This is a genomic window from Achromobacter deleyi, from assembly GCF_016127315.1.
Taxonomy (GTDB): Bacteria; Pseudomonadota; Gammaproteobacteria; order Burkholderiales; family Burkholderiaceae_B; genus Achromobacter; species Achromobacter insuavis_A.
Genome location: NZ_CP065997.1, coordinates 344,737 through 798,974 on the forward strand (window position 1 = coordinate 344,737; position 454,238 = coordinate 798,974).

The 454,238-nt window shown below is 67.1% G+C and carries 403 protein-coding genes, 5 tRNA genes, 3 rRNA genes, 2 other RNA genes and 3 pseudogenes (1 of these 416 running past the window's edge); 215 read left to right on the forward strand and 201 right to left on the reverse strand.

Features of this window, described 5'->3' with window-relative positions; genetic code table 11:
- Window positions 1-37: 37 nt before the first annotated feature.
- The 6 genes from I6I07_RS01470 (at window position 38) to ruvA (ending at window position 5,496) form a co-directional block, all read left to right on the forward strand.
- Window positions 38-1,207 (forward strand): UbiH/UbiF/VisC/COQ6 family ubiquinone biosynthesis hydroxylase, encoded by a 1,170-nt coding sequence (locus I6I07_RS01470; protein ID WP_198485457.1) that lies wholly within the window; start codon window positions 38-40, stop codon window positions 1,205-1,207.
- A gap of 82 nt (window positions 1,208-1,289) precedes the next feature.
- Window positions 1,290-2,315, forward strand: coding sequence for a tRNA dihydrouridine synthase DusB (dusB, locus tag I6I07_RS01475; protein ID WP_035360023.1), 1,026 nt, complete (start codon window positions 1,290-1,292; stop codon window positions 2,313-2,315).
- 36 nt (window positions 2,316-2,351) lie between these two features.
- On the forward strand, window positions 2,352-2,591 hold the full coding sequence (locus I6I07_RS01480) for a helix-turn-helix domain-containing protein (RefSeq protein WP_006217670.1): 240 nt from the start codon (window positions 2,352-2,354) through the stop codon (window positions 2,589-2,591).
- Window positions 2,592-2,694: 103 nt separating this feature from the next.
- Complete coding sequence (gene purH, locus I6I07_RS01485) at window positions 2,695-4,284, forward strand: bifunctional phosphoribosylaminoimidazolecarboxamide formyltransferase/IMP cyclohydrolase (protein WP_198485458.1); 1,590 nt, start codon at window positions 2,695-2,697, stop codon at window positions 4,282-4,284.
- Window positions 4,284-4,832, forward strand: coding sequence for a crossover junction endodeoxyribonuclease RuvC (ruvC, locus tag I6I07_RS01490; RefSeq protein WP_198485459.1), 549 nt, complete (start codon window positions 4,284-4,286; stop codon window positions 4,830-4,832). The genes purH and ruvC overlap by 1 nt, the downstream gene beginning before the upstream one ends.
- Window positions 4,833-4,923: 91 nt before the next feature.
- Window positions 4,924-5,496: a Holliday junction branch migration protein RuvA gene (ruvA, locus tag I6I07_RS01495; protein ID WP_006393160.1), complete on the forward strand. Its 573-nt coding sequence runs from the start codon at window positions 4,924-4,926 to the stop codon at window positions 5,494-5,496.
- Window positions 5,497-5,562: 66 nt separating this feature from the next.
- Here the strand turns inward: ruvA and I6I07_RS01500 are convergent, their stop codons facing one another.
- From I6I07_RS01500 to I6I07_RS01520, 5 genes are all read right to left on the reverse strand, one after another.
- Window positions 5,563-6,483 (reverse strand): complex I NDUFA9 subunit family protein, encoded by a 921-nt coding sequence (locus I6I07_RS01500; protein ID WP_006393159.1) that lies wholly within the window; start codon window positions 6,481-6,483, stop codon window positions 5,563-5,565.
- A gap of 116 nt (window positions 6,484-6,599) precedes the next feature.
- The gene (locus tag I6I07_RS01505; protein ID WP_198485460.1) at window positions 6,600-7,565 is read right to left on the reverse strand and encodes a threo-3-hydroxy-L-aspartate ammonia-lyase; all 966 of its coding nucleotides are present in this window, start codon (window positions 7,563-7,565) and stop codon (window positions 6,600-6,602) included.
- A gap of 35 nt (window positions 7,566-7,600) precedes the next feature.
- Complete coding sequence (ruvB, locus tag I6I07_RS01510; RefSeq protein WP_198485461.1) at window positions 7,601-8,674, reverse strand: Holliday junction branch migration DNA helicase RuvB; 1,074 nt, start codon at window positions 8,672-8,674, stop codon at window positions 7,601-7,603.
- A gap of 96 nt (window positions 8,675-8,770) precedes the next feature.
- A complete protein-coding gene (locus I6I07_RS01515) occupies window positions 8,771-10,324 on the reverse strand; it encodes a sensor histidine kinase (RefSeq protein WP_198485462.1) in 1,554 nt (517 codons plus the stop codon).
- A complete protein-coding gene (locus I6I07_RS01520) occupies window positions 10,324-11,025 on the reverse strand; it encodes a response regulator (protein WP_006393155.1) in 702 nt (233 codons plus the stop codon). The genes I6I07_RS01515 and I6I07_RS01520 overlap by 1 nt, the downstream gene beginning before the upstream one ends.
- Before the next feature lie 221 nt (window positions 11,026-11,246).
- On the opposite strand from I6I07_RS01520, the gene I6I07_RS01525 reads away from it, so the two are divergent.
- Together I6I07_RS01525 and recQ are read left to right on the forward strand one after the other, a co-directional pair.
- Window positions 11,247-12,554, forward strand: a complete 1,308-nt coding sequence (locus tag I6I07_RS01525; RefSeq protein WP_420094537.1) for a fimbrial protein — start codon at window positions 11,247-11,249, stop codon at window positions 12,552-12,554.
- 94 nt (window positions 12,555-12,648) lie between these two features.
- A complete protein-coding gene (recQ, locus tag I6I07_RS01530; protein WP_198485463.1) occupies window positions 12,649-14,478 on the forward strand; it encodes a DNA helicase RecQ in 1,830 nt (609 codons plus the stop codon).
- Between the two features lie 72 nt (window positions 14,479-14,550).
- Here recQ and I6I07_RS01535 read toward each other — a convergent pair whose 3' ends face one another.
- Together I6I07_RS01535 and I6I07_RS01540 are read right to left on the reverse strand one after the other, a co-directional pair.
- Window positions 14,551-15,606 (reverse strand): cytochrome d ubiquinol oxidase subunit II, encoded by a 1,056-nt coding sequence (locus I6I07_RS01535; RefSeq protein ID WP_006393152.1) that lies wholly within the window; start codon window positions 15,604-15,606, stop codon window positions 14,551-14,553.
- Complete coding sequence (locus tag I6I07_RS01540; RefSeq protein WP_198485464.1) at window positions 15,603-16,946, reverse strand: cytochrome ubiquinol oxidase subunit I; 1,344 nt, start codon at window positions 16,944-16,946, stop codon at window positions 15,603-15,605. The genes I6I07_RS01535 and I6I07_RS01540 overlap by 4 nt, the downstream gene beginning before the upstream one ends.
- A 136-nt stretch (window positions 16,947-17,082) precedes the next feature.
- Here I6I07_RS01540 and I6I07_RS01545 point away from each other — a divergent pair, with 136 nt between their 5' ends.
- The gene (locus I6I07_RS01545; RefSeq protein WP_198485465.1) at window positions 17,083-18,849 is read left to right on the forward strand and encodes a glutamine--tRNA ligase/YqeY domain fusion protein; all 1,767 of its coding nucleotides are present in this window, start codon (window positions 17,083-17,085) and stop codon (window positions 18,847-18,849) included.
- A 312-nt stretch (window positions 18,850-19,161) separates the two neighbouring features.
- Here the strand turns inward: I6I07_RS01545 and I6I07_RS01550 are convergent, their stop codons facing one another.
- From I6I07_RS01550 to I6I07_RS01560, 3 genes are read right to left on the reverse strand one after another with little or no spacing between them, the layout of a single operon-like run.
- Window positions 19,162-20,154 carry a Bug family tripartite tricarboxylate transporter substrate binding protein gene (locus I6I07_RS01550; protein ID WP_198485466.1) on the reverse strand — a complete coding sequence of 331 codons (993 nt, stop codon included), beginning with the start codon at window positions 20,152-20,154 and terminating at the stop codon, window positions 19,162-19,164.
- A 50-nt stretch (window positions 20,155-20,204) separates the two neighbouring features.
- Complete coding sequence (locus I6I07_RS01555) at window positions 20,205-21,467, reverse strand: CaiB/BaiF CoA transferase family protein (RefSeq protein ID WP_198485467.1); 1,263 nt, start codon at window positions 21,465-21,467, stop codon at window positions 20,205-20,207.
- Window positions 21,464-22,390 (reverse strand): hydroxymethylglutaryl-CoA lyase, encoded by a 927-nt coding sequence (locus tag I6I07_RS01560; protein WP_198485468.1) that lies wholly within the window; start codon window positions 22,388-22,390, stop codon window positions 21,464-21,466. Before I6I07_RS01560 ends, I6I07_RS01555 begins: the two co-directional genes overlap by 4 nt.
- Before the next feature lie 103 nt (window positions 22,391-22,493).
- On the opposite strand from I6I07_RS01560, the gene I6I07_RS01565 reads away from it, so the two are divergent.
- The 4 genes from I6I07_RS01565 (at window position 22,494) to minE (ending at window position 25,481) form a co-directional block, all read left to right on the forward strand.
- On the forward strand, window positions 22,494-23,225 hold the full coding sequence (locus I6I07_RS01565) for an IclR family transcriptional regulator (RefSeq protein ID WP_198485469.1): 732 nt from the start codon (window positions 22,494-22,496) through the stop codon (window positions 23,223-23,225).
- A gap of 90 nt (window positions 23,226-23,315) precedes the next feature.
- Window positions 23,316-24,236 (forward strand): septum site-determining protein MinC, encoded by a 921-nt coding sequence (gene minC / locus I6I07_RS01570; RefSeq protein WP_198485470.1) that lies wholly within the window; start codon window positions 23,316-23,318, stop codon window positions 24,234-24,236.
- A gap of 168 nt (window positions 24,237-24,404) precedes the next feature.
- Entirely contained in the window at window positions 24,405-25,220 is an 816-nt protein-coding gene (gene minD / locus I6I07_RS01575; protein ID WP_198485471.1) for a septum site-determining protein MinD, read from the forward strand.
- Window positions 25,221-25,223: 3 nt separating this feature from the next.
- Window positions 25,224-25,481, forward strand: a complete 258-nt coding sequence (gene minE, locus I6I07_RS01580; protein WP_198485472.1) for a cell division topological specificity factor MinE — start codon at window positions 25,224-25,226, stop codon at window positions 25,479-25,481.
- Between the two features lie 133 nt (window positions 25,482-25,614).
- Here minE and I6I07_RS01585 read toward each other — a convergent pair whose 3' ends face one another.
- The 4 genes from I6I07_RS01585 to I6I07_RS01600 all read right to left on the reverse strand — a co-directional run bounded on the left by I6I07_RS01585 (window position 25,615) and on the right by I6I07_RS01600 (window position 29,327).
- Window positions 25,615-25,839 carry a glycine zipper 2TM domain-containing protein gene (locus I6I07_RS01585; protein ID WP_006388976.1) on the reverse strand — a complete coding sequence of 75 codons (225 nt, stop codon included), beginning with the start codon at window positions 25,837-25,839 and terminating at the stop codon, window positions 25,615-25,617.
- Between the two features lie 190 nt (window positions 25,840-26,029).
- Entirely contained in the window at window positions 26,030-26,563 is a 534-nt protein-coding gene (locus I6I07_RS01590) for an isochorismatase family protein (protein WP_198485473.1), read from the reverse strand.
- Between the two features lie 84 nt (window positions 26,564-26,647).
- A complete protein-coding gene (gene ettA, locus I6I07_RS01595; protein ID WP_006393139.1) occupies window positions 26,648-28,321 on the reverse strand; it encodes an energy-dependent translational throttle protein EttA in 1,674 nt (557 codons plus the stop codon).
- A 79-nt stretch (window positions 28,322-28,400) separates the two neighbouring features.
- A complete protein-coding gene (locus tag I6I07_RS01600) occupies window positions 28,401-29,327 on the reverse strand; it encodes a DMT family transporter (RefSeq protein ID WP_198485474.1) in 927 nt (308 codons plus the stop codon).
- Window positions 29,328-29,425: 98 nt separating this feature from the next.
- Here I6I07_RS01600 and I6I07_RS01605 point away from each other — a divergent pair, with 98 nt between their 5' ends.
- Both I6I07_RS01605 and I6I07_RS01610 read left to right on the forward strand, forming a co-directional pair.
- A complete protein-coding gene (locus I6I07_RS01605; protein WP_198485475.1) occupies window positions 29,426-30,214 on the forward strand; it encodes an AraC family transcriptional regulator in 789 nt (262 codons plus the stop codon).
- 129 nt (window positions 30,215-30,343) lie between these two features.
- Complete coding sequence (locus tag I6I07_RS01610; RefSeq protein WP_198485476.1) at window positions 30,344-30,865, forward strand: hypothetical protein; 522 nt, start codon at window positions 30,344-30,346, stop codon at window positions 30,863-30,865.
- A 483-nt stretch (window positions 30,866-31,348) separates the two neighbouring features.
- Here the strand turns inward: I6I07_RS01610 and I6I07_RS01615 are convergent, their stop codons facing one another.
- From I6I07_RS01615 to I6I07_RS01640, 6 genes are all read right to left on the reverse strand, one after another.
- Window positions 31,349-32,344 (reverse strand): ABC transporter ATP-binding protein, encoded by a 996-nt coding sequence (locus I6I07_RS01615; protein WP_198485477.1) that lies wholly within the window; start codon window positions 32,342-32,344, stop codon window positions 31,349-31,351.
- Window positions 32,341-33,321 carry an ABC transporter ATP-binding protein gene (locus tag I6I07_RS01620; RefSeq protein ID WP_006393133.1) on the reverse strand — a complete coding sequence of 327 codons (981 nt, stop codon included), beginning with the start codon at window positions 33,319-33,321 and terminating at the stop codon, window positions 32,341-32,343. Before I6I07_RS01620 ends, I6I07_RS01615 begins: the two co-directional genes overlap by 4 nt.
- Window positions 33,322-33,331: 10 nt before the next feature.
- On the reverse strand, window positions 33,332-34,246 hold the full coding sequence (locus tag I6I07_RS01625; RefSeq protein WP_006393132.1) for an ABC transporter permease: 915 nt from the start codon (window positions 34,244-34,246) through the stop codon (window positions 33,332-33,334).
- Window positions 34,246-35,235 (reverse strand): ABC transporter permease, encoded by a 990-nt coding sequence (locus I6I07_RS01630; protein ID WP_054416501.1) that lies wholly within the window; start codon window positions 35,233-35,235, stop codon window positions 34,246-34,248. The genes I6I07_RS01625 and I6I07_RS01630 overlap by 1 nt, the downstream gene beginning before the upstream one ends.
- Before the next feature lie 66 nt (window positions 35,236-35,301).
- On the reverse strand, window positions 35,302-36,873 hold the full coding sequence (locus I6I07_RS01635) for an ABC transporter substrate-binding protein (RefSeq protein WP_198485478.1): 1,572 nt from the start codon (window positions 36,871-36,873) through the stop codon (window positions 35,302-35,304).
- Between the two features lie 231 nt (window positions 36,874-37,104).
- Window positions 37,105-37,599, reverse strand: a complete 495-nt coding sequence (locus tag I6I07_RS01640) for a MarR family winged helix-turn-helix transcriptional regulator (RefSeq protein ID WP_198485479.1) — start codon at window positions 37,597-37,599, stop codon at window positions 37,105-37,107.
- A gap of 371 nt (window positions 37,600-37,970) precedes the next feature.
- Here I6I07_RS01640 and I6I07_RS01645 point away from each other — a divergent pair, with 371 nt between their 5' ends.
- The 14 genes from I6I07_RS01645 (at window position 37,971) to I6I07_RS01710 (ending at window position 55,237) form a co-directional block, all read left to right on the forward strand.
- Complete coding sequence (locus tag I6I07_RS01645; protein ID WP_198485480.1) at window positions 37,971-40,196, forward strand: indolepyruvate ferredoxin oxidoreductase subunit alpha; 2,226 nt, start codon at window positions 37,971-37,973, stop codon at window positions 40,194-40,196.
- A gap of 11 nt (window positions 40,197-40,207) precedes the next feature.
- On the forward strand, window positions 40,208-41,752 hold the full coding sequence (locus tag I6I07_RS01650; protein ID WP_198485481.1) for an indolepyruvate oxidoreductase subunit beta family protein: 1,545 nt from the start codon (window positions 40,208-40,210) through the stop codon (window positions 41,750-41,752).
- Between the two features lie 21 nt (window positions 41,753-41,773).
- Complete coding sequence (locus tag I6I07_RS01655; RefSeq protein ID WP_198485482.1) at window positions 41,774-42,751, forward strand: PDR/VanB family oxidoreductase; 978 nt, start codon at window positions 41,774-41,776, stop codon at window positions 42,749-42,751.
- 27 nt (window positions 42,752-42,778) lie between these two features.
- Entirely contained in the window at window positions 42,779-44,092 is a 1,314-nt protein-coding gene (locus I6I07_RS01660; RefSeq protein WP_198485483.1) for an aromatic ring-hydroxylating dioxygenase subunit alpha, read from the forward strand.
- A complete protein-coding gene (locus I6I07_RS01665) occupies window positions 44,089-44,580 on the forward strand; it encodes an aromatic-ring-hydroxylating dioxygenase subunit beta (protein ID WP_198485484.1) in 492 nt (163 codons plus the stop codon). The genes I6I07_RS01660 and I6I07_RS01665 overlap by 4 nt, the downstream gene beginning before the upstream one ends.
- Before the next feature lie 9 nt (window positions 44,581-44,589).
- On the forward strand, window positions 44,590-46,221 hold the full coding sequence (locus I6I07_RS01670) for an AMP-binding protein (RefSeq protein WP_198485485.1): 1,632 nt from the start codon (window positions 44,590-44,592) through the stop codon (window positions 46,219-46,221).
- Complete coding sequence (locus tag I6I07_RS01675) at window positions 46,218-47,393, forward strand: thiolase family protein (protein WP_198485486.1); 1,176 nt, start codon at window positions 46,218-46,220, stop codon at window positions 47,391-47,393. Before I6I07_RS01670 ends, I6I07_RS01675 begins: the two co-directional genes overlap by 4 nt.
- Window positions 47,390-48,631 (forward strand): SDR family NAD(P)-dependent oxidoreductase, encoded by a 1,242-nt coding sequence (locus I6I07_RS01680; RefSeq protein WP_198485487.1) that lies wholly within the window; start codon window positions 47,390-47,392, stop codon window positions 48,629-48,631. Before I6I07_RS01675 ends, I6I07_RS01680 begins: the two co-directional genes overlap by 4 nt.
- Window positions 48,632-48,662: 31 nt before the next feature.
- The gene (locus tag I6I07_RS01685; RefSeq protein ID WP_198485488.1) at window positions 48,663-49,448 is read left to right on the forward strand and encodes a cyclase family protein; all 786 of its coding nucleotides are present in this window, start codon (window positions 48,663-48,665) and stop codon (window positions 49,446-49,448) included.
- A 38-nt stretch (window positions 49,449-49,486) separates the two neighbouring features.
- Entirely contained in the window at window positions 49,487-50,215 is a 729-nt protein-coding gene (locus I6I07_RS01690; protein WP_198485489.1) for an SDR family NAD(P)-dependent oxidoreductase, read from the forward strand.
- A gap of 172 nt (window positions 50,216-50,387) precedes the next feature.
- Window positions 50,388-51,536, forward strand: coding sequence for an ABC transporter substrate-binding protein (locus tag I6I07_RS01695; protein ID WP_198485490.1), 1,149 nt, complete (start codon window positions 50,388-50,390; stop codon window positions 51,534-51,536).
- A 127-nt stretch (window positions 51,537-51,663) separates the two neighbouring features.
- Window positions 51,664-52,704 (forward strand): branched-chain amino acid ABC transporter permease, encoded by a 1,041-nt coding sequence (locus tag I6I07_RS01700; RefSeq protein WP_198485491.1) that lies wholly within the window; start codon window positions 51,664-51,666, stop codon window positions 52,702-52,704.
- Window positions 52,701-54,494, forward strand: coding sequence for an ABC transporter permease subunit (locus tag I6I07_RS01705; protein WP_198485492.1), 1,794 nt, complete (start codon window positions 52,701-52,703; stop codon window positions 54,492-54,494). The genes I6I07_RS01700 and I6I07_RS01705 overlap by 4 nt, the downstream gene beginning before the upstream one ends.
- Window positions 54,494-55,237: an ABC transporter ATP-binding protein gene (locus I6I07_RS01710; RefSeq protein ID WP_198485493.1), complete on the forward strand. Its 744-nt coding sequence runs from the start codon at window positions 54,494-54,496 to the stop codon at window positions 55,235-55,237. Before I6I07_RS01705 ends, I6I07_RS01710 begins: the two co-directional genes overlap by 1 nt.
- Before the next feature lie 40 nt (window positions 55,238-55,277).
- Here I6I07_RS01710 and I6I07_RS01715 read toward each other — a convergent pair whose 3' ends face one another.
- Complete coding sequence (locus tag I6I07_RS01715; RefSeq protein WP_198485494.1) at window positions 55,278-56,213, reverse strand: glycosyltransferase family 2 protein; 936 nt, start codon at window positions 56,211-56,213, stop codon at window positions 55,278-55,280.
- 223 nt (window positions 56,214-56,436) lie between these two features.
- Between I6I07_RS01715 and I6I07_RS01720 the strand changes: the two genes are divergently transcribed.
- Together I6I07_RS01720 and I6I07_RS31825 are read left to right on the forward strand one after the other, a co-directional pair.
- Window positions 56,437-57,396 carry a LysR family transcriptional regulator gene (locus I6I07_RS01720; RefSeq protein ID WP_198485495.1) on the forward strand — a complete coding sequence of 320 codons (960 nt, stop codon included), beginning with the start codon at window positions 56,437-56,439 and terminating at the stop codon, window positions 57,394-57,396.
- 364 nt (window positions 57,397-57,760) lie between these two features.
- Window positions 57,761-57,889, forward strand: a complete 129-nt coding sequence (locus I6I07_RS31825; protein WP_006226408.1) for a hypothetical protein — start codon at window positions 57,761-57,763, stop codon at window positions 57,887-57,889.
- Between the two features lie 162 nt (window positions 57,890-58,051).
- On the opposite strand, the gene I6I07_RS01725 is transcribed toward I6I07_RS31825, so the two are convergent.
- The 3 genes from I6I07_RS01725 to I6I07_RS01735 are packed head-to-tail and all read right to left on the reverse strand — an operon-like array spanning window position 58,052 to window position 60,428.
- On the reverse strand, window positions 58,052-58,975 hold the full coding sequence (locus tag I6I07_RS01725; protein ID WP_198485496.1) for a sugar kinase: 924 nt from the start codon (window positions 58,973-58,975) through the stop codon (window positions 58,052-58,054).
- Window positions 58,968-59,612, reverse strand: coding sequence for a bifunctional 4-hydroxy-2-oxoglutarate aldolase/2-dehydro-3-deoxy-phosphogluconate aldolase (locus I6I07_RS01730; RefSeq protein ID WP_035360020.1), 645 nt, complete (start codon window positions 59,610-59,612; stop codon window positions 58,968-58,970). The genes I6I07_RS01725 and I6I07_RS01730 overlap by 8 nt, the downstream gene beginning before the upstream one ends.
- Before the next feature lie 24 nt (window positions 59,613-59,636).
- Complete coding sequence (locus I6I07_RS01735) at window positions 59,637-60,428, reverse strand: IclR family transcriptional regulator (protein ID WP_035360018.1); 792 nt, start codon at window positions 60,426-60,428, stop codon at window positions 59,637-59,639.
- A 231-nt stretch (window positions 60,429-60,659) separates the two neighbouring features.
- Here I6I07_RS01735 and uvrA point away from each other — a divergent pair, with 231 nt between their 5' ends.
- The 6 genes from uvrA to I6I07_RS01765 all read left to right on the forward strand — a co-directional run bounded on the left by uvrA (window position 60,660) and on the right by I6I07_RS01765 (window position 72,388).
- Window positions 60,660-66,419 carry an excinuclease ABC subunit UvrA gene (uvrA, locus tag I6I07_RS01740; protein ID WP_198485497.1) on the forward strand — a complete coding sequence of 1,920 codons (5,760 nt, stop codon included), beginning with the start codon at window positions 60,660-60,662 and terminating at the stop codon, window positions 66,417-66,419.
- Between the two features lie 8 nt (window positions 66,420-66,427).
- Complete coding sequence (locus I6I07_RS01745) at window positions 66,428-67,564, forward strand: aminodeoxychorismate synthase component I (RefSeq protein WP_198485498.1); 1,137 nt, start codon at window positions 66,428-66,430, stop codon at window positions 67,562-67,564.
- Window positions 67,565-67,640: 76 nt separating this feature from the next.
- A complete protein-coding gene (locus tag I6I07_RS01750; protein ID WP_006393107.1) occupies window positions 67,641-68,273 on the forward strand; it encodes an aminotransferase class IV family protein in 633 nt (210 codons plus the stop codon).
- A 102-nt stretch (window positions 68,274-68,375) separates the two neighbouring features.
- Window positions 68,376-68,888, forward strand: a complete 513-nt coding sequence (locus I6I07_RS01755; RefSeq protein ID WP_061072347.1) for a sigma-70 family RNA polymerase sigma factor — start codon at window positions 68,376-68,378, stop codon at window positions 68,886-68,888.
- On the forward strand, window positions 68,885-69,859 hold the full coding sequence (locus I6I07_RS01760; protein ID WP_232625867.1) for a FecR domain-containing protein: 975 nt from the start codon (window positions 68,885-68,887) through the stop codon (window positions 69,857-69,859). The genes I6I07_RS01755 and I6I07_RS01760 overlap by 4 nt, the downstream gene beginning before the upstream one ends.
- A gap of 108 nt (window positions 69,860-69,967) precedes the next feature.
- Complete coding sequence (locus tag I6I07_RS01765) at window positions 69,968-72,388, forward strand: TonB-dependent siderophore receptor (RefSeq protein WP_269784323.1); 2,421 nt, start codon at window positions 69,968-69,970, stop codon at window positions 72,386-72,388.
- A 71-nt stretch (window positions 72,389-72,459) separates the two neighbouring features.
- On the opposite strand, the gene I6I07_RS01770 is transcribed toward I6I07_RS01765, so the two are convergent.
- Window positions 72,460-73,362 (reverse strand): LysR family transcriptional regulator, encoded by a 903-nt coding sequence (locus I6I07_RS01770; RefSeq protein ID WP_198485500.1) that lies wholly within the window; start codon window positions 73,360-73,362, stop codon window positions 72,460-72,462.
- Window positions 73,363-73,555: 193 nt separating this feature from the next.
- Here I6I07_RS01770 and I6I07_RS01775 point away from each other — a divergent pair, with 193 nt between their 5' ends.
- The 3 genes from I6I07_RS01775 to I6I07_RS01785 are packed head-to-tail and all read left to right on the forward strand — an operon-like array spanning window position 73,556 to window position 75,623.
- Entirely contained in the window at window positions 73,556-74,821 is a 1,266-nt protein-coding gene (locus I6I07_RS01775) for an aromatic ring-hydroxylating dioxygenase subunit alpha (RefSeq protein ID WP_198485501.1), read from the forward strand.
- A gap of 2 nt (window positions 74,822-74,823) precedes the next feature.
- Window positions 74,824-75,297 carry an aromatic-ring-hydroxylating dioxygenase subunit beta gene (locus I6I07_RS01780; RefSeq protein WP_198485502.1) on the forward strand — a complete coding sequence of 158 codons (474 nt, stop codon included), beginning with the start codon at window positions 74,824-74,826 and terminating at the stop codon, window positions 75,295-75,297.
- Window positions 75,298-75,311: 14 nt separating this feature from the next.
- On the forward strand, window positions 75,312-75,623 hold the full coding sequence (locus I6I07_RS01785) for a non-heme iron oxygenase ferredoxin subunit (RefSeq protein WP_006393099.1): 312 nt from the start codon (window positions 75,312-75,314) through the stop codon (window positions 75,621-75,623).
- 70 nt (window positions 75,624-75,693) lie between these two features.
- On the opposite strand, the gene I6I07_RS01790 is transcribed toward I6I07_RS01785, so the two are convergent.
- The 4 genes from I6I07_RS01790 to I6I07_RS01805 all read right to left on the reverse strand — a co-directional run bounded on the left by I6I07_RS01790 (window position 75,694) and on the right by I6I07_RS01805 (window position 81,166).
- Window positions 75,694-76,524, reverse strand: coding sequence for a tRNA threonylcarbamoyladenosine dehydratase (locus I6I07_RS01790; RefSeq protein ID WP_198485503.1), 831 nt, complete (start codon window positions 76,522-76,524; stop codon window positions 75,694-75,696).
- Between the two features lie 61 nt (window positions 76,525-76,585).
- Window positions 76,586-78,016: an efflux transporter outer membrane subunit gene (locus tag I6I07_RS01795; protein ID WP_198485504.1), complete on the reverse strand. Its 1,431-nt coding sequence runs from the start codon at window positions 78,014-78,016 to the stop codon at window positions 76,586-76,588.
- Window positions 78,017-78,021: 5 nt separating this feature from the next.
- Entirely contained in the window at window positions 78,022-79,980 is a 1,959-nt protein-coding gene (locus I6I07_RS01800) for a MacB family efflux pump subunit (RefSeq protein WP_116522665.1), read from the reverse strand.
- 1 nt (window position 79,981) lies between these two features.
- Window positions 79,982-81,166: an efflux RND transporter periplasmic adaptor subunit gene (locus tag I6I07_RS01805; protein WP_198485505.1), complete on the reverse strand. Its 1,185-nt coding sequence runs from the start codon at window positions 81,164-81,166 to the stop codon at window positions 79,982-79,984.
- 407 nt (window positions 81,167-81,573) lie between these two features.
- Between I6I07_RS01805 and I6I07_RS01810 the strand changes: the two genes are divergently transcribed.
- The 6 genes from I6I07_RS01810 to purU all read left to right on the forward strand — a co-directional run bounded on the left by I6I07_RS01810 (window position 81,574) and on the right by purU (window position 86,780).
- The gene (locus tag I6I07_RS01810; RefSeq protein ID WP_156333570.1) at window positions 81,574-82,782 is read left to right on the forward strand and encodes an MFS transporter; all 1,209 of its coding nucleotides are present in this window, start codon (window positions 81,574-81,576) and stop codon (window positions 82,780-82,782) included.
- A 2-nt stretch (window positions 82,783-82,784) separates the two neighbouring features.
- Window positions 82,785-83,438, forward strand: a complete 654-nt coding sequence (locus I6I07_RS01815) for a gamma-glutamylcyclotransferase (protein WP_420094538.1) — start codon at window positions 82,785-82,787, stop codon at window positions 83,436-83,438.
- A gap of 151 nt (window positions 83,439-83,589) precedes the next feature.
- A complete protein-coding gene (gene pdxH / locus I6I07_RS01820) occupies window positions 83,590-84,219 on the forward strand; it encodes a pyridoxamine 5'-phosphate oxidase (RefSeq protein WP_054434554.1) in 630 nt (209 codons plus the stop codon).
- Window positions 84,220-84,264: 45 nt separating this feature from the next.
- Window positions 84,265-84,789, forward strand: coding sequence for a flavin reductase family protein (locus I6I07_RS01825; RefSeq protein ID WP_006393085.1), 525 nt, complete (start codon window positions 84,265-84,267; stop codon window positions 84,787-84,789).
- Window positions 84,786-85,922 carry an NAD(P)/FAD-dependent oxidoreductase gene (locus I6I07_RS01830; RefSeq protein WP_198485507.1) on the forward strand — a complete coding sequence of 379 codons (1,137 nt, stop codon included), beginning with the start codon at window positions 84,786-84,788 and terminating at the stop codon, window positions 85,920-85,922. Before I6I07_RS01825 ends, I6I07_RS01830 begins: the two co-directional genes overlap by 4 nt.
- 3 nt (window positions 85,923-85,925) lie before the next feature.
- Window positions 85,926-86,780: a formyltetrahydrofolate deformylase gene (gene purU / locus I6I07_RS01835; protein WP_198485508.1), complete on the forward strand. Its 855-nt coding sequence runs from the start codon at window positions 85,926-85,928 to the stop codon at window positions 86,778-86,780.
- An 18-nt stretch (window positions 86,781-86,798) separates the two neighbouring features.
- On the opposite strand, the gene I6I07_RS01840 is transcribed toward purU, so the two are convergent.
- Window positions 86,799-87,704: a LysR family transcriptional regulator gene (locus I6I07_RS01840; RefSeq protein ID WP_198485509.1), complete on the reverse strand. Its 906-nt coding sequence runs from the start codon at window positions 87,702-87,704 to the stop codon at window positions 86,799-86,801.
- An 86-nt stretch (window positions 87,705-87,790) separates the two neighbouring features.
- Between I6I07_RS01840 and I6I07_RS01845 the strand changes: the two genes are divergently transcribed.
- Genes I6I07_RS01845 through I6I07_RS01870 form a run of 6 tightly spaced genes read left to right on the forward strand, consistent with a single transcriptional unit; the run spans window position 87,791 to window position 93,291 of the window.
- Entirely contained in the window at window positions 87,791-88,978 is a 1,188-nt protein-coding gene (locus I6I07_RS01845) for an iron-containing alcohol dehydrogenase family protein (protein ID WP_198485510.1), read from the forward strand.
- Between the two features lie 58 nt (window positions 88,979-89,036).
- A complete protein-coding gene (locus I6I07_RS01850) occupies window positions 89,037-89,912 on the forward strand; it encodes a TauD/TfdA dioxygenase family protein (RefSeq protein ID WP_061072354.1) in 876 nt (291 codons plus the stop codon).
- Between the two features lie 23 nt (window positions 89,913-89,935).
- Complete coding sequence (locus I6I07_RS01855) at window positions 89,936-90,916, forward strand: Bug family tripartite tricarboxylate transporter substrate binding protein (RefSeq protein ID WP_198485511.1); 981 nt, start codon at window positions 89,936-89,938, stop codon at window positions 90,914-90,916.
- A gap of 22 nt (window positions 90,917-90,938) precedes the next feature.
- Window positions 90,939-92,096: an alpha-hydroxy acid oxidase gene (locus tag I6I07_RS01860; RefSeq protein ID WP_198485512.1), complete on the forward strand. Its 1,158-nt coding sequence runs from the start codon at window positions 90,939-90,941 to the stop codon at window positions 92,094-92,096.
- Window positions 92,093-92,515 (forward strand): nuclear transport factor 2 family protein, encoded by a 423-nt coding sequence (locus tag I6I07_RS01865; RefSeq protein ID WP_198485513.1) that lies wholly within the window; start codon window positions 92,093-92,095, stop codon window positions 92,513-92,515. The genes I6I07_RS01860 and I6I07_RS01865 overlap by 4 nt, the downstream gene beginning before the upstream one ends.
- A gap of 11 nt (window positions 92,516-92,526) precedes the next feature.
- A complete protein-coding gene (locus I6I07_RS01870; protein WP_198485514.1) occupies window positions 92,527-93,291 on the forward strand; it encodes a fumarylacetoacetate hydrolase family protein in 765 nt (254 codons plus the stop codon).
- Window positions 93,292-93,333: 42 nt separating this feature from the next.
- Here I6I07_RS01870 and I6I07_RS01875 read toward each other — a convergent pair whose 3' ends face one another.
- Entirely contained in the window at window positions 93,334-94,224 is an 891-nt protein-coding gene (locus tag I6I07_RS01875) for a LysR family transcriptional regulator (RefSeq protein WP_198485515.1), read from the reverse strand.
- Between the two features lie 140 nt (window positions 94,225-94,364).
- On the opposite strand from I6I07_RS01875, the gene I6I07_RS01880 reads away from it, so the two are divergent.
- The 4 genes from I6I07_RS01880 to I6I07_RS01895 all read left to right on the forward strand — a co-directional run bounded on the left by I6I07_RS01880 (window position 94,365) and on the right by I6I07_RS01895 (window position 99,937).
- Window positions 94,365-96,074, forward strand: a complete 1,710-nt coding sequence (locus tag I6I07_RS01880; protein ID WP_198485516.1) for an acyl-CoA dehydrogenase family protein — start codon at window positions 94,365-94,367, stop codon at window positions 96,072-96,074.
- A gap of 55 nt (window positions 96,075-96,129) precedes the next feature.
- Complete coding sequence (locus I6I07_RS01885; protein WP_198485517.1) at window positions 96,130-97,107, forward strand: Bug family tripartite tricarboxylate transporter substrate binding protein; 978 nt, start codon at window positions 96,130-96,132, stop codon at window positions 97,105-97,107.
- A gap of 13 nt (window positions 97,108-97,120) precedes the next feature.
- Entirely contained in the window at window positions 97,121-98,242 is a 1,122-nt protein-coding gene (locus I6I07_RS01890; RefSeq protein ID WP_198485518.1) for a CaiB/BaiF CoA transferase family protein, read from the forward strand.
- A gap of 291 nt (window positions 98,243-98,533) precedes the next feature.
- Window positions 98,534-99,937, forward strand: coding sequence for an APC family permease (locus I6I07_RS01895; RefSeq protein ID WP_198485519.1), 1,404 nt, complete (start codon window positions 98,534-98,536; stop codon window positions 99,935-99,937).
- Between the two features lie 5 nt (window positions 99,938-99,942).
- Here the strand turns inward: I6I07_RS01895 and ggt are convergent, their stop codons facing one another.
- Window positions 99,943-101,700 carry a gamma-glutamyltransferase gene (gene ggt, locus I6I07_RS01900; RefSeq protein ID WP_198485520.1) on the reverse strand — a complete coding sequence of 586 codons (1,758 nt, stop codon included), beginning with the start codon at window positions 101,698-101,700 and terminating at the stop codon, window positions 99,943-99,945.
- 128 nt (window positions 101,701-101,828) lie between these two features.
- Between ggt and I6I07_RS01905 the strand changes: the two genes are divergently transcribed.
- A complete protein-coding gene (locus tag I6I07_RS01905; protein ID WP_198485521.1) occupies window positions 101,829-102,722 on the forward strand; it encodes a LysR family transcriptional regulator in 894 nt (297 codons plus the stop codon).
- 112 nt (window positions 102,723-102,834) lie between these two features.
- Here I6I07_RS01905 and I6I07_RS01910 read toward each other — a convergent pair whose 3' ends face one another.
- The gene (locus tag I6I07_RS01910; protein WP_006393068.1) at window positions 102,835-103,818 is read right to left on the reverse strand and encodes a tripartite tricarboxylate transporter substrate binding protein BugE; all 984 of its coding nucleotides are present in this window, start codon (window positions 103,816-103,818) and stop codon (window positions 102,835-102,837) included.
- Window positions 103,819-104,062: 244 nt separating this feature from the next.
- Here I6I07_RS01910 and I6I07_RS01915 point away from each other — a divergent pair, with 244 nt between their 5' ends.
- The 9 genes from I6I07_RS01915 to I6I07_RS01955 all read left to right on the forward strand — a co-directional run bounded on the left by I6I07_RS01915 (window position 104,063) and on the right by I6I07_RS01955 (window position 114,320).
- Entirely contained in the window at window positions 104,063-104,962 is a 900-nt protein-coding gene (locus I6I07_RS01915) for an AEC family transporter (RefSeq protein WP_420094539.1), read from the forward strand.
- A 410-nt stretch (window positions 104,963-105,372) separates the two neighbouring features.
- On the forward strand, window positions 105,373-106,578 hold the full coding sequence (locus I6I07_RS01920) for a tyrosine-type recombinase/integrase (protein ID WP_066695038.1): 1,206 nt from the start codon (window positions 105,373-105,375) through the stop codon (window positions 106,576-106,578).
- Window positions 106,575-107,738, forward strand: a complete 1,164-nt coding sequence (locus I6I07_RS01925) for a PDDEXK nuclease domain-containing protein (RefSeq protein WP_066695039.1) — start codon at window positions 106,575-106,577, stop codon at window positions 107,736-107,738. Before I6I07_RS01920 ends, I6I07_RS01925 begins: the two co-directional genes overlap by 4 nt.
- 326 nt (window positions 107,739-108,064) lie before the next feature.
- On the forward strand, window positions 108,065-108,574 hold the full coding sequence (radC, locus tag I6I07_RS01930) for a RadC family protein (RefSeq protein WP_066695041.1): 510 nt from the start codon (window positions 108,065-108,067) through the stop codon (window positions 108,572-108,574).
- A gap of 277 nt (window positions 108,575-108,851) precedes the next feature.
- A complete protein-coding gene (locus I6I07_RS01935) occupies window positions 108,852-109,244 on the forward strand; it encodes an ATPase (protein ID WP_066695051.1) in 393 nt (130 codons plus the stop codon).
- Window positions 109,245-110,019: 775 nt separating this feature from the next.
- Window positions 110,020-110,844: a DUF932 domain-containing protein gene (locus tag I6I07_RS01940; protein ID WP_066695044.1), complete on the forward strand. Its 825-nt coding sequence runs from the start codon at window positions 110,020-110,022 to the stop codon at window positions 110,842-110,844.
- A 78-nt stretch (window positions 110,845-110,922) separates the two neighbouring features.
- A complete protein-coding gene (locus tag I6I07_RS01945; RefSeq protein WP_180188951.1) occupies window positions 110,923-112,983 on the forward strand; it encodes a ParB/RepB/Spo0J family partition protein in 2,061 nt (686 codons plus the stop codon).
- 62 nt (window positions 112,984-113,045) lie between these two features.
- The gene (locus I6I07_RS01950; protein ID WP_066699135.1) at window positions 113,046-113,255 is read left to right on the forward strand and encodes a hypothetical protein; all 210 of its coding nucleotides are present in this window, start codon (window positions 113,046-113,048) and stop codon (window positions 113,253-113,255) included.
- A gap of 750 nt (window positions 113,256-114,005) precedes the next feature.
- Entirely contained in the window at window positions 114,006-114,320 is a 315-nt protein-coding gene (locus I6I07_RS01955; RefSeq protein ID WP_085413509.1) for a DUF736 domain-containing protein, read from the forward strand.
- Window positions 114,321-114,383: 63 nt separating this feature from the next.
- Here the strand turns inward: I6I07_RS01955 and I6I07_RS01960 are convergent, their stop codons facing one another.
- Complete coding sequence (locus tag I6I07_RS01960; RefSeq protein WP_082758534.1) at window positions 114,384-114,689, reverse strand: helix-turn-helix domain-containing protein; 306 nt, start codon at window positions 114,687-114,689, stop codon at window positions 114,384-114,386.
- A 243-nt stretch (window positions 114,690-114,932) separates the two neighbouring features.
- Between I6I07_RS01960 and I6I07_RS01965 the strand changes: the two genes are divergently transcribed.
- The 9 genes and pseudogenes from I6I07_RS01965 to I6I07_RS02005 form a co-directional block, all read left to right on the forward strand.
- Entirely contained in the window at window positions 114,933-115,283 is a 351-nt protein-coding gene (locus I6I07_RS01965; RefSeq protein ID WP_066689957.1) for a DUF2958 domain-containing protein, read from the forward strand.
- Window positions 115,284-115,590: 307 nt separating this feature from the next.
- Window positions 115,591-116,352, forward strand: coding sequence for a DUF2285 domain-containing protein (locus I6I07_RS01970; protein ID WP_180188950.1), 762 nt, complete (start codon window positions 115,591-115,593; stop codon window positions 116,350-116,352).
- Window positions 116,353-116,435: 83 nt separating this feature from the next.
- On the forward strand, window positions 116,436-116,717 hold the full coding sequence (locus I6I07_RS01975) for a helix-turn-helix transcriptional regulator (protein WP_168727653.1): 282 nt from the start codon (window positions 116,436-116,438) through the stop codon (window positions 116,715-116,717).
- Window positions 116,718-116,803: 86 nt separating this feature from the next.
- Window positions 116,804-117,577 (forward strand): replication initiator protein A, encoded by a 774-nt coding sequence (locus I6I07_RS01980; protein ID WP_226217076.1) that lies wholly within the window; start codon window positions 116,804-116,806, stop codon window positions 117,575-117,577.
- A gap of 289 nt (window positions 117,578-117,866) precedes the next feature.
- Window positions 117,867-118,505, forward strand: a complete 639-nt coding sequence (parA, locus tag I6I07_RS01985; RefSeq protein ID WP_180188949.1) for a ParA family partition ATPase — start codon at window positions 117,867-117,869, stop codon at window positions 118,503-118,505.
- Complete coding sequence (locus I6I07_RS01990; protein WP_059401222.1) at window positions 118,502-118,786, forward strand: hypothetical protein; 285 nt, start codon at window positions 118,502-118,504, stop codon at window positions 118,784-118,786. Before parA (I6I07_RS01985) ends, I6I07_RS01990 begins: the two co-directional genes overlap by 4 nt.
- On the forward strand, window positions 118,783-119,328 hold the full coding sequence (locus I6I07_RS01995) for a DUF2840 domain-containing protein (RefSeq protein WP_168727656.1): 546 nt from the start codon (window positions 118,783-118,785) through the stop codon (window positions 119,326-119,328). Before I6I07_RS01990 ends, I6I07_RS01995 begins: the two co-directional genes overlap by 4 nt.
- On the forward strand, window positions 119,325-119,924 hold the full coding sequence (locus I6I07_RS02000) for a S26 family signal peptidase (RefSeq protein WP_180188948.1): 600 nt from the start codon (window positions 119,325-119,327) through the stop codon (window positions 119,922-119,924). Before I6I07_RS01995 ends, I6I07_RS02000 begins: the two co-directional genes overlap by 4 nt.
- Window positions 119,925-120,372: 448 nt before the next feature.
- Window positions 120,373-122,172: pseudogene (locus I6I07_RS02005) on the forward strand (relaxase/mobilization nuclease domain-containing protein); the annotation flags it as partial.
- A 14-nt stretch (window positions 122,173-122,186) separates the two neighbouring features.
- On the opposite strand, the gene I6I07_RS02010 reads toward I6I07_RS02005, so the two are convergent.
- Window positions 122,187-123,665 (reverse strand): IS5 family transposase, encoded by a 1,479-nt coding sequence (locus I6I07_RS02010; protein WP_180188947.1) that lies wholly within the window; start codon window positions 123,663-123,665, stop codon window positions 122,187-122,189.
- A gap of 88 nt (window positions 123,666-123,753) precedes the next feature.
- Between I6I07_RS02010 and I6I07_RS02015 the strand changes: the two are divergent.
- A pseudogene (locus I6I07_RS02015) lies at window positions 123,754-123,975 on the forward strand (DUF3363 domain-containing protein); the annotation flags it as partial.
- 75 nt (window positions 123,976-124,050) lie between these two features.
- Here the strand turns inward: I6I07_RS02015 and I6I07_RS02020 are convergent.
- Entirely contained in the window at window positions 124,051-125,484 is a 1,434-nt protein-coding gene (locus I6I07_RS02020; protein ID WP_012202384.1) for a heavy metal sensor histidine kinase, read from the reverse strand.
- Complete coding sequence (locus I6I07_RS02025; protein ID WP_012202383.1) at window positions 125,456-126,148, reverse strand: heavy metal response regulator transcription factor; 693 nt, start codon at window positions 126,146-126,148, stop codon at window positions 125,456-125,458. The genes I6I07_RS02020 and I6I07_RS02025 overlap by 29 nt, the downstream gene beginning before the upstream one ends.
- Window positions 126,149-126,403: 255 nt before the next feature.
- Here I6I07_RS02025 and I6I07_RS02030 point away from each other — a divergent pair, with 255 nt between their 5' ends.
- From I6I07_RS02030 to copD, 7 genes are all read left to right on the forward strand, one after another.
- Entirely contained in the window at window positions 126,404-128,305 is a 1,902-nt protein-coding gene (locus tag I6I07_RS02030) for a copper resistance system multicopper oxidase (RefSeq protein ID WP_012202382.1), read from the forward strand.
- A 25-nt stretch (window positions 128,306-128,330) separates the two neighbouring features.
- A complete protein-coding gene (locus tag I6I07_RS02035; RefSeq protein ID WP_012202381.1) occupies window positions 128,331-129,311 on the forward strand; it encodes a copper resistance protein B in 981 nt (326 codons plus the stop codon).
- Between the two features lie 37 nt (window positions 129,312-129,348).
- A complete protein-coding gene (locus I6I07_RS02040; protein WP_006226241.1) occupies window positions 129,349-129,834 on the forward strand; it encodes a DUF411 domain-containing protein in 486 nt (161 codons plus the stop codon).
- 33 nt (window positions 129,835-129,867) lie between these two features.
- A complete protein-coding gene (locus I6I07_RS02045; protein ID WP_008063316.1) occupies window positions 129,868-130,140 on the forward strand; it encodes a DUF2933 domain-containing protein in 273 nt (90 codons plus the stop codon).
- Window positions 130,141-130,426: 286 nt separating this feature from the next.
- Complete coding sequence (locus I6I07_RS02050; protein ID WP_232244050.1) at window positions 130,427-132,733, forward strand: heavy metal translocating P-type ATPase; 2,307 nt, start codon at window positions 130,427-130,429, stop codon at window positions 132,731-132,733.
- Between the two features lie 140 nt (window positions 132,734-132,873).
- A complete protein-coding gene (copC, locus tag I6I07_RS02055; RefSeq protein ID WP_008063308.1) occupies window positions 132,874-133,260 on the forward strand; it encodes a copper homeostasis periplasmic binding protein CopC in 387 nt (128 codons plus the stop codon).
- A gap of 4 nt (window positions 133,261-133,264) precedes the next feature.
- Complete coding sequence (gene copD / locus I6I07_RS02060; RefSeq protein ID WP_180188946.1) at window positions 133,265-134,191, forward strand: copper homeostasis membrane protein CopD; 927 nt, start codon at window positions 133,265-133,267, stop codon at window positions 134,189-134,191.
- A gap of 78 nt (window positions 134,192-134,269) precedes the next feature.
- Here the strand turns inward: copD and I6I07_RS02065 are convergent.
- Window positions 134,270-135,468, reverse strand: a protein-coding gene (locus tag I6I07_RS02065) for an IS3 family transposase (RefSeq protein WP_171986237.1) whose coding sequence is annotated in 2 segments (ribosomal slippage) — window positions 134,270-135,153 and window positions 135,153-135,468 — 1,200 coding nt in all. Because the reading frame shifts where the segments join, the coding sequence is not laid out codon by codon here.
- Between the two features lie 186 nt (window positions 135,469-135,654).
- Here I6I07_RS02065 and I6I07_RS02070 point away from each other — a divergent pair.
- From I6I07_RS02070 to I6I07_RS02145, 16 genes are all read left to right on the forward strand, one after another.
- Entirely contained in the window at window positions 135,655-135,939 is a 285-nt protein-coding gene (locus I6I07_RS02070; RefSeq protein WP_016451563.1) for a CopK family periplasmic copper-binding protein, read from the forward strand.
- Window positions 135,940-136,086: 147 nt separating this feature from the next.
- The gene (locus I6I07_RS02075; RefSeq protein ID WP_049098552.1) at window positions 136,087-137,013 is read left to right on the forward strand and encodes a LysR family transcriptional regulator; all 927 of its coding nucleotides are present in this window, start codon (window positions 136,087-136,089) and stop codon (window positions 137,011-137,013) included.
- 13 nt (window positions 137,014-137,026) lie between these two features.
- Window positions 137,027-137,254, forward strand: a complete 228-nt coding sequence (locus I6I07_RS02080) for an EexN family lipoprotein (RefSeq protein WP_016451559.1) — start codon at window positions 137,027-137,029, stop codon at window positions 137,252-137,254.
- A 217-nt stretch (window positions 137,255-137,471) separates the two neighbouring features.
- Window positions 137,472-139,472, forward strand: a complete 2,001-nt coding sequence (locus I6I07_RS02085; RefSeq protein WP_180189916.1) for a conjugal transfer protein TraG — start codon at window positions 137,472-137,474, stop codon at window positions 139,470-139,472.
- Window positions 139,469-139,933, forward strand: a complete 465-nt coding sequence (locus tag I6I07_RS02090) for a ribbon-helix-helix protein, CopG family (RefSeq protein ID WP_180189917.1) — start codon at window positions 139,469-139,471, stop codon at window positions 139,931-139,933. The genes I6I07_RS02085 and I6I07_RS02090 overlap by 4 nt, the downstream gene beginning before the upstream one ends.
- Entirely contained in the window at window positions 139,930-140,964 is a 1,035-nt protein-coding gene (trbB, locus tag I6I07_RS02095; protein WP_198485523.1) for a P-type conjugative transfer ATPase TrbB, read from the forward strand. Before I6I07_RS02090 ends, trbB (I6I07_RS02095) begins: the two co-directional genes overlap by 4 nt.
- On the forward strand, window positions 140,961-141,338 hold the full coding sequence (locus tag I6I07_RS02100; RefSeq protein ID WP_012204563.1) for a TrbC/VirB2 family protein: 378 nt from the start codon (window positions 140,961-140,963) through the stop codon (window positions 141,336-141,338). Before trbB (I6I07_RS02095) ends, I6I07_RS02100 begins: the two co-directional genes overlap by 4 nt.
- A complete protein-coding gene (locus I6I07_RS02105; RefSeq protein WP_003056130.1) occupies window positions 141,335-141,607 on the forward strand; it encodes a VirB3 family type IV secretion system protein in 273 nt (90 codons plus the stop codon). Before I6I07_RS02100 ends, I6I07_RS02105 begins: the two co-directional genes overlap by 4 nt.
- Before the next feature lie 14 nt (window positions 141,608-141,621).
- Window positions 141,622-144,093: a conjugal transfer protein TrbE gene (trbE, locus tag I6I07_RS02110; RefSeq protein ID WP_012204562.1), complete on the forward strand. Its 2,472-nt coding sequence runs from the start codon at window positions 141,622-141,624 to the stop codon at window positions 144,091-144,093.
- Entirely contained in the window at window positions 144,090-144,845 is a 756-nt protein-coding gene (gene trbJ / locus I6I07_RS02115) for a P-type conjugative transfer protein TrbJ (protein WP_012204561.1), read from the forward strand. Before trbE (I6I07_RS02110) ends, trbJ (I6I07_RS02115) begins: the two co-directional genes overlap by 4 nt.
- A gap of 11 nt (window positions 144,846-144,856) precedes the next feature.
- Entirely contained in the window at window positions 144,857-145,183 is a 327-nt protein-coding gene (locus I6I07_RS02120) for a hypothetical protein (RefSeq protein WP_012204560.1), read from the forward strand.
- Window positions 145,180-146,532 carry a P-type conjugative transfer protein TrbL gene (trbL, locus tag I6I07_RS02125; RefSeq protein ID WP_049395575.1) on the forward strand — a complete coding sequence of 451 codons (1,353 nt, stop codon included), beginning with the start codon at window positions 145,180-145,182 and terminating at the stop codon, window positions 146,530-146,532. The genes I6I07_RS02120 and trbL (I6I07_RS02125) overlap by 4 nt, the downstream gene beginning before the upstream one ends.
- 18 nt (window positions 146,533-146,550) lie before the next feature.
- Window positions 146,551-147,255 (forward strand): conjugal transfer protein TrbF, encoded by a 705-nt coding sequence (gene trbF / locus I6I07_RS02130; RefSeq protein WP_049395573.1) that lies wholly within the window; start codon window positions 146,551-146,553, stop codon window positions 147,253-147,255.
- Window positions 147,252-148,244, forward strand: a complete 993-nt coding sequence (trbG, locus tag I6I07_RS02135) for a P-type conjugative transfer protein TrbG (protein WP_049098409.1) — start codon at window positions 147,252-147,254, stop codon at window positions 148,242-148,244. Before trbF (I6I07_RS02130) ends, trbG (I6I07_RS02135) begins: the two co-directional genes overlap by 4 nt.
- Before the next feature lies 1 nt (window position 148,245).
- Entirely contained in the window at window positions 148,246-149,520 is a 1,275-nt protein-coding gene (locus I6I07_RS02140; RefSeq protein WP_077021916.1) for a TrbI/VirB10 family protein, read from the forward strand.
- Entirely contained in the window at window positions 149,517-149,762 is a 246-nt protein-coding gene (locus tag I6I07_RS02145) for a DUF2274 domain-containing protein (protein ID WP_049097614.1), read from the forward strand. The genes I6I07_RS02140 and I6I07_RS02145 overlap by 4 nt, the downstream gene beginning before the upstream one ends.
- 303 nt (window positions 149,763-150,065) lie before the next feature.
- Here the strand turns inward: I6I07_RS02145 and fumC are convergent, their stop codons facing one another.
- Window positions 150,066-151,457 (reverse strand): class II fumarate hydratase, encoded by a 1,392-nt coding sequence (fumC, locus tag I6I07_RS02150; protein WP_198485524.1) that lies wholly within the window; start codon window positions 151,455-151,457, stop codon window positions 150,066-150,068.
- Between the two features lie 171 nt (window positions 151,458-151,628).
- Between fumC and tsaE the strand changes: the two genes are divergently transcribed.
- From tsaE to I6I07_RS02165, 3 genes are all read left to right on the forward strand, one after another.
- The gene (tsaE, locus tag I6I07_RS02155) at window positions 151,629-152,168 is read left to right on the forward strand and encodes a tRNA (adenosine(37)-N6)-threonylcarbamoyltransferase complex ATPase subunit type 1 TsaE (RefSeq protein WP_081105075.1); all 540 of its coding nucleotides are present in this window, start codon (window positions 151,629-151,631) and stop codon (window positions 152,166-152,168) included.
- Complete coding sequence (locus tag I6I07_RS02160; RefSeq protein WP_198485525.1) at window positions 152,096-153,475, forward strand: N-acetylmuramoyl-L-alanine amidase; 1,380 nt, start codon at window positions 152,096-152,098, stop codon at window positions 153,473-153,475. The genes tsaE and I6I07_RS02160 overlap by 73 nt, the downstream gene beginning before the upstream one ends.
- Window positions 153,476-153,798: 323 nt before the next feature.
- Window positions 153,799-156,234 (forward strand): TonB-dependent receptor domain-containing protein, encoded by a 2,436-nt coding sequence (locus I6I07_RS02165; RefSeq protein WP_232625869.1) that lies wholly within the window; start codon window positions 153,799-153,801, stop codon window positions 156,232-156,234.
- A gap of 48 nt (window positions 156,235-156,282) precedes the next feature.
- On the opposite strand, the gene I6I07_RS02170 is transcribed toward I6I07_RS02165, so the two are convergent.
- Window positions 156,283-156,921, reverse strand: a complete 639-nt coding sequence (locus tag I6I07_RS02170; protein ID WP_198485526.1) for a VTT domain-containing protein — start codon at window positions 156,919-156,921, stop codon at window positions 156,283-156,285.
- Between the two features lie 98 nt (window positions 156,922-157,019).
- Here I6I07_RS02170 and mutL point away from each other — a divergent pair, with 98 nt between their 5' ends.
- From mutL to I6I07_RS02185, 3 genes are all read left to right on the forward strand, one after another.
- Entirely contained in the window at window positions 157,020-158,975 is a 1,956-nt protein-coding gene (gene mutL, locus I6I07_RS02175) for a DNA mismatch repair endonuclease MutL (RefSeq protein ID WP_198485527.1), read from the forward strand.
- Window positions 158,976-158,978: 3 nt separating this feature from the next.
- Window positions 158,979-159,935 (forward strand): tRNA (adenosine(37)-N6)-dimethylallyltransferase MiaA, encoded by a 957-nt coding sequence (gene miaA / locus I6I07_RS02180; protein ID WP_198485528.1) that lies wholly within the window; start codon window positions 158,979-158,981, stop codon window positions 159,933-159,935.
- 83 nt (window positions 159,936-160,018) lie between these two features.
- On the forward strand, window positions 160,019-160,513 hold the full coding sequence (locus tag I6I07_RS02185; protein WP_198485529.1) for a hypothetical protein: 495 nt from the start codon (window positions 160,019-160,021) through the stop codon (window positions 160,511-160,513).
- Between the two features lie 62 nt (window positions 160,514-160,575).
- Here the strand turns inward: I6I07_RS02185 and purM are convergent, their stop codons facing one another.
- Entirely contained in the window at window positions 160,576-161,625 is a 1,050-nt protein-coding gene (gene purM / locus I6I07_RS02190; protein ID WP_006393058.1) for a phosphoribosylformylglycinamidine cyclo-ligase, read from the reverse strand.
- 316 nt (window positions 161,626-161,941) lie between these two features.
- On the opposite strand from purM, the gene hda reads away from it, so the two are divergent.
- The 4 genes from hda to I6I07_RS02210 are packed head-to-tail and all read left to right on the forward strand — an operon-like array spanning window position 161,942 to window position 165,202.
- On the forward strand, window positions 161,942-162,643 hold the full coding sequence (gene hda, locus I6I07_RS02195; protein ID WP_198485530.1) for a DnaA regulatory inactivator Hda: 702 nt from the start codon (window positions 161,942-161,944) through the stop codon (window positions 162,641-162,643).
- On the forward strand, window positions 162,640-163,338 hold the full coding sequence (locus tag I6I07_RS02200; RefSeq protein ID WP_006393056.1) for an HAD family hydrolase: 699 nt from the start codon (window positions 162,640-162,642) through the stop codon (window positions 163,336-163,338). Before hda ends, I6I07_RS02200 begins: the two co-directional genes overlap by 4 nt.
- The gene (gene pcnB, locus I6I07_RS02205; RefSeq protein ID WP_198485531.1) at window positions 163,339-164,715 is read left to right on the forward strand and encodes a polynucleotide adenylyltransferase PcnB; all 1,377 of its coding nucleotides are present in this window, start codon (window positions 163,339-163,341) and stop codon (window positions 164,713-164,715) included.
- 4 nt (window positions 164,716-164,719) lie between these two features.
- Window positions 164,720-165,202: a 2-amino-4-hydroxy-6-hydroxymethyldihydropteridine diphosphokinase gene (locus I6I07_RS02210; RefSeq protein WP_198485532.1), complete on the forward strand. Its 483-nt coding sequence runs from the start codon at window positions 164,720-164,722 to the stop codon at window positions 165,200-165,202.
- Between the two features lie 58 nt (window positions 165,203-165,260).
- On the opposite strand, the gene I6I07_RS02215 is transcribed toward I6I07_RS02210, so the two are convergent.
- From I6I07_RS02215 to I6I07_RS02230, 4 genes are read right to left on the reverse strand one after another with little or no spacing between them, the layout of a single operon-like run.
- Window positions 165,261-166,157 carry a sugar kinase gene (locus I6I07_RS02215; protein WP_198485533.1) on the reverse strand — a complete coding sequence of 299 codons (897 nt, stop codon included), beginning with the start codon at window positions 166,155-166,157 and terminating at the stop codon, window positions 165,261-165,263.
- A 51-nt stretch (window positions 166,158-166,208) separates the two neighbouring features.
- Entirely contained in the window at window positions 166,209-167,042 is an 834-nt protein-coding gene (locus I6I07_RS02220; protein ID WP_198485534.1) for an HpcH/HpaI aldolase/citrate lyase family protein, read from the reverse strand.
- On the reverse strand, window positions 167,039-168,232 hold the full coding sequence (locus tag I6I07_RS02225) for a CaiB/BaiF CoA transferase family protein (RefSeq protein ID WP_198485535.1): 1,194 nt from the start codon (window positions 168,230-168,232) through the stop codon (window positions 167,039-167,041). The genes I6I07_RS02220 and I6I07_RS02225 overlap by 4 nt, the downstream gene beginning before the upstream one ends.
- Window positions 168,229-169,059, reverse strand: coding sequence for an FAS1-like dehydratase domain-containing protein (locus I6I07_RS02230; RefSeq protein WP_198485536.1), 831 nt, complete (start codon window positions 169,057-169,059; stop codon window positions 168,229-168,231). Before I6I07_RS02230 ends, I6I07_RS02225 begins: the two co-directional genes overlap by 4 nt.
- A 140-nt stretch (window positions 169,060-169,199) precedes the next feature.
- Between I6I07_RS02230 and I6I07_RS02235 the strand changes: the two genes are divergently transcribed.
- Window positions 169,200-170,093, forward strand: coding sequence for a LysR substrate-binding domain-containing protein (locus I6I07_RS02235; protein WP_198485537.1), 894 nt, complete (start codon window positions 169,200-169,202; stop codon window positions 170,091-170,093).
- A gap of 99 nt (window positions 170,094-170,192) precedes the next feature.
- On the opposite strand, the gene paaG is transcribed toward I6I07_RS02235, so the two are convergent.
- Genes paaG through I6I07_RS02250 form a run of 3 tightly spaced genes read right to left on the reverse strand, consistent with a single transcriptional unit; the run spans window position 170,193 to window position 173,324 of the window.
- Complete coding sequence (gene paaG / locus I6I07_RS02240; protein WP_198485538.1) at window positions 170,193-170,993, reverse strand: 2-(1,2-epoxy-1,2-dihydrophenyl)acetyl-CoA isomerase PaaG; 801 nt, start codon at window positions 170,991-170,993, stop codon at window positions 170,193-170,195.
- Window positions 170,990-172,102, reverse strand: coding sequence for an acyl-CoA dehydrogenase family protein (locus tag I6I07_RS02245; RefSeq protein ID WP_198485539.1), 1,113 nt, complete (start codon window positions 172,100-172,102; stop codon window positions 170,990-170,992). Before I6I07_RS02245 ends, paaG begins: the two co-directional genes overlap by 4 nt.
- Window positions 172,103-172,133: 31 nt before the next feature.
- The gene (locus tag I6I07_RS02250; protein WP_198485540.1) at window positions 172,134-173,324 is read right to left on the reverse strand and encodes an acyl-CoA dehydrogenase family protein; all 1,191 of its coding nucleotides are present in this window, start codon (window positions 173,322-173,324) and stop codon (window positions 172,134-172,136) included.
- 194 nt (window positions 173,325-173,518) lie between these two features.
- Between I6I07_RS02250 and I6I07_RS02255 the strand changes: the two genes are divergently transcribed.
- Genes I6I07_RS02255 through I6I07_RS02275 form a run of 5 tightly spaced genes read left to right on the forward strand, consistent with a single transcriptional unit; the run spans window position 173,519 to window position 178,630 of the window.
- Window positions 173,519-173,917 (forward strand): Zn-ribbon domain-containing OB-fold protein, encoded by a 399-nt coding sequence (locus tag I6I07_RS02255; protein WP_198485541.1) that lies wholly within the window; start codon window positions 173,519-173,521, stop codon window positions 173,915-173,917.
- Window positions 173,914-175,086, forward strand: a complete 1,173-nt coding sequence (locus tag I6I07_RS02260) for a thiolase (RefSeq protein WP_198485542.1) — start codon at window positions 173,914-173,916, stop codon at window positions 175,084-175,086. Before I6I07_RS02255 ends, I6I07_RS02260 begins: the two co-directional genes overlap by 4 nt.
- Before the next feature lie 17 nt (window positions 175,087-175,103).
- On the forward strand, window positions 175,104-176,624 hold the full coding sequence (locus I6I07_RS02265) for a class I adenylate-forming enzyme family protein (RefSeq protein ID WP_198485543.1): 1,521 nt from the start codon (window positions 175,104-175,106) through the stop codon (window positions 176,622-176,624).
- A 55-nt stretch (window positions 176,625-176,679) separates the two neighbouring features.
- On the forward strand, window positions 176,680-177,657 hold the full coding sequence (locus I6I07_RS02270; RefSeq protein WP_198485544.1) for a Bug family tripartite tricarboxylate transporter substrate binding protein: 978 nt from the start codon (window positions 176,680-176,682) through the stop codon (window positions 177,655-177,657).
- Between the two features lie 19 nt (window positions 177,658-177,676).
- Window positions 177,677-178,630 carry an NAD(P)H-dependent flavin oxidoreductase gene (locus I6I07_RS02275; RefSeq protein ID WP_198485545.1) on the forward strand — a complete coding sequence of 318 codons (954 nt, stop codon included), beginning with the start codon at window positions 177,677-177,679 and terminating at the stop codon, window positions 178,628-178,630.
- Window positions 178,631-178,998: 368 nt separating this feature from the next.
- Here I6I07_RS02275 and I6I07_RS02280 read toward each other — a convergent pair whose 3' ends face one another.
- Together I6I07_RS02280 and I6I07_RS02285 are read right to left on the reverse strand one after the other, a co-directional pair.
- Window positions 178,999-179,982: a Bug family tripartite tricarboxylate transporter substrate binding protein gene (locus tag I6I07_RS02280; RefSeq protein ID WP_198485546.1), complete on the reverse strand. Its 984-nt coding sequence runs from the start codon at window positions 179,980-179,982 to the stop codon at window positions 178,999-179,001.
- A 314-nt stretch (window positions 179,983-180,296) separates the two neighbouring features.
- Window positions 180,297-181,196, reverse strand: coding sequence for a LysR family transcriptional regulator (locus I6I07_RS02285; RefSeq protein ID WP_006393038.1), 900 nt, complete (start codon window positions 181,194-181,196; stop codon window positions 180,297-180,299).
- A 148-nt stretch (window positions 181,197-181,344) separates the two neighbouring features.
- On the opposite strand from I6I07_RS02285, the gene I6I07_RS02290 reads away from it, so the two are divergent.
- The 5 genes from I6I07_RS02290 to I6I07_RS02310 all read left to right on the forward strand — a co-directional run bounded on the left by I6I07_RS02290 (window position 181,345) and on the right by I6I07_RS02310 (window position 189,142).
- The gene (locus I6I07_RS02290; RefSeq protein ID WP_198485547.1) at window positions 181,345-182,259 is read left to right on the forward strand and encodes an SDR family NAD(P)-dependent oxidoreductase; all 915 of its coding nucleotides are present in this window, start codon (window positions 181,345-181,347) and stop codon (window positions 182,257-182,259) included.
- A 7-nt stretch (window positions 182,260-182,266) separates the two neighbouring features.
- Entirely contained in the window at window positions 182,267-183,127 is an 861-nt protein-coding gene (locus I6I07_RS02295) for a MaoC/PaaZ C-terminal domain-containing protein (RefSeq protein ID WP_198485548.1), read from the forward strand.
- Window positions 183,124-184,353 carry a CaiB/BaiF CoA transferase family protein gene (locus I6I07_RS02300; RefSeq protein WP_198485549.1) on the forward strand — a complete coding sequence of 410 codons (1,230 nt, stop codon included), beginning with the start codon at window positions 183,124-183,126 and terminating at the stop codon, window positions 184,351-184,353. Before I6I07_RS02295 ends, I6I07_RS02300 begins: the two co-directional genes overlap by 4 nt.
- A 285-nt stretch (window positions 184,354-184,638) precedes the next feature.
- Window positions 184,639-187,425: an autotransporter outer membrane beta-barrel domain-containing protein gene (locus tag I6I07_RS31620; protein WP_232625871.1), complete on the forward strand. Its 2,787-nt coding sequence runs from the start codon at window positions 184,639-184,641 to the stop codon at window positions 187,423-187,425.
- Between the two features lie 265 nt (window positions 187,426-187,690).
- Window positions 187,691-189,142 carry a methyl-accepting chemotaxis protein gene (locus tag I6I07_RS02310; protein WP_198485550.1) on the forward strand — a complete coding sequence of 484 codons (1,452 nt, stop codon included), beginning with the start codon at window positions 187,691-187,693 and terminating at the stop codon, window positions 189,140-189,142.
- Window positions 189,143-189,262: 120 nt separating this feature from the next.
- On the opposite strand, the gene I6I07_RS02315 is transcribed toward I6I07_RS02310, so the two are convergent.
- Window positions 189,263-190,786, reverse strand: coding sequence for a fumarate hydratase (locus I6I07_RS02315; protein WP_198485551.1), 1,524 nt, complete (start codon window positions 190,784-190,786; stop codon window positions 189,263-189,265).
- Between the two features lie 160 nt (window positions 190,787-190,946).
- Window positions 190,947-191,714, reverse strand: coding sequence for a crotonase/enoyl-CoA hydratase family protein (locus tag I6I07_RS02320; protein ID WP_006393032.1), 768 nt, complete (start codon window positions 191,712-191,714; stop codon window positions 190,947-190,949).
- Window positions 191,715-191,985: 271 nt separating this feature from the next.
- Here I6I07_RS02320 and glyQ point away from each other — a divergent pair.
- From glyQ to def, 8 genes and pseudogenes are all read left to right on the forward strand, one after another.
- Window positions 191,986-192,888: pseudogene (glyQ, locus tag I6I07_RS02325) on the forward strand (glycine--tRNA ligase subunit alpha); the annotation flags it as partial.
- Between the two features lie 104 nt (window positions 192,889-192,992).
- Complete coding sequence (glyS, locus tag I6I07_RS02330) at window positions 192,993-195,170, forward strand: glycine--tRNA ligase subunit beta (protein WP_198485552.1); 2,178 nt, start codon at window positions 192,993-192,995, stop codon at window positions 195,168-195,170.
- A complete protein-coding gene (gene gmhB, locus I6I07_RS02335) occupies window positions 195,167-195,706 on the forward strand; it encodes a D-glycero-beta-D-manno-heptose 1,7-bisphosphate 7-phosphatase (protein WP_198485553.1) in 540 nt (179 codons plus the stop codon). The genes glyS and gmhB overlap by 4 nt, the downstream gene beginning before the upstream one ends.
- A complete protein-coding gene (locus I6I07_RS02340) occupies window positions 195,706-196,434 on the forward strand; it encodes a lysophospholipid acyltransferase family protein (RefSeq protein ID WP_198485554.1) in 729 nt (242 codons plus the stop codon). The genes gmhB and I6I07_RS02340 overlap by 1 nt, the downstream gene beginning before the upstream one ends.
- Window positions 196,421-197,404 carry a M48 family metallopeptidase gene (locus tag I6I07_RS02345; protein WP_198485555.1) on the forward strand — a complete coding sequence of 328 codons (984 nt, stop codon included), beginning with the start codon at window positions 196,421-196,423 and terminating at the stop codon, window positions 197,402-197,404. The genes I6I07_RS02340 and I6I07_RS02345 overlap by 14 nt, the downstream gene beginning before the upstream one ends.
- Before the next feature lie 52 nt (window positions 197,405-197,456).
- On the forward strand, window positions 197,457-198,599 hold the full coding sequence (locus I6I07_RS02350) for a 2-aminoethylphosphonate--pyruvate transaminase (protein WP_198485556.1): 1,143 nt from the start codon (window positions 197,457-197,459) through the stop codon (window positions 198,597-198,599).
- Window positions 198,600-198,610: 11 nt separating this feature from the next.
- A complete protein-coding gene (gene gloA, locus I6I07_RS02355) occupies window positions 198,611-199,006 on the forward strand; it encodes a lactoylglutathione lyase (protein ID WP_006388855.1) in 396 nt (131 codons plus the stop codon).
- An 18-nt stretch (window positions 199,007-199,024) separates the two neighbouring features.
- On the forward strand, window positions 199,025-199,558 hold the full coding sequence (gene def / locus I6I07_RS02360) for a peptide deformylase (RefSeq protein ID WP_006393025.1): 534 nt from the start codon (window positions 199,025-199,027) through the stop codon (window positions 199,556-199,558).
- On the opposite strand, the gene I6I07_RS02365 is transcribed toward def, so the two are convergent.
- Complete coding sequence (locus I6I07_RS02365; RefSeq protein ID WP_198485557.1) at window positions 199,546-201,822, reverse strand: acyl-CoA dehydrogenase; 2,277 nt, start codon at window positions 201,820-201,822, stop codon at window positions 199,546-199,548. The genes def and I6I07_RS02365 overlap by 13 nt on opposite strands.
- Before the next feature lie 148 nt (window positions 201,823-201,970).
- On the opposite strand from I6I07_RS02365, the gene I6I07_RS02370 reads away from it, so the two are divergent.
- The gene (locus I6I07_RS02370) at window positions 201,971-203,200 is read left to right on the forward strand and encodes a nucleoside recognition domain-containing protein (protein ID WP_198485558.1); all 1,230 of its coding nucleotides are present in this window, start codon (window positions 201,971-201,973) and stop codon (window positions 203,198-203,200) included.
- A gap of 39 nt (window positions 203,201-203,239) precedes the next feature.
- On the opposite strand, the gene pyk is transcribed toward I6I07_RS02370, so the two are convergent.
- Window positions 203,240-204,682 (reverse strand): pyruvate kinase, encoded by a 1,443-nt coding sequence (pyk, locus tag I6I07_RS02375; protein WP_198485559.1) that lies wholly within the window; start codon window positions 204,680-204,682, stop codon window positions 203,240-203,242.
- 106 nt (window positions 204,683-204,788) lie between these two features.
- Here pyk and I6I07_RS02380 point away from each other — a divergent pair, with 106 nt between their 5' ends.
- Window positions 204,789-205,931, forward strand: a complete 1,143-nt coding sequence (locus tag I6I07_RS02380) for a glycerate kinase (RefSeq protein WP_198485560.1) — start codon at window positions 204,789-204,791, stop codon at window positions 205,929-205,931.
- Window positions 205,932-206,002: 71 nt separating this feature from the next.
- Here the strand turns inward: I6I07_RS02380 and rsmA are convergent, their stop codons facing one another.
- From rsmA to I6I07_RS02395, 3 genes are read right to left on the reverse strand one after another with little or no spacing between them, the layout of a single operon-like run.
- Entirely contained in the window at window positions 206,003-206,794 is a 792-nt protein-coding gene (gene rsmA / locus I6I07_RS02385; protein WP_198485561.1) for a 16S rRNA (adenine(1518)-N(6)/adenine(1519)-N(6))-dimethyltransferase RsmA, read from the reverse strand.
- A 19-nt stretch (window positions 206,795-206,813) separates the two neighbouring features.
- Entirely contained in the window at window positions 206,814-208,397 is a 1,584-nt protein-coding gene (locus tag I6I07_RS02390; protein ID WP_198485562.1) for a peptidylprolyl isomerase, read from the reverse strand.
- Window positions 208,394-210,787 carry an LPS-assembly protein LptD gene (locus tag I6I07_RS02395; protein ID WP_198485563.1) on the reverse strand — a complete coding sequence of 798 codons (2,394 nt, stop codon included), beginning with the start codon at window positions 210,785-210,787 and terminating at the stop codon, window positions 208,394-208,396. Before I6I07_RS02395 ends, I6I07_RS02390 begins: the two co-directional genes overlap by 4 nt.
- Before the next feature lie 168 nt (window positions 210,788-210,955).
- On the opposite strand from I6I07_RS02395, the gene I6I07_RS02400 reads away from it, so the two are divergent.
- From I6I07_RS02400 to I6I07_RS02425, 6 genes are all read left to right on the forward strand, one after another.
- A complete protein-coding gene (locus I6I07_RS02400; RefSeq protein ID WP_198485564.1) occupies window positions 210,956-211,996 on the forward strand; it encodes an aminoglycoside phosphotransferase family protein in 1,041 nt (346 codons plus the stop codon).
- Window positions 211,996-212,682: an N-acetylmuramate alpha-1-phosphate uridylyltransferase MurU gene (murU, locus tag I6I07_RS02405; protein WP_198485565.1), complete on the forward strand. Its 687-nt coding sequence runs from the start codon at window positions 211,996-211,998 to the stop codon at window positions 212,680-212,682. The genes I6I07_RS02400 and murU overlap by 1 nt, the downstream gene beginning before the upstream one ends.
- A gap of 156 nt (window positions 212,683-212,838) precedes the next feature.
- The gene (locus I6I07_RS02410) at window positions 212,839-213,537 is read left to right on the forward strand and encodes a DUF6776 family protein (RefSeq protein ID WP_061072395.1); all 699 of its coding nucleotides are present in this window, start codon (window positions 212,839-212,841) and stop codon (window positions 213,535-213,537) included.
- Window positions 213,538-213,660: 123 nt separating this feature from the next.
- Entirely contained in the window at window positions 213,661-215,295 is a 1,635-nt protein-coding gene (locus tag I6I07_RS02415; RefSeq protein WP_198485566.1) for an FAD-dependent monooxygenase, read from the forward strand.
- Window positions 215,292-215,513: a hypothetical protein gene (locus I6I07_RS02420; RefSeq protein ID WP_198485567.1), complete on the forward strand. Its 222-nt coding sequence runs from the start codon at window positions 215,292-215,294 to the stop codon at window positions 215,511-215,513. Before I6I07_RS02415 ends, I6I07_RS02420 begins: the two co-directional genes overlap by 4 nt.
- The gene (locus I6I07_RS02425; RefSeq protein WP_198485568.1) at window positions 215,510-215,965 is read left to right on the forward strand and encodes a MarR family winged helix-turn-helix transcriptional regulator; all 456 of its coding nucleotides are present in this window, start codon (window positions 215,510-215,512) and stop codon (window positions 215,963-215,965) included. Before I6I07_RS02420 ends, I6I07_RS02425 begins: the two co-directional genes overlap by 4 nt.
- A 5-nt stretch (window positions 215,966-215,970) precedes the next feature.
- Here the strand turns inward: I6I07_RS02425 and I6I07_RS02430 are convergent, their stop codons facing one another.
- From I6I07_RS02430 to I6I07_RS02440, 3 genes are all read right to left on the reverse strand, one after another.
- Complete coding sequence (locus I6I07_RS02430; RefSeq protein WP_198485569.1) at window positions 215,971-216,297, reverse strand: 4a-hydroxytetrahydrobiopterin dehydratase; 327 nt, start codon at window positions 216,295-216,297, stop codon at window positions 215,971-215,973.
- A gap of 120 nt (window positions 216,298-216,417) precedes the next feature.
- Window positions 216,418-217,065, reverse strand: a complete 648-nt coding sequence (locus I6I07_RS02435) for an OmpA family protein (protein ID WP_198485570.1) — start codon at window positions 217,063-217,065, stop codon at window positions 216,418-216,420.
- A gap of 114 nt (window positions 217,066-217,179) precedes the next feature.
- On the reverse strand, window positions 217,180-217,842 hold the full coding sequence (locus I6I07_RS02440) for an HAD family hydrolase (RefSeq protein ID WP_198485571.1): 663 nt from the start codon (window positions 217,840-217,842) through the stop codon (window positions 217,180-217,182).
- A 294-nt stretch (window positions 217,843-218,136) separates the two neighbouring features.
- Here I6I07_RS02440 and I6I07_RS02445 point away from each other — a divergent pair, with 294 nt between their 5' ends.
- Window positions 218,137-218,760, forward strand: coding sequence for an FMN-dependent NADH-azoreductase (locus tag I6I07_RS02445; RefSeq protein WP_198485572.1), 624 nt, complete (start codon window positions 218,137-218,139; stop codon window positions 218,758-218,760).
- Window positions 218,761-218,800: 40 nt separating this feature from the next.
- Here I6I07_RS02445 and I6I07_RS02450 read toward each other — a convergent pair whose 3' ends face one another.
- The 5 genes from I6I07_RS02450 to I6I07_RS02470 all read right to left on the reverse strand — a co-directional run bounded on the left by I6I07_RS02450 (window position 218,801) and on the right by I6I07_RS02470 (window position 224,237).
- Window positions 218,801-221,287, reverse strand: a complete 2,487-nt coding sequence (locus tag I6I07_RS02450; protein WP_232625873.1) for a TonB-dependent siderophore receptor — start codon at window positions 221,285-221,287, stop codon at window positions 218,801-218,803.
- 85 nt (window positions 221,288-221,372) lie between these two features.
- Complete coding sequence (locus I6I07_RS02455; RefSeq protein ID WP_198485573.1) at window positions 221,373-222,368, reverse strand: DUF4880 domain-containing protein; 996 nt, start codon at window positions 222,366-222,368, stop codon at window positions 221,373-221,375.
- Window positions 222,369-222,370: 2 nt separating this feature from the next.
- Window positions 222,371-222,868: a sigma-70 family RNA polymerase sigma factor gene (locus I6I07_RS02460; RefSeq protein WP_104021621.1), complete on the reverse strand. Its 498-nt coding sequence runs from the start codon at window positions 222,866-222,868 to the stop codon at window positions 222,371-222,373.
- A gap of 283 nt (window positions 222,869-223,151) precedes the next feature.
- Window positions 223,152-223,227 (reverse strand) — tRNA-Lys (locus I6I07_RS02465).
- A gap of 263 nt (window positions 223,228-223,490) precedes the next feature.
- Entirely contained in the window at window positions 223,491-224,237 is a 747-nt protein-coding gene (locus I6I07_RS02470; protein WP_198485574.1) for an SDR family NAD(P)-dependent oxidoreductase, read from the reverse strand.
- Between the two features lie 115 nt (window positions 224,238-224,352).
- Between I6I07_RS02470 and I6I07_RS02475 the strand changes: the two genes are divergently transcribed.
- Entirely contained in the window at window positions 224,353-224,997 is a 645-nt protein-coding gene (locus I6I07_RS02475) for a TetR/AcrR family transcriptional regulator (protein WP_061072403.1), read from the forward strand.
- 11 nt (window positions 224,998-225,008) lie between these two features.
- Complete coding sequence (locus tag I6I07_RS02480) at window positions 225,009-226,604, forward strand: sensor domain-containing diguanylate cyclase (RefSeq protein WP_198485575.1); 1,596 nt, start codon at window positions 225,009-225,011, stop codon at window positions 226,602-226,604.
- A 6-nt stretch (window positions 226,605-226,610) separates the two neighbouring features.
- Here I6I07_RS02480 and I6I07_RS02485 read toward each other — a convergent pair whose 3' ends face one another.
- Window positions 226,611-228,683 (reverse strand): AsmA family protein, encoded by a 2,073-nt coding sequence (locus tag I6I07_RS02485; RefSeq protein WP_198485576.1) that lies wholly within the window; start codon window positions 228,681-228,683, stop codon window positions 226,611-226,613.
- Window positions 228,684-228,978: 295 nt separating this feature from the next.
- On the opposite strand from I6I07_RS02485, the gene I6I07_RS02490 reads away from it, so the two are divergent.
- Entirely contained in the window at window positions 228,979-230,904 is a 1,926-nt protein-coding gene (locus tag I6I07_RS02490) for an LTA synthase family protein (RefSeq protein WP_198485577.1), read from the forward strand.
- Window positions 230,905-231,018: 114 nt separating this feature from the next.
- On the opposite strand, the gene I6I07_RS02495 is transcribed toward I6I07_RS02490, so the two are convergent.
- Window positions 231,019-231,624: a DNA-3-methyladenine glycosylase I gene (locus I6I07_RS02495; protein WP_198485578.1), complete on the reverse strand. Its 606-nt coding sequence runs from the start codon at window positions 231,622-231,624 to the stop codon at window positions 231,019-231,021.
- A 216-nt stretch (window positions 231,625-231,840) separates the two neighbouring features.
- Here I6I07_RS02495 and I6I07_RS02500 point away from each other — a divergent pair, with 216 nt between their 5' ends.
- Window positions 231,841-232,314 carry a YkgJ family cysteine cluster protein gene (locus I6I07_RS02500; protein ID WP_198485579.1) on the forward strand — a complete coding sequence of 158 codons (474 nt, stop codon included), beginning with the start codon at window positions 231,841-231,843 and terminating at the stop codon, window positions 232,312-232,314.
- Between the two features lie 13 nt (window positions 232,315-232,327).
- Here the strand turns inward: I6I07_RS02500 and I6I07_RS02505 are convergent, their stop codons facing one another.
- The 3 genes from I6I07_RS02505 to I6I07_RS02515 form a co-directional block, all read right to left on the reverse strand.
- A complete protein-coding gene (locus I6I07_RS02505; protein ID WP_061074409.1) occupies window positions 232,328-233,191 on the reverse strand; it encodes an alpha/beta hydrolase in 864 nt (287 codons plus the stop codon).
- A complete protein-coding gene (locus I6I07_RS02510) occupies window positions 233,188-233,346 on the reverse strand; it encodes a hypothetical protein (protein ID WP_198485580.1) in 159 nt (52 codons plus the stop codon). Before I6I07_RS02510 ends, I6I07_RS02505 begins: the two co-directional genes overlap by 4 nt.
- Before the next feature lie 210 nt (window positions 233,347-233,556).
- Complete coding sequence (locus I6I07_RS02515; RefSeq protein ID WP_006392995.1) at window positions 233,557-234,336, reverse strand: helix-turn-helix domain-containing protein; 780 nt, start codon at window positions 234,334-234,336, stop codon at window positions 233,557-233,559.
- Between the two features lie 107 nt (window positions 234,337-234,443).
- Between I6I07_RS02515 and I6I07_RS02520 the strand changes: the two genes are divergently transcribed.
- From I6I07_RS02520 to I6I07_RS02545, 6 genes are all read left to right on the forward strand, one after another.
- Window positions 234,444-234,884 carry a transcriptional repressor gene (locus I6I07_RS02520; protein ID WP_198485581.1) on the forward strand — a complete coding sequence of 147 codons (441 nt, stop codon included), beginning with the start codon at window positions 234,444-234,446 and terminating at the stop codon, window positions 234,882-234,884.
- Window positions 234,881-235,300: a hypothetical protein gene (locus I6I07_RS02525; RefSeq protein WP_198485582.1), complete on the forward strand. Its 420-nt coding sequence runs from the start codon at window positions 234,881-234,883 to the stop codon at window positions 235,298-235,300. The genes I6I07_RS02520 and I6I07_RS02525 overlap by 4 nt, the downstream gene beginning before the upstream one ends.
- Before the next feature lie 412 nt (window positions 235,301-235,712).
- Window positions 235,713-236,624: a LysR family transcriptional regulator gene (locus I6I07_RS02530; protein ID WP_198485583.1), complete on the forward strand. Its 912-nt coding sequence runs from the start codon at window positions 235,713-235,715 to the stop codon at window positions 236,622-236,624.
- 185 nt (window positions 236,625-236,809) lie between these two features.
- A complete protein-coding gene (locus I6I07_RS02535; protein ID WP_198485584.1) occupies window positions 236,810-238,426 on the forward strand; it encodes a methyl-accepting chemotaxis protein in 1,617 nt (538 codons plus the stop codon).
- A gap of 118 nt (window positions 238,427-238,544) precedes the next feature.
- Window positions 238,545-238,832, forward strand: coding sequence for an MSHA biogenesis protein MshH (locus tag I6I07_RS02540; protein WP_198485585.1), 288 nt, complete (start codon window positions 238,545-238,547; stop codon window positions 238,830-238,832).
- A gap of 119 nt (window positions 238,833-238,951) precedes the next feature.
- The gene (locus tag I6I07_RS02545; protein ID WP_061072409.1) at window positions 238,952-239,383 is read left to right on the forward strand and encodes a RidA family protein; all 432 of its coding nucleotides are present in this window, start codon (window positions 238,952-238,954) and stop codon (window positions 239,381-239,383) included.
- Window positions 239,384-239,426: 43 nt separating this feature from the next.
- On the opposite strand, the gene I6I07_RS02550 is transcribed toward I6I07_RS02545, so the two are convergent.
- The 12 genes from I6I07_RS02550 to mnmD form a co-directional block, all read right to left on the reverse strand.
- Entirely contained in the window at window positions 239,427-240,746 is a 1,320-nt protein-coding gene (locus I6I07_RS02550) for a hypothetical protein (protein ID WP_198485586.1), read from the reverse strand.
- A 10-nt stretch (window positions 240,747-240,756) separates the two neighbouring features.
- Complete coding sequence (locus tag I6I07_RS02555; RefSeq protein WP_198485587.1) at window positions 240,757-241,917, reverse strand: hypothetical protein; 1,161 nt, start codon at window positions 241,915-241,917, stop codon at window positions 240,757-240,759.
- Window positions 241,918-241,927: 10 nt separating this feature from the next.
- Complete coding sequence (locus I6I07_RS02560; protein WP_198485588.1) at window positions 241,928-254,110, reverse strand: hypothetical protein; 12,183 nt, start codon at window positions 254,108-254,110, stop codon at window positions 241,928-241,930.
- 63 nt (window positions 254,111-254,173) lie between these two features.
- Window positions 254,174-255,412, reverse strand: a complete 1,239-nt coding sequence (locus I6I07_RS02565; RefSeq protein ID WP_198485589.1) for an HlyD family type I secretion periplasmic adaptor subunit — start codon at window positions 255,410-255,412, stop codon at window positions 254,174-254,176.
- Window positions 255,409-257,586 carry an ATP-binding cassette domain-containing protein gene (locus I6I07_RS02570; protein ID WP_232625881.1) on the reverse strand — a complete coding sequence of 726 codons (2,178 nt, stop codon included), beginning with the start codon at window positions 257,584-257,586 and terminating at the stop codon, window positions 255,409-255,411. The genes I6I07_RS02565 and I6I07_RS02570 overlap by 4 nt, the downstream gene beginning before the upstream one ends.
- Window positions 257,583-258,746 carry a TolC family protein gene (locus I6I07_RS02575; protein WP_198485590.1) on the reverse strand — a complete coding sequence of 388 codons (1,164 nt, stop codon included), beginning with the start codon at window positions 258,744-258,746 and terminating at the stop codon, window positions 257,583-257,585. The genes I6I07_RS02570 and I6I07_RS02575 overlap by 4 nt, the downstream gene beginning before the upstream one ends.
- A 1,131-nt stretch (window positions 258,747-259,877) precedes the next feature.
- Window positions 259,878-259,953 (reverse strand) — tRNA-Lys (locus I6I07_RS02580).
- Between the two features lie 196 nt (window positions 259,954-260,149).
- Window positions 260,150-260,947 (reverse strand): MetQ/NlpA family ABC transporter substrate-binding protein, encoded by a 798-nt coding sequence (locus I6I07_RS02585; RefSeq protein ID WP_198485591.1) that lies wholly within the window; start codon window positions 260,945-260,947, stop codon window positions 260,150-260,152.
- 53 nt (window positions 260,948-261,000) lie between these two features.
- The gene (locus I6I07_RS02590; RefSeq protein WP_006392981.1) at window positions 261,001-261,654 is read right to left on the reverse strand and encodes a methionine ABC transporter permease; all 654 of its coding nucleotides are present in this window, start codon (window positions 261,652-261,654) and stop codon (window positions 261,001-261,003) included.
- Window positions 261,611-262,699, reverse strand: a complete 1,089-nt coding sequence (locus I6I07_RS02595) for a methionine ABC transporter ATP-binding protein (RefSeq protein ID WP_198485592.1) — start codon at window positions 262,697-262,699, stop codon at window positions 261,611-261,613. Before I6I07_RS02595 ends, I6I07_RS02590 begins: the two co-directional genes overlap by 44 nt.
- A 173-nt stretch (window positions 262,700-262,872) precedes the next feature.
- Complete coding sequence (locus I6I07_RS02600) at window positions 262,873-265,098, reverse strand: glycoside hydrolase family 31 protein (RefSeq protein WP_198485593.1); 2,226 nt, start codon at window positions 265,096-265,098, stop codon at window positions 262,873-262,875.
- Between the two features lie 272 nt (window positions 265,099-265,370).
- Entirely contained in the window at window positions 265,371-267,242 is a 1,872-nt protein-coding gene (gene mnmD, locus I6I07_RS02605) for a tRNA (5-methylaminomethyl-2-thiouridine)(34)-methyltransferase MnmD (protein WP_198485594.1), read from the reverse strand.
- Between the two features lie 131 nt (window positions 267,243-267,373).
- On the opposite strand from mnmD, the gene I6I07_RS02610 reads away from it, so the two are divergent.
- Window positions 267,374-268,249: an inositol monophosphatase family protein gene (locus tag I6I07_RS02610; RefSeq protein ID WP_198485595.1), complete on the forward strand. Its 876-nt coding sequence runs from the start codon at window positions 267,374-267,376 to the stop codon at window positions 268,247-268,249.
- A gap of 28 nt (window positions 268,250-268,277) precedes the next feature.
- Here I6I07_RS02610 and I6I07_RS02615 read toward each other — a convergent pair whose 3' ends face one another.
- Complete coding sequence (locus I6I07_RS02615) at window positions 268,278-269,978, reverse strand: AMP-binding protein (protein ID WP_198485596.1); 1,701 nt, start codon at window positions 269,976-269,978, stop codon at window positions 268,278-268,280.
- Window positions 269,979-270,054: 76 nt separating this feature from the next.
- Here I6I07_RS02615 and I6I07_RS02620 point away from each other — a divergent pair, with 76 nt between their 5' ends.
- Entirely contained in the window at window positions 270,055-271,251 is a 1,197-nt protein-coding gene (locus I6I07_RS02620) for a M20 aminoacylase family protein (RefSeq protein WP_198485597.1), read from the forward strand.
- A gap of 7 nt (window positions 271,252-271,258) precedes the next feature.
- Here I6I07_RS02620 and I6I07_RS02625 read toward each other — a convergent pair whose 3' ends face one another.
- Window positions 271,259-272,158: a LysR family transcriptional regulator gene (locus tag I6I07_RS02625; RefSeq protein WP_198485598.1), complete on the reverse strand. Its 900-nt coding sequence runs from the start codon at window positions 272,156-272,158 to the stop codon at window positions 271,259-271,261.
- Between the two features lie 141 nt (window positions 272,159-272,299).
- On the opposite strand from I6I07_RS02625, the gene I6I07_RS02630 reads away from it, so the two are divergent.
- From I6I07_RS02630 to pagP, 4 genes are all read left to right on the forward strand, one after another.
- A complete protein-coding gene (locus I6I07_RS02630) occupies window positions 272,300-273,388 on the forward strand; it encodes a YeiH family protein (protein WP_006392973.1) in 1,089 nt (362 codons plus the stop codon).
- A 103-nt stretch (window positions 273,389-273,491) separates the two neighbouring features.
- Entirely contained in the window at window positions 273,492-273,902 is a 411-nt protein-coding gene (locus I6I07_RS02635) for an acyl-CoA thioesterase (protein WP_006392972.1), read from the forward strand.
- A gap of 10 nt (window positions 273,903-273,912) precedes the next feature.
- The gene (gene mgtE, locus I6I07_RS02640; RefSeq protein ID WP_198485599.1) at window positions 273,913-275,385 is read left to right on the forward strand and encodes a magnesium transporter; all 1,473 of its coding nucleotides are present in this window, start codon (window positions 273,913-273,915) and stop codon (window positions 275,383-275,385) included.
- Between the two features lie 131 nt (window positions 275,386-275,516).
- Window positions 275,517-276,071 (forward strand): lipid IV(A) palmitoyltransferase PagP, encoded by a 555-nt coding sequence (pagP, locus tag I6I07_RS02645; RefSeq protein WP_198485600.1) that lies wholly within the window; start codon window positions 275,517-275,519, stop codon window positions 276,069-276,071.
- 40 nt (window positions 276,072-276,111) lie between these two features.
- Here pagP and I6I07_RS02650 read toward each other — a convergent pair whose 3' ends face one another.
- The 3 genes from I6I07_RS02650 to I6I07_RS02660 form a co-directional block, all read right to left on the reverse strand.
- Window positions 276,112-276,723 carry a gamma-glutamylcyclotransferase gene (locus I6I07_RS02650; RefSeq protein WP_035359990.1) on the reverse strand — a complete coding sequence of 204 codons (612 nt, stop codon included), beginning with the start codon at window positions 276,721-276,723 and terminating at the stop codon, window positions 276,112-276,114.
- A 230-nt stretch (window positions 276,724-276,953) separates the two neighbouring features.
- Window positions 276,954-277,412, reverse strand: a complete 459-nt coding sequence (locus I6I07_RS02655; protein ID WP_006388798.1) for an Lrp/AsnC family transcriptional regulator — start codon at window positions 277,410-277,412, stop codon at window positions 276,954-276,956.
- 103 nt (window positions 277,413-277,515) lie between these two features.
- Window positions 277,516-278,295, reverse strand: a complete 780-nt coding sequence (locus I6I07_RS02660; protein WP_006392968.1) for an SDR family oxidoreductase — start codon at window positions 278,293-278,295, stop codon at window positions 277,516-277,518.
- Between the two features lie 164 nt (window positions 278,296-278,459).
- Between I6I07_RS02660 and I6I07_RS02665 the strand changes: the two genes are divergently transcribed.
- Entirely contained in the window at window positions 278,460-278,996 is a 537-nt protein-coding gene (locus tag I6I07_RS02665) for a cysteine dioxygenase family protein (RefSeq protein ID WP_198485601.1), read from the forward strand.
- A 79-nt stretch (window positions 278,997-279,075) separates the two neighbouring features.
- On the opposite strand, the gene I6I07_RS02670 is transcribed toward I6I07_RS02665, so the two are convergent.
- The 6 genes from I6I07_RS02670 to I6I07_RS02695 all read right to left on the reverse strand — a co-directional run bounded on the left by I6I07_RS02670 (window position 279,076) and on the right by I6I07_RS02695 (window position 287,367).
- Window positions 279,076-280,770: a thiamine pyrophosphate-binding protein gene (locus tag I6I07_RS02670; RefSeq protein WP_198485602.1), complete on the reverse strand. Its 1,695-nt coding sequence runs from the start codon at window positions 280,768-280,770 to the stop codon at window positions 279,076-279,078.
- A gap of 59 nt (window positions 280,771-280,829) precedes the next feature.
- The gene (locus I6I07_RS02675) at window positions 280,830-281,819 is read right to left on the reverse strand and encodes a tripartite tricarboxylate transporter substrate binding protein (RefSeq protein ID WP_198485603.1); all 990 of its coding nucleotides are present in this window, start codon (window positions 281,817-281,819) and stop codon (window positions 280,830-280,832) included.
- Complete coding sequence (locus I6I07_RS02680) at window positions 281,816-282,559, reverse strand: GntR family transcriptional regulator (protein ID WP_232625882.1); 744 nt, start codon at window positions 282,557-282,559, stop codon at window positions 281,816-281,818. The genes I6I07_RS02675 and I6I07_RS02680 overlap by 4 nt, the downstream gene beginning before the upstream one ends.
- A gap of 182 nt (window positions 282,560-282,741) precedes the next feature.
- Window positions 282,742-283,461, reverse strand: a complete 720-nt coding sequence (locus I6I07_RS02685; RefSeq protein WP_198485604.1) for a VOC family protein — start codon at window positions 283,459-283,461, stop codon at window positions 282,742-282,744.
- Between the two features lie 12 nt (window positions 283,462-283,473).
- Window positions 283,474-286,209 (reverse strand): preprotein translocase subunit SecA, encoded by a 2,736-nt coding sequence (gene secA, locus I6I07_RS02690; protein ID WP_198485605.1) that lies wholly within the window; start codon window positions 286,207-286,209, stop codon window positions 283,474-283,476.
- Between the two features lie 174 nt (window positions 286,210-286,383).
- Window positions 286,384-287,367 (reverse strand): M23 family metallopeptidase, encoded by a 984-nt coding sequence (locus I6I07_RS02695; protein WP_198487408.1) that lies wholly within the window; start codon window positions 287,365-287,367, stop codon window positions 286,384-286,386.
- A 127-nt stretch (window positions 287,368-287,494) separates the two neighbouring features.
- On the opposite strand from I6I07_RS02695, the gene I6I07_RS02700 reads away from it, so the two are divergent.
- Window positions 287,495-287,902, forward strand: coding sequence for a flagellar hook-length control protein FliK (locus I6I07_RS02700; RefSeq protein WP_198487409.1), 408 nt, complete (start codon window positions 287,495-287,497; stop codon window positions 287,900-287,902).
- Between the two features lie 195 nt (window positions 287,903-288,097).
- On the opposite strand, the gene lpxC is transcribed toward I6I07_RS02700, so the two are convergent.
- The 16 genes from lpxC to rnpB all read right to left on the reverse strand — a co-directional run bounded on the left by lpxC (window position 288,098) and on the right by rnpB (window position 307,147).
- Window positions 288,098-289,021, reverse strand: a complete 924-nt coding sequence (gene lpxC, locus I6I07_RS02705; protein ID WP_006392959.1) for a UDP-3-O-acyl-N-acetylglucosamine deacetylase — start codon at window positions 289,019-289,021, stop codon at window positions 288,098-288,100.
- A 241-nt stretch (window positions 289,022-289,262) separates the two neighbouring features.
- Window positions 289,263-290,447 carry a cell division protein FtsZ gene (gene ftsZ, locus I6I07_RS02710; RefSeq protein ID WP_006392958.1) on the reverse strand — a complete coding sequence of 395 codons (1,185 nt, stop codon included), beginning with the start codon at window positions 290,445-290,447 and terminating at the stop codon, window positions 289,263-289,265.
- Between the two features lie 189 nt (window positions 290,448-290,636).
- A complete protein-coding gene (gene ftsA / locus I6I07_RS02715) occupies window positions 290,637-291,863 on the reverse strand; it encodes a cell division protein FtsA (RefSeq protein ID WP_006217473.1) in 1,227 nt (408 codons plus the stop codon).
- A 4-nt stretch (window positions 291,864-291,867) separates the two neighbouring features.
- The gene (locus I6I07_RS02720) at window positions 291,868-292,692 is read right to left on the reverse strand and encodes a cell division protein FtsQ/DivIB (RefSeq protein ID WP_006392957.1); all 825 of its coding nucleotides are present in this window, start codon (window positions 292,690-292,692) and stop codon (window positions 291,868-291,870) included.
- Between the two features lie 12 nt (window positions 292,693-292,704).
- The gene (locus I6I07_RS02725) at window positions 292,705-293,655 is read right to left on the reverse strand and encodes a D-alanine--D-alanine ligase (protein WP_198485606.1); all 951 of its coding nucleotides are present in this window, start codon (window positions 293,653-293,655) and stop codon (window positions 292,705-292,707) included.
- The gene (gene murC / locus I6I07_RS02730; RefSeq protein WP_198485607.1) at window positions 293,652-295,058 is read right to left on the reverse strand and encodes a UDP-N-acetylmuramate--L-alanine ligase; all 1,407 of its coding nucleotides are present in this window, start codon (window positions 295,056-295,058) and stop codon (window positions 293,652-293,654) included. Before murC ends, I6I07_RS02725 begins: the two co-directional genes overlap by 4 nt.
- The gene (gene murG, locus I6I07_RS02735) at window positions 295,055-296,134 is read right to left on the reverse strand and encodes an undecaprenyldiphospho-muramoylpentapeptide beta-N-acetylglucosaminyltransferase (RefSeq protein WP_198485608.1); all 1,080 of its coding nucleotides are present in this window, start codon (window positions 296,132-296,134) and stop codon (window positions 295,055-295,057) included. Before murG ends, murC begins: the two co-directional genes overlap by 4 nt.
- The gene (ftsW, locus tag I6I07_RS02740; protein WP_198485609.1) at window positions 296,131-297,324 is read right to left on the reverse strand and encodes a putative lipid II flippase FtsW; all 1,194 of its coding nucleotides are present in this window, start codon (window positions 297,322-297,324) and stop codon (window positions 296,131-296,133) included. Before ftsW ends, murG begins: the two co-directional genes overlap by 4 nt.
- On the reverse strand, window positions 297,321-298,853 hold the full coding sequence (gene murD / locus I6I07_RS02745; protein WP_198485610.1) for a UDP-N-acetylmuramoyl-L-alanine--D-glutamate ligase: 1,533 nt from the start codon (window positions 298,851-298,853) through the stop codon (window positions 297,321-297,323). Before murD ends, ftsW begins: the two co-directional genes overlap by 4 nt.
- The gene (gene mraY, locus I6I07_RS02750; RefSeq protein ID WP_006392951.1) at window positions 298,850-300,019 is read right to left on the reverse strand and encodes a phospho-N-acetylmuramoyl-pentapeptide-transferase; all 1,170 of its coding nucleotides are present in this window, start codon (window positions 300,017-300,019) and stop codon (window positions 298,850-298,852) included. The genes murD and mraY overlap by 4 nt, the downstream gene beginning before the upstream one ends.
- On the reverse strand, window positions 300,009-302,873 hold the full coding sequence (gene murF, locus I6I07_RS02755) for a bifunctional UDP-N-acetylmuramoyl-L-alanyl-D-glutamate--2,6-diaminopimelate ligase MurE/UDP-N-acetylmuramoyl-tripeptide--D-alanyl-D-alanine ligase MurF (RefSeq protein ID WP_198485611.1): 2,865 nt from the start codon (window positions 302,871-302,873) through the stop codon (window positions 300,009-300,011). Before murF ends, mraY begins: the two co-directional genes overlap by 11 nt.
- On the reverse strand, window positions 302,870-304,597 hold the full coding sequence (locus I6I07_RS02760; protein ID WP_198485612.1) for a peptidoglycan D,D-transpeptidase FtsI family protein: 1,728 nt from the start codon (window positions 304,595-304,597) through the stop codon (window positions 302,870-302,872). Before I6I07_RS02760 ends, murF begins: the two co-directional genes overlap by 4 nt.
- Window positions 304,594-304,884 (reverse strand): cell division protein FtsL, encoded by a 291-nt coding sequence (gene ftsL, locus I6I07_RS02765; protein ID WP_006392948.1) that lies wholly within the window; start codon window positions 304,882-304,884, stop codon window positions 304,594-304,596. The genes I6I07_RS02760 and ftsL overlap by 4 nt, the downstream gene beginning before the upstream one ends.
- Window positions 304,884-305,981, reverse strand: a complete 1,098-nt coding sequence (rsmH, locus tag I6I07_RS02770; protein ID WP_198485613.1) for a 16S rRNA (cytosine(1402)-N(4))-methyltransferase RsmH — start codon at window positions 305,979-305,981, stop codon at window positions 304,884-304,886. Before rsmH ends, ftsL begins: the two co-directional genes overlap by 1 nt.
- Window positions 305,982-305,988: 7 nt before the next feature.
- Window positions 305,989-306,417: a division/cell wall cluster transcriptional repressor MraZ gene (gene mraZ, locus I6I07_RS02775; protein WP_006392946.1), complete on the reverse strand. Its 429-nt coding sequence runs from the start codon at window positions 306,415-306,417 to the stop codon at window positions 305,989-305,991.
- Window positions 306,418-306,741: 324 nt separating this feature from the next.
- Window positions 306,742-307,147, reverse strand: an RNA gene (gene rnpB / locus I6I07_RS02780) — RNase P RNA component class A.
- Between the two features lie 109 nt (window positions 307,148-307,256).
- On the opposite strand from rnpB, the gene I6I07_RS02785 reads away from it, so the two are divergent.
- Complete coding sequence (locus I6I07_RS02785) at window positions 307,257-309,092, forward strand: ATP-binding cassette domain-containing protein (RefSeq protein ID WP_198485614.1); 1,836 nt, start codon at window positions 307,257-307,259, stop codon at window positions 309,090-309,092.
- 121 nt (window positions 309,093-309,213) lie between these two features.
- On the opposite strand, the gene pyrC is transcribed toward I6I07_RS02785, so the two are convergent.
- Both pyrC and I6I07_RS02795 read right to left on the reverse strand, forming a co-directional pair.
- A complete protein-coding gene (gene pyrC, locus I6I07_RS02790) occupies window positions 309,214-310,293 on the reverse strand; it encodes a dihydroorotase (protein WP_198487410.1) in 1,080 nt (359 codons plus the stop codon).
- Window positions 310,289-311,482 carry a M20 aminoacylase family protein gene (locus I6I07_RS02795; RefSeq protein WP_198485615.1) on the reverse strand — a complete coding sequence of 398 codons (1,194 nt, stop codon included), beginning with the start codon at window positions 311,480-311,482 and terminating at the stop codon, window positions 310,289-310,291. Before I6I07_RS02795 ends, pyrC begins: the two co-directional genes overlap by 5 nt.
- Window positions 311,483-311,629: 147 nt before the next feature.
- Here I6I07_RS02795 and I6I07_RS02800 point away from each other — a divergent pair, with 147 nt between their 5' ends.
- On the forward strand, window positions 311,630-311,908 hold the full coding sequence (locus I6I07_RS02800; RefSeq protein ID WP_006217453.1) for an SWIB/MDM2 domain-containing protein: 279 nt from the start codon (window positions 311,630-311,632) through the stop codon (window positions 311,906-311,908).
- Between the two features lie 559 nt (window positions 311,909-312,467).
- On the opposite strand, the gene I6I07_RS02805 is transcribed toward I6I07_RS02800, so the two are convergent.
- Window positions 312,468-312,917 (reverse strand): LysR substrate-binding domain-containing protein, encoded by a 450-nt coding sequence (locus I6I07_RS02805; RefSeq protein WP_232625883.1) that lies wholly within the window; start codon window positions 312,915-312,917, stop codon window positions 312,468-312,470.
- Window positions 312,918-313,183: 266 nt separating this feature from the next.
- Here I6I07_RS02805 and I6I07_RS02810 point away from each other — a divergent pair, with 266 nt between their 5' ends.
- Window positions 313,184-313,792, forward strand: a complete 609-nt coding sequence (locus I6I07_RS02810; protein ID WP_198485616.1) for a LysE family translocator — start codon at window positions 313,184-313,186, stop codon at window positions 313,790-313,792.
- A gap of 291 nt (window positions 313,793-314,083) precedes the next feature.
- Here I6I07_RS02810 and I6I07_RS02815 read toward each other — a convergent pair whose 3' ends face one another.
- The 22 genes from I6I07_RS02815 to I6I07_RS02920 form a co-directional block, all read right to left on the reverse strand.
- The gene (locus tag I6I07_RS02815) at window positions 314,084-314,329 is read right to left on the reverse strand and encodes a DUF2274 domain-containing protein (RefSeq protein ID WP_048629394.1); all 246 of its coding nucleotides are present in this window, start codon (window positions 314,327-314,329) and stop codon (window positions 314,084-314,086) included.
- Window positions 314,326-315,594, reverse strand: a complete 1,269-nt coding sequence (locus tag I6I07_RS02820) for a TrbI/VirB10 family protein (protein ID WP_049405238.1) — start codon at window positions 315,592-315,594, stop codon at window positions 314,326-314,328. Before I6I07_RS02820 ends, I6I07_RS02815 begins: the two co-directional genes overlap by 4 nt.
- A 2-nt stretch (window positions 315,595-315,596) precedes the next feature.
- Entirely contained in the window at window positions 315,597-316,601 is a 1,005-nt protein-coding gene (trbG, locus tag I6I07_RS02825; RefSeq protein WP_048629392.1) for a P-type conjugative transfer protein TrbG, read from the reverse strand.
- Window positions 316,598-317,302: a conjugal transfer protein TrbF gene (gene trbF, locus I6I07_RS02830; RefSeq protein ID WP_048629391.1), complete on the reverse strand. Its 705-nt coding sequence runs from the start codon at window positions 317,300-317,302 to the stop codon at window positions 316,598-316,600. The genes trbG (I6I07_RS02825) and trbF (I6I07_RS02830) overlap by 4 nt, the downstream gene beginning before the upstream one ends.
- 11 nt (window positions 317,303-317,313) lie before the next feature.
- A complete protein-coding gene (gene trbL / locus I6I07_RS02835) occupies window positions 317,314-318,666 on the reverse strand; it encodes a P-type conjugative transfer protein TrbL (RefSeq protein WP_048629390.1) in 1,353 nt (450 codons plus the stop codon).
- On the reverse strand, window positions 318,663-318,962 hold the full coding sequence (locus I6I07_RS02840) for a hypothetical protein (protein WP_027457564.1): 300 nt from the start codon (window positions 318,960-318,962) through the stop codon (window positions 318,663-318,665). Before I6I07_RS02840 ends, trbL (I6I07_RS02835) begins: the two co-directional genes overlap by 4 nt.
- An 11-nt stretch (window positions 318,963-318,973) precedes the next feature.
- On the reverse strand, window positions 318,974-319,729 hold the full coding sequence (gene trbJ / locus I6I07_RS02845; RefSeq protein WP_180188357.1) for a P-type conjugative transfer protein TrbJ: 756 nt from the start codon (window positions 319,727-319,729) through the stop codon (window positions 318,974-318,976).
- Entirely contained in the window at window positions 319,726-322,185 is a 2,460-nt protein-coding gene (gene trbE / locus I6I07_RS02850; RefSeq protein WP_049405246.1) for a conjugal transfer protein TrbE, read from the reverse strand. Before trbE (I6I07_RS02850) ends, trbJ (I6I07_RS02845) begins: the two co-directional genes overlap by 4 nt.
- 14 nt (window positions 322,186-322,199) lie before the next feature.
- Window positions 322,200-322,472 (reverse strand): VirB3 family type IV secretion system protein, encoded by a 273-nt coding sequence (locus I6I07_RS02855; protein WP_020230337.1) that lies wholly within the window; start codon window positions 322,470-322,472, stop codon window positions 322,200-322,202.
- The gene (locus I6I07_RS02860; protein WP_012204563.1) at window positions 322,469-322,846 is read right to left on the reverse strand and encodes a TrbC/VirB2 family protein; all 378 of its coding nucleotides are present in this window, start codon (window positions 322,844-322,846) and stop codon (window positions 322,469-322,471) included. The genes I6I07_RS02855 and I6I07_RS02860 overlap by 4 nt, the downstream gene beginning before the upstream one ends.
- Window positions 322,843-323,877 carry a P-type conjugative transfer ATPase TrbB gene (trbB, locus tag I6I07_RS02865; protein WP_033460280.1) on the reverse strand — a complete coding sequence of 345 codons (1,035 nt, stop codon included), beginning with the start codon at window positions 323,875-323,877 and terminating at the stop codon, window positions 322,843-322,845. The genes I6I07_RS02860 and trbB (I6I07_RS02865) overlap by 4 nt, the downstream gene beginning before the upstream one ends.
- A complete protein-coding gene (locus I6I07_RS02870) occupies window positions 323,874-324,338 on the reverse strand; it encodes a ribbon-helix-helix protein, CopG family (protein WP_033460283.1) in 465 nt (154 codons plus the stop codon). Before I6I07_RS02870 ends, trbB (I6I07_RS02865) begins: the two co-directional genes overlap by 4 nt.
- The gene (locus I6I07_RS02875) at window positions 324,335-326,335 is read right to left on the reverse strand and encodes a conjugal transfer protein TraG (protein WP_033460286.1); all 2,001 of its coding nucleotides are present in this window, start codon (window positions 326,333-326,335) and stop codon (window positions 324,335-324,337) included. The genes I6I07_RS02870 and I6I07_RS02875 overlap by 4 nt, the downstream gene beginning before the upstream one ends.
- A gap of 216 nt (window positions 326,336-326,551) precedes the next feature.
- The gene (locus I6I07_RS02880; RefSeq protein WP_049405256.1) at window positions 326,552-326,779 is read right to left on the reverse strand and encodes an EexN family lipoprotein; all 228 of its coding nucleotides are present in this window, start codon (window positions 326,777-326,779) and stop codon (window positions 326,552-326,554) included.
- Between the two features lie 25 nt (window positions 326,780-326,804).
- Entirely contained in the window at window positions 326,805-327,719 is a 915-nt protein-coding gene (locus I6I07_RS02885; RefSeq protein ID WP_012204568.1) for a LysR family transcriptional regulator, read from the reverse strand.
- Window positions 327,720-327,761: 42 nt separating this feature from the next.
- Entirely contained in the window at window positions 327,762-328,184 is a 423-nt protein-coding gene (locus tag I6I07_RS02890; RefSeq protein WP_012204569.1) for a diacylglycerol kinase, read from the reverse strand.
- Between the two features lie 11 nt (window positions 328,185-328,195).
- On the reverse strand, window positions 328,196-329,869 hold the full coding sequence (locus I6I07_RS02895; protein ID WP_012204570.1) for a phosphoethanolamine transferase: 1,674 nt from the start codon (window positions 329,867-329,869) through the stop codon (window positions 328,196-328,198).
- Entirely contained in the window at window positions 329,866-330,654 is a 789-nt protein-coding gene (locus I6I07_RS02900) for a phosphatase PAP2 family protein (RefSeq protein WP_232625885.1), read from the reverse strand. The genes I6I07_RS02895 and I6I07_RS02900 overlap by 4 nt, the downstream gene beginning before the upstream one ends.
- Window positions 330,635-331,933 (reverse strand): TolC family protein, encoded by a 1,299-nt coding sequence (locus I6I07_RS02905; protein WP_225971084.1) that lies wholly within the window; start codon window positions 331,931-331,933, stop codon window positions 330,635-330,637. Before I6I07_RS02905 ends, I6I07_RS02900 begins: the two co-directional genes overlap by 20 nt.
- Window positions 331,930-332,250: a DUF3240 family protein gene (locus I6I07_RS02910; protein ID WP_003056157.1), complete on the reverse strand. Its 321-nt coding sequence runs from the start codon at window positions 332,248-332,250 to the stop codon at window positions 331,930-331,932. Before I6I07_RS02910 ends, I6I07_RS02905 begins: the two co-directional genes overlap by 4 nt.
- On the reverse strand, window positions 332,247-335,342 hold the full coding sequence (locus tag I6I07_RS02915; protein ID WP_049405260.1) for an efflux RND transporter permease subunit: 3,096 nt from the start codon (window positions 335,340-335,342) through the stop codon (window positions 332,247-332,249). The genes I6I07_RS02910 and I6I07_RS02915 overlap by 4 nt, the downstream gene beginning before the upstream one ends.
- 13 nt (window positions 335,343-335,355) lie before the next feature.
- Window positions 335,356-336,579: an efflux RND transporter periplasmic adaptor subunit gene (locus I6I07_RS02920; protein WP_012204574.1), complete on the reverse strand. Its 1,224-nt coding sequence runs from the start codon at window positions 336,577-336,579 to the stop codon at window positions 335,356-335,358.
- Window positions 336,580-336,889: 310 nt separating this feature from the next.
- Between I6I07_RS02920 and I6I07_RS02925 the strand changes: the two genes are divergently transcribed.
- Together I6I07_RS02925 and I6I07_RS02930 are read left to right on the forward strand one after the other, a co-directional pair.
- On the forward strand, window positions 336,890-337,441 hold the full coding sequence (locus I6I07_RS02925) for a cytochrome b (RefSeq protein WP_012204575.1): 552 nt from the start codon (window positions 336,890-336,892) through the stop codon (window positions 337,439-337,441).
- Window positions 337,442-337,482: 41 nt separating this feature from the next.
- Entirely contained in the window at window positions 337,483-338,190 is a 708-nt protein-coding gene (locus I6I07_RS02930) for a VIT1/CCC1 transporter family protein (protein ID WP_012204576.1), read from the forward strand.
- Window positions 338,191-338,203: 13 nt separating this feature from the next.
- On the opposite strand, the gene I6I07_RS02935 is transcribed toward I6I07_RS02930, so the two are convergent.
- From I6I07_RS02935 to I6I07_RS02990, 12 genes are all read right to left on the reverse strand, one after another.
- The gene (locus I6I07_RS02935) at window positions 338,204-339,616 is read right to left on the reverse strand and encodes a sensor histidine kinase (protein WP_180189899.1); all 1,413 of its coding nucleotides are present in this window, start codon (window positions 339,614-339,616) and stop codon (window positions 338,204-338,206) included.
- A 3-nt stretch (window positions 339,617-339,619) separates the two neighbouring features.
- On the reverse strand, window positions 339,620-340,285 hold the full coding sequence (locus tag I6I07_RS02940) for a response regulator transcription factor (protein WP_012204578.1): 666 nt from the start codon (window positions 340,283-340,285) through the stop codon (window positions 339,620-339,622).
- Between the two features lie 14 nt (window positions 340,286-340,299).
- Window positions 340,300-341,643, reverse strand: coding sequence for a ferric reductase-like transmembrane domain-containing protein (locus I6I07_RS02945; RefSeq protein ID WP_049405830.1), 1,344 nt, complete (start codon window positions 341,641-341,643; stop codon window positions 340,300-340,302).
- A 215-nt stretch (window positions 341,644-341,858) separates the two neighbouring features.
- Window positions 341,859-343,853 carry a relaxase/mobilization nuclease domain-containing protein gene (locus I6I07_RS02950; protein ID WP_125347678.1) on the reverse strand — a complete coding sequence of 665 codons (1,995 nt, stop codon included), beginning with the start codon at window positions 343,851-343,853 and terminating at the stop codon, window positions 341,859-341,861.
- 413 nt (window positions 343,854-344,266) lie between these two features.
- On the reverse strand, window positions 344,267-344,863 hold the full coding sequence (locus I6I07_RS02955) for a S26 family signal peptidase (protein ID WP_049405833.1): 597 nt from the start codon (window positions 344,861-344,863) through the stop codon (window positions 344,267-344,269).
- Entirely contained in the window at window positions 344,860-345,396 is a 537-nt protein-coding gene (locus I6I07_RS02960; RefSeq protein WP_049405835.1) for a DUF2840 domain-containing protein, read from the reverse strand. The genes I6I07_RS02955 and I6I07_RS02960 overlap by 4 nt, the downstream gene beginning before the upstream one ends.
- Window positions 345,393-345,677, reverse strand: coding sequence for a hypothetical protein (locus I6I07_RS02965; RefSeq protein ID WP_049405882.1), 285 nt, complete (start codon window positions 345,675-345,677; stop codon window positions 345,393-345,395). Before I6I07_RS02965 ends, I6I07_RS02960 begins: the two co-directional genes overlap by 4 nt.
- Window positions 345,674-346,312, reverse strand: a complete 639-nt coding sequence (parA, locus tag I6I07_RS02970) for a ParA family partition ATPase (protein ID WP_049405837.1) — start codon at window positions 346,310-346,312, stop codon at window positions 345,674-345,676. Before parA (I6I07_RS02970) ends, I6I07_RS02965 begins: the two co-directional genes overlap by 4 nt.
- A gap of 253 nt (window positions 346,313-346,565) precedes the next feature.
- On the reverse strand, window positions 346,566-347,423 hold the full coding sequence (locus I6I07_RS02975; RefSeq protein ID WP_049405840.1) for a replication initiator protein A: 858 nt from the start codon (window positions 347,421-347,423) through the stop codon (window positions 346,566-346,568).
- 26 nt (window positions 347,424-347,449) lie between these two features.
- Window positions 347,450-347,731, reverse strand: a complete 282-nt coding sequence (locus I6I07_RS02980) for a helix-turn-helix transcriptional regulator (protein ID WP_003107109.1) — start codon at window positions 347,729-347,731, stop codon at window positions 347,450-347,452.
- Between the two features lie 83 nt (window positions 347,732-347,814).
- Entirely contained in the window at window positions 347,815-348,606 is a 792-nt protein-coding gene (locus I6I07_RS02985) for a DUF2285 domain-containing protein (protein ID WP_049405843.1), read from the reverse strand.
- A gap of 343 nt (window positions 348,607-348,949) precedes the next feature.
- Window positions 348,950-349,297, reverse strand: coding sequence for a DUF2958 domain-containing protein (locus tag I6I07_RS02990; RefSeq protein ID WP_039388932.1), 348 nt, complete (start codon window positions 349,295-349,297; stop codon window positions 348,950-348,952).
- 215 nt (window positions 349,298-349,512) lie between these two features.
- On the opposite strand from I6I07_RS02990, the gene I6I07_RS02995 reads away from it, so the two are divergent.
- A complete protein-coding gene (locus tag I6I07_RS02995) occupies window positions 349,513-349,806 on the forward strand; it encodes a helix-turn-helix domain-containing protein (RefSeq protein ID WP_011516230.1) in 294 nt (97 codons plus the stop codon).
- A 47-nt stretch (window positions 349,807-349,853) separates the two neighbouring features.
- Entirely contained in the window at window positions 349,854-351,641 is a 1,788-nt protein-coding gene (locus tag I6I07_RS03000; RefSeq protein WP_180189870.1) for an SIR2 family protein, read from the forward strand.
- A gap of 50 nt (window positions 351,642-351,691) precedes the next feature.
- Here I6I07_RS03000 and I6I07_RS03005 read toward each other — a convergent pair whose 3' ends face one another.
- Window positions 351,692-352,006, reverse strand: coding sequence for a DUF736 domain-containing protein (locus I6I07_RS03005; RefSeq protein WP_049405853.1), 315 nt, complete (start codon window positions 352,004-352,006; stop codon window positions 351,692-351,694).
- A 792-nt stretch (window positions 352,007-352,798) separates the two neighbouring features.
- On the opposite strand from I6I07_RS03005, the gene I6I07_RS03010 reads away from it, so the two are divergent.
- From I6I07_RS03010 to chrA, 7 genes are all read left to right on the forward strand, one after another.
- The gene (locus I6I07_RS03010) at window positions 352,799-353,128 is read left to right on the forward strand and encodes an ArsR/SmtB family transcription factor (RefSeq protein ID WP_027457577.1); all 330 of its coding nucleotides are present in this window, start codon (window positions 352,799-352,801) and stop codon (window positions 353,126-353,128) included.
- Window positions 353,129-353,140: 12 nt separating this feature from the next.
- A complete protein-coding gene (locus I6I07_RS03015; RefSeq protein ID WP_027457578.1) occupies window positions 353,141-353,611 on the forward strand; it encodes an ArsI/CadI family heavy metal resistance metalloenzyme in 471 nt (156 codons plus the stop codon).
- Window positions 353,612-353,623: 12 nt separating this feature from the next.
- On the forward strand, window positions 353,624-354,121 hold the full coding sequence (locus tag I6I07_RS03020) for an arsenate reductase ArsC (RefSeq protein ID WP_027457579.1): 498 nt from the start codon (window positions 353,624-353,626) through the stop codon (window positions 354,119-354,121).
- A gap of 10 nt (window positions 354,122-354,131) precedes the next feature.
- Window positions 354,132-355,217 carry an ACR3 family arsenite efflux transporter gene (gene arsB / locus I6I07_RS03025; protein WP_049405857.1) on the forward strand — a complete coding sequence of 362 codons (1,086 nt, stop codon included), beginning with the start codon at window positions 354,132-354,134 and terminating at the stop codon, window positions 355,215-355,217.
- 15 nt (window positions 355,218-355,232) lie between these two features.
- Window positions 355,233-355,655: an arsenate reductase (glutaredoxin) gene (gene arsC / locus I6I07_RS03030; protein ID WP_027457581.1), complete on the forward strand. Its 423-nt coding sequence runs from the start codon at window positions 355,233-355,235 to the stop codon at window positions 355,653-355,655.
- A 94-nt stretch (window positions 355,656-355,749) separates the two neighbouring features.
- Window positions 355,750-356,052 carry a PadR family transcriptional regulator gene (locus I6I07_RS03035; protein WP_027457582.1) on the forward strand — a complete coding sequence of 101 codons (303 nt, stop codon included), beginning with the start codon at window positions 355,750-355,752 and terminating at the stop codon, window positions 356,050-356,052.
- Window positions 356,049-357,278 carry a chromate efflux transporter gene (chrA, locus tag I6I07_RS03040; RefSeq protein ID WP_049405859.1) on the forward strand — a complete coding sequence of 410 codons (1,230 nt, stop codon included), beginning with the start codon at window positions 356,049-356,051 and terminating at the stop codon, window positions 357,276-357,278. The genes I6I07_RS03035 and chrA overlap by 4 nt, the downstream gene beginning before the upstream one ends.
- 54 nt (window positions 357,279-357,332) lie before the next feature.
- On the opposite strand, the gene I6I07_RS03045 is transcribed toward chrA, so the two are convergent.
- Window positions 357,333-358,289, reverse strand: coding sequence for an IS110 family transposase (locus tag I6I07_RS03045; RefSeq protein WP_027457584.1), 957 nt, complete (start codon window positions 358,287-358,289; stop codon window positions 357,333-357,335).
- Window positions 358,290-358,793: 504 nt separating this feature from the next.
- Here I6I07_RS03045 and I6I07_RS03050 point away from each other — a divergent pair.
- Window positions 358,794-359,579: a hypothetical protein gene (locus I6I07_RS03050; RefSeq protein WP_049405861.1), complete on the forward strand. Its 786-nt coding sequence runs from the start codon at window positions 358,794-358,796 to the stop codon at window positions 359,577-359,579.
- 108 nt (window positions 359,580-359,687) lie between these two features.
- Here the strand turns inward: I6I07_RS03050 and I6I07_RS03055 are convergent, their stop codons facing one another.
- The 3 genes from I6I07_RS03055 to I6I07_RS03065 form a co-directional block, all read right to left on the reverse strand.
- Window positions 359,688-359,897: a hypothetical protein gene (locus tag I6I07_RS03055; RefSeq protein ID WP_049405863.1), complete on the reverse strand. Its 210-nt coding sequence runs from the start codon at window positions 359,895-359,897 to the stop codon at window positions 359,688-359,690.
- A 62-nt stretch (window positions 359,898-359,959) separates the two neighbouring features.
- Window positions 359,960-362,020, reverse strand: a complete 2,061-nt coding sequence (locus I6I07_RS03060) for a ParB/RepB/Spo0J family partition protein (protein ID WP_059889416.1) — start codon at window positions 362,018-362,020, stop codon at window positions 359,960-359,962.
- Window positions 362,021-362,085: 65 nt separating this feature from the next.
- Window positions 362,086-362,913: a DUF932 domain-containing protein gene (locus tag I6I07_RS03065; RefSeq protein WP_049405868.1), complete on the reverse strand. Its 828-nt coding sequence runs from the start codon at window positions 362,911-362,913 to the stop codon at window positions 362,086-362,088.
- A gap of 519 nt (window positions 362,914-363,432) precedes the next feature.
- Between I6I07_RS03065 and I6I07_RS03070 the strand changes: the two genes are divergently transcribed.
- Window positions 363,433-365,769, forward strand: coding sequence for an ATP-binding protein (locus tag I6I07_RS03070; protein WP_227740135.1), 2,337 nt, complete (start codon window positions 363,433-363,435; stop codon window positions 365,767-365,769).
- 91 nt (window positions 365,770-365,860) lie between these two features.
- On the opposite strand, the gene I6I07_RS03075 is transcribed toward I6I07_RS03070, so the two are convergent.
- The 10 genes from I6I07_RS03075 to I6I07_RS03120 form a co-directional block, all read right to left on the reverse strand.
- Window positions 365,861-366,370, reverse strand: a complete 510-nt coding sequence (locus tag I6I07_RS03075) for a JAB domain-containing protein (protein ID WP_049405870.1) — start codon at window positions 366,368-366,370, stop codon at window positions 365,861-365,863.
- A gap of 353 nt (window positions 366,371-366,723) precedes the next feature.
- Complete coding sequence (locus I6I07_RS03080; RefSeq protein WP_049405872.1) at window positions 366,724-367,788, reverse strand: PDDEXK nuclease domain-containing protein; 1,065 nt, start codon at window positions 367,786-367,788, stop codon at window positions 366,724-366,726.
- Window positions 367,785-368,984, reverse strand: a complete 1,200-nt coding sequence (locus I6I07_RS03085) for a tyrosine-type recombinase/integrase (RefSeq protein ID WP_049405874.1) — start codon at window positions 368,982-368,984, stop codon at window positions 367,785-367,787. Before I6I07_RS03085 ends, I6I07_RS03080 begins: the two co-directional genes overlap by 4 nt.
- A 223-nt stretch (window positions 368,985-369,207) precedes the next feature.
- Window positions 369,208-369,573, reverse strand: coding sequence for a DUF4870 family protein (locus tag I6I07_RS03090; protein ID WP_035359985.1), 366 nt, complete (start codon window positions 369,571-369,573; stop codon window positions 369,208-369,210).
- A gap of 449 nt (window positions 369,574-370,022) precedes the next feature.
- Window positions 370,023-370,135 (reverse strand): 5S ribosomal RNA (gene rrf, locus I6I07_RS03095).
- A gap of 201 nt (window positions 370,136-370,336) precedes the next feature.
- Window positions 370,337-373,215 (reverse strand): 23S ribosomal RNA (locus I6I07_RS03100).
- A 304-nt stretch (window positions 373,216-373,519) separates the two neighbouring features.
- Window positions 373,520-373,595: transfer RNA gene (locus tag I6I07_RS03105), tRNA-Ala, on the reverse strand.
- Between the two features lie 31 nt (window positions 373,596-373,626).
- A tRNA-Ile gene (locus tag I6I07_RS03110) sits at window positions 373,627-373,703 on the reverse strand.
- Between the two features lie 132 nt (window positions 373,704-373,835).
- Window positions 373,836-375,365: ribosomal RNA gene (locus tag I6I07_RS03115) — 16S ribosomal RNA — on the reverse strand.
- The 16S, 23S and 5S rRNA genes sit together here with 2 tRNA genes alongside, the layout of an rRNA operon.
- A gap of 1,374 nt (window positions 375,366-376,739) precedes the next feature.
- Window positions 376,740-377,216: an Lrp/AsnC family transcriptional regulator gene (locus I6I07_RS03120; protein ID WP_006392938.1), complete on the reverse strand. Its 477-nt coding sequence runs from the start codon at window positions 377,214-377,216 to the stop codon at window positions 376,740-376,742.
- Between the two features lie 156 nt (window positions 377,217-377,372).
- On the opposite strand from I6I07_RS03120, the gene hppD reads away from it, so the two are divergent.
- Window positions 377,373-378,485 (forward strand): 4-hydroxyphenylpyruvate dioxygenase, encoded by a 1,113-nt coding sequence (gene hppD, locus I6I07_RS03125; RefSeq protein WP_054432676.1) that lies wholly within the window; start codon window positions 377,373-377,375, stop codon window positions 378,483-378,485.
- An 84-nt stretch (window positions 378,486-378,569) separates the two neighbouring features.
- Here hppD and msrA read toward each other — a convergent pair whose 3' ends face one another.
- The 3 genes from msrA to ilvD are packed head-to-tail and all read right to left on the reverse strand — an operon-like array spanning window position 378,570 to window position 381,167.
- On the reverse strand, window positions 378,570-379,124 hold the full coding sequence (gene msrA, locus I6I07_RS03130) for a peptide-methionine (S)-S-oxide reductase MsrA (RefSeq protein WP_198485617.1): 555 nt from the start codon (window positions 379,122-379,124) through the stop codon (window positions 378,570-378,572).
- 38 nt (window positions 379,125-379,162) lie between these two features.
- On the reverse strand, window positions 379,163-379,498 hold the full coding sequence (locus I6I07_RS03135; protein WP_054416344.1) for a c-type cytochrome: 336 nt from the start codon (window positions 379,496-379,498) through the stop codon (window positions 379,163-379,165).
- Complete coding sequence (ilvD, locus tag I6I07_RS03140) at window positions 379,482-381,167, reverse strand: dihydroxy-acid dehydratase (RefSeq protein WP_198485618.1); 1,686 nt, start codon at window positions 381,165-381,167, stop codon at window positions 379,482-379,484. The genes I6I07_RS03135 and ilvD overlap by 17 nt, the downstream gene beginning before the upstream one ends.
- Before the next feature lie 181 nt (window positions 381,168-381,348).
- Between ilvD and lgt the strand changes: the two genes are divergently transcribed.
- Window positions 381,349-382,137, forward strand: a complete 789-nt coding sequence (gene lgt, locus I6I07_RS03145) for a prolipoprotein diacylglyceryl transferase (RefSeq protein WP_198485619.1) — start codon at window positions 381,349-381,351, stop codon at window positions 382,135-382,137.
- Here lgt and I6I07_RS03150 read toward each other — a convergent pair.
- The 4 genes from I6I07_RS03150 to I6I07_RS03165 all read right to left on the reverse strand — a co-directional run bounded on the left by I6I07_RS03150 (window position 382,112) and on the right by I6I07_RS03165 (window position 383,946).
- Entirely contained in the window at window positions 382,112-382,882 is a 771-nt protein-coding gene (locus I6I07_RS03150) for an SIMPL domain-containing protein (RefSeq protein ID WP_006392932.1), read from the reverse strand. The genes lgt and I6I07_RS03150 overlap by 26 nt on opposite strands.
- A gap of 77 nt (window positions 382,883-382,959) precedes the next feature.
- Window positions 382,960-383,144, reverse strand: a non-coding RNA gene (ssrS, locus tag I6I07_RS03155) — 6S RNA.
- Window positions 383,145-383,188: 44 nt separating this feature from the next.
- Entirely contained in the window at window positions 383,189-383,500 is a 312-nt protein-coding gene (locus tag I6I07_RS03160; RefSeq protein ID WP_025137459.1) for a cell division protein ZapA, read from the reverse strand.
- On the reverse strand, window positions 383,500-383,946 hold the full coding sequence (locus tag I6I07_RS03165) for a hypothetical protein (RefSeq protein WP_420094540.1): 447 nt from the start codon (window positions 383,944-383,946) through the stop codon (window positions 383,500-383,502). Before I6I07_RS03165 ends, I6I07_RS03160 begins: the two co-directional genes overlap by 1 nt.
- A gap of 483 nt (window positions 383,947-384,429) precedes the next feature.
- Between I6I07_RS03165 and I6I07_RS03170 the strand changes: the two genes are divergently transcribed.
- From I6I07_RS03170 to I6I07_RS03185, 4 genes are all read left to right on the forward strand, one after another.
- Window positions 384,430-384,894, forward strand: coding sequence for a tripartite tricarboxylate transporter TctB family protein (locus I6I07_RS03170; RefSeq protein ID WP_198485620.1), 465 nt, complete (start codon window positions 384,430-384,432; stop codon window positions 384,892-384,894).
- Window positions 384,895-384,907: 13 nt separating this feature from the next.
- Window positions 384,908-386,413, forward strand: a complete 1,506-nt coding sequence (locus I6I07_RS03175) for a tripartite tricarboxylate transporter permease (RefSeq protein ID WP_198485621.1) — start codon at window positions 384,908-384,910, stop codon at window positions 386,411-386,413.
- Window positions 386,414-386,617: 204 nt separating this feature from the next.
- Complete coding sequence (locus I6I07_RS03180) at window positions 386,618-388,222, forward strand: gamma-glutamyltransferase family protein (RefSeq protein WP_198485622.1); 1,605 nt, start codon at window positions 386,618-386,620, stop codon at window positions 388,220-388,222.
- A 52-nt stretch (window positions 388,223-388,274) separates the two neighbouring features.
- Window positions 388,275-389,180, forward strand: coding sequence for an NAD(P)-dependent oxidoreductase (locus tag I6I07_RS03185; RefSeq protein ID WP_198485623.1), 906 nt, complete (start codon window positions 388,275-388,277; stop codon window positions 389,178-389,180).
- Between the two features lie 52 nt (window positions 389,181-389,232).
- Here I6I07_RS03185 and I6I07_RS03190 read toward each other — a convergent pair whose 3' ends face one another.
- Complete coding sequence (locus I6I07_RS03190) at window positions 389,233-389,865, reverse strand: FMN-dependent NADH-azoreductase (RefSeq protein ID WP_198485624.1); 633 nt, start codon at window positions 389,863-389,865, stop codon at window positions 389,233-389,235.
- Between the two features lie 124 nt (window positions 389,866-389,989).
- Between I6I07_RS03190 and I6I07_RS03195 the strand changes: the two genes are divergently transcribed.
- The gene (locus tag I6I07_RS03195) at window positions 389,990-390,931 is read left to right on the forward strand and encodes a LysR family transcriptional regulator (protein WP_198485625.1); all 942 of its coding nucleotides are present in this window, start codon (window positions 389,990-389,992) and stop codon (window positions 390,929-390,931) included.
- On the opposite strand, the gene I6I07_RS03200 is transcribed toward I6I07_RS03195, so the two are convergent.
- From I6I07_RS03200 to I6I07_RS03225, 6 genes are all read right to left on the reverse strand, one after another.
- Window positions 390,925-391,854: a 2-hydroxyacid dehydrogenase gene (locus tag I6I07_RS03200; protein ID WP_198485626.1), complete on the reverse strand. Its 930-nt coding sequence runs from the start codon at window positions 391,852-391,854 to the stop codon at window positions 390,925-390,927. The genes I6I07_RS03195 and I6I07_RS03200 overlap by 7 nt on opposite strands.
- Window positions 391,855-391,965: 111 nt before the next feature.
- On the reverse strand, window positions 391,966-393,489 hold the full coding sequence (locus I6I07_RS03205; RefSeq protein ID WP_198485627.1) for a tripartite tricarboxylate transporter permease: 1,524 nt from the start codon (window positions 393,487-393,489) through the stop codon (window positions 391,966-391,968).
- 6 nt (window positions 393,490-393,495) lie between these two features.
- Complete coding sequence (locus I6I07_RS03210; protein WP_198485628.1) at window positions 393,496-393,975, reverse strand: tripartite tricarboxylate transporter TctB family protein; 480 nt, start codon at window positions 393,973-393,975, stop codon at window positions 393,496-393,498.
- Window positions 393,976-394,188: 213 nt separating this feature from the next.
- Window positions 394,189-395,721 carry a sensor histidine kinase gene (locus I6I07_RS03215; RefSeq protein ID WP_232625886.1) on the reverse strand — a complete coding sequence of 511 codons (1,533 nt, stop codon included), beginning with the start codon at window positions 395,719-395,721 and terminating at the stop codon, window positions 394,189-394,191.
- 7 nt (window positions 395,722-395,728) lie between these two features.
- The gene (locus tag I6I07_RS03220) at window positions 395,729-396,415 is read right to left on the reverse strand and encodes a response regulator (protein ID WP_020925157.1); all 687 of its coding nucleotides are present in this window, start codon (window positions 396,413-396,415) and stop codon (window positions 395,729-395,731) included.
- Window positions 396,396-396,968 (reverse strand): RNA pyrophosphohydrolase, encoded by a 573-nt coding sequence (locus tag I6I07_RS03225; RefSeq protein WP_006392918.1) that lies wholly within the window; start codon window positions 396,966-396,968, stop codon window positions 396,396-396,398. The genes I6I07_RS03220 and I6I07_RS03225 overlap by 20 nt, the downstream gene beginning before the upstream one ends.
- 65 nt (window positions 396,969-397,033) lie before the next feature.
- Here I6I07_RS03225 and I6I07_RS03230 point away from each other — a divergent pair, with 65 nt between their 5' ends.
- From I6I07_RS03230 to I6I07_RS03275, 10 genes are all read left to right on the forward strand, one after another.
- Window positions 397,034-398,764, forward strand: coding sequence for a proline--tRNA ligase (locus tag I6I07_RS03230; protein WP_198485629.1), 1,731 nt, complete (start codon window positions 397,034-397,036; stop codon window positions 398,762-398,764).
- 57 nt (window positions 398,765-398,821) lie between these two features.
- Entirely contained in the window at window positions 398,822-399,244 is a 423-nt protein-coding gene (ybgC, locus tag I6I07_RS03235; protein ID WP_198485630.1) for a tol-pal system-associated acyl-CoA thioesterase, read from the forward strand.
- A gap of 2 nt (window positions 399,245-399,246) precedes the next feature.
- On the forward strand, window positions 399,247-399,927 hold the full coding sequence (gene tolQ / locus I6I07_RS03240; RefSeq protein WP_198485631.1) for a protein TolQ: 681 nt from the start codon (window positions 399,247-399,249) through the stop codon (window positions 399,925-399,927).
- Window positions 399,927-400,385, forward strand: a complete 459-nt coding sequence (locus I6I07_RS03245; protein ID WP_006392914.1) for an ExbD/TolR family protein — start codon at window positions 399,927-399,929, stop codon at window positions 400,383-400,385. The genes tolQ and I6I07_RS03245 overlap by 1 nt, the downstream gene beginning before the upstream one ends.
- A 39-nt stretch (window positions 400,386-400,424) precedes the next feature.
- The gene (gene tolA, locus I6I07_RS03250; protein ID WP_198485632.1) at window positions 400,425-401,546 is read left to right on the forward strand and encodes a cell envelope integrity protein TolA; all 1,122 of its coding nucleotides are present in this window, start codon (window positions 400,425-400,427) and stop codon (window positions 401,544-401,546) included.
- A 16-nt stretch (window positions 401,547-401,562) separates the two neighbouring features.
- On the forward strand, window positions 401,563-402,885 hold the full coding sequence (tolB, locus tag I6I07_RS03255) for a Tol-Pal system beta propeller repeat protein TolB (RefSeq protein WP_198485633.1): 1,323 nt from the start codon (window positions 401,563-401,565) through the stop codon (window positions 402,883-402,885).
- Between the two features lie 31 nt (window positions 402,886-402,916).
- Complete coding sequence (gene pal / locus I6I07_RS03260) at window positions 402,917-403,417, forward strand: peptidoglycan-associated lipoprotein Pal (protein WP_006388738.1); 501 nt, start codon at window positions 402,917-402,919, stop codon at window positions 403,415-403,417.
- A gap of 86 nt (window positions 403,418-403,503) precedes the next feature.
- The gene (gene ybgF / locus I6I07_RS03265; RefSeq protein ID WP_054432697.1) at window positions 403,504-404,196 is read left to right on the forward strand and encodes a tol-pal system protein YbgF; all 693 of its coding nucleotides are present in this window, start codon (window positions 403,504-403,506) and stop codon (window positions 404,194-404,196) included.
- The gene (locus tag I6I07_RS03270; RefSeq protein WP_198485634.1) at window positions 404,196-405,239 is read left to right on the forward strand and encodes a FecCD family ABC transporter permease; all 1,044 of its coding nucleotides are present in this window, start codon (window positions 404,196-404,198) and stop codon (window positions 405,237-405,239) included. Before ybgF ends, I6I07_RS03270 begins: the two co-directional genes overlap by 1 nt.
- Window positions 405,236-406,030: an ABC transporter ATP-binding protein gene (locus I6I07_RS03275; RefSeq protein ID WP_006392909.1), complete on the forward strand. Its 795-nt coding sequence runs from the start codon at window positions 405,236-405,238 to the stop codon at window positions 406,028-406,030. The genes I6I07_RS03270 and I6I07_RS03275 overlap by 4 nt, the downstream gene beginning before the upstream one ends.
- A gap of 56 nt (window positions 406,031-406,086) precedes the next feature.
- On the opposite strand, the gene I6I07_RS03280 is transcribed toward I6I07_RS03275, so the two are convergent.
- On the reverse strand, window positions 406,087-406,575 hold the full coding sequence (locus tag I6I07_RS03280) for a YbaK/EbsC family protein (protein ID WP_006392908.1): 489 nt from the start codon (window positions 406,573-406,575) through the stop codon (window positions 406,087-406,089).
- 129 nt (window positions 406,576-406,704) lie between these two features.
- On the opposite strand from I6I07_RS03280, the gene I6I07_RS03285 reads away from it, so the two are divergent.
- Window positions 406,705-407,514 (forward strand): alpha/beta fold hydrolase, encoded by an 810-nt coding sequence (locus tag I6I07_RS03285; protein WP_006392907.1) that lies wholly within the window; start codon window positions 406,705-406,707, stop codon window positions 407,512-407,514.
- An 11-nt stretch (window positions 407,515-407,525) separates the two neighbouring features.
- Here the strand turns inward: I6I07_RS03285 and I6I07_RS03290 are convergent, their stop codons facing one another.
- A complete protein-coding gene (locus I6I07_RS03290) occupies window positions 407,526-407,996 on the reverse strand; it encodes an Lrp/AsnC family transcriptional regulator (RefSeq protein ID WP_006392906.1) in 471 nt (156 codons plus the stop codon).
- Window positions 407,997-408,240: 244 nt separating this feature from the next.
- Between I6I07_RS03290 and I6I07_RS03295 the strand changes: the two genes are divergently transcribed.
- Window positions 408,241-409,197, forward strand: coding sequence for a DMT family transporter (locus I6I07_RS03295; RefSeq protein ID WP_232625887.1), 957 nt, complete (start codon window positions 408,241-408,243; stop codon window positions 409,195-409,197).
- Between the two features lie 48 nt (window positions 409,198-409,245).
- Here the strand turns inward: I6I07_RS03295 and fusA are convergent, their stop codons facing one another.
- From fusA to I6I07_RS03315, 4 genes are all read right to left on the reverse strand, one after another.
- The gene (fusA, locus tag I6I07_RS03300) at window positions 409,246-411,357 is read right to left on the reverse strand and encodes an elongation factor G (RefSeq protein WP_198485635.1); all 2,112 of its coding nucleotides are present in this window, start codon (window positions 411,355-411,357) and stop codon (window positions 409,246-409,248) included.
- 280 nt (window positions 411,358-411,637) lie between these two features.
- On the reverse strand, window positions 411,638-412,102 hold the full coding sequence (locus I6I07_RS03305) for a universal stress protein (protein ID WP_006388728.1): 465 nt from the start codon (window positions 412,100-412,102) through the stop codon (window positions 411,638-411,640).
- Between the two features lie 87 nt (window positions 412,103-412,189).
- Window positions 412,190-412,534: a TIGR01244 family sulfur transferase gene (locus tag I6I07_RS03310; protein WP_006392903.1), complete on the reverse strand. Its 345-nt coding sequence runs from the start codon at window positions 412,532-412,534 to the stop codon at window positions 412,190-412,192.
- Between the two features lie 46 nt (window positions 412,535-412,580).
- Complete coding sequence (locus I6I07_RS03315; protein WP_232625888.1) at window positions 412,581-414,014, reverse strand: PLP-dependent aminotransferase family protein; 1,434 nt, start codon at window positions 414,012-414,014, stop codon at window positions 412,581-412,583.
- A 136-nt stretch (window positions 414,015-414,150) separates the two neighbouring features.
- Between I6I07_RS03315 and I6I07_RS03320 the strand changes: the two genes are divergently transcribed.
- Window positions 414,151-415,068: a DMT family transporter gene (locus I6I07_RS03320; protein ID WP_198485636.1), complete on the forward strand. Its 918-nt coding sequence runs from the start codon at window positions 414,151-414,153 to the stop codon at window positions 415,066-415,068.
- On the forward strand, window positions 415,065-415,709 hold the full coding sequence (locus I6I07_RS03325) for a LysE family translocator (protein WP_198485637.1): 645 nt from the start codon (window positions 415,065-415,067) through the stop codon (window positions 415,707-415,709). The genes I6I07_RS03320 and I6I07_RS03325 overlap by 4 nt, the downstream gene beginning before the upstream one ends.
- Window positions 415,710-415,719: 10 nt before the next feature.
- Here I6I07_RS03325 and I6I07_RS03330 read toward each other — a convergent pair whose 3' ends face one another.
- Both I6I07_RS03330 and I6I07_RS03335 read right to left on the reverse strand, forming a co-directional pair.
- Complete coding sequence (locus tag I6I07_RS03330) at window positions 415,720-416,412, reverse strand: LrgB family protein (protein WP_054432707.1); 693 nt, start codon at window positions 416,410-416,412, stop codon at window positions 415,720-415,722.
- On the reverse strand, window positions 416,402-416,806 hold the full coding sequence (locus tag I6I07_RS03335) for a CidA/LrgA family protein (protein WP_054432708.1): 405 nt from the start codon (window positions 416,804-416,806) through the stop codon (window positions 416,402-416,404). The genes I6I07_RS03330 and I6I07_RS03335 overlap by 11 nt, the downstream gene beginning before the upstream one ends.
- 96 nt (window positions 416,807-416,902) lie before the next feature.
- Here I6I07_RS03335 and I6I07_RS03340 point away from each other — a divergent pair, with 96 nt between their 5' ends.
- The 9 genes from I6I07_RS03340 (at window position 416,903) to I6I07_RS03380 (ending at window position 425,307) form a co-directional block, all read left to right on the forward strand.
- The gene (locus I6I07_RS03340; RefSeq protein ID WP_198485638.1) at window positions 416,903-417,790 is read left to right on the forward strand and encodes a LysR family transcriptional regulator; all 888 of its coding nucleotides are present in this window, start codon (window positions 416,903-416,905) and stop codon (window positions 417,788-417,790) included.
- 71 nt (window positions 417,791-417,861) lie between these two features.
- Complete coding sequence (locus I6I07_RS03345) at window positions 417,862-418,749, forward strand: alpha/beta hydrolase (protein WP_198485639.1); 888 nt, start codon at window positions 417,862-417,864, stop codon at window positions 418,747-418,749.
- A 177-nt stretch (window positions 418,750-418,926) separates the two neighbouring features.
- Window positions 418,927-419,838 carry a dihydrodipicolinate synthase family protein gene (locus I6I07_RS03350; protein WP_198485640.1) on the forward strand — a complete coding sequence of 304 codons (912 nt, stop codon included), beginning with the start codon at window positions 418,927-418,929 and terminating at the stop codon, window positions 419,836-419,838.
- 76 nt (window positions 419,839-419,914) lie between these two features.
- A complete protein-coding gene (locus I6I07_RS03355) occupies window positions 419,915-420,670 on the forward strand; it encodes an ABC transporter ATP-binding protein (RefSeq protein WP_116520477.1) in 756 nt (251 codons plus the stop codon).
- Complete coding sequence (locus I6I07_RS03360; RefSeq protein WP_054489602.1) at window positions 420,663-421,382, forward strand: ABC transporter ATP-binding protein; 720 nt, start codon at window positions 420,663-420,665, stop codon at window positions 421,380-421,382. The genes I6I07_RS03355 and I6I07_RS03360 overlap by 8 nt, the downstream gene beginning before the upstream one ends.
- Window positions 421,383-421,469: 87 nt before the next feature.
- Window positions 421,470-422,675, forward strand: a complete 1,206-nt coding sequence (locus tag I6I07_RS03365; protein ID WP_054432713.1) for an ABC transporter substrate-binding protein — start codon at window positions 421,470-421,472, stop codon at window positions 422,673-422,675.
- A 112-nt stretch (window positions 422,676-422,787) separates the two neighbouring features.
- Window positions 422,788-423,690, forward strand: coding sequence for a branched-chain amino acid ABC transporter permease (locus tag I6I07_RS03370; RefSeq protein WP_198485641.1), 903 nt, complete (start codon window positions 422,788-422,790; stop codon window positions 423,688-423,690).
- A gap of 1 nt (window position 423,691) precedes the next feature.
- The gene (locus tag I6I07_RS03375; protein WP_198485642.1) at window positions 423,692-424,657 is read left to right on the forward strand and encodes a branched-chain amino acid ABC transporter permease; all 966 of its coding nucleotides are present in this window, start codon (window positions 423,692-423,694) and stop codon (window positions 424,655-424,657) included.
- Window positions 424,657-425,307 (forward strand): GntR family transcriptional regulator, encoded by a 651-nt coding sequence (locus tag I6I07_RS03380; RefSeq protein ID WP_076415930.1) that lies wholly within the window; start codon window positions 424,657-424,659, stop codon window positions 425,305-425,307. Before I6I07_RS03375 ends, I6I07_RS03380 begins: the two co-directional genes overlap by 1 nt.
- Here the strand turns inward: I6I07_RS03380 and I6I07_RS03385 are convergent.
- Entirely contained in the window at window positions 425,282-425,767 is a 486-nt protein-coding gene (locus tag I6I07_RS03385; RefSeq protein ID WP_198485643.1) for a multidrug/biocide efflux PACE transporter, read from the reverse strand. The two genes, I6I07_RS03380 and I6I07_RS03385, sit on opposite strands and share 26 nt — an antisense overlap.
- Window positions 425,768-425,877: 110 nt before the next feature.
- Between I6I07_RS03385 and I6I07_RS03390 the strand changes: the two genes are divergently transcribed.
- The gene (locus tag I6I07_RS03390; RefSeq protein WP_006392887.1) at window positions 425,878-426,741 is read left to right on the forward strand and encodes a LysR family transcriptional regulator; all 864 of its coding nucleotides are present in this window, start codon (window positions 425,878-425,880) and stop codon (window positions 426,739-426,741) included.
- A gap of 62 nt (window positions 426,742-426,803) precedes the next feature.
- Here I6I07_RS03390 and I6I07_RS03395 read toward each other — a convergent pair whose 3' ends face one another.
- Entirely contained in the window at window positions 426,804-427,622 is an 819-nt protein-coding gene (locus I6I07_RS03395; RefSeq protein WP_198485644.1) for a ChbG/HpnK family deacetylase, read from the reverse strand.
- A gap of 36 nt (window positions 427,623-427,658) precedes the next feature.
- Here I6I07_RS03395 and I6I07_RS03400 point away from each other — a divergent pair, with 36 nt between their 5' ends.
- On the forward strand, window positions 427,659-428,054 hold the full coding sequence (locus I6I07_RS03400; RefSeq protein WP_198485645.1) for a GtrA family protein: 396 nt from the start codon (window positions 427,659-427,661) through the stop codon (window positions 428,052-428,054).
- Here I6I07_RS03400 and I6I07_RS03405 read toward each other — a convergent pair.
- Window positions 428,011-429,600: an ArnT family glycosyltransferase gene (locus tag I6I07_RS03405; protein ID WP_198485646.1), complete on the reverse strand. Its 1,590-nt coding sequence runs from the start codon at window positions 429,598-429,600 to the stop codon at window positions 428,011-428,013. The genes I6I07_RS03400 and I6I07_RS03405 overlap by 44 nt on opposite strands.
- Window positions 429,600-430,652, reverse strand: a complete 1,053-nt coding sequence (locus I6I07_RS03410) for a glycosyltransferase family 2 protein (protein WP_198485647.1) — start codon at window positions 430,650-430,652, stop codon at window positions 429,600-429,602. Before I6I07_RS03410 ends, I6I07_RS03405 begins: the two co-directional genes overlap by 1 nt.
- A gap of 256 nt (window positions 430,653-430,908) precedes the next feature.
- On the opposite strand from I6I07_RS03410, the gene I6I07_RS03415 reads away from it, so the two are divergent.
- Genes I6I07_RS03415 through I6I07_RS03435 form a run of 5 tightly spaced genes read left to right on the forward strand, consistent with a single transcriptional unit; the run spans window position 430,909 to window position 434,947 of the window.
- Window positions 430,909-431,406 carry a GNAT family N-acetyltransferase gene (locus I6I07_RS03415; protein ID WP_198485648.1) on the forward strand — a complete coding sequence of 166 codons (498 nt, stop codon included), beginning with the start codon at window positions 430,909-430,911 and terminating at the stop codon, window positions 431,404-431,406.
- 60 nt (window positions 431,407-431,466) lie between these two features.
- A complete protein-coding gene (gene gltS, locus I6I07_RS03420; RefSeq protein ID WP_198485649.1) occupies window positions 431,467-432,675 on the forward strand; it encodes a sodium/glutamate symporter in 1,209 nt (402 codons plus the stop codon).
- Window positions 432,672-434,174: a TAXI family TRAP transporter solute-binding subunit gene (locus tag I6I07_RS03425; RefSeq protein ID WP_198485650.1), complete on the forward strand. Its 1,503-nt coding sequence runs from the start codon at window positions 432,672-432,674 to the stop codon at window positions 434,172-434,174. The genes gltS and I6I07_RS03425 overlap by 4 nt, the downstream gene beginning before the upstream one ends.
- Window positions 434,175-434,216: 42 nt before the next feature.
- Window positions 434,217-434,480 carry a ribbon-helix-helix protein, CopG family gene (locus I6I07_RS03430; protein ID WP_006392879.1) on the forward strand — a complete coding sequence of 88 codons (264 nt, stop codon included), beginning with the start codon at window positions 434,217-434,219 and terminating at the stop codon, window positions 434,478-434,480.
- Window positions 434,480-434,947 (forward strand): YaiI/YqxD family protein, encoded by a 468-nt coding sequence (locus I6I07_RS03435; protein WP_198485651.1) that lies wholly within the window; start codon window positions 434,480-434,482, stop codon window positions 434,945-434,947. The genes I6I07_RS03430 and I6I07_RS03435 overlap by 1 nt, the downstream gene beginning before the upstream one ends.
- A gap of 31 nt (window positions 434,948-434,978) precedes the next feature.
- On the opposite strand, the gene I6I07_RS03440 is transcribed toward I6I07_RS03435, so the two are convergent.
- The 8 genes from I6I07_RS03440 to I6I07_RS03475 form a co-directional block, all read right to left on the reverse strand.
- Window positions 434,979-435,146, reverse strand: a complete 168-nt coding sequence (locus I6I07_RS03440; RefSeq protein ID WP_006392877.1) for a hypothetical protein — start codon at window positions 435,144-435,146, stop codon at window positions 434,979-434,981.
- A gap of 317 nt (window positions 435,147-435,463) precedes the next feature.
- Window positions 435,464-436,692, reverse strand: a protein-coding gene (locus I6I07_RS03445; RefSeq protein ID WP_198485652.1) for an IS3 family transposase whose coding sequence is annotated in 2 segments (ribosomal slippage) — window positions 435,464-436,342 and window positions 436,345-436,692 — 1,227 coding nt in all. Because the reading frame shifts where the segments join, the coding sequence is not laid out codon by codon here.
- A 218-nt stretch (window positions 436,693-436,910) separates the two neighbouring features.
- A tRNA-Val gene (locus I6I07_RS03450) sits at window positions 436,911-436,985 on the reverse strand.
- 60 nt (window positions 436,986-437,045) lie between these two features.
- Window positions 437,046-437,768 carry a DNA polymerase III subunit epsilon gene (dnaQ, locus tag I6I07_RS03455; RefSeq protein ID WP_198485653.1) on the reverse strand — a complete coding sequence of 241 codons (723 nt, stop codon included), beginning with the start codon at window positions 437,766-437,768 and terminating at the stop codon, window positions 437,046-437,048.
- A gap of 4 nt (window positions 437,769-437,772) precedes the next feature.
- A complete protein-coding gene (locus I6I07_RS03460; RefSeq protein WP_198485654.1) occupies window positions 437,773-440,889 on the reverse strand; it encodes an efflux RND transporter permease subunit in 3,117 nt (1,038 codons plus the stop codon).
- Window positions 440,890-440,919: 30 nt separating this feature from the next.
- Entirely contained in the window at window positions 440,920-442,005 is a 1,086-nt protein-coding gene (locus I6I07_RS03465; RefSeq protein WP_198485655.1) for an efflux RND transporter periplasmic adaptor subunit, read from the reverse strand.
- Window positions 442,006-442,256: 251 nt separating this feature from the next.
- Window positions 442,257-442,718, reverse strand: coding sequence for a ribonuclease HI (gene rnhA / locus I6I07_RS03470; RefSeq protein WP_116520484.1), 462 nt, complete (start codon window positions 442,716-442,718; stop codon window positions 442,257-442,259).
- A gap of 49 nt (window positions 442,719-442,767) precedes the next feature.
- Window positions 442,768-443,547 carry a class I SAM-dependent methyltransferase gene (locus I6I07_RS03475; protein WP_198485656.1) on the reverse strand — a complete coding sequence of 260 codons (780 nt, stop codon included), beginning with the start codon at window positions 443,545-443,547 and terminating at the stop codon, window positions 442,768-442,770.
- A 21-nt stretch (window positions 443,548-443,568) separates the two neighbouring features.
- Between I6I07_RS03475 and gloB the strand changes: the two genes are divergently transcribed.
- From gloB to fabI, 3 genes are all read left to right on the forward strand, one after another.
- Window positions 443,569-444,390, forward strand: coding sequence for a hydroxyacylglutathione hydrolase (gene gloB / locus I6I07_RS03480; RefSeq protein WP_006392870.1), 822 nt, complete (start codon window positions 443,569-443,571; stop codon window positions 444,388-444,390).
- Window positions 444,391-444,397: 7 nt separating this feature from the next.
- On the forward strand, window positions 444,398-445,816 hold the full coding sequence (locus tag I6I07_RS03485; RefSeq protein ID WP_198485657.1) for a transglycosylase SLT domain-containing protein: 1,419 nt from the start codon (window positions 444,398-444,400) through the stop codon (window positions 445,814-445,816).
- 124 nt (window positions 445,817-445,940) lie between these two features.
- Complete coding sequence (gene fabI / locus I6I07_RS03490) at window positions 445,941-446,726, forward strand: enoyl-ACP reductase FabI (protein WP_006392868.1); 786 nt, start codon at window positions 445,941-445,943, stop codon at window positions 446,724-446,726.
- 76 nt (window positions 446,727-446,802) lie between these two features.
- On the opposite strand, the gene I6I07_RS03495 is transcribed toward fabI, so the two are convergent.
- Window positions 446,803-447,201, reverse strand: a complete 399-nt coding sequence (locus tag I6I07_RS03495; RefSeq protein ID WP_006392867.1) for an OsmC family protein — start codon at window positions 447,199-447,201, stop codon at window positions 446,803-446,805.
- 180 nt (window positions 447,202-447,381) lie between these two features.
- On the opposite strand from I6I07_RS03495, the gene I6I07_RS03500 reads away from it, so the two are divergent.
- Window positions 447,382-448,059 carry a tellurite resistance TerB family protein gene (locus I6I07_RS03500; RefSeq protein WP_198485658.1) on the forward strand — a complete coding sequence of 226 codons (678 nt, stop codon included), beginning with the start codon at window positions 447,382-447,384 and terminating at the stop codon, window positions 448,057-448,059.
- Window positions 448,060-448,141: 82 nt separating this feature from the next.
- Here the strand turns inward: I6I07_RS03500 and I6I07_RS03505 are convergent, their stop codons facing one another.
- From I6I07_RS03505 to I6I07_RS03515, 3 genes are all read right to left on the reverse strand, one after another.
- Complete coding sequence (locus I6I07_RS03505) at window positions 448,142-449,128, reverse strand: tripartite tricarboxylate transporter substrate binding protein (RefSeq protein ID WP_061072460.1); 987 nt, start codon at window positions 449,126-449,128, stop codon at window positions 448,142-448,144.
- Window positions 449,129-449,156: 28 nt separating this feature from the next.
- On the reverse strand, window positions 449,157-450,035 hold the full coding sequence (gene nadC, locus I6I07_RS03510) for a carboxylating nicotinate-nucleotide diphosphorylase (protein WP_198485659.1): 879 nt from the start codon (window positions 450,033-450,035) through the stop codon (window positions 449,157-449,159).
- 84 nt (window positions 450,036-450,119) lie between these two features.
- A complete protein-coding gene (locus I6I07_RS03515; protein ID WP_198485660.1) occupies window positions 450,120-451,052 on the reverse strand; it encodes an NUDIX hydrolase in 933 nt (310 codons plus the stop codon).
- 199 nt (window positions 451,053-451,251) lie between these two features.
- Between I6I07_RS03515 and I6I07_RS03520 the strand changes: the two genes are divergently transcribed.
- Complete coding sequence (locus I6I07_RS03520) at window positions 451,252-451,488, forward strand: hypothetical protein (RefSeq protein WP_198485661.1); 237 nt, start codon at window positions 451,252-451,254, stop codon at window positions 451,486-451,488.
- Window positions 451,489-451,519: 31 nt separating this feature from the next.
- On the opposite strand, the gene I6I07_RS03525 is transcribed toward I6I07_RS03520, so the two are convergent.
- Window positions 451,520-451,855: an STAS domain-containing protein gene (locus I6I07_RS03525; RefSeq protein WP_006392861.1), complete on the reverse strand. Its 336-nt coding sequence runs from the start codon at window positions 451,853-451,855 to the stop codon at window positions 451,520-451,522.
- A 197-nt stretch (window positions 451,856-452,052) separates the two neighbouring features.
- Here I6I07_RS03525 and I6I07_RS03530 point away from each other — a divergent pair, with 197 nt between their 5' ends.
- Both I6I07_RS03530 and alr read left to right on the forward strand, forming a co-directional pair.
- Window positions 452,053-452,484, forward strand: coding sequence for an ATP-binding protein (locus tag I6I07_RS03530; RefSeq protein WP_061072464.1), 432 nt, complete (start codon window positions 452,053-452,055; stop codon window positions 452,482-452,484).
- A gap of 132 nt (window positions 452,485-452,616) precedes the next feature.
- Window positions 452,617-453,783 carry an alanine racemase gene (gene alr, locus I6I07_RS03535; protein WP_198485662.1) on the forward strand — a complete coding sequence of 389 codons (1,167 nt, stop codon included), beginning with the start codon at window positions 452,617-452,619 and terminating at the stop codon, window positions 453,781-453,783.
- Between the two features lie 60 nt (window positions 453,784-453,843).
- Here the strand turns inward: alr and I6I07_RS03540 are convergent, their stop codons facing one another.
- Window positions 453,844-454,238, reverse strand: the 3' end of a protein-coding gene (locus I6I07_RS03540) for an MFS transporter (protein ID WP_198485663.1). 2,074 nt of this gene lie beyond the right edge of the window; only the last 395 of its 2,469 coding nucleotides appear in the window; its start codon lies beyond the right edge, outside the window; it ends in the stop codon at window positions 453,844-453,846.

The following is a 454,238-nucleotide window of genomic DNA, read 5'->3' on the forward strand; positions in this document are numbered from 1 at the left end:
GCAGACCCGGATTGTAGTGGACAGGTAAAATCCCGGCATGACTATCTCCGCCTTCGACATTGCGATTCTCGGCGCCGGCCCCGTGGGGCGTGTCCTGGCGCTGATGCTGGCGCGCGTGGCGCCGGATCCGGCCCGCATCGCCCTGCTGCAAGGCGCCAGCCCGGCGCCCGTGACGCCCGCCGCCGCCGTGCCGGTGGCCGATCCGCGCGTGCTGGCCATGAACCACGGCAGCCGGGTGCTGCTCGAATCGCTGCACGCCTGGCCCGCCAAGGCGGCGGACATCCTCAACATCCATGTCTCGCAACGCGGCCGGCTGGGCCGCAGCGTGATCCGCAACACCGATTTCGACGTGCCGCAGCTGGGCTGCGTGGTCGCCTATTCGGCGCTGCACGCCAAGCTCGAGGAATGCGTGGCCGCCAGCGGCGTCACCCTGCTGTCCGGGCCGCCGGCCACGATCGACGGCCAGGACGCCGACGGCGTGCGCATCCGCCAGGGCGACGCCACCGTGACCTGCCGGGTCGCGGTGCAGTCGGATGGCGCCGGCGCCAGCGACGTGCGCCGCGACTACGGCCAGCACGCCCTGCTGACCACCGCCCACGCCACCCTGCCGCGCCGCGGCTGGGCCTGGGAACGCTTCACCCCCGAGGGTCCGCTGGCGCTGCTACCGCACCCGCAAACGCCGGACGCCTATTCGGTGGTCTGGTGCAGCGCGCCGGACCGCGCGGCCGAACTGGCGGCGCTGGACAACGGCGCCTTTTCGCAGGCCCTGTCGGCGGCCTTCGGCGACCGCCTGGGCCGCCTGTCGTGCCAGGCGCCGCGCCACGTCTTCCCGCTGGCGCTGAGTGCCCGCCGCGCCCTGGTGCAGGGCCGCGTGGCCGCGATCGGCAACGCGGCGCAGACGCTGCATCCGGTGGCTGGCCAGGGCCTGAACCTGGGGCTGCGCGATGCCGGCCGGCTGGCCCAGACCCTGGGCGCGTGGCTGCCCGCCCCGGAGACCAGCCCGACCGCGGCGCTGGCCGACTTCGGCCGCGCGCGCCAGGTCGACCGGATCCTGACCGCCGGCCTCACCGACCTGATGCCGCGCGTGTTCGCCACCGGCCTGGCGCCGGTCGAGCATGCCTGCGGCCTGGCCCTGCTGGGCCTGGACCTGGCGGCGCCCCTGCGGGCCCCGCTGGCGCGCCACCTGCTGCAGGGTTTCCGGGCCTGATCCTCCCCTTTTTTCGTCCGCCTGTTACCAAGCCGTTGTGGACGAAAAAAGAGGGTTCGATCGAGCCGGTTAAAATGTGACCATGCGCATAGGCCCGTGGACCCTTCCCAACAATGTCCTGGTCGCGCCCATGGCGGGCGTGACGGATCGTCCTTTCCGACAGCTTTGCAAGAAATTGGGGGCTGGTTACGCCGTCTCGGAGATGGCCGCCAGCAACCCCAAGCTGTGGGACAGCGTCAAGACCTCACGCCGCCTGAACCACGACGGCGAGATCGCCCCCATTTCGGTGCAGATCGCCGGCGCCGACCCGGCCATGATGGCCGAGGCCGCCGTGTTCAACGCCAACAAGGGCGCGCGCATCATCGACATCAACATGGGCTGCCCCGTGAAGAAGGTCTGCAACGTGGCCTCGGGGTCCGCCCTGCTGCGCCACGAAGACCTGATCGCCCGCATCCTGGACGCCGTGGTCGAGGCCTGCGCGCCGCTGGGGGTACCGGTCACCCTCAAGACCCGCACCGGCTGGGACCGCGACAGCCGCAACGCCCTGCGCGTGGCCAGGCTGGCCCAGGACGCCGGCATCGCCGCCCTGACACTGCATGGACGCACCCGCGCCGACCTCTATACGGGCGAGGCGGAATATGACACTATCCGCGCCGTCCGCGCCGAGCTGAAAATCCCGCTGATCGCCAATGGCGATATCGACTCGCCTGAAAAGGCCAGGCGCGTCCTGGATTACACTGGCGCCGACGCGGTCATGATCGGCCGGGCGGCCCAGGGCCGTCCCTGGATTTTCCGCGAGGTCGACCACTACCTGCGCACGGGCGAAACACTGGCCCCTCCCAGCTATGGGGAAATGCGCGAACTGCTGCTCGAACATCTCGACGACCACTACCGCTTCTATGGCGAACACACCGGCGTACGCACGGCGCGCAAGCACATAGGGTGGTATCTGGACGGCCTGCCGGATGCGGACTCGTTCCGCGACCGCATGAACCTCATCGACAACACCCGCGACCAGTGGCGGGCGGTGTCGGAATGGTTCCTCAATCTTTCCCGTGACGGCAACCCCAACCCGGCGCCTGTCGCGAAAGCCCTGCTGGCGGCATAACCGCCTCAACACCAACATAAAAATATCTGTACTCCGATGAGCAAGAAAGATGTCCTGGAAGAATGCGTGCGCGCCAGCCTGGAGCGCTATTTCGAAGACTTGGGTGAATCCGAGCCCCACGACATGTGGGACATGGTGATGCGCTGCGTTGAGCGCCCGGTTCTCGAAGTGGCGTTGGAACGGTCTGGCGGCAACCAGTCGCGGGCATCCGAAATGCTGGGCATCACGCGCAACACCCTGCGCAAGAAACTGCTGGCCCACAACATCCAGGTATAGAGCGCCGCCGCGCGGGCGGGCCGGCTGGCGCGCCCCGCATCACAGATTTCCCATCCCGACCTGAAGCGAGACAGGCGCCCGCGCCCCACTCCCGTCCCTCACCATGAAAATCGAAACCGCCCTGCTTTCGGTGTCCGACAAGACCGGCATCGTTGAATTTGCCCGCGCGCTGGCCGCGCGCGGCGTGCGCCTGCTGTCGACCGGCGGCACCGCCCGCCTGCTGGCCGACGCCGGCCTGACCGTCACCGAAGTGGCCGCCCACACCGGCTCGCCCGAGATCCTCGACGGCCGCGTCAAGACGCTGCACCCGAAGATCCACGGCGGCCTGCTCGCCCGCCGCGACAGCGCCGAGCACATGGACACCATCAAGGCGGCCGGTATCGATCGCATCGACATGCTGGTGGTCAACCTGTACCCGTTCCGCGAAACCGTGGCCAAGCCGGACTGCACCTTCGCCGACGCGGTCGAGAACATCGACATCGGCGGCCCGGCCATGCTGCGCGCCGCCGCCAAGAACCACGGCACCGAAGCCGGTGGCGTGACGGTGGTGATCGACCCGGTCGACTACTCGCGCGTGCTGTCCGAAATGGACCAGGGCGGCGGCACCTCGTACGGCCTGCGCCTGGCGCTGGCCGCCAAGGTCTACGCCCACACCGCGGCCTACGACGGCGCTATCGCCGCCTACCTGACCAGCCTGACCGACGCCGAGCCGGCGCAGGACGCCGTGCCGGCCCGCCAGGAATGGCCCGGCACCCTGACCCTGCAGGTCAAGCAGGAACAGGCCCTGCGCTATGGCGAGAACCCGCACCAGACCGCCGCGTTCTACGTCGACGCGCAGCGCTCCGCCGGCCTGCTGGGCAACTACCGCCAGCTGCAGGGCAAGGAACTGTCGTACAACAACATCGCCGACGCCGATGCCGCCTGGGAATGCGCGCGCAGCTTCGAGGCGCCCGCCTGCGTCATCGTCAAGCACGCCAACCCCTGCGGCGTGGCCGTGGCGGCCGACACGCTGGGCGCCTACCAGCAGGCCTTCAAGACCGACCCCACCTCGGCCTTCGGCGGCATCATCGCCTTCAACCGCCCGGTCGACGCCGCCACCGCCGAAGCCGTCAGCGCCCAGTTCCTGGAAGTGCTGCTGGCCCCGGCCTATGACGGCGCCGCCCTGGCCATCCTGGCCGCCAAGAAGAACGTGCGTGTGCTGGAAGTGCCGATGGGCACGGGCCAGAACGCCTTCGACGTCAAGCGCGTCGGCGGCGGCTGGCTGGTGCAGAGCCCGGACGCCTACAACGTGCCGCGCGAGGCCCTGAAGGTCGTGTCCAAGCGCCAGCCCACCGAGCAGGAAATGAACGACCTGACGTTCGCCTGGAAGGTCGCCAAGTACGTCAAGTCCAACGCCATCGTGTTCGTTGGCGGCGGCATGACGCTGGGCGTCGGCGCCGGCCAGATGAGCCGCATCGACTCGGCCCGCATCGCCTCGATCAAGGCCGAGAACGCCGGCCTGACGCTGAAGGGCTCGGCGGTGGCGTCGGATGCCTTCTTCCCGTTCCGCGACGGCCTGGACGTGGTGGTGGCCGCGGGCGCGACCTGCGTGATCCAGCCCGGCGGCAGCATGCGCGACGACGAAGTCATCGCCGCGGCCGACGAGCATGGCATCGCCATGGTGCTGACCGGCACCCGTCACTTCCGCCACTGATGCGCGTCCTCGGCATCGATCCCGGCCTGCGCCGCACCGGCTTCGGTGTGATCGATGCCGACGGCTCGCGGCTGCGCTATGTCGCCAGCGGGACCATCGTGGTCCCGCCGGCGCTGACGCTGTCCGAGCGCCTCAAGGTCATCCTGGACAACCTGCGCCAGGTGGCGCGCGACACGCAACCCGACGTCGCCGCGCTGGAAATCGTCTTCCTGAACACCAATCCGGCCTCGACCCTGCTGCTGGGCCAGGCCCGCGGCGCGGCGCTGTGCGCGCTGGCCGACAGTTCGCTCGCGGTGCACGAATACACCGCGCTGCAGATCAAGAAAGCGGTGGTCGGCACCGGCCGCGCGGCCAAGGAACAGGTGCAGATGATGGTGCAGCACCTGCTGGCGCTGGACGGCACGCCCGCCCCCGACTCGGCCGACGCGCTGGCCTGCGCCATCTGCCACGCCCACGTCGGCCCCCTGCAGGACCGGCTGACGCAGCTGGGCACGCGCCTGAACCTGGGCGGCAAGACCCGCATCCGCAACGGCCGCCTGCTCGGCTGAGCCTCGCGCCCCCGTCTCGCGCGGACCCGTATAGAATCCCGGCATCCGCCGCGGCTGTCGCGGCCCCCTCTTTTGCCAGGCCACTGCCACCATGATCGGACGCATCACCGGAACCCTGATCGAGAAACTGCCGCCCACCGTGTGCGTGGACGTCAACGGTCTGGGCTATGACATCGACGTGCCCATGAGCACGCTCTATTCGCTGCCGGAAACCGGCGCGCGCGTCACCCTGTACACCCACCTGACCGTGCGCGAGGACGCCCACATCCTCTACGGCTTCGCCACGGCCGGCGAGCGCAGCGCCTTCCGCGAACTGATCAAGGTCAGCGGCATCGGCGCGCGCACCGCACTGTCGGTGCTGTCGGGCCTGTCGGTGGCCGACCTGGCCCAGGCCATCACGCTGCAGGAATCGGGCCGCCTGACCCGCGTGCCGGGCATCGGCAAGAAGACCGCCGAGCGCCTGCTGCTGGAAATGCGCGGCAAGCTGGGCGCCGACATCGGCGCCACCGCGCATCCGGTGCAGGACAACCAGTCCGACATCCTGAACGCGCTGCTGGCGCTGGGGTACTCCGAGAAGGAATCGCTGTCCGCGCTGAAGACCCTGCCCGAAGGCGTGGGCGTGTCGGACGGCATCAAGCAGGCCTTGAAGGCGCTGGTGCGCTGAACCCCCGCCAGCGGCTCGCGCCCGGGCCGCGAGCGCCCGGTCGGCGCCTGCGTGACGAATTGCCGGCTAGCGCGCCGGCGACAGGTAACCGGGCGCCACCGCTTCCAGCCCGGTCGGCACCACGTTCAATTCGGGCGCTATCGGCGCGCCGCAGATATTGTCGCTGCGCAGGGAATCCAAGTTGTCGCGCGACATCAGGGGCCGGCCCGGCAGGCACTCGAACAGCATGGCCTGCATCCGCCCCAGCCCCATCGGCATGTTGAGCACCGGGCGCGGGTTGCCGCCCCAGCCGGCGCACAGGCGCGCGATCTCGCCCAGGGTGTAGACCTGCGGGCCGCCCAGTTCATAGGTCTTGCCCCAGGTGTGGGTATTGCCCAGCGTCGCCAGCATCGCCGTGACCACGTCGCCCACGAACACCGGCTGCATGCGCACGTGCGCGCCGGCCAGCGGCAGCAACGGCAGCCAGCGCGCCAGGCGCGCGAACATGTTGGTGAAGTTGTCGTCGGCCCCGAACACCACCGAGGGGCGGAAGATCGTCCAGCCGCCCTCGCGCCAGTCGGCCAGTTCCTGCTTGATGGCGGCCTCGCCGTCGCCCTTGGAGCGCTGGTACATGCTGGCGCCGCTGGAATCGGCGCCCAGCGCGCTGACGTGCAGCAGGCGGCGCACGCCCAGGCGGCGGCAGGCCCGCGCGATGCGCTGCGGCAGGTGCACGTGCGCCCGCGCAAAATCGGAGCCGTAGGGCCGGCCCGAATTGCCATGCAGGATGCCCACCAGGTTGACCACCGCGTCGCAACCACGCACCAGGTGGTCGAGCGCGTCATCGTCGTGCACGTCGCTGGCGAGCAGGGTGACGGTGGGCAACAGCTGGAGTTCGCGCCCCTGGCCATAACGGCGGGTGGGCACCAGTATCTGGTGCTGCCCGCCCGCCAGCCGGGCGATGAGATGACGGCCGATGAAGCCGGTGCCGCCGATGACAAGGATACGCATGGAGCAGCCCCTGTTCTTCAGGATTCAGGCCCGATTCTGCCTTGCGTGCGCCGCCTCCGCAAGCAGGCGGCCAAAGCGCCGGACGATATCCCGCCGGCGCTTCGTCCCGAGGGGGGTCAGCCCGCCAGCAACTTGCCGTAGGCCGGAAGATCGACGTTGCCGCCGCTGATGATGACGCCCACGCGCGCGCCGCGCACCGGCACCACGCCCTGCAGCACGGCCGCGGCCGCCAGGCAACCGGTGGGTTCGACCACCATCTTCATGCGTTCGGCGAAGAACTTCATGGTCGAGACCAGCTGATCATCCGTCACCGTGACGATGTCGCGCACGTGCTTCTGGATGAGGGGGAAGGTCAGGTTGCCGAGATGGGTGGTGGCGGCGCCGTCAGCCAGCGTCTTGGGCGCCTGGATGCGGACGATCTCGCCCTTGCGCAGCGATTGCTGGCCGTCGTTGCCCGCTTCCGGCTCGACGCCGTAGACCAGGCAGCGCGGGCTGAGCGCGAACGCCGACAGCGCCGATCCCGACAGCAGGCCGCCGCCGCCCAGGCACACGAACAGGTAGTCCAGCTCGCCGACGTCCTCGAACAGTTCCTTGGCCGCGGTGCCCTGCCCCGTGATCACGTCCTCGTGGTCGTACGGCGGGATCAGCGTGGCGCCGGTCTCGGACTGGATGCGCAGCGCGATCTGCTCGCGGTCCTCGGTGTAGCGGTCATAGGTGACGATCTGGCCGCCGTAGCCTTCGGTGGCGGCGCGCTTGGCCGCCGGGGCGTCCAGCGGCATGATGATGGTGGCCTTGACGCCCTGCAGCCTGGATGCCAGCGCGATCGCCTGCGCGTGATTGCCCGACGAGAACGTGACCACGCCGGCGGCGCGCTGCTCGGGCGTCAGGCGGGCGATGGCGTTGTAGCCGCCGCGGAACTTGAACGCGCCCATGCGCTGGTAGTTTTCGCACTTGAAGAACAGCGAGGCGCCGGCGATGGCGTCGGCGGTGGTCGAGGTCAGCACCGGCGTGCGGTGCGCATGGCCGGCCAGGCGCTCGCTGGCGCGCGCGACGTCGTCGAAGGTGGGCAGTTCGGGCAACATGGAATGGGTCCTTTGTACGCGAAGAAAGTCGGATTTTATTTGCCGAACAGCTCGCCGCTGGTGCTGGCGGCGCTGGCCGGCGGCGTCAGGCCCAGGTGGCGCCAGGTGGTCAGGGTGGCGGTGCGGCCGCGCGGCGTGCGCTGCAGGTAGCCGTGCTGGATCAGGTAGGGCTCGATCACGTCTTCGATCGTGTCGCGCTCTTCGCCGATGGCCGCGGCCAGGCTGTCGACGCCCACCGGGCCGCCATCGAACTTGTGGATGATGGCTTCGAGCAGCTTGCGGTCCATCAGGTCCAGGCCCTGCGGATCGACTTCGAGCATGGCCAGCGCGCGGCCGGCGACGTCGGCGTCGATGGTGCCGCCCGCCTTGACCTCGGCGTAGTCGCGCACGCGGCGCAGCAGGCGGTTGGCGATACGCGGCGTGCCGCGGGCGCGGCGCGCCACCTCGGCGGCGCCGTCCGGCGTGATGCCAGCCTTGAGCAGGCCGGCGCTGCGGGTGACGATGCGGCCGAGGTCATCGGCGTTGTAGAACTCCAGCCGCGAGACGATGCCGAAGCGGTCGCGCAGCGGATTGGTCAGCATGCCGGCGCGGGTGGTGGCGCCGACCAGCGTGAACGGCTGCAGGTCGAGCTTGACGCTGCGCGCGGCCGGCCCCTCGCCGATCAGGATGTCGATCTGGAAATCCTCGAGCGCCGGATAGAGGATTTCCTCGACCACGGGCGACAGGCGGTGGATTTCGTCGATGAACAGGACGTCGTTCTTTTCCAGGTTGGTCAGCAGCGCGGCCAGGTCGCCCGGGCGTTCGAGCACGGGGCCGGACGTCTGGCGCAGCTGCACGCCCATTTCGTGCGCGATGATGTGGGCCAGCGTGGTCTTGCCCAGGCCCGGCGGGCCGAACAGCAGCACGTGGTCCAGCGCCTCGCCGCGCTTGCGGGCGGCGGCGATGAAGATCTCGAGCTGTTCGCGGGCGCGCCGCTGGCCGACGTATTCCTCCAGCGCCTTGGGGCGCAGGGCGCGCTCGATCGATTCCTCGTTGGGCGACGCCGGCTGGGGCGCGACGATGCGAGGCGCGTCGGGGCGGGAGGAAAGGGAATCGGACTGGATGGCCATGGTGCGGAAACGACAGGATACTGAGCGGGATGCTGCATCGTACCGTAACCGCCGGGCCCGGGGCGGGGCGCGGGCCCAAAACGCCCCGGCGCCGGATCAGGCGCCGTCGGCCACCGGCAGCTTGACCCGCACGCACAGCCCGCCCGACTCGGCCTGCAGCAGTTCCAGCGAGCCGCCGTGGGCGCGGGCGATGGCCTCGGCCAGGGCCAGGCCCAGGCCGACGCTGCCGGTGCGGGTACGGGCGTCGTCCAGCCGGCTGAAGGGCCGCAGCGCCTCCTGGCGCCGCTCCGGCACGATGCCGGGGCCGTGGTCGGACACATCCAGCACCACGTGGCGGTCTTCGCGCCGCAGGCGGATATCGACAGGCGGCGCGCCGTGGTTCAGGGCGTTGCCGATCAGGTTGTCGAGCAAGCGGCCCAGCGCCACGGCGTCGCCTTGCACCACCAGGGCGGCGTCGTCGCCGGTGGTCTGCAGGGTGACATCGGTGCCGGCGCCGCGCCAGGCGTTGACGCGCTCGGTCAGCCAGTCGGGCAGCACCATCGACGCATAGCGGTAGGCGGCCGGATCGGTGCCGCGCACGAAGCCGATGAACTGGTCGACCATGTGCTGCATGTCCTGCAGGTCGGTGCGCAGCCCTTCCTTCAGCGCCGAATCGTCGGCCAGCTCGATGCGCAGCCACATGCGCGACAGCGGCCCCTTGAGGTCGTGCGGCAGGCCCGACAGCAGCGTGCGGCGCACGGAATCGGACTCGGCCAGCGCGTCCAGCATGGCGTTGAAGCGTTCGCCCAGCACCCGGGTTTCGTGCGGACCGGAAGGCTCGACCCGCTGCGGCTGGCCGGCGGCCAGGCGGTCGGCGGCGTCCGCCAGGCGCGTGATGGGCCGGGTGATGTGCCACGAAAAGCCCACCGCCAGCAACAGCAACAGGCCCAGGCCGCCGAGCCAGGCGGCGATCAGCGGCGTGGCCACCGGCGGGTCGAGGCGGTCCAGCGGAATCACCAGCCATTCGCGCAGGCGCGGCGCGTCCTCGCTGGCCGGATTGGGCGCCAGCGAAATGAAGATCTCGGGCGTGGGCCCGCGCGACAGCGCCACCCGGGTGCCGTCGTTCAGGCGCTCGTTGAGCTGCTGCACCAGCCCGCGCAGGTCGCGGCGGACGTCGTCGGGCTCGGGCTTGTAGCGGCGGATGCGCTCTTCGTGCTCACGCTGACGCTCGTGTTCGGCTTGCGCGTCCTCCACTTCCCGGTCGCCCCCGCGCATCTCGGGCGGCAATGGCGGCCCCTGTATCTGCGAGTTCGGCAGCGGCGGCGGATGAGGCGGCGGATGCTGCATGTTGCGCGGCGGCGGCCGGCGGCCGTTGAAGCGCTGCAGCTTGGCCTCGGCGGGCAGCACCCGCGACCACAGGCGCCACTGGTTCTGCGAGGCCGCGCGCACGAAGTCGGCGCGGTCCTCGGCCGGCACCTGCGACACGGCGGCGCGCAGGGTGCGGATGGTGGTGGTGATGTAGCCGATGGCCACGTCTTCCATGAACTTGTGGCGGAAGTACGAGACCGTCACCAGCGTCGCCGCCTGTGTCAGCAACACCGATCCGAGAATCAGCAGGATCAGCCGCGCCCGAAGCGAGCGCGGCACGAGGAAGCCGGCAGAGAAGCGCATCAGGGCGAGAACCGGTAGCCGATGCCCCAGACGGTCTGGATCCAGCGGGGTTGCTTGGGATCGTCCTCGATGACGCGGCGCAGGCGCAGGATGGCGATGTCGATGGCGCGGTCGTTGCGTTCGCCGGCGTCATCGTCGCGCGCCAGCGCCAGCAGGCGTTCGCGCGACAGCGGCTTGCCGGCGTTGCGCACCAGTGCCTCGAGCAGGTTGATTTCACCCCCGGTGAGCTTGACCACCGTGCCTTCGCGCGACAGCTGGCGGGTGGAAGGGTCGAACAGGAACGGGCCGAACGACACCGGCGCGTCCTTGGTCAGCGCGGACGGGCCGCGCTTGCGCCGCAGCACGGCCTCGATGCGGGCCAGCAGTTCGCGCGGGTCGAAGGGCTTGCCGACGTAGTCGTCGGCGCCGGCCTCCAGGCCGATGATGCGGTCGACGGCCTCGTCGCGGGCGGTCAGCAGGATGACGGGGATGTCCTCGCCCTGCTCGCGCAGGCGGCGACAGGCGTCGGCGCCATCGCCGCCGGGCAGCATGCGGTCCAGCACCAGCAGGTCGGGGGCGTAGCGGGTGATGCGCGACGGCAGGTCGCTGGCGTCCGGCGCCAGCAGCGTGTCGTAGCCGTGGCGGTTCAGGTAGTCGGCCAGCAGTTGCCGCAGGGCCGGATCGTCGTCGACGACCAGCAGCTTGGTGTGGTGATTGTCCATGGATGCCATAGTGGAGCCGTCCGCTGTTGGCGGCAAGAGCCGGGAAATCATCTGAAATATACCTGTTGCACGATGTTTTCCGGCGTTGGCGGCCCTTTCGCGTCGGCATGGCCGTGCGGGGCGGACTGGCCCTAAAATAAACGCCATTGCCCGCATACGCTGGTCCGGTTTACTAAAAATCGTTTACAGCTGCGGCAACGTCCCCTTTCTACACTGTCGTTATGCCCGCCCCTGCATCCTGGCGCAGACGGCTGCTGTACACGGCGTTGACGGCAGGCTTGGCCAGCCCGTTGGCGCCGGCGTTCGGCGGCACGCCCGCAGCCCCCCTATCCCCTTCGCCGGCCCCGGCCTACGTGGCGCGCGGCATCGGCGTGCTGGCCCCGGTGCAGCCGGTGCCGGTACGGCCGGCGCCGTCGATGGAGTCGCGCGCGGTGCCACTCGACCCCACGCCCTGCGACATGCAGACGGCGGAACCGGCGATGGACACCAGCGTGACGGGCGGCAGCGACACGGAAGTCATACCGGGGACGGGCTCGACCCTGTCCGGCGACGGCAGCGCCGGGCCACTGGGTTGCACCCCGCCCCAGGCCGCCGCCGATCCGTCCGATACGCCCGAATACGCGTTCGGCCTGGAAAGCGGCGACATCCCGCGCGTGCCCGTGGTCGTGATCTCGGGCGTGTCGCGGCCTACCCGTCCCTGGTTTGCCTCGGTCAGCGGCCAGGACGGCCTGCGCTACGGCGGCGACCGCAACTGGGTCTACCGCAACACCACCGGTCCGTCGTTCTCGGTGGGCAATATCAACGCCAACGCCCCGACCTGGGGCAGCAGCGCGCCGGTCGGCGGGCTGCAGATCTCCAACCTGCAGAGCGCCACGGCGCCGCTGGCGGAGGGCAGCTTCGGCTATTCCTCGTCGCTGGGCCGGCTCAACCGCATGGATCCGACCGCCACTTCCGGGGCGGTCGACTACGGCGCCTCGGTCGGCAACAGCACCGTGCGCTACGGGGTGACGCCGGTGCTGACGCTGGAGGGCCAGATGCAGAGCGCGCCAGCGCTGACCACCCGCGGCATGGGCACCACCTATTCCGCCGGCGACTACGGCACCTTCCAGGCCGGCGCCACCCAGAGTTCGTTCGACGCCGCCAGCGCCTGGCGCTATCGCTTCGGCTACAACGTGGACGTGGCCGACGCGGTCAACCTGGGCTACACCAACGAACAGATCGGCGCCGGCTTCGGCGACCTGTCCACCTATTCCGGCGGCGTGGCCGCGGCGCCGCAGACCCGCAACACCCTGTCGGCCGGCGTGCCGATCAGCGGCTGGGGCACGCTCAGCGGCACCTATTCGGGGCTGCACGAAGGCTCGGTGCTGGCCGAACAGCGCGTCGGCCTGTCCCACAGCATGTTCGTGGCGCCCAAGGTCAAGCTGGCGGTGGGCGCCGACCGTGACATCATTTCCGGCAATTACGAGTGGCGCGCCAACCTCAGCATGCCGGTGGACACCTTCATGCGCGGCACGTGGCTGAGCTGGTGATGCGGGTCGCCCGGCGGACGGAAATAGCCACCCGCGCCCGGGCGGCCGGATTTGCGGCTTAAAATCCCCGCCATGATGCTCTCGGCCTACCCCCATGTCTGACGCGCGCGCCCTCGGCGTCCTGCAGCGCGTTTTCGGTTACGAATCCTTCCGCGGCGACCAGCAAGCCATCGTCCAGCAAGTCATCGACGGCGGCGACGCGCTGGTCCTGATGCCCACCGGCGGCGGCAAGTCGCTCTGCTATCAGATCCCGTCGCTGGTGCGTGAAGGCACCGGCATCGTCGTGTCGCCCCTGATCGCGCTGATGCAGGATCAGGTCGACGCGCTGACCGAACTCGGCGTGCGCGCCGCCTTCCTGAATTCGACCCAGGAATGGCGCGTGGCCCGCGACGTCGAGCAGGCCTTCCTGGCCGGCGAGCTGGACCTGCTGTACGTGGCGCCCGAGCGCCTGCTGACCGACCGCTGCCTGCAATTGCTGGAACGCGGCAACATCGCCCTGTTCGCCATCGACGAAGCCCACTGCGTCTCGCAATGGGGCCACGATTTCCGGCCGGAATACCTGGGCCTGTCGATGCTGCACGAGCGCTGGCCGGACGTGCCGCGCATCGCGCTCACCGCCACCGCCACCGCCGAGACCCGCACCGAGATCGCCCAGCGCCTGTCGCTGACCGACGCGCACCACTTCGTCTCCAGTTTCGACCGCCCCAACATCCGCTACCGCATCGTCGAGAAGAACGAGGTGCGCAAACAGCTGCTGGAAATGATCCGCACCGAGCACGAAGGCGAATCCGGCGTGGTCTACGCGCTGTCGCGGGCGCGGGTCGAGGAAACCGCCGAATTCCTCTGCAACCAGGGCATCGACGCCATGCCGTACCACGCCGGGCTCAGCCCCCAGGTGCGGGCCGCCAACCAGGCGCGCTTCCTGCGCGAGGACGGCGTGGTCATGGTCGCCACCATCGCCTTCGGCATGGGCATCGACAAGCCCGACGTGCGGTTCGTGGCCCACATCGACCTGCCCAAGTCGGTCGAGGGCTACTACCAGGAAACCGGCCGCGCCGGCCGCGACGGCCTGCCCGCCACCGGCTGGCTGGCCTACGGCCTGCAGGACGTGGTGCAGCAGCGCCGCATGATCGACGAATCCCCCGGCGACGACGCCTACCGCCGCCGCCTCGGCCAGCAGCTGGACGCCATGCTGGGCCTGTGCGAAACCGTGGAATGCCGCCGCGTGCGGCTGCTGGCGTACTTCGGCCAGCAGATCACCGCCTGCGGCAATTGCGATGTCTGCCTCGACCCGCCCCAGGCCTGGGACGGCACCGTGGCCGCGCAGAAGGTGCTGTCGGCCGTGTACCGGCTCTGGAAGGAACGCGGCCAGCGCTATGGCGCCGGCCACATCATCGACATCCTGCGCGGCAAGATCACCGACCGCACCAAGCAGCACGGCCACGAAACCCTGAGCGTGTTCGGCGTGGGCGAGGACCTCAGCGACACGGCCTGGCGCGGCGTGCTGCGCCAGCTGCTGGCGCAGGGCCTGCTGACCGTCGACAACGAAGGCTACGGCACCCTGGCCCTGACCGAAGGCAGCCGCGCCGTGCTCAAGGGCGAGCGCCAGCTGATGCTGCGGCGTGAATCCGAAAAGAAGACCCGCTCGGGCAAGACCGGCGGCACCCGCGCCAAGGCGGCGGCGATCGACCTGCCCGCCGAACTGCAACCGGTGTTCGAGGCGCTGCGCGCCTGGCGCGGCGAAGTGGCCAAGAGCCACGGCGTGCCGGCCTACGTCATCTTCCACGACGCCACGCTGCGCGAGATCGCGCTGGCACAGCCCGAGTCGATGGACGCGCTCAGCCACATCAGCGGCGTCGGCGCGCGCAAGCTGGAAGCCTACGGCGAAGAGATCCTGCAGCGGGTGGCGCGGCCGGTGCTGTAGCGGCCGGCGCCCTTGCGGCCGCCCTTGGTGGCGGCCGATCCGGCGGGCGCCCTCACGGCGCCCGCATTGCCGTCAGGGCGACGGCGGCGGCAACAGCGGCACGGGCGCGCGCTCCCTGCCGAACACCGAGCGGTAGGCCAGGATGTTGAACACCAGCACCACCGGAATCCCCACCACCGCGCCGGCCATCACCAGCCGCATCGAACCCAGCGCGCCGGCGCCGTCCCACAGCGTCATGTCGTCCAGGATCAGGTAAGGAAACAGGCTGTAGGCCAGGCCGCTCAGCATCAGCAGGAACAATGCCACGCACAGCACGAACGGCAGCCAGCTGAAACGGTCGGCGCGGCCCGGCAGGCGAGCCAGCAGCATTTCGGCGGCGACGAAACCCGCCAGCATCAGCACCCACACCGTGGCCGCCAGGCTCAGGTGGGCGATGTTGCTCCATTTGTAGAAGATGCCGGCGTTGGCCAGGCCCAGCGTGACGGCGATGGCGACCATGCCGACCGCGGTCCAGCGGATCGCGTGGCGCGCCCAGTTGGCGGCGCGGCGCTGCAGCTCGCCGTCGACCCGCATCACCAGCCACGACGCGCCCAGCAGCACATAGGCGGCCACGGCGCACAGGCCGACGAACAGCGCGAACCAGCCGTAGCCGGCGTCGGATTGGTAGCCGGTGGCGATGCGCCCGAGCAGCATGCCCTGGCCGAAAGCGGTCATCAGCGAACCGGCCCAGAAGGCGAAGATCCAGCGCGGCTTGGCCTCGTTGCGGGCGCGGATGCGGAATTCGAAGGAGACGCTGCGCAGCACCACGCCCAGCACCATAAAGGTGAGCGGTCCGTAGAGCTTGCCCAGCACCGCGCCCCAGGCGAACGGAAAGGCCGAGGCGAACAGCCCCATGCCCAGCAGCAGCCAGAATTCGTTGGCGTCGCGCCAGGGGCTCAGCAGGCTCATCATGCGGCCGCGTTCCTGTTCGGGCGCCAGTTGCAGCAGGATGCCCACGCCCAGGTCGAAGCCGTCCAGCACCACGCCAGCGGCGATGACCACGAACAGCAGGCCCATGAACGCCAGCGGCATCCAGAAGGAAGGATCGTCGGGGCTCAGCCCCTGCGAAGCGGCGAGCATGGCGATCATGGCGTTCCCCCGCCCAGTTTGCGCACCGGCACCACGCCGTAGCGGGCCGCGTGGAACAGCATGCCGGCGAAGGCCGCCAGCAACAGCGCGTACAGCAGGCCATAGCCGATCAGGCCGTACAGCACGGTGCTGGAAGACATGGGACCCAGCACCTCGGTCTGGGTGATCGTGCCGTTGACGACGAAGGGCTGCAGGCCGATGACGGACACCCACCAGGCCGCCACGACGGCGATGCCGCCGGAGAACATCATGCCGCACAGCACGCGCTGCCACCATTGCGGCACCACCGCGACATCCATGCCGCGGCGCCAGGTCATCAATACCGTGACCCAGGACACGGCCAGCATCAACAGGCCCAGCCCCGCCGCCACCCGCAGCGACCAGAAGGTCAGCGCCACCGGCGGCAGCATGCCCGAATACTTGTCCAGCCCCTGGTAGGTGCCGTCTTCATTGCGGTGCAGCCACATGCCGCCGGCGTTGTTCCAGGTCCAGTCGGCCACGTTGACGTGGGCGCGGGCGTCGGGCCAGCCGAACAGCACCAGGCGCGGCTCGGCGCCGCTTTCCCAGTAGCCGGCGGCGGCAGCGGCCTTGGCGGGCTGGTACTGCGCCACCATCTGGCCGGCGCCCGAGGCCACCGGCAGTTGCAGCACGGAAGCCAGCGCGGCGATCGCCAGGCCGGTCTTGAAGGTACAGCGCTCGCCGTCATCCAGCGGACGGCGCAGCGCCTGCAAAGCGGTCACGCCCATCATCAGGAACGCGGCGGCCAGGGCCGAGCCCACCACCACCACGGCCATGCGCCAGCCGACCGAGGGGTTCAGCACCACCGCCGCCCAGTCGTAGACCTGGTAGCGGCCGTCGACCAGCACGGCGCCATCCGGCGTCTGCATCCACGATTGCAGCGCCAGCACCCAGAACAGCGCCACCAGCTGCCCCACGGCCACCATCAGCACCGCCAGGGTGTGGGCGCCGTCGGACACGCGGCGCTGGCCGAACAGCATGACGCCCAGGAAACACGACTTGAGAATGAACACCGACAGGATGCCGTAGCCCAGCAGCGGCCCGGCGACGTTGCCGATCTTGTCCATCAGACCGGCCCACAGGCTGCCCAGCTGGATCAGCACGGGCACGCAGGCGGCCAGCGTCAGCACGAACGACAGGGCGAAGATGCGAACCCAGAAGCGGTAGGCGGCGGTCCAGCCGCCCTGCCCCGAGACGCGGGCGCGTATCTTGAAGAACAGCAGGACCCACGCCAGCGCCAGCGCCACGGCCAGGAACAGCGCCAGGAAGCTCAGGCTGGCCACGAATTGCGCGCGGGCCAGGGAAAGGGTGGAGATATCCATGATGGCCCGTAGTGTAGAGCCAGTTACATGACAATGGGGGCCAGTTTGAAACCGCTTGCAGCGGGCCAAAAATGGCTTCTCCCGGGAACGTGGCAAAATTGACGCTTTGTCGCTGCTTTTTCCTATTCTTTCAAGAATGACCTCCGCCACGACGCCGACCCCCGCCGCATCCAATTTCCTGCTCAACATCGTCGAAGACGACCTGCAAGCCAACCGCTTCCAGGGCAAGCGTTGGGCGGGCAAGCCCGGTCCGGCCTCCGTGCAGCAGCAGGGCGAACCCGACCCGGCCAAGATCCGCACCCGTTTTCCGCCGGAGCCCAACGGTTACCTGCACATCGGCCACGCCAAGAGCATCTGCGTGAACTTCGGCCTGGCCCGTGATTTCGGCGGTGTCTGTCACCTGCGCTTCGACGACACCAACCCCGAGAAGGAAGATCAGGAATACGTCGACGCCATCATCGAGGCCGTGCACTGGCTGGGCTTCGACTGGAAAGCCGACGGCCGCGAGAACCTGTACTTCGCCAGCGACTACTTCGGCTATATGTACGAGTTCGCCGAGGCGTTGGTCGAGGCCGGCCACGCCTACGTCGACGCGCAGAGCCCCGACGAGATCCGCGCCAACCGCGGCACCCTGACCGAACCCGGCACCGACTCGCCCTGGCGCAACCGCCCGGCCGCCGAGTCCATCACGCTGCTGCGCGAGATGCGCGACGGCAAGCACCCGGACGGCAGCCTGGTGCTGCGCGCCAAGATCAACATGGCGTCGCCCAACATCAACCTGCGCGACCCGGTCATGTACCGCGTGCGCCACGCCACCCACCACCGTACCGGCAACCAGTGGTGCATCTACCCGATGTACAGCTGGGCGCACCCGGTGGAAGACGCGCTGGAAGGCATCACGCACAGCGTCTGCACGCTGGAGTTCGAAGACCAGCGGCCGTTCTACGACTGGATCCTGGAACGCCTGGCCGAACTGGGCAAGCTGGCCCGGCCGCTGCCGCACCAGTATGAGTTCTCGCGCCTGAACGTGAGCTACGTGGTCACCAGCAAGCGCAAGCTGCTGCAGCTGGTGCGCGAAGGCCACGTGGACGGCTGGGACGATCCGCGCATGCCGACCATTTTCGGCCTGCGCCGCCGCGGCTACACGCCGGCCTCGATCCGCCTGTTCTGCGACCGCACGGCGGTGTCGAAGTCGGATTCGCGCATCGACTACAGCCTGCTGGAGCAGGCCGTGCGCGACGACCTGGACCCGATCGCGCCGCGTTCGGTGGCGGTGCTGGACCCGCTCAAGCTGGTCATCACCAACTATCCGGAAGGCCAGACCGAGATTTGCACCGCGCCGCGCAATCCGCACGATCCGGAAGCCGGCGTGCGCGAGTTCCCGCTGTCGCGCGAGCTGTGGATCGAGCGCGATGACTTCCGCGAGGAAGCGCCGAAGAAGTATTTCCGCCTGTTCCCGGGCAACCTGGTGCGCCTGAAGTACGGCTATGTGGTGCGCTGCACCGGCTTCACCAAGAACGAGGCGGGCGACGTGGTCGAGGTGCAGGCCGAGTACCTGCCGGAGACGCGCAGCGGCACGCCGGGCGCGGACAGCGTCAAGGTCAAGGGCAATATCACCTGGGTCAGCGCGGCGCACGCGGTGCCGGCGCAGATCCACCTGTACGACCGCCTGTTCGCGGATCCGCGGCCGGATGGCGGCGACAAGGATTTCCTGGCCTGCCTGAATCCGAATTCGAAGCAGACGGTGACGGCGTGGCTGGAGCCGAGCACGGTGGCTTCGCCGGGGGCGACGTGGCAGTTCGAGCGGCTGGGGTATTTCACGGCTGACTTGAAGGAGTCGACCGTGGAGAAGCCTGTGCTGAATCGGGTGGTGACGTTGCGGGATTCTTGGGCGCAGGGGTAAAGGGGGGGTTGCCCTTTTGCGGTCTGCATTGGAAAAGGCGCCTTCGGGCGCTTTTTTTTGGCTGCTGGCGTGGGGGCTTTCTTCGTGGGTCGCCCCCAAGCGGCCCGGCCCGAGAGGCTGGCGGTTTCGATGGTTGTTGCGCTGCTGGATCCAGGGGTTCCGGAGGGGTTTGCGGGGCCCGCCAAAATCGGCCGCGCGGGCGGCCGGTTTTGGCATACGTGGTGTCTGGCGTCGGGGCGGTGGACGCTGCGCGCGGGGGGGCTTGTTCGGGGCGTAAGGTTTGCTGGGGCGTGGGGGGCGCCCCGCCCGCTTTCAGTCCAGTTTGATGTTGGCGGCCTTTACTACCTCGGCCCATTTGGCGGTTTCGCTTTTCATGTAGGCCTCGAAGTCGGCGGGGGTGCCGCCCAGGGGTTGGCTGCCTTCGTCTTCCAGGCGTTTGACGACGGCGGGCTCTTTCAGGACGGCCTGCACGCGGGCGTTGAGTTGGTTGACCATGTCGGGGGACATGCCGGCGGGGCCGACCAGGCCGGTCCAGGCGGAGGCTTCGAAGCCGGGGTAGCCGGATTCAGCGACGGTGGGGACGTTGGGCAGCGCGGCGAGGCGGGCGGTGGAGGTGACGGCCAGGGCGCGCAGCTTGTCGGCGGCGATCAGCGGGAAGGCGGTTTGCGGGGTGATGAAATACAGATCCGTCTGGCCGCCGACCAGGTCGGTGACGGCGGGGCCGGCGCCTTTGTAGGGGACGTGCAGGAACTCGATGCCGGCGCGGCGCGCGAGCATGACGCCGGACATGTGGCCGATGGTGCCGTTGCCGGCGGAGGCCAGGCGTAGCGTGGCGGCGGGCTTTTTCCTGGCGTCAGCGACCAGGTCGGCCAGGGTCTTGTAGGGCGAGTCGGCGCGCACCACCAGGACCACCGGCTGGGCGGCGATCAGGCCGACCAGGGTGAAGTCCTTTTTCGGGTCGAACGGCATCTTCGGATACAGCGCGGGGTTGATCGCCAGGTTGGCGGCCTGGCCCATGCCGACGGTGTAGCCGTCGGGCTGGGCGCGGGCCACGTAGTCCATGCCGATGTTGCCGGTGGCGCCGGGCTTGTTCTGCACCACCAGGTTCCAGCCTGTGGCCACGCCCAGGCGCTCGGCCAGCAGGCGGCTGACGACGTCGGTGCCGCCGCCCGGCGGCATCGGCACGACCAGGTTGATGGGGCGTTCGGGATAGGCGGCGATGGCGGGCGCGGCGCCGGCCAGGGTGGCCACGGCGATCGCGGCCGCGGCCAGGCGGCGCGGCAAGAGGCGCGAGAGGACTTGCATGAGGTTGTCTCCAGAGGGAATACGTAGCGGGACGGCCGGGGCCGACAGGGTTAGTTCACAGGCCCCACGACGCCTGCTTCGGTCAGGGCTGCGATCTGCGTCGCGCTCAGCCCCAGGGTTTCCAGCAACTGGGCGCCATGCGCGCCCAGTGCCGGGGGATCGATACGCACGCCGGGGCGGCGGCCGCCCAGCGTGATGGGCAGCAGCGGCACCTTGGCGTGCGCGCTGGCGCCGCTGCCCGCACCGCCGCCCGCACCGCTGCCCGCACCGTCCTGCGGCAGGACGACGTCGGCCAGGCCGCCGGTGGCAGCCAGGTGCGGATCGTCGAACAGGTCCTGCGGCTTGGCGATGGGCGCATAGGGCAGGCCCTGGGCCTCGAAGCGCGCGGCGATGGCGGCGGCCGGCTGCGACGCCAGGCGTTCGCGCAGGATCGGCATCAGCCAGGCGCGGGCCTCGACGCGGTCGTTGTTGCCCGCCAGGCGCGCGTCCGCCGCCAGGTCGGCGAAGTCGAAGGCCTCGCAGAACAGCTTCCACTGGGTGTCGGACACCACCGCCAGGAAGATCTGCTCGCCGTCCTTGACGGTGAAAACGTCGTACACCGCCCACGCCGAGATGCGGCTGGGCATGGGCGCGGCGGGCTTGCCGGTGACGGCGTACTGCATCATGTGGTGGCCGACCAGGAACACGTTGTTCTCGAACAGCGCGCTCTGCACTTCCTGGCCGCGGCCGGTGCGCTGGCGTTCGAGCAGCGCGGCCATGGCGCCCATGGCGCCGAACATGCCGCCCATGATGTCGTTGACGGCCGCGCCCGCGCGCAGCGGACGGCCTTCGGGGCCGGTCATGTAGGCCAGGCCGCCCATCATCTGCACCACCTCGTCGAGCGCGGTGCGGTGCTGGTACGGGCCGGGCAGGAAGCCCTTGTGCGACACGTAGATCAGGCGCTCGTTCAGCTTCGACAGCGTGGCGTAGTCCAGCCCCAGGCGCGCCATGGTGCCGGCCTTGAAGTTCTCGCTGACGATGTCGGCGGTGGCGATCAGCTTGAGCACCAGCTCGATGCCGCGAGGATCCTGCAGGTTGACCGGCAGGCTCTTCTTGTTGCGGTTGAACATGGTGAAGAAGCCCGCGCCCGAGCCTTTCAGGCGGCGCGTGTTGTCGCCCTGCACCGGTTCGATCTTGATGACCTCGGCGCCCAGGTCGGCCAGCATCATGCCGCAGGTGGGGCCCATCACCATGTGGGTGAACTCGACCACGCGGATGCCCGTCAGCGGCAGGGCCGGCTCGGCGCCAGTCTCGTGTCGTGCGTTCGGATTCATGCGGCCTCCCGCGCGTAGGTGAATCCCTTGGGCAGGCCCGCGTCGGGCACGTGGCCATACAGCGGTTCGCCCGGCAGTCCGTCGCGCAGCGCGACGCGGGCGGCCATCAGGGCGTCGACGTCGATGCCGGTATCCAGGCCCATCGATTCGAGCAGGAACACCAGGTCCTCGGTGACGATGTTGCCGGTGGCGCCGGGCGCGTAGGGACAGCCGCCCAGGCCGCCCTGGCTGGCGTCGAAGGTGTCGACGCCGACCTCCAGCGCCGCCACCACGTTGGCCAGCCCCTGGCCGCGGGTGTTGTGGAAATGGGCGCCGCCGGCGCGCGCGCCGAGCTCGGCGCGCAACGCCTTGAACAAACGCCCGACCTGGGCCGGGTTGGCGTAGCCGGTGGTGTCCGACAGGCCCACTTCGTCGACGCCCAGTTGCGCCATGGCCACGGCCATGCGCAGCGTGTCGGCTTCCGGCACCTGGCCGGCCAGGGTGCAGCCGAAGGCGGTGGACAGCCCGGCCTCGAGCTTGACGTCGGGATAGCTGGCGTCGCGCAGCGCCACCACCGCCGCGACTTCGTCGCGCATCTGCGCATGGGTCTTGCGCACGTTGGCCAGGGAGTGGGCCTCGCTGACCGACACCGGCAGCGTGACCTTGGCCGCGCCGGCCTCGAAGGCGGCCTGCGCGCCGCGCAGGTTCGGCGCCAGCGCCGCGACGTGCAGGCCGGGCAGGCGGCGCGCGCCCGCCACCACCTCGGCGGCATCGGCCATCTGCGGCAGCAGCTTGGGCGGCACGAACGAGCAGACCTCGATTTCGCGCAGGCCGGCCGCCACCAACGCGCCGATCCAGCGCAGCTTGGCGGGCGTGGGCATGACGGCGGCGATGCTCTGCAACCCATCCCGGGGGCCGACCTCGCTGACTAGAATCTGGGGCATTGACTTTCTCCTTATCGTTCTATAAGATAGAACTACGTTCTATAAATTATTCCCCATCCGGATTCCGGGTGTCAACCCTGCCTGTCCGAAAGGCCGTTTCGCCATGCCCAGAAAAGCCAGCCAGCCCTCCCTCGCCGACCAGCACGCCGCCCCTGGCGGCGCCGCCGCGGTCGATCGCGCGCTGTCGGTGCTGTCCGCCTTCCGCACGGGCGACGCCTCGTTGTCCCTGGCGGAACTGGCCGAACGCACCCAGCTCTACAAAAGCACCGTGCTGCGCCTGCTGGCTTCGCTGGAACACGGCCGCCTGGTGCAGCGCACCGCGGACGGCCAATACGCGCTGGGCGCGGAAATCGCGCGGCTGCACGCCGTGTATGCGGCGTCGTTCTCGCTGGAAGGGGTGGTGATGCCGGTACTGCGGGAACTGACCCGCGTCACCCGTGAAAGCGCCGCGTTCCACGTGCGCCAGGGCGACCATCGCCTGTGCCTGTACCGGGTGGATTCGCCGCAGCCGGTGCGCGACCACATCAAGGCCGGCGACCTGCTGCCGCTGGAACGGGGCGCGGGCGGACGCGTGCTGATGGCCTTCGCCGGCGCGGCCGGCGAGCCGTACGAGACCATCCGCCACAGCGGCGTGGTGGTGCTGGAGGGCGACCGCATGCCCGAGCTGTCCGGCATCTCGGCGCCGGTCTTCAATGAGACGGGCGCCCTGGCCGGCGCCGTCACGCTGACCATGCCGACGCCGCGGCTGCAACGCGAGCATGCGGCGCTGGTGGTGGCCGCCGCCGCCGAAGCGACCCGCAACCTGGGGGGTTTTTACCCTTGGCCGAACGATTGAACGGGGCCTGGGCGGGTTATCATGCCCGACATTCCGCAGCCGGTTGCGCGCGCCCCTTCCAGGCGCCCCGAACCGCCAGCCCCAATCAAGATGAACACTGAATCCCTAGCCCTGGACTTCAAGAGCGCCACCCTGTATGCCATCCGGGTGGTGCTGCACAGCGCCGACCCGGAACGCCTGAACGCCGCGCTGGCCAAGCGCATGGCCGACGCCGGCAGCTTCTTCGAGAATGAGCCCGTGGTGATCGACGCCAGCCGCGTCGAGGAAGCCATCGACTGGGCCGCGCTGGTCGCCGCCTTGCGCGGGCACAACCTGCCCCCCATCGGCGTGGTGGCCGAAGGCGCCAACCTGGCCGCGGCCCGCGCCGCCGGCCTGACGCCGGTGGAGCTGTCGACGCCCGCGGCCCGTCCGGCGCAGGTGATCGACACCGCCCCGCCCAACGACGTCGCCACGCCGGTGCCATCGGTGCCGGCCGCCGCGGTCGAGATCGCCCCCGCGCCCACGCCGACCGCCGACGCACCGGCCGCTGAAGTACCCGTCGCTAACGCCGCCGACAAGGCCTCCGGGAAAGCCGCGGACACGACCGCCGCCAAGCCCGCCGCCGAACCGCTGCCCGAGCGCGCCGCCGCCAGCACCACGTCGGCCGCCAGCCCGACGCCGGCCGCGCCGCAATCGTCGTCGGCCCTGGTCATCACGCGCCCGCTGCGCTCCGGCCAGCGCGTCTACGCGCGCCACACCGACCTGGTCGTGATCGGCATGGTCAGCCAGGGCGCCGAAGTCATCGCCGACGGCAACGTGCACGTGTACGGACCGCTGCGCGGCAAGGCCATGGCCGGCGCCCGCGGCGATACCTCGGCGCGCATCTTCACCACGCATCTGGATGCCGAGCTGCTGGCCGTGGCCGGCGTGTATCGCGTGGTCGAGGACAAGCTCGACCGCTCGCTGCACAACCAGCCCGCGCTGGTGCGCCTGGATGGCGACACCCTGCGCATCGAGGCCCTGAAGGCCTGAGACGGCCCGCCATTCGCAAGACCGCGCCGACTTCGGAACGGTCTTGCATCGAAAGACTCTGTTTGCCTCGAACGGGCGGTGCCCGTTCAACACATTCTGTAAGAAGCCTTACACGGGCTTTTTGCTTTACGATAACGCGATTTATTCGAACATAAGGGTTTGATCGTCATGACACGCATTGTTGTGGTGACTTCCGGCAAAGGCGGCGTGGGCAAAACCACGACGAGCGCCAGTTTTTCCGCGGGCCTCGCGATGCGGGGCCACAAGACCGCTGTCATCGACTTCGACGTCGGCCTGCGCAATCTCGACCTCATCATGGGCTGCGAGCGTCGCGTGGTGTACGACTTCGTCAATGTGATCCAGGGCGAAGCCACGCTCAACCAGGCGCTGATCAAGGACAAGCAGCTTGAAAACCTGTTCATCCTGCCCGCCTCGCAAACGCGCGACAAAGACGCGCTGACGCAGGAAGGCGTGGAAAAGGTCATCAACGACCTGAAGGAAATGGGCTTCGACTACATCGTCTGCGATTCGCCCGCCGGCATCGAGACGGGCGCGCTGATGGCGGCCTATTTCGCCGACGACGCGCTGGTCGTGACCAACCCCGAAGTCTCGTCGGTGCGCGACTCCGACCGCATCCTGGGCATCCTGGCGGCCAAGTCCAAGCGGGCCGTCGACGGCGGCGACCCGGTCAAGGAATTCCTGCTGCTGACGCGCTACAACCCCAAGCGCGTGGTCGACGGCGAAATGCTGTCGCTGGGCGACATCGAGGACATCCTGCGCATCAAGCTGATCGGCGTCATCCCCGAGTCCGAAGCCGTGCTGCAGGCCTCGAACCAGGGCCTGCCGGCCATCCACCTGAAAGATACCGACGTGTCCGAGGCCTACAAGGACGTCGTGGCCCGCTATCTGGGCGAAGACAAGGCCCTGCGCTTTACCGACTACGAAAAGCCGGGTTTCCTGAAACGCCTGTTCGGAGGCAAGTAAGCAATGTCCTTCCTGTCGTTTCTGCTTGGTCAAAAGAAAACATCCGCTTCCGTCGCCAAGGAACGGTTGCAGATCATCCTGGCCCACGAGCGGGGCCGTGGCGACTCGCCCGACTACCTGCCGCAGTTGCAGCAGGAACTCATCGCGGTGATTTCCAAGTACGTGAAGATCAACCCCGAGGACATCAAGGTGCACCTGGAACGCCAGGACACCCTTGAAGTGCTGGAAGTGAAGATCGAGATGCCGCAAAGCGAGCCCTGACGCGTGTTCCGCGCGCCGCTGGCCGGCGCCGGATCCGCGCGCGACGCACGCAAAAAAACGCCCGGCGATGCCGGGCGTTTTCGCATTTGGGCATGGCACGCCAGCATGCGCTGGCGGCCGCCTGGTCCGCGGCTTAGTGCTTGCCCACCTGATCGCCGATGACGCCACCGATGGCAGCGCCGCCCACCGTGCCGAGGATGCCGCCGTTGGTGATGACGGCACCCGCCACACCGCCGAGCGCCGCACCGCCAACCGTGCTTTTCTGGCGATGGCTCATGCTATCCCACGACGAGCAACCCGCCATGGCGGCGGCCATGGCGACAGCGACACAGATTTTGGAAAGAGATGCGATTTTCATGATGAGGCTCCTATTCTTGTCCCCGGGGTCGCACCAACATCCAGACGCGAGCGCACGATGCCCCTTGTGGGTTTAGAGCCTTCAGGATCGCAAAATATCCCGTCCCGCGCTGTGAAGTTTGCCCAGGAATTGTGTCAAACGGCGAGGGAATCTTTGCGCTTCCCAGGGACAGTGTTGCTGGAACGGGGCGCTATTTGACCAGACGTAACACGTCGCGGAAGCGCGCGTGCTCGCAAGTTTCCATCCACTCGAAAATGACCATTTCCGAGGTCACGATCTCGGCGCCGTGGGCGCGCGCGCGGCGCAGCGCGGCATGGTGGTCGGACGGCTTGCGCGAGCCCGCCGCGTCGGCCACCAGCATCGCCTTGTAACCCAGCTCGGTCAGACCGATAACGGTCTGCAACACGCAGATGTGGGCCTCGCAGCCGGTCACCAGCACCGTCTTGCGCGCCGCGGGCAGCCACGCATCGAAGCCACGCTCGCGCGCCGCGGAGAAATGCATCTTCTGGAACGTGGACTGCACCAGTTCGGCGAGCGGCGCCACCGTGACGCCCAGCATCTTGCTGTGATGCTCGGTGGCCACCACCGGCACCTCCAGCAGCCGTGCCGCCTGCGCCAGCTTGGCGTTGGCGGCCAACACCGCGTCGCCGTCGTGGATCACGGGCATCAGGCGGCCCTGCATGTCGACGATGAGCAACGTGGAATCGGAGGCTTGCAGCAGCATGGGGGGACTCCTGGAATATTGGGAACCGCTTGAAAAAAACCCGGCACGCAATGGCCGGGTTTTCGGACTGCCAGTCAGGCCAGCTTACTTCAATGCCTTGTAGCGCAGGCGCTTGGGCTTGGCGCCCTCTTCGCCCAGGCGGCGCTTCTTGTCGGCTTCGTATTCCTGGTAGTTGCCATCGAAGAACACCACTTGCGAATCGCCTTCGAAGGCCAGGATGTGCGTGGCGATACGGTCCAGGAACCAGCGATCGTGGCTGATGACCATGACGCTGCCGGGGAACTCCAGCAGCGCGTCTTCCAGCGCGCGCAGCGTTTCGACGTCGAGGTCGTTGGACGGTTCGTCCAGCAGCAGCACGTTGCCGCCGGCGATCAGCGTCTTGGCCATGTGCAGGCGGCCGCGTTCGCCGCCCGACAGCTGGCCGACCACCTTGTTCTGGTCGCCGCCCTTGAAGTTGAAGCGGCCCAGGTAGGCGCGCGAGGACATTTCGAACTTGCCCACGGTCAGCAGGTCGGCGCCGTCGGCGACCGCGTCGAACACGGTCTTCTTGTCTTCGAGCGCGTCGCGCGACTGGTCGACGTAGGCCAGCTTGACGGTCTGGCCGATCTTCACCTCGCCCGAATCCGGTTGCTCGCGGCCCGCGATCATGCGGAACAGCGTCGACTTGCCGGCGCCGTTGGCGCCGATAATGCCGACGATGGCGCCGGCCGGGATCTTGAAGCTGAGGTTGTCGATCAGCAGGCGGTCGCCGTAGGCCTTGCTGACGTTGTTGAATTCGATGACCTCGTTGCCCAGGCGCTCGCCCACCGGAATGAAGATTTCCTGGGTTTCGTTGCGCTTCTGGTATTCGTAGGACGACAGTTCCTCGAAGCGGGCCAGGCGCGCCTTGGCCTTGGCCTGGCGGCCCTTCGGGTTCTGGCGCACCCACTCCAGTTCCTTCTTGATGGTCTTCTGGCGGGCCGACTCGGACGACTCTTCCTGCTTGAGGCGGTCTTCCTTCTGTTCCAGCCACGAGCTGTAGTTGCCCTTCCAGGGAATGCCGTAGCCGCGGTCCAGTTCGAGGATCCACTCGGCGGCGTTGTCCAGGAAGTAGCGATCGTGGGTCACGCCCACGACGGTGCCCGGGAACTTGTGCAGGAATTGTTCCAGCCACTCGACGCTTTCGGCATCCAGGTGGTTGGTCGGTTCGTCCAGCAGCAGCATGTCGGGCTTGGACAGCAGCAGGCGGCACAGCGCCACGCGACGCTTTTCACCGCCGGACAGGTTGCCGACGATGGCATCCCAGGGCGGCAGGCGCAGCGCGTCGGCGGCGATTTCCATCTGGTGCTCGATGTCGTCGGCGCCGCTGGAGGCGGCGGCCGCGATGATGGCTTCCAGCTCGGCCTGCTCGGCGGCCAGCGCGTCGAAATCGGCATCCGGCTCGGCGTAGGCGGCGTAGACCTCGTCCAGGCGCTTCTTGGCGGTGACCACGGCGCCCAGGCCTTCCTCAACCGCCTGGCGCACCGTGTGCTCGGGGTTGAGCTGCGGTTCCTGCGGCAGGTAGCCGATGTTCAGGCCCGGCATGGGGATGGCTTCGCCTTCGATCTCGCGATCCACGCCCGCCATGATCTTCAGCAGCGTCGACTTGCCCGAGCCGTTCAGGCCCAGCACGCCGATCTTGGCGCCAGGAAAAAACGAAAGCGAGATGTCACGCAGGATCTGCCGCTTGGGCGGCACGATCTTGCCGACGCGGTTCATGGTGTAGACGTATTGGGCCATGGGCTCGTATAGGGTAAGAAAGCTGATGAATCGTTGATTGTAGGCCGGAACCCGGACAGGCGTGCGACAGGCGGCCGTTCTACGACGCGGCCCGCGCCCGCCGCCAGCCGGCGAACGGCGCCCGCATCTGCGCCAGCATCACCCCGGCCAGCGCCATCGCGCCGCCGATGATGTGGAACAGATGCGGCTTTTCATCCAGGAACACCGCCGCGATCGCCACCGTGCCCACCGGCATCAGGTTCAGGAACACGCTGGCGCGGTTCGGCCCCAGGTGCCGCACGCCCTGCATCCACAGGAACGGCGCGAACAGCGACGGGAACACCCCCGCATAGAGCACCAACGGCAGGTTGTCGCCATTGATCGGCGAGGCGGGCGCCATCAGGAACCCCGGCAGCTGGAACAGCACGCCGAACGCCACCTGCACGTACAGCGACACCCACGGCCCGACGGGCAGGCCCCAGCGGCGCAGCAGCACGCCGTAGAGCGCGTAGGCCAGCGCGGCCACGCCCATCAGCACGTCGCCATGGTTGGCGCCCACCGACAGCAGCCGCGTCGGATCGCCCTCGCCGATCAGCAGCGCCAGGCCCGCCAGCGACAGCAGGCCGCCCAGCATCGCCAGCGCCGACGGCCGCTCGCGCAGCACCAGCGCCCCCACCGCGATCGTCAGCAGCGGGATCATGGCGGTGATGATGCCCATGTTGGTCGCGGTCGTGCTGCCCGCCGCCACGTAGGCCAGCCCCTGGTACAGCGCCATGCCCAGCCCGCCCAGCACCGCGAACTTGGGCAGATAGGGCCACACCAGGCGGCGCTGGCGCCACAGCGCGGGCAGCGCGAACGGCGTCAGCAGCACGCCCGCCAGGGCCCAGCGGTAGAAGCCGATGACCGCGGGCGAAATCAGGCCGGCGGCCATCTTGGTCACGATCATGTTGACCGACCAGATCAGTGCCGCCAACAGCGGGAACAGCAGGTAGCGGGCCGGGGTGGCGGGAGAATCTGCGCGCGTCATGGAAATACTGCCAAGCATGGAAAACAGGCGGCCAGTGTAGGATCTGTCCGACTCGCTGTATATAATGAAAAACCGACAATCCCACGCGAACTTCGGACATGGATCCCGGCGCGTCCCCTCCCGACCTCGGCCCCGGCAGGCCCTATCCCCTGGCCTGCCGCATCCTGCATTTCCTGCCGAAATCCAGCATCCAGCGCCATCGCTCGCCCTGGGGCGAATTGAATTTCGCCCTCTCGGGCATCATGGAAATCGGCATCGAGGACACGACCTACCTGTCGCCGCCCCACTACGCCATCTGGATCCCGCCGCAGGTCCCGCATTGCTGCCAGAACCAGGCCGAGGTGCACTACGCCTGCATCGACGTCCCCGCCGCCGCCTGCGCCACCCTGCCCGCCACGCCCTGCACGCTGGAGATCAGCCCGGTCATGCGGGCCGTGCTGGCCGACTTCGAACGGCGCGGCATCGCCTATCCGGATACGCCCGAAGACCGGCGCCTGGCGCAGGTCGTGATCGACCAGATCCGCGTAGCCCGCGCCTACGCCAGCTACCTGCCGTCCACCCACGACGCGACGCTGGCGCCGATCCTCGCGGCCCTGCAGCGCCAGCCCGGCGACAAGCGCGGCGCGGCCCACTGGGCCGCCACCGCCGGCATCACCGAGCGCACCCTGCTGCGCCACTGCCAGCAGCACCTGGGCATGCCCTTCAACGAATGGCGCCAGCGCCTGCGCGTGGTCAGCGCCCTGGAGATGCTCGATGCCGGCCATCCGGTGCAAACCGTGGCGCGCGAACTCGGCTACAGCACCCCGTCCGCCTTCATCGCCATGTTCCAGCGCCTGACTGGCCAATCCCCCGACAGCGCCCGCAAACGCGCCGCCGCGCCGGCCTGAACCACCACCGTGACGCGAGCCGATGCATCGTCATCCAAGCGCCCGATGCAAGCCTCGCGTGATCGCGAGACAATAGCGTCTGTTTTTTCGTAACGCCGTCCCCGCGGCATCATCGCGCCAGGAACCCCCATGTCCGCCTCAGCCACGCCCCCGCCTTCCCTGACCCACTTCAGCGCGACCGAACTCGACATGCTGGCCAAAACCGCAGACGCCCTCAGCGCCTACCTGGGCAAGCCGGTCCTGGCCGAAGTCGTGCTGGGAGACGAAGGCACCGAATGGGTCACCTACGGCGTGCCCATCGACGAAAACGCCGAGCCCGACGAAGAGCAGACCCACGTCCAGCTGGGCGGCCCCGGCGCCCGCCTCCTCGGCAACCGCGGCGGCCTGCCCCCCACCGGCGACGACACCTACGACTGCCTCTACCTCTGGGCCATCCAGATCTCCCTGAACGAAGGCGAGCGCTTCATCAAGCTAGACCACGACGGCGAAGAGTCCGCCTGGTCCGACACCCTGGAAGACGTCCTCCCCTTCGCCCTGACGGAAGAACCCCTGCCCGATCCGGATGAGGAAGACGAAGAAGACGACGACGAGGACGAAGACGACGCCCACGACCACCCCCACGATCACAACGACCCCGGCCACCGTCACTGAACCAGAAGGCAGGCGGCAGGCCCCATTGAGCCGCCCGCCACCAAGCAAAAAGGGCTTCCCAAAAGAAGCCCTTCGCCAAAACCACTCCCCCGCGACACCGCCCCGCCGAAAAACCGGCAAGCAGGCAAACCAGCACCACATCGACGCCCCACTGTTCAGACGCTGCAACGGCCGCCCGCGCGGCCCCGTTGCAGCAGCCCCGCAAGCCCTTCCCCCCACGACAGTGCCGGCCTAAACGCCAAGCACACCGCTCCCCCCAGCGCCCTTCATGAGCCACCGACGCAAGTCTGTCGCGGCGCGGGGCGGGGGGCGCGGGGCGTGTAGATGCGCCCGACGGAATCTGAAGGGAAGGCCGAAGGCCTGGACGAAGATGAGGAAGGGGCAGTCCGGAGCGAAGGCTCCGGACCGCAATCGTAGCCCCGCGCCCCCCGCCCCGCGCCGCGACAGACGCCTCAAGAACTCAACCAACCGCCAACACTGGAGTCAAACCGCAATCCGCCCCTCTTCCACCGCATGGCAAGCCACCACCGCCACTCCCGCCATCCTCCCCACAGGCGCCTCCGCCCTGCACCGCTCATTCGCATGCGGACACCGAGGATGAAACGTACACCCCGACGGCGGATTCAACGGATTCGGCACTTCCCCCGCCACCGCCGTGCGCGGCTTCCCCGTCCCGTCGATATCCGGAATCGCCTCCAGCAGCATCCGCGTATACGGATGCCGCGGCCGCGCGAACAGCTCATCGCGCGGCGCCACCTCCACCATCCGCCCCAGGTACATCACCCCGACCCGATCGGCCACGTGATGCACCACCGCCAGATTGTGCGAGATGAACAGATAGGTCAGCCCCAGCTCGCGTTGCAGATCCTTCATCAGGTTCAGCACCTGCGCCTGCACCGACACATCCAGCGCCGACGTCGGCTCGTCGCACACCAGGAACTCCGGATTCACCGCCAGCGCCCGCGCGATCGAAATGCGCTGGCGCTGCCCGCCCGAGAACTGGTGCGGATAGCGGCTCTGGTCGGCCGGATCCAGCCCCACCTGCCTGAGCAGATCGCTGACCCGCGCCGTGCGCTCGGCCGGCGTCATCTTCGTGTGCGTCAGCATCGGCTCGGCAATGATGCGGCCGACGCGCCAGCGCGGATTCAGGCTCGCGTACGGATCCTGGAAGATCATCTGCAACCGCTTGCGCAGCTCGCGCCCTCCCGGCTCCGACATGCGCGACAGCGGCTGGCCGTCGAAACGGATGTCGCCGCGCGTCAGGCCATACAGCCCCACCAGCATGCGCGCCACCGTCGACTTGCCGCAACCCGATTCGCCCACCAGCGCCAGCGTCTCGCCGCGCTTGATCTCGAACGACACGCCGTCCACCGCGCGCAGCATCACCCGCGGCTTGCCCGCCAGCTTGCGCTCCAGCCAGGGCGGCGACACATCGAACCAGCGCGCCGCGTCTTTCACTTCCACCAACGGCGTGCTCATGTTGCCACCTCGACTTCGTTTTCATGCAACCAACAGGCCGCGCGGGACGTGCCCGCCGGCATCAGTTCGGGCCGGTCCTGGCCGCAACGCGGCAGGCGCCGGCCGCAGCGCGGATTGAAGGCACAGCCCGGCGGAATCGCGTTCAGCCGCGGCATGCTGCCGTCGATCTGCACCAGCCGCTCGGAATGTCCCTGCAGCGACGGGATCGACCCCATCAGTCCCGTCGTGTACGGATGGCGCGGCTGGTGGATGACGTCGCGCACGGGCCCGATCTCGGCCACCCGCCCCGCATACATCACCGCCACCCGGTCCGCCGTTTCCGCGATCACGCCCATGTCGTGCGTGATCAGCATCACCGCCGTGCCCTGTTCGCGGCACAGGCGCTTGAGCAGCTCGATGATCTGCGCCTGGATCGACACGTCCAGCGCCGTGGTCGGCTCATCCGCCACCACCAGCTTGGGCTCGGCCGCCAGCGCCAGCGCGATCACCACGCGCTGCCGCATGCCGCCCGAGAACTGGTGCGGGTAATGGTCGATGCGCTCGCGCGCCGCCGGGATGCCCGTGGCCGCCAGCAGCTCGACCGCGCGGTTGCGCGCCTGCGACCAGCTCATGTCCAGGTGCGTCACGATGGTCTCGGCCAGTTGCCGGCCCACCGTGTAAAGCGGATTCAAGGAGGTCAGCGGGTCCTGGAACACCGCCCCGATCTCGCGGCCGCGCACGCGGCGCATCTGCTCGTCGGGCAGGTTGTCGATGCGCCGGCCCGCCAGCAGGATCTCGCCGGCCGCGATGCGGCCGGGCGGCTCCAGCAGGCCGATGATCGACGCGCCGGTCAGCGACTTGCCGGCGCCCGATTCCCCCACCACGCCCAGGACTTCGCCCGCCTGGATCGAAAAGGACACGTCGTCCAGGGCGCGTAGCGTGCCGCGGCGCGTCGGAAACTCGACGCGCAGATTGCGGACTTCAAGTAATGCGCTCATGGGTATATCTCTAATTCAGGCGCGGGTTGAGTGCGTCGCGCAGCCAGTCGCCCAGCAGATTGACCGACAACACCAGCAGCACCAGCGCCGCGCCCGGGAAGATGGTGATCCACCATTCGCCGGAAAACAGGAAATCGTTGCCGATGCGGATCAGCGTGCCCAGCGACGGCGCCGTCGGCGGCACCCCCACCCCCAGGAACGACAGCGTCGCCTCGGTGATGATGGCGGTCGCCAGGTGCACGGTGGCCAGCACCAGCACCGGCCCCAGCACGTTGGGCAGCACGTGGCGGAACATGATGACGGGCGAGGCCACGCCGATCACGCGCGCCGCCTGCACGTATTCGCGGTTCTTCTCCACCAGGGTCGAGCCGCGCACCGTGCGCGCGTACTGCGGCCAGCCGGCCAGCGCGATGGCGCCGATCAGCACCGGAAACGCGATGATCTCGTGCAGCTCGCGCGGCACCGCCGCGCGCGCCACGCCGTCGATCAGCAGCGCGATCAGGATCGCGGGGAACGACAGCTGCACGTCGGCGATGCGCATGATGAAGGCATCGATGCGCCCGCCCGCGTAGCCCGAGATCAGCCCCAGCACGATGCCGATCAGCATCGACAGCAGCACCGAGGCCAGACCGATCAGCAGCGACACGCGGGTGCCGTACAGGATCGCGGAATACAGGTCGCGGCCCTGGCTGTCGGTGCCCAGCAGATAGGTCGACTGGCCGTTGGGCGACCAGGCCGGCGGCAACAGCGCGTCCAGCAGCTCGACCTTGGTCAGGTCGAACGGATTGTGCGGCGCCACCCAGCCGGCGCCGAACGAGCCGATCAGCAGGGCCGCCAGCAGCACGGTGGCGACGATGGCCACGGGCGCCCGGCGCCAGGCCCAGGCAATATCGCTGTCCCACCAGCGTTTCAGTACGGCACGCATCAGTGGCCACCTCCGCCGCGGGTCAGCCCGGAACGCAGGCGCGGGTCCACGACAAAATACAGAAGATCGACGATCAGGTTGATCACCACGAACACCAGCGCGATCAGGCACAGGTACGCGGCCATCACCGGCACGTCGGCGAATTGCACCGCCTGGATGAACAGCAGGCCCATGCCGGGCCACTGGAACACCGTCTCGGTCACGATGGCGAAGGCGATGATGCCGCCCAGCTGCAGGCCGGTGATGGTGATGACGGGCACCATGGTGTTCTTGAGCGCGTGGCCGAAATGGATGGCGCGGCGCTTCAGGCCGCGGGCGCGGGCGAACTTGATGTAGTCCGAACGCAGCACCTCCAGCATTTCGGAGCGCACCAGCCGCAGCACCAGCGTCATCTGGAACAGCGACAGCGTGATCGACGGCAGGATCAGGTGCTTCCAGCCATTCGCGGTGAACAGGCCGGACGTCCACCAGCCCAGCGCCACGGTATCGCCACGGCCGTAGCTGGGCAGCCAGCCCAATTGCACCGAGAACACCAGGATCAGCAGGATGCCGATCAGGAAGGTCGGCAACGACACGCCCAGCAACGAGCCGGCCAGCAGCAGCTGCGACAGCAGGCTGTTGCGCTTGAGCGCGGTGTACACGCCCAGCGGCACGCCCACCACGAGCGCCAGCAGGGCCGCCACCAGGGACAGCTCCAGCGTGGCCGGCAGGCGCGACTTGAGCAGGGTCGAGACCGGTTCGCTCTGGCGCAGGGAAATGCCGAAATTGCCTTGCGCGGCGTTGGCCACGAAGTGGCCGAACTGGACGATGGCTGGCTCGTTCAGCCCCAGGCGCTCACGCAGTTCGATGCGCTCGGCATCGGTGGCGTCCTGTCCCAGCATGATGGTGACAGGGTCGCCGACGTATTGAAAAAGCACGAAGGCCAGTAGCGCGACGGTGAGCATCACCGCTACGGCCTGCAACAGGCGACGCAGTATGAAAGCAAACATAGGCGGGAAAGGCAAAACGGCGAAGCCCCGCGGGGCTTCGCTGTCTGGTTAGCCGGAAGGGCGGGGTCAGTCGACCTTGACCCAGTCGGCAACGAGGCGGTTGTCCGCGCGGTGGATCACCGACACGTTCTTGCGCATGGCCCAGGGAATGACCTGGTCATGCAGCGGGATGTGGCCGAATTCCTGGGCGTGGACTTCCAGCACCTTGACGATGTCGGCGTCGCGCTTGGCCACGTCGGTTTCCGTCTTGATGCGGTCGATGATCGCGTCCAGTTCCTTGTTGCTGTAGTTGCCCAGGTTGTACATGCCGTCCGCGCCCTCGCCCTTGGTGCGGATCAGGTTCTGCAGCGTGTACATGGCGTCGAACGTCGGCACGCCCCAGCCGAACAGGTAGGCGCTGGTGTCGGAGTTCTGCACCTTGGGGAAGTAGGTCGAACGCGGCATGGCGTTCATGGTCGCCTTCACCCCCACCTTGGCCCACATGCCGACCACGGCCTGGCAGATGGCCTCGTCGTTGATGTAGCGGTTGTTGGGACAGTCCAGCGTGAAGTTCAGGGTGCCGTCATAGCCGGCATCCTTGAGCAGGGCGCGGGCCTTCTCGGGATCGTAGGGCACGCGCTTGTGCAGCGACTCGGCCCAGCCGTGGACCTGCGGCGCGATCATGGTGCCGGTGGGCGCCGACAGGCCGCGCATCACGGCGCGCTTGATGGCGTCGACGTCGATGGCGCGGTACAGCGCTTCGCGCACGCGGATGTCCTGGAACGGGTTCTTGCCCTTGATGCTGGAGTACTGCAGCTCGGGACGCTTCTGGTCCAGGCCCAGGTAGATGGTGCGGTATTCGTTGCCCTCGACCACCTTGGCCGACTGGCGCAGGCGATCCAGGTCCTGGGCGGCCGGGTCCAGCACGAAGTCGATCTCGCCGGACAGTAGCGCGGCGGTGCGGGTGGCGTTCTGCTTGATCGGGGTGAACACCACTTCGGTCACGTTGCCGACCTTGCCGGCCTTGTTCCACCAGTCCTTGTTCTCTTCGAACACGGTGCGCACGTCCACTTCGCGCGACTTCAGCTTGTACGGGCCGGTGCCGTTGGTATTGCGCGCGCCGAAGGTCTCTTCCTTGTTGACGAAGTCCTGCGGCTTGGCGATGTTGTTCTTCTCCGACCAGGCCTTGTTCATGATGAACACGTTGGGCAGCTGGCGCAGCAGCACCGGGTTGGGCGCCGAGGTCTCGATCTCGACCGTCAGGTCGTCGATCTTGCGCGCTTCCTTGATGCCGGTGGTGTAGGCCTTGTAGTTCGAGGTGGGCGCCATGGCGCGGTGCACCGAGAACACCACGTCGTCGGCCGTGAAGGCGGCGCCGTCGTGGAACTTGACCCCGGGGCGCAGCTTGAAGCGGTACAGCGTGGGCGAAACCTGCTGCCACTCGGTTGCCAGGCGCGGCACCACCTTGAAGTCCTTGTCGTAGTCCACCAGCGGTTCATAGACGTAGCTGTTGGCGGCGATCGTCATGCCTTCGTTCTGCGAGTGCGGATCGAAAGTGAGGATGTCGCCCTGGGCGGCCCAACGGAAGGTCTTGGCCTGCCCGATCGAGGGCACGGCCACGGCGGCGGCGATCGCGATGGCAATCAAAGTGCGGCGCATAGGTTCAACTCCTGACTGTAGTCTGAATACCGGCGCGATATTGCCTAGGCCCAAGACCCGCGTCAATTAAGGGTTTATGCGTACCGGAGGGGGTTTCCACAGGAGAAACATATTTAGGGACGTATAAAAATATGACAAAAAAATCGATGGCCCCTTGATGTAAACACTGTTCGCCTGACCGGACCGGCCGGCGGCCTGGCGCCCGCCCCGGTTTCACGCGGCCGGCCCGCCCTATTCGTCGGCGTCCAGCGGCAGGTCGAGCGGCACGTGCTCGGCCATCAGGCGCCGCAGCATGTCGATCAGCAGCGCCGCCTGGTCCTCGCCGAACGGCGCCAGCACCGCCTTCTGGTGCTGCATGGCCTGCTCGCACAGCGCGCCGATCAGGTGCCGGCCCTTGGTGGTGATGACCACGCGCGTCTGGCGCCGGTCGGCGCGCACCTCGGTGCGCGTCACCAGCCCTTCGGCTTCCATGCGCTGCACCACCTTGCTCAGCGTCGGCTGCTTGGTGATCGCCAGCACCGCCAGGTCGCCGATGGTCTCGCCGGCGCTGCCCTCCAGGCTGGCCAGCACCCGCCACTCGGTGACCGACAGGCCCGCCGCCTTCACCTGCTGGTGGAACTCCGCCGAGATGCGCTGGCTGGCCTGCGCCAGCAGGTAGGCCAGGTAGTCGTCGACGAACCGCGCGCCACTGGCCTGGGTCCCGTTGCCCTGCTTGTCCGACCGCATGTTGTTCCGCTCCCACGCATCAATATTGAATAGACGACCCGAGGCCGGCAGGCGCATTGCACCACGGCGGCGCAAACGCGCGCCATGACGCGGCGCAATGCTGTTGCGCAGCACAGGGTATACCCCGAATCGCAACCCGTTTTTGCACCATGAAAGCGCCTTTTCGGCGCCGTCAGGCTAGAGGACAACCAGTATATACACCCTTGTTTTAGCGTGATATTTTTTTGATTCCATGAAATTTCATCTTTTTTGTTGACAGCTAAAACGTTGACTCCTAAAGTATTTTTCAGGGCAAGATTTCGTGACATGGACATGCTGCGAAGCAGCATGACTTCGGGACCCGGATGCCGGTCCGCGTGGAGGAGTTCGAGATGGCTGAAAGGTCTTTCAAGAAAGAAGTCCAGCAGTTGCGCATTGGCGCGGGCGAAGAGTTCCGCGGCGAGGGCATTCTCGCGGTCACCAAGGCGCTGCTGCAATCCGGCGTGGGCTATGTCGCGGGCTACCAGGGTTCGCCGATCTCGCACCTGATGGACGTGCTGGCCGACGCCAACGACATCCTGCAGGAACTCGGCGTGCACTTCGAGGCCAGCGCTTCCGAGGCCACCGCCGCCGCCACGCTGGCCGCTTCGGTCATGTACCCGATCCGCGGCGCCGTCACCTGGAAATCCACCGTCGGCACCAACGTCGCCTCGGATGCCCTGGCCAACCTGGCCTCGGGCGGCGTCACCGGCGGTTCGCTCATCATCGTCGGCGAGGACTACGGCGAAGGCTCGTCCATCATGCAGGAACGCTCGCACGCGTTCGCCATGAAATCGCAGATCTGGCTGCTCGATCCGCGCCCCAACCTGGAAAGCATGGTCAAGGCGGTGGAAGACGGCTTCTCGCTATCGGAAGCCAGCAAGACGCCGGTGATGCTGCAGCTGCGCATCCGTGGCTGCCACGTGCATGGCCGCTTCATCGCCAAGGACAACAAGCGGCCGGCGTTCTCGCTGGCCGAGGCGCTGGAAAGCCCGGCGCGCGACACCAGCCGCATCGTGCTGCCGCCCGCGTCGTTCCTGCACGAGCAGGAAAAGATCAAGGAGCGCTGGCCGGCCGCCATCCGCTATATCAAGGAACACAAGCTCAACGAGCACTTCGACGGCGACCAGGACGACATCGGCCTGATCCTGCAAGGCGGCCTCTATAACGGCGTGATCCGCGCCCTGCAATTGCTGGGCCTGGCGGACAACTTCGGCAACAGCCGCATCCCGCTGTACGTGATGAACGTGGCCTACCCCGTGATCGAGGACGAGGTCATCGACTTCTGCCGCGGCAAGCGCGCTGTGCTGCTGCTGGAGGAAGGCCAGCCCGACTACCTGGAACAGGCGCTGCACGCGGTGCTGCGCAAGGCCGGCGTCGACACGAAGCTGGCCGGCAAGGACGTGCTGCCGATGGCGGGCGAATACACCACCCAGGTGATGCGCGACGGCCTGCGCGCGTTCCTCAAGCGCGAACGCCCCGAATCGCTGCAGACCCATCCCGCCGTGGCCGCCGATGGCGCCGCGGCCGACGCCACGCTGCAGGTCACCGAGATCACGCGGCCCAAGCCCGCGCCGCGTCCGGCCGAGCAGCCCATCACCTTCCACAAGCACGTCGCCGAACTCGCCGCGGTGGTGCCGCCGCGTCCGGCCGGCTTCTGTACCGGCTGTCCGGAGCGGCCGATCTTCTCGGCCCTGACGCTGGCGCAGGAAAAACTGGGCCAGCACCATATCTCCTGCGACATCGGCTGCCACCTGTTCTCGATCCTGCCGCCCTTCAACCTGGGCGCGACCACCATGGGCTACGGCCTGGGCGCCTCCAGCGCCGCGGCCTTCAACGTGCCGGCGGCCAAGCGTCCCATCTCGATCATGGGCGACGGCGGCTTCTGGCACAACGGCCTGGCCTCGGGCATCGGCAACGCGGTGTTCAACAAGTACGACGGCGTCATCGTCATCGTCGACAACTTCTATGCCTCGGCCACCGGCGGGCAGGACATCCTGTCGTCGCGCGCCGAGAATCCGGACCGCTCCACCAACAACCCCATCGACCAGGCCGTGCGCGGCGTGGGCGTGAAGTGGGTGCGCACGCTGGACCGCACCTATGACGTCGCCAAGGTGCGCGCCACCATCGAGGAAGCGCTGACCACCGACATCAAGGGCCCCAAGGTCATCATCGCCCAGTCGGAATGCATGCTGAACAAGCAGCGCCGCATCAAGCCGCTGTTCAACCAGGCGGTCAAGGCGGGCAAGCGCGTGGTCAAGGAACGCTTCGGCGTCGACCCCGACGTCTGCACCGGCGACCACGCCTGTATCCGGCTGTCCGGCTGCCCGTCGCTGACGGTCAAGGACAGCGGCGATCCCCTCAAGGAAGATCCGGTGGCCCACGTCGAAAGCAGCTGCGTCGGCTGCGGCAACTGCGGCGAGGTGGCGCACGCCGCCGTGCTGTGCCCGTCGTTCTACCGCGCCGACATCGTCCACAACCCCAGCGGCCGCGACCGTTTCCTGGCGCGCGTTCGCCAGGGCGTGATCGGCTACCTGCAGCGCCGCCGCGAAGCGCGCCTGGCCAAATTCGCCCTGTGAGGACCCGCCCCATGAACCCGGTGGCATTGCAGCAAGGCACTCCCATCAAGATCGCCATCCTGGCCATGGGCGGCCAGGGCGGCGGCGTGCTGGCCGACTGGATCGTCGACATGGCCGAGCACGCCGGCTGGTGGGCCCAGACCACCTCGGTGCCGGGCGTGGCGCAACGCACCGGCGCCACCATCTATTACCTGGAACTGCTGCCCGAGTCCGACGTGACCCGCGCCGGCCGTCCGCCCGCGCTGGCGCTGATGCCCACCCCGGGCGACGTCGACCTGGTGGTGGCGGCCGAGCTGATGGAAGGCGGCCGCGCCATCCAGCGCGGGCTGGTCACGCCCGACCGCAGCGTGCTGATCGCCTCGTCGCATCGCAGCTACGCGGTCAGCGAGAAGTCGGCGCCCGGCAACGGCATCGCCGATCCCAACAAGGTGCTGGAAGCCGGCCGCGCCGCGGCCCGCCGCTTCCTCTGCTTCGACCTGCAGGACCTGGCCGACCGCGCCGGCAGCGTCATCAGCGCCAGCCTGTTCGGCGCCGTCGCCGGCAGCGGCGCGCTGCCGTTCTCGCGCCATGACTTCGAGGCCACCGTGCGCCGCGCCGGCGTCGGCGTGGACGCCAGCCTGCGCGCCTTCGCGCTCGGCTTCGAGGCCGCCGACCAGGCGCCCGCGCAACCGGCCGCGATCGACCTGACCCGTCCGCAGCCGGTCGTGCCCGAACGCGCCGCCAGCCCGGCGGCGCAGGCGCTGCTGGACCGCATCCAGCGCGACTTCCCCGCCTGTGCGCAGCCCATGCTGACAGCCGGCGTGCGCCGCCAGATCGAGTTCCAGGACCTGGCGTACGCCGAGGACTACCTGACCCGCATGACGGCGATCCGCGAACTGGACGCGCGCCACGGCGGTGAATCGAAACAATGGGCACTGACCTGTGCCGCCGCGCGCTACCTGGCCACCGCCATGGCCTACGACGACGTGATCCGCGTGGCCGACCTGAAGACGCGCGGCACGCGCTTCGAACGGGTGCGCGCCGAGGTCGGCGCCAAGCCCGACCAGCTGGTCTACACCACCGAATTCATGCACCCGCGGCTGGAAGAGATCTGCGGCACGCTGCCGGCCGGCCTGGGCCGCTGGCTCGAACGATCGAAGGCGTTCGGCGGCTTCGTCGAACGCCGCCTGGGCAAGGGCCGCCGCATGCAGAGCGGCACGCTGGGCGGGTTCCTGATGCTGTACACGCTGGCCGGCATGCGGCGCTTCCGCCGCCGCACGCTGCGCCACCAGATCGAATCCGAGGGCCTGGCGCAATGGCTCGACCTGATCGCCAGCCTGGCGCCGCGCGACTACGACCTGGCGGTCGAGACGGTGAACTGCCGCCGCCTGGTCAAGGGCTACAGCGACACCCACGTGCGCGGCGGCGGCAAGTACCGCCAGCTGATCGCGGCCGCCGCCAAGCTGGCGGGCCGGCCCGACGCCGCGGCCTCGCTGCGCGCCTTGCGCCAGGCCGCGCTGGCCGACGAGAAATGCGGCCCCATGGAACGCCAACTGGCCGAGAAACTGGCCGCCTGACATCGAGATAGAGACGACGCCGTGCAAACCCTGAAACTCATCGTCCGTGAAGTCCGGCAGGAATCGCCGCTGATCCGTTCGCTGCGCCTGGCGCGCGAGGACGGCGGCGCCCTGCCCGCCTTCGGCCCCGGCGCCCACCTGAAGGTCAGCGTGCCGGGCCTGCGCGAGCCGCGCTGCTACTCGCTGGTGCAACTGGCGCCGGAAGCCGGCCGCTTCGCCGAACCCGTCGAATACCGCCTGGGCGTGCGGCTGGAGGAAGCCAGCGCGGGCGGCTCGCGCCACATGCATGGACTGGCGGTGGGCGACACGCTCAGCGTCGAAGGGCCCAAGAACGATTTCCCGCTGCACGAGGCCCCGGCCGGCGACGAGCCGGTGGTGCTGATCGCCGGCGGCATCGGCATCACGCCGGTGGCGTCGATGGCCGCCGCGCTCAAGTCCGCCGGCCGCGCCTTCGAACTGCACTACAGCGGCCGCAGCCGCGACCAGCTGGCGTTCCTGCCGGAACTGCAGGCGCTGGCCGGCGACGCGCTGGTGCCGCACGCCGACGACGACGCGACCTGCCGCTTCGACCTGAAGGCGCTGCTGGACGCCGCCCATCCGCGCCAGCACCTGTACGTCTGCGGCCCCAAGGGCCTGATCGACGCCGTCATCCAGGAAGCGCGCGCGCGCCACTGGCCCGACGCCCACATCCATTTCGAACTGTTCGCCAGCGCCGCGCCGCAGGCGGGCGACCAACCCTTCGAGGTCGAACTGCGCCAGTCCGGCCGGGTGCTGACCATCCCCGCCGACAAGACCATCGTCGACGTGATGGAGGAGGAAGGCTGCGACCCGATGTACGACTGCAAGCGCGGCGAATGCGGCGTGTGCCAGGCCACCGTGCTGGAAGGCGAGCCCGACCACCGCGACTACTACCTGTCGGATACCGAGAAGGCCAGCGGCAAGATCATCCAGATCTGTATCTCGCGCGCCAAGTCGGCGCGCCTGGTGCTGGACCTGTAGGGCCGGGCGCGACAAGAGGAGACCAGCATGGCCAAATACCGCGACAACCCCGATGCCATCCGCGCCCTGCTGCGCGAGACCGAGGTGCACAAGGACCTGTTCATCGACGACGAACTGTTCGACCTGGAGATGGAGCGGCTGTACGCCAACACCTGGGTCTACGTCGGCCACGACAGCCAGGTGCCCAACCCCGGCGACTACATCACCACCACCGTCGGCAACCAGCCGGTGGTGATGGTTCGCCACAGCGACCGCTCGGTGCGCGTGCTGCACAACCGCTGTCCGCACAAGGGCACTATGGTGGCGGGCGACGCCTGCGGCAACACCGGCAAGTTCTTCCGCTGCCCGTACCATGCCTGGACCTTCAAGACCGACGGCAGCCTGCTGTCGATCCCGCTGAAGAAGGGCTACGAGAACACCGGCCTGGAGCAGTGCGAGGCCAGCCAGGGCATGGCGGCGGTCAAAGACGTGCGCAACCACCGCGGCTTCGTGTTCTGCCGCCTGAATCCCAACGGCCAGTCGTTCGAGGACTTCTTCGGCGATGCGCTGTCGACGCTGGACAACATGGTCGACCGCTCGCCCGAGGGCCGGCTGGAAGTGGCCGGCGGCGTGCTGCGCTACATGCACCGCTGCAACTGGAAGATGCTGGTCGACAACCAGACCGACACCTGCCACCCGATGGTGGCGCACGAATCGTCGGCCGGCACTGCCGTCAAGGTCTGGGAGCAGGCCCCGGCCGGCACCCCCAAGCCGATGGCGGTGGAACTGTTCGCGCCGTTCATCTCGCCTTACGAGTTCTTCGAGAACATGGGCATCCGCGTCTGGGAAAACGGCCACGGCCACACCGGCGTGTCCGATTCGATCCACGCCGCCTATTCGGGCATTCCGGGTTACTGGGAATCCATGGTCGCCGCCTACGGCGAGGAGCGCGCCCGCCAGATCCTGGGCGACGTGCGCCACAACACCGTGTACTTCCCCAACATCATGGTCAAGGGCCCGATCCAGACCCTGCGCGTGTTCAAGCCGATCGCCGCCGACCGCACCCTGGTGGAGTCGTGGACCTTCCGCCTGGTCGGCGCGCCCGACCTGCTGCTGGAACGCACCCTCATGTACAACCGCCTGATCAACGCGCCCACCTCGGTGGTCGGCCATGACGACCTGGAGATGTACGAGCGCGCCCAGGACGGCCTGCAATCGCGCGCCCGCGACTGGGTCAACGTCGGCCGCCTCTACGACCCGGCCGAGCTCGGCCAGAAGAACATCACCACCAACGGCACCAACGAATGGCAGATGCGCAACCAGTACCGCGCATGGGGCCGCTACATGACGGAGCAGGCATGAGCTTCAGCGACCGCGACCTGATCGATTTCGTCTACGCCGAGGCGCGCCTGCTCGACGAGCTGCGCTTCGAGGACTGGCTCGAGCTGTACGCCGATGATGGCTACTACTGGATGCCGCTGGCCCACGACCAGACCGACGCCCGGCTGCACGCCTCGCTGATGTACGAGGACAAGCTGCTGCTGCGCGTGCGCGTCGAGCGCCTGGCCGGCCAGCGCACCTTCTCGCAGCAGCCCAAGAGCCGCTGCCACCACCTGCTGCAGGCGCCCACGGTCGAACACGACCATCCCGATTCGGCGCCGGACCAGGGCCGCCACGTGGTGCGCACCGCCTTCCATTACGTCGAGACGCGCCAGGACGCGCAGACCCTGTATGCCGGCTGGACCACCCATCACCTGGTGGAGCAGGACGGCGCGCTGCGCATCCGTCTGAAACGCGTCGACCTGGTGAACTGCGACGCCGCGTTCGGCAACATCCAATTGTTCATGTAGGAGCGGCTTGTGAGCACCACCGTCCACCAGGCATTCCTGGACACCGCGGCCCGGCATGGCGCCCGGCCCTTCCTGTGCATCCTGCCGGAAACCGCCGACATCTACGGCATCGGCGCCGGCGAGCTGGGCTACGCGCAGGCGGCCAGCGCCATCGAGACGCTGCGCGCGGCCTACGCCCGCGCCGGCTACGGCCACGGCCACCGCGCCGGCCTGCTGCTGGAGAACCGGCCGGCCTTCTTCCTGCACTGGTTCGCGCTGAACGCGCTGGGCGTGTCGGTGGTGCCGATCAATCCCGACCTGCGCGCGGCCGAACTGGAATACCTGACCGGCCATTCCGAGATCGCGCTGGTGGTGGCCCTGCCCGAGCGCCACGCCGACCTGCTGGCCGCCGCCGAGCGCGCCGGCCGGCCGCTGCGCGTGATGGGCCCGGACGACGCCCCGCCCGCCGCGCCCTTCCCCGCGCCGCTGGCGGGCACGCCCGACGCACTGACCGAATGCGCGCTGCTGTACACGTCCGGCACCACCGGCCGCCCCAAGGGCTGCATCCTGCCGAACCGCTATTTCCTGCACGCGGGCGGCTGGTACGCCCGCATCGGCGGCCTGGCCCAACTGCGCCCCGGCGAGGAACGCATGCTGACGCCGCTGCCGCTGGTGCACATGAACGCCATGGCCTATTCCGCCATGGCCATGGTGCTGACCGGCGGCTGCCTGATTCCGCTGGACCGCTTCCACCCCAAGACCTGGTGGGACAGCGTGCGCGATTCCGGCGCCACCGTGCTGCACTACCTGGGCGTGATGCCGGCGATCCTGATGAAGGCCGAACCCTCGGCGCGGGACCGGCAGCCGGCGATCCGCTTCGGCTTCGGCGCCGGGGTCGACCGCAAGCTGCATGAACCGTTCGAGGCGCGCTTCGGCTTCCCGTTGCTGGAAGCCTGGGCCATGACCGAGACCGGCGCCGGCGCCGTCATCATCGCCAACCAGGAGCCGCGCCACATCGGCAGCAGCTGCTTCGGCCGCGAAGAAGGCGACGTGGCGGTGCGCATCGTCGCCGACCACGGCGGCGAGGCCGCCGCCGGCGAGCCGGGCGAGCTGCTGGTGCGCCACGCCGGCGATGACCCGCGCTACGGCTTCTTCGCCGGCTACCTGAAGGACGCGGACGCCACCTCGCAGGCCTGGGAAGACGGCTGGTTCCACACCGGCGACATCGTGCGTCGCGAGGCCGACGGCGCCCTGCGCTTCGTCGACCGCAAGAAGAACGTGATCCGCCGCAGCGGCGAGAACATCTCGGCGGTGGAAGTCGAAAGCGTGCTGCTGCAGCATCCGCTGGTCAAAGCGGTGGCGGTGGCCGCCGTGCCCGACCCGGTGCGCGGCGACGAGGTGCTGGCTTGCGTAGTGGCGGAAACCGCGCCCGCCGACGCATCCGCCCGCGCCGACGCGGCCCGCGACATCGTGCAGTGGAGCCTGCAACAGCTGGCCTACTACAAGGCGCCCGGCTACGTCGCCTTCGTCGACAGCCTGCCGCTCACCACCACCAACAAGATCCAGCGCGGCGAAATGAAGGCGCTGGCGCCGACGCTGCCCGGCACCGCCCGCTGCGTCGACACCACCGCCATGAAGAAACGCCAGGAGCCGGCCCGATGACCCCGCCGCGCGCCCGCTACGACGGCGTGGTGGCGGCCCTGCCCGTCAGCATTCCGTATGAGCGCTACTCCACCCATGCCGCGCATTGGTGGCTGGGCCGCGCGCTGGGCGCGCTGATCCGCCAGGCCGGCATCGCCAAGACCGACGTCGACGGCCTGTGCGTGTCCAGCTTCACGCTGGCGCCGGACACCGCCGTGGGCCTGACCCAGCACCTGGGCATGAGCCCGCGCTGGCTCGACCATATCCCCATGGGCGGCGCCAGTGGCGTGGGCGCCCTGCGCCGCGCCGCGCGCGCGGTGCAGGCAGGCGACGCCGGCATCGTCGCCTGCCTCGCGGGCGACACCAACCAGGTCGACTCGTTCCGCAACACCGTCAGCCAGTTCTCGCGCTTCGCCCAGGACGCCGTCTACCCCTACGGCGCCGGCGGCCCCAACGCCAGCTTCGCGCTGCTGACCGCGCACTACATGCGCAGCACCGGCGCCACCCGCGAGGACTTCGGCAAGGTCTGCGTGGCGCAGCGCGACAACGCCCTGCGCTATCCGCCCGCGTTGATGAAAAAGCCGCTGACGCTCAAGCAGTACCTGGACGCGCGCGTCATCACCGACCCGATCCACCTGTTCGACTGCGTCATGCCCTGCGCCGGCGCCGACGGCTTCCTGGTCATGAGCGAAGACCGGGCGCGGGCGCTGAACCTGCCCTACGCCCGCATCCTGTCCACCATCGAGCGCCACAACGCCTGGATCGAGGACCCGATCCAGACCCGCGGCGGCTGGACCATGGACATCGACGAACTCTACGGCATGGCCGGCGCGGCCCCCGCCGACATGGATTTCCTGCAGGCCTACGACGACTACCCGGTCATCAACCTGATGCAGATGGAAGACCTGGGCTTCTGCGCCAAGGGCGAGGCGCCGCGATTCGTGCGCGCCAACACCTTCACCGTCGACGGCAGCTTGCCGTTCAACACCAACGGCGGCCAGCTGTCGGTGGGCCAGGCCGGCGCCGCCGGCGGCTATCTCGGCATGGTCGAGGCGCTGCGCCAGCTGACTGGCACCGCCGGCGGCACCCAGGTGGCCGACGCGCGCCTGGGGTTGGTCAGCGGCTTCGGCATGATCAATTACGACCGCGGGCTGTGCACCGCCGCGGCCATCCTGGCCAGGAGCGACGCATGACCGAGCCGCTAGCCAAGCCGCCACGCAAGAATCCCGTGGCGCGTACGCGCCAGCCGACCCTGCCGCCCGGCGCCCGCAGCCGCGCGGCGCTGGGGCTGACCGCCGCGGCCGCCGAGGGCCGCTTCGAACTGCAGACCTGCGCCGATTGCGGCGCGGTGCAATACCCGCCGCGCGAAGTCTGCGGCCATTGCCTGTCGGAACACCTGCCCTGGCGGCCGGTGGACCCGCACGGCGAGCTGCTGGTCAGCACCACCCTGCATCACAGCAACGACCTCTATTTCCGTGAACGCCTGCCGTGGCGCGTGGGCACGGTGCGCATGGACGCCGGCCCGTCGGTGGTGGCGCACGTGCACCAGGACTGCGCCGACGGCGCCCGCGTGCGGCTGGCGCTGAAACTGGACCGCGGCGGCCAGGCCGTGATGATCGCCCTGCCCGAAAGGAATACGCCCAACATGGAAGACGACAAGACCCTGCGCGAGACCTCGTGCGATCCGAAATTCCGCCGGGCGCTGGTCACCGACGGCAAGTCGGCGGTGGGCATGGCGGTGGCGCGCGCCCTGCTGGACGCCGGCAGCCCGACGGTGTTCGTCGGCGATCCGCAGACCTGGCGCCGCGACGCCGCCTTCGACGCGCTGGCGGCCGATCCGCGGGTGCAGGCGCTGGCGCTGGACGTGACCGATGGCGATTCGGTCGAGCGCGCGGCCGCGTCGATCGGCGGCAAGGTCGAGATCCTCGTCAACACCGCCGACCTGGAACGCGAAGGCGGCCTGCTCGGCCGCAAGGACGTCAACACCGCCCGTGACGCGATGGACGTCAACGTGCTGGGCCTGATGCGGCTGGCGCAGGGCTTCGGCCCGGCGCTGTGCGGCCGCGCCGCCGACGGCGTCAACAACGCCACGGCCTGGGTCAACGTGCTGTCGATCTACGCCCACGTCAACCTGCCCGCGCGCGGCATGTGGTCGGCCTCCAAGGCCGCCGCGCTGTCGCTGGCGCAATGCCTGCGGGCCGAGCTGCGGCCGGCCGGCGTGCGCGTGGTGAATGTGTTTCCCGGCCCGGTGGACCACGAATGGGAGCAGCGCACGCCGCCCCCGCGCGTGGCCCCTGCGGCGATCGCGGGCGCCATCGTGCGCGCGCTGAAGGAAGGCGTCGAGGACGTGTACGTCGGCGACGTGGCACAGGAATTCCGCGCGCGGCTGGCGGAAAACCCCAAGGGACTGGAACGCGAACTGGGCGCCTGACGCCCCGACCCGAAAACCAAAGGAGCAACAGATGAGCCAACCCATACTTGCGCAATTCATGACCGAACTGGTGTCGGGCCGCATCCGCCTGGTGGACCTGACCGAGACGCTGACGCCCGAATTCCCCACCATCGTGCTGCCGCCGGAATTCGGCCAGGCCTGGCCCTTCCGCATCGAGGAAATCTCGCGCTATGACGAGCGCGGCCCGGCCTGGTACTGGAACAACTTCTCCTGCTCCGAGCACACCGGCACCCACTTCGACGCGCCGGTGCACTGGGTCACCGGCAAGGACCAGCCCGACAACACCGTCGACACCATCCCGGTCGAGGCCTTCATCGCCGGCGCCAGCGTCATCGACTGTTCGGCCGAGGCCCGCGACAACCCCGACTTCCTGCTGACCATCGACTTCGTCAAGAAGTGGGAGGAACAGCACGGCCGCATCCCGGCCCGTTCCTGGGTGCTGATGCGCACCGACTGGTCCAAGCGCGCCAAGCCGGCCGAATACCTGAACATGAAGGAAGACGGCGCCCACTCGCCCGGCCCCGACGCCGAGGTGGTGCCGTGGCTCATCAAGGAACGCGACGTGCACGGCTTCGGCACCGAGTCGGTGGGCACCGACGCCGGCCAGGCCCATCACCTGAACCCGCCCTACCCCTGCCACTACTTCATGCACGGCAACAACCGCTACGGCCTGCAGTGCCTGACCAATCTGGACCAGCTGCCGCCCACCGGCGCGGTGATCTTCTCGGCGCCGCTCAAGATCCGCAGCGGCTCGGGCAGTCCGCTGCGGGTGCTGGCGCTGGCGCCGCGCGCCTGAGCGGCCGTCGATAACAACAGAACACAGGGGGATCCACCATGACGCAAACCAACGTCGCCATCGTCACCGGCGGCAGCGCCGGCATCGGCGCCGAGATCTGCCGCAGCATGCTCGACGCGGACTATGAGGTGATCTCGATGGCGCGCCGCGCCGCCGACTTCAGCCACCCGCGCCTGCACAACGTGCAGGTCGACCTGCTGGACGCCGACGCCACCGCCCAGGCCGGCGCCGAGATCGCCGCGCGCTTTCCGGTCAGCCACGTTATCCACAACGCCGGCGTCATCTGGCCCAACCTGCTGCCGCAGGTGACCCAGGAGGAACTGCACGGCCTGACCCAGATCCACCTGGGCGCGGCCATCAGCCTGGTGCAGGCGGCGCTGCCCGGCATGCAGGAGCGCAAGTTCGGCCGCATCGTCATGATGTCCTCGCGCGGCGCGCTGGGCCTGCCCACCCGCACCGCCTATTCCGCCACCAAGGCCGGCATGGTCGGCATGGCGCGCACCTGGTCGCTGGAATTGGCGCCCTACGGCATCACCGTCAACGTGGTGGCCCCGGGCCCGATCCAGACCGACATGTTCTACGAAGTGATCGAACCCGGCAGCGAACGCGAAAGGCAGCTGGCCAACGGCATCCCGGTCAAGCGCCTGGGACGCTCGGACGACGTGGCGCGGGCGGTGATGTTCTTCGCCGACCCGGCCAACAGCTTCGTCACCGGCCAGACGCTGTTCGTCTGCGGCGGCGCCAGCGTCAGTTCCATCACCATCTGACCGGCGTCCCACGCATCCGCTTCGGGTTTTGACGGATAGGTAAGCACGGAGACCGGGTCTACAGTGCAGTGCCTCGCCTCTCAGAAAGTTGAAGCCAAAAGCAATTTCCGCGGTATCCGTTTTCTCCGTTTTCCAGCCGCACCCACTCTGCCCCCTATCCGGAGGTTTTGCCATGCTGTCGAAGAAACTCCCCCTGGCCGCCGCCGTGCTGGCCACGCTGGTCTCCCTGCCCGTCCTGGCCCAGGTCAAGGTCGGCGTGGTCACCTCGTCCACCGGCCCCACCGCGCTGGTCGGCATTCCGCAAAAGAACACCGTGCCGCTGCTGCCCAAGAAGATCGGCGACCTGACCGTGGAATACATCTCGCTGGATGACGCCAGCGATTCCACCAACTCGGTCACCGCCTTCAAGAAGCTGATCACCGAGCAGAACGTGGACGCCCTGATCGGGCCGTCGGGCTCGCCCAACGCCATGGGCGTGATCCAGTTCGCCGCCGAGGCCGGCGTGCCGATGCTGGCGCCGGTGGGCACCGCCGCCGTCGTGCTGCCGATGAACGAGCAGAAGAAGTGGGTCTTCAAGACCACCCAGAACGACGACATCATTGCCCGCGCGCTGGTCGACCACATGGCCAAGACCGGCATCAAGACGGTCGGCTTCATCGGCCTGAACGATCCCTATGGCGAGAACTGGTACAAGGTGTTCTCCGGCCTGGCGGCGGAAAAGGGCATCAAGCTCACCGCCAACGAGCGCTACCTGCGCTTTGACAGCTCGGTCACCGGCCAGGCCCTGAAGATCCTGGCGGCCAAGCCGGACGCGGTGCTGATCGCCGCCCCCGGCGCCGCCAGCGTGCTGCCGCAGACGACGCTGTTCGACCAGGGCTACAAGGGCAAGTTCTACCAGACCCACGGCGCCGCGCTGCCCGACTTCCTCAAGCTCGGCGGCAAGAAGGTCGAAGGCACCGTGCTGGCGGCCAGCCTGATGCTGGTGCTGCCGGAAATGCCCGACAGCAATCCGTCCAAGAAGGTCGCCAGCGACTACATCGCCGCCTACGAGAAGCTCAACGGCTCCAAGCCCGCCACCTTCGGCGCCAACGTCTACGACGCCGGCCTGTTGCTGGAAAAGGCCGTCCCGCTGGCCGAAAAGGCCGGCAAGCCGGGCACCAAGGAGTTCCGCAGCGCGCTACGCGACGCGCTGGAGCAGACCCGCGAGCTGGTCGGCACCCAGGGCGTCTACAACATGAGCGCCGCCGACCACAGCGGCTTCGACGACCGCGGCCGCGAACTCATCACCGTCAAGGACGGCAACTGGACACTGGTGAAGTAAAGCCTCCCCTTGAACGCTGCCCCATCTAGATGCCGCGGAGCCGGCTTTGCCGGTCCGCAGGCATGCCCCCCGGGGGAGGCGCGCAGCGCTTCGGGGGGTGATATTTGTCCGTTATCCGGAAGTACCGATGAATGCTCAGATCGCCCTGATACTCGGGCAGGATGGCATCACCAATGGCGCCATCTACGCGCTGCTGGCCTTGTCCATCCTGCTGGTCTTTACCGTTACCCGCGTGCTGTTCATCCCCCAGGGCGAGTTCGTCGCCTTCGGCGCGCTCACCATGGCCGCGCTGCAGGCCGGCAAACCGGTGCTGCTGGTGTGGCTGCTGCTGGCCTTCGCCCTGGCCGAGGCCGTGGCCGACCTGATGGCGCGCGCCAAACGGCCCGGCCGCCGCGCGCCGTTGTGGCGCATCGCCGCCAAGGTGGCGTACCCGCTGGCGCTGGCCGCGCTGTTCTACCGCCTGCCGCTGGCGCAGCTGCCGATGGCCGCGCAGGCGCTGCTGACGCTGTTGCTGGTGGTGCCGATGGGCCCGCAGCTGTACCGCCTGTTCTATCAGCCGATCGCCTCGGCCTCGACGCTGGTGCTGCTGATCGTGTCGATCGCGGTGCACCTGGCGCTGGTCGGCCTGGGCCTGTTGGCCTTCGGCGCCGAGGGCGCGCGCACCGCGCCATTCAGCGACGCCAGCCTGACGCTGGGCCCGGTCAACGTCAACAGCCAGGCGCTGTGGGTGGTGGCGGTGTCGGCGCTGCTGATCGTGGTGCTGTACCAGTTCTTCGAGCGCTCGATGTACGGCAAGGCGCTGCGCGCCGCCGCCTTCAACCGGCTCGGCGCCCGCCTGATGGGCATTTCGCCGGTGTTCGCCGGCAAGGCCACGTTCTTCCTGGCGGCGCTGATCGGCACCGTCTCGGGCATCCTGATCGCGCCCATCACCACCATGTATTTCGATTCCGGCTTCATGGTCAGCCTGAAGGGCTTCGTCGGCGCCATCATCGGCGGCCTGGTGAGCTACCCGCTGGCCGCCGCCGGCGCCGTGCTGGTCGGCCTGATCGAGGCCTTCTCCTCGTTCTGGGCCAGCGCCTACAAGGAGATCATCGTCTTCACGCTGATCATCCCCGTGCTGCTCTGGCGCTCCCTGAAAAGCCACCACGTCGAGGAAGAAGAAGAATGACCCCGCGCCACCTCGTCCTCGTGTTCCTGGCGCTGCTGGCGGCCGCGCCGCTGGCGTTGCCGCCGTTCTACGTCACGCTGCTGAACTACATCGGCCTGTACGCCATGGTGGCGCTGGGGCTGGTTCTGCTGACCGGCGTCGGCGGCCTGACCAGCTTCGGCCAGGCCGCCTTCGTCGGCATCGGCGCCTACACCACCGCGCTGCTCACCACCCGCGCCGACGCCCTGCCCGCCTGGCTGGCGTGGCTCGGCGCCTCGCCCTGGCTGACGCTGCTGGCCGGCCTGTTGCTGACGCTGGTGGTGGCCTACCTGCTGGGCGCCATCACGCTCAAGCTGTCCGGCCACTTCCTGCCGCTGGGCACCATCGCCTGGGGCCTGTCGCTGTACTTCGCCTTCGGCTCGGTCGAAGGCCTGGGCGGCCATACCGGCATCCCCGACGTGCCGGCCATCCACCTGTTCGGCTGGGCGCTGACGCAGGGCGATGAGATCTACTACCTGATCTGGGCCTTCCTGCTGGTGGCCATGTGGTCGACCAGCAATCTGCTCGACTCGCGCGAGGGCCGCGCCATCCGCGCCCTCAAGGGCGGCCGTGTCATGGCCGAGTCGATGGGCGTGGACACGGCCCGCTCGCGCATGGTGATCTTCATCATCGCCGCGCTGCAGGCCTGCGCCTCGGGCTGGCTGTACGCGCACATGCAGCGCTTCGTCAATCCGAACCCGTTCGGCCTGCAGATGGGCATCGAATACCTGTTCATGACCGTCATCGGCGGCGCCGGCCAGGTGTGGGGCGCGCTGGTGGGCGCCGGCGTGTTCACGGTGCTCAAGCAATGGCTGCAGGACTGGCTGCCCAAGCTGCTGGGCCAGACCGGCAACTTCGAAGTGATCGTGTTCGGCTTCGGCATGGTGCTGCTGCTGCACCGCTTCCGCGGCGGCCTGTGGCCGGTGCTGGCGCGCTGCGTGCCGGTGCGCAAGCGCCTGCGCCAGATCGACGGCCAGGCCGAGCCGCTGCCGCGCAAGCCCATGCCGCCGCGCGGCGAGGTGGTGCTGAAGGCGGTCGACGTGACCCGCAAGTTCGGCGGCCTGGTCGCCAACAACGCCATGAACCTTGAGATCCGCGCCGGCGAGATCCTGGCGCTGATCGGCCCCAACGGCGCCGGCAAGAGCACCATGTTCAACCAGATCTCGGGCGTCGACACGCCCACCTCCGGCCAGGTCACACTGCTGGGCCAGCAAGTGGCCGGCGCCGGCGCGCGCCGCATCGCCCGCCTGGGCCTGTCGCGCACCTTCCAGCACGTGCGCCTGCTGGGCCGCATGAGCGTGCTGGAAAACGTCGCCATCGGCGCCCACCTGCGCGGCCATCGCGGCGTGCTGCCGGCCGCCTGGCGGCTGGACCGCGTCGAAGAGGCCCGGCTGCTGGCCGAGGCCGCGCGCCAGGTCGAGCGCGTCGGCCTGGGCAAGCACCTGCACGACGAGGCCGGCTCGCTGGCGCTGGGCCAGCAACGCATCCTGGAGATCGCGCGGGCGCTGGCGTCGGATCCCTGCATCCTGCTGCTGGACGAACCGGCCGCCGGCCTGCGCTACCAGGAAAAGCGCGAACTGGCCGAACTGCTGAAAAAGCTGCGGGCCGAGGGCATGGCGATCCTGCTGGTCGAGCACGACATGGATTTCGTGATGGGCCTGGTGGATCGCGTGGTGGTGATGGACTTCGGCGAGAAGATCGCCGAGGGCCTGCCGGCCGAGATCCAGCACAACCCCGCGGTGCTGGAAGCCTATCTGGGCGGAGTGGAATGATGAGCGCGAAACTGCTGGAAGTGCGCGACCTGCGCGTGGCCTACGACAAGGTCGAGGCCGTCTCGGGCGTCAGCCTGTCGGTGGACGAGGGCAAGATCGTCACCGTCATCGGCCCCAACGGCGCCGGCAAGACTACCCTGCTGTCGGCCATCATGGGCGTGCTGCCCTCCCGCGGCGAGATCGTGTTCGGCGGCAGGCGCCAGGAACACGCCGAGATCGAGGAGATGGTGGCGGCCGGCATGAACCTGGTGCCGGAAAAGCGCGAGCTGTTCGCCGAGATGTCGGTGGAGGACAACCTGATGCTGGGCGCCTTCGACCGCTTCCGCCGCGGCCTGCGCGACCAGGACCAGACGCTGGCCGAGGTCTATGACCTGTTCCCGCGCCTGCGCGAACGCCGGGCGCAACTGTCGGGCACGCTGTCCGGCGGCGAACGCCAGATGCTGGCGGTGGGCCGCGCGCTGATGGCCAAGCCGCGCCTGCTGATGCTGGACGAACCCAGCCTGGGCCTGGCGCCGCGCATCGTGCGCGAGGTGTTCCGCATCGTCGAACAGCTGCGCGGCATGGGCGTGTCGATCCTGCTGATCGAGCAGAACGCGCGCGCCGCGTTGCAGGTGGCCGATTACGCCTACGTGCTGGAAACCGGCAGCGTCACGCTGGAAGGCCCCGCCGCCCAGGTCGCCGAAGACCCGCGCGTGGTCGAGGTCTACCTGGGCCTGGGCCACGCCGCGCCGGCCTCGGCATAGCGTCGCCGCAAGGCGGCCGCGGCGAACGCCCGGCCGCCGTTCAGGCCACGCCGCGCCGCCGGTCGCGGCGGTACAGCGCGTAGCCCAGCGGCCACATCATCCCCACCATCAGCCGCGCCCACGGGTTGGTCAGGCGATAGGCCTGCAGCGCCGTCGGCACGCCGGAATGCTTCAGGTGCAGCCGGAAGCGGGTGTAGCGCGCCGCGGCCATGATGAATTCGCGCGGCCGGAAACGGAAGAATTCCAGGTGGTGCTGCAGCATGTCCCAGGCCAGCAGGTACAGGCCCTGGGCATTGTTGGCCACCGACGTCGTACCCCGGCTCAGGCTGCCCGGGGTGTCGTGGTAGGTGCGCACCACCTGGTTGATGAAGCGGCTGAGGTAGCCGGCCCGCGCGATCGCCCACCACACCAGGCTCTCGGGCACGAAACCCGCCACGTTTTCGGGAAACGGATACTTCTTGAGGACGTCGGTGCGCATGCAGCCGAATTTCTCGCCCTTGATGCGGTAGCGGAAATACACGTCCACCGCCGTGCTGTCGAACACGTCCTGCGGATAGCGGTCGCCGACGATGCGGCCGTCGGGCCGGGCGCACAGGCCGGTCACCGCCACGTAGGAATCGCGCCGCGCCGGCGGAATAGCCTCCCAGGCCGCCTTGAACGTCGCCAGCGCCTCGGGCGGCATTTCGTCGTCGCTGTCGAGCGCCACGATCAGCTGGCCATGCGCTTCGCGCACGCCGCGGTTGAAGGCGGTTTTCTTGTGCTGGTTGTTCTGCCAGATGTAGCGAATGGGGAAACGGGCCCGCTGCTGCCAGTCGAGCACCGCTTCGTGGGTGTTGTCGGTGGAGCCATCGTCCACGATCACCCACTCGAAATCCCGGAATGTCTGGCGGGATAGCGATTCGTACACCCTGTGCAGCGTCCCCGCCCGGTTGTAGGTGGGCGTCAGGACGGTGAAGAACGTCGGCGTATCGATCATGCGAACTGGGCCCCTTGGCGATTCCGGATAACCGCTGCGGTCTTGGTATGGTGTTTTCGCCTGAAGTGTAGGGGATATGCCCACGGCAACTGATGCCACGGCATGCAAATTTGCAATCAAATCTGACAAGGTGCGGATTCCCGGACTGATTCCCATCCGCCGCGCCGGCGTTGGGAGCGGCGCCGGAGTGGCGTAAACTCGGGCGGCCCACACCGGAACGCCTATGGAAGCCCCGACCGTCCAGCTCAACGACATTGCCCTGTTTGTAGAAGTCGCCAAGCGCAAGAGTTTCAGCCTGGCCGCCCGGGCGCTGAACATGCCGACCTCGACGCTGTCGCGCCGCATCAACGAGCTGGAACGCGCGATCGGCCTGCGCCTCATCAACCGCAACACCCGCCGCCTCGACCTGACGGAAGCCGGCGCGGCCTACATGAGCCGCTGCCAGGGCCTGATCGACGAGGCCCGCCTGGCGCACGAACAACTGCAGGCGCTGTCGGGCGGCCCATCGGGCAATCTGCGGGTCTCGATGCCCTACAGCCTGGCGATCTGGCTGCTGCCGGAAACGATCAACGATTTCACGGACCACTATCCCGAGGTGGAGTGCGAGTTCGACCTGAGCATGATGACAGCGTCGGACGCCCAGGGCACGCCGTTCGACATCGTGCTGCGTTTCGGCCGCAACAGCGACTATCCGGTGGCCAACGCCGACAACGGCAACGGCGCGGCGCCCGCTCCCCGCAGCGACGGCGCGGTGGTGCAGGAACTGGTATCGCTGGACAACTATCTTTACGCGTCGGACCGCTATCTGGAACGCTTCGGCGAGCCGAAGACGCCGGCGGACCTGACGCAACACCAATGCCTGCGCACGACGATCGACGACGCGCATTCGTACTGGACGCTGCACAACGGCCGGGTGAGCGAGCAGGTGCCGGTGAGCGGGCATCTGGCGGCGAACAACATGAGCATCGCGGGGACGCTGGCGGGGCTGGATCTGGCGATTACGCGGATGCCGCATTGCCAGGCGCTGGATCCGATCATCAAGCGCAATTCGCTGCGGCGGGTGTTGCCGGGGTGGTCGGTGGATCCCATTTCCATCTATGTGGTTTATCCGTCGAGTATTCAGCCGGCTAAGACTCGGGCGTTTATGGATTTTATTCGGCCTAAGTTGGGGCCGGCTGGGTAGTTTTCTTTTCTGGGCGGTGGGTACTTTAGCCGCGCGTGGCGGGGGCGGTGCGGGAGGGCGGGGCTACGATTGCGGTCCGGAGCCTTCGCTCCGGACCGCAATCGTGGGCGCCCGCCACCCGGTCCGCCTGCCCGAGGGGCGGCCTACGAAGCACCATTACGTCCCCGTTAAATCACATCAGGACCTGAACCCCAAGAAAAGCCTCAAATTGGCACCCCCCCCACTTTCAGGCTAGAATGCCAAGTTACCCAATTCCCCCGCCAGCCCAGTATCCGGTTGTGCGGTCGGGTCGAAGCCTTGCCAAACCGCAAGACCCGCTTCGCCCCGCAAATCCGATTTCCGCAAATTCAACAGGAGAATCAACATGGCTGAACGCAAACGCGTGCGTCGCAACACCCTGGAACGCCGTTGCCTGGGCAAGGCCTTCAAGCGCTTGTTCGTCAAGTCGCCCAAGGGTGTGTTCAAGATGCTGGAAAAGATCAAGCGCGTCTAAATGACACGCCGGCCGCGCCAGGTTCCTGGCGTGCGGCCTGATCGAAAAAAATCCCCGCTGGTGCGAACCGGCGGGGATTTTTGTTTGGGCCGAAGGTTTGGATCGGCAGGCCGGATCGAACCTTCGCGGGCCGGGCGACGGCAGCCAGGCCCGCGCGAAGCGTCAGCCGCGCAGCTTCGCCAGCACCGCTTCGGCGCGCGGCAGCGGATTGACCGCGCCGTAGCCCAGCGTCGACAGCGCCGCCGCCACATTGGCGTAGCGCACCGCGTCGGCCCAATCGTCGCCCTGGCAACGGCGCGCCAGCAGGCTGCCGGCGAAGCAGTCGCCGGCGCCGGTCGCGTCCACCGCCTCCACCCGCAAAGCCGCCACCGGGGCGCGCGTCTTGCCGTCGTCGATGATCGAACCGTCCTTGCCCAGCTTCAGCACCACCACGCCGGTCGCCCCGGCGTCGCGGATCCAGTCCAGCGTGCGTTCGGGGTCGTCGTTGCCGGTCAGGTGCTGCATGTCGTCCATGCTCGGCAGGAACAGGTCGGCGTGGCACAGCGCCTCGCGCAGCACCGCGCGGGCCCGGTCCAGCGGCCACAGGCGCAGCCGCAGGTTCGAATCCAGGCTGACCTGCACGCCGGCCGCGCGGGCGCGGGCGATGGCGGCGAAGACCGTGTCGCAGGCGCTGGTGCTGATCGCCAGGCTGATGCCCGAGACATGCAGGAAACGGGCGCGCTCGATCAGGCCGCCGTCGAGCGTGGCCGGCGTCATCAGGCTGGCGGCGGAACCGCGGCGCAGATAGCTGAAGGCGTGGCCGTCGGGGCCGTGCTGCACGAAGTACAGGCCGGTGTGCGCGGTGGCGTCGATCTCGACGCCCGAGATATCCACACCCTCGGCGCGCCACAGCGCCAGGAACTGCGCGCCGAAGGCGTCATCGCCGACGCGCGTCAGGTAGGCGCAGCGCGCGCCCTGGCGGGCCGCGGCGATGACGGCGTTGGAGGTGTCGCCGCCGAAGCCTTGCAGGTATTGCTGCTGGTCCTGGTGCGTCTGGTTCAGTTCGACCAGCGGCTCGCCCAGCGCGACGATGTCGAAATCAGCCATGGGCGGCCTCGCGGGTGCGGGTGATCTGCGCCACCAGCGCGGCGGTGTCTCGCGCGGCGAAGGCGGCCTTGTCGTAGAGGTTGCTGCCGATGCCGACCAGGCCGGCGCCGGCGGCGAAGTACGACGCCATGTTCTCGGCCGTGACGCCGCCGGTGGGGCAGAACACCGTGTCCGGGTAGACCGACTTCAGCGCCGCCAAGTGCTTGGGCCCGCCGGTGTCGGCCGGGAACACCTTGACCACGTCGACCCCGGCGCGGCGCGCGGCCAGCACTTCGGTGGGCGTGAAGGCGCCCAGCAGGCACAAGGCGTCGGCGGCGTGCGCCAGGTCGACGATCTCGGTGGCCAGCGCCGGCGACACCAGGAAGTCGGCGCCGGCCACCAGGGCCTCGCGCGCCTGGGTCTCGTCCAGCACCGTGCCCACGCCCAGCAGCAGCGCGGGGCCGTGCTTGTCGCGCAGCGCGCGCACCAGGTCGGTGACGCCGGGAATGGTCCAGGTCAGTTCCAGCGTGGTGCAGCCGGCGGCCACGGCCACCTCGGCGGCATAGGCCGCGGTGGCGGCGTCCTGGTAGCGCAGCACGGGCACCACCCGGGCGGCGAGCAAGGCGTCGAGCTTCGAAGCAAGGGGAGCAGCAGTCATGGCATTCCTTTCGGGACGGAGCGTTCAGGCGCCGCCGGATGGCAGCACGGCGAGTTTGGCGGCGGCCGCATCGCGCAGCCGCAGCAGGGGTTCGATATAGGCGGATTGCGGGTCATCGCGGCGCCGGAACATCAGCGTGCTGACGCTGACGCAGGCCACCGGCTGGCCGGCGGCATCGCGCAGCGCCACGCCGTAGCAGACGATGCCGGGCTCGTTTTCCTCGTTGTCCAGGGCATAGCCCCGCGCCGCCGTCTCGGCCAGCGCCGCGCGCAGCGCGGGCAGGCTCGCCACGGTGCCGGGCATGCGCGATTCCAGCGGCAGGTCGCGCAGCAGGTGCTCGCGTGCCGGCTCGCCCAGCGCGGCCAGGTAGGCCTTGCCGACCGCGCTCGAATGCAGCGCCACCGCCGCGCCCACGCGCGAGGCCATGCGCACCGGGCCGGGGCTTTCGAGCTTGTCGATGTAGATCATTTCGGCGCCGGCCGGCACCGCCAGGTGCACGGTCTCGCCGGTCGCGTCGCGCAGCGCCTGCAGGTCGGCCGCCAATGTCGCGCGCAGGTCGAACTGCGACCAGGCGCGGCTGGCCAGGGCCAGCAGGCGCGGCCCCAGGCGGTAGGCGCCGTCGGTCTCGGCCACCATGCCCTGCTCGGCCAGCGCGGCCACGATGCGGTAGACGGTCGGCCGCGGATAGCCGCTGCTGCGCGCCAGCGCCGCCGCCGTGGGCGGCTGCGGCGCGTCCGCCACCGCCTGCAACACCGTCATGAATTTGGCGAACGCCGCGGCGCCCGCCACCTTGGATTCCGACACGACCACCCCCATCTCGGGTAGATGCCCTGCGTTAACAATGCATCCGCAGAATGCACCAGGCAAACCGCGCTAATTTCAGACGAATCTGCGATACTGTTTATTTGTACAGCAGCAGAGCGCATGTTTGACCACATTGTGGACACATGCCTCACCATATAGGCAATTATTCCACATCGCCGCGCCCGGAACCAGCCACAGGCCGTCGTCCGGGGCCGCGCCCTCCCTCAGGCTACGATACCGTCCATGAGCTCCCAAATCCGCATCGTTGGCGCCCGCCAGAACAATCTCAAGAACCTGGACCTGACCATCGACACCGGCGAACTGGTCGTCGTGACCGGCGTGTCGGGGTCCGGCAAAAGTTCGCTGGCCTTCGATACCCTCTACGCCGAGGGCCAGCGCCGCTACGTGGAAACCTTCTCGCCCTATGCGCGCCAGTTCCTGGACCGCATGGACAAGCCGCAGGTGGACCGCATCGAGGGCATCCTGCCGGCCATCGCCATCGACCAGACCAACCCGGTGCGCAGCTCGCGCAGCACGGTCGGCACGATGACCGAGCTCAATGACCACATCAAGCTGCTGTTCGCGCGCGGCGCGCGGCTGCACTGCCGCGGCTGTGGCAAGGTGGTGCAGCGCGACACCCCGGAATCGATCTACCGCTCGCTGGCCGAGCGCTCGGCCGCCGCGGGCGATCCGCGCCTGGTGGTGACCTTCCCCATCGCCGTGCCGACCAACTTCACCGAAGACGAAGTGCGCGGTTTCCTCGAGCAGCAGGGCTACACCCGCGTGCACGCCGAGGAAACCGCCGTGCCGAACGCGACCGCGCCGGCCAAGGGCGCCAAGAAGGAAAAGGGCAAGGCCAAGGCCGCCACCGAGCAACGCCGCATCCTGCACGTCATCCAGGACCGCTTCCGCTTCGCCGGCACCGAGCGCGAACGCGTGATGGAAGCACTGGATACGGCATTGCGCATGGGCGCCGGCCACCTGGCCGTCTACGTCATGGACGCCGAAGGCGACAACGCGCACACCTGGAAGTTCAGCGACCGCCTGCACTGCGCCGACTGCAATATCGAATACACCGATCCGCTGCCCAGCAGCTTCTCGTTCAACTCGCCGCTGGGCGCCTGCGAGGCCTGCCGCGGCTTCGGCCGCGTGATCGGCATCGACTTCGGCCTGGTCATTCCCGACGAGAACAAGACCCTGCTGGAAGGCGCCATCAAGCCCTGGACCACGCCGTCTTACAAGGAATGCCAGGACGAACTGCAGAAGTACGCGCCGCGCGCCGGCGTTCCGCTGGGCGTGCCCTGGAAGAGCCTGAGCGAGGAGCACAAGCGCTGGGTGCTGTACGGCACGCCCGACTGGAAGGGCGGCAACGACGCCTGGAAGCACCAGTGGTACGGCGTGCAGCGCTTCTTCGACTGGCTCGAGACCAAGTCGTACAAGATGCACGTGCGCGTGCTGCTGTCCAAGTACCGCAGCTACACGCCCTGCCCCACCTGCAACGGCGCGCGCCTCAAGCCCGACGCGCTGCTGTGGCGCCTGGGCACCAAGGCCGAGGCCGACACCGTGCTGCCGCCGGAAGACGGCCGCTACAAGCGCTTCATGCCGGTCGGCGCCAACTGGAGCCGCGAGCAGCTCGACAACCTGGACGGCCTGTCGATCCATGACGTGATGCTGCTGCCGATCGAACGGGTGCGCACGTTCTTCGACAAGCTGTCATTCGAAGGCGCGCTCGACGCCGCCACCGACCTGCTCATGACCGAGGTGCGCGCGCGCCTGAAGTTCCTGTGCGACGTCGGCCTGGGCTACCTGACGCTGGACCGCCAGAGCCGCACGCTGTCCGGCGGCGAAGTGCAGCGCATCAACCTGACCACCGCGCTCGGCACCTCGCTGGTGAACACGCTGTTCGTGCTGGACGAGCCCTCCATTGGCCTGCACCCGCGCGACATGCATCGCGTGGTCGAGGTCATGCACCGGCTGCGCAATGCCGGCAACACGCTGGTGGTGGTGGAGCACGACCCGCAGGTCATGGTGGCCGCCGACCGCATCATCGACATCGGTCCCGGCCCCGGCGAGCGCGGCGGCCAGATCGTGTTCGACGGCACGCCGGCGCAGCTGCGCGCGGCCCGCACGCTGACCGGCGACTACCTCGGCGGACGCCAGCGCGTCGAAGCGCCGCGCCCCATGCCGGTGGCGGCCAACACGCCGCGCCTGCTGCTCGAAGGCGTCAGCGCCCACAACCTGAAGAACGTCTCGGTCGAACTGCCGCTGGGCCGCCTGGTGTGCGTCACCGGCGTGTCCGGCTCGGGCAAGTCGACGCTGGTGCAGGACGTGCTGTTCCCCGCCCTGCTCAAGCAGAAGGGCAAGCCGTCGGAAGCGCCGGGCGCTTTCGAGCGCCTGCTGGGCGCCGAGCAGATCGCCGACGTCGTCATGGTCGACCAGACCCCGATCGGCAAGACCGCGCGTTCCAACCCGGCCAGCTACGTGGGCGCGTTCGACGCGATCCGCAAGCTGTTCGCGCAGGCGCCGCTGGCGCGTGAACGCGCCTACACCGCCGGCACCTTCAGCTTCAACGGCGGCGATGGCCGCTGCCCGACCTGCGGCGGCACCGGTTTCGAGCACGTCGAGATGCAATTCCTGTCCGACGTCTACCTGCGTTGCCCCGATTGCGATGGCAAGCGCTTCCGCCCCGAAGTGCTGGAAGTGCGCGTCGAACACCTGGGCAAGAGCGCCTCGATCGACGAGGTGCTGGAAATGACCGTGAGCGAGGCGCTGGAGTTCTTCAAGGGCTTGCGCGACGTGCAGACCGGCCTGGCGCCGCTGGCCGACGTCGGCCTCGAATACGTGCGGCTGGGCCAGCCCGTGCCGACGCTGTCGGGTGGCGAGGCGCAGCGCCTGAAGCTGGCCGGCCACCTGGCCGAGGCGGCGCGCAGCGGCATCTCCACCGCCAAGGTCGCCAAGAAGGGCAGCCTGTTCCTGTTCGACGAGCCCACCACCGGCCTGCACTTCGATGACGTGGCGCGCCTGATGCGCGCCTTCCGCAAGCTGCTGGCCGCGGGCCACACGCTGCTGGTGATCGAGCACAACCTGGACGTGATCCGCGCGGCCGACTGGCTGATCGACCTGGGCCCCGAAGGCGGCGACGCCGGCGGCCTGGTGATCGGCGTCGGCACGCCGCAGGACCTGATGGCCAACCCCGCCTCGCACACCGGCGCGGCGCTGCGCGACTACGAGGTCAGCATCCTACCGGCCGACGTGGTGGTCAGCAGCGACATCGACGCGCAAGAGGCCGAGCAGGCCGGCCTGACGGCCCGCATCGCCGAACCGGACGCCGCCTATGGCGCCGGCGAAGGCACGCCGCTGCAGTCGGTGATGCGCAAGCGCCGCCAGGACAACATGGCGATCGAGATCCGCAACGCGCGCGAGCACAACCTGAAGAACGTCAGCGTCGAGATCCCGCGCGACAAGTTCACCGTGATCACCGGCGTGTCCGGCTCGGGCAAATCGACCCTGGCCTTCGACATCCTGTTCAACGAAGGCCAGCGCCGCTACCTCGAATCGCTCAACGCCTACGCCCGCGCCATCGTGCAGCCGGCCGGCAAGCCCGACGTGGACGCCATCTTCGGCATCCCGCCGACCGTGGCCATCGAACAGCGCACCAGCCGCGGCGGCCGCAAGTCGACCGTGGCCACGATGACCGAGATCCACCACTTCCTGCGCCTGCTGTACGTCAAGCTGGGCACGCAGTACTGCCCCGACTGCAACGTCGCGGTGGAACCGCAGAACACCGACCAGATCGTGGCGCGCCTGCTGCGCGAGCACAAGGGCGTGCACATCGGCCTGCTGGCGCCCCTGGTCACCGCGCGCAAGGGCTACTACACCGACCTGGCCAAGTGGGCCGGGTCCAAGGGCCACTCGCACCTGCGCGTCGACGGCGAGTTCATTCCGGTGGCGCCGTGGCCGCGCCTGGACCGCTACAAGGAACACACCATCGAACTGCCGGTGGCCGACGTGGTGGTCGACCCCGCCAACGAGGCCGAGCTGCGCGCCGCCGTCAAGAGCGCGCTGGAAAACGGCCAGGGCGTGATGTCGGTGGTGTGGCCGGTGAACAAGCTGCACGAAGCGCTCAACAGCGAACTGCAGCAACAGCATTTCTCGGTCAAGCGCGCCTGCCCGTCGTGCGGCACCAGCTTCCCCGAGCCCGATCCGCGCCTGTTCTCGTACAACTCCAAGCACGGCTGGTGCACCGGCTGCTTCGGCACCGGCCTGCAACTGCAGGGCTTCGACGAAGAGCAGACCGGCGAGGAAACCGCCTGGAACGCCTGGTACGAAGGCGAGGCCAAGGTCTGCACGCAGTGCGACGGCCAGCGCCTGAACCGGGTCGCCCGCGCCGTGCGCTGGCGCGACAAGTCGATCGCCGAACTGGCTTCGCTGCCGGTGTCGGACGCGCACACCTTCTTCACCGGCCTGGTGGCGCGCGGCCGCGAAGGCGAGATCGCCCGCGACATCCTCACCGAGATCCGCGGCCGCCTGAACTTCATGCAGGAAGTCGGCCTGAACTACCTGGCGCTGGACCGCGCCGCCCCCACCCTGTCGGGCGGCGAGGCGCAGCGCATCCGCCTGGCGGCGCAGCTGGGCTCCAACCTGCAGGGCGTCTGCTACGTGCTGGACGAGCCCACCATCGGCCTGCACCCGCGCGACAACCGCATCCTGCTGGACGCGCTAGCGCGCCTGGAAGGCAACGGCAACACGCTGGTGGTGGTCGAGCATGACGACGACACCATCCGCAGCGCCTCGCACATCATCGACATCGGCCCGGGCGCCGGCATCCGCGGCGGCCGCGTGGTGGCGCAAGGCAGCGCGCAGGACCTGATCGACGCGCCCGAATCCGTCACCGGCCGCTACCTGGCCAAGCCGCTGCAACACCCGCTGCAGGGCCGCCGCCCGGTCGAGGCCGACACCCCCATGATCGAGATCAAGGGCGCGCGCCTGCACAATCTGCGCAGCGTCGACGCCAAGATCCCGGTGGGCCGCCTGAGCGTGGTCACGGGCGTGTCCGGTTCCGGCAAATCGACGCTGGCGCGCGAAGTGCTGCTGGACAACCTGATGCAGGCCGTCTCGCAGGGCAAGGCGCCCGGCTGGGCCGGCTGCGAAAGCATCAAGGGTTGGGAAGCGATCGACCGCGTGCTGGAAGTGGACCAGACCCCGATCGGCAAGACGCCGCGCTCGTGCCCGGCGACCTACGTCGGCTTCTGGGACGACGTGCGCAAGCAGTTCGCCGACACCCGCGAGGCCCGCATGCGCGGCTGGACCGCGGCGCGCTTCTCGTTCAACACCGGCGACGGTCGTTGCCCGATCTGCGAAGGCCAGGGCATGCGCACCATCGAAATGAACTTCCTGCCCGACGTGAAGGTGCCGTGCGACGCCTGCAACGGCGCGCGCTTCAACAGCGACACGCTGAGCGTGCAGATGCGCGGCAAGAATGCCGGCGAACTGCTGGCCATGGAAGTCGATGACGCCATCGAATACTTCGCCGCCCATCCCAAGATCCACCGCCCGCTGCAGCTGATGCAGGACGTCGGCCTGGGCTACCTGACGCTGGGCCAGCCGTCGCCGACGCTGTCCGGCGGCGAGGCGCAGCGCATCAAGCTGGTGACCGAGCTGTCCAAGGCGCGCCTGACCGACGGCCTGATCAAGACCGGCCGCGCCTCGCGCATCCCGCACACGCTGTACGTGCTGGACGAGCCGACCGTGGGCCTGTCGATGGCCGACGTGGAAAAGCTGATCCACGTGCTGCACCGCCTGGTGGAAGCCGGCAACACGGTGGTGGTGATCGAGCATAATCTCGACGTCATCGCCGAAGCCGACTGGCTGCTGGACCTGGGCCCCGAAGGCGGCAACGGCGGCGGCAAGCTGGTGGCGCAGGGGTCGCCGGAACACGTCATGACCCTGAGCGACCACTCCCACACGGGCCGGGTGCTGACGGAGTTCCTGGCGCAACAGTAAAGAGAGTCATGCATTGTCGTTTTGAGGACCGGCTGGCCGGCCGCGCCCTGCTGCTGGACGGTTTCTGCGCCCGCATCGAGGCGCGCGCGGCGGCCGAGGTCGGCCCCGCCCTGGCCGCCATCGACGCGGCGCGCCAGCGCGGGCGCTGGGTCGCCCTGCTGCTGGACTACGAACTGGGCGAATGGCTGCTGCCGGAAGCCGCCCTGCCCGCGCCCGCCGGCCCCTGGACGCCGCCGCGCGACGACGGCCGGGCGCGCCTGACGGCGCTGGTGTTCGAACGCAAGCTTGACGAAACCCCGTGTGACGCGCCGGACGCCGACAGCGCGCCGGGCGCGCTCAGCATTCCCGCGCCCCGCATGACCGAGGCCGCCTACGTGCGCCAGATCGAGACCATCCGCGACCTGATCGGCGCCGGCGAGCTGTACCAGGTCAACTACACCCAGCCGCTGGACGTGCAGTACCAGGGCGACGCGGCCACGCTGTACCGCCGTATCGCCGCGCGCAATCCGGTGGCGCACGGCGCCTACATCGAGGACGGTGCGCGCACCGTGCTGTCGTTCTCGCCGGAACTGTTCGTGGCCCGCCGCGGCCCGCGCTTGACCACCCGCCCCATGAAGGGCACGGCGCCACGCCATCCCGATCCCACCGAGGACCAGCGCCTGGGCCAGGCGCTGCTGGCCAGCGACAAGAACCGCGCCGAAAACCTGATGATCGTGGACCTGCTGCGCAACGACCTGGGCCGGCTGGCCGAGCCCGGCTCGGTCAAGGTCGAGGCGCTGTTCTCGCTGGAACGCTATCCCACCGTCTGGACCATGACCTCGACCGTCTCGGCGCAGGCGCCGGACGCCACGCTCGAGGACGTGCTGCGCGCGCTGTTCCCCTGCGGATCCATCACCGGCGCCCCCAAGGTCGCCGCCATGCGCCGCATCCGCCAGATGGAAACCGCGCCGCGCGGCCTGTATTGCGGCAGCATCGGCTGGCTGGCCCCCGATGGCGACTTCTCGCTCAACGTGGCGATCCGCACGCTGGTGCTGGACGCGGCCGGCCACGGCGTCTACAGCGTCGGCGGCGGCATCGTGCATGACTCCGACCCGGCCGAGGAATGGCAGGAATGCCACTGGAAGGCCCGCATCCTGCGCGCCTGAGTGCGCAATCCGTGTCCGCGGGGTAGGATAGAACCCGGCCCCGCCCGCCGCCGTCCGCCGTTTACCAGGAGCCCTCATGCAACCCGAACTCATCGAGACCATCCTGGTCGACGCCGAGCACCGCGTGCCCCTGCTGGCGCGCCACCTGCGCCGCCTGGAGCAGTCGTGCAAGGCGCTGGGCTACACCTGGGGCGGCAACGCGGTGCAAAGCGACATCATGATCGCCGCGCTCAGCCTGAACACCCCCGGCGCGCACCGCCTGCGCCTGCTGGTCGCGCGCGACGGCAGCCGCCACATCCAGACCGCCGTGCTGCCGCCGCTGCCGGCAGAGCAGGAAATCATGCTGGCGCCCGAGGCGCTGCGCTCGTCCGAACCGCTGCTGCGCTACAAGACCACCTACCGCCCCTGGTACACCAAGACCATCGAATGGCTGCCGGCCCATCCGCACATCTTCGACCTGGTCTACCTGAACGAACGCGGCGAACTGTGCGAAGGCAGCCGCAGCAACGTCTACCTGCGCCTGGACGGCGACTGGTACACCCCGCCGGTCGACAGCGGCTGTCTGCCCGGCGTGCAGCGCGCCGAATTGCTCGACACCGGCAACGTCACGGAACGCGTGCTGACCCTGGCCGACCTGCACGCCGCCGACGAAATCCGCCTGTCCAACGCCCTGCGCGGCTGGTTCACCGTCACCCTGCGCGAAACCTGAGTCCCACCGGCCCCGGAACGACGCCGATTGCCAAACCGGCGAGCCTGAAGAATAATTGATACTCATTCTTATTGATTATTCGACGTTGGCGGCGTCCCCATCGTGTTCTCCCCCCCGCGCGCGGCATCCCCTGATATCGAAGTTCTCTACAGCGACCACCACGGCTGGCTGCAGGACTGGCTGCGTCGCCGCCTGGGCAATGCCTTCGACGCCGCCGACCTGGCGCACGACACCTTCCTGCGGGTGCTGCGCAACCTCGAACCGATCCGCGAACCGCGCGCCTACCTCACCACCATCGCCCACGGGCTGGTGGTGAACCACTGGCGGCGCCAGGACCTGGAACGCGCCTACCGCGACACGCTCGCCACCGTGGCCGACACCCTGGCGCCCTCGCCCGAGGAAGGCGCGCTGCTGCTGGACGCCCTGTGCGAACTCGACGCGCTGCTCAACCAGCTCAACCCCAAGGCCCGCGCCGCCTTCCTGCTGTCGCACCTCGAGGGCTACACCTACCTCGAGATCGCCGCGCGCCTGGAGGTGTCCGAACGCATGGTCAAGAAATACATGGCGCAGGCGATGCTGCATTGCCTGACCGCCGGCCAGACGCCCGCGCCATGAGCGCCGCCGCGCCCAGCTTCCAGGTGCTGCAGCAGGCCGCCGAGTGGTATGCGGCGCTGGGCGCACCGTCGGTCGACGCCGCCGAACGCCAGCGCTGGCGCCAATGGCATGACGCCGACCCGGCCCACCAGCAGGCTTGGCGCCAGGTCGAGGCCATCAGCGGCAAGTTCCTCGACCTGCCGGGCGGCAACAAGTCGATGGCGCGCCGCCTGCTGGACGCCGCCGCGGCCGGCCAGGCCCGCCGCCGCCTTACCCTGAAGACCCTGACGCTGCTATGCGGCGCCGGCCTCGGCGCCTGGGGCGCATCGCGCGCCCTGCCCTGGCGTCAGTGGGCCGCCAGCCATCACACCGCGCTGGGCGAACGCCGCCAGATCCGGCTGGCCGATGGCGCCGTCATCTGGCTCAACACCGACAGCGCGATCGACGTGGACTACGGCCCCGACCTGCGCCGCATCAAGCTGGTGGCGGGCGAGATCCTGATCGCCACCGCGCCCGACTCCCAATCCCCCGCGCGCCCCTTCGTGGTCGACACGGCCCAGGCGCGGCTGCGCGCCCTGGGCACGCGCTACAGCGTCTACCAGCAGGACGGCGCCAGCGTGGTCGCCGTGTTCGACGGCGCGGTGCGGATCGAACCCGTGGCCAAGGGCGTCCCCGGCGGCATCCTGCATGCCGGCGAACAGGCCCGCGTCACGCAAGCCGGCGCCGCGCCCGCCGAAGCCGCCGCCCTGGCGCGCCGCTCCTGGGCCGACGGACTGCTGGTGGCCGAGAACATGCGCCTGGGCGATTTCGTGGCCGAACTGTCGCGCTACCGCCGCGGCTACCTGGGCTGCGCGCCGGAAATCGCCGACCTGCGCATCGTCGGCACCTATTCGACGGCGGATACCCAGCAGGCCCTGGCCACCCTGGAAGCGACGCTGCCGCTGCGGATACGCACGCCCATGCCCTGGTGGACCGTGCTCGAACCCAGGTAGCGCCGGGCGCCGGCCGCGATGCGCCGCGCGTTGCCCGCGAGGTTCCCCTTTTTTCGTCCTCGATTGGCATACGGGGTGAAGCCACACTCTTTCACCTCCCGTCGACCTATGCCCTTCCGCTCCCAGCCCTTCCCGCGCCACCGCGCCCCCCTCCGCCAATCCGCCGCCACGGCGCTTGCCGCCGCCATCGCCGCCGCGTTGCTCGGCCTTTCCCCGCTGGGCACCGCGCCCGCCCATGCCCAGGCCGCCCCCGCCGCCGCGGCCGAACGCGACTACGACATCGCCGCCGGCGACCTGAGCCGCGTGCTGACCGAGTTCGCGGTGCAGGCCGGCATTCAGGTCTCGGTCGACGCCGCGCTGACCGCCGGACGCCAGAGCCCCGGCGTGCGCGGGCGGCAGTCGCCCTGGTCCGGGCTGAACGCGGTGCTGGCCGGCACCGGCCTGCAACCGGTGCGGCGCGGCAATGCCTTCGGCGCGCGCCTGGCGCCCGCCGGCGACGCCGTCACGCTGCCCAGCGTCACGGTGCAGGGCAGCGCCACCGCCGCCTTGCAGCAGGAAGGCACCGCCAGCGACGGCTATCGCGCCACCACGGTGTCCGCCGCCGGCGCGCTGGGCGGCATGGAGCTGCGCAATACGCCCTATTCCTTCAGCGTGGTGACGCGCGACCTGCTGCAGAACGTGCAGGCGCAATCGCCCGACGACGTCTACCGCATCAACCCATCCACCCTGACGCAGACCCCGCAGCTCAGCGGCTGGGCGCCGATGGTCAAGATCCGCGGCTTCAACAGCTACGACCGCGCCGAAGACGGCCTGCGCCGCTCGTACGGGTTCGCCACCTCGCTGGAAGACAAGGAACGGGTCGAGGTCCTGAGCGGCCTGTCGGGCTTCCTGTACGGCGCGGCCTCGCCCGGCGGCATGGTCAACTACGTCAATAAGCGCCCCACTCCCGACCGCCTGAACAGCATCACGGTCGGCAACTACGGCGGCAGCCAGTACTACGTGCATGGCGACTTCGGCGGCCCGTTCGACGACAACGGCAAGGTCGGCTACCGCGTCAACCTGGTGCGCCAGGACGGCGACACCGCCGTCGACGACCAGAAGATCGACCGCACCCTGGCCAGCCTGGCGCTGGACCTCAACATCACCGACCGCTTCAAGCTCGAACTCGGCGCCTCGTATAGCGACTACAAGATGCAGTCGCCCACGGCGTACTGGTTCGTCGGTGAAGGCGTCTCCCGCCCCAAGGCCCCGGATTCAAGCAAGGATTGGAGCCAGCCCTGGATCCGCGACGAGACCGAAAGCCGCAAATGGATGGCGCGCATGACCTACGAGGCCAGCGACCACCTGACGCTGCGGGTCGCGCACCTGCGCGAATACCAGGACCGTCCGGTCCAGTACCACACCATGAACTCGATCCGGCCAAACGGCCAGTACGCGCAACTGCGCCAGAAGGTCGGCGAGACCAAGACGGAATCCGAAGCCTGGCAGGCGCTGGCCGACATCTCGTTCGACACCTGGCAGGTCGGCCACAAAATCACCCTGGGCTATTACGGCTACATGGACAAGCAGTGGCAGACCACTTACTTCCCCAACACCGGCTACCTCGGCCCCTATGGCCTCGATTCGCCGACGCACGTCCCCGAACCCGACTGGCCCTCCGACGCCGCCAAGCGCACCTACTACGCCAGCCGCATCCGCAACGACAACTTCATGATCGGCGACCTGGTCCGCTTCAACGATCAATGGTCGGCGCTGGTCGGCATCAACCGCAGCACCATCAAGTCGATGGAACGCGACGCCGACGGCGCGCCCGGCCAGCCGGACTATGATCGCGGCCGCAACTCGCCCAATGCCTCGCTGATGTTCTCGCCCACGCCCTGGCTGACCACCTACGCCACCTACATCGAAGGCCTGGAGCAAGGCGGCGTGGCGCCCGACGAGGCCGTCAACCGCCTGCAGGTGCTGCCGCCGATGCGCAGCAAGCAGCGCGAACTCGGCATCAAGGCCGAACTGGGCGGCTTGCTGGTCAGCGGCGCGCTGTTCGACATCGAGAAGGCCTACGAGTATTCCAACAACGCCAACCTCTACGTGCAGGACGGCATCCAGCGCCATCGCGGCGCCGAGGTCTCGGCGGTGGGCAAGGCGACCGACGCATGGACCATCATGGGCGGCGTGACGCTGCTCACCGCCCGCGTCGAAGGCAGCGCCAACGACGGCAATGCGCCCATCAACGTGCCAAAGGTCATGGCCAAGCTGTATTCCGAATACGCCCTGCCCTTCGCGCCCGGCCTGAGCCTGACGGGCGGCGTCTATTTCGTCGGCCAGCAATACGCCACGGCCAGCAACAACAGCCGACTGCCGTCGTACACCACCTTCGACCTGGGCCTGCGCTACGCCACCAAGGTCACCGGCCGCCCCGTCACGTTGCGCCTGAACGTCAACAACGTCGCCAACCGCGACTACTGGCTCAACAGCTACTACCTGGGCAGCCCGCGCAGCGTCGCGCTGTCGGCGCAGATGCAGTTCTGAGACGCGCCGCCCGTCCACCGCGGACTAAGCGCCGCCGTCCGCGCCAAGGCGAGGCTCGGACCGGCGCGGCGCTAGTCCGCGAACTGCTCCACCACCACCTGCCGCAGCCATTGATTGGCCGGCTCGCGGTGGTTGCGGGCATGCCAGAACACGTTGATCACGGACTCCGGGATCTTCACCGGACAGGGCGCGGTGGCCAGGCCGAACGGCTTGCAGGCGCAATCGGCGAAGCGGCGCGGCACCACCGCGATCATGTCGGTGGCCTGCAGCACCGGCCCCACCGCCATGAAGTGCGGCACCGTCAGGCGCAGGCGCCGGCGGATGCCGGCCTGTTCGATGACCTGGTCCACCACGCCGTGGCCGGTGCCCTCGGACACGATGGCGACGTGCTCGGCGGCGCGGAACTGCCGCGCCGACACGCCGGTGCGCGCCAGCGGGTGATCCTGGCGGAAGATGCACACATAAGGCTGGCGGAACAGCCGGCGCTGGAAGAAACCATGCTTCAGGCCCGGCAGGAACCCCATCGCCAGGTCGATGCGGCCGCGCTCCATCTCATCCTTCACGTCGATCGAGGTGGTGCGCACCGTGCGGATGGTGACGCCCGGCGCGGCGCCGTCCAGGGCCCGCATCAGGCGCGGCAGGAAATAGGTTTCACCGACATCGTTCACGCCGATGACGCAGGCCCGTTCGCTGCGCGCCGGATCGAAGCTGGCGCGGGCGTTGAGCGTGCCGTGCAGCGCCGCCAGCGCATCGGCGATCGGCTGCGCCAGCGCCTCGGCGTAGGGCGTGGGCACCATGCCGCGCGAGGTGCGCAGGAACAGCTCGTCGCCCAGCAGCTTGCGCAACCGCCCCAGCGCGTTGCTGACCCCCGGCTGCGAAATGCCCAGGTTCTGCGCCACCGCCGACACCCGGCCGTGCTTGCACAGCTCGTTGAACACGACCAGCAGGTTCAGGTCCATGTCTTGCAGGTTCATGCTTGTCTCCACCAATATTTATTTTGGTGATTGTTGCCATCATCCAGATTCTATTTATTTATTTCACACCCTGGCCGATGATGCAACAAACGCCTGCGCCCATGTCGCGCGGGCCCCGATGGATGAAGGAGACAACCATGCGCCATCCCACCGCCACGCCCTGTAGGCGCGGCCGCCTCGCCGGAGGCTGCCGATGAACATCCCCGAACAGCCGCTGTCGTTCGTGCCCCCCTGGCAGGGCGACGGCAGCCACCGCATTCCCTTCGGCGTCTACACCGACGCCGCCCTGCACCAGCGCGAGCTGGAGCGCTTCTTCTATCGCGGCCACTGGAGCTACGTCGGCCTGGAAGCGGAAATCCCCAACCCCGGCGACTTCAAGCGCACCGCCGTGGGCGAGCGCTCCGTCATCCTGCTGCGCGACAACGACGGCCAGGTGCGGGTGGTGGAGAACGTCTGCGCCCACCGCGGCGTGCAGTTCTGCCGCGAACGTTCCGGCAACCGCAGCGAATTCGTCTGCCCCTACCACCAGTGGAACTACGACCTGCAGGGCAACCTGATCGGCGTGCCGTTCCGCCGCGGCGTCAAGCAGGACGGCCGCGTCAACGGCGGCATGCCGCCCGACTTCAAGCCCGAGGAACATGGCCTGACCAAGCTGGCCGTGGCCTGCCGCAACGGCGTGGTGTTCGCCTCGTTCGACCACGACGTCGAGCCGCTGGAAGACTACCTGGGTCCGGACATCCTGCACTACTTCGACCGCGTCTTCGACGGGCGCCAGCTGGTGATCCACGGCTACAGCCGCCAGCGCATCCCGGGCAACTGGAAGCTGATGCAGGAAAACATCAAGGACCCGTACCACCCCGGCCTGCTGCACACCTGGTTCGTCACATTCGGGCTGTGGCGCGCCGACAACCGCTCCGAACTGAAGATGGACCGCCACTTCCGCCACGCGGCCATGATCTCGACCCGCGGCCAGGGCGGCAAGGGCAGCGTCACCAGCGGCGTGTCCAGCTTCAAGGAACAGATGACGCTGAACGACGACCGCTTCCTCGACATCGTCCCGGAACCCTGGTGGAACGGCCCCACCGCCGTGCTGATGACGCTGTTCCCCAGCGTCATCATCCAGCAGCAGGTCAACTCGCTGTCGACGCGCCACATCCAGCCGGTGGGCCACGACGCCTTCGACTTCGTCTGGACCCATTTCGGCTTCGCCGACGACACGCCCGAGATGACGCAGCGCCGCCTGCGCCAGGCCAACCTGTTCGGCCCCGCCGGCTTCGTGTCGGCGGACGACGGCGAAGTCATCGAGTTCTCGCAATCCGGCTTCGCGCAGAAGCCCTGGCACCGCAGCGTGGCCGAACTGGGCGGCAAGACCGCCGAGAACACCGACCACATGGTGACCGAGACCCTGATCCGCGGCATGTACGCCTATTGGCGCCGCGTGATGGAAGCGGAGGCGTGACGATGCTGGACTTTCCCCTCTACTACCAGCTGACCCGGCTGTACGCCGACTACGCCGCCGCGCTCGACGCCGAGCAGTGGGAGCAATGGCCCGAGTTCTTCCTGGAGGACTGCGTCTACAAGGTGCTGCCGCGCGAGAACCACGAGCGCGGCTACCCGCTGGCGACCCTGTCGTTCGAGAGCCGCGGCATGCTCAAGGACCGCATCTACGGCGCCACCGACACCATCTTCCACGACCCCTACTACCAGCGCCACGTGGTCGGCGCGCCACGCGTGCTGTCGGTGAAGGGCGACCGGATCGAATCGGAAGCCAACTACGCCGTGTTCCGCACCAAGCCGAACCAGCTGACCACGGTCTACAACGTCGGCCGCTACCTGGACGTGATCCGGCAGACGCCCGACGGGCTGAAGTTCGAATCGCGCCTGTGCATCTTCGACAGCGAGCTGATCCCGAATTCGCTGATCTACCCCATCTGACCAGGACTCCCGACATGACGACGAACTGGATCAAGGCCATCGCGTTGGCCGACGTGCCGGACGAGGACGTGATCGCCGTGCAGGCGGGCGACCGCGAGATCGCGCTGTACGGCGTGGAAGGCAACGTCTACGCCACCGACAACCTCTGTACGCACGGCAATGCGCGCCTGTGCGACGGCTTCCTGACGGGCCACGAGATCGAGTGCCCGCTGCACCAGGGCCGCTTCGACGTGCGCGACGGCCGCGCGCTCTGTTCGCCGCTGCGCGACAACCTGGCGACCTACCCGGTCAGGATCGAGGACGGCGTGGTGTTCGTGGCGCTGTGAGCGTGGCGCGGCGCCGCAAGCGTGGCGCGGCGGCCCGCCATTCCGAACCGGGCGGCGCCAGCCCCCCGCCTTACAGCGCCAGCCGCAAGGCCTCGTTGGCGGCCGCCATGCCCATGGCGGCGGTCACGGTGACCACCGAGCCATAGCCGGCGCAGGACAGCCCCTGCGGCGCCACGGCCTGCCCCGAAGCGCCCATATCGTCTTCGGCCTCGGCCTGCCGCGTCCATTCGTCGGGCAGGATGGCGGGCTGGTCGAACCACAAGGCATGGATGCCCATCTTCGGCACGCGCTTGAGCGCCTTGCCGTTCTTGTCGGACGCCCGCGGAAACCCATGCTCGCGCCGCAGCTTGTTGCGCAGCTTGGACAGCAAGGCATCGTTGACGGCAGCCGACAGGTCCCCGGCGCGCAACGCCAACGGATCGGTCTTGCCGCCCGCGCCGCCGCACAACAGCATCGGAATCCCCAGCGCCCGCGCATGCAGGATCATGGCGATCTTGGCCGCGGCCTGGTCGGTGCAGTCGATGATGGCGTTGTAGGGACCGGGCAGCACTTGCCCGACGTTCTCCGGCGACACGAAATCATCGACGCGCGTCAGCCGGCACTCGGGATTGATGGCCAGGACGCGCTCGGCCATGGCATCCACCTTGGATTGCCCCAGGGTTTGCGTCAGGGCGTGGATCTGCCGGTTCACGTTGGATTCGGCGATGTGGTCCAGGTCGATCAGCGTCAGGGCGCCGACGCCGCAACGGGCCAGCGCTTCGACCGTCCAGGAGCCCACGCCACCCAGGCCGGCGATGGCGATATGGGCGTTCTGCAGGCGCGCGGGGGCATCGGGGCCGTAGAGGCGGGAGAGGCTGCCGAAGCGGCGGGCTATGTCGGCTTTTTCTTCTGCGGGGTTCATGGGGGCTATTTTATTATGGCCGGCGGGTTGGGTTCTTGAGCCGCGTGTGGCGGGGGGAGGATCACCGCCCGTTCATGCCGACGGAATCGTTCACCGGCAGGGCTTCATCATCGCCGCCCAGCGCCTGATAGACCTTCACCTGATTCACCAGGCGATTCAGGCCATTCTCATCCCGCGCGATTTCCGCCGCCCGCCGCTTTTCCTGCGCATCCAGCCAGAACCGCAACGACACCGAACCGGCGCGGTAGCGCACTTCGTAAAGGCGCTCGGCCTCGCGCGCCGCCTTCAACGACGTCTCCAACTGCTCCGCCTGCAGGCGCAACTGAGTGCGGTTCGAGAGTGCGTTCTCGACGTCCGCCATCGCCTGGTACAAGGCCTGCCGGAACGACACCACCCGCTCATCGAAATCCGTGCGCGACACCTTCAGATTCAGATTCAGGCGGTTGAATTGCAGGAACGGCAGCGTCAGCGCCCCCGTCAGCGTGCCCACCGGGTTCTGCAGCACATTCGACAACGTCGGGCTGGTGCTGCCCAGCGCGCCGGTCAAGTTCAGCGTCGGATAGAAGCTCGCGCGCGCGGCGTCGATGTTCGACAGCGACTCGCGCAGGCGCAGTTCGGCGGCGCGCAAGTCGGGGCGGCGGCCCAGCAGTTCGGCCGGCACGCCTTCGCGCGCCTGCGGCAGCGGGTATTGCGGCAGGCGCTGCGGATCGGCCATGACACGGTCGGGCGGGCCATCGAACAGGATCGTCAGCGCATTGACGTACTCCACCCGCTGCTGCACCAGCAGCGCGTGCGCCGCCTGCTGGCTGGCCACGGTCTGCTCGGCCTCGGCCAGTTCCAGCGCCGAGGCGCCCCCGGCGGCGTACTGCGCGCGCACCAGGTCCTGCGTCTTGCGGGCGTAGGCGATGCTCTCCAGGCTGCTGGCGATGCGCTGGTTGATGAAGGCCGTCTGCCAGTACAGCGTGGCCGTGGTGCCCACCAGCGACAGCGCCGAACTCTGGCGGTCCTGTTCGCTGGCCAGTGCTTCCCATTCGGCGGCGTCGAGCTGGCGCGACAGCTTGCCCCACAGGTCGACCTCGTAGCCAATCGACAGTTCGGCGCTATTGGTGCGCGTGATCTCGCGTTCGCCGCGCAGGTTGCGCGTGCGCGTCACGCTGCCGTTGCCGGACAGCTGCGGAATCAGCTGGTCCTGCGCCAGGCCCGCCTGCAACTGGGCGCGGCGCACGCGGATGGCGGCGGCGGCCAGGTCGTTGTTGCGCGCCAGCGCGCCGTCGACCAGGCCGTCGAGCACGGGATCGTTGAAGTTGCGCCACCAGGCGCCGCCGGCCGCCAGCGCGTTGGCCGGCGCGTCGGCGCCGGCGCCATGGCTCCAGGCGGCCGGGGCCTGCGTCGCGGGCGTCTGGTAGTCGCTCTTGAGCAGGCCGCCGCAGCCGGCCAGGGCCAGCACCAGGGCCAGGGCGGCGGGTTTGTAGATCAGGGAAACAGCTTTCATCATCCTCATTCCCGGGCCAGCGCCTCGACGGGATCCAGGCGCGCCGCATTGCGCGCCGGTAAGTAGCCGAACAACACGCCGATCAGCGTCGAGCAGGTGAACGCCGCCACCATCGACGTGGTCGAATAGATCATGCGGAACGAGCCGCCGGTGGCCTTCGACACCAGCACGCCCAGGCCCAGCGACAACGCGATGCCCACGGCGCCGCCGATCAGGCAGACCAGCACCGCCTCGATCAGGAACTGCTGCATGATGTCGCTGCGCCGCGCGCCCACCGCCATGCGCACGCCGATCTCGCGGGTGCGCTCGGTGACCGACACCAGCATGATGTTCATGACGCCGATGCCGCCCACCATCAGCGAGATCAGCGCGATCAACGACACCAGCAGCGTCATGGTCGCGGTGGTGCGCTCGATGGTTTTGCGGATCGCGTCGGTGTTGAAGACGAAGAAGTCCTTCACCACGTGGCGACGCAGCAGCACCTTGGTGATGGCCTGCTCGGCCGCGGCCGGCGGCGCGGCGTCGTTGACGCGCACCGTGATGCTCTTGAGATGCTGCTGCCCCAGCACGCGCGACAGCGCCGTGGTGTAGGGAATCCACACGTTCAGCGTTTCGTTGTTGCCGAACACGGTGTCGTTCTTCTTGGTGACGCCGATCACCCGCGCCGGCATCGACCCCAGGAACACGATCTGGCCGATGGGGTCGGTGTGCGAGCCGAACAGGGCCTTGCGAGTGCTTTCGTCGATCACCACTTCCTGGGCGCGCCGCGCCACGCTGGTGGTGTCGAAGAATTTGCCCTGCGCCAGCTTGACCGCGCGCACCCGGAAGTACTGCTCGCCCACGCCCTGGATCGAGCCGTTCACCGCTACGTTGCGATAGCGCAGCGTGCTGCTGGTGGAGACCTCGGGCGTGACGCTGTCCACATAGGATTCGCGCGACAGCGCCTCGGCGTCGGCCGGCACCAGGGTGCGGATGTTGACGGCCTTCTCGTCGCCGAAGTCCTTGCCGGGGAATACCTCGACGGTGTTGGTGCCGATCTCGCTGATATCTTCCAGGATCTTCTGGCGCGAGCCCTCGCCCAGCGCCACCACCGACACCACCGCGGCGATGCCGATGATGATGCCCAGCATGGTCAGCGAGGTGCGCAGGCGGTGCGCGTTCATGGCCAGCAGCGCCATGCGCAGCGCTTCGCCGCAGCGGTCCAGGTAGGCCTGCCAGGCCGGCCGCGGCGGCAGCGGCGCGGCTTCTTCTCGCGCCACCTCGATGCGGGGCGCGTCGGGATTGCGCTGGTCCGAGACGATCTCGCCGTCGCTGATCTCGATGATGCGCTGCGCGTGCCGCGCCACGTTCATGTCGTGCGTGACCAGGATGATGGTGTGGCCGGCGGCGTTCAGTTCTTCCAGGATGCGCAGCACTTCCTGGCCGGTGTGCGTGTCCAGCGCGCCGGTCGGCTCGTCGGCCAGGATGATGTCGCCGCCGTTCATCAGCGCGCGGGCGATACTCACGCGCTGCTGCTGGCCGCCGGACAACTGGCCGGGACGGTGGCCGGTGCGTTCGCCCAGCCCCAGGCGTTCGAGCAGTTCGGCGGCGCGCGCCAGCCGCGCCTCGCGGCGCTTGCCGGCGTAGACGGCCGGCACTTCGACGTTGCCCTGCGCCGTCAGGTCGGACAGCAGATGGTAGCGCTGGAAGATGAAACCGAAATGCTCGCGGCGCAGTTCGGCCAGCTCGTCCGGGTCCAGTTCGCCGGTGCTGCGGCCGCTGACGCGGTAGTCGCCGCTGGTGGCGCGGTCCAGGCAGCCCAGGATGTTCATCAGGGTCGACTTGCCCGACCCGGACGCGCCGACGATGGCCACCATCTCCCCGGCCTCGATGGTCAGGTTGATGTCCTTGAGGACGGCGATGGTCTGCTCGCCCGCGGGAAACTCGCGCCGTACCCCCGACAGCGAAATCAACGGTTCGGCCATGTCAGCGTCCCGCTGCGGCGGCCACCGGCGCGGCATCGGCCGACACCACGCGCTCGCCCACCTCCAGGCCTTCCAGCACCTGCGCCTGCACGTTGTTGTTCATGCCGATCTTGACCTGGCGGGTCTCGGTCTGGTTGTTCTTGCCGACCACCCGGACCTCGTAGCGGCCGTCCTTGCCGCGCCTGCCCAGGGCCGAGGCCGGCACCACCACGGCGTCGCGCGCCTCGCCCAGCACGATCGAGACCTGCGCCGTCATGGAGATGCGCAGCTTCTCGTCCGGGTTGGGCACGTCGAACAGGCCGTTGTAATAGACCGCCGCGCTGGTCGAGCTGGAGCTGGACGAGGTCAGCGACGCGGTGGCGTCGTCCTTCTGGATCGAGTCGGGCGCCGGCTCGACCGCGCGCAGCTCGGCGTGGTAGCGCTGGTCGGGTTCGCCCAGGATGGTGAAGTACACCGGCAGGCCCGGCTTGACCCGGGTGACGTCGGCCTCGGAGATCTGCGCCTTGATCGTCATGGTGGCCACCTGGGCCACCTTGATGATGGTGGGCGCGCTCTGGAACGAGTTGACGGTCTGGCCTTCCTTGGTCACCACCGCCACCACCACGCCGTCGATCGGCGAGACGATGCGGGTGTAGCCCAGGTTGACCTTGGCCTTGTCCACCTCGATCTCGGCCTGGGCGATCTGGGCGTCCAGCGCGACGATCTCGGCGCGCGTCACGCCCAGGGTGGCCTCGGCGTTTTCATAGGCCTCGCGCGAGCTGGCGTCGGCCGCCAGCATCTGGCGCTGGCGGCGGAAGGCCAGTTCGGCCTGTTTCAGGGTGGCGACCTTGGCGGCGCGCTCGGCGCGGCGGGTCTGCAAGGCGGCCTGGGCGTTGCGCAGGTCGTTCTGCTGGGTCATGTCGTCGATTTCGGCGACCAGCTGCCCGCGGCTGACGCGGTCGCCCAGCGCCACTTTCAGCGATTTCAACTGGCCGGTGGCCTGCGCGCCGACGCTGACGCGCTGGATGGCATCCATCGTGCCGCTGGCCAGCACGCTGTCTTCGAGGTTGCCGCGCACGACTTCGGCCACGGCGAAGGTGGGCGGCGGCGGCGATGAGAAAAAGGCGGCGCGGATGCCGAAGGCGAGGATCAGGAGAACGACGGCGATCAGGACGTAGCGTTTGACTTTGCTGCGAGGCTTTTTCATTGAACCTGGTTCGGATGGGGCGACGGAGACATGGTCCGCCGCTCGGAATAACTGAATACGGATCGGGTCGGCTGGGCTTGCCCATACTGCACGCCCATCCTAAACGCCGATGTGCGCCAAAGCATGGCCAATCTGTGGCGAAAGGGTGAAAAACGGTAAAGCGGGCCGGGTTGGGCCAGACAATGGAACAATTGTTCCGTTGCATCGACGATACATCTGCTGCGCCGCAAGAAGATATGCCCCATGCCGCGAACGTGATGGCATCTTGCCCCATCCGCATCCCAGTTGGTCCATAGATGGCGCCTATCTTGTCGCCACTCATGTAACCGGATTGCGGCGGCGCAAAAAAACCACGCCTCGACATAGCGCGACGATAGGGACAGAATGAATGCAGTTAAGCCGTATCCGTGTCCAATTCGCCCCCCTCCCCCTCTTCAAACAGCGCCGCCCCGGAGTTTTCCGGGGCGGCGCTGTTGTGCGTGCTGGCCATGCTGAACCACGTGGCGCTTACCGGGGGACGGATCACTGTCTCCCTGACGGCGCTGCAGATGGGGCTGTCGACCTTCAAGGTGGGCACGCTGGTGGCCGTGTTCGCGGTGCTGCCGATGCTGTTCTCGGTGCGCGCCGGCCGCTGGGTCGACCGGGTCGGCATCGTCCGCCCGCTGGTCACCGGCACCACGCTGGTCGCGGTCGGCACCGCGCTGCCATTCCTGTCGCAGACCCAGTTCGCCCTGCTGGTTGCATCCTGTTGCATCGGCATCGGCTTCATGCTGCACCAGGTTGCCACCCAGGACCTGCTGGGCCACGCCGAGCCGACCCAGCGCCTGCGCAATTTCTCGCTGATGTCGCTGGCATTGGCCGGCTCCGGGTTCTCGGGGCCGCTGATCGCCGGGCTGGCGATCGACAACCTGGGCACCCGCCTGGCTTTCGGCCTGCTGACCCTGGGGCCGCTGCTGTCGGCCGGCGGTCTGTACATGCTGCGTCACCAATTGCGCGCGGTGGATTCGCAACTGGCCGGCGCCAAGGAAGCCGAACGGCGCCGCGTCACCGAATTGCTGGCCGTGCCGGCGCTGCGCCGCATCCTGATGGTCAACACCATCCTGTCGGGCGCCTGGGACACGCACCTGTTCGTGGTGCCGATCTTCGGCGTCGCCATCGGCCTGTCCGCCACCACCATCGGCATCATTCTTGCCTCGTTCGCGGCGGCAACGTTCATCATCCGGCTGGTATTGCCCTTCATCCAGCGCCGCGTGCGGTCCTGGACACTGGTGCGGGTGGCCATGGCCACGGCCGCCATCGACTTCATGCTTTACCCGCTGTTCACCGACGTTAGCATCCTGATCGTGCTGTCGTTCATCCTGGGGCTTGCGCTGGGATGCTGCCAACCGAGTATGCTGTCGTTGCTGCACCAGCATTCGCCGCCGGGCCGCGCCGCCGAAGCCGTGGGCTTGCGGATGGCGCTGATCAACGGCTCGCAGGTCTCCCTGCCGCTGACATTCGGCGCGCTGGGCGCGGTCATCGGCGTCGCCCCGCTGTTCTGGGCCTATTCCGTGGCCCTGATGGCCGGAGGCTGGGCCAATCGCAACCCCCCGCTCGAATCTGACCGGAAACCGTAGTCGTGAACATGCAGTCCCCCCCTCCCGTGGCCGGCGCCAGCCTGCCATTCCGCCTGTGGACGCCCGAAGAACGGCAAGCCTCGCTGCGGACCGCCCTGCAACACTGGCGCGACGGCGAGGATGTCTGGGTCTACGGTTACGGATCGCTGATCTGGCGCCCCGATTTCGATTTCGAGGAACGCCGCCTGGCCACCCTGCGCGGCCACCACCGCGCGCTGTGCCTGTGGTCGCGGGTCAACCGCGGCACGCCGGAATGCCCCGGCCTGGTGTTCGGCCTGGATCGCGGCGGCTCCTGCCGCGGGGTGGTCTACCGCCTGTCGGGCAGCCAGGTGCCGGCCTACTTCCCCGCCCTGTGGGACCGCGAGATGTCCACCGGCGCCTATCTGCCGCGCTGGATCAACTGCAGCACCGAGGACGGACCGGTCCGCGCCCTGGTGTTCATCATGAACCGGGACAACCCGGCCTACATCCGCGCCCTGCCCGACGCCGAACTGCTCGCCATCGTGCGCCGGGCCGCCGGCCGCTACGGCCCCTGCACCGAATACGTGGTGCAGACCGCCCAGGCGCTGCGCGCCGCGGGTATCCACGACGCCCGCCTGGACGCCATCGCCCGGCGCCTGGAACAGGACAGCCAGACCCTGCCCGAGGGCGCCTGACGCCAGCCTGGCGCAAGAGCGCCCGGCCCTGCCGGAAGGCGCCAGAGGCATCGCGGGGCAAAAACTTGCCCGGGCCCTGCGCGGGGTCAATGAGGGGCGGGGTTCTTCGGCGGTATAAACTGCTTGTTATCAACGCTGAATCAAACGCCCCATGTCTGTCTCCGATCTGCGTCAAAGCTACGAAAAGAACGTGCTGCTGGAAAGCGAGGCCGCCGCCTCCCCGTTCGAGCAGTTCACTCGCTGGTTCGACGAGGCCCTGGCCGCCAAGGTGCCCGAGCCCAATGCCATGACCCTGGCCACCGTCGACGCCGACGGCCAGCCCAGCGCCCGCATCGTCCTGATCAAGGGGTTCGACGAGCACGGCTTCACGTTCTTCACCAATTACGAATCGCGCAAGGGCACCGACCTGCTGGCCGAGCCGCGCGCCTGCCTGCTGTTCTTCTGGCAACCGCTCGAGCGCCAGGTGCGCATCGAGGGCGTGGTGGAAAAAGTGCCGGCCGAGGAATCGGACGCCTACTATCACAGCCGCCCGGCCGGTTCGCGCATCGGCGCCTGGGCCTCGCGCCAGAGCCAGCCCATCACCCGCGCCGAACTCGAAGCCCGCGAGCAGGAATTCCGCGCCCGCTACGGCGACCAGCCGCCGCGCCCGCCGCACTGGGGCGGCTACCGCCTCAAGCCCACCGCGATGGAGTTCTGGCAAGGCCGGCCCTCGCGCCTGCACGACCGCCTGCGCTACGTCGCCGACGGCCAGGGCTGGAAGATCGAACGCCTGTCGCCTTGACGCCGCCGGGCGCCGTGCGCGGCGCCCGCCCCATCTATCACTTGCATGCCAGCCTCCTCCCCTGATTTCGACGCTGCCTTCTTCCGCACCGCGCTGGGCCGTTACGCCACCGGCGTCACGGTCGTGACCACCGCCGACCTCGATGGCGCCCCCATCGGGCTCACGGTCAGTTCGTTCAACTCGGTGTCCCTGAATCCGCCGCTGGTGCTGTGGAGCCTGTCGCGCAATTCCTCGTCGCTGGCCGCCTTCGAGCAGTGCCAGCGCTACGTGGTCAACGTGCTGAGCGCCGAACAGATCGCGCTGGCGCGGCGCTTCGCCACCGGCAAGACGCCCGACCGCTACGCCGGCCTGACCGTGCACCACGCGCCGGGCGGCACGCCGATGCTGGACGGCCATTGCGCCGCTTGGTTCGAATGCCACAACCGCAGCCGCTATGTCGAGGGAGATCACGTCATCATGGTCGGAGAAGTCGAACGTTGCGGCCATAGCGGCGAACCGCCGCTGGTGTTCCATGCGGGCGGCTTCGACCTGACGCCGGCCGGCGCCCGCGCCGACAGGAAGACGCCGTGAGCGCCGTCGACGTCGATTGCGTCGTCATCGGCGCCGGCGTGGTCGGCCTGGCCATCGCCCGCGCCCTGGCCCAGTCCGGCCGCGAAGTGCTGGTGGCCGAGGCCACCGAGGCCATCGGCACCGGCACCAGCTCGCGCAACTCGGAAGTCATCCACGCCGGCATCTATTACCCGGCGGGCAGCCTCAAGGCCCGCCTCTGCGTGCGCGGCAAGCACCTGCTGTACGCCTATTGCGCCGAGCGCGGCATTCCGCACAAGCGGCTGGGCAAGCTGATCGTGGCCACCAGCGCGGAGCAGGCCGCCCAGCTCGAAGGCATCGCGCAGCGCGCCCGCGCCAACGGCGTGGACGACCTGCAGTTCATTTCCGGCGAAGACGCCATGCGGCTGGAGCCGGCGCTGCGCTGCACGGCGGCGCTGGTGTCGCCATCCACCGGCATCGTCGACAGCCATGCGCTGATGCTGGCCTACCAGGGCGACGCCGAGAATGCCGGCGCGCAGTGCGTGTTCCATACGCCGCTGGTGTCCGGCCGGGTGCGCCCCGAAGGCGGCTTCGACCTGCAGTTCGGCGGCGATGACGCCATGAGCCTGAGCTGCAACGTGCTGATCAATTCGGCCGGCCTGCAGGCGCCGGCCCTGGCGCGCCGCATCGACGGCGTGCCCGCCGCCAGCATCCCCACCGATTACCTGTGCAAGGGCAGCTATTTCACGCTGTCCGGCCGCGCCCCGTTCTCGCGCCTGATCTATCCGGTGCCGCAACACGCCGGCCTGGGCGTGCACCTGACGCTCGACATGGGCGGGCAGGCCAAGTTCGGCCCCGACACCGAATGGGTCGGCACCGAGGACTACACCCTCGACCCGGCCCGCGCCGAGGTCTTCTACGCCGCCGTGCGCAGCTACTGGCCGGCCCTGCCGGACGAGGCGCTGGCGCCCGGCTACACCGGCATCCGCCCCAAGATCTCCGGGCCGCACGAACCGGCCGCCGACTTCGTCATCGCCGGCCCCGCCGCCCATGGCGTGCGCGGCCTGGTGAACCTGTTTGGCATAGAATCGCCCGGCCTGACCTCCAGCCTGGCGCTGGCCGAGGAAACCCTGGCGCGGCTGGCCGACGACGCTTCTTCCCATCCTTCCCACTGAATCATGCAGCACAACGACTACATCCTGACCCTGTCCTGCCCCGACCGCACCGGCATCGTCTTCCGCGTCAGCGGCCTGTTGTTCGAATCGGGCTGCAACATCCTGGATTCGCAGCAGTTCGGCGACGAAGAGACCGGCCGCTTCTTCCTGCGGGTGCACTTCGACCTGCCGGCAGACACGGCCCCGGACGCGCTGCGCGCCCGCCTGGACGAAATGGCGGCCGAGTACGGCATGGAATTGCAGCTGCACGATGCGCGCCGCAAGGAACGCCTGCTGATCATGGTCAGCAAGCAGGGCCACTGCCTGAACGACCTGCTGTTCCGCGTGCACAGCGGCCAGCTGCATGCCGAAGTGGCGGCCATCGTCTCGAACCACAACGACTACGCCGGCCTGGCCGCGTCCTACGGCATCCCGTTCCATCACCTGCCCGTCACGGCCGACACCAAGGCCGAACAGGAACAGCAGGTGCTGGCGCTGGTGGACCGCTACGAGATCGACCTGGTGGTGCTGGCGCGCTACATGCAGATCCTGTCGGCCGACATGTGTCGCGCGCTGAACGGCCGCGCCATCAACATCCACCACAGCTTCCTGCCCAGCTTCAAGGGCGCCCGTCCGTACCACCAGGCGCATGCGCGCGGCGTCAAGATCATCGGCGCCACCGCCCACTTCGTGACTTCGGACCTGGACGAAGGCCCGATCATCGACCAGGACATCGAGCGCGTCGACCACACCATGACGGCGCAGGACCTGACCCAGGTCGGCAGCGACATCGAGTCGCTGGTGCTGTCGCGCGCCGTGCGCAGCCACGTCGAGCACCGCATCCTGCTCAACCGCAACAAGACCGTGGTGTTCCGCTAGGATGCCGGCGGGCTGCGCTCAGCGCGTCCAGTCGGCGTCCTTGAACCAGTTGCGCAGGTGTTCCACGATCAGCCTGACCTTGTCGGGCTGGTTGCGGCGGGTCTGCACGACCGCGTGGATGTCCAGCCCCTGCGGCTCATAGCCCGGCAGCAGCACTTCCAGCGCCCCGTCGGCGATGTCCTGCTCGACCATGTATCGCGGGTGCATCGACACCCCGCCGCCGCGCTTGGTCATGTTCATCAACGCTTCGCCCAGGTTCGAATTGAATGAGCCCGCCACCCGCACCACGTGGGTGTTTGACTGGGCGTCGGTGAAACTCCACTGCCCGGTGGGCGCCTTCAGGTTGTGCACCAGGCAGTTGTGCCGCTCCAGGTCCTGCGGTTTCTCCGGCCGGCCATGGCGCGCGAGATAGTCCCGCGTCGCCACCACCACCTGCGGCACCAGCGTGATCTTATAGGCGATCTGGTTGGAATCCTTCAGCCGCGGCGCGATGCGCACGGACAGGTCGAGGTTCTCGGCGATCAGGTCGCCGCGGCCGTCGTCGATCAGCAGCGACACCTTGATCGCGGGATAGCGCGCCAGGAAATCCTGGATCGCCGGCACCATGTGCACGGTGCCGAACGACGGCGGCGTGCCGATGCGGATGCGGCCGCTGGCGGTCAGCACCGGCCCCTGCACCAGTTCTTTCAGGTTCATCAGGCTCAGCGCCAGCGTATCGGCGTTTTCCAGCAGCAGCCGGCCGCTCTCGGTCAGGCTGACGTGCTTGGTGTTGCGGTTGAGCAGCTGCACTTCGAAGTGCGCTTCGAGCCAGGCGATCTTCTTGGTGACCGCCGAACGGCTTGACGCCAGGCTTTCCGCCGCCTTGGAAAAACTCAGGCTCTTGCCGACTTCGGCGAAGACTTCGAGGCAATCGATAACGTTCATTCCCGACCCGTGTGTTTCCAAAAAGGAAAAAACGATTTCCTTGTTTGGTGATTTTTCAGGGCAATCGGCGTCTCTATACTGGCCGCATGAGCCAAGACCGTCCTCCCGCTGCCGACGCCAGCGCCGCCGCTTTCGACTATCACCTGTTCGGTACCCATGTCTGTTTCGGCGATGGCGTGTCGGCCTTGATATTAAAAGAACTCGACGCGCTTGGCTGTTTCCGGCCGGCGATCCTGGCGCAGGAAGCGATGACGCGATCCGCCGCCTTCGAAGCGCTGTCCGCCTGTTGGAACGGGCTCGACCACCTGCGGCTCCCGGCGGTTCCGCGGCACTCCAGTGTCGACGTTGTGGAAACAATGGCCGAAAAAGTGCGGGCATTCGGCGCGGACAGCCTGATCGCCATTGGCGGCGGCAGCGTGGCCGATACCGCCAAGGCCCTGGCCCTGCTGCTGGCCGAAGGCGGCCGCCTGGCCGATCACGTCACCACCTTCGAGCCGCCGTCCACGGTGCGCATCCCGCGACGCGTCCGCCTGCAGCTGCCCATCATCGGCATCCCCACCACCGCCTCGGGCGCGGAAGCCACGTCGTCGTTCGGCGTGCGCCGCGAAGACGGCCACAAGCTGATGTTCTGGAACCGCCGGGTAGCGGCGGCGACCCTGCTGATCGATCCGCGCCTGAGCGCGGACCAGCCCGTCGCGCTGCTGCGCGACAGCGCCATGAACGGCATCGCCCATGCGCTGGAGGCCTTGTATTCACGGGGACGCTCGCCCGTGTCCGATTGCATCGCCGTGCAGGCGATCCGGCTGTTCGACGCCGCCCTCGACGGCGACAGCCTCGCCGGCCACGACGCGCGCGGCGCGATCCTGCAGGCGGCGCACCTGGCCGGGCTGGCCCTGTCGATGGCGCGCAGCTGCCTGCATCACGCCATCTGCCACGTCGTGGCATCGCGCCAGCGGCTGTCGCACGGCGCGGTCAACAGCGCGATCCTGCCGCATGCGCTGGCCTTCAACGAAGCGGTGGCGGCCGACGCATTGCGGCCCGCGCTCGACGCGGTCAACCAGCGGGCGCGGCGGCCCCACGCCACGCTGTCGGCCTGGGTGCGCGGCATCCAGCGGCGCCACGCCATGCCGGCCCGGTTGTCGGAGCTGGGCGTGGCAGCCGACGCGTTGGCGCCCCTGGCCCGCGATGTGATGACGGAACGCGGGCTGGCGCTCAATCCCCGCCCGGTCTTTGACGCGACCGAGGTCCTGGCAATTCTGCGGGCCGCGTTCTAGCGCGCCGGCATCCCAGGAAGGCCGTCCGTGCCTTCCCCATCCCGAGAACGGAGACATCATGAAGATCGTTGCTGGCGGGGGCTCGTTGGGCGCCCGCATCCTGGATATCGACCTGGCCCGCCCCTTGACCGAGGCCGACTACCGCGCCATCGAGGCGGCGCTGGGCCGGCATGGCGTGGTCAGCTTCCCGCAACAGGCGCTGGAGGCGCCGCACCTGAAGGCATTCGCCGAGCGCTTCGGCACGCTGGAAGTGAACGTCGCCAACATGTATTTCGAGCCCGGCCTGCCGGAAGTGATGATCCTGTCGAACATGGTGGAAAACGGCAAGCCCGTGGGCCTGAGCGATGCCGGCCAGGACTGGCACACCGACATGTCCTACAGCCGCACCATCGCCTTCAGCAACGTGCTGTACGGCATCCGCATCCCGGTGCGCGACGGCAAGTCGCTGGGCAACACCGAGTTCTCGAACATGCACGCCGCCTATGACGACCTGCCGCAAGCCTTGAAGGACGAGTTGGACGGCATGACCATCACCCACGACTTCAACAAGTTCTGGGAGATGATGCGGCGCGAAAAAGGCAGTACCCGCCCGCCGCTGACAGAAGAACAGAAGCGCCGCAAGCCGCCGGTGTCGCACCCGGTGTTCCTGACGCACCCGATCACGGGCCGCAAGGTGCTGTACGCCAACCCCGGGTATTCCGTGAGGATCAACGAATTGCCCGAGGCGCGCAGCGCCGAGGTGCTGGACTTCCTGTTCCAGCACCAGTTGCAGGAGAAGTACCGCTATCGCCACCAGTGGCAGGAAGGCGACGTGCTGATGTGGGACAACATGGGGACCATCCATAACGCGGTGGCCGACTACCGCCCCGACGAGCCGCGCCTGATCAAGCGCTGCCAGGTCATGGCGGACCGGTACTTCCCCGACCAATACTGATACCAACACAAGGAGGAGACATCATGAACACAAGAAAATGGACCAACCTGCTGTGCGCCGCGCTGATCGGCGCGGGCGCCGCCGCGCCCGCCCTGGCCGACGACTATCCATCGCGGCCGATCCGCATGGAGGTCGGCTACGCGGCCGGCGGACCGACCGACGTGATCGCCCGCATCCTGGCCAAGCGCATGTCCGAGAGCCTGAAGGCCTCGATCGTGGTGGAGAACAAGCCGGGCGCCAGCGCATCCATCGCCGCCAACGACGTGATGCGGTCGGAACCCGACGGCTACAAGGTGCTGGTGACCTCGCTCACCCTGAACGTGAATCCGCTGCTGTACCCCGAGCGCTACAACTATGACGCCGTCAAGGACTTCACCCCCGTCGGCAATTTCGCCAAGCTGCCGATGGTGGTGGTGACGAGCTACGGCTCGCCCTACAAGACCATGCAGGAGCTGGTGGCCGCGGCCAAGGCCAGCCCGGACAAGCTCACCTTCGGCTCGTCGGGCATCGGCGGGTCGGCCCACCTGACGGCCGAGATGCTGTCCAACATGACCGGCGCGCGCATGATGCACGTGCCCTTCAAGGGCAACGGGCCGGCCCTGCAGGAAATGCTGGCGGGGCGCATTTCGTTCATGTTCTATCCCAGCGTCGGCATCGCCAACTACGTGGCGCAGAAGCAGTTGCGCGTGCTGGCCATCGGCACGCGCGAACCGCAACCCGACTTTCCCGGCGTGCCGACGCTCGAAAGCCTGGGCTATCCCGGCTTCGACGAGGCCGCCACCTGGGTCGGCATGCTGGCGCCGCCCGCCACGCCCAAGGCCATCGTCGACAAGCTGAACCAGGCCGCCAACGAGGCCCTGGCCGATCCGGCCGTGCGGCAGCAGCTCGCCTCGCTCGGCGCCCTGGCCGACGGCGGCACGCCGGAGCAGTTCAGCCAGTTCCTGGTGCAGGACCGCAAGCGCTGGGCCGACGTCATCAAGAAAGGCAATGTCAAAGGCGAATGATGGCCCACCGGAGCAGCCTGCAATGAGCGCCCGGCTGGACGATTGCTATTCCATCGAGCGCCTGCGCGCCGCGGCCCGGGCGCGCCTGCCGCGGCCGGTGTTCGACTTCTTCGACGGCGGCGCCGAAGACGAGATCACGCTGCGCGAGAACGTCGGCGCGTTCCAGCGCCTGCGGCTGGCGCCGCGGGTGCTGCGCGATGTCTCGCGGGTCGACCTGGCCGGGCTGCTGCTGGGCGCGCCCGCCGCCCTGCCCTGCGCCATCGCCCCCACCGGCGCGGTCGGCTTCGGCTGGCGTGGCGGCGACGTGGCGCTGGCGCGCGCCGCGGCGCAGGCCGGCATTCCCTACGCCCTGTCCACGTCCGCCACCGCGTCGATCGAGGAGATCGCCGACCGCGCGCCCGGCCGGCTCTGGTTCCAGGCCTACATCCTGCAGGACAAGGCCCGGCTCGCGGACCTGATCCGGCGCGCCGCCGTCGCCGGCTATGAGGCGCTGATGATCACGGTGGACCTGCCGGTGGGCGGCAAACGTGAACGCGACCTGGCGCACGGGCTGGCGTTCCCCATGAAGCTCAATCCGCGCAACGTCTTCCAGTTCGCGCGCAAGCCCGCCTGGTCGCTGGACATGCTGCTGCGGCGTCCGCCGGCCATGCCCAGCCTGGCGGGCCTGGCGCCGGTCGCCGCGGACCGCAAGGCGATGAAGTCCGTCGCCGGCCGCAACTACGATCCGGCGTTCAGGCTCGACGACCTGGCGCGGCTGCGCGACGGCTGGCAAGGCAAGCTCATCGTCAAGGGCGTGGTCAATGCCCTGGACGTGGACGCCATCGTCGGCATCGGCGCCGACGCGCTGGTCGTCTCCAACCACGGCGGCCGGCAGCTCGACACCGGCATCGCAACGCTGGCCGCCTTGCCGGAAGTGATCGCCGCCGCGCGCGGCCGGGTGCCGGTGCTGCTGGACGGCGGCGTGCGGCGCGGCAGCGACATCTTCAAGGCGCTGGCGCTGGGCGCGGCGGGCGTGTTGACCGGCCGCGCCACGCTCTACGGCGTGCTGGCGGGCGGCCACCCCGGCGCCTGCAAGGCGCTGGAGATATTGCGCGACGAACTGGCGCGCACCATGCAACTGTGCGGCGCCGACACGCTGGCCGCCATCGATGAAACCATGCTGAGGACGATATCCCCATGAGCGATCCCCTGTCGCTGTGCCACAACCAGGTCATGGCGTTTTTTCGCGACCTGGACGAGAACCGCTACGACGACCTGGTGCGGCGTCTCGCCCCCGACGGCGTCTGGCTGCGCCAGGGCCAGACGCTGGCCGGCCGCGACGCCGTGCTGGCGGCGCTGGCGCGCCGCTCCCCGACCCAGCGCATCCACCACCTGATCAGCAACCTGGCGGCGCACGCCTGGAACGCGGACCGCTGCGCGATGCGCGCCTACATGCTGGTGGTGCGCCACGACAGCGGCGCGGCGCTGTCCGGCCCCGCGCCGTTGACGGGCATCGATAGCATCCGCACCACTCACATCGAACTGGCGCGCCGCGACGGCGCATGGCTCATCACCCGCATGGCCAACGACGATCCCGGTTTTTCCGCCCAGGCGGCCTGAAGGAACCCACCATGAAATGGATACGCTGCACCCACGACGGCCAGACGTTCTACGGCATCCTCGACGACGACCGCGTCACGCCGGTGCGCGGCGACCCGTTCAACGGCCATGAAAGGCGCAACGAATCGCTGCGCCTGGCCGACGTGCGGATCGAGGTGCCGGTTATCCCGCCGACCTTCTATTGCGTCGGCCTGAACTACGTCCAGCACATCGGCACCGAGGGCAAGAACATCCCCGCCCAGCCCGACGTCGGCTACCGCGCCAACAACGCGCTGCGGGCGCACGGGCAGGACGTGCTGATGCCGGCCGACGCCACCCGCGTGCACTACGAGGGCGAGCTGGTGGTGGTGATCGGCAAGCGCATGAAGCACGTGCGGCCCGACGAGGTGCGCGCCGGCATCCTCGGCTACACCATCGGCAACGACGTCAGCGCGCGCGATTGGCAGGCGTCCGACCGCACCTTCTGGCGCTCCAAGAACACCGACACCTTCAAGCCGATGGGCCCCTGGATCGAGACCGATCCGGACCTGGCGCGCATGGAGACGGTGGTCAGCGTCAACGGCCGCGAGAGCACCCGCTTCGGCACCGCCGACATGCTGTTCGGCGTCGACACATTCATCAGCACCATGAGCCGCTATCTCACCCTGCAACCCGGCGACATTCTCTGGATGGGCACCGACGGCCATTCGCCCGACCTGCGCGACGGCGACGTGGTCGACGTGACGCTGACCGGGCTGGGCACGCTGAGCAACCGCTTCGTGCGGCTGCCGGACTGATCGCCGGCGGGCCGCTCCGGGTGGCAATGCCCGGAGGCCCGCTCAAGCCGCGGGAAACTGGCGCTCGACCAGCGCCAGCGCTTTTTCCTGCAGCGGCGAACGGTCCTCGTCCGGCCAGATCACCTGGCTGACCGAACGCGCCTGGTGCTCGAAGCCGATGAAACGCGTGCCCACCAGGCCGCTACGCGACAGGCAGGACGGCACGATCGACACGCCCAGTCCCTGCGACACCAGCGAGGCCACGCTGAGCCAGTGGCGCACCTCGTGGCGGATCACGGGCATGAAGCCCGCCCCCACGCACAGCGACAGCACGGTCTCGTAATAGCTGGGCGAGGCGGCACGGGCGAAGAATACGAAGTCATCGGCGGCCAGCTCCGCCAACGCCAGCGACGGCCGCCCGGCTAGCGGATGGCTCTGCGGCAGGCACACCACGAACGGCTCGGCCAGCAGGTCGCGCGCGGCCACGCCGGCCGGCACCGGGTTGGCGTGGATGAAGCCCAGGTCCTGCTCGCCGCGCCGCACCGCCTCGATCTGGTCGTGCGAATTCAGCTCGGTCAGCACGTGTTCCACGTCCGGCAGCTCCGCCCGCATCGACGCCAGCAGCGCCGGCAGACCGCGATACAGCATCGAGCCCACGAAGCCGATGCGCAGGCGGCCGCGCAGGCCGGCGTCGACCCGCTGCACCAGCATGCGCACGTCCTCGGCCTGGCGCAGCAGCGTCAGGGCCTCGCGGTACAGCACCTGGCCGGCGGCGGTCAGTTCGACATGGCGGCTGGTGCGCGCCAGCAAGCGCGCGCCGACGTTGTCCTCGAGCTGGCGGATGGCGTAGCTCAGGGGCGGCTGGGAAATATGCAGGCGCGCGGCGGCGCGGCTGAAGTGGCGCTCTTCGGCCACGGCGATGAAATAGCGCAGCAGGCGCGGATCCAGGTCCATCGGTCTCCTCCCTGGGCGAGCCTGGCGGCGGCGCCCGAGATTCATATTTTTATTGGATAGGTCTACACCAAAACGGTATTTGTATAGATTAATCCATCATCGCACCATGCCGGAAACTCCCTTTTGCGCAGGATGCCGCCATGGATACCCCCGCCCAGTCCCCCGCCACCCCCAGCGCCACCGCCACGCCCATCCCGGACGCGCGCGGCCTGAACCTGTTCCGCGCCGATCCCTACGCCGCGCCGCTGGCCCGGCGCTACCTGCCGCCGGCGCTGCACGCGCACCTGCTGCCGCACCTGGACCGCCTGGGCGAACTGGCGGGCGGCCTGATGGACGAACTGGCGGCCACCGCCGACAAACATCCACCCACCCTGTCGGTGCGCAGCCGCGCCGGCGCCGACGAATCGCGCATCGACAAGCATCCGGCCTATGTCGAACTGGAACGCCTGGCCTACAGCGAATTCGGCCTGGCGGCCCTGTCGCATCGCGGCGGCGTGCTGGGCTGGCCCGAGCCGATGCCGGCCGCCGCCAAGTACGCGCTCAGCCACCTGTTCGTGCAGGCCGAGTTCGGCCTGTGCTGCCCGGTCAGCATGACCGATTCGCTGGCGCGCACGCTGCGCAAGTTCGGCGACCCGGCGCTGGTCGAACGGGTGCTGCCGCAGGTCACCAGCCAGGATTTCGACGCGCTGCGCCAGGGCGCCATGTTCATGACCGAGCAGGGCGCCGGCTCGGACGTCAGCGCCACCGAGGTCACGGCCCGGCGCCAGGACGACGGCAGCTGGCGCATCCACGGCGACAAGTGGTTCTGCTCCAACCCCGACGCCGGCTTCGCCATGGTGCTGGCGCGCAGCGAAAGCGAGCCCGGCCTGAAGGGCGTGTCGCTGTTCCTGCTGCCGCGCGACCTGGCCGACGGCACGCACAACCACTACCGCATCCTGCGCCTCAAGGACAAGCTCGGCACCCGCTCCATGGCCAGCGGCGAGATCCGCCTGGAAGGCGCGGTGGCCTGGCTGGTGGGCGAGCGCGGCAAGGGCTTCAAGCACATGGCCGACATGATCAACAACTCGCGCCTGTCCAACGGCATGCGCGCGGCCGGCCTGATGCGCCGTGCCGTCACCGAGGCCACCTACGTCTCGCAGCACCGCCGCGCGTTCGGCAAGCGCCTGATCGACATGCCGCTGATGCAGCGCCAGCTGGTGAAGATGACCGTGTGGGCCGAGCAGGCCCGCAGCGTCATGTTCCAGACCGCCCGCGCGCTGGCCGACACCGACCAGGGCCAGGGCGACCCGGCGCTGGCGCGCATCCTGACGCCGCTGATCAAGTTCCGCGCCTGCCGCGATGCGCGCAAGGTCACCGGCGACGCCATGGAAGTGCGCGGCGGCTGCGGCTACATCGAGGAATGGACCGAGCCGCGCCTGGTGCGCGACGCGCACCTGGGCTCGATCTGGGAAGGCACCAGCAACATCGTGGCGCTGGACGTGCTGCGCGCCATCAAGAGGGAAGGCTCGCTGCCCGCGCTGCGCCGCCATATCGACCAGTTGCTGGCCGACGGCCTGCCCTGCCCGCCCGCACTGGCCGCCACCCAGGCCGATGCGCTGGAACGGACCTATGCGCTGGCCGAACACGCCGCGCAGGGCGACCACGCCGAACTGGCGCGCCAGGCCGCCTCGCTGCTGTACCACGCGGTGTCGATGGCGGCGCTGCGCTGGGAGGCGGCCGGCGACGGCCTGGCCAGCCGCGCCCTGCTGGCCGACCAGGTGCTGCAGCATCGCCTGGCGCCGCGCGACCCCTATGCCATTCCCCCCGACGAAAGCGCCGCCAGCCGCGGCATCCTGCAACACGCGCTGTAGCCTGGCGCATCACGACGCCGGCGGCACAGCCGGCGCGCCCCCACTGGAGACAACCATGAAACGCCTGTTCACCCCCTTGCTGCTGGCGCTCGCCGCCATCGCCGCCGTGCCGCCCGCGCTGGCGGCCGACGCCTATCCGTCGCGCCCCGTCACGCTGGTGGTGCCGTTCCCGCCCGGCGGCCCGACCGACGCGCTGGCGCGCCGTCTGGCCGAAAAACTCAAGCAGCCGCTGGGCCAGACCGTCATCGTCGAGAACCGCGCCGGCGCCGGCGGCAACATCGGCTCCGAGTACGTGGCTGCCGCCAAGCCGGACGGCTACACCCTCCTGTTCGGCACCTCCGGCCCGCTGGCCATCAACGTCAGCCTGTACAAGAACCAGGGCTACAACCCCGAGACCAGCTTCGCGCCCATCATCCGCATCGGCCACCTGCCCAACATCCTGGTGGTGAACCCCTCGATTCCGGCCAACAACGCGCAGGAGCTGATCGCCTACGCCAAGAAGAATCCGGACAAGCTCAGCTACGCCTCGTCCGGCAACGGCGCGTCGTCGCACCTGGCCGGCATCCTGTTCAACCAGATGGCCGGCACCCGCATCATGCACATCCCGTACAAGGGCACCGGGCCGGCGCTCAACGATCTGCTGGGCGGCCAGGTGTCGATGTCGTTCACCGACATCCTGACGGCGCTGCCGTACATCAAGGCCGGCAAGCTGCGCGCCATCGGCCTGGCCAGCGCGCAGCGCTCGGACGCGCTGCCGGACCTGCCGACGCTGTCCGAACAGGGGCTGTCGGGCTATGACGTCAGCGTGTTCTTCGGCATCGTCGCGCCCAAGGGCACGCCGGCCGAGACCGTGGCCAAGCTGAACCAGGCGTTCCAGGCCGCGCTATCCGACCCCGCGATCGAACAGACCCTGCACAACCAGGGCATCGTGCGCGCCCAGGACCAGACGCCGCAGGGGCTGTCGTCCTTCATCACGACCGAAGTGCCCAAGTGGCGCACGCTCATCAAGAGCGCCAACGTTTCCATCGACTGACCGCAGAGGCTTCATGGCTCCCAAGCTCCCCGACGCCGGCGCCCTCGCCGGCTGCAAAGTGATCGACCTGTCGCGCGTGCTGGGCGGTCCGTACTGCACCCAGATCCTGGCCGACCACGGCGCCGACGTGCTCAAGATCGAGCCGCCCGGCGGCGACGAGACGCGCGGCTGGGGGCCGCCTTTCCTGGGCGATACCGCGTCGTACTTCGTCGGCGTCAACCGCAACAAGCGCGGCATGACGCTGGACCTGTCGCAGGCGGCGGGCCAAGAGCTGCTGCGCCACCTGCTGGCCGACGCCGACGTGCTGGTCGAGAACTTCAAACCCGGCACGCTGGAGAAGTGGGGCCTGGGCTACGACACCTTGAGCGAACGCTTTCCGAAACTGATCCACTGCCGCGTCAGCGGCTTCGGCGCCGACGGTCCGCTGGGCGGCCTGCCCGGCTACGACGCCTGCGCGCAGGCCATGTGCGGGCTGATGAGCGTGAACGGCGAAGCCGACGGCGACGCCACCCGCGTCGGACTGCCGGTGGTCGACATGGTGACGGGCCTGAACGCGGCGGTGGCGATCCTGCTGGCATTGAACGAGCGCGCGCGCAGCGGGCTGGGCCAGTTCCTCGACATCACGCTGTACGACTGCGCGCTGTCGCTGCTGCACCCGCACGCGCCCAACTATTTCTACAGCGGCAAGACCCCGGGCCGCAGCGGCAACGCGCATCCGAACATCGCGCCCTACGAGACCCTGCCCACCGCCAGCGGCCCGATCTTCCTGGCGGTCGGCAACAACCGCCAGTTCGCGCAGCTGGCGCAAGTGCTGGAGGCGCCGGCGCTGGCCACGGACCCGCGCTATGCCGCCAACGCCGACCGGCTGGCGCACCGCCAGGCCCTGCGCGACGAGCTGACCGCCCTGCTCGCGCATCACGAGGCGGCGGCGCTGGCCGACCGCCTGCTGCGCGCCGGCGTGCCGGCCGCGGCCGTGCAGACCGTGGACCAGGCGCTGGCGCACCCGCACACGCGCCATCGCGGCATGGTGCTGGAACAGGACGACTACCGCGGCGTCGGCTCGCCGATCAAGCTGTCGCGCACGCCCGCCACGCTGCGTCGCCTGCCGCCCGACCTGGCGCCTACGGAACCCTGACGCGCCCCGCGCGACCGCGATCCACGCCCGCCTCGAAGCGGGCGTTTTTTTCGCGGCGCCAGGCACTCCTGGCGATTCGATCCGCCGCGATCGCGCTGCGCATTTATCGTGCCCAGCCACACCCGCTTGCATGGTTTTCATGCGCAGACAATTGGTTGCATCACTGTTGCATCGCCCCGCACAAGGCCGCTTTGGACTTTTCTCCGTCACCTCGGACCCGCCAGCAACCGCCGGTCCCGGCGTTGCCCAGACGCGACTCCCCCAAATCGAAAGAGAACAAGGAGAAAGACGATGGCCACGAACGATGCCCCGGACGCCGCGCAGCAAAGCGCCCCGCTCAAGCGGGTGATGGGTCCCAAACTGTTGTTGCTGTTCATCGTCGGCGACATCCTCGGCACCGGCGTCTACGCCCTGACCGGGCAGGTCGCCAAGGAAGTCGGCGGCGCGGCCTGGCTGCCGTTCCTGGTGGCCTTCGGCGTGGCGCTGCTGACCGCGCTGTCGTACCTGGAACTGGTCACCAAGTATCCGAAAGCGGCGGGCGCCGCGCTCTACGTGCACAAGGCGTTCGGCGTGCACTTCCTGACCTTCATCGTCTGCTTCACCGTGATGTGCTCGGGCCTGACCTCGGCCGCGACCGCGTCGCAGGCCTTCGCGGCCAACCTGTTCGCGGCCTTCGGCATCGAGGCCGACAAGGCCTGGATCACCACCGGCGCGCTGGGCTTCATGGCGCTGGTGATGCTGGTGAACCTGCGCGGCGCCTCCGAGAGCGTGCGCGCCAACGTGGTGCTGACCCTGATCGAACTGTCGGGCCTGCTGATGGTGATCCTGCTGGGCTTCTACGCCATGTCGGAAGGCCAGGCCGATTTCTCGCGCGTCATCGCCTTCGACACGCCCGAAGACAAGAGCGTGTTCCTGGCGGTCACCTCGGCCACGGCGCTGGCATTCTTCGCCATGGTCGGCTTCGAGGACTCGGTCAACATGGCCGAGGAGACCCACAACCCCAGCCGTATTTTCCCCAAGGTGATGCTGACCGGCCTGGGGCTGACGGCGGTGATCTACGTGCTGGTGTCGATCTGCGCGGTGGCGCTGGTGCCGGTGGGCGAGCTGGCCAGCAGCAGCACGCCGCTGGTGCTGGTGGTCAAGCGCGCCGCGCCGGGCCTGCCGGTGGAATACATCATGCCGGTGATCTCGATGTTCGCCGTGGCCAACTCGGCGCTCATCAACATGATGATGGCCAGCCGCCTGCTGTACGGCATGTCGCGCCAGGGCGTGCTGCCGGCCTTCCTGGCGCACGTGCATCGCCGCAACCAGACGCCGTGGACGGCCATCCTGTTCACCACCGCGCTGGCCTTCGGCCTGATCATCCTGGTGGCGCTGGCCGACTCCGAAGCCATCCGCGCGCTGGGCGGCACCACCGCCCTGCTGCTGCTGGGCGTGTTCGCCTTCGTCAACGTCGCGGTGCTGGTGCTGCGCCGCGACCAGGTCAAGCACGAGCATTTCCGCATCAACCGCATCGTGCCGTGGCTGGGCGCCGCCGCCTGCCTGTTCCTGGTGACGCCGCTGACCGGCCGCGACGTGATCCAGTACCAGGTGGCCGGCTGGCTGCTGCTGCTCGGCGTGGTGATGTGGGGCCTGACCTACCTGGCGCGCAGCCGCGAGGACAAGATGCGGCTGGATCCGTCAGCGCTGGAGTAAGGCCTTTAACCGCCTTGCGCCAACCCTTCGCGGCGCGGGTCGACCCCGCCCTGCAGGCCGTCGGCATCGATCACGATGCCATGGATGCCGCTGGGGAAGTCCGTGATCTTCACCGGATGTCCCATGCGCTCCAGGGCCGGCGCCAGCGCCTCCAGCGCGGTGCCCTTCTCCAGCTCGGTTTCCTTGTTGCGGCTGCCCATGTTCGGCAGGGCCGCCGCGGCCTGGATGTCCAGCTTCCAGTCCAGCACGGCCACGATGGTCTTGGCGACGTAATTGATGATGGCGCTGCCGCCCGGCGAGCCCACCAGCAGGTAGGGCTTGCCATCGCGCAGCACGATCATCGGCGCCATCGCGCTGCGCGGGCGCTTGCCGGGCTCGACGCGATTGGCCACCAGCCGCCCTTCCGGATCCTTGAACGACGACGAGAAATCGGTCATTTCGTTGTTCAGCAGGAAACCGCGCACGAAGATCTTGCTGCCGAATTCGTTCTCGATGGTGGTGGTCATCGACAGCGCGTTGCCGTCCGCGTCCGCCGCCACCAGGTGGCTGGTCGAGGGTTGTTCCAGGGCGTTGTCACGCGCCAGCGACAGCAGCTTGCCTTCGGGGTCGCCGGGCAGCGCCACCTTCATGCTGCGGTCGGGCTGGATCAATGCGCCGCGCGCCCGCAGGTAGGCCGGGTCCAGCATCGCGCGCACCGGCACGCGGACAAAGTCGGGATCGGCCACGTAGAAATCGCGGTCGGCGAAGGCCAGCCGGCCGGCCTCGGCGAAATAGTGCACCGCCTCGACGCTGCCGGGCGCATAGCGGCCCATGGGGTACTGCTCCAGCTCGCCGAGCATCTGCAGCACGGCGATCGGGCCGCTGCTGGGCGGGCCCATGCCGCACAGCTCATAGCCGCGATAGGCGCCGCAGACCGGGTCGCGCTGGCGCGCCTGGTAGCCGGCCAGGTCGGCCAGCGCCAGGTCGCCGGGCTTGGGATGCGCGTGCACCGCCGCCACGATGTCGCGGGCGATATCGCCCTGGTAGAAGGCGTCCGCGCCGCCCTGCGCCACGGCCCGCAGCGTGGCCGCGAAGGCGGGATTCTTCAGCACGTGGCCGACCGGCCAGGCGCTGCCGTCGGGCGCGTAGAAATAGGCCGCGGCGGCCGGCTGGCGCGGCAATTCCTTGTTGCCCGCCAGCAGCTTGTGCAGGCGCGGCGAGACCGCGAAGCCCTGCTCGGCCAGCCGGATGGCGGGCTGGAACAGGTCGGCCCACGGCAGCTTGCCCTGGCGCTTGTGCGCCATCTCCAGGCCGCGCAACAGGCCCGGCACGCCCACCGCCATGCCATTGTTGACCGCCTGCGCGAACGGCAGCGGCTTGCCGTCGGCATCCAGGAAGCGGTCGGGCCGGGCCGCGGCGGGCGCCGTTTCGCGGCTGTCGTAGGTGACGATGGCGCGGTCCTTGGCCGAGTACACCACCATGAAGGCGCCGCCGCCGATGCCGGAGGATTGCGGCTCGACCAGGTTCAGCACCAGCTGCGTGGCGATGGCGGCGTCCACCACGCTGCCGCCGCGCTTGAGCATTTCGTCGCCGGCCGCGGTCGCCAGCGGATTGGCCGCCACCATCATGTAGTGCGGCGCGCGCACCAGTGTGCGCGCCTGGCTGCCGCTGGCGGCTTCCGGGTTCAGGTCCTCGGCCGCGGTCGGCGTGCGGGCCCAGGCGGACGGCGCCGCCGCCAGCGCGGCGGCGAACAGGAGGGCGGCGGTGGAACGGCGCACGCGCATGAGACGAACTCCAGGATGACGCCGGACGGCCGGCATGGACGTCCATGATAGACAAGACCCGCGGCGCTGTCGCAGCGCCCCCGCCGCGCCGTAGAATGCGGGATTGCGCCGATATCCCCCTTTGCTCCATGCGCCTGCGCCACATCGAGATCTTCGAAGCGATCCGCCGCACCGGCTCCCTGACCCAGGCCGCGGCGGCGCTGCACATCACCCAGCCCGCCGCCAGCAAGCTGCTGGCGAGCGCCGAGGCGCAGTTGGGCTTCAAGCTGTTCGAGCGCGTCAAGGGCCGCCTGGTGGCCACGCGCGAGGCCGACATCCTGACGCCCGAAGTGGCGCGCCTGAACCAGGACCTGGACAGCGTGCGCCGGCTGGCCGCCAGCCTGCGCGACCGGCCCCACGCACACTTGCGGCTGGGATGCGCCCCGGCGCTGGGGCTGGGCCTGCTGCCGGGCGTGGTGCGCGACAGCCGCGCGGCCCAGCCCGGCCTGACCTTCGACATCCACACGCACCACAGTACCGAACTGGTGCGCGGCATGCTGACGCGCGAACTCGACCTGGCCGTGACCTTCGACACCCGCGACACGCCGGGCCTGGAACGCATCGAGCTGGGCCATACCGAACTGGTGCACCTGGGCCGCGGCCCCGGCGGCGACGGCCCGCTGGCGCTGGCCGACATCGCCGGTGACGCGTTGATCCTGCTGGACGCCAGCGACGCCTCCGGCGCACTGCTGCGGATGGCGCTGGATGCGCAGGGCCTGGACCCGCACGCCGCCGTACGCGTGCAGACCCATTACGTGGCCTGCGCGCTGGCCCAGGCCGGCGCGGGCGACGCCATCGTCGATGCCATCACGGCCCAGGCCATGCTGCGCCCCGACATGCGCCTGCGGCGGCTGTCGCCGGCCCTGCGCGTGCCGATCAGCGTGCTGGCGCGCAGCCAGGACCCGCTGTCGGCGCTGCACCACGACCTGATCGACCGGCTGCGCGCGGCCTGCGACGCCAGCCAGGCGGCGCTGGGCGCGTAGCGGGCGCCGCTCACGCAGCCTTCGCCGCCGGGATGCGGCGGCCATGAAAAAGGGCGCCCGAGGGCGCCCTTCGCGTGGCAGGCGGCGGGCCGGAGCCCGCGCCATCAGCGCATCAGTCCAGCTTGATGTTCTGCTTCTTCACGACGTCCTTCGCCCAGTCGTACTGTTCCTTGATTTCCTTGGCGAACTCTTCCGGCGTGTTGCCCGACGGGGCCGAGCCCTGGTCGTCCAGCGCCTTGATGACCTTGGGGTCCTTCAGGGCAACGACGGCGGCGTCGCGCAGCTTGTTGACGACGTCCATCGGGGTGCCCTTGGGCGCCAGCAGGCCGTACCAGACGGGCTGGTTCAGCACCGGGAAGCCGGCTTCCTTGAAGTTCGGCACGCCCTTGAGCGAGGCGATGTTGTCGGGCCAGGCGATGGCCATGGCGTTCAGCTTGCCGGCCTGGATCTGCGGCATCGAGGACGGCAGGTTGTCGAAGATGATTTCGATCTGGCCGCCAACGGCGTCGGCCACGGCCGGGCCCGAACCCTTGTAGGGCACGTGCACGATGTCGGTGCCCGTGGCCATCTTGAACGACTCGCCCATCAGGTGCAGCACGCCGCACGTGCCCGAGCTGCCGTACGAGTACTTGCCGGGGTTCTTCTTGAGTTCCTCGACGAAGCCCTTGAAGTCCTTGGCCGGGAACTTCGGGTTCACCGCGACCACGTTGGCGGTGTTGGCGAAGTTGGTGACGGCCTGGAAGTCCTTGATCGGATCGTAGGGCAGGTCGTTGGGGCGGCACGCCGGGTTGACGGCCATCGTCGAGACGGTGGCGATCGACAGCGTGTAGCCGTCCGGCGCGGCGCGCGCGGCTTCGGCCGCGCCGATGGCGCCACCGGCGCCGCCCTTGTTTTCCACGACCATCGGCTGGCCCAGTTCCTGGCTCATGCGCTGCGTCACGAGGCGCGCGATGATGTCGGTGGAGCCGCCGGGTGCGAACGGGACGATGACGCGGATCGGCTTGTTGGGGTACTTGTCGGCGGCATGCGCGGCCGACGCACCGATGGTGCCGACGGCCAGCGCGATGGCGACCGCGAGGGAGCGAACTTTAGTCATTAGTGTGTTTCCTCCAAGTGTGCGAGCCCGTATGTGAACGGACCGTTTTGTGGCGCACCCGTCTGTAGACAGGCAAGCAGTTAACGGTGGGGGCGCATCGCTTAGTATGCAGGGCAGAAAGCCGTGCTGTTTTGAGTTGCTTGTGGCACACGCGCCCGCCAGAATGACGGAGAATAGCAGCAAATGCTTACGATCGCATAGCGAGCCGATCCCCGGCCGGCGCGCTCGAAAACACTCCTTCTCCATGTCGGTCGCACTGCTGGTTTTCCCTGATTTCATGCTGGTCGCGCTGGGTTGGGCGCTGCGCCACAAACTGGATTTCTCGCGCGAGTTCTTCGCCGGCGCCGAGCGCCTGGTGTACTTCGTGCTGTTCCCCGCGCTGCTGTTCCAGTCCATCCTGCGCACGCCGATCAGCGCCGGCAATGCCGCAATACTGTTGCAGGCGACGGCGGCGGTGATCATCTCCGGCGTGGCGCTGTCGTGGCTCGCCGGCCTCGTGCTCAAGCCCTCCTCGCTGGGACTGGCGTCATCGGCGCAATGCGGCTTCCGCTTCAACACGTATATCGGACTGGCCCTATCGGCCAGCCTGGGCGGCGCGCAGGGGCAGACGGTGATGGCGCTGATCATCGGGTTCGCGGTGCCGATGGCGAACGTGGCGGCGGTGTACGGACTGGCGCGCCACAACGGCGGCAACCTGCTGCGCGAGCTGGCGCGCAATCCGCTGGTGGTGTCGACGCTGGCGGGGCTGGCGTGCAATCTCGCGGGGCTGCAGCTGCCGGGGCCGGTGGACACGGTGCTGGCGCGGCTGGGCGCGGCGGCGATCGCGCTGGGGATTCTCTGCGTGGGGGCCAGCCTGTCGTGGGAGGGCGGCAAGGGTTATGGCGGCTTGATCGCGTGGATGCTGGCGGTGAAGCTGGTGGCGTTGCCGCTGGTGGCGCTGGGCGTGGCCAGGTTGCTGGGGCTGGCGCCGATGGAGGCGCGGATGCTGTTGCTGTTCGCGGCGTTGCCGACGGCTTCGGCGGCTTATGTGTTGGCGATGCGGATGGGGGGAGATGGGAGGATGGTGGCTGTGCTCATTTCTCTGGGGACGTTGTTTTCTGCGTTGACGATTCCTGCTTGGGTGTTGTTGGTGGGGAGTGCTTAGGGGCTACTTTGTTTGCGCGGCTCGAGGGGCGTTTATTGCGGGGGTTCTTTCTTCGTAGGTCGCCCCTCGCGGCGGCGTTGGGCCGTGATGGTGGGCGCACAGTGGCCGTGATTAGAGATTGGGACTACGGGGGCCACATCCTGTGGGTGGCGAGGTAGTCGGTCAGTGACGTGGTACGGCGGCGCCATCTAGCGGCGCGAAAAAAAGCCGCCCCTCTCGGGGCGGCGTTTTTTTGTTTCACGATGACTCCAGTGCCGCAGTTCGCTGGACTACGCCAAGGCTCGATACAGCAGGTTTATCAATAGCGTAGGCGAGTTCAACATATGCCGGTGCTTTCCGAAACTTGACCCGGCTTCCCCTCGCGTGGCTCCCATGCGGCTCCTGGAAACCGGGCTTTCCGAGGAGTCATCATGGCGAAGATCAAGCTCACCAAGTCCGCAGTCGATGCGGCAAGGCCCCAGGCGCAGGCCATCGAACTGCGGGATACCGTGGTGCCCGGCTTCCTGTGCAAGATCACCCCGGCGGGCCGCAAGGTGTTCATGCTCCAATACCGCACGAACGCGGGCGAGCGCCGCAAGCCCGCCTTGGGCCAGTATGGGGAACTGACCGTCGAGCAGGCCCGCGTCATGGCGCAGGAGTGGCTGGCCGAGGTACGCCGGGGTGGCGACCCCAGCTCGGCCAAGAACGCCGCCCGAAAAGCTCCGACGATGAAGGAGTATTGCCACACCTTCATGGAGGACTATTCCAAGCAGCGCAACAAGCCCAGCACGCAGCGCGGCTATCAGGGGGTCATCGACCGTTGCATTATCCCGATCCTGGGACGGATGAAGGTGCAGGATGTGAAGCGCCCGGACGTGGCCGCGTTGATGAAGAAGCTGGCCTACAAGCCGGCCGAGGCGAACCGCACCTTCGGCGTGCTGCGCAAGATGTTCAACCTGGCCGAAGTGTGGGGGCTGCGCCCGGACGGCACGAATCCGTGCCGTCACGTCCCGATGTATCCGCCGGGCAAGGAAACCCGGCTCATCGTGGACGATGAACTGGTGCGGATCTTCCGCCAGTTGGAGAAGCTGGAGGCGGAAGGGTTGGAGAACTACGTCACCCCACTGGCGATCCGGCTGCAATTCGAGTTTGCGGCCCGGCGCTCCGAAATCTGCCCGCTCGAATGGAGCTGGATTGATCTGGAAAAGCGCCGCGTGGTGTGGCCCGACAGCAAGACCGGCGGCATCTCCAAGCCCATGAGCGAGGAAGCCTATCGGCTGCTGTCCACCGCGCCGCACCTGGAAGGCTGCCCCTACGTTCTGCCGTCACCCAATGACCCGAACCGGCATCTGACCCACGGCGAGCACTATGGCGGCTGGAAGCGCGTACTCAAGGCCGCTGGCGTGCCGCACGTCGGCACGCACGGCATCCGCCATCGCTCGACCACCGACATTGCCAATTCCGGCGTGCCTACCAAAGTGGGCATGAAGCTGACGGGCCACAAGACCGTGGCGATGTTCATGCACTACGTCCACACCGAGGACAAGCCGGTGCGCGAGGCGGCCGAGCTGGTGGCCAGCCGGCGCCAAACGATCGTTGGCGCGCGACAGCGCCAGCCCCAGGAGGCCGTAGCATGAACAACAAGACACTTTCCGCAAAGGCAGCCAAGGGCGCCGCCGTGCCTGCCGGCTACGCCGGCATCCACGGCGGCATCGTGGAGCTGCTTGATGCCGCCCGTCGCGCGACGGCGCGCAGCGTCAATGCGCTGATGACGGCCAGCTATTGGGAAATCGGTCGCCGCATCGTGGAGGCCGAGCAGCAGGGCAAGCGGCGAGCGGGGTATGGCGAACAGTTGATCGAACGGCTGTCTGCCGACCTGACCGCGCAGTTCGGGCGCGGGTTCAGCCGCCCGAACTTGCAGCAGATGCGCTCGTTCTTCCTGACCTGGCCAATTCGCCAGACAGTGTCTAGCGAATCTTCCCCCGCGCCGTCACCGGGGCGCTCCCTGCTGGTGCAGGGCCGTCCCGCGCGGCTGGACAAACTGGCCCAGGTCTTCCCGCTGCCGTGGTCGGCCTATGTGCGGCTGCTGATGGTCAAGGATGACCATGCACGCCAGTTCTATGAGGCCGAAGCCCTGCGCGGCGGCTGGAGCGTGCGCCAGCTCGACCGGCAGATCGGCAGCCAGTTCTACGAACGCACGGCGCTGTCGAAGAACAAGGCGGCGATGCTGGTCAAGGGCGCCGTGCCGACGCCGGCCGATGCCGTCACGACCGCTGATGCGATCAAAGACCCCTATGTGCTGGAGTTCCTCGACCTCAAGGACGAGTATTCCGAATCCGATCTTGAACAAGCCTTGATCCGGCGACTTGAGGACTTCCTGCTTGAACTTGGCGATGGCTTTTCCTTCGTCGGAAAGCAGCGCCGGCTTCGCATCGACCAGACGTGGTATCGCGTCGATCTGCTGTTCTTCCATCGAAAGTTGCGCTGCCTGGTCATCATCGACTTGAAGCTGGGCAGCCTGACCCATGCGGACGTGGGCCAGATGCACATGTATTGCAACTACGCGAAGGAACACTGGACGTTCCCCGAGGAAAATCCGCCCGTGGGCTTGATTCTCTGCGCCGACAAGGGACATGCGCTGGCGCGCTACGCGCTGGAAGGCTTGCCGTCGAAGGTGATGGCAGCGAACTATCGGATGGTGCTACCGGATGCCGAAGTGCTGCAAAAGGAACTGGAGAACACGCGGCGGCTGATCGAATCTCGCGTGACGATTCTCCCCAAGAAGCGCAAGCGATAACCGGGCGTCCCGGCGTTCCGCCGTCGGGTTCGCGGGCTTCGCCCCGCGCCTCGTGCCGAGTCGCGGCCATTCGGCTTTGCCCCCTGACGCCTCCGGCCCTCTCGGGCCTGCGCGCTCCGCTTGCCCCCCAAAGCCGAGTGTGTGCAATGGGCGGGTGTAGGCGGTCTTGCTGTTCCCTTCACCGTATCACGGCGTTCTCGCCGTCAAGGGCGACGCGCGCCCTGCGCGCTTGCGTCCTGGTGGCCGTCTGCGACCCCTGACTGCTTGCGCTGCGCAGTGCTGGCGACGGTTCCGGGCAATTCCGCCCGAGCAACCGGAGCACGATCATGTCGCAACTGTCCTTTTCCTCATTCGATACCTCGCTGATGGTGCGTGACTCACAGGGCCGCTACCTGTTGGCGACTGCCGACCAGATTCTGGAGGCCGCGCGCCAGGCCATCGAGCACAAGATGCAGCGTGGTGCGTCGTTCAGTTCGCCGGCAGCGGTCAAGGAGTACCTGTGCGCCAAGCTGGGTGGCTTCGAGCATGAGGTGTTCGCAGTGCTGTTCCTCGATACGCAGCATCGCCTGATCGAATACGCCGAAATGTTCCACGGCACCATCGACAGCGCATCGGTGTATCCGCGCGAAGTGGTCAAGGAGACACTGCGGCTCAACGCGGCGGCGGTCATCATTTCGCACAACCACCCGAGCGGGAACCCCGAGCCGAGCGCGGCCGACAAGGCGATGACCGCGCAGCTTCGGCAGGCGCTGGCGCTGGTGGACGTTCGCACGCTGGATCACATCATCGTTGCGGGGAGCCGCACCACGTCATTCGCCGAACGCGGCCTGCTTTGACCATAGGGGGCTTCGGCCCCCTTTTTGCTGCGCCCGGCGGCGCAACTCCGGCCCTCGCGGGCCTGCGCGTGCTGCGCATTTGCCGAAAGCCGAGGTGCGTGGAGGTGTGAGGGAGGCGGTCTTGCTGTTCCCTTCACCGTATCACGGCGTTCTCGCCGTCAAGGGCGGCGCGTGCAAGCACGCTTGCGGCCTGTGGCCGTCACTGACCCCTGACTGCTGCGCTGCGCCGTGCTGGCGACGGTTCCGGGCAATTCCGCCCGTGCAACCGGAGATCGTCATGAACGACAAATCACACGTTTCCCTCGAACAGCATGTTTGCCTCGTTTGCGGCGCGGCGTTCGATACCGGCGCCATCCTGCTGGACAAGCGCCTGCGCGCGAGCATGGAGCGCCACACGGCGACCGGCTGGGGCCTGTGCCCCGAGCATCAGAAGCTGTCCGACGATGGCTTTGTCGCGCTGGTCGAATGCGACCCGCAACGCAGCGGTTCGCAAGCAGGCGGGCGCATGAAGCCCGAGCAGGCATACCGGACGGGCCGGCTGGCTCATCTACGGCGCACGGTGTTCGCGCAGGTGTTCAACGTGCCGATCGCGGACGAGCAGGCTTGCGTCTTTGTCGAGCCTGGCGTGATCGAGCAGTTGCAGTCGATGACGGCGACAGCGGCGAGCTGATCGCGCCGCGCTGCTTTCGGTGCGTCGCTCCTTCGGGGGCGGCGCACCTTTCTTTTTGCTGCGCCCGGTGCCTGTCTCCGCGCCTGCGGCGCTGCGCGCTTCGCTTGCCTCCAGGGGAAAGCCCTGCGGGCTATCCCCGCCGCGCAGGCTTGGCGCCCCTGAACGCCGCCGACCCGGCTGCGCCGGATCGGCCAGACAGCAGCCGCACCAGGCCCACGATGACTTGCGTGTGCTCGTCCTGATCCTGTTGCTTCTTCGCCGTTGAAGTTCGGGCGTCCCCGGCCACCTGGGAGATGGCCGGTCGCGCTGTCGTGCTGCGCATCGAACCCCCTGCGGGGTTTCGCCCCTGACGGGCTTCCATCGTTCCCTCGCTCCGCTCGGCTGACGCCTCCGGCCCGGCTTCCAGCTTCGGGCCTGCGCGCTTCGCTTGCCGTGCGGTCGGCGTGTGGGAAGGCCGTTGCCATGTCCAGCCGTCTCCCCTGACCTCATCACCTTGTCCGCGACTGTAGCCCGCGCCCGTGTGCCGTCAAGGCGCGCAGGGCCGTGTCCTCGCTGCGCTGCGGGCCGCACCAACCCTGCGCTTGCCTCCTTGACGGCACCCGTTCGCGCGCTCCTGACCGTCGCGGGCGATGAACTCAGGAAAGACGGTGGCAACAGGGCCAACCGGGTTCCTCGTGCCGACCGCACCGAACAGCCGAAAGGCTGGGCTCCGAATCTAGGAATCCGGTGTGCGGCGTGAACAGCAAACCCTTTTTTCTTTGTCAGGAGAAATGCCATGCAACTCGCATCCCGCTTCGCTTCCCGTTCCCCGGTGCTGCGTTCGGAACGTCCCTTGTCCGATGACCAAATCCGGGCCGTGGCCCCGTCCATCTTTGCGGAGGCACCGCACGAAAGCCGCTCCGAGCGGTACAGCTACATCCCCACCGCCACCGTGCTGCAAGAACTGCGCGGGGAAGGCTTCGAGCCTTTCATGGTGACGCAAACCCGCGTGCGCCACGACGACCGCCGCGACTACACCAAGCACATGATTCGGCTGCGCCACGCCAGCCAGATCAACGGCCGCGAGGCCAACGAAATCATCCTGCTGAACTCCCATGACGGCACCAGCAGCTATCAGATGCTGGCCGGGATGTTCCGTTTCGTTTGCAGCAATGGCCTTGTCTGCGGCGACACCGTGGCGGACGTGCGCGTACCCCACAAGGGCGACGTAGCCGGGCACGTCATCGAAGGCGCTTACGAAGTCCTGCACGGCTTCGACCGGGCGCAGGAATCGCGCGATTCCATGCGCGCCATCACGCTCGACGGCGGGGAATCGGAAGTGTTCGCCCGCGCTGCGCTGGCGTTGAAGTACGACGAGGACAAGCCCGCACCCATCACGGAATCGCAAATCCTGATGCCGCGCCGCCATGACGACGACCGCCGCGACCTGTGGAGCGTGTTCAACCGCACGCAGGAGAACTTGACCAAAGGCGGCCTGTCCGCCCGCGCCGCGAATGGCCGCCGCCAGACCACCCGGCCCGTGCAGGGCATCGACCAAAGCGTGCGCCTGAATCGCGCCCTGTGGCTGCTGGCCGATGGCCTGCGCCAGTTGAAAGCCTGAATCCCCACGCGGCAGGGGCAGGCAGCAGCCCTTGCCGCTTCTCTCGCTGCTGCATCCCAACCGCTAGGAGAAATCACCATGAACGCCGTACTCAAAACCGAAACTATCGCCATCGAAGCCGCCGCACCGCTGGAAGTGGCCGACCCCGCCAAGAACCTGATCTTGGTTCCCCTCTTGCAGTTGCTGCCGCGCCGTTCCAAGCGCAACGCGCGGACGACCCCGCGCCAGTCCATCCCCGAACTGGCCGCGAGCATTGCCCGCATCGGCCTGCTGCAAAACCTGATCGTCATCCTCGCCGCCGATGGCGAGCAATACGAAGTCGTCGCAGGCGACCGCCGCCTGACCGCCTTGAAGCTGCTGGCGAAGAAGAAGCGCATCCCCGCCGACTACGAGGTGCCGTGCCTGCTGGTGTCCGATGCCTCGGCCCGCACCGTCAGCCTCGCGGAGAACGTGCAGCGCGAGAACATGCACCCCGCCGACCAGTTCGCGGCCTTCGCCGCGCTGGTCAAGGAAGGCCGACCCATCGAGGACATTGCCGCCGACTTCGGCGTGTCCCCGCTGGTGGTGCAGCGCCGCTTGAAGCTGGCGAACGTCTCGCCGCGCCTGATGGCCGATTACCGCGCCGGTGGCGTGACGCTGGAACAGTTGATGGCCTTGACCATCACCGACGATCACGCCGCGCAGGAAGCCGCGTTCTATGGTGCGCCGGAATGGCAGCGCAGCCCGTCCAAGCTGCGCGAGCGCCTGACCGAGCGCGAAATCGACGCCACGCACGCGCTGGTGCGCTTCGCCGGGCTGGACACCTACCGGCAGGCAGGCGGTGGCGTCCGCCGTGACCTGTTCGCCGAAGGCGATGCCGGAACCTACCTCACCGATACCGGAGTGCTGGAAACGCTGGTGCGCGACAAGCTGGCAACGCTGGCCGAGGACGTGCGCGCCGAGGGTTGGGCGTGGGTGGAGGCCGTGCCGCATCTGGCCTACGAGGAACGGCAGACGTTCCAGAACGCACCGCGCCACCGCCGCGAGCCGACCACCCGCGAGGCCCGCCGCATCGCCTCGCTGGAAACCCGCCTCGAAAAGATCGACGCCGAACTGGAAGATGCCTGCGACGCCGAGGACGAGGCCAAGGCCGAGAAGCTGGAACAGCGCCGCGATCAGGTGGTCGGGGAACTGCAAGACGCGGAGGACGCCTTGCAAGGCTATGCGCCCGAGGTGCGCGACGTGGCCGGTGCCATCGTCACCATCGACCGCAACGGCGAGGCCGCCATTCATCGCGGCCTGCTGCGCGAAGCCGAGGCCAAGGCGCTGCGCACGCTGGAAAAACTGCGGCGCGGTTTCGGCAGCACCGAAGGCGAAGCCGCCAACAACGAGCGCGAGGACGACGACGCGCCCAAGGCCGCGAGCCTGTCCGACCGGCTGGCGCAGCGGTTGAGCGCCCACCGCACGGCGGCGCTGCAAATCGAAGTTGCACGGCATCCGCACGTCGCGCTGGCCGCGCTGGTGCATGGCATGGTGCAGAACGTCTTGCAGCCCCACACCTACGGCGATGGCCTGCCGCTCGGCGTGCGCCTCACGGCGCAAGACCGACTGGAAGGCATGGCCCCGGACTGGCCGGAATCGCCCGCCGCCGTGGCGCTGCGCGAACTGCAACAGGTGGCCGGTGAAGCCTTGCCGGAGGACAGCGCCGAACTGTTCGCCGCGCTGCTGGTGAAGTCGCAAGACGAACTGGTGCGCCTGCTGGCGGTTTGCGTGGCCGCGACGGTGGACGTGGTGACGCCCCGCGCCACGACGCACCAGCCCGGCGAGGAACTGGCGCAGGCCGTGGGCCTCGACATGGCCGCATGGTGGAAGCCGACTGCGGAAAGCTACTTCACGCACGTTCCGAAGGTTGCGATTTTGGATGCCGTGGGCGCGTTCGCACCGGAATCCGTCACCCGGCTGGCGAAGCTCAAGAAGGCCGACATTGCCAGCGAAGCGGAACGGCTGGCCGATGGCACGGGCTGGATGCCCGCCATCTTCAAGGCCGAAGGCCCGCAGCAGGCAACGCAGGAAGGCGCGCAGGAAGAAGGCCCGGCGCAGGACGCCCCGGAGGATGCCGAGGCAATGGCGGATGAACCCGCCGAGGCGCTGGCCGCTTGACCCGCGCCAATGGCAAGCGCCCCGGCCTCGACCGGGGCGCTTCGCTGGAAGGAGAAGCCCACATGACCCGCACCACAAACAGCCGCCCGCGCATGGCGGCGACCTATGCCCCCGGCACGGTTCGCGCCCGCCGCTGGCATGGTGAAGGCGACGTGCGCGGCTATCGCCCACCCTCGGGCTGGATGGCCTGCGCCGACCTCACCGACATTCACCCCATCACGGGCCGCGTCCTGCCGCGCGCCGTGTGGTGGCTTATCGAAACGAAGGAATAACCGCGATCGGCACCGCGCCCTGGGCGCGGTGGTCGCAAAAATCCGGGCGCGGCAGTGGCCGCGCCCGGTGTTCAAGCCCAAAGCAAGTCGCCCCGTCGCTGCCTTCGATCAGGCGGCGACGGGGCGAGCGCGCAATGGTCTTGCGCGCGGCACGGCAATCGGTGCCCGCTGGCGCGGGCAAGGTGTCTATACCGCCCCGCCGCGATGGTCGGGGCGCGCGGGACTACGCCCCGGCTTGCTGCGGCAGGTTGCGCGGATGCGTGCCGTCCTCAACGCTGGTGGTTCCCGCCCATCACGTCACGAAGGACGGTTCACGGACAACCCGCCCGGCATCGCTATGGAGCTTCCACACCACGCCTCAAGACCTGCGCCGCAAGGTGCGGCAAGGGCGTTCTCGCCTGTCGTCGGGGGATTGACCTGGCCCGCGTCAGTGGGCGTGCCGGAGAAGCCTTCGGGCGGGGATGCCGAGCCGGCCCCATCTCCTTTCGGAGCGGTTCGGCCCAAAGCGTCCTTGTCTCGTTGTGAATCCTGGCGGGGGCGCGGCTGCGCCTCGGGCTTCATGGCTGCAACCGTCCGGCGAAAACAATTTCCCCGCCGCTGCGCGGCTTCCTCGCGCAGCAAATTCTTTTCGCCTCCCGGTTCTCCACTGCGTTTCGACCGCAGGCAGTGCAGCCAGCCCGTCCCCCGCCGGCCGGATCACAACAAGGACGCGATGGGCGCGAACCTTGTTCAACCGAAAGGAGAAACATCATGGCCAACATCGGCACGTTCACCACCGACAAAGACGGCTTCACCGGCACGCTGCGCACCCTGACGCTGAACGTCAAGGTCAAGCTGGTTCCCAACGACAAGGGGGACAACGAGAAAGCCCCGGACTACCGCGTCCAGGCCGCAGGCCACGACATCGGCGCGGCGTGGAACAAGACCAGCGAGGCCGGGCGGGAATACAAGTCCGTGAGTCTCGACGATCCTTCGTTCCCGGCTCCGGTCTATGCCCGCCTGATCGAAAACGAGGACGGCACGCACGACCTGATCTGGTCGCGCAGCAAGCCCCAGGCGGCGTGACCGCCGCAGCGCCCCGCCCATCGCGGCGGGGCGCTGTGCTGCTGGTCGCAGCACATCATCACGTCACGCGCGCGGCTTCGCCGCGTCGCGCTCCTTCAACACCGACTCCAACTCCCGGCGCACCTGCGCCAGCAGCTCGTCGGCCTTGTGCGGGCTATCGCCCGCGTAGGCCAGCGTCAGCAGCGTGAGCGGGTGGATCTCCATCACCTCGCACAGCTCGGCCAGCTTGCTCAGGGTCGGGCTTTTGAGGTCGCGTTCGAGGGTACTCATGTAGGTGCGGCTGGACACGTCAGAGAAGGCTTCCTGGCTCAAGCCACGCGCCTTTCTGACCGTCTTCAACGCCTTTGCCAATGAATACCCAGCCGCCACCTATGGTTTCCCTCAAAAAACCAAGATGACAGCCCATTGCGCCCTATAGGACTACAATCTATAGTGTTCATTTGGTGTTGCTATCCGTTTTTGTGCCTTTACGGAAATCCGCATCGGCGGGTTCCGGCAAAACCACGGAGCCACGTCCGTGCTTGCGCACGAAGGCACAAATCCGGCTCGGCAGTTCTGCGCTTTGGCGCGAAACCGCATCCGTGCATCATTGGATTCGTGGGATTACCGACCATGCCCCAGCCACTTGCCACCGACCCGGAACGCGCGCAACTGCTCGCCAACGGCGAGGCCCGTGCCGCTGGCGAGGCCATCGACCCGATGCCCGTGGTGCGCCTGTTCACGCCCGACGCGCATGTGACCTGGCTGCTGGCGGCGCTCGATCCCGCCGATGGCGACACCGCTTGGGGCCTCATCGACCTGGGGATCGGGATGCCCGCGCAAGGCACCGTCAAGCTGTCCGAACTGGCCGGCATCGTCGGGCCGCGCCAGCAACCCGTGCTACGCGACCTCTATTTCCGTCCCACGCGCACGCTGTCGGAATACACCCGGCTGGCCAAGCGCGACGGAGCGATCCCGGACTGAATACGTCCTACTGTGACTTTTTCAGTCTGGTGTCATACCGGGTAAGTCTCAATCCGCATTCTTGCGGCGTAGCCCCACCACTCTGATCCAAATAGACATGATGCCTGGCGCGGGCTGCGGCAGGCTGGCTTGTGCAGTACCCCCTTTCGGGCGCTGCCGCCGCAGCATTGAGACGAATACCGCAACGCATCGGAGCCAATCGGTCTTGACAGCCCCATCCGCCTTTTTACCCCATGACGTTCCGACGAGGGCGATGTAGCGCGTAGTTCTTCCGTGGCGGCGAGTCCTGTTTGCAGGAGGAGGCGTCATGGTCAATCCTCATCACCTCGCGCATTGGTATCCAACTGCGGCATACCTCTACGTTCTGTGGCTGGATGCGCTCGCGCTCGCTTGGGAATACCTGCGCAGGCATCCCGACTACCGGCTCGACTGGCTGCGCCGTCATCGCCGGCCTGAAGCGGCGCATCGCTGGGGATTGCGCCTGCTGGAAGACCCGGCCCTGGATGCGCGTGACGCGCATCCCGCTTGGCTGCCTGGTCATGCGGCCGTGGTGCAGCTCTACCCCGACGCCGATCCGCCGCCGGACGCTACCGCCTTCGCGTTCTGGCGCATCCCCGGCCACAAGCACCTGCTCCACGACGGCAAAGGGCTGTCGCTGATCGCACGCAGCCCAGGCCGTTGTCTGCGCTTCACGCTCGCGCCCGGCCTGGAAGACGGCATGGCTGTCGCCTATGCCCACCGCGGCGGCGCTGTCGCGGCTGCGCGCAACCAGCCGCCCGGCGTGGGCCTTGCTGTCGCCAAACCACGGCCCACACCTGCCGCGCTGCTGGAACTGCACACCTTGCAGGCGCTCGACGCGACTCTGGCGGGCGCGTCCTTGCGCGATGTAAGCGAAGGGCTGTTCGGTGCCGACGCCGTGGCTGATTGGTACAGCGACGGCGGCCTGCGCTCCAAGGTGCGCCGCCTGGTGCGGCGCGGCGATGCGCTGATGCGCGGCGGCTATCGCCGCCTAGCACAACTGCCCCCGCTTGAGAAGGGTCGTTTTGAAGGCGACGCAAAACGACCCTGAGCAGAGGGGCCTCGTTTTCTGAGACTGCCTCCATCCGGTTGCGCTGTGTGGCCGGGCGTTTTCAACCGATGGAGGTTCACACTATGCGTCCCGCTCCCTTGCGGCCTGCCGCCGCTGTCTCGACCGCTGCCGCGCAGCCCCAACGCTATCTCACCAACGACGAAGCCGCCGACTACCTGCGCCTGTCGCCGCGCACGCTGGAAAAGCAACGCGTGATCGGCGGCGGCCCGCGTTTTCGCAAGTTCGGCCGGCGTGTCATGTACGCCGTGGCCGATCTCGATACCTGGGCGGCCGACCGCAGTTTCGAGACGACTTCCGATCCCGAATACGCCGAGCAGCACTCGGCCGACAGCCGTGCGCGCTGATCGGCGGCGCGCGGGTGGCCTCCGCCGTGTCCAAACCGTCGCAGGAGCGCGAACAGCTCGACCTGTTCCGCGCCTTGCCCGGCGACATGGCGCCGCGCGACAGCCAGGACTTGATGGCCTATCCGTTCTTCTCGCTCGGCAAGTCGAAGCGAGTCAAGCCCATCGACTTCCGTGCTGGCAACGTGACGATCCGCGTGGAAGGCACGCAGGAGCACGGCATCGCCACGATTTGGGATGCGGACATTCTCATTTGGGCGGCCTCGCAGATCGTGGAAGCCAAGGACGCAGGCTTGCGGCCGTCGCGGCTGATGCGCGCCACGCCCTACGAGATCCTGCGCTTCATCGGGCGCGGCAAGTCGCTGCGCGACTACCAGCGCCTCAAGGCCGCGCTGGATCGCCTGCAATCGACCACGGTGGCCACCTCCATCCGCGAGACGACGGGGCGGCGCCTGCATCGCTTTTCGTGGATCAACGAGTGGAAGGAACTGGCCGATGCCAGCGGCACGCCGCTGGGCATCGAGCTGATCCTGCCGGATTGGTTCTATGCGGGCGTGTTCGATGCGGCCCTGGTGCTGACCATCGACCCGGCGTACTTCCGGCTGACCGGCGGCATCGAGCGGTGGCTGTACCGCCTGGTGCGCAAGCACGGCGGCAGGCAGGCGCACGGCTGGCAGTTCGACTTTCGCTACCTGCACCAGAAATCCGGCAGCACCGCGAAGCCCTACGACTTCGCCTGCGACCTGCGCGCGCTCGTCGCGCGGCAGTCGCTGCCCGGCTACGTCCTGGGTATCGAGCGGATGTCGGACAACGGCATGGAGCTGCTGACCTTCCGGCCCGTGCCGCAAACGGCACGGGGATAACTCCGGGAGAGCCTGTGGATGGTGTCGTGCTATCAGGCGTGCGGAGTATCGTGCTATCGGGCGTGGGACTATCGTGCTATCAGGCGTGCCGATCGGCCGCAAACCCGCGCCAGCATTGGGTTTGCGCGCCCTCTAACTTCCCTAACTTAATTTCTCTAACTTTTAGTAGAGCAACGCCGCTGCGGTGGACAACCACCATGCGGCCAGAAACGGCAGGCAATCTCAGCCACCAGATAACAGGTTTTGCAGGCGAATCGAAGCAAGGCTTTCCAGCTTGGAGGGCCGCGCCATGATCGTCGCTCTGCTGAACCAAAAAGGCGGCGTGGGCAAGACCACGCTCGCCACGCACATTGCCGGCGAGCTGGCGATGCGGGGGCAATCGGTGATCCTGCTGGACGCCGACCCACAGGGTTCATCGCTGGACTGGACACAGCGCAGAAGCCAGCAAGGCTTGCCACGGCTATTCAGCGCCGTGGGCCTCGCACGCGAAACGCTGCACCAAGAGGCACCAGAACTCGCCAGACGGGCTGATCACGTCGTCATCGACGGGCCGCCCAGGATCGCCGCCTTGGCGCGCTCCGCGCTGCTGGCGGCCGAGCGCGTGCTGATCCCGGTGCAGCCCAGCCCCTACGACCTGTGGGCCAGCGCCGAGATGGTGGCGCTGATCCGCGAGGCGCAGGTGTTCCGGCCGCTGCTCCGCGCGGCCTTCGTCATCAATCGGCGCGTCAGCACCACGGTGATCGGGCGCGAAGCGCGCCAGGCGCTCGCCGACCAGCCGCTTCCTGCGCTGCGCTCGGAAGTGCATCAACGCATCGTGTTCGCCGACAGCGTGGCCGCTGGTCGGCTTGCACGCGAGACGGCGCCTGACAGCGCCGCCGCGCTCGAAATCACCGCCCTGGTGGATGAACTGCTGCGGTGGCCGACATGACAGCAAAGCCGCCACCGAACAGCAAACGCGCAGCAAAGCGCGTCGGCATCGGCGCGCGTCCGCCTGCGAATCCGCACGCAGAAGCGTGGATTCGGCAGGGTGACGCCGATGCGCTGGGCAAGGGCGACTTCTACACCGCCCGCCTGACCCTCGACATCACGCCCGCCATGCGGGCGCGCATCAAGGTGTCGGCCTTCACGCAAGGCGTGACCGTGGCCGACCTGCTGCGCGGCCTGCTGGAGCGCGAGTTTTCAGAACACCGCAGGGAGAACACGCCATGAACGCATCCGCTTCGCTTGCCAATGTATCCATTGCCTTCGCGACCACCGCTGCGCTCGCAGCCCCTTCCGTCCAGTCTGCCAGCGCGCCGCTGACGCGCGTGGCGTTGGCCTATATCGAACCGCGCTTCAAGCTCTACCTGCGCTTCGGCGAACCTGCGCGCACGCGCCAGCTCGACCGCTGGCGGCGCTGCGCGGTGTTCCTGCCGGGCGCCATGTTCTGCCGCATCCGCTGGCAGGCCAACGACTACGGCACGATTCGCTGGCAGCTCATGGTGATGCAGGCTTGCACGCCGCTCGATGCGGCGCAGCGCATTCCCGGCGTGCAGCCGGGCGCGCGCCTGCTGCTGCACGCCGAGGGCGAGGATCAGGTGCGCGCCGTGTTGGAGCGCATCGACGCCATCGAGGCGCTAGGCATTGCGCCGGTCGCCGTCTCGCCCGCGTACTGGCGCACGCTTGCCAACCGGCTCGCCGCACGCTTGCCGCTGCCCGAATACACCGCCGAGCGGCACGCCGCCTGGCTGACCGGGAGGGCGCTGCCATGACGCTTCCATCCGCCGCTGCCGGTGCAACCAGCAGTCCGCCGCGTCCTCGCTCGCGCCTGCGCGCTCGACTCGTGCTGGCGGGCTTGTCCGCCTGTGGCCTCGCTGCGCTGGCCTGGGCGTCCTTCGTGCATCCGCTGCCGCGCCTGATCTACAACCCGTCCGACAGCGTGGCGGTCGGCTGGTATCGCGTCGATCCGCAGGGCCACGGCATTGACTCGCTGCCACGTCCTTTGTCCGTGGGCAGCATCGTCCTGACCACGCTGCCGCCAGACGCTGCCGCGCTGGCCGCGCAGCGCGGCTACCTGCCGGCGCGCGTGCCGTTGCTCAAGCGCGTGGGTGCCGTCACGTCGCAGGAGGTGTGTATCACTGGCCGCGTTGTCCGCATCGACGGCATGCCTTCGGCTGCCGTGCTGCCTGCCGACCGCTGGGGCCGGCCGCTGCCATCCTGGCAGCAATGCCGTCGCCTTGAACCCGGCGAACTGTTCCTGCTCAGTGTGACTAACCCGGCGTCGTTCGACAGCCGGTACTTCGGGCCGGTCAGCGCGTCCGCCGTGATCGGCGTCGCGCGACCGGTCTGGCTGGAGACACGGCCATGATGGGCGCCGATTCACTGCGCGTCATCGTGCTATCAGGCGTGCCAGTCCGGTGGCTTTCCACGTGTCGTCGCGCGTGCAGTGCGGGTGCATTCGCACCGCGCCTCGCGCTGCCTTCGGCGCAGCCGTCCAACGTGCAGGCGTCTTGCCTCGAACGCGCCTGGGCTGCGGCCCTCATCGCGCTGGTCTGCGCGTTGGCCGGCGCGCTGGCTGCAAGCAGCGCAGCGCCGCCGGGCCGCCGACGCCCGGAGCGACAGCGAGGGGCAAAGGCGGAAGGCAAGACAAAAGGGGGCGGCACCTGTCGGCCCGCAAAGCCAGTCTGCACGTGGGGGTGGCGCGGCACGGCGCGGCTTCGCCGCCGTGCCGCTGGGGGCGCGTGGCCCGCGCCGATACAGACATGTCCGCGTGCTTTGCACGACCGGACACGCCGGAGCTTGCAGGGAGCGCAGCCATGACCGACCGCCGCGACGACGATTTCCGCATCCGCCCCAGCGCCCCGAAGAATCGCGGCCAGGGCTTTGTCTCCAAGGTGCTCAAGCAGGCAGGCAAGGCCAGCGGCGGCAAGTCCTCGGTGCGCCGTCCTGGGACGGCTGGCGGCACCGGGAGGGGCACCGGCCAGCGGCCCGGTTCGCGCCTGGGGCGCGGCCACACGGCGGCGCGCTTCGCGGGGGCGAAGCTCACGCCCATGTCGCGGCGCGTGACCATCAAGACGCTGCTGGTCAACCAGCGCCAGGCCAGCCCGCAGTCGCTCGCCAAGCACCTGCGCTACATCGAGCGCGATGGCGTGGGCCGGGACGGTGAGCCAGGCCGGGCCTACGGGCCGCAGACCGATGAAGCCGATCTTGATGCCTTCAAGGAACGCTGCGCCGACGACCGGCACCATTTCCGCTTCATCGTTTCCCCCGAGGATGGCGCCGAGCTCGAAGACCTGCGCACCTACACGCGGCATCTGATGGGGCGCATGGAAGCCGACCTGGGCACGCGGCTGGAATGGGTGGCTGTCGATCACTGGAACACCGACAACCCGCACACCCACCTGATCGTGCGCGGGCGCGACGACACCGGCAAACACCTCATCATCGCGGGCGACTACATCGCCGATGGCTTTCGGTATCGCGCGGCCGAGCTGGCGACCGAATGGCTGGGGCCACGCACCGAGCTGGAGATCCAGCAGGCCTTGCGGCGCGAGGTGGAGCAGGAACGGTGGACGAGCCTGGATCGCACGCTCAAGCGCGAGGTCGGCGACGATGGCCAAGTGCAGATCGAACGCTTCAACGAACCGCGGCTGCAACGCCAGCGCCTGCTGCTGATCGGCCGCCTGCAGCGTTTGCAGCGCCTGGGCCTGGCCGACGAGGTGCAGCCCGGCACCTGGGGCATTCATGCCGATGCGGAGAAGACCTTGCGTGCCCTGGGCGAGCGTGGCGACATCATCCGCACCCTACAGCGGGCCATGAGCGGCGCGCCGCGCGAACTGTCGGTGTTCGAGCCGGGTGATGACGGCCGCACGATCGTCGGCCGCGTGGCCGCGAAGGGGCTGGCCGACGAGCTGCGCGACCGCGGCTATCTGGTCATCGACGGTGTGGACGGCAAGGCTCACTATGTCGCGCTCAATGCTCGCGACGAGCTGGCGAACTATCCGACCGGCGCCGTGGTGGAGGTGAAGGGGGCGGCCGACGTGCGCGCGGCCGACAAGAACATCGCCGCGCTGGCGAGCGGTGGCCTCTACCGCGCCGATCATCACCTCGCCATTGCACAAGGTCAGGCCGTGCCCGGCCGAGATCCGCAGGAAGTCGTGGCGGCCCACATCCGCCGCCTGGAAGCCCTGCGCCGTGCCGGTATCGTGGAACGGGTGGCCGACGGGCTATGGAAGGTGCCGGACGATCTGCCCGAGCGTGGCCGCCAATACGACGCGCAGCGCCTGGGCGGCGTGGCCGTGGAAGTGAAATCGCACCTGTCCATCGAGCGGCAGGCGCGCGCGATCGGGGCTACCTGGCTCGACCAGCAGTTGATCGGCGGCGGCTCGGGTCTGTGCGACCTGGGCTTTGGAGCGGAGGCCAAGCAGGCGATGCAGCAGCGCGCCGACTTCCTGGCCGAACAGGGACTGGCCGAGCGGCGTGGGCAGCGCGTAATCTTCGCGCGCAACCTGTTGGGCACGCTGCGCAATCAGGAACTGGCGCAGGCCGCGAAGGATATATCCGCCGAAACTGGCCTGGAGCATCGGCCCGTGGCCGACGGGCAACGGGTAGCTGGTCCGCCCTGCAAAATTCATCCCCGAGCCAAGCTGACCCGCGATGCGCCGCGCGAGCGCGGGATTTCCTGGACATGTCGCGCTGGTGCGAGTTGCACGAGCGTCGCGATCAGGCGCAACAAAAGGCCCTTGAGCCCCAGGCGCACGATGGCGCGCAGCAGCCATCGGATGTTGTAGCCGGCCGCACACAGCACCGCATGCAGCGCGTCGCCCTTTGCGCCCTGCAGCCAGCACCGATCCATCCCGTTGTCGTGCTTGAGGTGTCCGATGGCCGGCTCCACCGCCGGCCTTCTCTTGAGCCAACGCCGCTGCAGGTCTGTCAATGACTTGAAGCGGCCCCGGTGGATGATCTCGATGTCTGGATTGGCCGCATCCACGCCCCGGAACCCCAGGTCCACCACCGCCTGCTTCGGGCTGGCGCCGGTGTCCTCCGTGAGGATCCTCACCTGTTCGAGTTGCTCGGCCAGCGTGTGACCGTCGTAGGGGTTGCCCGTGAAGCTGCGAGTGCCCACCACCAGGCCCTGCTTGTGCGTGACGGCCACGCTCACCTTCACGCCGAACTCGTAGGGCTTCCTGGCCTTGCCCTTGCCGATGCACTCGGCTTCCGGCGCGTGCAGGGCGTAGAGCTTGTTCTTGTCCTTGGGCTTCTGGGTGCGGATGCGCTCGGCTCGGCCCATCAGTTCACGCAGCCTGTGGATCGTCAGGGGCGACGCATCGACGGCTTGCGCCATCTTGCGTTCGACCTCGCGCAGCACGATCCCCAGCACCGTGCGCTGGCGCTTGAGCACGCGCTGAAGGCGCTTGAACTGCTTGGCATGGGCGTAGCCGCCGGCCTTGCGCCGCAGGGTCTTGCCTTCGCGGGCGAAGGTCTGCTTGAGCGCGATACCGGCGCGCCTGGCCGCAGCCACGACCTTGTGGCGGGCGATCTCCAGCAGGCGGGAGTCCACCGGGTGGGCGATGGCCTTCTCCTGGACGGTGGTGTCCACGATCACGCGCTCGAATTCGGCCGGCTTGATCGCCGTGGAGGCCACCGCCGTGTCGATGGTGGCCTTCAGGAGTTCCTCGATGCCAGCCTCGCCCAGGGCTGAGCGGAAACGCCCGATCTGGGTGGCATCGCAGGGCAGGCGCGGTTCGTAGAAGGTCATGCCGCTGAAGTGCTGCCACACGACGTTCTCGGCCCAGCGCTCGACGAGCTCTTCATCGCTGAGCTTGTAGGCGTGCTTGAGATACAGCAGGCTGGCCATGAGGCGTGTGGGAAGACGCGGGCGGCCCGCTGCGGCGACACCGGCGCCTGCGACTTGCAGCGAGGGGCCGAAGAGGTCGTCGTGTTCGAGGACTCGGCCGGTGCGAGCCTGGCGTGCGAAGTACGGGGCCAGTGTCGCTTCGATCTGGGGCCAGGGAAGCCGGCTCGCCAGCACCGCCAGCGGGTGGCGCAGGTCGATCATCTCGGTCAGGCGGGGGCGGAAGAAATCGGCCGTGTCGGGGGTCTCGGGCATTGCACAAATCTCTCAGGAATCAGCTGCCTGTTCAACGGATTCCGGGGGATTCGGTGGACCAGAATCGATCATGAATCCAGTGTTCATGCGGGTTGTGGGGGATTTGCAGGGCCGACTAGCTGGCATCTACCGGCGCAGCGTCATGCTCGCCAGCGGGCGCTACGCGATGCTCGATGACGGCATGGGATTCAGCCTAGTGCCGTGGAAACCAGTGATCGAGCAACGGCTAGGTCAGCAACTTGCTGCCACTGTACGCGGCGGTGGTGTGTCATGGGAGATTGGACGGCAGAAAGGCATGTCCATCATCTGACGAGCAACCTGCTTCCGACGAGTCGAAACTGCGCCCATCCACGATCTGCATTCTCCCGCAATGGCGAGAGGCCAACTAAGCGATGCGAGGCAGCGTTAGATCAAATTTAGTCGCTGTATCGCTGGACGTTGCCTGCACATGTCCACCATGAGCTTCGGCAATTGATTTGACGATGGCCAGCCCTAGCCCTGCACCTGCGTTCTTTCGTTGGCGGGCAGGATCTACTCGGAAAAAGCGATCGAATAACTTCGGCAGATCAGCCTCCGAAATTCGCTCGCCCGGATTTTCGACACTTATCGTTGTCCATCGCTCATCTTGCGCCAAAGCGACTGTAATACGCGACCCATAGGGAGTATGACGGATTGCGTTGGAAAGAAGATTGTTGAGCGCCCGCAGCAACATCTCACGATCCGCCCGTATTGGTTCGGCAGCACCCTTTGCGTAAAGTGTGATGTTGCGGTCTTCAGCTAATGCCTCGAAGTAGTCAAACAAACCTCGGATCAACTCAGCCAAGTCGATTTCGCCGAGGCGGAGATTTCGAGGGTCATTTTCCGTTTGAGCTAGAAACAACATGTCGCCGATCATGCGACTCATGCGATCAAACTCCTCCAAGTTGGAGTAGAGGATCTCCCGATATTCCTCTGCACTGCGGGGTTGCCCGAGCGCCACATGGGACTGCGTAATCAGGTTGGTAACGGGTGTACGCAACTCGTGCGCAATGTCGGCGGAAAAGTGCGACAGGCGGACAAACCCTTCCTCGATTCTGGCCAGCATGTCGTTGAAGGCGACCACAAGTTCAGCCAGTTCTATAGGTACGTCCAGAGGATCAAGTCTCACATCTAGCTTTGAAGAGCGGATCGTGCGAATCTCCTCGTTGACCTTGCGGATTGGAAGGTGGCCCCATTGCACGGCCAGCCAAGCCACCCCGAGCGCAATGCAGAGAACAAGGCAGGTCGCCCACCAGAGCATGCGCTTGAACTCTGCCAAGAAATCGAGATGAAAGCCGATGTCCATGGCAGCGACGATGCGGTAGCCAGGTGCCGCCGAATCGTCGGCAGGCAGTTGTAGCGCCACACCTCGATAAGACCTCTGATTCTCTTGCCACACCGTCAAATCGTCGGCGGTGATGCGGTTGACCAACTTTTTGCTGCTGGCAAGTTTCGACAGGTCAGGACCCGGCGTGGCATAGATGGTATTGCCCGGCCGATCATAGACACCATAGGTCATCCCATGATGTCCTGCCACTGCATTGGCTAAATGCTGCCGCAACTCATCTTTGTCCATGTCATTAGCGATCTGTCGCAACGGCTCTGCCAAGGCCGTGACCACTGCGTCCAGTTCATGGGCGTCCTGTTGGGCAAAGTGGTGCTCCAGGGATCTAACGACAACCCAGTTGAACGCTAGAAATACCAAGGTAGTGGCAATGCCAACCAGGGCCGTGACCCTCAATGCAAGCGACGCGGGACGGCTTCGCCGTGGCTTATGGCGCGAGGTCATCATCAGGCGCATCGAGCGTGTATCCCATGCCACGTACAGTGTGGATGAGCTTTGGATTGAACGCATCGTCGATCTTTGCGCGCAGACGACGGATGGCCACATCAATGACGTTGCTGTCGCTGTCGAAATTCATGTCCCATACCTGAGACGCAATCAACGAACGCGGCAGAACTTCACCCTGTCGGCGTGCCAGCAGTTCGAGCAACGCGAACTCCTTGCTGGTGAGATTGATGCGCTGACCAGCGCGCGTTGCACGTCGGCGCGGCAAGTCCAGCACCAAATCGGCAACTTGGATGCGATCAGGCTGGCTCGGAGCGCTTCCGCGTCGCAGCAGCGTCCGCACCCGCGCCAGCAATTCCGAGAACGCGAACGGCTTGACGAGATAGTCGTCTGCCCCCAGTTCCAACCCCTTGACGCGGTCATCTACGCTGCCACGTGCGGTTAGAAATAGCACAGGGACTTGTTTGCCAGCATCTCGCAGCGAACGCACGATGCGCCAGCCATCGACATCCGGCAGCATGACATCCAAGACCACCAAATCGTAGGTCTCGCTCATGGCCAAGTGGTGTCCGTCCAATCCGTTACGCGCCAGATCCACGACGAACCCTGCCTCCATGAGACCTTGGCGGACGTAATCCGCCGTCTTGTTCTCGTCTTCAACGACCAACAGCTTCATCGCATGCCCCATGAAATCGCTGCGGCGTAAGGAATTTTGCCGCCCACGATGCCCCATTCATTTGCTTCTTAGGGGCAATGTAATAGTCGCTTCCTGCCACGAAGATGACGCGACCATTACATGAATGTAATCCAAGGGTCATTCATCCGAAAGTGGTCACTCCATAGCATGACCTCCATGCGTCGAACCGTGCCGCCCAAGACCAAAGGCGGCTCTAAAGACGACTTTCAAGTTATCTATGGAGGATTTCAGGCCATGCCGCCTCGTTCGCCCTTTGTAATCGCGCCCCCACTGGGCCTGTCTCGTCGGCGTTTTGTTCAGGGGCTGGCCGCTGGCGGCGTCCTGGCCGGGCTGTCCACCCCGGCGCTCAGGGCATTTGCCCAACAAGGCTCCGCGACGCGCGGTGCCGCCCCTGTGCTGAAGGGCACCGAGTTCGACTTGGTGATCGCCGAATCGCCCGTGAACTTCACGGGCAAGCCAGGCGTGGCTACGACCATCAACGGCTCGCTGCCGGCACCGACATTGCGTTGGCGTGAGGGTGACACCGTCACAATCCGTGTGACCAACAAGCTGCGTGAAGCCACATCCATCCACTGGCACGGGATCATCCTGCCGTATCAGATGGATGGCGTGCCGGGCATCAGCTTCAATGGCATCGCTCCCGGCGAGACCTTCACGTACCGCTTCAAGGTTCAGCAAAGCGGCTCCTACTGGTACCACTCGCACTCCGGCTTCCAGGAACTCACGGGCATGTACGGGGCGATCATCATCGACCCCGCTGGTGCCGAGACCATCCGCGCCGACCGTGACCACGTGCTGCTGTTCTCGGATTGGACCGACGAAGACCCGATGCGGGTGTTCACCAAGCTCAAGTCCCAAAGCGGCTACTACAACTACAACCAACCTACCGTCTTCGACTTCTTCCGGGACGCCTCGCGCGACGGCATGGCCGCTGCGATCGACAAGCGCAAGATGTGGAACGAGATGCGGATGAATCCGACGGATCTCGCCGATCTGTCTGCCGCCACGCTGACCTATCTGGCCAACGGCGTCACCCCCGCCGGCAATTGGACGGCGCTGTTCCGACCGGGTGAGCGCGTGCGGCTGCGCATGGTCAACGGTGCGGGCAACACCTTCTACGACGTACGCATTCCCGGACTGAAACTCACGGTGGTGCACGTCGATGGTGTTGACATGGAGCCGGTGACGGTCGATGAGTTCCGATTCGGTCCGGGCGAAACCGTCGATGTGATCGTCCAGCCACGGGATGACGCTTACACGATCTTCGCCCAGGCGATGGACCGGACAGGCTACGCGCGGGCCACGCTGGCCGTGCGTGAAGGTCTTCAAGCTCCCGTGCCTGCCCTCGATCCGGTCGAATGGCTGACCATGAACGACATGATGGGCAGCATGATGGGGGGCATGGACCACGGCGGGTCCGGCCAAGCCATGGAGATGACGGGCATGACGGGCATGACGGGCATGACCGGGATGACCGGGATGGGCTCGGGTTCGATGTCCGGGATGGATCATGGGGCGATGGCTGGCATGAATCACGGCGCCATGAACCACGGTGGCATGGCGATGGATCACAGCCAACACGCCGCGGCGGCGGGGGGACTGGCCGTGCCCAGCACTACTGCTCGCCACGCTCGCACCGAGTATGGTGCCAGCACGGACATGCGCGTTGACATGGCGCGCACCAACCTCGATGACCCCGGCATCGGACTGCGCAACAACGGTCGGCGAGTGTTGACCCTCGCGGATCTGCATACCCCGTCGGGGCCGCTGGACAAGAGAGGCCCTGGCCGGGAGGTCGAACTGCACCTCACGGGCAACATGGAACGCTACGCATGGTCCCTGGACGGGCTGGAGTTCGGAAAGTCCACGCCGGTGCACTTCAAACACGGCGAGCGGCTGCGGGTCATTCTGCACAACGACACCATGATGACCCATCCCATGCACCTGCACGGCATGTGGAGCGAGCTGGAAAGCCCCGACGGTCGCTTCCTTGCGCGCCGCCACACCCTGCCGGTGCAGCCGGCACAACGCATCAGCTTCCTGGTGACAGCCGACGCGCTCGGCCGCTGGGCGTGGCACTGCCACCTGATGTTCCACATGGATGCCGGCATGTTCCGCGAAGTCGTGGTGTCTTGAACCCAGCGCACAAGGAAGACCAAGAATGTCCAAAGCACTCCCCACTCGCGCACTGGCCACGACGCTTCTGGCCCTGGTAAGCGTCGCCGCCCAGGCACAAGCACAGAACGACCATGCAGCGCACGGCCAGGCCGACGCTCAAACGGCCGCGCCATCCACTCAGACCGTGGCTCCTGCCGCCGACCCGCACGCGGGTCACGCGACGTCGGCGAGCGGCTCGACCGCGGCCCCGGCCATGGATCACGGCAACATGCAGATGCAGGGCGGGTCGGCGCCTCCTGACGCCCGCGATCCGCATGGCTACTCCAATGGCCTGACATTGGGATCGGGCGACTACGCCGTACCCGGTGTGCCGCGGCTGATGCTGGCCGACGAACACAGGTTCTTCTCGTTGCGCGGCGAAACCCTGGAACGCCGCTTCACGCGCAAAGGGGACGATTCCACGGCCTACAACCTCCAGGCTTGGTATGGGACGACCTACAACAAGGCCGTCGTGAAGGCCGAAGGCGATATCGCCAAAGGAAAGCTCGAAAAATCGCGTACCGAGCTTCTCTGGGGGCACGCCGTCGCACCGTACTGGGACACCCAGCTCGGCGTTCGGGTGGATAACGGAAAAGGCCCGAGCCGTCAATGGTTGGCTTTCGGCATCCAGGGCCTCGCCCCCTACTGGTTCGAGCTGAAGGCGACGGGCTACGTGGGAAGTGGCGGACGTACGGCGCTGCGTGTCGAAGGCAGCTACGAGCTGCTGCTGACCCAGCGACTGATTCTGGAGCCTCGTGCCGAATTGCAGTTCTATGGCAAGGACGACCCGGAACGCGGTATCGGCAAGGGCTTGGCCGAAGCGTCTGCTGGCTTGCGCCTGCGCTATGAATTCAGTCGCCAGTTCGCCCCCTACATCGGCGTGGAACGGGCGGGCAGCTTCGGACGCACAGCGGACTATGTGCGTGCCGAAGGTGGCCGCGCGCAGCAGACGCGCTGGGTGGCTGGCGTGCGATTCTGGTTCTAGAACCTTGTGGGTTTGATCATCTGATGAGAGGCAATCTATGAACATGCACTACGACAGAAGCCAGGGCAAAGTGCCGAGACGCCAAGCATTGATCGCTGGCTTGTTGGTGATGGCACTCGCAGGACCGAGCCTGGCGCAGAGCCGACCGATCGCCAAGGTGTGGAAGGACCCGAGCTGCGGTTGCTGCAAGGACTGGGTCTCACACCTGCAAGGCGCAGGCTTCGATGTGCAGGTTCTTGACACCGGGAACACGGCAGCGCGCACGCGGCTGGGCATCCCGCAGAAGTACGGTTCGTGCCACACGGCGCAGATCGGCGGCTATGCCATCGAGGGTCATGTGCCTGCCTCGGACATTCAACGCTTGCTGCGCGAAGCCCCGCAGGCCATCGGCCTCGCGGCGCCGGGCATGCCGGTCGGTTCGCCCGGCATGGATGGTCCGGCCTATGGTGGACGCAAGGACGCCTACGACGTGCTGCTGATCGGGAAAAACGGTAGTAGCACGGTCTATCAGTCGCATCTCTGACCATCCATCAACTCTTTTCCGTGGAGATATGCCATGCAGCATCAGCACACACAGACCCCCAGCGATCGTCCCCGGTTCTGGCGATCGCGCTACGGCGTGGCGTTCCTCATCATCGCCGCTGTCGCCGCGTATTTCCTGCTCAAGGAGCACACGGCACATGTTGCCGGCTATCTCCCCTTCCTGCTGCTGGCGGCTTGTCCGCTGATGCACCTGTTCATGCACCGTGGTCACGGCCACGGCGGACACGATCATGCCGCGCGTCAGGGTGAGGAAGGTGCCGCACCCGCCAAGGAGCAGAAGCAATGAGTCGCGTGCTCGCACAGTGCGAGCACGCGACGCCGCGCTTGTCTCCTTGCGCGCCTGCGGCCTGCTGCGATCACCAGACACCAACGGTTAACGGCGGAGGGCACTTGTCACTATGAATTCACCCAGCAAGTCTTCAGGACATGAGCACGCAGGCATGGCGGCGGGTGCCACAACGTCCGGCCCGCATAAGCACCACCATCACGCCAGCCATGCCGGCAGTGACGACGCGGGCGGGTCCTCAAGCCACTCGCAGCCCGATGCCGCGACGCGCGATCCGGTGTGTGGCATGGCGGTCACGGCGGCGTCGGAGCACCGCTCCACGCACTTGGGGAACACGTACTTGTTTTGCAGCACCGGATGCAAGGCCAAATTCGACACCGATCCGGCGCGATATGCCAGCGGTGGCGCGGGCATAGGCACAGGCAGCGGCCATGCGCCGCATCACCATGCCAGCACCGCAGTTTCACCGGCCCCGGCGGCATCGCCAACCGCACCCGGAACGATCTACACCTGCCCGATGCACCCGGAGATCCGCCAGGATCATCCGGGAACCTGCCCCAAGTGCGGGATGACGCTGGAGCCCCTGCTGCCCGACCTCGACGACGACAACCCGGAGTTGCGTGACTTCTCGCGTCGCTTCTGGTGGACCTTGCCGTTGACGCTCGTGGTCCTGGCGCTGGCGATGCTGGGCGAGCGGCTGCACCTGATGGACATGGCTACGCAGAGCTGGGTCGAGTTGGTGCTGTCGTTGCCGATCGTGCTGTGGGCCGGCTGGCCCTTCTTCTCCCGCGGCTGGCTGTCCGTGGTCAACCGCAGCCCGAACATGTGGACACTGATCGGCCTGGGAACGGGTGCGGCATTCATCTACAGCGTCGTGGCAACCGTTGCGCCGGAAGTGTTTCCAGCCTCCTTCATGTCCATGGGACGGGTCGGCGTGTATTTCGAGGCCGCCGCCGTCATCATCTCGCTGACACTGCTCGGCCAGGTGCTGGAACTCAAGGCCCGCTCCCAGACTTCGGCGGCTATCAAGTCGCTGCTGGGGCTGGCGCCCAAGACCGCGCGGCGCATCAATGCGGACGGCAGCGAGGAAGACGTGCCGCTCAGCCATGTGCACGTCGGCGACCTGCTGCGCATCCGACCCGGCGAGAAGGTGCCGGTGGATGGCATCGTGCACGAGGGCAGCAGCTCGATTGACGAATCCATGCTGACCGGCGAACCGCTGCCCGTCAGCAAGCGCGCGGGCGACAAGGTCATCGGGGCCACACTCAACACCAACGGCGCGCTGGTCATGCGTTCGGAGCGGATCGGCTCGGACACCGTTCTATCGCAGATCGTCCAGATGGTCGCCCAGGCGCAGCGTTCCAAGGCACCGATGCAACGCATGGCCGATGTCGTTGCCGGCTACTTCGTGATGGCCGTCGTCGCCATTGCGGTCACGACGCTCTTTGTATGGGGATTCTTCGGGCCACAGCCCACCTGGGTCTATGGACTGATCAATGCGGTGGCCGTCCTGATCATCGCCTGCCCGTGCGCGCTGGGTCTGGCCACGCCGATGTCGATCATGGTCGCAACGGGCCGTGGCGCCACGCAGGGCGTGTTGTTCCGCGATGCCGCGGCGATCGAGAATCTTCGCAAGGTCGATACCCTCGTCATCGACAAGACAGGAACCCTGACCGAAGGCCGACCTGCTTTCGATCAGGTCGTCGCAGCACGCGGCTTTACGAACGATGAGGTGCTGCGTCTTGCGGCCAGCCTGGACCAGGGCAGTGAACACCCCCTGGCCGACGCCATCGTGCAGGCCGCGCGTGCCCAGGGCCTCCAACTCGTGAAGCCTCAGAGCTTTGAATCGGGAACCGGCATCGGCGTGCGCGGAAAGGTTGAGCACCGGCAACTGGCGTTGGGCAACACAGTGCTGATGGAACAGTCTGGCGTATCGGTGGAACCGCTCGTACCCCAGGCCGAAACTCTGCGCGGCGAAGGGGCCAGCGTCATGTACTTGGCTGTGGACGGGCAACTCGCGGGTTTGCTCGCCGTATCCGACCCGGTCAAGGGCAGCACCCCCGAGGCCCTGGCCGCGTTGAAGGCTGCGGGCCTGCGGGTCATCATGGCCACCGGGGACGGGCAGACCACCGCCAAAGCCGTCGGTGCACGCCTAGGCATCGACGAGGTGCATGGTGAGGTCAAGCCGGCGGACAAGCTCATGTTGATCGAGCGGCTGCAGAAAGAAGGCCGCATCGTCGCCATGGCCGGAGACGGCATCAACGACGCGCCGGCCTTGGCGAAGGCAGACGTGGGCATCGCCATGGGAACGGGAACCGACGTGGCGATGAACAGCGCTCAGGTCACGCTGGTCAAGGGCGACCTGCGTGGCATTGCTGTCGCTCGCACGCTCTCGGTGAGTACCGTGGGCAACATGAAGCAGAACCTCATGTTCGCCTTCCTCTACAACGCGCTGGGCATCCCCATCGCCGCCGGGGTTCTCTATCCCCTCACGGGCTGGTTGCTGTCGCCCCTGATCGCAGCATTGGCGATGAGCCTGAGTTCGGCATCGGTCGTGGGCAACGCCTTGCGGCTGAGAGCGAGCCGACTGTGACCGAAACATCTTTCAGAACCAACAGGAGTCTGCTATCGCCCAGCGAACCGTTTCTTTCGTTCCACGCCGTTGCGAAGGTGCAAGCCTTATCTCGGCATTTCGTTCTTAAACCACCCTCACACATCAAGGTAGGAATCTCTATGACCCGTTCACATTTCATCGCCAAGCTCGTCGCGCCGATCGCTGCTGGCCTGTTCGCCACCGCCGCATTCGCGCATCCTTCGCTGGTGTCTTCAACGCCGGCCGACAAGTCGCAGGTTTCCGCGCCAGCCACCATCGAGCTGAAGTTCTCCGAAACGCTGGTGCCGCAGTTCTCCGCCGCAAGCCTTGTCATGACGGGCATGCCGGGAATGGCGAGCCATGGCCCGATGAAGATCAACGCCAGCGTCGCGGGTGCCGGCGACGGCAAGACCATGGTCATCACGCCGGCACAAGCGCTCCAGCCGGGCGACTATCGCGTCGAATGGCGTGCCGTCTCCTCGGACACGCATCCGATCACGGGTAACGTCACCTTCAAGGTGAAGTAAGCCCATGGCCGGGGATTGGTTGACCATCGTCCTGCGCCTGGCGCTTTATCTGGACCTGGCGGCGGCGTTTGGCGTCGCCATGTTCGGACTCTATGCTTTGGGCAACGACGAGCGATCCTCGACGATCTCGCGCCGCTATCGCGTACTCATTGGCGCATCCGCCGCCATCGGCATTGTCCTGTCGATGTGGGGCATGACGGTCATGGCCAAGGCCATGTCCGGCGCCCAAAGCTACGCGGAGCTGTCAACGCACGTTTTCGACATGCTCATTACGGGCACGCACATGGGCATCGCCTGGTGCATTCGCATCCTGGCGTTAGTGACGTGTGTGCTCATCGCCGTGTTGCGCATGAATTCAACACTGCGTTTTGCAGCGATGGCCGCTTCCAGTGGTGTGGCGTTGGCGACCCTTGCATGGGCGGGACATGGCGCCATGGATGACGGCGTGCGCGGATACATTCATCTCGCTTCGGACATCACGCACCTCTGGGCGGCCGGTGCCTGGGTAGGCGCATTGATCGCGTTCTTGGTGCTTGCGGCGAACAAACCAAATACCGGGCAAGGCTCAGTAGAGATCCTGAGCCGAACATCCAATGGTTTCGCTCGGATAGGTACTATGATCGTGGCGGCACTCGTCGTGACCGGAGCCCTGAATTACCTGTTGATCGCTGGGCCATCGCTTGATCCGCTCTTCTCAACGCTCTATGGCCGCCTGCTCGTAGGAAAACTCCTGTTGTTCGGAGGAATGCTCGCGCTGGCGGCAGCCAATCGGTTTCGACTGAGCCCAAGTCTGGAAGCGGCATTGAGAACAGGCAACCACGCACACGCGGTCGTCAAGCTACGGCAGAGTCTGTTCACGGAGGCGACATTAGCCGTTCTGGTTTTGGCGAGCGTTGCGTGGCTTGGCATCCTTTCTCCCAACGGCACCTAATCCTTGACTGGCACCAAATGACAGCACATGAATTGAATGTATGGAGTTGCCCCTGTAACTCAGGACACGCGGACACCGTTAGGTTGATGACACCGCATTACGCCTGAACTCGCGAGGCGAGCGGTATTTCAGGGCTTTGTGTGGGTGGCGCTCATTGTAGTGTTCGAACGCGATAGCCAGACGCGAGAGCGCCGTTGGTGCGTCGGACTTGTCCATATAGGCGACGTAATTGTGCTTCATGGTCTTCACGAACGATTCCGCCATGCCATTGCTCTGCGGCGAACGGACCGGTGTGGTCAGCGGCTCAAGACCCAGTTCGCGAGCAAAGCTGCGCGTGCGGTGGTCGATGTAGGCCGAGCCGTTGTCCGTCAGCCATTCGATGGACTGCGCGGCCTGCGTGGTGCCGAAGCGCTGTTCGACGGCGGCCAGCATCACGTCGCGCACCACATCACCGCTATGCCCGCCGGTCGTCGCTGCCCAGCTAATCGCCTCGCGGTCGCAGCAGTCCAACGCAAACGTCACGCGCAGCGGCGTACCATCGTCGCACCGGAACTCGAAGCCATCGGAGCACCAGCGGGTGTTGCTGCGGTCCACGGCAACGCGACCGTCATGCCGCCGCTTGTCTTGCCGCACGCCGGGGCGGCGCAGCAGCAACTGATGCTCCCGCATGACCCGATACACGCGCTTGACGTTGATGCACGGCGCACCGCTCTGCTCCCGACTGCGGCGCAGCAGCGCCCAGACACGCCGGTAGCCGTAGGTAGGAAGGTGCGCCACATGGGCCTGAATCTCCTCGACCAGCCCGGCATCGTTGGTCACGCGGGCACGGCGACCATCGCGCCAGTCGGACGAGCGAGCTCGCTTCACCGCCACGGCAGAGCGCGCCACGCCGAGAACTTCGCAGACCGTCTTCATCGGTCGTCCCCCGGCAGCAAGGGCGAGCGCGCAATCAGGTTTTTTGAACGACCCCATTCCACGGCTTCTTTCAGGATTTCGACCTCCAGCGTCTTCTTCCCGAGTAGCCGTTGCAGCTCCTTGATTTCCTTGATGGCGGCGGCCAGCTCAGATGCCGGCACAACGGTTTCACCTGCCTTCACCGCCGCCAGACTGCCTTCCTGGTATTGCTTGCGCCAGCCGAACACCTGGTTGGCGTTGACGCCGTGCCGACGTGCAACGGCCGACACCGACGCTCCCGGCTCCAATGTTTCCTGCACGATGGCGATTTTTTCTTGCGCCGTGCGCCGACGACGACGCTCCGGCTCGGTCAGAATTTCGATGCTTTCCACGTAATGACTAGGCTTACTGATAGGCACAAGACTATCCCTTATTTTAAGAGAGTCCTTGTGTCCTCAGATACGTGGGGCCGCTCCAATGTAATGCACGGGTAAGCGATCTGTAGATCGCGCGCTTCTACATTTAACGGCGCGGCGCAAGTTGTCGTCGTTTTCACAAAGGAGTCGATCATGAAATCGCAAATTGTCATTGCCGCCCTGTTGAGCGCCCTCTCCGTGCCTGCCTTCGCCGGTCATGCAGCAGCCCAGGCAGCCAAGGAGATGGTTCCGCTGGCTGACGGGGGAACGCTGTACGTCTTCAAGGATGGAAAGATGGCACAGGAAAGTCGCTTCGGACGCGCCGTGTATCAATCCATCGGCGCCTCAGTGGCGACGAAGGACGGGCGGAACATTGCCATTACCAGCAATGAAGTTGCTCGCCTCAGCTCGCTGCTTGAACAGGAGCACGGCGGGTAATTCGCGCGATCTGCTGATGCCTCCCAATGGCGTCAGAAAGAAGTCCCAGCGCCTGTCCGATTCGGATAGGCGCATGGCCTTCGGTGACTACCCCGGACAGAAGATTCAATGTGTAGGTTCAAATAACACTTAATAGGAGATTGATTTGTGGAGCTTCGTCATCTACGGTGTTTCCTCGCTGTAGCAGAGGAGCTTCACTTTGCCCGCGCTGCCGAGCGGTTGCACATCGACCAATCTCCGTTATCTCGCACCATCAAGGAGTTGGAGGAAGAACTCGGCGCACGCCTGTTTGTCCGCACCACTCGCAGCACACAACTGACCCGCGCTGGACGGCTGTTTCTGGAGCACGTTCAGCGAGTCTTTACAGTGCTGGAGCAGGCCCGCGATAGTGTCAAGTCCGCCGCCAACGGCTTTTGCGGCCAGTTGCGTATTGCCTTGTCCGATGGCGTCACGCCTTCGCGCCTGCCGGCATTGCTGGCGCGCAGCCGCGAAGAGGACCCCGAGGTGGAAATCCGATTGTTCGAGGTGCCTTTGGATCAGCAGATCAAGGGGCTTCATAGCGACCTGTATGACGCGGGCTTCTCGATGGCAGGGGATGCAGGTGATGGCATCATCGTCACTCCTGCATGGGAAGACGAATTGATGGTGGCGGTACCAGCCCGCCATCCGGTGCTTGCCTTCAAACAGATCCCGCTGAAGGAGGTGTTGCGCCATCCGCTGGCGCTGGGCGACCCAGCAGTGTGCGAAGGCCACGCGCGCCAGGTCGATCGGTTCCTACGCACATGCGGACAAGAGCCGCTGATCGCGCAGCGCGTGGCGACCTTCGACGTGATGATGACTTTAGTCTCCGCCGGCTTAGCATTGGGCTTGGCGGGCGAGGCGCACATTGCTTCCAGCCGCGAGCCGGGAGTCGTGGCCCGGCGCTTGGCGGGCAAGCCGACTATGCTCATGACCTATCTGCTGCGCCGCGATACGGAGCCGTCCGAAATGCTGGCTCGATTTATCGAACGAGTAGATTTTATTGATTCGGCTGATGAACTCGGCATCCCCGAAGACCTTCCACGCGACCGATAGTAGGAATAAGGCTATGAACAAAGTGATATTGCTGATATTGGTCACTGCACTGCCTGCATGCGGTCCTTCTCAACCTTCGGAAACCGTGGATGCGCTCGTAGCCAATCCCGAACGCATCAAAGAGATTCAACGTCAATGCAAGGAAGACCGCGCGAAGGTTGGCGACGAACTATGTCTGCGTGCTGCCGAAGCCGCCAAACGGCGATTTTTCGGTGATCGGCCAGAGCAAAAATCCAAGTAGGTTATCTCTCGGTCGCTTCGCTGCGACGAAGTTCTCGCTGTTACCTCACTACGCCGCAATGCGCTCGCGCTTGCGGCGTTTTTATTGCTTTCGCCACTAAAGGAAATCTGACTTTTTGGGCCTAAATTGCCGCCACATCGGCCTTTGACCGACCTGCGCGAACGCCTTGATCCTCAGTGCTGCGGCACCTCTGTGTGTCGTGATCGGAGGCGAGGTTATGCAAGGGACGAACGTGCTGTTCGGTCAGATCGCCGTGGTATTCGGCATCGTGATCGCCGGAGTGTGGGGCGCCACACAATGGACAGCAGCAGCCCTTGGCTACCAGCTACGCCTTGGCTCGCCCTGGTTCGACTTCCTCGGCACGCCGGTCTATCACCCGTGGCGGCTGTTCGAGTGGTGGTTCTTCTTCGACGCCTACGCGCCGCGTGTGTTCGACACCGGCGGCGCCATCGCGGGCGGCAGCGGTCTTGTCGCCGTGCTGGTGGCGATTGGCATGTCGATCTGGCGCTCGCGGCAATCGCGCCTGGTCACAACCTACGGCTCGGCCCGTTGGGCGAACGCGGATGACATTCGCAAAGCCGGCCTCACACAGCCGGCCGGCGTGTTCCTCGGCCAGCATGATCGTCAGTACCTGCGGCACGAAGGGCCGGAACACGTCCTGACTTTCGCACCCACCCGCTCGGGCAAAGGTGTCGGCCTAGTGGTGCCGACGCTGCTTTCGTGGCCCGCGTCAGCCGTCATCCACGACATCAAGGGCGAGAACTGGCAGATCACAGCCGGCTGGCGCTCGCACTTCTCGCATTGCTTGCTGTTCAACCCGACCGATGCGAAGTCGGCGGCCTACAACCCGCTGCTGGAAGTTCGGCGCGGCGCACATGAAGTGCGCGACGTGCAGAACATCGCCGACATTCTGGTCGATCCCGAAGGCGCGCTGGAGCGCCGCAACCATTGGGAGAAGACTTCGCACGCGCTGCTAGTCGGCGCGATCTTGCATGTGTTGTACGCGGGCGAGGACAAGACGCTGCGCGGTGTCGCCAACTTTCTGTCCGACCCGGCCAGCCCGTTCGAGCTGACCTTGCACCGGATGATGACCACGCCGCATCTCGGCGATGGCCCGCATTCGGTCGTGGCCTCGGCGGCGCGCGAAGTGCTCAACAAGTCGGACAACGAGCGTTCCGGCGTGTTGAGCACCGCCATGTCGTTCCTCGGCCTGTACCGCGACCCGACGGTGGCCGAAGTCACCTCGCGCTGCGATTGGCGCATCGCCGACCTGATAGCGGCCGAGCATCCGGTGTCGCTGTACCTCGTGGTGCCGCCTTCGGATATTTCGCGGACGAAGCCGCTCATTCGCCTGATCCTCAACCAGATCGGGCGGCGCCTCACGGAATCGCTCGATGGCTCCGACGGCATCGAGCGCCGCCACAAGCTCCTGCTGATGCTCGACGAGTTCCCGGCGCTGGGGCGCCTCGACTTCTTCGAGACGGCGTTGGCCTTCATGGCCGGCTATGGCATCCGCAGCTTCCTCATCGCCCAAAGCCTGAACCAGATCGACAAGGCGTATGGGCAGAACCATTCCATCCTCGATAACTGCCATGTCCGCGTGACGTTTGCGACGAACGACGAACGCACGGCCAAACGGATTTCCGAGACGCTGGGCACGGCTACCGAGCTACGCGCACAGCGCAACTACGCGGGCCACCGGCTCGCGCCGTGGCTGGGGCACCTGATGGTGTCGCGCCAGGAAACCGCGCGCCCGCTGCTGACGCCGGGCGAAGTGATGCAGCTTCCGCCCGACGAAGCCGTGGTGATGGTGTCCAGCGTGGCGCCCATCAAGGCCAAGAAGCTGCGCTACTACGCAGACAGCAATTTCAAGCAGCGCGTGCTGCCGCCGCCTGTGCTTGCAGGCAGTCAGTACACAGATGCGCCGCCATCGCGGCCCGACGACTGGAGCGGGCTGGCGATTCCCGCCATGCCCGCCGCACCGGCTCCAGCTCCCGCTGATGAGCTGGGCAGTACCGACGACGGCGGCCCGCGCCGTCAGCCCGAACTCTCCGAAACCGTCGCCTACGACCCCGAGCGGGCGGCATCCGCAGCCGACCTCGCGCTGCTCGATGACGACGACGACCTGCCGCTTCCCCTTCCTCGCCAGCTTGATCCTGCCATGCAGCGCACGGCCCGGCTGGCCTCCCTCGACCCCAACGACGGAATCGAGCTATGAGCCACTACCGCCTCAACCTGTTCATCCAGCCGGAGCACGCCAAGCGTCTGGACGAGCTGGCCGCCAAGAAAGGCGTGTCCAAGTCGTCCATCGTCGCCGCTGCCTTGGCGTCCTGGCTATCGCCGGACGCGGCAGACCAGCGCGAGGCCGCCATCGCCAAGCGGCTGGATCGCCTTTCGCGCCACGCCGAGCGCATGGAGCGCGACCAGAACATCGCCATCGAAACGCTGGCGCTGTTCATCCGCTACTACCTCACGGTCAGCACGCCAGTTCCCGAGGCACACCAAGACGCGGCGCGCGCCCAGGGCAAGGCGCGGTTCGAGCAGTTCGTGGAGCAGTTGGGCCGTCACCTACTGCGTGGGCGCAGCCTGGTGCGCGATGTGGTGGAGGAACTGCACCCCGACCCGATGCGGATGGATGACGCGGCGGCAGTTGCCGAAGCGCAGGAGCGCGCCTCATGAGCGCCGCGCCTTCGTCCTTCGCCACCTCGCTCGACCGCCGCATTCAGATGCTGCGCACGGCGATGGGGCCGCTAATCGCCGCCGCGCTCGAAGACCCGGACGTGGTGGAAATCATGCTCAACCCGGATCGCACCTTGTGGATCGACCGGCTTTCCTCGGGTCGCGCACCGATGGGCGTGGAGCTGTCCGAAGCGGACGGCGAGCGAATCATCCGCCTTGTCGCCGCCCACATTGGCGCAGAAGTCCATCGCGGCCAGCCGCTGCTGTCCGCCGAGCTGCCCGAAACCGGTGAACGCTTCGAGGGCATCTTGCCACCGGCCGCGCCGGGGCCGGCCTTCGCGCTGCGCAAGCGCGCCATCGGCGTGATTCCGCTGGAGCGGTACGTCATCGACCGAATGATGACCAGCGCGCAGGCGGGCTTTCTCGTTCGCGCCGTGCGCGAGCGACAGAACGTGTTGATCGCCGGGGCTACCAGCAGCGGCAAGACCACGCTTGCCAATGCGCTGCTGGCCGAAATCGCCGCGACGGGCGACCGCGTGCTGGTGCTCGAAGACACGGTGGAACTGCAATGCGCGGCCCGCGACCACGTTCCGCTGCGCACGCGGGCGGGCGTGGTGTCCATGACCGAACTGGTGCGCTCGTCCATGCGCTTGCGGCCGGATCGCGTGGTCGTCGGCGAGGTGCGCGGCGCCGAGGCGCTGGATCTCATCAAGGTGTGGGGCACGGGCCATCCGGGCGGCATCGCCACGATCCACGCTGGTTCCGCGCTGGGCGCGCTGCTGCGCCTAGAGCAACTGATTCTCGAAGTGGCGGTGAACCCGCCCCGTGCGCTGATCGCGGAAGCGGTCAACGTGGTCATCCACATCGCCGGGCGCGGGCGCAAGCGCCGCATCGAGAGCATCGCCCGCGTCGTCGGCTTCGATGGCGTGGGCTACCACCTGGCGGATGCGCTGGAGGCTCCATTCCCGGAGCTGCTGCCGCAGTCCGACTTTTCCTCCCTGTCCCCTGACCACTCTGGAGAACTGCCATGACGCACGTTGATGCTTTCCGTATTTCCGCAAATCCGCTTCCTCGGCCCGCACGGCTGGATGGCCTGGCTCGCCCGGCCATGCAAGGCTTGATGCTCGCTGCCTTCATGCTGCTGCTTGCGGGCACTGCGCAGGCCGCCGGCTCCTCGATGCCCTGGGAAGGCCCGCTGCAATCCATCCTCGAATCCATCCAGGGGCCGGTGGCGCGCATCGTCGCGGTCATCATCATCATCGCCACGGGCCTCGCGCTCGCGTTCGGTGACACGTCGGGCGGCTTTCGCAAGCTGATCCAGATCGTGTTCGGCTTGAGCATCGCCTTCGCCGCGTCCTCGTTCTTCCTGTCGTTCTTCAGCTTCTCGGGCGGGGCCGTCGTATGAGTGCCCCGGACACCTTCGCGGCCGGGTTCGAGGTGCCGCTGCATCGCTCGCTCACCGAGCCGATCCTGCTGGGCGGCGCACCGCGCACCGTGGCGATCGCCAACGGCACCTTGGCCGCCGCTGTCGGGCTGGGCCTGCAACTGTGGATTCCCGGTGTCGTGCTCTGGATCGTCGGCCATTCGCTGGCGATGCGGGGCGCGCGCGTCGATCCGCAGTTCATGGCCGTGTTCGCGCGGCACATCAAGCACCGCCCGCTGCTGGACGTGTAGGGGAGGACGCCGCGATGCTGAACCTCGCCGAATACCGCCAGCGACCGGCCTTGCTCGCCGACTGGCTGCCCTGGGCCGGACTGGTGGCACCGGGCGTCGTCTTGAACAAGGACGGCAGTTTCCAGCGCACGGCGCGCTTTCGTGGCCCCGACCTCGACAGCGCGACGCAAGGCGAGCTGATCGCCACATCGGCGCGCTTGAACAACGCGCTGCGCCGCCTGGGTTCGGGCTGGGCGCTGTTCATCGAAGCCGAGCGCCGGTCTGCCGCCGACTACCCGCACTCCGATTTCCCCGAACCGCTGTCCTGGCTGGTCGATGAAGAACGCCGCGCCGCCTTCGAGGATTCGGGCAACCACTTCGAGAGCGGCTATCACCTGACGCTGGCCTACCTGCCGTCCGAGGAATCCCGTGCTCGGGCCGCGGGCCTGCTGTACGAAAACCGGCCCACCGAAGGCGTGGATTGGCGCGAGCGGCTGCACGCCTTCGTCGCTGAAACGGATCGCATCTTCGACCTGCTCGATGGCGTGATGCCGGAGATCGCCTGGCTTGATGACAGCCAGACGTTGACCTACCTGCATTCGACCGTCTCGACGCGCCGCTACCGCGTCGGCGTTCCCGAAGTGCCGTTCCACATCGACGCGCTGCTGACCGATTCCGCGCTGGTCGGTGGCCTGGCGCCGATGCTGGGCGACCAGCACCTGCGCGTGGTGTCGGTGCGCGGTTTCCCGACCTCGACCTGGCCGGGGATTCTGGACGACCTCAACCGCCTGGGCTTCGCGTATCGCTGGAGTACGCGCTTTCTGTGCCTCGACAAAGCCGAGGCGGAAAAAGAACTCGCCCGACTGCGCCGCCAGTGGTTTGCGAAAAGGAAGAACGTCATCGCGTTGCTGCGCGAGACGATCTTCCAGCAGGAAAGCCCGCTGGTCGATACCGACGCCAACAACAAGGCCGCCGACGCCGATGCTGCCTTGCAGGAGCTGGGCAGCGATCAGGTCGCCTTCGGCTACCTGACGGCGACCGTCACCGTCATGGACGCGGACGCCGCCGTTGCCGACGAGAAGCTGCGCATGGTGGAGCGCGTCATCCAGGGGCGCGGCTTCGTCACCATCCCCGAAACGCTCAACGCCGTGGATGCGTGGCTGTCGTCCATTCCGGGCAACGCATACGCCAATGTCCGCCAGCCCATCGTCTCGACGCTGAACCTGGCGCACATGATGCCGGTGTCGGCGGTATGGGCCGGCCAGGAACGCAATGCGCATCTCGATGGGCCGCCGCTGATCGTCACGCGCACAGACGGCGCCACGCCGTTCCGGCTGGTGACGCACATCGGCGACGTGGGCAACACGCTGGTGGTTGGCCCCATCGGCATGGGCAAGTCGGTGCTGCTGGCGACGATGGCGATGCAGTTCCGCCGCTATCGCGGCTCGCGCATCTTCGCCTTCGACATGGGGCGCTCGATCCGCGCGGCCATCCTGGGCATGGGCGGCGAGCACTACGACCTGGGCGCGGACGACGAGATCGCCTTCCAGCCGCTGGCGCGCATCGACCGAGAGGGCTACCGCACCTGGGCCAGCGAATGGGTGGAAGGCCGCCTGCTGCACGAAGGCGCGGCCGTCGGCCCGGACGAGAAGGCGGCCATCTGGTCTGCGCTGGGGAGCCTGGCCAGCGCGCCGGTGGAGCAGCGCACGCTCACGGGCCTGACGGCCTTGCTGCAATCGAACACCTTGCGCCAGGCACTCGCGCCCTACGTCCTGGGCGGCGCGCACGGCAGGCTGCTGGATGCCGACCACGACCGCCTCGGCACATCCGACGTGCAGGCGTTCGAGATGGAGGAGCTGATGCACAGCAAGGCTGCTGTGCTCGCGGTGCTGCGCTACCTGTTCGCGCGCTTCGAGGAGCGGCTGGATGGTGCGCCCACGCTGCTGATCCTCGATGAAGCCTGGCTGTTCCTCGATGACCCGGTGTTTGCGGCGCGCATCCGCCAGTGGCTCAAGACGCTGCGCAAGAAGAACGTCAGTGTCATCTTCGCCACGCAGTCGCTCGCGGACGTGAAGGATTCGGCCATCGCGCCGGCCATCATCGAAAGCTGCGCGAGCCGGATTTTCTTGCCGAACCCGCAAGCGACCGAACCGCAGATTCGCACGATCTACGAGGGCTTCGGCCTCAACAGCCGGCAGATCGAGATCGTCGCCACTGCGCAACCCAAGCGCGACTACTACTACCAATCCCGCCTCGGCAACCGCGTGTTCGACCTCGACCTGGGGCCGGCGACGCTGGCCTTCGCGGGCGCTTCCACGCCACAAGACCAGCGCGCCATTGATGAAGTTCTTGGCCGCGTGCCGCAGGACGCCGGCGTGCCCGGCTTCGCGGGCGCCTGGCTGCGCCATCGCGGCCTCGATTGGGCGGCAGACCTGCTGCCCTCGTTCCCCGGCCTCACGCCGGATTCCCTCCGTACCGCTGACCACCCCCAGGAGAACCTGCCATGAAAACCCATGCCTCCAAACTCGCCGCGCTGACCGCTGCTTGTGTGCTCGCCTTCGGCATCGCGCAACCCGCGCACGCCTTGTTCGGCGTCGGCGACATCGTGCTCGACCCGACCAATCTTGTGCAGAACACGCTCACGGCGGTTCGCACGCTGGAGCAGATCAACAACCAGATCCGCCAGCTCCAGAACGAAGCGCAGATGCTCATCAACCAGGCGCGCAATCTGGCCAGCCTGCCGTCCAGCGTGGTCGGCCAATTGCGCGCCAATCTGGCGACCACCCAGCGGCTGATCGCGCAGGCCAAGGGCCTGGCCTATGACGTGACGAGCATCGACCGGGAGTTCGCGCGCCTGTATCCCGAGAAGTACGCCGCCACTGTGAGCGGCAATCAGATATACCTCGATGCGCAGGAGCGTTGGAAGAACACGCTCAACGGCCTGCAAACCACCATGCAGATGCAGGCACAGGCGTCGCAGAACCTGAGCGACGACGAAAGCGTGCTGGCCGACCTCGTGGGCAAGAGCCAGTCGGCCGAGGGTGCGTTGCAAGCGATGCAGGCCATGAACCAGTTGCTGGCCTTGCAGGCCAAGCAGTCGATCCAGACGCAGCGGCTTCAGATCACGCAAGACCGCGCGGCCTCGCTGGAGCTAGCGCGGCAAGCGGCGGCCACGGAGCGCGGGCGCGAGGTGACGCGCCGCTTCCTGGGCGAAGGCACGCCGTACACGCCGCAGCCCGTCAATTTCTACAACCGCTGATGGAGGCTGCCATGCAACGCACGCCCATCGTGTTCGCTTTCGCCGTCCATGCGCTTGTGCTGGCCGGCTGTGACCGGCCGCAGCAGGTGCCGGTGAATGCGCTCACCAGCGAACCGGCCCGGCTGCACGCGCTGCGCGCGCAGTGCCGCGCGGGCGAGCACGACGGCGCGCTTTGCGCGCAGGTGGCCCAGGCCGACCTGCGGCGCTTTCTCTCCGGCCAGGCCGGGCCGAATGAGTACCAGACGCTGGCCGACCTGCCGCCGATCCCGCCCAGCTTCGATGAACCCGCCGATGGCAGCGCGGCAATCGCTCTGCCTGGGCAGGAGGACTCGCCATGAACGACGTGACGGTCATCGACCGCTTCCTCGACACCTTCTCGCGCTACATCGACTCGGGCTTTGGCCTGTTGCACGGCGAAGTGGCGTTTCTGACCGCCACGCTGATCGTCATCGACATGACGCTCGCCGGGCTGTTCTGGGCGATGAGCCATGCCACCGGCCAGGGCGAGGACGTGATCGCCAAGCTGATCCGCAAGGTGCTGTACGTCGGCGCCTTCGCCTACATCATCGGCAACTTCAACTGGTTGGCTGGCATCGTGTTCCGCTCCTTCGCCGGGCTGGGCCTGACGGCCAGCGGCTCGACCCTGAGCATGGAGAACTTCCTGCAACCGGGCCGGCTGGCGAAGGTCGGCATCGACGCCGGTGCGCCGATCCTGAAACAGATCGGCGACATGGCGGGCTTCCCCGAAGTCTTCGTGAACATCACGCCCATCGTCGTGATGTTCCTCGCTTGGCTGATCGTCCTGCTGTGCTTCTTCGTGCTGGCGATCCAGCTTTTCATCACGCTGATCGAGTTTAAATTGACGACGCTCGCGGGCTTCGTGCTGGTGCCGTTCGCGCTGTGGAACAAGACGGCGTTCCTGGCCGAGAAGGTACTGGGCAACGTGGTGTCGTCGGGCATCAAGGTGCTGGTGCTGGCCGTCATCGTGGGCATCGGCTCGGGCTTGTTCGCCGAGTTTCAGGTGCAGCCGGCCGAGCCATCCATCGACCACTCCGTGGTCGTGATGCTGGCCTCGCTGACGCTGTTGGCCTTGGGCATCTTCGGGCCGGGCATTGCGACCGGGCTGGTGTCCGGCGGCCCGCAACTCGGCGCGGGCGCGATGGCCGGTGCCGCGCTGGGTGCAGCCGGTGCTGCTGTTGCCGTGGGCGCTGCGGCCACGGGCGTCGGCGGCGCGGTCGCCGCCGGGGCGCGCATGGCACCCGCAGCCGCCAAGCTGGCCGGCAGCGGAGCGCGTGCCGCCACCGGAGCCGCCAGCAGCGCACGGTCGGCGTTTCAGGCGGGATCTGCATCCGCCGGCTGTGGCCTCAAGGGCGCTGCCGCTGGTGTCGGCAATGTCGCCAAGACCGGCGCACAGGCGGCCGGGCAGAAGGTGGCCGAGGGCGCACGCTCGATGAAAGAGCGTGTCGCCGCTGCTTTCCGGCCCGATGACGCCGGATCGGCTTCGGGAGCCGGTGCCGCGCAGGCGGCAAACGAGCCGACCCCATCCGCTGCACAACCCGCCTGGGCCAAGCGCCTGCACCGCAGGCAACAGATCACCCATGCCGCAACCACCGCCGCCCACACGCTGCGCGGCGGCGACGGCGGCAGCTCCAGCCAGGGGCCAAGCCTTCGCGATTCCGATTCCTGATCCTCAAGGAGAACTTCCATGCGATTCAAACGACCGCAGGTGCGCTACGCCGATGCGCCGCAACCTGCCACCCCGTACCAATCCGCGGCGCAAGTCTGGGACGAGCGCATCGGCTCGGCCCGCGTGCAGGCGAAGAACTGGCGCCTGATGGCGTTTGGCTGCCTGACGCTGGCGGTGTTGATGGCCGGCGGCCTCGTCTGGCGCTCGGCGCAGTCCATCGTCACGCCCTATGTGATCGAGGTGGACAACGCAGGCCAGGTGCGCGCCGTTGGCGAAGCCGCCACGCCGTACCGGCCCAGCGATGCGCAGGTGGCTTATCACCTGGGCCGTTTTATCGGGCTGGTGCGCTCGCTATCCATTGACCCCATCGTCGTCCGCCAGAACTGGCTCGATGCCTACGACTACACGACCGACAAGGGCGCTGTGGTGCTCAACGAGTACGCCCGCGTGAACGATCCGTTCGCGCGCATCGGCAAGGAGTCGGTGACGGTGCAGATCACCAGCGTGACCCGCGCCAGCGACACGTCTTTCAACGTGCGCTGGACGGAGACGCGCTTTGTCAATGGCGCGCTGGATCGCACCGAACGCTGGAACGCCGTGGTTTCCATAGTGCAGCAGACGCCGCGCACCGAGCAGCGCGTGCGCAAGAACCCCTTGGGCATCTACGTCAACGGGCTGTCGTGGAGCCGTGAACTGGAAGCGAACGAAGGAGCAAAACCATGAATGATCTTTTCCGTAAATCCGTCCTGCCGGTAATTCTGTTTGTCCTGGCGGGCTGCGCCACGCAGGGCAAGCCGCCGCCCGTTATCTCGCTCGATGAAACCGTGCAGGCCCAGCCGCTGCCGGAACCACCCGCGCCGGTGGAAGTGGTCAAAGTGCCCGAGCCGCTGGCGCTGCCGGCGCAGTTGAAGCCAATGCCCGAGGCAGAAGACGCCAAGCCCGCGCCGGAACCGACCGACGAGAAGGTGCGCGTCTCGCGGGCCAATACGGAGGCCCGCGTTGCGCCCACGCGCGAGGGCTACGTCAACGCGATTCAGGTGTGGCCTTTCACGGATGGCGCGCTGTATCAGGTCTATGCGGCCGTGGGCCGCGTAACCGTGATCGCGCTCCAGCCGGGCGAGGAACTGGTGACGGTGGCCGCCGGCGATACCGTGCGCTGGATCGTCGGAGACACATCGAGCGGCAGCGGCGATGCGTTGCGGGTCAATGTGATGGTGAAGCCGATCCGCTCGGGCCTGAAGACCAATCTGGTCATCACGACCAGTCGGCGCACTTACCTGCTGGAACTGACCTCGACCGAGAAGACGTGGATGGCATCGGTGTCCTGGGAGTACCCGAAGGACAAGATGCTGGCCTTGCAGCGCCAGGCGCAGGCGGCGAGTGCCGCTGCGCCAGTCGATGCCGGGCTGTCGCTGGAGAAGATCCGCTTTCGCTACGCCGTCAGCGGCAGCAATCCGCCGTGGAAGCCGCTGCGCGCCTTCGATGACGGCGAGAAGGTCTATATCCAGTTTCCCGCTGGCATCGCGCAAGGCGAGCTGCCGCCGCTGTTCGTCATCGGCGCGCAGGGCGATGGGCAACTGGTGAACTACCGCTTCCGCTCGCCGTACTACATCGTGGATCGCCTGTTCGGCGCGGCCGAACTGCGCCTGGGAGGCGACAAGGGCGACGTGGTGCGGATCGAGCGCACGGACGGCGTGGCGCGGAGGAACTGACATGAGCCAGGACGACACTCCAGACCATGCCGCGCCACAGGCGGGCAAGGTGGCGCCCGAGGCGGTTGCGCTGCGCGCCCAGCCGCGCCCGGTCACGCGGCTGAACCGGCGCACGCTGGCCATGCTTACCGGCGGCCTGTCGGTCGCTGTGCTCGGGGCTACGATCTGGTCATTGCAGCCGCATCGACGCGGCGCGGGCGAGCAGACCGAGCTTTACAACGTCGATCGCGTCTCGAAGTCCGAAGGGCTGGATGGCCTGCCGACCGACTACTCGAAGCTGCCGCCGAAGGTGCCAGAGCTGGGGCCGCCGCTGCCGGGCGATCTTGGCCCGGCCATCGTGAAGTCGCAGCAGCCGGTGACGCCAACCTATGCGCCGCCGGGGCACGACCCGGAGGATGCGCGACGCAAAGAAGCGGATGCGGCGGCGGCTTCGTCAGTGTTCTTCCGCTCGGATGGCCAAGGCCAGAGCGCCGCCACCGTGGCGCAGGCCGCGCCGGGTGCGCCTGGCGGCGCAAGCACGCTCGCGGCCTTCGACCATCTCGCCGCCGGGCCGGCCTCGACGGCGGCCCAGCCTGCCGACCCGACCACCATGCAGAACCGGCAAGACCAGAAAGAGGCGTTCCTGAAAGGCGGTTCTACGGAAACCCGCAATTCCGGCAATTTGGCGCTGCCAGCATCGCCGTATCAGGTAATGGCCGGAACGGTGATCGCCGGTGCGCTGGTGACAGGCATCAAGTCCGACTTGCCGGGCGACGTGATCGCCACGGTGACGGAGCCGGTCTACGACACGGCGACGGGCAAGTTCCTGTTGATCCCGCAGGGCTCGCGCATCCTGGGCAAATACAACAGCCAGGTGAGCTACGGGCAGAGTCGCGTGCAGGTAGTGTGGAACCGGGTCATCCTGCCGGACACGTCCTCGCTGAAGCTCGACAACCTTGCGGGCACTGACCCGGCCGGATATTCCGGCCTTGAAGATGGCGTCGATTGGCATTGGGATCGGGTCTTTGCTGGCGCGGCGCTGACGACGCTGCTGGGCGTAGGCGCCGAGCTGGCCGCGCCGGAGAACCGGCAGGGCGGCAACCGCATCGTGATCGCCGGGCGCGACAGCGCGCAGGACAGCATCAATCAGGTCGGTCAGGAGATGACCCGGCGCAACATGAACATCCAGCCGACGCTGACCGAGCGGCCGGGCCTGCCGGTGAGGATCATCGTCAACCGCGATCTGGTGTTGCGACCGTACCAACCGATGTTCTTCCAGCGGGGGGCAATGCAATGAGCACGACCAAGAAGCTGCGGCTTGGGCCGCTGCCAAAACTGGAGTCCACGAAGCTGACCTTTGCGTGCCCGGCCAGCCTGAAAGCCGACCTCGACCGCTATGCCGCGCTACACGCGCAGACCTACGGCGAAGCAGTCGATGCGACAACACTCATCCCGCACATGCTGGAGGCATTCATGGCGGGAGATCGTGGATTCAGGAAGGACACGGCAACATGGAGCGCGCCATCGAAGCCGACGTGATGGCGTCGCTCACACCCTGCGGCATTCATCGAACGCGCAGCCTTGGAGCTGCGCGTTCTTCATTCTGGATGCCACCAATCCACTGGACTATGATGGTGAAACAAGCCCGCCGCCCCTCGGCAATCCAGCACGATCAGGTGCGATCCGGCTTTCTCTCCCGACGCTCCTATGTGGCTCCTAGCCAATCAAGCCGCAGTCCTGCGACGCGGCCCCAAAAAGAGCTAACCTACTGTCCCATATACGGTTTCAATCCTTGCGTGCTTTGCACGAAAGACTTGACACCAGAACTTTTTTGCCGCGGGATTACTTGGTGGCGTTGGTCATACTGCCGGGGACGACCCATTCGGCGAACTGGGCTTCGGTGACGTAGCCCAGGGCCAGGGCCGACTCCTTCAGGGACAGGCCTTCCTTGTGCGCCTTCTTGGCGATCTGGGCGGCCTTGTCGTAGCCGATGTGGGGGTTCAGGGCGGTGACCAGCATCAGCGAGCGGTCGACCAGTTCGGCGATGCGTTCGCGGTTGGGCTGGATGCCGGCGGCGCAGTGCTGGTCGAAGCTGGCCATGCCGTCGGTCAGGAGGCGCACCGACTGCAGGAAGTTGTGGATCACCAGGGGCTTGTAGACGTTCAGTTCGAAGTTGCCGCTGGCGCCGCCGATGTTGATGGCGACGTCATTGCCCAGGACCTGGGCGGCCAGCATGGTGATGGCTTCGCACTGGGTCGGGTTGACCTTGCCCGGCATGATGGAGCTGCCGGGTTCGTTTTCGGGGATGCTGATCTCGCCCAGGCCGGAACGCGGGCCGCTGGACAGCCAGCGCACGTCGTTGGCGATCTTCATGAGGCCGGCGGCGAGCGACTTGAGGGCGCCGTGGGCGAACAGCAGGGCTTCGTGCGAGGCCAGGGCCTGGAACTTGTTGGGCGCGGATACGAAGGCGGTTTCGGTGGCGTGGGCCAGTTCGGCCGAGACCTTGGCGGAAAACTGCGGGTGGGCGTTCAGGCCGGTGCCGACGGCGGTGCCGCCGATGGCGAGCTGGTGCAGGCCAGGCAGCGTCGCGCGGATCTGCTGTTCGGCCAGGTCGAGCTGGGCGACGTAGCCGGACAGCTCCTGGCCCAGCGTCAGCGGGGTCGCGTCCTGCAGGTGGGTGCGGCCGATCTTGACGATGTCGTAGAACTCGGCGCTCTTGGCGGCGAAGGTGGCGCGCAGGGTCTTCAGGACCGGCAGCAGGTGGTGCTCGACCTGGACGGCGGCGGCCACGTGCATGGCGGTGGGGAAGGTATCGTTGGACGACTGGCCGCGGTTGACGTGGTCGTTGGGGTGCACCTTGCGTTCTTCGCCGCGCACGCCACCCAGCAGTTCCGAGGCGCGGTTGGCCAGCACCTCGTTCATGTTCATGTTGCTCTGCGTGCCCGAGCCGGTCTGCCACACGGACAGCGGGAATTCGTTGGGCCACTTGCCGGCGATGACTTCATCGGCGGCGCGGATGATGCCGTCGGCGATCTTGGGATCGAGCTCGCCCAGGTCGGCGTTGACCTTGGCGGCCGCGCGCTTCAGGCGCGCCATCGCGATGACCAGCGGCTCGGGCATCTTTTCGGTGGAGATCGCGAAAAAATGCAGCGACCGCTGCGTCTGCGCGCCCCAGAGGTGATCCTCGGGGACTTCGATGGGGCCAAAGGTGTCTTTTTCGATGCGGGTCTTCATGGCGCTTACTGCTCCGTGGCGGCGTCCGTCGCGGCCCGAGGCGTGGCGCCAGGCCGGACTTATTTGAGAATAGCAATCACTAATAAGATTAGCAGAAACCCGAATTCCTATAATTGCGTTCAATCCGTGTTCCCATCCTGACTTTTTACCACTCGCCTCCCGACCCGCGCCATGTCCGCCCCCCTCAGCAGCCTGACCCTGCACCTGCCCGACGAAGCCGCCACGGAAGCGCTGGCGCGCCAGCTCGCCCCCCTTGTCTCCGGCCGTGAAACCGGGCTGGCGGGCGCATGTATCCATCTTCAGGGGGACCTGGGGGCAGGAAAAACGGCCTTCTCCAGGGCATTGTTGCGGGAATGCGGCATCACAGGCCGAATCAAGAGTCCAAGCTACGCGCTGCTTGAATCCTATAAAGTTTCTAACTTATACTTCTATCATCTTGATTTTTATAGATTTAGTGATTCGCGCGAATGGTTGGACGCCGGATTCCGGGATTTGCTGCGTGAGGATGCGGTCGTTTTGATTGAATGGCCGGAACGGGCCGAGGGCCTGTTGCCCCCTCCCGACCTGCAGATTTCCCTGGCGTATGCCGGCCAAGGACGCGATGTCACGCTGAACGCGCACACCGCTCGAGGACAAACATGGTTGAACGCGATTGTCCCCCCGCCCGACACGGCGCCCTCCCCGCGGCAGGCGCCACCCGACGTCGCCTGATCAGCGTCGCCGCCACCCTGCTCGTCCTGCCGGTGGTACCGCGGCTGGCGCAGGCCGCCACCATCCTGGCCGTGCGTACCTGGCCGGCCGATGAATACACCCGCGTCACGCTGGAACTGGACAGCGAGCTCAAGGCCGAACAGTTCACCCTGGAAAATCCCCACCGCCTGGTGGTGGATATCGAGGGACTGACCCTGAGCGCCGCGCTCAATGACCTGGTCTCCAAGGTCCGCCCCGACGATCCCTACATCCAGAGCCTGCGCGTGGCGCAGAACCGTCCCAACGTGGTGCGGCTGGTGTTCGATCTGAAGCAGGCCGTGGCGCCACAGGTGTTCACGCTCAAGCCGGTGGCCGACTACCAGTACCGCCTGGTGCTGGACCTGTATCCCAAGATCGCGCAGGACCCGCTGGTCGCCATCCTGAACAAGGGCGGCCCCGACGCCGACGATCCGCTGGCGCGCATCCTCGAAGACATCCAGCGCAATCCCGCCACCCGCGCCGACCCGCCCGAGCCGCCGCGCGTGCGCGGCCAGCAGCCGGCCGCGCCGCTGCCGGTGCCGAAGTCGCCGCCCGCCAGCGCCGGCCGCGGCAAGCAGCGCATGCTGACCATCGCGCTGGATCCCGGCCATGGCGGCGAGGATCCGGGCGCCATCGGCGGCAGCGGCCTGCGTGAAAAAGACGTGGTGCTGCGCATCGCGCGGCGCCTGAAGGCGCTGATCGACAGCCAGCCCTACATGCGCGCCTACCTGACGCGCGACGACGACTTCTTCGTGCCGCTGCACGTGCGCGTGCAGAAGGCGCGCCGGGTGCATGCCGACCTGTTTGTGTCGATCCACGCCGACGCCTGGATCAAGCCTTCGGCCAACGGCTCGTCGGTGTTCGCGCTGTCGCAGCGCGGCGCCACCAGCGCCCAGGCGCGCTGGATGGCCGACAAGGAAAACGCGGCCGACCTGATCGGCGGCGTCAACCTGGGCAGCCACGACCGCCAGGTGGCCAAGGTGCTGCTGGACCTGTCCACCACCGCGCAGATCAACGACTCGCTCAAGGTCGGCAACGCCTTCCTGGACGAGATCAAGAAGATCAACCGGCTGCACAAGAACAGCGTCGAACAGGCCGGCTTCGCCGTGCTGAAGGCGCCGGACATTCCGTCGGTGCTGGTGGAGACCGCCTTCATCAGCAACCCGCAGGAAGAGGCGCTGCTCAAGACCACGGCGCACCAGGAAAAGCTGGCACAGGCCATGCTGACCGGCATCCAGCGTTACTTCACGGCCAACCCGCCGCTGGCAAGGCTGGGCGACGTCAGCTGAGACCTCGCCGGACACACGAAGGGCCATGCACGCGCGTGGCCCTTTTCTTTTGGGGTGATCGGTCATCGATATCCACGGACGATTTTCCATCGCCTCGCCCGCGGACGGCGGTTTGAATACGGCGCGGTTATCCGCGTCTCGGGTTACACAATCCTATATGAGGCCAAGCGCCCGATTTGCCCCCGGGTTTTCAGACGAATCCATGCAGATATCGAAGGGCGCCCCGGGTAGATTAGCGGCCATCGTTTTGGAAAGAGTCATGGCCGCCACCCCGCCCCGCGTTCCCGCGCAACCCTGTATTTGTCATGCAGGGGTTCGGGAACATGAAATGCACGAAAATATCGCTGGCAACAGCCCTTTTGTTATCCACGACCGCCTACGGTCAGAGCGCGTCGACTGAAACCGCGCCTGGCGACGTCAGGAATGACGCGCATGGCGGCGTGAAAATCTTTTCACCCATCACCGTCACCACCATCAAGCCGGAAGACGTCACCACGCAGTCCATTTCCGCTGATGAGATGAAGCGGATCGGTGGAAACAACTTTGGCACCATCATGCGCTACCAACCGCTGATCAGCGCGTCAGGCGTGAACAGTGGCTCCGGCAACGGCAAATCCGGTTTTGACCGTGGCGGTTACAGCAGCTACAACATCCGTGGCCTGGATGGCAACCGCGTGGCGCTGGACGTAAACGGCATTCCCTTGCCGGATGCCACCGGGCGCAGTTACGCGGTCTCCACCGGCGAAGATACCTTTGGCATCGGCCGCGACTACATCGACCCCTATCTGTACGGCCAGGTGGACATCACTTCCGGCTCGGCTCGCCAGAACACCGTCAAGAACGTGGTCGGCGGCGCCGTGTCATTCATCAGCAAATCACCGGACAGCTATCTCAAGGACAATAAAAGCAGCTATCTGGAATACACCGGCGAGTTCGACACGGCTGACCATGGCTGGCACAACGGCGTGACCACCGCGTTCGGCAATGATGGCGCCAGGGTATTGTTCGCCTACAGCCGACGTGATGGCAGGCAGACGCAAAACAACAGCGGCACCCTGGATACCTACCCGATGCGCTGGAATTCCGATGCGGCGCTGATCAATGGCGTGGTCGATGTTGGCAGCAGCAACCGGCTCATCGGCACGCTGGATTTCTATCACAAGTCCAGCAGGGAAAGCGCGCCCATGTATAAAAAGCTGAACAGCCGCGCGCCCCATGAAAGCATAGTCGGCGCGCACAGCCAGAAGAATTCCACGCAACGCGATTCAATCAGCTTGGCGCATGTATTCACGCCACAAGGCAACGGACTGATCGATACGATGGAGAGCAAGGTCTTCTATCAGCAAACGCGCGTTGGCGACGACACCTATTCGGTACAGGACACGGTCACTTCATCCAGGTCGTGGTCGACCGGGCTGGAGACGGAGAAGCCATTGGAGAATGTCTCGACATTCTCCAATATGAACACCAAGACTTATGGCCTGCAAAGCGAAATCACCAAGGATTATGGCGTCCAGGCATTGAATTACGGCGTGAACTTCTCGATAACGGAGTTTTCCCGGCCGTTTGAACAGGTCGGCGAAAAATACCCAACCTTGCAGCCACAGGGCAACAACAGAACCTACGATACGAACGTGTGGCTGAGCGACACAGTCACCCTCGGCGCGTTCTCGGTGATGCCGGGGCTGAAATACTCGTGGCACACAATCAAACCGCAAGGCTTCGACGCGCCGTCCGACGACAACGCGCTGGGCGGATTGACGCTGGCGGAAATCAACCAGATACACGGCAAGACGTTCAAGGACGGGAAGCTCTTGCCGTCCTTCACCGTCATGTATGCATTCAAGCAGGGGTTCAACACCTATCTGCAATACAAACGCGGGGTGTCCTACCCCACCAGCAGTCAGATAGCCGGAATCTGGCTGCATCCCAGGATTGGACGCGCCTCACCGGCCATGATTGGCAATTCCGATTTGAAACCCGAAACCAGCAATCAGTTTGAGCTAGGGGTGGTTGGCGAGGCTGCCCGGGGCCTTGCCGTGCGCGGCAACGTCTTCTACAACAGCTATGACAATTTCATCTATAACCGCAAGTATGCCTTGAGGGATTACACGACAGGGGCAACGAAACCCGGCGTCGAAGGCCTGCTTGCCAGGCTTCCCGCTTCGATTTCCAGCCTCACCATCGCGGAGAACCGCGACAAGGCCTACATTTATGGCGCCGAGCTGGTCACCAAGGTCGATTATGGCGCCCTGTTCGGCGCCGCCCACGGACTGAGCAGCACTTTTGCCGTGGGATACAACCAGGGCAAATCCAAATCATCGTATTCGGGTGACGGCTGGGCGGAACTGGACAGCGTGCTGCCCGTCAAGGCCATTGCCTCGTTGGCCTGGGATGACCCCCAGAACCGCTATGGCGCAAGCCTTACCGCCACCTTTGTCAAGGGCAAGCAGGCCGTCGATCCGGTTCGGCAGAATTTCCCGAACAACGGCAGCCTCACATTCGAAGAGTATTCCGGGAAATACGAAAAGGATTACAAGCGCATCCCGGGCTACAGCATTTTCGACCTGGCGGCCTATTACAACGTGAAGAAGCACCTGACGTTGGCGATGGGCATCTACAACCTCACCAACCGCAAGTATTGGGAGTACGCCAGCAATAGGAAATTGACCATGGCATCAGACCAGGACCAGCGTGATATCGCCCTGGGTGTCGCGCCTGGCAGGACCTACCAGCTAAGCGTCACCGCGATCTTCTGATCCTGTTCCTTCCATCTCTGGCGGCGGCTGGGGCACCCGCAGGCGCCCCTAGCCGCCCCGGCGCGCGCGCAGCAGCTTGAACAGCGCCGCGCCGACCACCGGCACCACGGCCGCGGCCAGGCCGATCAGGACGATGGTGTTCAGGTGTTCCTTCACCAGCGGGATGTTGCCGAAGAAGTAACCCGCCGCCACCAGGCTCACCACCCACAGCAGCGCGCCCAGGATGTTGAACAGCTGGAAGCGCGACAGCGGCATGTCGGCCACGCCGGCCACGAACGGCGCGAACGTGCGCACCACCGGAATGAAGCGCGACATGACGATGGTCTTGCCGCCGTGCTTCTCGTAGAACGCATGCGTGCGCATCAGCGCGCCCCGATCCAGGAAGCGCAGGTTCATCGAGAACACGCGCGGCCCGATGTAGCGGCCGATGGCGTAGTTCACGCTGTTGCCGGTGATGGCGGCCACGATCAGCAGCGCCCCCAGCAGCACCGGATCCAGGCTGCCCGTGGCGCCGAACGCGCCGGCGATGAACAGCAGCGAATCGCCCGGCAGGAACGGCAGCACCACCAACCCGGTTTCCGCGAAAACGATCAGGAACAGCACCAGATAGACCCACACGCCGTACTGCTGGACCCAGAGCCCGAGGGTCTGGTCGATGTGGAGCACCATTTGGAAAAATTCAAGCATCAATACGTCCCTGGAAGCGGAAGGGGGAATAAGGCAACGACTATAGCCCACCCCATCCAGAGGCTAAAATCATCCGTATAGCTACACCGGAACACCCCATGACAGAACGCCGCTCCATTCTTGCGCTGCCCGACCTGCTGATCAGTCAGATCGCCGCAGGCGAAGTGATCGAGAGACCCGCCTCGGTGCTCAAGGAAATCCTCGAGAACGCCATCGACGCCGGCGGGCGCGCGATCGAGGTGCGCCTGGAGGGCGGCGGCATCCGCCGCATCGCCGTGACCGACGACGGCGGCGGGATTCCGCCCGACGAGCTGCCGCTGGCGCTGGCGCGCCACGCCACCAGCAAGATCCGCAGCCTGCACGAACTCGAATCGGTCGCCTCCATGGGGTTCCGCGGCGAGGCCCTGGCCTCGATCGCCTCGGTGGCGCAGGTGTCCATCATCTCGCGCACCCGCGACGGCGAGCACGCCTGGCAGATCCACGCCGGCAGCATGCAGGTCAGCCCCGCCTCGGGCCCGCCGGGCACCACCGTCGACGTGCGCCAGCTGTTCGACGCGGTGCCGGCGCGCCGCAAGTTCCTGCGCTCGGAAGCCACCGAATTCGGCCACTGCGTCGACGCCATGGAGCGCATTGCCCTGGCCCATCCGCAGATCGCCTTCCGCCTGTTCCACCATGACCGCGCGCAGCGCCAGTGGCTGCCGGCGGAGCCGCCGCAGCGCATCCGCGACGTGCTGGGCGCGGAGTTCGCCGAGCATGGCCTGCTGCTGTCGCACAGCGTCGGCACGGTCAGCCTGGCCGGCATGATCACCCGCCCCACCGCGGCCCGCGCCCGCGCCGACCGCCAATACCTGTACGTCAACGGCCGCTACGTGCGCGACCGCACCGTCAGCCATGCGCTGCGCGCTGCCTATGCCGACGTGCTGCACGGCGACCGCCAGCCGGCCTACGTGCTGTTCCTGGACATCGACCCCGCAGCGGTCGACGTCAACGTGCATCCGGCCAAGCACGAAGTGCGCTTCCGCGACAGCGGCGCCGTGCACCGCTTCGTCAATCACGCGGTCAGCCAGACGCTGGCGCAGACCGGCGGATCGTCGGCGGTGGCGCCAACCCCGGCGGCGCGCGACGACGACGGCGGCTTCGAAACCGTGGCGCCGTCCGGGCCCGCGACGCCCGGCATCGGCCTGCCCGCGTCCGCGCCGGCCGACGCGTCGCCGGCCCGCCCGGGCTACACCGGCGCCAGCCCGGGCGCCGCGCCCGCCTACGGTCTGCGGCCTTCGCCGACGCCGCAGCGCCCGCACACGCAAGTGCCGTTCCGTCTGCACGCCGAGCCGGCCGGCATTCCCGCCGCCGACTGGCAATCGCTGTACCGCCCGCTGACCGAAGACACCGCCGCGCGCGCCGAGCCGCTGCGCGACGTGGCGGCGCTGGCTCCCCAGGCCACGCCCGCGTCGACGCTGCCGGCCGACGAGGAACACCCGCTGGGCATGGCGCTCGGCCAGCTGCACGGCATCTACATCCTGGCGCAGAACCGCCGCGGCATGGTGCTGGTGGACATGCACGCCGCCCACGAACGGGTGGTCTACGAACAGCTCAAGCAGGCGCTGGACGCGCGCAGCCTGCCGCGCCAGGACCTGCTGGTGCCGGTGGTGTTCCACGCCCAGGAAAAGGACGTGGCGGTGGTCGAGGAATTCGAGGAACAGCTGGAAGACCTCGGCTTCCAGATGCGCCCGTCCGGCCCCACCTCGATCGCGGTGCGCTCGGTGCCCGCCATCCTGGCGCGCGGCGACATCGAGACGCTGGCCCGCGCCGTGCTGCGCGACCTGGCCGGCGTGGGCGTGTCGCGCCTGTTGACCGAACAGCGCAACGAACTGCTGTCGACCATGGCCTGCCATGGCTCGGTGCGCGCCAACCGCAAGCTCACCATCGAAGAGATGAACGGCCTGCTGCGGCAGATGGAAGCCACCGAGCGCGCCGACCAGTGCAACCATGGCCGGCCCACCTGGGTGCAGTGGTCGGTGTCCGACCTGGACAAGCTGTTCCTGCGCGGGCAATAGGTCTTGCCCGTGTCCGCCGCCCCTCTCGTCATCTGCCTGGCCGGCCCCACCGCGGCCGGCAAGAGCGCATCTACCCTGGCGCTGGCCGAACGCTGGCCGCTGGAGATCGTCAACGTCGATTCCGCCACCATCTACCGGGGCATGGACATCGGCACCGCCAAGCCGTCAGCGGCCGAACAGGCCCTGGTGCCGCAGCACCTGCTGGACATCCTCGACCCGGCGCAGTCGTATTCGGCCGCCGAATTCCGCGCCGACGCCCTGCGCCTGATCGGCGAGATCACGGCGCGCGGCCGCATTCCGCTGCTGGCCGGCGGCACCATGATGTACTACAAGGCGCTGCGCGACGGCCTGGACGACCTGCCGCAGGCCGACCCGGCCCTGCGCGCCGAACTGGAAGCGCGCGCCGCCCGCGACGGCTGGCCGGCGCTGCACGCCGAACTGGCGCGGCTCGACCCCGTCACCGCCGCGCGCCTGGCGCCCAACGACAGCCAGCGGATCCAGCGCGCGCTGGAAATATGCCAGCTGTCGGGCCAGCCCATGTCGGCGCTGCTCGGCCGCCAACGCGCCAGCGCCGGCGGCGACGACAACCGCTACCTGACCATCAGCCTGGAACCCTCGGAGCGCGCCGCGCTGCACGCGCGCATCGAACAGCGCTTCGACGCGATGCTGGCCAACGGCCTGCTCGACGAGGTGCGCGGCCTGCATGCCCGCGCCGACCTGCACCCGGGCGTGCCCTCGGTGCGCTGCGTCGGCTACCGCCAGATGTGGGCCCATCTCGATGGCGAGATCAGCCTGGAGGACGCCCGCGAGCAAGGCATCGCCGCCACCCGCCAGCTGGCCAAGCGCCAGATCACCTGGCTGCGGGCCCAGCCCGAGCGCGTCATCGTCGACTGCCTGGCGGCCGACGCGGTGGCGCAGACTATCGACGCGGTGGCCACGGCGCTGGCGGACGCGCCTTGACGCAGGGGGATGCCCGCCTGCGGGCCTGACCTTTCGACGCAGCCGTCCCCCGCGGCGGCGCCTGACCACTGGATATCGAACCGATGGACATCAACCAAGCGAACGCGTCTTTTGCGGCCATGCTGCGCAAGCAGGACAAGGCCTTGATCAGCGCAATCCAGCGGTTGCTCCGGGAACGTCCGTTCACGCTCGACACGGGCGTTTCCCCGGAAACCGTGGACGCCATTCACTTCGAGTACGACTGGGAGTCGTTCGCGCCCGTGGCGATTCCCTTGAACACGCGTTCCGGCTACTGTGGCCGGGGCCTGCCGCTGGCATTGCCGTCCCCGCTGATTCCCCCGGATGTCGACGCCGCGTTGACTGACGCCATGGACAACGAGGACGATGATTTCTGCGATGAACTGCGCGAGCAAATGACGGAGACCTACATCGCCTGGTTCCAGGCGGCCTGGCGCGACGCGCGCGCCGCCAACCGGGATGTGCGCGGCTTTCTGTCCGTTCACGACACCCTGTGGCGCACGGATCTGGATACGGGAGAAGAATTCCGCGAGGATGCCGGCCGGGTCAAATTCTTCTAGCCGCCCCGTGAAGCAAAAAACCCGCCACCAGGGCGGGTTTTTTCATTGCGAAGCCAGCCGGCTCAGACCACCACGGTCTGCGGCATGCCTTCGGTCTGGGCGACGATCTCGCCCAGCTTGCTGACGGTTTCGCCCTGCTCGCGCAGCGTGGCGGCGATGGCGTCGGCCTGGGCCGGATCCACCACCAGCACCATGCCGATGCCGCAGTTGAAGACGCGGTACATCTCGGTGTCCTCGACGCCGCCCTGCTGCTGCAGCCACTGGAACAGCTTGGGCATTTCCCAGCTGTCGCGCTGCAGGCGGGCCGACAGGCCGTCCTGCAGGATGCGCGGCACGTTGTCCAGCAGGCCGCCGCCGGTGATGTGGGCCAGGCCCTTGATGGCGGTGCCGTGCTTGGCCAGCGCGGCCAGCACCTGCTTGACGTAGATGCGGGTCGGGGCCATGACCACGTCGACCAGCGGCTGGCCGTGGAAGTCGTCGTCGGGCTTGGCGCCGGCGCGTTCCAGGATCTTGCGCAGCAGCGAATAGCCGTTCGAGTGCGCGCCGCTGGACGCCAGGCCCAGCACCACGTCGCCGACCTTGATCGACTTGCCGTCGATGATGGCCGACTTCTCGACCGCGCCCACGGCGAACCCGGCCAGGTCGTATTCGCCGTCGGGGTACATGCCCGGCATTTCGGCGGTTTCGCCGCCGATCAGGGCGCAGCCCGACAGTTCGCAGCCCTTGGCGATGCCACCCACCACCGACGCCGCCGTGTCCACCGAAAGCTTGCCGCAACCGAAGTAATCCAGGAAGAACAGCGGCTCGGCGCCCTGCACCAGGATGTCGTTAACGCTCATCGCCACCAGGTCGATGCCGACGGTGTCGTGGCGGTTCCAGTCGAACGCCAGGCGCAGCTTGGTGCCCACGCCATCGGTGCCCGAGACCAGCACGGGCTCCTTGTAGTTCTTGGGCACTTCGAACAGGCCGCCAAAGCCGCCGATACCGGCCAGCACCCCGGGGCGCATGGTGCGCGCCGCAAGCGGTTTGATACGGTCGACCAGGGCGTCGCCCGCGTCGATGTCGACACCGGCGTCACGGTAGGTCAGGGGAGCTTTGGGTTGATTCGTCATGAGAAATGCCGTGGGATATGTAACAATTGCTGGGAATTGGGGTGGAACGCCCTGCATTTTACGATGTTGCGGCCCGGTCCAGGCCGGCGGCCGGCGAAAGCCGCCCGCGGCGGGCGGGACGGCCCCGGCCCGGCGCGGCGCCATTTTGGCGCAAACCCAAGCCAGGCAAAGGGCTTGGACGCGACACCGGCGCCCCGGGTGGTTTAAAGTGTAGGGTTGGCCGATAGCGATTTTGCCAGTTTCTGGCGGGCAACGCCGCTCCCGGCCATGGGCTCACCCTGAAGCCTGGCTATACCCGCCTGATCGATAACCTCTCATGAACCGCCAGCTGCTGCTCGACGTTCTTCCCGCGCCAGCGCCCTCGCTGAACAATTTCATCGCCGGTCCCAACGGAGAGGCGCTGGCGGCCGTGCGCACGCTCGCTCCCGGCCGCGCGCTGTATATCTGGGGCGCGGCCGGTTGCGGCCGCAGCCACCTGCTGCGCGCGCTGACCGCGCGCCCCGACGCCGTCTACATCGAGGCCGCCAGCAGCGCCAACATCCTGCGCGTGCTGGCCGAGGCCGACTCCAAGTCGCCCATGCCCAAGTTCGTGGCGGTGGACGACGTGCACCTCATGGACGAGCACCGCCAGGCGGGCTTGTTCGCCTTGTACAACCGCTGGCGCGAATCGGCCGCCACCGGCCGCGCCTTCGCGCTGGCCGTGGCCGGCGACCGCTCGACGCTGTCGATGCCGCTGCGCGAAGACCTGCGCACCCGGCTGGGCTGGGACCTGGTGTTCCGCCTCGACCCGCTGTCCGACGCCGACAAGCTGGCGGCGCTGGCGGCCCAGGCGGCCGAACGCGGCCTGCACCTGGCGCCCGAAATCATCAACTGGATGTTGACGCACCACGAGCGCGACATCCGCAAGCTGGCGGCGTTGCTGGACGCGCTGGACCGCTATTCCCTGGCCACCGGCCGTCCCATCACCCTGCCCCTGCTGCGCGCCATGCTCGCAGACCCTGATTCACAACGCACATGACCTCCCGACGTCTCGCCCTGTTCGACCTGGATCACACCCTGCTGCCGCTCGACAGCGACTACCAATGGGCCGACTATCTGGCGCGCACCGGCCGGGCCGGCGATCCGGACGAGGCCCGCCGCCAGAACGACGACCTGATGGACCGCTACAACCGCGGCGAACTCACCGCCGAACAGGCCGCCGAGTTCATGCTGGGCCTGCTGGCGGCGCACGCGCCGTTCGAGCTGGCCGCCTGGCATGAGGATTTCATGGCCGAGGTCATCCGGCCGTCGATCACCCCCGCCGCGCGCGAACTGGTCGAATCGCACCTGGAAGCCGGCGACCTGTGCGCCGTGGTCACCGCCACCAACAGCTTCGTCACCGCCCCCATCGCCCGCGCCTTCGGCATTCCCCACCTGGTGGCGACCGACGCCGAAGTCCAGCGCGGCCGCTACACCGGCCGCATCCTCGGCACCCCGAGCTTCAAGGAAGGCAAGGTGGTGCGCGTGAACGACTGGCTGGGCGCCATGGGATTAGGACTTGCGGATTTCTCCGAATCGTTTTTCTATAGCGATTCGGTCAATGATGTTCCACTGCTCGAAAAGGTGACCCGTCCGATCGCCGCCAACCCCAGCCCCACCCTGCGCGCCATCGCCCAGGAACGCGGCTGGCAAGTGATCGATCTGTTCGACCACGTCATAGATGCCAAGTCCTAAATGATCACCGAAACCATAAAAAAATTCGTCGGCCGACTGTTCGCGCCGGCAGCCCGGGGGCCCTTGCGCATCGGACGCGACAAGCACGGCATCGACCGCCGCAATGTCTCGCGCCATGCCATCAAGGTGTGCGAGGTGCTGCGCCAGCACGGCTATGACGCCTACATCGTCGGCGGCGCGGTGCGCGACCTGATCGTCGGCCTGGAACCCAAGGACTTCGACGTCGCCACCAACGCCACGCCCGAGCAGATCCGCCCGCTGTTCCGCCGCGCCCGCATCATCGGCCGCCGCTTCCAGCTGGTGCACGTGGTGTTCGGCCAGGAGATCATCGAGACCTCCACCTTCCGCGCGCCCGCCTCGGAAGACCAGGAAACCGACGCGCACGGCCGCATCCTGCGCGACAACGTGTTCGGCACCCACGAGGAAGACGCGGCGCGCCGCGACTTCACCATGAACGCGCTCTACTACGACCCGCACAACGAGGAAGTGATCGACTTCCACAACGGCGTGGCCGACCTGAAGAAGCGCCAGATCCGCATCATCGGCGACCCCGCCAAGCGTTACCGCGAGGATCCCGTGCGCATGCTGCGCGCGGTGCGCTTCGCCGCCAAGCTCAATGGCACGATCGACCCGGCCACGCGCCAGCCGATCCGCACCATGGCCGACCTGATCGAGAACGTGCCGGCCTCGCGCCTGTTCGACGAGATGCTCAAGCTGCTGACCTGCGGCCACGCCATGGACTGCCTGCGCCAACTGCGCGCCGACGGCCTGCACAACGGCCTGCTGCCGCTGCTGGACGTGGTGCTGGAACAGCCGGGCGGTGAGAATTTCGTGGAACTGGCGCTGGAACGCACCGACGCCCGCGTGCGCGCCGGCAAGACCATCAGCCCCAGCTTCCTGTTCGCCGCGCTGCTGTGGCAGCAGGTGGACGTACGCTGGAAGCAGCTGCGCGCCCAGGGCGAGCACACCATCCCGGCGCTGTCGCAGGCCGCCGACTCAGTGCTCGACGAACAGACCGAGAAGCTCGCGATCCAGCGCCGCTTCTCGTCGGACATGCGCGAGATCTGGTTCATGCAGCCGCGCTTCGAGCGCCGCATGGGCAAGACCATCTTCCGCATGATCGAGCAGCCGCGCTTCCGCGCCGCCTGCGACTTCCTGCAGTTGCGCGCCGCCGCCGGCGAGTTCGACAGCGTGCTGGCGCAGTGGTGGATGGACCTGGCCAACGCCGACGACGCCACCCGCGCCGACATGATCGAGGAAGTCTCGCGCCAGCCGCGCGAAGCCAGCGAAGGCCCCGCGCCGGCCGCCCGCAAGCGCCGCCCGCGCCGTCGCCCGTCCTCGCGCGGCGCCCCCGGCAATGCCGGCAACGCCGAATAAGGCCATGACCGCCCCCGTGCGCGCCTACGTCGGGCTGGGCGCCAACCTGGGCGACAGCGCGGCCACGCTGCGCGCGGTGCTGGCCGAACTGGCCGCCGCTAATGGCATCGCGGCGGTGACGGCCTCGCCGTTCTACCGCACGGCGCCGGTGGACGCCACCGGCCCGGACTTCGTCAACGCGGTCGCGGCCCTGGACACCACGCTGGCGCCGCTCGACCTGCTGGACCTGCTGCAGGCGCTGGAACTGCGCCACGGCCGCGAGCGGCCCTACCGCAACGCGCCGCGCACGCTCGACCTGGACCTGCTGCTGCACGGCGACGCCACGCTGGCGCACGAGCGCCTGATCCTGCCGCACCCCCGCATGCAACTGCGCGCCTTCGTGCTGCGCCCGCTGCGCGACCTGGCGCCGGCGCTGACGCTGGCCGGCCGCGGCATCGACGCCTGGCTCGGCGACATCACCGACCAGCCGATCGAACGCCTGGGTTGAACCGCGCCTGGTGGCGCGGTTCCTGCTTTCTTCCCGTTTTTTCTACCGATTGGCCCCGTCAGGCCTTGGGCGCGAACGCCAGCATGGCGCGTTCGACGTCGTCCACGCCGGGCAGGCCGGCCTCGTTGCCCAGGTGCTGGATCTTGTGCGCCGAGGCAGCGCGCGCGAAGGTGAAGTGTTCCTTCCAGGCCAGTTCGGGCCGATTCACATACGACCAGACATAGGCGCCGTGGAACACGTCGCCCGCGCCCGAGGTATCGATGATGCGCGCGGCCGGCACGTCCAGCGACGGCAACGTGTCGACCGCGCCGGTTTCGTCGTACCAGAGCATGCCGCGCTCGCCCAGCGTCACCGCGCCAATGCGGCAGCCGCGCCGCTTGAGCAGGTCCAGCAAGCCGTGCGGCGACAGGTCCAACTGCTCGCACATGCGTTCGGCGCAGACCGCCACGTCGATGTGGCGCAGCAGTTCGTCGGTGTTCTCGCGCACGCCGCCGCCGTCCAGCGAAGTCAGGACGCCGGCCTGGCGGCAGGCGCGCGCGTAGTGCAGCGCGGCGTCGGGCTGGTGGCCGTCCAGGTGCAGCGCGCGGTAGCCGCTGACGTCCAGGCGCGGGAAATCATTCAGGTAATCGGCGTCGCGGGCGCGCACGATGGCGCGCTTGCCATGGTTGGGCATGATGAACGACAGCGACGAGCGCCGCACCTGGCGGCCATGCAGCGTGACGCCATGCGCGGCCGCCATGTCGGTGTACATGTGGCCCAGCCAGTCCGGCGCCAGCGAGCAGATCAGGTCGGGCTTCGTGCCCAGCTTGCCGCACGCGAACGCCGCGGTGACGGCGTTGCCGCCGAATGACACGGCGTAGTCGCGCGCCACGCTTTTCTCGTCGCCGGTGGGCCATTCGTCGGCCAGCACGGTGACGTCGATATAGGTATGCCCGATGAAGAGCGCTTCGCTCATGAGTCCGTCCGCGGTAGGGTTTGCCGGATTGTAGGCCGGGCGGCGGACGGCTCAGCCGGCGGCGTTTTCCCCGGCCTGCGCCAGCACCCGGCGGGCGCGGGTGATGACGGGCGCGTCCACCATCTTGCCGTCCAGCATGAAGGTGCCGGCGGCCTTGTCGCGGTGGGCCGCGACCACGCGGCGGGCCCAGGCCAGCTCGGCCGGATCGGGCGCGAAGGCGGCGTGGATCACCGGCACCTGCGCGGGGTGGATGCACAGCATGCCGCCGAATCCCATCTGCTGCGCGCGCGCCGCGGCGGCGGACAGCCCGGCCTGGTCCTCGACGCCCGGAAAGACCCCGTCCAGCGCCGGCCCCAGGCCGGCGGCGCGGGTCTGCAGCAACACCTGCACGCGCGCGTGGTCCAGCACGGCCTCGGCGCCGGCGGTGTCCGGCGCCAGGCCCAGGTCCAGGCCGTAGTCGAGGCTGCCGAACGCCAGCCGCGCCACCCCGGGCGTGCCCGCGACCTCGGCGGCGTTGAGGATGCCGCGCGCGGTTTCCAGGATGGGAATGACCGGCAGCCCGGTCTGCGCCACGTGGCGCACCTGCGCCAGGCTCTCGGCCTTGGGCAGCAGGATGCCGGCCACCGCGGGCTTGCCGCGGCAGGCCTTGAGGTCGTCATCGTGCCACGAGGTGGAGGCGTCGTTGATGCGCACCCACACCCGCGCCTGCGGCTGCGTGCCGAGGAAGTCGCAGAGCGCTTCGCGGGCCGAGGCCTTGGCCAGGTGCTCGACCGCGTCTTCCAGGTCGACGATGACGGCGTCGGCGCCGCTGGCCAGCGCCTTGGGGATGCGTTCGGGACGGGAGGCCGGCACGAACAACGCGGTACGAACGACGGAATGCATCACACCACCTCCGAAGCATGGAATCGCGCCACCTGTTCGGGCGCGTATCCCAGTGATGCTAGCACCGCATCCGTGTTCTGGCCCACGGCGGGCACCGCCGCCATGCGCGGCGCGAAGGCGTTGCTGCTGGCCGGCGGCAGCAGCGCCGGCAGCGCGCCGGCCGGGCTGTCGACCTGGCTCCAGCGGTCGCGCGCCCGCAATTGCGGGTGGGCCCAGACGCCGGCCATGTCGTTGACCCGGGCATTGGCGATCTGCGCGTCTTCCAGCCGGTCGGTGACCTGCTGCACACTGAGATCGGCGAAGGCCGCCACGATCAGCGCGCGCAGGGCCTCGCGGTTGGCGGTGCGCAGCGAGTTGCTGGCAAAGCGCGGGTCCTCGGCCAGTTCGGCCTGGCGCAGCACCTGGGCGCAGAACACGCGCCATTCACGTTCGTTCTGCAGGCCCAGCATGATGGTGTTGCCGTCGCCGGTGGGGAACGGGCCGTACGGGTAGATCGAGGCGTGGGCCGCGCCGGCGCGCACCGGCGGCTTGGCGCCCTCGAACGCGTAGTACATCGGGAAGCCCATCCACTCGACCATGCTTTCGAGCATGGAGACGTCCAGGCGGCTGCCCAGGCCGGTCTTCTGGCGCAGCAGCAGCGCGTTGAGGATGGCGGAATAGGCGTACATGCCGGCCGAGATGTCGGCGATGGAACACCCCGCCTTGACCGGGTCGTCGGCGGTGCCGGTGACCGACAGGAAGCCGCTTTCGCTCTGGATCAGCAGGTCGTAGGCCTTCTTGTCCTGGTAGGGGCCGCCTTCGCCGTAGCCGGAGATGTCGCAGACGATCAGGCGCGGGAAGCGGGCGTGCAGCGCCTCGAACGACAGGCCCAGGCGCGCCGCGGCGCCGGGCGCCAGGTTCTGCACCAGCACGTCGGCCTGTTGCAGCAGGCGTTCCATGATGTCGGCGGCCTCGTCGCGCTTGAGGTCCAGCGTCAGGCTTTCCTTGGAGCGGTTGGTCCAGACGAAGTGCGACGACAGGCCGCGCACGCGCTCGTCGTAGCCACGGGCGAAGTCGCCCGCGCCGGGGCGTTCGATCTTGATGACGCGCGCGCCCATGTCCGCCAGCTGGCGGGTGCAGAACGGAGCGGCGATGGCGTGTTCGAGGCTGACGACGGTGATGCCGTCCAGCGGGCGGGGGGCTGGCGTGCTCATGCGGTGAACCTCAGTTCGGCCTGGTGGGCCAACGTGCCGTCCTGCTCGGCCCAGAGCCGGGCCAGGCCGGGTTCTTCGATCCGCCCCGCCGCCTGGAACGGCGTCGGCGCGATCAACGGCCGCAGGCCGCGGTACGACAGGTAAGTCGGGCGCGCGTCGGGATGGGCGCGCAGGAAGGCGGCGACCATCTCGGTGGCGATCAGCGGGCCATGCACCACCAGGCCCGGATAGCCTTCGGTGCCGGTGACGTAGGGATGGTCGTAGTGGATGCGGTGGCCGTTGAAGGTCACGGCCGAATAGCGGAACAGCAGCACCGAGGTGGGCTCGATGGTATCGCGCCACTGCGCCTGCGGCGCCGGCTCGGTGCCGGCGAGCTTGGGCGGGGTGGGCTGGCGGTAGACGATGTCCTGCTCTTCCAGGATGGAAACCTCGCCATCCTGGCGGTACTCGTGGCGAACCGTGACGAACAGCAGCGCGCCGGTGCGGCCGGCTTTTTCCTTGACGTCGGCCACCACCGAGACCCGCTCGGCCGGCACGCCCACCCGCAACGGGCGGCGGAACTCGACGCGGCCGCCGGCCCACATGCGGTTGCGGTCGTGCGCCGGCGGCAGGAAGCCGCCGCGGGCCGGATGACCATCCGTCCCCAATCCGTCGGCCGCGACCGTGCTGATGAAGAACGCCCACTGCCACAAGGGCGGCAAGGGGGCGCCGACGGCGGGCGCGGGTCCGCCCAGCGTGGCGGCGATGCGCGCCGCGTGGCCGGGGTCCAGCGCGTCCGCCTGGCGCTCGCCGCTGCCGATCCAGCCGGCCGGGTCTGTCGATGTCATGCCGATATTCCTCTGGTAGATGATTGTTCTGGTGGCTAGCATCCCGCATGCCGCGCGCGCTGTGAATTCATTTTTCCTCAAGGCCGGGTTTGGGGCGCCTGAATCGTGCGCCCGGCGCCGACCGCCGTAATATAGGCGCCATGCACTTCGATCTCGCCGACCTACGCCTGTTCATCCACATCGCCGAATCCCCCAGCCTGACGCAGGCCGCCAAGCGGGCGCACCTGTCGCTGGCCGCCGTCAGCGTGCGGATCAAGGCGCTGGAGAACCAGCTCAACACCCGCCTGTTGTACCGCGACAGCCGCGGCGTGGAAATCACCCCCGCGGGCCAGCGGCTGTTGCAGCATGCGCGGGTCATCATGCGCCAGGTCGATCACCTGAAACACGATTTCCAGGAACAGGCCGACGGCGACGCCGGCCATATCCGCATTTTCGCCAACACCACCGCGGTCACGGAATTCATGCCGGACATCCTGGCGCAGTTCCTGGCGGGCCATCCCGGCGTCACGATCGACCTGCAGGAACGCCTGACCCGCGACATCGTGCGCGGCGTGCTGGACGGCACCACCGACCTGGGCATCGTCGCCGGCCCGGTCGACGCCCCCGAATTGCAGACCATCCACTTCAGCACCGACCGGCTGGTGCTGGTGGTGCCCAACGGCCATGCGCTGCAGGACCAGGACAAGGTCAAGCTGGCCGACGCCGTGCGCTATCCGTTCATCACCATGCACGAGGGCTCGACCCTGGTGGCGTTCCTGCGCGACCAGCTCGAGCGCATCGGCCAGCGCCTGCCACAACGCATCCAGCTGTACAGCTTCGACTCGATCTGCCGCATGGTGCAGGCGGGCGTCGGCGTGGGCGTGATCCCCGACTCGGCCGCGCGCCGCTACGGCGCGGAAATGAAGCTGCGGGTGGTGGAGCTGGACGAGCCCTGGGTGGTGCGCGAGCGCAAGCTGCTGGTGCGCGACATCGACGCCCTGCCCGGCTGCGCCCGCGAGCTGATCGAGCAGATCCGGCAGCCGGCGGCCGCCTGACGCGCGCTCGACCGGCGGCGCAAGGCGCAACGAACGCCTCCGCGCGCCCATACCGCGTCCTGGAACCTTGCCCACACCACAAGAAGCCTCGCGCAGCCCCTAGCGCCCGCTGAACGCCGGCGCGCGCTTCTGCGCGAAGGCGCGCATGCCTTCCAGGTAATCGTCGGTGTAGCCCAGCTCGCGCTGCAAGGCGCATTCCAGGTCGAACTGCCGCGCCAGCGTGTTGCCGCTGGAGGCATGCAGGGCGGCCTTGGTGGCGGCGTAGGCGCGGGTCGGTCCCGCCGCCAGCGTGGCGCGCGCGTCGGCCAGGGTCGCCGCCAGGTCAGCGTCCGGCACCACGCGCCAGATCAGGCCCCAGGCCTCGGCCTGGCGCGCGCTCACCGCTTCGCCGAACAGGGCCGCGCCCATGGCCCGCGCCGAGCCCACCAGGCGCGGCAGGAACCAGGTGCCGCCGGCGTCCGGCAGCAGGCCGATCTTGCTGAAGGCCTGGATGAAGCGCGCCGACTCCACCGCGAACACCACGTCGCACGCCAGCACCAGGCTGGCGCCGGCGCCGGCCGCCACGCCGTTCATCACGCACACCACCGGCGCCGGCAGCGCGCGCAGCCGCATGATGAGCGGCTTGTACAGTTTTTCCAGGTTCTCGCTCAGGTCGCGGCGCGAGCCGTCCTCGGCCGGCTTGCGCTCGCCCAGGTCCTGGCCGGCGCAGAAGCCGCGGCCGGCGCCGGTCAGGATCACGCCGCGCAATCCGGCGTGCGCCTCCAGCGTGTCCAGCGCCCGCGCCAGCTCGGCGTGCATGACCGCGGTGAAGCTGTTCAGGCGCTCGGGGCGGTTGAGCGTGATGACGCCTACGCCCTGCTCCATCGTGAAGGTGATCTCGGTGTAGCGGTCGTCGCTCATGCCAGTTCCTCCAGCACGGCCAATTGCTCGGCGCTGTCGCCCAGCAACAGGTCCGCCACCGTCAGGCGCTTGAAGTAGTCGCCGACCTCAAGTTCGTCCGTCATGCCCATGCCGCCGTGCAGCTGCACCGCCATCTGCGCCACCAGCCGGCCGGCGCGCGCGGTTTCCAGCTTGGCCGAGGCCAGCATGCGGCGGCGCCGCGCCGCGTCGGGCTCGGTCAGCGCGGCCACCGCCACGTAGGCCATCGACAGCGCCAATTCCTTGGCCACCAGCATCTCGGCCAGGCGATGTTGCAGCGCCTGGAACGAGGCCAGCGGCTGGCCGAACTGCTGGCGCGTCTTGAGATAGTCGACGGTGATCTCCAGCAACCGTTCCATCGCGCCCGCCGCATGGGCGCACAGCGCCGCCGTGCCCCATTGCAGCGCCTGCGCCAGGGCCGCGTCGCCCGCCTCGCCTTGCGCCAGCAAGGCGTCCGCGCCAAGCGGCACCGCGTCGAAATCCAGCCGCGCGCAGCGCGCGCCGTCCAGCGTCGGCGTGTCGGTGACGCGCACGCCCCTGGCATCCGCCGGCACCGCCAGCAGCAGCGTGGCGCCGCTTTCGCCGCGCGCGTTCACCAGCCAGGCATGGGCCGCGGCGCCATGCCACACCAGGTGCTTGGCGCCGTCCAGGCGCCAGCCGCTGCCATCGCGCGTCGCGCGGCAGTCGCGCGGATCGGCCTGGTAGCGGCGCCCGGGCTCCTGGTACGCCACGCTGACCACCGTGTCGCCCGAGGCGATGCCCGGCAGCCAGCGGTCGCGCGCCGCATCGCCACACGCGCCGATCAGGGCCGCGCCCATCACGGCGCTGGCAATCACCGGCTCGGCCACCAGTCCGCGCCCCAGCTCCAGGTGCACCGGCAACAGGCTGGCCGGCACCTCGCCGAAACCGCCTGCTTCCTGCGGGATGTTCAGGCCCAGCACGCCCAGCTCGGCCAGCGCGCCCCACGCCGCCGGGTCCAGCCGGCCCGCGGTCTCGCGGGCGCGGCGCTGCGGCCGGGTCCATGCCTGGTCCACCAGGCGGCGCAGGCTGTCGGCCAGCATGCGCTGTTCTTCGGTATAGAGGAAATCCATGCGTCGTGTTCCTTGCGGATGCGGGCCGGGCCTACAGGCCCAGCACCAGGCGGGCGATGATGCCCTTCTGCACTTCGGTGGTGCCGCCATAGATCGAGGTCTTGCGCATGTCGGCATAGCCGGCGCCCGAGGCCGCCGCCATCTCGGGGCCGGGGCCGTGGTAGTCGGCCTCGGCCAGCATCCATTCAGGGTCGTACGGCCAGGCGTCGGGGCCGGCGACTTCCATCTGCAGCATGGCCAGGTCCTGCTGGATCTCGGAGCCGCGGATCTTCAGCACCGAGGCTTCCGGACCGGGCGCGCCGCCGTTGCTGGCGGCCACGCGCAGCAGCAGCATTTCCAGCGCCATGATGTCGACCTCGATGCGCGAGATGCGGTCGCGCATGCGGCTGTCGGCCAGCAGCGGCCGGCCGTGCGAAGTGGCGCGCGCCGCCATGTCCTTGAGGATGCCGAGTTCGCGGTGGCAATGGCCCAGGCCGGCGATGCCGGTGCGTTCGTGGCCCAGCAGGTACTTGGCGTAGGTCCAGCCCTGGTTCTCCTCGCCCACCAGGTTGGCGGCCGGCACCCGCACGTTCTCCAGCCAAACCTCGTTGACGTCGTGGCCGCCGTCGAGCGTGCGGATCGGGCGCACGGTCACGCCCGGCGCGCGCATGTCCAGCAGCAGCATCGAGATGCCGCGCTGCGCGCGCGCCTCGGGATCGGTGCGCGCCAGGCAGAACATCCAGTCGGCGTATTGCGCCAGCGTGGTCCAGGTCTTCTGGCCGTTGACCACGTAGTCATCGCCGTCGCGCACCGCGCGGGTCTTGAGCGAGGCCAGGTCCGACCCCGAGCCCGGCTCGGAATAGCCCTGGCACCACCAGTCCTGCACCCGCGGCATGCGCGGCAGGAAGCGCGCCTGCTGGGCGGCGCTGCCGTACTTCATCAGCACCGGGCCGATCATGGACAGGCCGAACGGCAGCAGGCGCGGCGCCCCGGCCTTGAAGCACTCGACTTCGAAGATCAATCGCTCCAGCGCGTTCCAGCCGGTGCCGCCATGTTCGACCGGCCAGTTCGGCGCGCCCCAGCCCTGGTCGGCCAGGATGTTGTGCCAGCGCACGTAGTCGTCGCGTTCCAGCCGCTGGTGCCGGCGCACCTTGTCGCGGATGTCCCGCGGCAGCCGGTCGGCGGCGAACGCGCGCACCATTTCGCGGAACCGGATCTCTTCCGGCGTCCAGGTCAGATTCATGGCCTACCTCCTTTGATGGGTATCTAGCCATGGCGACCGCGCGCCGGACAATCTGCGGTTGCGGAAGACCGGCTTTTGCCTCGGTGTAGGGCGTGGCACTACGGGCCGGCAAAAGGCCTGCTTCAGCAATGAAGAATGGCACGGGCCGGCGCCAGCCCCGACACTGGCGGCTCATCCATCCGGAACCGCATGCAATGACCGCAACCGACCCACGCGCCACCGAAGGCGTCGAGGCGCAATACCGCCAGGCGCTCAACCAGGGGCGCTTCCAGATCCAGCACTGCGATGCCTGCGATCGCGCGGTGTTCTATCCCCGCATGCTCTGCCCGCACTGCGGCGCCGAAGCGCTGTCGTGGAAGACGCCCGATGGCCGCGGCACCGTCTATTCCACCACCGTGGTGCGGCGCAAGCCCGAGGCGGGCGGCGACTACAACGTGGCGCTGGTCGACCTGGCCGAAGGCGTGCGCCTGATGAGCCGGGTCGAGGGCGTGGCGCCCGAGGCCGTGCGCATCGGCATGGCGGTGCGGGCCCAGGTGGCCATGAAGGAAGGCCGCGGCCTGCTGGTCTTCGTGCCGAACAAGGAGGCGCAATGACGCTGAACGATCTGCGCGGCGCCGTCGCGGTGGCGGGCGTCGGCCATGCCGGCCTGGGCCAGGCCAACGGCTACACCGAAATGGAAATCCTGGTACAGGCGGCGCAGCGCGCCGTGGCCGACGCCGGCCTGTCGATGCGCGACATCGACGGCATCTGCACCGCCAGCGTGGCCGCGCCGATGTGGGCGATGCCCGTCATCGAGCACCTGGGCATCCGCCCCAGCTTCATCGACAGCACCATGCTGGGCGGCAGCAGCTTCGTGGCGCACCTGCTGCCGGCGCTGCACGCGCTGGCCTCGGGCCAATGCAACGCGGTGCTGGTCTGCTACGGCAGCACGCAGCGCACCTCGACGCTGAGCCGCGCCGAGATCGGCCGCGTGCGCAAGCAGTTCGATCCGCAGCCCTACGAGACGCCGTATGACCCGTTGAGCCCGCTGTCGTCCTATGCGCTGGCCGCTGCACGCCACATGCACCAGTACGGCACCCGCCGCGAGCACCTGGCGCAGGTCGCGCTGGCCGCCAACCAGTGGGCCCGGCTCAACCCCGAGGCCCAGCTGCGCGAACCGGCCACGCTGGAGCAGATCCTGGGCGCGCGCATGGTGTCCGATCCCCTGAGCGTGCGCGATTGCTGCCTGGTCACCGACGGCGCCGGCGCCTATGTGCTGGTGCGTGCCGACCGCGCCCGCGACCTGCCGCGCCCGCCGGTGTACGTGCTGGGCAACGCCACCGCCGTCTGGAACCGCCAGATCTCGTCGATGGAGGACCTGACCGTCACCGCCGCCAGCGAATCGGGCCGCCGCGCCTACGCCATGGCGGGCGTCTCGGCCCGGGACATCGACGTGGTCGAGCTGTACGACGCCTTCACCATCAACACCCTGCTGTTCCTGGAAGACCTGGGCTTCTGCGCCAAGGGCGAGAGCAAGGACTTCATCGCCGGCGGCGCAATCGCCCCCGGCGGACGGCTGCCGGTCAACACCAACGGCGGCGGCCTGTGCTGCGTGCATCCGGGCATGTACGGCGTCTTCATCATGATCGAGGCCGTGCGGCAGTTGCGCGGCGAGGCCGGCGCGCGCCAGGTGGCCGGCGCCGAGCTGGCGCTGGTGCACGGCAACGGCGGCACGCTGTCCAGCCAGGCCACGGCCATCCTCGGCACCGCCGCCACGCTTTGATGTCCGCCGCAGCAGCCATGTCGCACGCCCAACCGCTCACCCGCATCCACCAGCTGCTGGCCCGCCAGGCCAGCGTCCAGCCCGACGCCATCTGCCTGTACGAGGAAGGCGGCGGCATCCTGACCTATGCGCAACTGTGGCAGCGCGCCCAGGCCGCGGCCGGCTGGCTGGCGGCCGCAGGGGTCGAACCGGGCCATCGCGTGATGATGGTCGGCGAGAACTGCGCCGCCATGATCGTCGCGCTGTTCGGCTGCGGCCTTGTCGGCGCCTGGCCGGTGGGCGTGCACGCGCGCCTGTCGGCGCGCGAGATCGCCGCGATCGGCGCCCATGCGCAGCCCGAGGTCACGCTCTACACCAGCGGCGTCTCATCGGCGGCGGCGGCCCACGCCGAGGCGGCCGGCGCGCAACCGGCCGATGCCGCCGCCTGGGGTCCGGGCGTGCATGCGCGCCATGCGGACAACCCGACCCAGCCCGAGACCGGCGACCAGGCCGCCGAAGTCGCCACCGTGATCTACACCTCCGGCACCACCGGCGCCCCCAAGGGAGTCATGGTGCCGCATCGCGGACTGCTGCACTTCGCCGGCGTCTCGGCCGCCTCACGCCGCCTGAGCCCACAGGACATCGGCTACGCCGCGCTGCCGCTGTCGCACATCTTCGGCATCGCCACCGTGCTGATGGCCACGCTGCATGCCGGCGCCGGCCTGGTGCTGCGCAGCCGCTTCGATCCCGCCGACGCCTTCAAGGCGCTGGCCCATCCCGGCGTCAGCATCCTGCAGGGCGTGCCGATCATGTTCAACCGCATGCTGGCGGCCGCGCCGCCGCGCAACACCCTGCGCGCGTCGGCGCTGCGCTATCTCTACACCGGCGGCGCGGCGCTCGACCCCACCCTCAAGCGCGACGCCGAACGCTACTTCGGCGTCGCCATGCACCACGGCTATGGCATCACCGAATACGCCGGCTCCATGTTCATCACCGACATCGACGCGCCGCCGGCCGATTGCAGCGCCGGCTACGCCGTGGACGGCGTGCAGTTGCGCATCGGCGGTCCCGACGCCGACACGCCGCGGCCGGGTGAACGCGGCGACATCCTGATCCGCGGCCCCGGCGTGATGCTGGGCTACTACCGCGACCCGGCGCAGACCGCGCAGGCGCTGCTGCCTGGCGGCTGGCTCAATACCGGCGACATCGGCTACCTGGATGACCGCGGCGCGCTGTACATCGCCGGCCGCTCCAAGGACCTGATCATCCGTTCCGGCTTCAACGTCTACCCGATCGAGGTGGAGGCGGTCATCAACGCCTTCCCTGGCGTGCGCCTGTCGGCGGTGGTCGGCCGTCCCACCGAGGACCACAACGAGGAAGTCATCGCCTTCGTCGAGCCCCTGGCCGGCGCGCGACTGGACACCCACCTGCTGATGCTGCACCTGCGCGCCCAGCTGGCGCCGTACAAGCGGCCCGCGCAGATCCACTGCATCGACACGATTCCCACCACCGTCAGCGGCAAGATCCTCAAGCAACCGCTGAAAGAAAGGCTGGCGTAGGCGCGGCCCTGCTGTTCCGCTCCGCGACCGGCTCATTCCACAAGGAGACATGAGCGTGAACATCAAGACCCTGCTCGCCGCGGCCGCCGCCGTGGCGGCCATGGCGACCGGCGCCAGCGCCGCCGCCGACAGCGCCTACCCCGACCGCCCCATCCGCCTGCTGGTGGGCTACGCCCCCGGCGGCCCCGTGGACACCACCGCGCGCGTCTTCGCCAAGTACCTGGGCGACAAGCTCGGCCAGGCGGTCGTGGTCGAGAACCGCGCCGGCGCCAGCGGCATGATCGCCTCCGACGCCACCGCCAAGGCGCCGCCCGACGGCTACCTGCTGGGCTTTGCCGCCAGCCCCACGCTGACCATGTCGCCGTTGGTCCAGCGCAGCACCCTGTTCGATCCGCGCAAGGACTTCTCGCTGATCGGCCTGGTGGTCGACTACGCCAACGTGCTGCTGATCGGCCCGCAAGCGCCGGCCAGGAGCGTGGGCGAACTGGTCGACTACGCCCGCGCCCACCCCGACGCCGTGTCGTTCGGCTCGGCCGGTATCGGGGCGTCGAACCACCTGTCGGCCGAACTGCTGAAGAAGCAGGCCGGCGTGCCCATGCTGCACGTGCCCTATCGCGGCAATTCGCCGGCGATGATGGACGTGGTCAGCGGCAAGATCACTTTCATGTTCGACATCACCAGCACCGCCATCCCGTTCATCAAGAGCGGCAAGGCGCGCGCGCTGGCCGTCACGTCGCGCACCCGCAACCCCGAACTGCCCGACGTGCCCACCATGATCGAGGCCGGCATGAAGGACTACGAGGTGGTCGGCTGGTACGCGCTGGTCGGCCCGCGCAAGCTGCCCGACGCCGTGCAGGCGCGCCTGACCCGCGCGCTGTCCGAGGTCTCGCGGGATCCCGCCTTCCGCCGCGCCATGACCGACGGCGGCTACAGCATCAACACCGGCGACGCCGCCGCCCTGCAACAGCGCATCGACCGCGAATACGCCTTGTGGGCCGATGTGATCCAGAGCGCCAACATCCAGGCCAACTGACTCACACAGGAACCCGCCTATGAAGCCATCCGCATTGCGCACGCAGACCCGACTGCCCGTCATCGGCGCCGCCATGTTCCTGGTCTCCGGCCCGGACCTGGTGGCGGCGCAATGCGGCGCCGGCATCATCGGCACCTTCCCGTCGCTGAATGCAAGACCGCAGGAACAGCTGCACGAGTGGATCACCCGCATCGAGGACAAGCTGGCCCGCGCGCGCCAGGCCGATCCACAGGCGCGAATCGCGCCCTACGGCGTCAACCTCATCGTCCACCCCAGCAACGCCCGCTGGCAGGGCGACCTGGCCATCTGCGCCGAACGCCGCGTGCCGCTGGTCATCACCTCGCTGCACCCGCCAGAGGCCGTGGTGCGCGCCGTCCACGCCTATGGCGGCCAGGTCTACCACGACGTCACCACCGTGCGCCACGCCCGCCGCGCCCTGGACGCCGGCGTCGACGGCCTGATCCTGGTCGCCGCCGGCGCCGGCGGCCACGCCGGCCAGCTCAACCCCATCGCCCTGGTCAACGAAGTCCGCGCCTTCCACGACGGCCCCCTGGCCCTGTCCGGCTGCATCAGCCACGGCAAGGACATCCTCGCCGCCCAGGCCCTGGGCTGTGACTTCGCCTACATGGGCACCCGCTTCATCGCCACCCGCGAATCCCTGGCCAACGACGCCTACCGCGAAATGATCCTGCGCGCCCAGGCCGCCGACGTCACGTACACCCCCTACTTCTCCGGCGTCCCCGCCAACTACCTCACCGAAAGCATCCACGCCGCCGGCCTCGACCCCACCCAACTCCCCAACTACGACGCCCCGCCGCCCAACCTGGACAAGAACTCCCGCCCCAAACCCTGGAAAGACATCTGGAGCGCCGGCCAAGGCGTCGGCGCCACCCAGGAAATCCTGTCGGTGGCCGAACTGGTGAACCAACTGGAAACGGAATACCAGGAAGCCAAAGCCGCGCTGCTGCGCTAGCGCACACTCAGCCCCCAGCGCGCAGCCTCATCCCACACTGCAAGACACCGCGTAAGCCTCAAAAGGCCGCCTGCGCGGCCTGTCTTGAGGCGGGCCCCGCAAGCTACTCCACCCGCGCGCCGAAGATGGCAAAAATGCCAAGAACACACCCTCCCCAACCCACGTCGCTGAGTCACATCGCGAGCGTGTGCGGGGGCAGGCGGGGGATGGCGGGGCGTGTAGATGCGCCCGGCGGAAACCGAAGGCAGCCGCCGAAAGGCGGCAACGAGGTTGAGCCCGGGGCAGTCCGGAGCGAACGCTCCGGACCGCAATCGTAGCCCCGCCATCCCCCGCCTGCCCCCGCACACGCGCCAGAAGAACCCAAAGCCCTACTCCAACTTGATCCCCGCCGTCTTGATCACATCCCTCCACTTACCCACCTCGCTTCGCAAGAACGCCCCGAACGCCTCCGGACTCCCCGGCTTAGGCTCCGCCCCCGCCGCCACCATCGCCTGAGCCGTAGCCGGATCCGACAACACCTTCACCATATCCGCATTCACCCGCGCCACGATTTCGGCAGGCGTCCCCTTCGGCGCCAACACCCCGCTCCACGAATACGCCTCATACCCCGGCACCCCCGACTCGGCAATCGTAGGCACCCCCGGCAACATGCTCGACCGCGTCGGATTCCCCACCCCCAACGCCCGCACCTTCCCCGTCTTCAGATGCGGCACCGCCGACGGCCCGTCCGCGAACATCACCTGCACCTGCCCGCCCAGCAGATCCTGCATCGCCGGCGCGCTGCCGCGGTAGGGGATGTGCTGGATCTTCACCCCCGCCATCGCATTGAACAGCTCGCCCGCCAGGTGCGTGCCGCCGCCCGTGCCCGAGGAACTGAACGACAGCTTGCCCGGATTGGCCTTCGCATAGGCGATCAATTCGCTCACCGAATTCACCGGCAGCGACGGGTTCACCACCAGCACGATCGGGAACACCGCCGCCATGCCCACCGGCACGAAATCGCGCGTGATGTCGTAGGTCAGGTCGCCGCGCAGGCTCGGCAGCACGGCATGATGGATCGACGCGAAGAAGAAGTTGTAGCCGTCCGGCTCGGCCTTGGCGGCGAACTGCGCGCCGACGATGCCGCCCGCGCCCGAGCGGTTGTCCACAACGGTCGGCACGGACCACAGGTGGCCCAGCGGCTGCGCCGTGAAACGCGCCGTGGTGTCCACCGGACCGCCGGCCGGGAACGGCACGATGAAGGTCACGGCATGGCCGGGCCAGGTGGCGGCGCGGGCGAAAGTGGGCAGCAAAGTCGTGGCGCACGCAGCGCCCAGCCCCGCGATGACGCGGCGGCGTTGGGGATCTAACAAGGCAGTCTCCTGAGTCGTTCTTGTCGATGGCGCGGCCGCAAGCCACACCGGAACGACGCGGTGCCTTGCCGCCTGCCGGCCCCATTTTTTCTGCTGCCCGCGCATCAGGCGCGGCCGGGGCTTTTTTTATTATTTGCCGCGCCGCCGCTTTTGCCGCTACACATTTTCAAAAGCCCCTCTTTCGCCGGGAGGCCATGTTCGCTGATCGGACACTATCGCCGGCCCGCTGTGGCGTCATGGCGATGGCCACGCGCCCGATCCGCCAACCAAGGCCGGGACATCGCGCGCCAAGCGGCGCACGCCGGCCGCCGTGGCTACTGCCCGCGCGCCGCGCGCTGCACGTGCTCGATGAAGCACTCGGCAAAGCTCGGCAGGTCACGTCCGCGCTGACGGCACAACAAGCGGTCGCGCAGGGCCCAGGGGTCGTCCAGCTTCAGCACATGCAACGCATCGGGCCGGCTGTAGCGCGCCGCGCAGGCGCGCGGCACCACGGCGATGCCGGCGCCGGCCTCGACCATGCGGCACACGGCCTCGAAACTGCCCACGTGCACGCGCTGGCAGATGCGCTTGCCCAGGCCGCTGGCGATGTCTTCCAGGAAGGTCTGGATGGCGCTGTCGGGATGAATGCCGACGAACTGATAGGCGTCGACCAGGTCGGCGAAATGCGCCGACTTCGAAGCCGCCAGCGGATGATCCAGCGCCGTGACCACGGTGAGTTCATCGCGGAACAGCGGCGTCACGTCCAGGCCCTCGACGTCGATGTTGCCGGCCACCAGACCCAGGTCGCCGGCGCCCGCGCGGATCGCGATGACGATGTCGCCCGAGATCTTCTCTTCCAGTTCGACGTCCACGTCCGGGTTCTCGGCCAGGAACGTCGACAGCGCGTCGGCCAGGAAGGAATTGGTGGCGGTGGTATTGGCCAGCAGGCGCAGCCGTCCCTTCAGGCCGCTGGCGTAAGGCTGCAGGTCGGCGTTCAGGCACTCGAGCTGGCGGAACACCGCGTTGGCGTGCTTGAGCAGCACCTCGCCCGCCGGCGTCAGCGCCACGCCCGTGGCCATGCGCACCAGCAGCCGCGCCTTGAAGGCCTCTTCCATGTGCTTGACGCGCGCGCTCGCGGCGGGCAGCGACAGGAACGTGCGTTCGGCCGCGCGGGTCAGATTGAGCGTCTCTCCCACGTTCAGGAAGAGCCGCAGGTCAGTCAGATCATGTCTCATGTTCCACCACACAGAAGGGGGGCATTTCTAATTTTGAATTCTTCGAATGCCGTGACGACCATACCATGGGGCAACCCCGTAAACCATACGGTTTGACGCGGAACTGTTTTCCACGCGGCGCGCGCCGCGGCATCAGGAGTGAGCATCAATGAGCGGTATTGTTTCCGGCAAGGTAGTGGTGGTTACCGGCGCGGGCGGCGGCATCGGCCGCGGCATCGCGCTGGCCATGGCGCAGGCGGGCGCCAAGGTGGTGGTCAACGACATCGGCGTCTCGCTCACCGGCGAAGGCGGCGGCGAAGGCCCCGCGCATGCCGTGGCGCGCGAGATCGCCGCGGCCGGCGGACAAGCCGTCGCCAATACCGACAGCGTGGCCGCCTACGACAGCGCCAGCCGCGTCATCCAGACCGCCATCGACGCCTTCGGCCGCGTCGACGCGGTGATCAACAACGCCGGCAACCTGCGCGACCGGGTTTTCCACAAGATGAGCGAAGAGGAATGGCGCCAGGTCATCGACGTGCACCTGAACGGCTCGTTCTTCATGAGCCGCGCCGCCGCGCCGTATTTCCGCGAGCAGGAATCGGGCGCCTTCGTGCACATGACGTCCACCTCGGGCCTGATCGGCAACTTCGGCCAGGCCAACTACGCCGCCGCCAAGCTCGGCATCGTGGCGCTGTCCAAGTCGATCGCGCTGGACATGGCGCGCTACAACGTGCGCTCGAACTGCATCGCGCCATTCGCCTGGAGCCGCATGACCAGCTCGATTCCCGCCGAGACCGACGAGGAAAAGGCGCGCGTCGAGAAACTCAAGAAAATGGAAGCCGACAAGGTCGCGCCCATGGCCGTGTACCTGGCCAGCGACGCGGCCAGCGCCATCACCGCGCAGGTCTTCGCGGTGCGCGCCAACGAGATCATGCTGATGAGCCAGCCGCGGCCGCTGCGCAGCGTGCACTACAGCGAAGGCTGGACGCCCGAGCTGACCGGCGAGATCGCCGTGCCCGCCATGCGCAAGCACTTCTACGCGTTGGAGCGCTCGCCCGACGTGATCGACTGGGATCCCATCTGAGGCCGCCATGCCACTCGATTACGCGACCGTGAAGCACTGGCGCTTCGACGACGTGCGCCAGCGCTACGACGACAAGGACACCATGCTGTACGCGCTAGGCATCGGCCTGGGGCAGGACCCCGAGGACACCCGGCAGCTGCGCTACGTGTACGAAAAGGACCTTTGCGCCTTTCCCACCATGAGCGTGGTGCTGGGCTATCCGGGATTCTGGATGAGCGACCCGCGCGCCGGCATCGATTGGGTGCGGCTGGTGCATGGCGAACAGCGGCTGGCGCTGCACGCGCCGCTGCCCACGTCGGGCACCGTGATCGGCAGGAGCCGCGTCACCCACGTGATCGACAAGGGCGCGGACAAAGGCGCCATCGTCATCACCGAACGCACGCTGCACGACACCGCCGGCACGCACCTGGCGACCCTGCGGCAAAGCACCTTCTGCCGCGGCGATGGCGGTTTCGGCCAGGGCGATGCCAGCCCCGAGCCGCTGCCCGCCGCGCCGCAGGGCGAACCGGAGCGCCGCTGCGACCTGCGCATTCCGCCGCAGGCGGCGCTGCTGTACCGCCTGAACGCCGACCGCAATCCGCTGCACGCCGACCCCGAGGTGGCGCACCAGGCGGGCTATCCCAAGCCGATCCTGCACGGCCTGTGCTCCTACGGCGTGGCCGCGCATGCGCTGGTGAAGACCTGGTGCGACTATGACGCCTCGCGGCTGACCCGGCTGGACGCGCGGTTCTCGGCGCCGGTGTATCCGGGCGAGACGCTGCAATGCGACATGTGGCGCATGCCGGATGGCCAGATACGCTTCATCGCCCGCGCTGTCGAGCGCGGCATCGTGGTCATGAGCCACGGCACTGCCGAGGTGCGGTCATGACGCGCCCGCCCGCATTGGACGGCGTCCGCGTGCTGGACCTGTCGCGCATCCTGGCCGGCCCCTGGTGCACGCAGAACCTGGCCGACCTGGGCGCCGACGTCATCAAGATCGAGCGCCCCGGCGTCGGCGACGACACCCGCGCCTGGGGCCCGCCCTTCCTCAAGGACGGCCAGGGCATCGACACCAACGAGTCGGCCTACTACCTCAGCGCCAACCGCAACAAGCGTTCGGTCGAGGCCGACATGGCCACGCCGCACGGCGCCGCGCTGATCCGCGAACTGGCGGCGGTCAGCGATATCCTGGTCGAGAACTTCAAGGTCGGCGGACTGGCCAAGTATGGCCTGGACTACGCCAGCCTGAAGGCCATCAATCCGCGCCTGATCTATTGCTCGATCACCGGCTTCGGCCAGGACGGGCCGTTCGCGCGGCGCCCCGGCTACGATTTCATGATCCAGGGCATGGGCGGCCTGATGAGCATCACCGGCGAACGCGACGACCTGCCCGGCGGCGGCCCGCAGAAGGCCGGCGTGGCGGTCACCGACATCGTCACCGGCATGTATGCCACCGTGGCGATCCTGGCGGCCTTGCAGGAACGCCACCGCAGCGGGCTGGGCCAGCACCTGGACATCGCGCTGCTCGACAGCCACGTGGCCTTGCTGGCCAACCAGAATTCCAACTACTTCAATTCCGGCGTGGCGCCGACGCGCGCCGGCAACGCCCACCAGAACGTGGTGCCCTACCAGGTGTTCGCCGCCCGCGACGGCCACCTGATCGTGGCCACCGGCAATGAATCGCAGTACCGCGCCTATTGCGCGGCGATCGGCGCGCCCGAACTGGGCGATGATCCGCGCTTTGCCACCAACCGGCTGCGCGTGACCAACCGCGGCACGCTGGTGCCCTTGCTCGCGGACATCATGCGCGAGGGCAGGCGCGATGACTGGATCGCCCGGCTGGAAGCGGCGGGCGTGCCCTGCGGGCCGATCAACGACATCGCCCAGGCCTTCGCCCATCCGCAGGCGCAGGCGCGGAAACTGCGCCGCGACCTGCCCCACCCTGGCGGCGGCGTCGCGCCCGTGACCGCCAGCCCGCTGCGCTTCTCGGCCTCGCCGGTGGTGTATCGGCGCGCCCCGCCGCTGCTGGGCCAGCACACCGAGGAAGTGCTGCGCGACGTCCTGGGGAAGTCGCCGCAGGCGATTGCCGCATTCGTGGCTGGCCGCGCGGGATAGCAGTCTGATTTCTTGCCATCCCCGCTCGCTTCCTCCGCCCTTGCGCGCCTACATTCACGCAATCAAAGAGATCTCCGCATGCATTGATCAACTTGGTTTTTCTTTACGCAGGGTTGGTCATCAAACGCCGTTTTCGCATTCCTACACTTACCGGCACGTCATTCATCCGTCCGGTAAATGTAGGGTATGTCCATGCAATTCCTGTCTTTCCGAAAACAGTCCGCTCCCTCCAATCGCCTCACGTATGCCGCGCTGCTCATGCTGGCCCTGGGCGCCGGCGCGGCCTTGCCGGACGCGGCGCTCGCCGACGCGGGCAAGCGTGGCGGCGGCCTGGGCGGGCGGGCCATCAAGAACAGCGTCCTGAGTCCGCTCATCCGCGGCGGCGAAGGCGGCGGATTGGAGGCCGTCGTCGCGGGCGGCGTGGTCGGCGCGGGCGGCAATGCCACCAACAGCCCGGGCACCGGCGGTCTCGCCCCCGCAACCCTCGGCGCCGATGAAACAACCATCACGGTCGACGCGCACGGCCGCAATGGCAGTTGCGCCGCGCCGTGCACCCCCGATGGCCCCGATCATTCCGGCGGCGGCGGCGGCGTCGCCATCCTCGGAGGAGAAAACACCCGCCTGACCGTGGCCGCGGGGGTCGACGTCCGGGGCGGCGCGGGCGCGTTGGGCGCCGACGGGCTGGTCTACGCCAGCGGCGCCCAGCACACGGGCGGTGGCGGCGGTGGCGGCGGCGCCGGCATCGCCGTGCAGTCCGGCACCTTGACCCTGAACGGCAACGTCACGGGCGGCGCAGGGGGCCCCTCTCCGAACCATCCCGGCGGCGGCGGCGATGGCGTGGTGCTCGGGCATGGGGACATCATCGTCAATGCGCGGATCTCCGGCGGACAAGGCGGCTGGCGCCGTTATTACTACACCCCGAAATCGGCCAGCGGAGACGGGGGCAGCGGCATATCGATCGGCTCGGGCACCGTCATCAACAACGACGTCGTACTAGGCGGCCGCCCGGGCGCCGTGGAGGTCCCCGCCGCAGCCACCGAGGGCAAGGTCGGCGTCGCGCTGCGCGCCGGCTCCAACACCACGGTCACCAACAAGCGCCGCTTCAACAGCAGCGGCGGCGCCGCCATCGTGTTCGAAGGCAACGACAACACGCTGATCATGTGGTCCGGCTCCGACATCCTTGGCGATGTCCGCTTCATGGGCCAGCGCAATCAACTGGCGCTGGGCAGCGACGACGACGCCCCCACCACGGCGAAGATCTGGAGCGACGGCAATCTCGACTTCGGCACCGATGGCGTCTACACCGTCCGGGTCACGCCCTCCGCGGCGGACCGCCTGGATGTCGTGAATGCCGCCAGGCTCAACGGCGCGGCCGTGAAGGTCAACGCCATGGCATCGGACCTGTACGCCGAGCACACCACCTACACCATCCTGCACGCCGACGGCACGTTCAAGGGCACGCGCTTTGGCGACGTGGCGTCCAACCTGGCGTACCTCACCCCCACACTCAGCTATTCAGATGACGATCAGGACGCCCTGCTGACGTTGGTGCGCAAGGAAGCGCCCGCGCCGCGCCCTCCCGATCCGGCTCCGCCCGTGATTGATCCGGTTCCGCCTCCTCCCGATCCGGTGCCGCCCGTGATTGATCCGGCTCCGCCTTCTGATCCGGTGCCGCCGGTGATTGATCCAGTTCCGCCTTCTCCCGATCCGGTGCCGCCGGTGATTGATCCGGCTCCGCCTTCTGATCCGGTGCCGCCGGTGATTGATCCAGTTCTGCCTTCTCCCGATCCGGTGCCGCCCGTGATTGATCCGGCTCCGCCTTCTCCCGATCCGGTGCCGCCCGTGATTGATCCAGTTCCGCCTTCTCCCGATCCGGTTCCGCCGGAAGCGGGCGGCGGCGCCCCGTCGGGATCGATTCGTTTCGCCGATCTGCTCGGCGGGCGCAACGCCATCGCCGCCGCCAATGCGATCGACGGCCTGCCCGACGGGCATGACCTCTACCGCCACGCGTTGAACCTGCCCGAAGGCGCGCCGCAGGCCTTTTTTTCGGCGCTCGCCGGGGAACTGCACGCCAGCGTCCGCCATGCGCTGCCCGGCCTGGACGCCACGATTCGCAACGTGCCCCTGGCGCATCTGCGCGCCAATCTGTCCGCGGGCCTGCGTCCCGGCGAACCGATCGCGGCGGCCGGCCTGAGCGACGCCGCGCCGGCCGCGTCCACGCTGCCCGTCTCCCGCGCCCGGCCGGTCTGGGCGCAACTGATCGGCAACTGGCAGCGCCAGGACGCGACCGATGACTCGACCGCCGTCCGCCTGCGCACCACCGGTCTCTTCGTCGGCGCGGACCATGCCCTCGGCGCCGGCTGGCGCCTGGGCGGCGCGCTCGGGTACACCGACAGCCAGTTGCGCACCAAAGGCACGGCAGACCGCGGCGGCATCGACAGCTACAGCGCGCTCGCCTACGGCGGCAAGGCCTTCGAGGCCGGTCCCGGCACGCTCAACCTGATGCTGGGTGCGTCCCATACCTGGCACGACATCGACACGCGGCGGCGCGTCGCCGTCGGCGGCCTGGACCAGACGTTGCGAGCCGGCTATCGCGCCAACACCACCCAGGTCTTCACCGAACTGGGCTACACCCTGGCCCCCGGCAACGGCCTGACGCTCGAACCTTACGCGGGCCTGGCGTGGGCCGGCCTGCGCAGCCGGGCATTCCAGGAAAGCGGAGGCAGCGCCGCGCTCTCGGGCACGCGCCAGGCCACCCGCACCACGACGGCCACGCTGGGCCTGCGCGCCGCCCAGTCGCTGCAGATGGGCCCGCTCCAAGGCAGCGTCACGGCCGGCGCTGGCTGGCGCCGCGCCTTCGGCGATCTGCGGCCGACCTCGACGCTGGCGTTCGATACCGGCTCGGCCTTTACCGTCACCGGCGCGCCCATCGCCCGCAACGCCGCGCTGCTCGAAGCCGGGCTGCAGGCGCAGGCCGGCCGCAATGCGACGATCGCGCTGAACTACGCGGGACAACTCGGGGCGGGCAGCCGCGACCACAGCGCCACGCTGAGTTGGCGCTGGACCTTCTGACCGCTCCCTTTATCAGACGGCCTAACCTGCCCCAACCCGCGGTTTTGCGCTCCCTGAACCTTATGATGCCGGTCACCCACTGATAAAGGCTTCCGCAGGCCGACGGCGGCGTGCCCAGGCGCCAATCCACTGACTATCCGCTTGCGCCGCTGCCCTGGGCCTGACTGCGCGCCGTTCGCCCGCAGCGTCGCGAACGCCGGCGATCCGAGGTCTTCCGAGACCTCGGCCGCAATGACGCGGCGGAACATTTTCGTTCGAGTTCAACATGCATTGGTTTTCCCTCAAGCGTCTGTTCCGTCGCAAGCGCGACACGCGAAGCGCCGATCTTTACGGCCAGATCGCGGCGATCCACAAGGCGCAGGCGGTCATCGAATTCGACCTGGACGGGCATGTGCTCATGGCCAACCAGAATTTCCTCGACGCCATGGGCTACACGCTTGAAGAATTGCTGGGGCGGCATCACCGCATCTTCGTCGCGCCCGACCGCCGCGATTCGCCTGAATACATGGCCTTCTGGGACAAGCTCAAGCGCGGCGAATACGACGCCGGGCGCTATCGCCGCATCCACAAGGATGGCGGCGACGTCTGGCTGCAGGCCAGCTACAACCCGATCCTCGATGCCGCCGGCCGGCCCTTCAAGGTGGTCAAGTACGCCACCGACGTCACCGAGCAGCAGCGGCGCCAGGCGGACACCGAAGGCCAGCTCGAAGCCATCTCCAAGGTGCAGGGCATCATCGAGTTCGAACTGGACGGCGCCATCATCCGCGCCAACGACCTGTTCCTGGACGCCATGGGCTATCGCGAAGACGAATTGCGCGGCCGGCACCACAGCATGCTGGTGTTGCCCGAAGAGGTCCGCAGCCCCGCCTACAAGGAATTCTGGCGCAAGCTGCGCGGCGGCGAATACGACACCGGCCAGTACCTGCGCATCGGCAAGAACGGCCGCCGCGTCTGGATCGAGGCCAGCTACAACCCGATCTTCGACGCCGAGGGGCGGCCGTTCAAGGTGGTGAAGTTCGCCACCGACATCACCAAGCGCTTCACCGCCGCGCAGACGCTGCGGGTGGCGGTCCAGGGCCTGACCGAAAACGCCGAACGCGCCAGCCAGGCCAACACGCTGGCGCGCGACGCCTGCCAGGTCGCCGAGGAAGGCGGCAAGACCGTGGCCGGCGTGGTCGCCACCATGGGCGCCATCACCGACAGCTCGCGGCGCATCTCGGAAATCATCGGAGTCATGGATGGCATCGCGTTCCAGACCAACATCCTGGCGCTGAACGCCGCGGTCGAGGCGGCGCGGGCCGGCCCCCATGGCAGGGGTTTCGCGGTGGTGGCGGCGGAAGTGCGCAGCCTGGCCCAGAACAGCGCGTCCGCGGCCAAGGAGATCAAGGACCTGATCACCACCTCGGTCCAGCAGATCGGCAGCGGCGCCGAACAGGTCCAATCCGCCGGCGCCACCATGGAGAACATCGTGACCTCGTCGCGCCGGGTCACCGAGATCATGGGCGAAGTGGTCGAGGTGTCGCTGGCGCAATCGGCCAAGCTGGGCGACGTGACCGAGGACATCACCCAGATGACGGCCGAGGCGGCGCACGAATTGCAGCGCGCCTACGACGTGCATGACCGGCCCGCGACGGCGCGGCCGGCCGCGTCGGCGCGGGCCGCCGCGGCCGGCTCCCCGGCGCCCTCGCAACCGGCGCTGGAGTACGTGCGCTACTGACCGGACCTGGATCGAGCCGGCCAACGAAGCCCGCGCAGACGGCGGGCCCCGACACGCGCCGGCAGGGATAAAAAAAACGGGCGCCGTCTCCGGCGCCCGTTTCGCGTTCCTGCCGCCGGCTTACGCCGTGGCGACCGGGATCTTGCCGATCCGGGCCTGCCATTCCTTCGGGCCGGTGGTGTGGACCGAGGTGCCCTGGGCGTCAACCGCCACGGTCACCGGCATGTCCTTCACGTCGAACTCGTAGATGGCTTCCATGCCCAGGTCGGCGAAACCCAGCACCTTGGCGCCGCGGATCGCCTTGGACACCAGGTAGGCCGCGCCGCCCACGGCCATCAGGTAGGCCGAGCCGTGCTGCTTGATCGACTCGATGGCGACCGGGCCGCGCTCGGACTTGCCGATCATGGCGATCAGGCCGGTCTGCTCCAGCATCATGTCGGTGAACTTGTCCATGCGGGTGGCGGTGGTGGGACCGGCCGGGCCCACCACTTCGTCGCGCACCGGATCGACCGGGCCGACGTAGTAGATGACGCGGTTGGTGAAGTCCACCGGCAGCGGCTCGCCCTTGGCCAGCATGTCCTGGATGCGCTTGTGCGCGGCGTCGCGGCCAGTCAGCATCTTGCCCGACAGCAGCAGGGTCTGGCCCGGCTTCCAGCTGGCGACTTCTTCCTTCGTCAGCGTGTTCAGGTCGACCTGCCTGGACTTGTTGTAGTCCGGCGCCCAGTGCACTTCCGGCCATTCGGACAGCGACGGCGGGTCCAGGCGCGCCGGGCCCGAGCCGTCCAGCTCGAAGTGGGCATGGCGGGTGGCCGCACAGTTCGGGATCATGGCGACGGGCTTGGAGGCCGCGTGCGTCGGGAAGGTGCTGATCTTGACGTCCAGCACGGTCGTCAGGCCGCCCAGGCCCTGGGCGCCGATGCCCAGCGCGTTGACCTTCTCGTACAGCTCGATGCGCAGCTCTTCGAGCTTGTTCTGCGGGCCGCGGGCCAGCAGTTCGTACATGTCGATGTCTTCCATCAGCGACTGCTTGGCCATCAGCATGGCCTTTTCGGCGGTGCCGCCGACGCCGATGCCCAGCATGCCCGGCGGGCACCAGCCGGCGCCCATGGTCGGGACCGTCTTGAGCACCCAGTCCACCAGCGAATCGCTGGGGTTGAGCATGGCGAACTTGGACTTGTTTTCCGAACCGCCGCCCTTCGAAGCCAGCTGCACGTCGACCTTGTCACCCGGGACAAGCTCGACGTGCAGGATACAGGGTGTGTTGTCGCGGGTGTTCTTGCGGGCGAACAGCGGATCGTCCAGCACCGAGGCGCGCAGGGGATTGTCCGGATTCAGGTAGCCGCGGCGCACGCCTTCGTCGCACAGTTCCTGCAGGGTGCGCCTGGTGTCGAAACGCACGCCCATGCCGACCTTCAGGAACACGTTGACGATGCCGGTGTCCTGGCACAGCGGGCGCTTGCCCTCGGCGCACATGCGCGAGTTGGTCAGGATCTGGGCCATCGCGTCGCGCGCGGCCGGGCTTTCCTCGCGCTCGTAGGCGCGGGCCAGGTGGCGGATGTAGTCGACGGGGTGGTAATAGCTGATGAACTGGATGCCATCGGCTATCGACTGGATGAAGTCTTCTTCTTTGATGAGGACGGACATGGCGATATGCGATTAACGAAGGGAACGTGAAAACGCGGCCGACCTACCGGCCAGCCGCGCTGGTGAAAGGATTGCTTTTGCCGCCGGGCCGCCCCAAGGCAAAAGAGCCCCCTTGGGGGGCAGCTAGCTCGCGCAGCGAGCGCGGCGTGGGGGCACCCATTTATTTTCCTTGCCAGACCGGCTTGCGCTTCTCCGCGAAAGCGGTGGCGCCTTCCTTGGCGTCGGCCGACGAGAAGATGTGGGCGATCAGCGGACGCTGGCGGCCGAACATCTCTTCCTGGGTCCAGTCGCCGGACTGCGCCACGATGCTCTTGGCGGTCTGCACCGACAGCGGGCCGTTCTCGACGATGGCGCGGGCCAGTTCCAGCGCGCCGGCCAGGGCGCCGCCCGGCTCGGTCAGGCGGTTGACCAGGCCGAAGCCGTAGGCGCGCTCGGCGCCCAGCATGTCGCCGGTCAGGATCACTTCCATGGCGATGTGGTACGGCAGGCGGCGCGGCAGGCGCAGCATGCCGCCGGCGCCGGCCACCAGGCCGCGCTTGACTTCGGGCAGGCCGAACTTGGCGTTGCTGGCGGCCACGATCAGGTCGGAGGCCAGCGCCATCTCGCAACCGCCCGCCAGCGCGTAGCCTTCGACTGCGGCGATCAGCGGCTTTTTCGGCGGCGCTTCGTTCAGGCCGGCGAAACCGCGGCCTTCGACGTAGGGGCGCTGGCCCGACTTGGCGAACGCCTTCAGGTCCATCCCCGACGAGAACGTGCCGCCCGCGCCCGTCAGGATGCCGATGCGCACGTCGTCGCGGCTGTCCAGCTGGTCGAGCGCCGCGGCCATGGCCTGGGCGGTTTCCAGGTTGATGGCGTTCTTGGCCTCGGGGCGGTTGATGGTGATGATCTGGATGCCGTCGGCGACTTCCACCTTGATCAGGTCAGACATGCGGATGCTCCTTCCGGGGGTTTGGATATTGGTTTTATATAAGACTGGTCAACCCGGAATGATACGACCAATGCCAGGCCGCCGCAGAGCGCCGGCGGGGCAACGTCCGCCTGGAACACGCCCCCGTCGGAGATGTAACCGCGAGGATGTAACCGCCTGGATGCGACCCCAATCCCGGGGTCCGGCCCCGGGGCCGCCCCGGGCCAGTTAAAATGCCCGGTTTCCCACGCCCACGGCAGACGTCGCCCGGCGACCGAATTCCAAGAATCCTATGCTCACCTTTCAGCAAATCATCCTTACGCTCCAGGAATACTGGGACAAGCAGGGTTGCGCCCTGCTGCAGCCCTACGACATGGAAGTCGGCGCCGGCACCTCGCACACCGCCACCTTCCTGCGGGCGATCGGCCCGGAGCCCTGGCGCGCGGCCTACGTGCAGCCCTCGCGCCGCCCCAAGGATGGCCGCTACGGCGAGAACCCCAATCGCCTGCAACACTATTACCAGTACCAGGTGGTGCTGAAACCCGCGCCCCCTGAAATCCTGGACCTGTACATCGGTTCGCTCAAGGCGCTGGGCATCGACCCCACGCAGCACGACATCCGCTTCGTCGAGGACGACTGGGAAAACCCGACGCTGGGCGCCTGGGGCCTGGGCTGGGAAGTCTGGCTCAACGGCATGGAAGTGACCCAGTTCACCTACTTCCAGCAGGTCGGCGGCCTGGATTGCACCCCGACCACGGGCGAGATCACCTACGGCCTGGAACGCCTGGCCATGTACCTGCAGGACGTGCAGAGCGTGTACGACCTGGTCTGGACCGAAGGCGCCAACGGCAACCGCGTGCTGTACCGCGACGTGTTCCACCAGAACGAAGTGGAACAGTCCACCTACAACTTCGAATATTCGTCGGCCGAGATGCTGTTCGCGCACTTCAACGACTACGAAGCCGAGGCCAAGCGCCTGATGGACGTGCCGCTGGCCCTGCCGGCCTATGAAGCCACGCTCAAGGCCGCCCACACCTTCAACATGCTGGACGCGCGCGGCGCGATCAGCGTCACCGAGCGCGCCGCCTATATCGGCCGCATCCGCAACCTGTCGCGCGCCGTCGCGCAGGCCTACTACGATTCCCGCGAACGACTGGGCTTTCCCATGCTGGGCCGCGACAAGGCCGCTGAAGCCCCGCCCTTGGCACATGTAGTCGCGCCGGGCCAACCCGTACTTCTCAGACAATTCAACTTCTCCAGATCGGGGCACGACACCTCCACTGGGGAGGTTGCATAAAAATGACGACGAACATCCGCCCCCTGCTGGTCGAGCTGCTGACCGAAGAACTCCCGCCCAAGGCCCTGCAGAAGCTGGGCCAGGCTTTCGCCGAGGGCGTGCGCGCCACGCTGGCGCGCCACGGCCTGCTGGCCGACGGCTGCGCCGTCGAGCCCTACGCCACGCCGCGCCGCCTGGCGGTGCGCCTGTCGGCCGTGCTGGCCCAGGCGCCCGACCAGGCCTACGCCGAAAAGCTGATGCCCGTGAAGATCGGGCTGACCGAAGACGGCAAGGCCACCCCGGCGCTGCAGAAGAAGCTGACCGCCAAGGGCCTCGAAAACATCGACCTGGCCACCCTGGAACGTGAATCCGACGGCAAGCAGGATTACCTGGTCGCCCGCGGCACCGCGCCGGGCGCGGCGCTGGCCGCCGGCCTGCAGGAAGGCATCGACGCGGCCATCGACGGCCTGCCGATTCCCAAGGTCATGCGCTACCAGCTGGCCGACGGCGAAACCACCGTCAAGTTCGTGCGCCCGGCGCACGGCCTGATCGCGCTGTTCGGCGCCGACGTCGTGCCCGTGGCCGCCCTCGGCCTGACCGCCGGCCGCGAGACGCTGGGTCACCGCTACATGAGCGACGGCGCCATCGCCATCGCCGATGCCGACGCCTACGCCGCCACCCTGGCCGAGAAGGGCCGCGTGGTGGCCTCGTTCGAAGGCCGCCGCGACGAGATCCAGCGCCAGCTGCTGGACCACGCCGGCCGCCTGTCGGCCACGCTGGGCGACGACCCCGAAGTGGCCGCCCTGCTCGATGAAGTCACCGCCCTGGTCGAACACCCCACCGTCTACGTGGGCGAGTTCGAGGAACAGTTCCTGCAAGTGCCGCAGGAATGCCTGATCCTGACCATGCGCCTGAACCAGAAATACTTCCCGCTGTTCGACCCGGCCAGCGGCCGCCTGACGCACCGCTTCCTGATCGTGAGCAACATGCACACGGACAACCCGGTGAACATCGTCGAAGGCAACCAGCGCGTGGTGCGCCCGCGCCTGGCCGACGCCCAGTTCTTCTTCGAAACCGACCGCAAGACGCCGCTGGCCGCGCGCGTCGAGCAACTGGGCTCGATCGTCTACCACAACAAGCTGGGCACCCAGCTCGAACGCGTCGAACGCGTGCGCGCCATCGCCCGCGATGTGGCCGGCAAGCTGGGCGGCGACGTCGCCGCCGCCGACCGCGCCGCGCTGCTGGCCAAGGCCGACCTCGGCTCGAACATGGTGGGCGAGTTCCCCGAGCTGCAAGGCATCATGGGCGCCTACTACGCCGCCGGCGACGGCGAGCCGGACAGCGTCGTGCAGGCGCTGCGCACCCAGTACCGCAACCGTTACGACACGCCGGTCTCGCAGGACGACCTGACCGCCGCCACGCTGTTCATCGCCGAACGCGCCGAGACCCTGGTCGGCATCTGGGCCATCGGCCTGGCGCCCACCGGCGAACGCGACCCCTTCGGCCTGCGCCGCGCCGCGCTGGGCCTGATCAGCGCCTTCGAGCAGCTCCAGGCTGGCGGTTTCCTTTCGATCCGCTCTGGTGATCGCCTGGTGATGACGGCCAACTCATCCGAGATCAAACAACAACTGACTCTTGATAGTCTCCTGGAGACCACCGCCGCTACGTTCCCTGCTGGCAAGATACCCGCGGATACCGTGAGTGAGGTACGGGCCTTTATCTACGAACGCTATCGCAATCAACTCATTAACGAGTTCGACCGCAACGCAGTCGAGGCTGTCATGGCCTTGGTGCCCCCACTGCATCAGATCACAGCCCGAGTGCAAGCCGTGGCCGCATTTGCTCAGATTCCCGAAGCAGCTAGTCTCGCCGCCGCTAACAAGCGCATCGGCAATCTACTCAAGAAAGCCGAAGGCAGCGTTGGCTCGGTGAATGCCGCGGCCCTGGTTGAACCCGCAGAAAAAGCCCTTCTGGCCGCCATCGTCGCCCTGAAGCCGAAGGCTCAGGAAGCGATCGACGCCGGCGACTTCGCCGCCAACCTGCGCACGCTGGCCCAGGCCCGCGAGCCGGTGGATGCCTTCTTCGCCGACATCATGGTCATGGCCGAAGACCCGGCGGTGCGCGCCAACCGGCTGGCGCTGCTGGGCCAGCTGCACTCCCTGATGAACCAGGTCGCTGACATCTCCAGGCTGGCACAGTGAAACTCATCATCCTCGACCGCGACGGCGTCATCAACCAGGACAGCGACGCCTTCGTCAAAAGTCCCGACGAATGGATCGCCCTGCCCGGCAGCCTGCAGGCCATCGCCCGCCTGACCCAGGCGGACTGGACGGTGGTGGTCGCCACCAACCAGTCGGGCCTGGCCCGCGGCCTGTTCGACATGGACACGCTGACCGCCATCCACACCAAGATGCGGCGCGAGCTGGCCGCGGCCGGCGGCAGCGTCGACGCCGTCTTCATGTGCCCGCACGGCCCGGATGACGACTGCACCTGCCGCAAGCCGCGTCCCGGCCTGTTCGAGCAGATCGGCCATCGCTACGACGTCGACCTGGCCGGCGTGCCGGCCGTGGGCGACTCGCTGCGCGACCTGCAGGCCTCCGCCGCCGCCGGTTGCTCGCCCTGGCTGGTGCTGACCGGCAACGGCAAGAAGACGCTGGCCAAGGGCGGCCTGCCCGAGAACACGCGGGTCTGCGACGACCTGTCGGCCGTGGCCGACGCCCTGCTGCAGGACAACTGATGGCCCGGCTGCGCTCATTCCTGTACTTCCTGTTCCTGGCCATCACGGTCATCCCCTACGCCTTCGCCTGCGTGCTGTGGGCGCCGCTGCCGCTGCACCTGCGCTACAAGCTCACGGTGGGCTGGCCGCGCCTGGCCATCTGGGGCGCCAAGGTGTTCTGCGGCATCCGCTGGCAGGTCAAGGGCTGGGAGAACCTGCCCGACGGTCCGGCGGTGCTGCTGTCCAAGCACCAGTCGGCCTGGGAGACCCTGTTCTTCCCGGCCTACATGCCGCGCGAAGTGTGCTTCGTCTACAAGAAGGAACTGCACATGGTGCCGTTCTTCGGCTGGGGCCTGGCGCTGCTGCGCATGATCGCCATCGACCGCGCCAAGGGCCGCGACGCCTTCGACCAGGTGGTCAAGCAGGGACAGGTCCGGCTGGACGAAGGCCGCTGGCCGCTGCTGTTCCCGGAAGGCACCCGCGTGCCGCCGGGCAAGACCGCGCGCTTCAAGATGGGCGGCGCGCTGCTGGCCTCGCGCACCGGCGCGGTGGTCATCCCGGTGGCGCACAACGCCGGCGAATGCTGGCGCCGCAACGCCTTCGTCAAATATCCGGGCATGATTACGCTGTCCATCGGTCCCGCGATAGAATCGAAGGGAATCTCCCCCGAAGAACTGAACCAGAAAGTGCAGGACTGGATCGAAGGGGAAATGCGGCGTCTCAATCCAGAAAGGTATGCCCAGCACTGACCAGCTCGAACTCCTGTTCGACGTGCAAGACGCCGACGCGTCTCCAGACGCGTCGCCTTTGAGCGCGTCTCCCGCGCCACGCAAGGCGCCGGTGGCCACGCCGCCCGCGCCGCTGTTCCCTCCCCCTGCTTCCTCCGCGCCCAAGCCGGCCGGCGAGCCGTTGCTGACGCTGTCGCCCAACGCCGCGGCGCGCGTGCCCACCCCCTGCCCCGATCCGCTGCCGCCCGGCGCGCGCTGGCGCGAGGTGGACACCGATCCGCAGCCCATCGGCTTCGTGCTGCTGCGCTCGCGCCGCCGCAGCATCGGCTTCGTCATCACCGACGACGGCCTGCGCGTCACGGCGCCCAACTGGGTCACCCTGGCGCAGATCGACGACGCGGTGCGCGAGAAGGCCCGCTGGATCGTCGCCAAGCTGCGCGAATGGCATACCCGCAAGCAGCAGCTGGCCATGGCGCACACGCGCTGGCAGGCCGGCGGCGAACTCCCCTACCTGGGCAAGCGCATCGTGCTGGGCGTGGGTGGCGACAGCCGCCAGACCCGCCTGTCCGGCGATGCGGAAGCCCCGGCCGACGGCGACACGCTGTGGCTGGCCCTGCCGGCCGACGCCGACCAGGGCCGCATCCGCGACGCCGCCCAGGCCTGGCTGCAGCAGCGCGCCGGCGCCTGGTTCGGCGCCCGGCTGGCGCACTTCCTGCAGATCAGCGGCCTGAAGATCCGCCGCTGGCGCCTGTCGTCCGCGGCCACGCGCTGGGGCTCGTGCACCAGCGACGGCAACATCATGCTGAACTGGCGCCTGATCCATTTCGCGCCGGCCATCATCGACTATGTCATCGCGCACGAACTGGCGCACTTGCGCGAAATGAACCACAGCCAGGATTTCTGGCGCGAAGTCGGCCAGATCCTGCCCGATTTCGAGGAAGCGAAGAACGTGCTGCGGCGCCACGACCCGGCCTCGCTTCCCCAATTCTAGGGTCGGTGCGAGACGCCCCCGCCCCGCAACCGGCCCCCCACGGAGACATCCCATGCTTCTGCTGATTCCCGGCCCGGTCACGACCGATGCGCGGGTGAAGGCCGCCATGGCGCAGGACTATGCGCCCTGGGACAACGAATTCCGCGCGCTGTACCGCCAGGTCTGCGACGGCGTGCTGCGCGTGGCCCAGGCCGACGCGCACGAGCACGTAGCGCTGGCGCTGCCGGGCTGCGGCCACTTCGCGGTGGAAGCCGCGATCCGCACCCTGGTGCCGGCCGGCGGCCGCCTGCTGGTGCCGTCCACCGGCGCCTACGCGGGCCGCCTGCAGAAGCTGGCCGCCGAGGCCGGCCGCGTCGCCGTGCCGCTGTACGTGGGCGTGCGCGACCGCGTCGATCCCCAGGCCGTGGCGCAGGCGTTGGAACAGGATCCGAGCCTGACGCACGTGGCGCTGGTCTACAGCGAGACCGGCAGCGGCATCTGCCACGACGTGCCGGAACTGGCCCGCATCGCCCACGCGCTGGGCCGCCGCGTCATCGTCGACGCGGTCTCGGCCTTCGGCGCGCTGCCGCTCGACATGCGCGCCCTGCCGGCCGTGGACGCCGTGGTGCTGACCGCCAACAAATGCCTGGAAGGCCTGCCCGGCGCCGCCTTCGTGGTGGGCCGCCGCGACAGCCTGGATGCCGCGCGCGGCAACGCCGGCAGCTGGTCGCTGGACCTGGCCGACATCTACCAGCACACCCTGGCGCCCAACGCCGGCCCGCGCTTCACCCCGCCCGCGCCGACGCTGGCGGCGCTGGCCGTAGCGCTGGAGCTGTATCATCAGGAAGGCCGCGAGGCCCGACTGGCGCGCTACACCGCCAACATGCGCACCCTCTACGACGGCGTAGCCGGCCTGGGGCTCAGCCCCTACCTGCCGCCCGCGCTGCAAGGCCCGATCGTCGTCAACGTGCACGCGCCCGACGCGCCGACCTGGAACCTGCAGCTGTTCGTGGACGCGCTCAAGCAGCGTGGCTTCGTGCTCAGCAATTTCACCAACACCGAACTGCCCACTTTCCGGGTCGGTTGCATCGGCGCCTTCGGGCCCGACCAGATGCGGCTTGCGGTCGACGCCATGGGCGGCGCGCTGCAAGACCTCGGCATAACGCGGGAATCCGCCGGACACGTCCACGGCTTCCCCCCACCTCTCATCGCTTAAGGAATTCCACCATGCGTATGCTCCACACCATGCTGCGAGTCGGCAACCTCGACAAGTCCATCGACTTCTACACCAACGTGCTCGGCATGCGCGTCCTGCGCCGCAACGACTACCCCGACGGCAAGTTCACGCTGGCGTTCGTCGGCTACCAGGATGAGTCCGAAGGCGCCGTGATCGAGCTGACCCACAACTGGGACACCGACAAGTACGACCTGGGCACCGGCTACGGCCACATCGCGCTGGAAGTCGACAACGCCTACGAAGCCTGTGACAAGGTCAAGGAACGCGGCGGCAAGGTCACCCGCGAGGCCGGCCCGATGAAGCACGGCACCACCGTGATCGCCTTCGTCGAGGACCCGGACGGCTACAAGATCGAGTTCATCCAGAAAAAAGGACGAGTGGACTGAACCCCACCCGCCATCGCCATGATCCACTCCATCCTCAAAATGGGCGATCCCCGGCTGCTGCGCGTCGCGCCGCCGGTCGAGCGCTTCGATACCCCCGAACTGCACGCCCTGATCGAAGACATGTTCGAGACCATGGCGGCGGCGCAAGGGGTGGGCCTGGCCGCGCCGCAGATCGGCGTGGACCTGCAACTGGTCATCTTCGGCTTCGACCGCAACGAGCGCTATCCCGACGCGCCGGCGGTGCCGCAGACGATCCTGTGCAATCCGGTCATCACGCCGCTGTCCGACGAAATGGAAGACGGTTGGGAAGGCTGCCTGTCGGTGCCGGGGCTGCGCGGCCTGGTGCCGCGCTACCGCCGCATCCGCTACCAGGGCAAGGATCCGTACGGCCGTGACATCGACCGCGAGGCCGAGGGCTTCCACGCCCGCGTAGTGCAGCACGAATGCGACCACCTGATCGGCCGGCTCTATCCTTCCCGGATCCAGGACTTCTCGAAGTTCGGCTTCACCGAAATCCTGTTCCCGGGCATGGATCCGAATCAGGACGACTGATCGTCCCGCGCCGCGGGAGCCGGGTCCACGCCCGCCTCGCGCGGCGCCAGTTCCTCCGGCGCGAAATCATCCACCTGCAACACCCGCGACACAATCGCCTCGGCCTCTTCCAGCTGCGCCGCCTGTGTCGCCGTGATCGCGCCGTGCCGGTGCGCCTCGCGCCAATCGCGCACGCCCGACTGGCGCAGCCGGTCGCGGATCGGCTGCACCGCATCCACCAGGGCAAACGCGCGGGTCAGCAGCGCCAGCGGATCGGCGTCGCCCTGGCCGCCGCCGCCGGACACGCGCTGCAGGTCGGCCGCCAGCCGCACATGGGTCGGCGACGGCTTGAGCAGCAGTTCCGCGCATTCGCGGCTGAGCGCATCGCCCGGCCCCTTGGCCAGCCGCAACGGCAGGATGGCCGCGCGCAGCGCCCAGGCCAGCGGCCGGCCCGGCAGGTTCGACAGCACCTGGTCCAGGCGCTTCTCGATCTCGGCATAGCCCTGTTCCATGCACCAGCGCACCAGCGGCAGGTCGTCGTGCTTGCGCCCGTCGTCCTCCCAGCGCTTGAGCACGGCCGACAGCAAGTAAAGCTCGGCCAGGATGTCGCCCAGCCGCGCCGAGATCATCTCGCGGCGCTTGAGGCCGCCGCCCAGCCGTGCCAGTGTGGCGTCGGCCAGCAGCGCGAAGCCGGCCGCGTAGCGGCCCAGCCGACGGTAATGCCCGGCGGTGGGGCCGGACACCGGCGACGGCGCCAGCACGCCGCCGGTCCAGGCGCGGCCGACGGCGCGCAGCGTGTTCATGCCGGTGTGGCGCAGGTGGCGCCAGAACACGTCATGGAACACTTCCATGCCGCGCTCTTCGTCGGGATTGCCCAGCGCCAGGATCTCCGGCATCAGGTAGGGATGGGCGCGGATCGCGCCCTGGCCGAAGATGATCAGGTTGCGCGTCAGGATGTTGGCGCCCTCGACCGTGATGGCGATGGGCACCGCCCGGTACAACGCGCCCAGGTAGTTGCTGGGGCCGTCGATCACCGCGCGGCCGGCATGCACGTCCATGGCGTCGTTGACCGACACCCGCATGCGCTCGGTGGCGTGGTACTTCATGATGCCGGACACCACCGCCGGCTTCACGCCCTGGTTCAGCGCCGCGCAGGTCAGGCGCCGGGCCGCTTCCACCAGGTAGGCATTGCCCGCCAGGCTGGCGAGCTTTTCCTGCACGCCCTCGAACTTGCCGACGGGGATGCCGAACTGCTCGCGCACCCGGGCGTACATGCCGGTGGCGTGCGCGCTCATCACGCACGCCGCGGCCGACAGCGACGGCAATGAAATGCCGCGCCCCGCCGCCAGCGCGCTCATCAGCATCTGCCAGCCATGGCCGGCGCGCTCGACCCCGCCGATCAGCGCGTCCAGCGGCACGAACACGTCGCGGCCGCGGTTGGGCCCGTTCTGGAACACCTGCATCGCCGGCAGGTGGCGGCGGCCGATCTCGACGCCCGGCGCGTCGGTCGGCACCAGCGCCACCGAGATGCCGATGTCGCGCGCCTCGCCCAGGATGCCGTCGGGGTCCGACATCTTGAACGCCAGCCCCAGCACCGTGGCCACCGGCCCCAGCGTGATGTAGCGCTTGTGCCAGTTCAGGCGCACGCCGATCAGTTCGCGGCCGTCCACCACCTGACGGCAGACCACGCCGGTATCGACCATGGAGGCGGCGTCGGAGCCGGCCTCGGGGCTGGTCAGGCCGAAGCACGGCACCTCGCGGCCGTCGGCCAGGCGCGGCAGCCAGTAATCGCGCTGGGCCTGCGTGCCGAACTGCATCAGCAGCTCGCCCGGCCCGAGCGAGTTGGGCACCATGACCGTGACGCCGGCGGTGATCGAATAGGCGGAGATGCGCCGCACCACCTCGGAATGCGCGTAGGGCGAGAAACCCAGGCCGCCGTGGCGCTTGGGAATGATCATGCCGAAGAAGCGCTGCGTCTTCAGGAAGGTCCAGACCTCTGGCGGCAGGTCGCGCCGGTGCCAGGTGATGTCCCATTCATCCAGCATGGCGCACAGCTGCGCCACCGGGCCGTCGATGAAGCGTTGCTCGTCCGGCGTCAGGGCGGCGGCGGGTACATCCAGCAGCTTGCGCCAGTCGGGATTGCCGGTGAACAGGTCGGCTTCCCACCAGGTGTCGCCGGCCTCGATGGCCTCGCGTTCGGTGGCAGAGAGCGGAGGCATCGCGTTGCGCGCCCAACGGTACGCGGGTTCGGAGATGCGGCGCCGGCGCCATGCGTTGAAATCCATGAGATCCCTCTCGTTCGATGCCACTGGGCATATCAGGGCAAAGTACCAGAATTGGGCCCTCCGGGCCAAACCCCAGCGGTCCGACTCTGCGACAATGGGCCTCCCCCGCGCTGGTGCGCAATCCAATCGCTATCCGGGCACACACCGCATGCTGAACAAACTCTGGCTGGGCTTCTTCCTGACTGCCGCCGCGGCCGCGCTGTACCGCTGGCTGGCCATCGGCGACCCGGACGTGTTCCGCGCCATGGTCGCCAGCCTGTTCGACATGGCGCGGGTGTCGGTCGAGGTGATGGTGCTGCTGTTCGGCACGCTGACGCTGTGGCTGGGGTTCCTGCGCATCGCCGAGGGCGCCGGGCTGGTGGAACGGCTGGCGCGGCTGCTGGGGCCGCTGTTCGCGCGCCTGATGCCCGAGGTGCCGCGCAACCACCCCGCGATCGGCTTGATCACGCTCAACTTCGCCGCCAACGGTTTGGGCCTGGACAATGCCGCCACGCCCATCGGCCTGCGCGCCATGCGCGAACTGCAATCGCTCAATCCCAGGCCCGACACCGCCAGCAACGCCCAGATCCTGTTCCTGGTGCTCAACGCCTCGTCGCTGACGCTGCTGCCGGTGACGCTGTTCATGTTCCGCGCCCAGCAGGGCGCGCCCGACCCCACCCTGGTGTTCCTGCCGATCCTGCTGGCCACCAGCGCGTCGACGCTGGCCGGCTTCCTGGCGGTGGCGGCGTGCCAGCGCCTGCGCCTGGTCGACCCCGTCGTGATGCTGTGGCTGGGCGGCGCGGCGCTGCTGCTGGGCGGCTTCATGGCGCTGCTGGCCAGCATGTCGGCCAGCGCCATCGCCGCGCTGTCGTCGCTGATGGGCAACCTGGCGCTGTTCGGCATCCTGCTGGCCTTCCTCATCGTCGGCGCCTGGAAGAAAGTGCCGGTCTACGAGGCCTTCATCGAAGGCGCCAAGGAAGGCTTCGACATCGCCAAGAGCCTGCTGCCCTACCTGGTGGCGATGCTGTGCGCGGTCGGGGTGCTGCGGGCCTCGGGCGCGCTCGACTTCCTGCTGGACGGCATCCGCTGGCTGGCCGCGACCGCCGGCTGGGACACGCGTTTCGTCGACGCGCTGCCGACCGCCCTGGTCAAGCCGTTCTCAGGCAGCGCGGCGCGCGCCATGATGCTGGAAACCATGACGCATTTCGGCGTGGACAGCTTCCCCGCGCTGCTGGCGGCGGTGGTGCAGGGCAGCACCGAAACCACCTTCTATGTGCTGGCGGTGTATTTCGGCTCGGTCGGCATCCTGCGCGCGCGCCATGCGGTGGGTTGCGCGCTGGTCGCCGACCTGGCCGGCGTGCTGGCGGCCATCGGCGTGTGCTACTGGTTCTTCGGCTAGGGCCTGCTCACACTAAAAGAAGCCTCGCACAGGCCTGGATCAATCCACCAGCAGGATCTTCATGCCGTTGGTGCCGCCGCTGTCGCGGTAGAAGTCGCCCTTGGTCAGGATGACCCAGTCGCCCTCTTTCACCAGGTTGCGTTTCTTCAGTTCGTCGATGGCGGCGTTGCTGAGGTCGGCCGGCTCGTAGTCCGACGGCGCGAACGGGATGGTGTAGACGCCGCGGAACATGGTCACGCGGTTCTGCGTGAGGCTGTGCGGGCTGTAGCAGTAGATCGGCACGCCCGAGCGGATGCGCGACATGATCAGCGGCGTGTGGCCGCTTTCGGTCAGCGCGATGATGGCCTTGACGCCGGGGAAGTGGTTGGCCGCGTACATGGCCGCCAGCGCGATGGTCTCGTCGCAGCGCGTGAAGGTCTCGCCCAGCCGGTGGTGCGACTGCGTGCTGGTGGGATGCTTTTCCGCGCCCAGGCAGACGCGCGCCATGGCCTGCACCGTCTCGACCGGATAGGCGCCCGAGGCGCTTTCCGCCGACAGCATCACCGCGTCGGTGTAGTCCAGCACCGCGTTGGCCACGTCCGAGACTTCGGCGCGCGTCGGGATCGGACTGGAGATCATCGACTCCATCATCTGGGTCGCGGTGATCACCACCTTGTTCAGGGTGCGGGCGTGCTGGATGATGCGCTTCTGGATGCCGACCAGTTCGGCGTCGCCCACTTCCACGCCCAGGTCGCCGCGCGCCACCATCACGCCGTCGCTGGCGCGGATCAGCGCGTCCAGCGCCTCGTCGTCGGCCACCGCTTCGGCGCGTTCGATCTTGGCGATGATCCAGGCTTCGCTGCCGGCGGCGCGCAGCAGTTCGCGCGCCTCGTCGATGTCGCTGCCATAGCGCGGGAACGACACCGCCACGAAATCCAGCTGCATTTCGGCGGCCAGCTTGATGTCGACGCGATCCTTGTCGGTCAGGCTCGGCGCCGACAGGCCGCCGCCGCGGCGGTTGATGCCCTTGTTGTTGGACAGCGGGCCGCCGACCGTGACGGTGGTGTGGACCTCGTCGCCCGCGACGCTGTCGACCACCAGCACCACACGGCCGTCATCGAGCAGCAGCTCGTCGCCGACGCGGCAGTCCGTCACCAGTTCGGGGTAGTCGATGCCGACGATGCTGGCCGTGCCGGCCTCTTTCGGATGCACCCGCGACAGCGTGAACGGCTGGCCCACCTGCAGCTGCACCAGCTTGTCGGTGAAGCGCGCGATGCGGATCTTGGGGCCTTGCAGGTCGCCCATGATGGCGACGAAGCGGCCCTGCCGCGCGGCGCTCTCGCGCACCAGGCGGGCGCGCTCGCGATGATCGTCGGCGCTGCCGTGCGAGAAGTTCAGCCGCGCCACATCCAGGCCGGCCTTGATCATGGCGTCGATGCGCTCCGGCGTCGACGTCGAGGGCCCCAGGGTGGCGACAATTTTGGTGCGGCGCAATACAGGCATGGCGATCCACTCTCACATGAACAACGAAAGCGCTATGGTACGACGGCGGCGGACACGCGGGTATCATGATCGACATCCCGTCCCCCAACGAACCGTGGCCGACCTCGTGAAAATCGTCATCGCACCCGACTCTTTCAAAGAAAGCGTTTCCGCGCCCGACGCGGCGGCGGCCATCGCCCGCGGCGTCAAGGCCGCCTGCCCCGGCGCGCAGACCGTCTGCATCCCGATGGCGGACGGCGGCGAGGGCACCGTCGAAGCGGTGCTGGCGGCGGCCGGCGGGCAGGCGCGCGAGCGCACGGTCAACGATGCGCTGGGCCACAAGGTCGACGCCGTGTGGGGCCTGCTCGAAGACGGCACCGCCATCATCGAAATGGCCGCGGCCGCGGGGCTTGAATTGATCGCGCCGACCAAGCGCGACCCGATGCGTGCCAGCAGCCATGGCGTGGGCGAACTGATCCTGGCGGCGCTGGACGCCGGCGCCGAGCGCATCATTCTCGGCCTGGGCGGCTCCGCCACCAACGATGGCGGCGCCGGCATGCTGACCGCGCTGGGCCTGCGCCTGCTCGACCAGGACGGCCGCAGCCTGCCGCCGGGCGGCGGCGCGCTGGGCCAGCTGGCCAGCATCGACCTGCGCGGTCTCGACCCGCGGCTGGCGAAGACGCGCATCGTCATCGCCTCCGACGTCGACAACCCGTTGTGCGGGCCGCAGGGCGCGTCGCATATCTTCGGTCCGCAGAAAGGCGCCACGCCCGAACAGGTGCTGGCGCTGGACGCCATGCTCGGCCATTTCGCCGACGTCTGTGCGCGCCAGCTGGGCAGCGACCGCCGCGACGACGCCGGCGCGGGCGCCGCCGGCGGCCTCGGCTTCGCCGCCAAGACCTTCCTGAATGCGCACTTCCGGCCCGGCGTCGAGATCGTCGCCGAGCTCGGCGGCCTGGCGCAGGCCATGGAAGGCGCCACGCTCGCCTTCACCGGCGAAGGCCGCATGGACGCGCAGACCCTGCGCGGCAAGACGCCCGCGGGCGTGGCCCGCATCGCGCACCAGGCCGGTGTGCCGGTGGTGGCGCTGGCCGGCTCGCTGGGCGAAGGCTACGAAGCGCTGCACGCCGGCGGCATCAGCGCCGCCTTCAGCCTCGCGCCCGGCCCCATCACCCTGCACCAGGCGCTGGCCGACGCCGAAAGGCTGCTGCACGACCGCGCCCGCGACGTGATGCAACTGTGGATGGCGGCGCAAAAGCGCATGCTGTAGTCGCCACCACGACGCGACGAAAAAAAGCCCGCTCGACGCGGGCTTTTGCTTGCACGGGGGGGGGCGTGGCCTCAACCGCGCTGCAGCACGCCAGCCTCGACCAGCGCGTCCGACAGGCGGATGTAGCGGTCCACCGAGATGTCCTCGGCGCGCGCGGTGGGCGCGATGTCCAGCGCTTCCCAGGGCACCTGCGGCGCCCAGTCGGCCAGCACCCGGCGCAGCATCTTGCGGCGTTGCGAGAAGGCGCGGGCCACCACGGTCTCGAAGGCGCGCGCGCTGACCGGGCGCAGGCGTTCGGCCGGCAGCGGCACCATGCGCACGATGGCCGACACCACCTTGGGCGGCGGATCGAACGCCTCGGGCGGCACGTCGAACAGCTTGTGCATGCGATAGCGCGACTGCAGCATTACGGACAGGCGGCTGAAGTCGCCGCTGCCGGGTTGCGCCACCATGCGGTCGATCACTTCCCGCTGCAGCATGAAATGCTGGTCGCGGACGTGATCGGCCCAGGTCATCAGGTGGAACAGCAGCGGGCTGGAAATGTTGTAGGGCAGGTTGCCCACCACCCGCAGCCCGGCGCCGAACTGCGAGAAGTCCACCGTCAGCGCGTCGGCCTCGACCACGGTCAGGCGGCCTTCCTCGAATTGCTTGCGCAGCCGCGCCGCCAGGTCGCGGTCGATCTCGACCGCGGTCAGGTGATCGAGCCGCTCGAGCAGCGGCCGGGTCAGCGCCGACAGGCCCGGACCGATCTCGACCACGGTGTCGCCGCGGGCCGGGTTGACCGACCGCACGATCGACTCGACCACGCTCTCGTCGGTCAGGAAGTTCTGGCCAAAGCGCTTGCGCGCCTGGTGTTGAGACATGAAAAAACCCGGGCTGCGATCAGCGGTTGTTCTGGTTGATACGGTCCTGCTTCTCGAGACGGTTGTCGATGTACGCCTGGGCGCGCAACTGATCCAGCCAATCTTCGAAAGCGGGTTGGGCACGGCGCTCGAACAGGGTCTGACGGGCCTTCATGCGGGCCAGGTCGTCGGTGGCGTCGTGCTGGCGGCGCTCTTCGACCTGGATCAGGTGCCAGCCGAACGGCGTCTGGATGGGCTGGCTGATATCGCCGGGCTTGAGCGCGTTCATCGCGGCCTCGAAGGTCGGCACGGTTTCACCCGGGTTGAGCCAACCCAGATCGCCGCCTTGCGGCGCGGTCGCGTCCTGCGAGTACTGGCGCGCCATGTCGGCGAACTTGGCGTCGCCGGCCACCAGGCGCTGGCGCACCTGTTCGAGGCGCTGGCGGGCCTGCTCGTCGCTCATCACGGTCGAGGTCTTGATCAGGATGTGGCGCGCGTGCGTCTGCATCACTTCGACCGGACCTTGCGGCGCCTGGGCCTGGGGTTGCGGACGCGGCTGCGGCGCGGGCGCCGGGGCAGGCGCGCGGGCGGTGCGGCTGGGCGCCGGTTGCGCGTTGCCGCGGTCCATCACCTTGAGAATGTGGAAACCGTTGCCGCTTTGCAGCAGGGTCGAGACCTGACCCTTCTGCAGATTGCCGATGGCCTTGGCGAACAGGTCGGGCCAACCGTCCAGCGGACGCACGCCCATGATGCCGCCCTGCAGGGCTTCGGGGCCGTCCGAGTTGGCGGCCGCCAGGCTGGCGAAGTCATCGCCGCGTTTGGCGCGCGCCAGCAGGTCCTCGGCCTTCTTGCGCAATGCGGCCAGCTGGTCGGGCGACGAGCCTTCCGGCACGCGCACCAGGATCTGCGCCACGGCGTAGAGCATCGGGCCGGCGGGCGCGGCGGCCTGCTCGGGCGCGGCTTCCGGCTGGGGTTGCGGCTGGGCCTGCTGCGCCGACTGGGCCGCGGCGGCGAACGCCGGATTGCGGCGCTGGTCCTTCAGGAAGGCATCGACCTCGGCATCGGAAATGACGATGTTGGAGTCGACCGCGCGCTGGCGCAGGCGATCCGAACGGATTTCGTCGCGCAGCGATTTGCGATAGCTGTCCCAGGAGGTGCCGGATTTCTCGATTTCCTGGCGCAGTTGCGCCGCGCCGATCTTGTTGCGCTCGGCGATGGTCTTGATGGCCATGTCGACCTGGGCATCATCGACGCGGATGCCGAGACGATCGGCCTCGTGGCGCTGCACCCGTTCCATGATGAGGCGCTGCAGCACCTGGTGCTGCAGCGTCTTGTCGTCGGGCACCTGGATGCCGCGCGCCTTCAACTCACCGGCGATGCGCAGCGACGCATCGCGCAATTCGCGCAGAGTGATCACGTCCTTGTCGACCACGGCGGCGATGCCGTCGACGAACTGCTCTCCGGCGGCGGGCGGCGCGCTTTTCTGCGCGGCCGGGGCAGCCGGCGCGTTTTTGGCGCCCTTGGCGTTCGGCTCGGCCGCGTGCGCGGCGGAGAAGGCGGCGCAAACAGCCAGCAACAGCGCGTTGCCGGAGAAGCGACGCAAAGAGTGCAACCTACGCATCATTCATACCTTTCAAATGTAGTCCCGGCAGGCACAGGCGGGGTGATATTCGAGTAGCCGGGGATACTTCTGTTCAGCAGGTTCATCGGATCGGTTCCCAGGGAACCCAGTCCGGTCAACTCCAGCTGGAAGAACAGCGCCGTGTTGGCGTCGGTGGCGGACACCGCATAGCGTTGGAACACCATCCGGCCGACCCAGCAGCAATCGCCCTTGTATTCGAGGCCGGCGATGGCCTGCGTGATACGCGGGGAATCATTGGTGCCGCTGACCGTGCTGGACGGACCGTTGCGCAGCGAATAGTCGACGCGGCCCACGCCGTACCAGCGCTTGGTGAACGGCCACTGCACGGCCAGGCTGATCTGGTTCTGCCCTTGCGGCTGATAGGCCACGCCGGTCTGCGGATCACGCTGGTAGCGATAGGCCAATGCCACCGTCGTCAGGCGCTGCGGCGACCAGCGGCCGCTCAGCAATGTGCGCGACCAGCGGTTGTCATAAGGGTTGTACTGCGCCGCCACGTCGGTCGTGAACGTGTCGGTCAGCGCGGCGCTGGCGCCTACCAGGAAGTCGGAGCGCACGTTCTCGCGCGGCGTTTCGCCGGGCAGCGTCACTTGCTGGTCAGCGAAATACAGGCGCTGCGCCACGGCCAGCGACGCGCGCTCGAAGCCGGTGGAGGCGTCGAGCCAGCGCGTGGTCAGCGCGGCGGTCAGCTGATTGGCGTTGGAAATGCGATCCCAGCCGCCCGTGTAGATATTCTCTTCGAACGCCTGCGAGAAGCTGAAGTCGGACAGCGAGGTGTCGTAGACCGGAATCTTGGATTGGTCACGATACGGCACCCGCAGGTAATACAACCGAGGCTCCAAGGTCTGCGTAGACGCCTTGCCGAACAACGTAGTGTCCCGCTCGAAGATCAGCCCCGTATCGAGCGACATGATCGGCACCGTACGCGACTGCGAGCGTGGGTAGCCAAAATCCGTGCCGGCGTTGGCCGTGCCCGAGTTCAGGTTGAGCCAGTCGCGGCTGAACCAGTTGGTTTGGTACTGCGTGTAGTTCACGCCGACCTTGGGCACCACGAACCAACCTGGGCGAACGATCGGATAGGACACGGTGGGATAGGTCTGCAGACGATCACCGGTGGGGCCAGCGCGATTGCCCAGCAGCAAAGGCTGCTTGAAACGTACCGCCGTCGACGTCCAGTCCACGTCGAAACCGCCCCAATCGTAGCGGGCGCCGCGCAGATAGAATTCCGGCTCCTTGTCATAGGGAGGCGTCAGCAGCGCATTCGGGTCCTGCAGCGTCTGATATTTATAGACTTGAGCGTAGGCGCTCCAGTAAGTCGACCCCCAGCCTACACGCGCGCGCTGGGGCAGATAGGTGGTGGACGCCTGATTCAGGCCCAACTGGGAAATATCGCGGAAGTAGTCATTGTCCGACACCTTCGCCACATCCCAGTCGGCATAGAAGCCATTGCCGAGCAGCTGCTGATGGCGCCACCAGTACATCCAGCGGTCATCGCCGCTGACGTGGTCGTTGGGCAGGTAGGCACCGTAGATGCTGCCGCCGTAGCTCGCGCCCAGGTAGCGGAACTCGCCGCCCAGTTGCAGGCCGCGCTTGGAGAAGTAGCGCGGCTGGATCGTGGCGTCGTAGTTCGGCGCCAGGTTCAGGTAGTAAGGCAGCGAGAAGTCGAAGCCGCCCTTGCTGGTGGTGCCGTACGTCGGCACCAGGAAGCCCGACTTGCGTTCCTTCTTGACCGGGAAGGTCATGTAGGGCGACGCCAGGATCGGCACGTCCTTGAAATACAGCACGCCGCTACGGGCCACGCCTTCGTTTTCATCGAAGTCGATGTCGACCGTCTTGGCCTTGATGTACCACGACGGCGTCTCGCACGAGCAGCCGCTGTAGGTGACCGTGTGCAGCCGCATCTGCGACTTGCTGAAGATTTCGGCGTGTTCCGCCACGGCGAAACCGCCGGTGGCGCCCAGCCAGAAATTGGGTTTCTCGACTTCGCCGGAGTACTTGTCGACGTTGAACTTGGCGTTGGGGCCGGTCACCAGGGTGCCGTCGCGCATCATGCGCGCGTTGCCCTGCACGTCCACCTCGCCGGTGTCCTTGCGATAGTTGATCCGGTCGCCCTTGATGACGCCGTCGATGCGGCGGACCTGGGCCGCGCCGGTCAGGGTCAGGTCGGAATCCGGATCCCCCTCGATGGTGTCCGCTTCCATATAGGCGGGGATGTTCCCGTCGGGCAGGCGGTGCACCCGCAGCCCGGGGGACGTGCGCAGCTCAGGGGCCGCGGTGATCGACGTCGACGAGGGAGCCGAGCCTTGGCTGCCCTGGGCCTGAACGGCCCCGGCGACGCTGATAGCAGATAGGATCAACCACCGAACCTTGCGCACGAGTGAAAACAGCCCTTTTTGACGATGGGGGAACCAGGCAATGGCGCCCGGCAGGGGCCCATGCTAACGGAAACGAGCCGGTATTATAGAGAAGCCGCGCCAGACGCCCAGCCTTATGTGCGCGCAACCCAATTTTCCGCAATATTGCCTTTCTGACACGGATCTTCCTTGAAAAACGATCATGACCCTCGCCTGGAGCAGATCCGCGCCTGGCTGCAAGGCCTGCCCGCCGCCCTGGGACTGGCGGTGGACAGCCTGCGCCCCGCCTCCGCCGACGCCAGTTTCCGCCGCTATTTCCGCCTGGACGCCGCCGGCCGCACCCTGATCGTGATGGACGCGCCGCCCCAGCACGAGGATTGCCGCCCGTTCCTGCACGTGGACCAGTTGCTGCGCGACGCCGGCCTGAACGTGCCCGAAGTGATCGCGCAGGACCTCGGCCAGGGCCTGCTGCTGCTGTCCGACCTGGGCGAACAGACCTATTACCAGCGCATCCAGGACGGCGTGGACGACGCCCGCCTGCAATCGATGTACCGCGACGCCCTGGCGGCGCTGGTGCGCCTGCAACAGGCCGGCACCACCGGCCTGGGCACCTACGACACCGGGCGCCTGGCCGACGAACTCACCCTGTTCCCCGAGTGGTACGTGCAGAAGCACCACGGCGCCGCGCTCGATGACAAGACGCGCCAGGCCCTGGACAAGATCTTCGCCCTGCTCTCGGCCAGCAACGGCAACCAGCCCACCGTGCTGGTGCACCGCGACTACCACTCGCCCAACCTGATGGTCTGCGACCAGCCGCAATACGGCCCCAACCCGGGCGTCATCGACTTCCAGGACGCGCTGGCCGGCCCCATCACCTACGACCTGGCGTCGCTGGTGACGGACGCCCGCACCACCTGGGAAGAACCGCAACAGCTCGACTGGGCCATCCGCTACTGGGAAATGGCGCGCGCCGCCGGCCTGCCGGTCGACGCCGACTTCGCCGAATTCCACCGCGCCTATGAATGGATGGGCCTGCAGCGCAACCTGCGGATCCTGGGCGTCTTCGCCCGCCTGAACCATCGCGACGGCAAGGCTCACTACCTGGCCCACATGCCGCGGGTGAACGGCTACGTGCGCCAGGTGGCCCAGCGCTACGGCGTCTTCACGCCCCTGCTGCGCCTGCTGGACCAGCTCGACGACCGCCAGGTCAGCGTCGGATACACCTTCTGATGCGGGCCATGATCCTTGCCGCGGGCCGCGGCGAACGCATGCGCCCGTTGACCGACCGCCTGCCCAAACCGCTGCTGCCGGTCGGCGGCAAGCCCCTGATCGCCTGGCACCTGGAACGTCTGGCCGCGGCCGGCTTCCAGGACGTGGTCATCAACCACGCCTGGCTCGGCCACGAGATCGAGCGCGCGCTGGGCGACGGCGCGGCCTTCGGCCTGCGGATCCGCTACTCGCCCGAGGCCAGCGCGCTGGAGACCGCCGGCGGCATCGCCCAGGCCCTGCCGCTGCTGGGGCCGGATCCGTTCCTGGTGATCAACGGCGACGTCTGGTGCGACTGGGATCCCGCCGCCGCGCCGGCCCTGGCGGCCGCCCTGCCCGCCGCCGGCGCCTGGCTGCTGATGGCCGACAACCCGCCGCAGCACCCGGAGGGCGATTTCACCCTCACGGCCGACGGTCGGGTCGAGGACGGCGGCGACGCCCGTTTGACCTTTTCCGGCATCGGCGTCTACCATCCCATGCTATTCGCGGGCATTGCCCGCGGCACGGCCGCGCGGCTCGCGCCCCTGCTCCGGCAAGCCATGGAACAGGACCGCGTGCGCGGCGCCCGCCACGCCGGCCGATGGGCCGACATCGGCACCCCCCAACGGCTGGCCGACCTCGACGCCGAACTCCGATCCGGCGCGCGGTAAGGCCCGCCAATGCCCACATATTTCACAATATCAAGGTGCGCAACGAGGCTTGTCCGCGCGCCCATCGCCCCGGGTTAACCGGGTATTCTCTGACGCTTTGGCCAGTGCGCACGGCGCCCGGCCAGGCAACACACAGGACGTTTTCTAGGAATGGGGATGTTTGGAAGATCGCAACGGGCCGTATTCAAGCCCTCCGTATACCAACCCGGCCAACGCACGCGCCGCATGCCGCGCTGGCTGGTCCTGCTGCTGGTGGGCATCGCCCTGGGCGCGGGCGGCGTGCTCTTCCTGCAGACCAACTACGGCCCGCAACGGCTGACCGTCGAGCAATCCGAGCAGCTGCACACCGAACTGAGCGCCTCCAAGCTCGAGAACCAGCGCCTGCAAAGCCAGCTCGAAGAGGCTACGCAGCAACGCGACGCCAACAAGTCCGGCCATGAAAAGCTCACCGCCGACCTGGCCGACACCCGCGCCAAGCTGGATACCCTGAACAAGGAACTGGTGCTGTTCCAGGACGCCATGCCGCCCGATCCCCGCGGCGGCAACCTGGGCATCCGCTCGGCCACCTTCAAGCGCCAGCCCGGCCAGCTCGACTACCAGGTGCTGGTGATGCGCGAAGAGCGCAACGGCGCGCCGTTCAAGGGCACGCTCACCTTCTCCATCGACGGCAGCTACCCCAACGGCCGCGCCGCCACCATCACCCCGGAAGGCCCCACGCTCAACGTCGACCGCTACGACTACGCGCTGGGCCAGCTGAAGCTGCCCGACGGCTTCACCCCCAAGGTCGTGGTGCTGCGCGTCATGGACGGCGGCCAGAAGCAACAGGCCATGCGCATCTACTACGTGCGCAACTGAGCGCCGTCGCGCCCGACAAGACCCGCCCGCCCCGGCGGGTCTTTTTTTGCCTGGACCAAATGGTTGCGTACACAACCAATCCAGCGATATAGTTGCGCAAACAACCAATATCCCGGAGACACCATGACGCCACCCGCCCGCGTGCCCGTCCTGATCGTCGGCGGCGGTCCGGTCGGGCTCACCCTGGCCGCGCTGCTGGCGCATTACGGCATCGCCTCGCTCACGCTCGAGGCCGACGACGGCTATTGCAGCGGCAGCCGCGCCATCTGCATCTCGCGCCGCTCGCAGGAAATCCTGGGCTGGGCCGGCGCCGACGCGGCGCTGACCGCCACCGGCCTGCCCTGGAGCGGCGGTCGCAGCTACTACCGCGACCGCGAAGTGCTGCACTTCGAAATGCCGCACGACCCGACACAGCGCTTCGCGCCGATGGTCAACATCCAGCAGTACTTCGTCGAGGAATACGCGCACCAGGCCATGCTGCGCCAGCCCGGCCTGGCCGCGCTGCAATGGTCGGCCCGCGCCATCGCGGTGCGTCCGGGCCCGGACGGCGTCGACGTCGAGGCCGAGATTGACGGCCAGCGCCACACCGTGCGCGCCGACTGGCTGGTGGCCTGCGACGGCGGCCGCAGCAGCGTGCGCGAGGCGCTCGGCCTGAAGCTGGAAGGCATGCAGTACGAAGGCCGCTACGTCATCGTCGATATCGAACAGGCGTCCGATCGCCCGGTCGAACGGCTGGCCTGGTTCGATCCGCCGTCCAATCCGGGCTCCACCCTGCTGATGCACCGCCAGCCCGGCAACGTCTGGCGCGTCGACTACCAGATCCGCGACGACGAGGATGCCGCCGAGGCGGTCAAGCCCGAGAACGTGCTGCCGCGGGTGCAGAGCCATCTGGACATGATCGGCGAGACCGCGCCGTGGAAGCCGCTCTGGATCTCGCTCTACAACGCCAAATGCCTGACGCTGGGGCGCTACCGCCACGGCCGCGTGCTGTTCGCGGGCGACGCCGCCCACCTGGTGCCGATCTTCGGCGTGCGCGGCCTGAACTCCGGACTGGACGACGCCGGCAATCTCGCCTGGAAACTGGCCTGGGTGCTGCGCGGCCAGGCTGCGGATGCCCTGCTCGACAGCTACAGCGGCGAACGCGTCCACGCCACCCGCCAGAACCTGGCCTACGGCGCCAAGAGCACCGAATTCATGGCGCCGCCGGATTTCGGTTTCCGCCTGATGCGCGAGGCCGCGCTGCGGCTGGCGCTGACCGACGAACGCGCCCGCCCGCTGATCAACCCGCGGCAGTCCGCGCCCATCTCGTATGACGGCTCGCCGTTGAACCTGGCCGATGGCGCCGACGGCCAACACCCCGCCGCCGCCCCCGGCCAGCCCGCGCCCGACCTGCTGCTGGCCGATGCCGACGCGGCGCCGCGCTACCTCAGCGCCTGCTTCGGCCAGGGCTTCGTGCTGCTGGCCTGCGCCCCCGACGCCGCCACCGCCCGCAACCTGCATGCGCTCGCGTCCGCCACCCGGCAAAGCACCCGGCCGTTGCAGGCCATCGCCGTCGACGGACCGGCGCCCGACGCCTGGCGCGACCCGCACCGCCACCTGCAGGAGCGCTTCGGCGCGCGGCCCGGCACGGTCTGGTTGCTGCGGCCGGACGGCTACGTGCTCGGCCGCTGGGCCGCGGCGGACGAGCACGTCCTGCGGGCCGCGCTGGCGCCCTACTACCCGATGATCGACCCTTCACCGCAGGAGCCGCAAGCATGAGCAACGATGAACTGGACCAGGTCTATACCCTGATGGCGCAGACCCTGACCCGCGTCGGCCCCGCGCGGGCGCCGCTGTTCCTGTCGATCCTGGGGCTGTCGGCGCTGGCGCGCCTGCCCGACGCAAACGCCGCCACCGCCCTGCTGGCGCAGGCCGAGGCGGCCAGCGCCGCCCCTGTGGCACACTATCCCGCCGCCACCGCCGACCGCCCGACGTGACCACGCCCGCCCTCGAACGATTTCTGACCTACCGCCTGCACGTGATCAACAAGATCACCGACCGCGACACGAATCGTGCCTACCAGGAAGACTGCGGCATCCCGCTGGGCGAGGCGCGCTGCCTGGCCGCGATCGGCCGCTACGCGCCGCTGTCGGTCAATGACCTGGCGCTGGCCGCCAACCTGAACAAGGGCCAGGCGAGCCGTTCCGCGCAGGCCCTGGTCGAACGCGGACTAATCGAGAAAAAGGATTCCGCGGCCGACGGCCGCGGCGTGGTGCTGTCGCTGACGCCGGCCGGCGACGCGCATTACCGCCGCATCATCGACCTGATCGCGCGCCGCAACCAGGAAATCTTCGGCTGCCTCAGCGCCGACGAACAGCGCCAGCTGGGCGACATGCTCGACCGCCTGATCGCGCACCAGCGCGACCCGTCCGGCGCGCGCGAAGACTGATCCGCCTACCCGGCCGCTTTCGGCGCGGTGGCGCCCATCTGCGCGGCGGTCTCGTCCATGAACTGCGCCATGCGCACATCCAGCTCGGTCACGCCTCCGGCATCGTGCGTGGTCAGCATCACGTCGACCCGGTTGTAGACATTGGTCCACTCGGGATGGTGGTTCAGCTTCTCGGCGAACATCGCCACCCGCGCCATGAACCCGAAGGCGGCGTTGAAATTGGCGAAGCGGAAGCGCTTTTCGATCGCGTCGCGCATCGCGACGGCCTGCCAACCGGACAGGGCCGCGACCGCGATGTCGGTGCCGATACGGGCAGGGGGAAACATGCTCATGGCGAACTCCAGGAAAGGCCAGGAAAGAGCGCCGCGCCGTTCGCGCCGGCAACGGCCCGGCGCGCCATCGCGGCCGGCGGCATGCCGCCGGCGCACGGCGGGCGCGGCGCCCGCATGCTACTACTGCTTGACCGCATACAGGTAGATCTCGACCCGGCGGTTCAGCGCCCGGCCGTCGGCGGTGGCGTTGTCGCCGATCGGGTCGTTGGGCCCGCGCCCTTCGATCGTCAGCCGCGTCGCCGCCACGCCCTGCCGCGACAGATAATCCGTGACGCTGCGCGCCCGGTTCACCGACAAGGTCTGGTTGTGCGCCAGCGCGCCCGTGCTGTCCGTGTGGCCCACCACCTTGGCGCGCAGCTCGGGATGCTGGTTGAGCGAGCGCGCCACGCTGTCCAGCACCGGCAGCAGCGCCGGCTTGAGGTCGGTCTTGTCGGTGTCGAACGACACGTTGCTCGGGATGTTGACCTTCAGGCTGCCATCCGGCATCTCGACCACGTCGATGCCCAGCGAGGTCGCCCCCGACCGCTGCACGTCGTCCTTCACCACCTTCCAGTTGTAGCCAATCAGGCCGCCGGCCACCGCGCCGATACCGGCGCCGACCGCCGCGCCCGTGCCATGGCCGATCAGGGCGCCGATGCCGGCCCCGACGGCCGCGCCCGCCCCGGTTCCCACCGCGGTATTGGTCTGCTGCTGCGTGGCGCACCCCGCCACCAGCACGCCCGTTGCCGCGACTACAGCGATACGCTTGAGCATTGTTCTTGAGTGCATGACAACCTCCACGATCCTGTCGGTGCGCCGGCGGATGCCGGCAGGATTCATGTTAAGGCCAGTCCCGCCCGCTGCGCGCGCCGCGGGCGCGCAACAGTTTGTACCGCGAGCCGGCTAGCGCCCCGCCGCACCGAATCCGGCCAGCCACGGCAGCGCGTCATCCAGCCCCGGCGACTGCGCCGCGGGCGCCGGCGCGCCTTCAGGCAGGGCCAGGCCGACGCGGTTGTGCCAATAGGTGCGCAGGCCCACCTTGCTGGTGCCGAACAGGTCGTAGCCCGAACCCGCCACGAACGCCGCCTGCGCGGCCGGAACCTCCAGCCGCGCCAGCGCCAGTTGGTAGGGCCGCGGATCCGGCTTGTAGTAGCCCGCTTCTTCGGACGTCACCACCACGTCCCAGTCCACCCCCAGCAGAGCGGCCGCGCGATGGCCCAGGCGCCGCGAGCAGTTGGTGACCACGCCCAGCTTGCAATGCGGCCGCAGCGCCCGCAGCAACTCGCGCGCGCCGTCCCAGGCCGGCAACCCGTCCCACCCTGCCTCCAGCGCCGCCGGCGCACTGGCCGGCAGCCCCACGGCCGCGGCGGCGGTCTCGACCAGGTGCTCATAGGGTTGGTAGGCGCCGCAGCCGTAGGTCAGGCGCAGATATTCGGCGCGCCAGGCGCGGCCGCGCGCCTCCGAGCCCGCCGCGGCATTCCATACCGTCCAGGAGTCCAGCAACGCGGTCAACAGGTCGAACAGCACCGCGCGGGGATAGGCGGCGGATGGGGCAACTACGGACATGGCGGCACTCCTTGGATTCGATGCCGTCACTATAGAGACGGCATCGCTCGCCGTGATTTAGCCTGGATGCAATCACCATTCAGTTCCGGCTTAACACCGATCGCTCGTCCGCAGGCATCCGGCCCGTTCGCCACACCCCGGCATTGCCCAGGATCCGCCGGGCATTGCGTTTGCAATTCCATCGGGCAGCGATACAATCACCCGTCTAACGATTGCAATTGCAATCGTAATTTCCCAATCGGGCGCGCCGGCATCCGACCGTCCGGCGCCCGCCCTCATCCGGACTTTCGCGGCATGCGTCTCTTGAACATCGTGTCCTCGCCCCGCGGCGCCCGATCGGCGTCCATCTCGATCGCCGAGTCTTTCCTGGAGGCCTGCGGCCAGGCCCATCCCGGACTCGAGATCGACACCTTGAATGTGTGGGAGGAAGACCTGCCCGACTTCGACAGCCGGGCGATCGGCGCCAAGTACAAGGGCGTCTCGAAAACCCCGCTGGACGACGCCGAGGCCACGATCTGGGCCCGCATCACCGAACTCGCCCGGCGCTTCCAGCAGGCGGACCGGATCGTGCTCGGCGTGCCGATGTGGAATTTCGACTATCCCTACAAGCTCAAGCAACTGATCGACCTGGTCAGCCAGCGCGGCATGCTGTTCAGCTTCGACGGCCGCGCCTACGGCCCGCTGCTCAGCATCCCGCGCGCCCTGGTCATCCACGTGCGCGGCCAGGGCCACGACCCCGTCGCCTACCCGGCCAGCCCCGGCTTCGCGCACCAGGCCGACTACCTCGACTTCTGGCTGAAGTTCATCGGCGTCAAGGAAGTGCGGCGCCTGATGGTCGAACACACCTGGGACGCCCAGGCCACGGACGCCATCGCGCAGGCCAGGATCCGCGCGGCCGCGATCGCGCAGGATTTCTAGCGCGGCGCCGGCGGCCGCCACGGGCCGCCGGCAACCGGACTTACATGCGCGCGCTCAACGTCAGCATCACGTTGCGGGGATCGCCGTAGTAGTTGCTGATGCCGGTGGCGTCGACCTTCTTGTAGTAGACCTTGTCGAAGATGTTGTTGACGTTCAACTGCAGGCGCAGGTTCTTGTTGAAGTCATAGCTCGCCATCGCGTTGTAGACCGCGAACCCGGCCTGGCGCGCCGTGATGCCGCGCGCGCTGGCGTAGGTGTCGCTCTGGGCCTGCACCCCGGCGCCGATCGTCAAGCCGCGCAGCTGGCCCGGCAGGCGATAGGTGGTGAACACGCGCAGCAGGTGGCGCGGATCGAGCGTGCGGATCGGCTGGCCGACATTGCTGGCGGTCGAATCGCTCAGGTACCTGGTGCGGGTGTTGGTGTACCCGGCCATGACCTGCCAGTCGGGCGTGAGCTCTCCGCTCAGTTCCAGTTCCCAGCCCTCGCTGCGCGTCTTGCCGCCGGCGACCTTGCAATAGCCCGTGGGGTAGTTGGGCAGGCAAGGGTTGGCGCTGCCCGCGTCGTCCATGGCCCGGCCCACGTTGTTGATGCGGAACACCGACAGCGCGGCGTTCAGGCGGCCATCGTAGAACGCGCCCTTGATGCCGGCCTCGTAGTCCTCGCCGCGGATCGGCTCCAGCAGGTTGCCGCTGCTGTCGTAGGCCTGCTGCGGCGTGAAGATCTCGCTGTAGCTGCCGTAGACGCTGAAGTTCTCGTTGAGGTCGTAGACCAGGCCCGCGTACGGCGTGATCTCGCGGTCGATGCTGTAGCGCGTCGTGCCCTGCAGCACTTCATAGTCCCACCACGTGGCGCGCGCGCCGACCAGCAGCGTCAACGGATCCGCCAGCGAGATGCGGCCCAGCGCATACAGCGCCTGCTGCTTGGTCCGATTGTTGCTCGCGTCGTAATAGGAGCCGCCCGTGGTGCCCTGCGGCTCCGGGTAGGTGGTCGACGGATCCCAGTCGCGGATATCGATGTTGTTCTTCGGCCCGACGTTGAAATAGCCGCTGGAATTGGTCTGCCGGACGTAGCTGCTCTCGGCGCCGAGCGTCAGGTGGTGAGTGCGGCCGAACAGCTCGACCGGCCCGTTGGCCGTCAGCGAAACGCCATTCTGGTCGCTCGCGCTCTTCGGATAGATCGAGGTGGTGACGTTGTACAGATAGGGATTGGTGGTGCTGGCCCGCGTGATGTACGACTGCTTGAAGCCGCCGTCGAAATAGCGGAAGCGCGTGTTCATCGCGGTGGCCTTCACCTCCCAGCCTCCCTCGAAGCGGTGCTCCAGCTCGAGCATGGCCTGGTCGTTGTAGCGGTTCCAGTGGTTCCAGTCCGCGCCCAGGTAGGTGCTGCGACCCAGCTTCAGGTCCGAACCGTCGAAGCCCCGCGGCAGGCCGCCCCAGGCGCCGGTGGCCTTGAGCTCGGTGTGCTGGAACGAGCCGGTCAGCGTGGTGCGGTCGGTCAGGTCCGCCTGCAGCACGCCATAGAACACCTTGCGATGCTCGTAGCGCGCATCCTGGAAGAAGTCCTTGTTGTCCGCCACCGCGACCACCCGGCCGCGCAGCGTGCCGCTGTCGTTGAAGGCCCCCGAGATGTCGGCCTCGGCGCGGCGGCGGTCCCACGATCCCACCGTCACGTCGGCGCTGGCCTGGAACTCGCGCGTCGGGCGCTTGCGCACCAGGTTCACCGTCGCCGACGGATTGCCCGAGCCGCGCAGGATGCCGGCCGACCCGCGCAGGATCTCGACGCGATCTAGCACCGCCGTGTCGGGCTGGATGAAGTTCGAACCGGCCTGGTACATGTTCATGCCGTCGACCTGCAGCGAATCGATGGCGAAGCCGCGCGAGTAGTAGCTGACCCGCTCGCTGTCGGTGTAGTCGACGGTGACGCCGGGCACGTTCTGCAGCACGTCGTGCAAGTCCGGCAGCTTGCGGTCGTCGAGCAGCTGGCGCGACACGATGGTCACCGGCTGCGGCGTGTCACGCACCGACTGGGCGCCCTTGAAAATCGTGGTGGCCGAGCCGCCGTAGGCGCCCGTGCCCTCGGTCGAGGCTGGATTGAAACCCTGGGCCGTGACCTTGACCGGGGCCAGCAGGGTCGCATCGCCGCTGGCCAGCGGACGCGCCTCGAGGATGTAGGCGCCATTGGCCATGCGGCGAGCCTGCCAGCGCGTGCCGGCCAGCACCTGCCGCAGTCCGTCCTCCACGCCGTAGCTGCCCTGCACGCCGGCCGATGACTCATTGCGCAGCGCATCGGCATCGAACGTCAGCGCAATGCCCGCCTGGCTCGCGAACCGATTGACGACGTCGATCAGCGGACCGGCGGACAGGCTGTAGTGCTGCTGCGAGGCGCCGCTGGCGGCCGGCGCGGCCTGCGCGTGCGCCACGGACGTCTGCAGCGACCAGGCGGCGGCAAGGATCAGGACCAGCCGCCTGGGCGTCAACGCGGCGCGGGAAAGGGAAGCGGATTGGACAGGCAAAGTGAAGGGGAGCATCGGGGAAAATCCGGCTGAGTGAATGGCTTCCTGGTAGGCCGATCCAGGACACGCCAACCGGAACCTCGATTAGAAACAAAATGTATCAGACCGAACGGACCGTTCCCTTGACCCGCGGCACGATCCATGTGACGTAGCGCGTCATGCGCCGGATCTCGACCGGATAGCTGTTTTCCAGCGCATCCAGGGCAAGATCGGCGTTCGCCAGCGGAAACGTGCCCGACACCGGCAATTCCGCCAGGCTGTCATCCAGCAGCAGCCAGCCCGGCCGATAGGCGCGCAGGCGCGCGACGAACTTGCCCAGCGGCATCTTCACCGCCACCAGCGACCCCGTGCGCCATGCCGCGAACCACTCGCTGTCCACATGACGCGGCGCTCCGACCTCGGTGGCGGAGAAGTCCGCCCACTGGTGCGCGTCCACCTGGCGCGCGCCCGCCCGGCCGTCGCGCGGCACGACGCGCACGGCCTGCGTGTTGACCCGCACCTGGCCCTGGCGGTCGCCAACACACACGACGAACTCCGCGCCCGCGGCATGCACATCGCCGAATTCGGTCTGCACCACCACCGCCAGCGAGACATTGCCGCGCTCGCCCGCCGCATTGACATACACACGGCCGTTGCGCAGCAGGATGCGGCTTGCGCCCTCGTCGTAGACCACGTCGGCGGCGCTGTCCGTATCCAGCACCGCCACCGTGCCGTCCCGCAAGGGCAACCGCGAGATCTGTCCGACCGCCGTGCTGAACTCGGCGTTCCAGCGGCGCCAGGCCTGCGGCGCCTGCATACCCAGCATGCCGAGAGGCAGACAGGTGGCGCCCGCCACGGCCAGGCGCAGGATCCGCCGGCGCCCGCTATCGGTGCCCTGCAGGGTGGCCATCGCCACCTGCTTGCACGAGACATCCGAGAAACAGCGCTGCACGGCCTCGACCTTGGTCCAGGCCTGGCGGTTTTCCGGACAGGCCTCGAACCATTGCTGCCAGGCGACGCGCACGCCCTCGTCCTGCTGCGGCGACAGCAGGCGCGCGAACCATTGCGCGGCCTGTTGCGCGGCGTCGCGCTCACGTGCCTTTGCGGTTCGGATCATGGTCAATCCAGCATGTCGCAGCAGCGCGCCATGGCGCGCGCCATGTAGTCGCCCACGGTGCGCACGGACACGCCCAGGCTAGCGGCGATCACGGGATAGGACGCGCCCTCGATCATGGCCATCAGGAAGGCCGCCTTGACCTTGCGGCCCAGGCCGTCGAGCATGCGGTCCAGGCGGACCAGCCGCTCCATGACCAGCGCCTGCTCTTCCAGCGAGGGGTGATGCGTCTCGGGCAGGCTTTCGAGCACCTGCAGGTAGGCTTGCTCGAGGGCGCGGCGGCGCCACAGATCGATCAGCAGGCCACGCGCGATGGTCGCCAGGTACGAACGCGGCTCGCGCAGCGTGGCGGCCACATTCGACTGCAGCACGCGAATGAAGGTGTCCTGCGCCAGATCGGCGGCGTCATGCCGGTCGTCCACGCGCACGCGCAACCAACCGGTCAACCACGAGTGATGCGCGCGGTACAGGTCAGAGACGGTCTGCTGGGAATCAGGGCACAAAGCCCCCTCTGTGCTTGGAGGCGGGGACATGCGGGGAACACGGCATTATTTACAATCAATAATCAATCTTATTCGCATTGTTTCGAATCCTCCAAGCTGGAAGGCGAAATTCGATGCGAGGTGTGGCTGGCATGCCGCATTGAGGGCAGGCGTCCGCATGCAACGCGGTAATGATCGTGCCGTGCTGGCCGTCGTTGGTGCGGAGTTGCTGGTGTACCGCGACCGGATCGCGCGGAAAATGAAAAAGGCCGTCGACGATGAACGTCGACGGCCTTTGAAATTCTGGTGGGCTGTGAGTGGCTCGAACACTCGACCTACGGATTAAGAGTCCGCTGCTCTACCAACTGAGCTAACAGCCCTGCATGTTCATTCACAACTGCTTGGGTAACGCCGCTTTCGCGTTGTCGCCGCTGCGTTGTTGTGTTTGACCAGCGAAGAAGCGAGATTATAGGGACCTTTTTTTAATTGTGCAAGTCGATTGCCGATCGACCACAAAAAAGTCGCGTGTCCCCCGACGCAAAGCCGCCAACCGCTCACGGCCCGCCGCCGAAACGGGCCGCCTGCCAAGTGCGGCCCGCCCTCGCTTCAAGACGCATATCGGGCCGCATATCAAGCCCGCACATCAGGCCGCGTACCCGCCGTCCACCGCCAGGCTCGCGCCCGTCACGTAGCGTCCATCGGGACCGGCCAGGAACGCCACCATGCCGGCGATGTCGCGCACCTCGCCATAGTGCGGCAGCGACAGCACCGCCACCAGATCGCCCGCGTGCTCGCCGGCGGCCGGGTTCATGTCGGTGTCGATCGGACCCGGATGCACCACGTTGGCGGTGATGCCGCGCGCGCCCAGGTCACGCGCGAGGCCACGCGTCATGCCCAGCAACGCCGACTTGCTGGCCGAGTACAGCGTCACGCCGGCGCGGCCCGAGCGCTCGGCCAGGCAGCTGCCGATGTTGATGATGCGGCCGCCGTCGGGCATCGCGGCCTGCGCCGCCTGGATCGCGACGAACGGCGCGCGCACGTTGATGTTCATCGTGCGGTCGTAGTCCTCCAGCGTGACCTCGTCCAGCGGGCCAGCCAGGAAGATGCCGGCGTTGTTCACCAGCACGTCCACCGGGCCCAGTTCGCCGATGGCCTGCTCCACCGCCTGCCGCACTTGCGCCGGATCGGCCGAATCGGCCTGGATGGCGCGCGCGCGCCGTCCCTCTGCCTCGAGTTCGCGCGCCAGCGCCTGCGCCGTGTCGCGCGACGAAGCGCTGACGTAGGTGAAGGCCACGTCCGCGCCTTCCGCCGCCAGGCGGCGCACGATCGCCGCGCCGATGCCGCGGCTGCCGCCGGTCACGAAAGCCACTTTTCCGTTCAGGTTCTGCATGGGTCTACCTTAATTTGTAGTGTTCAGTACAAATATCATCGACTGGCGGCGGCCGGACGTCAACGATTTTTTTATCAATCAACACAAAATAGCTCTCGCGAGTAAAATCCGGTGCATGGCAGAACGTGGGCGCCCCAGGAACTTCGACCGGGCCCAGGCCTTGCGCAAGGCCATGGAAGTCTTCTGGTCGAAGGGATATGAAGGAGCATCGCTAACCGATCTGACGGCTGCGATGGGCATCAACTCGCCCAGCCTCTACGGCGCATTCGGCTCAAAAGAAGGACTATTTCGCGAAGCGGTGCAGCTTTACCGCGACACCGACGGCGCCGCCTCGCGCCGCGCCCTGGCCGACGCCGCCACCGCCCGCGCGGGCATCTGCGGCATGCTGCTGGCGGCGGCCGAACGCTTCACCACGCCGGGCGCGCCGCCGGGCTGCCTGATCGTCCTGGGCGCGCCATCCGGCGCCGACACCGATGCCGGCGTGGGCGTGTTCCTGGGCGACAACCGCCGCGAAATGCAAGGCCGCATCCTGGCCCGCCTGACCGCTGGCGCCGCCGCCGGCGAGCTGCCCGCCGGCGCCGACCTGAAAGGGTTGGCGGCGTTCTACACCACCATCCTGCACGGAATGTCGATCCAGGCGCGCGACGGCGCCAGCCGCAAGACCTTGCAAGCGGTAGCGCGCCAGGCGATGTGCGCCTGGGATGCGCTCACCGCCGGCATGCCCCCTTCCGGCCTGCCGCCGGGCCGCGCCCACGCCTGACGGGTTCTTCCATGATCCGCATCGACCTCCGGCGCCTCATCCTCTGGATCAGCCTGCTGTCGATATTCCTGGTGCTGGCCGCCGGCCTGCATGCCAGCTACCTGGTGCAACGCGACCTGCTGCTGCACAACGCGCTCGAGAGCAACCGCGTCTATGCCGCCAAGCTCGCCGCCACCACGGAGTACTTCCTCGGCGACCTGCGGCGCCACCTGGCCTACAGCGCCGACATGCTGGCGGACCTGGAGACCCACCCGGAACTGATGTCGTCCGAGACGCGGCGCCAGGAAGAACAGCTGGGCCACTTCAACTCCAGTTTCGTGGTATCGGCGCAAGGCAAGGTGCTGGCGGTATCGACCTCCTACCCGCAGCTGATGGGCCAGCAGATGACCAGCGAGGCCGCCAGGATCGCGCTGAGCACCCGCCGGCCGTTCATCAGCGAACCCTTCCGCGCCAACTCGGGCCGCTGGCTGATCCTCTACACCCATCCGATCTTCTCGCGCGACTACCGCTATCTCGGCTATATCGCCGGCACGCTCTACCTGCACGAGGACAACGTGCTGGACCGCCTGCTGGGCCAGCACTTCAACCGCGACGACTCGCTGCTGTATGTGCTGGCGCGCGACGGCACCCTGATCTATCACCCCGACCGCAGCCGCCTGGGCAGCATGTCCGCGAACAAGACGGCGCTGGCCGCGGCGCTGCGCGGCGAAACCGGCGAGGCGCGCTTCACCGACGCCACCGGCACCGAGATCCTGGCCGGCTACGCGCCGGTGCCCAGCACCGGCTGGACCATCATCGCGCAGCGGCCGGTGGCCAGCACCCTGCTGCCCCTGAACGACCTGCTGATGGCGACCGCCCGCAACACGCTGCCGCTGCTGCTGCTCTCGATCCTGCTGATCTGGCTGCTGTCGCGCTGGATCGCCCGCCCGCTCGGGGAACTGGCCAGCATCGCCAAGCACATGCAGGATCCCGATTCGGCCGAGCGCATCCGCAAGGTGCGCTCGTGGTATTTCGAGGCCTCGCAGCTCAAGCGCGCGCTGCTGATGGGCCTGACCTCGATCCAGCACAAGATCCGCGACCTGCGCCGCGCGTCCACCACCGACACCCTGACGTCGCTGCTGAACCGGCGCGGCCTGAACGAGGCCATGGCGCTGCTGCAGGCGGCCGATACGCCGCTGGCCATCGTCGCGCTGGACATCGACCACTTCAAGAACGTCAATGATCTTTACGGCCACGCCGCCGGCGACCGCGCGCTGCAGGTGCTGGCGGCGCTGCTGACCGAAGGCTCGCGCAGCGGCGACACGGTCGCGCGCAGCGGCGGCGAGGAATTCGTGATGCTGATGCCGGGGTCGCCGCTGGCCGCCGCGGTGGCCACGGCCGAGCGCCTGCGCCAGAAGCTGGAGGCGCTCGGCACCGAAACCGGCCTGCCCGCGCCGATCACGCTGTCGGCCGGCGTGGCCTGCTATCCGGAACACGGCGCCACGCTGGACGAAGTGATCCAGCGCGCCGACCGCGCCCTCTACTACGCCAAGAACCATGGCCGCAACGCGGTCTGCGTCGCCGACAACCAGGCGCGCGACGGCGCCCGCATGGCGCTGCCGCGCTGACGCCGCCTACTTGCCCTTGGGCGCCGGCGCCTTGGGCGGGGTGCGCATCTGCTTGAGCAGCGTGCCGCAGGAATTGTCGTCGGTGGTGCTGGGCGCGATCAGCGCCAGCAGGCCCGCCGCCGGCGTCAGGATCACGCCCAGCGCCACCATGCCCGCGCCGCGCGCGGCCAGCGGCCCCACGTGCACGCCCACGTCCGGCTTGCCGAAGGTGCCGCGCACGTACAGCGGCGAGCGCAGCGAGAAGATGCGGAAGCCCTTGCTGTCGGGCGTGATGTCCAGGTCGAGCTTCTCGTTCTTGAAGTCCGTGGTGCCGGTGATGTTGATCAACGCGTTCTCGGTATCGAACACGAACACGCGCGGCGTCATCACGCCGCTCTTCATCTCCAGGTCGGCCGCGCCGCAGTTGATCTTGACCTCGTCGTCGCCGAACAGCTTCGAGACGACGTAGTTGCCGACGTTCAGGCCGGCGATCTCCATCAGGCTGCGGCTGATGACGCCGTCGTTGACCAGCATCTTCACGTCGCCGCTGGCCGAGCCGAGCAGCGCGGCCACGGAATTGCCCGTGCCCGACAGCGCCAGGTCGCCGTTCAATTCGCCCAGCGCGCTCTGCATCGCCTCTGTCGCCGGGAACAGCTGCTTGAGCCGCAGCCGCCGCGCGTGCATCTCGACGCGGCCCGTCAGCGGCGCCTTGGATCCATCCAGCCGCACGGTCGCCGCCATGCTGCCGCCGGCCATGCCGAAGCGCAGCGGATCGAGCGTCAGCTGGCCATCCTGCAGGATCACGTGCACCGTCAGGTCCGACAGCGGCAGCTTGGCGTCGTGCACGATGCGGCCGGCCTCCAGCGCCACGTCGGCATCCATGTCGCGCCAGCGGTCGGTGCGGAACGCCTGCGTCGGCAGCACCTTGCCGTTGGGCGGCTTGGCGGGCGCGTCCTTGGGCTTGTCCTGGGCCGGGGCGGGCTTGCCGGACTGCACGCCGATCAGCGGCCCCAGGTCGGCCATGCGCAACTGCCTGGACGACAGCTTGCCCGTCAGTTTCGGACGCGGCGCAGCCAGCGAGAACGTCATGTCGCCGTGCAGATCGCTGTTGCCGACGCGGCCGTTGAAGTCGCGGTACTCGAACACCGCGCCGCCGGCGTTGCGCAGCCTGGCCACCAGATGGCCATCCGTGGAATACGGCGGGGTGTCGGGCAGCGTCACGCCGGTCAGCGGATACAGCTGCGCCATCGAACCGCCCGACAGCTTCAGGCGCAGGTCCAGCGCGCCCAGGTTGGCGGGGTCGGTCAGGGTGCCGGTGATGGCCGCCTTGGTGCCGCCGATCGACACGTCGGCCTGCACCGGGAAGGGCTGCTTCGGATCCTGCAGCGCCAGCATGCCGCCGACCTTGCCTTCGCCCTTGGTGGGCAGGTTCTTGAATTTGCCGTCGACCTTCCAGCCGAAGACGTAGTCACGCGGCGCCGCCGCGGCGGCGTCTTCCGGCAAGAAGGCCGCGCCGGCCACGTCGGCGAACGGCACGGGCTTGCCCAGCGGATCGACCAGCACGGTCAGGTCCGCCTGCAGGATCGCATCGGACAGGCCGACGCTGCCCTTGTCGAAGCCGATTTCATTGATGTCCAGCACCCACGGCGACGGCTCGCCGGTCTCGGGCAGGGTGAAGACCCAGTTGGCGCGGCCATCGGCCAGGCGTTCGAGGTCGGCGGCGGGCTCGGTCAGCTGGATGCGCCGGATCACCACCCGGTGGGCCAGCAGCGGCAGCGGCGACAGGCTGAACTCACCGCGCTTGAGGGTGGCGAATTCCGGCACCCGGGCCCATTCGGTGTTGGCGACGCTGATGTCGTTGGCCACGATGTGCGGCCATGGCACCCATGCGCGCCACCCGCCCTCGTCTGATTCACGCGACCACTCCACGGTCAGGTCGCCGTTGATCGCGAAGGGCCGCCCGATGGCCGCGCTGACGCGTTCATTGATCATCGGGCGGGCGCGGTTCCAGTCGAAGGTGGCAACCAGCACGACCAGCACCGCCACCAGGACGACGAGGCTGCCCACAATCCCGACCGCTATTTTTGTTTTGCGCGTCATCGTTATCATCCTTGCCGTTGCCGCCGGAGCGCCGATGCCCCGGCCCTATTTACCCTCAAGGGTAGCGCGCCGCGCCGGCCGGGTTAAGCTTGCCGGCCTCATAATGTGTACGGATTTTTCCGTGTCATAGGGCGTGGTCGGCAAAAGTTACAAAGCGACCGGGCGGGAACCCGCCGCTCGCCCACCGCGGACGGAATAATTCCTACCGATTTTTTGACGCCCACCCTGTTCAAATGCGCGGCGATCGACCCGCAACCGTCCCGGGGACGGAGCAGCAGTATTACCTGGAGGCCCGATGCGGCATTCGAGCTTGATTTTCGTGCTGGCGGCCTTCGCGCTGCTGACCCTCAGCCGCGTGGCCCTGGCCGCATGGCAATGGCAGCGGGTGCGCAACGCCGGCGGCCTGGCGCCCCTGCTGCTGGGCGGGCTGCGCATCGACGCGCACCAGATCGGCGTGCTGGCCGCGCTGCCGATCGTGCTGTCGCCCTGGCTCGGCCACCTGCCGTTCGCCGCCACCGCCGCCGGCATCTGGTACCTGGTCGCGTTCATCCTGCTGGCCTTCCTGGAAGTCGCCACGCCGCCCTTCATCCTCGAATACGACACCCGTCCCAACCGGCTGTTCGTCGAATACCTGAAGCACCCGCGCGAGGTCTCGGGCATGCTGTGGCGCGGCTACAAGGGCGCGCTGCTGGGCGGCTTCGCCGCCCTGGGGCTGATCGGCTGGGCCGGTTATGCGCTGTTCGGCCACGCCGTGCCCGACGCGCCGCTGGCCTGGTGGCAGATGCCGCTGGCCAGCCTGGCGATCCTGGCGGTGGTGATCCTGGCGATCCGCGGCACCCTCGGCCACCGGCCAATCAACCCGTCGTCGGTGGCCTACAGTTCCGACGGCATGCTCAACACCCTGGCGCTGAACTCGCTCTATAACGTGTTCTACGCCGTCTACAGCATGAGGAACGAGAAGTCGGCCTCCGCCGTGTACGGCGGCATGGACGACGACGACATGCAGCGCCGCGTGCTGACGCAGGCCGGCCTGCCCTATCCGCCGGCCAACCCGGACCACCCCAGCCTGCATCGCCAGCCCGCCAGCCGCAAGACGGCGCGCCCGCTCAACCTGGTCATCATCCTGGAAGAAAGCCTGGGCGCGCAGTACAGCGCCGGCCTGGGCGGCATGGACCTGACGCCCGAACTGGATGCGCTGGCGCGCGACGCCTGGACCTTCACCCGCGCCTACGCCACCGGCACGCGTTCGGTGCGCGGCCTGGAAGCGGTGGTGACCGGTTTCCTGCCGACCCCGGCGCAGGCCGTGCTCAAGCTGCCGCGCTCGCAGCGCGGCTTCTTCTCGCTGGCCGACCTGCTGGGCCGCCACGGCTACCATTCGCGCTTCATCTACGGCGGCGAATCGCACTTCGACAACATGAAGGGCTTTTTCCTGGGCAACGGCTTTCGCCAGATCGTCGACCGCGAGGACTTCATCGATCCGGCCTTCGTCGGCACCTGGGGCGCGTCGGACGAGGACATGTTCAACCAGCTCGACCGGCTGCTGCGCGAGGACGGCGACCAGCCGACCTTCACGCTGGCCTTCAGCGTCTCGAACCACTCGCCCTGGGAATACCCGGCGGGCCGCATCCAGACCGAAGGCAACCCGGCCACGGTGGAGAACACCGTGCGCTATGCCGACTGGGCCCTGGGCCGCTTCTTCGAGCGCGCCAAGGCCGCGCCCCACTGGGAGAACACGGTCTTCCTGATCGCCGCCGACCACGATTCGCGCGTGTTCGGCGCCAGCCTGGTGCCGGTGCGCCACTTCCATATTCCCGCCGTGATCCTGGGCGCCGGCATCGAACCGCGGCGCGACGACCGCCTGATCAGCCAGATCGACCTGGCGCCGACGCTGCTGTCGCTGATCGGCGTCGATACCGAGCACCCGATGCTCGGCCATGACCTGACGCGCAGCACGCCGGGCCGCGCCATCATGCAGTACGACAACACCTACGGCTACCTGAAGGAAAACGACCTGCTGGTGCTGGCGCCGAACAAGACGCCGGTGCAGTACCGCTACACCGCGCCGGAAGACTATGCCCCGGCGCCGCTGGATCCGGCGCTGGCCGACGAGGCGCTGGCGCACGCGCTGTGGCCCAGCTGGGCCTATCGCGAAGGACGCTACTGCATCCCGGGCGCGGCCACCATGGCGCCGGACGCGAAGACGCCGGCTGCAGCCGGGTAGGAGCCGCGGGAAGCCGGCGATGCGCGCCGGCCCGCCGCCACGTTATTCACAGGCGCCCTGCCAACGGGCCGCCTCGGGCCGACCAACTTGGGTCGACCAACGTGGGGGGTCACCTTACTTCGGCCGCCGGAACGCCTTGCGCGCCTTCTCGCTGGGGCCGTGGCAATGGCAACCCGGATGGTGGTCGTTGACCATGCCGACCGACTGCATGAACGCGTAGACCGTGGTCGGGCCGACGAACTTCCAGCCCAGTTTCTTGAGGGCCTTGGACAAGGCCTCCGATTGCGCCGAGGTCGACGCGCCGCGCGTGGACGGGGATCCCGGCGGCGCCTCGAAGCGCCAGAAGAACGCCCCCAGCGACCCTTCGCGCTCGATCATTTCCAGCGCCCGCTGGGCGTTGTTGATGACGGCTTCGATCTTGCCGCGATGGCGCACGATGCCGGCGTCGGCCAGCAGCGCCAGCACCTGCTTTTCGCCGAAGCGCGCGACCTTGGCCGGATCGAACGCGGCGAAGCCGCGGCGGAAGGCCTCGCGCTTGTTCAGGATGGTGCGCCAGCTCAGGCCCGACTGGAATCCTTCCAGGCACAGCTGCTCGAACAGCGCGCGGTCGTCGCCTTGCGGACGGCCCCATTCGTTGTCGTGGTACGCCATGTATTCGGCGGACGTGTCGACCCAGGCGCAGCGGGCGAGGCCGTCGGAAAAGTCGGAGTTGGCGGTCATGGAAATGGGTCCTGGCGGCTATCGGGTTTCCGATGCTACCGCAGCAACGTCCCCGAAAAAAGTCGTAGCGGCCGCAAGCCGAATCCAGCTACTATTTCCCACCCTGATCCCGCGCCGGCCGTGCCCGAGCGCGCCCCGGATCGGCCAGGCGGGCTTGCGGCATGCAAGCCCGTTTTGCGTCATGCCGGGACCGGACAGGCTTTCGGATCCTCCGCCATGTCCCTGCTCGAGACAGCCGCCCTGACCCTGGTGTCGCCCGCCCTGCTGGCCGGCGACAACAACCCCGCCACCAATCCCTGTCTGGACTGCGGCGCCTGTTGTTCGCATTTCCGGGTGTCGTTCTATATCGGCGAACTGGCTGGCGAAAACGGCGGCCAGGTGCCGCTCGACCTCGTGACGCAGATGAGCCCGCTGCGGGCCTGCATGAAGGGCACCGAAATGGGCGGCGGCCGTTGCATCTCGCTGCGCGGCGAGCTGGGCCAGCCCGGCATCCACTGCGCCATCTACGAGAACCGCCCGACGCCGTGCCGCGAGTTCGACATCTGGATGCCCGACGGCTCGCCCAATCCCGATTGCCAGCGGCTGCGGCTGGCGCTGGGCCTGCCCGCGGTGCCGCCGCGGCCCGACGCGGAAAACGATCCGCAAGGCCCGTCGCACCCCAACCAGCCCGACCAGCCGGCCGCGGCCTGATCCGCCTGCCGCCCTAGCGGGCGGCGACCAGCATGGCCTCAGCGCCCGCCTGCGCCTCCTGCCCGCGCGCGGGCCGCGGCGCATTGTCGCGACGCCGCACGCGCACGATGCCCGGATCCTTGCCCAGGAAGCTCAGCACGTTCTGCATCACGCGCTCGCGCTCGTGATCGACACAGATCATGTGATAACTGTCCTGCAGCAGCACCACCGACGCGCCGGGAATGCGCGCCCCCAGCAGCCGCGCCGAACGCGGGCTGGTCAGCTCATCCTCGACCGCGTGCATCACCAGCGTGGGGCAGCGCATCCGCTCCAGGCCGCGCTTGACCATGCCGCGCAGGCGATCGACCTGCCGCACGCAGGCCAGCGGCACCCATTGGTAGTGGAAGCCATCGCCGCGCGCGAAGCCTGCCTTGATGAAGGCCCGCACCAGTTCGCTCTTGACGCCGTAGGGGTCTTCTTCCTCGACCCGGATGCGGCGCGGCACGCCCGGCACGTGATACAGCAGATAGCGCAGGCCCCGGTACCAGGGCGTGCTCCAGCCATCCAGGAACACCGGCGCCGACAGCGACACCAGCGCGCCGCGGGTATGCGACTCGCGCTTGCACAGTTCGACCGCCAGCAAGGCGCCCAGGCACATGCCGATCACGTGCACCACCTCGTACTGCTCGCACAGCTCGCGGTAGCGCCGGGTGACGACGTCCATCCAGTCCTCGACCCGCACGTCCAGCAGGTCCTCGGGCCGCCCCGCGTGGCCGGGCAGCGTCACGCCATGGGTTTCCACCCCGGCGCGCGCCAGCACCTTGTGCAGCGAGCCCATGTCGAATTCCGTGCCGCCCAGGCCGTGGATCAGCAGCGCGCCGGTACGCGGGGTCGTCACGGCATGCTCCCGGCCGGGGCATCGAGCTGCCAGGCGGCGCGCGTGGCCGCCAGCAGGCGCGCCAGGACGTGGGCGAAGGCGAGGACCGGGGTCGGAACCGCGCCGGCGCCGGCGCTCCCGGCCGGCGAGAAAGCGAGGAAAGGTTGGCAAGTCATGGAACACCCTTGATGCATGGAGGGCAGGACGAGAAGACCTGTCCTACCCTGCCGCCATGGTAGGCAAAGGGCATCCGCGAAGATCCGCAAATCTGTCGGGAAAAAGTGAAGATCCGTAAAGGCTGGCCAGGGCTGGACGGCGCGGCCGGCGACGGGTGTTGGCGGCCTGCCGCCACGCGGCCCCGGACCGGCCGGCGGCCCGTCGAAGACTTATTCCCGGCCCGCCAGGTAGCGCGTGGGCGTCATGCCGAAGGCGGCGCGGAAGTTGCCGATGAAGGCGCTGGTGCTCTCGTAGCCGACCGACAGCGCGGCTTCCGTGACCGAACCGCCACGGCACAGCATTTCCAGGCCGCGCAGCAGGCGCGCCTGCTGGCGCCACTGGCCCAGCGTGACGCCGGTCTCCTGGCGGAAACGTCGCATCAGGGTGCGCGTCGACATGTTCAGCCGCTGCGCCCATTCGTCGATGCCGGAGGGGTCGTCGGGCGTGCCCAGCAGCGTGTTGGCCAGGTCCTGCAGGCGCGGATCGTCCGGCATCGGCAGCAGCACCGGGGCGTGCTCGCGCTGCTTGACCTCGACCAGCAGCACTTCGAACAGCTGTTCGAGATAAGCCTCGGACAGCTCGCCGGGCGGGCTGGTGGTGAAGCGCTCCATCAGCGCGTCGATCAGGCGCGACGACGGCCACGAACGGCAATGGTCCGGCAGCCGGGCGCAGGCGTCGGGCCGCACGTACAGGAACGAACCGCGCGCCTCGCCGAACCAGCGCGCGGCGTGCGTCACCCCGGGCGGAATCCAGCCCAGGCTGCCCGGCAGCACGGTCCAGACCTCGGCGCCCGACTGCACCAGCACCAGGCCCTCGTGCACCAGCACCAGCATGCCCTCGTTGTGCACGTGGTCAGGCACCGACAGGCCCTTGGACGCGCGCGGATGGCGCATGCTGAACGGCGTCAGCAGGACATCGGGCAAGGCGTTGTGGACCACGGTCACGCGCATGGTTGGCAGGTTTGAGCTACAGGTTGACGGATTCCCGTTAGCGGGGTCATTTGAAAATGTACATCATTCTCATCATTCGGGCATCGCCCCCGGAATGGAGAATCGACATGGACCCTACCCGCCTGCGCGTGGCCGGCATCAAGGCCACCTTCCCGCGCCTGAAGATCCTGGACATCTTCCACCAGCACGCGGACCAGCACATGAGCGCGGCGGACATCTACCGCAGTCTCATCTCGGAACACAGCAGCATCGGCCTGGCCACGGTTTATCGCGTCATCACGCAACTTGAGGACGCCGGCGTGCTCAAACGTACTCAGCTCGACTCGCACTCCAACGTGTACGAGTTGAATGACAAGGGACACCACGACCACCTGGTCTGCCGCCACTGCGGCCGGATCCAGGAGTCCAGCGACCCCGCGATGGCGCAGCTGGTGCGCGATATCGCCAGGCAACGCGGTTTCGCGCTGGACTCCTACAGCCTGGTGCTTTACGGCGGCTGCGGCTGCCGCAAGGCCGCGCCCGCCCCTTCCATCGGAGAATTCGAATGAACCGCGACCAGTTTTTCTTCCACGACCTGTCCCACTTCCCCATCGTCACCGCCAAGCACGGCAGCGCGCCGGCCGGCTATTCCGCCAGCTGGATCCGCGAGATGGAGATGCTGGTCGACAACCCCCAGACCTTCGTCATGGTGGTGCCGGACATGCGCACCGAGGCCAGCCACGACGACCGCAAGGCCATGATCGACTGGCAGACCACCAACATGCCGCGCCTGAAGGCCCGCTGCCGCGCGTTCATCGCGGTCGAACGCGACGCCGGCGCGCTCGACAAGATCCGCAAGCGCGGCGAGAAGATGGCGCGCGCTTTCGGCATGCCGTTCCTGGCCGTGGCCACGCCGCATGAGGCGGTGCAGTGCGCGCGCGAATTGCTGGGCCAGGCCGGCCCGGGCGGCTTCGCGGTCGACTGACGCGCCGCCGACGCTTCCACACGGCTTTCAAGCGCACCCGCGGGTGCGCTTTTTTTTGCGTCTTCGGCCCGCGCCCGCCCGCAAATCCCGGTACCAGGGCTTATTGCCGAAATTAGAATGCAATATTGATAAATTTGCGATTGTGGCAAAAGGTGTTGCTGGAATAAATTCCACCACTGGCCCAATCGCCTGTCCCACAGGCCCCGGGGCTGGCATTGCAGCGCGCCGGGCTCCCGGAAAGCGCTCTTTCCGCGGCGCAACCCACCCTCGCTTGCGTGGTCCGACGCCGTTGGCCGTGGCGTTCACAAGACGGCACGGCGCGCGGCCACCCCAAGGACCGCCGCCTCCCGCGCTGTTCATAGCGGTTGCCAGCCGCCCGGACTCGACATTGAGATTTACGGCACGCACATCAATGAAGCGATTCCAATTCGACAGCACCGCGCTTCGTTACTTTCTCACTGTCGTCGACACAGGGTCCGTCAATGGCGCCGCCGCGCGGCTCAACGTCGTCAGCTCGGCCGTCAGCCGCCAGATCGCCGGCCTGGAGCAACGCCTGCACAACCAATTGTTCGAGCGCCACCCCAAGGGCATGCGGGTGACCGAAGTCGGCCGCATCCTGGCCGATCACGCGCGCCGCGTCGAGGCCGACGCCGCCCGCACCTATGCCGAAATCGACGGCCAGAACGGCCGCTACACCCAGACCGTGAAGATCGCCGGCGCGCCCGGCTTCGCCGCCTACGCCCTGCCGCGCAAGTTCGCCGCGTTCCAGGCCGAACACCCGACCATCCGCTTCAAGCTGCACATCCTCGACGCCGGCCTGGTGGCCGAACGGGTCCGCTCGGCGCAGGCCGACATCGGCGTCACCTATAGCCACACGGCGGAAAAGGACATTGCCGTGATCTACTCGCATCCCGCCGAGATCGTCGCGGTGATGCGCCCCGGCCACCCGCTGGCCGCCAGCGAGTCGCTGCACATCACGCAACTGTCGGCCTATCCGCTGGCGCTGCCGGATGGCGGCAGCGCCCTGCGGCAGGTGCTGGACATGGCCTGCAGCCTCTACAACGTCACGCTGTCGCCGGCCTTCACCTCGAACCTGCCGGGCGCGGCCTATCACTACGTCCAGGCCAGCGACGCGGTCACGCTGTGCGCCCGCCTGACCGCCAGCGAACACCTGGAAAGCGGGCGGCTGATCTGCCGTCCGATCAACGACGCGCTGCTCAACGCCGGCCAGCTGCAGTTCCAGACCCACGCCTCGCGCCCCCTGTCGGACGCCGCGCACCGCTTCCTGCGCTTCATCCGCAGCGACGCCCCACAACTGTTCTGACCCCGCCGCAAGGCCCGCCAACGCGCGGGAGAGCCAGACTCGGCGGCAGCATTGCCGAAAGCAGAATGCCTCGATGAAAAATGATCAATTGTTAAATTTGTAATTCAAATTTACAGTCAGCCGGATTTTCCGAGACCACGCTTTGACGGGTCAGCCCCAAGACACACACAGGAGCCCCCCCCACCATGCTCAAGAACCTGAAGATACGCACCGGCCTGCTGGCCGTGATGGCCATCTTCGTCCTGGCGCTGGCAACCGCCACAAGCATGGGCTGGCTCTATGCACGGGACGCCGACGTCGCGGTGGACGACCTGAACTCGGTCGCCACCGAGCAGACCCGCCCGCTGTACGAAACGCAGACGCTGCTGCTGCGCAGCCGGCTGATACTGGTGGCCGCCTACCTGGACATCGTCTCCGGCAAGGGCAGCCAGGCCCAGGGCAGCGTCGACCAGGCCAACCAGGCCTTGCAGGAGGCGCGCAAGCGCTTCGCCGTCTACCAGCGCGTGCCCAAGAACACCGAGGCGGGCCTGAAGCTGTCGGGCGAACTCGACAGCGTGTTCAGCGCCTACGTGCGCAGCATCGAGGCGCTGGAAGCCGCCCTGCAGAAGCAGTCGGCCGAAGGCTATGCCGCCGCCGTCGTCGACACCCGCAGCGCCGACGCCCGCTTCGCCGAGCGCGTGACCGGCTTTCTCGAACACACCGAGCGCCGCAGCGCCGCCATCAACGCCGCCTCCGACCAGCGCTACGAACGCGCCGAGCTGTCGACCATCATCATGCTGGCCCTGGCCGCCGCGCTGGCGCTGGGTTGCTGGCGCTTCATCAGCCGCCAGGTGCTGCAGCCCCTCAAGGACGCCGCCACGCATTTCGACCGCATCGCCTCCGGCGACCTGACGCAGCGCGTCGCGGTCAATTCCACCAATGAGATCGGCGTGCTGTTCACCGCCCTCAAGCGCATGCAGGAAAGCCTCACCCGCACCGTCGGCGAAGTGCGCCGCAGCGTCACCGAGATCAACACCGGCGCCGCCGAGATCTCGTCGGGCAACACCAACCTGTCGGCGCGGACCGAGGAACAGGCCGCGTCGCTGGAAGAAACCGCCGCGTCGATGGAAGAGCTCGCCACCGCGGTCAAGCAGAACACCGAACACGCCCACCAGGCCAACAGCCTGGCCGCCGAAAGCCGCGGCGTCGCCCTGCGCGGCGGCCAGGCCGTCGGCCAGGTGGTCGAAACCATGGCCCGCATCTCGGAAAGCTCGCGCCGCATCTCCGAGATCGTCTCGGTGATCGACGGCATCGCCTTCCAGACCAACATCCTGGCCCTGAACGCCGCGGTCGAGGCCGCCCGCGCCGGCGAACAGGGCAAGGGCTTCGCGGTGGTCGCCGGCGAAGTGCGCACCCTGGCCCAGCGCAGCGCCCAGGCCGCGCGCGAAGTGAAAGACCTGATCGAGCAATCCTCCAGCAATGTCGACAGCGGCGCCGAACAAGTCCGCGCGGCCGGCGACACCATGCAGGAAATCGTGGACTCGGTGCAGCGCGTCACCCAGATCATGGCGGAAATCACCGAAGCCTCGACCGAGCAGTCCATCGGCATCGACCAGATCAACCGCGCGGTCACGCAGATGGACGACGTCACCCAGCAGAACGCCGCGCTGGTCGAGGAAGCGGCGGCCGCCGCCTCTTCGCTGGAAGACCAGGCCAAGCGCCTGGCGGCCACCGCCGCGTTCTTCAAGCTGCCCGCCGAAACCGTGATCGACGTGACGCCGCAGGCCATCGCGGCCCCGCTGCGCCCGGCCTACGTCGCCTGACGGCGGGCTTTCCGTCCCGCGGCGATTTAAGACTGCGCCCGATCGGCCGTTGTCCTGTAGGTCAGGCCCCGCGGCATCCCCCGCGACCGGCCTTCAACCGACCACGAGCCCACGACGCATGAGCCGCGCCCTCGCCTGCCATTTTTGCCTCTCGACACTGGCGCAAGGCGCGCCCCTGCTGGAAAGAAACGGGGCCGCCATCTGCAAAACCTGTGCCGACGCCTTCTCGGCCGAGTTCACCGAGCGCGCCTGGGCCATGGCGTCGTCCCTCGACGAACAGCTGGACGTGCTGCTGGTCGAAAGCCAGCGGGCCCTGCAGCACAGCGCGGTCCTGGCCGAACGCGCCCGCGGCTGCGGCCTGAGCCTGGCCGACCTGACAGCCATGCCGCCCCGCACGCTGTCCTGATCCGGCGCGGATCCGTCGCTCTGGTCGACAAGTGATGCCCGGGCTTCTGCCTTGACCTCAACCACGGTTGAGGTTTGATACTGGCGCTCCAGCAATACGATTCGTTCACGGAGCCCAGCATGTCTGCCCGCATCACCCCCGCCCTGCCCTCGCTCGCCTTCATCAACCCGCCCGGCCTGTACGACCCCCGCCCCAATGGCTATTCGCACGTCGCAGTGGCCGACACCCCCGCGCGGCTGATTTTCGCCGCCGGCCAGGGCGGCGAAAACACGCTGGGCGAACTGCAGCCCGATTTCGTGCTGCAGGTGCGCCAGGCGCTCGACAACGTCCAGACCGCGCTGCAAGGCGCCGGCGCCACGCTGTTCGACGTCGCCAAGCTGACCGTGCTGGTGGTGGATCACACCCAGGAACGCCTGGCCCTCTTCACCCAGGAGATCAAGGCGCGCTGGGGCATCCACCTGGCGCCGGCCTGCACCCTGATTCCGGTGCCGCGGCTGGCGCTGGATGGGATGCTGGTGGAGATCGAGGCGACGGCGCTGCTGCCGCTCTGATCCACGCCGCCTGCGGGCGGCGCGGGGGGAGTGAACCCGGCGTTCAGGCGCTGCCGACCGGCGCGCGCTCCAGCAACGCCCGGATCACCTGCAACTGCGCGTCGAACGCCTGCAGGCGCGCGTCCTGGTGGGCGCCCACCGCCTGATTCCAGGCCTGCAGTGTCTCCAGTACCCGCGGCGCCTGCTCCAGCCCCTGCGTCAAACCCTGCGCGCATTGCTCCAGCACCAGGCCCTGCGCCTTCTGCGCTTCGCCCAGGTCCGCCAGCACGCCCGTGGCGCGGCGCAGCTCGGCCGATTCCTCCGCCGATGCATCGGCCAGGGCCCGCACCGCGGTGACGACCGTGCCGCCGCGCTCGATCAGCACCGTCAACATCTCCTCGAGCGACGTCGCGCGCGCCTTGGCCGTGTTCACCTGCGCGATCGCCGCGTCCTGCCAGTCGCCAATCTGCTCGAAGCGCGTCTCGATCTGGGCCTGCACGCGTTCCTCGTGTTCGCGCGCCTGCGCCAGCTGCCGCTGCAAGACCTCGTGCGACTGCAGCGACTCGGCCTGGCGCTGTGCCAGCCGCTCGACCAGCTCGCCCAGGTGGTGCACCTGGCGCGACAGCATCTGCTCGTTCACCACGTCGCCGGGCATGATGCTGAGGCGGTGGTTGCGAACGTCCAGGCATTCCAGCATGAACTTGCGGACGGCGCGGATGTAATCCTCGACCTGTCCCCGCAACAGCACCATCATCAAGCCCAGCAGGATCGACCCCACCAGGCCGAACAGCGATGCCGCGAAGGCGGTGCCCATGGCGGTCAACGGGCTCTGCAACTGCGCCACCAGGCGCCCGAAGACCTGCTCGACCTGCGATCCGTCGACGGCGCTCGTGTTGAGCTCCGCCAGCATCCCGCCGACATCGCCCAGGGTATAGATCAGGCCGATGAACGTGCCGACCAGGCCCAGCGCCACCATCAGGCCGACCAGGAAATCCGGCAATATCTGGGCCTGATAGACCCGCACCCGCAGATCCTGCACGTCTTTTTCCAGGGCCTCCTGGCCCAGCGCGAGCATTTCCTGGCGCAGCAGCACCTTGCCCAGGGTGGTCTGGACATACGGCAGCGTGCGCCAGTCCCTGCCCTGGCCCTCGACCGCGGCGACGAACTGCCTCAAGGCGTCCCATCGCTTGTTGACCCGCAGGCTCTGGTAGACGATGAGTATGGTGCCCACCGCGATACCCGTCAGGATCACGAAGGTGATGGCATGGCCGGACCCCAGCGCCAACTTGATCAGATCGGGCCAGATGGCCGACGCCACCAACGCGCAGATCAGCGGAGACAAGACCTTCGCCACCTGCCAGCGTATCGATCGGGAACGCATCATGATCGGCTCCTCAAGGCTCGACGGACATGGAGACCGTCATGTCTTTCTGCCCGGCGGACGCCGGGGCCATGTGCATCCGGATCTGCCCGGGCGCCACTTTCCGCTTCATCAAATAGTCCTTGATAGAAATGAGATAGAACAAAGCCGTGCGCTTGTTTTCGGTCAGCGCATAGTTCGGCACATAGATCACCACGTCGATGCTGACGCCGCTGTCGCGCCGGGCCTCGAAGTCCTTGAGCGTGCGTTGCAGATCGTCCTCGATCCGCTGGCGGAAACTGTGGTCGTCTTCCGGCATCGTCGGCCCGAACTTGTCAGCCGACTTCGGATGGCCCCCCGCAGCCGCGGCGCTACCCGCCGCATGGCCATCCGCGGCGTTGCCACCCGAGGCCGCCGACCCGCCGCCGGGACCGGCGCCCGCCGCTCTTTGCGCCAGCGCGGCCTGCTTCTTACGCAGAGCAGCCAGTTCCTGCCGCAGGGCATCGTTTTCCCGGCGCAACGTCGCATGCTCCAGCGCGTCCGCCGACGTGCCGGCGGACGCGGCGGCACGCTCATCCTGCCCCCGGGTCGTTTCATCCCGCGCAACGCCTTCGCCCGCGCCGACCACGGCCCCGACCCCGGCACCGGTATCAACGCCGGACGCCGGCACGGCACGAACGGCAGCCGGCATGACCGGCGGCGGCATGCCCGGCGCGTCGCCGTCAGCCCCTTCTGCCTGTCCCAGCGGCAGGTCATTGCCAACCGGCCCCGACGCCCACTGGACGGATTGCGAGGCCTGCGCCTTCGCGCCATCTGCGCCACCCGGTCCAGCTGTGCCACCCGCGCCATGGGCGCCGCCCGCGGCATCGGCGGTATCCGCGGCGTCCACCGCCTCCGCCCGGCCGCCACTGCCAGAGTCCGCCGGCTGCGTTCCCGCCTGCGCGGCAAGGTCCTTGCCACCGGCCGGCTCTCCCCTCGTTGCGCTGCCCGCCGGCGAGCCCGGAACCGTCTTCGACTCATCCAGCCGCTGCTCGATCAGCGCGCGCTGGATCGCCATCTTGGCCATGAGGCCGCTGAACATCCCCAACGACATGGCCAGGATCACGATCACGAAGACCAGCGCCAGCACCAGATTGGAGAAGGCGTCCACGAAGCCCGGCCAGTAGTTGATATTCCCCGAAGATTCGCTATGCATGGCAGCCCTCTCAGATGACCGGGTGGGCGCTGGAATGCAGCGCGCTGTTCAGGTCGAGCGCGACATGGGTATCCACGATCACCTGCAGATGCTCGGCAGAGTGGGTGAACACCGTGTAGCGGTTTCCATCTGATCCGTCGATCTGGCCGTTTTCCTCCCAATAGGACGAGCCTCCCAGGGAGCCGAACTGCAGCACATCGTGCTCACCGCCGCGCACCACCAGTTGGCGGAGCGAGGCATCCAGCAAGGCACTGCCCAACGACATGGCAGACCCGACATCGGACATCAGGCGCACGTCGTCGGAGTCCATGACCAGGGTATTGCCCTGGACATGGACCGCCTTGTCGGCATCCAGGTCCACCACGTTGACCGTGCCGTGCTTGCGCGCGAAATCGATCAACTGCCCGTCGCCGATGACGTCGACCTTCTTGTCGACGATGCCAAAGGCGCCGTTGGCCAGGAACACCATGCCAGATTCGCCATGCGTCATCGGATCGGCCGCCGCTGCGCCCGCCTGGGTCACGGTCGCCAGCAGGGTATGGCTCTGGCCGTCGTCGACCGTGGCCTGGAAGGTGAAAGCGGTGGGGTCCGTTGCCTCATTGATCGCGTTGCCCAGTACGGCGGATTCAAACTGCGCGAATCCAGTCAACGGCGCGAAGGCGGTCTCTCCGGGCTTGACGACACTGACGTGCCAGTCGTCCTTGAGAACGGCCTGCTGGAACAGCGTGGAATCCAGGTAGTGCCATCCCGCCTCCAGGTGCATCGAGGCATACTGCGCATGGGGCTGTCCCTGGTCCGGCGACAGCAGGGTGTAGCCGTCGACCTTGAGCTGCACCTGGTCGTCCCGGGTCGTAGTGCGAAACAGCCAGGTGCCGGCCTCGGCCTGCGCGACCTGGAACCAGCCCGTCGCCCGCCCGATCAGCGACGCCGCGGACATCTTCACGCCGCTGTCGAACGCGTGCTGCCAATCGTAGGGCAGGCTGTCGGCCATGCGGGACACCACCGGCGCCACCGTCGAGGTCAGCGCCAATCCGTCCTGCAGGCTGCGGTTCGCGTCCTCGGGCAGGTTCCAGAACTGCACGCGCAGCCCCTCTGCCGTTCGATGCGCCGTCAAGTCCATCACCTGCAACGTCTCGTCCTTGCCCAGGGGCGCGCTCAGGGTATAGGCCAGCTTCAAGTCGTGTATGGTGGCGGTCGCCCCCAGCGCCACCGCCTTCTCGGCCGGCCCGGTCTGCGCATCGCGGACCACGCTGAACTGGGTCTCCCCGGGGCGGCGCCATTGCATCGTCAAGTACCCCGCCCCGCCCGTGTTGCCCGTATCGACCCGCAGGTAGTGCCAGCCCGCATCCAGGCTGATATCGCCCTGGATGCCAGCGGGCAGGTACCTGCGCCCGACCATCACCCGCTCGCCATCAACGCTGACGATCTCGAAATCGTCCACCACCGGTGATCGGAAGGTCCAGATGCCGGCCTGCTCGGGGCTGACGTGGAACCAGCCGCTTCCAACGTAGTTGGCGATGGCCGAGTACGGCACACCCGGCACCAGGGCGCTGTTGTACACGCCGAAGTTGAGCGCGGGCACCTGTCCCTGGCCGGTCGGATTGGCGGTGCTGGTGGCCCAGATGTTTGCGATGTCGGACGCCTGCCCGCGCCCCATGTTCCAGACGAACACCGAGAATCCTTCGGTATCGAGTTGCACCGCGCTGCCCAGCCCCGCGCCCCCGACCACCTGGACGCTGACCGGCGTGACAACCTGGCCCGGCGCAAGGGCGGCAATGGTCAGCGCGAACGGATGTGAAGACGGCCCCTTGATGCCCGGGTCGTTCTCCACCACCGCGGTCAGGGAATGCACGCCATTGCCCAGCCCTGTCGATACGTAGGTCCAGTTGCGGCCATTGCCATCGACGCTGGCGTAGCCCACCCGGGTATCGCCGTCATACAGGGCGACCCGCTCGCTGCCCAGCAGGCCACGGTCCAGTGCGCCCCCCACCACCAGCGCGGCGCTGGCGATCGTCGCGCCGGATACAACGCTGGACAATCCGGTGGGTTGAGGCGTCGACACGGACAATATCGTCGCGGTCGTGGCGATGGCGGCCTCCTCGATGACCACCGGCTGCGCCTGCGCCGCGGCGACGCGCGTATGCGTGGGGCCTTCCACCTGCACGCTCAGGGTCTGGGCGCCCACGCCGAGGCCCAGCGAAGCGCCCGGGGTGAACGACCAGGCGAAGCGGCCGTCCTTGTCCGCGCTGCCCTGCACCGCTGCGTCGCCCAGCCGCACGGTTTCGCCATTCAGCGTGCGGTACACGCCCAGGACCTCGTCCAGCCCCAGCGCGTGGGACAGCGACCCGCCCAAGGCTTGCGCGGGATCGGTGCGGCTGCTCAGCGCATCGATCCGGATGGCGTCCTCGCCCAGCACCAGGACCGGATAGGCGGCGGCATGGACCGGGTCCGACACCGGCACCGGCTGTTCATTGATGCGAAGCGAGAAGCGATGTTCGCCGTCGGACAATGGCGGCGCGTTGAAGCGCCAGCGCGTGCCGGCAACCGCGGCGACGCCCAGCAGCGCGTCGTTGTCGAAGACCTGCACCTGGTCGCCGGCACGGGGCGCCCGCGCCAGCGTGCCGAAGATCCCGACGCGCTTGCCATCCAGGCTCTGGCCGGGCCGGACACTTTGACCGACGAGCGTATCGAAGCGGCTACCCGGCGACAGCACCTGCCCGGCCGGCAGGACGATCACGGCCTCGACCAACCCCGCCTGAAGGGGGTCTGGCACGGCTTCGTGCACATTGATCCGCAAAGACTCGAACACCAGCGGCGTCTTGGGGCTGTTGCCGGCCCCGCCGATCGAGATCTTGAAGTCATGCAGGCCGTTGCCCAGCGGCACCACGATATCGAAATGCCACTGTTGTTGTTCGACGGTGGCGCGTCCCAGGACCTGGGCGCCATCGCTGACTTCCACATATTCATCGCTGGTCAGCGGCGCGGCCAGCGTGCCGCTGATCGTGAACTGTCGTTCGCCGGTGTTCTGCGCCACGACGTCATCCGCGGAATTTCGGGCCTGGATGCCATCCAACCCTTGCAGGTGAAAGCTGAAGGTAGGCGACGGCATGCCACGAACCGCGCCCTCCGGCGCGGGATAGACCGGCCCCACCTTCGCCGCATTGTCCACCGTCGCGAACAGGTTGACGATGCCGAACGCCATGTCCACGTCGCTGCGCCATTGCCAGGCGGTTCCCTTGACCGTGGCGTCGCCCAGGTAGCTGGCGTTGCCTTTGCCGTCGTCCTGCCAGACGCGCAAGACCTGCGCGTTCGACAACGCCGCGCTGAGCGTGCCGGACACCAGCGGGCGCCGATAGTCGATAGCCCCGTCGACCGGCACATTGCCGACCACCGGACCATCATCGTCGCGCACCGTGTTGATCGTCGCGGTCTGGCTGGGCGTGCTGCTGTCCTTGACGAAGGACACGCTGTTCCCGGCCTCGACCTTGGCGTTGTTGGCCGCCACCACGACTTCCACCGACAGGACGTGCTGGCCGTCCGCCAGTGGCGATGCCGGCTGGAAGTACCATTTCAGCGGATCGGACTTGTCGATCTGGGCCTGGCCCAGCTCGGTGGTGACGCCATTCAAGGTATCCGACACGCGCAGGTATTGCTCGCTGCCGCGCAGCGGCGCGCTCAGCGTGCCTTTGATGAGCGGGGTGGCGTCATCGGTAAGGGGGCGGTCTTGATCCAGCACGTTGCCCCTCAACACCCCCGTCTGGTCATCCAGCTCGGTGATGGCGACATGCTGGATCTGGAGGTTGGCCGTCGCCTCGGCGATGTCGTTGACGATCCCCGTCAAGCGGTTCTCGGGCATCGCGATCAGCGTATAGATTCCCTGCGGCAGGGCCTTGCTTATCTGGAACTCCCAGGTCGTATCGTTCAGCATCCGCGCCACGCCCAGCCGCACCCGCTCGGCGCCGAACGCCTGTCCGAACACCACGATCTGATCCTGCCCCCCCAGGGCGCCGCTGACGGTGCCACGCAATATCGGGAACTGACCCTCGATGGTCGCGTTGGCGTTCAACACGGCCGGCCTTGGATTGTCGATCAACCCGGTGATCGATGCGAACAAGGACGGACTCGGCCCGCTTCCGGCCTCCACCAGCGTCAGCGCTGCCTGCACCGACAATGCGGACACCACGCTGGCATCCCCGGCATCCGCGCCCGGCGGCAGTGCCACCACGCTGTACTGATGAGCCCCCGCCGCCTGATCGGCGGACACCAGCGAATAGCGCCATTCCAGGCCGTTGACTGTGGCGGTTCCCAGCGCCACGCCATCGCGCCGCACCTGCAGCACGGCCCCCTCAGGCAGCGCGCTCGCCAGCTTGCCGGACACCGTCACGCCGCTGTCGCTCATCAACGCCACCAACCCGCCATCCGACAAGGCCAGGCCGCCGACAGGCGCTTCGATCGTGATTGCGTTCTGGTAGACGATCGTCTTCGCCTCCGCGCCCGCGGCCGTCGCCAGCGTCGCCAGGTTGACCGGCCTGGCGGCCACCTCATGCGCGCCCGGCGGCGGCGCCCACAACGTATAGGACCAATGGGTACCCGAGGCATCGACCCCGGCCAGCCCCGCGTCCTTGCCATCGACCGAAACCATGATGCCCATGCCCGGGGCCATCACCTCGGTGATCGTGCCGCTCAGCAGCGTCAAGCCTTGGTCGGTGAAAATGGGCGCGGCGCCCGTCGTCAAGGCGACGGCAAACGTGGGGGCTTCGGCGCCGCTCACCACGAAGCTCACGGGCGCCAGGCCCTGGACCGCCTGGACCGGCGTGCCGCCGTTGAGCAACACGTATTCGACCCGGTGCACGCCCGTCGTCAGGTCGGCGGGCGGCTGGAATGTCCACGCGCCGTCCGTGCCGACCGCCGTCTCGCCAACCACGGCCCCATCGACCAGCACCCGCACCGACAGATCCTTCGTGCTGTCCGTGTTCACCCTGGCCCGCAAGGTTGGACGCAACGTGTCGACCGCCCCCTGCGTCGACAGGCCTTCCACCGATACCGGGGAAAGAGACAGCACATTGACATCGACCGGATCCGACAACACCGCGCCGGCGCCATCCGCCTTGTTCTCGATGGCCGCGCGCAGTTGGCTCACGCCGGCGGGCAGCGAAACCGTGGGCTGCAACGACCAGGTCAGGCCGGAGGTCGTGGCGGTGCCCAGCAACTGGGTGCCGCTGCCGTTCACGGCATAGACCTGCAGCACCTCGGTGGCGTTCAACGCCTTCGCCAAGGTGCCGGACAGGCGCGGACGCGCGTCGTCCAGCACCGCCGTCGCCAGCACATTGCTCGCCGGCATCGCCTTCCCGAGCGTGGTCTGATCCCACGAACCGAGCAGGTTGTTCGCGTCCAGCACCGAGGTAATGGCCACGGCATGGCCGGGCTGCAACACCGATACCACGATTTCCGGGGTCTGCGCCGACACCCGAGCAATACCGTCGGCCGTCAGCAGCACGGCGCTGAAGCGCTGGGGGCCCGCCGCCACATCCGCCTGTGGCCTGAACGACCACGAGACCCCGTCGGCATCCACCTGCGCCACGCCAAGCAGCTTGGTGTTGCCCTGGAAGATCGTCACCGTCTCGCCGTCCTTGAGCGGCACGGCCAGGCGGCCGATCAAGGTCGGGCGTGGATCATCGGTGCGCAGGACGGCCCCCTCTCCCGCCGGCGCGATGGATTGCAGCGAGAACAGATCTCCCCGCGCATCCCCGTGGCCGTCGATCAACGCCGTGATGCTCAGGGACTGCTGGTGCACGATGAATTCCGCCGAGGCCGGGCCGCGCAGGGACAGCGGATCCGCCCGGTTGACCACGCGGGCGGTGAACGCCGTGTCGCCGAAGGGCAGTTCCCGATCGACCTGGAACGTCCAGTCGGCGTTCGTCTCCACGGTGGCGAACCCCAGGAACACCGGATCAACTTGTCCAGGCAGGCGGCCATACACCGCGACACTGCGTCCCCCCGCCAACGCCGAGGAGACATGGCCTTTCAATAGCGGCAACGCGTCGTCGGACGACACCCCGGAAACGTTGTCGCCCGTGAACGAGGATCCGGCCGCATAGAGGTCGCGAGACAGGTTGATCGTGACGATCTCGGCGGGCGTCCCGCTGTCGATGTAGACCGTATGCGACGCAGAGACCACCCGCTGTTCGGCGCCGTCATGGCCCGTCACCTGCGCGGCAATGACATGGGCGCCATCCGCGAGGGCTTCGCCATCGGGCAGCGTGTATGACCACGCCAGGCCGTCCTTGTCGATCGTGGCCTTTTCATCGCGCAATACGCCGTCGATCGTGAACCTGAGTTCCTCGTCCGCCGCCAGCGGCGCGCCCAGGCGGCCGCCAAACGTGAACTTCCCCTGTTTCGAGGCGCCATTGGCCCCCGGCAACAGGATGTTGAGGTCCGGCGCCGCCGGGTCCACGATGGAGTCCAGGAATACCTGCTGCACGCGGATGGCGAATTCCGGCGACAGGTCGCCCGTCTTGTCCATGACGATATTCTCGACCCGCGCCACGAAGGCATGGACACCGGGCACCAGGGATTCCTGGCTCTGGAAAGTCCAATCGGTGCCCGTCAGGGTGGCCTCGCCCATGCGCACCATGTGACCGTCGATACGGTCGTACAACACCACGCGGCGGGTATCGACGTTGATCGCCTTGTCGAGCGTGCCGCGCACGATGCCGCGCGCGTCATCGGTGCTGACGTCCGTCTGCGTCACCAGGGCCTGCAGCGACCCGACCTGATCCTGGTAGCCGGTGATCTCGGCGTGCTCCTGGGGAGCCTGCGTGTCCACCGTGAAGACCGCTCGCGTCACCGCCCGCACCGCGCGCGTGGCGGACTCCTCGATGCGGGCCGATACCTCGTAGCGCCCTTCCTGCCAGACTTGCGGCGCGCCATTGCGTTCTGGCAGGCTGAAACTCCAATCGGTGCCATTCTTGGCGATCGTCGCCACGCCGATCGGCGTGAACAGCGCGGCGTCCTCCGCCTTGACGTAGATCGTCACCCGCTCCTGCGCCAGCAGCAGGGGCGACGCGAGCTTGCCATGCAATATCACCTGGTTGTCGCCGGTGCCATGGCCATCCCGGCTCAACACATTGGCGCCCGTGGTCAGCTCGGTCACGTCGGACAGCGCAATGCTGTTCACGTTGACCGAGGTGAACAGCGTATTGCTGGTCAGTCCCGAATTGACCGCCACCACCCGCGCGTAGATCGTCGCGAGTCCGTCCGGCAACGGGTCCTTCAGGGTGTAGGTCCAGTTGACGCCATTCATGGTTGCCGCGCCCAGCTTGCGCATGGCGCCGCCTGCGTGCGACAGGAACACCTGCACCTGCTGGCCCGAGCTCAATGCGGCGCTCAGGGTGCCGCTGACCACCGGCTTGCTGTCATCGGTGCTGGCGCGAAACTGGACCGGCCCCGTCTGCGACCCATCGGCGGCATGGTTGTCGGTGACGTTCAATGTCAGCACCGACTGCGTCACCGGCAGGGCGACGGCGTCGATCGTGATGGGAGGCGTCGAGTCCGACAGCAGCACCTGGGCCGTCTTGCCGGCCACGATCCGTTCGACCCGGACCTGGAACGCGTGCGCGCCATTGCTCAGGCCTCCGCCGGGACGGAAGGTCCAGGAAGTGCCCGCCACCGCCGCCACGCCCAACAGCGTCACGGGGCCGCCATCGGCCGAGTCGTAGACCGAGACGCGCTCGTTCGGCCCCAGCGGCATGCCCAGCTTGCCCGACAACTGCGGGCGCACGTCGTCGGTATAGGGCGGCTGGGGAAACAGCTTCGCATCCAGCAGATTGCCCTGCAGCGCCCCGACGTTGTCCTGGACCGCGTTGATGGTCACCTGGCTTTCCCTGGCCGTGAACGTCTGGCCCACCGGCCCCAGCTGTCCGTTGGCCCGATTGACGATCCTGGCGGAGAAAGTATGGTCGCCCAGCGCCAGGCTCTCGCCCGGCGTGAAGCTCCAGCTGCCGTCGTTGCGCTGGGTGTTGAGCGTGGCCAGGCCCAGCACGCTCTCGGCCACCGTGCCATCGGGCCGCTTCACGGTGTCGACGATCTGTACCGCGCGCGACACCGGCAGCGTCTTCTCGCCCGCCAGCATGCCCGAGATCAACGGCCGGCGATCATCGGTGCTCTGATTGACGAGCAGCGCGCCGACGAACCCGTTGTTGCCAGGAATCTGGTCGCGAACCTCGGAGATATTGGCCAGCCCGGTGGGCGTGCCCGCATCGACGTCGATGACCCGATCCACCGCCAGGCGGATCTGGCCGCTGGCCGCGTCCACCACCCGGGCCGACAGGGTCGAATGGCCATCCGGCAACTCGCCCCCGCCGTCCTGCGACGCCCCCAGCACCAGTTGCCACGTGAATCCGCCCTGCGCGCGCGGCGTCAGCGTGGCAAGGCCCAACAGGGTCTCGTGCCCCCCTTCTTGCGCGGATACGATCCGCAGCGCCTCGCCCTCGCCCAGCGCGGTAGCCAGCTGGCCGCGCAGCACCGGCGTCTTGTCATCGGTCAGGAACGGCTCGCCGCCGGCGAACACGTTGCCCATGATGGGTCCGGCGGCGTCATCCAGGTTGCTGAATGTCAGGTTGTTGATACGCAGGTTGAAATCGGCATGCCGCGGCCCCATGGCGCCGCCCGCGTTCACCACGCCGGCCATCAGGCGGTAGTTGCCCTGGGCCAGCGCGGGATTGATCTCCAGCGACCAGGCCAGGCCCGTGGCGTCGACCTCCGGGCGGTAGGAAAAGAACCGGTCGGCGTCATTGGCGTCTTCCACCCGGACCAGCAGGCCTTGACCCGGGCGCAACGGCGCGGACAGCGTCCCGGACAGGGAAGGCTTGGTATCGTCGGTGGAGGCGCCGCTGGCGATCGCTCCCGTGTAGACACCCACGTCATCCATGACCCGGTCGATCACCACCTGTTGCTCGGGCAGCTCGGTGCTGACGACGACCGCCGGCGCGCCCGCGCTGAGCAGGAACTGCGGCGCTCCGCCCTGCCCGGCCCGCTCGACCACGGCCCGCAACAGGTGCACGCCATCCTTCAGTTGACTGTCGTCATGGAATTCGTAGCGCCACGCCGCTCCCGACCCGCCGGCGGCAGGCAGGATTTCCGCCTTGCCAATCAGTTTCGGTGCGCCGCCATCGATGCCATCGTAGATGGCCAAGTACTCGTCCGCCGCCAGCTTGCTGCCCAGCGCGCCCGTCAGGATGGGACGGGTGTAGTCCGTCACATGGCTATTGCTCGCCAACAGGTTGACCGAGGTCACGCCCGGAATGATCACACCGTCGAACGACACGGACTGCACGTTGACGTCCCAGCCTCCCCAATTGGACAGCGCATCCGGCGCACTGGCGTCGACGCCGTCGGGATAGGCTGGCGCGAACGCGTTCAAGCCCGGCGAGAACACCTTGACCACCACTTGATGGTTGCCGAACGCCATATCCGACACGGGCGTGAAGGACCACTCCGGCATCTGGCCGTCGTTGGGCGGCGCCACGTTGGCATAGCCCAGCAGTTGCTCGACCCCGCCGTTCAGGCGATCGACCAGCACCAGCACCTGGTCGCCTTCCAGCGCGGCGCTGAGCGTGCCGCTGAAGGAAGGCCGCCGGTCGTCCGTGCTCATATTGGGGCCGAGCGCGCCCACGAAATCATAAGGATCGGTGGACGGATCGCCGACGCCGTCGGCCACCGTGACGATCCGCACGGCCTGCGTCGGCTGGATGCCGACCAGCGCCGGCTCGGTGTACTGGTAAGGGTGCGACACGGTATCGGTGGCGTTGCCGGCCACGTCGCTGATGCGCGCCTGGATTTCGCCCGTGCCGTGCCTGGAGAAGCCCACCGCGACGCTCCATGCCGAACCGTCATCCGACAGCTCGCCCACGGTCCAGGTGGCGCCGCCATCGATCGACACCATGATCCGGTCATCGCCGGTCACCGTCCCGAGCACCGTGCCGCGGATCGTCTGCGAGGCTTGCGTGAACAGGAAGCCGCCGGGCAGCGCCGCCCCGACGAATGGCGTGCTGATGCTGTCGATGGACGCCACGCGGGCGTCCGGCGGCGTGACGTCCAGCACGAAGGCGTGCGAGGCCCCGGACAGCGTCAACGGCTGCTCGCCGTTGACGCCGGTCACCGCCACCCGCGTCAACAGCCGCGCGTCCTCGCCCGCGCCGTCCAGCCGCAGGAAATCGGAAACCCAGGTGCCGCCGCTCGCGCCATCGGCCGCCGGCTTGGCCTGGGCCCCGACCCAGGTCTTGCCGCCATCGGCCGATATCTCGATGTGCGTGTTGGGCCCCAATGTGCCCAGATAATGGCCGGACACGGCCTGCACCGGCTGATTGGTGATGAAGTCGCTGGGCGAAACGCCGGTATCGGCGCTCAGGCCGGCGATCTCATCGACCTCCACGCCGACCAGCCCGTAGGTCCGCAGTTCGGAGCGCGCGACCAGCTCGCCCTTGTCGTCGACGATCACCGCGAACAATCGCTTGGCGCCGTCCTCGCCCAATGTGTTCGAGCCGTAGTCGCCACTGCCCAGCACCACGCTGCCGGCCGCCACCTCGTCCGGCGTCAACGGTCGCGACAGGACCGTGCTGCCATCCATCAGATGCAGCTCGACCCGCTGGCCGGCGCTGATACGGTCGGCGCTGCCGGTCCATGACACGGTCACCGACGGCTGCGCATCCTTGCCCAGCGCGTCGAGCGTGGGGCTGGGGGAATCGCCGGCATCCGTGAACGTCGCCGACATCATCGCCCACGGCATCTGCGGCAACGTGAAGGTATCGAACAAGGCGGGATCGACGAGCTTGCCGAGCAGCGCATTGGCTTCCTGCATGGCCGCCAGCAGGACTGCGCCTTCGACCGTCGGCGCGATCCGCAACGCGCCGTCGGCATCCGGCGACACGCCGCGGGCCAACAGTTGCAGGGTATTCGCCAGCGCCCCCGAAACCGAATCCATGCCCGCCAGGGCCGCCAGCACCTTGCCATACGCCTGGGCGTCCACCGACGCCTGCGCGAAGGTGTCGGCATTGATGGCCACGACGGGCCCCAGGATGTCGACGAGGTGCGCATCGCTGGTGAACTGCGTCATGAGCTTGGCCACCGCGGCCGCCATCGCATTGACCTGCTCGACCGACACCCCGTCCAGCGGCGCGGTCGGATCGGTCGGCGCGCCCACCAGCCGCGTGACGAGTTCGGTCAGCGGCGTCACCGAAATCGACAGTTCGGTCTGCCCCTCGGCCCGGTAGCCGATGGCGCTCAAGGTCGGGAAATCCGTGGCGGCGAACTGCTCCGCCTGCGCCGGCGTCATTCCCTGCGTCAGCGCCAGTGCCTGGCGATACTCGTCGATGTAGCCCTGGCTGTCGCGCACTCTGTCGGACACCACGACCCGCACCAGGCCGACGTAGTCGTTCGGCAGTTCGGCGCGGTAGGACAGCACCTGGCCGCCGGGCCCCAGCACCAGGTCGCCTTGCCCCAGCGCCTGCCCCTTGCCGTCGTACAGCGAGATCGACAGGGTCTGCGCATGGTTGAACACGCCGGCCGCGATGCCGCCAGTGACCTTGACCACCGGCTTGCCGTCAGGGTCCGGCGACGGCGCGGGCGTGCCGCCGCCAGCCTCCGGATGGTCTCCGGCGTCCGGCGCGGGAGCCGCCGCGGCCGGCTTGTCTTCTTCCTTGCCCTTGCCCTTCTTGCCGCCGGACAGTCCCAGGGCCAGGCCGACGAGGCCGACCACGCCGAACATCCAGCCGTACTCCTGGTACCAGGCCTGCGGTTCCTCGGCGCCCTTGCCGTCCTCCTTGGGCGCGGTATCCACGCTGTCCGGCGCCACGGCGGGCGTGTCATCGGCAGCGCCCTGGTCCTCTTGCGTGGTCGGTTCGGATATCGGCACCTCCAGCGCCTCGGCGGCGTCCTTGAGCGTGGTGCTGTCGATATCGACCTTGGTGAACAGTTCCGCGCCCGACAGCAACTGGTCGTCGAACTGCAGCTCGGGCGAGGGCCGTTCCAGCATCTTCACCGCCAGGCCGGGCAGCAGCAATCGGCTGCCATCCTTCATCAGCGCGACCAGGTCGACCCCGACGATCGCCATGGCCTTGACCTCGGAAAGCTTGAAGTTCAGCGGAATGCGACCATCTTTGACAAGGGTGGAGAGCGTCCTGAAGCGGTTTTTCATAGCGATGTATTCACAAAAGGAAAATCAAGATCCCGGGCCTCTGGCCCGGCAAGACAAGGCAAGTCAGCGTTCACCCAGCGATTGCTGCAATCCCTTGGTGATGGGCTTGGCGAGGTACTGGAGCACCGTGCGCTCGCGCGCCTTGATGTCCACGGTGGCGGTCATGCCCGGCCGCAGCCGGATCTGTTCGGACGAATGGCGCTTGAACTCCGCTTCCCGGATCAGGATGCGCACGCGGTAGTAATGCGAAGGCCCCTGGCGCGTCTCTTCCTGCAGCACGTCGGGGCTGATGTAGCTCACCTCTCCCGACATGACGCCGAAGATGGAGGAGTCATAGGCGTCGATGCGCACATTGGCGCCCTGGCCCACCTTGACGAAGGCGATGTCGGCGGGGCTCACCTTGGCCTCGGCCAGCAGGTCGCCGCCGGTCGGCAGGATTTCCATGACCGTTTCGCCCGGGCGCACCACGCCACCTATCGTGTTGACGCGGATGTTGTTGACGATGCCATCCGCCGTGGCGGTCAGCCGGGTCTGCTCCAGCACCTGGTTGCGGTCACGCAGCTGCTCGGTCTGGCTGGTCAGGTCTTCCTGCGCCTTGGTCATTTCCGCCTGCGCGTCCTGGAAGTACTTGTTGCGCCGGCTGGTCATCTGCGCCTCGATGTCGGCGACGGCGCGTTGCAGCCGCAGGATCTCCGCCTGGCTGACATCGCCCGTGGCCACCAGCTTGCGATTGATCGACAGTTCCTGGCGCGCCAGGGCCAGCATGTTGCCCAGCGCCGCCAGGTCTTCTTCGATCGCGGTGCGGCGCTTCTGGTACAGCTCGCGCTGGTTGCGCATGTAGTCGTCGTAGCCGCGCAGATCGAGGGGAAACTCAAGCGGGGTGCCGTAGACCTCGGCATGCAGGCGCGCCAGCGTGATCCGCAATGCCGCCACCTTGGCGTTGCTGTCGCTAACGGCGGCCCGCGCCCGCTCTTCCTGCAGCGTCGCCAGGACGTCGCCGGCACGCACCACGTCGCCCTCGCTGACGTGCAGCTGGGTGATGATGCCGCCGTCGGGCGACTGGATCACCTGCGTGCGGGCTGCGGCGATGATCTGGGCGGGCGCCCGGGTGACCTGGTCGATCTTGCCGACCGCGGCCCAGGCCAGCAACGCGCACAAGCCGGCGAACATGGCGCGCATGCACCAGCGCGCCCGGCGCGGTGGCGTCGCCAGCGACAGCCCATCCCATCCGTCCGCGGGCAGGATCTGCGACAACGCGCCGCCCGCGTCCCGCCCGGCGGGATCGATGATCAGCCGGCTCATGCCTGGCCTCCCGCGACGCTCAGCGTGGCCCCGGCTGCAGCCCGCGCATCGTCGTCGCGCCGCGCGGCCTCGAGGTCTTTCAGGACCGCATCGCGCGGCCCGTCCCTGACGATGCCATTGCCGATCATGACCACCACGCGTTCCACCAGCGGCAGCACATTGGGCTTGTGCGTCACGACCACCAGCGTCGCGCCGGCCTGCGCCTCCTCGGCCAGCACGCCAAGGCAACGGCGCTCCTGGTCGTCGTCCATCGAGGCGGTGGGCTCGTCCAGCAGGATGATGCGCGGCCGGCACAGCAGCAGGCGGGTGAATGCCACCAATTGCCGCTGGCCGCCGCTCAATCCGCGTCCTCCCTCGACAATGGGCCGGTCCAACCCCTTGGGATGCGCGGCCACGATACGATCCATGCCCGTGCGGCGCATGGCGCGCAGGATGTCTTCGTCGCCAGGATCGGGAAGTCCGATCAACAGGTTCTCGCGCAAGGTTCCCTGGAACAGGCGATGATCCTGCTGCAGGTAGCCGATCTGGCGGCTCAGCACCAGGCGGCTGATGTGCGACAGGTCCAGGTCGTCCAGCAACACGCGCCCCGTCTGCGGCACGTACATGCCGGTGAGCACGCGCAACAGTGTCGACTTGCCCGACCCGATGGGCCCGACCACGGCGATCCGCTCGCCGGGCTGGATGCAGAAGCGCGGCACGCGCAAGGCCACGGGATTGTCGCCATAGGCGAACGACACGTCTTCGAGCACGAAGCGCCCTTCGATCCGCTCCGGCACCAGCGGCCGCCGCACGCCATGGTTGTCGGTCTTGAGCTGGTAGAGCTTTTCCAGCCCGTCTTCGGCGGCCCGCGCATGGGCGCGCTGGATCATCAACCCCGGCACCGCCAGGATCGGATTCAGGATGCGGCCACTCAGGATGGAGCAGGCGATCAAGCCGCCTGTGGTCATTTCGCCGCGCATCACTGTCAAGGCGCCCACGACGATCAATGAGGCATAGCTGAGTTGCTGGAGCGAGGCGCCCAGATAGCCCACGTTCTCGCTCAAGTGGCGCATCTTCAGGTCATTGGCGATGGTGCGGGCGCTGACATCGAGCCAGCGCGACAGGAAGCGCCACCCTCCCGCGCCCGCCTTGATGGTCTCGGCCCCTTCGACCGCCTCCACCAGCAGGCCGGTCTTGAGATTGGCGTAGGCCGCGCCCTCCCTGGCCTGGCGCGCCACCCGGCGCTGCGACGACAACCCGACAAGCAATGCGACGACCGCGAACCCCAGCAGCACCAGGCCGACGGCCGATGTTGCCAGCGCCATCACGATCGCAACGAACACCAGGGCCATCGGCAGATCGACCAGGGCGAACAACGAAGAGGCGGTGTAGAACGCGCGCACCTGTTCGTAGCCGCGGATCTGCGAGGCCAGCGAACCGACCGACGCCGGCACCTGGTCGATGCGCAACGACATCAGGCGATGGAAGATGTCGCGCGAGAGCATGCCGTCAACGCCCACCACGACGTGGTCCATGACGCGGGCCCGGGCGATCTTGACGACGAGCTCGATCAGGACACTGATAAATACCCCGGTCGCCAGCACGAACAGGGTGTATTCGCCGCGCGTGGGGATGACACGGTCATACACCTGCATCGAGAACATCGAGGTGGCCAGCGCCAGCAGGCCGACCATCACCGATCCGACGCAAGCCTCGATCAACGCGGCCCGATACGGCCCGATGGCCGCATTGCGGCGCGAGCGGAACGTCACCGCCGGCGCGGGCTCGACCGGGTGCCCGCTGGCCGCCGGTGAACCCGCCGGGCCCTCGGCCAGTTGCACCCGCATGCAGCGTCCATCGAGCGTGGCGCCCTTGACCGCCACGCTCGCGCCGCCACATTCGACCATCCAGTCGCCGGTGGGCGCCAGGTCGGTCACGAGGCCCCATTGGCCGCCTGGCAAGTGGCACAACAGCGGCAGGTGGGCGGGGTCCGGGCGCCGCAATCCTTGCGGCGCGCCCACCCCCAGCTGTCGGCACAACAGATCCAGCTGCTCGGCGGGATGCGACGTACCGGCGCACTGGCGCAGGGCGGACCGCAATTGCAGTGGATCCAGCGCCGAGCCCTGCAATGTGGCCAGCCGACTCAATGCCCAGGCGAGCGATTCCAACGATTCCATCTCGGGGGCAGCGCTCACGGCGCCAGCTCCGTCGCGCCCAGCCGTACCTGCAGGCGGTAGACGGCCGCGGCCAGGGCGGCCTGCGAGTCGGCCCGGGCATATTGGTTCTGCGCCAGTTCCCGGACGGCATTCAGCAGGTCGATCCAGGTCTTGCGCCCGGCGGTGAACTGCCGGGAATAGGAGTCGAGCACGTGTTGCGAACCGGTGACCGCGCTTTGCAGCGCCGCCAGCTGATTCTCGGCCGCCGCGATCTGGTCGATGTCGCCCAGCATCGCCTCGCGCTGTTCGAGCCAGGCCGCATCCACGGCCATGGCCGCAGCCGACACCCGCTCGCGCAACGCGTCGGCCTCGACACCGGTCGAGAACCCCGCGCCCGGCGTGTAGCGCACGCCCACGAACACCGAGGTGCCGCGGTCGGTGCCGGCGCCGGGGTAGGCGTCTCCCAGTGGCCTGTTGACCCGCACGTAGGCCGTCGGCCAACGCTGCGCCCGCTTGGCGTCGAGCTGGGCCCGCATGGCGGCGACATCTCCCTGGGCCATCTTCACGGCCGCGCTATCCCAGGCCTGGGCGCCAATGTCCCGCGACAGCAAGCCGACCGAGGCCGCCTTGACCGATTGCGCATCGGGCCATGCGGCCAGCCTGTCGGCCGACTGGTCCAGCCCGGGCACCCCCGACAACTGCTCGATCCGTTGCGCGGCCAGCCGCAGGGCGGAACGGGCCGTTGTCAGGTCAACCTCGGTCTGCCGCAGGCGCGACAGCGCCAATTCGATGTCGACGGCCGGCGAAGCCTCGGCCGCCACCCGGCGGCGCATCTGCGCCTCGTAGCCACGCAAACGCGTCATGGTTGACTGGGAAATGGCGATCCTGTCGCGCGCACTGATCAGGGACTGCCAGGCGCCGATGACCTGCAGCGCCAGTTGCTGGCGCTGCCAGGCGACCCGCGCCTCGCTCTTGTCCACGTCGGCGCGCGCCCGGTCGATGTTGGCATTGATCTGCCCGCCATCCCACAGCGTCTGCTCGAGCTGGGCGCCGCGCGAGGCGGGCGCGTTGACGGACGTCGAATGCGATTCCATGACCAGGGACGCCGAGGGCCACCAGCGGCGCCGGGCGGCATCGACATCGACCCTGGCGGCGCCCAGCTCCTGCATCGCGCCCCGCGCCAGCGGATGGCCGCTCATTGCCGCATCCACCAATGCCTGCAGCGTAACCGGCGCCCCTGGCGGGAGGACGGCCCCGGCCGCCGCGATGGTCGGCGCCGGCCGTCCGCCGGGCGCCGACGCCTTGGCGGCGCCGGGACCCGCCAACAACGCAAGCCCCAAGAAGGCGCTGGCACACCAACGCGGCAACGCAAGCCGCCCCGGCGTGAACATTCGCCGTCCGGACCCGTCCGGGCCCGGCTTCAACATCAGTGCAGACATAACTTATCCGAATCAACTTCAACTGCAACAATCACCGCGCATCGATGCCTGTGCTATCCGGCATTTCAACCGGTTCACATTTTCACGCCGCCGTTCCGCATTATTTCGACAACGAAAACGATTAACTTTTAAATCACCACTTGGATTCAAAGATAATGCGATGGATATATGCGAACTCCGCCGCGGAAATTCAGGCGCAAGCCGTCCCGCGTCCGACCGCATTACGGGTGGACGAAGAGCATTTTGATGACTTAATTAGAGCACTCGCGACGTGCGCACCAGGTGCGGCGCCATAGGAATTAATTTTCTCGAAGACCCACTTCGCAGCCAGCCTTTGAGAGAAAGACGAGGGCAAAAGAACCCGTCTACGCTTGATTTAATAAAAATTATTGCGCAAAACCGGATTAATAAATCGCATAAATACTTATAAAACAGTAAGACTGTCTTATATTTCTCATAGCACCCGCCGCACACCCCGGCTCGCTTTCGACGCCGATTCATCCCACCTGATGCGAAGACGCGCGGATATATATTTTGAATATCAAAAACCGCTTTCTTTCATGATGCGGATTCATCCAATGTCGCCCGGGGCTGCGCGTCGGATATCACGATAACGCGCCGAGTCAACGCCTCGTGGATGCGCAGGGGCGCGATGCGCCAACGCGGTCTGTGCATGACGACACGCTCGAAGGATTCCGCGAGGCTGGCGGTTTGCCGGCAATGGCCGGTCTCGGCTCGAACGCGGCATCCATTTTTGCCCGGACGCCGCGCCCTCCCCCGCCGCACGGAAACATTCCAGGCGGACGAGAACATTCCCGGCAGACGAAAAAAAAGCACCGCGATCACTCGCAGGTGCTTGATTCTCTTACCGCCTTCGTGAAAAGGCAGGGGTGGTGGGCTGAGCGAGACTCGAACTCGCGACCAACGGATTAAAAGTCCGCTGCTCTACCGACTGAGCTATCAGCCCGACCGAAGCCCGAAATTATGGCTGATTTCGAAGGCCTTGTCAAAAAATAGGCGCATCCGCGCGTCGGCGCTACAACAGCACCGCGTCAGTGCCGCCCCCTCCGCGGCCCCGCCCCTCTGCCAGGTCGCCGGAACCGGCCGCCCAAAGCAGGACGGCCGCTCGGGCGGCCGTCCTCATCGGGGGGAGCGTTCCTGGATTACCAGGCGGCCACCACCGCGCCCTTGAACTTGGTCTCGATGAACTGCTTCACGGCCGGGCTGTGATAGATGCTGACCAGCTTGGCGAACTCGGGACGGTCCTTGTCCTTTTCACGCACCACCAGCACGTTGGCGTACGGCGAGTTGGGCGATTCCTGGGCGATGGCGTCGGTGGCCGGGTTCAGGCCCGCTTCCAGCGCGAAGTTGGTGTTCACGGCCGAAGCGTCGGTGTCGTCCAGCGAACGCGGCAGCTGGGCGGCGTCCAGTTCGATGAAGCGCAGCTTCTTCGGGTTCTCGATGACGTCGATCGGGGTGGCCTTCAGACCGGCTTCCGGACGCAGCTTGATCAGGCCGTTGGCCTGCAGCAGCAACAGCGCGCGGCCGCCGTTGGTGGGATCGTTGGGCAGCGCGATGCGGGCGCCGTCCTTCAGGTCGGCCAGCGACTTGATCTTCTTGCTGTAGATGCCGATCGGGAAGATCACGGTCTTGGCGATGCTGACCAGCTTGTAGCCGCGGTCGGCGTTGGCGTTGTCCAGGTACGGCTGGTGCTGGTAGCTGTTGACGTCCAGGTCGCCCGCAGCCAGCGCGACGTTGGGCTGCACGTAGTCGGTGAACTCGATCACCTGGATGTTCAGGCCCTGCTTGGCGGCTTCCTGCTTGACCACGTCGAAGATCTGGGCGTGCGGGCCGGCCGTGACGCCGACCTTCAGCGGCTTGTCCTGGGCCAGCGCGGGCTGGGCGAATACGGCGGCGCCGAGGGCGAACGCGGCCAGCGACTTCAAAACCTTGATGCTCATGTTGCGAATTTCCCGAATGTCGGAAGAAGGAGAAGAATGAGGAAAGCCTGTGTTCAACGATGCGAGATGCGGCGCACGTAGCGGTCGCCCAGGCTCTGGATCAGTTGCACCAGCACGATCAGCACGATGACCACGGCGGCCATCACGTCGGACTGGAAGCGCTGGTAGCCGTAGCGGATCGCCAGGTCGCCCAGGCCGCCGCCGCCGATGGCGCCGGCCATGGCCGAGTAGCCGATCAGGCTGACCACGGTGACGATGGTGGCGGCGATCAGGCCGGGCAGCGCCTCGGGCAGCAGCACCTTCATGATGATCTGCATCGGCGACGCGCCCATGGCGCGCGCGGCGGTGATCAGGCCCGGATCGACTTCGCGCATGGCGTTCTCGGCGATGCGCGCCATGAACGGAATCGCGGCCACCGACAGCGGCACGATGGCGGCGGTGGTGCCGATCGAGGTCTGCGCCACCAGGCGCGTGAACGGAATGATGGCGACCATCAGGATCACGAACGGCACCGAACGGGTGGCGTTGATGACCGCGCCCAGCGCGTGGTTGACGGGCTGGTTCTCCAGCATGTTGCCGCGCGCGGTGACGGTCAGGATCACGCCCAGCGGAATGCCGACCAGCACCGCGATGGCGCTGGCCACGCCCACCATCAGCAGGGTGTCAAGCAGCGACGTAATAAGCAGGTCGATCAGTTGCGGGCTCATGAGCAATTTCTTCAACGGTGATGTCACGGGCGGTCAACGCGGCGATGGCGTCCTTGACCGCGGCGGGCGCGCCTTGGGCCAGCACGAACATCGTGCCGACGGCCACGCCCTGGATGTCTTCGACGCGCGCCTGCACCAGGCCGACGTCCAGCGAATACTGCGTCGACAGGTCGGACAGGAACGAGCCCGACGCGTCGGTGCCGGTCAGCGACAGGCGCAGCAGGCGCACGGCCTGGCCCGGCTTGGCGGCGGCCAGCGTCTCGATGCGCTGCTTGACGGCGGCCAGCGTGGCGTCGGTCAGGTCCGACGCGGTCGCGGCCGACACCATGGCGCGGGTCACTTCGTGGCGCGGCTGCGCGAACACTTCGCGCGTGCTGCCCATCTCGACCACTTCGCCCTGCGACAGCACGGCCACGCGGTCGCAGACCTCGCGCACCACTTCCATCTGGTGCGTGATCATGACCACGGTGACGCCGGTCTTGCGGTTGATGTCGCGCAGCAGCGCCAGGATGTTGTGGGTGGTCTCGGGATCGAGCGCGGACGTGGCTTCGTCGCTGAGCAGCACGTCCGGATTGTTGGCCAGGGCGCGCGCGATGCCGACGCGCTGCTTCTGGCCGCCACTGATCTGGCTGGGATAACGGTCGCGCAGGTGCTCCAGGCCCACCAGCGCCAGCAGGCGCTCGACGCGGGCCGGGATCTCGCTCTTGGCGACGCCGGCGATTTCCAGTGGCAGCGCCACGTTGCCGTACACCGTGCGGCGCGACAGCAGGTTGAAGCCCTGGAACACCATGCCGATGCGGCGGCGCTGGGCGCGCAGTTGCGCCTCGTTCAAGCCGGTCAGCGCCTGGCCGCCAATGGCGATGGAGCCCTCGTTGGGACGCTCCAGCAGGTTGATGCACTGGACCAGCGTGCTTTTACCGGCCCCGCTGGGGCCGATGATGCCGAAGACCTCGCCCTGCTGGATGTGCAGGTTGATGCCACGCAGCGCCTGGAACTGGCCGTGCGGCGTGGCGTAGGTCTTGGATAGGTTCTCGATCTGAATCATGGCAAGCGATTTTGTATCTTTTCTCTTCTAAAGAGAACGACCGTTTTTTCCATTTTTAATAACTGACAGTAATATAGAATACGTCCACGCAAAGACGTAAAGGGCAGTCGGGAAGGAAAGCCTTCCTGACTGCCCTTTTTGCATCGGAGGCCGGAGGACCGGCCCCGCCAGGCTCAACGAGCGCGGGAGATACGGACCTCGGCGCCGCGGCGCTTGACCTCCAGGCCTTCCGACGGCGAAATGCGCAGGCCTTCCAGCCCCTTGATGTAGCTGGAGCCCTGCATCTGCATGACGCGGATCTTGTTGCGCATGACCACCGGGTTGTGCACAGGCATGCCGAACATCCAGACTTCGTCGAGGATGCGGGCCGAATTGAATTCGCCCGTGTGCTGCGCCGCCGGGCCGAGACAGAGCATGTGCCCTTCGCGGCCGAATACCGGGAACTGGCCGTGGTCGCAGTCGATGGTCCAGGTGGTGCCGCCTTCGTAGCGGTGGCCGGTGTTCAGGTCCCACCAGGCTTCGCCCTTGGGCAGGTACACCCGCACCTGCTTGCCCGGCGCTGTGATCGGCGCCACCAGCAGGGCCGGGCCCAGCAGGTATTGCAGATCCCATTCGTGGGCATGCGGATCGTTCGGGAACGACAGCGCCATGGAGCGCTGCACCGGCAGGCCGGTGCGCGCGGCATCCTCGATGGCGCCCAGCACATAGGGCACCAGGCGATAGCGCCATTGCATCCAGGTCTTGACCTGGGCCAGCGTCTCGTCGCCGAAGTCCCACGGCAGCAGGCCGTTCACGCCCTGGAACGAGAAGTTCGCCGAGAACACGCCGGCGGTCAGCCAGCGCAGGTACAGCTCGGGCGTCATGTCGGCGGTGCCGCGCGAACCGGTGCCGATGCCGTGCACCTGGACCGGCAGGCCCGAGGCGCCGATCGACAGCGCGGTGCGCAGGGTATGGCGCAGGCCGTCCCAGGTGTTGTCGACCTGCGGCCCCACCTGCCACGGCAGGCGCTGCGCGGCGGGGAACAGGTCGGTGCTGGGCACCACGCCTTCGGGCGGCACCTTCAGACCGGCGACGGCGTCGAACAGCGCGCGGCGCACCAGCAGCGGATACATGCTGCGCAGCGCCGGGCCGGTCTCGCCATTGCGGGCGGTGACACCGTCGGGAATGGCGATCTGGGCGTCGCAGGCCGGCGCGTCCAGGCCGTCCTCGACCAGTTGGCGATGGCGCTCGACCCACAGGTTGTAGATGTCGCGATAGGTCAGGTCCAGCAGGCCGTAGGGCTGGCCGGAGGTGGCCGCGATGCCGTCGAACACCTGCGCCGAGCCGTCTTCACGCGTCAGCAGCCAGCCGCGGTCTTCGAGTTCCTCGAACAGCGGGCTGGTCTTGATGACGCCGGGAAAGCCGGACGCCGCCACATGCACGTTGTGCTTGTGGAACAGCGCCAGCATCTGCTTGGCGTCGGGGAAGCGCTGGGCGTCCCATTCGAAAACGGTCTTGTCGGCCTGGAAGCCCCAGGCCGCCGGCTGCGCCAGGGTCACGGCGTCGACCGGGATCTGGTTCTCGCGCATGCGGCCCAGCAGGGCCACGGTCTGCGTCGGCATTTCGCCGCTGGCCTGCTGCAGCCACGCGCCCATCGCCCACAGCACGGGCTGGCCGGCGCGGCCGGTCAACGCGGTGTACTGATTGAGGATTTCGGCGGGCTCGCCGGCAAACAGGAACACGTCCAGCACCACGTCGTCGACACTGACGACGTAGGCCGAATCGGCCGGCGCCGTGCCGACCGCGTGCTCGACGCGGCGCATCGTGTTGACGTACAGCCCCCAGCCGCGCGGGCTCCATGCCAGCGGCAGGGCGCGATGCTCGGGATCGTCGGAGACCACGGATTCTTCGCGGCGGTTCAGGTCGCCCGGGGTTTCGCCCAGGCCGTACACGCGCTCGTCCGGCAGCAGGGTGAAGCCTGCCGTCCAGACCGCGTCGTCGGCCTGGTCCAGCGCGTTGTGCCCGAATGCGGGCGTATGCGCGGAAACCTCGGACTCGAACACCCGCTCTTCATTGCGGTAGAGCGCAAAGCGCACCGGGTTGGATTGGAGCTCCAGGGCCACATCGCCCTGAGTGACGCGCCAACCGTCCCCACCTTCGCGCGGGGCGATGGCGGCCTCGCCCACCGCCTCCTGGCGCGCGAGCAGCATCTCGGCCACGGCGCGCGCACGCGCGCCGGGCTTGTCATCGGTAAGGTGGTTCGCCTCGCCGCAGCGCAGGCGAAACACACCAGGCGCATGCGCCTCGACTACCAGGTGCAACCCATCGCCCGCGTCGAAATCGATGCGACTGGGGCGGGACGTCAGCAGCTCGATGGTGTCGAGCTGGGTAGTATGGGCAAAGTCGAACTTGGGCGGCACAGAGCATCCCCCGGCTTAAGCCAAAAACCATCAAAAGACGCTATTTTGACGGATTTGAGCTTTGAAATAAACTCGGTCCCTCTTTTGGATGGCGATATCATCCAAAAAAAGGGGTCACAAAGCCCCCGACCGGCCTCCCGCGAGTCATCGCCAGAGCGCCCCCGGAACACCAAATTTGCGCCCAACGCGGGCTTATTTGGCGCCAAATCCTGGCATTTGCCACAATTCTACGCCACCCCATTCCACCCCCGGCGCCCCTGCAGAAGTTTTTTTCAGCGTGGCGCGATCAACCGGGACAGATCGGTTTCAAGAGGTGACGGCTCGCCGCAAAGCCGGGCCGCGATCAGATCCCCCATCAGCGCCGACCAGGACAGCCCGCGCGACGCGTAGCCGGCCGCCAGCCACAGCCCCGGCGCATGGGCCAGCTCGCCCACGGCGGGCAGGCGTCCCGGCAAGACCGCCCGCCACCCCGCCCAGCCCGGCAGGGAGCCCGGCACCAGGGCCTCGAAGGCCGGGAAGCCGCCGCCCAGCAATCCCGCCGCCTTGTCCAGGGCCACGCGCTGGCCTTCGGCGCCGATGCGCGCCTCGGTGGCGCCGTGCACGTAGGTGCTGCCCGCCACGCAACCGGCGCCGGTGTCCGGCAGCAGATAGCCCTCGCCTCCCACCACGCAACGCGGACCGCCGCCCAGCGCCGCCGCCGGCACCAGCGTGACCTCGCCTGCCAGCGCATGCATCTGCGCCACTCGCGGCAGCGGCGCCAGCAGGCCGCTGGCCGCCAGCACGCCCTGCGCGCCGAAGGCGTTGGCCAGGATCACGACATCGGCCCGCGCCAGCTCCGCATCCGCGGCGTCCAGCGCGCGCCACCCGACGCCATCGGGCGCGACCCGCGCCACCGTCCCCGCCGCCACGCGCACGCCGGGCGTCGCCAGCAAGGCCGGAATCAACTCGGCGGGCGATACCAGCATGCCCTGCCCAAAGAAGATGCCGCCGCGCGCCAGCGGCAATCCGGCCAGCGCGCTGGCCTCGTCGCGGCTGACCGCGCGCACCCAGTCGCGCGGAAACGCCAGCACCGACAGCGTTTCCTCCAGCGCGGCTGCGCGGCCGGCGTCACGTTCCAATTGCACGGTGCCGCACACGGTCGGCGCGGCGCCGTCGGCCAGCCCGGCCCAACGAGCCTGGGCGCGTCCGCTGCCGGCGCGCGACAGGCGCGCGCGGGCGTTGTCGTCGCGCGCCAGCACCGGCGTCAGCGCCGCCGCGGCGTGGCCGGCATGGGCCAGCGCGCCCCGCGCCAGCGCCGCATCCAGCACCGTCACGCGCCAGCCTCGCAGCGCCAGGGACTGCGCGATGCCCGCGCCCGCCAGGCCCGCCCCCACCACCAGCGCATGGCGGCCACCCTCGGCCACCGCGGCCGGCGCGACGTCGGCGCCGGCCGCGGCGGTGCCCACCGTCATGTGCCATTTGCCGCCATAGCCCGGCGCCCGCCGCACGTCGAACCCTGCATCGCGCAGGGCCTGGCGCAATTCGCCGGTGCAGGCCCAGGTGGCCACCGTGGCCTGCGGCGCGGCCAGCCGCGCCAGGTCCTTGAGCAAGGCGGCCTGCCACATGCGCGGATTGCGCTCCGGCGCGAAACCATCCAGGAAATACGCATCGACCCGCGCCGCCAGCCGCGGCGCCAGCGCCTGCGCATCGCCGAAACCAAGCGTCAGCGTCACCGCGCCGCCCTCGAATTCCAGCCGGTGCAGGCCGGGCAGCAAGGCTGGCCACTGCGCCGCCAGTTGCGTCGCCAGCGCGGCCACGGGCTCGGGCGCATGGCGCGCCAGCAAGGCCTGCAGGGCCGCGCGGCCGAAGGGGTGCGCCTCCAGCGACACCACGTGCAGGCTGCGCGCGCGCTGCGGATCGTCGCGCCAGGCGCGCCACAACGCCAGGAAATTGAGCCCCAGGCCGAAACCGGTCTCGCAGACCGTGAAGGCGTCGCGTCCGCGCCAGCGTTCCGGCAGGCCGTTGCCCCGCAGGAAAACGTGTTCGGCCTGGCCCAGCGCGCCCGACGGCGAGTGGTAGACGTCGCCATAGGCCGGGCTGTAGAGCCGGCCTTGCGCATCGAATTCAGCGACCGCGGGGGTCAGGGGCACGTAGGACGAAGACATGGAAACAGCGGTGATCGGAAAACACGGATTATCGGCTGGCGCGGCCGGCTGCGTTGGATACGCGCCACGGGCATCGGGGCTTTTGCCGGGCCGCAACGGATTTGACGCATGGCTGGGCTTACACTGGTTTCATGGAAACCTATGACCCGCCCCGCTCGCTTGTCTCGCCCGTAGACCTGTGCGCCGCGCTCGACGCCGCGGTCACGGCAGCCCACGCCGGCGCGGCCATCCTGCAATCCTACGCGCATCATCGCGCCGATCTCGTGATCGATCGCAAGGCGCGCAATGATCTCGTGTCCCAGGCCGACCGCGAGGCCGAGGCCGCGATCATCGAGCAGTTGCAGGCGCGCACGCCCAAGTTCGGCATCGTCGCCGAAGAGACCGGCGGCCAGGCGCAGGGCGCCGCCACCTGGTACATCGACCCGCTCGACGGCACCACCAATTTCCTGCACGACATTCCGCACTACGCCGTGTCGATCGCGCTCATCGCGCACGCCGGCACCGCGGTGTCCCCCACCGAGCGCCTGGCGCGCGACACGCCCGTGGCCGGCGTGGTCTACGACCCCTGCCGCGAAGAACTGTTCACCGCCGTGTACGGCGTGGGCGCCTGGCTCAACGGCCGCCGCATCAACTGCTCGCGCACCCGCACGCTGGACGACGCCGTGCTGGCGACGGGCTTTCCCTTCCGCGACTTTTCCTTCGCCAGCCAGTACATGCCGATGCTGCATGACGCCATCAACCGCGCCCGCGGCGTGCGACGCATGGGCGCGGCCGCGCTGGACCTGGCCTGGACCGCCTGCGGCCGCTATGACGGCTATTGGGAAATGGGCCTGGCGCCCTGGGACGTGGCCGCGGGCACGCTGATCGTGCGCGAAGCCGGCGGCGCCTGCAGCGACATGCACCAGCAGGACTCCTGGCCCATCGGCGGACGCGTCGTGGCCGGCAATCCCGACATCGAACGCGCCCTGCACGAGATGATCGCCCCGCACCTGGACCAGCCGGGCTGAGGCCCGGCCGTCCAGACGCACCGCGCGCTCAGGCCGCCTGGCCCTGCGGCGCGGCGGCCTCGGCGCCCGGACGCAACTCGCGCCGCAGGATCTTGCCGACGTTGCTCTTGGGCAGCTCATCGCGGAACTCGACGAAACGCGGCCGCTTGTAGCCGGTCAGCTTGTCCTTGCACCACTGCTGCACCTGGGCCTCGGTCAGCGACGCGTCCTTCTTCACCACGAACACCTTCACGGCCTCGCCCGAATGCTCGTCCGGCACGCCGATGGCGGCGCATTCGAGCACGCCCGGCATCTGCGACACCGCCGCTTCGACCTCGTTCGGATAGACCTTGAACCCGGACACGGTGATCATGTCCTTCTTGCGGTCGACGATGCGCGTGTAGCCCTTGTCGTCCATGATGCCGATGTCGCCGGTGCGGAAGAATCCGTCGGCCGTCATGACATCCCGGGTCTCGTCGGGCTTCTGCCAATAGCCGGCCATGACCTGCGGCCCGCGGATGCTGACTTCGCCGCGCTCGCCCAGCGGCACCTCGTTGCCGGCATCATCGAGGATGGCGACATAGGTGGACGGCAGCGGCAGGCCGATGGAACCGGAATACGCCGTGGCATCGCACGGATTGACCGTGGCCACCGGCGAGGTTTCCGACAGGCCATAGCCTTCGATCAGCGGCCGCCCGGTGATCTTCAGCCAGCGCTCGGCCACCGCCTGCTGCACCGCCATGCCTCCGCCCAGCGCCAGCCGCAGCCCGGAAAAGTCGAGCCTGGCGAAATCCTCGTTATGGACCAGCGCGTTGAACAGCGTATTGACGCCGGGAAACACGTTGATCGGCGTCTTGCGCCAGGCGTTGATCAGCGACGGCTGGTCGCGCGGGTTGATGACCAGCACGTTGCGCATGCCCGCGTACATGCCGTACAGGCCGCAGACCGTCATGGCGAACACGTGGTACAGCGGCAAGGCGCTCAGCACGGTGATCTGGCGATCCGTCATGTCGTGCAGCGCGGGCGCCGCCACCGCTTCCATCTGCATCACGTTGGACGTCAGGTTGCGGTGCGTCAGCATCGCCCCCTTGGGCACGCCGGTGGTGCCGCCGGTGTATTGCAGCACCGCCAGGTCGTCCATCGAGATGGCCGGCGCGGTGAATGGCAGGCCCGCGCCCGTGGCCAGCAGCTTCGGCAGCATCTGCGCGCCATCGATGTGCCACGCGGGCACCAGCTTCTTGATATAGCGCGCCGCCAGGTTCACCAGCGGCGCCTTCAGGCCGCCCAGCAGGTCGCCCGGCCCGGTCACCACGACGTGCTTGAGCTGGCCGCGGTCGGACACGCTCTGCAGCGTGTGGGCGAAATTCTCGAGGATGACGATGACCGCCGCGCCGCTGTCCAGCAACTGCCGCTGCAGTTCATCGGGGGTATAGAGCGGATTGACGTTGACCACCGCGTGGCCGGCTCGCAGCGTGCCCAGCAGCGCCACCAGGTAGGCCGGCACGTTGGGCATCATCAGCGCGACCCGCGATCCCTTGGGCAGCCCCAGGCTTTGCAGCCAGGCGGCGAACCCGCGGCCATGCGCGTCCAGTTGCGCATAGGTGATGTCGCTGCCCATGGCGGTGCAGGCGATGCGGGTCGCGTACTGCTTGCAGGCCCGGTCCAGCAGGTCGGTCAGCGACGCGTAGCCGTCGACGGAAATATCGGCGGGCACCCCTTTCGGGTAATGGGCAAGCCACGGACGGGTCATGGTGTTTGTCTCCATTAAATTGATTTTTGATTGATGATAACCTTGTTGCGTTCCCAAATTCCGCCTGATTCTTCCCATGAAACTCCTCGATCCCATCGTTGCCTGGCGCGACGATATCTCCCAGATCCGACGCGACATCCACGCGCATCCCGAATTGGCATTCGAGGAATTCCGCACCGCCGACGTGGTCGCGGCCAAGCTCGAAGAATGGGGCATTGAAATCCATCGCGGCCTCGGCGGCACCGGCGTGGTCGGCATCATCCGCGGCGACCGTCCTGGCGAACGCGCCGTCGGCCTGCGCGCCGACATGGACGCCCTGCCCATGCAGGAAGCCAATACCTTCGCCCACGCCAGCAAGCACGCCGGCAAGATGCATGCCTGTGGCCATGACGGCCACACCGCCATGCTGCTGGCCGCCGCGCGCTACCTGGCGCAGCACCGCGACTTCGCGGGCACGGTCTACGTGATCTTCCAGCCCGCCGAGGAAGGCGGCGGCGGCGCCAAGCGCATGATCGACGATGGCCTGTTCACGCGCTTCCCGATGGAAGCCGTGTTCGGCATGCACAACTGGCCCGGCATGGCGCCCGGCCAGTTCGGCGTGACCGCCGGCCCCATCATGGCCTCCAGCAACGAATTCTCCATCGTGGTCAAGGGCAAGGGCACCCATGCCGGCATGCCCAACCTGGGCATTGACCCGGTGATGGCGGCGGTGCAGCTGGCGCAATCGCTGCAGACCATCATCACGCGCAACCGCAATCCGCTCGACGCCGCGGTGCTCAGCATCACGCAGATCCACGCCGGCAGCGCCGACAACGTGGTGCCCAACCACGCCGAGCTGCGCGGCACGGTGCGCACGTTCACGCTGGACGTGCTGGACCTGATCGAACGCCGTATGGAAGAGATCGCCCGCCACACCTGCGCCGCCATGGATTGCGAAGTGGAGTTCACCTTCCAGCGCAACTACCCGCCCACCATCAACCATCCCGAGGAAGCCGCGTTCTGCGCCGACGTGATGCGCGACATCGTCGGTGACGACAAGGTCAACGACCACGTGCAGCCCACCATGGGCGCCGAGGACTTCGCCTTCATGCTGCAGGAACTGCCGGGCTGCTACGTCTGGATCGGCAACGGCCTCGGCGACCACCGCGCCGCCGGCCACGGCCTGGGCCCGTGCATGCTGCACAACGGCAGTTACGACTTCAACGACGAGCTGCTGGCGCTGGGCGGCACCTACTGGGTGCAACTGGCGCTCAAGCGCCTGGCCAAGCCCTGACGTCCCGCTAGAAGCCGCCCCCCTGCCCCGAGCGCACCGCCTGGCACATCGCCAGGAAGCGCTGGGCGGCGCGGGCGGCGGCATCCGCGTGCGGCACCAGGATGCTCAGCGTGCGCGTCAACGGCCGCGGCAACAGCCGCAACGCGGCCAGCGCGCCATCCTCGTGCCGCATCGACATCGCCGACACGAAGCCCACGCCCAGTCCGGCCCGCACCGCCTGCTTCACTCCCTCCACCCCGGCCAGTTCCAGCCCGATCGACGGCGCCAGGCCGGCATCGGCGAACGCCCGCTCGACCAGCCGGCGCACGCCTGAACCCGGTTCCCGCATCACCAGCGCCGACAGCGCCAGGTCGCGCAGCGTCACCGCGCCCTTGCCGGCCAGCGCGTGATCGGCCCGCACGATCGCCACCACTTCGTCCTGCCGCCATGCGTGCACCGCGGTATCGGCGGGCAGGCCCGCCGGCACGTCGCCCTCGATGAACGCCAGGTCCAGCGCGGGCAGGCGCTCGACGATCTCACGGGTGTTGCCATCGGACAGGTGCAGGCTGACCGCCGGAAACGCCTGGCGGAAATCCGCCACCAGGGCGGGCAGCAGGTAGCTGGCGGGCGTGGTGCTGGCCCCCAGCCGCAGCGCGCCGGTTTCCAGGCCGCGCCAGGACTCCCGCACCGCGTGGGCCTGGCGATACACCTGGCGCAGCTGGCGCGCCTGTTCGGCCAGGCGCTCGCCCGCTTCGGTGAGGGCGATGCCGTGGCCGCTGCGGCGGTACAGCGGCTCGCCGAACCATTCCTGCAGGGCGCGCAACTGGCCCGACACGGCCGGCTGCGACAGGTGCAGCTGCTGCGCCGCGCGGCTGATGTTGCCGGCATCGGCCACCGTGGCGAAGGTGAGCAATTGGTCGGGGGTCATGGATCATTCCTGCCCGGGGAAGCCCGCGGCCGCTTAATTATCAGAATTTCCGATATTTCATATCAAAAATGAAAATTTTCCAAATAACGGCCATGAAATTAATATTTCGCCTAGTTATTTAGATATGCATAAAGGCCCGCCATGAGCACCGCCAGCACCACCGTCCCCCAACCGGCCGCCGCCCCCGCCGCGCCAGCCCCCTCGGCCGCCACGGCCACGCCCTGGCGCGACAAGCTCAACGGCGTCCTGTTCGTCGGCCTGATGTCGGCCGCAGTCATGCAGCTGGCGGACCTGCCCGCCATCCGCCAACTGGGCTTTTCGCCGCTGGTGGTCGGCATCGTCTGCGGCATGCTGTACGGCAACTTCCTGCGCGGCACCATGCCGGTCGACTGGGGCGTGGGCGTCAATTTCACCGCGCGCCGCCTGTTGCGCATCGCCGTGGCCTTCTATGGCCTGAACATCAGCATCCAGCAGATCGCCGCCGTCGGCCTGCCGGGCCTGGCGGTCTCGGTGGCGGTGGTGGTGGGCACGCTGCTGATCGGCACCTGGGTCGGCCAGCGCCTGCTCGGGCTGGATCGCGACACCGCCATGCTGACCGCCGCCGGCAGCGCCATCTGTGGCGCGGCCGCCGTGCTGGCCTTCGAACCGACCCTGCGGGCGCAGCCGCACAAGAGCGCCGTGGCGGTGGCCACGGTGGTGCTGTTCGGCACGCTGTCGATGTTCCTGTACCCGGTGCTGTATCACGCCGGCTGGCTGCCGTTCGACACCCAGTCGCTGGGCATCTACATCGGCGGCACCATCCACGAAGTGGCGCAGGTGGTCGGCGCGGCCAGCAACATCGACCCCGCCACCACGGAAGTCGCCACCATCGTCAAGATGACCCGCGTCGCGCTGCTGGTGCCGGTGCTGCTGATCCTCGGCCTGTACCTGCGCAGCGCCGCCAGCCACGCCGGCGGCAGCGCCAAGGGCGCCAAGCTGCCGATCCCCTGGTTCGCGGTCGGCTTCCTGGTCCTGGCCATCATCAACTCGCTCAACATCATCCCGGCCGACGTCGTCGCCGCCATCCGCCGCCTGGACGTCTTCGCCCTGACCATGGCCATGACCGCGCTGGGCATCGAAACCCGCTTCGCCAACATCCGCAAGGCCGGTCCCCGCGTGATGGCGCTGGGCCTGATCCTGTACGTCTGGCTGCTGGTCGGCGGCTACGGCATCGTCAAGCTGGCGTCCTGATCCGCGCCCGCTTCGATAAAGCGTCCCGACGGGGCGCCGGCCCGCGCCGGCGCCCCGTTTTTCCTGCATAATCGGCTGGTTGCCTTGCATTGGAGCCGGCCGCATGACCTCCAGCACCAAAACTCCCTTCACGACTTTGCCCGCCAATCGCGACGCGGTATTGCGCGTCATGCCGATGCCCGCGGACGCCAACATCCACGGGGACGTTTTCGGCGGCTGGATCATGTCCCAGGTCGACATCGCCGGGTCGATTCCCGCCGCCCGCCGCGCGGCCGGCCGGGTCGCCACCGTCGCCGTCAATGCGTTCCAGTTCAAGCAGCCCGTGTTCGTGGGCGACCTGCTCAGCTTCTATACTTCCATCATCAAGACCGGCAAGACCTCCATCACCGTCTCGGTCGAGGTCTACGCGGAACGCCAGCGCCTGGATGCCGAAGTCGTCAAGGTCACCGAAGCCACGCTGACTTACGTCGCCACCGACGAAGCGCGGCGCAGCCGCCCTCTCCCCATTCTTTGAGCCGTATCGCATGACGCAGTCCGCCGCCGCGCAGAAACCGCCCGCGACGCCCCGCCGCCTCGACCCGGAAGACGCGCAGCACGCCCTGGCCGAAGTCCAGGAGCGCCTGCGCCGCCAGCAGCTGGTGGCCGACCTGGTGCATCGCCAGGAAGAAGGCGACGCCAAGGCCAACCTGGTCGAGGACCTGGTGCACCGCCAGCACGAGGCGGAGCTCAAGACCCTGCTGGACGGCCTGCACCCCTCGGACATCGCCTTCATCCTCGAATCGCTGCCCAAGGATGAACGCCAGACGATCTGGAAGCTGGTCAGCCCCGAGCACGATGCCGACGTGCTGCTCGAGGTCGAAGACTGGGTGCGCGAATCGCTGATCGAGGCGATGGACCGCCAGGACCTGGTGGCCGCCACCGGCAACATGGACGCCGACGAATTGGCGGACCTGGCGCCCGACCTGCCGCCGGACGTGGTGGCCGAGGTCCAGAAGGGCCTGACCGAGGAAGAGCGCGCGCAGCTGCTGGAAGCCATGGGCTATCCGGAAGACAGCGTCGGCGCCATCATGGACTTCGAGATGGTCCGGGTGCGCGAGGACGTCACGCTCGAAGTGGTGCTGCGCTACCTGCGCCGCCTGCACGAACTGCCCGACCACACCGACCAGATCTTCGTGGTCGACCGCCAGGACAAGCTGCAGGGCATCCTGCCGCTGTCGCGGCTGCTGGTCAGCGAACCCGAAACCGAAGTGCGCGCGGTCATGAACGCCGACTTCCTGACGCTCAACCCGCTCGACTCCGACGCCGACGCCGCCGGCGCCTTCGAACGCTACGACCTGGTGTCCGCCCCCGTGATGGACGACCAGGGCCGCCTGATCGGCCGCGTCACCATCGCCGACGTGGTCGACGTGATGCGCGAAGACTCGCAGGAACAGGCCCTATCGCGCGCCGGCCTGCAGGAAGAAGACATCTTCGCCCCGGTCAGCACCGCGCTGCGCAACCGCGCGCCCTGGCTGCTGTTCAACCTCTGTACCGCCGCCACGGCTTCGTTCGTGGCCTCGCAATTCGAAGGCACGGTCAGCCAGATCGTGATCCTGGCGTTCCTGATGTCCATCGTCGCCGGCATCGGCGGCAACTCGGGCAACCAGACCATGACGCTGATCATCCGCGCCCTGGCGATGGGCCGGATCACCGGCCGCAACCTGTGGCAGCTGGTCAAGCGCGAGCTGTTCGTGACCCTCATGGTGGGCCTGTGCGGCAGCCTGGTGGCGGCCCTGTTCGCCTGGGTGATTTCGCACTCGCTGTCGATCGCGCTGGTCATGATGGCCGCCATGATCTGCAACATGCTGGTGGGCGCCTCGGTCGGGGTGCTGGTGCCGATGGTGCGGGCCCGTTTCGGCAAGGATCCGGCCATGGGATCCTCGGTCCTGCTGACCTTCGCGACGGACTCCCTGGGCTTTTTCATCTTCCTGGGCCTGGCGACCATTTTCCTGCTGTAGCGCGTCCACAACGGACCCGCACGCGAATGTTTCACCAGATGTCCCGAGCGCTTATTTGACAGCGGTATGACAGTCAATATGACGACCGCTCCGTTACAGTAACGGGGTTGTCATCATTTTCTGTCCCTACAATGACCGCCAGATTCCGGGCAGCGCTTTTTTGCCTGCTGCTCTCCGCTTTCAGCGCCACCGCGCACGCCTGCGACAACCTGCCATCGTGGGCCCAATCCGCCTGTCAACGCCTGGACCAGATCTGGACCGAGGGCGGCAACGACCTCTATTTCAGTGGCTACGCGTGGCACAACCGCGCCATGTACAGCCGTGAAAAGATCGACAGCTTCAACGAACTGGCCTGGGGCGGCGGCTACGGCCGCAGCATCTACGACGAGGACGGCGACTGGCAGGGCCTGTACGCCATGGCGTTCCTGGACTCGCACAGCAAGGTCGAGCCGATCGCCGGCTATGGTTTCCTGAAGATCGGCCGGGTCGGCGAGAATTTCCGGCTGGGCGCCGGCTATACGGTCTTCCTGACCGCGCGCCACGACATCATGAGCTACGTGCCCTTCCCCGGCGTGCTGCCGCTGGTCTCGGCCGGCTACAAGGACACCATGCTGTACGCCACCTACATCCCCGGTTCGCGCGGCGCGGGCAACGTGCTGTTCATGTTCGGCCGCTGGGCCTTCTGACGGCCCGCGCGCGGGCCGCCCTCGCGGCGGGCCGCGTTGCTCAGCAGGGCTGCATGCCCAGCCGGCGCACCAGCTCGCCCAGGCGCCAATCGTCGATGCCGTGGGCGCGCAGCGCCTTTTCGGTTTCCACCACGTAGTCCAGGCACGGGCCCGAATGTCCGACCGCGTTGCGCACCGACGCCAGCAGGCGGTCGTCGCTCAGGTCGGCGGCGTATTCCTGGCAGGCGCGGTTCAACAGGAATACCAGCCCGCGCACCGGCGCCTGCTCGGTATGGCAGGCCAGCCAGCGCGGCGTGTAGGCGCCGGTGACCATCTCGCGGCGCCACAGCGCCTCGAATACCGCGGGGACATCACAGGCGGCGATCTGGAAGGCCACGCCGCGGCAGCAGCCGCCGCGGTCCAGGCCGAACACCAGCCCGGGATTGTCGGGCGAGCCGCGATGGTCGTGCGACCACAGGCACAGCGAGCGGTGATAGCCGCGCACCGTCGCCAGGCGCCGTTCGCGCCAGGCAAAGCCGGGATGCCAGATCAGGGAACCGTAGGCGAACACCCACAGGTCGTCGGCGCCGTTCCATCCAACCAAAAGCTCTTCCACCGACGCGGGTTGCGTCTTCGCCAGTCCGGCACAGCCGGCGGGTACTGCCAACGACATAGGGTCCTCTGATATCCCGGGTTCATTCCCATGGCGGGAATGAGGGATATGCTACGCCGCCTGCCGCGCAAAAGAATTGCGAGATGGGGCGCGCGCAACACGCCGAAAGAAATTTGTATTCGCCGGAGGGCGGCGCCAGGGAAAAAAATTGCGCTTTGCCGCGCGGGCCGGTTTCCGCCCGGCCTGGCGGCCGTTGGCGGCCCGCGTGGCGCGGGAGCCGGCCGCCGCGCCTAGAGCGCGTCCAGCGGCAGTTCGGTGGTGCTCTTGATGACTTCCATCGAGAAACTGGCGCTGACGTCCAGCAGGTCGACCGCGGCGATCAGGCGGCGGTAGAAGCGGTCATAGGCCGCCATGTCCTCGACCACCACCTTGAGCAAGTAGTCGATGTCGCCGGCCATGCGGTGGAATTCGACCACGTTCGGCAGCGCCATGACCGCGTTGATCAGGCTCTGGGTCCATTTCTCGTTGTGCTGGCTGGTCTTGATCGAGACGAACACGGTCAGGTTCAGCCCCAGCGCGCGCGGGTCCAGCAGGATCGCGTTGCGGGCGATGACGCCATCGTCCTTGAGCTTCTGGATGCGGCGCCAGCAGGGGGTGACGGACAGATTGACCTGCTCGGCGATCTCGGCGACCGAGCAGGTGGCGTCCTTCTGCAGCAACGCCAAGATCTTGATGTCCGTCTGGTCCATGGGGATTCCTCAAGCGATATCGCCGCAATCTTGCCCTGACACCCCGCCCGCGTCCAGCCGCGGAACACCCTAAGCGGCCCGGGGAGCCGCCCCGGGCGCGGATTCAGTACGTGCCGGGGTAGCCGCCGCCATCGAGCAGGATGTTCTGCGCCGTCATGTAGCCCGCGTGCGCCGAGCAGACATAGGCGCACAGCGCCCCCAGCTCCTCGGGCTGGCCGTAGCGGCCGGCCGGGCTGGCGCGGCCGCGCTCGTCCCACAGCTGTTCGAAGGTCTTGCCGCCTTCCTCCAGCATGCCGCGGATGTGGCGCGCCTGCGCGTCGGTGGCGAAGGCGCCCGGCAGCAGGTTGTTGATGGTGACGTTGTGGCGCACGGTCTGGCGCGCCAGGCCGCTGACGAAGCCGATCAGCCCGGCGCGCGCGCCGTTGGACAGCCCCAGCTCGGCGTGCGGCGCCTTGACGCTGCGCGAGACGATGTTGACGATGCGCCCGAAGCGCCGCTCGATCATGCCGTCGACCACGCGGCGGATCATGTCGATGGGGCCCAGCATCATGGAATCGAGCGCCGCGATCCAGTCGTCATGGCTCCAGTCGCGGAAATCGCCGGGCATGGGGCCGTCGGCGTTGTTGATCAGGATATCGGGGTGCGGGCACGCGGCCAGCGCGGCGTCGCGCCCCTCGGGCAGCGTCAGGTCGGCCGAGACCCAGCCCACGCCGATGCCCGCCGTGCGCGCGATCTCGGTCGCGGCCTGCTCCAGTGTCTGCGGATTGCGCGCCGCGATAGTCACCGCCACGCCCTCGCGCGCCAATTGCAGGGCACAGGCCCGGCCCATGCCGCGGCTGCCGCCGAATACCAATGCCGTCTTGCCGCTGATCCCCAGATCCATGCCTGACTCTCCAGAGTGGTGCCGTGAAGCGGACCAGTATAGGAGCGGCGGGCCGCCGCGGGGGTGGAAATTTTTTCTAATGTTCGGGCCGGGACGGCCGAATTTGGCAAAGGCATTCCAGCGCAAATCCCTAAGATGAAACCTTGTCATCCAGGGGCCTGCCCATGACCTCCGTCCAACTTGCCACCGCAGACCTGCGCTCGCTGTGCGAATCGGTGCAGGCCGCCCAGATGAACGCGGCCCGCGCCCTGCTGCGCGAGCTGGCCAGCAGCGTCGCCAATGCCGGCGATATGCTGCGCGCCCTGCCCGAAGACCTGCGCGCCGGCCGCGCCGACACCTACACCCGCCACATCGCCTATGCCGATCCGCATGGCGCCTTCACCATCGCCTACCTGATCTGGCGCCCGGGGCAGTTCAGCCCGGTGCATGGCCACAAGACCTGGTGCACCTACCAGGTCCTGCAGGGCGAGCTGGCCGAAACCCACTATCGCTGGGACCCGGCCGCCGCCGCGGCCATTGCCTGTGGCGAGGCTTGCCGCCGCCCGGGCGACGTCGTCACCGCCGCCCCCGGCCTGCGCCAGATCCACCGGCTCGGCAACGCCGGCCCCGGCGTCGCGGTGTCCCTGCACATCTATGGCGTGGATCAGGCCGACCTCTGCACCGGCGTCAATCACCTGGTGCCGACGCCCGCCACGCACTAGTCGCAAGGCGACGATCATCGCAACCAAAGCCCCATGAAAAAAGGCGGAGCCCATGGCTCCGCCTTGTCCTGCCGGCCTGTCAGCCCATCCACTGGCTGACCGGCGCCGCCGCATCCTGCAGCGGCTGCGCCACCACGTCGATCAGCGCCGGGCCGTCGTGCTCCATGGCCGCCTTGATGGCCGCGTCCAGCTTGGCCGGATCCTCGACGCGCCAGGCCTTCACGCCATAGGCTTCGGCGATGCGGGCGTGGTCGGTGCGATCGAAGTCCACGCTGTAGTAACGCTTGTCGTAACCGGCCTTCTGGCTGGCCTTGATCCAGCCATAGACCGAGTTCGAAAACACGATCATCAGCAGCGGCGCCTTGTGGCGCACGATGGTTTCGAGTTCGCCGACCGTGAAGCCGAAGCTGCCGTCGCCCATCACCGACACGCACTTGGCGTTGGGCCGGCCGACCCACGCGCCCAGCGCCGCGGACATCGAGAAGCCCAACGCGCCATGGGCGCGGTTGGTGATGAAGTGGCGGCCGGGCCGCGACACATCGTAGTAGGCCGAGAAGTACGGGCACGGCGTGCCGGGGTCGGCGCACACCACCGCGTCGTCGGGCAGCAGGCGATTGAGCGACTGCACCACCCGTTCGGGACGGATCGGCGCGTCCATGCTGCTGGCCAGCGGTTCCAGCTGGGCGCGGCGCGCGGCCTTGGCGCGGCCCGCCAGCACCGCGCCATCGGCCGCGTCGGACGGCCGGTGCGCCAGGCGCGCCTGCACCTCGGCGCCCAGCGCCTGCAGGGCCAGCCTGGCGTCGCCCACCAGGCCGACTTCGGTCAGGTAGTTGGCGCCGATCACCATCGGGTCGATATCGATGTGCAGGATCGGCACGTCGCGGTTCGGGAAGCGCCAGTGCTCGGTCGAGGTCGAACCCGCGCGGCAGCCGACGAACAGCACCACGTCGGCCGCGGCCACCACGTCGCGCGTCGCCATCACGCCGCCGTTCGAGCCCACCACGCCCGCGTTCAGCGGATGCGTGTCGGCCAGGCTGCCCTGGCCGCTGACGGTCACGCAGACCGCGGCCTTCAGGCTCTCGGCCAGTTCCTGCAGCGCGCCGCTGGCGCCGGCGATCACCACGCCGCCGCCGCAGATGATGACCGGCGCGCGCGCGCCCACCAGGCGCTGCGCGGCGCGCGCCACGTCCGCCGGATCCGGCGCGTAGCGCAGCGAGGGGAATTGCGCGTGTTCCGGCTGGGCCCAGACGTCGGCGGCATCGACCTGCTGCTTCATCACGTCATACGGGAAGCACAGGTGCGCCGAACCGGGCTTGCCGGTGGTCATGGCGCGGAACGCCGCGCGCACCATGCCGGGAATCTGGTCGGCGCGGTCGATGGTGCGGTTCCACTTGGTCAGCGGCCGGTACAGCGCCTCCTGGTCCAGCTCGGTCAGCGGGTATTTGCCGCGCGAGCCCACCGCCACGTCGGAGGTGATGCCCAGCACCGGGATGGACGACTCGTTGGCCTCCACCAGCCCCGGCAGCAGATAGGTCGCGCCGCCGCCGCTCGGGCCTTCGCACACGCCGACCTTGCCGGTCACGCGGGCATAGGCGTCGGCCATGTAGCCGGCGCTGCGCTCGTCCCGGGTCAGGATGTGCTGCATGCCGTGATCGAGCCGGTAGAGCGCGTCGTAGAACGGCAGGCTGGTATCGCCGCACAGGCCGAAAATATGTTTGACGCCGTTGTGTTGCAGCATCCGCACCATTGCTTCGGCGCCGGTCAAGGTATCCATGTCTTCTCCACGCGATGCGCGGACCGGGCGAGGCGCCATCGCGCCCCGCCGCCGGCCGCTCAGTTATCCAGATTGATGTTGCTGCTCTTGATGAACTTGCTCCAGCGGTCGTATTCCGCCTTCACGTAGGCATCCAGCGCCGGACCGTTCGAGGCCACGATCTCGAAGCCCGCCTCTTCCAGCTTCTTCTTGACGTCGGGATCGGCCAGCACGGTATTGAAGGCCTGTGTCAGCTTCTTCACGGTCGCCTCCGGCGTGCCCTTGGGCGCGAACATGCCGCTCCACGAATAAGCGACGAACCCGGGGAAACCGGACTCTGCCACCGTCGGCACGTTGGGCAGGTCCGGCAGGCGCTTCTCGCCGGCCACCGCCAGCGGCTTGATCTTGCCGGCCTGGATCTGGCCGCGCAGCGCGGCAAAGCTCAGCCAGGTCATGTTGGCCTGCCCGCCCACCACCGCCTGGATGGCCGGCCCGCCGCCGCCATACGGCACGTGCAGCAGTTCCACCTTGGACAGGCGCTTGAGTTCCTCGGGCGCCAGGTGGTTCAGCGAACCCACGCCGGTGGAGGCGTAGTTGAACTTGTTGGGCGGCAGCTTGGCCGCGGCCGCCAGGAATTCCTTCAGGTTGTCGCCCGGCACGCCCGGGTTGGCGCCCAGCACCAGCGGAAAGCGCACGGTCTGGGTAATGGCGACGAAGTCCTTGAACGTGTCATAGGGCAGCTTGGGTTTCACCGCCGGATTGATGCCGTGGTTGTCGAAGCTGACCAGCAGCGTGCTGCCGTCGGGCTCGGCCCGCGCCACGAAAGCGGTGGCGATCTGGCTGGCGGCGCCCGGACGGTTTTCCACCACCACGGCGCGGCCGCCCAGTTCCTTGGACAGCCGCGGCTGCAGGATGCGGGCCAGGATGTCGGTGCTGCCGCCGGGCGGATACGGCACCACCAGGATCAGCGGCTTTTCTTCCGCCCGGGCGGGCGCGGCGGCCAATCCGCCCCCCAGCGCGGCAAGCGCGCAAACGGCCGCCAAGGCGCGCCGCATGGTTGTGTAGGTCATGTGTTTTCCCCTGCTGTTGTGGTGTTGGCCGGCGCTGCCGTGGCGGGTTCGGCCTGGTCCCGCATGTAAATCGTGGAAAAACCGGTGCGGATGACATCGGTGATCTGGTCCAGCCGCCGGCCGATGTGGCTGCGCATCATGTCCGGCAAAGCCTCGATGTCGCGCCGCTCCAGCGCCTGGACGATGCGCATGTGCTCGCCCTGGGTATGGCTGCGACGGCCCTGCTGCATGTCGATCCAGCGCACGAAATGGATGCGGGCGTTGACGCTTTCCAGCGCCCGCACGAATTCCTCGTTGCGCGAATAGCGCGCCAGCGTCAGGTGGAATGCTTCGTCCAGTTCCAGCAGGCGGGTCGCGTCGCTGTCCTCGGGTACGTCGCGCGAACGCTCGACGAAGGCGCGCAATGACGCCAGTTCCTCGTCGGTCGCGCGCTCGCAGGCGGCGCGCACGATGCCGGCCTCGAGAACCGCGCGGTATTCATAGAGGCTGTGGATCTGCTTGGCGTCCAGCAGCCGCGCGATGAAGCCGCGGTTCACCGAACGGGTCAGGAACCCTTCCACCATCAGCTGGTTGAGCACCTCGCGCAGGGGCGTGCGGCTCACGTTCAGGCGCCGGGCCAGCTCGACTTCGTTGATGCGTTCGCCCGGTTTGAACTCGAAACTCACCGCCATCGCCTTGACGGCGTTGTACAGCTCGGCCTGGCCGGCCATGGTGCGGGCTGCGGGTCGGGATGACGTCATGAGAGTGTCGGCCGCCTGGGCGCTCCGGGTGGGATTGAAGTGCATACTAAAGTGCATACACTTTGGTCGACAACCCGGGTTTGCCCGCAAGATGCGCGACAAAGCTCCGTCCCTGAAAAAAAGGAAACGGTGAGGTCAAACAGGGAAAAGGCCCGCGCGGCGACCGCGCGCGGAAGGCAGGATCAGACGCCCGTATCGAGCGTGTAGTGGGCGCCGTCGCGGTTTTCCAGCGTCAGCGTGGACAGCACCGGCGTCAGCGCCGAGGCGTCTTCACGCACGTGGATGCGCAGGTTGGCCAGCGGCACGTCCCAGCCGCCCGCGGCGGCTTCGGCCGTCACCCCGGCCACCAGGGCTAGGCGCTCGGCCACCTGGCGCGGCTGCGCCGCGCGGGCGTCGATCCGCAGCAGGCCGCGGGCGCCGTTGGGATGGGCCATCAGCTCGGGCGACCAGACGCACTCGGGCGTCAGGTGGCGACAGAAATACATGCGGATGCCGGGCAGCGGTTGCTCGGCGAAGCGCACGGTATGGAAACGGGCCTCGACTTCCCGGCCATCCAGCATCGCCGGACGGGACAGTTCCTGCATCGGATTGACGGCGAAGCCGGCGGCGAGCAGGCGCTCGCGGGTGGCCTCGGCGTCATAGGTGCGGAACACCAGCGCCTCGAGCCCGAAGGGCGAATCGGCGATTTCCTTGCGCGCCGGCGGCGCGCCGGGCGGCCAGCCCAGCAGTTCGACGTAGGTGCCTTCGAGCACGATCAGGCGGTTGCACGAACCGAGGTTGTGCACCGCCTTGTCGCTCAGGTGAAAGCCCTGGCGCTCGAAGTGCGGCGCCAGCGCATCCAGGCGGTCGCGCACCATGACCACGGCGTGGTCGAACTCGGTGTGGCCGACGGCATGCAGCATGGCGTTATCCGCTCAGACCAGCTTGCCGTGGCACTGCTTGTACTTCTTGCCACTGCCGCACGGGCACGGATCGTTGCGGCCCACCTTGGGCAGCGCGTTGCGCACCGGCTGCGCGCCCGAGTCGTCGGCCGACTGGGCCAGCGCCTCGTCGTAGTCGGAGTGGTGGTACTGCACGTTCTGCACATGCGACTGGGCGGCTTCGGCCTCGGCCTGCTCGACCTGCTCGGACGATTGCACGCGCACCGTCATCAGCACGCGCACGACGTCGTCGCGGATGCGGTCCAGCATGCCCGAGAACAGTTCGAAGGCTTCGCGCTTGTATTCCTGCTTGGGGTTCTTCTGCGCATAGCCGCGCAGATGGATGCCCTGGCGCAGGTAATCCAGCGCCGACAGGTGCTCGCGCCAGTGCGTGTCGATCGCCTGCAGCATGATCGAACGCTCGAACTGCGACCACGACTCGGTGCCGACCTGGTCGACCTTGCCCTGGTAGATGTCGCGCGCCGCCGCGATCACGCGTTCGCGCAGATCCTCGTCGGTCAGGTTGGCTTCCTTCTCGAGCATCTCGGTCAACGGCAGGTGGACCTGCCAGTCGGCCTCCAGCGCCTTTTGCAGGGCCGGGATGTCCCACTGCTCTTCCACCGATTCCGGCGGCACGTAGGTGTTGAACAGGTCGACCACCGCGGCGTCGCGCAGGTTCTCGACCGTGGCGCCGACGCTGGCCGCTTCCAGCACTTCATTGCGCTGCGAGTACAGCACCTTGCGCTGGTCGTTGGCGACGTCGTCGTATTCCAGCAGTTGCTTGCGGATGTCGAAGTTGCGGCCTTCCACCTTGCGCTGCGCGGTCTCGATGGAACGCGTCACCATGCCGGCCTCGATAGGCTCGCCCTCGGGCAGCTTGAGGCGTTCCATGATGGCGCGCACGCGGTCGCCCGCGAAGATGCGCATCAGCGAATCTTCCAGCGACAGGTAGAAGCGCGACGAACCCGGGTCGCCCTGGCGGCCGGCACGGCCACGCAGCTGGTTGTCGATACGGCGCGATTCGTGGCGCTCGGTGCCGATGATGCGCAGGCCGCCGGCAGCCTTCACCTGCTCGTTGAGCGGCTTCCAGTCGGCGCGGACCTTCTCGATGCGCGCGGTCTTTTCGGCTTCGGACAGCGATTCGTCGGCGCGGATCAGGTCGATCTGCTTGTCGACGCTGCCGCCCAGCACGATGTCGGTACCGCGGCCCGCCATGTTGGTGGCGATGGTGATGTGGCCCGGCTTGCCGGCTTCGGCGACGATCTCGGCTTCACGCGCGTGCTGCTTGGCGTTCAGCACTTCGTGCGGCAGCTTGGCCTTTTTCAGCAGGCCCGACAGCAGCTCGGAGTTCTCGATGCTGGTGGTGCCCACCAGCACCGGCTGGCCGCGCTCGTGGCAGTCGCGGATGTCTTCGAGGATGGCGTTGTACTTTTCCGCGTCCGTCTTGAAGACCTGGTCGTTCTGGTCCTTGCGGATCATGGGCTTGTTGGTCGGGATGATGACCGTCTCGAGCCCGTAGATTTCCTGGAATTCGTACGCTTCCGTGTCGGCCGTGCCGGTCATGCCGGACAGCTTCTCGTACATGCGGAAGTAGTTCTGGAAGGTGATCGACGCCAGCGTCTGGTTCTCGTGCTGGATCTTCACGCCTTCCTTGGCCTCGACCGCCTGGTGCAGGCCATCGGACCAGCGGCGGCCCACCATCAGGCGGCCGGTGAATTCGTCGACGATGATGACTTCGCCGTCCTGCACCACGTATTGCTGGTCGCGGAAGAACAGCGTATTGGCGCGCAGCGACACCATCAGGTGGTGCATCAGCGCGATGTGGCGCGGGTCGTACAGCGACTCGCCCTCGGGCAGGATGCCCAGGCGCGCCAGGATGCCTTCGGCATTGACGTGGCCGGCTTCCGACAGGTAGACCTGCTGGCTCTTTTCGTCGACCCAATAGTCGCCCTCGGGTTCCGGTTCCTGCGGCTTGGGCTCGCTGGCCATGCGGGTCAGCAGCGGCGGCACCGCATTCATGCGGATGTAGAGCTCGGTGTGGTCTTCGGCCTGGCCGGAGATGATCAGCGGCGTGCGCGCCTCGTCGATCAGGATCGAGTCCACTTCGTCGACGATGGCGTAGAACAGGCCACGCTGGCGGCGGTCGTCAACACGGTATTCCATGTTGTCGCGCAGGTAGTCGAAACCGAATTCGTTGTTGGTGCCGTAGGTGATGTCGGCGGCGTAGGCGGCCTTCTTTTCCTCGTTCGGCTGCTGCGGCACCACCACGCCCGTGGACAGGCCCAGGAAGTGATACAGGCGTCCCATCCATTCGGCGTCGCGGCGGGCCAGGTAGTCGTTCACCGTGACCACGTGCACGCCCTTGGCGGCGATCGCGTTCAGGTAGACCGGCAGCGTGGCCATCAGCGTCTTGCCTTCGCCCGTGCGCATTTCGGCGATCTTGCCGCTGTGCAGGGCGATGCCGCCCAGCAGCTGCGCATCGAAGTGACGCATGCCGAACACCCGCTTGCCGGCCTCGCGCACGACGGCGAAGGCTTCGGGCAGCAGGTCGTCGAGCGACGTGCCCTCGGAATGGCGGGAACGGAATTCCGCGGTCTTGGCCGCCAGCTCCGCATCGGAGAGCGCGGAGATCTTGGGCTCCAGCCCATTGATCTGGGTTACCAGCTTGCGATACTGCTTAAGCAGCCGGTCGTTGCGGCTACCTATGAGTTTTTTGAGCAGAGAAACCATGCGTATGTCGGCCGCACGAGCCCCGCCGCGCCCCCGAAAGGCTGGGTCGGCGTGACCCGTGACTTGATTTATTTGGTTGAGCGGGGGTCCGCTGGGAAACGAACCAGTTTAACGCACCTGGCGCGTAATAGCCTGGACCTATGGCCAGGGTGGCACTGTAGCCCGGATCGGGCGTCAGCGCGCGGCGCTGCCGCCGCCGGCTTGCGCCACCGTCGGCGGGGCATTCTGCTGCGGCCCCAGGAACAGCCGCGGATCCAGCGGCTGTCCGGCGAGGCGGACCTCGAAATGCAGGTGCGGCCCGGTGGAGCGGCCGGACGAACCGACCCGCGCCACCTGCTGGCCCCGTTCGACCAGCTGCCCCTGCTTGACCATCAGGGACGAGGCGTGGGCATACCGTGTGATCAGGCCGTCGCCATGGTCGATCTCGACCATGTTGCCGTAGCCGGGATGGAACTTGGCTTCCAGCACCACCCCGCCCGAGGCCGCCAGGATCGGCGTGCCTGGCGGCGCGGCGAAGTCCAGCCCCTCGTGCATGGCCGAACGCCCGGTCACGGGGTTGCGGCGCCAGCCGTAGGAAGAACTGAGATAGGGGTAATCGGTGATCGGCATCGCCGTCGGCATGCGGGCCTGGTCGGCCGAGCGCCGGGTCAGCGCCGCGTCCAGCAGCTTGAGGTTGTCGGTCTGCAGGGCCAGCCGTTCCTGGATCTCGTCCAGCTGGCGGCCCAGGGCTTCGGCCGAGGCGGCGCTGGGCGGCGTGCCCTCGGTGAACAGGTCGTCCATCACCTGGGTGGCCTCGGGGGTATGCTGGCTGTCGGCGGGGGCCGAGACCAGTTGCTTGGCGACCTCGGGGTCGGTGTAGGCCACGCCCGCCACCTTGGCCACCCGCTGGCCCAGGCCGTCGATGCTGACCAGCTTGGCCTGCAGCGCGCCCACCTTGGCGGCCAGCAGGTTCATGTTGCCGCGCAGGAAGTCCGCGTCGCGTCCCGGCTGTTCGGACAGCGGCCAGCCCACCGTGTGTACCGCGGGCAGGATGGGTGTAATGTAGCGCTGAAGGGCGGCGCCGAAGATGGCGGCCGTCATCAGCGCGCCCCCCAGAAACAACGCCAAACGCGCGCCTCCCAGGGTGAAATGCCCGTCCCGCCCGTCGCGGGCGTGCATAATCACGATTTTCAAGGTTTGCTTCCTAATTCTCAGAGCCGGGATGAATAGACCCACTTCATACCGTCAACGTTCCAGTTCCAGCCGGCGGAGGGAAAATACCGCCCTGGGATGGCTGGGTCATGACATGCGGGGCGCCGGGGTACTGGCGACCGCCCGCAAGCACTTGCAAATCCAATATGCGGTGGCGGCGATCCTGCCCGCCCCGTTGGGCTCCGTCTGCCAGGTCGGCAAGCTGGAAAACCAGCGCCTTCAACTGGTGGTGCCCAGTGCCGCGCACGCGGCGAAGATGCGTCAATTGGCCCCGCGCATCGCGCAGGCCTTGGCGGACCAAGGCTGGAACCTTAACGAAATTGCGGTGAAGGTACAAGCCGGCCTGCCCAAGCCCGGGGCCCGCCAGCCGCTGCCGCCCAAGGAAGCCCAGCCGCTGGGAACAACCGCGCTGGGCGCCTTCGAGACGCTGCACGACAACCTGCGCCCCGGCCCGCTGGCCGACGCGGTCGCCAAGCTATTGAAGCACCACAAGGGTAGCTGAGAAAACCGGACTTGTCCGGACGCCCGCCATCGGGATGGCGCCTTCGGACCGATGTCCGGGCTGGGCGCGCCCCGCGGATTGCACCTGGACGGCGCTGGCGGGCACAAGGATGGCGACCGGCGCCACCCAATGAAAATGGCCGGATGTCAGCCGGGGACGGTCCCCGGCGCACCGGCCATCAAGGACAGACTGGCCTCAGGCCAGCTGCCATTCGTGCCGGAACGCCTGCGGCGCCTCGGCTTGCGATTCGTAGGTCACCATTTCCCAGGCGTCGCGCTGCGCCAGCAGCGCGCGCGCCAGCTGGTTGTTCAGCGCGTGGCCCGACTTGCATGCCACGTAGCGCGCCACCAGCGGCTTGCCCAGCAGATACAGGTCGCCGATGGCGTCCAGGATCTTGTGCTTCACGAATTCGTCGTCGTAGCGCAGGCCGTCGCTGTTCAACACGCGGTATTCGTCCATGACGATGGCGTTGTCCAGGCTGCCGCCGCGGGCCAGGCCCATCGAGCGCAGCGCCTCGACTTCGTTGACGAAGCCGAAGGTGCGGGCGCGCGCGATCTCGCGCACGTACGAATGGGTGGCGAAATCGATTTCAGCGAAATTCGCGGTCGAGTCGATGGCGGGGTGGCGAAAGTCGATCGAGAAGGCCAGCGCGTACCCTTCGTGGGGTTCGAGCCGGGCCCATTTCTCGTTGCGGCCTTCGCCCTCGCGCACTTCCACCGTCTTCAACACACGGATGAATTGCTTCGGCGCGTTCTGCTCGACGATGCCCGCCGAGCGCAACAGGTACACGAAGGTTGCCGCACTGCCGTCCATGATGGGGACTTCTTCGGCAGTGAGGTCGATATGCAGGTTGTCAATGCCCAGGCCGGCCAGCGCCGACATGAGATGCTCCACCGTGGAGACGCGGACGTTGCCCTGCTGCAGGACGGACGCCATGCGCGTATCGCCCACGCCAGTGGCCTGCGCGGGCAGGTCGACGACTTCGGGCAGATCGACGCGGTGGAACACGATGCCCGTATTGGGCGCTGCCGGACGCAGGGTGAGCTCGACCCGCCGTCCGGAGTGGACGCCGACGCCTGTCGTGCGGACGAGATTCTGAATGCTGCGCTGTCGGAACATGAGACTAAGGTATTTTGAGCCAGGAAGCCGACAAGATGACAAGAGATTGCCGGCGTAACTGACGTATTGTAACTCTGTCCGGTTCTCAACGCCATCAAGGCGTCAGGACCGACCGATAAAACCGTCCCCTATTCAAAGCCGTGCAAGGGAAACACGGGCCGCTCCGCCTCCGGCTTGCCTGCGGGGACAGGCAAGCCGGAGATGAGGGAGTGCATGTAGAGCCTGAAACCAGGCTCCAGGTTCAATCCGCCTGCTTACGCAGGAAAGCCGGGATGTCGAAATGATCCATGCCCGAGCTTTCCAGCGCGCGCACCTGGGCCGACGCCTGGCTGCGCGGGTTGCGCATGACAGACGGCATGTCCAGATTGCGGTAATCACCCTGACCGGCGGCCGGCATCGTGCCCATGGGCATGTTGTCGGTGCCGGTGCGCAGCACTTCAGCGGTGGTCTGCACCAGTTGCGGACGCGCCTGCGCACGGCCCAGGCCGGTCGCAACCACGGTCACGCGCAGGTTTTCACCCATCGATTCGTCGTAGGCGGTGCCGAAGATCACGGTCGCGTCGTCCGAAGCGTAGCTGCGGATCGTTTCCATGATTTCGCGCGTTTCGCGCATCTTCAGCGAGCGGCTGGCGGTGATGTTGACCAGCACGCCGCGCGCGCCGTTCAGGTCCACGCCTTCCAGCAGCGGGCAGGCAATCGCGTGCTCGGCGGCGACGCGGGCGCGGTCAGCGCCCGAAGCCGATGCCGTGCCCATCATGGCCTGGCCCTGCTCGCCCATGATCGTCTTGACGTCTTCGAAGTCGACGTTGACGTTGCCTTCGACGTTGATGATTTCGGCGATACCCGCGCAAGCGTTGTGCAGGATGTCGTCGGCCGAACGGAAGCAGTCTTCCTGCGTCGCGTCCTCGTCCATCAGTTCATACAGGTTCTCGTTGAGCACCACGATGAGCGAATGCACGTGCTTGGCCAGTTCGGCGATGCCGTCCTCGGCCATCTTCAGGCGCTTGTTGCCTTCGAACGTGAAGGGCTTGGTGACCACGCCCACCGTCAGAATGCCCAGCTCCTTGGCGACTTCGGCCACGACCGGGCCTGCGCCCGTGCCGGTGCCGCCGCCCATGCCCGCGGTGATGAAGACCATGTGCGCGCCGTTCAGGGCGGCACGGATCTCTTCACGCGCGGTTTCGGCCGATGCGCGGCCTTGTTCGGGCTTGGCGCCCGCGCCCAGGCCGGTGCGGCCCAGACGGATCTGCACCGGGGCGTTGGTCGCCGCCAGTGCCTGCGCATCGGTGTTGGCGCAGATGAAATCCACGCCGTGCACGCCGCTGCGAATCATGTGCGCGACGGCATTGCCGCCCGCACCGCCCACACCAACGACCTTGATTACGGTCCCTTTGGTGTTGTTCTCAAGCATCTCAAAGTTCATCATGATGACTCCCTCACAAGTCCGATTTGCAAATCACAAAAATTCCCCAACAACCTATATTTTGTGAATCGCCTCAAAGCCGACGCCGACTGCTTTGGTCCGCAACGGGTTTGAGACGCCTCCCCTTTCTGGCCCGGCCCGCCCTACCGCTGCGGATCGTGCCAAGGAGCAGGCCCCAACCTGCCCCCCTCTTTAATTCATGAACCATTCCTTCATGCGCGCCAGCAGGCTCTTGAAATTGCCGGTCTGCGCGGCCACCTTGCGGCCACGCACGCGCTGCATGCGCGCTTCCTGCAGCAAGCCCATCACGGTCGAGAAGCGCGGATTGCGCATCACGTCGGCCAGGCTGCCTTCGTATTCGGGCACCGCCACGCGCACCGGCTTGAGGAACACGTCCTCGGCCAGTTCGATCATGCCGGGCAATTGCGCCGAGCCGCCGGTCAGCACCACGCCGGAAGCCAACAGGTCCTCGTAGCCGGAGTCGCGCACCACCTGCTGCACCAGCGTGAACAGTTCTTCGACGCGCGGCTCGATCACGGCGCCCAGCGCCTGGCGCTTGACCTGGCGCGGGCCGCGGTCGCCCAGGCCCGGCACTTCCACGGACTCGTCCGGGCTGGCCAGCACCTGCTTGGCCACGCCGTAGCGCAGCTTGATTTCCTCGGCATCGGGCGTCGGCGTGCGCAGCATGGCCGCGATGTCGTTGGTGATCTGGTCGCCGGCGATCGGCAGCACGGCGGTGTGGCGGATCGCGCCGCCGGTGAAGATCGCGACATCGGTGGTGCCGCCGCCGATGTCCACCAGCACGACGCCCAGTTCCTTTTCGTCGGCGGTCAGCACGGCCAGGCTCGACGCCAGCGGCTGCAGGATCAGGTCCTGCACTTCCAGGCCGCAGCGGCGCACGCACTTGACGATGTTCTGCGCGGCGCTGACGGCGCCGGTCACGATGTGCACGCGCACTTCCAGGCGCAGGCCGCTCATGCCGATGGGCTCGCGGATGTCTTCCTGGCCGTCGACGATGAACTCCTGCGTCAGCACGTGCAGCACCTGCTGGTCGGTCGGGATGTTCACCGCCTTGGCGGTCTCGATGACGCGGGCGACGTCGGTGGCGGTGACTTCCTTGTCCTTCACGGCGACCATGCCGCTGGAATTGAAGCTGCGGATATGGCTGCCGGCGATGCCGGTGTAGACGTCTCGGATCTTGCAATCTGCCATCAGCTCGGCTTCTTCAAGCGCGCGCTGAATCGAATTCACAGTGGTCTCGATATTGACGACCACGCCCTTGCGCATGCCGCGCGATTCATGCTGGCCGAGGCCGAGCACTTCGAATCGCCCTTCGGGCAGGATTTCAGCCACCACAGCCACCACCTTGCTGGTGCCGATATCGAGGGCGACGATAAGGTCCTTGATGTCACGGGTCATGGCGTTAGCGTTTCTTGGGAGGTTTCGGTGTGGATTTGGGTTTGTTTGCCGACGCGGGCAACGGGGCCAGCGCCAGAGCGAAACCATTGGGATAGCGCAGGTCCGCCTGCGTGATGGTGCGCCCTTCCAGGCGCCCCGCCACGGCGGGCCAGGCCTGCACAAAACGTTGAATGCGCGCCGCGAACGGCAGCGCGCCGGGCAGGCCGTGCGGATCCGGCGCGTCGGCGCCAGGATCGCGACCCAGGTCCAGCAGCATGCCGTTGGACAGCACCACGCGCCAGGCGTAGCGCGGACTCAGCTCCAGCTGCTTGACATGCATATCGAGCGGCGCGAACCAGCGCGCCAGTTCGGCGTAGCGTTGCACCACCAGCGACTCGGTGCCCTCGGGCCCGGAGAACTGCGGCAACACCGTCTCGTCGTCCACCTCGCCCGTGTTGGCCGTGAACGCCTCGCCCCAGGTGTTGATCATCTGGTTCTCGTTCCACAGCGCCAGCGGCTGCTGCTCCTCGATGCGCACGCGCAGCACATTGGGCCAGATCCGCCGCACGGTGGCGTGGCGCACCCACGGCACCGACTCGAAGATCTCGCGCGCGTCGTCCAGGTCCACCGTGAAGAAGTTGCCCTTGAAACGCCCCGCGATCGCCGCGCGCACCGCGCCCGGCGATACATAGTGCAGCTCGGTGTCCGGCGTCGACTCCAGCTCGATCGCCGACAGCGTGAAGTACGGACGCTGCGCCACCCACACCACGCCCGCCAGAAGCATGGCGCAGACCGCCAGCACGGCTAGCGTGTTGGCGATCAGGTTGGTCGTGCGAGCGTCGTTCCACACAGAATGTCCGGGTCAAGTATTGCGCGCGGCGCTGTGCAGCTTGCACGAAGCGTCGGCCAGGATCGCCACGCACAGCTCGGCATAGCTCATGCCGGTGGCGCGGGCCGCCATCGGCACCAGGGAATGGCCGGTCATGCCGGGCGAGGTATTCATTTCGAGCAGCCAGGGGCGGTTGTCGGCGTCCAGCATAAAGTCGGCGCGGCCCCAGCCTTCGCAGCCCAGCGCGCGATAGGCGCGCACCGCGATGTCGGCGACTGCCTCGGCCACGGCCGGCGGCAGCGTCGCCGGGCAGAAGTACTGCGTGTCGTCGGAGAAGTACTTGTGCTCGTAGTCGTAGTTGCCACCCGGCGCGGCGATCTCGATCACCGGCAGCGCGCGCGCGGTCTTGCCGCCGCCCAGGATCGCCACGGTCAGTTCGCGGCCCTGGATGAACTGCTCGGCCAGCACCTCGGCGTCGAACTTGGCGGCCAGCGCGTAGGCGTCCTTCATGTCGGAATAGCCCACCACCTTGGTGATGCCCACGGTCGACCCTTCATGCGGCGGCTTGATGATGAGCGGCAGGCTCAAGCGGTCCGGCACCAGGCGCAGCTCGGTGTCGGCGTCCAGCAATTCGAATTCCGGCGTGGGCAGGCCGTGCTGCAGCCACACGCGCTTGGTCATGGTCTTGTCCATGGCCAGCGCCGAGGCCAGCGGGCCGCTGCCGGTGTAGGGAATGCCCAGCAATTCCAGCGCGCCCTGGATCGAGCCGTCTTCGCCGAAGCGGCCATGCAGCGCGATGAACACGCGCTCGAAGCCCTCGGCGGCCAGCTCGGCCAGGCTGCGCTCGCCCGTGTCGAACAGGTGCGCGTCGACGCCGGCGCTCAACAGCGCCTGGTGCACGCCGGCCCCGGACATCAGGGACACTTCGCGCTCGGCGGAACGGCCGCCGTACAACACACCCACCTTGCCGAATTTCGCGCTCATGCCAATTCTCCAACTTGGGCCGGGACCTTGCTGATCGAGCCCGCCCCCATGACGATCACCACATCGCCGTCACGGACGAAATCGACCACCGCCTGCGGCAGTTCGGCCACGTCCTCGACGAACACCGGTTCGACCTTGCCGGCCACGCGCAGGGCGCGCGACAGGGCCCGGCCGTCGGCGGCCACCAGCGGCGGTTCGCCGGCGGAATAGACTTCGGTCAGCAACACCGCGTCGGCCGTGCCCAGCACGCGCACGAAATCCTCGAAACAGTCGCGGGTACGCGTGTAGCGGTGCGGCTGGAACGCCAGCACGATGCGGCGGTCGGGCCAGGCGCCGCGGGCGGCGGCCAGCGTGGCGGCCATTTCCACCGGGTGGTGGCCGTAGTCGTCGATCACCGTGAAGGTGCCGCCGCCATGCGCGGCCGGCACCGGGAATTCGCCCGTCTGCGTGAAGCGGCGGCCCACGCCCTTGAACGAGGCCAGCGCATCGCAGATGGCTTCATCGGCCACGCCCAGCTCGGTCGCCACGGCGATCGCCGCCAGCGCGTTGCGCACGTTGTGCAGGCCCGGCAGGTTCAGTTCCACCTGCAGCGGCGGCAGCAGCGTGTCGCGGTGGCTGCGTTGCACGTTGAAGCGCATGCGCGTGCCGTCCGCCCGCACCTCGTAGCCGCGCACCATCGCGTCTTCGTTCAGGCCGTAGGAGGTGATGGGACGCGACACGAACGGCATGATCTCGCGCACGTTGGCGTCGTCGGTACACAGCACCGCGCTGCCGTAGAACGGCAGGCGCTGGGTGAATTCAATGAACGCGCTCTTGAGGCGGGCCACGTCGTGGCCGTAGGTGTCCATGTGATCCGCGTCGATGTTGGTCACGATGGCCATCACCGGCAGCAGGTTCAGGAACGAGGCGTCGGATTCGTCGGCCTCGACCACGATGTAGTCGCCCTGCCCCAGGCGCGCATTGGCGCCGGCCGAATTCAGGCGGCCGCCAATCACGAAGGTCGGGTCCAGGTCGCCGGCGGCCAGGATGCTGGCCACCAGGCTGGTGGTGGTGGTCTTGCCATGCGTGCCGGCCACCGCGATGCCGCGCTTCAGGCGCATCAGCTCGGCCAGCATGATGGCGCGCGGCACCACCGGAATGCGCGCGGCGCGGGCCGCGATGACTTCGGGGTTGTCGCCCGCCACCGCGGTCGAGGTGACGATGGCGCCGGCGCCGGTGACGTTGCTGGCGACGTGGCCGATGGCGATGTTCACGCCCAGGCCGGCCAGGCGGCGCGTCACGGCCGACTCGTTCAGGTCGGAGCCGCTGATGGTGTAGCCCAGGTTGAGCAGCACCTCGGCGATGCCGCTCATGCCGGAACCGCCGATGCCTACGAAATGGATATGCTGGATTCTGTGTTTCATGATGAACGCCCCGCTGCTTGTTCACAGACGTCGGCGATATGCGCCGCCGCTTCCGGGTGCGCGTGCGCGCGGGCCCGTTCTGCGACGGCTTGCAGTTCTTGGCGGGAACGCTGGCCCAGCCAGTCCGCCAGCCACTCGGGGCTGAAGGCGTTCTGCGGCTGCAGCCATGCGGCCTGCGCGTCGCTCAGGAAGCGCGCGTTGGCGGTTTGATGGTCATCGATGGCATGGGGCAGCGGCACGAACAGCGCCGCGACGCCGACGGCGGCCACTTCGGACACCGTCATGGCGCCCGCGCGGCAGACCAGCAGGTCGGCATCGCCCATGGCGCCGGCCATGTCGTCGATGAAGGCGCGGCAGTCGGCCGCCACGCCCGCCTGGGCGTAGGCCTGCTGCAGCGCCGGCAAATGTTGTTCGCCGGCCTGGTGCACCACCACCGGACGGCTTTCCAGCGGCAGGCGCGCCAGCGCTTGCGGCACGGCGGTATTGAGCGCCTGGGCGCCCAGGCTGCCGCCCACCACCAGCAGCCGCAGCGGACCGCTGCGGGCGGCGTAGCGCTGCGCCGGGTCGGCCAGCGCGCACAGATCGGCGCGCACCGGGTTGCCCATGGCCTCGCCCTTGGGCAGCACGCCTGGGAACCCGCTCAGCACGCGGCGGGCCATCCTGGCCAGCCACTTGTTGGCGGTGCCGGCCACCGCATTCTGCTCGTGCACCACCAGCGGCGTGCCGCGCAGCGCGGCGATGACGCCGCCGGGGAAGGCGACATAGCCGCCCATGCCCAGCACCACGTCCGGACGCACCGACGACAGCCGCGCCCAGGCCTGGGCGAAAGCGCGCACCAGCAGGAACGGCAGTTTCAGCAGCGCGGCCGCGCCCTTGCCGCGCACGCCGGCGAAACGCAGCGGCACCAGTTCGATGCCGCGCGGCGGCACAAGCCGGCCTTCCATCTTGTCCGGATTGCCCAGCCACATCACGCGCCAGCCGCGCTGGCGCAGCACATCGGCCACGGCCAGGCCGGGCATGATGTGGCCGCCGGTGCCGCCGGCCATGATCAGGATGGTGCGCGACGACGCGGTCATACCCGTCCTCCGCGCATCATGATGCGGCTTTCCACATCCACCCGTATCAGCATGGCCAGGGCGCACAGGTTCATCACCACGCCCGAACCGCCATAGCTCATCAGCGGCAGCGTCAGGCCCTTGGTTGGCAGCAACCCCAGGCACACGCCCATGTTGATGAAGGCCTGCACGCCGAACCACATCGCCACGCCGTGCGCCACCAGGCCCGCGAACGTGCGTTCCATGGCGATGGCCTGGCGGCCGATGTCGAAACCGCGGTAGACGATGATGGCGAACAGCGTGATCACCAGCATCACGCCGGCGAAACCGAGTTCCTCGCCCACCACCGCCATCAGGAAGTCGGTATGCGCTTCGGGCAGGTAGTGCAATTTCTCGACGCTAGCGCCCAGGCCCACACCCAGCCACTCGCCGCGGCCCAGGGCGATCAGCGAATGCGACAGCTGGTAGGCGCTGCCGTAGGCGTTGTCTTCGTTCCAGGGATCCAGGTAGGCGAACAGGCGCGCGCGGCGCCACGGCGACAGCCAGATCAGCATCAGGAAGGTGCTGACCAGCACCGCCAGCAGGCTGCTGAAGTACTTGCCGTTGATGCCGCCCAGGAACAGGATGCCGATCGCGATCGCGACGATCACCATGAACGCGCCCAGGTCGGGCTCGAGCAGCAGCAGCATGCCGACGCCGGCCAGCGCGAACGCCATCGGCAGGAAGCCGCGGGCAAAGGCCTGCATGTGCTCCTGCTTGCGCACCGTGTAGTCGGCGGCATACAGCAGCGCGGCCAGCTTCATCAGTTCGGACGGCTGGAAATTCAGCGGACCCAGCGGAATCCAGCGATGCGCGCCGTTGACCTCGCGGCCGATGCCGGGCACCAGCACCGCCACCAGCAGCACCATCGCCACCACGAACAGCGGCACCGCCAGGCGTTGCCACACGCGGATCGGAATCGCCAGCACGACGGCGCCCGCCACCAGGCCGGCGGTGACGAACAGGCCGTGGCGGATCACGAAGTAATAGCGGCCATAGGAGGCATAGCGCGGGCCGTCGGCCAGCGCGATCGACGCCGAATACACCATCAGCAGGCCGAGCAGCAGCAAGGTCGACGCCGCAATCGCGAGCGGCATGTCGAAATTGCGCATGCGGGTACGGCCGGGCCGTACGGCGTTGACGCTGGCGGTGAGATCGGCGATCAGGCTCATGCCACCTCTCCCCGGTCGCGGGCCAGGTCTTCGACCTCTTCCACGAACACTTGCCCGCGATGCGGGTAATTGCGGAACATGTCCAGGCTGGCGCAGGCGGGCGACAGCAGCACCACGTCGCCGGCCTGGGCCAGTTCGGCGGCGCGGCGCACGGCGTCGCGCAGCGATTCCACGGCGATGCAGTCGACGCCGGTGTCGGCCAGCACGCGGCCGATTTCCGGGCCGTCCTGGCCGATCAGCAGCACCGCGCGCGCATGGCGCGACACCACCGGGATCAACGGCGAGAAGTCCTGGCCCTTGCCCTGGCCGCCGGCGATCAGCACCACCGGCTGGCCCATGCCCTCGAGCGCGGCCACGGTGGCGCCGACGTTGGTGCCCTTGCTGTCATTGATGTAGTCGACGCCGCCGATATTGCGCACAAAGGCGGCGCGATGCGGTTCGCCCGCGTACTCGCGCAGGGCGCGCAGCATGGCGCCCCAGCCCAGGTCCAGGCAGCGCGCCAGTTGCAGCGCGGCCAGCGCGTTCAAGGCATTGTGGATGCCGCGGATGCGCAGCGCGTCGACCGGCATCAGGCGGCTCATGCGGCCCTTGGCGCGCACCGGCTCGGGCGCGTCCTTCTTGCGGCGCACGGGCGCCACCGGCTCGTCGAAATCGACCGGTTCGGCCGCGACCAGCCAGGCCACGCCCTGGCCCAGTTCCAGGCCCATGTCGCCGACCAGCGCCGGCACGTCACGGCCGAAACTGCGCACGGGCATGGCATCCAGCGACGGCACCATGTCCACGGTATATGGATCGTCGCGATTGACGATGGCGATGCGCGCCATCTTCAGCAGGCGCGCCTTGGCGCGGGCATAGGCATCCATGCCGCCGTGCCAGTCCAGATGGTCCTGCGTCACGTTGAGCACGACGGCGGCATCGGCCATCAGCGTGTGCGTGGTCTCGAGCTGAAAGCTCGACAGCTCCAGCACCCACACCTGCGGCAGGTCGTCGGCGTCCAGCGCCCCCATCAGCGCGGTCAGCGCGGCCGGGCTGATGTTGCCCGCGGCCAGCACCGACAGGCCGCTAGCCTGCACCAGGTCGCGCGTCAGCGCGGTGACGGTGGTCTTGCCGTTGGTGCCGGTCACGGCCAGCACCCGCGGACGGTATTCACGGGTCTCGGCCAGCTCGACCAGGGCCCGCGCAAACAACTCCATCTCGCCGATGACTTCGATGCCGCGGGCCTTGGCCTCGCGCAGCAGATCGCCGGCCGGCGCGCCTTCGGGCGCCAGTCCCGGGCTGATGACGACCTGATCCACGCCGTCCAGCAGCGCGACATCGAAGGACGTCTCGCAGCCCAGGCGGTATTCCACCTCGGCCTGCGCCAGCGCATCGCGCAGCGCGGACAGGCCACCCGGCTCCGCGCGCGTGTCGGCCACACGCAGGCGGGCGCCCTGGCGGGCGCTCCAGCGTGCGGCGGCGACACCCGACTCGCCCAATCCGAGGATCAGGACGAGCGGCGCATCGGCGCGGGAGGTTTCCATCGTATTCATCGCAACTTCAGGGTTGAGAGGCCAATCAGCACCAGCATCATGCTGATGATCCAGAAACGCACGACCACCTGGGTTTCCTTCCAGCCGCCCACTTCGAAGTGATGATGCAGCGGAGCCATGCGGAATATGCGTCTACCTGTTCCATAACGTCGCTTGGTGTACTTGAACCACGTCACCTGGATCATCACCGACAGGGTCTCGACCACGAACACGCCGCCCATGATGAACAGCACGATTTCCTGGCGCACGATGACCGCGATGGTGCCCAGCGCGCCGCCCAGCGCCAGCGCGCCGACGTCACCCATGAAGACCTGCGCCGGATACGCGTTGAACCATAAAAATGCCAGCCCCGCGCCGCCGATCGCCGCGCACAACACCATCAATTCCGATGCGCCGGGGATGTACGGGAACAGCAGGTACTTCGAATAGTCGACACGGCCGACCACGTAGGCGAAGATGCCGAGCGCGCTGCCGACCATCACGGTGGGCATGATCGCCAGGCCATCCAGGCCGTCGGTCAGGTTGACGGCGTTGCTGGTGCCGACGATCACGGCCCAGGTCAGCGCCACGAAGCCGAGCACGCCCAGCGGATAGCTGACGGTCTTGAAGAACGGCACGATCAGGTCGGCGCGCGTCGGCAACGACATCGTGAAGCCGCTGCCCACCCAGGCCTTGAAGAGCGGCCACAGTTCGGTGTTGGCGGGCGCCGACACGGCGAACGCCAGATAGACCGCGGCCACCAGGCCGATGGTCGCCTGCCAGAAGAACTTCTGGCGCGCCGGCATGCCTTCCGGATCGCGATAGACCACCTTGCGGTAATCGTCCATCCAGCCGATCCAGCCGAAGCCGAACGTCACCAGCAGCACCACCCACACGAAACGGTTGGTCCAGTCGGCCCACAGCAGCGTGCTGATGGCGATGGAAATCAGGATCAGCACGCCGCCCATGGTCGGAGTGCCGGTCTTGACCAGGTGGGTTTCCGGACCGTACGAGCGCACGGCCTGGCCGATTTTCATCTCGGTCAGCTTGCGGATCACGCGCGGGCCGGCCACCAGGCCGATCAGCAGCGCCGTGGCGCACGCCAGCACCGCGCGCAGCGTGATGTACTCGAACACGCCCAGCGCGCGCACATCATCGGAAAGCAGACGGGCGATCTCAAGCAGCATGGTTGTCCCCCTGCCCCTTGGACGCTTGTCCGTCATTGGAAATAAAAGCCGTCACTACCCGCTCCATGCGCATAAAGCGCGATCCCTTTATCAATACGCAGGACGCGCGCAGGCCGCGCAATGCGGCAACGACTTCGTCTACCGATGCGCAGGCGTGCGCGCCCGTGCCGTAGGCGGCCGCGGCCGCCCGGCTGGCATCGCCTAGCGTGATGAGCGCGTCGAGGCCAAGCTCGCGCGCGTAATTGCCCACCTCTTCATGCATGGCGGGGCCGTTGTCCCCGACCTCGCCCATGTCGCCCAGCACCAGGACACGCGTGCCGGCCATGCGGGCCAGCACATCGATGGCCACGCGAACCGAGTCGGGGTTGGCATTGTAGGTGTCATCGATGAGCAACGTCCCGTCACTCAATTTCTTGTACTGCATGCGGCCCGCGACCGGGCTGAAGCCGGCGAGCGCGCGCACGGCGACCTCCAGCGGCGCCCCCGCGGCGATGGCGCTGGCGATCGCCGCCAACGCATTGCGCAGGTTGTGCACGCCGGGCACCGGCAGCGTCAGGTCGGCGCTGCCCACCGGCGTCACCACGCGGCAGCGCGTCGAATCGACGTCCGCCAGGATCTGCTCGGCATAGACATCCAGACCGGGCTGCAGGCCAAAGCGCAGCGTGCGGCGCGGCGCGGCCAGCTTGTCCCAGATCGCCGCGTAGGGTTCGTCGCCGGGATAGACGGCCACGCCGTCCGCCGGCAGCGCCGTGATGGCGGCGCCGTTTTCCAGCGCCACCGCTTCCACGGTGTGCATGAATTCCTGGTGCTCGCGCTGGGCATTGGTCACCAGCGCCACGCTCGGCGCCGCGATGGCGGCCAGCTGGGCGATCTCGCCCGGATGGTTCATGCCGAGCTCGAACACGGCGGCGCGATGTTCCGGGCGCAGGCGCAGCAGCGTCAGCGGCACGCCGATGTCGTTGTTCAGGTTGCCCGCCGTCGCCAGGCGACCCGTCTCGCCGCGCCAACCCGCCAGCATGGCCGAGATCATTTCCTTGGTGGTGGTCTTGCCGTTGCTACCCGTCACCGCCACCACCGGCAGCGTGAAGCGGGCGCGCCAGGCGGCGCCGATGCGCATCAGCGCCACGCGGGTATCGCCCAGCACCAGTTGCGGCAGGCTCGAATCCGGCACGGGATGCGCGACCACCGCAGCGCAGGCGCCACGCTCGGCGGCCTGGTCCAGGTAGTTGTGGGCGTCGAAGTTGTCGCCCGCCAGCGCCACGAACAACTCGCCGGCGCCGATGCGCCGCGTGTCCGTCGAGATGCCCTTGACCAGCGGCAGCAGCAGCGCCAGCCGCGCCCATTCGCGGTCGTCGAACGGCAGTTTCTCGCCGCCGATGTCCTGGTAGGTTTCGTGGCCCTTGCCCGCCAGCAGCACCACGTCTTCAGGCGCGCTGGCCCAGACGGTCTGCATGATGGCGCGGGCGCGGTCGACCTGGACCTCGGCGCCGGCCCCGGCCGGGATGCCCGCCAGGATCTGCGCCACGATGGCTTCGGGCGATTCGCTGCGGGGGTTGTCGCTCGACACCACCACGTGGTCGGCCAGCTCGGCGGCAATACGGCCCATCTCCGGACGCTTGCCCGGATCGCGCTCGCCGCCGCAACCGAACACGCACACCAGGCGGCCGGCGCGCGCCTGCGCCACCGGGCGCAGCGCGGCCAGTGCGCGTGCCAGCGCATCGGGCGTGTGGGCATAGTCGACCACCACCAGCGCGCCGCGGCCGGCGTTGGCCTGGGTGCTGGTGGCAACGGGTTCCACCGTCTGCAGGCGGCCATCGACCGGGTCGGTCGCGGCCAGCTCGCGCGCGATCTGCGCGAACGGCAGGCCCAGCTTGTACAGCACGCCGGCAACCAGCAGCAGGTTCGAGACGTTGTGCGCCCCCAGCAGACGCGTCACGATCTGCGCCTCGCCATGCGGCGACACCAGGGTGAAGATCTGGCCTTGGGCGGTGGCTTGCAGGTCACGCGCGCGCATCGCGGCGGGAATCGCGGGATCCGCGCTCAGGCTGTAGCCCATCACCGACAGGTCCGACGGCAGCGAGGCGATCAGGCGGCGGCCGGCCTCGTCGTCGGCGTTCACCACCGCGGCGCTCAGGCCCGGCCAACGGAACAGGCGCGCCTTGGCGGCCTCGTAGCGTTCCATGGTGCCGTGATAGTCGAGATGATCGCGGGTCAGGTTGGTGTAGGCGGCCAGCGCCACCCGCACGCCGTCCATGCGGCCCTGCTCGATACCGATCGACGACGCTTCCATCGCCACCGCCTTGGCGCCGGCGTCGCGCATGGCGGCCAGCAGGCGGTGCACGGTCAGCACGTCGGGGGTCGTGAGGCTGCCGCCCAGCGTCTGCCCGTCCGGCAGCACGGCGCCCAGGGTGCCGATGGTGCCGCAGGGCTTGTCGTTGCGGCCCAGCGCGTGGGCGATCCATTGCACCGACGAGGTCTTGCCGTTGGTGCCGGTCACGGCCACCACGGCCAGCGCCGACGACGGCCGGCCGTACCAGGTGTCGCCCAGTTCGCCCAGCAGGGCGCGCAGGCCGGTCACCGGCAGCATCGGCGTATCGCCAGCGGCGGCCGCGGCCTCGATGGCTTCGGTGGCGGGCGCTTCGAACAATACCGCGCTGGCGCCCAGCGCCAACGCCTTCTCTATATATAGACGGCCATCGCTGGCCAGCCCGGGGCAGGCGACGAATACGTCGCCCGGCTCGATCTCGCGGGAGTCCAGCTTCAGGTGCGCGGTCAGCGACACGCGCGAATGCAACCACGCCACGGCTTGTTCGACCGTGGCGGCGGGGGATGAGAGGAAGCCTTTGGCGCTCATCTGCCTGGCTCCTTGATACCGGCAACAATAGTGGATTCGAAGGGTGCGTCCGGTCGCACCCCCATCAGCCGCAGACTCCCGCCGACGATATGGGAGAACACGGGTGCGGCGATCGCGCCGCCGTAATAGCCGCCGACCGTGGGCTCGTCGATCGAGACGGCCACCACGATCCTGGGATCGGACACCGGCGCAAAGCCCACGTACGAGCTGCGGTAGCGCTGCATGCTGTACTTGCCGTCGACGATCTTGCGCGCGGTGCCGCTCTTGCCGGCCACGCGGTAGCCCTGGACCTGGGCGGCCTTGGTGCCTTCCGGACCGGCGGCCGCTTCCAGCATGCCGCGCACCAGCGCGGTGGTCTTGGGCGTATAGATCTTGACGCTGGTCGGATCGCTGTCGCGCTTGACCAGGGTCAGCGACACCATGTCGCCGTTGCGGGCGAACACGGTGTAGGCGCGCGCCACCTGCAGCAGCGACACCGACAGGCCGTAGCCATAGGCCATGGTGGCCTTCTCGATCAGGCGCCAGCGGTCCCACGGACGCAGGCGGCCGGGTGCCGCGCCGGGGAATCCCACCTGCGGCGCCTGGCCGAGGCCCAATTCGGTAAAGCGATCCCACATTTCACGGGATTCCAGCTTCTCGGAGATCATCGTCATGCCGATGTTGCTGGACTTGCGCAGCACGCCGGCCACGTCCAGCGTGCCGTTACGGCTGACGTCGCTGATCGTGCTGCCCTGGTAGGTGAAACGGCCGTTGCCGGTCTCGAACAGGGTCGAGGTCGTGATGCGGCCCAGGTCCAGCGCCAGCGCGGCGGTGAACGGCTTCATGATCGAGCCGGGCTCGAACGTGTCGGTGATGGCCTGGTTGCGCAGGTTGGCGCCGTGGAAGGTCTCGCGCTTGTTCGGATCGAAGGTCGGCACGTTGGCCAGCGCCAGGATCTCGCCGGTGTGGACGTCCACGACCACGGCGGTGGCGCCCTTGGCCTGGTGCTTGTCCATGGCGTCCTTCAGCTCCTTGAACACCAGGTACTGCAGGCGGGTATCGATCGACAGGCGCAGATCGCGGCCATCCACCGGCAGCGTCACGGCCTGCACGTCCTCGATGACGCGGCCCAGCCGGTCCTTGATGACGCGGCGGCTGCCCGGGCGGCCCGACAACTGCTGGTTGAAAGTCAGCTCGACGCCTTCCTGGCCCTGGTCCTCGACGCTGTTGAAACCCACCACGTGGGCCATCACGTCGCCGTCCGGGTAGTAGCGGCGGGTCTCGGGCTGCTGGTGCACGCCGGGCAGGCCGAGCTGCTTGATCTTGTCGGCCACGTCCATCGAGACCTGACGCTTCAGGTAGACGAAATTCTTGTCTTCCTCGACCCGGCGGCGCAGGTCGGCGATCGGAGTCTCGAGCAGCTTGGCCAGCGAATCCAGCTGGCTGGCCGTGGCCTGCTTCAGGTCTTCGGGAATGGCCCAGATGGCGCGCGCCGGCACGCTGGATGCCAGCACCGCGCCATTGCGGTCCATGATCTTGCCGCGCGTGGCGGACAGCGTCAGGGTGCGCTCGTAGCGGCGCTCGCCCTGCTGCTGCAGGAATTCGGTGGACAGCCCCTGCAGGAACAGCGCGCGGCCGGCCAGCACCGTGAAGCCGCCGAACAGCAGGATCAGCACCAGGCGCGCGCGCCAGGTGGGCAACTGGCCGCGCAGCACCGGATTGTCGAAGAACGGAACGCGCTTCATTGGGCGCCTCCATTGGCCGGCACCGGCGCCTGGTTCAGGTAGAGCGTGCGGTCAGGCACGATGGGAATCATCTTCAGGCTGTCGCGCGCGATCACGTCGACCCGCGCGTTGCGCGCCAGCTCGGCGCGTTCCAGCTGCAAACGCCGCCAGTTGGTTTCCAGGTCGCGCGCCTGCGCCTGATCGCGGCCCAGCTCGACGAAGAGCTGGCGCGACTGATACCGGCTGGTGACCAGGGAAATGGCCGACAGCATCAGCAAAGCCGCAACGATCAGGTTGACGCGACCCATCAGCGGCGCCCTCCCTTGCCGCCGCGGCGAGGCGGCGGAGCCAGATCGCTGCCGGGCAGCGAACCGATTTTCACGAAGGCCATGCCGCCCTCGGCGGGCAAGGGCGTGACGGTACGCTCGGCGACGCGCAGCACCGCCGAACGGGCGCGCGCATTGGCCGAGACTTCATCGTCTTCGGCCAGCACGCGTCCCAGGGAACGCAGGACCGGCTGGGGCATTTCGCTTTCGCGCAGGGGCAGGCGCGCATGCGCGGCAGCCGGACGAGCCGCCGCCGCGATGCACTGCTTGACCATGCGGTCTTCAAGCGAATGAAAGCTGATCACCGCCAACCTCCCCCCTGGGGCAAGCAGGTCTAGAGCTGACGCGAGGGTGCGCGCGAGCTCTTCGAGTTCCCGATTGATGTAAATCCGTAGAGCTTGAAAGGTGCGTGTGGCCGGATGCTGCCCCTTTTCGCGCGTGCGGACGGCGCTGGCGACGCACTCGGCAAGTTCGAGCGTGGTGCGCAGCGGCCTTGTTGCGCGGCGAGCAGCAATCGCCTTTGCAACCTGAAAAGCAAACCGTTCTTCGCCATAATCCGCTATGACCTCCCGCATCTCATCCACACTGGCTTGCGCCAGCCAATCCGCCACCGTGGGTCCACGAGTGGTGTCCATCCGCATGTCGAGCGGCCCGTCCCGCATGAACGAGAAACCGCGCTCGGCATCATCGATCTGAGGCGACGACACGCCCAGATCCAGCATCACGCCATCGACCTTCTCGATGCCGAGCTGCCGCAATTCTTCGGCCATGGTGGCAAAGCCGCCATGCACCACCGTCACCCGGGCGTCCGCTGTCGCCAACGCATTGGCTACCGCGATCGCCTCGGGATCCTTGTCGAACACCACCAGGCGCGCCGCCGGGCCCAGGCGACCAAGCAGCTCGCGGCTGTGACCGCCGCGACCAAAGGTGCCGTCCACGAAGACGCCGCGTTCCGCTCGCGTAGCCGCGGCTGGCTCGTCGCCGGGCTGCGACCGTGCCGCGCCCTTGCCGCCGAAATCGGCCAGCAACAGCGCGTCCACCGTCGGCTCCAGCAGGACGGGCCGATGTTCGAATTCCATAACTCTTTCAGAACGAAAACTGATTCAACACATCCGGCATACCCTTGGCCAGGTCTTCAGCCTCGCGGCTGGCCAGGGTAGCGGCATCCCACAGCTCGAAGTGGGCGCCCAGACCGAGCAGCATCACATCGCGCGTCATACCGGAAGCGTTGCGCAGTTCAGGCGCGATCAGGACGCGGCCGGAGCCGTCCAGTTCCACGTCCTGAGCGTTGCCCAGCAACAGCCGCTGCAACGCACGCGCCGTCATGGGAAAGGCGGCAATCTGCTCGCGCTTCTTTTCCCACTCGGGCCGCGGGTACACCAGCAGGCAGCCGTCTGGGTGGCGGGTCAGGGTCAGGCGGCCTTCGGCCTGCGCCATCAGCGCGTCACGATGCCGGGTCGGAATCGAGATCCGTCCCTTGGCATCCAGCGTGAGCGCGCTGCTTCCCTGAAACACCACTTTTACCCCACTTAATTGCACAATTTCCTACTATTTCCCACTCTACGGTATGGCAATGGGGCGGTCAAGCGCACGGTTGCAATTTTTTCAATCACAACAAGGACTTAGAGCAACTTGTAAATGCGCAAAAAGAAAAACCTCCCAATAAATCAGGAGGTTGCGTCACTATCTAAAAGTGCTTCTTAAGAAGTGGCGGCTAACAATGCCTTTGCATTGTTTTACCCAGCCCGCTTGCCAAGGGTTGGCGGGCGTTCCGCGCCAGATGGCGGGAGGCCGGGCTTGAAAAAAGCCTGCGGCGGCCCCGCTCCGATGAGAAATCCAATGCAAGACGGGTCTATAGGCCGGATTCTGTACGCCAGGTTTCCCTGGCGGGCGATCATTCCTCTGCGCGGATCATTGCTGAGCCGCTGTAGCCACCTACCCGCATGCTTGGACGGAGCCGCCCTTCGCGACCCGAAAGCCGCACGCATGCCTATTTGATGTTGCTCCGGGTAGAGGTTGCCGCGTTTCACCCTGCGATGCCGCCGACCGTTACCGGCCGGCGCGATACGGAGATGGCCGTATCGGTGCGCGACTGGCGCGCCCGCCCCGCAGACTCGTCTCTGTGGCCCTATTCCTCGACCGCGCCCGAAGACGCGACCGGACGGCCGTTAGCCGCTACCCTGCCCTGTGGAGTCCGGACCTTCCTCGATGGACTTGCATCCACCGCGACCGCCCGACCCGCCTTGCGGTGCGTATTCTAGTACAGGTCGCGGCTCCGTCCCCGAACAGCGGCGCGGGTTCCTGCGACAATACCGGTCTGATCCGCTTATCCGCCGCAAGAACGACCCCACTACATGGCTCTCGCAACGCTCATCACCCTGACCGACATCCAGCTGGCCTATGGCCACCACCCGCTGCTGGACCACGCCGACTTCGCCATCCAGGCCGGCGAGCGCATCGGCCTCATCGGCCGCAACGGCGCCGGCAAGTCCTCGCTGCTGCGGCTGCTGGACGGCCGCACCGTGCCCGACGATGGCGACATCGCCCGCACCTCGGGCCTGCGCGTGGCCACGGTCGAACAGGAACCAGAACTGGACGAGAACGCCACCGTCTTCGACGTGGTCTGCAATGTCGACGGCGACCATGAAGACTGGCAGCGCCCCTCGCGCGTGCGCGCCGTGCTGGAAAAGCTCGGCCTGCCGGCGGACGCCCAGATCGCCGGTCTGTCGGGTGGCACCCGCAAGCGCGTCGCGCTGGCCCGCGCGCTGGTCGAGGAACCCGACCTGCTGCTGCTGGACGAGCCCACCAACCACCTCGACTTCGACGGCATCGCCTGGCTCGAAGAGATGCTGCGCACCTGGAAGGGCGCCGCCGTCATCATCACCCACGATCGCCGCTTCCTGGATTCGGTGGCCACCCGCATCGTCGAACTGGACCGCGGCCGGCTGCTCAGCTTCCCCGGCAACTTCTCGCAATGGCAGGAGCGCAAGGCCCAGTGGCTGGAATCCGAGCGCCTCGAACAGGCCCGCTTCGACAAGCTGCTGGCCCAGGAAGAAGTCTGGATCCGCAAGGGCGTGGAAGCGCGCCGCACCCGCAACGAAGGCCGCGTGCGCCGCCTGGAACGCCTGCGCGTCGAACGCGCCGAGCGCCGTGAACGCGTCGGCGACGTGTCGCTGGCGCTGGCCGAGGGCCAGCGCTCGGGCAAGATGGTGGCCGAACTGGAACACGTCGGCAAACGCTTCGGCGACAAGATCGTGGTGGACGACTACTCCACCACCATCCTGCGCGGCGACCGCATCGGCATCGTCGGCCCCAACGGCGCCGGCAAGACCACGCTGCTCAAGCTGATCCTGGGCGAAATGCAGCCCGACAGCGGCAAGACCCGCATGGGCACCAATGTGTCGGTGGCGTACTTCGACCAGATGCGAGCCCAGCTCGACGAGAACGCGACGCTGGTCGACATCATCAGCCCGGGCAGCGAGTGGGTCGAGATCGGCGGCACCCGCAAGCACGTCATGAGCTATCTCGGCGACTTCCTGTTCTCGCCCGCCCGCGCCGGCTCGCCGGTGCGCAGCCTGTCGGGCGGCGAACGCGCCCGCCTGTTGCTGGCGCGCCTGTTCGCGCGCCCCGCCAACGTGCTGGTGCTGGACGAACCCACCAACGACCTCGATATCGAAACGCTGGAACTGCTCGAAGAACTGCTGCAGGAATACTCGGGCACGGTGCTGCTGGTCAGCCACGACCGCGCCTTCCTGAACAACGTCGTCACCCAGACCATCGCCTACGAAGGCAACGGCCACTGGCGCGACTACGTCGGCGGCTACGACGAATGGGTGGCCCAGCGTCCCGCCCCGGCGCCCGGCGCCGCGGCGGAGGAAGACGCGGCCAAGGCGGCACGCGCCGCCGACGAAGCCGCGGCCCGCGCCAAGGCCGCCAAGCCCAAGCCGGCCCGCGCCACCAAGATGAATTCGTGGGAACTGCGCGAACTCGAAGGCCTGCCCGAAGCCATCGCCGTGCTCGAAGCGCAGCAGGCCGAACTGGCCGGCAAGCTCGCCGACGGCAGCCTCTACCGCGATGCGCCAGCCGAAGTCGAACGCATCAACAGCGAGTTGTCCAAACTGGAAAGCGAGCTCGAGGAAAAGTTCGCGCGCTGGGAACTGCTCGAAGCGCGCCGCGAAAGCGCCCTCTGATGCGATAGCGGGACCGCCGCAGCCGCGGCGGGTCCGTCACCGCGCCACCAGCTTCAGCGCCCTCTATATATATAGAAGGCGGCCGCCATGCACGATGTCCACATGGCGGCGGCTGACGCGCTCAGACGGTGGCGCGCCAGGCCAGCGTCTCGCCGGCGGCCAGCGGCACCAGCCCGGTGTCGCCGAACGGCACTTCGTCCGGAATCTGATAGCTCTCGCGCACCAGCGTCAGCTTGCCGGTGTTGCGCGGCAGGCCGTAGAAATCCGGACCGTGGAAGCTGGCGAAGCCTTCCAGCTTGTCCAGCTTGCCGACCGCATCGAACGCCGTCGCGTACAACTCCATCGCATGCAGCGCGGTATAACAGCCGGCACAGCCGCAGGCGTGTTCTTTCAGGCCACGCGCATGCGGCGCGCTGTCGGTGCCAAGGAAGAACCGCGGGCTGCCGCTGGTCGCGGCTTCCACCAGCGCCAGCCGGTGGGTTTCGCGCTTGAGGATCGGCAGGCAGTACCAGTGCGGCCGCACGCCGCCCTGGAAGATCGCATTGCGGTTGTACAGCAGGTGCTGCGGCGTGATCGTGGCCGCGATCGGACCTTCGGCATCGCGCACGTATTCAGCGCCTTCCTTGGTAGTGATGTGCTCGAACACCACCTTCAGCGCCGGGAACGCGCGGCGCAGCGGCTTCATCACGCGCTCCACGAAAATCGCTTCACGGTCGAACACGTCGATCGACGGATCCGTCACTTCGCCGTGCACCAGCAGCGGCATGCCGCATTTCTCCAGCGCTTCCAGCGCCTTGGCGCACTTGCCCAGCAGGTCGGTCACGCCGGCGTCGGAGTTGGTGGTCGCGCCCGCGGGATACAGCTTGACCGCATAGACCTGGCCCGACTCGTGCGCGCGGTAGATCTCCTCGGCCGAGGTGTTGTCGGTCAGGTACAGCGTCATCAGCGGCGTGAAGGCGTCGGCATCGCCGCCCGCCTTGGTCAGCGCGGCCAGGATGCGGCCGCGATAGGCCAGCGCCTGCTCGGTGGTGGTCACCGGCGGCTTCAGGTTGGGCATGATGATGGCGCGGGCGAACTGCCTGGCCGTATCGGCCACCACCGCTTCCAGCGCCGCGCCGTCGCGCAGGTGCAGGTGCCAATCGTCGGGGCGGGTGATGATCAGTTGATTCGTGTTTTGCGTGGACATGGAGAGCTTCTTAATCTGCCAGCGGCATGCCCCGTTCGGCCAGCGCGCAGAACATCGCGCTGCCCAGGGGAATGACGGCATCGTTGAAATCGAAATGCGAGTTGTGCAGCACGCAGCCGGAGTCGGCTCCGCCCTGCCCCAACCGGAAATAGGCGCCAGGCTTGCTTTGCAGCATGAAGGAGAAATCCTCCGACCCCATCGACGGTACCAGATCGCGCACCACGTTTTCCTTGCCGATCATCTCGGTGGCGATGTCGGCGACCAGGTTGGCGTGCTGCGGCGTGTTCAGGGTCGCGGGATAGATGCGTTCATAGGTGAGTTCGGCGGTGCCGCCAAAGGCGCTCGCAATCGCCGTGACCAGCTCGCGCATGCGCGTCTCGACCATTTCCTGCACCGACTTGCGGAACGTGCGCACCGTGCCCACCATCCGGGCCTCGCGCGGAATCACGCTCATCGCGCCGGGATGGCCCGCCTGCAGCGAGCCGATGGAGACCACCGCGGAGTCCAGCGGATTGACGTTGCGCGACACGATGGTCTGCAACGCCGTGATGATCTGGCCGGCGATCGTGACCGGGTCGATCGTCTGATAAGGATGCGCGCCATGGCCGCCTCGGCCGGTGATCAGGATCTCGAAGCGGTCGGCCGCCGCCATCATCGGCCCCGGATTGATGCCGATGGTGCCAGGCTTCAGGCCGGGCCAGTTGTGCAACGCATAGATGGCGTCACACGGAAAAGTGTCGAATAACCCGTCCTCCATCATGGCTTTGGCGCCGCCGCGTCCTTCCTCGGCCGGCTGGAAGATGAGCACGGCGGTGCCATCGAAATTGCGCGTCTGCGCCAGGTACTTCGCCGCCCCGATCAGCACCGCCGTATGGCCGTCATGGCCGCAACCGTGCATCAGGCCCGGCTTGGTCGACTTGTGGCCAAACGCGTTGTCCTCCGTCATCGGCAGCGCATCCATGTCGGCGCGCAGGCCGATCATGCGGCCGCTATCGCAGCGTTTGCCGCGGATGACGCCCACCACGCCGGTCTTGCCGATCCCCCGATGCACCTCGATTCCCAGCGCCTCGAGCGCGCCGGCAACGATCCCGGACGTCCGGACTTCTTCGAAGCCAAGCTCGGGATGGGCATGCAAGTCGCGCCGCAGCGCCGTCAATTCGTCATGAAACAGCCGAATCGATTCCAAAGCAGAACGTGCGTACATAGGAGGTTACAGAATGACGTGAGAGGGGGGACAGTCGGGATATTTTAGTTGCTACAGAGGATAAATGCCTTTGTCTTTACCGGAGAGACACGTTATGCTCCGGCCGCAGGACAATTTTTCCAACAGCCAGAGAAGGAGCGCCGCATTATGGCCACAACCTCCAAACCCGCGACCGCGCGCAAGCCGAACGCTGCATTCATGAAGCCCCTGACTCCCAGCGCCGAACTGGCTGCTGTGATCGGTTCGGAAGCCGTGCCGCGCACCGAGGTCACCAAGAAGATCTGGGAATACATCAAGAAGCACAACCTGCAAGATGCGAGCAACAAGCGCAACATCAACGCCGATGCCAAGCTGCGCCCGATCTTCGGCAAGGATCAGGTCACGATGTTCGAACTGACCAAGCTGGTCAACGCACATCTGAAGTAAGCAGGCAAAGGGCGTACCCGGTACGTCCCTGCCTCGATACTGTCGCGACGCCCTGGCTTGAACGCCGGGCGGACCCGACTTCCGGCGATTCCCGCCAACGCAGGCTTTCCGCCTTGCCCAGCCAGTCCCATACCCGCGATGGGCACGGCTTCCTTCCCCGCCTTATCCGTCTTGCATGCGAACGCAGCCGCGTCGAATCGCATGGACAACGTCATCCCGGTCTTGGTCGATCTAGAGGCATGAACAGCGTCATCACGATCGTGGCGGATCGAGATGCATGAACGGCATCTCCCCGGTAGTGACTGGTTGCGAAGGTGAGCAACATGCGCTTTGTTGCGACGGATCGCGAGCGTGAAACATCACCGTTCACGACGCACGATGCGCGCGCGTACCGACCGGGTACAGCACAGCAAAGGTCCGCGATATCTCCCGGCACGCGATGTCTCGCGCGCGACGACCTCCCCTCATCACCTTGCGCGGAACGCCTATCCGGCATCTCATGCGCAATGCCATCAATCACATTAGTCATTGCCCGCAAAGCCTTGCCAGGCTTGGCTCTTCAGCGTTTCGCCAACGCCGGCGAGAGGCGCGATCTGCGCGCTTCCTCGAGCAACCACGCGCGAAACGCCTGTGCGTCCGGTCGCTGCGCGGCCGTGCGCGAAGATACCAGCCAGTAGCTATAGTCGTTGGGCAGCACCTGGTCGAACAGGCGGACCAGCTTGCCGGCGCGCAGGTCATCGGCCGCCAACACCAAGCGTCCCAACGCCACGCCCGCGCCATCGGCCGCCGCTTGCAGGACCAGCGCGGCATCACTGAATTGCACGCCCCGCGTCAGGTCCAGCGACACCTGCGCCAGTTCGCACCACTGCCGCCATGCCGCACGCGGCTCATCGTGCAGCAGCATGACGCTTGCCAGATCGGCGGGTTCCGACAATGCCGGCGGGCCTTCCGCCAAGCGGGGATGGCATACCGGACTCAGGTACTCCCGCGCGATCAGGTCCGCCTTCATTCCGGCCAACGGTCCAGGCCGGAACGGATGCCAAGATCGAACTCGTCATCGCCCGGCCACAAGCGCGCCGAGCTGTCGACACGGAACTCGATCTCGGGATGCCGTTGACGAAACGCCGGCAGGCGTCGCATCAGCTCGATTAGGCAGGGTTATCGAAGGCATGAGAATAGATCGTTTTGCCAGCCCCGGTAAGCCCCGTCTATTGGCCGCTTCGCCGGCGTTCGGTCCGATACCCGAGCCGGCCCACGGCAAGCCAAGGAGCGGCAATGGCGGGATGGGAAGTCTGGACGGCGTTTCTCGGGTACGCGGTGCCCATGGTCATCAGCCCCGGACCGGGCAATACGCTGCTGGCCACCGCGGGCGGCCGCTACGGCGTGCGGGGATCGGTGCCATTCTGGGCAGGATTCGAAGCCGCCAACCTGGCGCTGTGCGCCCTCTACGGCCTGGGCCTGGGCGGCGCCCTGCATGAGCACCCGCAAATCCACGTCGTGCTGAAATGGGCGGGCGTCCTCTACCTGCTCTATCTCGCCTGGGGGTTCTTTCAGGCATCGGCCAAGCCCGCGAGCCAGGCTGCCAACACCCGCCCGCTCGGCTTCGTCGACGGATTCATCTGCGTGATCCTGAATCCGAAGATCCACTCGATGATCTTGGTCATGTTCGCGCAGTTCCTCATGCCCGGCGTCAGCCTGTCGCTGCAGGTCGGACAACTCAGCGCCGCGTTCGTGATCCTGGGCCTGTTCTGCCATTTCCCGTGGATCTACGGCGGCAAGGTCATCCTGGGACGCTTCAATTCGCCGCGGGCGCTGCGCATCCAGGCGGCGGTATTCGGCGGCGCCATGTTGCTGGTCGCGCTGTACGTGGCACTGAACGGATAAAAAACTGCTCGTGTCAAGCCATTTGTGCAAATCGCACGAGGTCTAAAACTCTATATGGGACGCAAAGTTAGCTCTGTTTAGGGCCGCTTGAAGCGACTCGGGCATCGTGGGCTAGGTGCCACATAAGAGCGACAGGAGAGAAAGCCGGAGCGCGTTGCATCGGGCACGTTTTCCAACAGCAGACCGACTTGCGTTTCCATAATAGCCCAACTGACCGACTCCCAGAACGATGAAAGCGCAGCCCGTAGGCTGCGCTTTCATCGTGAGTGACTGGTGAGTGTGTCTGCATCGTCAGCCCGATTGAGGCGGTGCGGCCTTGCCCCTACCTCCCTTCCTGAATCCCCGATCCGCTGCCATGAACGCCTCCAGCATGTGCGGAATCAACGTCGTCGCATCGACCGCTTCGCCGTATGCCTGCGCGTGCAACGCGGCGTAGCGGTCGAGGTCGGCTTTCAGGCTGGCCGGGCAAGCGAAGGTCAGCTTCACATTCTCGGTCTTGGGCAGCGGGCCGAGCCGCAGTTTCTTGGTCGTGCTCATTGCATCGCTCCCCGCTGGAAGAACATCGGCTGGTACGGACGCAACACCAGATCGCGGTTGACGATGATGCGAACCGGTAGGCCCGGCCGTTCGGTCAGCGTCGGCTGGATGTTCATGTTGCGCCGGGTCATCTCCTGTCCGACCTGATTGATGCTGTCCTGTGCGCTATCGCGCCCGGCGATCACGATGCGGTTGCCGTTCTGCCGGTTCTCCGGTGCGGCCAGCTCGGCGCCCACGCCCAGCAGCGTCGTCAGCGCCGCGCCGGCAAAGACGCGATCCCAATGCCAATCGACGCCATCCTCCAGGCCGGCGTAGCCGGCCGGGTCGGTGCCCGCGAGGTTGTCGAGCTTCAGCGAAGACGTGTCCGGCAGGATGACGCGGTTCCACACCACCTGCACGCGGCTCTGCCCATAGCTCACCTGGCTGTTGTACTTGCCCAGGATGCGCGACCCTTGGGGGATCAGCAGGAACTTGCCCGTGGCCGTGTCGTAGACCGGCTCCGTCACCGTGGCGATCACGTCGCCCGGTAAGTCCGACTTGATACCCGTCACCAACGCCCCGGCGATCACCGTTCCCGCCATGACCTGATACGGCGAGGACGGCATTTGCAGATTGCCGGAATTGCGGGTTTCCGTAGAGCCGCCTTTCAGGAACGCCTCTTTCTGGTCTTGCCGGTTCTGCATGGCGATGGGATCGGATGGCTGGGCCGCCGTCGAGGCCGGCCCAGCGGCCAGCGGGTCGAAGCCCGCCAAGGCACTGCCGGGCGCAGCCGCAGCGGCTTGCGCCGTGACCGGCGCGGTGGCCTTGCCTTGGTTGCCCGAGCGGAAGAACACCGACGAACCCGCCGCCGCATCAGCCTCCTTGCGCCGCGCATCCTCCGGGTCGTGGCCCGGTGGCGCATACGTCGGCGTCGCCGGCTGCTGCGACTTCACGATGGCCGGGCCGAGATCGCCCGGCAGCGGTGGCCCCAACTCGGGCACCTTCGGCGGCAGCTTCGAGTAGTCGGCCGGCAGGCCGTCCAACCCTTCGGACTTCGAGACACGATCCACGTTGTAAAGCTCGGTCTGCTCGCCCGCGCCGCGCCGGTGCGGCTGCAATGACCAGATCGTGGCCCCGAGCACGGCGACCGACAGGCCGCCCGTGAGCATGGCCAAGGTGCGCCGGTTCAGGCGCGTGACCGGGCGCGGTTGGGCGCGCAGCGCCACTGCCTCGGGTGCGACCTTGCCCGCCTGCGGTGCAAGATCAGGAGAATCGTCCTGGCTCATGGTCAGTTCCTCCGCGTGCCACCGGAAACGCCATCAGTGCGCTCGATCCGCACCACATCACCCTTGTCTCCGCCCAGGCGCAGCTCGGCGGCGCCGAACAGGCGATCCACGATGTAGTACGGGGAGCGGAAGCGGTAGTTCACCAGTTGCCCATCGCCCTGCGCGCCGATCACGAACAGCGGCGGCAACTCGCCTTGGGCAATGCCCGGCGGGAACTGGATATAGACCTTCTCGCCGTCATCGAAGGCGCGCAGCGGCTTCCACGGCGGATTGCTCCCGCTGACCGCGTAGCGGAATCGGATCTTCTCCAACGACAGGCCGCTATCGACCGGCGCGGCGGCGCTGGCCGCCTGCGCCTGGCGCTGCAAGGCCAGCATCTTGTCCTTGGGATATTCCCAGGACACCGACGCCATCCACGTCTTCTCGGTCGAGGTCAGTTCCAGCAGATAGGTACGCCTGCTGGTGGTGATGACCAGATTGGTCTTGAGGCCCGAGCGGATGGGCTTGACCATGACATTCACGCGCAGCGCATCACCGCTGCTGCTCGATGTGTCGCCCACGATCCAGCGCACCGTATCGCCCGCCGCCACCGTCACCAGCTCCTCGCCCGGCTGGAGCGCGATCACCGTCACGCGACCCACAGCCGCATAGACCTGATACAGCGCGCCGTCCGTGAAGGGCCAGACTTGAATCGCATTGACGTAGCCCTCGCGCGTAGGCGCAATGCGCGCCTCGGCGTTGGCGCGGGACACGCGCACGGTTTCATCGGCGGGTTCCGGCGTGGGCTTGGCATCCGGCACAGGTTTCATCTGCGCCGGCATCGGCAGCACTTGCGGAACGGCCACCACTTCCACAGGCGCAGGCGGCTCCGGCAGCGGCTGGGCCTGCACCGGCTCATCGAGCGAGATGGACGGCGGTGGCTTGCCTTGCGTGGCGCAGCCAGAGAACAGCACGGTCGAAGCCAGAAGCATCACCGGCAAGGCGGATTTACGGAAAAGATCATTCATGGTTTTGCTCCTTCGTTCGCTTCCAGTTCGCGGCTCCAAGACAGCCCGTTGACGTAGATGCCCAAGGGGTTCTTGCGCAGACGCTGCTCGGTGCGCGGGGTTTGCAGCACCGTGGAAATCACCGCGTTCCAGCGTTCGGTGCGATCCAGCGCGCCGTTGACAAAGCGCGTCTCCGTCCAGCGCACGTTGAAAGACGTGTCGCTGGCGCGGGTCACGCTGGTGATCTGCACCGTCACCGACTCCTTGCCGATGCGCGCGAACGGGTCATTGGTGCGGGCGTATTCGTTGAGCGCGATGGCGCCCTTGTCCGTGGTGTAGTCGTAGGCGTCGAGCCAGTTCTGCCGCACCACGATGGGGTCGATGGACAGCGAGCGCACCAGGCCGATGAAGCGGCCCAGGTGGTAGGCGATCTGCGCATCGCTGGGCCGGTACGGCGCGGCGGCCTCGCCCACGGCGCGCACCTGGCCCGCGTTGTCCACCTCGATGACATAGGGCGTGACGATGGACTGCGCCGAACGCCACACCAGCCCGCCGGCCATCAGCACGGCCAAGGTGAGGCAGCCAAAGGCCATGAAGCGCCAGTTCTTCGCCTGCACGCGGGCCGAGCCGATGCGCTCGTCCCAGACCTGGGCGGCGGCTTGGTACGGAGTGGCAGGTTGCGGTGTGTCGGCGTAGCGCACCTGCGGTCGTTTGAATCGCATGGGAGTTCTCCTTATGAATCGGAATCGCGAAGGCTTGGGCCCTGGCTGGAGCTACCGCCATCGCCGCCGCGCAGCGTGTGGGCGGCGGTGGTCGCGGCATGGGTGAGCTGCTGCCTGCGATGCAGGCGCTTGGCCCAGGCGGGTTGCGCAGTGGATGGGGGCGGCTCGGTTGCCGCCTGCGCGGCACCGGCACCCGACGCCGATCCGGCGTCATCGGGTCGGAAGGCAGCGGCGACACGCTCCTTCATTGAGCGTGCGCCTTCGGCCACCTTCTGCCCGGTCGCCTGCGCGCCAGTCTTGGCAACGTTGCCCACGCCGACGGCAGTGCCCTTGAGGCCACCGCCTGCCGAAGCAGAACCGGCCTGGAACGCCGACCGCGCGCTGCTGGCGGCTCCAGCAGCAGCCCGCGCACCGCTGCCGGCCAGCTTGGCGGCTGCGGGCGCCATGCGCGCCCCGGCGGCGACTGCACCGCCAACGCCTGTGGCCGCAGCGCCCACGGCAACAGCAGCGCCAGCCCCACCCAGCGCGGCGCCCGCCATCGCACCTGCCCCGAGCTGCGGCCCGCCGGACACCAGCCCGGTCGCAATGCCCGGCCCGAAGATGCCCAAGGCCAGCAGCGTCAGCGAGGTCAGCATCACGACCACGGAGTGGTCGATGGATGACTCGGTCGGCTGCACCTGAAACTCGGCGAACAACCCGGAGCCGATGCCCACGATGACCGCGAGCACCAGCACCTTGATGCCTGATGACACCACGTTGCCCAGCACCTTCTCTGCAAGGAACGCGGTCTTGTTCCAGAGCGCGAACGGCACCAGCACGAAGCCCGCGAGCGTGGTCAGCTTGAACTCGATCAGCGTGATGAAAAGCTGGATCGCCAGCACGAAGAAGCACAGCAGGACGATCAGCCACGCGAGGAACATCACGACGATGGGCGTGATGTTCACGAACACTTCGGGAAAGCCCGCCATGTCGCCGATCTGCTTGAGGATCGGCGCCCCGGCGTCGATGCCGACCTTCGCCAGCCGGCCCGGTTGCAGGAAGTTTTCCATGCTCAGGGCCGAGCCGCTGGCCGTCAGGCCCAGCCCGGCGAAGGAGCGGAACACGATGCCGGCCAACCAGTTGAAGTTGCCGATGATGTAGGCGAAGGCGCCGACGTACAGCACCTTGCGGATCAGCTTGGCGATCACGTCCTCGCCCTGGCCGGTGGCATGGCTCATCGCCCAGAACAGCCCGGCGAGCGTTATGTCGATGACGATCAGCGTGGCGGTCAGAAACGCCACTTCGCCGTGCAACAGGCCAAAGCCCGAGTCGATGTAGCGCGAGAAGGTGTCGAGGAAGCGGTCGATGACCGTCACGTCGTTCATGGCGAGTCCTCCTGCCCAGGCAGAGCGATTGCCGCACTGCAATCGGCGGGTTCATCGAAGCCGGGCGGAATCGGCGGCAGGTCGGCCAGCGTCTGGTACTCGCCCGGCCCAGCCTGGCCGGAGAGAAAGCGCCCCAGGTCGGCCTGGGCCACCTGCGCGCAAAACGTGCCGCCCTGCGCGCGCAGCCGGGCCGGATCGGCGGCAAGTGCATTCACCGGCAACTGCTGCGGCCAGCCACAGCCGGCCAGCACAAGCGCATGAACGGCGAAGGCGAACACGACGGGCGTGTGTTGCATGGCAGCCTCCGTCAGCGGTTGTAGAAATTGACGGGCTGCGGCGTGTACGGCGTGCCTTCGCCCAGGAAACGGCGCGTCACCTCGCGCCCGCGCTCCGTGGCCGCCGCCTGCCGCGCCAGTTCCAGCGCGGCCGCGCGGTCTTGCGTGATCTGGAGCCGCTGCGTCTGGATCGACTGCTTGGCCTGCAAGGCCAGCAACTGGTTCATGGCCTGCATTGCTTGCAGCGCACCCTCGGCCGACTGGCTCTTGCCCACGAGGTCGGCCAGCACGCTTTCGTCGTCGCTCAGGTTCTGCGATGCCTGGGCCTGCATCTGCATGGTGGTTTGCAGGCCGTTGAGCGTGTTCTTCCAACGCTCCTGCGCATCGATGTACATCTGATTGCCGCTCACCGTGGCGGCGTACTTCTCGGGATACAGGCGCGCGAACTCGCGGTCGATGCTCGTCACGTCGTAGGCCAAGCCCTTGGCCTGCGCGATCAACCGCTGGGTGGTCGCCAGGTTCGCGCGCAACTGGCCGACCACGCTGGACGGCAGGCTGGCCAGGTTGCGTGCCTGGTTGATGAGCATCTGCGCTTCGTTCTGGAGCTGGCGGATCTGGTTGTTGATCTGCTCCAGCGTGCGCGCAGCCGTCATCGTGTTCTGAATCAGATTGGTCGGGTCGAGCACGATGTCGCCGACGCCGAACAAGGCATGCGCGGGCTGCGCGATGCCGAAGGCGAGCACGCAGACAGCGGTCAGCGCGGCGAGTTTGGGGGTATGCAATTTCATGGCTGGTTCTCCTGGGGGTGGTCAGCGGTACGGAGGGAACCCGGCGCGAGGCCGGGGAACGAGGGCAGCAGGTCAGCCGCCCAATCGAGGCCGCGATGGCGCAGCCAGGCGCCCGCGAAGCCGGGCACGCCGGCGTCGGCCAGCACGCGGTCTATGTCTCGCTGGTCTTGCGGCGTGGAAGCGCCCGCGAAGGCCAGCGTCGCCGGCCCCAGGTCGAGGTCGAACACGCGGTTGCCGAGGCGGGATTGGTAGTAGTAGTCGCGCTTGGGCTGCGCGGTGGCTACGATCTCGATCTGCCGGCTGTTGAGGCCGAAGCCCTCGTAGATCGTGCGAATCTGCGGTTCGGTCGCTTGCGGGTTCGGCAAGAAAATCCGACTCGCGCAGCTTTCGATGATGGCCGGCGCGATGGCCGAGTCCTTCACGTCCGCGAGCGACTGCGTTGCGAAGATCACGCTGACGTTCTTCTTGCGCAGCGTCTTGAGCCACTGGCGGATGCGCGCCGCAAACACCGGGTCGTCGAGGAACAGCCACGCTTCATCAAGGATCAGCAGCGTGGGCGCACCATCCAGCCGCTCCTCGAAGCGCGCGAACAGGTAGCGCAGCACCGCGAGCACAGCGGCCTTGCTGTGCATCAGCTCCTCCATCTCGAACGCCTGCACATCGGCCGTGCCGAGGCGGTCATGGTCGGCATCCAGCAGCCTGCCGTGCGCGCCGCCCAGGACGTAGGGCGCGAGTGCCTGGCGCAACGTGTTCGATTGCAGCAACGCCGTCAGGCCCGTGAGCGTGCGCTGCTCCACCGGCGCGCTGGCCAGGCTCCCCAGCGCAGACCAGATGGCCGCCTTCTCGTCCGGGCCGACGGCCGCGCCTTCGTGCAGCAGGCGGCCTTCCACCCATTCGCTGGCCCAGGTGCGGTAGCCCTCGCGGTCGATGCGTGCGAGCGGCTGGAAGGCGATCTCGTCATCCGCGCCCAGGTCGTAGTGCTCGCCGCCCATGCCCAGGATGGCCGCACGGATCGAACGCCCCATGTCGAAGGCGAAGATGCGCGAGCCGCGATAGCGGCGGAACTGAATCGCCATCGTCGCCAGCAACACCGACTTGCCCATGCCGATGGGGCCAACCACCAGCGTGTTGCCCACGTCGCCGATGTGCGTCACCAGCCGGAACGGCGTCGCGCCGTCTGTGCGCGTGACGATCAGCGGCGGGCCATCGAGATGCGCATTGCGCTCCTGGCCGGCCCATACCGCCGACACCGGCATCATGTGCGCCAGGTTCAGCGTCGAGACGATGGGCTGGCGCACATTCGCATAGGCGTTGCCGGGGATCGAGGACAGCCACGCATCCACGGCGTTCAAGGTTTCGGGGATCGTCACGAAACCCCGGCCCTGAATCACACGCTCCACCATCCGCAGCTTCTCGTCGGCCACAGTAGCGTCTGCATCCATGACAGTGACGGTCGCCGTCAGGTAGCCGAAGGCGACTTGATCGCTGCCCAGCTCCTGCAACGCAGCATCCGCATCGGCGGCCTTGTTGTTGGCGTCGGTATCGACCAGCGGGCTTTCCTGCTGGAAAATCGTTTCGCGCAGCAGCGCGATGATGTTCTTGCGCTTGGCGAACCACTGGCGGCGCAGGCGCCCCAACTCCCGTTCCGCCTCAGCTTTGTCCAGGCAGAGAAAGCGCGTACTCCAGCGATACGCAAAGCCCAGGCGGTTGAGGTCGTCCAGAATCCCCGGCCAGGTCGAAGTCGGAAAGCCTCGCACCGACACCACGCGCAGGTGCTGGTCGCCCAGCATGGGCGACAGGCCGCCGACCAGCGCGGAGTCCGTCAGCAGCGCGTCGATATGGAACGGCACTTCGGGCACGCCGACGCGGTAGCGTCGCGTCGAGACGGTCGCGTGCAGGTAGGTTAGCGTCTGGCTGTCGTCCAACCAGGCGATCTCCGGCATCACGCCGTCGAGCAGGTCAAAGACGCGATCCGTCTCTGCGACGAAGGCCGTCAGACGCTCGCGCCAATCCACGCCTTCGGTGGGCCGGTTCTCGTACAGCATCCCCGCCGCGCGGGCGCGCGATTCCTCTGGCGGCAGGTACACCAGCGTCAGGTGGTAGCAGCTCTCGAAGTGATTGCCCGAGTCCTCAAACGTGGCGCGGCGTTCCTCATCGACCAGCCAGGACAACGGTTCGGGGAAATCAGAGTGCGGGTAGTGGGCGGCGGCGCGGCGCTCGGCTTCGATGAACAGCGCCCAGCCCGAACCCAGGCGGCGCAGCGCGTTGTTCAAGCGCGCCGACGTGGCGATCAGCTCGCCTTGCGTCGCGCTGTCAAGGTCGGGGCCACGAAAGCGCGCCGTGCGCTGGAAGCTGCCGTCCTTGTTCAAGACGACGCCCGGCGCCACCAGTCCGGCCCAGGGCAGCCAGTCGGCGAGCAAGGCCGGGCGCTGGCGGTATTCGGCGAGGTTCAGCATCGCGGCGTCCTCCCCTACACGTCCAACAGCGGGCGGTGCTTGATGTGCCGGGCGAACACGGCCATGAACTGCGGATCGACGCGCGCGCCCCACATCGCCAGCGAATGGCCGACGATCCAGAGCACGACACCGGGAATCCACAGTTGCAGGCCCAGCCCGACAGCGGCGGCCAACGTGCCGTTGGCAATCGCCACGGTGCGCGGCGCGCCGCCCAGCAGAATCGGCTCGGTCAGCGAGCGATGCAGCGGCACCTCGAACCCGGCCGCGAAGGTGTCCGGGGCACTCATACGACGGCCCCGCCCGAGAAGCTGAAGAACGACAGGAAGAAGCTCGAAGCCGCGAACGCGATGGACAGGCCAAACACGATCTGGATCAGCTTGCGAAAGCCGCCCGACGTGTCACCGAACGCGAGCGCGAGGCCCGTGGCGATGATGATGATGACCGCGACGATGCGCGCCACCGGCCCCTGGATGGATTCGAGGATGGATTGCAGCGGGCCTTCCCAGGGCATCGAGGAGCCGGCGGCCTGCGCAGTGCCCGCAAGCAGCAGCATGAAGGCAGCGAGCATCAAGCCTTGCATGGCCGGGCGAGCCAGGCCATCCAGCCGTGCGGGCCGAGGAAGCGGATTTGCGGAAATACGGAAAGCATCAACGTGCGTCATGGCAGTTCTCCAGAGTGGTCAGGGGACAGGGAGGAAAAGTCGGACTGCGGCAGCAGCTCCGGGAATGGAGCCTCCAGCGCATCCGCCAGGTGGTAGCCCACGCCATCGAAGCCGACGACGCGGGCGATGCTCTCGATGCGGCGCTTGCGCCCGCGCCCGGCGATGTGGATGACCACGTTGACCGCTTCCGCGATCAGCGCGCGGGGCGGGTTCACCGCCACTTCGAGAATCAGTTGCTCCAGGCGCAGCAGCGCGCCCAGCGCGGAGCCGGCATGGATCGTGGCAATGCCGCCCGGATGGCCGGTGCCCCACACCTTGACGAGATCCAGCGCCTCGGCGCCGCGCACCTCGCCGACGACCACGCGATCCGGGCGCAGGCGCATGGACGAGCGCACCAGCTCGGTCATGGACACCACGCCCGCGCGCGTGCGTAGCGGCACGTGGTCGCGGGCCGCGCATTGCAGCTCCACCGTGTCTTCAAGCACCAGCACGCGGTCGCCCGTCGCGGCGATTTCGGCCAGCAGCGCATTGGCGAGCGTGGTCTTGCCGCTGCTGGTAGCCCCGGCGATCAACACGTTCTGTCGCTCGCGCACGGCGCGAACGAGAAAGCCCGCCTGCGCGCTGGTCATCATTCCGTCGATGACGTACCGCTCCAGCGGAATCACGCCGATGGCGCGCTTGCGCAGCGCGAAGGCCGGCCCCGGCGCAGCGGGCGGCAGGATGCCTTCGAAGCGTTCGCCCGTCTCGGGCAGCTCGGCGGACAGCAGCGGCTGGCCGCGATGCACTTCCGCGCCGACGTGGGCGGCGACGAGGCGAATGATCCGCTCGCCATCGGCTTCGGACAGCTCCACCCCCATCGGTGCGCGGCCTGACGAAAGCCGGTCGACCCACAAGGTTCGATCCGGGTTGAGCATCACTTCCACCACGTCCGGGTCTTCGAGCGCGGCGGCGATCAGCGGCCCCATCGCCGTGCGCAGCATCTGAATGCGGCGGTCGAGCGAGGTGGCGAAGGACGAAGGCGCGGCGCTCATGAGGCACGCTCCTGCGCTTCGGCAACTGCCGCCGCGTCATCCATCCGCATCGGGTCGGGGTGCAGTTCCTCTACCACGTCGCGCACCAGGCTGCGCCCGCGCAGCAGGTGACGGCCCAACTGCTCCACGAACTGCTCGAACCGCGCCTTGCCCTGGGCACGTGCCGCGTCTTGGTGCGCCTCGGGAACTGGCGTGCTGACCGTGAGGAAGTAGCGGATGAACAGCGCCAGCGTTTCGATTTGGATGTTCTGGTCGCGCTCCAGCCGCTCGGCCTGGCGCGACAGGCGATCCAGCCGCTTGGCGATGGCGGCCTCGCGCTGGTCTGCCGCGTCCGGCGACAGCCAGGACGCCAAGGCAGCGGCGACGATGGACGACTTGGACACGCCTTTCTTGGCGGCCAGTTCGTCCAGGCGCTTGGCGTGCTCCGGCTGGATGAACAGGTTAAGGCGGTAGTGGCTCATAGCTCGATTCCGTCGTTGGGGTCGAGGGAAGCCAGCCGGGCCGTGCGCTGCATGGCCGGATCAAGCTGGCGTGGAAGGGGAAGCGGCAGGTCGTCGTCGTCATCGAACAGCGCGAGGTCGGCTGCGGACGCGGCCAGATCGGGGTCATAGGCGACGGCTTCGGAGAGTTCGGGCTGACGGCGCGGGCCGCCGTCGTCGGTACTGCCCAGCTCATCAGCAGGAGCGGGAGCCGGTGCGGCGGGCATGGCGGGAATCGCCAGCCCGCTCCAGTCGTCGGGCCGCGAGGGCGGCGCGTCGGCGTACTGCCCGTCCACCAGCACGGGTGGCGGCAGCACGCGGGGCTTGAAATTGGCGTCCGCGTAGTAGCGCAGCTTCTTCGCACGGATCGGCGCCACGCTGGACACCATCACCACAGCGTCACCGGGCGGAAGCTGCATCACTTCGCCCGGCGTCAGCAGCGGACGTGCGGTTTCCTGGCGCGACACCATCAGGTGGCCGAGCCACGGCGCGAGCCGGTGGCCCGCGTAGTTGCGCTGGGCGCGCAGCTCGGTGGCCGTACCCAGCGTCTCGGAAATCCGTTTGGCGGTGCGCTCGTCGTTCGTGGCGAACGTCACGCGCACATGGCAGTTGTCGAGGATCGAATGGTTCTGCCCATACGCCTTGTCGATCTGGTTCAGGCTTTGGGCGATGAGGAAGCTGCGGATGCCATAGCCCGCCATGAAGGCCAATGCCGTCTCGAAGAAGTCCAGGCGCCCAAGCGCCGGGAACTCGTCGAGCATCAGCAGCAGCTTGTGGCGGCGCGCGATGCCGTCGGAGCCATCGAGCGATTCCGTCAGCCGCCGCCCGATCTGATTGAGGATCAGGCGGATCAGCGGCTTCGTCCGCGAAATATCCGAAGGCGGCACCACGAGGTACAGCGACACCGGATGCTCGGCCGCGATCAGGTCGGCGATGCGCCAATCGCAACGCGACGTGACTTCGGCCACCGTGGGATCACGGTACAGGCCGAGGAACGACATGGCGGTGCTCAACACGCCGGAGCGTTCGTTGTCCGACTTGTTGAGCACTTCGCGCGCCGCCGAGGCCACGACCGAATGCGGGCCATCGCCGAGATGCGGCGTGGTCATCATCCGGTGCAAGGTCAGCTCGAACGGGCAAGCCGGGTCGGAGAGGAAGTTGGCGACGCCGCGCAGCGTCTTGTCTTCGCCCGCGTAGAGCACATGCAGGATGGCGCCGACCAGCAGCGCGTGCGAGGTCTTTTCCCAATGGTTGCGCCGCTCCAGCGCGCCTTCGGGATCGACCAGAATGTCCGCGATGTTCTGCACGTCGCGCACTTCATGCGCGCCGCGCCGCACCTCCAGCAGCGGGTTGTAGGCCGCCGACTTCGCATCGGTCGGGTTGAACAGCAGGCAGTGGCTGAACCGACTGCGCCAGCCTGCGGTGATCTGCCAGTTCTCGCCCTTGATGTCGTGGATGACGGCCGAGGCCGGCCAGGACAGCAGCGTCGGCACCACCAGGCCAACGCCTTTACCGCTGCGCGTGGGTGCGAAGGTCAGGACGTGTTCCGGCCCTTCATGCCGCAGGTACTGACGGTCGTGCTGGCCGAGGAACACGCCGGCCGGCTGCGTGAGTCCCGCCTTGCGAATGTCATCCGCGTTCGCCCAGCGGGCCGAGCCGTAAGTCGTGACCAGGCGCGATTGCCGCGAGCGCCAGATCGACATGCCAATCGCCACCAGCACGGCGACGAGACCACTGCCGCCCGCAATAGCGCCGCCGATGTCGAACACGCGGGGCGCGTAGGCATCGAAGAAGAACCACCACTCGAACAGTCGCCACGGGTGATAGACCGGCGTGCCTAGAAAATCGAACCACGGCGAGCCAAGGCGTAGTTGATAGCCCAGGGCCGCTGCCGTCCATTGTGTGGCGCTCCACACACCGGCGATCACGATGCCGAATACCACGGCGATCTGACCGAACAGCACGTTCGTCCCTTGCATAACCTCGCCTCCGATCACGGCACACGGAGGTGCCGCAGCACTGAGGATCAAGGCGTGCGTACAGGCCGGTCAAAGGCCGTTATGGCTGTGATTTAGGCCGAAAAAGCCAGATTTCTTGCAGGGTCGAAAGCCATAAGAACGCAGCGTGCGCGAGCACGTTGCGGCGTGACGAGGTCACGGCGAGAACTTTGTCGCTACGAAGCGACTACAACAAGGTTATTTGGATTTCTGCTCAGGTCGATCACCGAAGAAGCGGCGATTGGCGGCTTCGGCCGCACGGCGGCAAAGTTCATCGCCGACCTTCGCACGATCCTCCTTGCATTGCCGTTGAATCTCCTTGATGCGCTCGGGATGCGCCGCGAGGAAATCCACGGTTTCCGAAGGTTGAGACGAGCCACATGCGGTCAGTGCGACGGTCAGCATCAGTAGCATCACTCTGTTCATGATTCCAGTCCTTTCGTCGGATGGTTCAGGCATCGTCGGCAGCGTCGATACCGTCTGCCGAATCAATGAAGGCCACACGCTCGATGAACCGAGCCAGCATCTCGGACGGCTCCGCATCGCGGCGTAGCAGATAGGTCGTAAGCATGTATGGCTTGCCTGCCAAGCGGCGGGCCACGACACCCGGCTCGCGGCTGGAGGCGATATGCGCCTCGCCCGCTAGGCCCAAAGCCAGGCCAGCGGAAACCAGCGTCATCATCACGTCGAAGGTTGCCACGCGCTGCGCAATCAGCGGCTCCTGATCGAGCTTGCGCAGAAAACGATCGATCTGCCGCGCGTGGCCTTCGCAGACCGCCGGGTCGCCCAGTGCCAACGGATAGCGCAGCACTTCTTTCAGCGGAACCTGTTTGAAGGCGAGCACGGGATGGCGGGCTGGCACCGCTACCATCAGTTCATCTTCCCAAGCAGGTGTGACCAAGATACCATCGCCTCCATCCTCTGCCATCGAAAAACCTACGTCATACAGATCTTCATGCAAACCCTTGATCTGCAGCCCGAGCGGCACCTCAAACAGACGCATCTCAACTTCAGGGTCCTCTTCACGGCATCGCGCCAGCAAAGTTGACAATCGTGTGGGTGTTACACCATCAGACAAGGCAATGCGTAACTGGCCTAAAAATCCGTTGGTGGCCGACTTGACGCCATCACGGGCCTGATCCAATGCGGTAAAAATGCGCGGGACATGCTCCAAAAGCTGTCGCCCGGCACGGGTTAGTTGAGTGCTTCGGGTAGTACGAATGAATAAACGAGCACCAAGTTCCTCTTCTAATTCTTTGATAGTGCGTGAAAGTGGAGATTGGTCGATATGTAGTCGTTCAGCGGCGCGAGCGAAATGAAGTTCCTCCGCAACGATGAGAAAGCAGCGAAGATGTCGAAGCTCCATTGTGCTCACTCCACTTTAATTCGTCTAATTTCATTTGCGCGGCTAATTAATCAGCCTTTGCCAGAGTGCTGACAGCCAAACCCCCCCGGTCAGCAAAGTGGCTAACAGCACGGCAGCGCTTCCCATGTCCTTTGCACGCTTTGATAGCTCATGCCATTGAGGGCCAATACGATCAATCGCCGATTCCACAGCAGTATTGAGTAGCTCCACAATCATCAAAATAAGGATACTTCCTGAGAGAAGAGCGACTTCGACCCATCCCTGCCCCAACCAGAAGGCCAATGGGACCAACACAAAGGAAAATACTGACTCAAGTCTAAAGGCCGGCTCATTCCATCCAGCGCGCAATCCCTGAATTGAGTAATGGGACGCATGCCAAATTCTCAATATTCCTCGGCGAGATTTTTGTTTATTTTCGAATGCGGACATGGAATCAGCTGCGATTGTGTGTTTTTTATCTTTCATGAGAACAACTCTTATATATTCTTATCATCACAGCCAAAGAAAAAATCGAAATTCCTATCGTACTCACTTGTTTTAACCTGCATTAGCCCCAAGACAGACGAAAACAATGCGTCGTGATCCGCATAAGAGCGGGCTCGCTCACTCAAACAGCCAATATTCAGCCCGCGACTTTGCGTAAACGTTGAAGAGAACCACATAACCAAAGGAACACGAGTCTGCTCTTGTGGAGCAATCGCATAAGGCATGCCGTGCAGAAAAAGACCCTTCTCGCCCAGGGATTCGCCGTGATCCGAGACGAATATCATAGCTGTGTCGTAGTCGGAAAGCCCCTGCAATTGTTTGATGGCTCGGCTTAGGAAATGATCTGTGTAGAGAATAGCGTTGTCGTAGCTATTCACGATCTGTTCGCGGGTGCATTTCCCCATTTCCGGTGTGTCGCATGTTGGGATGAATTTGCGATACGCTGCTGGGTATCGTTGAAAGTAGCTGGGGCCATGATTTCCAATCTGGTGCAAAAAAATCACACGATCACCGGGAATTTTGCGAGCCTGAGCTGGTAAGTCTTCAAGCAAAATCTCATCGAAACACCGACCATCAACGCATAAAGAGGGACTTTGTGCGTTCCCTAGACGTTGATTTTCGAGACCATCGCACACCCCTTTGCAACCTGACTGGTTATCCCTCCATAAGGTGGTAATACCAGCACGCTCCAGAACATGCAGTAAGGATTGGTGTGAACGAATCTTGTCCTCATCGTAGTTTCGGCGACCAAAGGACGAGAACATGCAAGGCACAGAAACCTCGGTGTTAGTTCCACAGGAGTGCATGTCGGAGAAATTGATCACACCTATCTGAGCCAATTGAGGCGTTGTTTCGCGTGCATAGCCGTTCAATCCCCAGTTTTGGGCGCGAGCCGTCTCGCCTACGACAAAGACTAATAAACGTGGCCGACTGCCTTCGGGCCTGACTGTTGCAACGGCATCAGCTCCAATGGTTTTCTTTTCGGCGGACTGCGTGATAGAGGAACCTTTTAGTGCCTTCGGTAAGCCCACCAGATAGTTTCCCGGTGTAATCAAGTATCGAACTTCGCGATGATTTCTCATCAGTGCGGACATGTCCTGAAATGACAGCATGACACCGACCGAAATCATCAGTGCCGAAAACAGCATTAATCCCATACGCCACACGGTTGCTTTCAGCCAAGTACGCCCGACCAATCGGATTCGCCAAAGCAAAATAATCGGCACTACTGCCAGTTGGCTTAGTGGAGCAATCAATGCAGGCGTCAGTAGCTCGCGACTTTCCTTGAAGTCTGTGGCTAGAACATTGCGCAACATGCTCGAATCGAGGTAGATATGAAAGCTGCGCATGTAGTGTGTTGCGAGGGCAGAGGCAACAAACAGCACCGCAAGTAAAACCCTGGCATTCCAGCGCCATACAACCAAACTCAACAGCAGACTGTGTATTCCCACCAGAAACAGCAGTACGGATGTGCCCATGCGTAGACTGGACTGGACGCCTAAGGCGCTACTCCAAAATAGACCATTGCAGGCCAGTGCAAAGAAAATACTGGTCATCAAGATCAGCCACTCGACGCTGCATTGTGGTCGCCAATGGCTTAGGTTCTTGAGGTTTGCAGTTCTGAATCGCGGCACCAGACCGAGAGCCTGTTTGAAAGTTCTCATGCTTGGAACCCCGATGAATGGACATCGCCTGAGCCACCAACAAACCAGCGTTGCCAGACCATGAAAAGACCCAAGGCAACGACCCAACAAATCAGGAGTGTCCACAAGTCATGAGAAAGGAAATGGGCTCCGCGCACCTGCTGGGTCCATCCAAAGATGGCACCTATCATCAAACCTGCGGCCAAGGCCATCCAACGCCAGGCAGGACGAACCATCAAGGTAAAGAAATAGAGGCTGACCCATGCATATCCGGCACTTGCATGCCCTGCGGGAAAGCACACACCGCGCGGCATACCGGGCGGGCGTGTTTCAAACAGGCCCACAAACACTCGCGCTCCGCCATAGCGCACCAAGTTCCAGGGGCAATCCATGTTAGTGAACGATTTCAGCGCCGAAACCATCAGTGCCGCGATCACGTACGCACAAAAAAGATACAGTAGCGGCCAGCGTAGGTGTGCTGTGCAATTGTTGCTACGTTTTTTTCTCCAAGCCCAGATGCACGTTGCTGCAACCACAATTGCCAGCAAGGTGGAAAGATTCTTCCCACCCCGATGCAGCAGGTTGTTGGTTAGCCAGGCATCCCGCAAAGCCCATCGGCTGCCCTGCAAGCGATAGAGATGATCGGCGACCCAGAAGTCCCCACCGCCATCCATCAATAGACTGCTGATGATCAGCGCCGCACCCGCTGGTAGCGCTAAATGAGTGATTAAGAATCGAGGTGCGAATAGTGCGTTGGATAGTGGGGCGTTGCCCAGTAGTCGGAATTCATTGGGGGGCATCGGCATGTGCCTCCTTCGAATGCCACAGCGCATGCGCATCGATACGCACCAGTGCCGATGCTTGCAGCGCATCGACGCGAACCTGTGCCTCGGCTAGTCGTGTCTGGCGCAGGTTGCGCAGCGTCAAAAGGTATTCGGCCAAGGGGGCCTCTCCCAATTCCCAAGCCCGCCGCGTGCGGTTGCTGGCCGTGGTCTGCGCGGCCAGCGCCTGCGTGAATGATTGCCACTGCGTGCGCTTACTATCCGCTGCTTGCACGGCGACCCACGCACCTTGCTCCACCGCGCGCCGCACGCCGAGCGCCTCGGCCTCTGCGGCCGCCGCGTTGGCGCTTTCCGTGGCGGCCATTGCACTGCGATAGTCCGTGCCAAATGGCACCGTCAAGACAACGCCAATGACACGTTCCGCCCCGCCGCGTTCAGACATCATGCGTACCCCGACGGTGGGGTCGGGCGTGCGGTTGGCGCGAGCGCGCTCGGCCACCTTGGCAAGGCGAGCCGCCTCTCCATCGGCAATGCCGATTTCGACGCTTTGTCGCACAATTCGCGCCAGCCACTCCTGTACCCCGCCCGGCAAGGGATCGGGATCTGGCAGGGTGGATGGCCGTGCGGGAATCTCAATGCCGGGGAACTCAATCACCAACGTCTGTCGTGCTTCCCGTTCTGCATCGCGCGCGGCGCTAACCTGGGCCGCAAGCAGTGCGCGTTCGGCTTGCAAAACGTCGCTGTCCCGCCGCGCGGCATCGCCCAGGGCCACGCGCCGGGCCATTGCTTCCTGCTCACGAATAAGCAACTTTTCCTGCGCTTGCATCTCGTCAGCCACGATGAAACTGCGCAGCCATCCGGCCCAGACTTCCAGCAGTCGCCTTGCCATCTGGTGCTCGGCATCTTCAAGGCGCATACCGGCCACGCCGCGGGTGCGGCTGCCGATCTCCCGATCCAGACGCGCCTTGTTTGGCAAGCGAACAGCACGGCTGAGCTGGATTTCCCATTCGTTGTAGCGATGCGCTTCGTTGGTCACGTTGCGACGTTGTAGGCCGCTACTGAGTTCAAACTCGTGGCTACCGGCTTCAAGGGCGCTTTGCGTGGCAGCAGCCGCGTCCAAGCGAGCGGCTGCGGCATTCACGACCGGCTGGGTTTTCATCGCTGCTTCGACTTGCACCTGCGCAGGTAGCCAGGAGAGATCATCGGCGCGCGCTTGCGCGGGATGAAATGTCAAAACCGCGATAGCCACCATGACGGCACCAGCCGGTAGTACCAGGCTGCATCCTTTGTTTTTACTCGTCATACCAGTCTTCCACTTGCCAACACCGACTCCACCCACCAGCGGACATCGCTAGACGCGATGCGCTGGCGCAGATGCGCCAGGACCTGTTCCAGTTGTTCGTATTCGATCAACACCCAGATGACGCGCCGATCCACACGGCCGCGAACCTTCTCGCGAATGGACGCGCGCGCGAAGTCGCCGGTATGCCCTTCGGCGTGCAACAGGGTGAACCCTGGCAGCACCGGGTCGGCCATCAGGGCATCGGTGACGGCGTCTTCGAGCGTGGGTGGAAACACCAGATTCAGGCGCACCAGTTGCGCTTCTTTCAATCCGTTCATGCGTGGACTCCTTGTTGTGAGGAGATGGCCTGGCCGAATCGCCGGTACAGCACCGGCAGCAGGACCAGGGTCAGCGCCGTGGAACTGACCAGTCCGCCAATCACCACGATGGCGAGTGGGCGCTGGATCTCAGAGCCAGGGCCACTGGCCAGCAGCAGGGGCACCAGGCCAAAGGCGGTGATGGAAGCCGTCATCAGCACGGGGCGCAGCCGTCGCAGCGAACCTTCGCGCACCACCTGTTCCATGGGCAGGCCTAGCGCGTGCAGGTGGTTGAAGTGCGTCACCAGCACCAATCCGTTGAGCACGGCGATGCCCAGCAGCGCGATGAAGCCGACCGAAGCAGGCACCGACAGGTACTGCCCCGACAGCCACAGCGCTGCCACGCCGCCGACCATGGCAAACGGCACGTTGCCGAGGATGAGCGCGGCCTGCCGCACCGAGCCGAAGGTCATGAACAGCACGAAGAAAATCAGCCCCAGGGCCACCGGCACCACCATGCCTAGGCGGGCCGCTGCACGTTGCTGGTTCTCAAACTGCCCGCCCCATTCGACGCGGTAGCCGGGCGGCAGCGGCACGTCGCGCGCCACGGCTTCGCGCGCTTCATCTACGAAGCCGACCAGATCGCGCCCGCTCACGCTGGACTGGATCAGCGCGAAGCGCGAACCGTTCTCGCGCCGCACCAGCACGGGGCCATCGGTGGTGGCGATGCGCGCCAGCGAGGCTAGGGGGATCTCGCCCTGATCGCCACGGGCGAGCTGCAAGTCCTTGAACCGCTCGGCCGATCCGCGCAGCCGGGCATCCCCGCGCACCACGATGGGCGTGCGCCTGTCCGGCTCGATCACCAGCCCGGCCGGCACGCCTTCGAGCTGCGCACGCAGCTCGTCCTGAACCTGCGTCACGGCCAGTCCGGCGCGACCGGCCGCCTGCGCATCCACCTTCACCTGCAGGTATTCCACGCTGTCGCTGGCCTGGGTGAGCACGTCGCGCGCACCGGGCACTTTCTCGATGCGAGCGGCCATGCGCTGCGCCAGATCGCCCAGCGTTTGCAGATCAGGGCCGAACAGCTTGACGGCCACGTCGCCCCGGCTGCCGGTGAGCATTTCCGAGATGCGCATCTCGATGGGCTGGGTAAAGCCGAATTCCAGGCCGGGGAAGGCATCCATCACCTTGCGTATCTCGGCACTCAACGCGTCCTTGTCGGCTGCATGCCAATCCTTGCGCGGTGCGAGCTGCATGAACAGGTCGGTTTCGTTCAGGCCCATCGGGTCGAGCCCCAGCTCGTCCGAGCCCACCCGCCCGATGCTGTGCCGCACCTCGGGCACCGCCGCACCGATGGCCTTCTGCACCGCCAGGTCAATCTCCAGCGAGCGCTGCAACCCAATGGACGGCGGCTTTTGCAGTTGCAGCAGGATATCGCCCTCATCCATCGTCGGCATGAACGCCTTGCCCGTGCCGAGGTAGGCCACCACACCCAATGCCAGGGCCGCGATAGCGACCGCCGATGCGCGTAGCGGGTGGTGAAGCGCAGCCTCCAGCAGCGGTTGGTACAGGCGCGTGGCCCAGCGCATCACCCACGGCTCGGTGTGCGCGTGTTCCTTGAGGAGCAGCGAGGCCAGCACCGGCACCAGCGTGAGCGACAGCAGCAGCGAGACGCCCAGGGCGAACACGATGGTCAGCGCCACCGGCACAAACAGTTTGCCTTCCAACCCTTGCAGCGTGAGCAGGGGCATGAAGGTCAGACAGATGATGAGGATGCCCGAGGCCACAGGCATGGCGACCTCGCGCGCCGCGGCGAATATGCGGTGCAGGCGCGGCTGGTGCGCACTGGGCGCGTGCGGGTCGAGCCGACTGACGGCGTTTTCCACCACCACCACGGCAGCATCCACCAGCATGCCGATGGCGATTGCGAGCCCACCCAGGCTCATCAGGTTGGCGCTCATGCCGACAAGGCGCATCAGCAAGAAGGTACCCAGCGCCGCCAAAGGCACCATCACCGCCACCACCAGCGCGGCGCGAAGCTCGCCGAGGAACAGAAGCAGCAGGATGACGACCAGTACCGTCGCTTCCAGCAAGGCGCTTTCCACCGTGCCCACGGCGCGCTCGATCAGCGTGCTGCGGTCATAGAACGGCACCACCTTGACGCCGGGCGGCAGGCTGGGAGCCACCTCGTCCAGCCGGGCGCGAATGGCCTTCACGAGCGCCGAAGCATCGGCCCCGCGCAGCGCCACCACGATGCCTTCCACCGCTTCGCCCGCGCCGTCCCGGGTGACTGCGCCATAGCGAGTCACGCCTTCGATGCGCACCTGGGCCACGTCGCCCAGGCGAACTGGGGCCGTGCCATTGGCCCCCGCGCGCAGGATCAGACGGGATAAATCGTCCAAAGTGTGGATCGCGCCTTCGGCGCGCACGATCAGCGTGTCCTCGCCCGCATCCAGGCGGCCCGCGCCGTCGTTGCGGTTGTTGCGGCCGATCGCAGTGATGACGTCCGAGAAGCCGAGGCCCGCAGCGGAAAGCCGCGCGCGATCAGGCACCACGGCAAAGCTCTTGGCTTCGCCGCCCAGCACGTTGACATCGGCAACGCCGGGCAGCGTGCGCAGGGCCGGGCGCAGCGTCCAGTCCAGCAGGGCGCGCCGCTCGCTCAGCGTGAGGCTGCCGCCTTCGATGGTGAACATGAACACGTCTGACAGCGGCGTCGAAATCGGTGCCAGCCCGCCGCTGACGCCGTCGGGCAGACTGCCCGAAACACCGGCATAGCGTTCAGCCACCTGCTGACGCGCCCAGTAGATGTCGCTGCCTTCGGCGAAGTCCAGCGTGATGTCGGCGATGGCGTACTTGGCCGTGGAGCGCAGCATCACGCCCCGCGGCACGCCGAGCAACTCCATCTCCAGCGGCGTGATCACGCGCGACTCCACCTCCTCGGGCGTCATGCCAGGGGCCTTGATAATCAGCTTGACCTGCGTTGGGGAAATGTCCGGATAGGCGTCGATCGGCAGTTGCAGGAAGGCCGCCAGGCCCGCACCCGCCAAAGCCAGCACGCCAAGCAGTACCAGCGCACGTTGGCGCAGGGAAAATTCAATCAGACGGGACAACATGCGTGGTCGCCCCTCATTGCAATGGAATGATGGATTTGAGCAGTGCCGTACCGCGCACGACGACCTGCATGCCTGCCGCAAGCGGCGCAGTGTCTGGCGAGACGGCACGCACGGCGCTTGACGCCTCTGATTCGTCTTGCCCCAGCAGTTGCACCGGAACAGCGCGGACGTGTAGGTCGCCTTGCTTGTCTTGCGATGACGGCTCAGCAACGTAGAGCACGTGGGCGCTGCCCGCTGGCAGCAGTGCGGACGATGGCACGCTCAAGGTGCCCTGCGGTGCTGGCAGCAACAGCGCGACACTGATCTGCTGCCCGGCCGCATAGCGGTCTGCCCCTGCCTGATCTGCATCGACGCGGGCACGTACCCGCAGGCTCTGACTACTGAGGTCAGTGTCGCCACCAACAGCCGTCACGCGAGCGATCGTGCCATCGGGAAGACGCACTTCCAAGCCTGGGTGGAGATCCGAGCGCCAGCGCAGCGGAACCGCGACGCTGACATCCAGCGGACCAGGCTGAGCCACTATAAAGGCGATGTCGAGCGGCGCAACCGCCTGCCCGAGGCTCAGGTGACGACGCATCACTCGCCCGGACAAAGGCGCCAGCAATTCATACTCGCCGGCCTGCCCGCCGCTAACGGGTCGAAGCCGTGCGAGGGCGCCATTGGCCTCTTGCAACGTACTTTGCGCAGCCGCCGCGCGCGCCTGGGTTTGCTCGTTGCGCGTGGCTGGGATGATGCCCTCGGCCAATAGCGTGGCATCGCGCCGGGCCTGCGCCGCGGCCACCGCCGCTTCGGTGCGGGCACGCGCCAGATCAGCCTGCGAAGCCAGAACGTCCTTGCTCTGGATGCGCGCCAGCGCCTGTCCTTGGCGCACTGCGGTGCCTTCATCGACCAGAACGCGCGTCACCACACCGCCATAGGGCGCCACGACCTGCGCGCTGGCCGAGAGTGGTGCCACCGTCTGCGCGGGTAAGCCATCCAGCGGTATCACTGCGGCATCCTTGACGAGTGCGGTTTCCACACCCTGCGCGTGAAGCTGAGCGGCGTTGAGGTGAACGCCGCCAGCGTTCGGTTGGGCGACAGCCTCGCTCGCGTCTCTATCGGCCACGGTTGTCTGCTGCGTTGTCCAAGCCCACCAGCCGTACCCTACGGCAGCTAGAACTGCCACACTGACGGCGGACAGGGCCAAGGTCTTGGTTCGGCTGGCGGTGCCCGCCGCTTTCAAGGTCGGGAAGCTCATGCTTGTGCCGCCCCAAACGACGTAGAGCAGAGTAGAAAGCACACAGCGCGGATTGAAAATCCGTCGCATATGAAGCGGTGCGCGAGGTTAATGAGGCGAAACATGCGGTCGATCTCTTGTAAAAGATCGGCTCATGTTCTTCGGTGAAGCTTTGAGAAAGCTTTGGAGAAAGCGAAATTTGCTCAGTACGATGTATTTCGGCGAAACGCCTGCTTTGAGCAGCAAGCAATCGATAAACTGACTTTTCAGTAACTTGCTCTGATATGCTAGCGGTGCGCCTTTGCTACCTCAAACATCGGAGCTATACACCATGAATGTCAGGAATTCCGAATACCGTTTCAGTCCTTTGGTCATAGGACTGCATTGGCTGACTGTGCTTCTCATCATCGCGGTCTATGCGAGCATGGAGCTGCGCGGACTGGCACCCAAGGGCGCCTTGAGAGACGCCATGAAGTCCTTGCACTACCTGCTGGGCCTCAGCGTTCTGGTGATCGTCGTGATCCGTATCGGGGTGCGCATCCAGGCGGGCGTGAAGCCCGCGATCCAACCACCCATGCCACGCTGGCAGGCCACGCTCGCCGATGTCATGCACTATGCGCTCTACAGCTTCATGCTCGCCATGCCGCTGCTCGGATGGCTCACCTTGAGTGCGGCGGGCAAGCCGATTGTTCTGTTTGGCTTGCCCATTCCCTCTCTGATCGGCACCGACGTTGCTTTGTCGCGCCAACTCAAGGATGTCCATGAGGCGCTGGCGACATTGGGCTATGTCTTGATCGGATCGCATGCGATGGCGGCGCTGTTGCACCACTACGTCATGCGTGACAACACACTGGTTCGCATGCTTCCCGGTCGTCGCCCCTGACCTACTGGCCTCAGGCTGCTTTATATGGATTCGAATCTCCAATGACCAAATTTCACCACCGCGCCCACCCTGAAAGTCACCGCACTGAACATATCGGATGGCTGCGCGCCGCTGTTCTGGGTGCCAATGACGGCATCATTTCCACGGCCAGCCTGGTTGCAGGCGTGGCTGCTGCCCATGCAAGCCATGCCAGCATCATGACCACGGCCATCGCGGGGTTGGTAGCCGGTGCCATGTCCATGGCTGCAGGCGAGTTCGTGTCGGTCTATTCACAAGCTGATACGGAGAAGGCGGATTTGGCGCGGGAACGTGATGAACTGGAAAACAGTCCGGAAGCAGAGCATCGGGAACTAACGGCCATCTATGTCCGGCGTGGCCTGGATCATCGACTCGCGGATCAGGTCGCCACGCAATTGATGGCGCATGATGCGCTGGGCGCGCACGCGCGCGATGAATTGGGCATTTCTGAAACCTTGAGCGCTCGCCCGCTGCAAGCCGCCATGGCGTCCGCTGGGAGCTTCGCGGTGGGTGCGGCCATGCCGCTGGCCGTGGTTCTGTTGGCGCCGGAGCAGAGCCTGCTCTATTGGATCGTCGCGACGGCGATTGTCTTCCTGGCCCTTCTCGGCGCTGCGGCCGCTGCCGTGGGTGGTACGCCGCTCTTCAAAAGTGCGCTGCGCGTCGCGTTCTGGGGCACATTTGCCATGGCGGTGACAGCGGGCGTGGGAGCCATGTTCGGCACTGCGGTGTAGATCTGCGTCAATCTCAGAGCAGCGGTGGCCAAGGGCCAAGCCGCGCGGACAGCCGACCGTTGTCCAGTGAGAACGCCAGCGGCAGGTCTATGGCATGCGCGAGCGCCAGGGCCAGTGCAAGTCCCAGCCCGGCGTGGTGCGCCGTGCCACCTTCGGAATCCTTGCGCCAGAAGCGAAGTCCGAATTGATCCAGATCGGATGCCTGCAAATTGGGAGCTGTGTTGACGATGGTCAACATCCAGCCGGAAGCCGCGCGCTCCAGCCTACATTGAATGTCGTCGCCTTCGGGCGCGTATTCGATGGCATTGCGCAAGAGGTTGGAGACGATGCGTTCGATCACGCCCTGATCGCTTTGCACCCATGCCGATTCAGGCAAAGTCACACGGATAGGTGACTTGGGTGCCATTTGCTGGACGTTGAATCCCGCCAGCAACTCTTGCAGCAAAGCTGTTAGATCCAGAGGATCAAGCGCAAGTGTGTGTTGGCCGGATTCAAGCCGCGCCAACAACAGCAGAGTGTCCACACTGCGCTGCATGCGTGAACTGGCCTGGATCGTTGCATTCAGGGCGCGCTGGATTTGGGTCGGGTCGGCATCGATCAAAGCGCTTTCTGCGCTGATGCGGATTTCTGCCAAGGGCGTGCGCAACTCGTGGGCCACGTCGCGGGAGAAGCGGCGCTCGCGGGCAATGGCCGCATACAGGTGATGCAAGCCCTGATTGAAGGCTTCGGCAAACGGCCGCAGTTCGCGTGGAAAGTCCGCTCCGGTCCGCGCAATCGGCCGATCCGAACGCAGGTCGGCCAGTTGCACGCCGACGCGCTCCAGCATGACCACGATGCGCCGAACCATGAGCAGCGCCAGGCCTGTGGCCAGGAGCGTCGCCAGCACGATACCGCCCAGGAGCGTGAAGTGGATGCGCCGTTCGGTTTGATCCCAATCCCGACGTTCTGTTGCCACAACCAGCAATCGAGATTCCTCACCTCTTACCGGCACGCGCGTCGCCAGCGCGCGGCCCGCGTGGCCGTCCGGGAGTATCACGTCGTAGTAGCGTGGGGTGCCTTGCTCCACCGGTCCAAGCGCCAGCTCGGCCCCAGCACTGCTGGGCGAACGCAGCAAGGTCCGGTGGGTCTGCGAATCGAAGACCGTGAAGAACTCGGTATGCCCGCCAGGCTCGTATTCCGGCATGAGGCTTTCGAGCTTTCTCGCATCCAACTCCTGCAGCACGCGCCCCACCGCCGCTGATCGTTGCATCAGGGTGGTATCCATCCGTCGGTAGATTTCGTGGTCGATCCAGTAGTCGAGGACGGGAAACAGGATGGCGAAGGTTCCTCCAATGCAGATCACCAGGCTGGCAGCCAGCCGCCGCTGCAAGGACCAGGATCTGCCTTGACTCGCATCAGAGAGGGCTTCGGAATCGGGACGTACCATCGTTCAGGGCAGTATGTAGCCGAAGCCACGTCGTGTCACGATCAGTTCATCCAGGCCGCACTGGGCGAGCTTGGTTCGCAAGGTGCTGACGATCACCTCCACCACCTTGTCCGATGCATCGCTGCGGCTGTCGTACAAATGTTCAAAAATCTGCGGGCGCGACAGCGTGGCGCCGCGCCGACGCAGCAGCAAGTCGAGCAGTCCATATTCCTTCGGCGTGAGCCCAAGATCAATGCCCTTGAACCTCGCGGTGCGCGAGCGCGGATCGACCTCCAGATCGCCGTGGCGCAGAACTGGAACGTCCCGTTGCGGCGGACGCCGCACCAGCGCCCGCAGGCGAGCCAGCAGTTCGGCCAGCTCGAAGGGTTTTGTCAGGTAGTCATCGGCACCCGCATCCAAGGCCCGCACCCGGTCGTCAAGCAGTTCGCGCGCGGAGAGCACCAATACCGGTGCGGCATGGGCCTCCCGGCTCAATGCGCGCAACACGCCAAAGCCGTCCAGCCGGGGCAGCATCAAGTCCAGAATGATGGCGTCGTACCGGTAGCTGGCAAGAAACTTCAGCGCGGACACGCCATCGGCTGCTGTATCGCAGGCATAGCCTTCCGACTGAAGGCTCTGGCTCAGGGCTTCGGCCAGCGTTTGCGAGTCTTCCACGATCAATACGCGCATATGCTTTCTTCCATTCAGCGCATCTCGAAAAGCTCTTGGTGGAAGGCTTCTGGCTCCAACCCCTGGGCCAGCAGGTCGGCGCGCAACGCGCGGCCGAAGGCCGTGGGGCCGCAGAACCAGACGCTGGCGTCTTTCCAACCCGGCACCATGGCACGCAGGCGTTCACCCGTCAGGCGACCGTTCTGCTTGTCGATGAGCAGGTGCAGCACAACGCCGGCCGCCTGGCTGTCGGCGCGCAGTTTCTCGATGGCCTGCGGATCAACGTCGCTCGTAGGATGAAACAAATCGACCGGGCGTGCGTCTTGGCCTTTATGCTGCGCCAAATACTTCATGCGCGCAATGAATGGCGTGATACCGATGCCGGCGCCGATCCAGATCTGGCGGGCCTTCTCGTCGTCGAAAGTGAAGCAGCCGTAAGGCCCCTCGACCGTTACCTGGTCGCCTACCCGTAGGCGCTCAGGCAGCCGGCGGGTGTGGTCGCCCAGCGCCTTGGTGATGAAGGTAATGCGCCGGTCTTCCGGCACCCAGGCTGAGGCTAGCGTGTAGGGGTGCGGGCCTTCTTTCGGGTTGGACATGGCGAAGGCAAACTGTCCGGGCCGGTGGCCGGGCCAGGCCGGGTCCATTCGCAGGGTGGTTTCCAGCACGTTCAGCGCAGAGTAGGTCTGCAGCGATTCGATGACACCGTGCGTGGTGCGCTGCGCACCGACCCGGCCCAGCAGCACCCACACCGCCGATACCGTGCCGCTCGCCAGCAGCATAGCCAAAGCCCAGCCCACGGGCTGCGCCCAGTAGGAGAACTGAACCAGCACCAAGGTGTGGAAGGCCAGCACCAAGTAGATCGCTGCCATCCAGTGGTGCGTCTTGGCGAACAGCCGGTATGGAAAGCGCTTGACCAAAGCCAGTACCAGTAGCACCGCGACGGCGTAGAAGGCCCATTCGCCCAAGTCCTCGGCCAGTCCGCGCCAGCCACGCAGCGCCGATTCAATGGAGCCCATTGAATCAGCCGCTGCGCGGGGCTTGCGCGCCGGGCGCGTCAGCCAGCCCCAGCCTACGGCCCACTTAGTACCCTGCGCCCACAGCCAGTGTATTGTTGCAGCGGCCAGAGCGGCGATGCCGAGCCACTTGTGCAGGCGGTACATCTTGTCCAGTCCGTTCAAGCTGGGCTCCAGCCACGCAGGGCGCGTGGCCAGCACCATCGCCACGGACATCGTGCCGATGGCCAGTACGCCGCTGTATTGAATCCATACCGTTCGCAGGGCGAAGTAGTTGGACTGTGCAGGCCAGAGCGTATCGGTAAAAAGCCATAGAGCGCTCAATGCCAGCGCAAAAAACCAGAACGTCCAAATTATTCTCTTCATCGTGGATTTGCCCTAAATTCTGCGGAAGGCGCATGCGGTACTGGTCTGAAACCATCAATCCAGATACGCGATAGCATGCCTTTGAATGTGGCCATGTATCCGAAATTACAGAAAATTTTAATTCTGGAATCCCAACCTTTGGTAATGCTTTGGATTGATCAACTATCAATAAATAGGATCTAATTTTTCCCACCGGCTTGTGGCATTACCTTGACTCAAGAAATGGTTGGCCCCCGATGCCGCCCAATCTCCCATGACACCGCGCCGCCGCGCACCGTCCCGGCAAGCTGCTGCCCCATTCGCTGCTCGATCACCGGTTTCCACGGCACCAGGCTGAACCCCATGCCGTCATCGAGCATCGCGTAGCGCCCGCTGGCAAGCATGACGGAGCGCCGGTAGATGCCGGCCACGCGCTGCCCATCGGACACGGGTCGATGCTCCAAGCCAGTTTCGGCCGCAATGTCTTTGGCGACCTGCGCCAGTTCCCGGTTGCGCAGTGTGCCCAGCAGGTTGCGCGCCAGGATCACGCGCTGGCCGCGCCGCACGGCCAATCCCTGTTCGGCCAGGAAGTCGGCGCGCTGCTGCATCGCCTGTTTGGCCTCGCTGCCAAAGCCGAGGTCGCCCAGGCCCGAGCCGCCGCCGATCAATTGCTGGTCGAGCCAAGTGGCCCCAATCACGCGGGCCTGCCGCTCGATGGGCAGGTGCGATTTCAGTTCCACCGCCACGCCGCCCAGACGCTGCGCGTCGTAGCGGCGGCCCTGTTCGGCCAGGTCGTCCGGCACCTTCCAAAGTCCCTCGGCCACGCGCTCCACGATGCCGGCGCGGCGCAGGGCTTCCAGCCGGCGGACGTGGACCGCGACGACTTCCTGCGGATCACGGCCCGGCACTGTCTGCCCCTGCGCGACGGCCAGATGATGGTCGGTGCGGTACAGGCCACCGCTCGCCAGTGCGGTGATGTTCTTGTCGGCCGCACGCACGTCGGCCGATCCCTTCACCGCCACCACGGCGCCGGTCGGATAGTTCGCCAGCTCGTCGCGGGCATTGAGCGCGACGTAGTGGGCCTTGCCGTCCACGCCGTCGATGACCAGATAGCCCCGGTCGCGCAGCTCGTCGGCCAGCCCCTTCGCGGCTACGCGCCCGAGAATGGTTCGGCCATCGTCGCCCGGCTCGAACACTGCCAGCTCGCGCGGCTCGCCGCGCATGGCCCGCTGCATGGTGCGGATGATGTCGCCACGCTCGCCCAGGGTGCGCAGGGTCTTTCCCGCGTCGGCGTGGACGGCCCAGGTGCCGGGCTGCATTTCGTCGGCCAGGCCCAGGCGCTGCAAGCGTTGCAGCCGGCCAACCAGCAACAGGCGCTGGCGTTGCAGTCTCGGTTCGTTGAAGCGTTCGATCTGCACTCGGCCGTCGTCGCCGGCCTCGCGTTGCAGGGTGCGATCCAGGCTCGTCCACCGCTCCTGCTTCACCTCGCGCTGCAAGGTCTGCTGGATCTCCAGCTCGGTGCGCGGCCCCAGCCATTCGGTCGCCAGCTCGGCGGCGCGATGGCGGAAGCCATCGGCGATGTAGTCGCCCGCAATGATGAGGTCTTTGCCGGTGTCGTCGCGCCCGCGCACGACTATGTGCGTGTGCGGGTTGTCGGTGTTCCAGTGGTTGACGGCCACCCAATCGAGGCCCGTGCCCAGGTCGGCTTCCATGCGGCCCATGAGGTGCCGCGTGTAGGTGCGCAGGTCTTCCAGCTCGGCGCCATCCTCGGGCGAGAGGATGAAGCGGAAATGGTGTCGGTCGTCGGCGCAGCGTTCCTTGAAGGCGTCGAGGTCGGCGGCATCGGTCTGCGGCCCGTAGGCTTGGCCCGGCTCGCCATCGCGGCCCACGCCATCGCGCTCGATGTAGCGCAGGTGCTTGGCGAGCGACTGCGGGCTGGCCTGGCGCTGGTTGACCAGCAGCGTCTTGATGGTCACGCGCCGCGACATGGGCGTGAGCTTCGCCCCCGCGAAGCGCGCCGCCGTGTGGCCGCGCCCCAGGCGCGAACCGGGCCGCTGGCCGGTGTCCGCGCCCTTGCCGGTTCCGCCTGGACGGCGCACTGAGGACTTGCCGCTGCTGGCCTTGCCTGCCTGCTTGAGTACCTTGGAAACGAAGCTCTGACCTTGGCCCTTGCCTCGGTTCTTCGGGGCGCTGGGGCGGATGCGGAAATCTTCATCGCGGCGGTTGCTCATGGCTGCGCTCCCTGAAGGCTGTGGCGTGTCCGGTCGTGCAAAGCACGCGGACATGCCTGTACCGGCGCGGGCCTCGCGCCCCAAGCGGCACGGCGGCGAAGCCGCGCCGTGCCGCGCCACCCCCACGTGCAGACAGGCTTTGCGGGCCGACAGGTGCCGCCCCCTTTTGTCTTGCCTTCCGCCTTTGCCCCTCGCTGGCGCTCCAGGCGGCGGCGGCCCGGCGGCGCTGCTGCGCGAGCAGCCAGCGCGCCGGCGAACGCGCGAACAGGTGTGATGAGGGCCACAGGCCGGGCGCGTTCTAGGCAAGACGCCTGCACATGGGAAGGCAGCGCCGGATATTGCGCGAGGTGCAGCGCGAATGCGCTCGCACTGCACGCGCAACGACACGGCAACGTGCAGCGAGTCGTTGGCCATCATGGGCGGGACTCCAGCCAGACCGGATGCGCGACACCGATCACGGTGGACGCGCTGACCGGCCCGAAATACCGGCTATCGAACGACGCCGGGTTGGTCACGCTCAAGAGGAACAGTTCGCCAGGCCGAAGCTGGCGGCACTGCCTCCATGAGGGCAGCGGACGGCCCAGCCGGTCGGTGGGTAGGACGGCGGCCACCGGCACGCCGTCGATCCAGACCAGCGCATCGAACACGCACACCGATTGCGGCGCGACCGCGCCCACGCGCTTGAGCAACGGCACGCGCGCAGGCAGGTAGCGGCGCTGCGCAGCCAGCGCGGCGGTGTCCGCCGGCAACGTGGTCAGGACGATGCTGCCAACGGACAAAGGCCGGAGCAGCGAGCCGGTGTGCTGGTGGAGCGGCTCCACGTGATACCAGCCGACCGCCACGCTGTCGGATGGGTTGTAGATCAGGCGCGGCATCGGTTGCACGAAGGACGCCCAGGCCAGCGCAGCGAGGCCGCAGGCGGACAGGCCCGCCAGCACGAGGCGAGCGCGCAAACGTGCGCGGGGCGAGCGAGGACGCGGCGCGGTGCCGGCAGTCGAAACGGCGGTCATGGCAACCCCCTCCCGATGAGCCAAGCGGCGTGCCGCTCGGCGGTGTATTCGGGCAGCGGCAGGCGCGCAGCGAGCCGGTTGGCGAGCGTGCGCCAGTACGCGGGCGAAACGGCGACGGGCGCGATGCCCATCGCCTCGATGGCGTCGATGCGTTCCAGCACGGCGCGCACTGCGTTCTCGCCCTCGGCGTGCAGCAGCAGGCGCGCGCCCGGCTGTACGCCGGGGATGCGCTGTGCCGCATCGAGCGGCATGCAAGTCTGCATGACCATGAGCTGCCAGCGGATCGTGCCGTAATCGTTGGCTTGCCAGCGAACACGGCACAGAACCGCGTTCGGCAGGAACACGGCGCAGCGGCGCCAGCGGTCAAGTTGGTAAGTGCGCGCGGGTTCACCGAAGCGCAGATAGAGCTTGAAACGGGCTTCGATGTAGGCCAGCGCCACGCGCGTCAGCGGCGCGCTGGCAGGCTGGACGGTGGTAGGTGCTGCGAGCGCAGCCGTGGCCGTGCCAGCGGCAGGCAAAGCGGATGCAGTCATGGTGTGTGCTCCTTGCGGTGCTCTGGAAACTCCCGCTCCAGCAGGCTGCGCAGCAGGTCGGCCACGGTCACGCCTTGCGTGAAGGCCGATACCTTGATGCGCGAGCGCATCGCGGGCGTGATGTCGAGCGTCAGGCGAGCCGTGTAGAGGTCTACCTTGCCCAGCGCATCCGCGTCGCCCTGGCGAATCCACGCCTCGGCGTGCGGATTCGCCGGCGGGCGCGCGCCGATGCCGACGCGCTTGGCCGGGCGTTTGCTGTTCGGTGGCGGCTTTGCTGTCATGGCGTCCACCACAGCAGTTCGTCCACCAGGGCTGTGATTTCGCGGGCGGCGGCGCTGTCCGGCGCCGTCTCGCGTGCAAGCCGGCCAGCAGCCACGCTGTCGGCGAAGACGATGCGTTGATGCACTTCCGAGCGCAGCGCGGGAAGCGGCTGGTCTGCGAGCGCCTGGCGCGCTTCGCGCCCGATCACGGTGGTACTGACGCGCCGATTGATGACGAAGGCCGCGCGTAGCGCAGGCCGAAACACCTGCGCCTCGCGAATCAGCGCGACCATCTCGGCGCTGGCCCACAGGTCATAGGGACTGGGCTGCACCGGGATCAGCACGCGCTCGGCCGCCAGCAGCGCGGAGCGCGCCAAGGCGGCAATGCGCGGCGGGCCGTCGATGACGACGTGATCGGCCCGTCTGGCGAGTTCCGGCGCTTCCTGATGCAGCGTTTCGCGGGCGAGGCCCACGGCACTGAACAACCGTGGCAAGCCTTGCTGGCTTCGGCGCTGCGTCCAGTCCAGCGATGAACCCTGCGGGTCGGCGTCCAGCAGCACGACGTGCTGCCCGCGCATCGCCAACTCGCCGGCGATGTGCGTGGCGAGCGTGGTCTTGCCCACGCCGCCCTTCTGGTTGAGCAGCGCGACGATCATGGCCTGGCCCTCCATGCTGGAAAGCCCGGCTGTTGCCGCTGCGTTTGCGGCCGCGTGGTGGTTGTCCACCGCAGCGGCGTTTCCCTACTAAAAGTTAGAGAAATTAAGTTAGGGAAGTTAGAGGGCAAGGAAACCCAGTGCTGGCGCGGGTTTGCGGCCGATCGGCACGCCTGATAGCACGATAGTTCCACGCCTGATAGCACGATACCCCGCACGCCTGATAGCACGACACCATCCACAGGATTTTCCGAAGTTATCCCCGTGCCGTATGCGGCACGGGCCGGAAGGTCAGCAGCTCCATGCCGTTGTCCGGCATCCGCTCGATGCCTAGGACGTAGCCGGGCAGCGACTGCCGTGCGACCAGCGCGCGCAGATCGCAGGCGAAGTCGTAGGGCTTCGCGGTGCTGCCGGACTTCTGGTGCAGGTAGCGGAAGTCGAATTGCCAGCCGTATTCCTGCTTGCCGCCGTGCTTGCGTACCAGTCGATACAGCCACCGCTCGATGCCGCCCGTGAGCCGGAAGTACGCCGGGTCGATGGTCAGCGCCAGGGCGGCGTCGAGCACGCCGGCATAGAACCAGTCCGGCAGGATCAGTTCGATGCCCAGCGGCGTGCCACTGGCATCGGCCAGTTCCTTCCATTCGTTGATCCACGAAAACCGATGCAAGCGTCGCCCGGTCGTCTCGCGGATGGACGTGGCCACGGTGGTCGATTGCAGCCGATCCAAGGCCGCTTTGAGGCGCTGGTAGTCGCGCAGTGACTTGCCGCGCCCGATGAAGCGCAGGATCTCGTAGGGAGTGGCGCGCATCAGCCGCGAGGGGCGCAGGCCCGCATCCTTCGCCTCCACGATCTGCGAGGCCGCCCAGATCAGCACGTCCGCATCCCAAATCGTGGCGATGCCGTGCTCGGCCGTGCCTTCCACGCGGATCGTCACGTTGCCCGCGCGGAAGTCGATGGGCTTGACCCGCTTGGACTTGCCGAGCGAGAAGAACGGATAGGCCATCAAGTCCTGGCTGTCGCGCGGTGCCATGTCGCCGGGCAAGGCGCGGAACAGGTCGAGCTGTTCGCGCTCCTGCAACGGCCGCTGCCGGGACGGCAGCGCGGTGCTGGACATGGCGATGGCCTGCCGCGCGCCGCCGATCAGCGCGCACGGCTGTCGGCCGAGTGGTGCTCGGCGTATTCGGGATCGGAGGTCGTCTCGAAGCTGCGGTCGGCAGCCCAGGCATCGAGGTCGGCCACGGCGTACATGACGCGCCGGCCGAACTTGCGAAAGCGCGGGCCGCCGCCGATCACGCGCTGCTTTTCCAGCGTGCGCGGCGACAGGCGCAAGTATTCGGCGGCTTCGTCGTTGGTGAGATAGCGTTGGGGCTGCGCGGCAGCGGTCGAGACAGTGGCGGCAGGCCGCAAGGGAGCAGGACGCATGGTAAGAACCTCCATAGCTTTCAAAGCTCCGGCCACACAGCGCAACCGGATGGAGGCAGTCTCAGAAAACGAAGCCCTCTTGCTCAGGGTCGTTTTGCGTCCTCTTCAAAACGACCCTTCTCAAGCGGCGCAAGCTGTGCTAGGCGGCGATAGCCGCCGCGCATCAGCGCATCGCCGCGCCGCACCAGGCGGCGCACCTTGGAGCGCAGGCCGCCGTCGCTGTACCAATCGGCCACGGCGTCCACGCCGAACAGCCCTTCGCCAACCTCGCGCAAGGACGCACCGGCCAGGGTTGCGTCGAGCGCCTGCAAGGTATGCAGCTCCAGCAGCGCGGCAGGAGGCGGCCTGGGCATGGCATGGGCCAGAGCGGCATTCGGCACGGGCGCATGGCCACGGGCAGGCGCGGCAGCGCCGCCGCCACCACTTCCGCGATAGGCATGGGCGACCGCCATGCCATCTTCCAGTCCGGGAGCAAGCGCGAAGCGCGCGCAATGGCCGGGGCTGCGCGCGATCAGCGCCAGACCCTTGCCGTCGTGCAGCAGTTGCTTGTGTCCGGGTATGCGCCAGAACGCGAAGACGGCCGCATCCGGCGGTGGATCGGCATCGGGATGGAGCTGCACCACGGCCGCATGACCGGGCAGCCAGGCTGGATGCGCGTCGCGCGCATCCAGCGCCGGGTCTTCCAGCAGGCGCAAGCCCCAGCGATGCGCCGCCTGCTGTGCGGCCTGCGTCCGGCGATGGTGGCGCAGCCAGTCGAGCCGGTAGTCGGGATGCCTGCGCAGGTACTCCCAGGCCAGCGCAAGCGCATCCAGCCACAGGATGTAGAGGTAGGCGGCAGTGGGATACCAGTGCGCAACATGATGAGACTGGATCATGGCGAAAGCTCCTGTAGAACCGCAGGAACGCCGCCACGGGCAGATCAAAACGGAGCTACCGCATCCAGATCAAAACCATCATTTGCATCAATTCAAAGCTGTAACATGCGGTGTCAAGACCAATTGGCTCCGGTGTATTGCGAATCCCGTCCGAATGCGACGGCCGCCTGACCTCAAAACGTCCTGCGGCATAAAGCACCGTGCCCGAACCCGCATCAGAGATCGTGACTGATTCGGTCATGCCAGCACGGTTTTGGTGCAAGAGTGCGAATTCAGACCGGACAGGTCTGGAGTAAGACGGAAATAGTCTCAATACGCCTCGCTTGGCCGCAGGGCGAATCGCTCAATCGAGGACGGAACCGTTCTCCTGGGCCAGCCGCAGATATTCCGACAGCGGGCGTGCCGCCTGGAAATACCGATCACGCATCACGGGCTGCTTGCGCGGCCCGACGATGGACTCCAGATCGGACAGCTTCACGGTGCCCAGCTCAGGCATACCGATCCCCAGGTCGATCAGGCCGAAGGCCGTATCGGCATCAACGGGATCGAGCGCGGTCAGCAGCCAGATGGCGTGCGCGTCGGGGGTGAACAGCCGCACGACGGGTAGCGGGTCGATGGCCTCGCCACCGGCACGGGCCCGGCCGTGGGCCAGCAACTGCCTGCGCTCGTCCTCGGTGATGAGTCGATTCATGGGCGGCCCCTTCTTGGAACAAATCCGCCGAAACGTGAAAACGTAAAGCCATCTCGGCGGATTTGGAGATATGCACGGATGCGGCTTTGCGCTTTTGTGGGAAGCCGCAAAGGCGGATTTCCGTAAAAACGTAGAACCACAAAAAAGGATTGAATCGTATGAATGAGTTAAAGATAACGTGGTTTTAATTGTGCTGCGAATTGACGCTTCTGTCTATGCAGAAGCGAACCGTCCAGCGCGGCCGACCGGCCGGCTCCACCACCCATGACGCCGAGTTGGCTCACGCCTTCGGCGCGGCGGTGCGTGCGCTGCGGATGGAGCGCGGCATCGCGCAAGAATCGCTGGCGCACCAGGCCGGCATCGAGCGCTCCCACATGGGCAAGATCGAGCGCGGCGAGCACATGCCCACGCTGGCGATCATCTTCAAGATCGCCGGTGCGCTCGAATGCAGCACGGCCGTGCTGATGAGCGAGGCTGAAAGCCAGCTCGCAGCAGCGGCCCAGCCGTAGGCGATGGCCGGCCGATCCAGCACTATCTTGACGAAGACTGAAGATCAATGACATTGCTCCAGAACGATCCCATTACCCAACTGGCGTTTTCCGTATACGAGAACAAAGGCGTCTTCGCTGTTCTACTGGGGTCGGGCCTGTCTCGCTCCGCAGAAATTCCTACAGGCTGGGAAATCACTCTGGACTTGGTGCGCCGCGTAGCCGAGGCTCAAGGTGCTCCAGAGCAATCTGACTGGGCGAAGTGGTATCGCGAAAAGACAGGCCAGGAACCGAACTATTCCGTGTTGCTGGAGGAGATCGCCAGCTCACCGGATGAACGCAGGGCGATCCTGCATCGCTACATCGAGCCGGATGAACAGGATCGCGAGGAAGGTCGGAAGACGCCAACCAAAGCACACCACGCCATTGCACAGTTGGTTCGAGCCGGTTATGTGCGGGTCATCGTCACCACCAATTTCGACCGGCTCATGGAGAACGCCCTGCGGGAACAGGGGATCGAGCCGACGGTCGTGGCCTCTGCGGACGCGCTCGCGGGCGCCGAACCTTTGACCCACAGCCACTGCTATGTGCTCAAGCTGCATGGCGACTACAAGGACGCCCGTATCCTGAACACCGATCAGGAACTGAGCGCCTATCCCGATGGCTACAACCGGCTGCTGGATCGCATCTTTGATGAGCATGGTCTGATCATCTGCGGCTGGTCAGGCGAGTGGGATCATGCCTTGCGTGCAGCCTTCCTTCGCGCACCCAACCGGCGCTATCCGGTCTATTGGGCGGCGCGCGGAACGCTGGGATCGGGCGCACAAGAGTTGGCGACACACAGGGCCGCAAGGGCCATTCCGATCACTGGTGCCGATGAGTTCTTCCAAACTCTTCAGCAGCGAGTCGAGACCCTTGAGAAAAGCCAGCGTCAGAACCCTTTGAGCGTGGAACTGCTGGTCAGCAGCGCCAAACGCTATCTCGCCAAGCCTGAGCATCGCATTCAGTTGGATGAGCTTTTCGCGCAGGAGACTGATCGGCTACTCGCCCAATTGGACGGTGACATGTTTTCCGTGCAGGGACAGTGGAGCCCGGAGAGCTTCCGCGCAAGAATCCGGCTGTATGAGTCCATGACCGAGCCGCTGGCCCGCATGGCGGGCGTTCTCGGGCGATGGGGCGACGGCAAGGACTTTGACGTGGTGTTGGACGTGCTTCGCAGCCTGTACCACCACGCTGGCAAGATCGGCAACGGCCTGACTGCGTGGCTGAATCTCCGCGCCTATCCCGCCGTTCTGATCTTCACGGCCTATGGGATCGGGCTAACCAAAGCTGCGCGATGGGACACGCTGCTCAAGCTGTTTTCGTCCGCGCTGGCCACGGAACATCGCGAACCGCAGCGGATTGTCTCGACACTGTTCCTCTGGTCGTGGGCAGGCGGCGAACAACAACTCTGGCAACAGCTCGAAGATATGGATCGTCGCAAGACTCCGCTGAGCGATCATCTTCTGGAAGTGATGACGCATTGGCGCAAGAGCTTCACAGGTGCCGATGCAAATTTCGAACTGCTGTTCGAGCGCTTCGAGGTGACGGGGTCGCTTGCTGCGTTCCATGAGAACGATGAGGCGCAGTTGGAGAAAGCCATCGAGGCATCAGCGGCGCGCAATGATGTGCTTGCCTGGATGCCAGTTGGCCGATCCGGCTGGCACAGCGCCGGGGCACGAACGCTGCTTCAAGAGCTTGAGGATGAGTCTCGGATCGCTGAGCTTTTGAAGGCAGGCTACGCCAAGGGAAGCCGCCGCTTTCTTCAACTCTTCGTCGAAAACTTCAAGCTGTACGCCCGGCGTATGGGCTGGTAACGCATTTGCTGTGCTGAAGCGCCCCGCCGCATGGCGGGGCACGGTGGCGGTCACGCCGCCTGGGGCTTGCTGCGCGACCAGATCAGGTCGTGCGTGCCGTCCTCGCCTTCGATCAGACGGGCGTAGACCGTGGCCGGGAACGAAGGATCATCGAGGGTCACGGAGATGTACTCCCGCCCGGCCTCGCTGGTCTTCTTCCACGCCGCGCCGATGTCATGACTGGCGGCCTGCAGGCGGAAGTCCGGAGCCTTCTCGTTGTCCCCCTTGTCGTTGGACACCAGCTTGACCTTGACGTTGAGTGTCAGGGTGCGAAGCGTGCCGGTGAAGCCGTCTTTGTCTGCGGTGAAGGTGCCGATGTTGGCCATGCTGATTTCTCCTTACGGTGGAACAAGGTTCGCGCCCATCGCGTCCTTGTTGTGATCCGGCCGGCGGGGGGCGGGCTGGCTGCACCGCTTGCGGCCGCAACGCAGTGAAGGGCCGGGAGGCGAAAAGAATTTGTCCCGCGAGGAATGCGCCGAACGCAGTGACAAAGCAGGGGAAATTGTTTTCGTCGGACGGTTGCAGCCATGAAGCCCGAGGCGCAGCCGCGCCCCTGCCAGGATTCACAACAACACAAGGACGCCTTGGGCCGAACCACCCCCATCCGAAAGGAGACAGGGCCGGCTCGGCATCCCCGCCCGAAGGCTGCACCGGCTCGTCCCCTGACGCGGGCCAGGTCAATCCCCCGACGATAGGCGAGAACGCCCCCGCCGCACCTTCCGGCGCCGGTCTTGAGGCGTGGCCTGGAAGCTCCATAGCGATGCCGGGTGGGTTGTCCGTGAACCGTCCTTCGTGACGTGATGGGCAGGAACCGCCAGCGTCGAAGACGGCACGCATTTGCACAACCTGCCGCAGAAAGCCCCGGCGTACCCACCAGGCCCTGCCCACACGGCGGGGCGCTGGCCGGGCCGATCCAGCGCAGCCGGTTCGGCCGCATCGAGGGGTGCCAAGCCGTGCGCGGCGGGGATAGCCCGCAGGGCTTTCCCCTGGAAGCAAACGCAGTGCGCAGCGCCGCAGGCGCGAAGGCGTGAGCAACTGTCTTGAAAGTCAAGCCACGCAGGCTTGATCCAGCATAAGCGGCATTGCCATTGATTCAATAATTGATGTATTATTGAATAATGAATGAAGCCCAAGCCGTTTCCGCCCTCGGTGCCCTGGCCCATGCCCAGCGCCTGCGCGTGTTCCGATCCCTAGTCGTCGCCGGCCCCGAAGGGCTCACGCCCAGCGTTCTGGCCGATCAGCTCGACGTGGCCCGCAACGCGCTGTCCTTCCACCTGAAGGAACTGGCTCATGCTGGCCTCGTCACCATCGAACAGCAAGGCCGCAACCTGATCTACCGCGCCGACTTCAGCCAGATGAATGGGCTGCTCGGCTACCTGACCGAGCACTGCTGCCAAGGCAGCACGTGCGAGGTCAGTGATTCCTCCTCTGCCTGTACCTCCTGCTGAAAGGATCTCCCCATGAAGCGCTTCCACGTCCACCTGCACGTCGATGACCTGAACCGCAGCATCGGCTTCTATTCCCAACTGTTCGCCGCGCAGCCCGCGCGCGTCGAAAGCGACTACGCCAAATGGATGCTCGAAGACCCGCCGGTCAACTTCGCCATCTCCACACGTGGCAACAAGCCGGGCATTGACCACCTGGGTATCCAGACCGACGATGCCGAGGAATTGGCGGTGCTGAAGGCCCGCGCCGAGGCGGCCGACATGACGCTGCTGGACGAGGGCACCACGACCTGCTGCTACGCGCGCAGCGAGAAGCACTGGATCACCGACCCGCAGGGCGTGGCCTGGGAGCACTTTCACACGCTGGGCAATATTCCGGTCTTTAACGAAGCGGCGCCTGCAGCGACTTCCGCCGCAGCGTGCTGTACCCCGGTGCGCGGCAAGCCGATGGGCGTTGCGGTGAAGCCGGCCTCCTCCTGCTGCTGATGTGAGATACCCATGACCACCGACAAGATCTACAGCGCCCTGTTCATCTGCACGGGTAACTCGGCTCGCTCCATCCTGGCCGAAGGCATCCTCAATGAATTGGGCCAGGGGCGCTTTCGCGCCTACTCGGCGGGCAGCCACCCCAAGGGCGAAGTCCACCCACTGGCGCTCGCCACGCTGGAGCGGCTGCACATGCCGACCGCTGGCTACCGCAGCAAGAACTGGGATGAGTTCGCGGCGCCCGGTGCACCGGAGCTGGATTTCATATTCACGGTCTGCGACAACGCCGCCGGCGAGGTCTGCCCGGTGTGGCCGGGACGGCCAATGTCGGCGCATTGGGGCGTTCCTGACCCCGCAGCCGTCAAAGGCACCGATGAGCAGAAGCGCAAGGCATTCACGGATGCGGCGCTGACGCTGCGCCGACGCATCGAGCTGTTCCTGTCGCTGCCGCTGCAGCGGCTGGACGCCATGTCGTTGCAGCATGAGCTGCGCAATATCGGTACGAAGTGAGGCCGGGGCAATGAATGCAATCCCTGAAGCGCTGCGGCCTGAACAAGCGCCGCAGCCCATGAGCCTCTTCGAGCGCTACCTGACGCTGTGGGTGTTCCTGTGCATCGTGCTGGGCGTGGCCCTGGGCCAGTTCGCACCCGGCGTGTTCCAGGCCATCGGCCGCCTCGAGGTCGCGCAGGTCAACCTGCCGGTGGGCCTGTTGATCTGGGTCATGGTCATTCCCATGCTGCTCAAGGTGGACTTCGGTGCGCTGGGCCAGGTCAGGCAGCATTGGCGCGGCATTGGCGTGACGCTGTTCATCAACTGGGCCGTCAAGCCGTTTTCGATGGCGCTGCTGGCCTGGATCTTCGTGCGCCAGATCTTCGCCCAGTGGCTGCCGGCCGACCAGCTCGACAGCTATGTTGCCGGCCTGATCCTGCTGGCCGCCGCGCCCTGCACGGCCATGGTCTTCGTCTGGAGCCGGCTGACCGGCGGCGACCCGGCGTTCACGCTGTCGCAGGTGGCGCTGAACGACACCATCATGGTCTTCGCCTTTGCGCCCATCGTCGGCCTGCTGCTGGGCCTGTCGTCCATCAGCGTGCCCTGGAGCACGCTGATGGTGTCGGTGCTGCTCTACATCGTGATCCCGGTCATCCTCGCGCAACTCTGGCGCCGCGCGCTGCTGCGCCAGGGCCAGGCCGCCTTCGATGCCGCGCTGGCCCGCATCGGCCCGCTGTCCATGGCCGCGCTGCTGCTCACGCTGGTGCTGCTGTTCGCCTTCCAGGGCGAGGCCATCCTGCGCCAACCGCTGGTGATCGCCATGCTGGCCGTGCCCATCCTGATCCAGGTGCTGTTCAACTCGGGGCTGGCCTACTGGCTCAACCGCCAGGTGGGCGAGCAGCACCGCATCGCCTGCCCGTCGGCACTGATCGGCGCTTCCAATTTCTTCGAATTGGCGGTGGCCGCCGCCATCAGCCTGTTCGGCTTCCAGTCCGGCGCGGCGCTGGCCACCGTGGTCGGCGTGCTGATCGAGGTACCCGTGATGCTGCTGGTCGTGCGCGTGGTCAACCGCTCGCGCGGCTGGTACGAATGCGGCCCGAACCCTTCCTCCCGCTAACCCAGGCAAGCCACCATGAGCAACATCACCATCTACCACAACCCCGCCTGCGGCACGTCGCGCAACGTGCTGGCCCTGATCCGCAACAGCGGCGAGGAGCCCACGGTCATCGAGTACCTGAAGACGCCGCCCGACCGGGCGACGCTGACGGCACTGATCGCCGCGATGGGCGTATCGGCGCGCGCCGTGCTGCGCGAGAAAGGCACGCCCTATGCCGAGCTGGGCCTGGATGACCCGCAGTGGAGCGACGTGCAGTTGATCGACTTCATGCTCCAGCACCCCGTCCTCATCAACCGGCCCATCGTGGTCACGCCGCTGGGCACGCGCCTGTGCCGGCCATCGGAGGCCGTGCTGGACATCTTGCCGCAGCCGCAGCGCGGCGCGTTCAACAAAGAGGATGGTGAGGCCGTGGTGGATGCTGAGGGTCGCAAGGTCTAAATACCTCTGCGTGCGCAGTCGGGTGATCTGAAGCTGATATTATCGAATTTCGTTATCGATATTCGATATGAAAGAACAATCGACACCGCGCGCTATGGAGCACCACGACTTGCTGTCGGGACTGATCCGCCTGCATGTGCTGCACCACGCGGCCGAGCAGGAGATCTACGGGCAATGGATGATCGACGAGCTGGCCCACCACGGCTACCGCCTCTCTCCCGGAACGCTGTACCCGATGTTGCACAAGATGGAGCGCGACGGCTACCTCGTCTCCCGCCAGGAGCGTGAAGGGCGCACCGTGCGCAAGCTCTACACGATCACGCCCAAGGGCAAGGAAGGCTTGGCACTGGCCAAGGAACGCATCCGGGAGTTCACCGGGGAGGCGATGCACAAATGACAGATTCAACCAACACCTTGCAGCATGAGTCCGCAGCCGCGCGCGGCTCACCCGTCGAAGTCTTCGGCGCCTTTCTCAAGCTGGGGCTGACCTCCTTCGGCGGGCCGATCGCGCACCTGGGCTATTTCCGCTCGGAGTTTGTCGAGCGCCGCCGCTGGCTGGATGACCGCAGCTACTCCGACCTGGTCGCCCTGTGCCAGCTCCTGCCCGGCCCGGCCAGCAGCCAGGTGGGCATGGCGCTGGGGCTGGGCCGCGCGGGCTGGCTGGGGCTGCTGGCGGCCTGGGCCGGATTCACCTTGCCATCGGCGATTGCGCTGATCCTGTTCGCCTTTGGCATCGCCGAGTACCAGGGGCTGGCCCAGTCCGGCTGGGTCCATGGGCTCAAGGTGGTGGCCGTGGCCATCGTGGCCCAGGCAGTCTGGGGCATGGCCCGGTCGTTGTGCCCGGACCGGTCGCGCGCCGCCCTGGCCATTCTGGCGGCGCTGCTGACCATCATTCTTCCCTCGGCGATGGGGCAGATCGCCGCCATCACGGTGGCGGGATTGCTGGGCTGGTGGGGCTTGAAGATCGCACAGCCTGGCGGCGGCCATGCCCATAGCTACCCGGTTTCGCGCAAGCTGGGCGTCGTGGCACTGCTGCTGTTTGCCGCCCCACTCGTTGGGCTGCCCCTGTGGGCCGCAGCCACGGACTCGTTCACGATAGCGCTGCTGGAAGGGGTGTATCGCTCCGGTGCATTGGTCTTCGGTGGTGGGCACGTCGTGCTGCCGCTGCTGCAGGCCGCCGTGGTGCCGAGCGGCGTCGTGAGCAACGCCGACTTCCTGGCCGGCTACGGCGCGGCGCAGGCCGTGCCGGGGCCGCTGTTCACGTTCTCGGCCTACCTCGGCGCGGTTGCTCACGGCCCGCTGCATGGCTGGATCGGCGGGCTGGCACTCCTGGGCACCATCTTCCTCCCGGCCTTCTTCGTGCTGGTCGGCGCACTGCCATTTTGGGAAGGATTGCGCCACCGCGCGGGCATCCAGACGGCCATGGCCGGCATCAACGCCGGCGTGGTCGGCATTCTGGTGTCCGCCCTCTATGACCCGGTATGGACGAGTGCCATCCACGGCAAGGCGGATTTTGGGCTGGCGCTGCTCTCGTTCGGGCTGCTGACGGTGGGACGCGTGCCGCCAGCGCTCGTGGTGCTGCTGGCCGGGCTGGCGGGCTGGGTCATGGCGATGGGTATCTGAAGCCCATTCGCCGGCGCAGCGGCCGGCCGGACATGGGGACACTCTCCAGCAATTTCAGGCCTGTGCAAGCTGGTCATTCCATGGCCGCCCGCTTTTGACCATGGCATTCAGGATAATCAGCAGCTTGCGCATGCAGGCCACGATGGCCACCTTCTTCGGCTTGCCTGCCGCCAGCAGACGCTCATAGCAACGCCGTATCACGGCGTTGTGACGCATGGCGACGATGGCGGCCATGTACAAAGCGCTCCTGACCGCGGCACGTCCGCCGCAGATGAAGCGTTTGCCGCGGGCCTGGCCCGAGTCCCGGTTCATCGGAGCGACGCCTACCAGCGCAGAGATCTGCCTGGCCTTGAGCCGGCCAAGCTCTGGCAGCTCGGACATCAGCGTCGCAGCCGTTGCCGGACCAACCCCTTTGACGCTCTTGAGCAAGGCGGCCAGATCGGGCTGATGGTACGCCAAGTGTTCCGCAATCCTCCGATCCAGCGCTTCAAGCTGTCTCGACAGCACATCCATCAGTTCCACAATGTCCTGCACCACCTCGGCATGCGCCATGTGCTTGCGCTGGCGCTCACTGACCAGAAGGCGCACCAGTTGCCGGCGTCGAAGCACCAGTGCATGAAGGTATTGCTGCGCCTGGTCTGGCATCGGCTTGATGAAGCGGTCTCGATCCGGCCGCAGATTCAGCACCTGGGCCAGCTCAGCCAGCATGCGGGCATCCACGCTGTCGGTCTTGACTAGGCGCCCCATGGCCTTGGCGAAGTCCCGTGCCTGCCGAGGGTTGATGACGACGACAGCGAATCCCGCAGCTTGAAGTGCGCAGGCGCAGGCCAGTTGGTACTGTCCGGTCGCCTCCATCACGATCAGCGAGACCTGATGGTTTTTCAGCTCTTCGATCAACGCTTGATGCCCGGCACCATCGTTGCTGAATATGGCCGTAGGCTGCTCGTGCCCCATGGCTACATCCATGGTCTTCTTGGAGATGTCGATACCGACTGCAATTTGATTGGCCATGATCCCTGCGTCCCTTCCTTGCAAATGCGAACGGCGTTCACGCAACTGTTCGGGCTTTCAGAGATCGGGCGCATGCATGCGCCCAAGACTCACGCACGGGCTCCATGGGCACCGAGGGATGACGGGCTACATGCTGCGGCCAACCCCGAACCCTGACAGGTCCGGGCGTGACGGCACTGCCGGACACGCACTTCAAAGATACAAGGGATTGGAGCCGGATGGCCGTGACGGCAAAGACGGCACGGGGCGCAGCCCGAAAGCCCGGCGGCGCATCGCGCCGACACGACCAAAACAACCAACATCAGGCACCATAGAGCTTTCTGAATCAGTGCCAGCGTATAGCGGACAACAACTCCAACACGTTTAACGATGACTCAAACACTTTGCCCATATGCCCTGACGCCGCTCGCATCGGGAGAAAGCAACGATGAGCACATACTTCCCGTCGCCCTGGGCGCTCCGGCCAGCTTTACGGTTCGCGCGCTAGCCGCTGAAAACAGTCGGATGAATGACCTCATCGACGAGCCGACAGTCAACGATCCGATGGTGCGTTTTCTGGCTATGTCTCAGGGAGTGGTCTCCCGGTCTGGCAACGTCAAAGCAGCCGTGGATGGAACTGTTCACGGTAGCGGCGAGGACGTGAGAGCTATGTTCTCGCAGAACGGTCTGGATCTGAAGTTCCATCAGCCAGTGGACACCGACAGTCAGGGACGAGTGATCGGTGTTCGCGGCTTTGGTGATGCGGCCAGACAGATGGCGAACCAAATCGCGGCGAACTACGCAAAGAAGGGCATCGCCGTCGAACTTGGGGCAGAGACAAGCCAGGGGCAACCTCAACTGAACATGCGGCTAGTCGCCGACATGCTCATGATTCGGCGGCAACTGTTCAAAATCGCCTATCTCACGACAGTGAGAATCTTCGGTGACGAGGCAATCACAGGGCCAAGTGGTCAGCAGCTACGGGCTGCGATGATGGCCGAGAGTGATGAGGCTCTGGCTCGCACCAAGATCGCCGGCGCGGCGTTCCAGCCGCTGCCGCCCGGGTTTGCTCGTTCTGCAAGACACGCTGAACACGCCATTACCTGCGCCGTTATGCCCAGCGTTGGTGTGGTGATTTCCATTGATCTGTTTGGGTGCTTCACCCTATTTACGGTGACACCTGCGGCTGGAATCTCTGCCGATGAAGGAACGGGCGAGGTAATCACGATTGACGCCTCCAGCTCGAAGCTCACGAGCCACCCATACCTAGAGGCGCTGCCAGGGCTGGTGGCAGCCTCCTTCCGGGGCTGACACCTCTAACGCCGCCACCTGAGCGACCGCGAGGGCGGCGGCGTTCTGATTCGGCTGTTGGCCTTCAACACCGGGCGCGGCCACTGCCGCGCCCGGATTTTGCCGCGGTTATTCCTTCGTCTCGATGATCCACCACACGGCGCGCGGCAAGGCGCGGCCCGTGATGGGGTGAATGTCCGTGAGGTCAGCGCGGGCCGTCCAGCCCGAGGGCGGACGGTAGCCGCGCACGTCGCCTTCGCCGTGCCAGCGGCGGGCGCGCACCGTGCCGGGTGCGTAGATTGCCGCCATGCGTGGGCGGCTGGTGGTAGTGCGGATCATGAGCGGTTCTCCTTCCAGCGAAGCGCCCCGGTCGAAACCGGGGCGCTTGCCTGCGGCGCGGGTCAAGCGGCCAGCGCCTCGGCGGATTCATCCGCCACAGCCTCGGCATCCATCGGCGCGTCCTGCTCCGGGCCTTCTCCCTGCGCGGCATCCTGCGGGCCTGCGGCCTTGAAGGTGACGGGCATCCACCCCGTGCCATCCGCCAGCCGTTCGGCTTCGCTGGCAATGTCGGCCTTCTTCAACTTCGCCAGCCGGGAAACCTGCTCGGGCGCGTACTCGCCCACGGCTTGCAGAATCGCGGCCTTCGGCACATGCCGGAAATAACCGTCATTGGTGGGCTGCCACCATGCGGCCATGTTCAACCCCACGGCCTGCGCGAGTTCTGCGCCCGGTTGCTGCGGCGTGGCGCGGGGCGTCACCACGTCCACCGTGGACGCCACGCACAAGGCCAGCAGGCGCACCAGTTCATCTTGCGGCTTCGCCAGCAGCGCGGCGAACAGTTCGGCGCTGTCCTGCGGCAAGGCTTCGCCCGCCACCTGTTGCAGTTCGCGCAGCGCCACGGCGGCGGGCGATTCCGGCCAGTCCGGGGCCATGCCTTCCAGTCGGTCTTGCACTTTCAGGCTTACGCCCAGCGGCAACGCATCATGGCGGGGGCCGTAGTGGCTCCCCTGCATGACGGTCTGTACCATGCCATGCACCACAGCAGCCAGCGCGACTTGTGGATGCCGGGCCACCTCGATTTGCAGCGCGGCGGTACGGTGGGCGCTCAACCGCTGCGCCAGCCGGTCGGACATGGCGGCGGCCTTGGGTTGCTCCTCGTCCTCGCCTTCGTCGTCGTTCTCGGCACCCTCGCCGTTGAAACCCTGCCGCAGCTTTTCCAGCGTGCGCAGCGCCTTGGCCTCGGCCTCGCGCATCAGGCCGCGATGAATCACGGCTTCGCCGTTGCGGTCGATGGTGACGATGGCACCGGCTGCGGCCATCACGTTCGGGCTGTAGCCCTGCAAGCCATCTTCCAGCGTCTGCAACTGCTCGCCCACGGCTTCGCCTTCCTCCTGCAAAGCGTCGGCCTTGTCCTCGTCGTCGGCATCCATCGCCGTATCCACGGCTTCACCGATGGCCCGCATCTTTTCCTGCAGCTTTTCGATGCGCTGTGCCTCGCGCTTGTTCGGCTCGCGGCGCTCCCTCGGCGCACGCTGGAAAGCGTGCAGGTCGGCATGGGTCACGCCCGGCGTGGCATCCACCCAGGCCCAGCCCTCGGCGCGGACGGTGGCGGCGATGCCCGCCAGCCGGTCTTGCGCCAGCTGCTCCAGCAGCGCGGCATCGGTCAGGTACACGCCCGCATCGCCTTCCGCGAACAGGTCACGGCGCACGCCACCGCCTGCGGCCTCGTAGGTGTCCAGCCCGACGAAGCGCACCAGCGGATGCCGGTAGGCGTCGATTTCTCGCTCGGTGAGACGGTCGCGCAGTGCGGACGGCTGGCGCTGCCATGTCGGCGCATCGTAGAAGGCGCTTTCCTGCGCGGCGTGGTCGTCAGTGATGGACAAGGCCATCAACTGATCGAGCGTGACGGCATCGGCGCGGTAGTCGGCCATCAGGCGCGGCGACACATTGGCGAGTTTCAGGCGGCGTTGCACCACCAGCGGCGTGACGGAGAAATCCGCCGCAATGTCCTCGATGGGGCGGCCTTCGGCCACCAGCGCGGCGAATGCTTCGAACTGGTCGGCGGGGTGCATGGCTTCGCGCTGCACGTTCTCCGTAAGGCTGGCGGTGCGGGCCGTGCAATCGGCCACTAGCAGGCAAGGCACCTCCCATTCTTTGCTGATGCGGTGCTTCTTCGCCAGAAGCTTGAGGGCTGCGAGGCGACGGCCACCGGCCACGACTTCGTAATGCTCGCCATCGGCGGATGCGATCACGATCAGGTTTTGCAGCAGGCCGACACGCTGAATGGACGCGGCCAGTTCGGGGATGGACATGCGCGGGGTCTTGCGCACGTTGCGGCCCGTGGGGCGCAACACCAGCCGCGACAGCGGAACCAGAATCAGGTTCTTGGTCGGGTCGGCGGCTTCCAGCGGGATAGCGGCGGCGTTGACGGCGCGGACTTCGGTGTAGGTGATGGCGTTCATGGTGGTTCTCCAATCGAGTTAAACAAGGAATGGAGGGGAAACCGCCCCTCCGGCGGGGGGACGGGTCAGGCTTTCAACTGGCGCAGGCCATCGGCCAGCATCCACAAGGCGCGATTCAGGCGCACATCGGAATCAATGCCCTGCACGGGGCGGGTCTGCTGGCGGCGTCCGTTGGCGCTGCGGCCATGCAATCCGCCTTTGGTCAGGTTTTCTTGGGTGCGGTTGAACACGCTCCACAAGTCCGGGCGGCGGTCGTCGAACCGGCGCGGCATCAAGATTTGCGATTCGGTGATGGGCGCGGGCTTGTCCGGGTCGTCGTACTTGAGGGACAGCGCGGCGCGGGCGAAAACTTCGGCCTCGCCCTCGTCCAAGGTGATGCCGCGCATCAGGTCGCGGGATTCCTTCACCCGCTCGAAGCCGCTCAATACCTCGAAAGCACCTTCGATGACGGAACCGGCCACGTCGCCTTTGTGGGGGACGCGCACATCGGCCACGGTTTCGCCGCACACGAGGCCATTGCTGCAAACGAACCGGAACATCCCGGCCAGCATCTGATAGCTGCTCGTGCCGTCATGGGAGTTGAGCAGCACGATTTCATTGGCTTCCGCGCCGTTGATCTGGCTGGCGTGGCGCAGGCGAATCATGTGTTTGGTGTGCTCGCGCTTGCCTTCATTGCGCACGCGGGTTTGCGTCACCATGAAAGGCTGGAACCCTTCTTTCCGAAGCTCGGTCAGCACGGCGGCGGTGGGGATGTAGGCGTACCGCTGCGAACGGCTTTCATGCGGGGCGTCCGCGAAGATGGACGGCGCGACACGGTGAATCTGGTCATCGGTCAGCGGGTAATCGCTGCGCAGCGAAGGGGAACGGGAAGCGAAACGGGATGCGAGTTGCATGGTCTTTCTCCTGACGAAAAGGGTTTGCTGTTCAAACCGCACACCGGATTCCTAGATTCGGAGCCCAGCCTTTCGGCTGTTTTGTGCGGTTGGCACGAGGAACCCGGTTGGCCCTGTTGCCACCGTCTTTCCTGAGTTCATCGCCCGCGACGGTCAGGAGCGCGCGAACGGGTGCCGTCAAGGAGGCAAGCGCAGGGTTGGTGCGGCCCGCAGGCGCAGCCGAGGACACGGCCCTGCGCGCCTTGACGGCACACGACCGCGGGCTACAGTCGCGGTGAAGGTGATGAAATCAGGGGAGACGGCTGGACATGGCAACGGCCCCCCCTGTGTGCCGAACCGCACGGCAAGCGAAGCGCGCAGGCCCGAAGCTGGAAGCCGGGCCGGAGGCGTCAGCGATGCGAAAGGCTGGCTGGCAAAGCCAGTCCCGCCAGGGATGAGCGACTAGCGAACCTGGAGCAGCGCGATCCGCGAAGCGGAGACGCAAAAGAACTCTTCGTTTATTATTTATTTTGCAAGCAAATGTTGCTAAAGCAAGAACACGGGGGGCTAAAAGTGATCGTCTGTATTAACCGTCTCAAGCAGTTCGGCATCTTCAGCGACTTCAATGGAACGAAGATCCAGAAGTTCGGCCGGTACAACCTTGTCTATGGCTGGAACGGAACAGGCAAGTCAACCCTATCGAATCTATTCTCTTGCTTTGAGCTTCGCTCGATGGTTCCTCGCTTCAGTGCGGGCCAGTTTTCAGTCGTTTTGGAGGACGGCTCCACGATCACGGAAACCACACTCCCGTCATCCCAATTAAATATCCATGTCTTCAATCAACGATTTGTGCATGAGAACATTGATTGGGACAAATCCGTAAAAAGCATCCTTCTCATTGCGAAAGAGAAGATTGATGACTTGCAGAAACTGGAGAAGCTAAAAGGCGAGCTTCAATCGAAAAAGAAAGCTCACGACGAAAAGCAAAGCGACATCAAGAAGCAGCGTGAAGCATTGGATAAATTTCTGACCAATGCTGCCAAAAAAATGAAGCTAGGACTTCAGGCGATTGATACGAGCGATAGCTACTACTTGAATTACGATCGCCGAAAGCTTTCTAATTTCATTCAGAGTAATGGCGATGCCATTATTAAGCCTGACTCGGTTCTTCCAGATGAAAAGGTCATCGACCTTACGAATGCCGCCAAGCCAGATCAGCTTCCAAGCATCACTTTCGCCTCAACGGCCATTGAGCCGGACTACTTTAAGAAGGCGGCAGGTCGCATCAGAGACTTGATTGGAACTACAGCAGTCAATCAAGCTATCCAGCGGCTGACTGATAACCCGGACATTCGTGACTGGGTTCAAACAGGCTTGGAAATTCATAAGAACCATGATTCGCAATCCTGCGAGTTCTGCGGCTCCCCATTCACCCAGCTTCGTGCCGAGGCACTTGCCGCTCACTTCAGCAAAGAGTTCACGGATTTTCAAAGCCGACTTCAGAGCGCCGCGATTTGGATTGAATCTCAAGGTGCTCCAGCCAATCAGTTGCCCGCAGCGACGGAGTTTTATAAAGAGCTATCGGCTGACGCAGATAAGCTCCAGAAGGAATACACATCTGCTGCTGAGAAGATCAACCAGCAAATAAACGGATGGCGGCAAGCTCTGAAAGCCAAAATTACAGACCCTGCAAAGACAGACATTCAGATTTCGGATGTGGTTGAAGAGGATGTCACGAATTTCAATGAGATCCTAAAGTCGATCGTTGCGCTCGTCGGAAAGCACAACAATAAGACTTCAAACTTCAAATCTGAGACATCCAAAAGCAAGGTGGCACTGGAACTTCACTTTGCTGCGGCTGAGGTGCAAGAATTTGACTATGCTGGAAGTGAGAAGAAATGCAATGACCTTGAGGCTGAAGCAAAGAATGACTACAAGGAAATTGAAAAACTTGGTCAAGAGGTCGGAGCAATAGAGGCGCTGCTCTCAAATGAGACGGTTGGGGCGAAGGAGTTCAATGACATCCTGCATCGTTTCATCGGTCGCTCTGAGCTTTGCCTGAGCTTTAATCAAAAGAAAAAAGGCTATGAGATCATCAGAAACGGAGTGGGTGAGCATGATGGGAATTTGAGCGAAGGTGAGAAGACTGCGATTGCATTTGTCTACTTCATCACGAAGCTCAAAGAAAACGGAAACAACATCAAGGAAACGATTGTGGTTGTTGATGATCCCGTCTCAAGCTTTGACTCAAATCACTTGTTTCATGCCTATTCGTTCCTAAGAACTCAATGCACTGAAGCCAAGCAACTTTTTGTGCTGACTCATAACTTCACCTACTTCAAGCTAGTGAGAGACTGGTTCACTGGAACGAACAGGAACAGGATTGCCAAAGGAAAAGCTGAGAATTGCTTCTTCTATCGACTGGATGCGCCTCCTGGCTCACCCCGCCATTCGCTGCTTGTTGACGCCGATGATTCTCTGAAAAATTACGGCTCTGAGTATCACTACATCTTCAAAAAGCTCTATGAATACAGGGCGCATACGATCCTTAATAGAGATGAAGCCTTTTTGACTGCGAACCTCGCTCGCAAGCTCATTGAATCGTTCTTTACCTTCAAATATCCCAGGCGGAGAAGCGACATAAGTCAACTGATGGATGTTGGTCTGAAAGACTGCGCTATCACAACGCCGGAACTCAAGGAAAAAATATATCGCTTTATCAACAAATACTCGCATAGCGATGTAATTGAAATAACCGAGGAATCGGCAGAAAACTTGGCTGGCGAAAGCCATAGCGTCATCGGACACATCTTTCAGTGGTTTGAAGAAGTGGACAAGAAGCATTACGACGAAATGATTCAGGTTGTGACTTCTTGAGCATTAACTTCAGAACGAAGGCACGGACAGGCAAGGGCTGTGCGCAGGCCCTGCCAGCAGGCGCAGCAAAAAGGGGCCGAAGCCCCTTGAGCTAGATCAGCCCACGCTCGGCGAACGATGCCGTTGCGTTGCCGGCGACGATGACGTGATCGAGTACGCGCACGTCCACAAGCCCCAGTGCTTCCCTGAGCCGCTGGGTCAGCGTTTGGTCTGCCGCACTCGGCTCGGGATTGCCGCTCGGATGATTGTGCGAAACGATGACCGCGGCCGCGTTGTGCCGCAGGGCTGCCTTGACCACCTCGCGCGGATGAACTTCGGCCGAGTCGATGGTGCCCTGGAACATCTCGGCATACTCGATCAGACGATGCTGTGTATCGAGGAACAGCACAGCGAACACTTCATGCTCGAAGCCGCCCAGCTTGGTGCACAGGTACTCCTTGACCGCCGCCGGCGAAGTGAACGATGCACCGCGCTGCATCTTGTGCTCGATGGCCTGGCGCGCAGCATCCAGAATCTGGTCGGCCGTCGCCGGCTGGTAGTGACCCTGCGCATCGCGCACCATCAGCGAGGCGTCGAACGAGGAAAAGGAAAATTGCGACATGAGCGTGCTCCGGTTGCACGGGCGGAATTGCCCGGAACCGTCGCCAGCACGGCGCAGCGCAAGCAGTCAGGGGTCGCAGACGGCCGCCAGGACGCAAGCGCGCATAGCGCGCGAAGCCCTTGACGGCGAGAACGCCGTGATACGGTGAAGGGAACAGCAAGACCGCCCACACCCGCCCACTGCACACCCTCGGCTTTTGGGGCAAGCGGAGCGCGCAGGCCCGGATCAACGAGCAGGGCCGGAGGCGTCAGTGATGGAAGCCCGGCAGGGACGAGACTCGCGCCGCGAGGCTCGATGCGCAGCACGACAGCGCGACGGCGGTGCGCCGGGACGCCCAAATGCCCGGGACAGAACTACTCGGCATCCGTCTTGCGCTGCTCAATCTGCAACCGTGCCCGTTCGGTCGCCTGCTGCAACCGCTCTCCCAGCACCGCACGCGGTGGCAAGCTCGTCAGGTACTCGGCAACGTGGATGCCCGACTTGTCCAACTCCAGCAACTCGATCTGCTCACGCTTCTTGCCGGTGCAAAGAATGATCCCCAGCGGCGAGGCTTCTTCCGGCTCGCGCTCATGCTTGTCCAGCCAGCGCAGATAAAGCTCCATCTGCCCCTTGTACGCGGCCTTGAACTCGCCAACCTTCAATTCCACCGCCACCAGGCGCCGCAGCTTGCGGTTGTAGAACAGCAGATCGAGGTGGAAATCCTCGTCGTCGATCTGGATGCGTTTCTGCCGGGCAACGAAGGAGAAACCCGCACCCAGTTCCAGCAGGAAGGACTCCATTTCGCGGATGATCGCGGCCTCCAAGTCGCCTTCCTGCCAGGTGTCCCGCAGCCCGAGGAAGTCGAGGATGTACGGATCGCGCATGACCAGGGCGGGCGACATGCGCTGCGCATCGCGCATCGTCGCCAACTCCTGCGCGATGGTTTCGTCCGGCTTTTGGGACAGCGCCGTGCGCTCGTAGAGCATCGAGTCGATGCGTTCGCGCAGCGTCCGCACGCTCCAGCGGCCGGCGCTCGCCATCTGCGCGTAATAGTCCCGCTGGAGCGGGTCTTTGAGCGGCAGCAGGGCCAGAAAATGTGACCAGCTCAATTGTCGTGACAGCGTCACGACAATTGGCTCGTCCGAGTAGGTGGCGGCGAACTGCACCATCCGGCGCAGATTCTTGTCCGCGAAGCTGCGCCCGTAGTCGCGTACCAACTGCTCGGCCAAGGTTGGCAGGATTTCCTCGCCGTACCCGGCTCGCTGACCGGCCAGCACTTCCGTATGGATGCGCTGGCCGATGCGCCAGAACAGCAGGGTCAGCTCGGCATTGACGGCCGAGGCAGCGCGCTTGTGCGCCGCCTCGATCAGCGCCCGAATATCGCCCAGCAGCGCCGACGGCACTGCGGAGGACGCCACGGATACTTTGCGCCGGTTCATGTCGTCACCTCCACGGGGCGCTGCGCCCTAGTGATTGTCTTGCGCCGGTTCGCCACCAGTTCGGCCGCCTTGCGCACCGGGTCATCCTCGGTGTGGACATAGCGCATGAACATCGCCACGGTCTTGTGCGCCGTCAGCGCCATGCCGACCTTGACCGGAATGCCAGAGTTGGCAATGTCCGTGGCCGAGCGATGGCGGATGCCGTGCGTGCCGACGTGGGCCGCGCCGGCCGCCTTGAGCGCGCGGCACCAGCCGCCGTAATACTCGCCCGTGGTCAAGTGCTGGCCCGTATGGCTCGGGGACGGCAGCACATGGGGAATGCCGTCCTGCCTCGGCGCGGTCGAAAGCAGTCGGTAGGCTTCCTCACTCATCGGCTTGGACATGCCGCCGGTCTTGCTGTCGGGCCAAACCACGCGGCGGTTCTCGAAATCCACCCAATCCCATTGGAGCGTGACGATTTCGCCACGGCGGGCAGCGAACTCGAATTGCAAGCGGATCGCCAGGGGAATGACGTAAGGCTCCAGCCCTTCCGCCTCCAGCTTGCTCAGATGGCGGAAGATCCGCGCCATGTCCTCGTCGCTGATGAGGTGCGTGGCCTTCCCGTTGGGGTACATCGGGACGTGGCGGCACGGGTTGGTTCCATCCGTCCGGTAGCCCCACACCTCGGCCAGATTGAACATCCTGCGCATCACGCTGAAAGCGTTGTTGGCCTCGGCCGGCTTGTGGGCCATCTTCTTCATCACTGTGGCCACGTCGGGCCGCTTCACGTCCTGCACCTTCATCCGGCCCAGCATCGGAACGATGCAGCGGTCTATGACGGCCTGATAGCCGCGTTGCGTGCTGGGCTTGTTGCGCAGCTTGGAGTAGTCCTCCATGAACTTGCCACACAGTTCCGCGACCGTGGGCGCGGCACGGGCGGCGGCCTTGGCCGCCCCAGGATCACCGCCCTTGCGCACCTCGGCCAGCCACTCCTGGGCCAAGGCGCGGGCCTGCTCGACAGTCAGTTCCCCATACAGGCCCAAGGCGGGCTTGCGCCGCTCTCCGGCGTTCGTGCGGTATTGCAGCATGAACACCTTGCGGCCCGCCGGGGTGATCTTGCAGAGGAAGCCGGGCACCATCGTGTCCCGGAGTTCGACAGCCTGCGCCTGCGGTTGTGCCGCATCGACGGCGGACTTGGTGAGCTTGAGTTTTGCCATGATGACTCCTCGGAACAACCCGGTTTCCAAGAACCACATGGGAGCCATGCGAGCACAAGCCGGGTCAGGTTTCAGAAAGCACCGGCATATGTTGAACTCGCCTAAGTCATTGATAAACCTGCTGTATCTGGCTTGGGCGTAGTCCGGCGTAATATCGGGCTGGAGTCATCGTGAAATAAAAAAAGGCCGGCGTAAGCCGGCCTTTGTGTTCGAGCGCCTGGAATCAGGCGTAGGAGGTCGGTGCGACGCCGTCCAGCAGGGCCAACCAGCCCTTGATCAGGCGGTACAAGCCCCACACCACCGTCGCGACCACGCCGATCCAGCCAATATAGATGATCAGCGCCAAGCAGCTGATGGCCAGCCACAGCAGCGCCCACCAGAAGGTGCGCAACAGCCAGTCGAAATGGGCCGCATAAACGGTGCCGGCGACGTCCGAGCGCTTCAGGTACATCAGCACGACGGCCGCCAGCGTGGCGATGCCCAGGAAACCACTGGTCAGAAAGCCCAGGGCGAACAAACCATAGGCCACATGGGTCAGCGTGCGCAGGTCTAATGCCGTACCGGGCGCGGGGGTCTGGGTATCACTCACGATTACGCTCCAACAATTGACTCGGTCAATCTTACCGCACAAACCCAGCCGGCCCACGAGCGTTGTTATTTGGGCACATTCAATGCTGGCGCGGGTTGCAGGCTTGCTCAAGGTGATTTTGGGTGTCCGTTTTCAGCGCCAGGAAGACAGCCGCGCCGTCGATTGCGCGAGCTGGCGCGCCGCCCTGAAGGCAACATCGCCGGGCTGAAGCCAACGCTGAAAATCATCAGCTCACAAAGCAAAAACCCCCGTGCGGCGCCAGCCGCACGGGGGTTTCTTTTTGGGGTTCGCAGCGTGGCATCGGACGAGAGCGTCCGCGCAAGAGACGTTCACCGACGAAAAGACGTCCACCCGACGCCGCCCGTCTCAGAGACCTGGCCAAGCGCCAGTTTGCACGCACAAAAGACAAAACCCCACAGGCGTAGCCTATGGGGTTTTGCGGAATAAAAGCCTGACGATGACCTACTTTCACAGACGTCCGTCCACTATCATCGGCGCAAAGGCGTTTCACTGTCCTGTTCGGGATGGGAAGGAGTGGTACCACCTTGCTATGGTCGTCAGGCGTAACTGGTTGAGAGATTGTCCTTGGGGGACAACCGCTCCAATCTTGGAAGAAGCGCAACGTGTGGGAGATCAGAGGCTAGCTCGATGATCCCGCACAGTGGGTGTAATTGGTGTTGGCTGGCTGCTGACGGGGCAGCCAGATTTTGTATTGAACGACACTTGGAACGCTATACCACCAGGTCATAACCATCAGTGTTATAGGATCAAGCCTCACGAGCAATTAGTATCGGTTAGCTTAACGCATTACTGCGCTTCCACACCCGACCTATCAACGTCCTGGTCTCGAACGACTCTTTAGGGGGATCAAGTCCCCGGGATACCTAATCTTCAGACGAGTTTCCCGCTTAGATGCCTTCAGCGGTTATCTCTTCCGTACTTAGCTACCCGGCAATGCCATTGGCATGACAACCGGTACACCAGAGGTACGTCCACTCCGGTCCTCTCGTACTAGGAGCAGGCTCCGTCAAGTATCCAACGCCCACGGCAGATAGGGACCAAACTGTCTCACGACGTTTTAAACCCAGCTCACGTACCTCTTTAAATGGCGAACAGCCATACCCTTGGGACCGGCTACAGCCCCAGGATGAGATGAGCCGACATCGAGGTGCCAAACACCGCCGTCGATATGAACTCTTGGGCGGTATCAGCCTGTTATCCCCAGAGTACCTTTTATCCGTTGAGCGATGGCCCTTCCATTCAGAACCACCGGATCACTATGTCCTGCTTTCGCACCTGTTCGACTTGTCAGTCTCACAGTCAAGCACGCTTATGCCATTGCACTATCAGCACGATTTCCGACCGTACCTAGCGTACCTTCGAACTCCTCCGTTACACTTTGGGAGGAGACCGCCCCAGTCAAACTGCCCACCATGCACTGTCCCCGATCCGGATAACGGACCAAGGTTAGAACCGCAAACAAACCAGGGTGGTATTTCAAGGATGGCTCCACGTGATCTAGCGACCACGCTTCAAAGCCTCCCACCTATCCTACACAGGCCGGTTCACAGTCCAATGCAAAGCTACAGTAAAGGTTCATGGGGTCTTTCCGTCTAGCCGCGGGTAGATTGCATCATCACAAACACTTCAACTTCGCTGAGTCTCAGGAGGAGACAGTGTGGCCATCGTTACGCCATTCGTGCAGGTCGGAACTTACCCGACAAGGAATTTCGCTACCTTAGGACCGTTATAGTTACGGCCGCCGTTTACCGGGGCTTCGATCAAGAGCTTGCACCCCATCACTTAACCTTCCGGCACCGGGCAGGCGTCACACCCTATACGTCGACTTTCGTCTTTGCAGAGTGCTGTGTTTTTAATAAACAGTCGCAGCCACCGATTCTCTGCGACCCCATCATGCTAAGCGCGCAGGCGCTTCACACTACCGGGGTATACCTTCTCCCGAAGTTACGGTATCAATTTGCCGAGTTCCTTCTCCTGAGTTCTCTCAAGCGCCTTGGAATATTCATCCCGTCCACCTGTGTCGGTTTGCGGTACGGTCTCGTACAGCTGAAGCTTAGAGGCTTTTCTTGGAACCACTTCCAATCACTTCGCAAGCAATGCTCGCTCGTGCCATACCCTTGATTTACGCGCCCGGATTTGCCTAAGCGCCATCTTCGATACAGCAACAGGGACATCCAACACCCTGATGATCTTCCGCGATCCGTCCCCCATCGCACTGTACGACGGTACTGGAATATTAACCAGTTTCCCATCAGCTACGCATCTCTGCCTCGCCTTAGGGGCCGACTCACCCTGCGCCGATGAACGTTGCGCAGGAAACCTTGGACTTACGGCGAGGGGGCTTTTCACCCCCTTTATCGCTACTCATGTCAGCATTCGCACTTCTGATACCTCCAGCAGCCTTTACAAGCCACCTTCGCAGGCTTACAGAACGCTCTCCTACCGCGTGCACTAAAAGTGCACACCCGCAGCTTCGGTTTATCGCTTAGCCCCGTTACATCTTCCGCGCAGGACGACTCGATCAGTGAGCTATTACGCTTTCTTTAAAGGATGGCTGCTTCTAAGCCAACCTCCTGACTGTCTATGCCTTCCCACTTCGTTTCCCACTTAGCGATAATTCGGGACCTTAGCTGGCGGTCTGGGTTGTTTCCCTCTTGAGTCCGGACGTTAGCACCCGGTGCTCTGTCTCCCAAGCTGTACTTGCGGGTATTCGGAGTTTGCCATAGTTTGGTAAGTCGCCATGACCCCTAGCTATAACAGTGCTCTACCCCCGCAGTAATACTTGAGGCACTACCTAAATAGTTTTCGGAGAGAACCAGCTATTTCCAGATTTGTTTAGCCTTTCACCCCTATCCACAGCTCATCCCCTAATTTTTCAACATTAGTGGGTTCGGTCCTCCAGCACGTGTTACCGTGCCTTCAACCTGGCCATGGATAGATCATCTGGTTTCGGGTCTACACCCAGCGACTGAATCGCCCTATTCGGACTCGCTTTCGCTACGGCTTCCCTATTCGGTTAACCTTGCCACTGAATGTAAGTCGCTGACCCATTATACAAAAGGTACGCAGTCACCCCACAAGGAGGCTCCTACTGTTTGTATGCATACGGTTTCAGGATCTATTTCACTCCCCTTCCGGGTTCTTTTCGCCTTTCCCTCACGGTACTGGTTCACTATCGGTCGATCACGAGTATTTAGCCTTGGAGGATGGTCCCCCCATCTTCAAACAGGATTTCACGTGTCCCGCCCTACTTTTCTTACGCTTAGTTCCACACACAAAATTTCGTCTACAGGGCTATCACCTGCTACGGCCGGACTTTCCATTCCGTTCGACTATCTTGCATGCTAAAACGTAAAGGCTCTTCCGATTTCGCTCGCCACTACTTTCGGAATCTCGGTTGATTTCTTTTCCTCGAGCTACTGAGATGTTTCAGTTCACCCGGTTCGCTTCCACTGACCTATGTATTCAGTCAGGGATACTCCTTGCGGAGTGGGTTTCCCCATTCGGATATCTGCGGATCAAAGCTTGTTTGCCAGCTCCCCGCAGCTTTTCGCAGGCTACTACGTCCTTCATCGCCTGTGATCGCCAAGGCATCCACCATATGCACTTAGTCGCTTGATCCTATAACGCTGTAGGCTATAGGACCTGAGTATTAGCGTTTGTGCCGTTCATAAGTTTCAAAGCAGTCTGAGGTTATTCACCCCAGTCTTGAGAACTTGGAACAAAATTAATGCAATCACAACCCGTACTTATCTTCATCAGCTTGCGCCGAGTACTTGATAAGTACATTTCGTTGTGCTTCTTCCAGATTGTTAAAGAACGAATATAGCTGTCAGGTAAAACCTAACTCATAAGACCGGGCAGAAATTATCTACACGACGCTATGAGTTAGCCTCTACATCACCACCAGGTGATCTTAAAGTCTTGGTGGAGGTGAACGGGATCGAACCGATGACATCCTGCTTGCAAAGCAGGCGCTCTCCCAGCTGAGCTACACCCCCATATTCACGGTATCAACTACCTGCGAATACTTGGTGGGTCTGGTTGGATTCGAACCAACGACCCCCGCCTTATCAAGACGGTGCTCTAACCGACTGAGCTACAGACCCAAAACCTTCTCGGATCAGTAGTCAGGAGTCATGGACACAGGGAGGAATCCCTCTACCCAAGCCCACAACCGATCCCAGCTATATATCAAACAACCGATAAGAGTGGACGCTTAACACGAGCACTAAGCTCTGAAAGGAGGTGATCCAGCCGCACCTTCCGATACGGCTACCTTGTTACGACTTCACCCCAGTCATGAATCCTACCGTGGTAATCGCCCCCTTGCGGTTAGGCTAACTACTTCTGGTAAAACCCACTCCCATGGTGTGACGGGCGGTGTGTACAAGACCCGGGAACGTATTCACCGCGACATGCTGATCCGCGATTACTAGCGATTCCGACTTCACGCAGTCGAGTTGCAGACTGCGATCCGGACTACGATCGGGTTTCTGGGATTGGCTCCCCCTCGCGGGTTGGCGACCCTCTGTCCCGACCATTGTATGACGTGTGAAGCCCTACCCATAAGGGCCATGAGGACTTGACGTCATCCCCACCTTCCTCCGGTTTGTCACCGGCAGTCTCATTAGAGTGCCCTTTCGTAGCAACTAATGACAAGGGTTGCGCTCGTTGCGGGACTTAACCCAACATCTCACGACACGAGCTGACGACAGCCATGCAGCACCTGTGTTCCGGTTCTCTTGCGAGCACTACCAAATCTCTTCGGCATTCCAGACATGTCAAGGGTAGGTAAGGTTTTTCGCGTTGCATCGAATTAATCCACATCATCCACCGCTTGTGCGGGTCCCCGTCAATTCCTTTGAGTTTTAATCTTGCGACCGTACTCCCCAGGCGGTCAACTTCACGCGTTAGCTGCGCTACCAAGGCCCGAAGGCCCCAACAGCTAGTTGACATCGTTTAGGGCGTGGACTACCAGGGTATCTAATCCTGTTTGCTCCCCACGCTTTCGTGCATGAGCGTCAGTGTTATCCCAGGAGGCTGCCTTCGCCATCGGTGTTCCTCCGCATATCTACGCATTTCACTGCTACACGCGGAATTCCACCTCCCTCTGACACACTCTAGCTCGGTAGTTAAAAATGCAGTTCCAAAGTTAAGCTCTGGGATTTCACATCTTTCTTTCCGAACCGCCTGCGCACGCTTTACGCCCAGTAATTCCGATTAACGCTTGCACCCTACGTATTACCGCGGCTGCTGGCACGTAGTTAGCCGGTGCTTATTCTGCAGGTACCGTCAGTTTCACGGGGTATTAACCCATGACGTTTCTTTCCTGCCAAAAGTGCTTTACAACCCGAAGGCCTTCATCGCACACGCGGGATGGCTGGATCAGGGTTTCCCCCATTGTCCAAAATTCCCCACTGCTGCCTCCCGTAGGAGTCTGGGCCGTGTCTCAGTCCCAGTGTGGCTGGTCGTCCTCTCAAACCAGCTACGGATCGTCGCCTTGGTGAGCCGTTACCCCACCAACTAGCTAATCCGATATCGGCCGCTCTAATAGTGCAAGGTCTTGCGATCCCCTGCTTTCCCCCGTAGGGCGTATGCGGTATTAGCTACGCTTTCGCGTAGTTATCCCCCGCTACTAGGCACGTTCCGATACATTACTCACCCGTTCGCCACTCGCCACCAGACCGAAGTCCGTGCTGCCGTTCGACTTGCATGTGTAAGGCATCCCGCTAGCGTTCAATCTGAGCCAGGATCAAACTCTTCAGTTTAATCTCTGTATTTGTTTCGTATTTCTTAGTTCCGAAGAACCGAGTCATACGTCGCTACTCAAAGGAAGTGAGGTATGTTCTTAAACTTGACGTCTAAGGTACTTCACTTCTAGTGAGCACTTGATTTCATTGTGCTTGTGACCGAAGTCACTATGCACTCGCATCAAGCGCCCACACTTATCGGTTGTTTAATTGTTAAAGAGCGGTACTGCTAAATTCTGCACTACTTACTGCATCTTCTGCTTTCTTCGGCGATTTCGCTTTCGCGTCGATCGCTGTGTCAGCAGCAGAGAAACGAGATTATGAAGAAGTTTTTATCGTTTGTCAAGTCAGCGTCGTTTGATTCACTTCGCTTTCTTGCCTACGACCTCTTCAGGTCTCACCAGGCTCGCACCCGGCTTTCTCTTTAGCAGCTATCGAAATATCAGGGTTAACCCTAAGTTTTCGGTAACTGCCAAGCCTGAAACTATAACACAACTTTTGCAGATCATGCAACCGGCTTTTGCCTAATTTGCATCCTATCTTGCAACCCTGCCGCACCGGTGAATCACTTCACTTTCACAGCAGCTCCGGATCACTCCAGAGGTTGGTTACCGCCCAGTCAGCTTGCAACGCCTTTCAGACCACCCTACCGGGTAAACCCTGATTTGCCGTCACCAGCCAAGCCCAAGACTATAGCACAATTTTTGCAGGTTATGCAACTGGCTTCTGCCTGATTTGCACCACCTCTTGCAAAATTCGCTGACTGCCGGTTCGAGAGAATCATTGCTGACCCACCGCCTTGCTGCCCTGCGGCAGATCCGTTCGCCGTAGCGTTCGAATCCGTTGCACTTGCCTGGCCTCGCTGCTCAACAAAACTGCTTGAACTGCGAAGGAGCGAGACTATAGCACAGAATTTTGGCTTGTCACGCCAGGATGACACTCGTTTTGCAGAAAGATGATGTTTTCGAGGGACGCACCCTGTATTTCCCCTGGGAATGTCATGCACGTCTCACTATCGGGGACCCGAATCCCGGGAAAGCGCTCCCCCGAATGCGGTGCAGTCAGGCGGGTCCGATCGCGCCCCGGGGAGGCAGTCATCCCACCCGCCCCTATATATAGTGGCGAGACAGCTTGATGGCATCCCCCTTCAGCTTTTCCACGCAAGATGTCGACGACCTGGCGCCGTCACTCTCCCTATGGGCTGTCCTGCCTATATATAAGGGGCAGCTTCCCTTCCCAGAATGCTGCCCCTGATATGCGCGCCCTTACCCTATATATAGATAGGGCTCGACGACGAGGCACCCCCTGTCCCTTTCCGAGAAGCCCTCCACTCGATGTCGGCATCCCTATATGGAAAGCGCCGCAGAAGAGGCGGACACACCTGCCACTCCCCTACAGCCGCAGCTCGGTGGTCTCCTTGATCTGCTGTAGCGCGAAGAACGACCGCATGTCGACCACCGCGGGATGGCGCATCAGGGTGTCCATGGCGAACTTGGAGAAATGCGCCAGGTCGGCGACCTGGATGCGCAGCAGGTAGTCCATGTCGCCGGACATGGCATAGCACTCGACCACCTCGGGCCAGAGCTGGACATCGCGGGCGAAGTCGCTCATGGGCGCATGACTGGAACCGCTGTGCTTGTTCAGGCGGATGTTGACGTAGGCCAGCAGGCCCAGCCCGACCTTTTCGGCGTCGATCAGCGCCACGTATTTCTTGATGAAGCCCTTCTCTTCCAGCCGCCGCACCCGGCGCAGGCAAGGGCTGGGCGACAGGGAGACGCGGTCGGCCAGCTCCTGGTTGCTCAGGCGGCCATCGCGTTGCAATTCGGCCAGGATCCTTATATCTGTCCTATCCAGCTCTATGTCAGACATTTTCAGCCCCATATTTTTTATCTTGGGCAATATTATTGCTCAACCTTGCCACTTTCGCGACATGTTTGCAATTGTCTGCCTGCCTTTCCTCCCTACAATCTTCATCCTAGACTTGAACGACAAGTCGCCTCTACAACGACTCAAGGGAGCAGACTCATGAGCAGCGCTTTCCAACCCTGGGACAACCCGATGGGCACCGCCGGGTTCGAATTCATCGAATATGCCGCGCCGGACCCCGCCGCGCTGCGCAAGGTGTTCGAACTGCTGGGCTTCAAGGCAATCGCCAAGCACCGCCACAAGGACGTGACGCTGTACCGCCAGGGCGGCGTGAATTTCCTGATCAACGCCGAACCCGATTCCTTCGCGCAGCGTTTCGCCCGCCTGCATGGCCCGTCGATCTGTGCGATCGGCTTTCGCGTGCAGGATGCCGCCGCCGCGTACAAGCGCGCGCTGGAGCTGGGCGCCTGGGGTTTCGACTCGCACAGCGGCCCGATGGAACTGAACATCCCCGCGATCAAGGGCATCGGCGATTCGCTGATCTACCTGGTGGACCGCTGGACTGGCAAGGAAGGCCACGGCGGCATCGGCGACATCAGCATCTATGACGTCGACTTCGTGCCGGTGGATCCGCAGAATGCGCAGGCCGACCTGAACCACCGCGGCGCCGGGCTGACGCTGGTGGACCACCTGACGCACAACGTGCACAAGGGCCGCATGGCCGAGTGGTCGGAGTTCTACGAGCGCCTGTTCAACTTCCGCGAGGTGCGCTACTTCGACATCGAGGGCAAGGTGACGGGCGTGAAGTCCAAGGCCATGACCTCGCCGTGCGGCAACATCCGCATTCCCATCAACGAGGAAGGCACCGAAGAGAAGGGCCAGATCCAGGAATACCTGGACCTGTACCGCGGCGAAGGCATCCAGCACATCGCCATGGCCACCGAGGACATCTACGGCACGATCGAGGCCCTGCGCGCCAATGGCGTGGTGTTCCTGGATACGCCGGAGACCTACTACGAGCTGCTGGACCGCCGCCTGCCCAACCATGGTGAAGACGTGCCGCGCCTGCAGAAGAACCGCATCCTGCTGGACGGCGCCCCCGACGGCGGCCTGCTGCTGCAGATCTTCACCGAGAACCAGATCGGCCCGATCTTCTTCGAGATCATCCAGCGCAAGGGCAACGACGGTTTCGGCGAAGGCAATTTCAAGGCGCTGTTCGAGTCCATCGAACTGGACCAGATGCGCCGCGGCGTGGTGAAAGCCGTCGACTGACCGCTTCCCCCTCCAGCGCTGGGGCCCATGTGCCCGGCGCTGGCCTTGAAACCTCGCCTTGCGCGAGGTTTTTTTTCGCCTGTCTTATTTCGTCAGGCGATCCTGGAACTGCTTGCGGAACTTGGCGACCTTGGGCGCGATCACGAACTGGCAATAGCCCTGTTCGGGATGCAGCGCGAAGTAGTCGCGGTGATAGTCCTCGGCCTGCCAGAAGTGCGCGGGCGCCAGCAGCTTGGTGACGATGGGCGCGTCATAGACTTTCTGCGCCTCGACCTCGGCGATGACGGCTTCGGCCTGCTCGCGCTGGGTGTCGTTCTGCCAGAAGATGGCCGACTCGTATTGCGGGCCGACGTCGTTGCCCTGGCGGCCCGGGGTGGTCGGGTCGTGGGTGGCGAAGAACACGCGCAGCAGGTCGCTGTAGGACAGTTCGGCCGGATCGAATTCGACGCGGGCGACCTCGATGTGGCCGGTGTCCTTGCCGCAGACCTGTTCGTAGCTGGGGTTGTCGACGTGTCCGCCGCTGTAGCCGGGCAGCACGCTCTTGACGCCGCGCAGGTCGGTGAAGACCGCCTCGACGCACCAGAAACAGCCGCCGCCGAGAACGGCGACCTCATTGCCCGGGGAGGGTTGTTCTGCCATGACGATTCCTTTCCTGAAACTTTTCAGAGACGATACGACTACTTCTTGGCCGGCGCCAGCGTCAGGATCCATTCGGCCAGCAGGCGGGCGTCTTCCGGACTGACGTGGGTCTGCGCCGGCATCGGCACGGCGCCCCAGGCGCCGCGGCCGCCCCCGCGGATCTTGCCCGCCAGGTAGTCCACCATGGCATCGCCCTGCCCGGCATAGCGTTCGGCCACGCTGGCCAGCGGCGGTCCGACGCGCTTGACGTCGACCTGGTGACAGGCCATGCAGGCTTTGCTCTTGGCCAGATCCAGGCCGGTGGTTTGCCCCTGGGCCGCGCCGGCGGCCAACAGGCCGGCGGCGACCGCCAACAGACTACGTATCAAATGCATCGGTTACCGCCCCACGGCTCGCGGTGCTGGCGAGCTTGCCGAACTTGGCAAGCACACCGCGTGTATAACGCGGCTTGGGCTGGACCCAGGCCTGGCGACGAGCCGCCATCTCTTCGTCGCTGATATTGAGCTGCAACAGCAGCTTGTGGGCATCGATGGTAACCGAATCTCCCTCCTGGATCAGCGCGATGGGGCCGCCCACGAAGGCCTCGGGCGCGACGTGGCCGACCACCATGCCCCAGGTGCCGCCGGAAAAGCGGCCATCGGTGATGAGGCCCACGGTTTCGCCCAGCCCCTGCCCGACCAATGCGGAGGTCGGCGCCAGCATTTCACGCATGCCGGGCCCGCCCTTGGGGCCTTCGTAGCGGATCACCACCACGTCGCCATCGCGGATCTGGCGCGCCATGATGGCGGCCATGGCGTCGTCCTCGGAATCGAAGACGCGCGCCGGCCCGGTGATCACCGGATTCTTCAGGCCGGTGATCTTGGCCACGCAGCCTTCCGGCGACAGGTTGCCCTTGAGGATGGCCAGATGGCCCTGGGGATAGAGGGCGCGATCCAGCGGCATGATGACGTCCTGGTCGGCGCGCGGCGTATCGGGCACATCGGTCAGGGACTGCGCGATCGTCTGGCCGGTGATGGTGACGCAATCGCCATGCAGCAGCCCGGCGTTGAGCAGCAGCTTCATGACCTGCGGGATGCCGCCGGCGCGATGCAGGTCGGTCGCCACGTATTTGCCGGACGGCTTGAGGTCGCACAGCACCGGCACGCGCTGGCGGATGCGCTCGAAGTCGTCGATGGTCCAGGGCACTTCGGCGGCATGCGCGATGGCCAGGAAATGCAGCACCGCGTTGGTCGAGCCGCCCGTCGCCATGATGACAGAGACGGCGTTCTCGATGGACTCGCGGGTGATGATGTCGCGCGGGCGCAGGCCGCGGCGGACGGCGTCCACCAACACGCGGGCCGATTCCGCGGCCGAGACGACTTTCTCGTCGTCCTCGTTGGCCATGGTGCTGGAATACGGCAGGCTCATGCCCATGGCCTCGAAGGCCGAGCTCATGGTGTTGGCGGTGTACATGCCGCCACAGGAGCCCGAGCCGGGGATGGCGCATTTCTCGATCTGCTTGAAGTCGGCCTCTTCCATGCGGCCCATGGTGTATTCGCCGACCGCCTCGAACACCGAGACGATGGTCAGGTCCTTGCCCTGGTAGCGGCCCGGCTTGATGGTGCCGCCGTAGACGTAGATGCCCGGCACGTTCATGCGCGCCAGCGCGATCATGCCGCCCGGCATGTTCTTGTCGCAGCCGCCGATGACCACCACGCCGTCCATCCACTGGCCCTGCGCGGCGGTCTCGATACAGTCGGCGATGACTTCGCGCGACACCAGCGAGTACTTCATGCCCTCGGTGCCCATGGACATGCCGTCGGAAATCGTTGGCGTGCCGAACACCTGCGGATTGGCCTTGGCGCCGCGGATGGCCTCGATGGCGGCATCGGCCAGGCGCTGCAGGCCGCTGTTGCACGGCGTGATGGTCGAATGGCCATTGGCCACGCCGATCATCGGGTTTTCGAAGTCGGCTTCCTGGTAGCCCAGCGCGTAATACATGGCGCGATTGGGCGCGCGGGCGACGCCGTGCGTGATGTGGCGGGAACGTTCGTTGTGCGACATGGTCTGTTGTCTCCTGTCGGCCGTCAGGGCGCGGACATGGCGACCGCGCCCGGGAGGGTGGCCAGTTCGCTCGCGGGCGAATCTCGGGGTGGACCGGCGCGCAAGGACAATGCGCTTGCATGTCGATCTACCGCAGGGCTCGCCGGTTATTATCATTCAACTTCATTGTGTCGGGCGGAACATGCTGCAATATCCAAAATTCGACCCCATTGCCCTGCAGATCGGGCCCTTGGCCATCCATTGGTACGGACTGATGTATCTGGCGGGCTTCGCCCTGGTGTACCTGCTGGGCCGGCGCCGCATCACCAGCGGCCACACCACGTCCCTGAACGTGCGCGACCTGGAAGACCTGATCTTCTACAGTGTGCTGGGGGTGGTGCTCGGCGGGCGGCTGGGCTACGTGCTGTTCTACAAGCCCAGCTATTACCTGGCGCATCCGCTGGAAGTGGCCTACCTGTGGGAAGGCGGCATGTCGTTCCATGGCGGCCTGATCGGCGTGATCCTGGTGATGCTGCTGTTCGCCCGCAAGAAGCGCCTGCCGTTCTTCGCCGTCAGCGACTTCATCGCGCCGCTGATCCCGCTGGGACTGGGTTTCGGCCGCCTGGGCAACTTCATCAATGGTGAACTGTGGGGCCGCCCGACCGACGTGCCGTGGGCGATGATCTTCCCGAGCAGCGGCGACGGCGTCCCGCGCCATCCTTCCCAACTGTATGAGCTGGGCCTGGAAGGCATCGTGCTATTCGCGCTGATGTGGTGGTTCTCGAGCAAGCCGCGCCCCCTGGGCCAGGTGAGCGCGGTATTCCTGATGGGCTACGGAACGTTCCGTTTCCTGGTGGAATTCACCCGCGAGCCGGACAACTTCCTGGGCCTGCTCGCGGGCGGGTTGAGCATGGGACAGTGGCTGTCCCTGCCGATGGTCGCCCTGGGCGCCATCATGTTCGTGCTTACTGCAAAACGATCGTCCCGTTGACCGAGATGCTGACCGTGACGTCTCCCGCTTCCAGGGGGACGTCCGCGCTGTAGCCCGCGCCGCCGGAGGCGTCCTTGGCCATCGCGCCCATCATGCGCGGCATCGGCGTGACGCCGCCGGCGCCGCCCAGTTCCAGCTTGCTCAGGCGGTAGCCCGAAAAGCCGAAGGCATTGGCCGCGGCCAGCGCGCGGTCCTTGAAGGCCTGCGCGGCTTCCTTGAGCAGCTTGCGTTCCTCGGCGTCGCGCACTTCGCGCGACAGCGAGAAGCTGATGTTGGAAATGGCGGTCTTGTCGGACAGCTTGGACGCCAGCGCGGCGGCCGCCGCGAAATCCTTCGATTCGAGAATGATCTCGCCCTGGCCGCGCCAGGTGGTGCTGGTCTTGCCCTTGCTGCTGCTGGTGGAATTGGGCCAGACGTTGAAGCTGCCGGTGCGCACGTCGACGCCCTTGGTGTCACGCGCGCGCTTGGCCACGTCGTCGAGCATCTCCGTGAGCTTCTTGCCGGCGGTGGGCTGATCCGCCGCTTCGGTCTCGGCCGACAGCGAAATGCGCACCGTGTCCTGCTTGACCTCGGAAGACGCGGTGGCTTGCAGGGTCAGTTCCGGCGACCGGTTGGCCGCGGATTCCGCTGCGGCGGGCGCCGGCGCCGGGTTCTGCGCGAAGACGGGTTGCGCCATCGACAGAGCGGCCACGGCCGCGCACGCCGCGCCAAGTTTGGTCAGCGAAAAAACGGGGGATTTCAACATGGACTGGTCCTATGAGGGAGGACGATGGGGGGGAGGCGCCCGGCGCGGACCTGCGCTCATGGCAGGCCCGCTGGGATAGATGCCCCGCCTGTGCCGTCAAGGCCGGCATCTCGAACCCTGAGGTTCAAGGTGGTCGCGTTCCGAAGAGCGTCGGGTTCGTCTACGAGAGACAATCACTCCAGCTCTGCACTCCCGCAACCAATATGCCATAAGACATAGGTTCAGAGAATGTATGGCCAGGTCACGGACACGGCAGGGACAAACTGAAAATACTGAAAAAACCTTGGTGAAAACCGCTTATGAACGTCAGAGGAGTTTTTCCTGGCCCGACAGCGCGTCGTCCAGCACTGCGTTCATGTCCTCGATTCTACGCTTGAAGTCGCCGACCGCCAAACCGCCCAGCGGACCATCGGGCGCTTTCATGGCGAGCAGTTCGCCAGCCACCTGCAGCGCGGCCATGACGGCGATGCGCTCGTTGCTGGAGACCTTGCCCGTGCCCTGGATGCGCAGCATGAGCTGGTCGACGTGGCGCACGGCGGCCATCAGCGTGGGTTTTTCCTCGGCCGAGCAGGCCAGCGAGTAGTCGCGCCCCAGGATCGTTACATCTACGCGTTCCATCAGTGTTGCTCTCCGGACGGCGCACCCGGCAGACGGGCCAGGACGGCGTCGATGCGCTCGCGAGCCGAGGCGGCGGCCACGCGCAGGCGCTGTAGTTCGGTGTCGCGGCTTTGCAGGGTGCCCTGCATCTCGGTTTCCCGAGCCGTGAAACGCGCCTCGAGCGACTGGCGCTCGGCGGTTTCGCGAGCGAGCTGTTCGCGCAGGGCCACTTCGGCCTTCTGCGCCTGCTCCAGCATCGCGGTGACGGCGCCGTCGTTGTCTTGCAGCTTGCCCTGCAGCGCGGCGATGTCGGCATCGCGCTCGGCGGCGCGCTGCTTGAGCACGCGCTGCTCGGCTTCGGTTTCATTCAGGCGCATACGCAATGCGTCACGCTCGGCATGGAGTTGCCGGGTGCGTTGCACCAGTTGCCCGATACGGGCGGCGAGTTGGTCTAGGTCTTGCAGCATGGGCGCTATCGTAAACCATCCAGGGGGGAATCGGGCCGCTTCACGCAAGGTGAGAAACACGGCAATATTCAGTAGGAAATGCAGGCGGCATTGCCAGCGGCGGGCAACATACCCGATCAGGCACAACTAGAAAAGTCCCTCGCGCCCGGCAAGTGGCAGGTCAAGTGGACCTGCTTTCGCATTTCTTTCTATAAACTTTCACTTAGCTTTCAAACAACCATCAATCTGCCCGCCCCGTTACATCTGGGGATCGGGAGTTCCCCAATTCTAGGGAAAACCCCAGGCTTTCACCTAGCTTACAGGGTTTGCATCGTCGCGGGCGTCCATTACCATTCGCCCTTTCAAGAAGCCGCGCCGAAGCTTTCAGAAGAACACCGGGCACCGCGACGTGCCTTTTTTGTGCCTGTCACCTGGCTTTCCGGCAGCCCGGACAGATCACAAGCCTCTTTTTATCTACATGCTGTAAACAGGAGCCAACCAATCATGCAGCTACGCAATCGACAGGACTTCTGGTCGGGGGTGATGTTCATCGCCCTTGGACTGGGATTCGCCTGGCAAGCCAGCAGCTACCAAATGGGTACTGCCGCCCGGATGGGCCCCGGGTATTTTCCTTTCTGGCTGGGCATTGTTCTCGCATTGCTGGGCGCCATCGTGCTGCTTGGTTCGATGTCCAAGAAAGCCCAGGAGACGCACGTCGACAAGTTCGACTGGCGCATCGTTTTCCTGGTGGTCGGATCCGTGGTCATCTATGGCCTGGTCCTGAAACTGCTGGGCATCTATATCTCGGTGTTCATTCTGGTGGTGATCAGCAGCCTGGCCAGCCACGAGTTCAGCCTCAAGGTCGCCGTTGCCAACGGCATCTTCCTGGTGGTGTTCTCGTATCTGGCGTTCGTCAAGGGGCTGGGGCTGATTTTCCCGCTGTGGCCGTCGTTTCTGGGCATGAACTGAGGAGCAACCGGTCATGGAATTGTTTGACAACCTGATGTTGGGTTTCTCGGTGGCGTTCACGCCCGAGAACCTGTTGTACGCGCTGCTGGGCTGCGTCCTGGGTACGCTGATCGGCGTGCTGCCGGGTATCGGCCCCGTCCCGACCATCGCGATGCTGCTGCCGATCACGTACGTGCTGCCCCCGGTGGCCGGCCTGATCATGCTGGCGGGTATCTATTACGGTGCGCAATACGGTGGCTCGACCACGGCCATCCTGGTGGCGTTGCCAGGGGAAACGTCCGCGGTGGTGACCGTGCTGGACGGTCACCAGATGGCCCGCAACGGCCGTGCTGGCGCCGCGCTGGCGATCGCCGCCCTGGGTTCGTTCTTCGCCGGTTGCGTGGCCACGCTGCTGCTGGCCGCCTTCGCGCCCCCGCTGGCTGAAGTCGCCTTCAAGTTCGGCCCCGCCGAGTACTTCTCGCTGATGTGCCTGGGCCTGGTCGGCGCCGTGGTGCTGGCCTCGGGCTCGCTGCCCAAGGCGATCGCAATGATCATCCTGGGTCTGCTGCTGGGCATGGTCGGCACCGACGTCAACTCGGGCGTGGCCCGCTTCGACTTCGGCGTGCCGGAACTGCAGGACGGCATCGACTTCGCCATCGTGGCCATGGGCGTGTTCGGCTTCGCCGAAATCATGACCAACCTCGAGCAGAAGGAAAACCGCGTCGACATCACCGACAAGATCGGCTCGCTGTACCCGAACAAGCAGGAATTCAAGGAATCGTACCCCGCGGTCCTGCGCGGCACGGCCCTGGGTTCGGCCCTGGGCATCCTGCCGGGCGGTGGCGCCGTGCTGTCGTCGTTCGCTTCGTACACGCTGGAGAAGAAGATCTCGCGCAATCCGGAACGCTTCGGCAAGGGCCACCCGGCCGGCCTGGCAGGCCCGGAATCGGCCAACAACGCCGCCGCCCAGACCTCCTTCATCCCGCTGCTGACCCTGGGTATCCCGGGCAACGCCGTGATGGCGCTGATGGTCGGCGCGATGACGATCCACAACATCCAGCCCGGCCCGCAAGTGATGACGAGCCACCCCGAGCTGTTCTGGGGCCTGATCGCCTCGATGTGGATCGGCAACCTGATGCTGGTGGTCCTGAACCTGCCGCTGATCGGCCTGTGGGTCAAGCTGCTCAAGGTGCCCTACCGCATCCTGTTCCCGGCGATCCTGGTGTTCTGCACCATCGGTGTGTACTCGCTCAACTACAACTCGTTCGACATCTTCACGACCGCCATGTTCGGCATCGTGGGCTATGTCTGGTCGAAGCTGAAGTGCGAAGGCGCGCCGCTGCTGCTGGGCCTGGTGCTCGGCCCCATGATGGAAGAGAACTTCCGTCGCGCCCTGCTGCTGTCGCGTGGCGACTTCAGCACCTTCGTGACGCGTCCGCTGTCGGCCTCGCTGCTGGCCGTGGCGGTGTTCCTGGTGATCCTGGTGGCCCTGCCGGCGATCCGCAAGAAGCGCGAAGAGACCTTCGTCGAAGAAGAATAAGGCCTTGCCCGCCGCCGCATGGCGGCGCCGCTCTGCACCTTCCGAACCCCCGGTCCGCCGGGGGTTTTTCTTTGGGCGCGCGATGGCGGTTCGCCAGGCCCGCCCCGGCATAGGCAACAAATCACTACAGTCCAATACAGAGTGTGCCCCGGGGCCGAGGCATCTACGTTAAGCTACGGGTTTACCCCCACGCGATGATTCGAGATGAACTTCGACTGGAACAACCCCTATCCCACCGCGCGTACGCCGGTCTTCGCCCGCAACGTCGTCGCCACCTCGCAGCCGCTGGCGGCGCAGGCGGGACTGCGCATCCTGGCCAACGGCGGCAATGCGGTGGACGCGGCGATCGCCGCGGCCGCGACGCTGACACTGACCGAACCGGTCAGCAACGGCCTGGGATCGGATTGCTTCGCCATCGTCTGGGACGGCTCGAAACTGCACGGCCTGAACGCCTCGGGGCCGGCGCCGGCGGCCTGGAACCTGGACTATTTCCGCCGCAAGCACCAGGGCGCGATACCGACCCGTGGCTGGGACAGCGTCACGGTGCCGGGCTGCGTGGCCGGCTGGGCGGCGCTGCATGAAAAGCTGGGCAAGCTGCCGTTCGCCGACGTGCTGGCCCCTGCGATCGACTATGCCGAACGCGGCTTCGCCATCAGTCCCATGGTGCGGCAGAAATGGGCCGCGCAGGCCGACATGCTGCAGCCCCAACCCGGCTTCGCCGAACACTTCCTGCCGCGCGGCCGGGCGCCGCACATCGGCGAGCATTTCGTGCTGAAGGCCGCCGCGGCCACGCTCAAGCGCATCGCCGCCACCCGCGGCCGCGATTTCTACGAAGGCGAGACGGCCCACAAGCTGGTCGCCCATGCGCAGGCCCACGAAGCCGCCATGACGCTGGCCGACCTGCGCGACTACGCGCCGGAATGGGTGACGCCGATCAGCCAGTCCTACCGCGGCCACACGCTGCACCAGATCCCGCCCAACGGCCAGGGCATTGCCGCCCTGATCGCGCTGGGCATCCTGCAGAACTTCGATCTGGCGGCGCGGCCGGTGGATCACCCGGAAACCCAGCATCTGCTGATCGAGGCCATGAAGCTGGCCTTCGCCGACGTCTACACGCATGTCGCCGACGGCCGCCACATGCGGCTGTCGCCGGAGCAGATGCTACGCGCCGACTACCTGGCCGAGCGCGCCCGCCTGATCGACCCCAACGTGGCCCAGGCCTTCGCCTGCGGCCACGCGCCGCAGGGCGGCACGGTCTACCTGACGGCCGCCGACCGCAACGGCATGATGGTGAGCTTCATCCAGTCCAACTACATGGGCTTCGGCTCGGGCGTGGTGGTGCCGGGCACCGGCGTCAGCCTGCAGAACCGCGGCCACTGTTTCAGCACCCAGGCCGATCACCCCAACGTGGTGGCGGGCGGCAAGCGCCCTTTCCACACCATCATCCCGGGCTTCCTGATGCGCGATGGCGCGCCGGTCATGAGCTTCGGCGTGATGGGCGGCAACATGCAGCCCCAAGGCCAGATGCAGACGCTGGTGCGCATGCTCGACTATGGCCAGCAGCCGCAGGCCGCCTGTGACGCGCCGCGCTGGAAGTGGAACCAGGGGCTGGCGATCGACATGGAGGCCTCCATGCCCCCCGCGGTGGCGCAAGGCCTGCGCACGCGCGGCCACGTGCTCGAGGGCATCGACGACCCCTACATGGACTTCGGCTCGGGCCAGTTCATCTGGCGCCTGGGCGACCCGGCGGTCGATGGCTACGTCAGCGCCAGCGACAGCCGCCGCGACGGACTCGCCGCCGGCTTTTGATTGCGTTAAGGTTACTGCCTCAGGTTTTCCTTTCCACAGCGGAGTCCCCTGCATGGCATCGATCGGTACCAAGAGCTACGACGCAGTCGTGGCCCAGAAAGTCGCATTCCTCGGATTGGGCGTGATGGGCCTGCCCATGGCCGGCCACCTGGCCCGTGCCGGGCACGACGTCACCGTCTACAACCGCACGCCGTCCAAGGCGCAGGCCTGGGCCAGCGAATTCGGCGGCCGCAGCGCCGTGACGCCGCGCGAAGCCGTGGCGGGCGCGCAGATCGTGTTCGCCTGCGTCGGCAACGACGATGACCTGCGCAGCGTCACCCTCGGGCCGGATGGCGCGTTCGCCGGCATGGCGCCGGGCGCGGTGTTCGTGGACCACACCACCGCCTCGGCGGACGTGGCGCGCGAACTCTACGCGCAAGCCAAGGACCTGGGCCTGAACTTCATCGACGCGCCGGTATCCGGTGGCCAGGCCGGCGCCGTCAACGGCGTGCTGACCATCATGTGCGGCGGCGAGCAGGCGGTGTTCGACGCCGTCAAGCCGGTGGCGCAGGCGTTCGGCCGCGCGGTGACGCGCGTGGGCCCGCCGGGAGCCGGCCAGCTGGCCAAGATGGTCAACCAGATCTGTATCGCCGGCATCGTGCAGGGCCTGTCGGAAGCCGTGGCGTTCGGCCAGGCCGCCGACCTGGACATGAAGCTGGTGCTGGACGTCATCAGCAAGGGCGCCGCGCAGAGCTGGCAGATGGAGAACCGCGGCGGCACCATGGTCGACGACAAATTCGACTTCGGTTTCGCCGTCGACTGGATGCGCAAGGACCTGGGCCTGGTGCTGGCCGAGGCGCGCCACAATGGCGCCCGCCTGCCGCTGACGGCGCTGGTGGACCAGTTCTACGGCGACGTGCAGCAGATGGGCGGCGGCCGCTGGGACACGTCCAGCCTGATCAAGCGGCTGCGCGACTGACGCGCCACCGGCAGGCAGGAAAAAGCGGACCCGAAGGTCCGCTTTTTTTACGTCAGGCCGCTTGCAGCGCGACTTGCGGCCGGCCCAGGTCCAGCGCGTCGATGCGCTGGCGCGCCAGCGACACGCCTTCGAGCGCGGCGACTTCGCCCATCGCCATGCCTTCGGCGGCAATGAAGTTCACCTCGTTCATGCCGAGGAAACCCAGCATCTGCCGCAGGTACGGCGTCATCGTGTCGGCGGGCGTGCCTTCGGCCTTGCCGCCGCGCGCGGTCAGCACGAACACCTGCTTACCCTTCACCAGGCCCTCGGGCACGCCTTCCGGCGTATAACGGAACGTGACGCCGGCACGGGCGACATGGTCCAGGTAGGTCTTGAACTGCGCCGGCAGGTTGAAGTTGTAGACCGGCACGGCGAACACGATACGGTCGGCCTGCATCAGCTCGGCCACCAGGGCATCGCTGCGTTCGACAATGCGTTGCTGCTCGACGTCGCGGGCGTCGGCCGGCGTGAACAGGGCGCCGGCGGTCGCGCCGTCGAAGTACGGCAGCGGCTGGGCGCCGATATCGCGAATGGTGACGACGGCGGCCGGATCGGCCTGCTTGATGCGGGCGACCATGTGGTCGGCCAATTGCTTGCTGTGCGAGCGGTCGCCCAGAATCGAGGACAGGATGACAAGGGTCTTCATAACGTGATCTCCAGTGCGGACCGCGAAAAGCGCGTGTCCTGAGTGCATGAGGTCACTGTAGATCGCTTAATTGTTCACATAAACCCATGTATGATGAACTATTCGTTCCAGTTATAGAACAATCATGCAAGACCTAAACGACCTCTATTACTTTTCCCAAGTCGTCGAGCAAGGCGGCTTCAGCGCCGCCGCGCGCGCGCTGGACATTCCCAAATCGCGCCTGTCGCGCCGCATTTCGCACCTGGAGGAAAGCCTGGGGGTACGGCTCCTGCAACGCACCACCCGGCGCCTGCGCCTGACCGCGGCCGGCGAGCGATACCTGCATTACTGCCGCGAGATGGCCGCCTCGGCCCGCGCGGCCGACGACGCCATGCGCCAGTTGCAGTCCCAGCCCGCCGGGCCGGTGGTGGTCAGTTGCCCGGTATCGATCGCGCAGGACGTGCTGGCGCCGCTGCTGCCGGAATTCCTGGACGCCTGGCCGGCGATCTCGGTGCAGTTGCTGGTGACCAACCGCCGGGTCGACCTGATCCGCGAGGGCGTGGACCTGGCCCTGCGCGTGCGGACCAAGCTGGATACCGATGCCGAACTGGTGGTGCGCCACCTGGGCACCGCGCGCGGCACGCTGGTGGCCAGCCCCGGCTACCTGCAGCGCCATGGCGCGCCCGACACCCCGCAGGACCTGGCCTCGCACACCACGTTGAGCTTCAGCGATCCGCAGAACGAGGTGCGCTGGCCGCTGCGCAACGACAAGGGCGAGGAAGTGCATATCGAACTGAAGCCGCAGCTGTCATGCAACGACTTCATCGTGCTGGTGGAAGCCGCCGTGCGCGGCCGCGGCATCGCGCTGCTGCCGTCGATCGCGACCCAGGAGGAACTGCGCCGCGGCCAGCTGGTGCCGGTGCTGCCGCAATGGCAATCGCCCGAAGGCATCGTCCACTGCATCTACCCGTCGCGCCGCGGCATGATGCCGGCCGTGCGCACGCTGCTCGACTTCCTGTCGGAGCGCCTGCCTGCCACCTACCAGCGGCTGGAAAAGCAAGGCGCCGCCGCGCCCGTCGCTCAGTAGCCGCGCGTACGCTCGACCACGCCGGTGATCGGCTCGCCGCGCATCATCCTGGCGACCTTGGCGGCGATCTGCGCGATGCTCTCGTCGCGCAGGGTGCGGGCGGCGATGTGCGGCGTGACGTGCACGCGCGGATCGCGCCAGAACGGATGATCCTGCGGCAGCGGCTCGGTGTGGAACACATCGAGCGTGGCGCCGGCGATCTCGCCTTCTTCGAGCATCTGCACCAGGTCTTCCTCGACCAGGTGTTCACCGCGGCCGACGTTGACCAGATGCGCCTCGGGCAGCAGTTGGCCGAGCGTGTCGCGATTGAGGATGCCGCGGGTGTCGGGCGTCAACGGCAGCACGTTCACCAGGAAGCGCGTGCGCGCCAGGAAGGCCGGCAGGGCCTCCTGGCCGGAGAACGACTCGACGCCGGCGATCTCGCGCGGGGTGCGCGACCAGCCCGCCACCGGATAACCGAACTCGGCCAGCGTCTGCGCGACGCGCGCGCCAACCTGTCCCAGGCCCAGCACGCCCACCGGCCAGTCGGCCTGGCGCGTGCCTTCGCGCGTGTCCCAGTGCTGGCGCGCCTGCGACTGGTCGAAGGCCTCGAAATCACGCGACACGCGCAGCAAGGCGTAGAGCGCGTACTCGGCCATCTGCACCGACATGCCGGCGTCCTCCAGGCGGACGATGCGCACGTGCGGCGGGATTTCTTTCATCTTGAGCAAGGCGTCCACGCCCGCGCCCAGGTTGAACAGCGTCTCGATGCGGGTTTCGTGCCGGAACAGTTCCACCGGCGGCTTCCACACCAGCGCGACCTCGGCGCCCGAGGGCGGGCCATCGGGATTCCAGACGGAAATGCGACAGCCGGGCATGGCGGCTTCCAGGCGCGGGACCCAGACGTCGGGGTCGTGCAGCGGGCAGGCAAAGAGGATATGCATGGTGGGAATCCGGACGGGCTCGGGAAACCGCAAGCATGGGGGAAGACGGGCCGTAAATCAAACGGCCCGGCATGAAGCCGGGCCGTTTTCAGAGCGGGGGACGCGGGACGATCAGGCCGTCTGCGTGACCGTCGGCTTGTTCTTGTTCTTGCCGCGGCGCAGGAAGGCCCACACCTGCAGCAGGATCAGCAGCGCGCTGGCGCCGATGAACCAGGCGCTGATCGGACGTTGCACGAACACCGCCAGGTCACCGCGCGACAGCAGCAGGGCGCGGCGGAAGTTCTCTTCGACCATGGGCCCCAGCACGAAGCCGAGCAGGATCGGCGCGACCGAGAATTCGAGCGTCATCAGGATGGCGCCGATCACACCGAAGGCCAGCACTTCCCAGATCTGGAAGAGGCTGTTCTGGGTACTGAACACGCCCACCGCGATGAAGAACAGCGCCGACGGGAACAGGTAGCGATAAGGCACCTGCAGCAGCTTGACCCAGACACCGATCAGCGGCACGTTGAGCACCATCAGCAGCACGTTGCCCACCCAGAAGCTGGCGATCAGGCCCCAGAAGATGTCCGGATGCTCGGTGATCAGCTGCGGGCCGGGCTGGATGCCCTGGATCAGCAGCGCGCCCAGGATCAGCGCCATCACCGCGTCGCCGGGAATGCCCAGGCTCATCGTGGGGATGAAGTCGACCTGCGTCTTCGAGTGCGACGACGCTTCGGGCGAGGCCACGCCGGCGATCATGCCGGTGCCGAACTTCTCGGGCGTCCTGGAGATCTTGCGTTCCAGCGCGTAGGCCACGAAGGTGGTGATGGTCGGGCCGGTGCCGGGCATGGCGCCGAACAGCGTGCCCACGGCGGTGCCGCGCACCATCGGCCAGAAGGCCGTCTTCAGTTCCTGCTTGCTGGGACGCATGTCGCGCAGGCGCAGCTTGGCGCCGCTGCCGATGATGGTCATGCGGTTGACGCTCATCAGGAAGTCGGCCACGCCGAACAGGCCCATCGAGATCGCCACCAGTTCCAGGCCGTCGGACAGGTCGAGCAGGCCGAACGAGAAGCGGATAGTGCCGGTGTTCACGTCGGTGCCGACCACGCCGCACATCAGGCCGAACAGCGTCATGGCCACGCCTTTCAGCGGCGAGCCGCGCGACATGGTGGCGCCGGCCAGCAGGCCCAGCAGCATGATCGAGAAGATCTCGGTCGGGCCGAACTTGAAGGCAACTTCGACCAGCAGCGGCGAGGCGAAGATCATGACGATGATGCCGACCGAGGCCGCGAAGAACGAGCAGATCATCGTGATGCCGAGCGCTGTCCCCCCCTTGCCCTGTTTGGTCAGTGGATATCCGTCAAGACACGTCACCGCGTGCGGCGGGTGCGAAGGCAGGTTGAGCAGGATCGCGCCGATGGCGCCGCCGTACTGCGAGCCGTAGAAGATACCGGCCAGCATCAGGATGGCGGGCACCGGCTGCATCACGTAGGTCAGCGGCAGCAGGATCGAGATCGCCGACAGCGCGCCCATGCCGGGCAGCACGCCGATGAGGTTGCCCACCAGCACGCCGAAGAACGACCACATCAGGTTGTGGAGCTGGAACGCGACGCCGAAGCCGTACCAGAGGTCGGTCAAAGATTGAGAAATCATGGCGCATCAACCCCAGCGAAACAGCGGCAGCTGCAGTTGCAGCGCCCACCAGAAAACCACCACCGCGATCACGGACATGCCGAGCGACAGTACGAACGCCTGCTTGACCGTGTTCTTGCGGTCACCCAGTGCGGAGATGAAGACGATGGCGAAGGTCGCGGGCAGCAGGCCGCCATAGTGGCCCAGCAGCAGGAACGCCAGCGTGCCCAGCAGGATGCAGGCGCTGCCGCGGAAATCCGGCAGGCCATGCGCGTGGCCGTCACCCGGCGGAGGCGGCGTGGCATCGCCGGAACGCGCCGAAACAGCGATCAGGATCCCCGTCAATGCGAGCAGGCCGCCCAATGCCGCGGGGAAGAACCCGGGGCCCATGTGGCTGAGCGTTCCAATGTGATAGTCCGTACCACCGTAGATCGCCCCCAATCCGATAAGGACCATCAGCGCGCCGCCGTAATAGTCCTTTCTATTAATTGTTTTTTGCACTTCCATCCTCCTGAAGCAGGGCCGTGCGGGCCCCTGGGATGCCGCCCGGAACGAGCGCCACCCGGCCTTTTCAACAACAGGCCGGTTCGCAGGTTAAGGAAGGAAGCTGCTAATTCGCTTTCTATGCGCTGTCGGCCTCCTGAATCCGGGGGTTATCCCTGATGGAAATCCGCGTACTGCGCAATGAAGGCTAGGGAGAAAGAATGAAAGCTTCGGCGATTACTGGTCGCCGGTGAACTCGACGTCGGCGGGCCGCGGGTATTGCGACACCGTCGCGGCCGGCGGCAGCCACAGGACGGACGCCAGGCCGACGCCGCCCTGCGCGTTGGGCTCGCCATCGCGCAATTCGATGTCGCCGTCGTTGCGGCGGGCGTAGGCGCGCGCGATCGCCAATCCCAGGCCGGAGCCGGAGGACGTGACCGGCTTGTCCGTGCCGACCCGCTCGAAGCGGGCGAAGGCGCGCGCGCGCAGGTCCGGATCGAGCCCCGGGCCGTTGTCGGACACGGCGACTTCGGCGCGATCGCCGACGCGGCTGACCGAGACCGTGATGCGCGCCCCCACGGGCGCGTAATGGATGGCGTTGTGCACCAGGTTGGACAGGGCCTCGTGCAACTCGGCCTCGTTGCCGGAGACCGGGACGTCGACCTCGTGGCCCTGCTCGTTGGTGGCCTGCACCCAGCCCAGGTCCTGCTGTTTCTCGTGCGCCAGCGGCAGGTACTGCAGCACCACTTCGCGCGAGACCGCGTTCAGGTCGAGCAACTGGCGGGGCAACTGGTCGGCCTGGTTGGCGTGCGCCAGCGACAGCAACTGCTCGGTCAGGCGGCGAGTGCGCCCCAGCTGGTCGACGATGGCGCGCAAGCCTTCCTGGGCGCGCGCCGGGTCGCGCTCGCGCAGGGCGTACTGGGCCTGGGTCAGCATGATGGCCAGCGGCGTGCGCAACTGGTGCGAAGCGTCGGCCAGGAAGTGAGACTGTTCGTCCAGCACGCGGCGGTAGCGGGCGATGTGGTGGTTGACGGCGTCGACCAGCGGCGCCACTTCGCTCGGCACGCGCGAGGCGTCGAGCGGAGTCAGGTCCTCGGGTCGGCGGTTGCGGATGTCGGCGCGCAGCCGCCGCAACGGCTTCAGGGCCCAGGACACGCCCCACCAGACCAGCAGCACGACCAGCGCCAGCATGCGGGCGTCGCGCAGGATTTCCTGGCGACGGGCGTTGTCTTCGGCCTCGATGCGCTTGCCCGTGCTTTCGGCCACCAGCACCAGCACCTGGCGGTGGACGCCCTGGTAATACAGGTCGCGCACCAGCGACACCACCCGCACCGGGTCGTTGCGGTAGACCCCGTCGTAGAACACAGGCAAGCCATTCGAGCGCGGCCAGGTGGGCGGCCGCGGCAGTTCGGGCATGCCCAGCAGGGTCTTGCCCTGCTCGGCCGGCACCGGCGAATCATCCGGCAGGGGCGGGTCGACCTGCTCGATGCGGAAATACTTGCGCAGGCCGGCGCGCGATTCCAGCATGACCTGGGCGTACAGCGGCGTGGCCACCTGCAGTGAACCGTCGGGCGCGAATTCCAGGCTGCTCTCGAGCACGCGGGCGGGCTCGACCAGGGCGCTGTCGTAGGCCTCGTTGGTGATCTCGGACAGGGTGCGGTAGTCGTTCAGGCTGTCGATGACCAGCAGCGCCACCACGCCGGGCAGCAGCAGGATGATCAGCAGCGCGCGGATGCCGACCCGCGGCAACCCTGGGATCCGGAGGCTCACGAGGGGATCAGGAGTCGGCGGCTTCGCTGGCCACGCTTTCCAGCATGTAGCCCAGGCCGCGGACGGTCACGATGCGCACGTCACTGCCGGCCAGCTTCTTGCGCAGGCGGTGCAGCACCACCTCGATGGCGTCGGGGTTGGCTTCGCTGTCGTGGGTAAAGACCTTGCCGAACAGCTGCGACTTGTCCACCGGATAGCCGCTGCGCGTCAGCAGCGCCGCCAGGGCGGCGTGCTCGCGCGGGGTCAGGAACAGCAGGGAGCCGTCGAGGGTGAAGGCGCGGCTTTCGCTGTCGTAGGACAGCGAGCCGCATTGCAGGCGCGGATGCTGGCGGCCGCGGCTGCGGCGCACCAGCGCGGTCAGGCGGGCTTCCAGCTCTTCGAGGGCGAACGGCTTGGTCAGGAAGTCGTCGGCGCCCAGGTTCAGGCCGCGCACGCGGTCCTGCAGCGCGCCCTGGGCGGTCAGCAGCAGCACCGGGGTGCGGTCGTCGCGGTTGCGCATTTCGCGCAACACCACCAGGCCATGCTTGTCGGGCAGGCGCAGGTCCATGACGATGGCGTCGTACTCGGTGCCCGCCATGAACGCTTCGGCCGTGCGGGCGTCGGCCGCGTGGTCCGGCACGAACCCGCTCTGCGCGAGCGCGCGCATCAGCCAGGACGCCATGTCCCGTTCATCTTCAACCAATAATATGCGCATGACCGTCCGTTCCTTCGGGCAAGTTCTCTGCCGCCCGCTGCCCATGCACGCGCTGACGCAGGTAGCGGGTTTCGTGGTGACGCCGAAAGAGGATTGCCGACAACTCGTTCAACGCCTGGGTATAGACGTCCCGCTTGAACTCGATCACGGCATCCAGCGGCACCCAGTACTGGCTCCAGCGCCAGGCGTCGAATTCCGGATGCTGCGTCGCGCGCAGGCAAACGTCGCTGTCACGTCCCACCAGGCGCAACAAGAACCAAATCTGCTTTTGTCCTTTATAGTGGCCACGCCACTCACGCCGGACGAAGTGATCGGGCACGTTATAACGTAACCAATCGCGTGTACGCCCCAAAATACGGACATGCTCGGGCTTCAAGCCCACCTCTTCATGGAGCTCGCGATACATGGCCTGCACCGGGCTTTCGCCGTACTTGATGCCGCCCTGCGGGAACTGCCAGGCATGTTCCCTGATACGCTTGCCCCAAAAGACCTCGTTTCTGCTATTGACGAGAATGATGCCGACATTGGGGCGGTAGCCTTCGCGGTCAAGCATGGGCCACCCCCACCGAATTCAATACAATTACAGTCGATTATACGTATCTGCTGCCACCTTTAAACATGCGCGCATCCAACTACCACATCAACACCCTCAAAGAAGCCCCTTCCGAAGCGGAAGTCGCCAGCCACCAGCTCATGACCCGGGCCGGGATGATCCGCAAGCTGGCGGGCGGCATCTACACCTACATGCCCCTCGGCCTCAAGGTCATCCGCAAGGTCGAGGCCATCGTCCGCGAGGAAATGAACGCCTCGGGCGCCATCGAGCTGCTGATGCCGGTGGTCCAGCCGGCCGAGCTCTGGATGGAATCCGGCCGCTGGGAACAGTACGGCGCGGAACTGCTGCGCATCAAGGACCGGCACCAGCGCGACTTCGTGCTGCAGCCGACCTCGGAAGAGGTGATCACCGACATCGCCCGCAACGAGATCCACAGCTACCGCCAGCTGCCGCTGAATTTCTATCACATCCAGACCAAGTTCCGGGACGAGCGCCGTCCCCGCTTCGGCCTGATGCGCGGCCGTGAATTCACCATGAAGGACGCCTACTCCTTCGACCGCGACGAAGCCGGCGCCCAGCGCAGCTACGACACCATGTACGCCGCGTACATGCGCATTTTCGGCCGCCTGGGCCTGGAATTCCGCGCGGTGGCGGCCGACACCGGCTCCATCGGCGGCACCCGCAGCCATGAATTCCAGGTGATCGCCGACACCGGCGAGGACCTGCTGGTCTACAACGCCGACTCCGACTACGCCGCCAACATCGAGCTGGCCGAAGCTCCCAGCCTGTACCCCACGCGAGGCGCGGCCACCCAGGCGATGGCCGACGTGGCCACCCCCGGCGCCGCCAAGTGCGAGGACGTGGCCCGCCTGCTGGGCCTGCCGCTGGAGCAGACGATCAAGTCGATCGTGCTGGCCACCGACGGCGACAAGGGCAAGGTCGACGTCTGGCTGCTGCTGCTGCGCGGCGACCATGAGCTGAACGAAATCAAGGCCGCCAAGCTGCCGGGCCTGGCGGGCTTCCGCTTCGCCACCGAGAGCGAGATCGTCGAACACTTCGGCTGCAAGCCGGGCTACCTGGGTCCCGTCCGCACCGCCCGCCCCGTGCACGTCATCGCCGACCGCACCGTGGCCAACATGGCCGACTTCGTCTGCGGCGCCAACCGCGAAGACTTCCACATCCAGGGCGTGAACTGGGGCCGCGACCTGCCGGAGCCGGAACTCGTGGCCGACCTGCGCAACGTGGTCGCCGGCGACCCCTCGCCGGACGGCAAGGGCACGCTGTCGATCCAGCGCGGCATCGAAGTGGGACACGTTTTTTACCTGGGTAAAAAGTACTCGGAAGCCCTAAAGGCCACCTTCCTGGACGAGACCGGCAAGCCGGCCGTGCTGGAAATGGGCTGCTACGGCATCGGCGTGACCCGCATCGTCGGCGCCGCCATCGAACAGAACCACGACGCCCGCGGCATCATCTGGCCGCGCGCCCTGGCGCCGTTCGAAGTGGTGATCTGCCCGGTCGGCTGGGGCAAAAGCGAAACCGTGCGTAACACCTCCCTGAAGCTGTACGAATCGCTGCTGGCGCGCGGCGTGGACGTCATCCTGGACGACCGCGATGCCCGCCCCGGCGTCATGTTCGCCGAGTGGGAATTGATCGGCGCGCCGCTCCGTGTAACAGTTGGAGAACGCGGCCTGAACGACGGTGTGGTGGAATTGCAGGCCCGTCGGGAAACCGAAGCGGCCAAGATTCCGGTAGAGTCCGCGCTTGAAGCCGTGCTGACGAAACTCGACACGCTGTAAACCCTAAAGTAACCACGGACTTTTCGCGTCCCGACCCGCATCATCGAAGCCCGCATCGTGACCGATCCGAAGTCCGCCGAATCCCGCCTGCAGGTCCGCGTCTACTATGAAGACACGGACGCGGGCGGGGTGGTTTTCTACGCCAACTACCTAAAATTCCTGGAACGCGCCCGCACCGAGTGGCTGCGCGACCTGGGAGTCAACCAATCCGGCCTGGCCGCCAGCGAGCAACGCCTGTTCGTCGTCCGCGCGCTGGACATGTCCTACCGCAAGCCAGCCAAACTGGACGATTTGCTTACCATACGCAGCCGAGTCACACGACTGGGCCGCGCTTCGATACACTTCGCGCAGCGCGCAGAACGGGACGGGGAACTGCTTGCCGAAGGCAATATCCAAGTCTGCTGCGTCGATGCCGTCAACATGCGGCCGGTGGAACTACCGGCCGACGTCCGCGCCAAACTGGAATCAATTCAGGAATAACCATGCAAGCCACCAACGACATGTCGTTGCTTTCGTTGATTTCGCACGCCAGCGTGCCGGTTCAGCTGATCATGCTGATGCTCCTGGGCATCTCGATCATGTCCTGGACCTACATCTTCGCCAAGCGGCTGGCCATCAAGCGCGCCCATGCCCAGACCCGCCGCTTCGAGGATGACTTCTGGTCCGGCGGCGACCTGTCGATGCTGCAGCAGGCCGTGGCCTCGCGCCGCGACGAGCAAGGCGCCCTGGCCCGCATCTTCGACGCCGGCATGACCGAATTCCTGAAGGCCCGCCGCGGCAACGCCGGCAGTGACGCCACCGCCCTGCTCGACGGCCCGCGCCGCGCCATGCGCGCCGCCTATCAGCGCGAGATGGACTCGCTCGAATCGCACCTGAACTTCCTGGCCTCGGCCGGTTCGGTCTCGCCCTACATCGGCCTGCTTGGCACGGTCTGGGGCATCATGCACGCCTTCATCGGCCTGTCGAACATGCAGCAGGCCACGCTGGCCTCGGTGGCCCCCGGCATCGCCGAAGCGCTGATCGCCACCGCCATCGGCCTGTTCGCCGCCATCCCCGCGGTGGTCGCGTACAACCGCTTCACCAACGACATCGACCGCATCTCGATCCGTTTCGACAGTTTCGTCGATGAATTCCTGAACATTCTGCAACGGCAGGTACGCTAATGCCCTCGGTAAGCTCGCGCGGCAGGTCCGGCCGCCGCATGAAGGCCGACATCAATGTGGTGCCCTACATCGACGTGATGCTGGTGCTGCTGGTCATCTTCATGGTGACCGCGCCGCTGATCACGCCGGGCCTGATCCAGCTGCCCTCGGTGGGCGCGGCGTCCGATGTGCCGGTCAAGCCGCTGGAAGTCCAGATTTCGGAAGACGGCAAGATCGCGCTGCGCATGCGCGAACCCGGCGCCACCCTGCAGGACATCGCCCGTCCCGAGCTGGTGGCGCAAGTGCGCTCGCGCATCACCGCGGAAACCCCGGTGGTGATCGCGGCCGACGGCAAGGTGCCCTACGAGACGGTCGTGAAGGTCATGGACGAGCTGCGTACCAATGGCATCACCCGCCTGGGCCTGCTGGTGGACCAGTCCGCCGGCGGCAACCAGCCCGCCCCCGCGAAAAAACGCTAACGCGACGCCTTCCGCCGGCGCCGCCGGCCTGCAACGCTCATGACGCCACCCATCATTCGACACCACAGCGGCCCCCCGGCCACGCCGCCCAACAACGACAACCGGATCGCCCTGATCCTGGCGTTGCTGGTGCACGCGCTGCTGCTGGCCGTGTTGATCTTCAACCTGAACTGGCGCACCGAAGCCCCGGGCCCGGTGGAAGTGCAGCTGTGGGCCGACGGCAATTCGCCCGTCTCGCCCCCGCCGCAACCCCAGCCCGAACCGCCCAAGCCCCAGCCCAAGCCGCAACCCCAGCCGGAACCGGAAAAGACGCCGGAGCCGCCGCCTCCCCCGCCGCCGCCCAAGCCGGAACCGCAAGCCCAGCCCAAGCCTGACGAGGTGGATCCGGAAATCGCGCTGCAGGAAGCCAAGAAGAAGCGCGAGCAGGAAGAGCAGGCGCGCCAGGCCGCCGAGGCCGCCAAGGAAAAGGCGCGCCTGGAGGAAGAGCGCAAGCAGGCCGAACTGAAGGAAAAGAAGCGCCTGGAACAGGAACGCCAGGCCGCCGAGAAGGCAGCCGCGGACAAGGCGGCCGCCGACAAGGCCGCTGCGGACAAGGCCGCGGCCGACAAGGCTGCCGCCGAGAAGAAGGCCAAGGACGACGCCGCCAAGAAGGCGGCCGAGAAAGCCGCCGCCGACAAGGCCGCCGCGGACAAGGCGGCCGCCGAGAAAGCCGCGGCTGACAAGGCCGCCGCCGAAAAGGCCGCTGCCGAGAAGAAGGCCAAGGAAGAAGCCGCCAAGAAGGCCGCTGCCGACAAGGCCCTGAAGGACGCGTTCCGCAACGACGCCCTGGGCGCTGCCGGCATCCCCGGCGGCACCGCCGACCGCAACCAGGCCGGTGGCGGCCGCGACAGCGGCTACGGCGCCAAGGTGCGCGCCTGCGTGCAGCCCGGCGTGGCCTACCCGCCGCCGCCGCGCAGCGGCTCGGACAATCCGACGGCCCAATACCGGGTACAGTTAGGTTCTGACGGGAAGGTTAACGGCGTCACGCTGACCAGCTCTTCCGGCAACCCGGGCTTCGACCGCGCGGTCGAGACCGGCATCCGCCGTTGCAACCCCTTCCCCAAGCCCTCGACCGGCCGCTACGAGCCCATCATTGACGTTGTGTACAGAATGTATGATTGACAGGAGATTGCTGATTATGACTCCCGCCCATAGCCGACGAGCTTCCCCCCTCGTTCTCTGGCGATCGTATGGATTCGGCCTGTTGCTGCTGGCGCTTGCGTGCCTGATGGCCATCAAGCCCGCCCAGGCCCAGCTGCGTGTCGACATTTCCGGCACCGGCGCCACCCAATACCCCGTTGCCATCGCCGATTTCGCGGTGGATGATGCCCACGGCCGCGCCCTGGCCGAAGTGATCCGCGCCGACCTGACCCGCACGGGCCAGTTCCGCCTGATCAACGCCGCCGGCTCGGGCCTGAACGTCGATTCGCCCATCGCCCACGACGACTGGCGCGCCAAGGGCGCCGACTTCATCGCCTATGGCAGCATCGTGCGTGGCGCCGATGGCCGCTACGACGTGCGCTACCGCCTGGCCGACACGGTCAAGAAGGGCCAGCTGGACGGCGTCGCGTTCTCCGGCACCGAGCAGGAACTGCGCCGCGTCGCCCACCAGATCGCCGATCGCATCTATGAAAAGATCACCGGCGTGCGCGGCGTGTTCTCGACCCGCATCGCCTACGTGCTCAAGCAAGGCGCCACCTACGAACTGCAGGTCGCTGACGCCGACGGCCAGAATCCCCAGGTCGCGCTGCGCTCGCGCGAGCCGATCATCTCGCCCGCCTGGTCGCCCGATGGTTCCAAGCTGGCGTACGTGAGCTTCGAATCCGGCAAGCCGGTGGTGTACGTGCACACGCTGGCCACCAGCGCCCGCGTGCCTGTCGCCAACTTCAAGGGCAACAACAGCGCCCCCGGCTGGTCGCCCGACGGCACCCAGTTGGCGGTGGCTCTGACGCGTGACGGTCTGTCGCAAATTTACATCGTTAGCGCGGCCGGCGGCTCGAATATGAAGCGAGTTACGCGTTCTCCCGGGATTGACACCGAGCCGAGCTTTACGCCGGACGGCCGTTCCATTATCTTTACCAGTGACCGCAGCGGCGGGCCGCAAATTTATCAAACCGGCCTGGACGGTGGCGATGCTCGCCGCCTCACGTTTAATGGTGGTTACAACATCTCACCCCGAATTTCCCCCGATGGATCGACGCTGCTGTACGTTGCCAGACGCGACGGCGCGTTCCGAATCGCATCGTTGAACCTGTCCTCCGGCTCGGAGAACTTGTTGACCGATGGTCGTGACGATCAGTCGCCAAGCTTCGCGCCGAACGGCATGCAAGTCCTCTACGCCGCGATCCAAAACGGACGTAGCGTGCTTGCAGGCGTTTCGAGTGATGGCCGCGTACGGCAGACGCTTTCGGTACTGAACGGGGAAATACGTGAACCGACTTGGGGCCCATTTACCCGATAACACGTGTGACTCTCTTTGCAAAGGAACTATCATGAAGTCGCGCATTGCCAAAAGCCTAACCATCGCCGCTCTGGCTGCCACCCTGGCAGCTTGCAGCTCCGTCCCTCTCGACGATAAAGCGGGTCAGGGCGGAGGCGCTGGCCAAGGATCCTCGGCCTCCGGCCAGATCCTTGATCCCTTCAACCCCCAAAGCATCCTGGCGCAACAGCGCTCGGTATACTTTGACTTCGACAGCTACACGGTGTCCGACCAGTACCGCGGCTTGGTGGAAACCCACGCCCGTTACCTGGCTTCGCACCAGCAGCAGAAAATCAAGATCGAAGGCAACACCGACGAACGCGGCGGCGCCGAATACAACCTGGCCCTGGGCCAGCGCCGTGCCGACGCCGTGCGTCGCATGATGACCCTGCTGGGCGTCAGCGACAACCAGATCGAAACCATCAGCTTCGGTAAAGAAAAGCCGAAGGCGACTGGCTCGTCGGAAGCCGACTTTGCGGAAAACCGCCGCGCCGATATCGTTTATCAGCGCTAAGCTTTTCGTATAGTTAAGTGCCCCACCACGCGTCGGGACGGTCAACCGGCCGTCCCGACGTTTGCTTTTATCCCCCGGGAATTTTCATGCGCGATAACGTTCTGTCCCTGCGTCCCTTGATGGCGGCCACCGGCCTGGTGCTGGCAGCCCTGACGGCGCCCGCCCACGCTTTCTCAGATGACGAGGCCCGCAAGGCCATCCTGGATTTGCGCCAGCAGGTGCAGCAGCAGAACGAGCAGAGCCAACGCGCCAAGCTGCAACTGGCCGACCAGATCCAGGCGCTGCAGCAGGAAGTGGCCCAGTTGCGCGACCAGCTGGAACTGGTGTCGCGCCAGCAGCCCAGCGCCAACAAGCCGGGCGGCACCGCCGGCGGCGCCAACCCGCCGGGCGCGACGGCCGGTGATCCGCAGGAGCAGGCCGCCTACGACGGCGCCATCGACCTGTTCCGCAAGGGCCAGTACAAGGAAGCGTCCGAATCGCTGGCCGCCTTCACCGCGCTCTACCCCGCCAGCCAGCTCGCGCCCAGCGCCCAGTTCTACCTGGGCAGCAGCCGCTACGCGCTGAAGGACTTCAAGGGCGCCATCGAGCAGTTGAACGCCATGGTGCAGAAGGCGCCCGACAACGCCCGCGCCCCCGACGCCCTGCTGGTAATCGCCGGCAGCCAGATCGAGATGAACAACCGCGCCGGCGCCAAGACCACGCTGCAGCGCATCGTTCGCGACTACCCGACCACGCCGGCCGCCAACACGGCCAAGAGCCGCCTGCAACTGCTGCAGTAATGGCGGAAGCCGCCTCCGCGGTCGCCGCCTATCGGCACATCCTGCGCCGCCGGGCAGGGCTCATCGCCCTGCTGCTGGCGGCGATTTGCATTGGGCTGCTGCTCGACGTCACGCTCGGCCCCTCGGGCCTGGGCTGGGGCGAGCTGTGGCGCACCCTGAGCGCGCCGGCGTCGGCCGACCCGACGCTGCGCGTCATCGTCTGGGACATCCGGCTGCCCTACGCCCTGATGGCCGCGCTGGTCGGCATGGCGCTGGGACTGGCGGGCGCCGAGATGCAGACCATCCTGAACAATCCCCTGGCCAGCCCGTTCACGCTGGGCGTGTCGTCCGCGGCCGCCTTCGGCGCGTCGCTGGCCATCGTGCTGCACCTGGGGCTGCCCGGCGTGCCCGACGGCTGGCTGATCGCCGGCAACGCCTTCCTGTTCGCCATGCTGGCGGCCCTGCTGCTCGACGGCGTGGCGCGCCGCGGCGGCATGAACAGCTCGGGCGTGGTGCTGTTCGGCATCGCCATGGTGTTCACCTTCAACGCGCTGGTGTCGCTGGTGCAGTTCACCGCCAGCGCCGAGGCGCTGCAGAACCTGGTGTTCTGGACCATGGGCAGCCTGTCGCGCTCGAGCTGGACCACCGTGGCCGCGCTGGGGCTGGCATTCGCCGTGGCGCTGCCGCTGGCCATGCGCCAGTCCTGGAAACTGACCGCGCTGCGGCTGGGCGAGGAACGCGCGGCGAGCTTCGGCGTGGACGTGCGGCGGGTGCGGGTGACGGCATTGGCGCGCGTCAGCCTGCTGTCGGCGCTCGCGGTGGCGTTCGTCGGCACCATCGGCTTCATCGGCCTGATCGCTCCCCATATCGCCCGCCGCCTGGTGGGCGAGGACCATCGTTTCTTCCTGCCGGGCAGCGCCCTGGTGGGCGGCGTCATCCTGTCGCTGGCGTCGGTCGCGTCCAAGAACCTCGCGCCCGGCGTCATCGTGCCGGTGGGGATCGTCACGTCGCTGATCGGCATTCCGTTCTTCGTGGCGGTGGTGTTGCGCCGGAGCATGCCGTGAGCGCGGCGCCGACGCTGGCCATCTCGGCCATCACCGCTGGCTATGGCGGCCAGGACGTGCTGCATGGCCTGTCGCTGCCGCCCCTGGGCGCCGGCGAGGTCACGGCCCTGCTGGGCCCCAACGGCAGCGGCAAATCGACGTTGCTCAAGGCCCTGGCGGGCCTGGTGAAGGTGCGCGCCGGCCACGCCCTGCTGGACGGCAAGGATCTGGTCCGGCTGGACTTCGCGGCGCGCGCGCGCCATCTGGTGTACCTGCCGCAGAGCCTGCCCGCGGCCGTGCATTTGCGGGTGTTCGAGTCGGTGCTGGTGGCGGCGCGCGCCAGCGAGGCCGAGGGACCGCCCGCCGACCTGCATGCGATCGACCGGCTGCTGGAGCGGCTGGGCATTGGTCATCTGGCGCTGTCATACCTGGACGCGCTGTCCGGCGGCCAGAAGCAGCTGGTGGGACTGGCCCAGGCGCTGGTGCGGCGGCCGCGGGTGCTGCTGCTGGACGAGCCGCTGTCGGCGCTGGACCTGAACTACCAGTTCCATGTGATGCGGCTGCTGAAACAGGAAACCGCGCAGCACGGCCTCATCACGGTGATCGTGCTGCACGACCTGAACGTGGCGCTGCAGCACGCCGACCGGGCGGTGATGATCCACGGCGGCAAGCTGGTCGCCGCGGGCGCGCCGGCCGAGGTCATCACGCCGGCCTCGCTGGCCGCCGTGTACGGCGTGCGCGGCCGGGTCGAGGCCTGCTCGCAGGGAAGATTGCAGGTGCTGATCGACGACCTGGAAGCCCACCCGCACTGATACGGCGGGCGCCCTTTTTCCCCGCGCCCTGGCGGCGCGCTCACTACCTGGAAACGCTAGGCGCGCTGCGCCACGTCGGCGACCGGCGCGCCGGTCATGGCGGCCAATTGCCGCGGCGTCAGATTGAACACGGCGTGCGGATGGCCCGCCGCCGCCCACAGGCTGTCGTACTGGAACAGGTCCTGGTCCAGCAGCATCACGGGCTTGACCGCGTGGCCGATGGGGCAGACGCCGCCGATGGCGTAGCCGGTCATCTCGCGCACGAACTTGGCGTCGGCCTTGGCCAGCGCGCCGACCTGCTCGGCGACCTTGGCCTCGTCGACGCGGTTGATGCCGCTGGCGATGACCAGCACCGGCGCGTCGTCCGCGGCCCGGCGGAAGATGATCGACTTGGCGATCTGCGCCACCTCGCAGCCCAGGCCCGCCGCCGCTTCCGCCGAGGTCTTGCCGGTCTGCGGCAGCACCACCACGGGCTTGTCATGGCCCAGGTCGGCCAGCAGGCGGGCAACGCGTTGGGCGGATTCGGGAAGATCGGCGGGGGACATCGGGCGCGCTCCGTGCGAGAGGGAGAAGGGGGAATCGAGTGTATCAGCCCGGCCGTCCCGCTCCCACGGGCGGCGCCCGCCGGGGCTAACGGGCTAGAATGCCGGCCTGGCTTTCCCTACTCGAACCCGATGCGTTCCGAACCCGTCCTGCCCCTGCAAACCGCCGATGTCGGCGGCTACGCCATGTCCTACACCGAATACGGCGAGGGCGCGCCCCTGGTGCTGGTGCACGGGTCGCTGTCGGACTGTCGCTACTGGAAATCGCAGATGGCGCCGCTGGGCCGCTCGTTCCGCGTGCTGGCGGTCTGCCTGCGGCGCTACTGGCCCGAGGCCTGGGATGGCGAGGGCGACGGCTTCTCGGTGGCGCAGCATGCCGCCGACGTGCTGGCCTTCATCGACCGGGTGGCCGGCGAGCCGGCGCACCTGGTGGGCCATTCGCGCGGCGGCCGGGTGGCGCTGGAAGCGGCGCTGGCCCGCCCCGACGCGCTGCGCAGCCTGACGCTGGCCGACCCCGGCCTGCCGCTGCCCGGCGACGACGATGCCCGCGGCGGCTTTCGCCAGCGGGCGCTCGAACTGATCCGCGACGGCGCCGTGGAAGAAGGCCTGGCGCTGTTCGTCGATACCGTGACGGGGCCGGACACCTGGCAACGCATGGTGCCCTGGTTCAAGGAAATGGTGCGCGACAACGCCGGCACGCTGTTCGGCCAGGCCCGCGAGACCCCGGCCGCGCTGAGCCCGCAGCAGATCGCCTCGCTGACCCTGCCCACGCTGCTGATCGGCGGCGCATTGAGCCCGGCCCCCTACCCCGCGGTGCTCGACGCCCTGGAGAGCTGGCTGCCGCAATCGCGGCGGCTGGACATCGCCGGCTCGTCGCACGGCATGAACCTGGGCAACCCGCGCGCCTTCAACGGCGCGATCGAATCGTTCCTGCGCGGCTGAGCCGCGCGCCGTCAGGGCTCGACCGACGGCGTGTGCTTGAGGCGCTTGAGCACGAAGGTCGAGCGGCTGTGGCGCACGCCGGGCAGCTTGTAGAGCCGCTTGCGCAGGAATTCCTCGTAGCCTTCGGTGCCGGCCACCGCAACCTTGATCAGGTAGTCATATTCGCCCGTCACCAGGAACGCCTCCACCACCTGCGGCAGGCGCGTGATCGCCTCGCCGAAACGCGCCAGCGTGTCATCGTCGTGGTGTTCGAGCGTGACCTCGATCATGACGGTATCGGGCAGGCCCAGCGCCTTCTGGTTCAGCAGGGCCGCGTAGCCCTCGATCACGCCCGCGTCCTCCAGCGCCTTGACCCGGTTCCAGCAGGGGGTGGGCGACAGGCCGACCTGCTCGGCCAGTTTCAGGTTGGTGAGCCGGCCGTCGGCGCGCAGGGCGCGCAGGATCTTGCGGTCGGTTTCATCGATTTTGGGTGGGTTGGACACGGCGGAAAATCCGTAAAAGAGAATATCCCTGTAAAACAGGATTCTAGAGGATATATATTCCTTTATCACCGCCAGAATGGCGAGAATCAGGAAACCTATTTTCCCGACCCAGTCGTAGACTTTCCAGCAAGACGGGCATTACCCCGCCCGTCGGATCCAGCGCCCGCGCCGCGGCACAACCCGGCACCGGCGCCGGTGTAGTCCACCGCAGTGTGCCGCGCGCCGATCCGCGCGGCGGGAAATCATGTCTCACGCAGCAGCAGTACCCGCAAGAACCGGCCTGGGCCTGTCCGGCGCCGCCATGCTCCTGGCCGCGCCGGCGCTATTCGCCTCCAACATGGTGGCCGCCCGCTGGGCCCACGACGCCGCCCTTCCCCCCGTTTTCCTGGCTTTCGGCCGCTGGCTGCTCGCCTTCCTGATCCTGTTGCCGCTGGCCGCGCCGGCCTTGCTGCGGCATCGCCAAGCGCTGTGGCGCGGCCTGCCCACGCTGCTGCCGCTGGCCGTGCTGGGCATGGGCGTGGCGGTGGCGCCGCAGTACATCGGCGCCCAGAGCACCAGCGCCACCAACATCGCCCTGATCTTCTCGTGCAGCCCGATCCTGGTGGCGCTGCTGGAGGCCGTCATCTGGCGCAAACCCCTTTCGCCCCTGCGCGCCACCGGCCTGGTGCTGGCGCTGGGCGGCGTGCTGGTGGTGCTGACGCGCGGCGACGCCTGGGCGCTGGCGCGGCTGGCGTTCGGCCAGGGCGACCTGTGGGTGCTGTTGGCCGCCACGGGCTGGGCGTTCTATACGGTGCTGCAAAAGCGCCTGACGCTGCCGGCGGTGCCCGATGGCGCGCGGCTGGCGGCGATGATGCTGGGCGGCGCGATCGCGCTGGCGCCATTCGCCGGGATCGAGGCCGCCGCCGGCGCCACCCCGCCCTGGAGCGATCCTCGGCTGGCGGCGGTGCTGCTGTTCCTGGCGATCGTGCCGAGCCTGGGCGCGTACTACGTCTACGGTCGCCTGATCAGCCGCGCCGGTCCCGCCACCGCGGGCCTGTCGATGTTCCTGGTGCCGGTGTATGCGGCGCTGCTGGCCTGGCCGCTGCTGGGCGAGGCGCCGCAGCTGTTCCATGCCTACGGCTTCGTGATGATCCTGCTGGGCGTGAAGCTGGCGTCCTCGCGCATGCGGACGACCGCGGCTGGCGCTGCCGCCCCGGCCTGAAAAAAGGGCCACCCGCGCGGGTGGCCCTTGTTCCGAACGGATCGGGATTCAGCGGCCCGAACCCTGCGCCGCGATCACTTCCTGCGCCACTTGGCGCGGCGCTTCGGCGTAGTGCTTGAACTCCATGGTGTAGGTGGCACGGCCCTGCGTCAGTGAACGCAGCGAGGTGGAGTAGCCGAACATCTCGGCCAGCGGCACCTCGGCGCGCACCACCTTGCCGCCGCCCCCGGCGATATCTTCCATGCCCTGCACCATGCCGCGGCGCGACGACAGGTCGCCCATGACGTTGCCGGTGAAGTCCTCGGGCGTTTCCACCTCGACCTGCATCATCGGTTCCAGCAGCACCGGATCGGCGCGCCGCATGCCTTCCTTGAAGGCCATCGAGCCGGCCATCTTGAAGGCGTTTTCGTTCGAGTCCACGTCGTGGTACGAACCGAAGAACAGCGTCACCTTCACGTCGACCACCGGATAGCCCGCCAGCACGCCGGCGTTGAGCGATTCGCGGATGCCCTTGTCCACCGCCGGGATGAACTCGCGCGGCACCACGCCGCCCTTGATGGCGTCGACGAATTCGTAGCCCTTGCCCGGTTCCTGCGGCTCGAGCTTGAGCACCACGTGGCCGTACTGGCCGCGGCCGCCCGACTGCTTGACGAACTTGCCTTCGACTTCGTCACAGGTCTTGCGGATGGTCTCGCGGTAGGCGACCTGCGGCTTGCCCACCGTGGCCTCGACGCCGAACTCGCGCTTCATGCGGTCGACCAGGATTTCCAGGTGCAACTCGCCCATGCCGGAGATGATGGTCTGGCCGGATTCCTCGTCGGTGCGCACGCGGAACGACGGGTCCTCCTGCGCCAGCCGGCCCAGGGCGATGCCCATCTTCTCCTGGTCGGCCTTGGTCTTGGGCTCGACCGCCTGCGAGATGACGGGCTCGGGGAACACCATGCGCTCCAGCACGATGACGTGCGACGGGTCGGTCAGCGTGTCGCCGGTGGTGACGTCCTTGACGCCCACGGCGGCGGCGATGTCGCCGGCGTAGACCTCGGTGATCTCGCGCCGTTCATTGGCATGCATCTGCAGGATGCGGCCCAGGCGCTCCTTCTTTTCCTTGATCGGGTTGTAGACCGAGTCGCCGGACTTGACCACGCCCGAGTAGACGCGGAAGAACACCAGCTGGCCCACGAACGGGTCGGTCATGATCTTGAAGGCCAGCGCCGAGAACGGCTCCTTGTCGGTCGGATGGCGCTCGATTTCGTGGTCGCGCTCGTCGTGGCCCTTGATGGCGGGCACGTCGACCGGCGACGGCAGGTAGTCGATGACCGCGTCCAGCATGGCCTGCACGCCCTTGTTCTTGAAGGCGCTGCCGCACAGCATCGGCACGATCTCGTTGGCGACCGTGCGCTGGCGCAGGCCCTGTTTGATCTCGGCTTCGGTCAGCGCTTCGCCGCCCAGGTATTTCTCCAGCAGCGCCTCGTTGGCCTCGGCGGCCTTCTCGACCATCTTGTCGTGCCATTCCTGCGCCTGCGCCTGCAGCGCCGGCGGGATGTCGCGGTACTCGAAACGCACGCCCTGGCTGGCGTCGTCCCAGATGATGGCCTTCATCTTGACCAGGTCGATCACGCCCTCGAAGCCGTCCTCGGCGCCCACCGGCAACTGCACGGGCACGGCGTCGCCCTTCAGGCGCTCGGTGATCTGGCGCTGCACGCGCAGGAAGTCCGCGCCGACGCGGTCCATCTTGTTGACGAAGGCCAGCCGCGGCACGCGGTACTTGTTGGCCTGGCGCCAGACGGTCTCGGATTGCGGCTGCACGCCGCCGACCGCGTCATAGACCATGACGGCGCCGTCCAGTACGCGCATGGAGCGTTCGACCTCGATGGTGAAGTCGACGTGGCCCGGCGTGTCGATGATGTTGATGCGGTGCTCGGGATAGTTTCCGCCCATGCCCTTCCAGAAGGCGGTGGTGGCGGCGGACGTGATAGTAATGCCACGTTCCTGTTCCTGCTCCATCCAGTCCATCACGGCGGCGCCGTTGTGCACTTCGCCGATCTTGTGGGTGATACCGGTATAGAAGAGGATGCGCTCGGTGGTCGTCGTCTTGCCCGCGTCGATGTGGGCGCTGATGCCGATGTTCCGGTATAGCTCGATAGGCGTCTTGCGAGTCATGGCCTCGTTCCTTGCAGTAATCACCAGGAATGGGCGGCAGGTCCGACCGGATACTGCCGCGGCGGGCGCCATGCCGCGTGAGAGGTGTGCTCGGGGATTGCGAAACCGCGCCCGCACTTATCCGTAAATATTACGCGCCGCGAGCCGGTTTACAAGCTTTAGCCATAAGCGCCATAGGGAATGGCGCGGGCAAGAAAAAGCCCCTCGGCGGGAGGGGCTGGGCACGGCATTGGCGCTGGCGGGCCTGACAGCGGCCTGACTCAGGCCGCGCGGGCCGGGATTACTTCTTTTCTTCCTTGACGCGGTACACCAGCACGGCGGTGCTGGCCAGCGACAGCACCTTGGCGGTGACGCTGCCCAGCAGCAGGCGCGACAGGCCGCTGCGGCCGTGGCTGCCGATGAAGATCAGGTCGCAACCGGCGTCGGCGGCGGCCTGGACGATGCCGTCGGCCACGTTGAAGTTGGACACGGCGCGCGCCTCGGACTTCACGCCGGCGGTGTCGGCGCGGTCGGTGATCTGCTTGAGGTACTTGTCGGCCTGCTCGGCCGAGGCCTTTTCGTAGTCTTCGTCGGTGATGGCGTAGGCCGCGGCCATGCCGTCGAAACCGATGGTGGCGGCGAACGGCTGCGTCACGTAGAGGGCGACGACGTCAGCGCCCACGGAGCGCGCGAAGGAAATGCCGGCGTTGGCGGCTTGGGCCGACAGCGGCGAGCCGTCGGTGGGAATCAGGATCTTCTTGAACATCTTGCCTGCTCCTGTTTGAGAGGAATCTCCATGCTACCGGAAACCCGCCAGGTTCACATCAAGCGAACCCGGGGTCCTTGATGCGCGTCAACCCAGCTGCTGGGCGGCGGCGAACAGGTTGGTGCAGCGGGTGCCGGTGCGGCAGTACGCCAGCACGGGGCCCGGCAAGGTGCGCAGCAGTTCGGCGAAGCGGACCACGTCGGCCGCGGTCATGGCGCTGCCGACGACCGGCTGGTATTCGATTTTCAGACCGGCGGCGGCGGCGGCCCTGGAGACGTCGGCGGCGGTCGGCTGGTCGGGGCCGCCCTCGAAGTCGGGACGGTTGATGATGACGCTCTTGTAGCCGGCGGCGGCCACGTCGGCCATGTCGTCGGGACCCAGTTGCGGGGCGACGGCGAAATTCTCGGTGAGGGGCTTGATCGGTGCGGACATGGCGATTCCTTGATGGGGGTGACTGCGCATTATTGTAGGAGCCGTTTCAGGCGAAAAGTTTTTCCAGCAGATTCCAGACGCCGCGGTCATCGACCATCGGCACCGAAAACCGCAACATGGTCGACGGCCCCTGCGACGGCGAGAACAGCGTGCCGGGCGCCAGCAGCATGCCCTGGTCGGCGGCGGCGCGGGCCAGCACCTCGCTGTCGCGCCCGCAATCGGCCCACACGAACATGCCCGCCTGCGGTTCGTGCGGGATCGTCAGGCCGAGCTTCTGCAGGCCCTTCAGGCAGCGCTGGCGGGCCTCGTCCACCCGCAGCCGCACGCGCTCGATATGGCGCCGGTATTGCCCTTCCATCAGCACCCGGTGCACCACCCGTTCGCCCAGCTCGGGCGAGGTCAGCCCGGCCAGCATTTTCAGGTCGGCCAGTTTCTGCAGGATGTCAGGATTGGCCGCCAGATAGCCCACGCGCAGGCTCGCCGCCAGCATCTTGGAATAGCCGCTGACCAGGATGACGCGGTTGAGCCGGTCCAGCACCGCCAGCTTCATGGCGCCGCCCGGATGCAGCTCGCCGTAGGTGTCGTCTTCCACCACGATGAAGTCGTGGCGCTCGGCGATGCGCAGGATGTCGTAGGCGGCGCCGGCCGACAGGGTGTGGCCGGTGGGGTTGTGGACCGCGCTGTTGATGATGAACAGTTTCGGCTTGTGCTGCGCCGCCAGCTGCTCGAGCAAGGCGGTGTCAGGGCCGTCGGGGCCGCGCGGCACGCCGATAAGCCGGGCGCCGAAGGCGGCCAGGCGGCCGAAGATGACGAACCAGGCCGGATCCTCGACCAGCACGGTATCGCCCGGCTGCACCAGCAGGCGGGCGATCAGGTCCAGCGCGTGGGTGACGCCGTTGGTGGTGAGCAGGTTGCGCTCGGGATGGGCCGGCACGCCGTCGCTCTGCAGCGAGGCGGCGATCTGCTGGCGCAGCGGCGAAAACCCCTGCGGATGGCCATAGGACACGAGATGGCCGCGCACCGAGCGGCCCACGGCGCGCACCGCGCCCGCCACCATTTCAGGATCGAGCCAGTCGGCCGGCAGCAGGCCGGCGCCGCCCGGCATGCCGGGGCCGCCACCCTCGCGGAACATGCTGCGCAGCAGCCAGGCGATATCGACCCGCGCCGGCGGCGTGAAATTCTGCGTCGACGCGGGCACGGCGACCGGGGCCAGCGGCCCGCTGCGGGCGCGCACGAAAAAGCCGGCGCCGCGCCGCGACTGCACCAGGCCGCGCGCCACCAGCCGGTCGTAGGCTTCCACCACCGTGAAGCGGCTGACGCCGGACTGTTCGGCCATCTTGCGGATGGACGGCAGGCGGGTTCCCGGACGCAGGCCCTGCTCGTCGATGCGCCGGGCCAGGCCGTCGGCCAATTGCGCCACCAGGGTGGCGTCGGCCTGGCGCACGGGCTGCCAGGGCATGGAAGGCGAAGCAACTGTCATGGGGATTTCACCAGGCCAGCGGTTGAAGTGACATGTATAAGTGTACCGGTACTGTACCGATAACTATGCGTAGAGTGACAGCAATGGCATCAGCCCGCAAGTCTCGCGGACCGCCCCCATTTTTCGACGCCCCGCCATGAACCGCTCCGTGCCGTATCCCGCCCTCCAGGCCGCCCCCGCCGCGTCGCCCTGGGAAGGCTACGGCTACGGCTTCCTGGGGGTGCTGGTGTTTTCGCTGACGCTGCCGATGACGCGCGTGGCGGTGACGGAACTGCCGCCGCTGCTGGTGGGCCTGGGACGCGCCCTGCTGGCCGCGGTGCCGGCCCTGGCGCTGCTGTGGCTGACCCGCAGCCGCCGGCCCGGACGCGCCGAATGGCCGGGGGTGATCCTGGCCGCGCTGGGCATCGTGGTCGGCTGGCCGCTGGCCTCGTCGCTGGCGATGCAGACCGTGGCATCGTCGCACGGCGCCGTGTTCAACGGCCTGCTGCCGCTGTCGACCGCCGTATTCGCGGCCTGGCGCAGCGGTGAACGGCCGTCGCCCGCGTTCTGGGCCTGGGCCGCGGTGGGCGCCGTGCTGGTGGCCACGTTCGCCTTGCGCCAGGGCCACGGCACGCTGTCGATCGGCGATTTCTGGCTGCTGCTGGCGGTGCTGCTGGGCGGCCTGGGGTATGCCGAGGGCGCCCGCGCCGCGCGCACGCTTGGCGGCTGGCGCACCATCTGCTGGGCGCTGGTGATCAGCGCGCCGGTGCTGGCCGCGCCGGTGGGCTGGATGGCCGCGCAACAGCCCGGCTGGCCGCGCGCGGACGTGATCGCGGCCTGCGCCTACCTGGCGTTCGGTTCGATGTTCCTGGGATTTTTCGCCTGGTATCGCGGCCTGGCCGCGGGCGGCATCGCCCGGGTCGGACAGATTCAATTGCTGCAGCCGTTCCTGACGGTGCTGGCCGCAGCCCTGTTTTTCGACGAAGCGGTGGACCCGGGTACCTACCTGTTCGCCGCCGCCGTCATCGTGGTCATCGCCGGCGGACGCCGCGCGATCATTGGAGTCAAGAAATGACGTTGTTCCCCGCCAGCCTCGCCGATGTGCCGCTCGCTTCCCTGTCCTTGCTGGGCCCCCTGGCGCTGTTCGCCCTGGTCAGTTCGATCACGCCCGGGCCGAACAACGTCATGCTGGCCGCGTCCGGCCTGAACTTCGGCTTTCGCCGCAGCATGCCGCACCTGCTGGGCGTGAACCTCGGCTTCACGCTGATGATCTTCCTGGTGGGCGTGGGGCTGGGGTCGGTGTTCCAGCAGGTGCCGCAGCTGTACACCGTGCTCAAGTACGTGGGCGCCGCCTACCTGCTGTACCTGGCCTGGAAGATCGCCAACTCGGGCGGCATGGAGGATGGCGCCGTCAACGGCAAGCCGATGACCTTCCTGCAGGCGGCCGCGTTCCAGTGGGTCAACCCCAAGGCCTGGGTGATGGCGGTCGGCGTGATCGCCACCTACACGCCGCAGGCCGGCTTCTTCGCCAACCTGGTCATCGCCACGGTGGTGTGCGGCATCGTCAACCTGCCCAGCATCGGCATCTGGGTCACCTTCGGCACCGCCCTGCGGCGGGTGCTGCACAAGCCGTGGGCGATCCGCGCCTTCAACATCAGCATGGCGCTGCTGCTGGTGGCCTCGCTGTATCCGGTGGCGCTGGAAGCCTTGCACTGACGCGGCCGGATCAGGCCAGCAGCGCGACCACCACGGCGGGCGTGACCAGCACATTGAACAGCCCCGCCATCACCATCACCAGCCCGGCCACCGCGCCCTCTTCGGCCGCCAGCTCGCGGGCCTTGGCGGTGCCGGCGCCATGCGCGCCCATGCCGAACAGGGCGCCGCGCGCCAGGGCCGAGCGCAGCGGCAGCCAGCGGCGCATGCACTGGCCGATGGCCGCGCCGAACACCCCGGTGACGATGACGAACACCGCGGTCAGGTCCGGCGCGCCGCCGACGTGCGACGACACCGCCACCGCGAACGGCGTGGCCACCGAGCGCGGCAACAGGCTCAGCCGCAGATCCGGCGGCAGGTCAAGCAGGCTGCCCAGCGACCAGGCGCTGAGACCGGCGATGGCGCTGCCGACCACCACGCCCGCCGCCAGCACCGGCCAGTAGCGGCGGATCAGCGCGCGCTGCTCGTACAGCGGCAGCGCGAAGGCGACGATCACCGGCCCCAGCATCATCATCAGCCAGTGCGAGCCGGACATGTAGTCGCGGTAGCCGGTGTGCAGCAGCAGCGCCAGCATCAGCAGCAGGGCCGGCGCCACCACCAGCGTGGACGTCCACCAGTACGCATAGCGGCGGTAGAACAGGCGCGCGCAGACATAGGCCAGCACGGTGGCCAGCGGCCAGAACAGCAGATTGAATTCAGCCCGCATGGCGGTTCATCCAGCGGTAGCAGAGGTCGATCGTCAGCGCCGTGCCGGCCATGACCAGCGCGGTGCCCAGCAGGATCACGACCAGCAGCTTGGCGCCCAGCACGCCCAGGAATTCGCGATGGTCCAGCAGCGACATCACCGCGGGCACGAAGAACAGCAGCATTTCGCCCAGCAGCCAGCTGGCGCCGCGATGCACATTGCGCACCCGCAGCAGGCCCGAGGCCAGCAGCGCCAGCACCAGCGCCATGCCGATGACGCCGCCCGGCACCGGCAGGCCGGCCGCGTTGGCCAGCATCTGGCCCAACAGGGAAAACAGGGTGATGAGGACGATCTGCAGCAATCGGCTGCGGCGCAGCAGGCTGCGCAGGAGGACGGGATAGCGAGGGCGAGACATGGGGAGGGATTCCAGCGGATGGAACCGTTTTACGCCTGCCCGCGTCATAGATAAAATGAATTTGTCGAATCCAACCCATTCCAATCAGGCATAACCATGGATCTGCGGCCCTTGCGCGCATTGGTGGAGGTGGTCCGTCAGGGCGGTTTTTCCCAGGCGGCCAAGACCGTGTTCGCCACCCAGCCCACGGTCAGCAAGGCCGTGCGCCAACTGGAGGACGAAATCGGCATGCCCCTGCTCGACCGCCAGGCGCAGCCGCCGCGGCTGACCGAGGCCGGCGAAATCGTCTACCGGCGCGCGGTCAAGATGTTGGCCGAACGCGACGATCTGTACGCCGAGCTGGACGAGCTGCGCGGCCTGAAGCGCGGCGTGTTGCGGCTGGGCCTGCCGCCGCTGGGCAGCAACGCGCTGTTCGCGCCGATGTTCGCGCGCTTTCGCAGCCGCTATCCGCAGATCGAGATCAGCCTGCTGGAACATGGCGGCCATCGGCTCGAGGAAATGGTGATGGCCGGCGAGATCGAGCTGGCCGCTTCGCTGCGTCCGGAATCCGGCGAGCTCGACTGGCAGCCGGTGGCGCGCGAACCACTGATCGCGCTATTGCCCGCCGACCATGCTGACGCGCGCGCCGCCGCCATCGGCCTGGAACAGCTGCGCGACTCGCCCTTCATCCTGTTCGAGACCGGCTTCGCGCTGAATCGCGTCATCCTGGACGCCTGCCAGCGGGCCGGCTTCGCCCCGGCGATCGCCGCCCGCAGCGGCCAGATCGACTTCATCGTGGCGCTGGTCATGGCTGGCATGGGCGTGGCCTTCCTGCCGCGCCTGAAGGCCAACGAGGAACGGCACACGGGCGTGGCGCGGGTGCCGCTGCGCGATGCCGGCACGGACTGGGAGATGGGCCTGGTGTGGCGCCGCGGCGGCTATCTGTCGCATGCCGCCCAGGCCTGGCTGGCGCTGGCGCGCGAGATGCATCCGGATACCGCTTGACGCGAGCCGCCAACACCCGCCGTTGTATGCTGGCGCCGGAACCGTGCCCGTCGGCGCGGGTCATATCTTCCATGCCCGCCCTGCCCCGCCCCACCCTGCGCCGCCTGATCGGCGCCGCCGTGCTCGCCGCCGCCAGCGTGGTCGGCTGCTCGCAGCTCGACTCCTGGCAGCGCCAGACCATCTTCTCGCCGCAATCCGAGCCGCAGACGTGGTGGCGCGAGCCGGCCAAGGGCACCCAGGTCTACGACCTGGCGCTGGCCAACGGCGACAAGGTCCGCGCCTGGTACTGGCAAAGCCCGCAAGCCAACGCACCCACCGTGCTGTATCTGCACGGCGCGCGCTGGAACCTCAATGGCAGCGCCTTCCGCATCGACGGCTGGACCCGCAAGGGCTATTCGATCCTGGCGATCGACTACCGCGGCTTCGGCGCGTCCACGCCGCGCCTGCCGTCCGAGGCCAGCGCGCTGGAAGACGCGATGGCCGGGTTGAAGGAACTGGCCCGCCTGCAGCCCGACCCGGCGCGCCGCTTCGTCTACGGCCACAGCCTGGGCGGCGCCATCGCCATCGACCTGGCGGCGCGGCCGGACCAGCCCGACTTCGCCGGCCTGATCGTCGAATCCAGTTTCACCAGCATCAGCGCCATGCTGGCGACCCTGAAGTGGGGCCGCGTGCCCGGCGCCAGCCTGCTGGTGACGCAGCCGTTCGATTCGGTCGACAAGCTGGCCGCCATGCACACGCCGATGCTGTTCATGCACGGCACCGCCGACCGCGTGGTGCCGCACACCATGAGCGACGAGCTCTACGCCGCCGCGCGCAGCGTTTCGCCCGACCTGAAGCGGCTGGTCAAGATCGAGGGCGCCACCCATTCGGGCGCGTTCCGCAGCGGCGAACAGTACGACGACGCCGTCAAGACCTTCATCCAGGACGCCAGCCGCGCGTATCGCCGCAAGGCCGGCTGACGCGGCAGGCCCGCGTCGTCATCGCCTTATTCAACCCATTGTGTCTTTTCCCGGGGGAAAACCCGCTCTCGGGAAACTCCCATATCAAAATATCTTCTAAATATATTTAACGGATATTAGACTTTCTCCCACCCGCCGCTCTTCCTTCGCGGCGCCGGCCATCCGAGGAGAATCAAGTTGAGTAACGTGCGTTGGCAGGGCGTCTTTCCTGCCGTAACCAGTAAGTTCCATGCCGACGAAACCCTCGACTTCGAAGCGATGCGCAAGCATTTCGGCTTCCTGATCGACAACGGCGTCCATGGCCTCGTCACCTGCGGTTCGCTGGGCGAAGCCAGCACCCTGACGCTGGAGGAAAAGCTGGCGGTGACGCGTTGCGCCGTGGAAGTCAGCGGCGGCCGCATCCCGGTGCTGGCCAACGTGTCCGAAACCAGCACCCGCGAGGCGCTGCGCTTCATCAAGGCGGCGGTGGAACTGGGCGTGGACGGCTTCATGCTGATGCCTTCGCTGATCTACGTGGCCGATGCGCGCGAGGCGATGCAGAGCATCCGCACCCTGGCCGAGGCCGCCGCCAAGCCCTGCATGATCTACAACAACCCGGTCGCCTACCGCGTCGACCTCAAGCCCGAGCACATGGCCGAGCTGGCCGACTGCCCATGGCTGGTCGCGATCAAGGAAAGCAGCGACGACATCCGCCGCGTGACCGACCTGCGCAACAAACTGGGCGACCGCTTCCAGCTGTTCATCGGCGTCGACGACCTGTCGTTCGAAGCCCTGGCGCTGGGCGCCGACGGCCTGCTGGCCGGCCTGGTGACCGCGTTCCCGCGCGAGACCGTGGCCCTGTACGACCTGATGAAGGCCGGCAAGTGGCAGGAAGCGCTGGCGCTGTACCAGTGGTTCACGCCGCTGCTGCACCTGGACGTCTCGACCAAGCTGGTGCAGAACATCAAGCTGGCCGAGACCCTGGCCGGCGTCGGCAACGAACACGTGCGCCGTCCGCGCCTGCCGCTGGTGGGCGCCGAGCGCGAACGCTGCGCCGGCATCATCGAAGCGGCGCTGGCCAAGCGGCCGCGGCAATACCAGTCGAAGTAAGCGACCCAGCCCGAAGCAGGACCGGCGCGCCCGCATGGCCGTGGCGCGCCGTCCTTGCGCCAGCCTCTCGGACACCATGCACAGCGACATCATCCTTCAGACCCGGGGCCTCACCAAGGAATTCCGCGGCTTCGTGGCGGTCAACGACGTCAACCTGAGCGTCAGGCGCGGCGCGATCCATGCGCTGATCGGTCCCAACGGGGCCGGCAAGACCACGGTCTTCAACCTGCTCACCAAGTTCCACATCCCGACCCGCGGCGAGATCGTCTACGACGGCGTCGACATCACCAGCGAACGGCCGGCGCAGACGGCGCGGCGCGGCATCGTGCGCTCGTTCCAGATCTCGGCGGTGTTCCCGCAATTGTCGGTGCGCGAGAACGTGCGCGTGGCCTTGCAGCGCAAGCTGGGCGTGGACTATTGCTTCTGGCGTTCGGAGCGCTCGCTGGAGCGGCTGCACCAGCGGGTGGAGGAACTGCTCGACCAGGTCGGCCTGCGCGCGCAGCTGGACGTGGCCGCCGGCGACCTGCCCTACGGCCGCAAGCGCACGCTGGAGATCGCCACCACGCTGGCGCTGGAACCCGAGCTGTTGCTGCTGGACGAACCGACCCAGGGCATGGGCCACGAGGACGTCGACCGCGTCAAGCACCTGATCAAGCAGGTCTCGGCCGGCCGCAGCATCCTGATGGTGGAACACAACATGAAGGTGGTGGCCGACATCTGCGACCGCATCACCGTCCTGCAGCGCGGCGAGATCCTGGCCGAAGGCCCGTACGCCGAGGTGTCCGCGAACCCCGCGGTGCGCGAAGCGTACATGGGAGCGGAAGATGAATGACAAGACCCCGGCGCGGTCCATGCTGGAGATCCGCGGCCTGCACGCCTGGTATGGCGAATCGCACATCCTGCACGGCATCGACCTGGACGTGAAGGCGGGCGAGTGCATCACGCTGCTGGGCCGCAATGGCGCCGGCCGCAGTTCGACCCTGAAGTCGGTGCTGGGCCTGGTGGGCCGGCGCAGCGGCTCCATCAAGGTGCAAGGCCAGGAGACCATCGGCCTGCCGCCGCACAAGATCGCGCGCCGGGGCATCGGCTATTGCCCCGAAGAGCGCGGCATCTACGCCTCGCTGACCGCCGAGGAAAACCTCATGCTGCTGCCCTCGGTGGGGCCGGACGGCATGTCGGTGGAAGAGATCTACACGATGTTCCCCAACCTGAAGGAACGCGCCCACAGCCCCGGCACCCGGCTGTCTGGCGGCGAGCAGCAGATGCTGGCGATGGCGCGCATCCTGCGCACCGGCGCCCGCCTGCTGCTGCTCGATGAAATCACCGAAGGCCTGGCGCCCGTCATCGTGCAGGCGCTGGGCCGGGTGATCCGGCAATTGCAGGAGCGCGGCTACACCACCGTGCTGGTCGAGCAGAACTTCCGCTTCGCCCGGCACCTGGCCGACCGCCATTACGTCATCGAGCATGGCCAGGTGGCCGCCGTGATCGAGCGGGCCGAAGTCGAGCGGTCGCAGGACCGGCTCAACGCCCTGCTCGGCATCTGAGGGCCGTCGCGCGCAGTTCCCCGTCGTTGCAGTTTCCCGTGGTGCTTCCGACCGCAGTCCCCCCATTCCCATACGGAGCGTAGTCAGATGAAATTGAATCGAATCGCAGCGGCGCTGTGCGCCATCGGCCTGGCGGGCGTCGCCCACGCCGAGGCCGGCATCAGCGACGGCATCGTCAAGGTCGGCGTGCTGACCGACCTGTCCGGCGTCTATTCCGACCTGGCCGGCAACGGCTCGGTGATCGCGGCGCGCATGGCGGCCGAGGAAATGGGCAACAAGGTGCTGGGCAAGCCGGTCGAAGTGGTGGCCGCCGACCACCAGAACAAGCCCGACGTCGCCGCCAACCTGGCGCGCGAATGGTTCGACCAGGGCAAGGTCGACATGATCACCGACTTCCCCACCGCGTCGACCGCGCTGGCCGTGATGGAGATCGCGCGCCAGAAGAACCGCGTGACCATGCCGTCCGCGGGCCTGTCGACCGCGATCCTGGGCGAGAAATGCTCGCCGCTGAATGCGCAGTGGACCACCAACACCTATGCGCTGGCGGCCGGCACGGCGCGCGCGCTGGTCAAGGAAGGCAAGAAGACCTGGTACTTCATCACCGCCGACTACACCTTCGGCCACTCGCTGGAGAAGGACGCCACCGAAGTCATCCAGGAAAACGGCGGCAGCGTCGTCGGCGTATCGCGCCACCCCTTCCCCGGCAACGATTTCTCGTCGTTCCTGCTGAAGGCGCAGGCCTCCAAGGCCGACGTGATCGCCCTGGCCAACGCCGGCAACGACACCGTCAACGCGGTCAAGCAGGCCAATGAGTTCGGCATCACCAAGAAGCAGATCGTGGCGCCGCTGCTGACCTACATCTCGGACGTGCACAGCATGGGCCTGGCCAAGGCGCAGGGCATGTACCTGACCGAGGCGTTCTACTGGGACTACGACGACGCCTCGCGCGCCTGGGCCAAGAAGTTCTTCGAGAAGGCCAAGAAAATGCCGACGGCCTCGCAGGCCGGGGTCTATTCGGCCACGCTGTCGTACCTGAAGGCGATCGAGGCGGCCGGCACCGACGAGGCGCCGGCGGTCATGGCCAAGCTGCGCGAGATGACCATCAACGACGCCGTGATCCGCAACGGCAAGCTGCGCGCGGACGGCGCGCTGGTGCACGACATGCTGCTGTTGCAGGTGAAGGCGCCGGCCGAATCCAAGGCGCCGTGGGATTACTACCATGTCAAGGCCGTGCTCAAGGGCGACGAAGTCTTCCCCAAGCCGCAGGCCGCCTGCCCGCTGAACAAGTCATGACGCCCGCCGGCGCAGGGCGGCTTGCGCCCGGCGCCGGTTCGATCCGCCCGCGGCGCGCGGCAACGCGCGCCTCCCGCAAACCGACGCGTCCCGTGTCCGACCGCCGCCCACTATGTTCGACATCTCGCTTCCCGCCCTGCTCGCCCAACTGCTGGTGGGGCTGATCAACGGCTGCTTCTACGCCATTCTCAGCATGGGGCTGGCCATCATCTTCGGCCTGCTCAACATCGTCAATTTCACCCATGGCGCCCAGTTCATGATGGCGGCGTTCCTGGCGTGGATCGGCTTCACCCAGCTGCCGCAGCTGCTGGGCCCGGGCGCGCAGATCAATTTCTGGGCGGCGCTGGTGCTGGCGCCGCTGCTGGTCGGCGCGGTCGGCGTGGTGATCGAGAAGACGCTGCTCAAGCGGCTCTATCACCTGGACCACCTGTACGGCCTGCTGCTGACCTTCGGCATCGCGCTGATGATGGAAGGCGGCTTTCGCTACTTCTACGGCATTTCCGGCGTGGGCTACGAGCCGCCCGAGATCCTGCTGGGCGGCTTCGACCTGGGCTTCATGTTCCTGCCGGCGTACCGCGCCTTCGTGGTGGTGGCGTCGCTGCTGCTGTGCCTGCTGACCTGGTACCTGTTCGAGCGCACCCGCCTGGGCGCGCTGCTGCGCGCCGGCACCGAGAACGCCCGGCTGCTGCAGGCCTTTGGCGTCAACGTGCCGGTGATGATCACGCTGACCTACGGCTTCGGCGTGGCGCTGGCCGGCGTGGCCGGCGTGCTGGCCGCGCCCGTCATGCAGATCAATCCGCTGATGGGGTCCAACCTGCTCAATATCGTGTTCGCGGTGGTGGTGATCGGCGGCCTCGGCTCGATCATGGGCGCCATCGTCACCGGCCTGGCGCTGGGCCTGCTGGAGGGCCTGGCCAAGGTGTTCTACCCCGAAGCGTCCACCGTGGTTGTGTTCATCGTGATGGCGGTGGTGCTGCTGACGCGCCCCGCGGGCCTGTTCGGCAAGGAGAAATAAGGTGTCGCGCTTCCCCCTTTCCATCCGCATCCTGGCGCTGCTGCTGGTGCCGGCGCTGCTGGTTCCGTGGTTCCCGCAGGTGGTGTACCCGGTGTTCATGATGAAGGTGCTGTGCTTCGCGCTGTTCGCGCTGGCGTTCAACCTGCTGACCGGCTTCACCGGCCTGGTGTCGTTCGGCCATGCCGCCTTCTTCGGCTGGGCCGGCTATGCCGCCGGCGAGATGATGATCCTGTACGGCGCCGCCGGCCTGCCGCCGGAACTGGCCATCCTGTGCGGCGTGGCCATGGCCGCCGCCATCGGCTACGCGATCGGCTGGCTGGCGATCCGCCGCACCGGCATCTATTTCGCCATGATCACGCTGGCCTTGTCGCAGGTGGCGTATTTCATGGCCGTGCAGGTCGGGTGGACGCGCGGCGAGGACGGCATGCAGGGCATTCCGCGCGGCAAGTTCCTGGGCCTGGTCGACCTGAGCGCCGACACCAACATGTATTACTTCACGCTGGGCGTGTTCGTGCTGGGGTTCCTGTTCGTCTACCGGGTCATCCATTCGCCCTTCGGACAGGTGCTCAAGACCATCCGCGACAACGCGCCGCGGGCGATTTCGCTGGGGTACGATACGGATCGGTGCAAGCTGCTGGCGTTCGTGCTGTCGGCCTCGGTGGCCGGCCTGGCGGGTTCGCTCAAGGCGCTGGTGCTGCAGCTGGTGGCGCTCAACGACGTGTCGCTGGCCACCTCCACCGAAGTGCTGCTGATGACGCTGCTGGGCGGTATCGGCACCGTGTGGGGTCCCGTGGTGGGCGCCACGCTGGTCGTCAGCCTGCAGAATTACCTGGCCACCCTGGGCGATGTCGTCACCATCGTCATCGGGTTGATTTTCGTGTTGTGCGTGTCGTTCTTCCGGCGCGGGTTCGTCGGCGAATGGCTGGCCTACACGCAGTGGCGCAAAACGAAGGAAAACAACCGTTGATGGCAGGAGCAGAACCCAAACGGCGCGCGGCCGACGTCGCCTATGACCAGATCGAAAGCATGATCGCCACCCTGCAATTGCAGCCGGGCAGCGCGGTCGTGGAAGCCGATCTGGTCGAAAAGACCGGCCTGGGCCGCACCCCGCTGCGCGAAGCCTTGCTGCGCATGGTGGCGGCCGGCCTGATCCGCCAGGAGCCGCGGCGCGGCCTGCGGGTCTCGATGATCCAGCTGGCCGACCACATGGACCTGATCCAGACCCGCCGGGCGCTGGAACAGCTGATCGCCGCCAGCGCCGCGCGCCGCGCCACGCCCGCGCAGCGCGCCCAGATCGTCGAATGCGCCGCGCAGATGGTGCGCGCGGCCGAGGGCGGCAACCTGGACGATTACATGCAGGCCGACCAGTTGCTCGACCACGTCTGCCACAGCGCCTGTCGCAATGTGTCGGCGGTGAACGCGGTGGAACCGCTGATCATCCAGTGCCGGCGCTTCTGGTACGCCTACCAGCACGAAGGCGACATCGCCGAGGGCGCGCGCCGCCACATGGCCATGGCCGCCGGCATCGCCACCGGCGACGAAGCCGCGGCGATCCAGGGCGCGGATTCGCTGATGGATTACCTGGAAATGTTCACGCGCAAGGTGATTGACGCGTAGCGGGGGCCGGCGCGGCGTCCGTGGCGCCGCGCGCCAGCCACGCCATCACGCGCGGACGGGCGCGGTCGTACGCCAGGTTGTAGAAAAAGGCGTACGGCAGGTAGAACAGCACCAGCCCGATATCCAGCACGAAAGCCTGCCACAGGCTGATGCTGAGCCACCAGGCGGCCAGCGGGATCACGATGAGGATCAGCCCCAACTCGAAGCCGAACGCGTGGATCACGCGCACGCGCAGGTTGCGGGTGATGCCCAGGCGGTTTTCAAGGCGGTCGAAGCCGGCGTTGTAGATCATGTTCCAGAGCAGCGCGATCCAGGCGATCACGGCGGTCAGCACGCCCATTTCGAACAGCGACTTGCCCATGGCCCAGGCGGCTACCGGCGCGCACAGGCCGATGGCGAGGATTTCGAACAGGAAAGCGTGGAGAAAACGCTCTTTGATGGATTTCTTGGCTTGCGTCATGACCCACTCCGAGGTCGGTTGCTTGAGTAACCCGACAATTTTCGACGATATTTCCGGTACGATAAAGATGATATCCATCGGAAAATCCGATAACAAGGACGCCCGCCGCCATGCGCCATTCCCTCGAATCCCTGGCCACCTTCGCCCAGGTGGCCGCCGAAGGCACGTTCTCGGCCGCGGCCCGCAAGCTGGGCAAGAGCCAGTCCACCGTCAGCGAGACCATCGCCAATCTCGAGGTCGACCTGAACGTGACGCTGTTCGACCGCGGCCAGCGCCAGCCGGCCCTGACCGAGGCCGGCCAGGTGCTGCTGGGCCAGGCCTTGCAGGTGCTGGCGGCCAATGACCGCCTGAACCGCAGCGCCAGCCAGCTGTCGGCCGGGCTGGAGCCGCGCCTGACGGTGGTGCTGTCGGACACGTTTCAGTCCGAAACCTTTGAGAACATGCTCAGCCAGATCGACCAGCGCTATCCGGCGCTGCGCTTCGAATGCCTGATCGCGGAATACGAGGACGTGGTGGCGCTGGTGCAGCAGGGCCGCGCCCACCTGGGGCTGATGGCGGCGCAGGAAAGCTATCCGCCCGACATGGCCCACGCGACGCTGCGCGAAGCCTCGGAGATCGTGCTGTGCGTGGGCCGCGGCCATCCGCTGGCGACGCTGTCCGGCGTCACGCAGGATCACCTGAAGACCGAACGCGAGCTGCGCCTGAGCACCTACGAGCTGGACGACAAGGATCCCGCGCCGTCGCAGTCGACCTGGTCGGCGCCGGGCTATCTGATGCTGCTGGAAATGGCCATGCTGGGATTCGGCTGGACCGAGCTGCCGCGCTGGATGCTGCAACGCTTCGGCCGCGGGCAACTGGTGGAACTGGCGGTGCCGGGCTGGCCGCGCCAGATCCGGGTGGATGCAGTGTGGTCGACCCGCCGACCGCTGGGGCCGGCCGGCGCCTGGCTGCTGCAGAGCCTGACGCGGGCTTGATGACTGGATGATTCAGGCGCCGGCCATGAAGCCCGACGCGCCCGGCAATCCTGGAAGAATGCCTAGCGCGCGCCGAGCGGCAGGCGCGAGATGCGCACGCCGTTGGCGGTCAGCCAGTCACCCAGCTTGGGGCAGGCCAGCACGTCGAATTCCGCGCGACGCTGGCGCGCCATGGCGCTGTCGCCGCGGCTGTCCTTGGCCGGATGGCACATCAGCAGATCGCAATCGCGGGCATTGAACAGCCAGTTCTGCAGCAGGTCGGCGTAGCGCCGCTTGCCGCCTTCGAAACCGTAGACGCCCAGCAGCCGGCGGTTGGTGCGCAGGCCTTCGGCGCGGGCCTGGCGGCCCAGCGCGGCCGCGCCCAGCGCGCCGATGACGCGCGCCTTGAAGGATTCCTTGAGCGGGATGCCGCACAGCAGGCCCGGCGCGGTCTGACGCAGCCACGGCATGCGGGCGCTATAGCGCTGCTTGAGCAGGCGCAGCAGGCGATCACGGATGATCGGCAGCTGGTGCACGTGCTGATGTCCGTCCACGTAATCGGGCGCGCGGCCGAAAGCGGCCTCGAACGCATCGAACTGGCGCGCCAGGTGCAGATCGACCCAGTCCGCGTCCAGACGGCCGGCGTAGGCGCGCAGGATCAGGCGCGACAGCGACGGCAGGTCCGCGTCGGCGCCGAAGCCGAGCGGCTCGGTGAAGTTCACATGCAGGCCGAGATCGGCATCCAGCGCCGCCAGGCGCGGGGCGTTGGCGACGCAGGTCGGCCCCAGCGACAGGCAGCTGACCGCGCTCAGCCGGCCCATGCCCGCCAGCACGATCATGCCTTCATCAATGTCGGCATTCATGCCAAAATCATCACCGCAGACCACAATGCGCTTGGTCAAGCTCTCACCCCGCCATTTTTTCTCGACACGCCCCGCATGCGCGCCCTGCTTCAACAAGTCAGCCTGTTCATCGCCGTCGGATGCGCAGCGGCCGCCACCCACTGGGGCATCGCCGTCGCCAGCGTGGAAGCCTTCGGCGCCGCGCCACTCCTGGCCAACCTGATCGGCTGGCTGGTGGCGTTCATTGTGTCCTTCAGCGGGCATTACCGGCTCACGTTCAGACATTCGACAACACCCTGGACCATAGCAGTTCGCCGTTTCTTCTTCATTTCAGCCATCGGCTTCCTCATCAATGAGTCGGCTTACGCCTGGTTGCTACGGGTAACCGCTGTTCGCTACGACATCCTGCTGGCGCTCATCCTGATCGGCCTGGCGGTCGCCACCTTCGTCACGAGCCGGCTTTGGGCGTTCCGCCACAAACCCGCTGCTTGAAAGCAGCGTCCGATACCACCGTCCAGATCAGGTATTTCACGCTGGTCGCGGTCGGCTCCCGGCCGGCCAGCGCCGCGTAGTTGCCGGCATCCGACGCCGTGCCCCAGACCCAGAAGCGCGCCCCGTCGGGCGCCGCGCACAGGCGGGCCTGGAATTCGGCGGCGCTGATCAGCACCTGCTTGCCGACCTGGGGCTCGAACTTGGCGGCGTCGTAGAGCTCCTTGCGCCAGTTGTCGCGCACCGGCACTTCCGGATTGAGCCAGTCGTCCACCACCCAGATGGGGTTGGGGGCCTTGGCGTACAGCGCCAGATCGAACGGATAGGTATGCAGCGACACGAAGGTATCGCCGGGCTGCTGCAACGAGCGGATCTGCGCGGCCAGCGGGCCGGCGCTACCGCGGGCGGAGTGGGTCGCGATGCCGATGGCCAGCACGCAGATGCCGGCGCCGACGGCGGCGCAGATGCGCACCAGGCGAGGCGTCAGGACATCGTTCTTCTGGCGGGCCGCGGCGACGATCACCTCCGCCAGCATGAAGGCCAGCGGCGGCAGCGCCGGCAGCACGTAGCCGACCAGCTTGGAGTTGGGCAGCGAGAAGAAGCCCACCACCACCACGAACCAGACCAGCGCCAGGCGCCGCAGGTCGCGCTGCGGACCCTCGACCCAGAACGCCTTGCGCAGGATGCCGCCGCCCCACAGGGACCACGGCAGGCTCAGTCCGACCACCACGGGCAGGTAGAACCAGAACGGCTGGGCGTTGTTGAAACCGGTGGCGGCGAAACGCTGGAAATGCTGGTAGACGAAGAAGTAGTCGTAGAAGCCGGGGTAGCGGATCTGCATCAGCGCGAACCACGGCACCGCGACCACCGCGAACACCAGCAGCGCGAGCGGCCAGACCAGCGCGCCCAGGCCGCGCCAGCGGCGGCTCCAGACCAGCCAGACGAACAGGATGGCGCCCGGCAGCACCAGGCCGATCAGGCCCTTGGCCAGCACCGCCAGGCCGGCCAGCGCGGCGGCGGCCAGCGACATCCAGCGATAGGCCTCGCCGCGCTCGACGCGCAGCACGGTGTCGGCCGCGGCCAGCACGCACAGCGTGATCATGCCGGCGACCAGCATGTCCAGGTTGGCGAACTGCGAACCGCCGTAGAAGAACGGCACGGTGGCCAGCACCAGCGCGGTCAGCGTCGCGGTGGCGGCGTCGCGGTAGCGCCGCACGAAGGCATACAGCGCGGCGATCGCGGCCCAGGACGCCAGCAGCGACGGCAGGCGCGCGGCCCACGGATGCACGCCGAACACGGTGAAGGACAGCTCGGTCAGCCAGTAGTACAGCGGCGGCTTGTGGAAATACGGCATGCCGTCCAGCAGCGGCACCATGTGCGAGCCGCTGCGCAGCATGTCCCAGGCGACGCCCGCGTAGCGGCCTTCGTCAGGCAGCGTCAGGGGCCGCACCCAGGCCAGGAAGGCCAGCCAGAAGCCAATCGCGAGCAGGAACCTGCCCGCCGGCGGGATCCAATCGGAACGCGCCGGCTGTTGCATCGTGGCGGCCATCAGTGTGCGACCTTGTCGGTGCGGGCGGCCTGCCCCTGGCGGCGGCGCACGACGAACAGCGGGCGCCCCTTGACCTCGTCGAAGATGCGGGCGACGTATTCACCCACCACGCCCAGCGAGATCAGATTGACGCCGGCGAAGAACAGCACCGCCGTCACGATGGTGGTCCAGCCCGATACCGGGTTGCCGGACACGAGGAAGTCGATCACCAGGAAGGCCGCGTAGGCCATCGCCAGCACGGCGAACAGCACGCCGACCAGGCTGACCAGGCGCAGCGGCCAGGTGGTGAAGGCGGTCAGGCCGTCCAGCGCCAGCCGCGCCAGGCGCATGCTGCCGAAGCGGCTGTCGCCGTGCATGCGTTCGTCGGGGGTGTAAGGCAGCGCCTCGCCCTTGAAACCGACCCAGGCGTACAGGCCCTTCATGAAGCGGGTGCGCTCGGGCAGCGCGTTCAGCGCGTCCACCACGTTGCGGCTCATCAGGCGGAAGTCGCCGGCGTGGGCCGGCACATCGACGCCGCGGGCGCCGCTCAGCAGCTTGTAGAACCAGCGGGCGCCGGTGCGCTTGACCCAGGACTCGTCGCTGCGGGTTTCGCGCACGGCGTAGACCATTTCAGCGCCGGCGGCCCAGCGGGCCAGCATCTGCTCGATCAGCGCGGGCGGATGCTGCATGTCCGCGTCCAGGCAGATCACGACGTCGCCGGTGGCGCTTTCGAGCCCGGCGCTGAGCGCGGCTTCCTTGCCGAAATTGCGCGACAGCTGCACGTAGCGGAAGCCATCGTACTGCGACCATTCGGCCATCAGCGCCTCGGTGCCATCGGTGCTGCCGTCATCGGCGACGATGATCTCCCAGCCGGTGCACAACGCCGACAGCCGGCTGCGCAGCAGCGGCAGCAGCACGCGCAGGTTCTCGCATTCATTCAGGCACGGAATGACGCAGGTGACGCAGGCGTCGTAAGGCACGTTGGCGGCGGCCGTCCCCCAGACCGCTTCCACGGGAAACGCTTTGGTCAGGACTTGCTGCCCCTGGGGCTCGGACCGGAATTGGATATGCATGGTGCTCTGAAATTGGAATGCGGGACGTTATGCCGGGCAGTATGCGCAAGCCATCGTCGAATTTTCATCAAATGCCACGGCTATAAGACTGGTCGCATTCCGGCGATTCTAGGGAGCGGCGCCGCCAGGGATATAAAGTCGCGTAAATCTCTGTCCCCGATTTGTGAAGAGACGTGAAAGGGCGTCCCCGCGGGCATCGGTAAAATGCGGGAAGTTCTTGTTTTCACAGGGTGTTATGCAATATCGAGTCCGCCCCATGCTGGCCGGCGACGTGGACGCCATCCTCGAGGTCCAGGCCGGCGCCTATCCGGGCTTCCTGCTGGAAAGCGCTGATTTCTTCCTCAACCGGCTGGCGCTGGCGCCCGCGCACTGCTGGGTGGCGCAGGCCGCCGCGCCTGGCGACGGGCTGCTGGGCTACCTGGTTTCGTACCCGTGGAACGCCGGCCTGCCGCCGACCCTGGACGCGCCGCTGACCACGCTGCCGGAGCCCGCCGACCACTGGTTCCTGCACGACTGCGCCGTGGCGCCCTCGGCCCAGGGCCTGGGCGTGGGCCAGGCCCTGCTGCGCACGGCGGCGGGGCACGCCACTCAGGCGGGGCTGCGACGCGCCAGCCTGGTGTCGCTGGGCTCGGCCGTGGGTTACTGGCTGCGCCACGGCTATGCGCCGGTTGCCGCCGGCGGCCGGGAGCTGGCCGCCAAGCTCGAAGGCTATGGCCCGCAGGCCAGTTACATGGCGCGCGCCTTTCCGCTCTGACCTCCCGGGGGCCACGCGCCGCCCCTTTCGTCCGTTGCCCCGCGAGGCACGAAGGTTTCCATGATTTCACTCTCGCCCGTCCAATCCCTGCTGGCCTGCTGCCTGGTGCTGGCCATCGGCCGCGTCCTGACCACCCGCATCGGCGTGCTGGCGCGCTACAGCATCCCGGACCCGATCGTCGGCGGCCTGCTGTTCGCGATCGGCGCCTACGCGCTGTCGACCTGGGGCGGCCACGCCGTGTCCCTGGAAACCAGCATCAAGCCGACCCTGTTGCTGCTGTTCTTCGGTTGCATCGGCCTGACGGCGAACCTGAAACTGCTGGCCAAGGGCGGCCCGCGGCTGATCGCGTTCCTGCTGGCGCTGATTCCGTTCCTGGTGCTGCAGAACGCCGTGGGGCTGGGCATGGCCTGGCTGCTGGACATGCACCCGTTGATGGGGCTGCTGGGCGGCACCATCACGCTGGTCGGCGGGCACGGCACGGGCGCGGCCTACGCCACCCGCTTCGCCGACGTCAACAACATCCAGGACGTGATGGCGCTGGCCATGACGGCGGCGACGATCGGCCTGGTGCTGGGCGGCGTGGTCGGCGGACCGGTCGCGGAATGGCTGATGCGCCGCCACAAGCTGGCCGGCAGCCTGGACCGCCAGTCGGCCGCGAGCCACGAGGCGCCCGACCTGACCGGAACGCAGCCGCCGTCGACCGCGGCCTCGTTCATCACGTCGATGACCGCCGCCTTCGTCTGCCTGGTGGCGGGCGGCTACCTCGCCACGCTGGTGGAAGACGCGCCGGTGAGCCTGCCCAATTTCCTCTGGTGCCTGGCGACGGGCGTGCTGATCCGCAACGGCGGCGAGCACCTGGGCCTGAAGCTGGACGACCGCGCCACCGAGATCATCGGCACCATCACGCTGTCGCTGTTCCTGGCCATGACGATGATGACGCTGGACCTGACCAGCGTGGCGCGGCTGGCCGGACCGCTGGCGCTGATCCTGGCGGTGCAGACGCTGTTCTGCGCGCTGTATTCGGCCTGGGTGGTATTCCGGTTGCTCAAGAGCGACTACGAGGCCGCCATCATGTCGGCTGCGTTCTGCGGCTTCTCGCTGGGCGCCACGGCCACCGCCATCGCCAATATGCAGGCGCTGACGCGGCGCCACGGCCCGGCGCCGCAGGCCTTCATCGTGGTGCCGGTGACGGGCGCGTTCCTGGTGGACATTCTCAACGTGATCGTCCTGACCTCGTTGATCTCCCTGCCGTTCGTGGGAGGGATGTGACCATGCTGAAGCGATTCCTGCTGCTGGCCCTGTGCCTCCTGCTGGCCGCCTGCGGCCGCGCCCCCGACGCCGACGCGCTGCGCGCCGACGTCGAGCGCGGCCTGGCCGCCACCTATGGCGCGGACCTGTTCCGCGTCGACCAGCTCAAGCGCATGGGGTCGGCCGCCGACAGCAGCGCACCTGCTGGAGAAACCCGCCGCGTGGTCTATTACGACCTGCGGCTGGCGGTGACGCGCGATATCGCGCTGGGTGCCTGGGACCAACCCGGCGCCGCGGCGCTGGTGACCCTGCTGGGCGCCGGTCCGCGCAGCATCAGCGGCGTGAAATCCAGCGGCAACCAGGCCGGCGACGAGATCGTCGCCCACGCCAGCGCCATCTACCGCAAGGACGGCGACGCCTGGACGCTGGTAACCCCGGCCGGCTTCAAGGCCGCCGAGGCGCCGTCGCTGGACACCGGCGCGCCGCCGCCCGTGACGCAGCGGCTGCTCGACACGCTGGACCAGATCACCCATTCGGTCGCCTACAGCGCCTCCAGCACGGCGCAGCACGTGGTGCAGCAGGAGCTGGAACGCTCCGTCGCGCGCATCAACGGCCGGCTGGCGCGGATGCAGCAGGGCTATCCGCTGGCGGGCGGCCCGGATCGCGGGGAATACGTCACCTTCGCGCGCGCCCTGGGCGCCGTGGGCCAGGCCCGCCAGATCCGCGTCACGCCGCTGATCACCGGCGGCGGGGCCGAGAACATCGCCCTGCTGCGCAGCGGCGACGCGGTGGTCGGACTGGCTCAGGCCGACACCGCCAAGCTGGCGTACGAGGGCCGCGGTCCATTCGCGTCGCAAGGGCCGTTCGCCGGCCTGCGGGCGCTGGGCAGCCTCTATCCCGAAATGGTGCACATCGTCGTGCGCGACGACGCCAGGCTGCGCGGCGTGCGTGACCTGAAGGGCAAGAAGATCGCGCTCGGCGCGGAAGGCTCCGCGGTGCGCGCCACGCTCGAAGCGGTGCTGGCGGCGCATGGCCTGCAGGCCGGACGCGACTACGAGGCGGTGCCCACCCCCTTCACCGCTTCGCTGCCGGCGCTGAACGCCGGTACCATCGACGCCGCCGCGCAGGTGATCGGCATTCCCGCCACGCCCTTGCGCGACGCGCTGACCCAGGCGCACCTGAAGCTGCTGCCGCTCGATCCGGCCGCGGTCAAGGCCCTGGCCGCGCAGGACGACGCGCTGATGCCGCTGGGGATACCGGCGGGCACCTACCCGAACCAGCCCGAACCGGTGGCCACCATCGGCACCGCGGCGCTGCTGCTGACCACCTCGGACCTGACCCGCGACGAAGCCCTGCAGGTGGTGCGGGCGGTCTACCAGACCGGACAGGACCTGCTGGCCGCCGGTTCGCCGCAGGGCGCCCAGGTCAACGTCGCCAACGCCCGGCGCGGCCTGACCGTGCCGCTGCACGACGGCGCCGAGGAAGGACTGGCCGCGCTCGAAAATGCCAAACCGCGCTGACCGCGCTTGCGCTTATGATGGCGCTCCCAATCAGGAATCTTCATGAACAAATTCGATCTGCAAAAGAACCAGGCGCTGAAACTGGCCGGCCAACTCAAGCAAGCCGCCACGCCCGACCGCTTCGGCACCGCCTCCCAGGCGCCTGACCGCCGTGAACAGCGCAAGCTGGATCAGGCCGCCGGCCTGGTGCCCTTTCCCGTGAAGCTGTCGCAGGCCCAGGCGGACCAGTTGCGCGCCGCCGCCGCCGAACGCGGCGTGAGCACCAACGACATCGTCGCCGAAGCGCTGCAGAAGGCCCTGGGCTGATGCAGATCTGGGTCGACGCGGACGCCTGCCCGGGCGTCATCAAGGACATCCTGTTCCGCGCCGCGCAGCGCTGGCAGGTGTCCCTGACGCTGGTGGCGAACCAGGCGCTGCACACGCCGCCGTCGCCGCTGATCCGCGCGGTGCAGGTGCCGCGCGGCTTCGACGTGGCCGATGCCCACATCGCCGAACGCGCGGTGGCGGGCGACCTGGTGATCACGGGCGACATCCCGCTGGCCGCGCAGGTGCTGGAGAAAGGCGCGATGGCGCTGAATCCGCGCGGCGAACGCTATTCGCCGGAGACCATCCGCGAACGGCTGGCGGTGCGGGACATGATGGAGGAATTGCGCGCCAGCGGCGTGGACACGGGCGGACCGCCCTCGTTCAGCCAGGCCGACCGCAAGGCCTTCGCCAACCAGCTCGATACCCTGCTGGCGCGCGCGGCGCGGCTGGCCGCGCCCAAGGCCTGACCCCGCGCGGGCGGCCTGCGCCCGCGGGCCGTCAATAGAACGTGATGTACGCCTTGTAGATGATGGTGCCAATGGCGGTGATGAGGCCGATGCCCATCAATCCCATGCCGATGTTGCGGTCCCGCAGTCCAAACCCGAGCAGCATGAGCGCGACGCCCGTGCAGATGATGATCAACATGGTGTTGGTGCTGGGGTGCATAGAGGTCTCCCGGTAAACGACGCGTTTCTCGTCTCAGCCTGTGTTTGCGTTGGCTTCTGCCGCTGCATCCACATCCGGTCGCCGCGGCCCGGCCTTGCCGGCCGGGACTGCGACTTCAGCTTCCATCATAGACAACCCTGGGCACGATTGCGCGCAAGCCCGGCGCCGGCGCTTGCGGCATATCAAGGGCGGCGCGAATGGCCGCGCTACTGCCCCCCGTCCTACTGCCCACGCTCACTGCCCCCCGCGCGACAAACCGGACGCGGTGACCCGTCCTGTCCTAGGTTGACACCTACGGGCCGGTATCCGTAGCGATGCTACGGACTGAGCACCCGATGAACTTCATCGGGTGTTTTGCATTGTAGGGACAGGTGTGGGCGCTCGGTGTTGTAGATCTGGACGGACTGCCTGACCATGAGCCTGGCTTGAGCCAGATCGGCAGGCCTGTGGAGCAACAACTCTCCCTTGAGGATGCCGTTGACCCGCTCGGCCAAGGCATTCTGGTAGCAATCGTAGCCGTCGGTCATCGAGCAACGAATGCCATGGCGGGTGTGCAGACGCTGGTAATACGTCGAGCAGTACTGGATGCCTCGATCCGAGTGGTGCACCAGCGGTTGGCTCGAGCGCCGCGAGCGCAACGCCATCTCCAGCGCGCGGCGCACCCCTTCGGTTTGCAGGTTCTCGGCCACGTGATAGCCCACGATCTTGCGCGAGTAGGCGTCGGTCACCAGGCTCAAGTAGGTGCACCGCTGGGCGGTCGGCAGGTAGGTGATGTCGGCCACCCAGACCTGCTCGGGACCGGTCGCCACCACTTGGCCTTCGCCTGCCTTGAGCAGGTTCGGGTGGCGCCGGAAGCGGTGATGGCTGTCCGTGGTCTTGTGGTACGCCCGGCGCGGCCGCACCAGCATCCGGGCGCTGCGCAGGATGTCGAACAGCGCATCGCGCCCTGCCTTGATCCCCGCCTCGCGTAGCGGCTGACGCAGCACGTGATGCAGCTTGCGCGTACCCAGCTTCGGTTGCCGCACCCGCAGCGCCGTTACCATCGACACCACCTGGCACGCCTGCTGCTGGCGCTCTCGCTCCCTGTGCCTGCTCTTGTAGTAGGCCTGGCGGCTGTGACCCATGTATCGGCAAGCCCTTGCCACGCTCAACCCTTGGACGAGCTTTTGCGTGAGGACTTGCCCGAAGGCTTTTTTACGACGCGCACCCCGTAGTCCTTCTCCAGCACGTTGACCACGGCCTCGAACAACTGCGCTTTCTCGCGCGCCTCCTTGAGCTGCACCTCCAGCTCCTTGATCCTCTGCTCGGGCGTGAGCGCCTTGCCCTGACGATCCATATCCACTCCTCTGACCGTCGGCAGGCTCCAGCCACTCCAGCCCGGGCGTCCATGCTTGCGCAGCCACACCAGCACTGTCGACCGGCCTTGGATCCCATAGCGACGCTGCGCCTCTTTGTACGTCAGCTCGCCTTTTTCCACCTGCTCGACCACCGACAGTTTAAAAGCCAGGCTGTAATCCCGCTGCGTTCGCTTCATCCTTGATTCCAATTGACTCTCCTTTTCTTCTCTCAAAAAGGTGTCAACCAAATTCAGGACGGGTCACGGAAAACAAAAAAGCCAACCGCGGGCGGTTGGCTTCATTGCCTGAAAGGACCGGCAGTGCCGTTGGGGTTGCCTATTGACGTCACCTTGTCAGGCTTACCTTTCACCCCGTCTCGAATCGCAATTGCCTGCTTTGCAGCCTGGCGATGCTTTTCGAGGGTCTTTGGTGGGTGGTACAAGTTTCGAACTTGTGACCCCTGCCGTGTGAAGGCAGTGCTCTACCACTGAGCTAACCACCCCGAAAGAGGCGAAATATTAGCACGCTTTTTTGGATGTGTGCAAGTCGCCTCGAAAAAACTTCAGCTGACCGCAGCCGGCGCGTCCATTTTGCGCCAGACGCACTCGCCGCCCACCGACTTGTCCAGCGTCGCCAGATAGGTTTCGTGCTCGGCCAGCTCGGCCTCGCTGGCCTTGACCACCGGCAGGCCCGAGGCGTCGAACTTCGCCAGCACCACGCCGCCGCCCGCGCCCGCGTCGTTGTCGTCGACGTCGATCAGCAGCGCGTCCTGCCCCCGGGTCATGGCCAGCCAGACTTCCGCCAGCAGCTGCGAGTCGAGCAATGCGCCGTGCAGCGTGCGGTGCGCATTCGAGATGCCGAAGCGATCGCACAGCGCGTCCAGCGAGTTGCGCTTGCCCGGGAACAGCGAGCGCGCGTGCAGCAGCGAGTCGGTGATCGTCTCGCAGTACTCGGTGATCGGGCCGCGGCCGGTCTTGGCCAGCTCGGCGTTGAAAAACTTGACGTCGAACGCGGCATTGTGCGCGATCAACTCGGCGCCCTCGATGAACTTGACGAATTCATCTGCCACTTCGCCGAAGCGCGGCTTGTCGGACAGGAATTCGGTGGTCAGGCCGTGCACCGCCAGCGCCTCGGGGTCGCTGTCGCGATCCGGGTTCAGGTAGATGTGCAGGTTGTTGCCGGTGGACATCCGGTTGACCAGTTCGACGCAACCGATTTCGACGATGCGGTGTCCCTGGGCGGGATCCAGCCCGGTGGTTTCAGTGTCAAAGATGATCTGGCGCATAAAGCTATTCCGACGCTTGGGCCGCGGACGCCGACGGCGCGTGGCCCTCCGGCGGTTCGGCCGAAGAATGCGCTGCGCTGCCGGCCGGGCCGGGTTTCCTGCGTGCGGTGGCGATCAGGGTGTAGGCCACCGGCACGACGAACAAGGTCAATAGTGTACCCAGCATCAGCCCGCCCACCAGGACCCAGCCGATCTGCTGGCGCGATTCGGCGCCCGCGCCCGAGGACAGCGCCAGCGGCACGGTGCCCAGCACCATGGCGCCGGTGGTCATCAGGATCGGCCGCAGGCGCAGCACGCTGGCCTCGGTCACGGCCTCGAACAGGGCCTTGCCCTCGTCGCGCAGCTGGTTGGTGAATTCGACGATCAGGATGCCGTGCTTGGTGATCAGGCCGACCAGCGTGATCAGGCCGATCTGGCTGTAGATCGACAGCGTGCCGCCGGTCAGCCACAGCGCCAGCAGCGCGCCGGTCATGGACAGCGGCACCGACAGCATGATGATGAAGGGGTTGCGCCAGCTCTCGAACTGGGCGGCCAGCACCAGGTAGATGAAGGCCAGCGCCATGGCGAACACCAGGTAGATGCTGCCGGACGAGTCACGGAATTCGCGCGACTGGCCGTCCAGGTCGGTCACCACCGTGTTGGGCAGCACCTCGCGGGCAACCTGGTGCATGTGCGCGAGCACCTCGCCCAGCGCATAGCCCGGCGCCACCGCGGCGTCGATCTTGACCGCGCGCAGGCGGTTGAAGTGGTTCAGCGACTGCGGCGACACGCCCTCGTGCACGGCCACCAGGTTGTCCAGCTGCACCATGCTGCCGTCGCGCGCCCGCACGTGGATGCCGGAGATGTCGGTGGGCGTGGCGCGGTCGCGCGGCGTGACCTGCACGATCACGTCGTACTGCTCGCCCTGGTCCTTGTAGCGGGTCACCTGGCGCCCGCCCAGCATCGATTCGAGGGTGCGGCCCACGGTGTCGACGTTGGTGCCGACGTCGGCCATCTTGTCGCGGTCCACCCGCACCCGCAGCTCGGGCGTGTTCAGGCGCAGGTCGGTGTCCAGGTTGAGCAGGCCGGGATACTTGCGCAGCTCCGTCAGGAACACTTCGGTCAGGCGCGACAGTTCCTCGTACGAAGCCTGGCTCATGATGATGAACTCGACCGGCTTGGAACGCGCCGACTGGCCCAGCGACGGCGGGTTGGTCGGGAACGCCCGCACCCCCGGCAGCGACGAGAACAGCGGCTGCAGTTCCTGCGTGATGGCCTGCTGGCGGCGGCCGCGCTCTTCCCAGGGCTTCAGGCGCAGGATCGCGGTGCCGTCGGTCACCGTGGGAAAGCCCACCGTGACCTGGCTGCCGCTGGCTTCCGGAATGGCGGCATAGAACTGCTCGATGCCAAGCATGCTGTCGAGCGTGTAGTTCAGCGTGGCGCCTTCCGGCGAGCTGACGATGCCGAACACCACGCCGCGATCCTCGATCGGCGCCAGCTCGCTCTTGACCACCTTGAACAGCACGCCGCTGCCGGCGGCCACCGCGACGCCGATCGCCACCACCACCCAGCGATGCCGCAGCGACGCCCCCAGCGCCCGCCGATAGCCATTGCTCATGGCGTTGAGCCAGCCTTCGATCAGGTTGTACCAGCGGCTGTGGCTGCTCTGGTGGCGCAGCAGCACCGAGCACATCATCGGCGTCAGGGTCAGCGCCACGAAGCCGGACACCAGCACCGCGCCGGCCAGCGCCAGCGCGAACTCGATGAACAGGCGTCCGGTGCGGCCGGTGGCGAACGCCAGCGGCGCATACACCGTCACCAGGGTCATGGTCATGGCCACCACGGCGAAGCCGATCTCGCGCGAGCCGCGCAGCGCCGCTTCCCTGCGCGGCATGCCGTCCTCGATGTGGCGGTAGATGTTCTCCAGCACCACGATGGCGTCGTCCACCACCAGTCCGATGGCCAGCACCATGGCCAGCAGCGTCAGCGTATTGATGGAAAAGCCGAAGAAATACATCAGCGCGCAGGCGCCCACCAGCGACACCGGGATGGTGACGATGGGAATGATGCTGGCGCGCAGGTTGCGCAGGAAGAAGAAGATCACCAGCACCACCAGGATGATGGCCTCGCCGATGGTGTGGAACACCGAGTCGATGGAACGCTCGATGAACACCGACGAGTCGTAGGCGATGGTCAGCTTCATGCCCGCGGGCAGGTTCTCGTTCAGCCGCACCACTTCCTCGCGCGCGGCCTTGGACAGCTCCAGCGGGTTGGCGGTGGACTGGCGCGTCACGCCGATGTTGATGGCCGGCTTGCCGTTGAAGCGCGACAGGATGCGGTCGTTGGCGGCGCCGATCTCGACCTTGGAGACGTCGCGCAGCCGCACCGGATAGCCCTTCACGTTGGCGACGATGACGTTCTCGAACTGCGCCGGCGTCTGCAGGTCGGTGGACGACACCACCGAGAACTCGCGCGCCCGCGACTCGATGCGGCCGGCCGGGATCTCCACGTTCTGGCTGCGCAGCGCCGACTCCACGTCCTGCACCGTCAGGCCGTAGGCGGCCAGCTTGTCGCGATCCACGTAGATGCGCATGGACGGCAGGCGTTCGCCGAACACCCGCACCTCGGCCGCGCCCGGCAGCACCGACAGGCGGGTCTTGATGTAGCGGTTGATGTAGTCGGAAGTCTGGATCGCGGAATACGAGCCGGACTCGACCGCGATGTAGATGATGGGCTGCGAATCGGCCTCGACCTTGCCGATGATGGGCTCGTCGATTTCATCGGGCAGGAAGCGGCGCGCGCGCGAGACCTTGTCGCGCACCTCGGCCGCCGCGGCGTCCGGGTTGCGCGACAGGTTGAACTTGATGTTGATCAGGCTGCGCTCGGAGCGGCTGCGCGAGGTCATCACGTCCACGCCCTCGATGCCGGCCAGCTGGTCTTCCAGCGGCTTGGTCACCTGCGACTCGATCACCTCGGGCGAGGCGCCCTTGTAGGTGGTGTCGACCGAGACGATGGGTTCGTCGATCTTGGGATATTCGCGCACCGTCAGGCGCGAATACGAGATCAGGCCGATCAGCACGATGACCAGCGACAGCACCGACGCAAACACCGGCCGTTTGATACAGGTTTCCGAGATACGCATGAGGGGCCGCCGTTCGCTGGAAAGATGGCGTCAGGCGCCGTTTTTGACGACCTGCACCGGGCCGCCGTCGGTGACGCGCTGCAGGCCCGACACCACCAGCTGGTCGCCGGCCGCCACGCCCGTCAGGATCTCGACCTTGCCCTCGCGGCGCTCGCCGATGGTGACTTCGCGGCGCTCGGCCACGCCGTCCTTGACGCGGTACACGTACTGCGTCTCGCCGGACGGCGACAGCGCGGCCTCGGGCGCGACCAGCGCCTTGTCCTGGTTGAACAGCAGTTGCACCCGGGCGAACATGCCGGGGCGCAGCAGCGAATCGGCGTTGGCCACGGTGGCGCGCAACAGGATCGAACGTCCGCCCGCGTCGACCAGCGGGCTGACGGCATACACCAGGCCCGGGCGTTCCTGGCCGGGCAAGGCGTCCAGCCGCAACGTCAGTTGCTGGCCCACGCCGACCTTGCTGAGATACATCTCGGGCACGCGGAAATCCACCTTGAGCGGGTCGATCGCTTCCAGCGGCGCCAGGTCCTGGCCCTGGTTCACGTAGTCGCCCACCGACACGCTGCGCAGGCCGGCGAAACCGGCGAACGGCGCGCTGATGGTCATCTTGTCCAGGCGCGCCTGGGCCAGCGCCACCGCGGCTTCCTGCACCTTGAGCGTGCTGGCCGACTCGTCGCGCGCCTGCTGGCTGACGAAGCCCTTGGCCTGCAGCGCCACGGCGCGGCGATAGTGGCTCTGCGCCAGCGCCAGGTTGGCGCGCGCCTGCGCCAGTTCGGCGCGCGGCACGGAATCATCCAGGCGGATCAGCGCCTGGCCGCGCTTGACCGGCTGGCCTTCCTTGAAGTCGATCGACTGGATGCGGCCGGCCACTTCGGGCCGCAGCATCACCGCTTCGTCCGAGCGCAGGCTGCCCACGGCCGACAGGCCACGGGCGAACGGAATTTCCGCAACGGCGGAGACCTCGACCCGCACCGGGGCAGGCTTGGAGACGGGTTTGGCGGGCGCGGCGGCGGCCACCGGCGTGGCGGCCGGCGCGAGCCAGCGCGGCACGAATACGCCCAGAGCGGCCCCCGCGGCCACTCCTGCCGCGACAGCGGCCAGCAATGCAGCTTTTTTCATGCGAGTGTGGCGGTATCGCGGCGCGTGCCAGGCATCCCCCGCTGGGACGGCGCCGCAGGAACAGGATCAAGGGTTGGCACTTTAGCACCGGATTTACAACCTGGAACAATCCTGAAGCGCGCTGAAAGCACTAAACCGGTCGACCCAGGGTATTTCCCGATGCGGGCGGCGCCGCCCGCGCATGCGCATCGGTGAAAACACGCATGCTTTCGCCGATGCCGGGCGCTGCCCGATGCCGCCCGGCGGGCCGGTCAGCCCCGGCGGACCGACTCGACGCCCTGGTTGGCGAGCTGGTCGGCGCGTTCGTTGCCGGGATCGCCGGCATGGCCGCGGACCCAGCGCCACGACACGGTGTGGCGGCGCACCTGGTCATCCAGCGCCTGCCACAGCTCGGCGTTCTTGACCGGCTTCTTGTCGGCCGTCATCCAGCCGCGCCGCTTCCAGTTGGCGAGCCATTCGGTCATGCCCTTCATGACGTACTGGGAGTCGGTGTGGATGGTGACGACGCACGGGCGCTTGAGCGCGCGCAGGCCCTCGATCACGGCCAGCAATTCCATGCGGTTGTTGGTGGTCTGGGCCTCGCCGCCGTGCATGGTCTTTTCGTGCGCGCCGGCGCGCATCAACACGCCCCAACCGCCCGGACCCGGATTGCCCTTGCAGGCGCCGTCGGTCCACATTTCCACTTTCTGGTCGTTCGCGTTGTCGTCCTGCATGGTGCTGCTTGTATGTCCTTGTTCTTTCAATGTAAATGCGGCCTGCCGCTCAGGAGCGGTCGAAGCCGTCGTCCGCCTGGCGGTTGACCACCACCGAGGCCGCGCGGGCGCGCTTGGGCTTGGTCTTCCAGGCCGGGCCGATGATACGCATGCTGGCCACGCGCTTGACGGCCGACACCAGGTAGACCGCGCCGCCCAGGCTCCACCAGCGCGCGCCGGCCGACTCCAGGAAACCCCAGCGCTGCAGCCATTTCTCGCTGCGGCAGGCCGGCGCGTAGCAGCCGAAATGGCTTTGCTCGACTTCCAGCGACAGCAGCTTGAACCAGTCTTTCAGGCGCGGCAGCGAGACCTGCGAGGCCGGCGGCTGGGGCAGCCAGGGCTCCATGCCCGGCATGCGCGTGCGCGCGCCCCACATGCTCCAGGGGTTGAAGCCGGAGATCACCACCCGCCCTTCCGGCACCAGCACGCGCTCGACCTCGCGCAGCACGTTGTGCGGTTCCTCGGCGCATTCGAAGGCGTGCGGCAGGATCAGCAGGTCCACGCTCTGCGATTCGAACGGCAGCGCTTCGGGCTGGGCCAGCACCACCCGCGACTGCCAGCCGGTGATGCTCTCGGGCGATGGCGTCTCGGTGCCCACATAGCCCTTGAACGGCATGCGGTTGGCGCGCAGCAGGTTCAGGTCGGCCAGGCCGACCTGCCAGGCGTAATATCCGAAGACGTCCGCCACGGCCGCGTCGAACTGCGCGCGCTCCCAGGCCAGGGCGTATTGCCCTGGCGGGGTCTGGAACCATTCGGCCAGTTCTACAATCGGCGGAGTTTCTTCTGCCACGTTTTTATCCCTTCGAATCCCATGCAAGCCTTGACCGCCCCCGCAGGCGGCCGCGAGCGCAATGCCGCGGTCTTGCCCCTGCCCGCCTTCACCGACAACTATATCTGGGCCATCGTCCGCGACGGCCAGGCCGCCGTGGTCGACCCCGGCGAAGCCGGCCCGGTGCTGCAATGGCTGGCCCGCGAAGGCCTGAAGCTGCGCGCCATTCTACTCACGCACCACCACGGCGACCATGTGGGCGGCGTGCTTGAATTGTCCCGCATCGGCGACATCACGGTATATGGTCCTGCGCGCGAAAAGCTGCCGCGCTGCGACGTGCCGCTGGTCGAGGGCGACCGCGTGGTGCTGCCGGAACTGGACCTGGACCTGACCGTCCTGGACGTGCCGGGACACACCGCGGGCCACATTGCGTACACCGGCCGGGCGGCGGGAAAACAGCCTGTGCTGTTCTGTGGCGACACCCTGTTTGCCGGGGGCTGTGGCCGGCTTTTCGAGGGCACTCCCGCGCAAATGTCTGATTCCTTGGAAAAATTTTCTGTTTTACCGCCGGATACACAGGTTTTTTGCGCACACGAGTACACTCTAGCGAACTTGCGCTGGGCCATGGCGGTCGAACCCGCCAACCGCACCCTGCAACAGTGGTATCAGCGGGCCCGGCAATTACGCGCAGAAGGTCTTCCCACGCTTCCGTCGACCATCGGTCAGGAACGCGCGACCAACCCGTTTTTGCGTACGCAGCAAGCTGACGTCGTCCGCGCCGCAGACAACTGGGCCGGCCACGACCACCCGACGCCGGTAGAGGTTTTTGCCTCCCTTCGTGAATGGAAGAACGATTTCAAGTGACCGCCCGATGAATCTATCCCGACTCCTTCTGCCGCTTCTGCTGGCAGTCCTCGCCGGTTGCGCAGGAACCAAATCCCACGACAGCAAGAACCTCACCACCAACTCCCAAGGGCGCTACATCGCCCGCGACACGTCCCGCACGGTCGACCTGACCAATCCGCCGGCCGACGCCTGGGACCGCATCCGCCGCGGCTTCGCCATCCCCAACCTGAACACCGACCTCTCGCAGCAGTGGACCGACTATTACGCGTCCCACCCCGAGGCGGTGCAGCGCATGGCCGAACGCGCCGGCAAGTACCTGTATTTCATCGTCGACGAGATCAATCGCCGCGGCCTGCCGACCGAGCTGGCGCTGCTGCCGTTCGTCGAAAGCGCCTACAACCCCACCGCGCTGTCGCGCGCCCAGGCCTCGGGCCTGTGGCAGTTCGTGCCGGCCACCGGCCAGCACTTCAACCTGAAGCAGGACTGGTGGCGCGACGAGCGCCGCGACCCCATCGCCTCGACCAACGCGGCGCTGGACTACCTGGAAAAGCTGTTCGAGATGCAGGGCGACTGGTACCTGGCGCTGGCCTCGTACAACTGGGGCGAAGGCTCGGTGCAGCGCGCCATGGCCAAGAACGAGGCCGCCGGCCAGCCCACGGACTACCTGTCCCTGAACATGCCGGACGAGACCCGCAACTACGTTCCCAAGCTGCAGGCCATCAAGAACATCATCGCCGACCCGCAACGCTACGCGGTGGCGCTGCCGCCGGTCGGCAACACGCCGTACTTCGTGACGGTGCAGAAGAACAGCGACATCGACCTGGAAATCGCCGCCAAGCTGGCCGAAATGCCGCTGGACGAATTCAAGGCGCTGAACCCGTCGTTCAACCGGCCCGTGATCCGCGCCGACCACGCCCCCACGCTGCTGCTGCCGGCCGACCGCGTCGAGATCTTCAACGCCAACCTGACCAACTACAAGGGCGACCTGAGCGCCTGGAAGGTCTACCATTCGCGCCGCGGCGAATCCTACGCCTCGATCGCCAAGCGTTTCGGCGTCACCGAGGCCAAGCTGCGCGAAACCAACGACATCGGCTCGCGCCAGAAGGTCGCTTCCGGCCAGTCGCTGCTGGTGCCGGGCGACCCGGGCGCCGGCGGCGTGCAACTGGCCTCGCTGGCCGCGCCGGTCGGCGCGCTCGATTCGGCCCCCGCCAACACCAGCAAGGCGCCGGCGCCGCGCGGCAAGGCCGCGGCCCCCGCCGCGCGCGGCGCCGCCGCCCGTCCCAACGTGCGCACCCATAAGGTGCGCCAGGGCGACACGCTGTTCTCGCTGGCCAAGCAGTACGGCACCTCGGTCGACGCGCTGCGCGCCCTGAACAACCTCAAGGGCAACGCGCTCAAGATCGGCGCCCAGCTGCGCGTGCCGGGCACCAACGCCCGCGGCTGATCCCCCGCCGATCCGTCTTTCGCAGCGGCGCCCACCCGGGCGCCGCGCTGTTTTGTCCGCGAGGCCGCCAAACTCCTTAAAATAGGCGGTCTCCAGCAGGAAAAAAATCAAAGGAACCACACACATGGGCTTTCTCGCCGGCAAACGCATCCTGGTCACCGGGGTGCTTTCCAACCGCTCCATCGCCTACGGCATCGCGCGCGCCTGCCACCAGCAGGGCGCCGAACTGGCCTTCACCTACGTCGGTGACCGCTTCAAGGACCGCGTGGCCGAATTCGCCGCCGAATTCGGCAGCGACATCGTGCTGCCCTGCGACGTCGCCGAAGACAGCCAGATCGAAGCCACCTTCACCGACCTGGCCAAGCGCTGGGACGGCCTGGACGGCCTGGTGCACTCGATCGGCTTCGCGCCGCGCGAGGCCATCGCCGGCAACTTCCTGGACGGCCTGTCGCGCGAAGGCTTCCGCATCGCCCACGACATCTCCGCCTATAGCTTCGCCGCCATGGCCAAGGCCGCGCTGCCGCTGATGGAAGGCCGCAACGGCTCGGTGCTGACGCTGACCTACCTGGGCGCCGAACGCGTGGTGCCCAACTACAACACCATGGGCCTGGCCAAGGCCTCGCTCGAAGCCAGCGTGCGCTACTTGGCCACGGCGCTGGGCCCGCGCGGCATCCGCGCCAACGGCATTTCGGCCGGCCCGATCAAGACGCTGGCCGCCAGCGGCATCAAGGACTTCTCGGCCATCCTGAAGTTCGTCGAGGCCCAGGCGCCGCTGCGCCGCAACGTCACCATCGATGACGTCGGCAACGTCGCCGCGTTCATGCTGTCGGATCTGGCCGCCGGCGTCACCGGCGAAATCACCCACGTGGACGCCGGTTTCTCGACCATCGTCCCGGGCATGGAAGAGTAATTCCGCTGACAGGCCGGGCGCCCTGCCCGGCCGCCTGCCCGCGCCGGGCGGTTCACCCGCCCGGCGGGGCGCCCTCTCAGGCCGGCCGCACGATCAGCGTGGACACCTGCACGTCCACCGCCGTCATCAGCTTGTGGATCGGGCATTTCTCGGCCACGGCCAGCAATTCGTCGATCTGCGCGTCCGACAGCTCGCCATGCAGCGTCAGCTTGGCGGTCAGGCGATAGATGCCCTTGCGTTCCTCGCCGGCGTCGCGCACCACGTCCACCCCCACCGACTCCAGCGGCAGCCCCTTGCGCTGCGCATAGACCATCAGCGTCATGGCCTTGCAGCCGCCCAGCGCCGTGTCGAAGTAGTCGTGCGGATCCGGGCCGGCGCCTTGCGGCTGGGGCATGTCCAGCGGCAGGTCGTGGCCTTCGGCCGTGGCGGTGAATTGCAGGGTCTTGGGCGCGTTCTGGCGCACGTGGATAGTCATGGGCGGAATTCCTCGCGTTGCGGGCGGCGCGCATGGCCGCCCCAACCCCGGTTGTAGCATCCGGCGCCCGCGCCCCGGCCTGGCGCAACATCCATTTCTGACTGTAAGCTGAACTTCCGGACGGAACCGCGGTCGGATATTCCTGTCCGCAAGATCGATTGCATTCACCAGGAAATTCGCATGAGCGCCAGACAACTTCTCGACCAACTGCTGCAATCCGGCCAGGGCCTGCTGGCCGACGCCGGTTCCAAGGTGCAGACCGCCACCGGCGGCAAGGGCGGCTCGTTCCTGACCGGCCTGGGCGGCGGCGCCCTCGGCGCGGGCGCGCTCGGCCTGCTGCTGGGCAGCAAGAAGGCCCGCAAGATCGGCGGCAAGGTCGCCATGTACGGCGGCATGGCGGCGCTTGGCGCCCTGGCCTACCGCGCCTATGGCGACTGGCAGCGCAACCAGGCTGGCGCGCCAGCCGCCCCGCCGCAGACGCTGGATCGCCTGCCGGCCCCGGAAGCCGAACAACACAGCACCGCGGTGCTCACCGCCATGATCGGCGCGGCCAAGGCCGACGGCCACATCGGCCCGGAGGAACGCACCCTGCTCGAAACCGAGCTGGCCAAGCTGTCCAGCGATGCGCAGGACCGCCGCTGGCTGGAGACCGAGCTGTCGCGCCCGCTCGACCCTGCGCAAATCGCGCAATCGGCCCGGACGCCGGAGATGGCGGCCGAGATGTACCTGGCCAGCCTGCTGGTGGTGGACGAGGAAAGCTACATGGAGCGCGCCTACCTGGACGAGCTGGCGCGCCAGCTCAAGCTGCAGCCGGGGCTGAAGGGACAGCTGGAGCAACACGCCCGCGCCGCCGTCTGAGCGGCGCCGGGCCGTCTACCGCCCGCGCGCGGCGGACCCGCAGCGTGGCCAGACGGGACGGCGCGCCGTCCCGCCATGCGCATCAATCGGCGCGCAGCCCGATCGCGTCGGTCAGCGCCGTGTAGCGGTCGATATCCGCATTGATCATGTCCTGGAACGCGCGCGGCGAGCTCGTGGTCGGCGTGAAGCCCTGCTCGCGCAGCGCGGCCTGCACGTCCGGGCGCAGCATGATGCGGGCGAGCGTCGTGTTCAGCTTGGCCACCACCGCCGGCGGCGTGGCCGCCGGCGCCAGCAGGCCGTGCCATTGGTCGAGCGCGTAGCCCGCCACGCCCTGCTCCGCCACCGTGGGCACCTCGGGCAGGAGCGGCGAGCGCTGCGGCGACGTGACGGCCAAGGCCCGCAAGCGGCCCGCCGCGATCAGCGGCGCGGCGCTGGACGCGGTGACGATCCCCATGCCGACCTGCCCCGACACCACGTCGGTCAGCGCCGGTCCGCAGCCCTTGTAGGGCACGTGCTGCAGCGGCGCGCCGGTGGCTCGCGTCAGCATTTCGCCGGCCAGGTGCTGCGGCGTGCCGTTGCCGCACGAGGCGAACGGCAGCGGCCGCTCCGGCCGCGCGGCGTTGCGCGCGTCGTCCAGCGTGCGCAGCGGCGAGGCCGCCGGCACCACGAACACGGACGGCACGAAGGCCACGTTGATCACCGCCGCGAAGTCGCGCTTGGGCGCGAAGCCCAGGTTGCGGTAGACACCGGGGTTGATGGCGAACGAGCTGTTGACCATCAGCAGCGTGTAGCCGTCCGGCGCCGACTCTGCCACGGCGCGGGCGCCGATGTTGCCGCTGGCGCCGGGACGGTTCTCGACCACCACCGACTGGCCGAACTGTTCCTGCAGGCTCGCGCCCAGGCGCCGCGCCAGCAGGTCGGTGCCGCCGCCCGGCGGAAAGGTCACCACGATGGTGATGGGGTGCGAAGGATAGGTGGCGTCCCCGGGCGTGTCGCCGGAGGGCGGATTGCCGCAGGCGCCGAGCGCCAGGGTCAGCAACAGCAGGGAGGATCGAAGCGCGCGTTTCATGATGCTTGCCTGTCGTGATGCGCCGGTCTCAGGCGTCCAGCCCGATGTCCAGCACTTTGGCGCTGTGGGTCAGCCAGCCCACGGCGATCTGGTCGACGCCGGTGGCCGCCACCGCCGCCGCGGTCTCGGGCGTGATGCGGCCGGAGGCCTCGGTGATGGCGCGGCCGCGCGCCATGGCGACGGCCTGGCGCAATTGGTCCAGGCTCATGTTGTCCAGCAGCACCACGTCCACGCCCAGCGCCAGGGCCGTTTCCAGCTGTTCCAGCGTGTCCACTTCCAGCTCGATCTTGACCATGTGGCCGACGCCGGCGCGGGCGCGCGCCACCGCGGCCTCGATGCCGCCGGCCAGCGCGATGTGGTTGTCCTTGATGAGCACGGCGTCGTCGAGCCCGTAGCGGTGATTGCTGCCGCCGCCCACGCGCACGGCGTATTTCTGCACCGCGCGCAAGCCCGGCATGGTCTTGCGGGTGCAGGTGACGCGGGCGCCATGGCCGGCGATGGCGCGCGCGATCGACGCCGTGGCCGTGGCCACGCCGCTCAGGTGGCACAGGAAGTTCAGCGCGACCCGCTCGGCGGTCAGCATGGCGCGGGCGTTGCCGCGAATGCGCGCGATCTCCGTGCCCGGCGCCAGGTCGGCGCCGTCACGCTGGGCGACGTCGAATTCGATGGCGGGATCGAGCGCGCGGAAGGCCAGCCGCGCCAGGTCCAATCCGGCCAGCACGCCTTCCTGGCGCGCCACCAGGCGCGTCTGCGCCACGGCGTCGGCCGGCACGATGGCGTCGGTGGTCAGGTCTCCGGCCCGCCCCAGGTCCTCGAGCAGGGCCGCGCGCACCAGCGGCTCCAGCATGACATCCGGCAGGGAGGGAATGGCCAAACGGGCGGCGGGCGCATCAGCATTAATGCTCATTTTGAGTATTTTGTGGTTAAAAAAAGGCGCGCAAATAATGCGCATGCACTTATGCTAAAGATGAGTATATGGCGTTGTCAAGCGTCACATGGCGCGTGACAGCGGCAGCTTGCTGCCGGCGATGGCGCGTTCGAGCAGCACGTCGCGGCGGAAGCGGAACAATTTGGCGGGGCGTCCCGCCGTGCCGGTGGCCATTTCGCCGGTCTCTTCCACCAGCGCCTGCTGTTCGATCAGGCGGCGGAAATTCTGCTTGTGCAGGCCGCGTCCGGCCAGGGCCTCGACCGCCAGCTGTAGCTGCAGCAGCGTGAACTGCGCCGGCATCAGTTCGAACACCACCGGCCGGTACTTGATCTTGGCGCGCAGCCGCGCGATGCCGGTGGCCAGGATGCGGCGATGGTCATGGCGCATGGGCTCGCCCGGCAGCGGCGCGGCCGCGTCGGGATGGCGGCGCGCCGCTTCCGGCACCAGGCCGGCCTCGAACAGCAACTCGTAGCGTTGCAGCACCATGTCCTCGTTCCAGGCGGCGCCATCCAGACCGAAGGTGATGGCGGCGCGCTGGCGGCGGCGCTGGCGCGCGGCGTCGTTGTCCGTGTCGTCGCACCAGGCCTGCAGGCGCGGCACGATCACCTCGTCCACCAGCGCCGGCGTGCCCGCGCGGCGGTCTTCCCACGGAAAGTAACGGTACCAGTCCTGCCAGCCGACTTGCGCCACGCCGGTCTCGCCGGCCTCGCGCGTCAGGCCGAGGTAGCTGACCGACATGACGCGCGCGCCCGACTCGTCGGAACGGTCGCCGTCTGCGAAGGTGTAGAGCTGCTCGACGTAACCGAGCGGATGATGCGTCTGCGTCTCGACCCAGGCCCGCAGGCCCGCCTGCAGCGAGCGGTGCGACAGCTCGAACGGCCCCGCCGGCAGGGCCCGCGCGTCGTCGGTGGTCAGCACGCGCGGCTCGCCGTTGGTGACGGCGACCAGGACGGCGACGAGTTCGGCGTGGACGGAGCGTTCGACGGATTCGGTCAAGGTGGCGGATGAAAATGAGAGAAACCGGGCGCGGTGACGCGACGCCGCGAGGCGCTCGGCATTATAAGGTCCGGGCCCTGCAACAGCCCCTTGCAAACGTGACAGCGCAACCCGCCGCAAGGGCCGCGCGCGGCCCTAAGATGAAGAGGAATCCCCGGCGCGCCGCCATCCTGGGACGCCCGCAACCGGAGCCGTCATCATGCTGAAAACCGTCACTGATTCCTCCGCCGCCGACAACAAACCGGACACGGCCGCGGAGCCCAAGCCGCCCGTCGATCCCCGCAAGGGCACGGGTATCCTGCCGATGCCGGACCAGAGCGCCGTGGTCGCCGGCATGCCGCGCCGCGGCCGCGCCATCGAGGCGCCCGGCGACCCCGGCATCATCACGCCCGAGGACGACGTGCTGGACACGTCATACGAAAACCGCAAGAACTGAACCACGCGCGCCGCGTCGCGGCGCGCGGCAATCAGGCGACCTTGGCCACCGCGTCCTGGCGCGTGTCGACCACCGTCAGGATGGCCAGGAAGCCGCTGATGTCGAACACCTCGCGCACGTGCGGCTGCATCGCGCACAGCGCCAGGGCGCCCGAGCCCTGCTTCAGGCGCTTGGCCAGCACCAGCACCACGCGCAGGCCGGCGCTGGAGATGTAGTTCAGGTTCGACATGTCGAGCACGAAACGGCGTTCGCCTTTCTCGACGTGCGACAGCAGGTCGGCTTCAATGCCGGCGGCGTTGCCGCTGTTGATCTGGCCTTCGGGCGAGACAACCAGCACTTCCCCGACCTTCTCGATTGCGAGATTCATAGTGGTTCCCGTAAATGACCGACGCCCCGGATCCCGGCGCTTGCGGGCGGCGGCGCGATGCCGAGATGATACGCGAGGCGCCCGCGCAGCCAAACGCAAACGTCGAACGACAGCCGCAAGAGGCCGGCCCGTTACGCCAGCGGGCCGCAATCGGGCATACTTCCACCTGCACGTGTACCACTGAACGCAAGGCGACCATGCCCCCTCAGCCCGATACGCTTGACCTCGTACCCGACGCCCGCGCCGTCGCCTCCGCCATTGAATGGCTCGAGGCCATCGCCGAGCGCGACGCCTGGTCTCCCAAGCTGAGTTTCGGTCTGTCCTTGAGTCTGGACGAAGCGCTGACGAACATCGTTTCGTACGCCTTCGACGATCCCTTGCTCGCCCCCGATCCCGCCCACGTCAGCCTGGCCTGCCGCCAGGATGACGAGTGGATCTCGCTGGAGATAATCGACAATGGCCGTCCGTACGATCCCACCAAGACCCCGCCGCCCCCATTGGCCGCGACGCTCGATGACGCCGAAATCGGCGGCCACGGCGTGCGGCTGATGCAGCACTATCTGCACGACCTGCGCTACACCCGCAACGGCAATGAGAACCGCCTGACGCTCGTGATGCGCGCCGCGTGACCCTCACTGGCGCGTTCGATCAAGGCGCGCTATCGACAACTCGCAGTGCATAGACAGAAAGTACCGAACAAAACCCGGTCATCTGTCACTCATGCATAGCCCGTGCGCCGGTCGCGCGCGGACCTCGCCCAGATGCCGCCCGTGAACGCTCCCTATCGTCCAGAAGGATTGCTTGCCCGCCCCTTGTACGCCCGCGTCGACGCGAGCGCCGTGGCCCACAATCTCGCGCGTCTGCGCGCCACCCTGCCCCGCGCCGTGGCGTCGGGCGCCGCCGCGCCGCGCCTGTGGGCCACCGTCAAGGCCGATGCCTACGGCCACGGCCTGGCGCGCGTGCTGCCCGCGTTGCGCGGCGCCGACGGACTGGCGGTGCTGCACCTGGACGAGGCGCGCGCCTGCCGCCGGCTGGGCTGGGACGGCCCGGTGCTGGTCTACGGCGGCCTCTACTCACAGGCCGACACGCTGCTGCTGGACACGCCGGGCCTGCACCTGGTCATCACGCATGCCGCGCAACTGGACTGGCTGGCACAGTCCCCTGCGGCCGAGCGGCCGTCGGTCTGGCTGCGCTTTGCCGGCGACATCCATCACACCGGCTTCAACGCCGACGACTACCGCGCCGCGTTCGCGCATGCCGGCAGCCTGGCCGCGCGCGGCCTGGTCGGCGAGGTCGGCCACCTGAACCACTACGCCCGCGCCGACGAAACCGATGGCGTGGATGATGCCGACGCGCGCTTTCGCGAGGTCATCCGCGACTTGCCCGGGCCGGTCTCCACCAGCAATTCCGCCGCCATGCTCGGCCACGCGGCGCGCGCCGCGGCCACGCAATGGGTACGACCGGGCCTGGCGCTGTACGGCGCCAGCCCGTTCGCGCACCGCAGCGCCGCGCAACTGGACCTGCGGCCGGCGATGTCGCTGCACTCGCAGGTGGTGGGCATCCAGCGCGTGCCGGCCGGCGCCGGCGTCGGCTACAGCGGCGCGTTCCTCGCGCCCACGGCGATGGACGTGGGTATCGTCACCTGCGGTTATGCCGACGGCTACCCGCGCCACGCGCCGACCGGCACGCCGGTGGTGGTGGCCGGCATCCGCACGCGGCTGCTGGGCCGCGTTTCCATGGACATGATGGCGGTGGACCTGGGCCCCGTGCCGCATGCCGCGATCGGCTCGCCCGTGACCCTGTGGGGCGCGGAAGGCCTGCCGGTGGAGGAAGTCGCGCTGGCGGCGGGCACCATCGCCGCCCAGTTATTGACGGGCTTGAGCGCGCGCGTGCCGGTGGCGCTGGCCGGCGCCGGCGCGGCGCGCTGAATGGCGCGGCCCGCGCGCCACGCTGACGACCTGACGCGAACCGCGGCCCCGCCGCCGCGCTCAGGCGGTTTCTTCGCGCGGCCGGGCCGGCGCGAACAACAGGAACAGCAAGGTCGCGACCAGGTAGATCACGCCGGTCGCGGCCAGGCCCGCGCCCATGCCGGCGGCGCCGAACATGGCGCCGACCACCAGCGGCCCGGCCATCTGGCCGAGCTTGTCGGCGGCCCGCATGACGCTGGTGGCGCCCGCGGCGCCGTAGCGCTGCACGTCCGGCAGCGCCAGCATGTAGGGCGACTGCGACGCGCCGGCGAAGCAGCTGGCCAATGCCAGCAACAGCACCGCCGCCGCCGCGGCCAGCAGGCCGCTGTTGAAGTACAGCCCGAGCATGCCGAGGCTGCCGACCAGGCCGCCCAGCACGATCCAGCTCTTCTTGATGCGGCTGCGGTCCACCACCC

What these genes read in the sequence shown, in the direction of transcription:
- I6I07_RS01825 (WP_006393085.1), top strand. Translation starts at nt 84,265, where the DNA reads ATGCCAGCCTCCTCCCCTGATTTCGACGCTGCCTTCTTCCGCACCGCG.
- I6I07_RS03485 (WP_198485657.1), top strand. Translation starts at nt 444,398, where the DNA reads ATGAATCTATCCCGACTCCTTCTGCCGCTTCTGCTGGCAGTCCTCGCC.
- I6I07_RS01875 (WP_198485515.1), bottom strand. Translation starts at nt 94,224, where the DNA reads ATGGACCTGGATCCGCGCCTGCTGCGCTATTTCATCGCCGTGGCCGAA.
- I6I07_RS03405 (WP_198485646.1), bottom strand. Translation starts at nt 429,600, where the DNA reads ATGGCCGCCACGATGCAACAGCCGGCGCGTTCCGATTGGATCCCGCCG.
- I6I07_RS02635 (WP_006392972.1), top strand. Translation starts at nt 273,492, where the DNA reads ATGACCTCCAGCACCAAAACTCCCTTCACGACTTTGCCCGCCAATCGC.
- I6I07_RS01965 (WP_066689957.1), top strand. Translation starts at nt 114,933, where the DNA reads ATGCCCCAGCCACTTGCCACCGACCCGGAACGCGCGCAACTGCTCGCC.
- I6I07_RS01555 (WP_198485467.1), bottom strand. Translation starts at nt 21,467, where the DNA reads ATGAATCCGAACGCACGACACGAGACTGGCGCCGAGCCGGCCCTGCCG.
- I6I07_RS03440 (WP_006392877.1), bottom strand. Translation starts at nt 435,146, where the DNA reads ATGCACCCCAGCACCAACACCATGTTGATCATCATCTGCACGGGCGTC.
- I6I07_RS02980 (WP_003107109.1), bottom strand. Translation starts at nt 347,731, where the DNA reads ATGCGTCCTGCTCCCTTGCGGCCTGCCGCCACTGTCTCGACCGCTGCC.
- I6I07_RS01885 (WP_198485517.1), top strand. Translation starts at nt 96,130, where the DNA reads ATGAAACGCCTGTTCACCCCCTTGCTGCTGGCGCTCGCCGCCATCGCC.
- I6I07_RS03120 (WP_006392938.1), bottom strand. Translation starts at nt 377,216, where the DNA reads ATGTCTGACATAGAGCTGGATAGGACAGATATAAGGATCCTGGCCGAA.
- I6I07_RS02000 (WP_180188948.1), top strand. Translation starts at nt 119,325, where the DNA reads ATGACGCTTCCATCCGCCGCTGCCGGTGCAACCAGCAGTCCGCCGCGT.
- I6I07_RS02255 (WP_198485541.1), top strand. Translation starts at nt 173,519, where the DNA reads ATGACCGCAACCGACCCACGCGCCACCGAAGGCGTCGAGGCGCAATAC.
- trbL (WP_048629390.1), bottom strand. Translation starts at nt 318,666, where the DNA reads ATGAACGACGTGACGGTCATCGACCGCTTCCTCGACACCTTCTCGCGC.
- I6I07_RS02960 (WP_049405835.1), bottom strand. Translation starts at nt 345,396, where the DNA reads ATGACTGCATCCGCTTTGCCTGCCGCTGGCACGGCCACGGCTGCGCTC.
- I6I07_RS03385 (WP_198485643.1), bottom strand. Translation starts at nt 425,767, where the DNA reads ATGACGCAAGCCAAGAAATCCATCAAAGAGCGTTTTCTCCACGCTTTC.
- I6I07_RS02910 (WP_003056157.1), bottom strand. Translation starts at nt 332,250, where the DNA reads ATGAACGGATTGAAAGAAGCGCAACTGGTGCGCCTGAATCTGGTGTTT.
- glyS (WP_198485552.1), top strand. Translation starts at nt 192,993, where the DNA reads ATGACGACGAACATCCGCCCCCTGCTGGTCGAGCTGCTGACCGAAGAA.
- I6I07_RS02455 (WP_198485573.1), bottom strand. Translation starts at nt 222,368, where the DNA reads ATGATCCGAACCGCAAAGGCACGTGAGCGCGACGCCGCGCAACAGGCC.
- I6I07_RS01955 (WP_085413509.1), top strand. Translation starts at nt 114,006, where the DNA reads ATGGCCAACATCGGCACGTTCACCACCGACAAAGACGGCTTCACCGGC.
- pdxH (WP_054434554.1), top strand. Translation starts at nt 83,590, where the DNA reads ATGTCTGTCTCCGATCTGCGTCAAAGCTACGAAAAGAACGTGCTGCTG.
- mraY (WP_006392951.1), bottom strand. Translation starts at nt 300,019, where the DNA reads ATGCTGCTTGAGATCGCCCGTCTGCTTTCCGATGATGTGCGCGCGCTG.
- I6I07_RS01995 (WP_168727656.1), top strand. Translation starts at nt 118,783, where the DNA reads ATGAACGCATCCGCTTCGCTTGCCAATGTATCCATTGCCTTCGCGACC.
- I6I07_RS02535 (WP_198485584.1), top strand. Translation starts at nt 236,810, where the DNA reads ATGCTCAAGAACCTGAAGATACGCACCGGCCTGCTGGCCGTGATGGCC.
- I6I07_RS31825 (WP_006226408.1), top strand. Translation starts at nt 57,761, where the DNA reads ATGGCTGAACGCAAACGCGTGCGTCGCAACACCCTGGAACGCCGTTGC.
- I6I07_RS01620 (WP_006393133.1), bottom strand. Translation starts at nt 33,321, where the DNA reads ATGAGCGCATTACTTGAAGTCCGCAATCTGCGCGTCGAGTTTCCGACG.
- I6I07_RS03050 (WP_049405861.1), top strand. Translation starts at nt 358,794, where the DNA reads ATGAATGACCTCATCGACGAGCCGACAGTCAACGATCCGATGGTGCGT.
- trbG (WP_048629392.1), bottom strand. Translation starts at nt 316,601, where the DNA reads ATGAATGATCTTTTCCGTAAATCCGCCTTGCCGGTGATGCTTCTGGCT.
- I6I07_RS03165 (WP_420094540.1), bottom strand. Translation starts at nt 383,946, where the DNA reads ATGCTGCAAGACCTAGACCAACTCGCCGCCCGTATCGGGCAACTGGTG.
- I6I07_RS02145 (WP_049097614.1), top strand. Translation starts at nt 149,517, where the DNA reads ATGAGCACGACCAAGAAGCTGCGGCTTGGGCCGCTGCCAAAACTGGAG.
- I6I07_RS02665 (WP_198485601.1), top strand. Translation starts at nt 278,460, where the DNA reads ATGACCTCCGTCCAACTTGCCACCGCAGACCTGCGCTCGCTGTGCGAA.
- mnmD (WP_198485594.1), bottom strand. Translation starts at nt 267,242, where the DNA reads ATGTCTTCGTCCTACGTGCCCCTGACCCCCGCGGTCGCTGAATTCGAT.
- I6I07_RS01640 (WP_198485479.1), bottom strand. Translation starts at nt 37,599, where the DNA reads ATGCGGTCGGACAAGCAGGGCAACGGGACCCAGGCCAGTGGCGCGCGG.
- I6I07_RS03175 (WP_198485621.1), top strand. Translation starts at nt 384,908, where the DNA reads ATGGAATTGTTTGACAACCTGATGTTGGGTTTCTCGGTGGCGTTCACG.
- I6I07_RS02760 (WP_198485612.1), bottom strand. Translation starts at nt 304,597, where the DNA reads ATGAAGCGCGTTCCGTTCTTCGACAATCCGGTGCTGCGCGGCCAGTTG.
- I6I07_RS02480 (WP_198485575.1), top strand. Translation starts at nt 225,009, where the DNA reads ATGATCCGCATCGACCTCCGGCGCCTCATCCTCTGGATCAGCCTGCTG.
- I6I07_RS03305 (WP_006388728.1), bottom strand. Translation starts at nt 412,102, where the DNA reads ATGTTCAAGAAGATCCTGATTCCCACCGACGGCTCGCCGCTGTCGGCC.
- copC (WP_008063308.1), top strand. Translation starts at nt 132,874, where the DNA reads ATGACCCGTTCACATTTCATCGCCAAGCTCGTCGCGCCGATCGCTGCT.
- I6I07_RS02030 (WP_012202382.1), top strand. Translation starts at nt 126,404, where the DNA reads ATGCCGCCTCGTTCGCCCTTTGTAATCGCGCCCCCACTGGGCCTGTCT.
- I6I07_RS03160 (WP_025137459.1), bottom strand. Translation starts at nt 383,500, where the DNA reads ATGGAACGCGTAGATGTAACGATCCTGGGGCGCGACTACTCGCTGGCC.
- minC (WP_198485470.1), top strand. Translation starts at nt 23,316, where the DNA reads ATGAACACTGAATCCCTAGCCCTGGACTTCAAGAGCGCCACCCTGTAT.
- I6I07_RS01980 (WP_226217076.1), top strand. Translation starts at nt 116,804, where the DNA reads ATGGCGCCGCGCGACAGCCAGGACTTGATGGCCTATCCGTTCTTCTCG.
- I6I07_RS02485 (WP_198485576.1), bottom strand. Translation starts at nt 228,683, where the DNA reads ATGACGCGCAAAACAAAAATAGCGGTCGGGATTGTGGGCAGCCTCGTC.
- I6I07_RS02725 (WP_198485606.1), bottom strand. Translation starts at nt 293,655, where the DNA reads ATGAGCGCGAAATTCGGCAAGGTGGGTGTGTTGTACGGCGGCCGTTCC.
- I6I07_RS01590 (WP_198485473.1), bottom strand. Translation starts at nt 26,563, where the DNA reads ATGCTGCTGCAAGCCTCCGATTCCACGTTGCTCATCGTCGACATGCAG.
- trbL (WP_049395575.1), top strand. Translation starts at nt 145,180, where the DNA reads ATGAACGACGTGACGGTCATCGACCGCTTCCTCGACACCTTCTCGCGC.
- fabI (WP_006392868.1), top strand. Translation starts at nt 445,941, where the DNA reads ATGGGCTTTCTCGCCGGCAAACGCATCCTGGTCACCGGGGTGCTTTCC.
- I6I07_RS01720 (WP_198485495.1), top strand. Translation starts at nt 56,437, where the DNA reads ATGGAAGCCCCGACCGTCCAGCTCAACGACATTGCCCTGTTTGTAGAA.
- murG (WP_198485608.1), bottom strand. Translation starts at nt 296,134, where the DNA reads ATGACCGCGTCGTCGCGCACCATCCTGATCATGGCCGGCGGCACCGGC.
- I6I07_RS01715 (WP_198485494.1), bottom strand. Translation starts at nt 56,213, where the DNA reads ATGATCGATACGCCGACGTTCTTCACCGTCCTGACGCCCACCTACAAC.
- I6I07_RS01950 (WP_066699135.1), top strand. Translation starts at nt 113,046, where the DNA reads ATGACCCGCACCACAAACAGCCGCCCGCGCATGGCGGCGACCTATGCC.
- I6I07_RS01945 (WP_180188951.1), top strand. Translation starts at nt 110,923, where the DNA reads ATGAACGCCGTACTCAAAACCGAAACTATCGCCATCGAAGCCGCCGCA.
- uvrA (WP_198485497.1), top strand. Translation starts at nt 60,660, where the DNA reads ATGAGCTCCCAAATCCGCATCGTTGGCGCCCGCCAGAACAATCTCAAG.
- I6I07_RS02810 (WP_198485616.1), top strand. Translation starts at nt 313,184, where the DNA reads ATGGCGGGATGGGAAGTCTGGACGGCGTTTCTCGGGTACGCGGTGCCC.
- pal (WP_006388738.1), top strand. Translation starts at nt 402,917, where the DNA reads ATGAAGTCGCGCATTGCCAAAAGCCTAACCATCGCCGCTCTGGCTGCC.
- I6I07_RS01780 (WP_198485502.1), top strand. Translation starts at nt 74,824, where the DNA reads ATGCTGGACTTTCCCCTCTACTACCAGCTGACCCGGCTGTACGCCGAC.
- radC (WP_066695041.1), top strand. Translation starts at nt 108,065, where the DNA reads ATGTCGCAACTGTCCTTTTCCTCATTCGATACCTCGCTGATGGTGCGT.
- I6I07_RS02935 (WP_180189899.1), bottom strand. Translation starts at nt 339,616, where the DNA reads ATGGTACGTCCCGATTCCGAAGCCCTCTCTGATGCGAGTCAAGGCAGA.
- I6I07_RS02320 (WP_006393032.1), bottom strand. Translation starts at nt 191,714, where the DNA reads ATGTCTGACCTGATCAAGGTGGAAGTCGCCGACGGCATCCAGATCATC.
- I6I07_RS01745 (WP_198485498.1), top strand. Translation starts at nt 66,428, where the DNA reads ATGCATTGTCGTTTTGAGGACCGGCTGGCCGGCCGCGCCCTGCTGCTG.
- I6I07_RS03185 (WP_198485623.1), top strand. Translation starts at nt 388,275, where the DNA reads ATGGCATCGATCGGTACCAAGAGCTACGACGCAGTCGTGGCCCAGAAA.
- I6I07_RS02585 (WP_198485591.1), bottom strand. Translation starts at nt 260,947, where the DNA reads ATGAGCATCAAGGTTTTGAAGTCGCTGGCCGCGTTCGCCCTCGGCGCC.
- parA (WP_049405837.1), bottom strand. Translation starts at nt 346,312, where the DNA reads ATGATCGTCGCGCTGCTCAACCAGAAGGGCGGCGTGGGCAAGACCACG.
- I6I07_RS01725 (WP_198485496.1), bottom strand. Translation starts at nt 58,975, where the DNA reads ATGGCTGATTTCGACATCGTCGCGCTGGGCGAGCCGCTGGTCGAACTG.
- dnaQ (WP_198485653.1), bottom strand. Translation starts at nt 437,768, where the DNA reads ATGCGCCAGATCATCTTTGACACTGAAACCACCGGGCTGGATCCCGCC.
- I6I07_RS03045 (WP_027457584.1), bottom strand. Translation starts at nt 358,289, where the DNA reads ATGGCCAATCAAATTGCAGTCGGTATCGACATCTCCAAGAAGACCATG.
- purH (WP_198485458.1), top strand. Translation starts at nt 2,695, where the DNA reads ATGAAAATCGAAACCGCCCTGCTTTCGGTGTCCGACAAGACCGGCATC.
- I6I07_RS02415 (WP_198485566.1), top strand. Translation starts at nt 213,661, where the DNA reads ATGACGCCACCCGCCCGCGTGCCCGTCCTGATCGTCGGCGGCGGTCCG.
- ftsW (WP_198485609.1), bottom strand. Translation starts at nt 297,324, where the DNA reads ATGAGCCTGATCGCCGATCTCACCGCCAGCGTCAACGCCGTACGGCCC.
- I6I07_RS01730 (WP_035360020.1), bottom strand. Translation starts at nt 59,612, where the DNA reads ATGACTGCTGCTCCCCTTGCTTCGAAGCTCGACGCCTTGCTCGCCGCC.
- I6I07_RS02490 (WP_198485577.1), top strand. Translation starts at nt 228,979, where the DNA reads ATGCGGCATTCGAGCTTGATTTTCGTGCTGGCGGCCTTCGCGCTGCTG.
- I6I07_RS02185 (WP_198485529.1), top strand. Translation starts at nt 160,019, where the DNA reads ATGGACATCAACCAAGCGAACGCGTCTTTTGCGGCCATGCTGCGCAAG.
- I6I07_RS01785 (WP_006393099.1), top strand. Translation starts at nt 75,312, where the DNA reads ATGACGACGAACTGGATCAAGGCCATCGCGTTGGCCGACGTGCCGGAC.
- trbF (WP_048629391.1), bottom strand. Translation starts at nt 317,302, where the DNA reads ATGCGATTCAAACGACCGCAGGTGCGCTACGCCGACACACCGCAACCT.
- I6I07_RS02340 (WP_198485554.1), top strand. Translation starts at nt 195,706, where the DNA reads ATGGCCCGGCTGCGCTCATTCCTGTACTTCCTGTTCCTGGCCATCACG.
- I6I07_RS03180 (WP_198485622.1), top strand. Translation starts at nt 386,618, where the DNA reads ATGAACTTCGACTGGAACAACCCCTATCCCACCGCGCGTACGCCGGTC.
- I6I07_RS01665 (WP_198485484.1), top strand. Translation starts at nt 44,089, where the DNA reads ATGAGCTTCAGCGACCGCGACCTGATCGATTTCGTCTACGCCGAGGCG.
- I6I07_RS03035 (WP_027457582.1), top strand. Translation starts at nt 355,750, where the DNA reads ATGGAGCACCACGACTTGCTGTCGGGACTGATCCGCCTGCATGTGCTG.
- I6I07_RS03135 (WP_054416344.1), bottom strand. Translation starts at nt 379,498, where the DNA reads ATGCATTTGATACGTAGTCTGTTGGCGGTCGCCGCCGGCCTGTTGGCC.
- I6I07_RS01940 (WP_066695044.1), top strand. Translation starts at nt 110,020, where the DNA reads ATGCAACTCGCATCCCGCTTCGCTTCCCGTTCCCCGGTGCTGCGTTCG.
- I6I07_RS02575 (WP_198485590.1), bottom strand. Translation starts at nt 258,746, where the DNA reads ATGAGCGGCCATCCGCTGGCGCGGGGCGCGATGCAGGAGCTGGGCGCC.
- I6I07_RS02795 (WP_198485615.1), bottom strand. Translation starts at nt 311,482, where the DNA reads ATGTACGCACGTTCTGCTTTGGAATCGATTCGGCTGTTTCATGACGAA.
- I6I07_RS02900 (WP_232625885.1), bottom strand. Translation starts at nt 330,654, where the DNA reads ATGCCGATGCCCCCCAATGAATTCCGACTACTGGGCAACGCCCCACTA.
- I6I07_RS01845 (WP_198485510.1), top strand. Translation starts at nt 87,791, where the DNA reads ATGAGCCAAGACCGTCCTCCCGCTGCCGACGCCAGCGCCGCCGCTTTC.
- I6I07_RS02920 (WP_012204574.1), bottom strand. Translation starts at nt 336,579, where the DNA reads ATGAGCTTCCCGACCTTGAAAGCGGCGGGCACCGCCAGCCGAACCAAG.
- ruvC (WP_198485459.1), top strand. Translation starts at nt 4,284, where the DNA reads ATGCGCGTCCTCGGCATCGATCCCGGCCTGCGCCGCACCGGCTTCGGT.
- I6I07_RS03390 (WP_006392887.1), top strand. Translation starts at nt 425,878, where the DNA reads ATGCGCCATTCCCTCGAATCCCTGGCCACCTTCGCCCAGGTGGCCGCC.
- I6I07_RS02295 (WP_198485548.1), top strand. Translation starts at nt 182,267, where the DNA reads ATGCCACTCGATTACGCGACCGTGAAGCACTGGCGCTTCGACGACGTG.
- I6I07_RS03065 (WP_049405868.1), bottom strand. Translation starts at nt 362,913, where the DNA reads ATGCAACTCGCATCCCGTTTCGCTTCCCGTTCCCCTTCGCTGCGCAGC.
- alr (WP_198485662.1), top strand. Translation starts at nt 452,617, where the DNA reads ATGCCGCCCGTGAACGCTCCCTATCGTCCAGAAGGATTGCTTGCCCGC.
- I6I07_RS01675 (WP_198485486.1), top strand. Translation starts at nt 46,218, where the DNA reads ATGACCCCGCCGCGCGCCCGCTACGACGGCGTGGTGGCGGCCCTGCCC.
- I6I07_RS03530 (WP_061072464.1), top strand. Translation starts at nt 452,053, where the DNA reads ATGCCCCCTCAGCCCGATACGCTTGACCTCGTACCCGACGCCCGCGCC.
- I6I07_RS02290 (WP_198485547.1), top strand. Translation starts at nt 181,345, where the DNA reads ATGAGCGGTATTGTTTCCGGCAAGGTAGTGGTGGTTACCGGCGCGGGC.
- ftsL (WP_006392948.1), bottom strand. Translation starts at nt 304,884, where the DNA reads ATGGGTCGCGTCAACCTGATCGTTGCGGCTTTGCTGATGCTGTCGGCC.
- I6I07_RS02975 (WP_049405840.1), bottom strand. Translation starts at nt 347,423, where the DNA reads ATGTCCAGCACCGCGCTGCCGTCCCGGCAGCGGCCGTTGCAGGAGCGC.
- I6I07_RS02520 (WP_198485581.1), top strand. Translation starts at nt 234,444, where the DNA reads ATGGACCCTACCCGCCTGCGCGTGGCCGGCATCAAGGCCACCTTCCCG.
- I6I07_RS01660 (WP_198485483.1), top strand. Translation starts at nt 42,779, where the DNA reads ATGGCCAAATACCGCGACAACCCCGATGCCATCCGCGCCCTGCTGCGC.
- I6I07_RS02820 (WP_049405238.1), bottom strand. Translation starts at nt 315,594, where the DNA reads ATGAGCCAGGACGATTCTCCTGATCTTGCACCGCAGGCGGGCAAGGTC.
- I6I07_RS02880 (WP_049405256.1), bottom strand. Translation starts at nt 326,779, where the DNA reads ATGAACAGAGTGATGCTACTGATGCTGACCGTCGCACTGACCGCATGT.
- I6I07_RS02655 (WP_006388798.1), bottom strand. Translation starts at nt 277,412, where the DNA reads ATGGACCAGACGGACATCAAGATCTTGGCGTTGCTGCAGAAGGACGCC.
- I6I07_RS02230 (WP_198485536.1), bottom strand. Translation starts at nt 169,059, where the DNA reads ATGACATCGACAGACCCGGCCGGCTGGATCGGCAGCGGCGAGCGCCAG.
- I6I07_RS02695 (WP_198487408.1), bottom strand. Translation starts at nt 287,367, where the DNA reads ATGCACGCCCGCGACGGGCGGGACGGGCATTTCACCCTGGGAGGCGCG.
- I6I07_RS02235 (WP_198485537.1), top strand. Translation starts at nt 169,200, where the DNA reads ATGCACTTCGATCTCGCCGACCTACGCCTGTTCATCCACATCGCCGAA.
- I6I07_RS03210 (WP_198485628.1), bottom strand. Translation starts at nt 393,975, where the DNA reads ATGGAAGTGCAAAAAACAATTAATAGAAAGGACTATTACGGCGGCGCG.
- I6I07_RS01865 (WP_198485513.1), top strand. Translation starts at nt 92,093, where the DNA reads ATGAGCGATCCCCTGTCGCTGTGCCACAACCAGGTCATGGCGTTTTTT.
- tolQ (WP_198485631.1), top strand. Translation starts at nt 399,247, where the DNA reads ATGCAAGCCACCAACGACATGTCGTTGCTTTCGTTGATTTCGCACGCC.
- I6I07_RS01735 (WP_035360018.1), bottom strand. Translation starts at nt 60,428, where the DNA reads ATGGGGGTGGTCGTGTCGGAATCCAAGGTGGCGGGCGCCGCGGCGTTC.
- def (WP_006393025.1), top strand. Translation starts at nt 199,025, where the DNA reads ATGATCCACTCCATCCTCAAAATGGGCGATCCCCGGCTGCTGCGCGTC.
- tsaE (WP_081105075.1), top strand. Translation starts at nt 151,629, where the DNA reads ATGTCCGCCCCCCTCAGCAGCCTGACCCTGCACCTGCCCGACGAAGCC.
- I6I07_RS02035 (WP_012202381.1), top strand. Translation starts at nt 128,331, where the DNA reads ATGTCCAAAGCACTCCCCACTCGCGCACTGGCCACGACGCTTCTGGCC.
- I6I07_RS01560 (WP_198485468.1), bottom strand. Translation starts at nt 22,390, where the DNA reads ATGCCCCAGATTCTAGTCAGCGAGGTCGGCCCCCGGGATGGGTTGCAG.
- gloA (WP_006388855.1), top strand. Translation starts at nt 198,611, where the DNA reads ATGCGTATGCTCCACACCATGCTGCGAGTCGGCAACCTCGACAAGTCC.
- I6I07_RS01750 (WP_006393107.1), top strand. Translation starts at nt 67,641, where the DNA reads ATGCAACCCGAACTCATCGAGACCATCCTGGTCGACGCCGAGCACCGC.
- pcnB (WP_198485531.1), top strand. Translation starts at nt 163,339, where the DNA reads ATGATCACCGAAACCATAAAAAAATTCGTCGGCCGACTGTTCGCGCCG.
- trbE (WP_049405246.1), bottom strand. Translation starts at nt 322,185, where the DNA reads ATGCTGAACCTCGCCGAATACCGCCAGCGCCCGGCCTTGCTCGCCGAC.
- I6I07_RS03430 (WP_006392879.1), top strand. Translation starts at nt 434,217, where the DNA reads ATGAACAAATTCGATCTGCAAAAGAACCAGGCGCTGAAACTGGCCGGC.
- I6I07_RS03150 (WP_006392932.1), bottom strand. Translation starts at nt 382,882, where the DNA reads ATGTTGAAATCCCCCGTTTTTTCGCTGACCAAACTTGGCGCGGCGTGC.
- I6I07_RS01765 (WP_269784323.1), top strand. Translation starts at nt 69,968, where the DNA reads ATGCCCTTCCGCTCCCAGCCCTTCCCGCGCCACCGCGCCCCCCTCCGC.
- I6I07_RS03080 (WP_049405872.1), bottom strand. Translation starts at nt 367,788, where the DNA reads ATGAACCGGCGCAAAGTATCCGTGGCGTCCTCCGCAGTGCCGTCGGCG.
- I6I07_RS02345 (WP_198485555.1), top strand. Translation starts at nt 196,421, where the DNA reads ATGCCCAGCACTGACCAGCTCGAACTCCTGTTCGACGTGCAAGACGCC.
- I6I07_RS01685 (WP_198485488.1), top strand. Translation starts at nt 48,663, where the DNA reads ATGAGCCAACCCATACTTGCGCAATTCATGACCGAACTGGTGTCGGGC.
- I6I07_RS01695 (WP_198485490.1), top strand. Translation starts at nt 50,388, where the DNA reads ATGCTGTCGAAGAAACTCCCCCTGGCCGCCGCCGTGCTGGCCACGCTG.
- I6I07_RS01515 (WP_198485462.1), bottom strand. Translation starts at nt 10,324, where the DNA reads ATGCGCTTCTCTGCCGGCTTCCTCGTGCCGCGCTCGCTTCGGGCGCGG.
- I6I07_RS01705 (WP_198485492.1), top strand. Translation starts at nt 52,701, where the DNA reads ATGACCCCGCGCCACCTCGTCCTCGTGTTCCTGGCGCTGCTGGCGGCC.
- I6I07_RS02450 (WP_232625873.1), bottom strand. Translation starts at nt 221,287, where the DNA reads ATGCTCCCCTTCACTTTGCCTGTCCAATCCGCTTCCCTTTCCCGCGCC.
- I6I07_RS02875 (WP_033460286.1), bottom strand. Translation starts at nt 326,335, where the DNA reads ATGCAAGGGACGAACGTGCTGTTCGGTCAGATCGCCGTGGTATTCGGC.
- purU (WP_198485508.1), top strand. Translation starts at nt 85,926, where the DNA reads ATGCAGCACAACGACTACATCCTGACCCTGTCCTGCCCCGACCGCACC.
- I6I07_RS01990 (WP_059401222.1), top strand. Translation starts at nt 118,502, where the DNA reads ATGACAGCAAAGCCGCCACCGAACAGCAAACGCGCAGCAAAGCGCGTC.
- I6I07_RS03270 (WP_198485634.1), top strand. Translation starts at nt 404,196, where the DNA reads ATGGCGGAAGCCGCCTCCGCGGTCGCCGCCTATCGGCACATCCTGCGC.
- I6I07_RS03020 (WP_027457579.1), top strand. Translation starts at nt 353,624, where the DNA reads ATGACCACCGACAAGATCTACAGCGCCCTGTTCATCTGCACGGGTAAC.
- I6I07_RS03465 (WP_198485655.1), bottom strand. Translation starts at nt 442,005, where the DNA reads ATGAAAAAAGCTGCATTGCTGGCCGCTGTCGCGGCAGGAGTGGCCGCG.
- I6I07_RS03360 (WP_054489602.1), top strand. Translation starts at nt 420,663, where the DNA reads ATGAATGACAAGACCCCGGCGCGGTCCATGCTGGAGATCCGCGGCCTG.
- I6I07_RS02540 (WP_198485585.1), top strand. Translation starts at nt 238,545, where the DNA reads ATGAGCCGCGCCCTCGCCTGCCATTTTTGCCTCTCGACACTGGCGCAA.
- I6I07_RS02675 (WP_198485603.1), bottom strand. Translation starts at nt 281,819, where the DNA reads ATGACCTACACAACCATGCGGCGCGCCTTGGCGGCCGTTTGCGCGCTT.
- I6I07_RS01630 (WP_054416501.1), bottom strand. Translation starts at nt 35,235, where the DNA reads ATGTTTGCTTTCATACTGCGTCGCCTGTTGCAGGCCGTAGCGGTGATG.
- I6I07_RS02550 (WP_198485586.1), bottom strand. Translation starts at nt 240,746, where the DNA reads ATGATGCGTTCCCGATCGATACGCTGGCAGGTGGCGAAGGTCTTGTCT.
- rsmH (WP_198485613.1), bottom strand. Translation starts at nt 305,981, where the DNA reads ATGGAATTCGAACATCGGCCCGTCCTGCTGGAGCCGACGGTGGACGCG.
- I6I07_RS03505 (WP_061072460.1), bottom strand. Translation starts at nt 449,128, where the DNA reads ATGAAACGCGCGCTTCGATCCTCCCTGCTGTTGCTGACCCTGGCGCTC.
- I6I07_RS01905 (WP_198485521.1), top strand. Translation starts at nt 101,829, where the DNA reads ATGCGCCTGCGCCACATCGAGATCTTCGAAGCGATCCGCCGCACCGGC.
- I6I07_RS01535 (WP_006393152.1), bottom strand. Translation starts at nt 15,606, where the DNA reads ATGATCGCCATGCTCGCCGCTTCGCAGGGGCTGAGCCCCGACGATCCT.
- I6I07_RS03190 (WP_198485624.1), bottom strand. Translation starts at nt 389,865, where the DNA reads ATGAAGACCCTTGTCATCCTGTCCTCGATTCTGGGCGACCGCTCGCAC.
- I6I07_RS02885 (WP_012204568.1), bottom strand. Translation starts at nt 327,719, where the DNA reads ATGGAGCTTCGACATCTTCGCTGCTTTCTCATCGTTGCGGAGGAACTT.
- I6I07_RS01805 (WP_198485505.1), bottom strand. Translation starts at nt 81,166, where the DNA reads ATGAAAAAGCCTCGCAGCAAAGTCAAACGCTACGTCCTGATCGCCGTC.
- I6I07_RS03230 (WP_198485629.1), top strand. Translation starts at nt 397,034, where the DNA reads ATGCGCGCATCCAACTACCACATCAACACCCTCAAAGAAGCCCCTTCC.
- I6I07_RS02930 (WP_012204576.1), top strand. Translation starts at nt 337,483, where the DNA reads ATGACCAAATTTCACCACCGCGCCCACCCTGAAAGTCACCGCACTGAA.
- I6I07_RS02430 (WP_198485569.1), bottom strand. Translation starts at nt 216,297, where the DNA reads ATGAGCATGTTTCCCCCTGCCCGTATCGGCACCGACATCGCGGTCGCG.
- ettA (WP_006393139.1), bottom strand. Translation starts at nt 28,321, where the DNA reads ATGGCCCAATACGTCTACACCATGAACCGCGTCGGCAAGATCGTGCCG.
- murD (WP_198485610.1), bottom strand. Translation starts at nt 298,853, where the DNA reads ATGAATACGATGGAAACCTCCCGCGCCGATGCGCCGCTCGTCCTGATC.
- I6I07_RS02925 (WP_012204575.1), top strand. Translation starts at nt 336,890, where the DNA reads ATGAATGTCAGGAATTCCGAATACCGTTTCAGTCCTTTGGTCATAGGA.
- I6I07_RS01840 (WP_198485509.1), bottom strand. Translation starts at nt 87,704, where the DNA reads ATGAACGTTATCGATTGCCTCGAAGTCTTCGCCGAAGTCGGCAAGAGC.
- I6I07_RS01975 (WP_168727653.1), top strand. Translation starts at nt 116,436, where the DNA reads ATGCGTCCCGCTCCCTTGCGGCCTGCCGCCGCTGTCTCGACCGCTGCC.
- I6I07_RS03365 (WP_054432713.1), top strand. Translation starts at nt 421,470, where the DNA reads ATGAAATTGAATCGAATCGCAGCGGCGCTGTGCGCCATCGGCCTGGCG.
- lpxC (WP_006392959.1), bottom strand. Translation starts at nt 289,021, where the DNA reads ATGTTCCGACAGCGCAGCATTCAGAATCTCGTCCGCACGACAGGCGTC.
- I6I07_RS01895 (WP_198485519.1), top strand. Translation starts at nt 98,534, where the DNA reads ATGGCCACGAACGATGCCCCGGACGCCGCGCAGCAAAGCGCCCCGCTC.
- I6I07_RS02300 (WP_198485549.1), top strand. Translation starts at nt 183,124, where the DNA reads ATGACGCGCCCGCCCGCATTGGACGGCGTCCGCGTGCTGGACCTGTCG.
- I6I07_RS02090 (WP_180189917.1), top strand. Translation starts at nt 139,469, where the DNA reads ATGAGCCACTACCGCCTCAACCTGTTCATCCAGCCGGAGCACGCCAAG.
- I6I07_RS02105 (WP_003056130.1), top strand. Translation starts at nt 141,335, where the DNA reads ATGAGTGCCCCGGACACCTTCGCGGCCGGGTTCGAGGTGCCGCTGCAT.
- I6I07_RS02895 (WP_012204570.1), bottom strand. Translation starts at nt 329,869, where the DNA reads ATGAGAACTTTCAAACAGGCTCTCGGTCTGGTGCCGCGATTCAGAACT.
- I6I07_RS01935 (WP_066695051.1), top strand. Translation starts at nt 108,852, where the DNA reads ATGAACGACAAATCACACGTTTCCCTCGAACAGCATGTTTGCCTCGTT.
- murU (WP_198485565.1), top strand. Translation starts at nt 211,996, where the DNA reads ATGCGGGCCATGATCCTTGCCGCGGGCCGCGGCGAACGCATGCGCCCG.
- I6I07_RS02785 (WP_198485614.1), top strand. Translation starts at nt 307,257, where the DNA reads ATGGCTCTCGCAACGCTCATCACCCTGACCGACATCCAGCTGGCCTAT.
- I6I07_RS01700 (WP_198485491.1), top strand. Translation starts at nt 51,664, where the DNA reads ATGAATGCTCAGATCGCCCTGATACTCGGGCAGGATGGCATCACCAAT.
- I6I07_RS02685 (WP_198485604.1), bottom strand. Translation starts at nt 283,461, where the DNA reads ATGCTGCATGCCGTCGGCCACACCGAGTTCGACCACGCCGTGGTCATG.
- I6I07_RS03015 (WP_027457578.1), top strand. Translation starts at nt 353,141, where the DNA reads ATGAAGCGCTTCCACGTCCACCTGCACGTCGATGACCTGAACCGCAGC.
- I6I07_RS01970 (WP_180188950.1), top strand. Translation starts at nt 115,591, where the DNA reads ATGGTCAATCCTCATCACCTCGCGCATTGGTATCCAACTGCGGCATAC.
- I6I07_RS03245 (WP_006392914.1), top strand. Translation starts at nt 399,927, where the DNA reads ATGCCCTCGGTAAGCTCGCGCGGCAGGTCCGGCCGCCGCATGAAGGCC.
- paaG (WP_198485538.1), bottom strand. Translation starts at nt 170,993, where the DNA reads ATGAGCGACGACCGCTACACCGAGATCACCTTCACGATGGAGCAGGGC.
- I6I07_RS02440 (WP_198485571.1), bottom strand. Translation starts at nt 217,842, where the DNA reads ATGTCCGTAGTTGCCCCATCCGCCGCCTATCCCCGCGCGGTGCTGTTC.
- nadC (WP_198485659.1), bottom strand. Translation starts at nt 450,035, where the DNA reads ATGAGCATTAATGCTGATGCGCCCGCCGCCCGTTTGGCCATTCCCTCC.
- rsmA (WP_198485561.1), bottom strand. Translation starts at nt 206,794, where the DNA reads ATGTCTCAACACCAGGCGCGCAAGCGCTTTGGCCAGAACTTCCTGACC.
- I6I07_RS03380 (WP_076415930.1), top strand. Translation starts at nt 424,657, where the DNA reads ATGGCAGGAGCAGAACCCAAACGGCGCGCGGCCGACGTCGCCTATGAC.
- I6I07_RS02990 (WP_039388932.1), bottom strand. Translation starts at nt 349,297, where the DNA reads ATGAATCGACTCATCACCGAGGACGAGCGCAGGCAGTTGCTGGCCCAC.
- I6I07_RS02945 (WP_049405830.1), bottom strand. Translation starts at nt 341,643, where the DNA reads ATGAAGAGAATAATTTGGACGTTCTGGTTTTTTGCGCTGGCATTGAGC.
- I6I07_RS01870 (WP_198485514.1), top strand. Translation starts at nt 92,527, where the DNA reads ATGAAATGGATACGCTGCACCCACGACGGCCAGACGTTCTACGGCATC.
- I6I07_RS02955 (WP_049405833.1), bottom strand. Translation starts at nt 344,863, where the DNA reads ATGACCGCCGTTTCGACTGCCGGCACCGCGCCGCGTCCTCGCTCGCCC.
- msrA (WP_198485617.1), bottom strand. Translation starts at nt 379,124, where the DNA reads ATGGCAGAACAACCCTCCCCGGGCAATGAGGTCGCCGTTCTCGGCGGC.
- I6I07_RS03310 (WP_006392903.1), bottom strand. Translation starts at nt 412,534, where the DNA reads ATGTCCGCACCGATCAAGCCCCTCACCGAGAATTTCGCCGTCGCCCCG.
- I6I07_RS02260 (WP_198485542.1), top strand. Translation starts at nt 173,914, where the DNA reads ATGACGCTGAACGATCTGCGCGGCGCCGTCGCGGTGGCGGGCGTCGGC.
- I6I07_RS03295 (WP_232625887.1), top strand. Translation starts at nt 408,241, where the DNA reads ATGTCTCACGCAGCAGCAGTACCCGCAAGAACCGGCCTGGGCCTGTCC.
- I6I07_RS01795 (WP_198485504.1), bottom strand. Translation starts at nt 78,016, where the DNA reads ATGAAAGCTGTTTCCCTGATCTACAAACCCGCCGCCCTGGCCCTGGTG.
- rnhA (WP_116520484.1), bottom strand. Translation starts at nt 442,718, where the DNA reads ATGCAGGACGACAACGCGAACGACCAGAAAGTGGAAATGTGGACCGAC.
- I6I07_RS02020 (WP_012202384.1), bottom strand. Translation starts at nt 125,484, where the DNA reads ATGCGCCTGATGATGACCTCGCGCCATAAGCCACGGCGAAGCCGTCCC.
- I6I07_RS02170 (WP_198485526.1), bottom strand. Translation starts at nt 156,921, where the DNA reads ATGCTTGAATTTTTCCAAATGGTGCTCCACATCGACCAGACCCTCGGG.
- mgtE (WP_198485599.1), top strand. Translation starts at nt 273,913, where the DNA reads ATGACGCAGTCCGCCGCCGCGCAGAAACCGCCCGCGACGCCCCGCCGC.
- I6I07_RS02215 (WP_198485533.1), bottom strand. Translation starts at nt 166,157, where the DNA reads ATGAGCGAAGCGCTCTTCATCGGGCATACCTATATCGACGTCACCGTG.
- I6I07_RS02435 (WP_198485570.1), bottom strand. Translation starts at nt 217,065, where the DNA reads ATGCACTCAAGAACAATGCTCAAGCGTATCGCTGTAGTCGCGGCAACG.
- pyk (WP_198485559.1), bottom strand. Translation starts at nt 204,682, where the DNA reads ATGCCTGTATTGCGCCGCACCAAAATTGTCGCCACCCTGGGGCCCTCG.
- tolB (WP_198485633.1), top strand. Translation starts at nt 401,563, where the DNA reads ATGACTCCCGCCCATAGCCGACGAGCTTCCCCCCTCGTTCTCTGGCGA.
- I6I07_RS01615 (WP_198485477.1), bottom strand. Translation starts at nt 32,344, where the DNA reads ATGAGCACGCCGTTGGTGGAAGTGAAAGACGCGGCGCGCTGGTTCGAT.
- I6I07_RS03060 (WP_059889416.1), bottom strand. Translation starts at nt 362,020, where the DNA reads ATGAACGCCATCACCTACACCGAAGTCCGCGCCGTCAACGCCGCCGCT.
- I6I07_RS03400 (WP_198485645.1), top strand. Translation starts at nt 427,659, where the DNA reads ATGCGCGCCCTGCTTCAACAAGTCAGCCTGTTCATCGCCGTCGGATGC.
- I6I07_RS03010 (WP_027457577.1), top strand. Translation starts at nt 352,799, where the DNA reads ATGAATGAAGCCCAAGCCGTTTCCGCCCTCGGTGCCCTGGCCCATGCC.
- I6I07_RS02050 (WP_232244050.1), top strand. Translation starts at nt 130,427, where the DNA reads ATGGCGGTCACGGCGGCGTCGGAGCACCGCTCCACGCACTTGGGGAAC.
- I6I07_RS02890 (WP_012204569.1), bottom strand. Translation starts at nt 328,184, where the DNA reads ATGAAAGATAAAAAACACACAATCGCAGCTGATTCCATGTCCGCATTC.
- I6I07_RS02950 (WP_125347678.1), bottom strand. Translation starts at nt 343,853, where the DNA reads ATGAGCAACCGCCGCGATGAAGATTTCCGCATCCGCCCCAGCGCCCCG.
- lgt (WP_198485619.1), top strand. Translation starts at nt 381,349, where the DNA reads ATGCTGCAATATCCAAAATTCGACCCCATTGCCCTGCAGATCGGGCCC.
- I6I07_RS02285 (WP_006393038.1), bottom strand. Translation starts at nt 181,196, where the DNA reads ATGAGACATGATCTGACTGACCTGCGGCTCTTCCTGAACGTGGGAGAG.
- I6I07_RS03410 (WP_198485647.1), bottom strand. Translation starts at nt 430,652, where the DNA reads ATGCATATCCAATTCCGGTCCGAGCCCCAGGGGCAGCAAGTCCTGACC.
- I6I07_RS02700 (WP_198487409.1), top strand. Translation starts at nt 287,495, where the DNA reads ATGCGGGGCGCCGGGGTACTGGCGACCGCCCGCAAGCACTTGCAAATC.
- tolA (WP_198485632.1), top strand. Translation starts at nt 400,425, where the DNA reads ATGACGCCACCCATCATTCGACACCACAGCGGCCCCCCGGCCACGCCG.
- I6I07_RS03200 (WP_198485626.1), bottom strand. Translation starts at nt 391,854, where the DNA reads ATGCATATCCTCTTTGCCTGCCCGCTGCACGACCCCGACGTCTGGGTC.
- I6I07_RS03170 (WP_198485620.1), top strand. Translation starts at nt 384,430, where the DNA reads ATGCAGCTACGCAATCGACAGGACTTCTGGTCGGGGGTGATGTTCATC.
- trbE (WP_012204562.1), top strand. Translation starts at nt 141,622, where the DNA reads ATGCTGAACCTCGCCGAATACCGCCAGCGACCGGCCTTGCTCGCCGAC.
- I6I07_RS02245 (WP_198485539.1), bottom strand. Translation starts at nt 172,102, where the DNA reads ATGGATTTCCTCTATACCGAAGAACAGCGCATGCTGGCCGACAGCCTG.
- I6I07_RS01470 (WP_198485457.1), top strand. Translation starts at nt 38, where the DNA reads ATGACTATCTCCGCCTTCGACATTGCGATTCTCGGCGCCGGCCCCGTG.
- I6I07_RS02870 (WP_033460283.1), bottom strand. Translation starts at nt 324,338, where the DNA reads ATGAGCCACTACCGCCTTAACCTGTTCATCCAGCCGGAGCACGCCAAG.
- I6I07_RS01635 (WP_198485478.1), bottom strand. Translation starts at nt 36,873, where the DNA reads ATGCGCCGCACTTTGATTGCCATCGCGATCGCCGCCGCCGTGGCCGTG.
- I6I07_RS01910 (WP_006393068.1), bottom strand. Translation starts at nt 103,818, where the DNA reads ATGACTAAAGTTCGCTCCCTCGCGGTCGCCATCGCGCTGGCCGTCGGC.
- I6I07_RS01585 (WP_006388976.1), bottom strand. Translation starts at nt 25,839, where the DNA reads ATGAAAATCGCATCTCTTTCCAAAATCTGTGTCGCTGTCGCCATGGCC.
- I6I07_RS03435 (WP_198485651.1), top strand. Translation starts at nt 434,480, where the DNA reads ATGCAGATCTGGGTCGACGCGGACGCCTGCCCGGGCGTCATCAAGGAC.
- I6I07_RS02315 (WP_198485551.1), bottom strand. Translation starts at nt 190,786, where the DNA reads ATGTCCGTCCTCATCAAAGAAGAAGACTTCATCCAGTCGATAGCCGAT.
- I6I07_RS02855 (WP_020230337.1), bottom strand. Translation starts at nt 322,472, where the DNA reads ATGAGTGCCCCGGACACCTTCGCGGCCGGGTTCGAGGTGCCGCTGCAT.
- hppD (WP_054432676.1), top strand. Translation starts at nt 377,373, where the DNA reads ATGAGCAGCGCTTTCCAACCCTGGGACAACCCGATGGGCACCGCCGGG.
- ftsA (WP_006217473.1), bottom strand. Translation starts at nt 291,863, where the DNA reads ATGACCCGTGACATCAAGGACCTTATCGTCGCCCTCGATATCGGCACC.
- I6I07_RS03075 (WP_049405870.1), bottom strand. Translation starts at nt 366,370, where the DNA reads ATGTCGCAATTTTCCTTTTCCTCGTTCGACGCCTCGCTGATGGTGCGC.
- I6I07_RS03325 (WP_198485637.1), top strand. Translation starts at nt 415,065, where the DNA reads ATGACGTTGTTCCCCGCCAGCCTCGCCGATGTGCCGCTCGCTTCCCTG.
- trbJ (WP_180188357.1), bottom strand. Translation starts at nt 319,729, where the DNA reads ATGAAATTGCATACCCCCAAACTCGCCGCGCTGACCGCTGTCTGCGTG.
- trbJ (WP_012204561.1), top strand. Translation starts at nt 144,090, where the DNA reads ATGAAAACCCATGCCTCCAAACTCGCCGCGCTGACCGCTGCTTGTGTG.
- I6I07_RS02995 (WP_011516230.1), top strand. Translation starts at nt 349,513, where the DNA reads ATGCAGAAGCGAACCGTCCAGCGCGGCCGACCGGCCGGCTCCACCACC.
- gloB (WP_006392870.1), top strand. Translation starts at nt 443,569, where the DNA reads ATGCAAGCCTTGACCGCCCCCGCAGGCGGCCGCGAGCGCAATGCCGCG.
- I6I07_RS02615 (WP_198485596.1), bottom strand. Translation starts at nt 269,978, where the DNA reads ATGACCCGTCCGTGGCTTGCCCATTACCCGAAAGGGGTGCCCGCCGAT.
- I6I07_RS02840 (WP_027457564.1), bottom strand. Translation starts at nt 318,962, where the DNA reads ATGCAACACACGCCCGTCGTGTTCGCCTTCGCCGTTCATGCGCTTGTG.
- ftsZ (WP_006392958.1), bottom strand. Translation starts at nt 290,447, where the DNA reads ATGATGAACTTTGAGATGCTTGAGAACAACACCAAAGGGACCGTAATC.
- murF (WP_198485611.1), bottom strand. Translation starts at nt 302,873, where the DNA reads ATGAGCGCCAAAGGCTTCCTCTCATCCCCCGCCGCCACGGTCGAACAA.
- I6I07_RS02085 (WP_180189916.1), top strand. Translation starts at nt 137,472, where the DNA reads ATGCAAGGGACGAACGTGCTGTTCGGTCAGATCGCCGTGGTATTCGGC.
- I6I07_RS01760 (WP_232625867.1), top strand. Translation starts at nt 68,885, where the DNA reads ATGAGCGCCGCCGCGCCCAGCTTCCAGGTGCTGCAGCAGGCCGCCGAG.
- I6I07_RS02590 (WP_006392981.1), bottom strand. Translation starts at nt 261,654, where the DNA reads ATGAGCCCGCAACTGATCGACCTGCTTATTACGTCGCTGCTTGACACC.
- recQ (WP_198485463.1), top strand. Translation starts at nt 12,649, where the DNA reads ATGTCTGACGCGCGCGCCCTCGGCGTCCTGCAGCGCGTTTTCGGTTAC.
- copD (WP_180188946.1), top strand. Translation starts at nt 133,265, where the DNA reads ATGGCCGGGGATTGGTTGACCATCGTCCTGCGCCTGGCGCTTTATCTG.
- ybgF (WP_054432697.1), top strand. Translation starts at nt 403,504, where the DNA reads ATGCGCGATAACGTTCTGTCCCTGCGTCCCTTGATGGCGGCCACCGGC.
- I6I07_RS03195 (WP_198485625.1), top strand. Translation starts at nt 389,990, where the DNA reads ATGCAAGACCTAAACGACCTCTATTACTTTTCCCAAGTCGTCGAGCAA.
- I6I07_RS02310 (WP_198485550.1), top strand. Translation starts at nt 187,691, where the DNA reads ATGCATTGGTTTTCCCTCAAGCGTCTGTTCCGTCGCAAGCGCGACACG.
- I6I07_RS01520 (WP_006393155.1), bottom strand. Translation starts at nt 11,025, where the DNA reads ATGGACAATCACCACACCAAGCTGCTGGTCGTCGACGACGATCCGGCC.
- I6I07_RS02070 (WP_016451563.1), top strand. Translation starts at nt 135,655, where the DNA reads ATGAAATCGCAAATTGTCATTGCCGCCCTGTTGAGCGCCCTCTCCGTG.
- I6I07_RS01790 (WP_198485503.1), bottom strand. Translation starts at nt 76,524, where the DNA reads ATGAACCCCGCAGAAGAAAAAGCCGACATAGCCCGCCGCTTCGGCAGC.
- I6I07_RS02045 (WP_008063316.1), top strand. Translation starts at nt 129,868, where the DNA reads ATGCAGCATCAGCACACACAGACCCCCAGCGATCGTCCCCGGTTCTGG.
- I6I07_RS02140 (WP_077021916.1), top strand. Translation starts at nt 148,246, where the DNA reads ATGAGCCAGGACGACACTCCAGACCATGCCGCGCCACAGGCGGGCAAG.
- I6I07_RS02650 (WP_035359990.1), bottom strand. Translation starts at nt 276,723, where the DNA reads ATGTCGTTGGCAGTACCCGCCGGCTGTGCCGGACTGGCGAAGACGCAA.
- trbB (WP_033460280.1), bottom strand. Translation starts at nt 323,877, where the DNA reads ATGAGCGCCGCGCCTTCGTCCTTCGCCACCTCGCTCGACCGCCGCATT.
- pagP (WP_198485600.1), top strand. Translation starts at nt 275,517, where the DNA reads ATGACCGCCAGATTCCGGGCAGCGCTTTTTTGCCTGCTGCTCTCCGCT.
- I6I07_RS01600 (WP_198485474.1), bottom strand. Translation starts at nt 29,327, where the DNA reads ATGACGCGCGCAGATTCTCCCGCCACCCCGGCCCGCTACCTGCTGTTC.
- I6I07_RS03355 (WP_116520477.1), top strand. Translation starts at nt 419,915, where the DNA reads ATGCACAGCGACATCATCCTTCAGACCCGGGGCCTCACCAAGGAATTC.
- I6I07_RS02680 (WP_232625882.1), bottom strand. Translation starts at nt 282,559, where the DNA reads ATGACGTCATCCCGACCCGCAGCCCGCACCATGGCCGGCCAGGCCGAG.
- hda (WP_198485530.1), top strand. Translation starts at nt 161,942, where the DNA reads ATGAACCGCCAGCTGCTGCTCGACGTTCTTCCCGCGCCAGCGCCCTCG.
- I6I07_RS03315 (WP_232625888.1), bottom strand. Translation starts at nt 414,014, where the DNA reads ATGACAGTTGCTTCGCCTTCCATGCCCTGGCAGCCCGTGCGCCAGGCC.
- I6I07_RS03205 (WP_198485627.1), bottom strand. Translation starts at nt 393,489, where the DNA reads ATGATTTCTCAATCTTTGACCGACCTCTGGTACGGCTTCGGCGTCGCG.
- I6I07_RS02805 (WP_232625883.1), bottom strand. Translation starts at nt 312,917, where the DNA reads ATGAAGGCGGACCTGATCGCGCGGGAGTACCTGAGTCCGGTATGCCAT.
- I6I07_RS02265 (WP_198485543.1), top strand. Translation starts at nt 175,104, where the DNA reads ATGTCGCACGCCCAACCGCTCACCCGCATCCACCAGCTGCTGGCCCGC.
- I6I07_RS03220 (WP_020925157.1), bottom strand. Translation starts at nt 396,415, where the DNA reads ATGCGCATATTATTGGTTGAAGATGAACGGGACATGGCGTCCTGGCTG.
- ruvA (WP_006393160.1), top strand. Translation starts at nt 4,924, where the DNA reads ATGATCGGACGCATCACCGGAACCCTGATCGAGAAACTGCCGCCCACC.
- minD (WP_198485471.1), top strand. Translation starts at nt 24,405, where the DNA reads ATGACACGCATTGTTGTGGTGACTTCCGGCAAAGGCGGCGTGGGCAAA.
- I6I07_RS01645 (WP_198485480.1), top strand. Translation starts at nt 37,971, where the DNA reads ATGGCTGAAAGGTCTTTCAAGAAAGAAGTCCAGCAGTTGCGCATTGGC.
- I6I07_RS01850 (WP_061072354.1), top strand. Translation starts at nt 89,037, where the DNA reads ATGAAGATCGTTGCTGGCGGGGGCTCGTTGGGCGCCCGCATCCTGGAT.
- I6I07_RS02545 (WP_061072409.1), top strand. Translation starts at nt 238,952, where the DNA reads ATGTCTGCCCGCATCACCCCCGCCCTGCCCTCGCTCGCCTTCATCAAC.
- ruvB (WP_198485461.1), bottom strand. Translation starts at nt 8,674, where the DNA reads ATGGCCATCCAGTCCGATTCCCTTTCCTCCCGCCCCGACGCGCCTCGC.
- I6I07_RS01800 (WP_116522665.1), bottom strand. Translation starts at nt 79,980, where the DNA reads ATGGCCGAACCGTTGATTTCGCTGTCGGGGGTACGGCGCGAGTTTCCC.
- I6I07_RS02670 (WP_198485602.1), bottom strand. Translation starts at nt 280,770, where the DNA reads ATGGATACCTTGACCGGCGCCGAAGCAATGGTGCGGATGCTGCAACAC.
- I6I07_RS02275 (WP_198485545.1), top strand. Translation starts at nt 177,677, where the DNA reads ATGAAGCCATCCGCATTGCGCACGCAGACCCGACTGCCCGTCATCGGC.
- I6I07_RS02165 (WP_232625869.1), top strand. Translation starts at nt 153,799, where the DNA reads ATGAAATGCACGAAAATATCGCTGGCAACAGCCCTTTTGTTATCCACG.
- purM (WP_006393058.1), bottom strand. Translation starts at nt 161,625, where the DNA reads ATGACGAATCAACCCAAAGCTCCCCTGACCTACCGTGACGCCGGTGTC.
- I6I07_RS02610 (WP_198485595.1), top strand. Translation starts at nt 267,374, where the DNA reads ATGGAAACCTATGACCCGCCCCGCTCGCTTGTCTCGCCCGTAGACCTG.
- I6I07_RS02120 (WP_012204560.1), top strand. Translation starts at nt 144,857, where the DNA reads ATGCAACGCACGCCCATCGTGTTCGCTTTCGCCGTCCATGCGCTTGTG.
- I6I07_RS01770 (WP_198485500.1), bottom strand. Translation starts at nt 73,362, where the DNA reads ATGAACCTGCAAGACATGGACCTGAACCTGCTGGTCGTGTTCAACGAG.
- I6I07_RS02445 (WP_198485572.1), top strand. Translation starts at nt 218,137, where the DNA reads ATGCGTCTCTTGAACATCGTGTCCTCGCCCCGCGGCGCCCGATCGGCG.
- I6I07_RS01880 (WP_198485516.1), top strand. Translation starts at nt 94,365, where the DNA reads ATGGATACCCCCGCCCAGTCCCCCGCCACCCCCAGCGCCACCGCCACG.
- ilvD (WP_198485618.1), bottom strand. Translation starts at nt 381,167, where the DNA reads ATGTCGCACAACGAACGTTCCCGCCACATCACGCACGGCGTCGCCCGC.
- I6I07_RS02390 (WP_198485562.1), bottom strand. Translation starts at nt 208,397, where the DNA reads ATGATGCGTAGGTTGCACTCTTTGCGTCGCTTCTCCGGCAACGCGCTG.
- I6I07_RS01525 (WP_420094537.1), top strand. Translation starts at nt 11,247, where the DNA reads ATGCCCGCCCCTGCATCCTGGCGCAGACGGCTGCTGTACACGGCGTTG.
- I6I07_RS02350 (WP_198485556.1), top strand. Translation starts at nt 197,457, where the DNA reads ATGCTTCTGCTGATTCCCGGCCCGGTCACGACCGATGCGCGGGTGAAG.
- I6I07_RS02025 (WP_012202383.1), bottom strand. Translation starts at nt 126,148, where the DNA reads ATGAAGCTGTTGGTCGTTGAAGACGAGAACAAGACGGCGGATTACGTC.
- I6I07_RS02595 (WP_198485592.1), bottom strand. Translation starts at nt 262,699, where the DNA reads ATGATTCAGATCGAGAACCTATCCAAGACCTACGCCACGCCGCACGGC.
- I6I07_RS02565 (WP_198485589.1), bottom strand. Translation starts at nt 255,412, where the DNA reads ATGAGCCGGCTGATCATCGATCCCGCCGGGCGGGACGCGGGCGGCGCG.
- I6I07_RS02475 (WP_061072403.1), top strand. Translation starts at nt 224,353, where the DNA reads ATGGCAGAACGTGGGCGCCCCAGGAACTTCGACCGGGCCCAGGCCTTG.
- trbB (WP_198485523.1), top strand. Translation starts at nt 139,930, where the DNA reads ATGAGCGCCGCGCCTTCGTCCTTCGCCACCTCGCTCGACCGCCGCATT.
- I6I07_RS01610 (WP_198485476.1), top strand. Translation starts at nt 30,344, where the DNA reads ATGTCCGCCTCAGCCACGCCCCCGCCTTCCCTGACCCACTTCAGCGCG.
- I6I07_RS02200 (WP_006393056.1), top strand. Translation starts at nt 162,640, where the DNA reads ATGACCTCCCGACGTCTCGCCCTGTTCGACCTGGATCACACCCTGCTG.
- I6I07_RS02555 (WP_198485587.1), bottom strand. Translation starts at nt 241,917, where the DNA reads ATGCATAGCGAATCTTCGGGGAATATCAACTACTGGCCGGGCTTCGTG.
- I6I07_RS02800 (WP_006217453.1), top strand. Translation starts at nt 311,630, where the DNA reads ATGGCCACAACCTCCAAACCCGCGACCGCGCGCAAGCCGAACGCTGCA.
- I6I07_RS03340 (WP_198485638.1), top strand. Translation starts at nt 416,903, where the DNA reads ATGGATCTGCGGCCCTTGCGCGCATTGGTGGAGGTGGTCCGTCAGGGC.
- I6I07_RS02225 (WP_198485535.1), bottom strand. Translation starts at nt 168,232, where the DNA reads ATGAGCACGCCAGCCCCCCGCCCGCTGGACGGCATCACCGTCGTCAGC.
- I6I07_RS01680 (WP_198485487.1), top strand. Translation starts at nt 47,390, where the DNA reads ATGACCGAGCCGCTAGCCAAGCCGCCACGCAAGAATCCCGTGGCGCGT.
- I6I07_RS02365 (WP_198485557.1), bottom strand. Translation starts at nt 201,822, where the DNA reads ATGGATTTCAACGCATGGCGCCGGCGCCGCATCTCCGAACCCGCGTAC.
- I6I07_RS01550 (WP_198485466.1), bottom strand. Translation starts at nt 20,154, where the DNA reads ATGCAAGTCCTCTCGCGCCTCTTGCCGCGCCGCCTGGCCGCGGCCGCG.
- I6I07_RS03520 (WP_198485661.1), top strand. Translation starts at nt 451,252, where the DNA reads ATGCTGAAAACCGTCACTGATTCCTCCGCCGCCGACAACAAACCGGAC.
- chrA (WP_049405859.1), top strand. Translation starts at nt 356,049, where the DNA reads ATGACAGATTCAACCAACACCTTGCAGCATGAGTCCGCAGCCGCGCGC.
- I6I07_RS03415 (WP_198485648.1), top strand. Translation starts at nt 430,909, where the DNA reads ATGCTGGCCGGCGACGTGGACGCCATCCTCGAGGTCCAGGCCGGCGCC.
- I6I07_RS03330 (WP_054432707.1), bottom strand. Translation starts at nt 416,412, where the DNA reads ATGCGGGCTGAATTCAATCTGCTGTTCTGGCCGCTGGCCACCGTGCTG.
- I6I07_RS02210 (WP_198485532.1), top strand. Translation starts at nt 164,720, where the DNA reads ATGACCGCCCCCGTGCGCGCCTACGTCGGGCTGGGCGCCAACCTGGGC.
- I6I07_RS03320 (WP_198485636.1), top strand. Translation starts at nt 414,151, where the DNA reads ATGAACCGCTCCGTGCCGTATCCCGCCCTCCAGGCCGCCCCCGCCGCG.
- I6I07_RS01565 (WP_198485469.1), top strand. Translation starts at nt 22,494, where the DNA reads ATGCCCAGAAAAGCCAGCCAGCCCTCCCTCGCCGACCAGCACGCCGCC.
- I6I07_RS02040 (WP_006226241.1), top strand. Translation starts at nt 129,349, where the DNA reads ATGAACATGCACTACGACAGAAGCCAGGGCAAAGTGCCGAGACGCCAA.
- secA (WP_198485605.1), bottom strand. Translation starts at nt 286,209, where the DNA reads ATGGTTTCTCTGCTCAAAAAACTCATAGGTAGCCGCAACGACCGGCTG.
- I6I07_RS01500 (WP_006393159.1), bottom strand. Translation starts at nt 6,483, where the DNA reads ATGCGTATCCTTGTCATCGGCGGCACCGGCTTCATCGGCCGTCATCTC.
- parA (WP_180188949.1), top strand. Translation starts at nt 117,867, where the DNA reads ATGATCGTCGCTCTGCTGAACCAAAAAGGCGGCGTGGGCAAGACCACG.
- I6I07_RS01920 (WP_066695038.1), top strand. Translation starts at nt 105,373, where the DNA reads ATGGCGAAGATCAAGCTCACCAAGTCCGCAGTCGATGCGGCAAGGCCC.
- I6I07_RS03005 (WP_049405853.1), bottom strand. Translation starts at nt 352,006, where the DNA reads ATGGCCAACATCGGCACCTTCACCGCAGACAAAGACGGCTTCACCGGC.
- I6I07_RS01775 (WP_198485501.1), top strand. Translation starts at nt 73,556, where the DNA reads ATGAACATCCCCGAACAGCCGCTGTCGTTCGTGCCCCCCTGGCAGGGC.
- I6I07_RS02515 (WP_006392995.1), bottom strand. Translation starts at nt 234,336, where the DNA reads ATGCGCGTGACCGTGGTCCACAACGCCTTGCCCGATGTCCTGCTGACG.
- I6I07_RS02815 (WP_048629394.1), bottom strand. Translation starts at nt 314,329, where the DNA reads ATGAGCACGACCAAGAAACTGCGGCTCGGCCCGCTGCCCAAGACCGAG.
- I6I07_RS01860 (WP_198485512.1), top strand. Translation starts at nt 90,939, where the DNA reads ATGAGCGCCCGGCTGGACGATTGCTATTCCATCGAGCGCCTGCGCGCC.
- I6I07_RS03500 (WP_198485658.1), top strand. Translation starts at nt 447,382, where the DNA reads ATGAGCGCCAGACAACTTCTCGACCAACTGCTGCAATCCGGCCAGGGC.
- I6I07_RS02420 (WP_198485567.1), top strand. Translation starts at nt 215,292, where the DNA reads ATGAGCAACGATGAACTGGACCAGGTCTATACCCTGATGGCGCAGACC.
- I6I07_RS03285 (WP_006392907.1), top strand. Translation starts at nt 406,705, where the DNA reads ATGCGTTCCGAACCCGTCCTGCCCCTGCAAACCGCCGATGTCGGCGGC.
- I6I07_RS03525 (WP_006392861.1), bottom strand. Translation starts at nt 451,855, where the DNA reads ATGAATCTCGCAATCGAGAAGGTCGGGGAAGTGCTGGTTGTCTCGCCC.
- I6I07_RS02625 (WP_198485598.1), bottom strand. Translation starts at nt 272,158, where the DNA reads ATGACCCCCGACCAATTGCTCACCTTCGCCACGGTGGCCGATGCCGGC.
- I6I07_RS03335 (WP_054432708.1), bottom strand. Translation starts at nt 416,806, where the DNA reads ATGTCTCGCCCTCGCTATCCCGTCCTCCTGCGCAGCCTGCTGCGCCGC.
- dusB (WP_035360023.1), top strand. Translation starts at nt 1,290, where the DNA reads ATGCGCATAGGCCCGTGGACCCTTCCCAACAATGTCCTGGTCGCGCCC.
- I6I07_RS03055 (WP_049405863.1), bottom strand. Translation starts at nt 359,897, where the DNA reads ATGATCCGCACTACCACCAGCCGCCCACGCATGGCGGCAATCTACGCA.
- I6I07_RS01690 (WP_198485489.1), top strand. Translation starts at nt 49,487, where the DNA reads ATGACGCAAACCAACGTCGCCATCGTCACCGGCGGCAGCGCCGGCATC.
- I6I07_RS02620 (WP_198485597.1), top strand. Translation starts at nt 270,055, where the DNA reads ATGAAACTCCTCGATCCCATCGTTGCCTGGCGCGACGATATCTCCCAG.
- I6I07_RS02080 (WP_016451559.1), top strand. Translation starts at nt 137,027, where the DNA reads ATGAACAAAGTGATATTGCTGATATTGGTCACTGCACTGCCTGCATGC.
- fusA (WP_198485635.1), bottom strand. Translation starts at nt 411,357, where the DNA reads ATGACTCGCAAGACGCCTATCGAGCTATACCGGAACATCGGCATCAGC.
- I6I07_RS02915 (WP_049405260.1), bottom strand. Translation starts at nt 335,342, where the DNA reads ATGTTGTCCCGTCTGATTGAATTTTCCCTGCGCCAACGTGCGCTGGTA.
- I6I07_RS02560 (WP_198485588.1), bottom strand. Translation starts at nt 254,110, where the DNA reads ATGAAAAACCGCTTCAGGACGCTCTCCACCCTTGTCAAAGATGGTCGC.
- I6I07_RS01855 (WP_198485511.1), top strand. Translation starts at nt 89,936, where the DNA reads ATGAACACAAGAAAATGGACCAACCTGCTGTGCGCCGCGCTGATCGGC.
- I6I07_RS02495 (WP_198485578.1), bottom strand. Translation starts at nt 231,624, where the DNA reads ATGACCGCCAACTCCGACTTTTCCGACGGCCTCGCCCGCTGCGCCTGG.
- murC (WP_198485607.1), bottom strand. Translation starts at nt 295,058, where the DNA reads ATGAAACACAGAATCCAGCATATCCATTTCGTAGGCATCGGCGGTTCC.
- I6I07_RS01625 (WP_006393132.1), bottom strand. Translation starts at nt 34,246, where the DNA reads ATGCGTGCCGTACTGAAACGCTGGTGGGACAGCGATATTGCCTGGGCC.
- arsC (WP_027457581.1), top strand. Translation starts at nt 355,233, where the DNA reads ATGAGCAACATCACCATCTACCACAACCCCGCCTGCGGCACGTCGCGC.
- gltS (WP_198485649.1), top strand. Translation starts at nt 431,467, where the DNA reads ATGATTTCACTCTCGCCCGTCCAATCCCTGCTGGCCTGCTGCCTGGTG.
- I6I07_RS01605 (WP_198485475.1), top strand. Translation starts at nt 29,426, where the DNA reads ATGGATCCCGGCGCGTCCCCTCCCGACCTCGGCCCCGGCAGGCCCTAT.
- I6I07_RS03280 (WP_006392908.1), bottom strand. Translation starts at nt 406,575, where the DNA reads ATGTCCCCCGCCGATCTTCCCGAATCCGCCCAACGCGTTGCCCGCCTG.
- I6I07_RS02370 (WP_198485558.1), top strand. Translation starts at nt 201,971, where the DNA reads ATGCTGAACAAACTCTGGCTGGGCTTCTTCCTGACTGCCGCCGCGGCC.
- trbG (WP_049098409.1), top strand. Translation starts at nt 147,252, where the DNA reads ATGAATGATCTTTTCCGTAAATCCGTCCTGCCGGTAATTCTGTTTGTC.
- I6I07_RS01650 (WP_198485481.1), top strand. Translation starts at nt 40,208, where the DNA reads ATGAACCCGGTGGCATTGCAGCAAGGCACTCCCATCAAGATCGCCATC.
- I6I07_RS02100 (WP_012204563.1), top strand. Translation starts at nt 140,961, where the DNA reads ATGACGCACGTTGATGCTTTCCGTATTTCCGCAAATCCGCTTCCTCGG.
- I6I07_RS01480 (WP_006217670.1), top strand. Translation starts at nt 2,352, where the DNA reads ATGAGCAAGAAAGATGTCCTGGAAGAATGCGTGCGCGCCAGCCTGGAG.
- arsB (WP_049405857.1), top strand. Translation starts at nt 354,132, where the DNA reads ATGAATGCAATCCCTGAAGCGCTGCGGCCTGAACAAGCGCCGCAGCCC.
- I6I07_RS02905 (WP_225971084.1), bottom strand. Translation starts at nt 331,933, where the DNA reads ATGACGAGTAAAAACAAAGGATGCAGCCTGGTACTACCGGCTGGTGCC.
- I6I07_RS02250 (WP_198485540.1), bottom strand. Translation starts at nt 173,324, where the DNA reads ATGAATCTGACCTGGACGCCGGAAGAGATCCGGTTCCGCGAAATGGTG.
- I6I07_RS03085 (WP_049405874.1), bottom strand. Translation starts at nt 368,984, where the DNA reads ATGGCAAAACTCAAGCTCACCAAGTCCGCCGTCGATGCGGCACAACCG.
- I6I07_RS01890 (WP_198485518.1), top strand. Translation starts at nt 97,121, where the DNA reads ATGGCTCCCAAGCTCCCCGACGCCGGCGCCCTCGCCGGCTGCAAAGTG.
- ggt (WP_198485520.1), bottom strand. Translation starts at nt 101,700, where the DNA reads ATGCGCGTGCGCCGTTCCACCGCCGCCCTCCTGTTCGCCGCCGCGCTG.
- I6I07_RS02965 (WP_049405882.1), bottom strand. Translation starts at nt 345,677, where the DNA reads ATGACAGCAAAGCCGCCACCGAACAGCAAACGCCCGGCCAAGCGCGTC.
- I6I07_RS02500 (WP_198485579.1), top strand. Translation starts at nt 231,841, where the DNA reads ATGTCCCTGCTCGAGACAGCCGCCCTGACCCTGGTGTCGCCCGCCCTG.
- I6I07_RS02410 (WP_061072395.1), top strand. Translation starts at nt 212,839, where the DNA reads ATGTTTGGAAGATCGCAACGGGCCGTATTCAAGCCCTCCGTATACCAA.
- I6I07_RS01710 (WP_198485493.1), top strand. Translation starts at nt 54,494, where the DNA reads ATGAGCGCGAAACTGCTGGAAGTGCGCGACCTGCGCGTGGCCTACGAC.
- I6I07_RS01545 (WP_198485465.1), top strand. Translation starts at nt 17,083, where the DNA reads ATGACCTCCGCCACGACGCCGACCCCCGCCGCATCCAATTTCCTGCTC.
- I6I07_RS02160 (WP_198485525.1), top strand. Translation starts at nt 152,096, where the DNA reads ATGGTTGAACGCGATTGTCCCCCCGCCCGACACGGCGCCCTCCCCGCG.
- I6I07_RS02530 (WP_198485583.1), top strand. Translation starts at nt 235,713, where the DNA reads ATGAAGCGATTCCAATTCGACAGCACCGCGCTTCGTTACTTTCTCACT.
- trbF (WP_049395573.1), top strand. Translation starts at nt 146,551, where the DNA reads ATGCGATTCAAACGACCGCAGGTGCGCTACGCCGATGCGCCGCAACCT.
- I6I07_RS02660 (WP_006392968.1), bottom strand. Translation starts at nt 278,295, where the DNA reads ATGGATCTGGGGATCAGCGGCAAGACGGCATTGGTATTCGGCGGCAGC.
- I6I07_RS02985 (WP_049405843.1), bottom strand. Translation starts at nt 348,606, where the DNA reads ATGATCCAGTCTCATCATGTTGCGCACTGGTATCCCACTGCCGCCTAC.
- I6I07_RS03225 (WP_006392918.1), bottom strand. Translation starts at nt 396,968, where the DNA reads ATGCTTGACCGCGAAGGCTACCGCCCCAATGTCGGCATCATTCTCGTC.
- I6I07_RS03460 (WP_198485654.1), bottom strand. Translation starts at nt 440,889, where the DNA reads ATGCGTATCTCGGAAACCTGTATCAAACGGCCGGTGTTTGCGTCGGTG.
- I6I07_RS01540 (WP_198485464.1), bottom strand. Translation starts at nt 16,946, where the DNA reads ATGGATATCTCCACCCTTTCCCTGGCCCGCGCGCAATTCGTGGCCAGC.
- I6I07_RS02525 (WP_198485582.1), top strand. Translation starts at nt 234,881, where the DNA reads ATGAACCGCGACCAGTTTTTCTTCCACGACCTGTCCCACTTCCCCATC.
- I6I07_RS03370 (WP_198485641.1), top strand. Translation starts at nt 422,788, where the DNA reads ATGTTCGACATCTCGCTTCCCGCCCTGCTCGCCCAACTGCTGGTGGGG.
- I6I07_RS03345 (WP_198485639.1), top strand. Translation starts at nt 417,862, where the DNA reads ATGCCCGCCCTGCCCCGCCCCACCCTGCGCCGCCTGATCGGCGCCGCC.
- I6I07_RS01925 (WP_066695039.1), top strand. Translation starts at nt 106,575, where the DNA reads ATGAACAACAAGACACTTTCCGCAAAGGCAGCCAAGGGCGCCGCCGTG.
- I6I07_RS03070 (WP_227740135.1), top strand. Translation starts at nt 363,433, where the DNA reads ATGTTGCTAAAGCAAGAACACGGGGGGCTAAAAGTGATCGTCTGTATT.
- fumC (WP_198485524.1), bottom strand. Translation starts at nt 151,457, where the DNA reads ATGAAGACCCGCATCGAAAAAGACACCTTTGGCCCCATCGAAGTCCCC.
- I6I07_RS02860 (WP_012204563.1), bottom strand. Translation starts at nt 322,846, where the DNA reads ATGACGCACGTTGATGCTTTCCGTATTTCCGCAAATCCGCTTCCTCGG.
- I6I07_RS02010 (WP_180188947.1), bottom strand. Translation starts at nt 123,665, where the DNA reads ATGCCCGAGACCCCCGACACGGCCGATTTCTTCCGCCCCCGCCTGACC.
- I6I07_RS01505 (WP_198485460.1), bottom strand. Translation starts at nt 7,565, where the DNA reads ATGTTGCCCGAACTGCCCACCTTCGACGACGTCGCGCGCGCCAGCGAG.
- I6I07_RS03000 (WP_180189870.1), top strand. Translation starts at nt 349,854, where the DNA reads ATGACATTGCTCCAGAACGATCCCATTACCCAACTGGCGTTTTCCGTA.
- I6I07_RS02470 (WP_198485574.1), bottom strand. Translation starts at nt 224,237, where the DNA reads ATGCAGAACCTGAACGGAAAAGTGGCTTTCGTGACCGGCGGCAGCCGC.
- I6I07_RS02940 (WP_012204578.1), bottom strand. Translation starts at nt 340,285, where the DNA reads ATGCGCGTATTGATCGTGGAAGACTCGCAAACGCTGGCCGAAGCCCTG.
- I6I07_RS02510 (WP_198485580.1), bottom strand. Translation starts at nt 233,346, where the DNA reads ATGACTTGCCAACCTTTCCTCGCTTTCTCGCCGGCCGGGAGCGCCGGC.
- mutL (WP_198485527.1), top strand. Translation starts at nt 157,020, where the DNA reads ATGACAGAACGCCGCTCCATTCTTGCGCTGCCCGACCTGCTGATCAGT.
- I6I07_RS01915 (WP_420094539.1), top strand. Translation starts at nt 104,063, where the DNA reads ATGTCGGTCGCACTGCTGGTTTTCCCTGATTTCATGCTGGTCGCGCTG.
- I6I07_RS02630 (WP_006392973.1), top strand. Translation starts at nt 272,300, where the DNA reads ATGAGCACCGCCAGCACCACCGTCCCCCAACCGGCCGCCGCCCCCGCC.
- minE (WP_198485472.1), top strand. Translation starts at nt 25,224, where the DNA reads ATGTCCTTCCTGTCGTTTCTGCTTGGTCAAAAGAAAACATCCGCTTCC.
- I6I07_RS03495 (WP_006392867.1), bottom strand. Translation starts at nt 447,201, where the DNA reads ATGACTATCCACGTGCGCCAGAACGCGCCCAAGACCCTGCAATTCACC.